This window comes from Marnyiella aurantia, from assembly GCF_014041915.1.
Taxonomy (GTDB): domain Bacteria; phylum Bacteroidota; class Bacteroidia; order Flavobacteriales; family Weeksellaceae; genus Marnyiella; species Marnyiella aurantia.
The window spans coordinates 1497714-1959086 of the sequence record NZ_CP059472.1 but is presented as its reverse complement, the minus strand read 5'-3'; the positions used below and the strand labels follow the sequence as shown (position 1 = coordinate 1959086).

General features: G+C 43.1%; 446 protein-coding genes, 7 tRNA genes and 4 pseudogenes (2 of these 457 running past the window's edge). 214 read left to right on the top strand and 243 right to left on the bottom strand.

What is annotated here, in order from left to right; translation table 11 throughout:
- The 34 genes from rpsD to rpsL form a co-directional block, all read right to left on the bottom strand.
- On the bottom strand, window positions 1–360 hold the 5' portion of the coding sequence (gene rpsD, locus H1R16_RS09110; protein ID WP_181886900.1) for a 30S ribosomal protein S4. It extends 249 nt beyond the left edge of the window; 360 of the gene's 609 nt are visible here — the first part of the coding sequence; its start codon is at window positions 358–360; its stop codon lies off the left edge, out of view.
- Window positions 361–449: 89 nt separating this feature from the next.
- A complete protein-coding gene (rpsK, locus tag H1R16_RS09105; protein WP_181886901.1) occupies window positions 450–839 on the bottom strand; it encodes a 30S ribosomal protein S11 in 390 nt (129 codons plus the stop codon).
- 11 nt (window positions 840–850) lie between these two features.
- The gene (rpsM, locus tag H1R16_RS09100) at window positions 851–1228 is read right to left on the bottom strand and encodes a 30S ribosomal protein S13 (protein ID WP_181886902.1); all 378 of its coding nucleotides are present in this window, start codon (window positions 1226–1228) and stop codon (window positions 851–853) included.
- A 9-nt stretch (window positions 1229–1237) separates the two neighbouring features.
- The gene (gene rpmJ, locus H1R16_RS09095) at window positions 1238–1354 is read right to left on the bottom strand and encodes a 50S ribosomal protein L36 (protein WP_007839480.1); all 117 of its coding nucleotides are present in this window, start codon (window positions 1352–1354) and stop codon (window positions 1238–1240) included.
- Between the two features lie 79 nt (window positions 1355–1433).
- On the bottom strand, window positions 1434–1649 hold the full coding sequence (gene infA / locus H1R16_RS09090; protein WP_027381317.1) for a translation initiation factor IF-1: 216 nt from the start codon (window positions 1647–1649) through the stop codon (window positions 1434–1436).
- Between the two features lie 5 nt (window positions 1650–1654).
- Window positions 1655–3037: a preprotein translocase subunit SecY gene (gene secY, locus H1R16_RS09085; RefSeq protein WP_181886903.1), complete on the bottom strand. Its 1383-nt coding sequence runs from the start codon at window positions 3035–3037 to the stop codon at window positions 1655–1657.
- An 8-nt stretch (window positions 3038–3045) separates the two neighbouring features.
- The gene (rplO, locus tag H1R16_RS09080) at window positions 3046–3495 is read right to left on the bottom strand and encodes a 50S ribosomal protein L15 (RefSeq protein WP_181886904.1); all 450 of its coding nucleotides are present in this window, start codon (window positions 3493–3495) and stop codon (window positions 3046–3048) included.
- Between the two features lie 15 nt (window positions 3496–3510).
- Window positions 3511–3693: a 50S ribosomal protein L30 gene (gene rpmD / locus H1R16_RS09075; RefSeq protein ID WP_158063239.1), complete on the bottom strand. Its 183-nt coding sequence runs from the start codon at window positions 3691–3693 to the stop codon at window positions 3511–3513.
- Window positions 3694–3707: 14 nt separating this feature from the next.
- Window positions 3708–4232, bottom strand: a complete 525-nt coding sequence (gene rpsE, locus H1R16_RS09070) for a 30S ribosomal protein S5 (RefSeq protein ID WP_158063238.1) — start codon at window positions 4230–4232, stop codon at window positions 3708–3710.
- 18 nt (window positions 4233–4250) lie between these two features.
- A complete protein-coding gene (rplR, locus tag H1R16_RS09065) occupies window positions 4251–4598 on the bottom strand; it encodes a 50S ribosomal protein L18 (RefSeq protein ID WP_181886905.1) in 348 nt (115 codons plus the stop codon).
- A gap of 14 nt (window positions 4599–4612) precedes the next feature.
- Window positions 4613–5158: a 50S ribosomal protein L6 gene (gene rplF / locus H1R16_RS09060; RefSeq protein ID WP_181886906.1), complete on the bottom strand. Its 546-nt coding sequence runs from the start codon at window positions 5156–5158 to the stop codon at window positions 4613–4615.
- Window positions 5159–5176: 18 nt separating this feature from the next.
- Window positions 5177–5575, bottom strand: a complete 399-nt coding sequence (gene rpsH / locus H1R16_RS09055) for a 30S ribosomal protein S8 (protein ID WP_181886907.1) — start codon at window positions 5573–5575, stop codon at window positions 5177–5179.
- Between the two features lie 157 nt (window positions 5576–5732).
- Window positions 5733–6002, bottom strand: coding sequence for a 30S ribosomal protein S14 (gene rpsN / locus H1R16_RS09050; RefSeq protein WP_181886908.1), 270 nt, complete (start codon window positions 6000–6002; stop codon window positions 5733–5735).
- A 2-nt stretch (window positions 6003–6004) separates the two neighbouring features.
- Complete coding sequence (gene rplE, locus H1R16_RS09045) at window positions 6005–6556, bottom strand: 50S ribosomal protein L5 (RefSeq protein ID WP_181886909.1); 552 nt, start codon at window positions 6554–6556, stop codon at window positions 6005–6007.
- An 11-nt stretch (window positions 6557–6567) separates the two neighbouring features.
- The gene (gene rplX / locus H1R16_RS09040) at window positions 6568–6888 is read right to left on the bottom strand and encodes a 50S ribosomal protein L24 (protein WP_181886910.1); all 321 of its coding nucleotides are present in this window, start codon (window positions 6886–6888) and stop codon (window positions 6568–6570) included.
- 19 nt (window positions 6889–6907) lie between these two features.
- A complete protein-coding gene (gene rplN, locus H1R16_RS09035) occupies window positions 6908–7276 on the bottom strand; it encodes a 50S ribosomal protein L14 (protein WP_181886911.1) in 369 nt (122 codons plus the stop codon).
- Window positions 7276–7530: a 30S ribosomal protein S17 gene (gene rpsQ, locus H1R16_RS09030; RefSeq protein WP_158063230.1), complete on the bottom strand. Its 255-nt coding sequence runs from the start codon at window positions 7528–7530 to the stop codon at window positions 7276–7278. Before rpsQ ends, rplN begins: the two co-directional genes overlap by 1 nt.
- Window positions 7531–7541: 11 nt before the next feature.
- On the bottom strand, window positions 7542–7730 hold the full coding sequence (gene rpmC / locus H1R16_RS09025; protein WP_158063229.1) for a 50S ribosomal protein L29: 189 nt from the start codon (window positions 7728–7730) through the stop codon (window positions 7542–7544).
- An 11-nt stretch (window positions 7731–7741) separates the two neighbouring features.
- Window positions 7742–8167, bottom strand: coding sequence for a 50S ribosomal protein L16 (gene rplP / locus H1R16_RS09020; RefSeq protein WP_158063228.1), 426 nt, complete (start codon window positions 8165–8167; stop codon window positions 7742–7744).
- A 103-nt stretch (window positions 8168–8270) separates the two neighbouring features.
- Window positions 8271–9026 (bottom strand): 30S ribosomal protein S3, encoded by a 756-nt coding sequence (rpsC, locus tag H1R16_RS09015; protein WP_181886912.1) that lies wholly within the window; start codon window positions 9024–9026, stop codon window positions 8271–8273.
- Between the two features lie 8 nt (window positions 9027–9034).
- On the bottom strand, window positions 9035–9436 hold the full coding sequence (gene rplV, locus H1R16_RS09010; protein ID WP_181886913.1) for a 50S ribosomal protein L22: 402 nt from the start codon (window positions 9434–9436) through the stop codon (window positions 9035–9037).
- 2 nt (window positions 9437–9438) lie between these two features.
- Complete coding sequence (gene rpsS / locus H1R16_RS09005; protein ID WP_181886914.1) at window positions 9439–9717, bottom strand: 30S ribosomal protein S19; 279 nt, start codon at window positions 9715–9717, stop codon at window positions 9439–9441.
- Window positions 9718–9719: 2 nt separating this feature from the next.
- Complete coding sequence (rplB, locus tag H1R16_RS09000; RefSeq protein ID WP_181886915.1) at window positions 9720–10541, bottom strand: 50S ribosomal protein L2; 822 nt, start codon at window positions 10539–10541, stop codon at window positions 9720–9722.
- A 31-nt stretch (window positions 10542–10572) separates the two neighbouring features.
- Complete coding sequence (gene rplW, locus H1R16_RS08995; protein ID WP_181886916.1) at window positions 10573–10860, bottom strand: 50S ribosomal protein L23; 288 nt, start codon at window positions 10858–10860, stop codon at window positions 10573–10575.
- 3 nt (window positions 10861–10863) lie between these two features.
- On the bottom strand, window positions 10864–11493 hold the full coding sequence (gene rplD / locus H1R16_RS08990; protein WP_181886917.1) for a 50S ribosomal protein L4: 630 nt from the start codon (window positions 11491–11493) through the stop codon (window positions 10864–10866).
- Window positions 11484–12107 carry a 50S ribosomal protein L3 gene (gene rplC / locus H1R16_RS08985; RefSeq protein WP_181886918.1) on the bottom strand — a complete coding sequence of 208 codons (624 nt, stop codon included), beginning with the start codon at window positions 12105–12107 and terminating at the stop codon, window positions 11484–11486. The genes rplD and rplC overlap by 10 nt, the downstream gene beginning before the upstream one ends.
- Before the next feature lie 365 nt (window positions 12108–12472).
- The gene (locus H1R16_RS08980; protein WP_181886919.1) at window positions 12473–13261 is read right to left on the bottom strand and encodes a GLPGLI family protein; all 789 of its coding nucleotides are present in this window, start codon (window positions 13259–13261) and stop codon (window positions 12473–12475) included.
- Window positions 13262–13341: 80 nt separating this feature from the next.
- Complete coding sequence (locus H1R16_RS08975) at window positions 13342–13530, bottom strand: hypothetical protein (protein WP_181886920.1); 189 nt, start codon at window positions 13528–13530, stop codon at window positions 13342–13344.
- A gap of 364 nt (window positions 13531–13894) precedes the next feature.
- Entirely contained in the window at window positions 13895–14086 is a 192-nt protein-coding gene (locus H1R16_RS08970; protein ID WP_336242878.1) for a 30S ribosomal protein S10, read from the bottom strand.
- A complete protein-coding gene (locus tag H1R16_RS08965) occupies window positions 14080–14877 on the bottom strand; it encodes a GLPGLI family protein (RefSeq protein WP_181886921.1) in 798 nt (265 codons plus the stop codon). The genes H1R16_RS08970 and H1R16_RS08965 overlap by 7 nt, the downstream gene beginning before the upstream one ends.
- A gap of 616 nt (window positions 14878–15493) precedes the next feature.
- The gene (rpsJ, locus tag H1R16_RS08960; RefSeq protein WP_002661363.1) at window positions 15494–15799 is read right to left on the bottom strand and encodes a 30S ribosomal protein S10; all 306 of its coding nucleotides are present in this window, start codon (window positions 15797–15799) and stop codon (window positions 15494–15496) included.
- Between the two features lie 18 nt (window positions 15800–15817).
- Window positions 15818–17935, bottom strand: a complete 2118-nt coding sequence (fusA, locus tag H1R16_RS08955; protein WP_181886922.1) for an elongation factor G — start codon at window positions 17933–17935, stop codon at window positions 15818–15820.
- Between the two features lie 6 nt (window positions 17936–17941).
- The gene (gene rpsG, locus H1R16_RS08950) at window positions 17942–18418 is read right to left on the bottom strand and encodes a 30S ribosomal protein S7 (RefSeq protein ID WP_181886923.1); all 477 of its coding nucleotides are present in this window, start codon (window positions 18416–18418) and stop codon (window positions 17942–17944) included.
- A 25-nt stretch (window positions 18419–18443) separates the two neighbouring features.
- Entirely contained in the window at window positions 18444–18857 is a 414-nt protein-coding gene (gene rpsL, locus H1R16_RS08945) for a 30S ribosomal protein S12 (RefSeq protein WP_158063215.1), read from the bottom strand.
- 244 nt (window positions 18858–19101) lie between these two features.
- Here rpsL and H1R16_RS08940 point away from each other — a divergent pair, with 244 nt between their 5' ends.
- From H1R16_RS08940 to H1R16_RS08915, 6 genes are all read left to right on the top strand, one after another.
- Window positions 19102–19578, top strand: coding sequence for a Dps family protein (locus H1R16_RS08940; RefSeq protein WP_181886924.1), 477 nt, complete (start codon window positions 19102–19104; stop codon window positions 19576–19578).
- Between the two features lie 87 nt (window positions 19579–19665).
- Window positions 19666–20844: a nicotinate phosphoribosyltransferase gene (pncB, locus tag H1R16_RS08935; protein ID WP_181886925.1), complete on the top strand. Its 1179-nt coding sequence runs from the start codon at window positions 19666–19668 to the stop codon at window positions 20842–20844.
- A 19-nt stretch (window positions 20845–20863) separates the two neighbouring features.
- Window positions 20864–21406, top strand: a complete 543-nt coding sequence (locus tag H1R16_RS08930) for a YciI family protein (RefSeq protein WP_181886926.1) — start codon at window positions 20864–20866, stop codon at window positions 21404–21406.
- Between the two features lie 55 nt (window positions 21407–21461).
- Window positions 21462–22223, top strand: a complete 762-nt coding sequence (locus tag H1R16_RS08925) for a DUF5995 family protein (protein ID WP_181886927.1) — start codon at window positions 21462–21464, stop codon at window positions 22221–22223.
- Between the two features lie 53 nt (window positions 22224–22276).
- A complete protein-coding gene (rmuC, locus tag H1R16_RS08920) occupies window positions 22277–23782 on the top strand; it encodes a DNA recombination protein RmuC (RefSeq protein ID WP_181886928.1) in 1506 nt (501 codons plus the stop codon).
- The gene (locus H1R16_RS08915; protein WP_181886929.1) at window positions 23775–24548 is read left to right on the top strand and encodes a TrmH family RNA methyltransferase; all 774 of its coding nucleotides are present in this window, start codon (window positions 23775–23777) and stop codon (window positions 24546–24548) included. The genes rmuC and H1R16_RS08915 overlap by 8 nt, the downstream gene beginning before the upstream one ends.
- A 49-nt stretch (window positions 24549–24597) precedes the next feature.
- Here H1R16_RS08915 and H1R16_RS08910 read toward each other — a convergent pair whose 3' ends face one another.
- Together H1R16_RS08910 and H1R16_RS08905 are read right to left on the bottom strand one after the other, a co-directional pair.
- The gene (locus H1R16_RS08910) at window positions 24598–24810 is read right to left on the bottom strand and encodes a hypothetical protein (RefSeq protein ID WP_181886930.1); all 213 of its coding nucleotides are present in this window, start codon (window positions 24808–24810) and stop codon (window positions 24598–24600) included.
- 111 nt (window positions 24811–24921) lie between these two features.
- A complete protein-coding gene (locus H1R16_RS08905) occupies window positions 24922–25260 on the bottom strand; it encodes a hypothetical protein (protein WP_181886931.1) in 339 nt (112 codons plus the stop codon).
- Between the two features lie 198 nt (window positions 25261–25458).
- Between H1R16_RS08905 and H1R16_RS08900 the strand changes: the two genes are divergently transcribed.
- Complete coding sequence (locus H1R16_RS08900) at window positions 25459–26625, top strand: hypothetical protein (protein ID WP_181886932.1); 1167 nt, start codon at window positions 25459–25461, stop codon at window positions 26623–26625.
- Window positions 26609–27190: a hypothetical protein gene (locus H1R16_RS08895; RefSeq protein WP_187350446.1), complete on the top strand. Its 582-nt coding sequence runs from the start codon at window positions 26609–26611 to the stop codon at window positions 27188–27190. The genes H1R16_RS08900 and H1R16_RS08895 overlap by 17 nt, the downstream gene beginning before the upstream one ends.
- Here H1R16_RS08895 and H1R16_RS08890 read toward each other — a convergent pair.
- The 3 genes from H1R16_RS08890 to H1R16_RS08880 are packed head-to-tail and all read right to left on the bottom strand — an operon-like array spanning window position 27142 to window position 29225.
- Window positions 27142–27714 (bottom strand): 5-formyltetrahydrofolate cyclo-ligase, encoded by a 573-nt coding sequence (locus H1R16_RS08890; RefSeq protein WP_181886933.1) that lies wholly within the window; start codon window positions 27712–27714, stop codon window positions 27142–27144. The genes H1R16_RS08895 and H1R16_RS08890 overlap by 49 nt on opposite strands.
- A gap of 2 nt (window positions 27715–27716) precedes the next feature.
- On the bottom strand, window positions 27717–27947 hold the full coding sequence (locus tag H1R16_RS08885) for a ferredoxin (RefSeq protein ID WP_181886934.1): 231 nt from the start codon (window positions 27945–27947) through the stop codon (window positions 27717–27719).
- A 33-nt stretch (window positions 27948–27980) separates the two neighbouring features.
- On the bottom strand, window positions 27981–29225 hold the full coding sequence (locus tag H1R16_RS08880; RefSeq protein WP_181886935.1) for a peptidase U32 family protein: 1245 nt from the start codon (window positions 29223–29225) through the stop codon (window positions 27981–27983).
- 227 nt (window positions 29226–29452) lie between these two features.
- Here H1R16_RS08880 and H1R16_RS08875 point away from each other — a divergent pair, with 227 nt between their 5' ends.
- A complete protein-coding gene (locus H1R16_RS08875; RefSeq protein WP_181886936.1) occupies window positions 29453–30970 on the top strand; it encodes a trypsin-like peptidase domain-containing protein in 1518 nt (505 codons plus the stop codon).
- A 73-nt stretch (window positions 30971–31043) separates the two neighbouring features.
- Here H1R16_RS08875 and H1R16_RS08870 read toward each other — a convergent pair whose 3' ends face one another.
- The 3 genes from H1R16_RS08870 to H1R16_RS08860 form a co-directional block, all read right to left on the bottom strand.
- Window positions 31044–31490, bottom strand: coding sequence for a hypothetical protein (locus H1R16_RS08870; protein ID WP_181886937.1), 447 nt, complete (start codon window positions 31488–31490; stop codon window positions 31044–31046).
- Window positions 31490–31870 (bottom strand): RidA family protein, encoded by a 381-nt coding sequence (locus H1R16_RS08865; protein ID WP_181886938.1) that lies wholly within the window; start codon window positions 31868–31870, stop codon window positions 31490–31492. Before H1R16_RS08865 ends, H1R16_RS08870 begins: the two co-directional genes overlap by 1 nt.
- 120 nt (window positions 31871–31990) lie before the next feature.
- Window positions 31991–34366 (bottom strand): putative LPS assembly protein LptD, encoded by a 2376-nt coding sequence (locus H1R16_RS08860; protein ID WP_228451086.1) that lies wholly within the window; start codon window positions 34364–34366, stop codon window positions 31991–31993.
- Window positions 34367–34627: 261 nt separating this feature from the next.
- On the opposite strand from H1R16_RS08860, the gene H1R16_RS08855 reads away from it, so the two are divergent.
- From H1R16_RS08855 to H1R16_RS08835, 5 genes are all read left to right on the top strand, one after another.
- Window positions 34628–35911, top strand: coding sequence for an N-acetylmuramoyl-L-alanine amidase family protein (locus H1R16_RS08855; protein WP_181886939.1), 1284 nt, complete (start codon window positions 34628–34630; stop codon window positions 35909–35911).
- A 59-nt stretch (window positions 35912–35970) separates the two neighbouring features.
- A tRNA-Glu gene (locus H1R16_RS08850) sits at window positions 35971–36042 on the top strand.
- Window positions 36043–36131: 89 nt separating this feature from the next.
- Window positions 36132–36386: a 30S ribosomal protein S20 gene (gene rpsT, locus H1R16_RS08845; protein WP_181886940.1), complete on the top strand. Its 255-nt coding sequence runs from the start codon at window positions 36132–36134 to the stop codon at window positions 36384–36386.
- Between the two features lie 13 nt (window positions 36387–36399).
- Window positions 36400–36474: transfer RNA gene (locus tag H1R16_RS08840), tRNA-Glu, on the top strand.
- 66 nt (window positions 36475–36540) lie between these two features.
- Window positions 36541–36951 (top strand): type II 3-dehydroquinate dehydratase, encoded by a 411-nt coding sequence (locus H1R16_RS08835; RefSeq protein WP_181886941.1) that lies wholly within the window; start codon window positions 36541–36543, stop codon window positions 36949–36951.
- A gap of 53 nt (window positions 36952–37004) precedes the next feature.
- Here the strand turns inward: H1R16_RS08835 and pckA are convergent, their stop codons facing one another.
- The 13 genes from pckA to rimP all read right to left on the bottom strand — a co-directional run bounded on the left by pckA (window position 37005) and on the right by rimP (window position 57792).
- Window positions 37005–38609 carry a phosphoenolpyruvate carboxykinase (ATP) gene (gene pckA / locus H1R16_RS08830; protein WP_181886942.1) on the bottom strand — a complete coding sequence of 535 codons (1605 nt, stop codon included), beginning with the start codon at window positions 38607–38609 and terminating at the stop codon, window positions 37005–37007.
- A gap of 112 nt (window positions 38610–38721) precedes the next feature.
- The gene (locus tag H1R16_RS08825) at window positions 38722–39633 is read right to left on the bottom strand and encodes a GYDIA family GHMP kinase (RefSeq protein ID WP_181886943.1); all 912 of its coding nucleotides are present in this window, start codon (window positions 39631–39633) and stop codon (window positions 38722–38724) included.
- 6 nt (window positions 39634–39639) lie between these two features.
- Window positions 39640–40506, bottom strand: a complete 867-nt coding sequence (gene fabD / locus H1R16_RS08820) for an ACP S-malonyltransferase (protein ID WP_181886944.1) — start codon at window positions 40504–40506, stop codon at window positions 39640–39642.
- A 93-nt stretch (window positions 40507–40599) separates the two neighbouring features.
- Window positions 40600–42261, bottom strand: a complete 1662-nt coding sequence (locus H1R16_RS08815; protein ID WP_181887369.1) for a LysM peptidoglycan-binding domain-containing protein — start codon at window positions 42259–42261, stop codon at window positions 40600–40602.
- Window positions 42262–42304: 43 nt separating this feature from the next.
- Window positions 42305–43888, bottom strand: coding sequence for a bacillithiol biosynthesis cysteine-adding enzyme BshC (gene bshC, locus H1R16_RS08810; RefSeq protein WP_181886945.1), 1584 nt, complete (start codon window positions 43886–43888; stop codon window positions 42305–42307).
- Window positions 43889–43897: 9 nt separating this feature from the next.
- Entirely contained in the window at window positions 43898–45829 is a 1932-nt protein-coding gene (locus H1R16_RS08805) for a putative porin (RefSeq protein ID WP_181886946.1), read from the bottom strand.
- A 149-nt stretch (window positions 45830–45978) separates the two neighbouring features.
- Window positions 45979–46779 carry a hypothetical protein gene (locus H1R16_RS08800; RefSeq protein WP_181886947.1) on the bottom strand — a complete coding sequence of 267 codons (801 nt, stop codon included), beginning with the start codon at window positions 46777–46779 and terminating at the stop codon, window positions 45979–45981.
- An 18-nt stretch (window positions 46780–46797) separates the two neighbouring features.
- Window positions 46798–48207, bottom strand: a complete 1410-nt coding sequence (locus H1R16_RS08795; RefSeq protein WP_181886948.1) for a RagB/SusD family nutrient uptake outer membrane protein — start codon at window positions 48205–48207, stop codon at window positions 46798–46800.
- Window positions 48208–48227: 20 nt separating this feature from the next.
- Window positions 48228–50987, bottom strand: coding sequence for a SusC/RagA family TonB-linked outer membrane protein (locus tag H1R16_RS08790; protein WP_181886949.1), 2760 nt, complete (start codon window positions 50985–50987; stop codon window positions 48228–48230).
- A gap of 105 nt (window positions 50988–51092) precedes the next feature.
- On the bottom strand, window positions 51093–53006 hold the full coding sequence (locus H1R16_RS08785) for a S8 family serine peptidase (protein ID WP_181886950.1): 1914 nt from the start codon (window positions 53004–53006) through the stop codon (window positions 51093–51095).
- A gap of 99 nt (window positions 53007–53105) precedes the next feature.
- Complete coding sequence (gene infB / locus H1R16_RS08780) at window positions 53106–55970, bottom strand: translation initiation factor IF-2 (protein WP_181886951.1); 2865 nt, start codon at window positions 55968–55970, stop codon at window positions 53106–53108.
- Window positions 55971–56033: 63 nt separating this feature from the next.
- Complete coding sequence (gene nusA / locus H1R16_RS08775) at window positions 56034–57269, bottom strand: transcription termination factor NusA (RefSeq protein WP_181886952.1); 1236 nt, start codon at window positions 57267–57269, stop codon at window positions 56034–56036.
- Window positions 57270–57324: 55 nt separating this feature from the next.
- Window positions 57325–57792, bottom strand: coding sequence for a ribosome assembly cofactor RimP (gene rimP / locus H1R16_RS08770; protein ID WP_181886953.1), 468 nt, complete (start codon window positions 57790–57792; stop codon window positions 57325–57327).
- 279 nt (window positions 57793–58071) lie between these two features.
- On the opposite strand from rimP, the gene H1R16_RS08765 reads away from it, so the two are divergent.
- The 8 genes from H1R16_RS08765 (at window position 58072) to H1R16_RS08730 (ending at window position 65356) form a co-directional block, all read left to right on the top strand.
- Window positions 58072–59400 carry a UDP-glucose dehydrogenase family protein gene (locus tag H1R16_RS08765; RefSeq protein ID WP_181886954.1) on the top strand — a complete coding sequence of 443 codons (1329 nt, stop codon included), beginning with the start codon at window positions 58072–58074 and terminating at the stop codon, window positions 59398–59400.
- 2 nt (window positions 59401–59402) lie between these two features.
- A complete protein-coding gene (gene rfbB, locus H1R16_RS08760) occupies window positions 59403–60482 on the top strand; it encodes a dTDP-glucose 4,6-dehydratase (protein ID WP_181886955.1) in 1080 nt (359 codons plus the stop codon).
- Window positions 60483–60565: 83 nt separating this feature from the next.
- The gene (locus H1R16_RS08755) at window positions 60566–60919 is read left to right on the top strand and encodes a four helix bundle protein (protein ID WP_181886956.1); all 354 of its coding nucleotides are present in this window, start codon (window positions 60566–60568) and stop codon (window positions 60917–60919) included.
- Window positions 60920–60981: 62 nt separating this feature from the next.
- Window positions 60982–61839 (top strand): glucose-1-phosphate thymidylyltransferase RfbA, encoded by an 858-nt coding sequence (gene rfbA / locus H1R16_RS08750; RefSeq protein WP_181886957.1) that lies wholly within the window; start codon window positions 60982–60984, stop codon window positions 61837–61839.
- A 140-nt stretch (window positions 61840–61979) separates the two neighbouring features.
- Entirely contained in the window at window positions 61980–62663 is a 684-nt protein-coding gene (locus H1R16_RS08745; RefSeq protein ID WP_181886958.1) for a carbonic anhydrase, read from the top strand.
- A gap of 58 nt (window positions 62664–62721) precedes the next feature.
- On the top strand, window positions 62722–62970 hold the full coding sequence (locus H1R16_RS08740; protein ID WP_228451072.1) for a hypothetical protein: 249 nt from the start codon (window positions 62722–62724) through the stop codon (window positions 62968–62970).
- 126 nt (window positions 62971–63096) lie between these two features.
- Complete coding sequence (locus tag H1R16_RS08735; protein ID WP_181886960.1) at window positions 63097–64689, top strand: SulP family inorganic anion transporter; 1593 nt, start codon at window positions 63097–63099, stop codon at window positions 64687–64689.
- Between the two features lie 31 nt (window positions 64690–64720).
- Window positions 64721–65356 carry a carbonic anhydrase gene (locus H1R16_RS08730; protein WP_181886961.1) on the top strand — a complete coding sequence of 212 codons (636 nt, stop codon included), beginning with the start codon at window positions 64721–64723 and terminating at the stop codon, window positions 65354–65356.
- A 4-nt stretch (window positions 65357–65360) separates the two neighbouring features.
- Here H1R16_RS08730 and pth read toward each other — a convergent pair whose 3' ends face one another.
- The 6 genes from pth to mfd form a co-directional block, all read right to left on the bottom strand.
- Window positions 65361–65924 (bottom strand): aminoacyl-tRNA hydrolase, encoded by a 564-nt coding sequence (gene pth / locus H1R16_RS08725; protein ID WP_181886962.1) that lies wholly within the window; start codon window positions 65922–65924, stop codon window positions 65361–65363.
- Window positions 65925–66016: 92 nt separating this feature from the next.
- Entirely contained in the window at window positions 66017–66865 is an 849-nt protein-coding gene (locus H1R16_RS08720) for a hypothetical protein (protein ID WP_181886963.1), read from the bottom strand.
- Window positions 66866–66922: 57 nt separating this feature from the next.
- Window positions 66923–67804: a hypothetical protein gene (locus H1R16_RS08715; protein WP_181886964.1), complete on the bottom strand. Its 882-nt coding sequence runs from the start codon at window positions 67802–67804 to the stop codon at window positions 66923–66925.
- Window positions 67805–67888: 84 nt separating this feature from the next.
- Window positions 67889–68764 (bottom strand): hypothetical protein, encoded by an 876-nt coding sequence (locus H1R16_RS08710; RefSeq protein WP_181886965.1) that lies wholly within the window; start codon window positions 68762–68764, stop codon window positions 67889–67891.
- 133 nt (window positions 68765–68897) lie between these two features.
- The gene (locus H1R16_RS08705; RefSeq protein ID WP_181886966.1) at window positions 68898–69752 is read right to left on the bottom strand and encodes a hypothetical protein; all 855 of its coding nucleotides are present in this window, start codon (window positions 69750–69752) and stop codon (window positions 68898–68900) included.
- A 61-nt stretch (window positions 69753–69813) separates the two neighbouring features.
- Window positions 69814–73167 (bottom strand): transcription-repair coupling factor, encoded by a 3354-nt coding sequence (gene mfd / locus H1R16_RS08700; RefSeq protein WP_181886967.1) that lies wholly within the window; start codon window positions 73165–73167, stop codon window positions 69814–69816.
- Between the two features lie 158 nt (window positions 73168–73325).
- Here mfd and H1R16_RS08695 point away from each other — a divergent pair, with 158 nt between their 5' ends.
- The 6 genes from H1R16_RS08695 (at window position 73326) to H1R16_RS08670 (ending at window position 77540) form a co-directional block, all read left to right on the top strand.
- Window positions 73326–73595: a hypothetical protein gene (locus tag H1R16_RS08695; protein ID WP_181886968.1), complete on the top strand. Its 270-nt coding sequence runs from the start codon at window positions 73326–73328 to the stop codon at window positions 73593–73595.
- Window positions 73596–73629: 34 nt separating this feature from the next.
- Window positions 73630–74013 (top strand): hypothetical protein, encoded by a 384-nt coding sequence (locus H1R16_RS08690; protein WP_181886969.1) that lies wholly within the window; start codon window positions 73630–73632, stop codon window positions 74011–74013.
- A 198-nt stretch (window positions 74014–74211) separates the two neighbouring features.
- Window positions 74212–74805: a papain-like cysteine protease family protein gene (locus H1R16_RS08685; RefSeq protein ID WP_181886970.1), complete on the top strand. Its 594-nt coding sequence runs from the start codon at window positions 74212–74214 to the stop codon at window positions 74803–74805.
- Window positions 74806–74823: 18 nt separating this feature from the next.
- The gene (locus H1R16_RS08680) at window positions 74824–75510 is read left to right on the top strand and encodes a hypothetical protein (RefSeq protein WP_181886971.1); all 687 of its coding nucleotides are present in this window, start codon (window positions 74824–74826) and stop codon (window positions 75508–75510) included.
- A 91-nt stretch (window positions 75511–75601) separates the two neighbouring features.
- Window positions 75602–77101 carry a GH3 auxin-responsive promoter family protein gene (locus tag H1R16_RS08675; RefSeq protein ID WP_181886972.1) on the top strand — a complete coding sequence of 500 codons (1500 nt, stop codon included), beginning with the start codon at window positions 75602–75604 and terminating at the stop codon, window positions 77099–77101.
- Window positions 77102–77168: 67 nt separating this feature from the next.
- Window positions 77169–77540, top strand: coding sequence for a hypothetical protein (locus tag H1R16_RS08670; RefSeq protein WP_181886973.1), 372 nt, complete (start codon window positions 77169–77171; stop codon window positions 77538–77540).
- Window positions 77541–77551: 11 nt separating this feature from the next.
- Here H1R16_RS08670 and H1R16_RS08665 read toward each other — a convergent pair whose 3' ends face one another.
- Window positions 77552–77887: a DMT family transporter gene (locus tag H1R16_RS08665; RefSeq protein ID WP_181886974.1), complete on the bottom strand. Its 336-nt coding sequence runs from the start codon at window positions 77885–77887 to the stop codon at window positions 77552–77554.
- Between the two features lie 88 nt (window positions 77888–77975).
- Between H1R16_RS08665 and H1R16_RS08660 the strand changes: the two genes are divergently transcribed.
- The 5 genes from H1R16_RS08660 to rnhA all read left to right on the top strand — a co-directional run bounded on the left by H1R16_RS08660 (window position 77976) and on the right by rnhA (window position 84284).
- Window positions 77976–79211 (top strand): MFS transporter, encoded by a 1236-nt coding sequence (locus H1R16_RS08660; protein WP_181886975.1) that lies wholly within the window; start codon window positions 77976–77978, stop codon window positions 79209–79211.
- Window positions 79212–79296: 85 nt separating this feature from the next.
- Window positions 79297–79956, top strand: coding sequence for a tetratricopeptide repeat protein (locus tag H1R16_RS08655; protein ID WP_181886976.1), 660 nt, complete (start codon window positions 79297–79299; stop codon window positions 79954–79956).
- Window positions 79957–79967: 11 nt separating this feature from the next.
- Entirely contained in the window at window positions 79968–82037 is a 2070-nt protein-coding gene (locus tag H1R16_RS08650; protein ID WP_181886977.1) for a T9SS type B sorting domain-containing protein, read from the top strand.
- 155 nt (window positions 82038–82192) lie between these two features.
- On the top strand, window positions 82193–83791 hold the full coding sequence (gene dnaB / locus H1R16_RS08645; protein ID WP_181886978.1) for a replicative DNA helicase: 1599 nt from the start codon (window positions 82193–82195) through the stop codon (window positions 83789–83791).
- 16 nt (window positions 83792–83807) lie between these two features.
- Window positions 83808–84284, top strand: coding sequence for a ribonuclease HI (rnhA, locus tag H1R16_RS08640; RefSeq protein ID WP_181887370.1), 477 nt, complete (start codon window positions 83808–83810; stop codon window positions 84282–84284).
- Here the strand turns inward: rnhA and H1R16_RS08635 are convergent, their stop codons facing one another.
- Window positions 84285–85079 carry a GLPGLI family protein gene (locus H1R16_RS08635; protein WP_228451073.1) on the bottom strand — a complete coding sequence of 265 codons (795 nt, stop codon included), beginning with the start codon at window positions 85077–85079 and terminating at the stop codon, window positions 84285–84287.
- A gap of 174 nt (window positions 85080–85253) precedes the next feature.
- Between H1R16_RS08635 and H1R16_RS08630 the strand changes: the two genes are divergently transcribed.
- The 10 genes from H1R16_RS08630 to H1R16_RS08585 all read left to right on the top strand — a co-directional run bounded on the left by H1R16_RS08630 (window position 85254) and on the right by H1R16_RS08585 (window position 98315).
- Entirely contained in the window at window positions 85254–85874 is a 621-nt protein-coding gene (locus tag H1R16_RS08630; RefSeq protein WP_181886980.1) for an NAD(P)H-dependent oxidoreductase, read from the top strand.
- A 6-nt stretch (window positions 85875–85880) separates the two neighbouring features.
- Window positions 85881–87479, top strand: a complete 1599-nt coding sequence (nadB, locus tag H1R16_RS08625; protein ID WP_181886981.1) for an L-aspartate oxidase — start codon at window positions 85881–85883, stop codon at window positions 87477–87479.
- Window positions 87480–87489: 10 nt separating this feature from the next.
- Window positions 87490–88353, top strand: a complete 864-nt coding sequence (gene nadC, locus H1R16_RS08620) for a carboxylating nicotinate-nucleotide diphosphorylase (protein ID WP_181886982.1) — start codon at window positions 87490–87492, stop codon at window positions 88351–88353.
- A gap of 224 nt (window positions 88354–88577) precedes the next feature.
- Window positions 88578–91907 (top strand): TonB-dependent receptor, encoded by a 3330-nt coding sequence (locus H1R16_RS08615; protein ID WP_181886983.1) that lies wholly within the window; start codon window positions 88578–88580, stop codon window positions 91905–91907.
- A gap of 91 nt (window positions 91908–91998) precedes the next feature.
- Entirely contained in the window at window positions 91999–92436 is a 438-nt protein-coding gene (locus H1R16_RS08610) for a hypothetical protein (RefSeq protein ID WP_181886984.1), read from the top strand.
- Window positions 92437–92517: 81 nt separating this feature from the next.
- Window positions 92518–92919: a four helix bundle protein gene (locus H1R16_RS08605; protein WP_181886985.1), complete on the top strand. Its 402-nt coding sequence runs from the start codon at window positions 92518–92520 to the stop codon at window positions 92917–92919.
- 112 nt (window positions 92920–93031) lie between these two features.
- Entirely contained in the window at window positions 93032–94024 is a 993-nt protein-coding gene (locus H1R16_RS08600) for an aspartate-semialdehyde dehydrogenase (RefSeq protein WP_181886986.1), read from the top strand.
- A gap of 73 nt (window positions 94025–94097) precedes the next feature.
- A complete protein-coding gene (locus H1R16_RS08595; RefSeq protein WP_181886987.1) occupies window positions 94098–95099 on the top strand; it encodes a cation diffusion facilitator family transporter in 1002 nt (333 codons plus the stop codon).
- Between the two features lie 146 nt (window positions 95100–95245).
- Window positions 95246–97528: an aconitate hydratase gene (locus H1R16_RS08590; RefSeq protein WP_181886988.1), complete on the top strand. Its 2283-nt coding sequence runs from the start codon at window positions 95246–95248 to the stop codon at window positions 97526–97528.
- 232 nt (window positions 97529–97760) lie between these two features.
- Entirely contained in the window at window positions 97761–98315 is a 555-nt protein-coding gene (locus tag H1R16_RS08585) for a hypothetical protein (protein ID WP_181886989.1), read from the top strand.
- A 176-nt stretch (window positions 98316–98491) separates the two neighbouring features.
- Here H1R16_RS08585 and H1R16_RS08580 read toward each other — a convergent pair whose 3' ends face one another.
- The 5 genes from H1R16_RS08580 to H1R16_RS08560 all read right to left on the bottom strand — a co-directional run bounded on the left by H1R16_RS08580 (window position 98492) and on the right by H1R16_RS08560 (window position 103218).
- Window positions 98492–100318, bottom strand: coding sequence for a T9SS type A sorting domain-containing protein (locus H1R16_RS08580; RefSeq protein ID WP_181886990.1), 1827 nt, complete (start codon window positions 100316–100318; stop codon window positions 98492–98494).
- A 150-nt stretch (window positions 100319–100468) separates the two neighbouring features.
- Complete coding sequence (locus tag H1R16_RS08575; RefSeq protein WP_181886991.1) at window positions 100469–101173, bottom strand: RluA family pseudouridine synthase; 705 nt, start codon at window positions 101171–101173, stop codon at window positions 100469–100471.
- A 119-nt stretch (window positions 101174–101292) separates the two neighbouring features.
- Window positions 101293–101619 carry a hypothetical protein gene (locus H1R16_RS08570; protein ID WP_181886992.1) on the bottom strand — a complete coding sequence of 109 codons (327 nt, stop codon included), beginning with the start codon at window positions 101617–101619 and terminating at the stop codon, window positions 101293–101295.
- Complete coding sequence (panB, locus tag H1R16_RS08565) at window positions 101620–102435, bottom strand: 3-methyl-2-oxobutanoate hydroxymethyltransferase (RefSeq protein ID WP_181886993.1); 816 nt, start codon at window positions 102433–102435, stop codon at window positions 101620–101622.
- 69 nt (window positions 102436–102504) lie between these two features.
- Window positions 102505–103218 carry a Crp/Fnr family transcriptional regulator gene (locus H1R16_RS08560; protein WP_181886994.1) on the bottom strand — a complete coding sequence of 238 codons (714 nt, stop codon included), beginning with the start codon at window positions 103216–103218 and terminating at the stop codon, window positions 102505–102507.
- A gap of 91 nt (window positions 103219–103309) precedes the next feature.
- Here H1R16_RS08560 and H1R16_RS08555 point away from each other — a divergent pair.
- From H1R16_RS08555 to H1R16_RS08515, 9 genes and pseudogenes are all read left to right on the top strand, one after another.
- Window positions 103310–105698 (top strand): annotated as a pseudogene (locus H1R16_RS08555) (heavy metal translocating P-type ATPase).
- A gap of 120 nt (window positions 105699–105818) precedes the next feature.
- Window positions 105819–106022 (top strand): cbb3-type cytochrome oxidase assembly protein CcoS, encoded by a 204-nt coding sequence (gene ccoS, locus H1R16_RS08550; RefSeq protein ID WP_181886996.1) that lies wholly within the window; start codon window positions 105819–105821, stop codon window positions 106020–106022.
- A gap of 5 nt (window positions 106023–106027) precedes the next feature.
- Complete coding sequence (ccoN, locus tag H1R16_RS08545) at window positions 106028–108289, top strand: cytochrome-c oxidase, cbb3-type subunit I (RefSeq protein WP_181886997.1); 2262 nt, start codon at window positions 106028–106030, stop codon at window positions 108287–108289.
- Between the two features lie 23 nt (window positions 108290–108312).
- On the top strand, window positions 108313–108507 hold the full coding sequence (locus H1R16_RS08540; protein WP_181886998.1) for a cbb3-type cytochrome oxidase subunit 3: 195 nt from the start codon (window positions 108313–108315) through the stop codon (window positions 108505–108507).
- A 6-nt stretch (window positions 108508–108513) separates the two neighbouring features.
- The gene (locus H1R16_RS08535; RefSeq protein ID WP_181886999.1) at window positions 108514–109392 is read left to right on the top strand and encodes a cbb3-type cytochrome c oxidase N-terminal domain-containing protein; all 879 of its coding nucleotides are present in this window, start codon (window positions 108514–108516) and stop codon (window positions 109390–109392) included.
- A gap of 91 nt (window positions 109393–109483) precedes the next feature.
- Window positions 109484–110932 (top strand): cytochrome c oxidase accessory protein CcoG, encoded by a 1449-nt coding sequence (ccoG, locus tag H1R16_RS08530; protein WP_181887000.1) that lies wholly within the window; start codon window positions 109484–109486, stop codon window positions 110930–110932.
- A gap of 11 nt (window positions 110933–110943) precedes the next feature.
- On the top strand, window positions 110944–111396 hold the full coding sequence (locus H1R16_RS08525) for a FixH family protein (RefSeq protein ID WP_181887001.1): 453 nt from the start codon (window positions 110944–110946) through the stop codon (window positions 111394–111396).
- Between the two features lies 1 nt (window position 111397).
- Complete coding sequence (locus tag H1R16_RS08520; RefSeq protein WP_181887002.1) at window positions 111398–112141, top strand: sulfite exporter TauE/SafE family protein; 744 nt, start codon at window positions 111398–111400, stop codon at window positions 112139–112141.
- A gap of 98 nt (window positions 112142–112239) precedes the next feature.
- Window positions 112240–113028 (top strand): hypothetical protein, encoded by a 789-nt coding sequence (locus H1R16_RS08515; protein ID WP_181887003.1) that lies wholly within the window; start codon window positions 112240–112242, stop codon window positions 113026–113028.
- 49 nt (window positions 113029–113077) lie between these two features.
- On the opposite strand, the gene serS is transcribed toward H1R16_RS08515, so the two are convergent.
- The 9 genes from serS to H1R16_RS08470 all read right to left on the bottom strand — a co-directional run bounded on the left by serS (window position 113078) and on the right by H1R16_RS08470 (window position 123417).
- A complete protein-coding gene (serS, locus tag H1R16_RS08510) occupies window positions 113078–114346 on the bottom strand; it encodes a serine--tRNA ligase (protein WP_181887004.1) in 1269 nt (422 codons plus the stop codon).
- An 81-nt stretch (window positions 114347–114427) separates the two neighbouring features.
- Window positions 114428–114931: a hypothetical protein gene (locus tag H1R16_RS08505; protein WP_181887005.1), complete on the bottom strand. Its 504-nt coding sequence runs from the start codon at window positions 114929–114931 to the stop codon at window positions 114428–114430.
- A 32-nt stretch (window positions 114932–114963) separates the two neighbouring features.
- A complete protein-coding gene (locus tag H1R16_RS08500) occupies window positions 114964–116220 on the bottom strand; it encodes an MATE family efflux transporter (RefSeq protein WP_181887006.1) in 1257 nt (418 codons plus the stop codon).
- Window positions 116221–116224: 4 nt separating this feature from the next.
- Complete coding sequence (locus tag H1R16_RS08495) at window positions 116225–117355, bottom strand: glycosyltransferase (protein ID WP_181887007.1); 1131 nt, start codon at window positions 117353–117355, stop codon at window positions 116225–116227.
- Between the two features lie 68 nt (window positions 117356–117423).
- Window positions 117424–117915, bottom strand: coding sequence for a hypothetical protein (locus tag H1R16_RS08490; RefSeq protein WP_181887008.1), 492 nt, complete (start codon window positions 117913–117915; stop codon window positions 117424–117426).
- Between the two features lie 80 nt (window positions 117916–117995).
- Window positions 117996–118781: a (Fe-S)-binding protein gene (locus H1R16_RS08485; RefSeq protein WP_181887009.1), complete on the bottom strand. Its 786-nt coding sequence runs from the start codon at window positions 118779–118781 to the stop codon at window positions 117996–117998.
- An 84-nt stretch (window positions 118782–118865) separates the two neighbouring features.
- Window positions 118866–120194, bottom strand: a complete 1329-nt coding sequence (locus tag H1R16_RS08480) for a (Fe-S)-binding protein (RefSeq protein ID WP_181887010.1) — start codon at window positions 120192–120194, stop codon at window positions 118866–118868.
- A gap of 14 nt (window positions 120195–120208) precedes the next feature.
- A complete protein-coding gene (locus H1R16_RS08475; RefSeq protein ID WP_181887011.1) occupies window positions 120209–121159 on the bottom strand; it encodes an MlaD family protein in 951 nt (316 codons plus the stop codon).
- 110 nt (window positions 121160–121269) lie between these two features.
- The gene (locus tag H1R16_RS08470) at window positions 121270–123417 is read right to left on the bottom strand and encodes a SurA N-terminal domain-containing protein (protein ID WP_181887012.1); all 2148 of its coding nucleotides are present in this window, start codon (window positions 123415–123417) and stop codon (window positions 121270–121272) included.
- Window positions 123418–123691: 274 nt separating this feature from the next.
- On the opposite strand from H1R16_RS08470, the gene lon reads away from it, so the two are divergent.
- The 9 genes from lon to H1R16_RS08425 all read left to right on the top strand — a co-directional run bounded on the left by lon (window position 123692) and on the right by H1R16_RS08425 (window position 134371).
- On the top strand, window positions 123692–126079 hold the full coding sequence (gene lon, locus H1R16_RS08465) for an endopeptidase La (protein WP_181887371.1): 2388 nt from the start codon (window positions 123692–123694) through the stop codon (window positions 126077–126079).
- A 429-nt stretch (window positions 126080–126508) separates the two neighbouring features.
- Window positions 126509–127264 (top strand): DUF4349 domain-containing protein, encoded by a 756-nt coding sequence (locus H1R16_RS08460; protein ID WP_181887013.1) that lies wholly within the window; start codon window positions 126509–126511, stop codon window positions 127262–127264.
- Between the two features lie 143 nt (window positions 127265–127407).
- Entirely contained in the window at window positions 127408–129048 is a 1641-nt protein-coding gene (gene pgi / locus H1R16_RS08455) for a glucose-6-phosphate isomerase (RefSeq protein WP_181887014.1), read from the top strand.
- Between the two features lie 175 nt (window positions 129049–129223).
- Window positions 129224–130099: a bifunctional methylenetetrahydrofolate dehydrogenase/methenyltetrahydrofolate cyclohydrolase FolD gene (folD, locus tag H1R16_RS08450; protein WP_181887015.1), complete on the top strand. Its 876-nt coding sequence runs from the start codon at window positions 129224–129226 to the stop codon at window positions 130097–130099.
- 8 nt (window positions 130100–130107) lie between these two features.
- Complete coding sequence (locus H1R16_RS08445) at window positions 130108–130737, top strand: 7-carboxy-7-deazaguanine synthase QueE (protein WP_181887016.1); 630 nt, start codon at window positions 130108–130110, stop codon at window positions 130735–130737.
- A 42-nt stretch (window positions 130738–130779) separates the two neighbouring features.
- The gene (locus H1R16_RS08440; protein WP_181887017.1) at window positions 130780–132156 is read left to right on the top strand and encodes an exopolysaccharide biosynthesis polyprenyl glycosylphosphotransferase; all 1377 of its coding nucleotides are present in this window, start codon (window positions 130780–130782) and stop codon (window positions 132154–132156) included.
- 40 nt (window positions 132157–132196) lie between these two features.
- Window positions 132197–132949 (top strand): MlaE family ABC transporter permease, encoded by a 753-nt coding sequence (locus H1R16_RS08435; RefSeq protein ID WP_181887018.1) that lies wholly within the window; start codon window positions 132197–132199, stop codon window positions 132947–132949.
- Entirely contained in the window at window positions 132949–133761 is an 813-nt protein-coding gene (locus H1R16_RS08430) for an ABC transporter ATP-binding protein (protein ID WP_181887019.1), read from the top strand. Before H1R16_RS08435 ends, H1R16_RS08430 begins: the two co-directional genes overlap by 1 nt.
- Window positions 133751–134371, top strand: a complete 621-nt coding sequence (locus H1R16_RS08425; RefSeq protein WP_181887020.1) for an outer membrane beta-barrel protein — start codon at window positions 133751–133753, stop codon at window positions 134369–134371. The genes H1R16_RS08430 and H1R16_RS08425 overlap by 11 nt, the downstream gene beginning before the upstream one ends.
- Before the next feature lie 18 nt (window positions 134372–134389).
- Here the strand turns inward: H1R16_RS08425 and H1R16_RS08420 are convergent, their stop codons facing one another.
- Window positions 134390–134725: a hypothetical protein gene (locus tag H1R16_RS08420; protein WP_181887021.1), complete on the bottom strand. Its 336-nt coding sequence runs from the start codon at window positions 134723–134725 to the stop codon at window positions 134390–134392.
- A gap of 73 nt (window positions 134726–134798) precedes the next feature.
- Window positions 134799–135605: a M48 family metallopeptidase gene (locus tag H1R16_RS08415; RefSeq protein WP_181887022.1), complete on the bottom strand. Its 807-nt coding sequence runs from the start codon at window positions 135603–135605 to the stop codon at window positions 134799–134801.
- A gap of 107 nt (window positions 135606–135712) precedes the next feature.
- On the opposite strand from H1R16_RS08415, the gene H1R16_RS08410 reads away from it, so the two are divergent.
- A complete protein-coding gene (locus H1R16_RS08410; RefSeq protein WP_181887023.1) occupies window positions 135713–136240 on the top strand; it encodes a DUF4251 domain-containing protein in 528 nt (175 codons plus the stop codon).
- Here the strand turns inward: H1R16_RS08410 and meaB are convergent.
- Complete coding sequence (gene meaB / locus H1R16_RS08405) at window positions 136230–137219, bottom strand: methylmalonyl Co-A mutase-associated GTPase MeaB (RefSeq protein WP_181887024.1); 990 nt, start codon at window positions 137217–137219, stop codon at window positions 136230–136232. The genes H1R16_RS08410 and meaB overlap by 11 nt on opposite strands.
- A 63-nt stretch (window positions 137220–137282) precedes the next feature.
- Window positions 137283–138275 (bottom strand): enolase C-terminal domain-like protein, encoded by a 993-nt coding sequence (locus H1R16_RS08400; RefSeq protein ID WP_181887025.1) that lies wholly within the window; start codon window positions 138273–138275, stop codon window positions 137283–137285.
- Window positions 138276–138350: 75 nt separating this feature from the next.
- On the opposite strand from H1R16_RS08400, the gene H1R16_RS08395 reads away from it, so the two are divergent.
- Window positions 138351–138629, top strand: a complete 279-nt coding sequence (locus H1R16_RS08395) for a c-type cytochrome (protein WP_158063116.1) — start codon at window positions 138351–138353, stop codon at window positions 138627–138629.
- A gap of 42 nt (window positions 138630–138671) precedes the next feature.
- Here H1R16_RS08395 and scpA read toward each other — a convergent pair whose 3' ends face one another.
- The 7 genes from scpA to H1R16_RS08360 all read right to left on the bottom strand — a co-directional run bounded on the left by scpA (window position 138672) and on the right by H1R16_RS08360 (window position 145766).
- A complete protein-coding gene (gene scpA, locus H1R16_RS08390) occupies window positions 138672–140789 on the bottom strand; it encodes a methylmalonyl-CoA mutase (RefSeq protein ID WP_181887026.1) in 2118 nt (705 codons plus the stop codon).
- 101 nt (window positions 140790–140890) lie between these two features.
- Window positions 140891–141532 (bottom strand): thioredoxin family protein, encoded by a 642-nt coding sequence (locus H1R16_RS08385; RefSeq protein ID WP_181887027.1) that lies wholly within the window; start codon window positions 141530–141532, stop codon window positions 140891–140893.
- Window positions 141533–141550: 18 nt separating this feature from the next.
- Window positions 141551–142036, bottom strand: a complete 486-nt coding sequence (locus H1R16_RS08380) for a TlpA family protein disulfide reductase (RefSeq protein WP_181887028.1) — start codon at window positions 142034–142036, stop codon at window positions 141551–141553.
- 123 nt (window positions 142037–142159) lie between these two features.
- Window positions 142160–142426 carry a hypothetical protein gene (locus H1R16_RS08375; RefSeq protein ID WP_181887029.1) on the bottom strand — a complete coding sequence of 89 codons (267 nt, stop codon included), beginning with the start codon at window positions 142424–142426 and terminating at the stop codon, window positions 142160–142162.
- Between the two features lie 48 nt (window positions 142427–142474).
- Complete coding sequence (prfA, locus tag H1R16_RS08370; protein ID WP_181887030.1) at window positions 142475–143560, bottom strand: peptide chain release factor 1; 1086 nt, start codon at window positions 143558–143560, stop codon at window positions 142475–142477.
- A 198-nt stretch (window positions 143561–143758) separates the two neighbouring features.
- Window positions 143759–144046, bottom strand: a complete 288-nt coding sequence (locus H1R16_RS08365; protein ID WP_181887031.1) for a hypothetical protein — start codon at window positions 144044–144046, stop codon at window positions 143759–143761.
- Window positions 144047–144155: 109 nt separating this feature from the next.
- Window positions 144156–145766, bottom strand: coding sequence for a fumarate hydratase (locus tag H1R16_RS08360; RefSeq protein WP_182035755.1), 1611 nt, complete (start codon window positions 145764–145766; stop codon window positions 144156–144158).
- Between the two features lie 160 nt (window positions 145767–145926).
- Between H1R16_RS08360 and fumC the strand changes: the two genes are divergently transcribed.
- Window positions 145927–147309 (top strand): class II fumarate hydratase, encoded by a 1383-nt coding sequence (fumC, locus tag H1R16_RS08355; protein WP_181887033.1) that lies wholly within the window; start codon window positions 145927–145929, stop codon window positions 147307–147309.
- 45 nt (window positions 147310–147354) lie between these two features.
- Here the strand turns inward: fumC and H1R16_RS08350 are convergent, their stop codons facing one another.
- The 8 genes from H1R16_RS08350 to H1R16_RS08315 form a co-directional block, all read right to left on the bottom strand.
- Window positions 147355–147813, bottom strand: a complete 459-nt coding sequence (locus tag H1R16_RS08350) for a heme-binding domain-containing protein (protein ID WP_181887034.1) — start codon at window positions 147811–147813, stop codon at window positions 147355–147357.
- Complete coding sequence (locus tag H1R16_RS08345) at window positions 147813–149561, bottom strand: Ig-like domain-containing domain (protein WP_181887035.1); 1749 nt, start codon at window positions 149559–149561, stop codon at window positions 147813–147815. Before H1R16_RS08345 ends, H1R16_RS08350 begins: the two co-directional genes overlap by 1 nt.
- 27 nt (window positions 149562–149588) lie before the next feature.
- Window positions 149589–150854, bottom strand: a complete 1266-nt coding sequence (locus tag H1R16_RS08340) for a serine hydrolase domain-containing protein (RefSeq protein ID WP_181887036.1) — start codon at window positions 150852–150854, stop codon at window positions 149589–149591.
- Between the two features lie 165 nt (window positions 150855–151019).
- On the bottom strand, window positions 151020–151952 hold the full coding sequence (locus H1R16_RS08335; protein ID WP_181887037.1) for an NAD(P)-dependent oxidoreductase: 933 nt from the start codon (window positions 151950–151952) through the stop codon (window positions 151020–151022).
- A gap of 30 nt (window positions 151953–151982) precedes the next feature.
- Window positions 151983–152501, bottom strand: a complete 519-nt coding sequence (locus tag H1R16_RS08330) for an acyl-CoA thioesterase (protein WP_181887038.1) — start codon at window positions 152499–152501, stop codon at window positions 151983–151985.
- Window positions 152462–153238, bottom strand: coding sequence for a hypothetical protein (locus tag H1R16_RS08325; RefSeq protein ID WP_181887039.1), 777 nt, complete (start codon window positions 153236–153238; stop codon window positions 152462–152464). Before H1R16_RS08325 ends, H1R16_RS08330 begins: the two co-directional genes overlap by 40 nt.
- A gap of 78 nt (window positions 153239–153316) precedes the next feature.
- Window positions 153317–155425, bottom strand: a complete 2109-nt coding sequence (locus H1R16_RS08320) for a TonB-dependent receptor (protein WP_181887040.1) — start codon at window positions 155423–155425, stop codon at window positions 153317–153319.
- A 168-nt stretch (window positions 155426–155593) separates the two neighbouring features.
- Window positions 155594–156325: a WG repeat-containing protein gene (locus H1R16_RS08315; RefSeq protein ID WP_181887041.1), complete on the bottom strand. Its 732-nt coding sequence runs from the start codon at window positions 156323–156325 to the stop codon at window positions 155594–155596.
- A gap of 137 nt (window positions 156326–156462) precedes the next feature.
- On the opposite strand from H1R16_RS08315, the gene H1R16_RS08310 reads away from it, so the two are divergent.
- The 5 genes from H1R16_RS08310 (at window position 156463) to H1R16_RS08290 (ending at window position 159917) form a co-directional block, all read left to right on the top strand.
- Window positions 156463–157473, top strand: coding sequence for an aminoglycoside phosphotransferase family protein (locus H1R16_RS08310; protein ID WP_181887042.1), 1011 nt, complete (start codon window positions 156463–156465; stop codon window positions 157471–157473).
- 3 nt (window positions 157474–157476) lie between these two features.
- Window positions 157477–157896 (top strand): RapZ C-terminal domain-containing protein, encoded by a 420-nt coding sequence (locus H1R16_RS08305; RefSeq protein ID WP_181887043.1) that lies wholly within the window; start codon window positions 157477–157479, stop codon window positions 157894–157896.
- 8 nt (window positions 157897–157904) lie between these two features.
- Window positions 157905–158618: a nucleotidyltransferase family protein gene (locus tag H1R16_RS08300; RefSeq protein WP_181887044.1), complete on the top strand. Its 714-nt coding sequence runs from the start codon at window positions 157905–157907 to the stop codon at window positions 158616–158618.
- A 47-nt stretch (window positions 158619–158665) separates the two neighbouring features.
- Entirely contained in the window at window positions 158666–159385 is a 720-nt protein-coding gene (locus H1R16_RS08295) for an LOG family protein (RefSeq protein ID WP_228451087.1), read from the top strand.
- 61 nt (window positions 159386–159446) lie between these two features.
- Window positions 159447–159917 carry a DUF6702 family protein gene (locus tag H1R16_RS08290; RefSeq protein WP_181887046.1) on the top strand — a complete coding sequence of 157 codons (471 nt, stop codon included), beginning with the start codon at window positions 159447–159449 and terminating at the stop codon, window positions 159915–159917.
- A gap of 75 nt (window positions 159918–159992) precedes the next feature.
- On the opposite strand, the gene H1R16_RS12305 is transcribed toward H1R16_RS08290, so the two are convergent.
- The 4 genes from H1R16_RS12305 to H1R16_RS08280 are packed head-to-tail and all read right to left on the bottom strand — an operon-like array spanning window position 159993 to window position 164885.
- Window positions 159993–161060, bottom strand: a complete 1068-nt coding sequence (locus H1R16_RS12305) for a DUF5689 domain-containing protein (RefSeq protein WP_259373841.1) — start codon at window positions 161058–161060, stop codon at window positions 159993–159995.
- Window positions 161020–161124 (bottom strand): hypothetical protein, encoded by a 105-nt coding sequence (locus H1R16_RS12300; protein ID WP_259373840.1) that lies wholly within the window; start codon window positions 161122–161124, stop codon window positions 161020–161022. Before H1R16_RS12300 ends, H1R16_RS12305 begins: the two co-directional genes overlap by 41 nt.
- The gene (locus H1R16_RS12245; protein WP_228451381.1) at window positions 161096–162052 is read right to left on the bottom strand and encodes a DUF5689 domain-containing protein; all 957 of its coding nucleotides are present in this window, start codon (window positions 162050–162052) and stop codon (window positions 161096–161098) included. Before H1R16_RS12245 ends, H1R16_RS12300 begins: the two co-directional genes overlap by 29 nt.
- 16 nt (window positions 162053–162068) lie before the next feature.
- Window positions 162069–164885 carry a TonB-dependent receptor gene (locus tag H1R16_RS08280; RefSeq protein ID WP_181887048.1) on the bottom strand — a complete coding sequence of 939 codons (2817 nt, stop codon included), beginning with the start codon at window positions 164883–164885 and terminating at the stop codon, window positions 162069–162071.
- Between the two features lie 258 nt (window positions 164886–165143).
- Here H1R16_RS08280 and H1R16_RS08275 point away from each other — a divergent pair, with 258 nt between their 5' ends.
- Both H1R16_RS08275 and H1R16_RS08270 read left to right on the top strand, forming a co-directional pair.
- Window positions 165144–166343, top strand: a complete 1200-nt coding sequence (locus H1R16_RS08275; protein ID WP_181887049.1) for an endonuclease/exonuclease/phosphatase family protein — start codon at window positions 165144–165146, stop codon at window positions 166341–166343.
- Window positions 166344–166431: 88 nt separating this feature from the next.
- The gene (locus H1R16_RS08270) at window positions 166432–166842 is read left to right on the top strand and encodes a DUF6146 family protein (protein WP_181887050.1); all 411 of its coding nucleotides are present in this window, start codon (window positions 166432–166434) and stop codon (window positions 166840–166842) included.
- 48 nt (window positions 166843–166890) lie between these two features.
- Here H1R16_RS08270 and H1R16_RS08265 read toward each other — a convergent pair whose 3' ends face one another.
- The 3 genes from H1R16_RS08265 to rho form a co-directional block, all read right to left on the bottom strand.
- Entirely contained in the window at window positions 166891–167487 is a 597-nt protein-coding gene (locus tag H1R16_RS08265) for a superoxide dismutase (protein WP_187350448.1), read from the bottom strand.
- A gap of 201 nt (window positions 167488–167688) precedes the next feature.
- Window positions 167689–168096 carry a hypothetical protein gene (locus tag H1R16_RS08260; protein WP_181887051.1) on the bottom strand — a complete coding sequence of 136 codons (408 nt, stop codon included), beginning with the start codon at window positions 168094–168096 and terminating at the stop codon, window positions 167689–167691.
- A 343-nt stretch (window positions 168097–168439) separates the two neighbouring features.
- Window positions 168440–170422 (bottom strand): transcription termination factor Rho, encoded by a 1983-nt coding sequence (gene rho, locus H1R16_RS08255; protein WP_181887052.1) that lies wholly within the window; start codon window positions 170420–170422, stop codon window positions 168440–168442.
- Between the two features lie 147 nt (window positions 170423–170569).
- Here rho and H1R16_RS08250 point away from each other — a divergent pair, with 147 nt between their 5' ends.
- Together H1R16_RS08250 and H1R16_RS08245 are read left to right on the top strand one after the other, a co-directional pair.
- On the top strand, window positions 170570–170959 hold the full coding sequence (locus H1R16_RS08250) for a DUF4293 domain-containing protein (RefSeq protein WP_181887053.1): 390 nt from the start codon (window positions 170570–170572) through the stop codon (window positions 170957–170959).
- A gap of 128 nt (window positions 170960–171087) precedes the next feature.
- Window positions 171088–172919: pseudogene (locus tag H1R16_RS08245) on the top strand (ABC transporter ATP-binding protein).
- A 10-nt stretch (window positions 172920–172929) separates the two neighbouring features.
- Here the strand turns inward: H1R16_RS08245 and H1R16_RS08240 are convergent.
- The 7 genes from H1R16_RS08240 to rsfS all read right to left on the bottom strand — a co-directional run bounded on the left by H1R16_RS08240 (window position 172930) and on the right by rsfS (window position 180354).
- Window positions 172930–175068: a cation:proton antiporter gene (locus H1R16_RS08240; protein ID WP_228451074.1), complete on the bottom strand. Its 2139-nt coding sequence runs from the start codon at window positions 175066–175068 to the stop codon at window positions 172930–172932.
- A gap of 2 nt (window positions 175069–175070) precedes the next feature.
- The gene (locus tag H1R16_RS08235; protein ID WP_181887055.1) at window positions 175071–175643 is read right to left on the bottom strand and encodes a hypothetical protein; all 573 of its coding nucleotides are present in this window, start codon (window positions 175641–175643) and stop codon (window positions 175071–175073) included.
- A 73-nt stretch (window positions 175644–175716) separates the two neighbouring features.
- A complete protein-coding gene (locus tag H1R16_RS08230) occupies window positions 175717–176370 on the bottom strand; it encodes a phosphatidylserine decarboxylase family protein (protein ID WP_181887056.1) in 654 nt (217 codons plus the stop codon).
- A 4-nt stretch (window positions 176371–176374) separates the two neighbouring features.
- A complete protein-coding gene (locus H1R16_RS08225; protein ID WP_181887057.1) occupies window positions 176375–177247 on the bottom strand; it encodes a phosphatidate cytidylyltransferase in 873 nt (290 codons plus the stop codon).
- 17 nt (window positions 177248–177264) lie between these two features.
- The gene (locus tag H1R16_RS08220; RefSeq protein WP_181887058.1) at window positions 177265–177846 is read right to left on the bottom strand and encodes an LUD domain-containing protein; all 582 of its coding nucleotides are present in this window, start codon (window positions 177844–177846) and stop codon (window positions 177265–177267) included.
- Between the two features lie 128 nt (window positions 177847–177974).
- Entirely contained in the window at window positions 177975–179975 is a 2001-nt protein-coding gene (ftsH, locus tag H1R16_RS08215) for an ATP-dependent zinc metalloprotease FtsH (RefSeq protein WP_181887059.1), read from the bottom strand.
- A gap of 16 nt (window positions 179976–179991) precedes the next feature.
- The gene (gene rsfS, locus H1R16_RS08210) at window positions 179992–180354 is read right to left on the bottom strand and encodes a ribosome silencing factor (protein WP_181887060.1); all 363 of its coding nucleotides are present in this window, start codon (window positions 180352–180354) and stop codon (window positions 179992–179994) included.
- A 75-nt stretch (window positions 180355–180429) separates the two neighbouring features.
- Between rsfS and H1R16_RS08205 the strand changes: the two genes are divergently transcribed.
- Window positions 180430–181146: a biotin--[acetyl-CoA-carboxylase] ligase gene (locus tag H1R16_RS08205; protein ID WP_181887061.1), complete on the top strand. Its 717-nt coding sequence runs from the start codon at window positions 180430–180432 to the stop codon at window positions 181144–181146.
- Here the strand turns inward: H1R16_RS08205 and H1R16_RS08200 are convergent.
- From H1R16_RS08200 to H1R16_RS08185, 4 genes are read right to left on the bottom strand one after another with little or no spacing between them, the layout of a single operon-like run.
- A complete protein-coding gene (locus H1R16_RS08200; RefSeq protein WP_181887062.1) occupies window positions 181140–182234 on the bottom strand; it encodes an LptF/LptG family permease in 1095 nt (364 codons plus the stop codon). The two genes, H1R16_RS08205 and H1R16_RS08200, sit on opposite strands and share 7 nt — an antisense overlap.
- Before the next feature lie 15 nt (window positions 182235–182249).
- Complete coding sequence (gene tgt / locus H1R16_RS08195; RefSeq protein WP_181887063.1) at window positions 182250–183383, bottom strand: tRNA guanosine(34) transglycosylase Tgt; 1134 nt, start codon at window positions 183381–183383, stop codon at window positions 182250–182252.
- Window position 183384: 1 nt separating this feature from the next.
- Entirely contained in the window at window positions 183385–183753 is a 369-nt protein-coding gene (locus tag H1R16_RS08190; protein ID WP_181887064.1) for a DUF4296 domain-containing protein, read from the bottom strand.
- A 5-nt stretch (window positions 183754–183758) separates the two neighbouring features.
- Complete coding sequence (locus tag H1R16_RS08185) at window positions 183759–184475, bottom strand: polyprenol monophosphomannose synthase (RefSeq protein WP_181887065.1); 717 nt, start codon at window positions 184473–184475, stop codon at window positions 183759–183761.
- A 70-nt stretch (window positions 184476–184545) separates the two neighbouring features.
- On the opposite strand from H1R16_RS08185, the gene H1R16_RS08180 reads away from it, so the two are divergent.
- From H1R16_RS08180 to H1R16_RS08165, 4 genes are all read left to right on the top strand, one after another.
- Window positions 184546–185223, top strand: a complete 678-nt coding sequence (locus H1R16_RS08180; protein ID WP_181887066.1) for a DUF4271 domain-containing protein — start codon at window positions 184546–184548, stop codon at window positions 185221–185223.
- Window positions 185224–185235: 12 nt separating this feature from the next.
- Complete coding sequence (locus H1R16_RS08175; protein WP_181887067.1) at window positions 185236–185976, top strand: uroporphyrinogen-III synthase; 741 nt, start codon at window positions 185236–185238, stop codon at window positions 185974–185976.
- Window positions 185977–186167: 191 nt separating this feature from the next.
- Window positions 186168–188228 (top strand): S9 family peptidase, encoded by a 2061-nt coding sequence (locus tag H1R16_RS08170; protein ID WP_181887068.1) that lies wholly within the window; start codon window positions 186168–186170, stop codon window positions 188226–188228.
- Window positions 188212–188562, top strand: a complete 351-nt coding sequence (locus H1R16_RS08165; RefSeq protein ID WP_181887069.1) for a hypothetical protein — start codon at window positions 188212–188214, stop codon at window positions 188560–188562. Before H1R16_RS08170 ends, H1R16_RS08165 begins: the two co-directional genes overlap by 17 nt.
- Window positions 188563–188576: 14 nt before the next feature.
- Here H1R16_RS08165 and H1R16_RS08160 read toward each other — a convergent pair whose 3' ends face one another.
- On the bottom strand, window positions 188577–189068 hold the full coding sequence (locus tag H1R16_RS08160; RefSeq protein ID WP_181887070.1) for an SRPBCC family protein: 492 nt from the start codon (window positions 189066–189068) through the stop codon (window positions 188577–188579).
- Window positions 189069–189250: 182 nt separating this feature from the next.
- Between H1R16_RS08160 and H1R16_RS08155 the strand changes: the two genes are divergently transcribed.
- Together H1R16_RS08155 and H1R16_RS08150 are read left to right on the top strand one after the other, a co-directional pair.
- Window positions 189251–190801, top strand: coding sequence for a sensor histidine kinase (locus H1R16_RS08155; RefSeq protein WP_181887071.1), 1551 nt, complete (start codon window positions 189251–189253; stop codon window positions 190799–190801).
- Window positions 190802–190826: 25 nt separating this feature from the next.
- On the top strand, window positions 190827–191513 hold the full coding sequence (locus tag H1R16_RS08150) for a response regulator transcription factor (protein ID WP_181887072.1): 687 nt from the start codon (window positions 190827–190829) through the stop codon (window positions 191511–191513).
- A gap of 84 nt (window positions 191514–191597) precedes the next feature.
- On the opposite strand, the gene H1R16_RS08145 is transcribed toward H1R16_RS08150, so the two are convergent.
- Complete coding sequence (locus H1R16_RS08145; RefSeq protein WP_181887073.1) at window positions 191598–191975, bottom strand: DUF3887 domain-containing protein; 378 nt, start codon at window positions 191973–191975, stop codon at window positions 191598–191600.
- A 140-nt stretch (window positions 191976–192115) separates the two neighbouring features.
- On the opposite strand from H1R16_RS08145, the gene H1R16_RS08140 reads away from it, so the two are divergent.
- The 3 genes from H1R16_RS08140 to H1R16_RS08130 all read left to right on the top strand — a co-directional run bounded on the left by H1R16_RS08140 (window position 192116) and on the right by H1R16_RS08130 (window position 195904).
- Complete coding sequence (locus tag H1R16_RS08140) at window positions 192116–192775, top strand: hypothetical protein (RefSeq protein ID WP_181887074.1); 660 nt, start codon at window positions 192116–192118, stop codon at window positions 192773–192775.
- A gap of 22 nt (window positions 192776–192797) precedes the next feature.
- Complete coding sequence (locus H1R16_RS08135) at window positions 192798–193163, top strand: hypothetical protein (RefSeq protein WP_181887075.1); 366 nt, start codon at window positions 192798–192800, stop codon at window positions 193161–193163.
- 68 nt (window positions 193164–193231) lie between these two features.
- Complete coding sequence (locus tag H1R16_RS08130; protein ID WP_181887076.1) at window positions 193232–195904, top strand: TonB-dependent receptor domain-containing protein; 2673 nt, start codon at window positions 193232–193234, stop codon at window positions 195902–195904.
- Between the two features lie 65 nt (window positions 195905–195969).
- Here H1R16_RS08130 and H1R16_RS08125 read toward each other — a convergent pair whose 3' ends face one another.
- Window positions 195970–196719 (bottom strand): murein L,D-transpeptidase catalytic domain family protein, encoded by a 750-nt coding sequence (locus tag H1R16_RS08125; protein WP_181887077.1) that lies wholly within the window; start codon window positions 196717–196719, stop codon window positions 195970–195972.
- A 120-nt stretch (window positions 196720–196839) separates the two neighbouring features.
- Window positions 196840–197319 carry a peptide-methionine (R)-S-oxide reductase MsrB gene (gene msrB / locus H1R16_RS08120; protein WP_228451088.1) on the bottom strand — a complete coding sequence of 160 codons (480 nt, stop codon included), beginning with the start codon at window positions 197317–197319 and terminating at the stop codon, window positions 196840–196842.
- 185 nt (window positions 197320–197504) lie between these two features.
- Here msrB and H1R16_RS08115 point away from each other — a divergent pair, with 185 nt between their 5' ends.
- Together H1R16_RS08115 and H1R16_RS08110 are read left to right on the top strand one after the other, a co-directional pair.
- Window positions 197505–198749, top strand: coding sequence for a DUF445 domain-containing protein (locus H1R16_RS08115; protein WP_181887079.1), 1245 nt, complete (start codon window positions 197505–197507; stop codon window positions 198747–198749).
- An 82-nt stretch (window positions 198750–198831) separates the two neighbouring features.
- On the top strand, window positions 198832–199323 hold the full coding sequence (locus H1R16_RS08110; RefSeq protein ID WP_181887080.1) for a hypothetical protein: 492 nt from the start codon (window positions 198832–198834) through the stop codon (window positions 199321–199323).
- 3 nt (window positions 199324–199326) lie between these two features.
- Here H1R16_RS08110 and H1R16_RS08105 read toward each other — a convergent pair whose 3' ends face one another.
- Window positions 199327–200340: a quinone-dependent dihydroorotate dehydrogenase gene (locus H1R16_RS08105; RefSeq protein ID WP_181887081.1), complete on the bottom strand. Its 1014-nt coding sequence runs from the start codon at window positions 200338–200340 to the stop codon at window positions 199327–199329.
- A 99-nt stretch (window positions 200341–200439) separates the two neighbouring features.
- Here H1R16_RS08105 and H1R16_RS08100 point away from each other — a divergent pair, with 99 nt between their 5' ends.
- The gene (locus H1R16_RS08100; RefSeq protein WP_181887082.1) at window positions 200440–200931 is read left to right on the top strand and encodes a hypothetical protein; all 492 of its coding nucleotides are present in this window, start codon (window positions 200440–200442) and stop codon (window positions 200929–200931) included.
- Between the two features lie 39 nt (window positions 200932–200970).
- On the opposite strand, the pseudogene H1R16_RS12240 reads toward H1R16_RS08100, so the two are convergent.
- Window positions 200971–201093: pseudogene (locus H1R16_RS12240) on the bottom strand (quinone-dependent dihydroorotate dehydrogenase); the annotation flags it as partial.
- A gap of 47 nt (window positions 201094–201140) precedes the next feature.
- On the opposite strand from H1R16_RS12240, the gene H1R16_RS08090 reads away from it, so the two are divergent.
- The 4 genes from H1R16_RS08090 (at window position 201141) to H1R16_RS08075 (ending at window position 205199) form a co-directional block, all read left to right on the top strand.
- Window positions 201141–201620 carry a hypothetical protein gene (locus H1R16_RS08090; RefSeq protein WP_181887083.1) on the top strand — a complete coding sequence of 160 codons (480 nt, stop codon included), beginning with the start codon at window positions 201141–201143 and terminating at the stop codon, window positions 201618–201620.
- 194 nt (window positions 201621–201814) lie between these two features.
- Window positions 201815–203356 (top strand): glycine--tRNA ligase, encoded by a 1542-nt coding sequence (locus tag H1R16_RS08085; RefSeq protein WP_181887084.1) that lies wholly within the window; start codon window positions 201815–201817, stop codon window positions 203354–203356.
- Window positions 203357–203440: 84 nt separating this feature from the next.
- The gene (locus tag H1R16_RS08080) at window positions 203441–204577 is read left to right on the top strand and encodes a serine hydrolase domain-containing protein (RefSeq protein ID WP_228451075.1); all 1137 of its coding nucleotides are present in this window, start codon (window positions 203441–203443) and stop codon (window positions 204575–204577) included.
- 10 nt (window positions 204578–204587) lie between these two features.
- On the top strand, window positions 204588–205199 hold the full coding sequence (locus H1R16_RS08075; protein WP_181887085.1) for a YdeI/OmpD-associated family protein: 612 nt from the start codon (window positions 204588–204590) through the stop codon (window positions 205197–205199).
- 56 nt (window positions 205200–205255) lie between these two features.
- Here H1R16_RS08075 and hemE read toward each other — a convergent pair whose 3' ends face one another.
- The 4 genes from hemE to hemA are packed head-to-tail and all read right to left on the bottom strand — an operon-like array spanning window position 205256 to window position 209139.
- Window positions 205256–206281 (bottom strand): uroporphyrinogen decarboxylase, encoded by a 1026-nt coding sequence (gene hemE / locus H1R16_RS08070; RefSeq protein ID WP_181887086.1) that lies wholly within the window; start codon window positions 206279–206281, stop codon window positions 205256–205258.
- A complete protein-coding gene (locus tag H1R16_RS08065) occupies window positions 206274–206948 on the bottom strand; it encodes a uroporphyrinogen-III synthase (RefSeq protein ID WP_181887087.1) in 675 nt (224 codons plus the stop codon). The genes hemE and H1R16_RS08065 overlap by 8 nt, the downstream gene beginning before the upstream one ends.
- A 15-nt stretch (window positions 206949–206963) precedes the next feature.
- Window positions 206964–207878, bottom strand: a complete 915-nt coding sequence (gene hemC, locus H1R16_RS08060; RefSeq protein ID WP_181887088.1) for a hydroxymethylbilane synthase — start codon at window positions 207876–207878, stop codon at window positions 206964–206966.
- Window positions 207865–209139: a glutamyl-tRNA reductase gene (hemA, locus tag H1R16_RS08055; RefSeq protein ID WP_181887089.1), complete on the bottom strand. Its 1275-nt coding sequence runs from the start codon at window positions 209137–209139 to the stop codon at window positions 207865–207867. The genes hemC and hemA overlap by 14 nt, the downstream gene beginning before the upstream one ends.
- Window positions 209140–209517: 378 nt before the next feature.
- Between hemA and H1R16_RS08050 the strand changes: the two genes are divergently transcribed.
- The 5 genes from H1R16_RS08050 to rodA are packed head-to-tail and all read left to right on the top strand — an operon-like array spanning window position 209518 to window position 215189.
- Window positions 209518–210543, top strand: coding sequence for a rod shape-determining protein (locus H1R16_RS08050; protein ID WP_181887090.1), 1026 nt, complete (start codon window positions 209518–209520; stop codon window positions 210541–210543).
- A 21-nt stretch (window positions 210544–210564) separates the two neighbouring features.
- Window positions 210565–211419: a rod shape-determining protein MreC gene (mreC, locus tag H1R16_RS08045; RefSeq protein WP_181887091.1), complete on the top strand. Its 855-nt coding sequence runs from the start codon at window positions 210565–210567 to the stop codon at window positions 211417–211419.
- A complete protein-coding gene (locus H1R16_RS08040; protein ID WP_181887092.1) occupies window positions 211412–211918 on the top strand; it encodes a rod shape-determining protein MreD in 507 nt (168 codons plus the stop codon). Before mreC ends, H1R16_RS08040 begins: the two co-directional genes overlap by 8 nt.
- Window positions 211915–213963 carry a peptidoglycan D,D-transpeptidase FtsI family protein gene (locus H1R16_RS08035; protein ID WP_181887093.1) on the top strand — a complete coding sequence of 683 codons (2049 nt, stop codon included), beginning with the start codon at window positions 211915–211917 and terminating at the stop codon, window positions 213961–213963. The genes H1R16_RS08040 and H1R16_RS08035 overlap by 4 nt, the downstream gene beginning before the upstream one ends.
- On the top strand, window positions 213960–215189 hold the full coding sequence (gene rodA, locus H1R16_RS08030) for a rod shape-determining protein RodA (protein WP_181887094.1): 1230 nt from the start codon (window positions 213960–213962) through the stop codon (window positions 215187–215189). Before H1R16_RS08035 ends, rodA begins: the two co-directional genes overlap by 4 nt.
- 269 nt (window positions 215190–215458) lie before the next feature.
- Here rodA and H1R16_RS08025 read toward each other — a convergent pair whose 3' ends face one another.
- Window positions 215459–216157: a C40 family peptidase gene (locus H1R16_RS08025; protein WP_182035753.1), complete on the bottom strand. Its 699-nt coding sequence runs from the start codon at window positions 216155–216157 to the stop codon at window positions 215459–215461.
- A gap of 408 nt (window positions 216158–216565) precedes the next feature.
- Complete coding sequence (locus H1R16_RS08020; protein WP_181887096.1) at window positions 216566–218767, bottom strand: glutamine synthetase III family protein; 2202 nt, start codon at window positions 218765–218767, stop codon at window positions 216566–216568.
- A 276-nt stretch (window positions 218768–219043) separates the two neighbouring features.
- Between H1R16_RS08020 and H1R16_RS08015 the strand changes: the two genes are divergently transcribed.
- Window positions 219044–220723, top strand: coding sequence for a DUF6909 family protein (locus tag H1R16_RS08015; protein ID WP_181887097.1), 1680 nt, complete (start codon window positions 219044–219046; stop codon window positions 220721–220723).
- A gap of 30 nt (window positions 220724–220753) precedes the next feature.
- Here H1R16_RS08015 and H1R16_RS08010 read toward each other — a convergent pair whose 3' ends face one another.
- On the bottom strand, window positions 220754–221290 hold the full coding sequence (locus H1R16_RS08010; protein WP_181887098.1) for a 2'-5' RNA ligase family protein: 537 nt from the start codon (window positions 221288–221290) through the stop codon (window positions 220754–220756).
- 52 nt (window positions 221291–221342) lie between these two features.
- A complete protein-coding gene (gene ypfJ, locus H1R16_RS08005) occupies window positions 221343–222194 on the bottom strand; it encodes a KPN_02809 family neutral zinc metallopeptidase (RefSeq protein ID WP_181887099.1) in 852 nt (283 codons plus the stop codon).
- An 89-nt stretch (window positions 222195–222283) separates the two neighbouring features.
- On the opposite strand from ypfJ, the gene H1R16_RS08000 reads away from it, so the two are divergent.
- Genes H1R16_RS08000 through H1R16_RS07990 form a run of 3 tightly spaced genes read left to right on the top strand, consistent with a single transcriptional unit; the run spans window position 222284 to window position 224074 of the window.
- Entirely contained in the window at window positions 222284–222610 is a 327-nt protein-coding gene (locus tag H1R16_RS08000; protein WP_181887100.1) for a hypothetical protein, read from the top strand.
- A gap of 4 nt (window positions 222611–222614) precedes the next feature.
- Window positions 222615–222944 (top strand): hypothetical protein, encoded by a 330-nt coding sequence (locus H1R16_RS07995; protein WP_181887101.1) that lies wholly within the window; start codon window positions 222615–222617, stop codon window positions 222942–222944.
- A gap of 2 nt (window positions 222945–222946) precedes the next feature.
- Window positions 222947–224074 carry a glutathionylspermidine synthase family protein gene (locus tag H1R16_RS07990; protein WP_181887102.1) on the top strand — a complete coding sequence of 376 codons (1128 nt, stop codon included), beginning with the start codon at window positions 222947–222949 and terminating at the stop codon, window positions 224072–224074.
- A 44-nt stretch (window positions 224075–224118) separates the two neighbouring features.
- Here the strand turns inward: H1R16_RS07990 and ribH are convergent, their stop codons facing one another.
- From ribH to H1R16_RS07935, 11 genes are all read right to left on the bottom strand, one after another.
- Window positions 224119–224607, bottom strand: coding sequence for a 6,7-dimethyl-8-ribityllumazine synthase (gene ribH, locus H1R16_RS07985; protein WP_181887103.1), 489 nt, complete (start codon window positions 224605–224607; stop codon window positions 224119–224121).
- Between the two features lie 2 nt (window positions 224608–224609).
- On the bottom strand, window positions 224610–225314 hold the full coding sequence (locus H1R16_RS07980; RefSeq protein WP_181887104.1) for a tetratricopeptide repeat protein: 705 nt from the start codon (window positions 225312–225314) through the stop codon (window positions 224610–224612).
- Window positions 225315–225393: 79 nt separating this feature from the next.
- On the bottom strand, window positions 225394–225927 hold the full coding sequence (locus H1R16_RS07975) for an adenine phosphoribosyltransferase (protein ID WP_181887105.1): 534 nt from the start codon (window positions 225925–225927) through the stop codon (window positions 225394–225396).
- Between the two features lies 1 nt (window position 225928).
- A complete protein-coding gene (locus tag H1R16_RS07970; RefSeq protein WP_181887106.1) occupies window positions 225929–227086 on the bottom strand; it encodes a hypothetical protein in 1158 nt (385 codons plus the stop codon).
- 51 nt (window positions 227087–227137) lie between these two features.
- Window positions 227138–228157, bottom strand: coding sequence for a hypothetical protein (locus tag H1R16_RS07965; protein ID WP_182035751.1), 1020 nt, complete (start codon window positions 228155–228157; stop codon window positions 227138–227140).
- 140 nt (window positions 228158–228297) lie between these two features.
- Entirely contained in the window at window positions 228298–229632 is a 1335-nt protein-coding gene (locus H1R16_RS07960; RefSeq protein ID WP_181887108.1) for a quinol:cytochrome C oxidoreductase, read from the bottom strand.
- Window positions 229633–229646: 14 nt separating this feature from the next.
- Window positions 229647–230345, bottom strand: a complete 699-nt coding sequence (locus tag H1R16_RS07955; protein WP_181887109.1) for a c-type cytochrome — start codon at window positions 230343–230345, stop codon at window positions 229647–229649.
- On the bottom strand, window positions 230338–230859 hold the full coding sequence (locus tag H1R16_RS07950) for a DUF3341 domain-containing protein (RefSeq protein WP_181887110.1): 522 nt from the start codon (window positions 230857–230859) through the stop codon (window positions 230338–230340). Before H1R16_RS07950 ends, H1R16_RS07955 begins: the two co-directional genes overlap by 8 nt.
- Window positions 230846–232240 carry an NrfD/PsrC family molybdoenzyme membrane anchor subunit gene (gene nrfD, locus H1R16_RS07945; RefSeq protein WP_158063029.1) on the bottom strand — a complete coding sequence of 465 codons (1395 nt, stop codon included), beginning with the start codon at window positions 232238–232240 and terminating at the stop codon, window positions 230846–230848. Before nrfD ends, H1R16_RS07950 begins: the two co-directional genes overlap by 14 nt.
- Window positions 232241–232258: 18 nt before the next feature.
- Window positions 232259–235315, bottom strand: a complete 3057-nt coding sequence (locus H1R16_RS07940) for a TAT-variant-translocated molybdopterin oxidoreductase (RefSeq protein WP_181887111.1) — start codon at window positions 235313–235315, stop codon at window positions 232259–232261.
- A 22-nt stretch (window positions 235316–235337) separates the two neighbouring features.
- Complete coding sequence (locus tag H1R16_RS07935; RefSeq protein ID WP_181887112.1) at window positions 235338–236708, bottom strand: c-type cytochrome; 1371 nt, start codon at window positions 236706–236708, stop codon at window positions 235338–235340.
- 195 nt (window positions 236709–236903) lie between these two features.
- On the opposite strand from H1R16_RS07935, the gene H1R16_RS07930 reads away from it, so the two are divergent.
- Window positions 236904–237431: an SPOR domain-containing protein gene (locus H1R16_RS07930; protein WP_181887113.1), complete on the top strand. Its 528-nt coding sequence runs from the start codon at window positions 236904–236906 to the stop codon at window positions 237429–237431.
- 45 nt (window positions 237432–237476) lie between these two features.
- On the opposite strand, the gene H1R16_RS07925 is transcribed toward H1R16_RS07930, so the two are convergent.
- From H1R16_RS07925 to ricT, 5 genes are all read right to left on the bottom strand, one after another.
- Entirely contained in the window at window positions 237477–238751 is a 1275-nt protein-coding gene (locus tag H1R16_RS07925) for a DUF6080 domain-containing protein (RefSeq protein WP_228451380.1), read from the bottom strand.
- Between the two features lie 32 nt (window positions 238752–238783).
- Window positions 238784–240325, bottom strand: coding sequence for a protein adenylyltransferase SelO (locus H1R16_RS07920; protein ID WP_181887114.1), 1542 nt, complete (start codon window positions 240323–240325; stop codon window positions 238784–238786).
- Between the two features lie 79 nt (window positions 240326–240404).
- Window positions 240405–242789, bottom strand: a complete 2385-nt coding sequence (locus H1R16_RS07915; protein WP_181887115.1) for a penicillin-binding protein 1A — start codon at window positions 242787–242789, stop codon at window positions 240405–240407.
- A 9-nt stretch (window positions 242790–242798) separates the two neighbouring features.
- Window positions 242799–243260, bottom strand: a complete 462-nt coding sequence (locus H1R16_RS07910) for a gliding motility lipoprotein GldH (protein ID WP_187350449.1) — start codon at window positions 243258–243260, stop codon at window positions 242799–242801.
- Window positions 243253–244578, bottom strand: a complete 1326-nt coding sequence (gene ricT, locus H1R16_RS07905; protein ID WP_181887117.1) for a PSP1 domain-containing protein — start codon at window positions 244576–244578, stop codon at window positions 243253–243255. Before ricT ends, H1R16_RS07910 begins: the two co-directional genes overlap by 8 nt.
- A 232-nt stretch (window positions 244579–244810) precedes the next feature.
- Between ricT and H1R16_RS07900 the strand changes: the two genes are divergently transcribed.
- The 7 genes from H1R16_RS07900 to H1R16_RS07870 all read left to right on the top strand — a co-directional run bounded on the left by H1R16_RS07900 (window position 244811) and on the right by H1R16_RS07870 (window position 251774).
- Window positions 244811–246043, top strand: coding sequence for an OmpP1/FadL family transporter (locus H1R16_RS07900; protein WP_181887118.1), 1233 nt, complete (start codon window positions 244811–244813; stop codon window positions 246041–246043).
- Window positions 246044–246052: 9 nt separating this feature from the next.
- Window positions 246053–247525, top strand: coding sequence for an SGNH/GDSL hydrolase family protein (locus H1R16_RS07895; RefSeq protein ID WP_181887119.1), 1473 nt, complete (start codon window positions 246053–246055; stop codon window positions 247523–247525).
- A gap of 84 nt (window positions 247526–247609) precedes the next feature.
- A complete protein-coding gene (locus H1R16_RS07890) occupies window positions 247610–248548 on the top strand; it encodes a ribose-phosphate pyrophosphokinase (protein WP_181887120.1) in 939 nt (312 codons plus the stop codon).
- Window positions 248549–248641: 93 nt separating this feature from the next.
- Window positions 248642–249277: a 50S ribosomal protein L25/general stress protein Ctc gene (locus H1R16_RS07885; RefSeq protein ID WP_181887121.1), complete on the top strand. Its 636-nt coding sequence runs from the start codon at window positions 248642–248644 to the stop codon at window positions 249275–249277.
- 164 nt (window positions 249278–249441) lie between these two features.
- Complete coding sequence (locus H1R16_RS07880; protein WP_187350450.1) at window positions 249442–250668, top strand: aminotransferase class V-fold PLP-dependent enzyme; 1227 nt, start codon at window positions 249442–249444, stop codon at window positions 250666–250668.
- A gap of 74 nt (window positions 250669–250742) precedes the next feature.
- The gene (locus H1R16_RS07875; protein ID WP_181887122.1) at window positions 250743–251291 is read left to right on the top strand and encodes a DUF3575 domain-containing protein; all 549 of its coding nucleotides are present in this window, start codon (window positions 250743–250745) and stop codon (window positions 251289–251291) included.
- 51 nt (window positions 251292–251342) lie between these two features.
- Window positions 251343–251774, top strand: a complete 432-nt coding sequence (locus tag H1R16_RS07870; RefSeq protein ID WP_181887123.1) for a nucleoside deaminase — start codon at window positions 251343–251345, stop codon at window positions 251772–251774.
- A gap of 8 nt (window positions 251775–251782) precedes the next feature.
- On the opposite strand, the gene H1R16_RS07865 is transcribed toward H1R16_RS07870, so the two are convergent.
- The 3 genes from H1R16_RS07865 to H1R16_RS07855 form a co-directional block, all read right to left on the bottom strand.
- Window positions 251783–252541, bottom strand: coding sequence for a type III pantothenate kinase (locus tag H1R16_RS07865; RefSeq protein ID WP_181887124.1), 759 nt, complete (start codon window positions 252539–252541; stop codon window positions 251783–251785).
- Between the two features lie 18 nt (window positions 252542–252559).
- Window positions 252560–254404 (bottom strand): M1 family metallopeptidase, encoded by a 1845-nt coding sequence (locus H1R16_RS07860; RefSeq protein WP_181887125.1) that lies wholly within the window; start codon window positions 254402–254404, stop codon window positions 252560–252562.
- 87 nt (window positions 254405–254491) lie between these two features.
- The gene (locus H1R16_RS07855) at window positions 254492–255301 is read right to left on the bottom strand and encodes a GLPGLI family protein (RefSeq protein ID WP_181887126.1); all 810 of its coding nucleotides are present in this window, start codon (window positions 255299–255301) and stop codon (window positions 254492–254494) included.
- 150 nt (window positions 255302–255451) lie between these two features.
- Here H1R16_RS07855 and H1R16_RS07850 point away from each other — a divergent pair, with 150 nt between their 5' ends.
- The 4 genes from H1R16_RS07850 to sufD all read left to right on the top strand — a co-directional run bounded on the left by H1R16_RS07850 (window position 255452) and on the right by sufD (window position 259410).
- A complete protein-coding gene (locus tag H1R16_RS07850; protein WP_181887127.1) occupies window positions 255452–255781 on the top strand; it encodes a HesB/IscA family protein in 330 nt (109 codons plus the stop codon).
- A gap of 46 nt (window positions 255782–255827) precedes the next feature.
- The gene (gene sufB / locus H1R16_RS07845) at window positions 255828–257276 is read left to right on the top strand and encodes a Fe-S cluster assembly protein SufB (RefSeq protein WP_181887128.1); all 1449 of its coding nucleotides are present in this window, start codon (window positions 255828–255830) and stop codon (window positions 257274–257276) included.
- A 64-nt stretch (window positions 257277–257340) separates the two neighbouring features.
- Complete coding sequence (gene sufC / locus H1R16_RS07840; protein WP_181887129.1) at window positions 257341–258084, top strand: Fe-S cluster assembly ATPase SufC; 744 nt, start codon at window positions 257341–257343, stop codon at window positions 258082–258084.
- Window positions 258085–258102: 18 nt separating this feature from the next.
- Entirely contained in the window at window positions 258103–259410 is a 1308-nt protein-coding gene (gene sufD, locus H1R16_RS07835; protein ID WP_181887130.1) for a Fe-S cluster assembly protein SufD, read from the top strand.
- Window positions 259411–259480: 70 nt separating this feature from the next.
- On the opposite strand, the gene H1R16_RS07830 is transcribed toward sufD, so the two are convergent.
- Complete coding sequence (locus H1R16_RS07830) at window positions 259481–260569, bottom strand: DUF3078 domain-containing protein (RefSeq protein WP_228451379.1); 1089 nt, start codon at window positions 260567–260569, stop codon at window positions 259481–259483.
- 188 nt (window positions 260570–260757) lie between these two features.
- Here H1R16_RS07830 and H1R16_RS07825 point away from each other — a divergent pair, with 188 nt between their 5' ends.
- The 3 genes from H1R16_RS07825 to gdhA all read left to right on the top strand — a co-directional run bounded on the left by H1R16_RS07825 (window position 260758) and on the right by gdhA (window position 264216).
- On the top strand, window positions 260758–261531 hold the full coding sequence (locus H1R16_RS07825; protein WP_181887132.1) for a rhomboid family intramembrane serine protease: 774 nt from the start codon (window positions 260758–260760) through the stop codon (window positions 261529–261531).
- Between the two features lie 30 nt (window positions 261532–261561).
- Window positions 261562–262671, top strand: coding sequence for a DNA-processing protein DprA (gene dprA / locus H1R16_RS07820; RefSeq protein ID WP_181887133.1), 1110 nt, complete (start codon window positions 261562–261564; stop codon window positions 262669–262671).
- A 186-nt stretch (window positions 262672–262857) separates the two neighbouring features.
- Window positions 262858–264216 carry an NADP-specific glutamate dehydrogenase gene (gene gdhA, locus H1R16_RS07815; protein WP_181887134.1) on the top strand — a complete coding sequence of 453 codons (1359 nt, stop codon included), beginning with the start codon at window positions 262858–262860 and terminating at the stop codon, window positions 264214–264216.
- Between the two features lie 148 nt (window positions 264217–264364).
- Here the strand turns inward: gdhA and H1R16_RS07810 are convergent, their stop codons facing one another.
- Together H1R16_RS07810 and H1R16_RS07805 are read right to left on the bottom strand one after the other, a co-directional pair.
- Window positions 264365–264793, bottom strand: a complete 429-nt coding sequence (locus tag H1R16_RS07810; RefSeq protein WP_181887135.1) for a hypothetical protein — start codon at window positions 264791–264793, stop codon at window positions 264365–264367.
- A 290-nt stretch (window positions 264794–265083) separates the two neighbouring features.
- Window positions 265084–265701 (bottom strand): hypothetical protein, encoded by a 618-nt coding sequence (locus tag H1R16_RS07805; protein WP_181887136.1) that lies wholly within the window; start codon window positions 265699–265701, stop codon window positions 265084–265086.
- A 212-nt stretch (window positions 265702–265913) separates the two neighbouring features.
- Here H1R16_RS07805 and H1R16_RS07800 point away from each other — a divergent pair, with 212 nt between their 5' ends.
- Window positions 265914–266264 (top strand): helix-turn-helix transcriptional regulator, encoded by a 351-nt coding sequence (locus H1R16_RS07800; RefSeq protein ID WP_181887137.1) that lies wholly within the window; start codon window positions 265914–265916, stop codon window positions 266262–266264.
- Window positions 266265–266276: 12 nt separating this feature from the next.
- Here the strand turns inward: H1R16_RS07800 and H1R16_RS07795 are convergent, their stop codons facing one another.
- From H1R16_RS07795 to H1R16_RS07785, 3 genes are read right to left on the bottom strand one after another with little or no spacing between them, the layout of a single operon-like run.
- On the bottom strand, window positions 266277–267158 hold the full coding sequence (locus H1R16_RS07795) for a DMT family transporter (RefSeq protein WP_181887138.1): 882 nt from the start codon (window positions 267156–267158) through the stop codon (window positions 266277–266279).
- Entirely contained in the window at window positions 267148–267798 is a 651-nt protein-coding gene (aat, locus tag H1R16_RS07790; RefSeq protein ID WP_181887139.1) for a leucyl/phenylalanyl-tRNA--protein transferase, read from the bottom strand. The genes H1R16_RS07795 and aat overlap by 11 nt, the downstream gene beginning before the upstream one ends.
- Window positions 267799–267853: 55 nt before the next feature.
- Complete coding sequence (locus tag H1R16_RS07785; RefSeq protein WP_181887140.1) at window positions 267854–268231, bottom strand: DUF3127 domain-containing protein; 378 nt, start codon at window positions 268229–268231, stop codon at window positions 267854–267856.
- Window positions 268232–268390: 159 nt separating this feature from the next.
- On the opposite strand from H1R16_RS07785, the gene H1R16_RS07780 reads away from it, so the two are divergent.
- The 8 genes from H1R16_RS07780 (at window position 268391) to H1R16_RS07745 (ending at window position 273141) form a co-directional block, all read left to right on the top strand.
- Window positions 268391–268475: transfer RNA gene (locus H1R16_RS07780), tRNA-Leu, on the top strand.
- A gap of 35 nt (window positions 268476–268510) precedes the next feature.
- Window positions 268511–268583, top strand: a tRNA-Gly gene (locus H1R16_RS07775).
- A gap of 13 nt (window positions 268584–268596) precedes the next feature.
- Window positions 268597–268680: transfer RNA gene (locus H1R16_RS07770), tRNA-Leu, on the top strand.
- Between the two features lie 257 nt (window positions 268681–268937).
- Complete coding sequence (gene mutL / locus H1R16_RS07765; RefSeq protein WP_182035749.1) at window positions 268938–270704, top strand: DNA mismatch repair endonuclease MutL; 1767 nt, start codon at window positions 268938–268940, stop codon at window positions 270702–270704.
- Window positions 270705–270709: 5 nt separating this feature from the next.
- Window positions 270710–271444, top strand: a complete 735-nt coding sequence (locus tag H1R16_RS07760; RefSeq protein ID WP_181887142.1) for a rhomboid family intramembrane serine protease — start codon at window positions 270710–270712, stop codon at window positions 271442–271444.
- Window positions 271445–271486: 42 nt separating this feature from the next.
- Window positions 271487–272419 carry an endonuclease/exonuclease/phosphatase family protein gene (locus H1R16_RS07755; protein WP_228451378.1) on the top strand — a complete coding sequence of 311 codons (933 nt, stop codon included), beginning with the start codon at window positions 271487–271489 and terminating at the stop codon, window positions 272417–272419.
- A gap of 4 nt (window positions 272420–272423) precedes the next feature.
- Window positions 272424–272768 carry a hypothetical protein gene (locus tag H1R16_RS07750; RefSeq protein WP_181887144.1) on the top strand — a complete coding sequence of 115 codons (345 nt, stop codon included), beginning with the start codon at window positions 272424–272426 and terminating at the stop codon, window positions 272766–272768.
- 16 nt (window positions 272769–272784) lie between these two features.
- Window positions 272785–273141 carry a hypothetical protein gene (locus tag H1R16_RS07745; RefSeq protein ID WP_181887145.1) on the top strand — a complete coding sequence of 119 codons (357 nt, stop codon included), beginning with the start codon at window positions 272785–272787 and terminating at the stop codon, window positions 273139–273141.
- Here H1R16_RS07745 and H1R16_RS07740 read toward each other — a convergent pair.
- From H1R16_RS07740 to pepT, 3 genes are all read right to left on the bottom strand, one after another.
- Window positions 273138–274658, bottom strand: coding sequence for a GH3 auxin-responsive promoter family protein (locus H1R16_RS07740; protein ID WP_181887146.1), 1521 nt, complete (start codon window positions 274656–274658; stop codon window positions 273138–273140). The two genes, H1R16_RS07745 and H1R16_RS07740, sit on opposite strands and share 4 nt — an antisense overlap.
- A 128-nt stretch (window positions 274659–274786) precedes the next feature.
- Window positions 274787–275197 carry a BrxA/BrxB family bacilliredoxin gene (locus tag H1R16_RS07735; RefSeq protein ID WP_181887147.1) on the bottom strand — a complete coding sequence of 137 codons (411 nt, stop codon included), beginning with the start codon at window positions 275195–275197 and terminating at the stop codon, window positions 274787–274789.
- An 88-nt stretch (window positions 275198–275285) separates the two neighbouring features.
- Window positions 275286–276548, bottom strand: coding sequence for a peptidase T (gene pepT / locus H1R16_RS07730; RefSeq protein WP_181887148.1), 1263 nt, complete (start codon window positions 276546–276548; stop codon window positions 275286–275288).
- A gap of 491 nt (window positions 276549–277039) precedes the next feature.
- On the opposite strand from pepT, the gene H1R16_RS07725 reads away from it, so the two are divergent.
- Together H1R16_RS07725 and H1R16_RS07720 are read left to right on the top strand one after the other, a co-directional pair.
- Window positions 277040–277888 carry a hydroxymethylglutaryl-CoA lyase gene (locus H1R16_RS07725; RefSeq protein WP_181887149.1) on the top strand — a complete coding sequence of 283 codons (849 nt, stop codon included), beginning with the start codon at window positions 277040–277042 and terminating at the stop codon, window positions 277886–277888.
- A 69-nt stretch (window positions 277889–277957) separates the two neighbouring features.
- Window positions 277958–278359, top strand: a complete 402-nt coding sequence (locus H1R16_RS07720) for an OsmC family protein (protein WP_181887150.1) — start codon at window positions 277958–277960, stop codon at window positions 278357–278359.
- A 5-nt stretch (window positions 278360–278364) separates the two neighbouring features.
- Here the strand turns inward: H1R16_RS07720 and H1R16_RS07715 are convergent, their stop codons facing one another.
- Both H1R16_RS07715 and H1R16_RS07710 read right to left on the bottom strand, forming a co-directional pair.
- Window positions 278365–278691, bottom strand: coding sequence for an SUF system Fe-S cluster assembly protein (locus tag H1R16_RS07715; RefSeq protein WP_181887151.1), 327 nt, complete (start codon window positions 278689–278691; stop codon window positions 278365–278367).
- Between the two features lie 3 nt (window positions 278692–278694).
- On the bottom strand, window positions 278695–279393 hold the full coding sequence (locus H1R16_RS07710) for a 3'-5' exonuclease (protein ID WP_181887152.1): 699 nt from the start codon (window positions 279391–279393) through the stop codon (window positions 278695–278697).
- 162 nt (window positions 279394–279555) lie between these two features.
- On the opposite strand from H1R16_RS07710, the gene H1R16_RS07705 reads away from it, so the two are divergent.
- The 3 genes from H1R16_RS07705 to H1R16_RS07695 all read left to right on the top strand — a co-directional run bounded on the left by H1R16_RS07705 (window position 279556) and on the right by H1R16_RS07695 (window position 281937).
- Window positions 279556–281091, top strand: coding sequence for a YifB family Mg chelatase-like AAA ATPase (locus H1R16_RS07705; protein ID WP_181887153.1), 1536 nt, complete (start codon window positions 279556–279558; stop codon window positions 281089–281091).
- Window positions 281092–281133: 42 nt separating this feature from the next.
- Window positions 281134–281424 (top strand): hypothetical protein, encoded by a 291-nt coding sequence (locus tag H1R16_RS07700; RefSeq protein WP_181887154.1) that lies wholly within the window; start codon window positions 281134–281136, stop codon window positions 281422–281424.
- 66 nt (window positions 281425–281490) lie between these two features.
- On the top strand, window positions 281491–281937 hold the full coding sequence (locus H1R16_RS07695) for a hypothetical protein (protein ID WP_181887155.1): 447 nt from the start codon (window positions 281491–281493) through the stop codon (window positions 281935–281937).
- On the opposite strand, the gene H1R16_RS07690 is transcribed toward H1R16_RS07695, so the two are convergent.
- The 3 genes from H1R16_RS07690 to H1R16_RS07680 all read right to left on the bottom strand — a co-directional run bounded on the left by H1R16_RS07690 (window position 281934) and on the right by H1R16_RS07680 (window position 287058).
- Window positions 281934–282470 (bottom strand): GNAT family N-acetyltransferase, encoded by a 537-nt coding sequence (locus tag H1R16_RS07690; protein ID WP_181887156.1) that lies wholly within the window; start codon window positions 282468–282470, stop codon window positions 281934–281936. The genes H1R16_RS07695 and H1R16_RS07690 overlap by 4 nt on opposite strands.
- 140 nt (window positions 282471–282610) lie before the next feature.
- Window positions 282611–284791 carry a S46 family peptidase gene (locus tag H1R16_RS07685; RefSeq protein WP_181887157.1) on the bottom strand — a complete coding sequence of 727 codons (2181 nt, stop codon included), beginning with the start codon at window positions 284789–284791 and terminating at the stop codon, window positions 282611–282613.
- A gap of 131 nt (window positions 284792–284922) precedes the next feature.
- Entirely contained in the window at window positions 284923–287058 is a 2136-nt protein-coding gene (locus tag H1R16_RS07680) for a S46 family peptidase (RefSeq protein ID WP_181887158.1), read from the bottom strand.
- 113 nt (window positions 287059–287171) lie between these two features.
- On the opposite strand from H1R16_RS07680, the gene H1R16_RS07675 reads away from it, so the two are divergent.
- From H1R16_RS07675 to H1R16_RS07655, 5 genes are all read left to right on the top strand, one after another.
- On the top strand, window positions 287172–287441 hold the full coding sequence (locus tag H1R16_RS07675) for a SemiSWEET family sugar transporter (protein WP_181887159.1): 270 nt from the start codon (window positions 287172–287174) through the stop codon (window positions 287439–287441).
- Between the two features lie 32 nt (window positions 287442–287473).
- Window positions 287474–288691 carry a GTPase HflX gene (gene hflX / locus H1R16_RS07670; RefSeq protein ID WP_181887160.1) on the top strand — a complete coding sequence of 406 codons (1218 nt, stop codon included), beginning with the start codon at window positions 287474–287476 and terminating at the stop codon, window positions 288689–288691.
- Window positions 288692–288711: 20 nt separating this feature from the next.
- Window positions 288712–289422: a DNA alkylation repair protein gene (locus H1R16_RS07665; RefSeq protein ID WP_181887161.1), complete on the top strand. Its 711-nt coding sequence runs from the start codon at window positions 288712–288714 to the stop codon at window positions 289420–289422.
- Window positions 289422–289772: a DUF6122 family protein gene (locus H1R16_RS07660; protein WP_181887162.1), complete on the top strand. Its 351-nt coding sequence runs from the start codon at window positions 289422–289424 to the stop codon at window positions 289770–289772. The genes H1R16_RS07665 and H1R16_RS07660 overlap by 1 nt, the downstream gene beginning before the upstream one ends.
- Window positions 289773–289835: 63 nt before the next feature.
- Complete coding sequence (locus H1R16_RS07655) at window positions 289836–290912, top strand: calcium:proton antiporter (RefSeq protein ID WP_181887163.1); 1077 nt, start codon at window positions 289836–289838, stop codon at window positions 290910–290912.
- A gap of 74 nt (window positions 290913–290986) precedes the next feature.
- Here H1R16_RS07655 and H1R16_RS07650 read toward each other — a convergent pair whose 3' ends face one another.
- Window positions 290987–291367, bottom strand: a complete 381-nt coding sequence (locus H1R16_RS07650) for a group III truncated hemoglobin (RefSeq protein WP_181887164.1) — start codon at window positions 291365–291367, stop codon at window positions 290987–290989.
- 206 nt (window positions 291368–291573) lie between these two features.
- Here H1R16_RS07650 and H1R16_RS07645 point away from each other — a divergent pair, with 206 nt between their 5' ends.
- Complete coding sequence (locus H1R16_RS07645) at window positions 291574–292065, top strand: YkgJ family cysteine cluster protein (RefSeq protein WP_181887378.1); 492 nt, start codon at window positions 291574–291576, stop codon at window positions 292063–292065.
- 86 nt (window positions 292066–292151) lie between these two features.
- Here H1R16_RS07645 and H1R16_RS07640 read toward each other — a convergent pair whose 3' ends face one another.
- From H1R16_RS07640 to H1R16_RS07620, 6 genes are all read right to left on the bottom strand, one after another.
- Window positions 292152–293522 carry a tetratricopeptide repeat protein gene (locus H1R16_RS07640; RefSeq protein ID WP_181887165.1) on the bottom strand — a complete coding sequence of 457 codons (1371 nt, stop codon included), beginning with the start codon at window positions 293520–293522 and terminating at the stop codon, window positions 292152–292154.
- An 83-nt stretch (window positions 293523–293605) separates the two neighbouring features.
- Window positions 293606–294988: a phosphoglucosamine mutase gene (gene glmM, locus H1R16_RS07635; protein WP_181887166.1), complete on the bottom strand. Its 1383-nt coding sequence runs from the start codon at window positions 294986–294988 to the stop codon at window positions 293606–293608.
- 126 nt (window positions 294989–295114) lie between these two features.
- The gene (locus H1R16_RS12410) at window positions 295115–295267 is read right to left on the bottom strand and encodes a FeoB-associated Cys-rich membrane protein (RefSeq protein ID WP_375139298.1); all 153 of its coding nucleotides are present in this window, start codon (window positions 295265–295267) and stop codon (window positions 295115–295117) included.
- Window positions 295268–295271: 4 nt separating this feature from the next.
- Window positions 295272–297308: a ferrous iron transport protein B gene (gene feoB, locus H1R16_RS07630; RefSeq protein ID WP_181887167.1), complete on the bottom strand. Its 2037-nt coding sequence runs from the start codon at window positions 297306–297308 to the stop codon at window positions 295272–295274.
- A 1-nt stretch (window position 297309) separates the two neighbouring features.
- Entirely contained in the window at window positions 297310–297567 is a 258-nt protein-coding gene (locus tag H1R16_RS07625; RefSeq protein ID WP_181887168.1) for a FeoA family protein, read from the bottom strand.
- Between the two features lie 134 nt (window positions 297568–297701).
- Window positions 297702–298586 (bottom strand): GLPGLI family protein, encoded by an 885-nt coding sequence (locus H1R16_RS07620; RefSeq protein ID WP_181887169.1) that lies wholly within the window; start codon window positions 298584–298586, stop codon window positions 297702–297704.
- A 109-nt stretch (window positions 298587–298695) separates the two neighbouring features.
- Here H1R16_RS07620 and H1R16_RS07615 point away from each other — a divergent pair, with 109 nt between their 5' ends.
- Window positions 298696–299193 (top strand): DinB family protein, encoded by a 498-nt coding sequence (locus H1R16_RS07615; protein WP_181887170.1) that lies wholly within the window; start codon window positions 298696–298698, stop codon window positions 299191–299193.
- A gap of 30 nt (window positions 299194–299223) precedes the next feature.
- On the opposite strand, the gene H1R16_RS07610 is transcribed toward H1R16_RS07615, so the two are convergent.
- Window positions 299224–300096, bottom strand: a complete 873-nt coding sequence (locus tag H1R16_RS07610; RefSeq protein WP_181887171.1) for a GLPGLI family protein — start codon at window positions 300094–300096, stop codon at window positions 299224–299226.
- Between the two features lie 8 nt (window positions 300097–300104).
- Entirely contained in the window at window positions 300105–302816 is a 2712-nt protein-coding gene (locus tag H1R16_RS07605) for a carboxypeptidase regulatory-like domain-containing protein (RefSeq protein ID WP_181887172.1), read from the bottom strand.
- Between the two features lie 149 nt (window positions 302817–302965).
- Here H1R16_RS07605 and H1R16_RS07600 point away from each other — a divergent pair, with 149 nt between their 5' ends.
- A complete protein-coding gene (locus H1R16_RS07600; protein WP_181887173.1) occupies window positions 302966–303856 on the top strand; it encodes a cupin-like domain-containing protein in 891 nt (296 codons plus the stop codon).
- Here the strand turns inward: H1R16_RS07600 and H1R16_RS07595 are convergent.
- The 6 genes from H1R16_RS07595 to H1R16_RS07570 all read right to left on the bottom strand — a co-directional run bounded on the left by H1R16_RS07595 (window position 303853) and on the right by H1R16_RS07570 (window position 309798).
- Window positions 303853–304140, bottom strand: coding sequence for a hypothetical protein (locus H1R16_RS07595; RefSeq protein ID WP_181887174.1), 288 nt, complete (start codon window positions 304138–304140; stop codon window positions 303853–303855). The two genes, H1R16_RS07600 and H1R16_RS07595, sit on opposite strands and share 4 nt — an antisense overlap.
- Before the next feature lie 26 nt (window positions 304141–304166).
- On the bottom strand, window positions 304167–305861 hold the full coding sequence (locus H1R16_RS07590) for a M14 family metallopeptidase (protein WP_181887175.1): 1695 nt from the start codon (window positions 305859–305861) through the stop codon (window positions 304167–304169).
- Between the two features lie 170 nt (window positions 305862–306031).
- Window positions 306032–307828 (bottom strand): translation elongation factor 4, encoded by a 1797-nt coding sequence (gene lepA / locus H1R16_RS07585; RefSeq protein WP_181887176.1) that lies wholly within the window; start codon window positions 307826–307828, stop codon window positions 306032–306034.
- Window positions 307829–308048: 220 nt separating this feature from the next.
- On the bottom strand, window positions 308049–308663 hold the full coding sequence (locus H1R16_RS07580) for a hypothetical protein (RefSeq protein WP_181887177.1): 615 nt from the start codon (window positions 308661–308663) through the stop codon (window positions 308049–308051).
- Window positions 308664–308680: 17 nt separating this feature from the next.
- Entirely contained in the window at window positions 308681–309235 is a 555-nt protein-coding gene (locus H1R16_RS07575) for a hypothetical protein (protein WP_181887178.1), read from the bottom strand.
- Window positions 309236–309246: 11 nt separating this feature from the next.
- Complete coding sequence (locus H1R16_RS07570; protein WP_181887179.1) at window positions 309247–309798, bottom strand: RNA polymerase sigma factor; 552 nt, start codon at window positions 309796–309798, stop codon at window positions 309247–309249.
- A 93-nt stretch (window positions 309799–309891) separates the two neighbouring features.
- Here H1R16_RS07570 and H1R16_RS07565 point away from each other — a divergent pair, with 93 nt between their 5' ends.
- The 4 genes from H1R16_RS07565 (at window position 309892) to porW (ending at window position 314281) form a co-directional block, all read left to right on the top strand.
- Window positions 309892–310641 (top strand): Rossmann-like and DUF2520 domain-containing protein, encoded by a 750-nt coding sequence (locus tag H1R16_RS07565; protein WP_181887180.1) that lies wholly within the window; start codon window positions 309892–309894, stop codon window positions 310639–310641.
- A complete protein-coding gene (locus tag H1R16_RS07560) occupies window positions 310631–311149 on the top strand; it encodes a KdsC family phosphatase (RefSeq protein ID WP_181887181.1) in 519 nt (172 codons plus the stop codon). The genes H1R16_RS07565 and H1R16_RS07560 overlap by 11 nt, the downstream gene beginning before the upstream one ends.
- A 3-nt stretch (window positions 311150–311152) precedes the next feature.
- Window positions 311153–311734, top strand: a complete 582-nt coding sequence (locus tag H1R16_RS07555; protein ID WP_181887182.1) for a Maf family protein — start codon at window positions 311153–311155, stop codon at window positions 311732–311734.
- A gap of 75 nt (window positions 311735–311809) precedes the next feature.
- Complete coding sequence (gene porW, locus H1R16_RS07550; RefSeq protein ID WP_181887183.1) at window positions 311810–314281, top strand: type IX secretion system periplasmic lipoprotein PorW/SprE; 2472 nt, start codon at window positions 311810–311812, stop codon at window positions 314279–314281.
- Window positions 314282–314336: 55 nt separating this feature from the next.
- Here porW and tsaB read toward each other — a convergent pair whose 3' ends face one another.
- The 7 genes from tsaB to rpiB are packed head-to-tail and all read right to left on the bottom strand — an operon-like array spanning window position 314337 to window position 320435.
- Entirely contained in the window at window positions 314337–315017 is a 681-nt protein-coding gene (gene tsaB, locus H1R16_RS07545; RefSeq protein WP_181887184.1) for a tRNA (adenosine(37)-N6)-threonylcarbamoyltransferase complex dimerization subunit type 1 TsaB, read from the bottom strand.
- A 23-nt stretch (window positions 315018–315040) separates the two neighbouring features.
- The gene (locus H1R16_RS07540; RefSeq protein ID WP_181887185.1) at window positions 315041–315793 is read right to left on the bottom strand and encodes an SDR family NAD(P)-dependent oxidoreductase; all 753 of its coding nucleotides are present in this window, start codon (window positions 315791–315793) and stop codon (window positions 315041–315043) included.
- An 11-nt stretch (window positions 315794–315804) separates the two neighbouring features.
- Entirely contained in the window at window positions 315805–316176 is a 372-nt protein-coding gene (locus tag H1R16_RS07535) for a YraN family protein (RefSeq protein WP_181887186.1), read from the bottom strand.
- 4 nt (window positions 316177–316180) lie between these two features.
- Window positions 316181–317116 carry a S66 peptidase family protein gene (locus tag H1R16_RS07530; protein ID WP_181887187.1) on the bottom strand — a complete coding sequence of 312 codons (936 nt, stop codon included), beginning with the start codon at window positions 317114–317116 and terminating at the stop codon, window positions 316181–316183.
- Entirely contained in the window at window positions 317109–317795 is a 687-nt protein-coding gene (locus H1R16_RS07525) for a LysE family translocator (protein WP_181887188.1), read from the bottom strand. The genes H1R16_RS07530 and H1R16_RS07525 overlap by 8 nt, the downstream gene beginning before the upstream one ends.
- A 28-nt stretch (window positions 317796–317823) precedes the next feature.
- Complete coding sequence (rnr, locus tag H1R16_RS07520) at window positions 317824–319974, bottom strand: ribonuclease R (protein ID WP_181887189.1); 2151 nt, start codon at window positions 319972–319974, stop codon at window positions 317824–317826.
- Window positions 319975–320003: 29 nt separating this feature from the next.
- Window positions 320004–320435 (bottom strand): ribose 5-phosphate isomerase B, encoded by a 432-nt coding sequence (rpiB, locus tag H1R16_RS07515; RefSeq protein ID WP_181887190.1) that lies wholly within the window; start codon window positions 320433–320435, stop codon window positions 320004–320006.
- 608 nt (window positions 320436–321043) lie between these two features.
- Here rpiB and H1R16_RS07510 point away from each other — a divergent pair.
- The gene (locus tag H1R16_RS07510; protein ID WP_181887191.1) at window positions 321044–322234 is read left to right on the top strand and encodes a phosphoglycerate kinase; all 1191 of its coding nucleotides are present in this window, start codon (window positions 321044–321046) and stop codon (window positions 322232–322234) included.
- A 175-nt stretch (window positions 322235–322409) separates the two neighbouring features.
- Here H1R16_RS07510 and H1R16_RS07505 read toward each other — a convergent pair whose 3' ends face one another.
- The 6 genes from H1R16_RS07505 to H1R16_RS07480 are packed head-to-tail and all read right to left on the bottom strand — an operon-like array spanning window position 322410 to window position 330814.
- Window positions 322410–323243: a class I SAM-dependent methyltransferase gene (locus H1R16_RS07505; RefSeq protein ID WP_181887192.1), complete on the bottom strand. Its 834-nt coding sequence runs from the start codon at window positions 323241–323243 to the stop codon at window positions 322410–322412.
- 35 nt (window positions 323244–323278) lie between these two features.
- The gene (mnmG, locus tag H1R16_RS07500; protein WP_181887193.1) at window positions 323279–325141 is read right to left on the bottom strand and encodes a tRNA uridine-5-carboxymethylaminomethyl(34) synthesis enzyme MnmG; all 1863 of its coding nucleotides are present in this window, start codon (window positions 325139–325141) and stop codon (window positions 323279–323281) included.
- Window positions 325142–325197: 56 nt separating this feature from the next.
- Entirely contained in the window at window positions 325198–325605 is a 408-nt protein-coding gene (gene ybeY / locus H1R16_RS07495; protein ID WP_181887194.1) for an rRNA maturation RNase YbeY, read from the bottom strand.
- Between the two features lie 2 nt (window positions 325606–325607).
- A complete protein-coding gene (locus H1R16_RS07490; protein ID WP_181887195.1) occupies window positions 325608–327773 on the bottom strand; it encodes a patatin-like phospholipase family protein in 2166 nt (721 codons plus the stop codon).
- Window positions 327774–330224, bottom strand: coding sequence for a bifunctional UDP-N-acetylmuramoyl-tripeptide:D-alanyl-D-alanine ligase/alanine racemase (locus tag H1R16_RS07485; protein ID WP_181887196.1), 2451 nt, complete (start codon window positions 330222–330224; stop codon window positions 327774–327776).
- Complete coding sequence (locus tag H1R16_RS07480; protein ID WP_181887197.1) at window positions 330221–330814, bottom strand: thymidine kinase; 594 nt, start codon at window positions 330812–330814, stop codon at window positions 330221–330223. The genes H1R16_RS07485 and H1R16_RS07480 overlap by 4 nt, the downstream gene beginning before the upstream one ends.
- Before the next feature lie 60 nt (window positions 330815–330874).
- Here H1R16_RS07480 and H1R16_RS07475 point away from each other — a divergent pair, with 60 nt between their 5' ends.
- From H1R16_RS07475 to H1R16_RS07455, 5 genes are all read left to right on the top strand, one after another.
- Entirely contained in the window at window positions 330875–332050 is a 1176-nt protein-coding gene (locus H1R16_RS07475; RefSeq protein WP_181887198.1) for a hypothetical protein, read from the top strand.
- Between the two features lie 13 nt (window positions 332051–332063).
- On the top strand, window positions 332064–333440 hold the full coding sequence (locus H1R16_RS07470) for a UDP-N-acetylmuramate--L-alanine ligase (protein WP_181887199.1): 1377 nt from the start codon (window positions 332064–332066) through the stop codon (window positions 333438–333440).
- Complete coding sequence (gene rsmI, locus H1R16_RS07465; RefSeq protein WP_181887200.1) at window positions 333440–334114, top strand: 16S rRNA (cytidine(1402)-2'-O)-methyltransferase; 675 nt, start codon at window positions 333440–333442, stop codon at window positions 334112–334114. The genes H1R16_RS07470 and rsmI overlap by 1 nt, the downstream gene beginning before the upstream one ends.
- A gap of 10 nt (window positions 334115–334124) precedes the next feature.
- A complete protein-coding gene (gene fabG, locus H1R16_RS07460) occupies window positions 334125–334868 on the top strand; it encodes a 3-oxoacyl-[acyl-carrier-protein] reductase (RefSeq protein ID WP_181887201.1) in 744 nt (247 codons plus the stop codon).
- A gap of 147 nt (window positions 334869–335015) precedes the next feature.
- A complete protein-coding gene (locus H1R16_RS07455) occupies window positions 335016–335417 on the top strand; it encodes a hypothetical protein (RefSeq protein ID WP_181887202.1) in 402 nt (133 codons plus the stop codon).
- Between the two features lie 26 nt (window positions 335418–335443).
- On the opposite strand, the gene H1R16_RS07450 is transcribed toward H1R16_RS07455, so the two are convergent.
- The 4 genes from H1R16_RS07450 to H1R16_RS07435 form a co-directional block, all read right to left on the bottom strand.
- A complete protein-coding gene (locus tag H1R16_RS07450) occupies window positions 335444–336316 on the bottom strand; it encodes a ferric siderophore ABC transporter substrate-binding protein (RefSeq protein ID WP_181887203.1) in 873 nt (290 codons plus the stop codon).
- Complete coding sequence (locus H1R16_RS07445; RefSeq protein ID WP_181887204.1) at window positions 336316–336714, bottom strand: ExbD/TolR family protein; 399 nt, start codon at window positions 336712–336714, stop codon at window positions 336316–336318. Before H1R16_RS07445 ends, H1R16_RS07450 begins: the two co-directional genes overlap by 1 nt.
- A 40-nt stretch (window positions 336715–336754) precedes the next feature.
- Complete coding sequence (locus H1R16_RS07440) at window positions 336755–337435, bottom strand: MotA/TolQ/ExbB proton channel family protein (RefSeq protein WP_181887205.1); 681 nt, start codon at window positions 337433–337435, stop codon at window positions 336755–336757.
- A gap of 108 nt (window positions 337436–337543) precedes the next feature.
- Window positions 337544–338005, bottom strand: coding sequence for a hypothetical protein (locus H1R16_RS07435; RefSeq protein ID WP_181887206.1), 462 nt, complete (start codon window positions 338003–338005; stop codon window positions 337544–337546).
- A 143-nt stretch (window positions 338006–338148) separates the two neighbouring features.
- Here H1R16_RS07435 and H1R16_RS07430 point away from each other — a divergent pair, with 143 nt between their 5' ends.
- Entirely contained in the window at window positions 338149–339942 is a 1794-nt protein-coding gene (locus H1R16_RS07430) for a DUF885 domain-containing protein (RefSeq protein WP_181887207.1), read from the top strand.
- Window positions 339943–339949: 7 nt separating this feature from the next.
- Here H1R16_RS07430 and nth read toward each other — a convergent pair whose 3' ends face one another.
- Window positions 339950–340567 (bottom strand): endonuclease III, encoded by a 618-nt coding sequence (nth, locus tag H1R16_RS07425; protein ID WP_181887208.1) that lies wholly within the window; start codon window positions 340565–340567, stop codon window positions 339950–339952.
- Window positions 340568–340599: 32 nt separating this feature from the next.
- Between nth and bcp the strand changes: the two genes are divergently transcribed.
- Window positions 340600–341052, top strand: coding sequence for a thioredoxin-dependent thiol peroxidase (bcp, locus tag H1R16_RS07420; RefSeq protein WP_181887209.1), 453 nt, complete (start codon window positions 340600–340602; stop codon window positions 341050–341052).
- Here bcp and H1R16_RS07415 read toward each other — a convergent pair.
- The 4 genes from H1R16_RS07415 to H1R16_RS07400 form a co-directional block, all read right to left on the bottom strand.
- Entirely contained in the window at window positions 341049–341756 is a 708-nt protein-coding gene (locus H1R16_RS07415) for a hypothetical protein (protein ID WP_181887210.1), read from the bottom strand. The two genes, bcp and H1R16_RS07415, sit on opposite strands and share 4 nt — an antisense overlap.
- A gap of 69 nt (window positions 341757–341825) precedes the next feature.
- The gene (locus H1R16_RS07410; RefSeq protein WP_228451076.1) at window positions 341826–342908 is read right to left on the bottom strand and encodes a mannose-1-phosphate guanylyltransferase; all 1083 of its coding nucleotides are present in this window, start codon (window positions 342906–342908) and stop codon (window positions 341826–341828) included.
- A 2-nt stretch (window positions 342909–342910) separates the two neighbouring features.
- Window positions 342911–343501, bottom strand: coding sequence for a SprT-like domain-containing protein (locus tag H1R16_RS07405; protein ID WP_181887211.1), 591 nt, complete (start codon window positions 343499–343501; stop codon window positions 342911–342913).
- Window positions 343502–343525: 24 nt separating this feature from the next.
- A complete protein-coding gene (locus H1R16_RS07400) occupies window positions 343526–344866 on the bottom strand; it encodes a TolC family protein (RefSeq protein ID WP_181887212.1) in 1341 nt (446 codons plus the stop codon).
- Window positions 344867–344963: 97 nt separating this feature from the next.
- Here H1R16_RS07400 and H1R16_RS07395 point away from each other — a divergent pair, with 97 nt between their 5' ends.
- Both H1R16_RS07395 and H1R16_RS07390 read left to right on the top strand, forming a co-directional pair.
- Complete coding sequence (locus H1R16_RS07395; protein WP_181887380.1) at window positions 344964–346202, top strand: bifunctional folylpolyglutamate synthase/dihydrofolate synthase; 1239 nt, start codon at window positions 344964–344966, stop codon at window positions 346200–346202.
- A 53-nt stretch (window positions 346203–346255) separates the two neighbouring features.
- Window positions 346256–346330, top strand: a tRNA-Val gene (locus H1R16_RS07390).
- Window positions 346331–346447: 117 nt separating this feature from the next.
- Here the strand turns inward: H1R16_RS07390 and H1R16_RS07385 are convergent.
- The 4 genes from H1R16_RS07385 to H1R16_RS07370 are packed head-to-tail and all read right to left on the bottom strand — an operon-like array spanning window position 346448 to window position 349166.
- Complete coding sequence (locus tag H1R16_RS07385; protein ID WP_228451377.1) at window positions 346448–347413, bottom strand: glycosyltransferase family 9 protein; 966 nt, start codon at window positions 347411–347413, stop codon at window positions 346448–346450.
- Window positions 347410–347829, bottom strand: coding sequence for a SufE family protein (locus H1R16_RS07380; protein WP_181887213.1), 420 nt, complete (start codon window positions 347827–347829; stop codon window positions 347410–347412). The genes H1R16_RS07385 and H1R16_RS07380 overlap by 4 nt, the downstream gene beginning before the upstream one ends.
- Before the next feature lie 9 nt (window positions 347830–347838).
- Entirely contained in the window at window positions 347839–348939 is a 1101-nt protein-coding gene (locus H1R16_RS07375) for a glycosyltransferase (protein WP_181887214.1), read from the bottom strand.
- The gene (locus H1R16_RS07370) at window positions 348936–349166 is read right to left on the bottom strand and encodes a uroporphyrinogen decarboxylase (RefSeq protein WP_181887215.1); all 231 of its coding nucleotides are present in this window, start codon (window positions 349164–349166) and stop codon (window positions 348936–348938) included. The genes H1R16_RS07375 and H1R16_RS07370 overlap by 4 nt, the downstream gene beginning before the upstream one ends.
- Window positions 349167–349321: 155 nt before the next feature.
- On the opposite strand from H1R16_RS07370, the gene H1R16_RS07365 reads away from it, so the two are divergent.
- The 3 genes from H1R16_RS07365 to H1R16_RS07355 all read left to right on the top strand — a co-directional run bounded on the left by H1R16_RS07365 (window position 349322) and on the right by H1R16_RS07355 (window position 353817).
- Window positions 349322–351844, top strand: coding sequence for an ATP-dependent Clp protease ATP-binding subunit (locus tag H1R16_RS07365; protein WP_181887216.1), 2523 nt, complete (start codon window positions 349322–349324; stop codon window positions 351842–351844).
- Between the two features lie 171 nt (window positions 351845–352015).
- Window positions 352016–353203, top strand: coding sequence for a tRNA 2-thiouridine(34) synthase MnmA (mnmA, locus tag H1R16_RS07360; protein ID WP_181887217.1), 1188 nt, complete (start codon window positions 352016–352018; stop codon window positions 353201–353203).
- A 107-nt stretch (window positions 353204–353310) separates the two neighbouring features.
- Window positions 353311–353817, top strand: a complete 507-nt coding sequence (locus H1R16_RS07355) for a superoxide dismutase family protein (protein ID WP_181887218.1) — start codon at window positions 353311–353313, stop codon at window positions 353815–353817.
- Window positions 353818–353882: 65 nt separating this feature from the next.
- Here H1R16_RS07355 and H1R16_RS07350 read toward each other — a convergent pair whose 3' ends face one another.
- Window positions 353883–356003 (bottom strand): carboxy terminal-processing peptidase, encoded by a 2121-nt coding sequence (locus H1R16_RS07350; protein WP_181887219.1) that lies wholly within the window; start codon window positions 356001–356003, stop codon window positions 353883–353885.
- A gap of 132 nt (window positions 356004–356135) precedes the next feature.
- Between H1R16_RS07350 and surE the strand changes: the two genes are divergently transcribed.
- Window positions 356136–356918 (top strand): 5'/3'-nucleotidase SurE, encoded by a 783-nt coding sequence (gene surE / locus H1R16_RS07345; protein WP_181887220.1) that lies wholly within the window; start codon window positions 356136–356138, stop codon window positions 356916–356918.
- Here surE and H1R16_RS07340 read toward each other — a convergent pair.
- The gene (locus H1R16_RS07340; RefSeq protein WP_181887221.1) at window positions 356905–357546 is read right to left on the bottom strand and encodes a CPBP family intramembrane glutamic endopeptidase; all 642 of its coding nucleotides are present in this window, start codon (window positions 357544–357546) and stop codon (window positions 356905–356907) included. The two genes, surE and H1R16_RS07340, sit on opposite strands and share 14 nt — an antisense overlap.
- Window positions 357547–357659: 113 nt before the next feature.
- Between H1R16_RS07340 and H1R16_RS07335 the strand changes: the two genes are divergently transcribed.
- From H1R16_RS07335 to H1R16_RS07320, 4 genes are all read left to right on the top strand, one after another.
- The gene (locus tag H1R16_RS07335; protein ID WP_181887222.1) at window positions 357660–359312 is read left to right on the top strand and encodes an NADH-ubiquinone oxidoreductase-F iron-sulfur binding region domain-containing protein; all 1653 of its coding nucleotides are present in this window, start codon (window positions 357660–357662) and stop codon (window positions 359310–359312) included.
- Between the two features lie 10 nt (window positions 359313–359322).
- On the top strand, window positions 359323–362064 hold the full coding sequence (fdhF, locus tag H1R16_RS07330; protein ID WP_181887223.1) for a formate dehydrogenase subunit alpha: 2742 nt from the start codon (window positions 359323–359325) through the stop codon (window positions 362062–362064).
- A 94-nt stretch (window positions 362065–362158) separates the two neighbouring features.
- Entirely contained in the window at window positions 362159–362710 is a 552-nt protein-coding gene (locus H1R16_RS07325; protein WP_181887224.1) for an HD domain-containing protein, read from the top strand.
- Between the two features lie 20 nt (window positions 362711–362730).
- Window positions 362731–363771, top strand: coding sequence for a GMP reductase (locus H1R16_RS07320; RefSeq protein ID WP_181887225.1), 1041 nt, complete (start codon window positions 362731–362733; stop codon window positions 363769–363771).
- Between the two features lie 39 nt (window positions 363772–363810).
- On the opposite strand, the gene H1R16_RS07315 is transcribed toward H1R16_RS07320, so the two are convergent.
- The gene (locus H1R16_RS07315) at window positions 363811–365214 is read right to left on the bottom strand and encodes a nucleoside recognition domain-containing protein (protein WP_181887226.1); all 1404 of its coding nucleotides are present in this window, start codon (window positions 365212–365214) and stop codon (window positions 363811–363813) included.
- Between the two features lie 182 nt (window positions 365215–365396).
- On the opposite strand from H1R16_RS07315, the gene H1R16_RS07310 reads away from it, so the two are divergent.
- A complete protein-coding gene (locus H1R16_RS07310) occupies window positions 365397–367523 on the top strand; it encodes an elongation factor G (RefSeq protein WP_181887227.1) in 2127 nt (708 codons plus the stop codon).
- Between the two features lie 74 nt (window positions 367524–367597).
- Here the strand turns inward: H1R16_RS07310 and H1R16_RS07305 are convergent, their stop codons facing one another.
- The 6 genes from H1R16_RS07305 to H1R16_RS07280 form a co-directional block, all read right to left on the bottom strand.
- The gene (locus H1R16_RS07305) at window positions 367598–368110 is read right to left on the bottom strand and encodes a DUF6973 domain-containing protein (protein ID WP_181887228.1); all 513 of its coding nucleotides are present in this window, start codon (window positions 368108–368110) and stop codon (window positions 367598–367600) included.
- A 49-nt stretch (window positions 368111–368159) separates the two neighbouring features.
- Window positions 368160–369011 (bottom strand): acetyl-CoA carboxylase, carboxyltransferase subunit beta, encoded by an 852-nt coding sequence (accD, locus tag H1R16_RS07300; RefSeq protein WP_181887229.1) that lies wholly within the window; start codon window positions 369009–369011, stop codon window positions 368160–368162.
- Between the two features lie 82 nt (window positions 369012–369093).
- Entirely contained in the window at window positions 369094–370164 is a 1071-nt protein-coding gene (gene fbaA, locus H1R16_RS07295; RefSeq protein ID WP_181887230.1) for a class II fructose-bisphosphate aldolase, read from the bottom strand.
- A 73-nt stretch (window positions 370165–370237) separates the two neighbouring features.
- Window positions 370238–371104 carry an NAD kinase gene (locus tag H1R16_RS07290; RefSeq protein ID WP_181887231.1) on the bottom strand — a complete coding sequence of 289 codons (867 nt, stop codon included), beginning with the start codon at window positions 371102–371104 and terminating at the stop codon, window positions 370238–370240.
- Window positions 371105–371117: 13 nt separating this feature from the next.
- Window positions 371118–371771: a CBS domain-containing protein gene (locus H1R16_RS07285; RefSeq protein ID WP_181887232.1), complete on the bottom strand. Its 654-nt coding sequence runs from the start codon at window positions 371769–371771 to the stop codon at window positions 371118–371120.
- Window positions 371772–371940: 169 nt separating this feature from the next.
- Window positions 371941–372471 (bottom strand): RNA methyltransferase, encoded by a 531-nt coding sequence (locus H1R16_RS07280; RefSeq protein WP_181887233.1) that lies wholly within the window; start codon window positions 372469–372471, stop codon window positions 371941–371943.
- A 140-nt stretch (window positions 372472–372611) separates the two neighbouring features.
- On the opposite strand from H1R16_RS07280, the pseudogene mutS reads away from it, so the two are divergent.
- Together mutS and H1R16_RS07270 are read left to right on the top strand one after the other, a co-directional pair.
- Window positions 372612–375198, top strand: a pseudogene (gene mutS, locus H1R16_RS07275) (DNA mismatch repair protein MutS).
- A 106-nt stretch (window positions 375199–375304) separates the two neighbouring features.
- Complete coding sequence (locus H1R16_RS07270) at window positions 375305–376396, top strand: acyltransferase family protein (protein WP_181887235.1); 1092 nt, start codon at window positions 375305–375307, stop codon at window positions 376394–376396.
- A gap of 36 nt (window positions 376397–376432) precedes the next feature.
- On the opposite strand, the gene H1R16_RS07265 is transcribed toward H1R16_RS07270, so the two are convergent.
- Window positions 376433–376678, bottom strand: coding sequence for a hypothetical protein (locus tag H1R16_RS07265; protein ID WP_181887236.1), 246 nt, complete (start codon window positions 376676–376678; stop codon window positions 376433–376435).
- Window positions 376679–376844: 166 nt separating this feature from the next.
- Here H1R16_RS07265 and miaE point away from each other — a divergent pair, with 166 nt between their 5' ends.
- From miaE to H1R16_RS07250, 3 genes are all read left to right on the top strand, one after another.
- Window positions 376845–377423 carry a tRNA-(ms[2]io[6]A)-hydroxylase gene (gene miaE / locus H1R16_RS07260; RefSeq protein ID WP_181887237.1) on the top strand — a complete coding sequence of 193 codons (579 nt, stop codon included), beginning with the start codon at window positions 376845–376847 and terminating at the stop codon, window positions 377421–377423.
- 16 nt (window positions 377424–377439) lie between these two features.
- Complete coding sequence (locus H1R16_RS07255; protein WP_181887238.1) at window positions 377440–378057, top strand: DUF502 domain-containing protein; 618 nt, start codon at window positions 377440–377442, stop codon at window positions 378055–378057.
- Window positions 378058–378138: 81 nt separating this feature from the next.
- Entirely contained in the window at window positions 378139–379518 is a 1380-nt protein-coding gene (locus H1R16_RS07250) for a tryptophanase (protein ID WP_181887239.1), read from the top strand.
- Window positions 379519–379593: 75 nt separating this feature from the next.
- Here H1R16_RS07250 and H1R16_RS07245 read toward each other — a convergent pair whose 3' ends face one another.
- Window positions 379594–380130 carry a DUF6646 family protein gene (locus tag H1R16_RS07245; protein ID WP_181887240.1) on the bottom strand — a complete coding sequence of 179 codons (537 nt, stop codon included), beginning with the start codon at window positions 380128–380130 and terminating at the stop codon, window positions 379594–379596.
- A 33-nt stretch (window positions 380131–380163) separates the two neighbouring features.
- Entirely contained in the window at window positions 380164–381396 is a 1233-nt protein-coding gene (locus tag H1R16_RS07240; protein ID WP_181887241.1) for a PQQ-dependent sugar dehydrogenase, read from the bottom strand.
- A 116-nt stretch (window positions 381397–381512) separates the two neighbouring features.
- On the opposite strand from H1R16_RS07240, the gene uvrB reads away from it, so the two are divergent.
- A complete protein-coding gene (uvrB, locus tag H1R16_RS07235; RefSeq protein WP_181887242.1) occupies window positions 381513–383510 on the top strand; it encodes an excinuclease ABC subunit UvrB in 1998 nt (665 codons plus the stop codon).
- Between the two features lie 71 nt (window positions 383511–383581).
- Window positions 383582–383944, top strand: coding sequence for a hypothetical protein (locus H1R16_RS07230; RefSeq protein ID WP_181887243.1), 363 nt, complete (start codon window positions 383582–383584; stop codon window positions 383942–383944).
- 2 nt (window positions 383945–383946) lie between these two features.
- On the opposite strand, the gene H1R16_RS07225 is transcribed toward H1R16_RS07230, so the two are convergent.
- Together H1R16_RS07225 and H1R16_RS07220 are read right to left on the bottom strand one after the other, a co-directional pair.
- A complete protein-coding gene (locus tag H1R16_RS07225) occupies window positions 383947–386598 on the bottom strand; it encodes an AsmA family protein (RefSeq protein WP_181887244.1) in 2652 nt (883 codons plus the stop codon).
- Between the two features lie 84 nt (window positions 386599–386682).
- Complete coding sequence (locus H1R16_RS07220) at window positions 386683–387486, bottom strand: DUF2797 domain-containing protein (RefSeq protein WP_181887245.1); 804 nt, start codon at window positions 387484–387486, stop codon at window positions 386683–386685.
- Window positions 387487–387565: 79 nt separating this feature from the next.
- Between H1R16_RS07220 and H1R16_RS07215 the strand changes: the two genes are divergently transcribed.
- From H1R16_RS07215 to msrA, 5 genes are all read left to right on the top strand, one after another.
- Window positions 387566–388588, top strand: a complete 1023-nt coding sequence (locus H1R16_RS07215; RefSeq protein ID WP_181887246.1) for a GDP-mannose 4,6-dehydratase — start codon at window positions 387566–387568, stop codon at window positions 388586–388588.
- 157 nt (window positions 388589–388745) lie between these two features.
- Entirely contained in the window at window positions 388746–388967 is a 222-nt protein-coding gene (locus H1R16_RS07210) for a DUF2795 domain-containing protein (protein ID WP_158065162.1), read from the top strand.
- Between the two features lie 108 nt (window positions 388968–389075).
- Entirely contained in the window at window positions 389076–392147 is a 3072-nt protein-coding gene (gene secA, locus H1R16_RS07205) for a preprotein translocase subunit SecA (RefSeq protein WP_181887247.1), read from the top strand.
- Window positions 392148–392252: 105 nt separating this feature from the next.
- Window positions 392253–393224, top strand: coding sequence for an ROK family protein (locus H1R16_RS07200; protein WP_181887248.1), 972 nt, complete (start codon window positions 392253–392255; stop codon window positions 393222–393224).
- Window positions 393225–393239: 15 nt separating this feature from the next.
- Window positions 393240–393893: a peptide-methionine (S)-S-oxide reductase MsrA gene (msrA, locus tag H1R16_RS07195; protein WP_181887249.1), complete on the top strand. Its 654-nt coding sequence runs from the start codon at window positions 393240–393242 to the stop codon at window positions 393891–393893.
- 51 nt (window positions 393894–393944) lie between these two features.
- Here msrA and H1R16_RS07190 read toward each other — a convergent pair whose 3' ends face one another.
- From H1R16_RS07190 to H1R16_RS07180, 3 genes are read right to left on the bottom strand one after another with little or no spacing between them, the layout of a single operon-like run.
- Entirely contained in the window at window positions 393945–394394 is a 450-nt protein-coding gene (locus tag H1R16_RS07190) for a GNAT family N-acetyltransferase (protein WP_181887250.1), read from the bottom strand.
- Window positions 394387–395010 (bottom strand): ribosome biogenesis GTP-binding protein YihA/YsxC, encoded by a 624-nt coding sequence (yihA, locus tag H1R16_RS07185; RefSeq protein WP_181887251.1) that lies wholly within the window; start codon window positions 395008–395010, stop codon window positions 394387–394389. The genes H1R16_RS07190 and yihA overlap by 8 nt, the downstream gene beginning before the upstream one ends.
- 52 nt (window positions 395011–395062) lie before the next feature.
- Window positions 395063–395824, bottom strand: a complete 762-nt coding sequence (locus H1R16_RS07180) for an alpha/beta fold hydrolase (RefSeq protein WP_181887252.1) — start codon at window positions 395822–395824, stop codon at window positions 395063–395065.
- A 258-nt stretch (window positions 395825–396082) separates the two neighbouring features.
- Here H1R16_RS07180 and mraZ point away from each other — a divergent pair, with 258 nt between their 5' ends.
- The 14 genes from mraZ to H1R16_RS07110 all read left to right on the top strand — a co-directional run bounded on the left by mraZ (window position 396083) and on the right by H1R16_RS07110 (window position 412439).
- Window positions 396083–396550 (top strand): division/cell wall cluster transcriptional repressor MraZ, encoded by a 468-nt coding sequence (mraZ, locus tag H1R16_RS07175; RefSeq protein ID WP_181887253.1) that lies wholly within the window; start codon window positions 396083–396085, stop codon window positions 396548–396550.
- Window positions 396551–396567: 17 nt separating this feature from the next.
- Window positions 396568–397461, top strand: a complete 894-nt coding sequence (gene rsmH, locus H1R16_RS07170) for a 16S rRNA (cytosine(1402)-N(4))-methyltransferase RsmH (protein WP_181887254.1) — start codon at window positions 396568–396570, stop codon at window positions 397459–397461.
- 20 nt (window positions 397462–397481) lie between these two features.
- Window positions 397482–397847 carry an FtsL-like putative cell division protein gene (locus H1R16_RS07165; RefSeq protein ID WP_181887255.1) on the top strand — a complete coding sequence of 122 codons (366 nt, stop codon included), beginning with the start codon at window positions 397482–397484 and terminating at the stop codon, window positions 397845–397847.
- Window positions 397831–399819 carry a penicillin-binding transpeptidase domain-containing protein gene (locus H1R16_RS07160; RefSeq protein ID WP_181887256.1) on the top strand — a complete coding sequence of 663 codons (1989 nt, stop codon included), beginning with the start codon at window positions 397831–397833 and terminating at the stop codon, window positions 399817–399819. The genes H1R16_RS07165 and H1R16_RS07160 overlap by 17 nt, the downstream gene beginning before the upstream one ends.
- 49 nt (window positions 399820–399868) lie before the next feature.
- Window positions 399869–401329: a UDP-N-acetylmuramoyl-L-alanyl-D-glutamate--2,6-diaminopimelate ligase gene (locus tag H1R16_RS07155; protein WP_181887257.1), complete on the top strand. Its 1461-nt coding sequence runs from the start codon at window positions 399869–399871 to the stop codon at window positions 401327–401329.
- A 35-nt stretch (window positions 401330–401364) separates the two neighbouring features.
- Window positions 401365–402606, top strand: a complete 1242-nt coding sequence (gene mraY, locus H1R16_RS07150) for a phospho-N-acetylmuramoyl-pentapeptide-transferase (RefSeq protein WP_181887258.1) — start codon at window positions 401365–401367, stop codon at window positions 402604–402606.
- 48 nt (window positions 402607–402654) lie between these two features.
- Complete coding sequence (gene murD, locus H1R16_RS07145; protein WP_181887259.1) at window positions 402655–403992, top strand: UDP-N-acetylmuramoyl-L-alanine--D-glutamate ligase; 1338 nt, start codon at window positions 402655–402657, stop codon at window positions 403990–403992.
- A 25-nt stretch (window positions 403993–404017) separates the two neighbouring features.
- The gene (locus tag H1R16_RS07140) at window positions 404018–405253 is read left to right on the top strand and encodes an FtsW/RodA/SpoVE family cell cycle protein (RefSeq protein ID WP_181887260.1); all 1236 of its coding nucleotides are present in this window, start codon (window positions 404018–404020) and stop codon (window positions 405251–405253) included.
- Window positions 405254–405259: 6 nt separating this feature from the next.
- Entirely contained in the window at window positions 405260–406369 is a 1110-nt protein-coding gene (murG, locus tag H1R16_RS07135) for an undecaprenyldiphospho-muramoylpentapeptide beta-N-acetylglucosaminyltransferase (protein ID WP_181887261.1), read from the top strand.
- Complete coding sequence (gene murC / locus H1R16_RS07130; protein ID WP_181887262.1) at window positions 406366–407736, top strand: UDP-N-acetylmuramate--L-alanine ligase; 1371 nt, start codon at window positions 406366–406368, stop codon at window positions 407734–407736. Before murG ends, murC begins: the two co-directional genes overlap by 4 nt.
- 48 nt (window positions 407737–407784) lie before the next feature.
- The gene (locus H1R16_RS07125; protein ID WP_228451077.1) at window positions 407785–408612 is read left to right on the top strand and encodes a cell division protein FtsQ/DivIB; all 828 of its coding nucleotides are present in this window, start codon (window positions 407785–407787) and stop codon (window positions 408610–408612) included.
- A gap of 76 nt (window positions 408613–408688) precedes the next feature.
- Window positions 408689–410035, top strand: coding sequence for a cell division protein FtsA (gene ftsA, locus H1R16_RS07120; protein WP_181887263.1), 1347 nt, complete (start codon window positions 408689–408691; stop codon window positions 410033–410035).
- Window positions 410036–410080: 45 nt separating this feature from the next.
- Window positions 410081–411961 carry a cell division protein FtsZ gene (gene ftsZ, locus H1R16_RS07115; protein WP_181887264.1) on the top strand — a complete coding sequence of 627 codons (1881 nt, stop codon included), beginning with the start codon at window positions 410081–410083 and terminating at the stop codon, window positions 411959–411961.
- 31 nt (window positions 411962–411992) lie between these two features.
- Entirely contained in the window at window positions 411993–412439 is a 447-nt protein-coding gene (locus tag H1R16_RS07110; RefSeq protein WP_181887265.1) for a GatB/YqeY domain-containing protein, read from the top strand.
- A gap of 350 nt (window positions 412440–412789) precedes the next feature.
- Here the strand turns inward: H1R16_RS07110 and H1R16_RS07105 are convergent, their stop codons facing one another.
- Entirely contained in the window at window positions 412790–413773 is a 984-nt protein-coding gene (locus H1R16_RS07105) for a CPBP family intramembrane glutamic endopeptidase (protein WP_181887266.1), read from the bottom strand.
- Window positions 413774–414011: 238 nt separating this feature from the next.
- Between H1R16_RS07105 and H1R16_RS07100 the strand changes: the two genes are divergently transcribed.
- On the top strand, window positions 414012–414197 hold the full coding sequence (locus H1R16_RS07100; RefSeq protein WP_181887267.1) for a hypothetical protein: 186 nt from the start codon (window positions 414012–414014) through the stop codon (window positions 414195–414197).
- A 134-nt stretch (window positions 414198–414331) separates the two neighbouring features.
- Here the strand turns inward: H1R16_RS07100 and thiL are convergent, their stop codons facing one another.
- Window positions 414332–415384, bottom strand: coding sequence for a thiamine-phosphate kinase (thiL, locus tag H1R16_RS07095; protein ID WP_181887268.1), 1053 nt, complete (start codon window positions 415382–415384; stop codon window positions 414332–414334).
- A gap of 31 nt (window positions 415385–415415) precedes the next feature.
- The gene (locus H1R16_RS07090) at window positions 415416–415916 is read right to left on the bottom strand and encodes an acyl-CoA thioesterase (protein WP_181887269.1); all 501 of its coding nucleotides are present in this window, start codon (window positions 415914–415916) and stop codon (window positions 415416–415418) included.
- 74 nt (window positions 415917–415990) lie between these two features.
- On the opposite strand from H1R16_RS07090, the gene H1R16_RS07085 reads away from it, so the two are divergent.
- From H1R16_RS07085 to rpmA, 3 genes are all read left to right on the top strand, one after another.
- Window positions 415991–417199, top strand: a complete 1209-nt coding sequence (locus H1R16_RS07085) for a BaiN/RdsA family NAD(P)/FAD-dependent oxidoreductase (protein ID WP_181887270.1) — start codon at window positions 415991–415993, stop codon at window positions 417197–417199.
- A 131-nt stretch (window positions 417200–417330) separates the two neighbouring features.
- Window positions 417331–417741 (top strand): 50S ribosomal protein L21, encoded by a 411-nt coding sequence (rplU, locus tag H1R16_RS07080; protein WP_181887271.1) that lies wholly within the window; start codon window positions 417331–417333, stop codon window positions 417739–417741.
- A gap of 26 nt (window positions 417742–417767) precedes the next feature.
- Entirely contained in the window at window positions 417768–418025 is a 258-nt protein-coding gene (gene rpmA, locus H1R16_RS07075; protein ID WP_181887272.1) for a 50S ribosomal protein L27, read from the top strand.
- Between the two features lie 170 nt (window positions 418026–418195).
- On the opposite strand, the gene H1R16_RS07070 is transcribed toward rpmA, so the two are convergent.
- The 4 genes from H1R16_RS07070 to rseP form a co-directional block, all read right to left on the bottom strand.
- Window positions 418196–418375 carry a hypothetical protein gene (locus H1R16_RS07070; protein WP_181887273.1) on the bottom strand — a complete coding sequence of 60 codons (180 nt, stop codon included), beginning with the start codon at window positions 418373–418375 and terminating at the stop codon, window positions 418196–418198.
- Window positions 418376–418526: 151 nt separating this feature from the next.
- The gene (locus H1R16_RS07065; protein WP_181887274.1) at window positions 418527–420824 is read right to left on the bottom strand and encodes a DUF5686 family protein; all 2298 of its coding nucleotides are present in this window, start codon (window positions 420822–420824) and stop codon (window positions 418527–418529) included.
- A 109-nt stretch (window positions 420825–420933) separates the two neighbouring features.
- Window positions 420934–421007: transfer RNA gene (locus H1R16_RS07060), tRNA-Asn, on the bottom strand.
- A 74-nt stretch (window positions 421008–421081) separates the two neighbouring features.
- Complete coding sequence (gene rseP / locus H1R16_RS07055) at window positions 421082–422581, bottom strand: RIP metalloprotease RseP (RefSeq protein WP_181887275.1); 1500 nt, start codon at window positions 422579–422581, stop codon at window positions 421082–421084.
- Between the two features lie 137 nt (window positions 422582–422718).
- On the opposite strand from rseP, the gene H1R16_RS07050 reads away from it, so the two are divergent.
- Entirely contained in the window at window positions 422719–423471 is a 753-nt protein-coding gene (locus H1R16_RS07050; protein ID WP_181887276.1) for a nitrilase-related carbon-nitrogen hydrolase, read from the top strand.
- Here H1R16_RS07050 and H1R16_RS07045 read toward each other — a convergent pair.
- From H1R16_RS07045 to H1R16_RS07030, 4 genes are all read right to left on the bottom strand, one after another.
- The gene (locus tag H1R16_RS07045; protein WP_181887277.1) at window positions 423468–423776 is read right to left on the bottom strand and encodes a thioredoxin family protein; all 309 of its coding nucleotides are present in this window, start codon (window positions 423774–423776) and stop codon (window positions 423468–423470) included. The two genes, H1R16_RS07050 and H1R16_RS07045, sit on opposite strands and share 4 nt — an antisense overlap.
- Window positions 423777–423786: 10 nt before the next feature.
- Window positions 423787–424872, bottom strand: a complete 1086-nt coding sequence (locus H1R16_RS07040) for an AI-2E family transporter (RefSeq protein WP_181887278.1) — start codon at window positions 424870–424872, stop codon at window positions 423787–423789.
- Window positions 424873–424943: 71 nt separating this feature from the next.
- Window positions 424944–425714 (bottom strand): beta-carotene 15,15'-monooxygenase, encoded by a 771-nt coding sequence (locus H1R16_RS07035; RefSeq protein ID WP_181887279.1) that lies wholly within the window; start codon window positions 425712–425714, stop codon window positions 424944–424946.
- 51 nt (window positions 425715–425765) lie between these two features.
- On the bottom strand, window positions 425766–426488 hold the full coding sequence (locus H1R16_RS07030; protein ID WP_181887280.1) for a hypothetical protein: 723 nt from the start codon (window positions 426486–426488) through the stop codon (window positions 425766–425768).
- Window positions 426489–426540: 52 nt separating this feature from the next.
- Between H1R16_RS07030 and H1R16_RS07025 the strand changes: the two genes are divergently transcribed.
- On the top strand, window positions 426541–427518 hold the full coding sequence (locus H1R16_RS07025) for an aminodeoxychorismate synthase component I (RefSeq protein WP_228451078.1): 978 nt from the start codon (window positions 426541–426543) through the stop codon (window positions 427516–427518).
- A complete protein-coding gene (locus H1R16_RS07020) occupies window positions 427502–428104 on the top strand; it encodes an aminotransferase class IV (RefSeq protein ID WP_181887281.1) in 603 nt (200 codons plus the stop codon). Before H1R16_RS07025 ends, H1R16_RS07020 begins: the two co-directional genes overlap by 17 nt.
- Window positions 428105–428132: 28 nt before the next feature.
- On the opposite strand, the gene menD is transcribed toward H1R16_RS07020, so the two are convergent.
- Window positions 428133–429797 carry a 2-succinyl-5-enolpyruvyl-6-hydroxy-3-cyclohexene-1-carboxylic-acid synthase gene (gene menD / locus H1R16_RS07015; RefSeq protein ID WP_181887282.1) on the bottom strand — a complete coding sequence of 555 codons (1665 nt, stop codon included), beginning with the start codon at window positions 429795–429797 and terminating at the stop codon, window positions 428133–428135.
- 135 nt (window positions 429798–429932) lie between these two features.
- Here menD and H1R16_RS07010 point away from each other — a divergent pair, with 135 nt between their 5' ends.
- Entirely contained in the window at window positions 429933–430883 is a 951-nt protein-coding gene (locus tag H1R16_RS07010; RefSeq protein WP_181887283.1) for an isopenicillin N synthase family dioxygenase, read from the top strand.
- Between the two features lie 32 nt (window positions 430884–430915).
- Here the strand turns inward: H1R16_RS07010 and H1R16_RS07005 are convergent, their stop codons facing one another.
- Window positions 430916–431956, bottom strand: coding sequence for a PA0069 family radical SAM protein (locus H1R16_RS07005; RefSeq protein WP_181887284.1), 1041 nt, complete (start codon window positions 431954–431956; stop codon window positions 430916–430918).
- Window positions 431957–432011: 55 nt separating this feature from the next.
- Window positions 432012–432206, bottom strand: coding sequence for a hypothetical protein (locus H1R16_RS07000; protein WP_181887285.1), 195 nt, complete (start codon window positions 432204–432206; stop codon window positions 432012–432014).
- Between the two features lie 101 nt (window positions 432207–432307).
- Here H1R16_RS07000 and H1R16_RS06995 point away from each other — a divergent pair, with 101 nt between their 5' ends.
- The gene (locus H1R16_RS06995) at window positions 432308–434422 is read left to right on the top strand and encodes a prolyl oligopeptidase family serine peptidase (protein ID WP_181887286.1); all 2115 of its coding nucleotides are present in this window, start codon (window positions 432308–432310) and stop codon (window positions 434420–434422) included.
- A 48-nt stretch (window positions 434423–434470) separates the two neighbouring features.
- Here the strand turns inward: H1R16_RS06995 and H1R16_RS06990 are convergent, their stop codons facing one another.
- From H1R16_RS06990 to H1R16_RS06970, 5 genes are all read right to left on the bottom strand, one after another.
- On the bottom strand, window positions 434471–434692 hold the full coding sequence (locus H1R16_RS06990) for a DUF3820 family protein (RefSeq protein WP_181887383.1): 222 nt from the start codon (window positions 434690–434692) through the stop codon (window positions 434471–434473).
- An 8-nt stretch (window positions 434693–434700) separates the two neighbouring features.
- Window positions 434701–435012, bottom strand: coding sequence for a cupin domain-containing protein (locus H1R16_RS06985; RefSeq protein ID WP_181887287.1), 312 nt, complete (start codon window positions 435010–435012; stop codon window positions 434701–434703).
- 6 nt (window positions 435013–435018) lie between these two features.
- Window positions 435019–436431, bottom strand: coding sequence for an MBL fold metallo-hydrolase (locus H1R16_RS06980; RefSeq protein ID WP_181887288.1), 1413 nt, complete (start codon window positions 436429–436431; stop codon window positions 435019–435021).
- A 103-nt stretch (window positions 436432–436534) separates the two neighbouring features.
- A complete protein-coding gene (locus H1R16_RS06975) occupies window positions 436535–437338 on the bottom strand; it encodes a sulfite exporter TauE/SafE family protein (RefSeq protein ID WP_181887289.1) in 804 nt (267 codons plus the stop codon).
- 51 nt (window positions 437339–437389) lie between these two features.
- Complete coding sequence (locus tag H1R16_RS06970; RefSeq protein ID WP_181887290.1) at window positions 437390–437833, bottom strand: hypothetical protein; 444 nt, start codon at window positions 437831–437833, stop codon at window positions 437390–437392.
- A 271-nt stretch (window positions 437834–438104) separates the two neighbouring features.
- On the opposite strand from H1R16_RS06970, the gene H1R16_RS06965 reads away from it, so the two are divergent.
- The 12 genes from H1R16_RS06965 (at window position 438105) to H1R16_RS06910 (ending at window position 450159) form a co-directional block, all read left to right on the top strand.
- Window positions 438105–439628, top strand: a complete 1524-nt coding sequence (locus tag H1R16_RS06965; protein ID WP_181887291.1) for a helicase HerA-like domain-containing protein — start codon at window positions 438105–438107, stop codon at window positions 439626–439628.
- Between the two features lie 19 nt (window positions 439629–439647).
- Complete coding sequence (locus tag H1R16_RS06960) at window positions 439648–440871, top strand: 3'-5' exonuclease (protein WP_181887292.1); 1224 nt, start codon at window positions 439648–439650, stop codon at window positions 440869–440871.
- A 73-nt stretch (window positions 440872–440944) separates the two neighbouring features.
- Window positions 440945–442144 (top strand): diaminopimelate decarboxylase, encoded by a 1200-nt coding sequence (lysA, locus tag H1R16_RS06955; protein ID WP_181887293.1) that lies wholly within the window; start codon window positions 440945–440947, stop codon window positions 442142–442144.
- The gene (locus H1R16_RS06950) at window positions 442144–442554 is read left to right on the top strand and encodes an energy transducer TonB (protein WP_181887294.1); all 411 of its coding nucleotides are present in this window, start codon (window positions 442144–442146) and stop codon (window positions 442552–442554) included. The genes lysA and H1R16_RS06950 overlap by 1 nt, the downstream gene beginning before the upstream one ends.
- 54 nt (window positions 442555–442608) lie before the next feature.
- Window positions 442609–443091 carry a hypothetical protein gene (locus H1R16_RS06945; RefSeq protein WP_181887295.1) on the top strand — a complete coding sequence of 161 codons (483 nt, stop codon included), beginning with the start codon at window positions 442609–442611 and terminating at the stop codon, window positions 443089–443091.
- A 148-nt stretch (window positions 443092–443239) separates the two neighbouring features.
- Window positions 443240–443926 carry an energy transducer TonB gene (locus tag H1R16_RS06940; protein WP_181887296.1) on the top strand — a complete coding sequence of 229 codons (687 nt, stop codon included), beginning with the start codon at window positions 443240–443242 and terminating at the stop codon, window positions 443924–443926.
- Between the two features lie 129 nt (window positions 443927–444055).
- Window positions 444056–445489: a tRNA (N6-isopentenyl adenosine(37)-C2)-methylthiotransferase MiaB gene (gene miaB, locus H1R16_RS06935; RefSeq protein ID WP_181887297.1), complete on the top strand. Its 1434-nt coding sequence runs from the start codon at window positions 444056–444058 to the stop codon at window positions 445487–445489.
- A gap of 45 nt (window positions 445490–445534) precedes the next feature.
- Complete coding sequence (locus H1R16_RS06930) at window positions 445535–446815, top strand: sigma-54 interaction domain-containing protein (RefSeq protein WP_181887298.1); 1281 nt, start codon at window positions 445535–445537, stop codon at window positions 446813–446815.
- A gap of 1 nt (window position 446816) precedes the next feature.
- Window positions 446817–447350, top strand: coding sequence for an LptE family protein (locus H1R16_RS06925; RefSeq protein ID WP_181887299.1), 534 nt, complete (start codon window positions 446817–446819; stop codon window positions 447348–447350).
- Window position 447351: 1 nt separating this feature from the next.
- A complete protein-coding gene (locus tag H1R16_RS06920) occupies window positions 447352–449133 on the top strand; it encodes a hypothetical protein (protein WP_181887300.1) in 1782 nt (593 codons plus the stop codon).
- A gap of 10 nt (window positions 449134–449143) precedes the next feature.
- Complete coding sequence (locus H1R16_RS06915; RefSeq protein ID WP_158065106.1) at window positions 449144–449521, top strand: sulfite exporter TauE/SafE family protein; 378 nt, start codon at window positions 449144–449146, stop codon at window positions 449519–449521.
- A gap of 29 nt (window positions 449522–449550) precedes the next feature.
- Entirely contained in the window at window positions 449551–450159 is a 609-nt protein-coding gene (locus tag H1R16_RS06910) for a hypothetical protein (RefSeq protein WP_181887301.1), read from the top strand.
- 7 nt (window positions 450160–450166) lie between these two features.
- Here the strand turns inward: H1R16_RS06910 and H1R16_RS06905 are convergent, their stop codons facing one another.
- From H1R16_RS06905 to H1R16_RS06890, 4 genes are all read right to left on the bottom strand, one after another.
- A complete protein-coding gene (locus H1R16_RS06905; protein WP_181887302.1) occupies window positions 450167–450814 on the bottom strand; it encodes a DUF4126 domain-containing protein in 648 nt (215 codons plus the stop codon).
- Window positions 450815–450875: 61 nt separating this feature from the next.
- Window positions 450876–451250, bottom strand: coding sequence for a ribonuclease P protein component (gene rnpA, locus H1R16_RS06900; RefSeq protein ID WP_181887303.1), 375 nt, complete (start codon window positions 451248–451250; stop codon window positions 450876–450878).
- A complete protein-coding gene (locus H1R16_RS06895; RefSeq protein WP_181887304.1) occupies window positions 451243–451968 on the bottom strand; it encodes a tRNA threonylcarbamoyladenosine dehydratase in 726 nt (241 codons plus the stop codon). Before H1R16_RS06895 ends, rnpA begins: the two co-directional genes overlap by 8 nt.
- Window positions 451969–451975: 7 nt before the next feature.
- Window positions 451976–452602 (bottom strand): TatD family hydrolase, encoded by a 627-nt coding sequence (locus H1R16_RS06890; RefSeq protein ID WP_228451080.1) that lies wholly within the window; start codon window positions 452600–452602, stop codon window positions 451976–451978.
- A gap of 73 nt (window positions 452603–452675) precedes the next feature.
- Between H1R16_RS06890 and H1R16_RS06885 the strand changes: the two genes are divergently transcribed.
- The 8 genes from H1R16_RS06885 (at window position 452676) to H1R16_RS06850 (ending at window position 460901) form a co-directional block, all read left to right on the top strand.
- On the top strand, window positions 452676–453305 hold the full coding sequence (locus H1R16_RS06885) for a TetR/AcrR family transcriptional regulator (protein WP_181887305.1): 630 nt from the start codon (window positions 452676–452678) through the stop codon (window positions 453303–453305).
- Window positions 453306–453408: 103 nt separating this feature from the next.
- Window positions 453409–454368 (top strand): outer membrane protein assembly factor BamD, encoded by a 960-nt coding sequence (locus H1R16_RS06880; protein ID WP_181887306.1) that lies wholly within the window; start codon window positions 453409–453411, stop codon window positions 454366–454368.
- Between the two features lie 41 nt (window positions 454369–454409).
- Window positions 454410–454733 carry a DNA-directed RNA polymerase subunit omega gene (locus H1R16_RS06875; RefSeq protein WP_181887307.1) on the top strand — a complete coding sequence of 108 codons (324 nt, stop codon included), beginning with the start codon at window positions 454410–454412 and terminating at the stop codon, window positions 454731–454733.
- 100 nt (window positions 454734–454833) lie between these two features.
- Entirely contained in the window at window positions 454834–456039 is a 1206-nt protein-coding gene (gene coaBC / locus H1R16_RS06870; RefSeq protein WP_181887308.1) for a bifunctional phosphopantothenoylcysteine decarboxylase/phosphopantothenate--cysteine ligase CoaBC, read from the top strand.
- Window positions 456040–456076: 37 nt separating this feature from the next.
- Window positions 456077–456979: a type IX secretion system protein PorD gene (gene porD / locus H1R16_RS06865; RefSeq protein WP_181887309.1), complete on the top strand. Its 903-nt coding sequence runs from the start codon at window positions 456077–456079 to the stop codon at window positions 456977–456979.
- 70 nt (window positions 456980–457049) lie between these two features.
- Window positions 457050–458699 carry a DNA repair protein RecN gene (locus H1R16_RS06860; protein WP_181887310.1) on the top strand — a complete coding sequence of 550 codons (1650 nt, stop codon included), beginning with the start codon at window positions 457050–457052 and terminating at the stop codon, window positions 458697–458699.
- Window positions 458700–458718: 19 nt separating this feature from the next.
- Entirely contained in the window at window positions 458719–460188 is a 1470-nt protein-coding gene (locus tag H1R16_RS06855) for a DUF5687 family protein (protein WP_181887311.1), read from the top strand.
- A gap of 5 nt (window positions 460189–460193) precedes the next feature.
- On the top strand, window positions 460194–460901 hold the full coding sequence (locus H1R16_RS06850) for an ABC transporter ATP-binding protein (RefSeq protein ID WP_181887312.1): 708 nt from the start codon (window positions 460194–460196) through the stop codon (window positions 460899–460901).
- A 28-nt stretch (window positions 460902–460929) separates the two neighbouring features.
- On the opposite strand, the gene H1R16_RS06845 is transcribed toward H1R16_RS06850, so the two are convergent.
- Window positions 460930–461373, bottom strand: the 3' portion of a protein-coding gene (locus H1R16_RS06845; protein ID WP_181887313.1) for an NUDIX hydrolase. Its footprint extends 66 nt past the window's final position; only the last 444 of its 510 coding nucleotides appear in the window; its start codon lies beyond the right edge, outside the window; the stop codon is at window positions 460930–460932.

The window sequence follows — 461373 nt, the reverse complement described above, 5'->3', positions numbered from 1 at the left end:
TCTGTGCGATACCAGCTGTCTTGCGCCGGCTCTGGTTTTAGCGAATCCAATTCTGTAAACTACGTTGTCCAATCTTGATTCGCAAAGCTGTAAAAGGATCTCACCGGTTACACCTTTAGCTCTTGTTGCTCTTTCAAAAAGATTTGCAAACTGTCTTTCCAGGATACCGTAAGTATACTTAGCCTTCTGCTTTTCCATAAGCTGTACTGCATACTCGGATTTCTTAGCATTTCTCCTTCTGTTAGGTCCGTGCTGTCCCGGTGGTTGGTTTTTTCTTCTTTCGAAGCTTTTGTCGTCACCATAGATAGCGGCTCCGAACTTTCTTGCAATCTTGGTTTTTGGTCCAATATATCTTGCCATATTTTTTTTAGATTTTAGATTCTAGATTTTAGATTTTAGATTAAAATGGCTTACCATTGAGATTAAAAACTAAAACTTAAAATAATAGATTATACTCTTCTTCTTTTAGGAGGTCTACACCCGTTATGTGGCATTGGAGTAACATCTACAATCTCACTAACTTCAATTCCGGAATTGTGAATAGTTCTGATAGCAGATTCTCTACCCTGACCAGGACCTTTTACAAACACCTTTACTCTTCTGAGACCCGCTTCGTGGGCCACAGCAGCGCAGTTTTCGGCAGCCATCTGAGCTGCGAACGGAGTATTTTTCTTAGAACCTCTGAAACCCATTTTACCTGCAGAAGCCCAGGAGATAACCTCTCCGCCTTTATTTGTTAAAGAAATAATAATATTATTGAAAGAGGCCTGGATGTGTGCTTCACCAATGGCTTCTACCTTTACTTTTCTTTTCTTAACTACTTTATTTTGTTTTGCCATAATTCTAACGATTATTTAGTTGCTTTTTTCTTGTTAGCAACAGTTTTTCTTCTTCCTTTACGGGTTCTAGAATTGTTTTTCGTTCTTTGGCCTCTTAAAGGTAATCCGAGTCTGTGACGTATTCCTCGTTGGCACCCAATGTCCATCAATCGCTTGATGTTCAGTTGCACTTCAGAACGCAGTTCACCTTCAACCTTGATGTTTTCGGTAATATAGTTTCTGATTGCGGCCAATTCATCGTCATTCCATTCGTTGACTTTTTTGTCTTCGCTGATACCGGCATTCTTAAGGATTTCTGAAGAAGTACTTCTTCCGATCCCATAGATGTAAGTTAAACCGATAACTCCTCTTTTGTTTTTTGGTAAATCAATACCGGAAATTCTCGCCATAATTTAATTTTAGCCTTGTCTTTGTTTAAATTTTGGGTTTTTCTTGTTGATTACAAACAGAACGCCCTTACGACGAACAATCTTGCAATCAGCACTTCTTTTTTTAATAGATGCTCTAACTTTCATTTGATTTTGCTTTATGCTTATGGCAATTGGCTTTAGGCTAATTGCAATTGTTATAAAAAGTTACAAACGCCAGACACAATTAGTATCTGAACGTGATTCTTCCCTTTGATAAATCATAGGGAGACATTTCAAGCTTTACCTTATCACCAGGCAGGAGCTTGATATAATGCATTCTCATTTTACCGGAAATATGGGCAATCAATATATGCCCATTTTCCAATTCTACACGAAACTGCGCATTCGAAAGTGCTTCCGTAATTACGCCGTCCTGTTCAATATGTTTTTGCTTAGCCATTTATTCTACTGGATATTTGATGATCTTGATAATTTAGATTGCATCAAACCGTCATAATGGTGATTCAACAGATACGTATTAATTTGCTGTACCGTATCCAGGATAACACCCACCATAATTAAAAGCGAGGTACCCCCGAAGAAAAGGGCAAAATTCTGTGTCTCAACCAACCATCCAAACACTAGTGCCGGAAGGATTGCAAAAATAGCTAAAAATATTGAACCTGGCAATGTTAATTTTGATAAAATATCATCCAGATAATCAGAGGTTTCCTTACCGGGTCTCACCTTTGGAATAAGACCTCCGTTACGCTTAAGATCGTCTGCCATCTGGTTTACCGGAATTGTGATCGCGGTATAGAAGAAGGTGAAAATGATGATAAGCAATGCAAAGAGGACATTATACTGCCAGCTGAATACGTTTTGAAAACCTGCGAAAAAGGTATTACTGTCATCCAGCTTCACCAAAAGTCCAGGTACAAACATCAGTGCCTGAGCAAAGATGATTGGCATTACACCGGCAGCGTTCACCTTAAGCGGGATCCACTGTCTGGCACCCTGCATCAGGTTCTTGTTTACACCGCCACGCGCCTGGGCACGGCTAACATACTGAATGGGTATCTTACGTACCGCAACAGAAAGAATAATTGCAAGTAATACAACTAACATCCAGAACAGTACTTCCACCAGAATAAGGATGGTTCCTGATCCGCCTTTACCTGTTTGGGTTACATATTCCTGTACGAATGCCTGAGGCAAACCTGCAAGTATACCTACCATAATCAGTATGGAGATACCGTTTCCGATACCTTTGTCCGTAATCTTCTCACCTAACCACATCGCAAATACAGAACCTGCTACAAGTATCACAATACTAGGAAGCCAGAACATCACCGAGTTAGGGTCTATGTAATAAGCCTGTGAGAACTGCGAATACGGTAAAAACATGGTAGTAATCGAGGTAAGGTAAGATGGTGCCTGAACCAGACAGACAGCGATGGTTAACCATCTCGTAATCTGATTTAGCGTATTACGTCCCGATTCCCCGTCCTTCTGAAGTTTCTGAAGGTAAGGAATGGCCATACCCATCAGCTGCACAATAATGGAGGCAGAGATATAAGGCATTATTCCAAGGGCCATAACAGAGGCATTGGCAAATGCACCTCCTGTAAATGACGAAAGCAAACCAAGAAGACCTGCTCCCTGGTTGTTTCCGCCCTGACTTTTGTAATGATCCAATAAGTTCCCGACTTCGGACAGGTTAATGGCCGGCAGGGAAATAAAGGTTGCGAATCTATACACTAGGACCATTCCTAAAGTAAATAAGATTTTATCCCTAAGTTCCTTTAGACTCCAAATGTTTTTAAGTGTTTGTATAAATCCTTTCATTATAATATTTATAGAGTAATTGCTTTACCGCCTGCTTTAGCAATAAGGTCTTCAGCAGATTTTGTGAATTTATCTGCAGAGATTGAAACACCTGATTTCAATTCGCCTCTACCCATAATTTTCACAAGGTCGTTTTTAGATGCCAGACCGTTTTCGATCATAACTTCTCTGGTGATGTCACCTTTGATGTCTTTTGTATCGATCAGGTTCTGGATAGTATCTAAATTGATTCCTCTAAATTCTTTTCTGTTTACGTTGTTGAAACCGAACTTAGGCAATCTTCTCTGGATAGGCATTTGTCCACCTTCGAAACCGATCTTCTGAGAGTATCCGGCTCTGGCTTTCTGACCTTTATGTCCTTTTGTTGAAGTACCGCCTTTTCCTGTTCCCTGACCTCTACCAATTCTCTTGGAATTGAAAGTGGAACCAGAAGCTGGTTTTAAGTTATTTAAATTCATTGTTTTAAAATTTAATTAGTTTTCTTCCTGAACTTCTACTAAGTGTCTAACTGCAGCCACCATTCCAAGAACAGCAGGCGAAGCTTCGTGAGTTACCACCTGGTGCAGTCTTTTCAAACCTAAAGCCTCAAGAGTTCTCTTTTGGGTTTTGGTTCTGTTAATAGCACTCCTTACTTGTTTTACTTTAATTGTTGCCATCTGTCTTAAAACTTTTAGTGTTTAAATACCTTGTCTAGTGATACCCCTCTCATTCTTGCGATTTCTTCAGGAGTTCTGATGTCCAACAATGCTTTGAAGGTTGCCTTCACCACGTTATGTGGGTTGGAAGATCCTTTTGATTTTGTAAGGATATCCTTGATACCTGCAGACTCCAGTACGATACGTACCGTGTTACCTGCAATAACTCCCGTACCGTGTGAAGCTGGCTTCATAAATACGTGACCACCACCAAATCTGGCTGTAGACTCGTGATAAATTGTACCTTCCTTAGTAACAGGAACTTTAACTAAATTTTTCTTAGCATCTTCAACTGCTTTGGAGATTGCTGTTGCAACTTCTTTGGACTTACCCAAACCGTAACCGATAACGCCAGCCTCGTCTCCTACAACCACGATTGCAGAAAAACCGAACGCACGTCCACCTTTGGTTACTTTAGTTACCCTGTTTACAGATACGAGACGATCTTTTAATTCTAATCCTCCCGGTTTTACTTTTTCAATATTATCTAGTCCTAACATTATTTCCGAAATTTGTGATTAGAATTTTAGTCCGCCTTCTCTCGCACCGTCAGCCAGAGCTTTCACTCTACCGTGGTATACGAAACCGTTTCTGTCGAACACTATACTTTCAATTCCTGCAGCTTTGGCTTTCTCAGCGATCGCCTTACCAACTTCTGAGGATATTTCTACTTTATTACCTGTTGCGTTAAGCGCTCTGGAAGAGGCCGAAGCAAGGGTTACACCTGCTTTATCGTCGATTAACTGAGCGTAAATTTCCTTATTACTTTTGTATACAGATAATCTTGGCAGTTCAGCAGAGCCGGAGATCTTGCCTCTTACTCTACTTTTAATCCTGTTTCTTTTTTGTACTTTATTTAGTGCCATTTTCTTAAAATTTATTAAGCAGATTTACCAGCTTTACGTCTCACAATTTCTCCAACAAATCTTACCCCTTTTCCTTTGTAAGGCTCAGGCTTTCTGAATGATCTGATCTTTGCAGCGATCATCCCGATAAGTTGCTTGTCATGAGATGTTAAAGTAATAATAGGGTTTTTACCTTTCTCAGTTAATGTATCTACTTTCACTTCGTTTGGAAGTTCCATTACGATACTGTGAGAGAATCCAAGGGCAAGGTCCAGTTTCTGACCGGAATGTGTTGCTCTGTATCCAACTCCTACAAGTTCCAGTTTCTTAGTCCACCCTTCGGCAGTTCCCTGAACCATGTTATTGATAAGCGCACGGTACAAACCGTGAAGCGCTCTGTGCTGCTTAGATTCAGACGGGCGGTTTACTGTAAGTTCTCCGTCCTTCTGCTCTAAAGTAATTCCTTCTGTAAGGGTTTGCGTAAGCTCACCTTTAGGGCCTTTTACAGTTACCACACCGTTAGATTCGGTTACAGTAACGCCGGCAGGAATGGTTATAATTGATTTACCAATTCTTGACATTTTCCTTCTTTTAAAAAATTAATAAACATAGCAGATTACCTCTCCACCTACTTTTTCCTGTCTGGCCTGCTTACCTGTCATTACCCCTTTAGAGGTAGAAATGATGGCTACACCCAACCCGTTCAGAACTCTTGGAAGTTCTGTAGAACCTGCATAATATCTCAAACCAGGTCTTGATGCTCTCTGGATAGATTTAATTGCCGGTTTGTTGGTTTGCTTGTCATACTTTAAAGCGATTTTGATGTTCCCCTGTACAGCGTTATCTTCAAACTTGTAGTTTGTAATATAACCCTGGTCGAAAAGAATTTTTGTAATCTCCTTCTTGATTTTCGATGCAGGAATGTCCACCACTTTGTGGCCTGCGCTTTGTGCGTTCCTTACTCTGGTCAGGAAATCTGAAATTGGATCTGTTACCATTTTTCTTGTTTGTTGTTATTGGTTTATGACAGTTAGTTTTGAGCGGGACCAGGGACTTTTAGATTTGAGATAAGAGACTTATGAAAAGTCTCCGATCTCTTGTCTTCTGGTCTCGAGCCTAAAGCTCAACTTTACTGCCTCGATTGTTCTAAATGTATTACCAACTAGCTTTTTTAACTCCTGGGATCAGGCCTTTGTTAGCCATCTCGCGGAACATTACTCTCGAAAGTCCGAAAGTTCTCATGTAACCTCTTGGTCTGCCGGTAAGCTTGCATCTGTTGTGAAGTCTAACCGGAGAAGCGTTTTTAGGCAACTTCTGTAATGCGTCGTAATCTCCGGCTTCTTTCAAAGCTTTTCTTTTCTCAGCATATTTTGCTACTGTAGCCTCTCTTTTGCGCTCACGCGCTTTCATTGATTCTTTAGCCATTTTTAGTTCTTTTTAAAAGGCATACCGAAATGCGTTAATAATGCTTTTGCTTCCTTGTCAGTTTTCGCAGTTGTAACGAAAGTGATGTCCATACCCTGTATCTTCTTCACTTTGTCAATTACGATTTCCGGGAAAATGATCTGCTCGGTAATACCAAGGTTGTAATTTCCTCTACCGTCGAAACCGTCAGCTTTGATACCGTTGAAATCTCTGATCCTTGGAAGTGCAGATGCCGTAAGCCTGTCCAGGAATTCGTACATCTTGTTTGCTCTAAGAGTAACTCTTGCACCCACCGGCATTCCTTTTCTAAGTTTGAAGGCAGCCTCATCCTTTTTGGAGATTGTACCTACAGCTTTCTGTCCGGTAATTGCAGTTAATTCCTCGATGGCGTAATCAACAATTTTCTTGTCGGCTGTAGCAGCCCCCAGACCCTGGGAAATTACGATTTTCTGCAATTTAGGTACCTGCATAACAGATTTGTACCCAAATTCTTCCATCATCGCAGGAATAATTTGCTCCTTATATATTTTTTTTGGTCTTGCTATAAATTCCATTGTCTGTGCTGTTATAAAGTTTCACCGGTTGATTTCGCAACTCTTACTTTCTTATCTCCTTCCATTTTGGATCCCAGTTTGGTTGCTTTTCCGTCCTTATCCATTAAAGCAACATTTGAGATATGGATTGAAGCTTCTTTCTCTACAATGTTTCCCTGTGGGTTAGATGCAGACGGCTTAACGTGTTTTTTCACGATGTTGATACCGGCAACAACAACTCTTGGGTCTTTTCCTTCTTTTCTGATAACTTCCAGAACTTCACCTTTACCACCTTTATTCTTTCCGGTAGTTACGATTACGTTATCTCCTCTTTTAATTTTAACTTTTGTCATTTCTGTAAATTTTTAAAAATTAAAGTACTTCGGGAGCCAGGGAAATTACCTTCATGTATTCTTTGTCTCTAAGTTCGCGGGCTACGGGTCCGAAAACACGTGTTCCTCTCATCTCACCTGTTGCATTAAGCAGTACACAGGCATTATCGTCGAACTTGATATATGATCCGTCTTTTCTCCTTACTGCTTTTTTGGTTCTTACCACAACAGCTTTGGATACCTGACCTTTCTTTGCGTTTCCGGATGGTGTAGAATCCTTGATCGTCACTACGATTTTATCACCAACTGAAGCATATCTTCTTCTGGTACCTCCCAGAACTCTGATTACCAAAACTTCTTTTGCTCCGGTATTATCAGCTACTTTTAATCTTGATTCTGTTTGTAACATTACTTAGCTTTTTCAATGATTCTTACTAGTCTCCATCTTTTACTCTTGCTTAAAGGTCTTGTTTCCTGTATAAGTACAGTATCGCCCTCGCTGCATTCGTTATTTTCGTCATGTGCGGTATATTTTTTCGTTTTCAAAACGAACTTACCGTACATTGGGTGCTTCATCCTCATCGTCTCGCTTACAACAATAGTTTTTTCCATTTTGTTGCTGGAAACCACCCCAATTCTTTCTTTTCTTAAATTTCTGTCCATTGTAAAATGAATTATTGTTGTTTAGCGGTTACTTCTGTTTCCAATCTTGCGATTGTCCTTCTCAAATCTCTGATTTGAATTGGGTTTTCTACAGGGCTGATTCTGTGAGCTAATTTTGTTTTTTGGTATTCAGCTTTCAGTTCAGCAAGTTTGTTCTGTAGATCACCTGCGCTTAAATTTCTGATGTCAGCATTTTTCATAATTCAAAGATTTATTCAGGTTTTACAAAATCGTTAGCAACGATAAATTTGGTTACTACTGGTAACTTCTGTGCAGCAAGTCTGAGAGCTTCCTTGGCAACCTCGTAAGGTACACCACCTACTTCAAACATTACTTTACCAGGCTTCACTACGGCTACCCAATATTCCACAGCACCCTTACCTTTACCCATACGTACTTCGGCAGGTTTCTTGGTGATAGGCTTATCCGGGAAAATTTTGATCCATAGCTGTCCTTCTCTTTTCATATATCTCGTAGCGGCAATACGTGCAGCCTCGATCTGTCTGGCAGTGATCCACGCGCCGTCTGTTGCTTTGATGCCGAAAGTTCCATACGCAAGCTGAGCTCCTCTCTGCGCATTTCCTTTCATCTTCATTTTATGAACACGACGGAACTTGGTTCTTCTTGGTTGTAACATAATCTTTTAGATGTTAGATGTTAGATGTTAGATGTTAGATAAATTTTAAATCAGTTCTTGTAACGGAAGTTCTAATTTCTAATTTCTCGTTTCTAACTTCTGATTAATTATTGTTATTGTTTCTTCTTGGTCTTCTGTCGCCGCCACGGTCATTCCTGTCATTTCTGTCATTTCTTTCCCTGCCGCCGGCTGATTTCTTCTGCTGCTGTCCTACAAGTGGAGTAAGGTCTCTTTTACCATAAACTTCACCTTTCATAATCCAGACTTTCACACCAAGTTTACCATATTGTGTAAGGGCTTCGCCTATGTGATAATCGATATCTGCTCTGAAGGTAGACAATGGGATTCTTCCGTCTTTGAAAGATTCGCTTCTTGCCATCTCAGCTCCGTTCAAACGTCCGGAGATCATTACTTTTATACCTTCGGCACCCATTCTCATTGTAGAAGCGATAGCCATTTTCACAGCTCTTCTGTAGGAGATACGGTTCTCGATCTGTTTTGCAATACTGTCTGCAACCAAAACGGCATCAAGCTCAGGTCTTTTGATTTCGAAGATATTGATCTGAACGTCCTTACCTGTAAGTTTTTTCAGTTCTTCCTTCAGTTTATCAACTTCCTGACCGCCTTTGCCGATGATTAAACCCGGTCTGGCAGTAGTGATGGTTACGGTTACTAATTTCAGTGTTCTTTCAATGTAAATTCTTGAAACCCCACCTTTAGATAATCTAGCTTCAAGGTATCTTCTGATCTTGTAGTCTTCAGCGATTCTGTCTCCATAATCTTTACCACCATACCAGTTAGAATCCCATCCTCTGATGATACCTAGTCTGTTACCAATTGGATTTGTCTTCTGTCCCATACCTTGAATTATTTAATGTCTTTTGAATCTAAAATTATTGTCACGTGGTTTGATCTCTTTCTGATTCTGTGACCTCTTCCCTGTGGGGCTGGTCTCAGTCTCTTCAATTGTCTTGCACTGTCAACAAATATTTCTTTTACAACAAGGTTGGCTTCTTCAATATCAGCTCCTTCGTTTTTAGTCTGCCAGTTTGCCATAGCAGAAAGAAGAAGTTTCTCCAATTTATTTGAGGCCTCTTTTTTTGAATATTTTAGAATATACAGGGCTTTATCTACATTTTCTCCTCTAATGATATCAGCAACTAATCTCATTTTTCTAGGAGAAGACGGGCAGTCATTAAGACGTGCGCTTATGACATCTTTGCTGGCCTCTTTTCTGGCGATTGCGCTATTTTGCTTTCTTGATCCCATGATTATCTGCTTCCTTTATTTTTGTTACCACCGTGACCTCTGAAAGATCTAGTCGGAGAAAATTCGCCTAACTTATGACCTACCATGTTTTCTGTAACATATACCGGGATAAAAGATTTCCCGTTGTGTACCGCGATGGTTTGTCCTACGAAGTCTGGAGAGATCATTGATGCTCTCGACCACGTTTTGATTACTGTCTTTTTACCAGACTCTACGTTTGCCTGAACCTTCTTATCTAAAGTATAATGAATAAAAGGTCCTTTCTTAAGTGATCTTGACATAATTATTTTCTTTTAGAGACGATGAATCGGTTAGACGCTTTGTTTTTCTTTCTGGTTTTGTAACCTTTAGCAGGCATACCGTTTCTTGATCTTGGGTGACCTCCGGAAGAACGTCCTTCACCACCACCCATTGGGTGATCCACAGGGTTCATAACCACTGGTCTTGTTCTTGGTCTTCTGCCTAACCATCTGCTTCTACCTGCCTTACCGGAAACGGTAAGTTGGTGGTCAGAGTTGGAAACAGATCCGATCATTGCGAAACATTCAGTAAGGATCATTCTGGATTCACCGGAAGGAAGCTTTACAATCGCATATTTACCATCTCTGGATGTTAACTGTGCAGAAGAACCTGCACTTCTTGCCATTACAGCACCCTGTCCCGGCCTAAGCTCAATACAGGAAATTACAGTACCCAAAGGAATATTCTTCAGTTTCATTGCGTTACCTACATTAGGCTCTGCAGTTTCAGAAGAAATTACTTTCTGGTCTACTTTAATACCGTTAGGAGCGATGATATATCTCTTCTCTCCGTCTGCGTACTCCAATAGAGCGATGAAAGCAGTTCTGTTTGGATCGTACTCTACAGTCTTAACCGTTGCTTCAACATCAAACTTGTTTCTTTTGAAGTCAATGATTCTGTATTTCTTTTTGTGTCCACCTCCGGTGTAACGCATGGTCATTTTACCAGTTTGGTTACGTCCACCTGACTTACTAATACCAACGGTTAGAGACTTCTCTGGTTTGTTGGTAGTAATTTCCTCAAAGTTATTTACAACTCTGAATCTCTGTCCCGGGGTGATAGGTTTTAATTTTCTAACAGACATTACTATTATTTATATTATTATATACTGATTACTATACTGCAAAGACATCCAGTACTTCGCCTTCTGCAAGGGTAATTACTGCTTTTTTCAGTTTGTTGGTCTTACCAATCTGAAGTCCTTTCTTTGTATTCTTACTGGAAACCTTAGGCGCATAAATCATGGTCCTAACGTCGGCCACCTTCACATTATAAGCAGCTTCTACCGCATTTCTGATCTGGATCTTATTCGCTTTCGGGTTTACCAGGAAGGAATAATCACCTCTGAGTTCAGTAAGGTAATTGGCTTTTTCTGAAATTACTGGTTTAATTATAATAGACATGATTTATTTCTTTAGGTTTTCCTGAAATTTTTCTACTGCCCCTTCAAAGAAAATGATCTCACCTGCGTTCATAAGGTCGTAAGAGCTGATTTCGTTGTAGCTCAGTACCTTTGTTTTAGGTAGGTTTCTTGAAGATAAATACACATTGTCATTTGCTTCAGGAAGGATGAACAGAGATTTCTTACCGTTCAGTTCAAAAGCGTTAAGCAGTGTTACAAAGTCTTTAGTTCTAGGCGCATTAAGGCTAAGATCTTCCATTACTTTGATGCTGTTATCTTTCATTTTCTGGGAAAGAACAGATTTCTTGGCAAGTCTCTTAAGTGCTTTGTTCAGTTTGAATCTGTAGTCTCTTGGTTTTGGACCAAAAACTCTACCTCCACCTCTGAAAGTTGGGGATTTAATATCACCATATCTTGCAGAACCGGAACCTTTTTGCTTTTTAAGTTTTCTTGTAGAAGCTGTAATCTCGCTTCTTTCCTTGGACTTATGAGTTCCCTGTCTCTGCGCAGCAAGATATTGCTTCACTTCCAGGTAAACCGCGTGCTTATTAGGCTCAATACCAAATACAGTTTCGTCCAGGGTTATCTTTCTTCCGGTTTCCTTACCGGTGTTGTTTAATACTACTAGTTCCATCTTCTTACAATTACATATGAATTTATAGCTCCCGGAATAGCGCCTTTTACAACTAAAAGGTTTTGCTCTTCATCTACCTTAAGTACCTGAAGATTCTGAACAGTTACCTGCTTACCTCCCATTCTTCCGGCCATTCTCATTCCTTTGAATACTCTGGATGGGTCAGAACCTGCACCAATTGAACCCGGCGCTCTAAGTCTGTTGTGCTGACCGTGTGTAGCCTGCATTACCCCTCCAAAGTTGTGTCTTTTCACAACACCCTGGAATCCTTTACCTTTCGAAGTTCCTGTTACGTCCACATACTCACCTTCTGCGAATATGTTTACATTTACTTCATCTCCTACTTTTAACTCGTCGAATCCGTGGTGGAATTCAACCAATTTAGCTTTAGGAGCAGAACCAGCCTTTTTAAAGTGGCCGGCTAACGCTTTACCAACGTTCTTCTCACTCTTGTCATCGAAACCCAACTGTATGCCTACATAGCCATCAGTTTCTTCGGTTCTGACCTGTAAAACCGAGCATGGACCTGCCTGGATAACGGTGCAGGGGATATTCTTCCCTTCCTCGTTAAACAGGGATGTCATCCCGACTTTTTTTCCAATAATACCTGACATTTATTTAATATATATCTATTATAAAACTCTTTTTCATCTGGTTTCGAAGTGATTTCTATGTTTCAATTAGGCATACTTCTCCCCCAAAATGAGAGTGCAAATTTATGATTATTATTTGAACTGACAAACAGTGATTTAAAAATATTTAAAAGTAAATGCAAAAACTTCGGTCCTGAGCCGAAGTTTTTGTTAAAGATTACTATTTTATGAAAGACTGTTATGAAAAACCGTCAATAAATGAAGTTATTGCTACTCGATGCAGACGCGTATTCCTTTCGATGTCTTTTACAGGTGTATCAAATTTGCCTCAATGATAAACTGCGAAGCCTTCAACCTATTTCTTACTCCCCCTTATGAGTGATTGATCAGGGTTCGCGCTCCAGCGGATTAGCTGATTTCAGCTTCAGTTCACGTGCTGCCTGAAATTTCCTGGTATGTTCCGGTTTAAATTTTATCTTACCTCCCAGGCTGAAATCTGATTCCAAATTGTCCTTCACGAGTAAGTAATCATTTTTACTGAACATCTTCACCTGATTCAAACGGCTTAGCGGAAAGGTTCCTTCAATTTTTTTAATATCTGTCATCCTAAATAGGTAGTGGTTTTCATCATCTTCCACCTCCAAAATCAGTCCCGGAAGACCATTGAATTTATAAGGACCGAACATAAAGGGTGAAACGGCTGAAAAGCATGCTGTCCATTTGCGGCCAAATTTCTCCGTAACCGCTTTTTGGCATTTTAGACCCGCAACTTCACCAAACTTCTGGATAATTTGCCACTTGAAATCATTGCCTTCCCGATAGCCTACTTCTGTATTCATGACTAGATCCGAATAGAAAATTTCCTTAGGATTAATGACAATATTTGCCTGTTCCTCAAGATCAAAATTGGCCATAAGCGTTCTCTGATCACCGTTAATCTGTTTTATGGAATCATACCTGAAGGCACTTTGCGCTTTGAAAACAGCGGTCGTTTCGTTGGCCAATAATACATAATGGGTGACTTCAGGCGCCGCATTTTCCTTCAAACTTTCTACCGAACTCATCTCATAGGTGACCAGTACAGATGGCGAAAACATTTCCTGCGCCCGAAACAGGTTCCCAAACACCGTCAGGAAAAGGGAAAGGGAAAATTTTAGAAATACGGCTTTAATCATATTAAGCAGTTAATTAGGTAATATGCGGATCCAGTTAACTGCAAAGCCGGCATAATCATCTTTTGTTACTTCACTAAATGTTAATTTTCCTGAAGCCGGGTGCCCCTCACTTTAAGACCCAGATATGCTATCGAAAATATCATTCCTATAACCGGCACCAGGAAGGTCAGCAAGGTCAAAGTCACCTTTACAGCATTTTGAATTGCCGAAGAAATAATCTTGTAAACGACAAATACAAATAAAGGAACATACAAGAGTAGTACGGCCATTATAAATATTTCACTGGTTGAGTATTGCATAAACCTGTAGTATATATGTAAATCAAATCTATGTATTATAAGGCAGAACGCCACCTTCTTTTAATAATCTTTTAATAACTTCTCCAGTAAACAGCAAAAAAATCCACTTCCCACGGGAAACGGATTCGTTATTATTTTTCGGCTCTTCGACTTCGATCAGAGACCGAAATCATCACACTTTAATTTCTACGTCAATTCATGGTTGTTTCCAGAATCCTTCAAGGATTTGAAATCCTTGAAGGATGGAATAGGTAAATAAAAAAATCCGCTTCCCACAGGAAACGGATTCGCTATTATTTTTCGGCTCTTCGACTTCGATCAGAGACCGAAATCATCACACTTTAATTTCTACGTCAACTCCTGAAGGAAGCTCTAATTTCATTAGGGCATCTACAGTTTTAGAAGAAGAGGAATAGATATCCATAAGCCTTTTGTGGGCTGAAAGCTGAAACTGCTCTCTTGCTTTATGCTTCCGAGATGTGAGACGCCTTGCGATGCTTGAACTGGCAGCCGTATTGGTTAAAATATAAAGTTATTGTTGCTTTGATGAAGCTTAATAATTCTATCACGGTCTTTAAAAGGGGTTTTAAATTTTGTTTGACTTTCAAAAACTCCGACCGGATCCCCCATGAAATCGGACCTTACTTTTGAAAACTTAGTATGCGTGGTCTCTATTCCTGAGGGTGCAACGATTGGTTTTACCACTTTCTTCAGTCCCGCAAGTTGGAAAGAATACAAATTAGCAGAATCCGACACCTCTAGAACAAGCCCAGGTAAACCTTTAAAAATATATGGACCTTCACTAAAAGGCAGGTCTGCGGTAAACCAAGCTGTATAAGACCGTCTATTAAAGGTTACCTCTGCACGTCGACAAGTATAACCGGAAATAATCTTAGTTTCGTTTAAAATATTCCAATCAAGCTTCGCATCTACAGGATACAGAAATCCGGTTTTCAAGACTTCATCGTAAATATACACACGGTCACTATCCTTATATACTTCTGATATGATTCTGGGACTTGGTACATTTTGCAAATTTAACATTACCGTCCCTCCTCCAGCATTTTTTATGCTTTTATCTACCTCCGCAAGAGTCAAAGAGTCATAAATAACCTTCTGAGTACTTTTAAAAACCGAGGTTTTCTCACCAATGAGCAATGAGGCTACTTCTTGGGATAACGATTGGGTGTTAGCAGTATCTCTCTGAAATTTAACTAGATAATTCACCTCCAAATGTGAAATAGAAGAAGAAGATGTGGAAAACTGCGAGTACATCTTCAGATGGAGTAGTACTGATAAGATAAGACAATATTTCATAAAATATACATAAATTTCAATGTGTTTCTAAAGATTACGGCTGAAATGTGGTTCCGGGGGGCTGCTGACCTGCCCCAGGCCCATTCCCACAGCTATAATAGGTCATTAGTTGCGAGTTTTTAATCATGCACACTCTTGCATCGTGAAATGTTGGCGTACCAGTTCCTGGACCATAACACACGGTATCAGGTACCATTTCATCAGTACACCACACATACATCGAGTACGAGATACACTCTATAGCAGTTGGCGAAGGAGCAGAATTCCCTTTAGACACCTCAGTTGCGGTCATTAAACCCATAGTTCCTAAGGCCACTAAAAATAATAATTTTTTCATAATACATTGTTTTTGTTTGTTAATGTATCACGAAACTAAAACTAAAACTAAAACTAAAACTATGCAAGTATTTTATTAATAAACTCATATTTTTGCCATACTTATACTAATTCTAAATACATTATGCTATAATTATCAATTGTTTTCTTAAAAAAAAATCCGCCTCCCAAAGGAAACGGATTCGTTATTATAGCACTCTTCAACTTAGTTCAGAGTACGGAACTGTAATAGATTTTTGCTGAAGCTTATAGCATAACGCCTAAAGCTTACCGCTATTTATCACACTTTAATTTCTACGTCAACTCCTGAAGGAAGCTCTAATTTCATTAGGGCATCTACAGTTTTAGAAGAAGAGGAGTAGATATCCATAAGCCTTTTGTGGGCTGAAAGCTGGAACTGCTCTCTTGCTTTCTTGTTTACGTGAGGCGAACGGAGAACTGTAAAGATTCTTTTGTTCGTAGGCAATGGGATCGGACCGTTTACTACAGCACCGGTAGCCTTTACCGTTTTTACGATCTTCTCAGCAGATTTATCTACCAAATTGTAATCGTAAGATTTTAATTTTATTCTGATTCTTTGTGACATTTTAATTACAATTTAAGATTAACCTTTCGCTTTGGCAATGATCTCTTCGGCAACGTTGGATGGGGCAGCTTCGTACTTTTCAAACTCCATGGAAGAAGTAGCTCTACCTGAAGAAAGTGTTCTGAGCGTTGTAACATATCCAAACATTTCAGAAAGCGGAACGAATCCTTTGATTACTTTCGCGTTGTTTCTGTCGTCCATACCATTCACGGTACCACGTCTCTTGTTAAGGTCACCTACGATATCTCCCATGTACTCCTCAGGAGTTACCACTTCAATCTTCATAATAGGTTCCATGATAACCGGCTTCGCTTTTTTACCTGCTTCCTTGAAACCAAGCTTACCTGCAAGTTCAAAAGAAAGTTGGTCAGAATCCACCGCGTGGAAGGATCCGTCCTTAAGCGTAACTTTAATACCTTCAACTTCAAATCCAGCCAGAGGACCATTCTTCATGGCTTCTCTGAAACCTTTTTCAACGGATGGAATAAATTCCTTAGGAATGTTACCCCCTTTAATTTCGTTGATGAATTCCAGACCTGGTTTGTTGTCATCAGCCGGAGCCAATTCAAACACGATATCTGCAAATTTACCACGACCACCGGATTGCTTTTTGTAAACCTCTCTGTGGTTTGCGGACATTGTAAGGTTTTCTTTGTACTCCACCTGAGGCTGTCCCTGGTTAACTTCAACCTTGAACTCTCTTCTCATACGGTCCACAATAATATCCAGGTGAAGTTCACCCATACCGGAGATGATAGTCTGTCCTGAAGCTTCGTCAGTTTTAACCTGGAAAGTAGGATCTTCTTCAGCCAGCTTAGCCAAGGCATTACCCATTTTATCCTGGTCAGCTTTTGTCTTAGGCTCCACCGCGATACCAATTACCGGATCCGGGAAAACCATAGATTCAAGAACGATTGGATGCTTCTCATCGCACAGGGTATCTCCTGTTTTGATAGATTTAAAACCTACAGCTGCACCAATGTCTCCAGCTTCAATAAAATCAATCGGCTCCTGCTTGTTAGCATGCATCTGGAAGATACGGGAGATTCTTTCTTTACTGTTGGATCTTGTATTAAGAACATAAGAACCTGCATCCAGTCTACCTGAATAAGCTCTGAAGAATGCCAGTCTTCCTACGAAAGGATCGGTAGCAATCTTAAACGCCAATGCCGCAAAAGGTTCAGTAACTGAAGGCTTTCTTGAAATAGGCTCGTCTGTTCTTGGGTCTGTACCGTCAATTGCTTCCTTATCCATCGGCGAAGGAAGGTAACGGCAAACAGCATCCAGCATGAACTGTACACCTTTATTTTTAAATGAAGAACCGCATGTCATCGGGATAATACTCATATCCAATGTTGCTGCTCTAAGGGCTGTGTGAACTTCTTCTTCAGTAATGGAATTTTCGTCTTCCATAAACTTCTCCAGAAGGTTCTCATCATATGCTGCAATCTCTTCAATAAGCTGAGCTCTGAACTGCTTCACCTCATCAGCCATTTCAGCTGGAATATCAACGATGTCGAAAGTAGAACCGTGGTTATCATCATGCCATACGATAGCACGGTTTTTAACCAAATCTACAACACCTTTAAAATCTGCTTCATCACCGATAGGAAGTACGATAGGAACGGCATTGGAACCAAGCATTTCCTTCACCTGCTTACAAACATTCAGGAAGTCAGCTCCCTGACGGTCCATTTTGTTTACAAAGCCCATACGTGCAACCTTGTAATTATCTGCAAGTCTCCAGTTAGTCTCAGACTGAGGCTCAACACCGTCTACAGCAGAGAAAAGGAACACAAGTCCATCCAGAACACGAAGTGAACGGTTTACCTCAACGGTAAAATCCACGTGTCCGGGGGTATCGATAATATTGAAATGATAATTCTTGGCATCAGGAAGGGGTTTACCCTGCTCAGTTGGGAATTTCCAGTCTACAGTTACTGCTGCAGATGTAATAGTAATCCCTCTTTCAGCTTCCTGCTCCATCCAGTCGGTAGTAGCACCACCTTCGTGAGTTTCCCCAATCTTATGGTTCTTACCGGAATAAAATAAAATCCTTTCTGTAGTGGTGGTTTTCCCTGCATCAATGTGAGCAGCGATACCGATGTTTCTTGTTAGTTTAAGATCTCTTGCCATTTCAGATTAGAATTTAAAGTGTGAAAATGCTTTGTTTGCTTCAGCCATTCTGTGAGTGTCTGTTTTCTTCTTATAAGCAGCACCTTCTTCTCTGGAAGCAGCAATAACTTCAGCCGCAAGCTTTTGAGCCATAGACTTATCATTTCTTGCTTTAGAGTACTTAATTAACCATTTCATTGCCATAGAAATTTTTCTGTCGGCTCTGATTGGCATTGGAATCTGAAAGTTAGCACCACCGATTCTCCTGGAACGAACCTCTACGTGAGGCATAACGTTCGTAAGCGCATCTTTCCAGATTTCAAGGGCAGTCTTTTCAGTTTCTCCTTTTTTTGCTTCTACAAGCTCAAGAGCATCGTAGAAAATTTTGAATGCGATTGACTTCTTACCGTCAAGCATCAGGTTATTTACAAATCTTGTTACCAGTTGATCATTAAATTGTGGATCCGGTAACAACGGTCTTTTTTTTGCTTTCGTTTTTCTCATTGTTCTGTACCTTAAACTTTAATGATTACTTCTTTTTACCTTTTGCTGGTGCAGCAGCTGCCTGACCTGGTTTTGGTCTCTTAGCTCCGTACTTGGATCTTCTCTGAGTTCTTCCACTCACACCTGCAGTGTCTAAAGCACCTCTTACAATGTGATAACGTACTCCCGGTAGGTCTTTCACCCTTCCGCCTCTTACCAATACTATCGAGTGCTCCTGAAGATTATGTCCTTCGCCCGGGATGTAGGCGTTGATCTCCTTCCCGTTGGAAAGTCTTACCCTTGCCACTTTTCTAAGTGCAGAGTTAGGTTTCTTTGGGGTAGTGGTGTATACTCTCGTACAAACACCGCGTCTTTGTGGACAAGAATCAAGGGCAGCCGATTTGCTCTTCTTGGCAAGCGTGGCTCTTCCTTTTCTTACTAATTGTTGAATAGTAGGCATTTAATTGCTTTTTATTTTAGGGTGCAAAAATAGAAATAATTATTCAACCTACAAGCACTGATTTATAATTAATTACATTTTGTAATAGTCCTAATTAACATATACCCTCGCTTATCCCTTTAAGGAAGGCGATAAAGTGTTTAGAACTTCCCGTTTTCTTTTGCGCACGCAAAGGGTCTCAAAATGCAATTAGCATGGAATTTGTATCCACTCTTTACATCAAAAATTTTTAAAAAGACATATTATGGACAATCCTGACATTATCGGGTTGGAAAAAACCGACCTAAATCCTATCGCTGAAAAACTTAATGAACTGTTGGCTAACTATTCCGTTTTTTATCAAAATACCAGAGGTGCACACTGGAATATAAAAGGAGGGGACTTCTTCACTTTACACCCTAAATTTGAAGAACTTTATGACAATTTGGTGCTGAAGATTGATGAAATTGCCGAAAGGATACTTACTCTTGGTGCCACTCCAAACCACAATTACTCAGATTACCTTACAGTCTCAGCTATTAAAGAAAGCAAGGAAGTGTCTGATGGCCGCAGATGCGTGGAAAACATCCTGGCATCTTTCAAAATCCTGATAGATTTGCAACGGGAACTTCTGGATATGACGGACAAAGCAGAAGATGAAGGTACCAATTCGCAGATGAGCGATTATATTACGGAGCAGGAAAAAGAAGTGTGGATGTACAACTCATTCCTCGGAAAATAGTATATAAACCAAACTAAAGATAAAAATCGCCTTCTTACAGGGCGATTTTTCTTTGGAATATCTACATTTGTTTATATATACTGAAAAATGAATTTTGTACGGCTGCGCTCTATTCTTGATAATGACTTTTATAAAATAACTATGCAGAATGCGGTGGTAAAACTTTTTCCAAACGAAAAGGTACGTTACCACTTCATTAACCGTGGCAAACATCACTTCCCTGAAGGTTTTGACTCGGAACTCCGAAAGGCAGTGGATGCCATGGCTGAACTGAAATTAACCAGGGACGAAAAAGAATACTTGCGTATTACCTGTCCTTATCTGGACCTACCCTACCTCGATTTCCTTGGCGGTTACCATTACGATCCTTCTGAGGTGCATATATCACAGCAGGGCAGTGATCTGCATGTTACTGTGGAAGGCGAATGGTACCGGACCATCCTCTGGGAGGTTCCGCTGCTGGCACTTATTTCCGAACTGCACTATGAAATGAATAATTTGCAGCGTGAGGATGATAAAACAGTGCAGCAAAAAGCGCTGCTGAAAGTTGAGGGCCTGGAAGCACTGCAGGTCAGGTATGCCGAATTCGGTACCCGGCGCCGGCATTCGTACAAAGTTCACGATCTGGTGATGGAGGCACTTACGCGTAACAGCAACAGCGGTTTCACCGGGTCATCCAATGTGCATTTCGCAATGAAATATGGCGTTAAGCCTATTGGCACCCACGCCCACGAGTGGTTTATGTTTCATGCTGCCGAGTACGGTTTCAAGATGGCCAACGCCATTTCACTGGAACACTGGGTGGATGTATACCGCGGCGACCTGGGTGTAGCACTCTCAGATACCTATACCACTGAGGTTTTCTTCAATCAGTTCGATAGGAAATTTGCAAAACTTTTTGACGGCGTACGGCATGACAGCGGCGATCCTATTGAATTCGCCGAAAAGACGATAGCACATTATAAGGCACATGGAATAGACCCCCTGTTTAAATATATAATTTTTTCAGATGGGCTTGATCTTGCAAAAGTTGCTCAGATAACCAGTGCATGTAAAGGTAAGATTGGAATCTCGTTTGGTATTGGCACCAACCTGACCAATGATGCCGGTGTGAAACCGATGAACATCGTAATGAAACTCATAGATGTAAAATCCCACAGCGGTGACTGGATCCCGACGGTTAAATTGTCCGATGAACCCGGGAAACATACCGGCGATACGCACATGATTCAGTTGGCAAAGGAATTCCTGGGAGTAAAGCAGTAATCAAAAATTGATAATAATTATGAAAACAACAGTCTTGCTGGCATTCGCTTTAGGAGTTTCACTATCATCCTGCACCGTTTATACAAAAGGTCAGAACGGACAACCCGGCGCACCCGGATCTCCGGGAATCGCTGGTGGCCCACCCCCGGAAATCACTTCTGCCGACACATTTAATCAGAAGCTGGCAGATTCATTGGGTGCTGATGAAAGAGGGATGCGGACGTATATGCTGGTAATCCTGAAAACAGGGTCTCAGGATGCGGTCATTACCGACAAAAAAAAGCGGGAAGAACTGTTTAAAGGTCACTTTTCAAATATGACCGAAATGGAAAAAACAGGTAAATTGAAGATGGCAGGCCCATTTGCAACTAAAAACAGCCTGAACTACAGGGGCATATTTCTACTTGACGTAAAAACTGAAACTGAAGCAATGGAGATTCTGCAAAATGACCCAACCGTTAAGGCTGGTATCTTTAATGTTGAAATCCTGCCCTGGTACGGCTCTGCGGCACTGCCCATGCATTTGAAGTACCATAAGAAGATTTCAAAAGAAAATCCTTAGCCAAAAAAATCTGAGCATAAATAGGACGTTACTTTTCATTATAATACTTAGTGTCATGAGTAATTTCACATCAATAGAGCAGGTAATCCAAAAACTGGATGCAATCATTGCCCGATGCCAAAAGAACAAAAGTCCAAACGGCTATTTTGCCTGCACGTACAGAAGTATGACACTGGCCGTGCTGAAGGGTGTTCAGCAGAATAAATTTGAAAACGGGCACCGTATGGTAAATTTGGATATTGCATTCGCCGGCCGATACTTCGAGGCCCTGGAGCAATACGAAAATGGTCAGAAATGCAGTAATTCGTGGTATGCGGCTTTTGAAGCAGCCAAAAACCCCCGTTTGCTCATCCTGCAGCATATTCTTTTGGGAATCAATGCACACATCAATCTTGATTTAGGTGTTGCCGCAGCCTCAATTATGCCGTACCGAAAAATTAATCCGCTCAAAAATGATTTCGCTATGATCAATGAAATCATTTCAAAAATTAACCAAAAAGTGCAGGAATCAATAAGTGAAATCTGCTATCCTGTTGGTGTAATAGACCAACTCTCCAATGGCAATGACAACTTGTTGTTGGATTTTGCAATATCAAAGGCGCGACAGACTTCCTGGGCCACAGCCTCTGTCCTGTCTCATGCCTCATCGTTTATCCGGCCGCCGCTAATCCGTATGGTGGATAACGCCGCAGCGCAAATTGCAACAAATATTATAGTTTCACCACGAACTCCGAAGCAAATCCTGGCAAAACTGAAAGAATGTGAAAGCAGCGACGTAGCAGGAAACATTGATGTCCTGTCTGCCACAGAAGTCTGAAGAAAGGCTTTAGGACTATGCCAAATACCCATTTTTCTTTATATTTTTGGAAAATGGAAATCATTTCATTAATTGCTGGTCTTATCTTCGGCGCCGCCTCAGGTGCTGCCTTTGTCTATTTCATGTTGAAATCGACGCACGTATCAAGGTTGGCCAACGATGAACTTAACCAGAAATTCATCCGTACTCAAACCGAATTACAGAATTCCGAGCAGAAAATTCATGAAGCAGCCAATGCATTACAGACAGAAAAGCTGTTCAACCAGAAACTTACCGAAGAAAGCTACACTCTTAGGGAAAACTTGGCAACTGTAACAGCGGAACTTACAAGCATCAGTAACCAGTATGTGGAACTGCGGGAAATCCATGTCAAACTCAACCAACAGATTGATCAGCTTTTCCACGAAAAGCAGAAATTATTTGGCAAAAATGCAGAACTGGCGGCAAATAATGACAGCCTTCTGCAATCACTGGCCAATCAGAAAGACGAGATTGAGAAAATCCAGGAAACAGCAAAGAATGAGTTTAAGAATTTGGCCAATGAAATACTTGAAGAGAAATCCAAAAAGTTCACCGATGCTAACAAAGAGAATCTGGACGTATTGCTGAAACCTCTGGGCGAGAATCTCGAAACATTTAAAAAAAGGGTCAATGAAGTATATGAGAATGAGGCCCGCGAAAGGTTTTCACTAAACAGTACCATCAAACTCATGCTGGAGCAAACATCCAAGGTGAGCCAGGAAGCCAACAACCTTGCAGCAGCGCTGAAAGGTCAGACCAAGACCCAGGGCAACTGGGGCGAAATGATTCTGGAGAGGATACTGGAAGATTCGGGCCTTTGCAAAGACAGGGAATATTATTCACAATATCATATAAAAACTGAAACCGGCGAAAGCCAGCGCCCGGATTTTATACTGAAACTTCCCGGAAATCAGATTGTCATCATTGACTCCAAAGTTTCTCTGAATGCCTATGAAAGAATGTGCTCCGCAGAGACCGACGAAAACAGGCAGCTGAATCTGAATCTGCACCTGGCAGCTATTAAAAAGCATGTAGATACCCTAGCAAATAAACGCTATGATAACTTAAAAGAAGCACTGGATTTTACAATAATGTTTATTCCTGTGGAACCGGCATTCCTTACGGCCGTTCAGCATGATCAGCAACTATGGAACTACGCTTACCATAAACATATTATTCTGTTAAGTCCAACCAACCTGATCGCATACCTTAAACTTATATCTGATGTTTGGAAGCGCGCGGACCAGAACAGGAATGCTGAAGAAATCGCACGGCAGGCCGCGGCACTTTACGATAAGTTTGAAGGATTTGTGACCGACCTGCTGAATGTGGGCAAGAAAATAGAAAGTGCGAAAACAGACTATGAAAGTGCTATGAAAAAACTTTCAACCGGGAACGGTAATCTGATCCGTTCTACAGATAAACTTAGACAATTGGGCGCAAAACCCAAGAAAAGCCTGCCTGCGCAACTGCTGGAAGGAGCCACTGTAGAAGGCTCAGACTTGGCATTCACAGAAAACAATAACGAAAATGATTGAGAGCCTTCAGAACGAAAGAATAAAGAGACTTACCCGAATGATAACCGACAACCGGTTCCGTAAAAAATCCGGACTGTTTGTGGTGGAAGGGAAACAGGAAAATGACAGAGCGATGCGGTTCGGTTTTGAACCGGAGGAGTTCTATATCGCCGAAGGTATCTATGAGGATGACCTTCCCACGGGTCAAGTATATCCTGTATCTGCAAAGGTATATGAAAAACTAGCCTACCGAGGTAAGACGGAAGGTATTATTGGCCTTTACAGGGAGCAAGAAAACAGTCTGCAGGCATTTACACCTTCAGCCAACTCTTCAATTATCATCGTGGAGTCCCTGGAAAAACCCGGTAATCTAGGCGCAATATTAAGAAGCTGCGAAGCTTTCGGCATTGATGCACTACTTATTGCGGATCCTAAACTGGATATCTACAATCCTAATGTGATCCGTTCCAGTGTAGGCTGTCTGTTCGGGATGAATGTTTTCCAGACGGACAACGAGGAGATTTACAGATTCCTCATTGAACACAGATACAAGATATACACCACGCTTATGGACGCTACCGCAAAAAACCTGCATACACAGGACCTTAGCGGCCGTGCCGCACTTGCCTTCGGCACTGAGCATTCCGGATTAAGTTCATTTTGGAATGACAAAGGAAAGAACACGCTTATACCGATGTCCGGAAGTATAGATTCACTGAACCTCAGTAATGCGGTTGCAATAACCTGCTATGAAATCCTGAGGCAAAACCTGGAAAAAATGGCATAAAAAAACCGTTCCCCAAAAGGAACGGTTAACTTGTCCGTTGTGTAAACTATTAGTTAGTTACAGCAGCAGAATCAGTTACAGTAGCTTCTGGAGCAACGATAGCTGCAGAATCAGCAACTACTACTGCAGTATCAGTGATGATAGCTGTAGAATCCATTTCAACAACAGTTGAATCAGCACCTGTAGTATCTACAGTTTCAGTTTTCTTACAAGCAACTAGAGCTAAAGTAGCGAATGCAGCTACGAATAATGACTTTTTCATAATGTATATTTAAATTAATTAATTGTTGTTTTTTTAATGCGTGCAAAAGTACACATAATTTTTAAATTTCAAACCTAATTATTTAAGCTTAAAATGTTTTTTTTATTCTGATTACTTAGTTGCTTCCTTAACTGCGTCTTTCGCATCTTTTGCAGCACCAGCAGCAGCATCAGCAGCACCTTTTGCAGCGTCAGCAGCACCAGCAGCAGCATCCTTGGCAACAGCAGCACCTTTGGAAGTGGTAGCAGAAGCAGCATCAGCGGCAGCATCTACAGTAACCGCAGCAGCGGAATCAATTACTTCAACAGCGGAGTCAGCAACCATAGAAGCAGAATCAGTTGCTACTACAGCCATTGAGTCAGCGGAGTTGGTAGTATCTACAGTTTCTTTTTTATCACATGCGATTAAAGCTAAAGCAGCAATACCAGCGATCAGGAATGAATTTTTCATAAGTTTATAATATTAAGTTGATTTGTTGTCTAAATTTACACACCGTCAAAAAGGAAATGAGCCAATCATACATTTTCAACAGTACAAAGGTATATGCAGCGATAAAGTTGTTATAGAAAATTAATTGTATTATCTTTGTAAAAAGGTTTTACAAATTACCAACACTGATTATCAGCCTCTTAACTCAAAATAAAAAGATTGTCAAATTTAGATTTATTGCATTTTGAGCATCTGAAACTTGCTGTGCAAGCTCAGTACCTAAAGAATCACACTCCTTCTCACGAAGATATTTCTAAGTGGAAGGGGATTGATATCATATACTTCCAGGAAGATTTACGGCAAATAGCCAAGGGGAACATCAGCGAAAAGACCTTCTATACCTATTTCAAGAACGTGCCCGCCACCAAACTTCCGCGTATAGATATGCTGAATCTACTGAGTATTTATGCGGGTTTTGTTTCGTGGCATGACTTCAGAAAAAATTCCGGTCTACAGGAAATTTTGTCGGAAGAAACTCTTACACAGGAATTGCAGGAAGATCCAAAAAGCAAATCTGCTGTTAAAACAGGAAATGGAGGAATTGCTCGTACATCCTTCCCTGAAGTAAGCACCGAAATAGAAGAAAAACCTGTTTTACAAAATACAAATACTGAATATCAACCTGTTAACGAAATAAGACCACCGTTTGAGACGTATGATACCGAACAGAAACCGAAAAGGAAATCATTAAAAAGATATCTCTTAGGATTTGCTACACTACTCCTCACTTTACTTGTTGGTTACCTGGGGTTCGGCGATAAACTTTTTGATAAAACTTACAGTTACTGCTTCTCTGATGCCGACAGAAATGCAGTAATACAGAACATGCTGGAGATCAAGGTCATTAAAGAAAATGAATCTCCAATTATGTACAGGATCCAGCCCGGAGAATGTTTTAATTATTCTACGAAAGATAAAGTGCTCCGAATGGAAATAAGTTCTCCGTTTTATGAAAATCTGAATGTGAACAGGAACCTGGAAACCGCGCCGCTGGAAGAAAACATTGAACTCAAACCGGACGATTATAAAATGGCGGTCTATTACTTTTCCAAGAAAGATATTTCAGGCAATCCTGATGAAGCGCTATCGCTTATAAAACAGAAAAGGAACGAACTGGAAAGCCGCATAAGTGACAATGCGGTGATCTACCAGGTGTATGACAGTGATCTGTATGGCATCGAGACGTTAGATAAACAGAAATACATAACCCTTGTAACAACACCTACAACCTCACTGAGGAACCTGTCTGTAATAGAGATGAAAAGGGAAAAGGGAAAAATCGTATCCATCAAATTTAAAATAAATGAAGATGAGGAAAATAACTAGGCTCATATTAATATTCGTACTGCTTTCAGCTGTATTTGCCTGCAAGAAGGAAACGCCCAACCTGTCACTGGAGCAGGTAAAATACAATACCAATAAATCCAGCTATCCATCAACGAAGATGGACAGCGCACAAGCCATAAATAAGATTACGAAACAAAAAGTCCGTGAAGTTCTGGAACTTTCCATCCTGTATAAGGCAGGTAAGCAGGATACAGATATTGATTCGGCGCTGTATAATCAGATCCTGGGCTACTTTTATAAACCCGACTCTCTTACCGTAAGAAATTTGCTCAATGAACTGGACAGTCTTCAGGTTGGAAATGCCAGAATAGGTAGTTTTGAGGTTACTGAGCGCTATTTTAAAAAGGACACATTAAACTTTGCACGCTTTGATGTACAGTATTATGACAGAAATAACCTTCCAGTCGGCACATTTGCGCGGGAAGCTCAATATGTCCTGGTACCTGCTGAAATCAGATTCAAGAAAGAATTTAAGTTTTACTTCCTGAACTTTTATCAGCAGCCAATTTTAAAGGACAGTACTTCATCGGGTGTAACCAGATAGTCCAGCGAAACATCTTCTTCTGTTAAGTCATCAACAAATAGCTCGGGTTTAAAGAACCCCACCCCGACCTTTTTACATTCAGCATTAATTCCGGCAAAAAACCTGTCGTAGAAACCTTTTCCATATCCCACGCGTCCACCAGCAGGATCGCAGTACAACAGAGGTGTAATGATATAATCAAAATCCACAACACCAGAATCTTCATCAGATATCGGTTCCATTATGCCCCAGCTGTTTTTCGCAAGGATGGTATCTTCAAGAATTTCAACAGAAATAATGTCACCCTGCAACATTTTAGGAACGAAGATGCGCACTTCCTTTTCCTGCAAATACTTAATGAACGGCAGCGTGTTGACCTCATTAAATTTCTCGATACTCAGAAATAAATGGATTTTCTGATTCTTCTCCACAAAAAAATTGCTCAGGAACCTCCTAAAAATGCGCTCAGAGGCCGTAATAACTTCTTCTTTCGAAAGTTCTTTGCGTTTCTCCAGATAAAGACTCCGTAGTTCCCTCTTGGTCATCTCTAAGTTATTTTCACAGAAATAATATTCACCGGACATGCACGTGCGGCCTTATCGCAAGGTTCATAAGCTTCCGCAGACGGAGTTTTCAAGGTGAAAAAACCTTTTTTATCGGCCGATTTTAACAAAACTGATTTGCCGTCCTTTCGCGACATCCGGAAAAAATCGGGCGCAAATTCAGCACAGTAGTTACAACCAATACATTTATCGCGCTGCAGCGTTACTATAACCATATATAAATTGTGGATTGGCGTGAAAAGTACTGTTTAGGACTGCACAATTTTATACAGTTTATCACTTGGCCTTACTCTGAAATCTGTTTTAAACGTAATGACATCCGATTTCGTGGCCTTGTTTGCTTCCGGCCTTGCATCTACCTGCATAGCCTCCAGAACCATTTCCTGAGATCCCGTAGTAGGACCCTGGATAAGTACTGTATCGCCTACATTTACGTCATAAGCTTCAATCAGGAATTCAGCAATACTGGACTTTGTATAGAAATGTCTACCCTTTCCAACATACACTTTTTTCTGGGTAGCGCTGGATCCGGAATTCGAAGACCATTCGCCAAGTTCCTGACCCAGGTAATATCCACTCCAGAAGCCACGGTTATAAACGGTCTCAAGTTGCTTCATCCATTCTTCCACTTTTTCCTGAGTAAAAGTACCATCGGCAACAGCATCAATAGCCTCGCGGTAACATTTGGTCACGGTAGCAACATATTCAGGTGCTCTGCCACGGCCTTCTATCTTAAGAACCTGAACACCGGCATCCACAATATCGTTCAGAAATCCAATAGTACACAGGTCCTTTGGCGACATCATATATTCGTTATCCAGTTCAATCTCGAACCCTGTTTCCTGATCTGTCACCGTGTATTTTTTACGGCAGTTCTGCTTGCATGCTCCGCGGTTTGCAGAGGAATTGGCAGAATGGAGACTTAGGTAACATTTACCCGAAACCGCCATACAAAGCGCACCATGGCCAAAGATTTCTACTTCTACTAAATTACCGGAAGGACCTCTTACGTCATCCTTCACTATCTGGTCGCAGATTTTTTTGATTTGTGTAATACTTAACTCACGGCTCATCACCATCGTATCTGCAAACAGCGCATAGAATTTAACTGTTTCAATATTAGTAATATTGATCTGTGTGGAGATATGAACTTCAAATCCGATTTGACGGGCGTAAGAAATTACCGCCTGATCCATTGCGATTACCGCTGTAAGTCCTGCAGACTTTGCGGTATCGAGCAAAGTTTTTATAATTGAAAGGTCGTGGTCGTATATAATCGTATTAAGTGTAAGGTAGCTGCGTACCCCTTTTTCGCCGCATCTCCTAGCTATCTCAGGCAAATCTTCCAAGGTAAAGTTCATGGAAGCCCTGGCCCGCATATTAAGCTGCTCTACTCCAAAGTAAACAGAATCTGCTCCATTGTCGAGAGCCGCCTGCAGGGCAGTGAAATCACCGGCAGGTGACATTAGTTCTATTTTACCGCTTTTTGTCATTTTTTGAATAAATTTTTGCAAAGATAAGTTATTTAAAAATGGGTGTAGATGCCAAAATGACAGAATGTTAGAGTCGGATTCCCGGTCCGTTTACATAACATTCCTTAAAAATCATTAAATTTGACACGGAGTCGTTAATTTTTAGTTAAAGATGAAACAAGTTTAAATATTCGCCTACACATATAGCATCATATTTGTTTAAATGAGAAAGACAATAACAAGATACTATGAAGAATATATTTAAGAAATTATTACCGTATGCCGTAGTAGGTGTAGTTTCCGGCGCTACAACATTCGGAGCAATCAATTATATCAAGAACGACGCAGCAGTAGTTGATACCGGTTATTTCTCTAGCGCAAAATCTGACGTAAGTTTCGCGGGATTTAACCAGGCCGCTTTAGGTGAAGACTTTGTAAAAGCTGCCAAAACGACAGTTCCGGCAGTGGTTACAATTAAGAACTACTCTAACAGATCGGCAGGACGCAGCAGTGAGCAGGACATTTTTGATTACTTTTTTCGCCAGCCTGACAGAAACCCGCGCAGCCAGCAGAAACCAGACAATATTCCATCTGGTATGGGATCAGGGGTAATTATATCACCGGACGGATACATTATCTCCAATAACCACGTAGTAGCGGGTGCAAATAAACTGGAGGTGGTTCTCAGCAACAAGAAAAGTTACATTGCTACCCTGGTAGGTACGGACCCTAACACCGACATTTCATTGCTTAAGGTTGAAGAGAAAGGTCTACCCTATCTAAATTTCGCCAATTCTGATAATGTGGAAGTGGGTCAGTGGGTTTTGGCAGTTGGTAATCCACTTGGACTGAACTCTACTGTGACAGCGGGAATCATTTCAGCGAAAGGACGTGGAATCGGAATTTTGGGAGGTCAGGGCAAAGCAAGCAATCCAATAGAAAGTTTTATACAGACGGATGCGGCTATTAACCCCGGAAACTCAGGTGGAGCTCTTGTAAATCCTAATGGCGATCTTATTGGAATTAACTCCGCTATATCTTCCACAAACGGATACTATCAGGGATACGGTTTTGCAGTACCTTCAAACTTAGCTAGAAAAATTGTTGAAGACATAAAGAAGTATGGCCTGGTGCAGCGCGGTTTTCTTGGTGTAAATTCACTTGATCTATCCAACGACCAGCAGGTGGCGCAATATAACCAGCAATTTAAAACCAATCTTAAGACGGGCAACGGTATTTACGTAACTGAAGTAACGGCGAACAGCGGTGCCGAAGATGCCGGATTACGAAAGGCTGACGTTATTACCAAAGTGGACAATACTGCTATTTCTGATTTTGCTGATCTTACGCTTGCGGTGGGAAGTAAAAGACCCGGAGATGCTGTTAATATTACTTACCAGCGAAATGGACGGGAGATGGTATCTCGTGTCGTACTAAAGGATCAGCGTGGAAATACTTCTGTCAGAACCAGGGCGGACCTGACTGTAAGCGAAAAGATAGGCGCTGATTTCGCCCCGCTAAGTGACAGGTTTAAGACTGATTATGGACTTAACAGCGGTGTAGTAACTAAAAATGTACAGGAAGGCGGCGAAATGGCCAAGATTGGAATTGTAGATAACTATATCGTGATTGAGGTGAACGGTAAACCAGTGAACTCTCAGAAAGATGTTGAAAACCTGCTCAAGAACCACCGTGGCAATGTACAGATCAAATTTGTTGATGAATATGGCCGAATTTACACTAAAGGTTTTGTAATGCCCAATTAAATAAGAAAAAACCAATATCAATAAATGCGCAGCGCCCCGGTTTCACCGGGGCGCTGCGCATTTATTGCTTATATTAACGTTGTGCCGCTTCATTTAACCGCCGTTTTTTTCTTTCGTAAATCACTTCTACAATCTTACCACCGATCCAGGAAAAGGGAAAAAAAGTAAGAAAAATACAGATTTTATAGAAAGTTGGGTGGTAAGGGAAAATAATGATATCCAACATGGCCAGAAAAAGCAAAACAAAGCCAATCAATATCGCGTACGCTACTTTGCCATATTTAACTATAATCGCGGTTGCAACGCCACCAATTACAGAACCTACGCCGGTGAAAAGAAGCAGGAATCCGAAAAAGCGGTTATCATGCTCCACTGATTTCAGGAAGGTTTCCCAATGTTCAAAAGGTGCAAAATCTTCAAAAGTAATCCAGCCCGGGTTCGTTCTGATGCCCAGAGTGATGACTAACAGTGCTACAGTTAGACCGATAAGAACCGCAAAAGTATTTCGCAGAAAATTCATTAATCCTGATGTGCGATCATAGAGATCTCGATGTCTACATTTTTCGGGAGGCAGGATACCTGAACCGTTTCACGCGCCGGATAACTGTCTGCATCCAGATAAGAAGCATAGATTTCGTTCATTACAGCAAAATCATCCATATTCTTTAAAAAGATAGATGCTTTTACCACGTTTGTAAAAGTCATTCCTGCCTCTTCAAGAATGGCTTTCAGATTCTTCATCACCTGATGCGTCTCCTTCTCAATCCCTTCCACCAAATTTCCTGTGCCCGGATCAACCGGAATCTGACCGGAAATATACAGCACGCCACCGGCTAAATTTGCCTGTGCGTAAGGGCCTATTGCTGCTGGAGCATTTGTTGTGGTGATTACTTTTTTCATAGATTTTTGATTTCTGCAAATATAAAATATATATTGGGAACAGTCAACCGAAGCGCGTGGGAATACAGGTGAGATTTGGCAGTCTTAGTCACCTATGGCTGCCATAAGGATAGGTCTAAGTTAGAAAGGCGCATTGGGCTGGGTAAAACTTCTGTCCTTATACTTCAGCGCATCCTGAAGAATATTGGCCTTAATCCCGATAAAGAAATCATACACTTTATACTGCCCGAAAGGCACCCAGTTAAAATTGATGGTGAAACTGCGCTGGTCGCGGGAAAACCCCACTCTTGTATAAGCAAGTTCCTGTGTCATGAAATCGTAGTGCGTACTCCCGTTGATATTCCAGTAAGGTGTAAGCTGTATACTGCCGTCCACGCCCACCGATGCAACTGTGTTTCCAAACAGGCTTCCCCCGCGGTTGTAACCATAATTGGCATTTATATTTAAAGTCCAGGGCTGGTGGAAACGGGCATAATTATCATCATCAAAATAATAGTTTTCATTTCGGATCTCCCCTTTTGTACTGTACTTTTTATCCAATTCTTCCTTTTCACCAAAGATCAGATCACTTAACGGATAAGAAAGTTGCAGGTTGAAACCCTGAATATTGAACCGTCCGAAATTCTCAGTACGAACCACCCGGTTTTCCGCAGGTACAAAAACATTTTCGTAAGGATCGATAACCAAATTACTGTTAAGACTGAGTTTACTGTCGAAAAAAGAAGATTGACCATTCACGGTAAACACTGACCATTTATTGTTTTCTGCTGCCAGGTTATACCCTCCCGCAATATTCAGAGCTTCAAAAATTTTGATCTTTTTTGTTCCTGTTGAATCGTTTTTACTCCGCACCTTCATCTCAATATTATTTCCGATGCTGAAATTGACTGCCCCTTCCATACCACTGGAAGGTGAACCAACTATTCCGCGTTCAAAAATGGAATAGGGAATGTTGGAACCGGCAGCATCGTAATAACTGCTGAAGTATCCAAATCCGGGAGTACCAAAATCGGGACGGTAGCTGAAGCCAATACTTGGCATCACCATATGCCTGATGCCCTGAATGGCAGATCCCGCCTTAAATATTTTGGTACCATAAAGGGTAGTCTGCAAACTGGCATTGGTGCTAAATACGGAGTAACCTCCAATTTTGTTATTAAAGTTATCTTCTACCGTATTGGTAATAGGATTATAGGTTTTTCGCAATGTCTTGGTCGTGAGCGCATTATCTATATTAGCACCCAGCGAAAAGGTGAAATATCTGGCGATATTGGTATTTGTTCCCAGCGTTATATTATTTCTAAGACCAGTTTGCATCTTATCCCACATTGCCTCGGTAAACATTTCACCCTCTCCGGTATTGGCAAAATTGGTAAAATTCAGTCCTGTATTTACCGTGATGTTCTCCAGAAGACCTTCCCTAACACCCGTGCGTGGTTTAAAAAGATAAAACTGATTTACTGCAACATTTATTTGTGGTAAACGCAGATCAGCCAGTCCTGATGAAAAATTCTGAGAATAGGAAGCCGTTCCTGTAATCGTTACAGGTAATGTAAGAAAACGCTTGGTTACACTCACTGTTGAATTCTGTTGAGTGTTCAGTACATTCTGGTTGAAAATATAATTATTGTTAATGGTGTTATTGTAGAACTTTGAACTTACAAGATCTACGGACGCACTGAAATTAAGCAACGGATTTGCTTTGGTATCCTGCGAATGACGCCACGAAATCCTGTAGGTGTTCACTTTGCTGTAGTCGTCCAGACCTTTAATACCGCGGACTGTGGAACCAATGTCGGCTGCAAAGTTTCCGTTGTACCGGTACATCTTTACATAATTAGTTTCGGGTCTGATGTTCCAACTACCTTTAGTGTAAAAGTCTACCATAACTTTCACGTCAAAATGTTCACCAATAGGCTGGTAATAACCGAAACTGTTCAGGAAAAAACCAACATCCTGACGTTCACCAAAACTGGGAATTAGAATACCTGCAGATCTTTTGTCGGAAAACGGAAGAATTGCGAAAGGAAGAATAAGTGGTGTAGGCACTTGCTCAATGTACATCTGTATGGGGCCAGTGACCACCTGCGAATTTTCTTTACCTTTTATCAGTTTAATAGTAGGTGCTAAAAGGTGATAATCGGCTGCGGTATCTTTCTTCTTCAGAAAATATTCATCTGTTGTAAAGAGTCCGCGACGCATAAAAAAGACCGAGTCGTTATACTTCTTTGTTTTTTGTGCTACAATTACACCTTCACTTTCTTCCGTACGCGCATTATAGGCCAGTGCCTGCCGTGTTTTATAATTGTACTGAAAGTCATTGTATTCATATGACTTTCCTGCCTGGGTTGCTATTGCGGGCTTGATGATCCGGCCGGTGCTGTCTACCTCGCCACGTGCGTATATTTCATTTTTGCGCCAATCTATCCGGATATAATCTGCATCGATCTGCATATCCTGATATTTTACCTGAGCATTTTTGTTCAGGTAAGTCATTTTATGCTGGAAATCGTTCCGCTCGCTGTCCGCTTTAGTTTTCACTATATCAGACAGTTGTTCGCTCTGCAGGCGTACGGTATCCGCAGGTGTAACAGAACTAGTAATTACCTTATTTTCAGCAGTATTCTGAGCATTGAGTGGTGCTAAAAAACTGTTAAAAATTAGGATAATTAAAATATGTAATATATTTTTGGAGGCTATTTTGATACCGGTGCTTTTAATATTTGCGAGCAAAATTATAATAAATTTTAAGAATTGATGATGATAACAAACTTTTGTTTTAAAAAATATTTTTTACCTCTTTTCTTACTAATTTTCACCGCAGGTACCGCCCAGAAGAAGTTTACGATTGTTCTGGATGCCGGACACGGTGACCACGATGTGGGAGCTACGCGATCCTACGAATTTGGAACTCCGCGTGAGAAAGACATTACCCTTGGCATCGTACTTAAACTGGGACGGATGCTGGAGGACAATAAAGCTTTCCGTGTAATCTATACACGCAAGACAGATGTGTACCCATCTTTAACCGAGCGTACCAATCTGGCAAACCGCAGCAAGGCAGATCTTTTTGTTTCAGTGCACGTAAATTCATCACCCGCAAAAAGTGCTACTGCCCGGGGAACGGAAACCTTCGTACAGGGGCCAAACCAGAACCGGGAAAATCTGGAAGTTGCAAAAAAAGAAAACGACGTTATCTATCTTGATGCCAAAGACCGCGAAGTTTTTGCAACCTACGACCCTACATCACCGGAATCATTGATCGCACTGAAGATTCAGCAGAGCAAATATCTGGAGCGCAGCCTATTTATTGGCAGTTTTGTAGAAGAAAACTTTGAAAAAGGCGGCCGTTACTCCCGTGGTGTAAAACAGGCTAACCTGCATATCCTCAGGATGAGTGCCATGCCTTCGGTTTTAATAGAGACCGGGTTTGTAAACAATTATGACGACGCTTATTTTCTTTACAGCGAAGAAGGGCAGAAAAAAACCGCAACGCAGATTTACGATGCGATTATACGTTATTCGCGTAAAGTAAACGGACCGGAAGCAGTGCAGGCACCAAAAAAAGAGGAGAAAAAAGAAGTTCCACTTAAAAACGATTTCAGAATCCTCCTTATGAGCAGCCCCATTAAGTACAACTACGGCGATCCTGCTTTTAAAGGTCTTAACTATATACTGGCCCTCAAGGAAAACGGCCTGTACAAATATTACTACAGTGTATCCAATCTTGCCAGTGTGCGGGATGCTAACCTGAAAACGGCGCGAGACGCCGGATTCAGAACGGCTTCGCCTGTGGGCTTTATACCGGGTCAGTCCCTGCGTACAGGTTATTATACTTTGGAAGTATTTGTTGGCAAGGATAAACTTCCGTCGGATTCCTATATTATAAAGAACCTGAAAGATTTGAAGCGCGAAAAGCTAAACGGTATGTTCTACTACACGTACGGTAATGTAAAAACTCTGGAGGAAGCAGTTACACTTCAGAAATCTTTGGAGGACAAAGGAATTAAAAATTCCGTAATCCAAAAAGCAGCAAAATAAACCTGAAAATATTTTTTGAGACCAAAATTAAAGCTTATTTTTGCAGTCCGAAATTCACCGGCCTATTCGTCTAGTGGTTAGGACTCAAGATTTTCATTCTTGCAACAGGGGTTCGATTCCCCTATAGGCTACAAAAGCAATTTTTTTAATTTTTTTTTAAAATAAATTTGCGGGATTAAAATTAAACTATATCTTTGCACCCACAATTGAGAGACAAATAATGGCAAATCATAAATCAGCTTTAAAGAGAATCAGACAGAACGTAGCAAAAAGACTGCGTAACAAGTATTACCACAAAACTGCAAGAACAGCTTTGAAGGCATTGAGAAATGAAGAGGATAAAACTGTAGCGTCTGAACAGCTTCCAAAAGTGATCGCTTTAGTAGATAAATTGGCTAAGAGAAACATTATCCATAAGAATAAAGCCTCTAATCTTAAGAGTAAACTTACAAAACACGTTAACAAGTTAGCGTAATTATAAACAGGCTGGCCCGTTCGTCTATCGGTTAGGACCTCAGATTTTCATTCTGGTAAGAGGGGTTCGATTCCCCTACGGGCTACCAAGTAACTTCCGAAATTTTTTCGGAAGTTTTTTTATGTTTAAATTTGAGCGACTAATCATTTTGAATATGAATATACTGATTGTAAACGGACCCAACCTCAATCTGCTTGGCACCCGCGAACCTGAGATTTATGGTACAGTTACAATGGTGGAAGAGCTTGCGGACCTTTCGGCTGAATTTATCAACAATACTATCCTGTATTACCAATCCAACGCAGAGGGCGATCTAATAGACAGATTACAGGCCTCAGATTATGATGCCCTCGTGATCAATCCGGGCGCTTATACGCACTATTCGTACGCATTGGCAGACTGCCTGAAAAACGTTTCAGTCCCAAAGGTGGAGGTTCACATCTCCAACATCTATAAACGGGAGGAATTCCGCCAGAAATCGGTTACAGCGGCTCATACAGACGGCATTATAAGCGGCTTCGGATTGAACGGATACCGGCTGGCTATCTTAAGCCTGAATCTTTAAGCACAAAAAATCCCCAAATAAATTTGGGGATTTTTCAATTCGATAACTGACGCTTACAGTTGAGGTCCTGAAGGGATTAACTTCCTGGCTTCGTCGGAATCGCAGTACTGTTCAAAATTCTTAATATATCTTGCCGCAAGGTCTCTCGCTTTGGCTTCCCAATCTGAGGCATTTTCATACGTGTCGCGTGGATCCAGGATACCTTCTGATACATTTGGTAATGCAGTCGGGATTTCCAGGTTCATTACCGGGATGGTTGCCTTCTCTGCACGGTCAATAGAGCCGTCAATAATGGCATCAATGATTGCACGGGTATCTTTCAGGGAAATTCTTTTTCCGGTACCGTTCCAACCAGTGTTCACTAAATATGCTTTAGCACCATGCTCCTTCATCTTACCGATAAGTGTTTTGGAGTACATAGTTGGGTGCAGGGTAAGGAATGCCTCACCAAACGCAGGTGAAAAAGATGGTTCCGGTGCGGTAATTCCTCTCTCTGTACCGGCAAGCTTCGATGTGTAGCCGCAAAGGAAGTGATACTGGGCCTGATCTTCTGTTAGGATAGAAACTGGAGGCAATACCCCGAAAGCATCAGCAGAAAGATATACAATCTTACTTGCATGACCTGCCTTGGAAGGAAGTACAATTTTGTTAATATGATAAATAGGGTAAGATACACGAGTGTTCTCGGTTATTGAACCATCTGTATAGTCAATTTTTCCGTTCTCGTCCACTACCACATTCTCCAGCAGTGCATCTCTCTTGATGGCTCTGTAGATGTCCGGTTCTTTCTCTTCGGAAAGGTCTATCACTTTTGCATAACATCCACCTTCAAAGTTGAAGACACCATTGTTATCCCAACCATGCTCATCATCACCGATCAGATAACGTTTCGGATCCGCAGAAAGAGTTGTTTTACCTGTACCTGAAAGACCGAAAAACAGAGCTACATCACCATCTTCGCCTACGTTTGCAGAGCAGTGCATAGATGCCATACCTTTAAGCGGAAGGAAATAGTTCATCATTGCAAACATTCCTTTCTTCATTTCGCCACCGTACCAGGTACCACCAATGATCTGCATTTTTTCTGTAAGGTTGAACATCACGAAGTTTTCGGAGTTCAGCCCCTGTTCCTGCCAGTTTGGATTGGTAGTCTTGGAACCGTTAATCACCATGAAGTCCGGAGTTCCAAAGTTTTCAAGTTCATGATTAGAAGGACGGATGAACATATTGGTCACAAAATGTGCCTGCCATGCCACTTCCATAATGAATCTCACCTTTAGGCGGGTATCGGGGTTTGTGCCACAAAACGCATCAACAACATAAATCTTCTCGGATTTGGACAGCTGATCCATCACTAATGATTTACAGCTTGCAAAAATTTCCGGACTTGTAGGCAGGTTTACTTTGCCGTCCCAATAAATGGTATCACGCGTTTCATCGTCTTCCACGATATAGCGGTCCTTTGGGGAACGACCTGTGAAAATACCGGTCTGTACTGCCATAGCACCGGACTCAGTTAGGGCGCCTTTTTCAAATCCCTCATTCTTTGCTGAATTCTCAGCCTGAAAAAGTTCTTCGTAAGACGGATTGTACACCACTTCCTGATAACCTGTAATTCCCAGATCATCCAGCTGCTGAATAATTTTGATGTGTTTCATGCTAGAAATAGATTTTTTTTCGAATTGAATGGGCCAAATTTAAGCAAATTTACTAAGCTATACATGTTAAAACAAAATGATATTGGTCACCAATGAATTAGATAATGCCAACTTATGGCGACAGTATCAACTGATCCCAGGTAAATACATGCTGATACCCACGCTGAGCAAAATAAGATTTGAAATCGCCATGGCTTGAAGCCAGTACAAAGTCACCGCCCCAGGCACCCAGGCTTTTAACAGTCCCGCCATAATCGGCAAAAAAGCGGTCTTTAATTTTAGGCAAGCCGATGAATTCGGAAACTAAGTTTTCATGCTCTTCCATTAAATGCAGGAACCCAGGAAGGTTGGTACTGTTATAGACTTCTGCGGTGAGCTCGGAAAAACGGTTAATCAGGTCCGCCGACTTCTCCTTACTTCTGTACAACTGGATTCCGGCGCGGCTGTCCTGCTTTCGGTTGATGTGTACAAAGAGCAGATCATCCTTAAACATTGGAGAGTAGTGAACTGGTTTCACATTAAGCTCCGGTGCATTCTGAAAAAGTATCGCCCGCTTCTCCCGTGCAACAGCAATATCATAACCACTGCCGTGCAGCAGGACCGTGTTCAGAAGGTAAGGATCACTATCCGACCACTGGGCGATATTGTTTATTAATGTAGAACTGCTTCCCAAGCCGAAATCAGCCGGAAACTGAAGGTTAGTTTTAAGATGGTACGATGCCGAGCCCTGAAACCTGGTTCCGGAATGCTGCTGAACAGTTTTTAAGAGACGGAGCACAAACTCGGCAGACTGTGGCAAATTCGTATCAAGGATTGTCCATGTTTTATAATTCAGTCTAACACTAAGCCAGGGTTCTCCCTGATGCAGAGCCTCCCAAAATACTGTGGATTGCGCGTCATCCTTCTCCTCAAAAAAAAACTCCTGACCTGGCGTTGTAGGAACAGCCAGAGCAAGAGCTCCGTCCAGGACAAAGTATTCTGATGTCAGCAATAATTTTCCCGGCGAAAATATTCTGCCCGTCATAAGCAGTTATGAAAATACGACTTCGGAGTTTATCTTTTTAATCAGTCCCTGCAGTGTTTTACCGGGACCAACTTCTACAAATTTTGTAGCGCCGTCCTTAATCATATTCTGAACGCTTTGTGTCCATTTCACTGGTCCGGTAAGTTGTGCGATCAGGTTATTTTTTATTTCTTCCGGATCAGAAACAGCCGTGGTAGTTATGTTCTGATATATAGGAATAGTGGAATTACGGAACTTAGTGCTGGAAATAGCTGTTGCCAGACGGTCCTGTGCAGACTGCATCAATGGCGAATGAAAAGCACCGTTTACCGGAAGTATCAGTGCCCGTTTTGCACCTGCTTCTTTCATTTTTTCACATGCTTCTTCCACAGCATCAGTCTCACCCGAAATAACAAGCTGACCGGGACAATTATAATTGGCAGGAACCACAACGCCATTTACTGAAGCGCAGATTTCCTCTACTTTACTGTCGTCCAGGCCTAAGATTGCCGCCATTGAACTTGGATGCGCATCACATGCTTCCTGCATAGCCTTTGCACGTTCATGTACCAGTTTCAAGCCATCCTGAAACGACAGAACACCATTTGCCACCAAAGCGGAAAATTCGCCAAGTGAATGACCAGCCACCATTTCGGTACCGAGAGCATCAGTAGCTTTAAGCGCAGCCAGTGAATGAATAAATATGGCAGGTTGCGTAATTTCAGTTTTTCTAAGATCCTCTTCAGCACCGCTGAACATCAGGGACAATATATCAAATCCAAGGACATCATTGGCAGATTCCATCAGGTCTTTAATGTCTTTCCGGGAATCGTAAAGTTCTTTTCCCATGCCAACAAACTGTGAACCTTGCCCAGGAAATACAAGTGCTTTCATCTAATTTTATTAGTAATTATAACGGCAAATTTACACAAAATAAACGGCATTGAAATTACATTTCAATGCCGCCTTTTTTAATACATATTTAATTTAGGGTACCAGACGGACTACGCGATAGCCAGTATTCACGTACGCTCCGTTTCTCTGAACCCGCTCAAATTCAAACTTTGTTGCCAATTGTATTTGTGTTTTACCCATCTGACTGAAAATTTCGCCACGGCTGTTCTCGCGACTTAACATATCATTCATAACATCGAAACCGATAATTGAGTATTTACCGGGTGTCTTGCAGTATTTCTGGTTAAATTCTGAAAGAATTTCTTTTTCGAAAGCGCCTTCAGTGTTGATTGTCCTGTCCATAATATAGACTAATCCGGCTTGAGTAAGTTCGTCTGCTTTCTTTTCGAAGGTTGGTACGTAATACATAGAAAAAGCTTTTATGCCCTGTACTTCCTTGGACATTGAAATCATCCTTTCTGCAAACGACTCACCGGTGTTATCATTATTGCTGGCCAAAATTGCGATTACGGGTACGCTCTGCCCTGTCATCATATTTGTATCAGCTTTAATTTCTGATGGGGAACTTACAATCTGTATATTAGGGTTTTTCAACGTCTTCATCAGAGCGGAGCGGATATTATTCGCATGTGCCCCGTCAACGTCTGCAACAACAAATATTTTCTGGTCAGAATAAACAGTCTTGACTTCCTGAACAATTCGGTCTGCATAGGTCTGTTCGTTGGTTTCAACAATAATCAGATTACTGAATCCATAAAGATCTTCCGAGTTTGCAAAGGGAGCTACGACAGGAATTTTACTGTCTTTTACGTATTCCAATACTTCCAGAATACTTGATTTGAAAAGTGGTCCCACTATTAAATCAGTATTATCCCGGTTGATCTGTGTAAGCGAGTTCTTGAAAGTAGCCTCACTACCTGCATCCACGACCTTTATATTAAGTTTTTGTCCGCGTCGTGCATTCCTTTCAACAGCGAGTTTTGCTCCGGACAGAAAATCCATGGACATACTTCTGTATTTGCTGTCGCCGGATTCATAACCAAACGGAAGCATGACAACAACATTCAACTCATCGCCGGACTTTTTCACATACGCTTTATCGGCTGGTTTAATCTTAAGCACCATACCTGTTTTTAGACCTTTGGAAAGATCAGCGTTTAAGCGGATGAGATCATCCAGAGTTACAGCAAATTTATTCACAATACCAAAAGTGGTGTCTCCTGACTGAACAGTATAGGTTACAAAATTGTCTGTTGAAATGCCGCTGGAAGTATAGTTGTTTGCGGGAGCATCCTTAATTACAGAACTGTTACGGTTTCCCGCAACACTTACTGCGGCAGAACCAGAGTAGCGCGAAATGCTGGAAGCAGGAAGTGCAAGACGGTCGCCAACTTTAAGGTTAGACTCCAGTCCGGGATTAAGTTTCTTAATTTCTGACTCTGAAACTTTATACTGTTTTAGAATCCCGTACAACGTTTGTCCAGGCTCCACAGTGATGTAGCCTACCGTTGTGGAACTTGGCATCCCAGAACCGGTTTTAACGGTAACAACCTCGCCTATTTTAAGATTGCCACTTTTGGAATCCGGATTTAATCTGAAAAATTCATCCAGCGAAATTCCATATTTCTTTGAAATATTGTAGGCATTGTCACCTTTAGAAACGGTGTGCGTTTTCTTTTGCGCCGATACTCCGCTGAACAACAGTAAAACGGACATTATGAATATTTTCTTCATCATCTTTAGTACAAGTATTCTTTACAAAATTACGGCTTTAGGATTAATCTACCATAACCACCAAACTGGCCTGGGTAACTTCCATTTCCTCTAAACAAGATTTGAGCCAAGCGCTGCCTCCGAAAGAGTAAAACACACTGAAATTATAAACCCGCTCCTGCCATTTATTTCCGGGATGTACTTCTTTATACAGTGCCTGTAACGCCGCAACCCGTTCATACTGTTTCACTTTTTCAGCACGTAAAAGCCTTTTTTGCATTCGCCGGTAGGACTTCAGCTGACGCGTTTCTTCTGCAGCGACAAGGTTACCAAACGTTTTATCGGTCCTTGAAGCCAGGACACGAATAGACTGAAATGCAGCTGCTACCTCCCCCGCTTTATCCTTAAGCAAATTCCGGATTTCATTGTTTTCCAGCAGCTTACTATTGATAACCGAACCATAATCACCAAAGAAGTCGTCAATTTGCAGTTGATTTTTGTCCACTTTCTGAAGTGTCTTATTTGTGATATTCAAAAAAGAGTTCCTCGGGATGAGTACCGGAAAAGGAATATTTCTATCCTTGAAATAATCTGTAAGCTCCAGCCAGTACATGATTTCGGCATTTCCGCCGATATAAGCCACGTTGGGCAGAACAGTTTCCTGGTAGACAGGTCTCATTAGAGCATTAGGACTGAATTTCTCCGGGTGCTCCGTGAGTTCCCTGTGAAGTTCTTGCGACGTGAATGTTCGTTCACTGTCTGCCAAAACATAACTGTCACCCAGCTTGTCAATCCTGTTCCTCGAAGCTGACAGGTAAAAAAGGTTGATTTCGCGCGGGTTAACCTGGACCTTTCCGTAACGTTCGGTTAAGAATTGCACCTGTTTGCTTACACTATGTGAAAGTGCTGAGATATTTAACTCCTCTGAGAAAGCTGGAATCATCAGATTTTTTAACCGCGCATCATCACCATCAAGAATAAGCAGTCCGTATTCCGCAAATATCCGGTCCACTAAAGTCCGTGTTGCGGCAGCTAACGTAGTGCCTGGTTTGTAAGCCTCTTTAAGCATCAGGATTAGTTCGGTACCAAAAACAGAATCCTGAAATTCCTTCTCAAAACGGCTTATGAACGAAACATTATCAAGTATAATACGCCCAACGGCACCACCGGACCCAGACTGTATCTCATATCTATGCTGCTCCGTATTAAAAAAACAGATTTCGTCAAAATCATGATCCTCCGTTGCCATCCAGAAAACGGGAACAAAATTATACTCCGGAAATTCCGAAGTTAGATACTGAGCAGTCTTTATGGTTTGAAGGATTTTATAAATAAAGAAAACGGGTCCCGTAAACAGGTTTAACTGATGCCCTGTAGTAATGGTGAACGTGTTACTTTCGCGTAGCGACTTTAAATTAAATATTTGCTTACTGCTATGTGGTTCGGCCATCTGATCAGAAAGCACCTCACAAAGTATCTCTCGGGTTTCGGTGGAATAATGCCGGCCTCTGGAAGCAATTTTTGTTTTGAAATTCTGCTGAGAGAAAAGGTGCTCTTCTGTACCAGGAAGATCAGATTTCAGAAAATCCGTGATAAGATCCGGAATCCCCTTAAGCTCCACGAAAGGTATTTTCTTATGTAATTTCAAAACAGGTTATTAACTTATTATATACCAAACGATTCCTATATTCAGGCGAAAATCGTAGAATGGATAATGAGGCGCTGTATATACTTTATTATTATCAATCAAAGTATTAAGGTGCTGTCCTTCGATGAAAAAGAACATTCGTTTTACTTTAAGATTAAAGTAAGCATCAACAACCGGGATACCTCCTATATCATACGCTGCTGTGCCGGGCAACACAAACTCATTAAGGATTGGAGAATATTCACGCGAACTGAACTTTGTGAAAAACTGAGCTTTGATTCCCGTCTGGATTTCGGCCGCATTCTTAAAGGCCTTACTTTGGAAATACAGATTTGCACGTCCAATGAAGTTGGGAGCGGGAAACAGATCACCGTTGGATAGGGTATTCTGGAAAAGCAGTCTTGAATTCAGATTAAATTTGCCATAGCGAAAAGTTGCATCGCCGCCGATTTGCGAAATGTTTACCGGGCTATCACTTTGCTGCGGTCTGGTACCATTGAGATAGGTAAAGTTATCAATCCTGAAATAGTTTACAAAAAGCTGAGTATCGAACCACTTCAGGTTCACATTACCTCCGATCTCCAGGATACTCTGGTTTTTAAAATCGTCCTCAAAATAATTATAGGCTCTGTACGGTGAGGTATTAAGATGATAATTAAAACTTGGTGTAGCCGACTGAAAATTCACTTTAGCATTAACAAAATAACCCTGTACCGGCTCCAACCTAAATTGGTTACGTGATTGAATATAACTACCGAATCTTTCACCTCTGGAAAATTCAAGAAATGAATTGAGCCCTATCCTGTCCCATAGCTCAACAGAAAGATTACCTACAGCACCAATCCGGTTTTCCCTGATTTCTGCAGGAACAGTGATATTAGCTATGTTCAGGGATTCTGTAACACCCAGTTGCATCATTTGATGTCTGAGACCCGCGTCCACTTTAAAACTTTCATTATCGAAAACCAAGCTAACGGTATTACTGAAATTTTTTGAGAACTTCCCCGTGGTTAATGGAAAATCAGGAACCAAGCTGGCTGTTGTCTGATAGAAGTATGGTTGCAGAGCTTCCTGTGCAAACCGGTACTTATTTCCCTGGTGAAATAAGGTATGGCGAATCTTAAACGGATACTTTGCCGGGTCAAAAGGTGCAAACTGGTGACTGAAATAATATCTTCTTGCAGAAAACTGAGAGGTTACACCTTCCAGATTGACTTCTACATTAGCACGGTTATCATAAGCATCGTCATCAGCCATGAAAAGTTCATTATTGGCAATACCTCCGTTCTCCTGGTTATTTATATTCTGATGAATAAAATGAGCGAAGGCTTCATATTTAAGATTAGTTGAAATGTAATGACCGGAAAAGAGTGTATTGTTGTTTGCCGCAAGTGAGTTACTATAGAGCCCCTGAGAACGCAATCCCATATACTCCAGCGCGAAGTTGAAGTTCTTGCCAATATTCTGTGTGTAGGTGGAGTTAAGCGCTGCCCCATTCCTGACCGCATTATGGTAAATAAATGTTGTAGTCGGTGTCTTAACATCATAATAACGGATGTCCTTTATACCCAAAAATCCAAACGACTTGTTCTCTGGCAGAAGGGTTAGGTTCTGCTCGGGATTAACTTCGTAGACCAACGGGTTAAAGCCCGAGCCGATATTGGCGAACTGTATCCTGCCGAAATTATCACGGTTATTCCACTGCGTGAAAGCAAATGTTTTCTCATTAGAGAGTACTGTATCTATAACCTTCCGTTCGGAAAACTGGGTAAAGGATATATAATCCTGAATTGTCGGTTTGAAAATTTTGAGAGAATCACGCACACCCGAGTCTATGACAAGGGAGTCCGGCTGTTTCACCATATTGCTGTCGGTCTTGTTCACGATTTGTGAAGCATACAGATTGGAGAACAGTACCGCCAGAAAAAATAAATATCTCATCAATGAAATTGTTGGAACAAAAATAAGAAAATAAAGGAAACAAAAAACTCCGGACAATGTGCGGATAATAATTGCTCAGTTATCTACATACAAAAAAACCACCTCAAAGATTGAGGTGGTTAATTAAAGAATATAACGGGTGATACTTTTTACATCCCTGTAAATAAATCCGTTACGTTACCAAAAGTACCAGCAGTAACGAAATAGTTTGCTCTTAAGGTAAGAATTCTGTTACAAGCATCAAACTTTGATGGAGTTCCATCAGTTGCCATTTTAATAGAGATCATACCGTCGGCACCATTAATGAACCCTGTTTGTTGTGGCTCAAACGTTACGTTACCTGAAGCATCATAAGAAAGAACAATGTCAAAACCGGTCTCAATATAATCCTTAAGGATAAGTGTATTAGGTGTTGGACCTTCAACTATTTCTTGTGGCCATGTTCCTGTAAACAATCCCGGATCAGCAAGGAAGAATCCACCTCCCAGGAACGAATCTACAGTACATTGTAATTTCCAGCTTAGCGTTAAGACTTGATCAAAATCTGCAAACTTCATTGTGGAGGACTGAAGAGTAAAAACGGCAGTTTTATTAACTCCAATAGCAGGTTCCAACAAACGGATACTAAACGTACCCCCAACTTCACCATCAACCAGACCATCAGTTCCTTGCTGGATAATGAAGTCTACACCTTCCACTGCAGTGGATTTAGAAGCGTCAAACACCAAATTCACCGTGTGAGACCCAGTTACAGCTTCAATTGTACCATAGGAAAGTTTGATATCTTTATAATCCGTATCAATCAATACAGACTCGTCAATCAAGGTGCCTTTGTTAAAGTTAAGCATTGCATCACCTTTGTAGTAGAACATATCATCGTCTACTTCCGAGCAGGATGTTATTCCAAATACAAGGAATAAAGAAAAAATAATATATGATAAATTTTTCATTTTAATTTGTTTTACTTATTAATAACCAGGGTTCTGTTGCATATTCGGATTAGCCTGAACTTCAGCAGTTGGAATTGGGTACGTATATCTGTTAATATCAGTCAATGATGGAACTGGATTCAGGATATAAATATCAGCACCAACTCTGGTAATTGTACGACCATTTCTCTTCAGATCAAAAAGTCTTGAACCTTCCCATGCAAATTCTTTCCATCTCTCCTCTAAAATTTTATCAACCGCATCTGTTGCGCTTGTAAATGGAGCCGAAGTTCCTGCATTTCTAGCAACTCTCACTAACTGATAGGAAGCGAAAGAAGCTGCTAAATCTGGTGCCGCTTTCCTGGCGTAGGCCTCTGCTTTTACCAAATGCATATCTGCAACCCTGAACAATTTCACATTGTTTATACCATAGTTACCAGCAGTCCCTGGATACTTATTTACAATGAACGAACCAAGGTTAGCTGGAGTTCCCCCGAAATATCTGGTTCTTCTAAAATCTGCAGGAGCAAATTTACTGTACAATGTAACACTTGGGTGCCAATAAATTAAACCGCCGGAAGCTAGAGCAGTAGTTGTAAACAAGGCACCTGGAGCTGCCGAAGCTGAACCCGGTAAATTTGCCTGATACATATAAAGTTCATCTCTGTTCGCATCAGTCCACATTGCCTGAACAGTCCCTAAAGTACTTGCTAATGCACTGTTAATTGCAAGCGCTTGATTGGCGTAGTTAATCGCAGAATCAAAATCGCCCATTTCAAGAGCTATATAAGCCTGCATTGCTCTTAAGGCACCCTGATTAAATCTAAACTTATTGTCAGCGGTGGTAACGGGAAGCAGAGGATATGCGGCTGCGGCATCATCCATGATCGCTTGATAAGTTTCCTGCATTGTAGGCCTACTAGGCTGCGCGAAAATGTCATCACTTGTTACATAAGGAATTCCTAATGCGCTGGGGCTATATTTTGGAGAATAACTTCTAACCAAAATGAAATGATTAAATGCACGTAATGCTAGAGCTTCACCTCTTAGTTGATTTTTCAAAGCAACCTCTGCTGGAGTTGAAGTAGCGACATTGTCAAAATTTAATAAGAATTTATTTGCATTAGAGATTGATCCATATGCACCATACCATACACCTGAAAATTCAGCCTGACCGGAAGTAAAGGTCCACGAATGAACTTCTTTACCTTGTCCGTTATTCTGAGCGCCAAATTTTAACTCATCAGTTAACAGCGCCTGGGCATAGATATTTGCACTGGTCGGAATTGCGGAATAAGCACCTAATACTACCTTTTCAGCATTCTTTACCGTTTTAAAGACATTCTCTTCAATTACTCCGTCCGGATCAAGATTATCATCCATCAAATTACTGCAATTTGTGAAAAATAATGAAGCGGAACAGAGTACTAATAATTTTATTTTGTTCATCTTTTATTATATTAAATTGTTTAGAAATTTATTTTTGCACCAAATGTGATCGTCCTTGAGAATGGATATTCATACTGTGCAATGTTGTTACTATCATCTGGATCCAGACCTGTCCAGTTAGTCCAGGTATACAGGTTATTACCAATTACAAACAGATCAATACTGTTTATGAAGTCGCCCAGAATATTTCTAGAGATTTTATAGTTGATTCTAGCTTCCTGCAGTCTCAGGAAAGATGCGTCTTCAATATCTTTTGAGCTAAACTGTCTTGGATAAAGGTAGCTTTGTACATCAGTAACCTGTCCTGAGGCCGTCCACATGTCTAACATATTGGTTGACATATTGTACTGCGCAAAGTTAGGATTCTCAAGGAAATATGATTCGTTGTTGAACCTATAGTATTTATCTTTAAATCTAAAGTTTGCACTAACCGTAAGATTTTTATAAGCAATTTCGGTACCAAATCCTCCAACAATCTCTGGCTTAAAGGATCCCCAGTTAGCAGTTGCGTTAGCATCGGAATATACGTTTGTAAGGTTTCCATTCACATCATAATATAATGGCTGACCGTTACTAGCGTCTACACCAGCCCAACCTACCATGTAGTGTGAACCGATTGGAAGACCAACTCTAACAATAGAAGTACCTAGTTCGTATTCATTTACTTCACCAAGAGAAGTAACTTTGTTTTTGTTCTGCGCGAAGTTACCAAACAATGACCATCTGAAATCATCAGTTCTAACTACATCTGCACTCAACTGTACTTCGAAACCTTTGTTTTCCATCTCTCCTGCATTAAAGTTATCAATTGAGGAAAAGCCGGTAGTTCCGGAAAGTGTTTTACTTAGATATAGTTCAGAGGTCTTTCTAGCATAGTAATCGACTGAACCACTGATTCTGTTCTGCAAAAATCCAAAATCTAAACCTACACTTAATTCCTTACCAACTTCCCACTTAAAATTTGGGTTACCAGGATTGTTAGGATTTAATGTGGTAATATTGTTATAGGAACCTGTAAAATAATTTCTTGAAGTTTCATAAGGGCTAGCTGTTTCCGGATCTCTAGGATTACCAACTTCACCATAAGAAACTCTTGGCTTCAGGATATTGATGAATGTAAGCGGCTGCATGAATTCTTCTTTATTCAATTGCCATGCAAAACCAGCTCCCCAGAAGGTACCCCATTTAAAGTTATCACCAAAATCAGAAGCACTTTCTCTACGGATCGATGCATTAAAGCTGTACTTATCGTCAAATGAATAATTCAACAAACCAACATAAGCTAACCTATGATACTTAGTATATCCTCCAGAAAGTGATGGTAGGGTTCCACTGGAAACATTAATACCCGCTGGACTATTGATAAACAGATTATTCAGACCATATCCTGTATATCCAAATGACTTAATGAACTTACCAAAGTACTCATAAAGACCGGTAACAGTTAAGTCATGACGGTCCGCAAATGTATTGTTATAAGTAACCGAAGTATTGCTCAGGATTGAAGATACTTGCGAATTAGATCTGCCTAAAGCACCTGCATTACCTGGTGTAGTAATACCACCAAGGTAGGTATCAGGATTGGTAAATGACTCTGCATTTGTATTTCTGAAGTCTATACCCACAGTTTGCTTTGCGCTCAGGTTGTCTGTGAATCTATATGTTCCATTTAATCCACTTACCAATCTGAACTGATTAGTCTCACTAATTCTAGTATTCAGCGTCTGCAGAAAGTTCCCTCCAAGCAATCCAGCACCAGCATTGTATCCGCCACCTGGTAAAAATGGTAAATCACTTGGTGGAGCCAGATAAGCAACAGCGGCAGGGTTATTCAAGTTAATAGCTCCCTCAGAAGAAATATTATTCCTCATTCCATAGGTGAAACTATTGTTAAAATTCAAATCAAATTTCTCTGAAACCTTAGCACCCAAATTTACAGTTGCAGTGATTCTTTCCTGACCCGACCCGCGGATTGTCCCTTCCTGATTAAAATAGCCTATGTTACTGTAATAGGTAAATGCATCCGATCCACCTGATACTTCAAAATTATGCTGATTAAAAACTCCATCTTGATATACAAGCTTGCCCCAATCAGTATTTCTTCCAGCTAACAATTCAATATCTGCATCTGTGTAAGCAGTACCTGTATATGGATTTCCTAAACCAATAGATCTTCTGAACGTATTCCATTGTCTGGAATTCATGAGGTTAACTTTATCGTTTGCTCTGGTAGAAACACCGGTCTGACCTGTGTAGGTTACCAATGCTCTACTTCTGTTTCTACCTTTTTTAGTAGTGATTAATATTATACCTCCACCGCCTGAAGCTCCATACTGTGCAGCGGTACCATAATCTTTTACAACATCAAGAGACTGGAAACTATTAGGGTCCAATAATTGGAATGCCGATGCTGAAATTGGAATTCCATCAACAATGTACAGTGGAGCAACGGCTCCATTAATCGTTTGCGTTCCTCTGATATCAACCCTTAAACTCGCCGAACCAGGTGCTCCCGAACCAAATGAGATATCCACACCAGATAGTTTTCCAACTAAAGCCTGCTGCACAGTTGCACCAGGTGTGTTTTCAATATCATCAGATTTCACTGAGGTAATAGCTCCGGAAACTCTTTCTTTCTTTACTGTAGAATAACCTGTAGTCACCAAAACGATCTCCTCAATATCAGACACATTAGTTGTATCTACAACTTGTTGTGCTGAAACAGCATGTCCTACAAAAAAGAGAACACCTGCACTTAATACTCGTAACTTTACATTCATATTAACATTTTTAATATTTTACTATTTAATCCGACAAATATGTTAATTTAAATTAACATACACAAATTTAATTTTTAAGAATAAGTTCGCAATAAAAAGCTGTGTTTATGAGCTTTTAACGAAGCGATGTGAGATTTCGCGACCTTTAGTATCAATATAAATTAACATATAATTACCATTAACCAATTCGGAAACAGATATCTTTCCATTTCTTGTCGTCTGTTTGGACACTAACCTTCCTGCCATATCTAAAATAGTTACGGTAGCCTCTACAGAGTTACTATTATTTATATATAAGAAATCTTTTGCGGGATTAGGATAAAAATGAATTTGCTCATTGACATCTTGCATATCGTTCACATTTAATGTAGAAAGATTATTTGAGGAAGCTATGAGGGTGAAATTTTGATTTGCGGACAGAGTGCCTTTGTGCGTAACTGTAATAGTGTAAAGACCTGAAGGATTTTCAATATCGACACGTTCAAAGACATCTGTATCGTTGGTGGAGTTATTAGTTGGTGAATCATAGTAAGCCGCCATTCCCTGCAATTTCCATGGATAATAAACTGTACCCGCTGCATTTGTTACTTTGACATCCAAGTCATTTACCAGATATTTTGTGCTAGGATCAACTACTCCAGTATTATGACCGGAAAACGCAGGATCGGTCCAAGAAATTGACACCTTTAGAGGTTCGCTACCTGTTGCTGTAATAGTTTTTGTGTAAGTAGTCCCATTTCCCAAAGACAATTCTTCTATAACACTTCTGTTCGTAGGCAGATTTTTATCTCTAATTACTTTAGCAGCGCTTTCGGCATTAATAAGACCCCATCCAAATTGATAGTCGGGACCAGTGAAATCTCCAGCTTCATCAGCGGTGTGTAAAATAAGTCCTTTCGTAGTTGCAGATTTCATATACGACGCGTAAAGTTGATTATGATACTGTTGTAAGAGAGTTATTACACCAGTAACGCCAGGGGAAGCCATCGATGTTCCTGACATAAACCCGTAAGCAGTATCGTTGGTATCTAGGGTTGACCTAACATTAACACCTTTCATGGAAATTTCGGGCTTAATTCTTCCATCGTCGGAAGGGCCCCAACTGCTAAAACTGGACATTGGAACACTTGACGCTCCAGTATAATTTAAGACTTGCCCCACAGCCGCGACCGTAAGTGCATTTTTGGCATTCCCATGTCCAAAGATTAAGTCATATCCAGCTTTCGCCGCATTTTGAGTAGAACCTGGAGCAGTTGTTTCTCCGCGATCATTACCTGCAGAAACAACTGGCAAATAGTAGGGGTTATTAAATGTAATATTATCAATCTGTCTAGCGCGCGAATCATATGCTCCGTAAAACCAGATACTACCCAGCGAACCTATTCCATATGAATGGTTAGACATTAGTAAGCCATTTGCAGCTGCGGTAAGCATTTCGGATAAATCAGCAGTCCAATCATAAGAGTTAATCGAAGCGTTAAAAGCAACACCCCGTGCATTAGAAACAATTCCCTGTGCAGCAATTGTCCCTGCGACATGGGTAGCATGGTCGTCCTCAGTTCCACCATCCATTATCGTGACTTTGGAAGCCGAGTTAACCATAAATTCCTGATGAGAATTTCTGGCACTGCCCCCATCCCAGACACCGGCAATCATATTTTGACCCTGAATATTCAATCCTAAATTTCCACCATCATATAAACTGGTAGCTCTTGCAGTAGTTGCAGCTCCTGCATTGTGTGTTTTAGCGTAAATTAATTCGCCGTTTGGAAGGACATCCAGTATTTCAGTTTTATTCATTTTGGCATCTATGAATACTCTTTCAACATTAGGATTATTCTTAAGATAGGCTTCCACTCTGGCTTTTCTCGCAACTTCCTCCTCGTGCAACTGTTTTCCTAATACCGTATTAGCTTCTTTATTAGAGAATGAGGCAATTTTTTCTCTTTCTTCCTTTGTCTGAGAGAAAGAAAATAACGGAACCATTAACAAAAGCGTATATAAAGCTTTATTTTTCATTATTAAATTGTTATTTTATTGTAACTATACTTATACAGGGCGTAAATATACAAAAAAAACTACATCGCTGTAGTTTCTCTTGTTTTGTAATAGTTTAATTTATTTTAGCTTCTTTTTCACGGCAACTTCCTCGTAAACCTCAAGAATATCTCCCACCTCTATATCGTTATAACCTTTTAGATTCAGTCCGCATTCGTAACCTTTGGTTACTTCTTTCACATCATCTTTAAAACGCTTCAAACTTTCAAGCTCGCCGTCGAACTTAACAATTCCGTCGCGCAGTAAGCGTATCTTGGAATTCCTTCCTACTTTACCGCTAAGAACCATACAACCGGCAATGCTGCCAACCTTGGAGATCTTAAATACCTCGCGGATCTCTACATTACCAATGACCTGCTCTTTAATTTCCGGCGAAAGCATACCTTCCATGGCCTCTTTAACTTCTTCGATTGCGGCGTAGATAACAGAGTAAGTACGGATTTCAATTTCCTCCTTATCTGCAAGCTCTTTGGCATTTGCTCCTGCACGAACATTAAATCCTATGATAATCGCATCTGATGCCGTAGCAAGGTTTACATCGGATTCCGTTATAGGTCCAACGCCCTGATGAAGTATATTAATACTGATTTCCTCAGTTGAAAGACGCTGCAGCTGATCTGAAAGCGCTTCCACAGAACCATCCACGTCTCCTTTCAGAATAATATTAAGTTCCTTGAATTCACCCAGAGCAATACGTCTGCCGAGTTCTTCAAGTGTTGTATGCTTTTTGGTACGGATAGAAAGTTCACGCTGAAGCTGCTCACGCTTGGTAGCAATAGTTTTCGCCTCACCTTCATCATCAAATACCCTGAACTTATCTCCGGCTCCAGGTGCTCCGTCAAGACCAAGGATAGTTACAGGCATTGAAGGTCCTGCAGTTTCCATTGGCTTTCCTCTTTCATCAAGCATCGCTTTTACCTTACCGTGGTTTTTACCGGCAAGAACGTAATCTCCCACCTTAAGTGTTCCACTTTGTACAAGAATGGTTGCTACATAACCGCGACCTTTATCCAGGGACGCTTCAATAACAACTCCCTGTGCATTTTTATTAGGATTGGCTTTAAGTTCCAGAATTTCTGCCTGCAGAAGAACTTTCTCCAACAGTGCATCCATGTTATTACCGAATTTAGCAGAAACTTCCTGAGACTGTACATTACCACCCCACTCTTCTACGAGGATATTCATACCGGAAAGTTGCTGGCGAACATTATCCGGATTAGAGCTTGGCTTATCAACCTTGTTCAGGGCGATAATCATAGGTACACCGGCAGCCTGCGAGTGAGAAATTGCTTCTTTCGTCTGTGGCATTACATCATCATCCGCTGCAATCACGATAATTGCAATATCGGTAACCTGTGCTCCTCTGGCTCTCATCGCGGTAAACGCTTCGTGACCAGGAGTATCCAGGAATGTAATTTTCTGTCCGTTTTCGAGTTGAACATTGTAGGCACCGATGTGCTGAGTAATACCACCGGATTCACCAGCGATTACATTGGTTTTTCTTACGTAATCCAGAAGCGATGTCTTACCGTGGTCTACGTGACCCATTACGGTCACAATTGGTGCGCGGGCTACCAGATCCTCTTCAGCATCGATTTCTTCATCTGCAGCAGACTCTTCAATATCTGCGTCGGAAAATTCGATCTTATAACCAAACTCATCTGCTACAAGAAGCAGCGTATCTGCTTCCAGACGCTGGTTCATGGTAACCATAACTCCGAGGGAGAAGCAGGCTGAGATCACTTCAGTAGGACTCACATTCATTAAGCTGGCCAGTTCGCCCACTGTAATAAATTCTGTAACCTTCAAGGTCCGGTCTGCAGCATCGATTTGTTCCTGCAGTTCGTCCTGCTCTCTTCTGTAGGTACGCTTTTCTTTTCTGTATTTTGAACCTTTGGATTTACCCCCTTTGTTGGTCAGTTTCTCCAGAGTCTCTCGTATTTGATTTTTAACCTGCTCATCGGTAAGTTCTACCGGCATCACACGGTCTGCCCCACGTCTGGAACCGCCAGGCTTGTTGCCTCCCTGCTGTGGAGGTCGGTTGCCTGCGGGACGGTTACCCTGACCACCAGGTCTGTTACCCTGACCACCGGAGCCGGCAGTACCGGACTGCGCTGTACCACCAGTTGGATTTGGTTTCTCGATACGTTTCCTCTTCTTTTTCGCAGCGGCGCTGTTCGCTCCCTGAGATTTAGGCTTATTAAACTGGGACAGGTCCACAGTTTGCTTCAATATTTTAGGACCGTCAAGTTTCTGGTATACGGTTTCGATTTTATTATCTCCCAAATTTTCAGATTCCTGAATGGCTGGAATAGCAGGTGTTGCAGTTTCTGCTGGTTTTGGCGTTTGTGCAACGGGAACTTCGGGTGCAGGCGCTTCAGCTGCTTTTGGAGTTTCTTTCACTTCCGCTGCCGACTTGGCAGGTTCAGGTTTTGGCTGCTCCTTTTTGGATGAACGCGGTTTTCCTGTCTCGATTTGAGATAAATCTATTTTATCCAGAATCTTAAATTCCTGCTTTTCCACGACAGACGGAGATTCCACTTTAGGTTCCTCCTTCTGTACCGGTACTTCCGGAACAGGTGCCGGCGTTTCTGCCGGAACTTCTGCTTTTTTAGGATTGAGATCAATCTTTCCTAAAATTCTCGTTTCGGGTCTGACGGCAGCTCTTGCTTTTATCACTTCAGGTGCTTTTTCTTCAATGACCAGCTTCTCTTCAGGAACCTTAGCCATAACTACCTCGTGTGAAGCTTTCCGCTGCTCACTGTCCTTCATGAATTCTGCCTTCAGTGCCCCATATGCCGCTTCATCCAGTTGAGCGTTCGGATTTTCATCTACCGCAAAGCCTTGCCCCTGCAGAAACTCCACAAGTCTCGACATTGAAATATTGAATTCCTTTAACGCTTTATTTAATCTAATTTTTGGCATGCAAATATTTACTATTTTATTTTAATTATCCTGTGTACTTCGTACAGCATTTTACAAGGTCTGTTAAGCTTCAAGCTCCTCCTTCAGCACCTGCTTCACCTCATCGATTTGCTCCTCTTCCAGATCCACAAGGTTCACCAACGCTTCAGTATCCTTATCCAGGACACTTCTGGCTGTATTTAAGCCTACTTTTTTAAACTCCTTGATAATCCATTCGCTGATCTCGTCGCTGAACTCGTCCAGCTCAACATCATCATCATCGCTGGTTTCACGGTATACATCAATTTCAAAACCACTAAGCCAGGATGCAAGTTTTATGTTTTGTCCCTGCTTACCGATAACTTTGGAAATTTCTTCAACGGGAGTGTAAACCATCGCATAGGCTTGCTCGACATTGATGTCAATTTTATTTATCGTAACATTACCCAGCGCTCTTTTCACCATAATCTCAGGATTCTTGGACCACTGTATTACATCGATATTTTCATTTTTCAGTTCGCGCACCACGCCATGGATACGGGACCCCTTTACACCTACGCAGGCACCTACGGGATCAATCCTGTCGTCATAGGCATCTACTGCAATTTTCGCTTTCTCACCAGGAATCCTTACCACTTTCTTAAGCATTATGGTACCGTCTTGAATTTCGGGAATTTCCAGCTCCAAAAGTTTTTCCAGAAACTTCGGTGAGGTCCGGGACACAATGATCTGTGGTTTGGACCCTTTAAAATCAACACTGTCCACAATAGCGCGGATACTTTCGCCTTTCTTGAAAAAGTCTGAAGGAATTTGATTTTCTTTTGGAAGAATGAATTCGTTATCCTCATCGTCCAGCAAAATAGCATGCTGCTTTCTGATATGGTGTACTTCTCCAACAACAATCTCACCAATTCGGTCATGGAATTGCTCATACAGAAGACCATTATTATGCTCCTGTAGTTTTGTAGCCAAAATTTGCTTCAAAGTCAGGATATTCCTGCGGCCTAATTCAGCAATTGGAATTTCTACTGTATAATCCTCGCCTACCTCAAAAGTAGGATCCATCTTCTTTGCTTCCCGCAGTTCAATTTCCAGGTCATCATCTTCGGACATACCGTCCTCCACAATAATTTTATTTAGGAAAATCTGAAAGTCACCTTTATCGGGATTTACAATGACATCAAAATGATCGTCTGAATCAAATCTTTTTCTTAGCAGCGTTTTCAGTGAATCTTCAATAATAGCCATCAAGTCAATCTTACTGATGCTTTTCTCGTCTTTAAAATCGCCAAACGCTTCAATTAACGCTAAACTGTCCATAATCTATATAGTGATAATAATGAGTAGTACGGCCGTACCGTCCGTCATCATATTGTTAAAATTTTACTGTTACCAGCGCTTTTTTTATATCTGTGTATGGAATTTCCTTTTCTTCCACCACATCCACTTTACCTTTGCCAACATCTTTGGGCTTTCTGTACCGCAGCACTAAGGTAATACATTTTTCATCCATCTTAAGAAGTTCACCTTCCACCTTAGTATCATCGGTAAGCAGAATATCCAGTTCTCTTCCAAGATTTTTTCGGAACTGCCTTTCCGATTTTAATGGCTCGCTCAGGCCTGCACTCATCACCTGAAGCGAAAAATCATGCTCCTCGCGATCCATATTAAATTCAATCGCACGGCTGGCATCCAAACAATCCTGTAATGTTACGCCCTGATCGCCATCCAGAATGACCGTTATATCATCTGAAGCTGAAAATCTGAGATCAATAAGAAACAGATCCTCGCGTTCCTGCAGAAATTCACCAATCAGGCTTTCTATCTTTTCTCTAAACTCCATAATTAACTGAACAATTGCTGATACGAAAAAAGGCTCTCTTTCGAAGCCTTTTCATTTTTCCGCAATTCCTGTGCAAATATATGAATAATTTATTAAAATGCAAAAGAGTTGTGATTCTCAGTTTCTTGACTCTCCCGTCCTTCTGTGAACAACTTTAAGTATTTTTCTGTACTATCAATTCAGATACCTCATTTTAAATACTGAAATCAGGTATACATTATTATTTAATTTTAAAAGGCAAATTTTCATTAATTTTGGCGGAATTATAAAGTAGAAATTTTGAACATTACGATTGTAGGGACCGGATATGTAGGCCTGGTTACAGGATCAACACTGGCCGAGCTGGGAAATTCGGTATATTGCGTGGACATAGACGAACAGAAGGTTGAGGCGATGCAGAATGGAAAGATTCCAATCTATGAACCCAATCTGGAGGAAATGTTCGCAAGAAACATACAGGCACAGCGGCTGTTTTTCACCACAGACCTTAAAGAAGCATTAGACAAAAGTGAGGTCATTTACCTGGCCCTGCCCACACCTCCCGGCGAGGACGGCAGTGCAGATCTTTCCTACGTTTTGGGAGTTGCTGAAAAAATCGGCATGCTGATGACCGGATACAAAGTGATCGTGAACAAATCTACCGTACCGGTAGGAACTGCCGAAAATGTAAGGCAGGTGATCGCGTCCAAAACCACCATTCCTTTTGACGTAGTGTCCAATCCCGAATTTTTAAGGGAAGGATTTGCCGTGGAAGATTCCATGAATCCATCCAGGGTTGTGGTAGGTTGCAGTTCAGCCCGTGCACGCGAGATAATGTCGGCCATTTACCAACCTTTCACCAATACCGGTATTCCTATTATATTTATGGATGAGAAATCGTCTGAACTCACCAAATATGCTTCCAACTCATTCCTGGCAGTGAAGATTACGTTCATGAATGAGATTGCCAATTACTGTGAGAAAGTGGGTGCCGATGTAGACAAAGTTCGCCTCGGAATGGGTTCTGACGACAGGATAGGTCACCGTTTTCTCTTTCCGGGCATTGGCTATGGCGGAAGCTGCTTCCCCAAAGATGTAAAAGCCCTCATAAGGTCCGGTAAAGGTGAGAATTTTGATTTTCAGCTGTTACAGGCAACAGAGGTGGTGAACATCAACCAAAAAACAATACTCGTTCCCGAAATTGAAAATTATTTTGGAGGAAACCTACAGGGCCGCAGAATAGCGGTTTGGGGCCTCGCATTCAAAGCCAATACCGATGATATCCGTGAAGCCTCTTCGCTGGACAATATTCGGGCATTGCTTAATAAAGGAGCAGAAATCGTAGCCTATGATGCAATAGCAGAGGATAACGTTCGCAGGCTTTTAGGAGACCAAATTGAGTACGCCGCTGATATGTACTCGGCACTGGATGGCGCGGACTGCCTGCTGATCATAACCGAATGGCCTGAGTTCAAGAATCCTAATTTTAAACTGATGGCCAGCCGCCTTAATAATAAAGCCATTTTCGACGGCAGGAATATGTATGCGGTGGAAACTCTTGAACAGAACGGTTTCTTTTACAAAAGTATTGGGAGGAGAACAGTAGAAAACACAGGAAAAAAAATATAAGCATGAAAAACATCATCATTACTGGCGGCGCCGGGTTCATTGGGTCACATGTAGTTAGGGAATTTGTAAAGAACCACCCCGAATCCACTATAATCAATCTGGATGCCCTGACCTACGCCGGCAATCTTGAAAACCTTAAAGATATTGAGGACGAGCCCAATTATGTGTTCGAAAAGGCCGACATTACCAAAGTAGATGAACTTAGAAGGATTTTTGAAAAATATAATCCGGATGCAGTGATTCATCTGGCGGCCGAAAGCCATGTGGACCGCAGTATAACGGATCCCAATGCCTTTATAAATACCAACGTAAACGGAACCGCCAACCTGCTGAACCTTTGCCGCGAATTCTGGACGCTTAATCCCGATCATACCCACGGCAATTTCCCCGATCAAAGCCGTAGCAACCTTTTCTATCACGTGTCTACGGACGAGGTTTACGGAAGTTTAGGGGAAACCGGGTTTTTCCTGGAAACCACCCCTTATGATCCGCAATCTCCTTACTCAGCAAGCAAAGCAGCTTCGGACCATCTGGTTCGCGCTTACGGAAATACATATGGAATGCCTTTTATTGTATCGAACTGTTCCAATAACTACGGTCCGAACCATTTTCCTGAAAAGCTAATTCCGCTTTGCATATCGAATATCATTAACGAAAAACCATTACCTATTTATGGCGATGGAAAATACACAAGGGACTGGCTATTTGTAATAGACCATGCAAAGGCAATACACCAGATTTTCTTCGAAGCCAGGACCGGCGAGACTTATAATATCGGCGGGTTCAACGAGTGGCAGAACATTGACCTTGTGAAAGAACTCATAAAACAGATGGATGAAAAACTTGGCAACGAGGCTGGTCATTCAGAAAAACTCATCACTTATGTGAAGGACAGACCCGGGCATGACAAGCGTTACGCCATTGACGCCACCAAACTAAGCAGTGACCTGGGCTGGAAACCGTCCGTAACATTTGAGGAAGGTTTAAGCAAGACAATAGACTGGTTCCTGGAAAATCAAGAATGGCTGGAGCATGTTACATCGGGCAGTTATCAGGAGTATTATGATGGACAGTACTCTTAAGGGTTAGGAGGTTAGAAGGTTAGAAGGTTAGGAGGTTAGACGGTTAGACGGTTAGAAAGTTATTATAATTACCTGTAGAAGAGATGGATGTTCGGTCACATAAGGATTTAAAGGTTTGGCAGGAATCCATGGTTCTTGTTGAAGAGATCTATCGTGCTACTGCCGTTTTTCCAAAGGAAGAAATTTATGGGCTAACAAGTCAACTAAAAAGAGCTGCAGTTTCCGTGCCTTCAAATATTGCCGAAGGCTGTGGAAGAAAAGGAAGCGCGGAATTGAAACGTTTTCTTTATATCGCACTGGGTTCTCTTAGCGAACTGGATACTCAGCTGGAAATAGCGGAACGTCTGCATTTAATGGAAAAAAATGAAGAAATTGTAGAAAGAATTTATTTTATAAAAAACATGTTAGCGCGTTTAATAGCAAGCCTGAAGGAATAGCGTTTTCCCATACACCGAAACTTCCTAACCTTCTAACCTTCTAACAAAATAACAACACCAAAATGAAAGGAATCATACTCGCCGGCGGCTCCGGTACCAGACTTTATCCGCTTACGATTGCGGTAAGCAAGCAGCTCATGCCAGTTTATGACAAGCCGATGATCTATTATCCGCTGTCCACACTACTGCTGGCAGGAATTAAGGATATTCTTATTATTACGACGCCACATGACCAGGAAGGTTTCATCAAACTTTTAGGTGATGGCTCCTCCATTGGCTGCAACATACAGTATAAGGTTCAACCGTCACCGGACGGACTGGCGCAGGCCTTTATTTTAGGTGAAGAATTTATCGGCGGCGATTCAGTAGCACTGGTTCTGGGCGACAATATTTTTTACGGTGCCGGTTTGCCCAAACTTCTTGAAAGCAAAACTACTGTAAAAGGCGGCTGCGTATTCGCCTATCAGGTCTCAGATCCGGAGAGATATGGTGTTGTGGAATTTGATGACAAACTGAAAGCCATCTCGATTGAGGAAAAACCCGAACATCCAAAATCCAATTACGCCGTCCCGGGCCTTTATTTTTATGATAATTCTGTTGTTGAAATTGCCAAAAACCTGAAACCTTCCGCACGGGGAGAGCTTGAAATCACGGATGTAAACAGAATTTATCTGGAGCGTGGTGAGCTGGAAGTGGGCGTGATGTCACGCGGCGCCGCATGGCTGGATACCGGCACCTTCGACTCACTGCACGAAGCTTCGGAATTTGTAAAAGTTCTTGAAAAACGACAGGGGTTTAAAATCTCGTGCATTGAGGAAATTGCTTATGCCAAAGGATTCATTAACGAGGAACAACTTCTTGAAGCTGCCGCCAAATATGGTAAAAGTGGCTATGGCGAATATCTAAAAGCCTTACTTTAATCGAATTCTTTACCAGTTAAAGGGTGTTAAAAATTGTGTTTTCTACGTCTGAAACTATATTTTTGCCCTATTATTTATAAAATCTATCGGCTAAGTGCAATTTCCGACGGTAATGAGATAATTTTGCAGTAACAGTTATTATGGGAAAATCCTACGACGTCATCTTTGAAAACAACCGCAAATGGGTGGAAGCCAAGATTACCGAAAATCCGGATTTCTTTAAGATTCTTGCAGAGACCCAAAACCCCGAATATCTGTATATTGGGTGTTCGGACAGCCGCGTGTCAGCAGAAGAGATGATGGGAATGAAGCCAGGCGAGGTTTTCGTAACACGTAATGTGGCCAATTTGGTAAATACGCTGGATATGAATTCCACAGCGGTTATACAGTATGCCGTGGAACACCTTAAGGTTAAGCATATCATTGTTTGCGGTCATTATGGCTGCGGTGGCGTAAAGGCTGCCATGACCTCTGAGGATTTAGGCTTACTGAACCCTTGGCTGCGGAATATACGGGATGTGTACAGACTTCACCAAGCCGAACTGGACCAGATTTCTGACGAGCATGAAAGATATAACCGACTGGTTGAACTTAATGTGCAGGAACAGTGCATTAACGTAATAAAGATGGCCGTCGTGCAGGAACAGTATCTTGTGGATGAGTATCCAATTGTGCATGGATGGGTGTTTGACCTTAAAACAGGCAGGATCATTGACCAGGAAATTGATTTTGAAAGTATTTTGAAAGATATTCAGAAAATATATAACCTCACCAACTCAGACTGGGTGATGAGCCGAAAGAAAAACAAGAACTTCTTTGATTAAAAAGTCTTTACCGATGCGGATCTGGAGTTTAATCACCTTAGCGATTTTTCTCAACTTCATGGCCTTACCCAGTATGGCCGCTACATTGGGATGGGACATTCCCGTGTCCACCGTCATGGTTTCTGAAGAAGAAACACAGCACGGTCCACTTGTGCTGCATGAAAAAACTATTCCCTCAACGTTAAACGTTCACGATTTCCTTAAACTTATTGGCGCAGATTTACTGTCCAGTTCATTTCTGCTGGCAGATGATTCCGTTCATCTGTCCCCATTTCTTTCTATTTTTTCTCCACCTCCGGAATTTTAGTATACCCCCACATGGATGCTGACCAGAATATATTAATATTCGGGACAGGACCACTGTGCAATCTTACTAAATTTTCAATCGGCACTGTTTATTATAATAAGCAGGTGCACAACACTTTACCAATAAATGAAAAAAGCAAAATCATTATATGGAGGGATAAAAGAAAATTTCCCTTCCGGACTCGTTGTCTTCCTCGTAGCACTTCCCTTATGTCTGGGAATTGCACTGGCCTCGGGCGCACCTCCACTCTCCGGGGTTATAGCCGGCATAATTGGCGGTTTGGTCGTAGGATATTTAAGCAATTCAAATATTTCAGTATCGGGACCTGCGGCAGGTCTTACAGCTATAGTTCTTACAGCAATAACCGGTTTGGGCAGCTTTCAAATGTTTCTTTGTGCCGGTTTAATTGCAGGTCTTCTACAGCTGGTACTCGGCTTTGTTAGGGCTGGAAGTATTTCCAACTACTTCCCGACGAATGTGATCGAAGGGATGCTGGCGGGTATTGGCATTATTATCATTATCACCCAAATTCCTAATGCATTTGGTTTTGCCACGGGATTCACAGACAGTGTGATGGCGGTGAATGGCTTCAGTTTGGATACACTGGCCACCATGGCGGCCGGCATCCACCCCGGCGCAGTTATAGTAACCCTAACTTCAGTTGCCATACTTTTGGCATGGGACAAATTTCCGAGGCTTAAAAAAATAAAGATGGTCCCTGGAGCCCTGGTGGCGGTAGCGTCCGGCATAATACTGAATTACCTGTTTACTGTCACTGGTAGTGCACTGGCTATAGGATCGGAACATCTTGTCTCCCTGCCCGTCCCAAAAAGTTTGGACGATTTCCGTGGAATGCTTGTATTTCCGGCATTCAGCGGATTTCTGAATATGCAGGTTTGGGTAGTAGGTGCAACAATTGCCATTGTAGCCTCCATCGAAACGCTGCTCTGCATTGAAGCATCAGACAGACTGGATACGCACCGAAGGATCACTGACACTAACCGTGAACTTAGGGCTCAGGGTATTGGAAACCTGCTTTCGTCATTAATTGGAGGCCTGCCGATGACTTCTGTAGTTGTGCGGAGTTCCGCAAATGCAAATGCGGGTGCAACGAGCAAAGCATCAACGATGATCCATGGTGCATTACTGCTTATCTCCGTTCTTACAATACCGTTCATTCTCAATATGATCCCATTGTCCACGCTGGCCGCAGTACTTATCCTGATTGGATATAAACTGGCCAAACCGGCTACTATCATGCACTTTTGGAAAAAAGGAAAGCATCAGTTTATACCCTTTATTGCAACTATTATTGCGGTAGTTTTCCTGGACTTACTCAAAGGTGTAGGTATAGGATTATTAATCTCCATATTTTATATTCTGCAGGGCAATATGAAACGCGCCTACTATCTGAGCCGCGAACAGCTTGACGATGCCGATGAGATAAACATTAAATTGGCAGAAGAGGTTTCTTTCCTGAACAAAGCGGCTATAAAAAAGACACTGAAAAATGTGAAGCCAAACTCCCGAGTTTGCATAGACGCGAGGTCAACTTCGTATATAGCCACAGACATCCTGGAAATGATTCAGGAGTTTGCCAATATCCGCGCTAAAGAAGAAGATATTGAAGTTACACTAACCGGTTTCAAGACATCCTATCAGGAATATGCAGAAGATCAGGATTCGCATGTCATCATTGCACACCGCAGGGCCATTTAATTAAGTTATTACCCAGAAAAATAAAATAATAATGAAAGCACATACTCTAGAAACACAAACCACAACTACACCTGAAAAAGCATTAATCTTCTTACAGGAGGGGAATCAGCGCTTTGTACAGAACCTTAAAATTAACCGCAATCTGCTGGAGCAGGTAAATGATACCCGCGCCGGGCAATGGCCATTTGCGGCAGTCCTGAGCTGCATAGACAGCCGGACTTCTGCCGAGCTGATCTTTGATCAGGGACTTGGAGATATATTCAGCATAAGAATCGCCGGAAATTTCGTGAACCGTGATATTTTGGGCTCAATGGAATTTGCCTGTAAGGTGGCAGGATCCAAATTGGTAGTCGTGCTTGGACACAGCAAATGCGGCGCTCTGAAGGGTGGACTGGACGCACGTAAAGTGGAAGGTCTTGGAATGGAAAACCTGAATCACCTCATCAGCAATTTTGAAGACTGCATAAATGAGGTCATATATGAGGGGGAAGAAAGGTCCTCGGCTAATGAAGACCTGCTCGAGCGACTGAATGTCTGCAATATACAGCGTACCATTGCACAGATCAGAGCCCAGAGTGAAACGCTGAGAACTATGGAGAAGGAGGGCAGCATTAAAATCATAGGTGCTAATTACTGCGTAGAGAGCGGTGTTGTAACCTGGCTGTAACCGGTTACTTGCCGTTAAAGGCGGTCATTGTATTCTGTATGCCGGCAAATACAAAAGAAAGACAGGCATTTGAAAACTTCCCGATGAGTTCGGGGAGTTTTTCTTTTTCCTGCTCTTCCCATTTACCTAGCACATAATTTACTTGTTTCCCGGCAGAAAATTCAGCAGAAATACCAAATCGCAACCTCGGATAGTTGCTTGTCTGAAGTTTTTCCTGAATACTTTTCAGGCCGTTGTGGCCTGCATCGGAACCCTTCATCTTCATCCTAAGTGTACCGAAGGGAAGCGAAAGGTCGTCCGTTATGATCATAAGATTTTCAACCGGAATATTTTCCTTCTGCAGCCAGTATTTTACGGCATTGCCTGAAAGGTTCATATAGGTGTCAGGCTTTAGAATAAAAACTTTTCTGCCCTTATATTTTCCTTCAGCCATTAAGCCAAAATTCGCAGATTTAAAGGACGCCTCTACTGCTTCAGCAATCTTCTCTGCCACCTTGAAACCGATATTATGGCGCGTTTCGGCATATTCTTCTCCCTTATTTCCAAGGCCTACAATCAGGTACTTCACTATCTTCAGTTTTTATAGTTTGCAAATGTAAATTATATGTACAAAAAATCCCAACTTCACAGAAGTTGAGATTTTAGTAAATACCGGGAAATCTACAGATTCTGATACTCAAAGTTCCAGATAGCCGATGCTGACTGGGTTTTGGTTGGATAACCTGCTGCATCATAGATATGGGTCATGTTTTCAGACTGCGAAGCGCCACCTGTCTGTATAGTAACCGTTTGATAATTATTTGAAGAAAATCCAGTAGGTCCTGCACCGTCAATGTCGAAATTTGCAGTAGCAATAGTATAAGAAAGTGGCAACGTTCGGTAAGGATTCATATTGACGTCGTAATTGCTGAAGTTTGCAGTAAACTGAATCGGGGAAACAATAACAGGTCCCGCGCTCACCTCAGCAGTATAGATCCATTTAGAAAGATTGTTGCCGGTGTATTCCAGATCAGAGGTCAATTTGCCGGCTTCTACTGTGGAGCCCGGCAAATAAATAGTTGTTTTAATCTGGGTTGGCTTTGCACCAATATAGATAAGGTCAGATCTAAAAGTTCCGGAAACAGTACCTGCATCAGTTATTGTTCCTGTAATCTGCGAAAGTACATTTCCACTGTAGCTCAGCACGGATGTAATAATCTGCGGCTGCGCACCCTGCATGTCAGTTTTTACGATCCTGGAAATCTGCGTACCGGTGTACTCCACAGAGTAAGACACAGAGTTATTGCTCGTGCTTACAGAATTAAGTTTTCCGGCATTATACATATAATTAACATCATACGCAGCAGCTCCAACTTCGGCAATATTTACTTTATTAAGAACTTTCACATTCGTATAATCAGGCAGTGCATTCTCCAAACCAATTAAATCGCCGGACGATTCTGCACAGGACGCCACCGCTAAGGCTGCAGTAATTGAAATGCCTGCGAGTTTTAAATTTTTCGTTGTCATAGAAATATAAAATAAAAGGGAAATGCAGTGGCATTTCCCGTAGTTCATGTTGTCTTTTTAGAAAGGCCGGTACTCATAGTTTGATCCCCAGCCGGATATCGCATAACCGATATTATCGTAAGTGTAAAGTGTATTGTAGAGTATAGGCAGTGGAATCGCGTCGCTGGAATACATTATTCTTTTCGGATTATTTGCAGAAAAACGGTAAGAATTAAAGGAATTCTCAAAGGTCTTGTGCAGCAGGTAACCAAAAGGCAGAAGCGAGTAAGGGCTTCTCTTATCATCGAAATTTGAGAAATCGTAGGATTCAGTTAGCAGGGCAGCACCCAGAACGTTTCCAACTACATTACCGTAGCTGTTTGTTACTTTAGTAACGTTCCAAAGCGTATCATACTGATAAGCAGACTTCTGGTAAGAGGTGAAGACAAAATTTTGCGCAGGTATCTCATTACCACTTCGTGTAATTACAGAATCCAGCTTTGAATTTGCGTTGAACTTTATTGAGTACAGCGCTCTGGATTTCTGGAATACAAGAGGTGCAGTTTGCGCAGCGATATTTGGATAAACTGTTCTTGTTTCCGTGATTGTGGAAAGTTTTGTATTGTTGTTCGGATCGTAGTTAAACAGCTGTGCATAAACGATACTGTCTCCAGCTACAACTCCGGTAAAATCAATCTTATTGATTTGATCTCCTGAATAGCTGATATTGGTAACTGTATTGTTCCCTTCTACGCGGACCAATTTTCTGCCGTTGTAATGATATCCTGCAATAGTATCAGCCGAGGTAACCTCCTGATACAGGAAACGGTCCTCACCAATACCTCCCTGGTTATAGTCCATATCATTAAGAAGGTTCCCGTCATCATCGCCAATTCGTTTACACGACTGAACAGAAAGAATTAGAAACATTGATACAAATAGATATAATAAATTTTTCATTTTTATTGATTGTAATTACATAATTTAATATTGTATGCACCTGTGAAACTTCAGTTTAGAAAGATCCTACAAGTTCATTTTCTATCACTGTGGAGCTGGTTGATAGGTATAAGATTTTGTGCCGTTGGATACAGGGTAATTATGCGTATCAAATTTATACGAATAAACAGTTTCCACCATTGGCAAAGATCCCGAAGTGAATTTCATTTTCGCAGGGTTATTGTCCGACATATAAGAATACATATCTGGAAATATACTGGCAATATTGATTATGTAATTATCGGAAATACCCAGATAAGGATTGTTTCTCCAGTCGTAGTTTACATACTCATATGTATTTTTCACAGTGCTTAAGATTACTCCTGAGCTAATATCAAGAACATTTTTGCTGGACTCCACTTTTGCTACGTTTGGTCCGTCGTACGTGATTGCGTCTGTGACCGTATTTGGATAAACATAGATATTAGGCGTCGCAGGATTTACTGCTGCAGTTTTCTTATATGCTTTAGTCACTCTGCCAGCACCGTCATACTCAAAAATACTGATGGAATGATTTGTATGAGTATTTCCAACATAGAAGTCATTCATAAGGCTGACCATTCTACCTGTTGCATTATCATAATTGGGAATCAGGACGTATTTTCCGCCTGTGGTTCCACCGGGAACTGTACCGATCATCTCCATCTTGGAAATTCTGTTTCCTAAATAATATACATATATCGTCTGATTTTCTACTGTTGCGCCTGCCTGTGCTACACGGTCTATTTTGAAAAGTTTTCCATTATTTAATGAATAATCCTCCAACGTACTATTGTCAGCAAATGCTTTCCTCAAAATCCTCGGTCCCGAAATATCATTAGGGTCTTCAAATCCGTATACAGCAGCGGGATCCGACTCCGCACAGGAATTAAATACGGCCAGACCTATTATCAGACTGAAAAATTGTAATAATCTCTTCATATTAAAAATTTATACTTTTATAACATACAAAACTAATTTTTTTTCTGAAGATAAGGCAATAATTTGATGTTAAAGTTTACAACCTCACATTAAAAAGCCCAAAATGGCCGTTTAAATTTACCTGCAACTCAAATTAAAGAATAGGTTTATAGATGATTTTAGCTACACCGGTGGGATCAGATACCGGATAATTATGAGTATCATAAATATAATTTCCATAAGTAATGACAGGCGGAAAATTGAAAAATTCCATCTGCATTTTCAAATTGTTGTTGTAACTATACTGATAGAAGGTAAGCGAGCCTACCATAATGCCCATACCCAGACGGAACTCGTTGGGTAATGTACTGTACGGACTTATTTTGTTGTCGTAATCCTCAAACTTATAAACCGTGTTACCCATTGGGTCCAGGGGCTCCAGACTGCCATCGGGATGAATGATACCCATATGATTCTCTGCAACCTTAACAACATTGTCGCCGGACCATGTCAGGTTTACGACACCGTAATGAGTAAAAGTACCGTTGTAAGGCGCCAATATCGATTTACGGTCCAGTTTTATCAGCTTGCCCGCACTGTTATATGTCAACCAAAAATGGGCTTCTTCCGAAACTATACCCATCACATTCTTTTTTAATATCGCATTGGTAACTTTGCCGGCAGAATTATAAGTATAATTCAAATCCATTGTATGTGTCCCTGAAGTCAATAACATTTTGCTCACGCTGTTATTGAGGTTGTAAGATACAGTGATCTGGTTATTGGTTTTATAGAATTTCACCTGCTCCAGTACTCCGCCCGGAGTCGAAAAATACTCGGTATGCGTAATGTTGGCACTGTCTATCTTATGAAGGATTCGGGGTCCGGTAATCGTGCTCACGGGCGTATTGCTGTTCCAGCCATAAACCATTGCCGGATCCGGCGGTACACAGGAGAGAATTAAAGTAAGCAGTGAGATGCAGCAAAGGCAGTGTAAATATCTTTTCATATTAAATTTGTTTCAAACAAATCTAACTGATTTAAAGATACGGATGTACTTCGTTTAAAATTTAATTTAAAATTCTTTCCAATACCGCTGTTACCTCATCCACATTCTTAACCTTCTCCTTGCGCATCATCAATTGAGTACCGTCGCTGGTGTTTTTTTCCTTTAAAGTAGCCTCTGCAGGATTCTGAGTTAGGTACGTGATGATATGCCGGAATTTATCACTCTGGTAGAATTTATCCTGTGGATTTGCCGGAAAGTAACCCAGGAACACACCGTTCTTCACTATCAGTTTGTCAAAACCGACCTCCGCAGCCAGCCATTTCAACTCAACGGATTTCAGCAGATTGCGCGCTTCCGGAGGCAAGGCTCCGAAACGGTCGGTCAACTCATTCTCAAATACAGCCAGATCTGCGGCAGATTTCACATCTGCCAGTCTCTGATACAGACTGAGCCTTTCTTCGGTGCTCTGTACATAGCTGTCCGGCAGCATCAGTTCCAGGTCAGTGTCTATATTTACTTCTTTGGCAGTACTTATAAGCTTACGGCGGTCCTCTTCATTTTCAAAAAGATCTTCAAATTCTTCATTGTGCTGCAGTTCCTCCAGTGCTTCCTGCATAATCTTCTGATAGGTTTCGAAACCCATCTCATTAATGAATCCACTTTGCTCGGCGCCCAAAAGATCACCTGCGCCCCGGATTTCAAGATCCTTCATGGCAATCTGGAAGCCGCTGCCCAGATCTGAAAACTGCTCAATGGCTTCCAGTCGTTTGCGTGCATCAGAAGTTACCATATCGAAGGGTGGTGTTATAAGATAGCAGAAAGCCTTGCGGTTACTTCGCCCAACACGCCCCCGCATCTGGTGCAGATCTGCCATACCAAACCGCTGCGCATCATTGATGAAAATAGTGTTGGCGTTGGGAACATCTACCCCACTTTCCACAATGGTTGTGGACACCAGCACATCATATTTACCGTTCATAAAATCCAGAACATTTTGCTCTAGCTGTTTGCCTTCCATCTGGCCGTGTCCTGTAATCACCTTTGCATCGGGCACAAGCCTTTGGATGAGTCCGGCAATATCCTTCAAATTCTCAATCCTGTTGTTGATGAAAAACACCTGACCGTCACGCTGAATCTCATAGGATACAGCATCTCGGATGAGTTCTTCATCAAAACCTACAATATGGGTTTCTACCGGCTGGCGGTTAGGCGGCGGAGTCTTGATAACCGACAGGTCCCGCGCGGCCATCAGGGAAAACTGAAGCGTCCGCGGAATTGGAGTTGCGGTTAAAGTCAGTGTATCTACATTGGCCTTCATCGTCTTAAGCTTATCCTTAACCGAAACGCCGAATTTATGCTCCTCATCAATAATGAGCAGTCCCAGGTCTTTAAATTTTACCTTATCCGAAACGAGTTGATGGGTGCCGATAACAATGTCGAGTTTGCCATCCTTCAATCCAGCAAGTGTCTCAGCTTTTTGTTTGGCGGTCCGGAAGCGGTTCATATAGGAAATTTCAACAGGAAAATCCTTCAGCCTTTCCTGGAAACTCCGGAAATGCTGAAATGCCAGAATAGTGGTGGGTACCAGCATTGCCACCTGCTTGCCGTCTGTAGCGGCTTTGAAGGCTGCACGTATGGCTACTTCCGTCTTCCCGAAACCTACATCGCCGCAAACCAGCCTGTCCATAACGGTTTGCGCTTCCATATCTTTCTTTACATCATTGGTGGCCTTCTCCTGATCCGGTGTGTCCTCATAAATAAAGCTCGCTTCCAGTTCATTCTGAAGATAGGAATCCGGTGTGAAACTGAAGCCTTTTGCCGTTTTGCGCTGTGCGTAGAGTTTTATAAGGTCAAAGGCGATCTGCTTTACTTTGGCTTTTGTTTTCTGCTTCAGGGATTTCCAGGCCGGAGAACCCAGTTTCGAAAGCACTATTTCCTTTCCGTCGGGACCGTTGTATTTGGAAATCTTATCCAGGGAATGTATGCTTACATAAAGTAGATCCTGATTCTTGTAAACCAGTTTAAAACATTCCTGAACTTTTCCGTTATTGTTAATCTTCACTAGACCCATAAACTTACCTATGCCGTGATCTATGTGAGCAATATAATCACCTACCTTCAGCGACATCATATCCTTCAGGGTAAGCTGTTCTGATTTAGCGAAATTATTTTTCGCTTTGAAGCGCTGGAACCTGTCGAAAATCTGATGGTCAGTATATACCGAAATCTTTAAGTCAGCATCGACAAAGCCCTCATGCAGTTCACTTTTGAAGGAGCGGAAGGAAACGTCATGATTGAGTTCTTCCAGAATACTTTCCAGCCTGTCCTTCTGCTTTTCCGATGAAAATGAAATCCAGGTTTGATAACCCAGCGCCTTCTTTTCCTTCAGGTCATGAGCCAGCATTTCAAAATTTTTATTAAAAACGGGCTGGGGCTGCTGGTTGATTTGTAACAGGCCGGAGGTGAAAAACTGTTGTTTTGTAAAATCCAACAGTGCAAAAGATGAAATTTTTTCGGTCAGCACAGTTTCAGAAATGAAAAGTTCTGCAGGTGGCTGGTGTTTCAGGGTTGTACTCAGCTCACCAAAATTCTGTTCTGCTTTGGCAAAAAAATCCCTGATTCTCTTGATACCGAGATACGCATCTTTCGAAATCACTATTGAATCGGTTTGCAGCAGGTCGAAAAAGGAAATCTTCGTTCCGGACGCTGTGAAATTCATATTGGATACCAATTGAAATTCAGGGACCGAAGACTTGGAAAGCTGGGTTTCCAGATCAAAAATTTTGATACTCTCCACTTCACTGCCGAAAAACGTGATACGGTAAGGCTGCTCCCCGGAATAGGAAAAGACATCAAGGATCCCGCCCCTGAGTGAAAATTCTCCGGGTTCTGACACGAAATCAGTCTGATGGAAATCGTACTGGGTAAGCAGTTCCAGTAAAAATTCAAAATCCAGAAGATCTCCCACCTTTACAGTATGGGTAATAGCTTTAAAATCATCCTGTTGAAGTACTTTCTCACTCAAAGCAGCAAAAGGTGCTACAATTACACGCGCTTTGGACGCCGAGTTAAGTGCATTCAGAACTTCAGTTCGCAGTACGAGGTTTGCGTTCTGGACTTTCTCCACCTGATAGGGCTCAAGATACGACGGCGGGAAGTAAAGCACATTCTCCTGTCCCACCAGTTCTTCCATCTCGGCGGTGATATATAACCCCTCCTCTTTGTCATTAACAAGGAAAAGAACTGTTTTCTTATGTACGATAAAATATTCGGCAGCCAACACAGAGGGTGCAGAACCGGCATATCCTTTCACAGTTACCGTCCTGTTCTTCTCAAGTTCAGTAAAAAGTGTTTCGCCAAAATTTAACCTGAGGAGTTCAGGCAATAAACCATCACTGATGTTTTTTAATTCCATTCGTAATAAATAGCAAGCAAAAATACGGTTTCAGGATATTCTGAAACCGCTTTTTACACCTTACAAATTTACAAAATTTCGCTGATTGTATTCACAATTTGAATCAGCTTGTGGTCTAGCACCGTTTTTGAATCTGCAATCCTTAAAATATTTGCATCATGAAAAATATTCTGACATCAGTGCTTATTATAATGGGTTTAGGGTATACTTCGGCACAAAGACTTCCGCCTAAACCACCGAAGCCGCCACTACCCAAATTCCTGAAAAATAAAAAGGCGAAGAAGGCAAGACCTGCACCGCCTAAACCGGGTGAAAGACCATATATTATAACTCCGGACGGACAAAAACTTTATCCGGGAGATACACCCCGCCGGCCGGATGCACCACCCCGACCTCCAAGACCGCCGCGCCATCCTTTAGCAAAGTAAATAATTCAACAATATTAACATTAACATTTCTAGTATGAAAAACCTTTTGAAAACACTAAGTATCCTTATGCTATCCTTATTCGTAATCGTGTCCTGCAGCCGTGACGATGATCCTGCAGATAATGATTTCTTTGCCGGAACATACAACGGAAACATCTCTTATCTGGACGGAAGTAATAATATAAACACTGCGGACGGAAAAGTATTTGTTACCAAAATTGCCAGCGGAACCAAGTATAACTTTAAATTCTCAAACGGCATTCCGGATCTTAATGGTATTGAATTCCAGCAAACAGGTGATAACACCTTAGTAAGTGTGGGATCAACAACTACAAGTTACATAACAATTGACAACAACGACCTGGACATTTTTTACACAAAGGACGGTAAGACCTGGACCGCCAACTGTTCCAGATAATACCAGTACAATTAATTCCAAGTAAGCTGCTTCCAACCGGGAGTAGCTTTTTTAATGTACTTACATATATATCATGTGAATATTTTTTACAGAATAAGTGTTTTTCCTGTAAATTATTCATGAGTTCGGTTTAATTTTACTGCAAACAACGGCGGAGTCCGAAAAGCCTATAGAGTAGGAAACAAAAAAATCAATACCATGAAAAATGAATTTAGAAACGTATTAGTGGGATTCGTTTTAGTGCTGCTAACCCTTGGCAGCTGCTGTAAGCCGGAAGTAATCGGTAATGTAGCGAACACCCTGCGGCCGCAGGAGACCAATAACTGGTGTTGGGCGGCCACCACTCAGATGCTGGCACAACATTTCGCCATCAGTGTGACGCAGTGCAGCCTGGCCAATCACCGCTTCAGCATGAACAATTGCTGTACGCCACAGAACCAGGGCAGTAACTGTCCGAAGAACTCCGCCTGTAACAAACCGGGCTGGCTGGAACTGGATTTTGCAGGTTTGAAATTTACCGAAACCAAAACTGCGCTTACCTGGGATGCGCTGAAAAAACAGATTTTCTGTGCTAAAAAACCAATGGGCTACGCTTACGGTACTCCCGGTGTTGTAGGACATGTACTTGTAATCAAAGGATACATCACACTGAACGGGACCCGCTACCTGGCCCTGAACGATCCCTGGGCACCCTGCTCCGGTCAGGAGAGGTTCATCACCTATGAGGAATATGAGAATCCTCCCGGAACATCCACACACTGGTCCACATGGTATGATATAGCTAAGAAATAACCTTAAAAATTACCCGACATGAAAAATACGATATTTATTATATTAGCCGGACTGCTCACCTTTTTCCTGACGTCCTGCAACAAAAATTCCGGTATGAACAATAACGATGGCAACCAGTCTGTAAAGGAAAATCTCTTCAAAACCTCTGAGGAAGCAGTTACCAAGGGAAAAAATGACCTCCTGTCACTTGTTAAGAACAATAAGGAGTTCAACCTGGGTATAGATGCCGGTGCTTTGGAAAGATCAGCTCCCGGCAGAGCTGTTCCGGAAATGACTCTGAATTTCGAAAGACTTATGCAGAACCAGCGTGATTCAATCGCTGGGATGCTGGAAGATTCACGCCGGCTTTCCACCCCACTCATAGCAGACAATACGGTGGTAACGGTGATTGGCACGAGCCAGACAGAAGGCGGCTGGCGTTTGGGCGAGTTGGGCAATAAAGAAGTTGCAAATGACCTCACGGAACTGGGCGGCACTGCGGGCATGAACATGATGCAGGTATCACGCATTGAAGTTCCTAATTTACAGGCCACCATATATGAGGTAAGTACGGCCAACGGCAAGCAATATTTCACCAACTATGGCGGACGATCCCTACGGGAACCCGTAAACCAGTCAGAACTCCTGAAGCAGCTTCAGGCAGATGCCGTCCGGTTCCAGCGGGAATTCGGGGATCAGCTGAAAAAGAACAATCTGGTTAGGTAGAATTCTGCAATAACATCGAAGCATCCGGCGGAATTGCCGGATGCTTTCTGTTGGTAACCTAAGATCAGGATACTTTCTTTACTTTTGCCTTATGCTAAATTTCCTAAAGAAAAAAGCCGCACTTATTTGGGCAGGTAATCATGTAAAGAAAACACAGGATTTTAAACTGAATGCTGAAATAAAGCAGGAAGAACAGTTACTTATGATGGTGCGTACCGCAGAAAAAACCCTTTTCGGTAGACAGCATCATTTTGAAGATATACATTCAATTGAGGATTTTCAGGAAAGAGTTCCGGTTACGGATTACGAAGGATTGCGTGCCTTTATTGAAAAGATGAAGAAAGGACAGCGGAATATCCTTTGGACCGACACTCCCTTATATTTCGCAAAGACATCCGGAACCACATCCGGTTCAAAATACATCCCAATCTCTAAGGAAGGCATGCCCTTCCAGCTGGCAGGTGCGCAGAGTGCACTATTCCACTACATCGCAAAAAAAGGCAATGCCGATTTCGTAAACGGCAAGATGATTTTCCTGCAGGGAAGTCCTGAACTGGAGGAAGTGTACGGAATTAAAACCGGCAGGCTGTCGGGGATTGTGGCACATCATATTCCTTCATACCTGCAGAAAAACCGCTTACCCAGCTGGGAGACCAACATGATTGATGATTGGGAAGCCAAAGTGAACCAAATAGCCGTAGAAACGGAAAAGGAAAACATGACCCTTATTTCCGGGATACCACCCTGGCTGATCATGTATTTTGAAAAGCTCATTGAAAGAAACGGTAAAAAAATCACCCAACTCTTCCCAAACCTGCAACTGATAGTAACCGGTGGCGTAAACTACGAACCCTACCGTGAAAAGATGAATGAACTATTAGGCGGCAAGGTGGACATTATCCAGACCTTCCCCGCCAGTGAAGGATTCTTTGCCTTTCAGGACGATTATCTTCAGGAAGGATTATTGCTGCTCACCAATCACGGTATATTTTACGAGTTCATTCCGCTGGAAGAATATGGGAAACCCAACGCCAGTCGGCTTACGCTTAAAGACGTTGAACTCCACAAAGATTATGCACTTATACTGACTACCAACTCAGGACTTTGGGGATATTCTATTGGAGATGTAGTGCGTTTTATCTCCAAAAATCCGCACCGGATCATGGTATCCGGACGTACTAAACATTATACATCGGCTTTTGGGGAACATGTAATTGCCTTTGAAGTGGAAGAAGCACTTAAATCCACAGTGGCCGAACTTGCTGCGCAAATTACCGAGTTCCATCTGGCTCCGCAGGTGAACCCAACGGAAGGACTTCCTTATCATGAATGGTTTGTCGAATTTGAAAAGGAGCCTGAAGACCTCAATTTATTCAGCTTAAAACTGGATGACGAAATGCGGAAACGTAATACCTACTACGATGATCTTATCACAGGAAATGTGCTCCAGCCACTAAAGATTACCCGTTTATCACGCAATGCTTTCCACGAATATGCGAAAGCGGCAGGAAAGCTGGGCGGCCAAAACAAAATTCCCCGACTGGCGAACGACCGAACGATTGCTGATATTTTAAGTGAATACAAAATTTAGGACCAAATAAGCACAGGTTCCTGCTCTTGTGAAAAAAATTTATAAATTTGAACAAATAAAAAATCCAATGAGACTATCTTTATCCTCTAAATCAATTTTACTTGCCGGTGTTTTTGCCCTTTCGTCCTGCGCGACCACAAAATACTCCGACGATGTAAATCAGAATAACTTCTCCAACCTCAGAGCCGGAAAACCTTACAGTTTCAAACTTAAAAACAGTACCGAAACCAAAAAGATGCTTTTCTCCAACTTAACGGCAGACAGTATCATTGGGTATTCCACGAAAAAAGATTCCACACGTATTTCGCTGGCAAAAAAGAATGTGAGAGAATCAAAAGACCTTAGAAATGCTAAAATCCAGACTGCCGCTTATGTTATCGGAGCCGTGGGTGTGGCTGCAATTGTCATCAGCTCATCCAAGGCGACAAGCAACGAGTAGATTAATTAAATTTAGGAGGAAACTGCTTTCAGTCCTACAACAGAGGCTATAAGTGTAATCACAAAGAAAATCCGCCAGAAGGTGGCCGGCTCGCTGAATATGAATATTCCGGCCAGTACACCGCCTACCGCACCAATTCCCGTCCAAACTGCATAAGCAGTGCCGATGGGAATTGCGTTTTCACCACTTATGGATTTGTACATCAGAAACATGGAAACAAAGAGGCAGCTGCCGAAACCAAACCACCAGTAAAGACTTTCGCGGCCCTCGGTTTCCTGCGCTTTCCCAAGGCAGGTGGCAAAGCCTGTTTCAAAGAGGCCTGCTATGATAAGTATAATCCAGTTCATAGGGCAAAAATAACAAAATAAGAAATGTGCATATGTTAATGCTGCATTTGATAGATTATTTTAACTCCCCCAGTTATATATTTGCCGGATGATTTCTCTAAGACCGGTTCAAACCCTGAAAATTCCGGAATTCAGGAACCTCATGGCCGGCAGATTTTTCCTTGTACTTTCCTTCCGGATGCTGGCCACCCTTTTAGGCTGGTGGGTGTATCAGCTCACCAAAGATCCGTTTGCAATTGGGCTGATCGGGCTTTCCGAAGTTATTCCTGCCGTAAGTTCGGCACTTTATGCCGGTCACGTCATAGACAATACCGAAAAGAAACGGCTTTTGCTCATCTGCAATTATGCCTATGTCATCCTGATCGGTTTCCTGGCGGCACTGGCTTTTTTTGTCGAGGGCACCCACACGCTTACCAACCGGGAAATTACTTATTTCATCTACGGTACTATTTTCTTCACCGGCATCTGCCGCGCATTTATTGGTCCGCTGGTTCCGTCCATGATTCCAAAAGTGGTCGGAATAAAAAAACTGGCGGCGGCAGTAACCCTGAACCAGGCCACTTTCCTAACCGCTTCAGTTTCCGGCCATGCCCTGGGCGGCTTTTTCATTCATTGGTTTGACATTTCCGGAACGCTGTTCATCATTGTAGCGCTTATGTTTCTGGCTTCCCTGTTTTTCTGGTTTATTAACAAACACCACAGTGAAAATCAGGGCGAAAAGATGAAAGTGATGGAAAGCATGAAAGAGGGGCTGCAATACATCTACAAAACAAAAGAGATTCTTGGTGCTTTGCTGTTGGATATGTTTGCGGTACTCTTTGGCGGTGCGGTGGCTATGATTCCGGTGTTTGCCAGTGACATACTGAAAGTAGGTTCCGAAGGTTTCGGTTTACTGAATGCAGCCTCAGATATTGGAGCCATGCTTATTATCGTCACGCTGGCATTTGTGCCGTTACGCAGAACTCAGGGAAAGATCCTGCTTTTTGCCGTAGCAGGATTTGGTCTCTGTATTATCGGTTTCGGGCTTTCCAAACTTTACTGGCTTTCCTTCTTTTTTCTTGTCTTAAGCGGAATCCTGGACGGCATTTCAGTGGTGATCCGCGGAACGATCGTGCAACTGAAAACTCCAGACAAAATTCGCGGACGTGTACTGAGCGTTAATTCGATCTTCATTATGAGCAGCAATGAACTGGGGCAGTTTGAAAGTGGACTTGCAGCCAAAATGCTTGGCGTGGTAAGGTCGGTGGTCTTTGGCGGCACAATGACATTGCTCATTGCCCTGGCAGTAAGCCGAAATAAGAAATTAAGGAAGATGGAGTATTAGCATAAGATATTTTCTAGATAAGACCAAGCGAAAATTTGTTGATTGTGTAATAAATATCTATTTTTGTTGACATTACTTTTTAGACATGAAAAAAATATTACTTACTTTCTATTTAGTTGCTTTCGCCACAATCGTCAGTGCACAAGGCAATTACGAAAAGCAAATGCTTGAAAATATCGGAAAGATGAAGACTGCCACCACCGTGCAGGACTTTACTGATCTCCGATACAACTTTGCCAGCCTGGCTGGCAACGGAAACAGCCATTGGCAACCTTATTATTATACGGCACTTAACTGCCTGAAGGAAAGCCAGGCCTATGTAAAGGAAGGTAAATCTGATGCCGCACTGGATGGTCCTGTAACTGGTCTTAAATATCTTTTACCTGTTACCAAACAGCAATTGAACAATGTGGAGTTTGTGGCGTTGCTTGGAATGCTTCATGCACAAAAAGCTGCTTTGAAAAACTCGGAAAAGGACAGACAAATGGCTGCTGACTACTTGGCAAAGGCCTTAAAACTAGATGCTAACAATCCGCGTGCTGCGCTGCTGAGGGCAGAACTTAAATATCATACATCGGCAGATAAGGGAGGAAGCAAAACTGAAGGTGTGGAACTTTATAAGGAAGCACTTAAGAAGTTCAGGACTTTTAAACCTAAAACTAAAACGGACCCAAACTGGGGAATGGAAATCGCTGAATATTACGCCTCTTTCAGTGAATCCGTTTTAACTTTATTAACTAGATAAACCGGAAGCTCATGAAAAAATATTTACTATCCTTATTAATCATAATATCGGCTTTCAGCTATGGTCAGTCTGACTGTATATCTGCAATCCCGGTATGCGGAAACTCCGGAATTTCTTATACACCTTCCGGCATCGGTCTTATTGATGAAGAACTTGGCGGATGTATGGGAAGTGATGAAAGAATGACCGTTTGGTATCAGTTTACCGCAGGTACAGCAGGAACATTGGCGTTTACGATAGAACCAAATGATTTCACCGATGATTATGATTTTGCCGTATACGGGCCTAATATACCGTGCTCCCAGGTAGGAACTCCTACAGGTCAGCCTATCCGTTGTAACTACTCCGGATTGGATGGACCTACCGGCTTGAGTTTGACTGTTACTCACCCAACTGTTGCACAACAGTGGAGTGGCTACCTTGATGTACTTCCCGGACAGACCTACTATCTTGTTGTAGATAACTTCAGTATGTCCACAAACGGTTTCACCCTGCAGTGGAGCGGTACCGCCGAATTACTTTCACCTTTTGACGATCCTGCCATTCAGCCGTATCCCTTCCTGGAACCGGGACAAAATTTTGACGGAATCGTAAAGCTTTGCGAGTTCCCACAGATGTTTGATTTCTCTACTCTTACGACACAAATCGTAAACGGAAATCCAAACTTTGTGGTTTCTTATCACCTGAATACAAATGACCTGCTTGCCGGAGATAACCCGATTGTCAATCCAATCTCAGTAAATACGACTACGACTTACCATTACGCCATTTCTTATGTGGACCCTAACAACCCGGACAGTCCAATCAGTAAATGTAAAGAATATGGAACAGTTAATTTTGAGAATGTATCATTCGAACTGACACCGGCAACACTTACTGCCTGCAGCAATTACACAAGTGGTGTAGCGCTGTACGACCTTACTACAGCTACGGTTTATAACGGAACTCAGAATATGACCTCCATTCAGTACTTCCCTACTTTATCGGATATGCAGAACGGCACCAATGAGATTTCCAATAACGCGGCGCAGGCCTATATGTCAGCACAGGGAATCATTTACGTGAAATATGTAAATGAATTTGGCTGTGAAGAAACCACTACCATCACCCTGGCCTTCTACCCACCAATTGATGTTATAGAAGCTACTCTTATAGAATGTTTCCTACCTGGAACACCGCTGATGTCTGAGTTTGATCTTACTACTGCAAATATTACGACTACAATTCCAAATACCAAAAAATTCTATCCTTCACTTCAGGATGCGATAAGTGACACTAACAGTATTGCCAACCCGAACGTGTACCTGTCCAGCTCAACAACGGTATACGCCAGAATTATAAGTGTAAACGGCTGCTGGAATATTGCAAAGATCAATCTTGTGGTTACACCGCCTGCATACTCTTCAGTCCTTAAGGATAAGATTATCTGTATTGAAGACAGAACATCCCTTGATGCAGGACCGGGCTTCCAGGCTTACCAATGGAGCACCGGTGCTACTACACAAGTACTGCCTAACGTAACTGTGGGTGAGTATTGGGTAGATCTCACGACAGATGGTTGTGTGACCAGACAAACCGTGAAAGTTTACGCATCTCCAACTCCGGTAATTACTAAGCTTGATATTACAAACAATACCATAACGATTACTGCTACAGGTGGCACGCTTCCTTACCAGTATTCAATTGACGGAATCAACTGGCAGGACTCCAATGTATTCACCAATGTACCCCGTGGTCAGGCCATGATTTACGTTAAAGATGCTTACGACTGCGACCCTGCACTTATTGAGGTAACAGTTCCAAACCTCATCAACGCAATCACACCAAATGATGATGGTGTCAATGATTACCTGGATTACTCAGCGCTCGGTCACAAGAAGAATCTCATCCTAAACGTTTATGACCGTTACGGAACAAAAATCCATGAAGGCAATCAGAAAAACCTATACCAGTGGGATGGCAGAACAGGAAATAAAAAGGTGGAAACCGGAACGTACTGGTACACGATCACCTGGAGCGACCCTGTAACCGATGTTCCTTCGCAGTACTCGGGATGGATCCTGGTAAAAAACAGAGATTAACAAAATTTCAATAAATTCTGAATCACCCCGCAAACCGCGGGGTGATTTTTTTATCAACAAAGGAAAGCATTCATATACAGTCTTTTGACCCTTAATACTCTTCTATGTTAGTTAATCACACATCTTAGACATCGCAAAAAAACTATCTTTGCACCATGGCTCAAAAAGAAACCTTATCCTCTCTTATACACGGTAATTTTGCCCGCGAACTTTCTATTTCCGACGGTAAAATGCCTCCTAATGCCCTGGATTTTGAACGTTTGGTCATTGGCACCTTCCTTATAGACAAGAAAGGTCTGGATTATTCCATAGACCTGCTGCAACCTGATGTCTTTTATGACCCACGGCATCAGACGATTTTTGAAGCGATCCAGAAAATGTATCTGGAAAACCACCCTGTGGATATGGTGACCGTAATCAACGAACTGAAGAAAGCCGAAAAACTGGGACAGGTCGGTGGTGACCATTATATTATCGAACTCACTCTGGGCGTATCTTCAAGTGCGCATATAGAATACCACGTTCGGGTTATTCTGGAGAAATATATCCTGCGAAGCCTCATCAATGTCTCAGCAAACGTAATAGACAGTTCCTACAAGGAAACAACAGATGTATTTGAATTGCTGGACAAAGCCGAACAGAGTTTTTTTGAAATCACCAACGGTACTATCAAGAAAGGTTTCGACACCGCCAACTCACTGGTAAAGCAGGCCATTGAAACCATAAAATCACTGAAGGACAAAGAGGGGATCTCCGGAATTCCCTCCGGCTTCCGCGATATCGATAAAGAAACCGGTGGTTGGCAGAATTCCGACCTTATCATTATTGCCGCGCGTCCGGCGATGGGTAAGACCGCCTTCCTGCTTTCCATGGCCAGAAATATTGCCGTTCAGCATGACATTCCAATGGCGCTCTTCTCCCTGGAGATGGCTTCGGTGCAGCTTATCACACGTATGATTGCCTCGGAAACCGGTATATCTTCCGAAAAACTCCGCAAGGGACAGATGAGTGATGAAGAATGGCAAAGACTGTTCTCCAACGTGTCCGCTCTGGAGAATGCACCGCTTTATATTGATGAAACGCCGTCACTATCGGTGTTCGACTTCCGTGCAAAATGCCGCCGTTTGGTAATGCAGCATGGCGTAAGGATCATCATGGTAGATTACCTTCAGCTGATGACTGCCAACTCCGGAAAAGGTGCCGGAAACAGGGAACAGGAGATTGCGATGATCTCCCGTTCACTGAAAGCCATCGCCAAGGAACTGAACGTGCCTGTGATCGCCCTGTCGCAGTTGTCGCGTAGTGTAGAGACCAGACCCGGAAAAAGACCACAGCTTTCGGATCTCCGTGAATCCGGTGCGATTGAGCAGGATGCGGATATTGTATCCTTTATTTTCCGTCCGGAATATTATAAAATTGCCACCTGGGACAATGATGAAGACGGCGCCGAAACACCCACTGAAAACCAGGCAGAACTCATCATTGCAAAACACAGGAACGGAGCCACAGCGGATGTTAGATTATCCTTCCACAAAAATATCGCAAAGTTTGCCGACCTCGATTTGTTTGGTGGCGGCGGATACGGCTATCAGCCTTCCAGTTTCGGACAGCAGGACGAGCCCAGCGGTTTTGAAAAGATCAAAACAACGATCCAGCCGGGCGCGGCTTTTGACCTGCCGGATAATTCCGGAGTTTCAGGCCTTTCCGGTTCCTCCATGAACGATCTGGACGACGATGACGATTTCGCATTCTAGGAACTGATATTAAATGCTGAGAATTGAAATCTACACAGACGGTGCCTGCAGCGGCAATCCCGGCAGGGGCGGTTACGGTATTGTGATGAAGGTGCCGGAAAAGAACTACGAAAAGCGTTTTTCCAAAGGTTTCCGCCTAACCACCAACAACCGTATGGAACTTATGGCCGTTATTGTAGCGCTGGAAAAACTGAAGTCGCCGGACAATGACATCCACATCTTTACCGACAGTAAATATGTTTCCGATGCCATCAATCAGAAATGGATTTACGGTTGGATAAAGAAAGGATTCAAGAACGTTAAAAACCCTGATCTTTGGCGCCGTTTAGTACCGCTGCTGAAAACACACAAAACCACTTTTCACTGGGTGAAGGGTCATGCCGGACATGTGGAAAACGAAATCTGCGACCAGCTGGCCGTAAAAGCCGCGCAGTCACCCGTACTGGAAGTCGATGCTTATTTTGAAAGCCAGAAAGACGGTGGACTTTTCTGATTAATCGAGAAAGTTATTATCCCGCTGACGGTTACTTCGCGCAAGGTCACGCAGTTCTTTAGTTGGTGCCGGTACCTTTATACCGTTTTGGGATACGTAAGCAGTAGGATCGTCGCGGTACTCCTGACGTTTTTTACTGAATTGTTCGTAGGTCGCTGGTATTACATTACGCAGCGGTGGTGTCATCCGTTTCATCCATTGCCTCACACTGATCAGGCTGAAATGGTAATGTTTTTTAGAGTCATACACTTCAACCACAAGTCCCGGCAACCCTTTGAAGGTATAAGGACCTTCGTCCATTGGTATTTCGTTGGTAAACCAGGCAATAATATCTCTATTGCCGTAACGCGCCACCGCTTTCTGGCAGTTGTAGGTTGCAATCTTTTTTTTCTCTGCCGTGATATTCCATTTCAGCGAATTGGGTGCGTCAAAGGAATACACGTCTAAGCTTAACTGATCATACACAGTGGTCTTCTCTCCGTACCTGTAGACCTCCGGTCTGAAGGCAACCCTTGGTAGATTTCCTGGCATCCGTAAGGTGAACTGACCCATTGCTACCTCCCGTTTAACCTGTGCTTCGTTTTCGTTTAAAAGGGAATCCCGAACCAACTTCATCTCACTTTTAAAGATTGATTTGTTTTCGCCAACCCTCAACACCGTTATTTCCTGCCTCTTACTTGTCACGTCGGCTGTGTCGCGCAGAAATGAGGTCATATACTTCACTTCAATTTTTGAAAATTCACTCATCTGTGCTTTAACAGAAACTGAAACGAACATAATAAAACATAACAGCATAATATTGCGCAAGGTGGCGGTTACGGAATAAAATTTGTGGAAAAAGAAAGTGCTCATAGGAGAAGGTGCCGGTACTTGTTTAATCGGTTGTCTAAGTTAACAAATTCCCGATTCGCACCTGTAAAATATCTGTTTTATAACGGCTCCTTACACCTCAATTCCTATATTTGTTTCATGAACTATATTGAATCTTTGCAAAAGCGCTATTCAGTAAAAAAATTTAATCCTGACAGAAAAGTTGCGGAAGCGACCATAAGGGATATTCTGGAGGCAGGGAAACTCTCGGCTAGTTCGCTGGGCCTGCAGCCATATAAGATTCTGGTGGTGGAAAGTCAGGAGATGTTAAGCAATCTTATTCCTGCATTTCATAATCCTTCGCAAATTTCGACCTGCTCTCACCTTGTAGTTATCATAGCAAAAAAGGTAGTGGACGGACATTATGTAGACGGCTATTTCCGTCATATATCTGAAGTCCGTGAAGTTCCGGTGGAAAGTATGGAAATGTTCCGCCGGGGTATAGAAACTTATACTCAGAATATAGAAGTACAGCAATGGGCCGAGAAACAGGCTTATATTGTCCTGGGAAACCTGATGTTTGCCGCCGCGCTGGAAAATGTGGACACCTGCCCCATGGAGGGTTTCAAAAAAGATATTCTGGAAGAAATATTAAAGCTTGATACCAGCGCTGAAGGAGTAGCAGTGACCTTAGCGCTGGGCTACCGTGCCGAAGATGATGATTTTCAGCGCATGAAAAAAGTACGGAAGCCGGACGATAAACTGTTTAAATTTTTATAGGAAAACATGATCAAAGCAGATGTACTTGTCATTGGCTCCGGAATTTCGGGACTTTCTTACGCCATCAAAATTTCCGAAAGGATGCCTGAGGCCAAAATCATCATCGTTACGAAGGCCGATGAGGACGAAAGCAATACCAAATACGCCCAGGGCGGACTGGCCGTAGTTACCGATTTCGACAAGGATAATTTCCAGAAACATATAGACGATACCATGCGTGCCGGCGACGGTGAGAATAATCTGGAAACTGTGAAGATGGTGATAAGCGAAGGTCCGGAACGTTTTCAGGAACTCGTGGACTGGGGAACCCGCTTCGACATGGAAAAGGGCGGCGATTTCAAATTAGGCCGCGAGGGCGGACATACCGAAAACCGCATTGTACATCATAAAGACATTACCGGTGCCGAAATTGAGCGGGCTTTGCTGGAGAACATTACCAAGTCGGCAAATATTGAAATGCTGCCGCACCATTATGTCATCGACCTGATTACGCAGCACCATGTACCCGGCAAAGAACTTATAGAAGGTGATATTTCCTGCTACGGCGCCTATATTCTGGATGCGAAGCACAAGAAAATAAAGAAAATCACTGCCAAAATCACCCTAGTGGCCACCGGCGGCGCGGGACACGTTTATAAAAACACCACCAATCCGGAAATTGCCACCGGCGACGGGATTGCCTTTGTGCACCGTGCGCGCGGCAAAGTTTCCAATATGCAGTATTACCAGTTCCATCCTACGGCGCTGTACTCCAAACGGGACGGAATGCTTTTCCTTATTTCCGAAGCCCTGCGCGGCGACGGTGCCAAGCTTCGTCTGAAAAACGGCGAAAAATTCATGCATAAATACGACGAACGCGAGGAACTGGCCTCACGTGATATCGTAGCCAGAGCCATCGACAATGAACTTAAGATATCAGGAGATGAATATGTAGGCCTGGACTGCCGCGAAATGGACCGTGAAAAGTTTGTGGAACACTTCCCGAATATTTACCAGAAATGTCTGAGCGAAGGCATTGATCCCTTTAAACAACTTATTCCCGTAGTGCCGGCCTGCCACTATCTGATGGGCGGAATTGAGGTGGACCGGGACGGGCAAAGTTCTATAAAAAATCTATTCGCTGTAGGCGAATGCACCAACTCCGGACTCCATGGCGCCAACCGACTGGCTTCCAATTCGCTGCTGGAAGGTTTGGTATTCGGTCACAAAGCTGCACTGAAGACTGTGGAACTGCTTACCATCAACGATTTTAACTTCGATGACCTTAAAGCGGTACCGGAATGGAATGAAGCCGGCATGAAGATGATGGACGAAATGGTGATCATCACCTACCTGCGCCGCCAGCTTCAGGAGATGATGAGTGACCTGGTAAGCATTGTACGAAGTAATGAGCGACTGCTGCTGGCGCAAAGGAAACAGCAGGAAATCTTTGATGCTGTTACGGAACTGTACAACTACTCCATCCTTTCGCCCCAACTGTCCGAACTCCGAAACCTGGTGAATGTATCCTACCTCATCATCAAACATTCCATTCAGATGAAGGAGAACAAAGGCTCATTCTACAATAAAGATCTGGAAAAGAAACCGCTCACCATTCAGGATTAAAATAATAAACATGAAAAAACCGGCATACGTAACCAAGGAAGCACTTAAGATTTTTATTAAAAACGCCCTGGAAGAAGACATTCAGGATGGCGACCACTCTACGCTTTCTACCATTCCTAAGGATCTTCAGCAAAAAGCAAAACTCCTGGTAAAGGAAGACTGCATTCTGGCAGGAGTGGAACTTGCTAAGATTATCTTTAACCAATTCGACAAAAACCTTAAGGTTGATGTTCTGATTGAGGACGGACAACAGGCAAAGGTGGGTGATATTGCTTTTTATGTCACAGGAAGTGCACGTTCGATACTTTCAACAGAAAGGCTGGTGCTGAACTGCATGCAGCGAATGAGCGGCATTGCTACTATGACCCACGAATGGGATTCCAGGCTGCTGGGTACAAAAACGAAATTACTGGACACCAGGAAGACCACCCCCAATTTCCGCATCTGTGAAAAATGGGCCGTAGCCATCGGGGGTGGTACCAATCACCGGTATGGTCTGTACGATATGATTATGCTGAAAGACAACCACATCGATTATAACGGCAGCATCACCAATGCGGTGAAAATGGCTAAGGATTACGTAAAGAAACTGAAGAAGCCACTTAAAATCGAGGTGGAGACCCGGAATCTGGAGGAAGTGGAAGAAGCACTGAAAGCCGGCGTTCACCGTATTATGCTCGATAATATGGATGTGGAAACAATGGCTAAGGCTGTAGAACTAATTAACGGGAAGTGTGAGAGCGAAGCGTCGGGTGGCATCACAAGAGAAATGCTTCACAAGGTAGCCGCAACTGGTGTAGATTATATTTCTGCCGGAGCTCTGACGCACTCGGCGCACAACATAGACCTCAGCCTGAAAGCTGTTCGGGAGTAAATTATATACAGACGCCCTATATTTTAATTTTTTTGTTAATTACGCAATGCCTTATGGTGCGCATAACATGACTTTAATCAGGTCATAGCTTTCTACCATACTGTACATCATGTACTTGCATCATCGTGCATCTTATTTTTCAATAATTAATTCTTTGTTAATACTTCTTAAATAATTAAAGATTATTTTTGCAGCGCAGAAATAATAATCTCTAATTATTTGATATGAATTTTAATCCTTTGAAGAAAACCGTTCTGATTGCTGCCATAGCATTCGCAGGTTATGGAACTGTACATGCACAGGTTACTACCAGCAGCATGACAGGTATTGTAACGTCACGTGACGGGAAGGAAAGCTCAGGTGCGAAGATTACCGCTACCCACATTCCTTCCGGATCCGTTTACAGCGCAACAGCAAATGCATCCGGTGCGTTCAACCTTTCCAACATGCGTGTTGGGGGTCCGTACCGTGTAGAAATTGTTTCAGGTAGTGATACGCCTATCGTATATGAGGACGTATACCTGGAGCTGGGACAACCTTTTTCCCTGAACCCGGTACTTGGCGAAAAGACTGAGAATATCGCTGAGGTGGTAATCACAGGAGGTCGCCGTGTAAACGTGAATAAAACAGGCGCTGCAACCAATGTAGGACTGAAACAGATTCAGGAATTGCCGCAGGCCAGCCGAAGCATCACTGAATTTACGAGACTTACCCCACAGGCAAACGGAAACTCATTTGCAGGAAGGGATGCAAGGTATAATAACCTTCAGATTGACGGTGCAAACTTCAACAATGGATTTGGATTAAGCGGAAACCTGCTGCCTGGAGGGAGCGCACAGCCTATCTCTTTGGATGCGATTCAGGAGATTTCTGTAAACATCGCACCTTTTGATGTTACCCAGTCAGGTTTTACCGGTGCGGGCATCAATGCGGTTACCAAATCAGGAACCAACAAATTCCACGGGTCCTTATATGGTTATTACAACGGTAAAGAACTGAACGGATGGAAAATCAATGACAATAAGCTTGAGAAAGTATCCGGTGGACAGATGACCAACGGATTCACGATCGGGGGCCCATTGGTTCAGAATAAACTGTTCTTCTTCATAAGTGCTGAAAGGGAAACAATGACCGGTGCAAACGCTTCCGGCGCAAACCTTTGGAAAGCATCGCAGGACGGCGTTTCAGATCCTGAAAACAATATTACCAGAGTAAAGGAGTCCGATCTTATCGCTGTACGTGACCACCTGATTAACCGTTGGGGTTACGATCCGGGAAGATATCAGGGATATGCCAACGAGGCACAGCAGCAGGGAGATAAGTTCCTGGCACGTCTGGACTGGAACATCAGTGACAAGCACAAATTTGCAGTTCGTTATAACGTACTGGACGGAACTTCCATGCAGGTGGCAAACGCTTCTTCCGGTCCATCTCCAAGATCTGCTTGGAGCCGTGTGAGCGACAGAGCAATGACTTTTGAGAACGGTAACTTCAATGTGGAAAACAAAGTCCAGTCCCTTACCGCGGAACTGAACTCTACATTCAACTCAAGCCTGTCAAACAAATTACTTTTCACCTATTCTAAAATCCAGGATCTTAGAACTACCCCTTCGGATACCCTGTTCCCATTTGTTGACATTTGGGATGGATCGCCTACCGGCGGTAACTACATCAGCTTCGGTACAGAGCTTTTCTCTTATCTGAATGATGTAATTAACAACAACTTTTCCATCACCAATAACCTTACCTATAACGTAAACAAGCATACATTTACTGCTGGTGTGGCTTATGAGATGCAAAAGTTCGGTAACTCCTATACACGTATGGGAACCGGGTACTACAGATATGCATCCGTTGCAGACTTCCTTACTACCGGTACGCCTAACGAGGTGGCACCTATTATGTTCGGTATTACTTATCCATATGCAAATCAGGATACCTACTCACGTGTAAACTTCGGTCTGGGCTCTGCTTACTTACAGGACAGGATCGCGCTTACCGACAGATTTAACTTTACACTCGGTTTAAGAGCAGAATTGCCTTTCTACCAAAATGAACTAACCGCTAACCCTGCAATTGATGCACTGGAGCTTTTAGATACCGACGGAAATCCTACCCATTATTCTTCAGGCAGCTGGCCAAAGTCCCGCGTGATGCTTTCTCCGCGTTTAGGATTCAACTATGATACAATGGGTGACCGCACATTAACCCTTCGTGGTGGTACCGGAATTTTCTCCGGACGTGTACCGTTTGTTTGGTTAACCAACATGCCTACTAACGCTGGTGTACTTCAAAACACTGTAGAACCTACATCGTACTCACAGGTTTCAGGATGGATCAATAACGTAACCTTCCAGCCGCAGGATATCTATTACCACCTTAATAATGTTCCTGCAGGTGCCGAAAGTGTATTTATCCAGTCTCCAAAAGATGGAGCGCCAAGTACGTTTGCTCTTGTAGACAGTGACTTCAGAATGCCCAAAGTTTGGAGATCAAGCTTAGGAATTGATTACAGAGTTCCTAACTCCCTTCTTACCATCAGCACAGATCTTCTTTTCACAAGAGATGTGAACGCTGTATTCCAGTTTGGCGCAAACAGAAAACCGTCTACAGAAAGAATGACGTATGCAGACCGGGCCTATTATCCAAACACTGCTTCATATCAGTACAATACAGCAATCGGCGCGAACAACGCAACTATTCTAACCAATACAGAAAGCAAAGGATATGCATTATCTGCAACTATAGGTGCTAACCTCCGTCCATGGAAAGGACTTTCAGGTTCTGCATTCTATACTTATTCCGAAGCTCAGGAGGTAACATCCAACTCCGGATCAAATGCATCTTCGTCATGGTTGGCGTCTCCGGTAGTTGATTCACCAAACCAGGATTTCCTGAGCATCTCCAACTTTGCAGTACCTCACCGTATAGTAGCAAACGTAACTTACGAACTTAAACCAACCGGTACAACAATTGGAGTTTACTATTCCGGTGCAAACCAGGGTAGATATTCTTATTACTACTCCAACGATGTGAACGGTGACGGCCTGGCTAATGACCTGCTTTATATCCCTACCAATACAGCTGATATGAAGTTTGCTGATATTACCACGGGTTCCGGAGCCAATACAAACGTGCTTTTCACAGCTGCACAGCAGAGAGAAGCGTTTGACCAATTCATTACGGACAACGGACTGGAAGAATACCGCGGACAAATCCTGCCAAGGAATGAGTTCCTGCTTCCATGGCTGAACCGTGTAGATGTAAGACTAAGCCAAAACCTGTTTTCCAATATGATTCAGAAAGGGGATAAAGTACAGCTTACGCTGGATGTTATCAACTTCGGAAATATGCTGAACTCTGATTGGGGAATCCAGGATACCAATGTAAGCTCTTACGGTGCTGCAATCCTTGGAAGAACGGGAGCACTTTCTCCTGATCCTACCTTCCAGATGCAGAGAACTGGTAACGAACTGCTATCTTCGTCCACCAGAACTGTAAGCTCCAGATTCACTACCTGGTCTGCGATGTTTGGAATGAAATATTCTTTCTAGAACACTGGCGGTCAAACCCGCAAATAACCTCAAATCCCGGCTTCAGGTCGGGATTTTTTTTATCTTTGTCATTAACTAAAAAAAATAAATTATGGATTTCAACATTATGCTTCAGGCACACCGCGGTTTTGCCTATTTAATCCTATTGCTGTCAGTCGTTTTCCTTTTGGCACTGCTGCTTACCATGTTTGGCTATTCAGGAAAAATTTCAAAACTGTTAAGAAAATCTACGCTGTTTACAATGATTTTCTTCCACCTTCAGGCTCTTGTAGGACTGGTGATGCTTTTCTTCTTTTCACCCGGCTTTAAAGCCGCTACTGAAGCTGGAACGCTTATGAGCGATTCAACCGCCAGAAACACTTATGTAGAACATCCGTTTGCCATGATCGTATCGGCAGTTCTGCTTACAATACTGAACAAGAAATTCAAAACCAACGATACCCTTCGTATGGGCTGGGTAATTATGGGAGTGGTTGCCCTGTTGCTTATGGCCTGGGCATTCCAGTGGCAGAGATTATTTGGAGCTTAATAGAGTTCAAATTGTTCTGATGGTTTAAAATGGTTCAAGTATAAAAAAGTTTGTATACTGCTATAAATTTAAACAGGTGTTATGGCTTCTGTCAAACGTTTTGAAGATTTAGAAATCTGGCAGCTTTCAAGGTTACTGTGCAACGATATTTTTGAGATTATACGAAATACCGGTTTAGACAGGAACTTCAAACTTGCTAATCAAATTGAAGGCTCGTCAGGTTCCGTAATGGATAATATTGCTGAAGGATTTGAACGTAATGGTAATAAGGAATTTATCCAATTCCTGTCCATCGCGAAAGCATCTTGTGGAGAAACCCGATCTCAGCTTTACCGAATCCTGGACCGGAAATTCATCAGTCAGGAAAAATTTGATAAATTAAGGTCTCAAACCGAACAGTTAAGTATAAAAATTAGTAATCTAATGGACTATTTATCCAAAAGCGAAATGAAAGGTTCAAAATACAATAAACCAAAAGACTGACAGGGTATTTTATTAAACGACCAGAAAATCTTAAACTATTTGAACGATTTTGAACGTTTGAACGTTTGAACAATTTGAACAATAATTTAAACAATTTGAACCAGGATAAAGTATGAAAATCGCGGTAGTAGGCGCAACAGGAATGGTGGGACAGGTGATGCTGAAGGTTCTGGAAGAAAGGAACTTTCCCGTTACTGAACTTATACCTGTAGCCTCGGAAAAATCAGTAGGTAAAAGCGTAACCTTCAAAGGAAAGGAGTACACCATCGTTTCCATGGAAGATGCTGTAGCCATGGCGCCTGATATTGCCCTTTTCTCGGCAGGCGGCACAACATCCCGGGAATACGCACCACTTTTTGCGGAAGCCGGCACCACCGTAATTGATAATTCTTCCGTTTGGCGAATGGAAGCGGATAAGAAACTGGTTGTTCCGGAAATCAATGCTTCTTCACTTACAAAAGAGGACCGGATTATTGCCAATCCGAACTGCTCCACCATTCAGCTGGTCATGGTGCTTCATCCGCTCAATCTTAAATATAATTTAAAAAGAGTTGTGGTATCCACTTATCAGTCGGTTACCGGTACCGGTAAAAATGCCGTAGACCAACTGAATGCCGAAATCCACAACAGCGAAAGCGTACCAACCGTGTATCCTTACCGGATATTCCAGAACGCCCTGCCACACTGTGATGTTTTTGCTGATGATGATTACACTAAGGAAGAGATCAAACTGATGACGGAACCTAAAAAGATTATGGGCGACTCCGGTTTCAGCCTTACTGCAACTGCGGTGCGAGTACCCGTGCAGGGCGGACATTCAGAAAGTGTAAACATTGAGTTTGAAAATGAGTTTGATTTGGATGAAGTTAAAAGAATCCTGTCCGAAACTCCTGGTGTTATCCTTTTGGACGATGTAAAAAATAATATTTACCCGATGCCGCTGCTGGCCGAAGGTAAAGATGAGGTATTCGTAGGACGGATACGCCGGGACATCTCACAACCCAATACGCTCAATCTCTGGATCGTGGCAGATAATCTTCGTAAGGGTGCCGCCACCAACGCGGTGCAGATCGCAGAATACCTGGTAGAAAATAAATTAGTTTAAAATGAATGCTCACTCCGGTGAGCATTTTTAATTAGAAGACTGAAACATTCAGCCTTAAAGTAATATAATTAAGATGTCCGAAACCCTGAACTCATCTAAAAGAAACTTCGCATTCCAGCGTAATGTGGCACTTATCGGGATTGCTCTTTTTGTAGCGAAGCTGGTGGCGTGGCACCTCACCAATTCGGACGCGGTATTTTCCGATGCCATGGAAAGCATCGTGAATATCATTGCCGGTTTTATGGGTCTGTATTCCCTTTACCTTGCTGCTAAACCAAAGGATGTGGAGCATCCCTACGGTCACGGTAAGGTTGAATTTGTGACCTCGGGTGTAGAAGGTGCCCTGATTATCTTTGCCGGCATCATAATAATTGTAGAGGCTGCAGATTCACTTCTGCACGGTAATATCCCCAAACAGCTGGACTGGGGAATCCTCATTATCGCTGTCACTGCCGGTATTAACTACCTGATGGGATACATTTCCTACCGAAAAGGCATAAAGGAGAATTCACCTGTGCTTCAGAGTTCGGGTAAACATCTTCAGAGCGACACCATCACCACAATTGGTGTGGTACTGAGTATGGTGCTCGTCTATTTTACCAAAATCTATTGGCTGGATGCGGCTGTAGCACTAATTTTTGGGCTTTACATTATCTTTATCGGCTACAAGATTATCCGCAGGGCACTAAGCGGAATCATGGACGAAGCGGACCTGGGAATGCTGGCAAAACTGGCCAAAGTAATGAATGATAACCGACGTCCGCAGTGGATAGACCTTCATAATACCCGGATACAGCAGCATGGAAGCGGACTTCATATTGATGCGCACCTAACGCTTCCTTGGTACCTGGAATTAAGACAGGCTCACGAGCAGATGGAAGAAGCCATTAAAGTTATTGCTGAAAACTCATCCCGAAAAATTGAGTTCAACTTTCATATGGACGACTGTAAGCCTTTTTCATGTGAAATCTGCGAACTTTGGGAATGTCCGGTACGCCAGAACCCATTCGTTAAAAAGGTTGAATGGAATTCGGATAACATCGCTCAGGCAGACAAGCACACGGCTTCCACTTAGACCTGGACTATTGTCAATTGCGTTGCATAGGCGGGCGCAATAGATTCGCTGCATTCTATTTATATTTATTCTAAATGGGTTTAAACTGTTTTCAACTTAAAATTTCGTAAATTTGGGTTTCAAAATTTCAAATAAAACATACAGATATGACATTCGACCTTGATATGATCAAAAAAGTGTATGAGCGTTATCCTGAGAGAGTTGCAGCAGCAAGAGCAGCCGTAGGTAAGCCACTTACACTTTCTGAAAAAATCCTTTATACTCACCTTTGGGAAGGAAATGCCACGCAGGCTTACGAAAGAGGTAATTCTTATGTAGATTTTGCACCGGACCGTGTGGCCATGCAGGATGCTACGGCACAGATGGCACTTCTTCAGTTCATGCAGGCCGGTAAGTCTAAAGTTGCGGTACCTTCAACAGCTCACGCAGATCACCTGATCCAGGCACGTGTAGGCGCAGAAGCCGATTTGCAGGAAGGCATCAACAAAAACTCTGAAGTATTTAACTTCCTTAGTTCTGTTTGCGACAAATACGGCATCGGATTCTGGAAACCTGGCGCAGGGATCATTCATCAGGTTGTACTGGAAAATTATGCATTCCCCGGAGGAATGATGATTGGTACCGACTCACACACTGTAAACGCAGGTGGTCTGGGTATGGTTGCCATCGGTGTTGGTGGTGCTGATGCAGTAGACGTAATGGCCGGAATGGCCTGGGAACTTAAAATGCCGAAACTTATCGGTGTTAAATTAACCGGAAAACTGAACGGCTGGACCTCCGCAAAAGACGTTATCCTGAAAGTAGCCGGAATCCTTACCGTTAAAGGCGGAACAGGCTGCATCGTTGAATATTTTGGCGAAGGAGCACAAAACCTTTCCGCAACTGGAAAAGGAACAATCTGTAACATGGGTGCGGAAATCGGAGCAACAACTTCTACATTCGGTTACGATGATTCAATGAGAAGATATCTTGCAGCAACCGGCAGACAGGATGTTGTAGATGCTGCAGACCAGATCGCAGAACACCTAACAGGTGATGCTGAAGTATACGCTAACCCGGAAATGTATTTCGACCAGGTAATTGAGATTAATCTTGATGAACTTGCGCCACACCTGAACGGACCGTTTACTCCCGATTTGGCAACTCCTGTTTCAGAATTCAGATCAAAGGCTGAAGCTAACGGCTGGCCGCTGGATGTAGAATGGGCACTGATCGGATCATGTACCAACTCTTCCTACGAAGATTTGTCCAGAGCAGCTTCCATCGTAGAAGATGCTGTAGCGAAAGGAGTGAAGCCAAAAGCGATCTTAGGTATCAACCCCGGTTCCGAGCAGGTAAAATTCACCGCAGAAAGAGACGGCTTCCTGGATTCTTTCAGAAAGTTTGAATCGGCCAGAATCTTTACAAATGCCTGCGGACCATGTATTGGTCAGTGGGATAGAGAAGGAGCTGAAAAAGGTGAGAAAAACTCTATTATCCACTCTTTCAACAGAAACTTTGCGAAGAGGGCTGACGGTAACCCAAACACCCACGCATTTGTAGCATCGCCGGAAATGGTAGCAGCAGTTGCGATTTCAGGAAGATTGGATTTCAACCCTATCACTGATACACTGACTAACCAAAACGGTGAGCAGATTAAACTGAATGAACCAAACGGTTTTGAACTTCCTCCAAGAGGTTTTGCGGTTGATGATAACGGCTACCAGGCTCCGTCTGAGGATGGATCACATGTACAGGTAGCGGTAGACCCGGCTTCGGACAGACTTCAGTTGCTGGAACCGTTCAAGCCTTGGGACGGACAGAATATCACTGGTGCCAAAGTTTTGATCAAAGCCTTCGGAAAATGTACCACAGACCATATTTCTATGGCGGGCCCTTGGTTAAAGTACAGAGGTCACCTGGATAATATTTCAAACAACATGCTTATTGGCGCCATAAACGCTTATAACATGGAAACCAATAAGGTGAAAAACCAGCTTACAGGAGAATATGATGAGGTACCAAATGTAGCGCGAGCTTACAAGGCGGCAGGAATATCTTCAATTGTTGTGGGTGACCAGAACTACGGTGAAGGTTCTTCCAGAGAGCACGCGGCTATGGAGCCAAGACATCTTGGTGTAATGGCAGTACTGGTAAAATCATTTGCAAGGATCCACGAAACAAACCTTAAAAAGCAGGGTATGTTGGGTCTTACCTTCCAGAACGAAGCAGATTACGAGAAGTTTGAAGAAGATGATACCGTAAACTTCCTGGATCTGGATCAGTTTGCACCTGGCAAGCCACTTACTTTGGAAATCGTTCATGCAGACGGCACAAAGGAGACCATCATGGCAAACCATACGTATAACGCACAGCAGATTGAATGGTTTAAAGCAGGATCTGCACTTAACCTTATTGCGGCAGAAGCAGCAAGACAGGCAGCCAAGTAATAACCTACTCGTTATCTATAAAAGAAAAGCCATAGCAGATTTGCTGTGGCTTTCTTCATTTTATTTCACAGAAAATATTAGAGAATCATCTGCTATGAGATTGGCGAAGTATTAACGGTCCACCATAACAAATATCCCTGTCCCGAAAATCAGGTTTCGCTAAACGTACATATGTTACTACTTGTGTATAAACTATAGTTTTTTATACATTTGAGTTACTAATAACCAATCTATGAAAACCATTGTAACCACCTTTTTCATACTGCTTTTCTCATTATTACAGTCTCAGGTAAAAAAAGTTGACATTGTTGACTTTTATAACTGGACTTCCAACAGCGGTATAAAGTACCAATTTATCCTGGTGTCAGAAAATCTATCAAAATTCGACATGCCCATATCTGCAGTGATCCGGGTAAGGTATTCAACCGATGGCAACATTACTTATAAAACAGCCGAATTCGGCGCGAATGTAGTCATGAACCGCGATAGACGGAGTGAAGGAGAGCTGTCTGTTCATATCAACGCTGCTGAAACGGCCAGTATGGTACAGGGTGCCAGCGGATATAGTCCTGATAACTTTATTCTGTACTACGACACAGAGGGAAATTATTTGCGCGGTTATCAGGCAGATTATAACGAACTGGCCAAAAGCGACGTAGGCTACGCTAAAGTTTTCCACATCTCTGCCCCAACCGGAGATCAGATGCGCGGTTTAATCCGCCTTTTTTACAGATCATCGGACCCTCTTTACAGGGATCTGATGACTTTGGCAGCGAGGTATGATTAAGAGGAAGAAAAAGGGTCAGCTGGAATTTGAGTCCGATTACGAAGTATTCTCATTTAGACTCCGACAGCACTTTTTCCCGATAAATTCTCCTACTTACACCGGACTGAAAACGTATTGAAAACAGCAACAGAAAGGCGGCTATTAAAGCCGCCTTCCGTGTTTAGATACTGATTGGTTTATCTTTTTATAACCTTGAAGGTTTGCACGGAACCATCATCCATCATCAAAGAGACAAAATACAATCCCGAAGAGAGATCAGACAGCTGTAGTTGCCTGCTTACCTTGTTAACGGTTTTGATCACGCGTCCCGAAGCATCGGTAACCGTCACTGACTGTACATCGGAGACATCAGAAACAGACAGAACATCTGCGAAGGGGTTCGGATATACCGAAAGCCTTTCCTTCGTGACCTCAACTGTACTTAGCGCCTGTGGTTGGTAAGATAGGTTGTCTATTGACAGGCTGTTCGTTGGTGTACCGGGATTTTTAATAGCAAGTTGGGTTACGCCTGCAGGAAGTGCCGGTAAGTTAAATGAGAAGGGATACAGGGTTCCGGTTGTGGGCACACTGAAGGTGGTCAGTTCCACAAAGTTGTTGGTGGGATCCAGATAGCCGATCTGCAGAATCCCATTCGCGGTAACACTGGCGAAAGCCTCGAATCCTAATTTATAGGTACCTGACTGCAACGTACTCATCGGTGGCAAAGCTGCGTACGCAATCCGCGTACCCGAGGTCCACATATAAAGGGTGTTGGAGCCTGTTGGCGAGGTACTGTTCGCAATATGAGCACCGTTTGTTGTTCCCAGATTGGTCCAGCAATTAGGCAACACTCCCGCGTTTCCGTTTGTTGTACCGGTGTAACCGTTAAAATCCTCAAAATAAGAACCTGTCACGATATCGCACTGGGTAGCAAAGTTCAGCAGGGCCCACGCACTCTGAATACTGCCACAGTTCACGCGTACCCAAACATAATAATTTGAAGCCGGCGAAAGTCCACTGAGCATTGCTGAAGTGCCACTTATGCTTGGTATGGAAGGAGTGGTTGTCGCTGTAGGGGGAGTCCCTGTAGCACTGTAATACAAATCGTAAGTAACCCCTGGCGCAATGGAGGGACTCCATTGTATCTGAGCGCCACTGGGGGTTATAGAACCAGCACTAAGTCCTACCGGAGCAAAACAGGATGGCGGAGTCCAGCTGTATGTTAAACCGGAACAAGGCATCCCCGGTACCGCATTCAGTGAATGAAAGGCCTGGGAACTGGTGTTTGAAGTTCCCGGTGAGGAGTTCACGAATTCCACGGACGTAGGATTAAGGCGGTTGTTAAAATCTGCATTTGAACTACCTCTCAGTCCAATCTGGGCTGTTCCGGATACTGCGGTGCTGCCCACGACATAACCGGCGCTACTATATACCATGTGTATTACATTAGCAGTCTCCACCAAACGGATTTGAAAAGAAATGGTAAAGACATTTGTAGTTGAAGTACTGCTCACGGGCCTGAAATTAGTCCACTGCACCACCATTTCACGGTTGGGAGCAATCCCTACCGTCTCGTAACTGAGGGTAGAACTAATGCCATTTACATCAAAGACCCCACTTAAATCCCTTCCAAAGGCAGAAACTGCCCCCTCATAGGCAACTGTTGCGGAAATAGGAATTGTAGTAGTGGTAACGGGAGGAGTAGCACCAAAGGTGATAAAACCATTGGTGGAAACATTCATACTGCTGTACTGTGCTCCGTTATAATTAAAATTAAACGGGATTGTAACGGGATATACCACACTGTTAAGGTTCAGGGCACTGGTGTTGCCGGTAGCGGTGCCAAGTACGGTGCCGGTTATCGGAGTGTACGTTCCGTTAGATTGCGAAAAACTGTAGGCACTGCTTTGTGCCGCCAAATGGCAGGACATACCGATAAGGATCGCCAGACAGACTACGCCTTTCTTCGCCCTGCCCTTGAGCGTAAAGCGCGAGGCCAGAATCATTTTGTAAAGTTTTTTCATAACGTTCATTTTGTGAATTAGGTATTCAAAATTACTTATTATTTTTAACTAAACAGAGAGAATTGCCTTAAAAAGGATTAAATATGCAATGGAACAGGATAACCGCTATGGATACGAAAAATGAAGAGAAAACCTATAAACTCTCTAAGATTAATTCTCTTCGCACACACGCCAAACCGCATCATTCTGCGGTACCGGCGCAGTCACGCGGATGTTATGGTTTGTAACGGGATGTTTGAATTCTAAATTCCGGGCATGCAGGTAGATGCCACCATCCGGATTGGAGCGGGCGGCACCATATTTTAGATCACCTTTTATCGGAGCGCCTATCTTGGATAACTGCGCCCTAATCTGATGGTGGCGGCCTGTCTCCAGATCGATCTCAAGAAGCTGGAAATTATCAAGGGTCTTTAAGCGCTCGTAATTCAGAATGGATTCCTTGGCATTTTCCGTAGGCTTTATGAAAACAGTTGCCTTATTGGTCTTTTCGTTTTTCTGAAGATAGTGAATCAAGCGTTGCTTTTCCGGTATCTCCACCTTGGGAACCACTGCCCAGTAGGTTTTTTTGATTTCGCGGTTCTTAACCATTTGGGTCAGCCTTGTGAGCGCTTTCGAAGTCTTTGCATAAATTACCAGACCGGAGGTGGGCCTGTCTATACGGTGCACCAGTCCCAGAAAGACATTACCGGGCTTGGAATCTCTTTTTTTGATGAAATCCTTTATAAGGTCCAGCAAAGAAAGGTCACCTGTCTTGTCGCCCTGAACAAGCTGACCGGTTGCTTTATTAACGATAAGAAGGTGATTGTCTTCGAAGACGATTTGTGATGCTTCAAACTGCTGCTTTGCATTTCCCATATTCATTCAAAAAAGCAAAAGTACGGGAATTTGGCGGTTTTCGGATTACGACATAGGACATACTGTTGCTTTTAGCGACAGCAATATCCTAATCTCATTACAAATTGAGCGGGGAAATTTTAGTTACGAACCTGACGCGGCCTGTTGAAGATGGACAGAAGGACTCCACCAAACAAACCTGCAGTCTTCAGGAACTGAAGATTCATACTGTCCGGAAGCAATGCACCAATAATGCAGAATGCTGCAGCCAGATACATGGGGTAGCGCATTTTGGGATTACTGAGGAACGGAGCCTGGAAAAAGAAACTTGCGCCAATTAAGATATAAAAGATTTTTTGGGAAAGAAGCGCGTTGATTTCCGGCGAGAACAGATTGAACCATCCTACAACGAGGCAGAAAATTGCGGCAACAGACAGGATTCCCTGAATCATTTGGGTATTTTTCATTTAATAACTTTCGTTTTGGTTAGGGAAATCGGCGGACTTTACATCCTTTACATATTCTGATACTGCACCGGTGATTTCCGTATAAAGGTCGCGGTAACGTCTTAAAAATTTAGGAGAAAAGCCTTTGTTCATCCCAACCATATCGTGATAAACCAGAACCTGACCGTCACAGTCGGCACCCGCACCGATGCCGATGGTTGGAATGGAAATGCTTTCTGAAACTTTTTTGGCAAGCCCAGCCGGAATTTTCTCCAGCACCAGCGCGAAACAGCCCAGTTCTTCCAGAAGTTTGGCGTCACTTAAGAGTTTTTCAGCTTCAGCATCTTCCTTGGCTCTTACCTTATACGTTCCGAACTGATAGATGGACTGTGGTGTAAGTCCCAGGTGTCCCATTACGGGGATTCCGGCATTTACAATTTTCTTAATTGATTTCTCGATCTCTACCCCGCCCTCAATCTTTACGGCGTGGGCACCGCCTTCCTTCATCATCCGTACTGCAGACTCCAGTGCTTTATCCGAATTACTTTGGTAAGTACCGAAAGGAAGATCAGCCACCACAAGTGCCCTCTCTACTCCGCGGACCACGCATTGTGTATGGTAGATCATCTGGTCCAGGGTGATAGGAAGTGTAGTTTCATAACCCGCCATTACATTCGCTGCGGAATCGCCCACCAGAATGGAGTCTACCCCGCCACTGTCCACCATCTTTGCAGTCGTAAAATCGTATGCGGTGAGCATGGTGATTTTTTCCCCGTCGAACTTCATCTTACGCAAAGTTTCGGTGGTAATTTTCTTGAGTTCTGAATGTACAGACATTGTTATTTTGTTTGGATTAAAGTCCTTATAGGGACGGTCGGTTTTAATTACCGGATATGGAGTTTGGAATTACAGAACGACGTGTCCCAGCTTGATAAGTTTTTCGTGGTTCAGTATCCTGATATTACGGCCTTCGGTTTCAATAAGGCTGTCCTGCTTAAATTCAGAAATCAGGCGGATGGCACTTTCGGTTGCGGTACCGATAAGGTTGGCAATCTCTTCACGTGTAAGTGAGATCTTGATGAAACCTTCGGGATCAGTTCCCAGTTTCTGTTCCAGCAGAAGAAGGATTTCGGCAAGCCGTTCGCGGACAGTTTTCTGTGCCAAAAAGGTAACTGTGTTTGAACTTTCGCCTAATTCAAATGCGATTTTCTGAAGCATCACGAAAGACATTTTGCTGTCGTGCTCGAGGAGGTGCATAAAAAGGTCGGCCGGTATTTTAGTGGCCTCAACATCCGTCATCGCTTCGGCTTTGGCCTGAAAGTTTTCACCACAAAGTAATGAACGGTAGCCAATGATATCGCCATCTTTAATGAATCTCAGGATCTGTTCCTTTCCATAAGCTCCCTGCTTGGAAAGCTTGGCAGTACCCTCGTGAAGGTAGAAAACACTTTTGGGCAGTTCCTGCTCGTCAAAGAGTATTTCTCCCTTATGATAGGTCACAGTTTCAGTTGCCGACCGGTATCTTTCAAAATCCTCTGCAGACAGCCTTTGTTTCAGGCTTTCTTTGCTGAAAATATCCCTAATGCTGGCCTCTAAAATCACCTGTTTTTCCTGCGACATTTTTTATGATATTTATCAGCAAAAGTAGCACTTTTATACCGTAGGGACAACCTTTTTTGGCCTATTTTTGTAGGTCATATATAAAAGTACTGTGTCAGATAATTGTTTTCACTGCGGGCAACCGGCAGAAAAAGAGCGCATAAGCTTCGACAGCAGAATTTTTTGCTGCAACGGCTGTAAATCGGTTTTATGAAATCCTGAACCTGAACAATCTTGGGACATTTTATGAACTGAACCAAAATTCGGGCGTAAGACCGGACGAAAACTCGCTGGAATACGGATACCTGGACACACCTGAAATATTTGACAATGTTACGGATTTTTCTGAAGGCGAAACGACGCTTGTTAGCTTTAAAATTCCTGTAATTCACTGCTCGTCCTGTATCTGGCTGCTGGAAAGCCTGCACACGCTGAAGCCGGAAATCCGGTATTCACAGGTGAATTTTACACGGAAAACGGTGCAGATATCATTCAACCATCATCAGCTGAAACTTAGTGAGCTGGCCACATTCCTGACCAATTTGGGTTACAAACCTGTAATTAACCTGGAAACTGCCGACCGTAAAGAGGACCACTGGGACAAAAGCCTGCTGGTAAAACTGGCTATCGCAGGGTTTGCGTTTGGAAACGGAATGTTTTTCTCCTATCCTGAGTATGCTGGTGAAATCCTGGGATCTTCGGATTTCTGGTTTGACAAGTACAAGCACCTTTTCAGATTCATCCTCTTTCTGCTTTCCACACCAGTAGTGTTCTATTCGGCATCAGATTATTTCAAGTCTGCGGTATTTGGTTTGCGCAATAAAGTCATCAACATAGATGTGCCGATAGTATTGGGAATCCTGGTTTTATACGGCCGCAGCATCTACGAAGTCCTTACAGATTATGGTCCGGGCTATTTCGACACCCTATGTGGATTGCTGTTCTTCATGCTTTTGGGCAAATTCTTCCAGAAAAGAACCTACAGCGCACTTTCTTACGACCGCGATTATAAATCCTTCTATCCTATTGCTGTTACACGCGTAGACTTTAACGGTAAACAGGAAAACATCCTGCTCTCCGAACTGAAGATTGGTGACAGAATAATGGTCAGGAATCAGGAAATAATTCCCGTAGATTCAATACTGATTAGCGGTTCCGGTAACATTGACAACAGTTTCATTACCGGCGAAAGCGCCACTGTGACCAAGCATCCCGGCGACAAGATCTTTGCAGGCGGAAAACAGATTGGCTCTGTCCTGGAAGTGGAGGCCATCAAGAATGTGGACCAGAGTTACCTTACCCAACTCTGGAACAAGGAAGCTTTTAAAAAGCATGAGACCGGACTGGATACACTTACCAACACCATAAGCAAGTACTTCACCATCATAATATTGGGAATCACCCTCCTTGCGGGAATCTACTGGATACGCATTGATGAAGAGAAAATGTGGCAGGTTGTTTCAGCCATACTTATTGTGGCCTGTCCGTGTGCACTGGCACTTTCGGCACCATTCACCTTCGGGCACATTATGAGAATCCTGGGACGAAATAAATTTTACGTAAAGGATACTTTAACAATAGAAAAACTGGCTAAGGTTGGAACGCTGGTTTTTGACAAGACCGGCACTATAACGCAGAGCAAAAAATCCAGCGTAAGTTACACTGGACAGGAAATTCCGGAGGCTGACCTTCTGAACCTGAAATCTTTACTGAAGAACTCAAATCACCCGCTTTCGAAATCACTGTACCAATATCTGGACGTTGAAGATTCCTATTTTGAAACAGAAGGCTTTCAGGACATTCCGTCTAAAGGATACAGCGCAACGGTTCGCGGACAGCAGTACAAAATTGGTTCGGCAAGTTTTAACGGACAACAGTCGCAGGATCTGGAGACCGCGGTTTACATCAGTAAAAATGATGAATATTTGGGAAGATTTATTTTCAAGAATGAATACCGGGCAAATCTGCAGGGGCTTTTCGGCAAGCTGACCAATTACAATATCCACGTGCTTAGCGGCGATAATTCTTCTGAGGAGGCACATCTTCGTACCATTATCCCTACGGCACAGGAAATGAGTTTCAACCAGGATCCTGAAAGTAAACTTAATTTCATACGCGAACTGCAGGATAAAGGTCAGAAAGTCGCCATGCTGGGAGACGGTCTGAATGATGCCGGAGCCCTGAAGCAAAGTAATGTCGGAATAGCTGTGGCAGATGACACCCACTCCTTTACACCTTCGTCCGATGTGATCATGAACGGTGAAAAAGTAGCAGAACTGGATAAATACCTGCTTCTTACCAAAGATGCTGTCACTATTGTGAAATTTACCTTTGCCATAAGCCTTACCTATAATGTAGTGGGCCTTACCATAGCGGTTATGGGTTATATGTCGCCGCTGGTGGCTGCGATCCTGATGCCGATCAGTTCCATCAGCGTGGTAGCTTTTACATCTGCGACCACATGGATACGCAGTATGAAATACTTTGGCAGACCCATTTAGTAACGTTTGCAGAGGCCTTATTTAGACGGCTTTTAAATTAATTCATTTGCTGCCAACGTGATTAATATCATTATTTTTCATTAAATTTGGCCTTTCATTTACCTTAAATTTGCCTCTGAAATGGATATACTCTATTTGATGATCCTTTGCAGTGTCTCGGTGGGGATTGTTTTCCTTATCATTTTCATCTACAACGCCCGCAACGGGCAGTTTGAAGACGACGAGTCGCCGGCAGTCAGAATTCTTCTGGACCGTGACAATCCGGTAGAAAGAGAGGCAGAAACAGAAAATAAAAAAAGTAATACACAAGAAAAAAGTGATTAGTTAATATGGAAACACAAAAGTTTAGTTACGACAATAATATTGTTCGGGCATTTCTATACGCAACCGTCATATTTGGGATCGTAGGGTTTTTATTTGGCCTCACAGCAGCCTTAATGCTGTTTTATCCTGAGCTGCCGGAATTTTTCCTGGGTAGTGATGATGACACCATAAAAAGTCTGGCGGCCGGAAACATCCAGGGCCTTATAGATTCTCAAGGTGCATTTGGATTCGGACGGATCAGGATGCTGCATACCAGTTCAGTAATTTTCGCCTTTGTATGTAATGGCTTCTTTGCCGGAGCTTACTACTCTACGCAGCGACTGCTGAAAACAAGAATGTGGAGCGACACCCTTTCCTGGATCCATTTCTGGGGATGGCAGTTAATGATTGTATCCGTAGTGATCACTTTCTTCATGGGAATTAACACCTCTAAAGAATATGCTGAGCACGAATGGCCAATTGACATTCTTATCACAGTAATTTGGATTATATTCGGTATCAATATGTTCGCCACAATAGCGATCAGACGTGTACGTCACCTTTATGTGGCCATCTGGTTCTATATCGGTACCTGGATTGCAATTGCGATGCTTCATATCTTCAACAACCTTGAAGTACCTGTATCATTTGCAGGATGGAAGTCCTACTCGGCTTACGCCGGTGTGAAAGATGCTCTTGTACAGTGGTGGTACGGTCATAATGCCGTAGCGTTTGTACTTACGACTCCAATTCTGGGTCTTATGTACTATTTCCTGCCAAAAGCTGCAGACAGACCTGTATTTTCATATAAGCTTTCCATTATTCACTTTTGGTCACTGATCTTCGTATATATCTGGGCTGGTCCTCACCACCTTCAGTATACAGCTTTACCGGGATGGGCTCAGGCTCTTGCTACCGGTTTCTCCATCATGCTTATTGCACCGTCCTGGGGAGGTATGCTTAACGGATTACTTACACTTAGAGGTGCCTGGGATAAGGTTAGGGAAAACCCTGTTCTGAAGTTCTTCGTTGTGGCAATTACCTGCTACGGTATGGCAACCTTTGAGGGGCCGTTGTTGGCAACAAAAACATTGAACAAAATCGGTCACTACACTGACTGGGTTATTGGTCACGTTCATATTGGAGCATTAGGCTGGAATGGTTTCATGGCCTTCGGTATGATTTACTACTTACTTCCTATCATGTGGAGAACCAAGTTATGGTCTGTTAAACTTGCCAACTGGCACTTCTGGCTTGGTACATTGGGTATCATCTTCTACGCAGTACCTTTATATATCTCCGGATTTACTCAGGGACTTATGTGGAAGCAGTTCAACCCGGACGGAACCCTCGTTTACAAACAGTGGCTAGACACGGTAACTGCAATTATCCCTTACTATATCATGAGATTTGTAGGTGGAGGACTTTACCTAATCGGTGCACTTCTTATGGCGGTGAACATTGTTAAGACAGTAAGATCCGGATCATTCCAGAAAGAAGTTCCTGCAGAAGCTCCTGCATTGGGTAATATCACGAAAAAGAGAAAAGAAGGCGAAGGTGCACACCTTTGGCTGGAAAGAATGCCTGTTTACCTTTCTATCCTGTCATTCATTGCAGTGGCAATCGGAGGTTCGGTACAGATCATTCCTACACTTACCATTAAGGAAAATGTGCCAACTATCTCGGCGGTTAAGCCCTATTCACCACTTGAACTTGAAGGTCGGGACCTTTATATCCGCGAAGGCTGTAATGCATGTCACTCGCAGATGATCCGTCCTTTCCGTGACGAGGTTGTACGTTTCAACGGTAAGAACGGACAGTATTCCAAGGCTGGAGAATTTGTATATGACCGACCATTCCTTTGGGGATCCAAGAGAACGGGACCGGATTTGCACAGACAGGGTGGCAAGAACCCAAGTTCATGGCACTATAAGCATATGTATAACCCAAGATCTACATCTGCAGGTTCCATTATGCCACGTTACCCATGGCTCATCACAAATGACCTGGACCGTTCCGATATGACGGCGAAACTGAATCTGATGAAAAACGTGTTTGATGTTCCGTACACAAAACCGGAAATAGATTCAGCAGATCAGTGGGCTAATACGCAGGCGTCCATGATTGTTCAGGAAATCTATAACGAAGCTCCTGACCTGAAGGCTGCCTATGCACAAAGACCGGCTGGCGAGCTTGAGAAAAAGGAAATCATCGCACTGATTGCCTACCTGCAGAGGTTGGGTACCGATATCAAGACTACTGAAATCAAAACAGCAAGTAACGATTAACAGGTAACGCTAAATTAAGTATTATGATACCGCAAAGTTTAAAGGATATAATGGCAAATGGCGATGGCGCAACCTGGCTCCAGATCATTTCATTGCTTCTCCTTATGGTATTCTTTCTCGGACTTGTGTTCTATGTGTTCAGCAGGCCTAAGAAACATTACCGTGAAGAGGAAAACGCACCCTTAGACGACGATCAACCTTTTAATACAAAAAACTAAAACATCATGAAACATAGAACGCCGGTTTATATTAACATCCTGATTATACTGAGTATCTTATTCATACTGTACTATATGTTTGTACAGGATACCTCCTTTATTACTTCGCCCTATTTCGTGGGTACGATAGTAATCAGTTCTGTGATGGCTTTCATTCACAGCGCTATTGGAGACCTTATTGAAAATGACCAGTTCAAGAAACTGAGCCCGGACGAGCAAAGAGTATATCTGGAAGGTAAGAACACTCCGTATTTCAAAAGACTGTACGATGCGGCTTTCAAGAAGCAGTCCAATACTGTTGAAAAAGATATCCTGATCGACCATGGTTTTGACGGTATTATGGAGCTGGACAACCAACTGCCAAAATGGTGGCTGGGACTGTTCTACTTTGGAGTAGCTTATTGTATCGTGTATATGACCTCGTATTTCCTTACCGATTTTGCAGATCCATATAAAGAATATGAAGTTGAACACAAGGAACAGATTGCAAGCATCGAAAAATGGATGAAGGAAACTCCACCACCAACGATAGATAACGCTGTTTACTCGGCAGATAATATTGCCGCCGGCGAGGAGGTTTTTAAAACCAACTGTATCTCCTGCCATATGGAAGGTGGAAAAGGAGGAATTGGACCAAACCTTACAGATAACAACTGGATAAACCAACCGGAGAAAACACTTTTTAAAAATGTATTTCATATGGTTGAAAACGGTTCACAGAACAACCCTACCATGCAGGCATTCGGTAAGAATGGTGTACTTAGTGGATTTGATATCCAGAATGTGGCAGCATATGTGTATCACATTAACCAGGAAAAACAACCGGTCACTCCGGCGCAGGGAGGTCAGGCCCCTCAGGGAGATCCTGCCAACTGGGAAGAATAAAAAATAGAACATGAAATAGTATAAGCATAATTCGTTATTGATTCAACATTGAAAAGGTAACGGGTTATGTTTTTTCCGTTAAATATAAATTATGTCAGAAGATACAAAATACAGTGGCGGACAGGGACAGGTGGTCAGCCCCGAAACATTTCGGGATTCTGTAGGCACCATGGATCAGTCCGGCAAAAGAAAATGGGTATACCCCAGAAAACCCAGAGGCCGTTATACCAATTACAGGTATCTGGTCTCAATTATTTTATTAGCCATCTATTTCGGAATTCCTTTTATTGAAATTAACGGAAATCCATTACTGCTAATCAATGTCCTGGACCGGGAATTTTATATAGCCGGTAAACCGTTCTATCCGCAGGACTTCTTTATACTCGCGTTGGGAGCTATTGCTTCCATAGTTTTCATCTTACTCTTTACTGTAGTTTTCGGCAGGATATTCTGCGGGTGGATTTGCCCTCAGACTATTTTCCTGGAAATGATTTTCCGTAAGGTTGAATATGCCATTGAAGGTGACCGTAACAAGCAGATACGCCTGGATAATCAGGCATGGGACAGCGAGAAAATCTGGAAGAGAGGTCTAAAGTGGACTATTTTTGCGCTCATCAGCGTAATCATTACCCACTTTATGTTCATGTACATCGTGGGCTACCGCCGTGTTTTCCAAATCATGCAGGAAGGGCCTTTCGCGAATCCCAGCAATTTCCTAGTGATGATTCTTTTTACCGGCGCATTCTACTTTGTATTTGCATGGTTCCGTGAGCAGGTCTGTACACTTGTATGCCCCTACGGAAGACTTCAGGGAGTATTGATTGACAAACAGACTATAAATGTATTCTACGACTTCAAACGGGGCGAAAACCGTTCAAAATGGCGTAAGGGTGAAGACCGGAAAGCCGCCGGAAAAGGCGACTGCATTGCATGTAACCAATGTGTGGTCGTTTGCCCGACCGGTATCGACATCCGTGACGGACAACAGTTGGAATGTGTAAACTGTACTGCATGTATAGACGCCTGTGACGAGGTGATGGTAAAAGTTGGACTTCCTACAGGACTGATCCGCTATGCTACCGAAGATGAGATTGAGCAGCAGAAGCCATTTGTATTCAGTAACAAGATGAAAGCCTATACACTGGTTCTGGCACTTCTTGTTGGCTTCTTAGGATTTCTTCTTTATAACAGAGGCGAAATGGAAGCAAAATTCATCAAGCCTGTAGGGTCTTCCTTCATCATTCGCGATGGCAGAATATATAATACCTATAACTACACTTTACTAAACAAAACAAACGATAAGAAAGCGGTAACGCTTAAAATTACCAATCCCGACCACGGAATAGTTTCCGCAAACGGTACGCAAACTGTGGTGGTGGATAAAGACAAAATGACCAAAGGATCTGTATCAGTGTCTTTCCCGGAAAATGAGATTACGAGAGCGAAACAGAATATTACTATCGGAATTTACGATCCGGAGGGTAAACTCATAGATGAGTATGATACTTATTTTGAAGGACCTTTTAAATTACAGTTTTAACTATAATCAAAATGCTTAAAAAATTCACTTGGGGCCATGGAGTTGCCCTTGCACTCGGGCTGTTCATCATATTTATCCTTTCCATGATCTTTTATTTTACAAGCACCTGGAAGAATTCTGAACTGATTACTGATGACTATTATGAAGCTGAACTTGCGTATCAGGACGTTATTGATGCAAAGTCCCTTGCCAACGGATTGCCGGAAAAACCTCAATATTCTCAGGATAAAATGGGGATCCGGATTACGTTCCCACAGGAATACAACAATATAAATACCCAGTTCAGCATTGATCTGCACCGTGCGGAAGACCAGAAACTGGACGTTATAAAAGAAATGGAGCTGGATGGCAGAAACAGCCTCTTTATTCCTGCGGCAGTACTAGCCAAAGGCAACTATGTACTTCGTGTACACTGGACAAGAGCAGAGAAGAACTACCAATTGGATTACGATTTAGTATGGTAATATGGAAAATGCACTTCTGTTATCAGCCCTGGTACTGGGCATCGGGTCAGGATTTCACTGCATAGGCATGTGCGGACCCATTGCAATGTCTATGGGACTGACAAGGAAACAGGCGGCCAACTATCACCTGCAAAATATAACCTACAATCTGGGCAGGATTGTAACCTATTCTATACTAGGAGCACTGCTCGGCTTGGTAGGCGAAGGGTTTAATATCGCAGGTCTCCAGCAGTACCTTACAATTGCTGTAGGTATTCTCCTGATTTTTATGGCACTGTTCTCCTTTGGCGGAAAGGATTTCGCCTCGAAAATTCCTTTTTTGTCGGGATTGCTTCTGAAGGTGAAGAAGAAACTTGCTTCCCTCCTGCAAAAAGCCGATTACCGCTCCAGGTTTACCACCGGTATCCTTAACGGTTTCCTGCCCTGCGGAATGGTCTATATGGCGCTTACAGCTTCGCTGGCAGCCGGTGGCATCTGGCAAGGCGCTTTATTTATGGCAATTTTCGGCTTAGGCACATTTCCGTTTATGTTTGCAGTCGTATTACTGGGTAACCTGATGACTAATGCTTTCAGAATTAAAATCCTTAAGGTTATTCCGATAATGATGCTTGTTTTGGGTATGCTCTTCGTAATACGCGGTATGGAGCTGGGAATCCCTTACCTCTCTCCAACGCACGAAGCAATGCAGGTAAACCATAATAACTCAGCAGAACACCACCAGGGAGATCATTCCACTTGTCATTAACCGATTTTTATAAATCATAATTAGAACAAAGGCTGCCTTCGGGTGGCCTTTAACTTTGGTCCCGCTTTTGAATCAAAAAAGTCAAAAACAAAAGGAATATGTTCAAGAAATTAACACTGTGGCTGGCTGCAGGAACGCTCGGTATTTTGCAGTCATGCTCAGTAAATACTGAAACTACCTACTATAAGGATGCTGCAACAAGTATGGAATCCAGTATATTAATGGATCAGAGTACAATGGGGATTCTGAAAATGCTGAATACTTCCGGTAAATCAGAATCACTGCCGGACATTACCAAACTTTCTGCAAACTGGCAGAGTCTGTACGATATGCAGAAGGACGGAAAGGTAGTCCTGAATGAAAAGGAAGTTGGCGCATTAAAGAAAATGTATGTAAAAGTAAACCGCCAGAAGGATGAAATCATGGGACTGTCGCTTAAGTACGATAAGCTGATGCCTGAAGAGGTAGCTAGTCTGTTCGCCAGCAAAAAGGAACTGAAATCCATCCCTCTGCAGGACATCGCCAAATGGGACGGCGAGAAACTGGAAATCAATACCCAGAAGTTCAATATCGCTGAATCGCTCTATGAAATACAGAAAATCAAGACGAATGATAAGGCGGTCCCGCCGCGTACAAAACAGGACTCCATTGAAGCCTACGGCCGACAGATGGCCTCAGGTATCATTGGGATGGCAAAAATGTTTAACGGAAACTTTACCAATACCCTCAAATTCCAAAAACCGATAAAGTCTATTGAAGGCAAGCATGACTTTGTAGAGCAGATAGACAGCAAAACAATCCGTATCAATGTTCGCAGTGCCGACATCTGGGATGACGGTAAGAACCTGAAAAACAAAGACCAAAAGGTCATCATCTACACCAAATAAACGAAACCACCTTCGCAGGTGGTTTCTACAATTATCACAATAAGTTTAGCTATCCAATTATGTCAAAACGCGCATATTCCGCTACTTTGGCAGGAAGTTTAATCCCATCGGCGGTCTGGTTATTTTCCAGCAGCGCGGCCATTATACGCGGCAGCGCCAGAGCTGAACCGTTAAGTGTGTGTACAAGCTGTGTTTTACCCGACCCTTTAAATCTGCATTTCAGACGGTTGGCCTGGAAGGTTTCGAAATTAGATACCGACGAAACTTCAAGCCATTTTTCCTGAGCGGCACTCCACACCTCGAAATCATAAGTCATGGCGGAGGTAAAGCCCATATCGCCGCCACAAAGCCGTAGGATCCGGAAAGGAAGTTCCAGGTCTGTAAGAAGACCTTTTACATGCTCTACCATCTCTTCCAGCGCAGCATATGAGTTTTCCGGCTTTTCCAGACGGACAATCTCTACCTTCTCGAATTGGTGCAACCGGTTCAGTCCGCGAACGTGGGCGCCGTAACTTCCGGCTTCCCTGCGGTAACACTGGGAAAAGGCTGTGTTTTTAACAGGCAGGTCTGCTTCATCAATAATTACATCGCGGTACATATTGGTCACGGGTACTTCGGCGGTGGGGATCAGATACAGGTTATCTTCATTGATGAAATACATCTGTCCCTCCTTGTCCGGAAGCTGACCTGTACCATAACCGGAGGCTTCGTTAACCACGTGTGGCGGATTGACTTCTTCATATCCTGCTTCCACGTTCCTGTCCAGAAAGAACTGAACCAGAGCGCGCTGCAGACGTGCCCCTTTGCCCAGATATACCGGAAAACCTGCACCAGCGATCTTAACTCCGAGTTCAAAATCAATCAGGTTGTATTTCTTTGCAAGCTCCCAGTGAGGTATGGCGCCTTCGCCCAAACCATGAACATCATGGGACTGGAATATGATTTCATTATCGTCCGAAGTAGTACCTGCTTTCACTTTTTCGAAAGGAATATTTGGTATCAGGTAAAGGATCTCCTGAAGTTTGGCTTCGGAATCCTTAAGCTGCTGCTGCAGATTCTGAACGTTTTCCTTGAACTGAGCAGTTTTGGCTTTGGCAGCCTCGGCCTCTTCCTTCCTGCCCTCTTTCATAAACATACCGATTTCCTTGGAAATACGGTTCATTTCGGCAAGATTCTGGTCCAGGTCAAACTGGTATTTCTTTCTGTCGTCGTCATGACGGATGGCATCATCCACCAAAGAAGATTGTTTAAAATTCCTTTTTGCAAGGCCCTGCAGCACAAGGTCTTTATTATCGCGTAAGTAACTGACTTGTAACATTTCTATTATTTGAAGTTGAGAACTGAAGGGTGTATGCTTGAAGTACCGCCGGCAACCCCCTGTACCGTGCGAATTTACGGATTATTTGTTTATTTTGATGACATTGGGTGCGCCCGGTGTTTTGCTGAAAACAGGTATACCATTATAAAATGCCGTAGAAAGTTGAAAAACCTGAGGCGTGAGTGAATAATTTAGCACCAACGTATCATTTGTAACGGCTTGTACGCTGTCGTTAAGCTGTTTTCTCATATTCAGGGCGATCCTGGAGCGGTACAACTGTGAATTATCAGGCATAGTTTCAACAAGAGTCCTTGTCGCGCCGGCGGTATACTTGATAAAAGAGACATTTGCTTCATCTTTCATCAGATTTACCAGTACCGGAGCATTATCGGTAAGGCCGTCCACATCATTCATGCTGACAGTAATATAAGAGCCGGGTATTGTATTGTCCAGCATATCCTGGCCCAGCGAATCGATATAAATATTCAGCACCTGATCAATCCGCTGGATATCATCCGGATTATCGCTGCGGCAGCTAACTGCTGATAAAAGAATTATGGAAAGGAAAAATAATACGTTTTTCATGGTAACAAATATACAGAGTTCCACCGAACCAGTCATTTATTCCCCGTTGAGAAAAATTGCTTTACAAATGTAAGTTCTGCTTTCGTAGGTAGTAAATCTGCAACTTTGAAAGTTGTGCCCTTATAGAACTTCCAGAACAGGATTCCGGAAGACAGGCAATAGGAAATGGTAGTCACCACGCAGGCGCCAATAATGCCCCATCTCGGAATGACGTAGACGGACGAAATAACGGTAAAGGCCAGCCCTACAAATGACTTTATATTCAGTACCTGAAGCCGGTTTACGCCTGCAAAATAGGAACCCACAATATTGCTTACCGCTATGGCAAGAATCCCAGGTGACAGGAGCATAAATATAAGTTTGGTCTGATAAAAAGCCTCGCCAAAAACAATAGTGTAAACTTCTGCCGGTACACAGAGTATAATCAGAACAAAAAATGAAGTCACAAGGAAGCTGAGCTTTATCGCAACCTTGGCGGCATCAACCGACTCCAGTTGGTTACTGCTGTTCACAACTTTAGAATACAGTATCGTGGAAAGACTCCTGCTCACTGCCCAAATACCTTCGGATAGGGCAACACCTATAGAAAATACGCCTACACTGGCAATACCCCGGTATACTTCCAGGAAATAGAACGAAAGTCTGTAATTCATGAACTGCATTAAGGCGCTTAGCTGCGTCTTCCAACCATAACTGAACATGCTCCGGATAACCGCGCCGGAGAATGAAAATTCCGGCAGTTTGGATTCAGTGGAAAGCTGTAGGGTACTTACAAAGAAAAGGACGCCATAACAGGCAATAAGCGTTATAAAATAGGTATTGAGACTGGTAATACCAAAAATATAGAAGGCTGCCAAAATGAATACAAGATGGACACCCTGCTGCAGGATGGTGTACAGATTGAATTTTGCAATATCCTGTTTACCAATGAAATGGTTGATATTAGACGTAAGCAGTGAAAACAGCACAGAAAGGAGCACAAGATATCTTAGATCGTAAACCGGACGTATGGCAAAATGGACAACCAAGGGAATGGAAATGCCCACGACTACTGACCATACATAGGCTATACCCAGGATATCTGCCGTTTTATATCTTGAAGTAAGGTAGGTTATACTGCCCACAAAGATATTGCTGATGAACCCGATAATGGCCAGATCGGCAATAAGCATGGAAATGCTTCCCTTTCCCTGACTGCCCCAGACATTGGTCGCGAAAATGATGATTCCAAAATTAAGAATCAGGATAAGAGCCCGTGAGAGAAAAGTATGGATGAAGGTTTTCTGCATCCACTTAATTTTTACTGTCCACTATAAATTCAGTAAACGATGCTTTAATCTGGTCCCAATTGTATTTAGTCTGAAATGCCGCACGGGCATTCAATGCATGCTTACGGTAAATATTGGGGCTGTCCAGATAGCTTTCAATATGGCTTGCAATTGTTGCGCTGTCTTCGGGGTTTACCAGCCAGCCGAATTTGCCAACATCCACGGCATTGCGCGTTGCTTTCAGATTCGAATAAATTACCGGTTTACCGGCGGCGGCGTAGTAAAAAATCTTTATAGGAAGGCAGTGGTCATTCTCAAATGTTATAGGTCTCAAATCAAAACAGACATCGGCTTCGGTCAGGCTTTCGGTGAAGGACTCAAGACGCACAGGCGGAAGAATCTGAATATTCTCCCAATGGTATTTTTTAAGAATAAAGTCAAAATATGCCTCACCTTCTTTCCCTTTCGCACTTCCGACAAGGAGGATATTTAATTTAAGGCTAGATCTGCGGGTCCGGAGTTCAGAGGCAGCATTAAAAAAATGCTCTATCCCTTTTTCCTTACTGAATGTTCCGGTATAAGCTAAAGTGATGCTGTCCCGGCGCAAAACATTAATCTTTTCTGTAATATACCTTTTCATGGGATAATACGGCAACAGTATTTTTTTTTTGAAGGGAAAAATATAGGATAACGGAAACTTCTTACTTGGCTCGCCAAATATATACCGGTCGCTTACCGCGCCGGCAAAAAGCTGGATCAGAAAAAAACGCAGGGCGTGAAAGGGTTTAAGGAGAGTTGGGTAAGTTGCTACCATCCTTGTGGATGGGTACCATTCAGTAACGTCATAGACGGTAATTGCCTTAGATTTTCGTGTCGCAAGCCAGGCAGCGATAACTGCAAGAGGTTCCGAACAGATAATACGGTCTGGATTGAACCGTGCACAAATCTTCCGCAAATACTCCAGTTTACCAGTGGCACTTTCATTCAGGATTGCCTGTGACTCAATTTCAACACCTTCTATCTCGCCGAGATAGTTGGAGGAAAGGCTGCAAATCTTCACCTTATGCCCCTGTGAAACCAGTTCTTTGGCCTGATGATGTAAAATCCTGTCATCATCATATTGGTGGGCAGTTGTAAGAAATAGGATTTTGAGCATGGGCAATTAACAGATTTGGTTCAGCTGCACAGCAAAAAGATTCCTGCAAATGGTTTCGCCTTCTTTTTCTAGCTGATGTAAGCACCCGCCCAACTTTTGTTCAGTGGCAGCAGGAAATCGCTCAGGAAAGCAATATAGGTGTTCTTTGAGAAGTCAAAAACCTCAATTTGGGTAGAAATGGCACCCTCCTTCAAACCTTTGCGGAAATCCTGCAGTTTCATGGTTTTGATTTCGCCGTTCTCAACAAAACTTGCTTTCATCCGGTCAAAAAGTCCCAGGCTGAATTCCTGATCCAACTCTCTCATTACGCCGCCCAGGGAATCGATTGAGCAGCCGGAAGCAGCTTCCTTTTCCTCATCAACACAAACAACGATAAACTGATTCTTTTCAATCTTAAAAGAGGAAGACAGCGGTTTTCCATGAGCAGCCCAGGTAGCCAGGAAATCATAGAGCTTCTCCGTAATTATTTTACTTTCCTTAGGTGTGAATGGCCGTGACGCTGGATAGATAATTACCCGGTAGTCATTGGTTTCTGTTATATTGGATTCTTCGATTTTCATAGATTTAGATATTAGATGTTAGATTTTAGATTTCAGACATTTCTACATCTGAAATCTAAGGTCTGAAATCTCGTGTCTACCTAGAGATCTTCAGCTTCGGCCAGGAGCTCAACAATGTCCTTAACCTCTACTTCTGTATTTTTGTTGAAGTGCTTAATTCCGTCTGTCATCATGGTGTTGCAGAACGGGCAACCGGTAGCAATAATATTTGGCTTTTCCGACAGAGCTTCTTCAGTCCTCTCTACATTGATGTCCTTATTACCTTTTTCAGGTTCTTTAAACATCTGGGCACCTCCGGCACCACAGCATAATCCGTTAGTCCGGCAGCGCTTCATCTCTACGAGTTCAGCATCCAGCTTCTCCAGGAGCATGCGTGGGGCTTCGTATTCGCCGTTTCCGCGTCCCAAATAACAGGGATCATGAAAGGTAATCTTCTTTCCTTTGAAACTGCCGCCTTCAATTTTTAGCCTTCCCTCTTCCATCAGCTGTTTCAGGAACTGCGTATGGTGAATCACCTCATAGTTTCCGCCCAGGTTAGGGTATTCATTCTTGATGGTATTGAAACAGTGTGGGCAGGCCGTCACGATTTTCTTTACATCGTAGGCATTCAGGATTTCAATGTTGGTGAGTGCCATCATCTGGAAAACGAACTCGTTTCCGGCACGTTTGGCTGGGTCGCCGGTGCAGCTTTCCTCAGGTCCGAGTACGGCAAATTCAACATTAATTTTATTGAGAATTTTGCAGAATGCACGTGTAATCTTCTTCGCACGGTCGTCAAAACTTCCGGCACAGCCTACCCAGAACAGAACTTCCGGAGATTTTCCTTCGGCAGCATAATCTGCCATTGTTTTTATAGTGAAATCCATTGTTTAATTTGCTAATTAGTTGATGTGATGATGTGACGCTTACTGTAAAACAAATTCGCATCATCCTATTTTCAAATCATCACCTTACTCGTTTGCCCAGTTTAACCTGTCGGCCTGATTGTATTGCCACGGTGCGGCATTATTCTCCACGTTCGTCATCATCAGGTTCAGTTCCTGAGGTGCTGCTGACTGTTCCATTACGAGGAAGCGGCGCATCTCCATAATGATGGAGAGCGGGTCTATAAGTACAGGACAGGCCTCTACACAGGCATTACAGGTTGTACATGCCCAGATTTCCTCACGCTGTATATGGTCGTCAAGCAATTTTCTGCCATCGTCCTCAAATTTGCCGTTTTTGTTGATGTTCCAGGCGACCTCTTCAATACGGTCGCGGGTATCCATCATTATTTTACGTGGCGAAAGTTTCTTACCGGTAATATTTGCAGGACAAACGGCGGTACACCTACCGCATTCGGTACAGGAATAAGCGTTGAGCAACTGTACCTGATTAAGGTCGAAGATGTCGTTGGCTCCAAATTTATCCGGCACCGCATTCGGATCTGCATCCGGTTGGGCTGCGTAGGGATCGGCATTAGGATCCATCATCAGCTTGATTTCCGCAGTCACCGATGCCAGGTTATTGAATTTACCCTTTGGCTGCAGATTCGCGTACCAGGTATTCGGGAAAGCCAATATAATATGAAGATGCTTAGAGTAGTAAAGGTAGTTCATGAAGAACAGGATTCCTATGAAGTGAAACCACCAGGCACCACGCTCCAGATAATATAAAGTACCATCGCCCAGGCCGCTGAACAGCGGTGCAAGAATATTTGAGGAAACCGGGAAACTGCCGTGAGTAGCCAGCAAACCCCTCTGCTGCAGTACCCAGTCTGAAGCGTTCATCGTGAAGAAGGCGGTCATCAGGGCAAATTCAATGATAAGAATCCAGTTGGCATCCTGTTTCGGCCAACCGAAGAGTTCTTTCATCGTCAGACGTTTTACTCCATAGAAGTTTCGTCTGATGAAGAAGATTACTACTGCCATAATTACGAGCAGGGCCAGAACCTCAAGTGTAGCTGTAAAGAAACCATACAGAGAATCTCCGATGACGGAAGCCAGAAAGCGGTGGGTTCCGAAAATACCGTCAACCATAATTTCCAGCAGTTCAATGTTGATGATCACAAAACCTACGTAAACAAAAAGGTGAAGGATCGCCGCAATGGGTCGCTTTCCCATCTTGCTCTGCCCCATAGCCACTTTAGCCATGGTTTTCCAGCGGTCACCGGGGCGGTCCGTCCGGTCAATGGCACGGCCCAGTTTAATGTTTCTGTAAATTTCTTTCAGACTTCTGAAAAACAGTCCGAAACCCGCAACCAGGGCAACCAGGAAAATAATATTGTCAATATACTGCATATTGAAAAGGAGTTTTAGTCTTTGGTATTCTTGCCGAATACGGAAAAATTCAGGTATCGCTTCGGGTTTGCTTTCAGGTCTTCAATTAAGGCATTCAGGTTATTTGAAGCGGAGTTCAGATTATTGTACAGCTCCTCGTCCTTCATTACCTTACCTAAGGATCCCTCGCCTCTGTCGATTCCGGAGATTACATTATTCAGTTTGCTTACAGTAGCATCCAGATTAGCAACTGTTGCATTCAGTTTCTGGGTATCGATACTCTCTGCGAGTCTGCCGTATTTGTCCACCGCAGTGTTGGCGGACATCATTGTTACATTGGCATTGTCCAGCACACGCTGAAGTTTCGGGTCGTTATTGGCAACCAGGGAATTTGCCTGACGGCTTGTATTTTCAAATGATGCCACGGTCCGGTTCAGACTGATGAGCAAAGCACGGATTTCCGCACGGTTTCTGTCATCCAACACCTGATTTGCACTGTAGGCCAGTGAATCTACTTTTTTAAGTACACTTTCCAACTGATCTTTTACCGGACCCACCTGCTCGCCAAGATTGTTTATTAAGGACGGCTTATAGTTTCCTACAAGGGTATCTCCGTCCTTAGCCGTTGGGCCTTTGTAGGCAAGGTTAATTCTCATTTCCTTAGCAGACATGATTCCGGGTTCAAAAACCTCGACAACAGACTCCTTTGAAAATTTAAAATCATTGTCCACCGCAAAGGATATTACGAAATACACCCTTCCGTTCTTATCCGTAACCGGTATAATGGTGTTTACCTGCCCCACTTTAAGCCCATTAATGGAAACCTTGCTGGCGGGCTCAATACCTTCCACGTTATTATATTTTGCGTAGAAAATATTATCGGTGGTAAAGAGGCTTTTGCCTTTCATAAACTGAAAAATCAGCACAAAGCCGACAATGGAAAGCACAGCAATAAGCCCTGCTTTTATCTCTTTTGAAAATTTCATCTAAATTGGTATAACTTAAGTCTAGCAAAGATAGGATTTTTTCTCCATCTCTAATTTGAAAATACAAGGCCAAAAAAAGCGGCCATTCCGGCCGCTTCATTACTATTTATTTATTGGGTTACCCCTTTGTCCCACACTTCAATTCTGTAATCCTTGATGTCGGCATTATCCTGCAGACTCTTGATGAATGACTGTCCGAAGAAACTTGCATTCTGCTGAGTCATGGATTCAGTCATCTGCTTGACGTCGCCAGGCTGCTTGTTCAATGTCTCAGACTTTTTAAGTACCACATAAACACCGGTCATACCTTCTACCGGATTGCTTACTTTTCCTTTCGCAACTCCAAAGGCAGCACCCGCCACGCGTGGCTCCATGGAACCTCCAACGGAAGGATTAAGAAGATTAACCTGAGTAGTCTGTTTTGCGGTACCAAACAGTTTGGCAACCTGATCCAGACTTCCTGCTTTGGCAGCATTCATTTTCTCAATGATCTTTTTAGCGGCCAACTGATTTTTTACGATGGGCTCTATCTGTTCCCTTACGGATTCCGGATCTGCAAGACCCTTCTCCTGCTTGCCGTTCAGTATCGCAACTACACGGTCACCTGTACCGTCTACCACAAAGAATTCAGTATCACCTTTCTCTCTTTTTTTATCAAAAGCCCAGGCAATGATTTCTGCATCTTCAGGTGTCCCCAGTCCGGAAATCTGACCTTCAAATCTTTTTACCATTTTAGGGTTACTGAACAGAAAATTACCTTTTTTAGCAATATTTGCAAAATCATTAAATGATTTACCCTGGACCTGCTGAATGAAACGTCTGGCATTTTTATCTACCGTATTTTCTGTTTGCTCAGACGGCGTTACGGCTTTTACAATATTGGCCAGCTTATAGGTCATGGAACCTGATTTCTTGTCTTCAATATTGATGATGTGATATCCGAAACTGGATTCCTGCACCCCTGTAGCCCCTTTTGGATTGCTCATCAGGAAGTTCAGGTATGCCGGATCAAATGGTGAAGCAGGAGTTACCCAACCTACGCTGCCGTTTCTTTCAACAGCTCCCGGCTCGTCAGAGATCTTTAATCCTTCAGCAAATGCTGCAGAGTTTCCTTGGATAACTGCATAAAGACTGTCTGCTGTCTTTTTAGCCTGCTCTTTGGTACGTGTTGCTGTAGATCTTTGTGCGCCCTCATATGCGATCAGGATATGCTTTGAAAGCACTGAGTCAGAAGGCTTGCGGTCTAACATTTTGGACAGTACATATACATTCTGTTCTTTGTAAGGACCTGTAATCTGTCCCGGTGCTGCACCCTTCACCCATTCCCTGATGGATGGCGGCAGTTCGTTTTCACCAAGATATCTGTTATCAAAAGGCATATCCGAGTTCAGCATTACGAACATGGAATCACTTGCAGTATTCTGGAAGTTTTCTACAACGCCTCCGTTTGTATTTCCACCGGTTAGAAGTCCTGTTATTTCCTTCAGTTTGGCAGCATCATCCTGTGCGCTGGCCTGAGCCGGGAAATAAACCACACCAAGATTTACACTGGCATCGGTTTTATAGGTGTTTGGATATTTTTTAATATAAGCAGCAATATCTTCGGTGGTTACTTTTATGGGATTCTTCTGAAGGAAGGACGAATAATCAACTTTAACATAATCAATATCGGCAAGATTGTCGCGTTGTCTCATGATCTCTTCCACCTCTTTCTTACCAATCGTAATACCGGAATTGATATTCGAGAACAGCTCGCGTGCCATCATGCGGTACTCAATGGATTTCCGCATCTTTTTCCACTGGTTCAAAGACTGAACATCTCCACCGCTTTCAAGTGATTCTACCTGCTTCTTTATTTCCTGCAGACGAAAATTTCCCTTTTCATCGAAATTTTGTTGATTTTGAGCAAACATCGGATCGAACTGAAGCTGGCTCCAGAAGTAATCATCGGTCATTTCCAGACCCATTTTCTCAAACTGCTGCTGTACAAGTTTGCTCTGAACCATCATCTGCCAGGCCTGCTCTTCCAGACCGGTAGCTGGCTGACCCTGCTGCTGTGCCTGTTGCTGCAGGACAAAGAGCTGATCAGAATACTCCTCTCTTGTAATTTCATCTCCGTTTACCTTTCCCAAAATGTTTGGATCCTTGCCAAAGAGCTTATCAAACGTATCCGGATTAACCAGAAACGCAAGAAGCGCCAGGGCAATAATCCCCATTAATAAAATCGGTCGTTTTCTAATTTCGCCTAAAATTGCCATTATATTGTAATCTATATTTTATCAGTCAGCGAAAATACACATTTTTAAGAAACAAGAGAAATATAGCATCATTTTTATGGGAGAAGTACAATCCGGCGTGCCTGAAGGAAATTTTGTCCGCATTCTTTTATGAAAATTTCATTGGCACAGGAATTGGGAACCTGCCTGTATAAATTGCCTGCTTATATTTATAGCTCCTGTTGCTATGATTATTCAGAATGGGCTACTAACCGAAATGACAGATTGTCATGGTGTAAAAGAGAGACAACAGAGAATGGATTTTGATGATATTTTAGATGATGGTTTCAGCCTAGTAGCTGAAGAGATAAACCTGAAGGATTTTGAGGAGACGGAAAGCAATACCAGCCAGACGCTTTTCCCTATTTTGCCGGTCCGGAATATGGTAATGTTCCCAAAAGTAATTGTTCCAATTACCGCCGGCCGCAAAAATTCAATAAAACTGCTTGAAGAAGCACAACAAAGTGGTGAGTTCATAGGCATTATAAGCCAGAAAAATGCAACAGTAGATAACCCTGAAGCACATGACCTCTATCAAATAGGTACTTATGCCAAAATTTTAAAGATTATTAAGTTGCCCGAAGGGAATGTTACGGCTATAACAAAAGGATATGGCAGGTTTAAAACAAAACAGTTTGTAGAAAACCAACCGTATTACAAAGCCGAAATTACAAAATTGAAAGACAGTGCGGCCAGAAATAAAGAGGAATTTGAAGCTCTGATTGAAAACATTAAGGATCTTGCGGAAAAAATAATTGCTTTGGACCCCGGCATCCCCAATGCTGCAAACTTCGCCATTAAAAACATTCAGGGTCTGGATGAACTCCTGAATTTCATCTGTGCGAATGCCAATTTCAATGCCAGCAAGAAACAAAGCCTGCTGGAGGAAAAAAACCTGCTGAAGAGGGCTCAGACCTGCTATGAGATGATGCATGACGATTTCAGAATCCTGGAACTTCGTAACCAAATCCATCAGAAAACATCTAAAGACCTGGATAAACAGCAGCGCGACTATTTCCTAAATCAACAGATGAAGACCATTCAGGAAGAGTTAGGCGGAGGGCCCGAATCCGACGTGGAGGAACTTCTGCTCAAGGTCAAGAATGTAAAATGGAGCGAGGACGTCGAGAATCACTTCCAAAAAGAACTGAACAGGCTCCAGCGCCAAAACCCCAGTTCGCCCGACTATAACGTGCAGCGCAACTACCTGGATTTCTTTACAGATCTTCCATGGGACACTTACACTAAGGATGTTTTTGACATCAATAAAGCCGAAAAAATTCTGGACAAAGCCCATTTTGGACTGGACGACATTAAGAAGAGAATCCTGGAGCATATGGCAGTTCTTAAACTGAAGAACAACATGAAATCGCCCATCCTCTGTCTTGTAGGTCCTCCGGGTGTAGGCAAAACATCGCTTGGTAAGTCTGTAGCGGATGCATTGGGCCGGAAATATGTAAGATTATCACTGGGGGGCCTGCACGATGAATCTGAAATCCGCGGACACCGTAAAACCTACATTGGTGCCATGGCAGGTCGTGTACTTCAATCTATAAAGAAATCAGGCACATCCAATCCCGTAATTGTACTGGATGAAATCGATAAAATCGGCCAGGGAATTCACGGTGATCCCAGTTCGGCACTGCTGGAGGTACTGGATCCGGAACAGAACAATTCTTTCTATGATAATTTCCTGGAATTAGGATACGACCTTTCGAGAGTGATGTTCATTGCAACAGCAAATTCACTTTCTACAGTTCAGCGTCCGCTTTTGGACCGTATGGAAATCATTGAGATTGCAGGATATACTCTGGAAGAGAAAGTTGAGATTGCCAAAAGGCATTTAATAAAGAAACAGCAGGAAGAAAACGGACTTACCGCAAAGTCTTTTAAACTGGGTAATGCCGAACTGAAGCATATTATAGATGCTCATACTTCGGAAAGCGGTGTTCGCGGATTGGAAAAACAGATTGCCGCTGTTGCACGCTGGGTTGCACTGCAAACTGCTATGGAAAAAGAGTATGAACCTAAGATATCCATCGCAAAAGTGGATGAAATCCTGGGTGTACCGCGGCCAAAAAGCCTTTCAGAAATTTCAGATGTACCCGGTGTTGTTACTGGTCTGGCGTGGACCCAGGTAGGTGGCGATATTCTCTTCATCGAAAGTATTTTAAGTGAAGGAAAGGGAAACCTTACGATGACCGGAAACCTTGGGAATGTAATGAAGGAATCTGCAACCATTGCCCTGGAATATATTAAAGCGAAGCATGACTACCTGGGTATCTCTTCGGACGATCTGCAGAAAAAAAACATACATGTACACGTTCCGGAAGGTGCTACACCTAAGGACGGACCGTCTGCCGGGATCGCTATGCTCACTTCAATCGTTTCCAGCTTTAAGAACAAAAAGGTAAAACCTCATCTTGCCATGACAGGTGAGATTACCCTCCGCGGCAAGGTGCTGCCTGTGGGCGGAATTAAAGAGAAATTACTGGCCGCAACCCGTGCGGGTATCACCCACATAATTTTGTGCGAGGCCAACAGAAAGGATGTAGAGGAGATCAAGAAAGATTATCTGAGAAATATTACGGTCAGTTACGTAAACCGGATGAGTGAGGTAGTTGAACTTGCCCTGGAAAAGTAACCGAATTTATTTACGTTGAAAAGCTCTTCATAATTGAAGAGTTTTTTTTGTTTAAAACCACAACGGTTTGACTCTCAGTAACCTGTTTTCTGCATTTTCATCATGATTTTTAAATAAGGTTTTGTAGAAACTTCCTGAAACCAATTTTACAAACCCTTGATTTACAACCCTCTGTAAACACACATTGTTTTACGCAAAGTATAAAAGTGTTTTACAAAGATTCATAAGTATTCAAAAGCAATTTTGAATTAACAAATCAACAAAAAGACAGCTTATGAAAACTTTGAAATCAAAAATTGTTTTAGGCAGTATGTTTCTGCTTATGGTAGCCGCATGTAATAGAGTGAATATACCGGCAGTGCCGATGAAGCCCAGGACGGACTGGCCAGTCCCTTCCCGGTAACCGACAGCATCAGCACAGCCGCAACAATGCAGGTAGAAGGAAAAAGATTCATTAAAACCGCGGAAGTGGATATGGAAGTGAAAGATGTTTACGAAGCAACCGTAGCAATTGAAAAGTCCTTGCAGGAAATGGGTGGATTTGTGACCACAAGCCGACTCAATTCCCGTGTCATCTCCGAAGAAACCTTTAACACCAGTGATGAAAATGCGGTAATGCTGCGAAAATTCCAGACTGAAAACAATATGCAGGTTCGGGTCCCTACCGAAAAACTCGGTGTTCTGCTACAGTTCATCAATGACCGCAAAATATTTTTGAACTCCAGGGTCATTCTTGCGGAAGATGTAACTGCTAATATTGAACTGGCAAAGCTGGAGGCAGACAGAATTAAAAGCACTGCCAATAACATCAGCCAAATACAGGCTAACAAAGACAAAGTGAAACTTGGAGACCAGAATATGGCTGAGGGCAACTATCAGAAGGTTTCCAATATGCAGATGAGCGACAGACTTAAATACAGTACAGTAGATATTTTTCTGAAAGAACCCAATGTACGTGTGGCAGAAATCGCGGTTACAAATCTGCGCAATATGGACAATAAGTACAAATCCAATTTCCTGTATGAAAGTACGAATGCCTTTGTTGAAGGCTTTTACCTAACCCAAAAACTGATTGTTGGCTTGGTGACACTTTGGCCATTACTACTGGTGGGTGCTCTGATAATCTATCTCCTGCGGAGGAGGAAAATAAATCTGCACGTGAAACCGCAGCTTTCTGACAAGTAGTTGTACAGTAAGATAAAATGTACAGAGGAATTTATTAACCTTCGGCATGTGTGCCGGAGGTTTTTCTGTGGCTTTTCTCCATCCATACAATTTTCCGTAAATTAGCACTTTAAAACCCGACCGGGTGACCAAAAACCTCACGTATGCTGCCCAAGATTAATCCTACCCAAACCAATGCCTGGACGGCCCTTAGCGAACATTTCGCCAAGAATGATTTTGAGCTGCGGACACTCTTCAATTATAACTCCGAAAGGTTCAGACAATTTTCCGTCCTGAGAGAAAACTATCTCTTTGATTTTTCCAAAAATCTCATAGACGACAGGACTTTTCAACTATTGCAAAATTTAGCCGAAGAATGCGGACTGAAGACCGCTGTTCAGAATATGTTTGCCGGCGATATCATTAACGAAACAGAAGGTCGGGCGGTATTGCATACGGCGCTTAGGGATTTTTCAGAGGAAGAAATCAGGGTAGATGGTGTAAATATAAAACCTGCCATAAAAAAGGTTCTGAACCAGATGAAGTCCTTTTCTGAGGAGGTAATTTCGGGCAGGCATAAAGGATTTTCCGGAAAAGAGATCACCGATGTTGTGAATATAGGGATCGGCGGCTCAGATTTGGGACCCGCAATGGTGTGCAGGGCACTGAAGCACTACCGAACCAAATTAAATGTTCATTTCGTTTCCAATGTAGACGGCAATCATATTGCTGAAACAGTTAAGGAACTGGATCCAGAGACTACCCTTTTCATAATAGCCTCCAAGACTTTTACAACCCAGGAGACCATGACAAATGCAGAATCTGCAAAAACCTGGTTCCTGCGCAAAGGCACTCAAAATGATGTGGCAAAACATTTTGTGGCACTTTCCACAAACACTGAAGCTGTAAAGGAATTCGGCATAGCCGAAGAGAATATATTTAAGTTCTGGGACTGGGTAGGCGGCCGTTATTCCCTGTGGAGCGCTATTGGTCTGAGTATAGTGCTGGCCGTGGGCTATGAAAATTTTGAACTGCTGCTGAAAGGTGCAAATGAGACTGACATTCATTTCCGGACAGCTGAGTTTCAGGAAAACGTACCTGTTATCATGGCACTTTTGGGAATCTGGTACAGAAATTTTCATCACGCTTCAACCTATGCAATACTTCCCTATTCACAGTATCTCGACCGTTTCCCAGCTTATCTTCAGCAGGGTGACATGGAGAGCAACGGTAAATGTACGGACCGCAACGGTCATTTCGTTCAGTATGAAACCGGACCTGTAATTTGGGGCGAGCCAGGCACCAACGGTCAACATGCTTTTTATCAACTCATCCATCAGGGAACTGAGTTTATTCCGGCAGATTTTATCGCGTTTGTGAAGTCCTGCAATGATGTTTCCGATCATCAGGAAAAACTTCTCGCCAATTTCTTTGCCCAAACAGAAGCGCTGGCGTTTGGAAAAACACCCATCGAAGTGCAGGACGAACTAAGGAAGGCAGGCAAGTCCGAAGAAGAAATAAGAAAAATTCAGAATCATAAAGTATTCCACGGCAATACACCAAGCAGCTCTCTTTTATTCAGGGAACTCACGCCATTTTCACTTGGACAGCTCATCGCACTTTATGAGCATAAAATTTTTGTACAGGGCATTATCTGGAATATTTTCAGTTTCGACCAGTTTGGGGTGGAGCTCGGAAAAACCTTAGCGGGAAGGATACTTCCTGAACTTGAGGACAAAGAAGAGGTTAGTTCCCATGACAGTTCAACCAATGGCCTAATTAACTACTATAAAAATCAGAAATAACAGGCCGGACTTACTGTGCAAACACCAAAATATAACTTTAATTTTGCATCAGTATAAAATAGAGGTAATTAAAGCAAGAATTTCAGGGAAAAAAAGGGCTTTGGTATAGTTGTTAAGACTGAGGGGGCCTGGTTATGATTTTGAAGATACATTAAATAATAAAAGTAAAATAAATATGGCGCAGATTCTGGATGGACTTAAGATCTCCAAAGACATTAAACAGGAAATTAAAAGTGAAGTAGACGAGATTGTTTCTTCCGGACAGAGACCTCCACACTTAGCAGCGATACTAGTAGGCGAAAACGGTGCCAGCAAAGCCTATGTAAGCAGCAAGGTGAAGGACTGTAAGGAAGTGGGATTCAAATCCTCACTCCTGAAGTTTAATGACACCATAACTGAAACTGAGTTGCTGAGCGAAATTGAAAAACTGAATGCGGACAGTGATATTGACGGTTTTATAGTCCAACTACCTATTCCAAAGGGAATGGATGAAGAAAAAGTGATTGAGGCGATAAGCCCTGAAAAAGATGTAGACGGTTTTCACCCGGAGAACTTCGGCAGAATGGCTCTTGAAATGGAAGCTTACCTGCCTGCTACACCTTATGGCATCATGACTTTGCTGGAAAGATATAATATTCCCACCCAGGGGAAGCACTGTGTGGTTATAGGACGCAGCCGAATTGTCGGAAGACCGATGAGCATCCTTATGAGTACAAAAGGTAACCCCGGCAATGCTACGGTAACCGTGGTACACAGTCACACTCAGAATATTGAAGAATATACTAAAAGCGCAGATATTGTAATTGTAGCCCTGGGAGCTCCTAAGTACCTGAAAGGCGATATGATTAAAGATGGCGCCGTGATTATTGATGTAGGTATATCCCGTGTTGAAGATGAGGGACCCAAAGGTTACCACCTGGAAGGTGATGTAGACTTTGACAGTTGTGTCGAAAAAGCATCCTGGATCACCCCTGTACCGGGAGGCGTAGGTCCGATGACCCGCGCCATGCTGATGAAAAACACACTGCTGGCCTACAAAAGGAAATTTTAGAAAATTAAATGACGACAGATCAGGAAATAGTATTGAAAGAAGGAAAAATGCTTCCGGTAATGGAACATTTTTACACCATTCAGGGCGAAGGTGCCCACACGGGAACCGCAGCCTATTTTATACGGCTTGGCGGTTGCGATGTGGGCTGCCATTGGTGTGATGTAAAGGAAAGCTGGGACCCCACACTACATCCACTGATGGATGTGAACCAAGTCGCGGAAACGGCAGCGAGCCATTGTAAAACCGTTGTCCTTACCGGAGGCGAACCTCTGATGTGGAATCTGGAACTCCTGACACTCCGTTTAAAGGAGTTGGGTTGTACCATTCATATTGAAACGTCCGGTGCATATTCACGCAGCGGTATCCTGGACTGGATTACCTTGTCACCTAAAAAAACGGGCTTGCCCCAGGCCGAAATTTACGGGATGGCGCACGAACTTAAGGTAATTGTCTTTAACCGCCATGACCTTAAATTTGCAGAAGAACAGGCGGCCAAAGTTGGTCCTAACTGTAAGCTGTATCTGCAGAGCGAATGGAGCAAAAGAGATGAGATTTACCCGCTTATAACAGATTTCATCCTTCAGAATCCACGCTGGCAAGCCTCAGTGCAGACTCATAAATACCTCAACATTCCCTGAGTAACCGTAAATTTACTTACTTTTAGGATCTGATTTGAGTTCATGCAACAACTTCGGTTTTCACGGTATTTTAAAGGATTCATTATTCTGCTCGATATACTGATTATCGCAGCAGTTTTTGTATTTTTCTTTATCCGACGAAATATTGACCTTAAGATAAAGGATATAGACTGGGAGCAGAACTCAATGTCTATCCTGCTGCTTACCCTTTTCTGGATACTGCTGAGTGGGCGAACGCGACTGTATGATATCCCCAGGAACCTTACCTATACGCTGTATCTTGAAAGGATAGTAACACATATTCTTATCTTTCTGTTCGGGATTATCCTGCTTGGAAAAGTGAGCAATAACATTTTTCTGAAAAGCGAACGTTTCGATTTGGCAATCAGCATATTCATCATCTTTTTCCTGCTAAAGTCTGCAATTTTCTTCCTGCTGAAGTCCATACGCAGTATGGGTATTAACATCCGGAATATAATGTTTCTGGGCGCGAAGAGTGATGCACTGCAAATTCTTGAAGAGGTGTTGCGCACCCGTAATGATTATGGTCTAATCATCTATGATTACCCGGATGGACCTGTAAAAACTGAAGAGCTTGTGGAATTCTGGCGTCAGAACGGAATCTACACACTGTATATGCCGGCTGATAATGCAGGTATATCAACCGAAGTACGAAGTGAAATTTTCCGCCAGGCGGAACTCTGCAAGGTTCGCATTGCACTTATTCCGGAAGTTGACCACAGTAATTTCTTCAATTATGAACTAAATTATATAGAAACACAGCCTGTACTTACACAAGCTAAATTCCCGCTGCAATATTTCACCAATTTCTTCCTGAAACGCGTTTGGGATCTTCTGTTTTCACTTATAATCCTTGTCACGGTCTGTTCATGGTTATTTCCTTTTATAGCACTGCTTATTAAGCTGGACAGCAAAGGACCGGTTTTCTTCAGGCAAAAGCGATATGGCCTGCATGACCGGGTTTTTCACTGCATAAAATTCCGCACGATGGTGGTTAATGGGGAATCTACTACCAGAACTACACAGAAGAACGATGACCGGATAACTGCAGTGGGAAAATTCCTCCGGTTTACGAGTATTGATGAAATGCCTCAGTTCATTAATGTCCTTCTGGGACATATGTCCGTCGTGGGGCCGCGGCCCCATATGCTGCTGGTGGATGACTACTATAAAACCCGTATCGGCCGGTACGCCATCCGGAGTATGGTAAAGCCGGGGATTACAGGTCTGGCACAGGTAAACGGGTTGCGGGGCGATTATGGCGATATGAGTATTGAAATGAAAAAACGCATTCTTGCTGACACCTTTTACGTAAAAAACTGGAGCATGGTCCTGGATTTGGTCATCATCTTAAAAACTGTATTTCTGGTGATTGGGGGAGACAAAAAAGCAGGCTGATCCGGCGAAATTTTTATTTTAAAAACATTAATTTAGCAGAATGATTAAAAAGTTCCTAACCGCCTTCGGAGAATATTTTCTGCTGCTTGGAAAAGCCATAAGAACACCACAGAAAATGTCGGTTTTCATTAAACTTTTTTTCAGGGAAATAAATGATCTGGGTGTAAATTCATTTGGATTGGTAGTCTTCACTTCCGTCTTTGTAGGAGCCGTTACCGCCATCCAGATGTTCAATAATTTCAGTTCCTCATCTATACCGATCCCTACACCATTTATTGGATATGCAACTAAAGCGGTTCTCGTACTGGAATTTTCACCCACTATCATCAGCCTCATTCTTGCCGGTAAGGTGGGTTCTTATATCGCTTCCAGTATTGGTACGATGAGGGTTACAGAACAGATAGATGCATTGGATATTATGGGTGTAAACTCACCCAACTTTCTGATTTTGCCAAAGATACTGGCCTGCGTCATCTACAATCCGCTGCTTATAGGCTTAAGTATGGCGGTAGGTATTATGGGAGGGTTCGCAGCTGGCGAACTTACTGGCAACTGGACCATTTCGGATTTTACAACGGGGGTGCAAATGTATATGCCAATGCTGTTTTATTATTACGCATTTATTAAAACGATCGTTTTCGCCTTTATTATTGCCAGTGTTCCCTCTTTTTTTGGATATAACGTAAGCGGTGGCTCGCTGGAAGTAGGACGGTCCAGCACGCAGGCTGTAGTTTGGACCATGGTTTTCATCATTATTTCAGAATTAATATTAACACAGATTATTTTAGGGTAATGATAGAAATTAAAGACCTCCGTAAAAAATTTGACGAAACTGAAGTCCTTAAAGGTATATCCACAACCTTTGAGACCGGCAAGGTAAATCTCATTATCGGGCAAAGTGGCTCCGGCAAGACTGTCTTTCTGAAATCGCTGCTCAATGTTTACGAACCTACGAGTGGTGGGATACTTTTTGACGGTCGCGATATTACACAAATGAAACGTGAGGAAAAGCAGATCCTGCGCGCCGAAATCGGCACTGTATTTCAGGGTAGTGCACTGTTTGACTCCATGACCGTGGAGGAAAACATTATGTTTCCGCTGGATATGTTTACCAACCTGACATTCAGGGAGAAGAAAAGACGGGTTTTTGATGTAATGGGAAGGGTACACCTGGATAAGGCGGGCAGAAAGTTTCCGGCAGAAATATCGGGCGGAATGCAGAAAAGAGTGGCCATTGCACGTGCCATTGTAAACAACCCGAAATACCTTTTCTGTGACGAACCTAATTCCGGTCTGGATCCGTACACTGCGAATGTTATTGATGATCTTTTGGTTGATATTACAAAGGAATACAAAACTACAACGATCATAAATACTCACGATATGAACTCGGTAATGACAATTGGCGAAAAAATTGTTTACCTGCGTCTGGGTATTAAGGAATGGGAAGGCAATAAGGATAATGTAATTACTGCACGCAATAAAAATCTTATTGACTTCGTTTATTCCTCAGAACTGTTTAAAGAACTCCGGGAATATTTCCTGACGAACGACAAAACATCCATTGAAAATATTGTAACTAATCCTAAGACTGATGAAAATTAAACTATTAGCCACTGCGCTCGTCTTCACTTCTGTATGTGCATCCGCTCAGGTGGCGGTTGCTGTTAAAGCTCACGGTCTTTTTCCGGCGGGAAAACCAACCTGGGAAAGTGTAAAGGCAGGTGCCGAGGAGGCTTTTGAAGCTGAAGGTAAAACCAATGTAGGCTTTAACGCAGGTCTTTCCGTGAAGGTTAATCTGGTAAGCGGCCTATTTGTAATGCCTGAACTTTACTACACTACATTTACAAATGAACTTACCGAGCCAATCACTGACTCAAAGATTGAAGCAAAAAGTAACCGTGCAGACCTACCTGTGCTGTTAGGTTATAATGTATGGGGGGAGACAGTAGGGATTTATGCAGGTCCGGTAGCCAGCCACAACCTAAGCTCAGAAAACCAGTACAATGACTTTAAGGAAAACGCTGAAAATAACTTTACAGTAGGGTATCAACTCGGTGCTCAGGTTAAAATAAGGAGTATTATTATTTCCGGAAGATATGAAGGTTCTTTCTCCAAAGACCAGCGGGAGTTCATAAACAATAATACGGATGCTGTAATCCGCTATGATAACCGACCCAGTATGCTGATGGCTGGCTTGGGTTACCAATTCTAAGAAAACAAATACGCAGGACTAATAAAAGTTCTGCGTATTTTCTTTATCGCGGTTTAAAGGTTGGGTGGCTGTGGTATTCTGATTTACAGCATTCGCAGCGGCAATCTTCTCAAGTTCAGCTTTTTCTTTCAGAAGTTGTTTGTACTCACGTCTTTTCTGCTCCTCTTTTAACGCAGAACCTTTGCTTACATAGCCCACAACACCACCTATTATAAGACCAATCCCGATTCCCGCAAGTATGCCCATTAGACTTATTGGTTCAAAGAGTTTAACCATTGAAAATTCCGGTAGCATGTAGTACAGTAAAAAGGCTAAAGCTAGGAGGATAATACCCACCAGGGTTAAATTTTTCATATCGCTATATTTAAAAAACCTTCCCAAATTTATAAAATATTGAGAAGGTCTGTAAGTTACTGTTTGTTATTTATTATTTCCCGCCCGCTGCTCTGTAATAAGTCAGAGCTTTATCCATATACGAATTTAATGCGGCCTGACGGTTTTCCGGCCCCGGGTGAGTGGAAAGGAACTCCGGCGGACGCTGTGCTCCGGTTGAGGCAGATTCCATACGCTGCCAGAATGGTATTGCCTGTCTTGGATCGTATCCTGCCATACCCATAAGGTATAGGCCCATCTGATCTGCTTCCAGTTCCTGTTTACGCCCGTAAGCCATAAGACCTACCTGTGCACCAATTGGATAAACCTGCTCAAAAATAGCACCCCATTGGCCGCCCGATACCTGCGAACCAATAACCGCCCCACCAAGTTGGGCAACCATAGCCTGTGAAATTCTTTCGTTACCGTGTCCGGCTAATGCATGGGAAACTTCATGGCCCATTACAACTGCCAGCCCTGTATCATTTTGTGTAACCGGCATAATACCTGTATATACCGCCACTTTACCACCAGGCATACACCAGGCATTAATCTGCTTGTTGTCAATAAGTTTAAACTCCCACTGATAATTGGTCAGGTCGCCTTCGCGTCCTAAGGTTTTATAATAATTGTAAGCCGCATTCTTTATACGTGTTCCCACATTGGCAACACTTTTTGCCTGTGTGGTGCCGCTGATTATTTTAGACTGGGTTATTGTTTTCTGATACTCCTGGGCAGCCATTGACGCAATTTCTGCATCATTTGCTAACTGAAGAGATCTTCTTCCGGTAATTGGATTAGTTGAACATGCAACTGCCGCGAACATCATGGCGCCTATTCCGATTGTGTTTATAAGTTTCATAGTAAATGATATTTGATTTCTACGGTTTTGCAATTATTATTCCAATAAATTTACGGTCTTAGATTTGCTGAATATAAGCTAACAACTTATAAATAAATTCAAAAAAAATGAAAAATATATTTTTAATGATTGTAGGCCTGGGACTGTTCCTGAACTGTTCTTCGCAAAACTACCTGGAGCCGGCAGCTACACAGCAACTTACAAGCGCCGGTGACTTCACCTTCCATGCACAGAAAGCAAATGCAGTAGGGGCGGATATTAATGCGGTTACCAACGCGATTCCGAATTATACGCCAACCCGATTGACTACTCTGGACAGTGGGTACACACTTGTTATAGAGAAGGAAAAACTGACCTGCACATTACCCTATTTCGGAAGGCTGTACAACAGCAATGGTTACGACACTAATAAACAGAGTTTACGGTTTACGTCTGAGGATTTTACAGTCCAGAAATCAACGTCTAAAAAAGGTAATGCAGTATTCATGATCAGGCCAAATGATGTTTCACATATCAGTATGATCAACATTGAAGTTTATAGCAATGGAAAAGCTTTTGTCTCTGTAGATACAACCGACCGCCAGCCAATATCTTATGACGGGTATATCGCTGCAAACGAAACTGTCAGGAAATAGTCTTTTTCAGTATTTCATTTACAAACTTCTTTGCTTCCGAACTGGGATTGCCTTTCAGTTCGGAGGCATTTTTTTTATGCTGAATAAATAAGTTCTCTGCGGAATTTTCTTTTTGAGTCATTATACGGATATATTCCTGTACCCAGAATTCGAAACGGTGGGCTGCCTGTAACATTCTGACTTCCTGGAAGCGGCCACTCTTACGTTTAAGTTCAATAAAGCGTTCTATATTGCTGTACACGTCCTTAAGGCCTTCATGATTTAATGCTGAGCCCAGCACTACCGGCACTTTCCAGTCCTTTTCCTTAGGATGGAGAAAGTGTAGTGCCCGCATCAGTTCGGTTTTTGTCCTTTTGGCAGCGAGTATGTTTTCCGAATCTACTTTGTTGATGAAGATAAGGTCTACCATCTCCATTATTCCGCGCTTTATGCCCTGAAGCTCATCGCCGCCCCCAATGATTTTCAGGAAAAGGAAAACATCAGTTATTTCGGAAACCAAAACTTCGCTCTGGCCCACCCCTACCGTCTCAATCAGTATGCAGTCATAACCTGCAGCCTCACACAGAAGCATCGTCTCGAAAGTAGTATTGGCAATTCCTCCAAGAAATCCTGAACTGGGTGAAGGCCGGATAAAGGCATTTTCTTCCCGGGCGAGTTCTTCCATGCGGGTTTTATCGCCCAGTATAGAACCTTTATTTAATGAAGAACTGGGATCAATGGCCAGGACAGCAACCTTATGTCCTTTTTCTATAGCCAGTTTTCCAAAGCTTTCAATGAATGTAGATTTACCTGCGCCCGGTACGCCGGTGATACCGATTCTGACGGAGTTTCCTGAAAAAGGCATTATTTCCTGAAGTAAAGCTTCGGCCTGTTCCCGGTGTTCGGGCTTCTTGCTCTCTACAAGCGTAATGGCTTTGGCCAGTAAGCGTTTGTTTCCACTTCGAATTCCCTCAATTAAAACCTCATTTGTTATGTCCATACCGAAATAAAAACCAAATTTAATGTTTACCTGCCAAAGGCTCAAATTTTACCGCCCGCTGAATTAGATCAACCGGATCCCAAGGCCGGGGGCTTCAGACAGAAGCAATTTGCCTTCAACCACCTTGCTGCCTTCAGCAAAATCATTGGAAATCAGATTCGCTCCGTCCAGATCTGCATAATCGCAAAGTCCGGCCAATGCCATACCTGCAGAAATTCCGACGGTCGATTCCGTCATGCAGCCAATCATCACCTTGAAGCCGAAACTGTGCGCTGCCGAGATCATTTCGAGGGCTGGAGTTATCCCACCCAGTTTCATCACCTTGATGTTGACACTTCGGTAATGACTGGACAAAGATTGTAAATCTTCCACGCTTTGGCAGTCTTCATCACACATCCAATGAGCGTTTTTGTTTTTGGTAAGTAGCGAAAATTGGCCTGCCGGCAGAGGCTGTTCCAGATAAGAGAAGCCTTGAGTAAGCGTTTGCGATTCCAGAAAAATGCAGTCTTCTTCAGTAAAGCTGGTGTTAGAATCAAGCGCAACCTCCTTACCACTGTCCAGCAGTTTGAAAACATTACCGCGGTCCAGTCCGTTGCATTTCACCTTGAATCTAGTCCATTTGCTGGCCTTTATCTTTTCGAATTGCTCATCAAAACCAGCGACATTTATAGTGAAGGATGACTCAGGCAAGTTGTCCTGATGCAAATCCACAACTTCAGCGAAAGTTCTGTTTTCCAGCTTACCAAAAAGGTCCCAATAAGCACAATCCAGTGCGGAACGCAGGAAAGGATGAAGTTCAAGAGTTAGCAGAAAAGAGTAAAATTCCAGCGGATGAATAATGGATAGACTGTGAAGCCTGTCTTTTACAGATTCCAGATCAAGTTTGAATTTTTGAAGATCTATATTGTAATAGTTGATGGCTACACATTCGCCAAACCCAGTTTCACCATTTGCAGAAAGTGCCACCGTAAGAGAATCGCGGTAGTCGTAATTACCGTAGGCGATTTTAAAAGTTTCCCGAAGCTGCAGCCTGTAATCATTGTAGGTGAGAGTCATGCATTAAATTTTAGGAATTATATAATTAAAGGTAGTGCTTACCATGTAATTTTGTTTGACCAAATCAAAACTATTATGAAAAAGACAATCCTAACAGCGGCGGCAGTTTCGCTTTTCATGGTCTCGTGCGCAAGAAGTAATGCGGTAACAGGACCTAAGTACACCTCTTCTGAAAAACTTTCTCAGGGAAAAACTGTCTTCGAAAACTCGTGCAATAAATGTCATAATTTACCTGAACCGACTAAACATACCGATGCGGAGTGGATTGAAACACTGAGCAGAATGGCGCCGCGTGCAAAACTTACTCCGGACCAACACCAAATGGTATATGATTATCTGATTTCCCAAAACTGAAAATTCCTCCGAATGTGGAGGAATTTCTGTTTGGGATTTATTCTAGTTAAGATACTTTTCCAGAATCTCACAGGCAGATTTCGGCAGATTGGTGCCAGGACCGAAAATGTGGTCTGCACCATTCTTGTGCAGGAATTCATAATCCTGCTGGGGAATTACGCCACCCACAACAATCCTGATATCGTCAGCACCTAATTTCTTAAGTTCTTCAACCACCTGAGGAACGAGAGTTTTATGTCCTGCGGCAAGAGAAGAAACTCCGAGGATATGGATATCGTTTTCCACAGCCTGCATGGCAACTTCGGCCGGAGTCTGGAAAAGCGGTGCAACATCAACATCAAAACCCATATCGGCAAAGGCAGTCGCTACTACCTTGGCACCCCGGTCATGACCGTCCTGACCCATTTTAACAACCATAATCCGAGGTCTCCGGCCCTGCTGGTCTTCAAACTGCTGGGTCAGAGCCAGGGCTTTTTCAAAATATTCGTTCTTTGAAGCATTCATCGCATAAACTCCCTGTATTGTTCTTATGTTTGCTTTGTAGCGCCCGTAGCTTTTCTCCATAGCATCACTCATTTCACCCAGTGTTACACGGCGGCGGGCTGCTTCGATGCATATCTCCAGAAGGTTTCCGGTTCCGCTTTCCGCTGCATTGCTTAACTTTTCCAGTATCTCATCAACATCTGCTGTGTTGCGGCTGGCTTTAATAGTATCAAGCCTTTCAATCTGTTTTCTTCTAACCTCAGAGTTGTCAATATCCAGGATTTCCAGTTCCATCTGTTTCTGCGAAGATTTAAAGGAATTTACACCTATAATGAACTCTTCACCACTGTCAATCTTTGCCTGCTTCCTGGCGGCCGCTTCCTCAATCCGCATTTTTGGAATTCCGGCTTCGATGGCTTTGGTCATACCTCCTTCTTTCTCCACCTCATCAATATACTTCATAGCTTCATCAATCATCTGCTGAGTAAGAGTCTCAACCAAATGACTGCCGCCCATTGGATCTACAACATCACAGATGCCGGTCTCCTGCTGCAGGATAATTTGAGTGTTACGGGCAATTTTTGCGGAATAGTCGGTGGGTAAAGCAATGGCTTCATCCAGTGCATTGGTATGCAGAGACTGTGTTCCGCCCAAAGCTGCTGATAGTGCCTCAATTGCAGTTCGTGTAATATTATTGAAGGGCTCCTGCTCTGTAAGGCTCCAGCCTGAAGTCTGCGAGTGTGTACGAAGCGCCAGAGATTTTTGATTTTGCGGCGAAAACTGCGTTAAAAGGTCGGCCCAGATGTAACGAGCAGCCCTCATTTTCGCAATTTCCATGAAGTGATTCATCCCAACAGCCCAGAAAAACGAAAGTCTGGGGGCAAAATCATCAACCTTCATTCCGGCCTGAATTCCGGTCCGTACATATTCCAGACCGTCTGCCAGGGTATAGGCCATTTCCAGAACCGGTGTGGCGCCGGCTTCCTGCATGTGATAGCCGGAAATAGAAATTGAGTTGAATTTCGGGATATTCTTAGCAGTATATTCAAATATATCCGCGATGATTTTCATGGAAGGAGTAGGCGGATAGATATAGGTGTTACGGACCATAAACTCCTTCAGGATGTCATTCTGGATGGTTCCTGAAAGAAGATTTTGAGAAACTCCCTGTTCTTCGGCAGCCACAATATAGAACGCAAGAATGGGCAGTACGGCTCCGTTCATTGTCATTGAAACCGAAATCTGATCCAGTGGAATCTGGTCAAAAAGGATCTTCATGTCTTCCACGGAGTCAATGGCTACACCGGCTTTTCCCACATCGCCTACTACACGCGGATGATCTGAATCATACCCACGGTGTGTTGCAAGGTCAAATGCTACAGAAAGTCCTTTCTGTCCAGCCGCAAGATTCCGGCGGTAAAATGCATTGGATTCTTCCGCAGTGGAGAATCCGGCATACTGACGTATGGTCCAGGGTTTCTGTACATACATTGTGGAATAAGGACCACGTAAATATGGAGCAGTTCCGGCCGAATATTGTTTTTCAGTAATTTTTTCTGAGTCCTGAGCAGTGTATGCCGATTTCATTTCGAGTCCGTCCTTTTCAAAAAAATAAGGAAGTTTAACATCAAAATCGGACGAAAAATCGGGGGTTTTGTTCTGAATTTCTTTGCGCATTTTGCTTGCTTTAACAGGCCATAAAGTTACTGATTTTAAAACGTTGATGAAGGAAGCAGCATGAAAAATCTCCTCTTACCCCAATCCGCGGTAAGTATTTTCTATTTTTTCACCTTAATGGTACAGCCTATCGCAACGGTTTTCTCCGTTTTAATTTTCTCCCCTTGCAGCAAACTGTTCACGGCGTCCTGAAGATAGAATTCGGAGACATCTGAGGCATCTTCGTAGTTATTGTCGATAGCACCAATATATTTTACGATGTTACGGCCCTTTTCCTTATTAAGCAAAAATACATGCGGTGTCTTGGTTGCACCGTACTGGGGGTAAATTTTCTGCCCCTCGTCCACAAGGTAAGGGAATGTAAAACCTTTTTCTATGGCGCGCTGTTTCATCTCTTCAAAACCATCTTCCGGCTGAACGGTCGCATCATTTGGATTAATTGCGATTACGGGATAACCTTTGGCTTTATACATTTTGTCCAGTGCCACGATTCGTTCTTCATACTTTTTGGCATAGGGACAGTGATTGCATGTAAATATGATGATAAAACCTTTTGCAGATTTATAATCACTGAGCGATACCATCTTGCCGTCTGTGTTTTTCAGTCTAAAGTCTGTAGCTTCGTCGCCAACTGCATAACCGGTCTTGGAAGATTTTGTAGTAAAACTTACCGCCGACTGCGACTGTGCAAAACCGGCCGCCAAAAGTAAAATACCCAATAAGAAGATTTTTAGAGATTTCATATTACTAATTATTTGCGTTTAATTTAAATGCTTACTGATTATTTCTTCGAGTTCGGGTTTAGACATCTCCCCGTTATGGAAGTGCACTTTAACCCCTTTTCTGTAAAAAATAGTTACCGGTATTTCGCCACCCCATTCGGGATCAAAACGCGGAATCCAGGTGTTCATCCGTTTGTTATCGTCCAGCAATACCACCTTCGCGGCAATATTTTTATCAGTGATAAATTTCTTAACCCTTTCCATGTCCCTGGTTCTGTCCAAGGTGACCAAAAGCATTTTGAATCCTGGATTGGACTCATATTTACGGTTTACTTCCATAAAATCGGGTAACTCTTTCACGCAGGGAGCACAGGTGGTAGCCCAGAAATTAACGACCAGCAAGTCAGCCGGCATTTCCGCAATCCTATTCTCCAGTTCTTCAAATTTAAGCTGAGGTATGATTTCCTGCTGTGCCTGAACTTGTGCCAGGAATATTATATATAGGAATAAAAGGTACTTTTTCATACTCAAAATTAAGGATTAAGTTAAATATATTCCTAATTAGAAATACAGCAGATAGATCTGAATTTTTTGCACAAAAAAAGCCTTCCCGGTTGGGAAGACTTTAATTCATATTGGTAAAAGTGATTATTTAGTTACATCACCATCACCGTCGGTAGCTTCCTGAGCGCCTTCTTTCACGTTCTGAGCACCATCTTCAATAGCATCACCGGTAGCATCTAATGCGCCTCCAACAGCCGTTGAATCAGACATAACCGGCATAGAATCCGCATCTACGATAACTACAGCATCAGTAGAATCTGCGTTCACATCTGTAGCAGTAGTTTCCGTTTTCTTACATGAGATTAGAGTCACTGCGGCAAATGCAGCCGCCATAAAGATTGATTTTTTCATATTTTAAATATTTTAATGTGCGCTAATATAGGACATCTGAATTAAATATTAATAATTTTCCTCCTCACCTTTCATTTTTTCCGCATTTTCGGCCATGATAACTGCATCAATCATCTCCTGAATATCGCCGTTCATATAGGCATCCAGATTATAGATGGATTTGTTGATGCGGTGGTCTGTAACCCTGCCCTGGGAGTAATTATACGTTTTAATTTTCGCCGATCTGTCACCAGTTGATACCATTGTTTTACGCTGCGCAGCAATATCTCCAGTTACCCTCTGCAGTTCAATATCATACAGTTTTGTACGAAGCATTTCCATTGCAAGTTCGCGGTTGGCCAGCTGGGAACGTGCCTGCTGGCACACCACTACCATTCCGCTGGGTTTGTGGGTAAGCTGTACCTTGGTTTCTACCTTGTTTACGTTCTGTCCGCCGGCACCACCTGAACGCGAGGTCTGCATTTCGATATCTGCGGGATTCAGTTCAAAATCCACTTCTTCTGCTTCAGGTAATACGGCTACCGTAATAGCGGAGGTGTGAACCCTTCCCTGAGACTCCGTTTCAGGAACACGCTGTACCCTGTGCACCCCGGATTCAAACTTCATAATACCATATACACCATCGCCTTCTACCTTAAGTATAAGTTCTTTGTATCCTTTGGATGCTTCACTTGCATCTGTAATTTCGTGCTTCCAGCCCTTTGCTTTAAAGAACATGGAATAGGCGCGGTACACATCTTCTACAAAAATCGCGGCTTCATCTCCTCCCGTTCCTGCACGCAGTTCTATGATTACGTTTTTATCATCCGCAGGATCCTTTGGAATAAGAAGTACCTTAAGTTCCTCCTCCAGACCGGGAATCTTCTCAATGGCTTCATTCTTCTCCATCTTGGCCATTTCCACAAACTCCCTGTCTGATCCATCGGCAATGATCTCGTCCGACTCCTCTATAGTTGTGAGCGCCTGCTTATATTTATCGAAAACAGTAACAATCTTACCAAGATCGCTGTATTCTTTGTTTAGGGCGGAATATTTCTTCTGGTCGGAAATTACATCAGGCTGGATAATAAGGTCGGCAACTTCGTTATAGCGCTGCTTAATAGCTTCCAGCTTGGGGATTAGGGATTTGGACATTTCTGAGAATTTGTGAGGGCAAAGATAAGGAAAATGAGAGAAAATGTATTGCGGAGGGAAAGTCAGAGCATGGGCAATTCCGAAGACCACACTTTTCAGCAAAAAAAATCAGTCCCTGCGAACAGAGACTGAACATATATATGATTTTGCTTTGTAACCGCTATTTCCCGGGTTTGTGGGGAAAAGCGATGACATCAACTAGTGATGACCGTGACCGTCGTTGTGGTGAATGAAAGGTCCGTTTCCTTTCGGGTTACTGTAAATAACTTCAGCACCCTGTTCTACTACAGTTTTCCTCCGAACATCTTCCGGATCAAAAGGTGCTGTTTTACCAAAATACTCCTTCAGGCCGGAAGTAAGCCACATCGGGATTACTACACCGAAAAACATGATAATGCACCAGAATCCTACCAGCAACATAAATACAAAAAATACGAACCAAAAGAACTGGTAGCCTGGCCAGAATGAAGATAATAGTAATAACATCGATTTCAGATTTTGAGCAAAATTAAATTAATTTAGTTGATAATAAAAGTTTTCACTGTACTTTTTAGACGCAGACCCTCAATTATAACCTCTGTTTCCCTGGAATTTTTTAGCTGCCTATAGATTCAAAGAAGTCATTCCCTTTGTCATCGGATATAATAAAAGCCGGGAAGTTTTCAATTTCAATCTTACGAACGGCTTCCATTCCTAATTCTTCGAAATCTACAATCTCCACCGATTTAATATTCTCCTTAGCAAGGATTGCGGCGGGACCACCTACAGAACCCAGGTAAAACCCACCATACTTTGCACAGGCGTTGGTCACTTCTTTAGATCTGTTTCCTTTGGCCAGCATTATCATAGAGCCGCCCAAACTCTGGAATTCATCCACATAAACATCCATTCTGCCCGCTGTTGTAGGTCCGAAACTTCCGGAGGCCATTCCGTCCGGGTGCGTTTTAGCAGGTCCGGCGTAGTACACAGGATGATTCTTGAAATATTCAGGCATTGGCTGTCCGCTGTCTATAAGTTCCTTAATCTTTGCATGTGCAATATCACGCGCTACGATCAGTGTTCCATTCAGGCTCAAACGGGTTTTGATGGGATATTGTGAGAGTTCTGCCAGGATTTCCGGCATCGGTCTGTTCAGGTTAATCTGTACGGCAGCCTCCAGGTGAGGTGCGGTTTCCGGCAAAAATCTTTTAGGATCTGTTTCCAGTTGCTCCAGGAAGATGCCCTCGCGGTTGATGAACCCCTTGATGTTACGGTCAGCAGAACAGGAAACACCCATTCCTACCGGGCAGGAAGCAGCATGTCTCGGTAAGCGGATTACGCGAACGTCATGGGTAAGGTACTTACCGCCGAACTGCGCTCCGATGGAGGTTTCCTGACAGATTTCCTGAACGCGGCGCTCCCATTCCAGATCGCGGAAGGCCTGGCCACCCATGTTTCCTTCGGTTGGCAGATGGTCATAATAACCGGCACTGGCTTTTTTCACTGCCGCAAGGTTCGCTTCAGCAGAAGTTCCCCCGATTACCAGCGCCAGGTGATACGGTGGGCAGGCAGCGGTACCAAGATCCATGATGCGCTCACGAACAAAAGCTTCGAGAGCTTTATCATTAAGCAAAGATTTGGTTTTCTGATAAAGGAAAGTCTTGTTTGCAGAACCACCGCCTTTTGCCAAAAATAGAAATTTGTATTCCTCGCCCTTAGTTGCATAGATATCGATTTGGGCCGGAAGATTGGTCCCCGAATTCTTCTCTTCAAACATGGATAAAGGTACGACCTGTGAAAAACGCAGGTTTCTGCTTTGGTAAGTATTGTAAATACCGCGCGAAATCCATTCCGCGTCGTCAGCTCCTGTATAAACATTATCCCCTTTTTTCGCCACACAGATTGCTGTACCTGTATCCTGACATGACGGCAGGGCCCCCTCCACAGCAACAGCAGCGTTCTGCAGCAGGTTATAGGCAACGAAACGGTCGTTATCCGTGGCTTCCGGATCGTCTATAATATTCCGGAGTTTCTGCAGGTGCGAAGACCTAAGCATAAAAGAAACATCAGCCAAGGCATTTTCTGCCAGAAGCTCGAGCGCTTTAGGATCTACCGACAGGATTTCACGTCCGCCCAGGTAATCTATTTTTAAATATTCTGAACTGAGTTTTCTATATTTAGTATCGTCCTTTAGTATAGGATAAGGTTCCTGATATTGAAATTCCATAGCTTAAGTTTGGTGGTGCAAAATTAGTGAAAATTAAGGGGATGAAAAACTGATATTATGCAGGCCTAACGGCAATTACTAACAGCGAAAGTAAAGTTTTAGATGAGAGGATCCGCACTTCAATTATAAAATAGTTAACTTTAATCTCAAAATATCTAAAATGAATTACAGAACCGAAAAAGATACGATGGGTGAGGTTCAGGTGCCGGCAGATAAGTTCTGGGGCGCACAGACCGAACGTTCGAGAAATAACTTTAAAATTGGTCCGGAAGGCTCCATGCCGGCCGAGATTATCGAAGCATTTGCCTATCTTAAGAAGGCGGCAGCTTATGCAAATGCGGATCTGGGTGTACTTTCGGGGGAGAAACGGGATCATATAGCTCAGGCCTGTGATGAGATTCTTGAGGGCAAACTGGACGATCAGTTCCCGCTGGTTATTTGGCAAACAGGTTCCGGCACTCAGAGTAATATGAATATGAACGAAGTGATTTCCAACCGTGCGAATGTAAACAGTGGCGGAAAGCTGGGCGAAAAATCAGTCATTCACCCTAATGATGATGTAAATAAATCACAAAGCTCCAATGACACCTTTCCGACTGCGATGCACATCGCCGCTTACAAAAAAGTGGTAGAACACACCTTGCCGGCAGTTGAAATTCTTCGCGATACGCTGCTCACAAAAAGCAATGAATTCAAAGATATTGTTAAAATAGGCCGTACGCATCTGATGGATGCCACACCTTTAACACTTGGTCAGGAATTCTCCGGTTACGCAGCTCAGTTGGATTATGCGATGAAGTCAATAACACATACGCTGGATCATCTGCAGGAACTGGCGCTGGGCGGAACTGCCGTAGGTACAGGATTAAACACGCCGGAAGGTTATGATGTCCTGGTGGCAAAGTATATTTCGGAATTTACAGGACTGCCTTTTGTTACTGCACCGAACAAATTTGAAGCGCTAGCTGCGCACGACGCGATTGTGGAAAGCCACGGAGCTCTTAAGCAGCTTGCAGTAGCACTCTTTAAGATCGCACAGGATATCCGGATGCTGGCTTCCGGTCCCCGCAGCGGAATTGGCGAACTATTCATCCCGGAAAATGAACCCGGCTCCTCAATTATGCCCGGTAAAGTGAACCCCACGCAGAATGAAGCATTAACAATGGTTTGCGCACAGGTTCTGGGAAACGATACTTCCATTTCGTTTGCCGGCACGCAGGGAAATTATGAGCTGAATGTCTTCAAACCGCTGATGGCCTATAACTTCCTGCAGTCTGCACAGTTGCTGGGAGATGCGTGCATATCCTTTAATGACCACTGTGCGGTTGGAATTGAACCCAACCTGCCACGCATAAAAGAACTGGTGGACAAAAGCTTAATGCTGGTAACGGCCCTCAATACTCATATTGGTTATGAAAATGCGGCAAAAATTGCAAAGACGGCTCATATCAACGGCACAACGCTGAAGGAGGAAGCAGTGAACCTTGGCTTACTGACCGCTGAACAGTTTGACGAATGGGTAAAACCGGAAAATATGATTTAACCGCACGAAATACTAACATATAAACGCTTTCGGAAAAGGGAGCGTTTATTTATTCTGGGCTTCGGACAGCGACTTAAAATAGGCAGCCAACATTTTACGGGCTTCAGGCGTAAGCGCTGCTTCTTCGTGATAAGATACATAAACAGGCAAAGGCATCTTTCGGTCCTCCAGTACGCGAACTGTTTTATCAAGAATCCCCTGCTTCTGCTCCTTATTGTAGCCACCCCATTCTGAAAAATTCAAATGCTTCCTGGCCTTATTTACATGATGCTTTACAGACCATGAGAAAGGCGCGATGTATGAGTACTGCGGATAGCGTGTTTCGTTGGAATGGCAGTCATAACACGATCTTTTCAGAACCGTTTCCACTTCAGAAGGCGTATCCATCACCCTCACAAAATCCAAATTCGGATCTACCGGTATATTGGTCCGGTCAACCGGAATGAACTGTATCAGGACCAACACAGCTACGATATACAGGAAAATTTTAAGAGCCTTCTTCATCAGTTTCTTTCCAGGGTTCTTGCCGGTCTTGTGGAAGGTACATTTCCGCGGATATCCGGAGTGCGGACCGGTTCTTCGGTATTGGCAGGTGTAGCCTGCGGCGTAGTTGATTCCGGTTTTATAGGGTCAAGTTTTCGCGTATCCTTCAGATCCCAGTCTTCCACCAGTTCCCAAAGCGGACGGATATTTACTTTCTTGTAGAAAATATATGCGTCCTCGGCAAACTGCTGATTCAGGAAATCGGCTTCATCCCAATGACCGTTACCATTATTATCTACTAAAATACGTACAAAATATTCGCCAGGCTTCACTATATTAAATTTCACCTCAGCAGCATCTGTAAAAGTGGTGTACTGTACTTTTTCTGATGAGTCCAGCAGCTGAATCCAGTAACGTGAATCAGGTTTATTGGTAAGGCGGGCCGTAAAGCTGCCATAATTCTGAACTTTATCTGCTTCAAAATCGAAACGGTAAGGTTTTGCGGTAGCTTCATAAAAAGAAGAGACCGTTTTGCTTGGGATGGTTAGCTGGTATTTATTGCCCTCCACAAATCCGGCATTAACCAGGATCTGGTAAGGGTTTGTCTCAGAAATTCTGGCAGTAAACGGTACTGCAGTAAGACTGTCTATGGTAAGAGTCCATTTTTCAGGCTGAATTCTGTCCACTATATAGTTACTGGTCACCCTGAAGTCGGTTCGTGGTGGTAACAGCGCTCCCTCGGTATTTGAAATGGTCATTTCATTTGTCGCGTCTCTTTTGTAAAACAACGATACCGTATCCTGTTTACCCTGGGCATCATAGCTTAATCTCAGATTCTCACTTACATCAGTTCCAATATTCTGTCTAACTGCATCAAACCAAATCTTCACACTGTCGGATTTCGGACGGTGAGTTACTCTGAAATCTCTCAGCTTTTCTGAAACCGAACGGACTTCCACGCTCTGTGGATTTCCTTCGAAAAGCATCAGCACACCTCCGGGCATTTCCTTCATTTCCTGATAGCGGAATGATTTCTTCGACGGAAAGAGACTGATAGGCAATCCGGAAACCGAATTCTCAACAACCACAGGCTCTTTAAGGAAGCCCACCTTCTCTTTTCCAGGATCATACACAGAGTTCGAATTCTCATCTTCAAAAGCAAGAATTCGATAGGTACCCGGCGACAGGTAATTAAGTTCATAATAACCGTCCTCATCCACCCTTGTAATATAATAGGGCTTCTGGCGGTAATCCATTGAATCCTTTGCCTGGTACAGACCAACCACCCTGCTTATCTTGGCTGGTGTAGCTTTAATCTGAAGCGCCTCTGTAACTTCACCACTAATATAAAGGTCGTCAATTTTCTCGCCTGTTGAAAATGCATAGTTATAATAAGGGAGCATGTTCCCTTCGTTATGATCCTGAATGGAACTTCCGAAATTAAAACTGTAGGTAGTATTTGCCTGAAGCGTATCTTCCCATTGAATCACTATTTCTTTAGTGGCAAGACTGGAAGGCAGGATCCTTTTAATTTTCTTAAGTGGGGGCGAGATAATGAGGTTCTTGCTTGCATCCTTGAGGGTAATGTACTCGTCAAAAGATATCCGAAGTTCCTTCAGGTCCCTGGGAACATTCACTCTTGGGGTATCTATATTTGAGCCCATGACACGTGGGGCAATGGTGTCCCGCTCTCCTCCTACAGGCGAACCCACTCTGGCGCAGGAAAATAACAGCAAAACTGTCAGTATAAGGAAAAAAGGCTTCAGCATTTATTGATTTTGTGCAAATTTAAAGATTTATCCGCCATTTATACCTGCAGAATCTTCCTCACTTCCGGAAGAAGCTGCGGAACCCTTCTTCAGAGTATTCTTTAAGCGGTCCACTTCAATTGGATACTGGTCGAACAGGGCGGCCAGCGACAGTGCTGTGTAGGGCTGACGGGAAAACTTATTACCAATAGCCACAATAGTCACATTGGAACCCAGCAGATGAGCAAATACCGAATTGGTCCCATGCCACCAACCGGTGTGAAAGGTAAGCTTGTTGCCGTTATCATAAACCTTCATACGGAAACCGATACCGTAATTGTTGATGCCCGCACGCTCGTTACTGTAAGGTTCAAAAACCATATCCTTCAGGTCTTTTCTCAGGAAATTTTCAGCGTACATAGCCCGGGAAAAATTAAGCAGGTCACGTGGTGTGGTATACACATTCTTATCGCCATAAATTAAATCCAGACGGTCATACGGATATACTTTCGGACCTCGGTTATAGAATGATTTGGAAGCGGTAAGGGTATCTTTCTCCTGAAAAATAAATGAATTCTTCATCTTCAGGGGTTTAAAGACCATCTGTTCCATTGCTGCGGGGAACGGGGTAGCAGTAACTTTCTCTACCAGTAAGGCCAGCACGGCAAAGTTAGTATTACAGTACATGAAGCCGGTGTTTGGGCTTCGGGCAGCTTCAGGCTTATGACGGATCATAAGATTCAGGATGTCCTGATTAGTGAGATATTTTTTGCTGAGTTCCGCCGGCTTTGGTTCTATTTTCTCAATAAAATACTCGTATTTTGGTAAGCCGCTACGCTGCGTAAGCAGAGACTGAACAGTAACGCCGGGATAAGGTAAATCTGGAAAGTACTTGGTTATTTCATCGTCCAGCTTTAGTTTTCCGGCCTCCACAAGCTTCATTACTGCCATAGCCGTTATGGTTTTGCTGATGGATGCTACGTGCAAAGGTGTGGATTGGGTAATCGGTTCCTGTTTGTTGTCCTGTGCAAATCCACGGTAACCTTCAAAGAGAATATCGTCGCCTTTGGCTATAAGGAATCCGCCCCAAAGGTCGCCACCTTCCCATACTGTATTATAATAATTCTGAATAACGGCGTCAATAGAATCACCATTTGCCTGCTTGCTGTCCTTACGGCTAAATACTTCATTCAGCTTAACATTTCCGAAATTAGGCAGGTGTGTTTCTGGCTCTTTCTGGAAAATTTCCAGCTCCTTCTTACAGGAGCCCAGCAACATCAGACACATTAAGCCAAGCCAAAATCCTTTTCTCATTATCTTCTTTACAAAATGAGCGGCAATTTAGCAAAAAGCAAAGCCCTGAAGGCGGACCCGAAGGAACATTATGATTACTTTAACAAAAGAACATTACAAAATCGGCAACCTACTGTTATATAATTTTAACAATAAGCGGTGAGTAAGGGCTGAACTATCAGGTACTCAGGATGCAAACTCTGCCACAATCTTGTCTACAATTACCTGAGCGAGTTTTTCCTTACTTTGGTGAGTCCAGCCGGCAATATGGGGAGTAACAATAACCTTTTCGGACTGAAGAAGATATTTAAGGTCATCACTTTCGGAATCCAGTTTTTCAAAAGAAGGTTTTTCAAACTCAAGAACATCCAGTGCGGCACCTATTATCTTACCCGATTTTAAACCACGAACTAAAGCTTTCGTTTTAACATTCTTACCTCTTGATGCATTGATGAGGTAGAAATCCTTAGCCATCCCATTAATGAAAACCTCATCCACAAGGTAATGAGTTTCCTCCGTAAGCGGAATATGGAGGCTGATAATGTCTGCAGTGCCCATTAACTTGTCAAGATTAACCGCAGAAGCGAACGCATCCCCAAGATCAGGTTTTATATCGTAAAATATTGCATTCAGTGAGAAACCGGAAAGTCTTCGGGCGACTGCTTTTCCCATATTTCCGTATCCAATGATACCGAACGTTTTCCCGGTGAGTTCATCGCCCCGGTTTTCCTCCCTTCTCCAAAGTCCCTGCTTCACTTCTTCAGCAGATACAAAGAGACGGTTGGTCAGTACCAGCAGCATCCCTAATACATGTTCGGCCACAGCATCGCGGTTCCCTTCCGGCGAGCTGATGACGGAGACACCAAATTCGGCGGCAGCTTCCAGGTCAATATTTTCCAGTCCGGCACCTACGCGGGCAATAAATTTTAGATTTCCGGCTTTTTGGATGAAGTTCCGGTCCATTGGGACGCGACTGCGGATGATGATCCCTTCATAAGGCTCAATAATATCCAGAAGCTGGGCATAAGTGCTGCTGAAGTCATCATCAATAACAAAACCCTTTTCCGAAAGCTGCTGTTTGATCAGCGGATGATTTTTGTCAAGCTGCAGTATTCTCATTAATCAGCAAATTGGAGAGGAAGACCAGGATTATCCCTGGCCAAACAGTTTTTTAAGCTCTACAGAATCAGCGGGTTTCATACGTCCGGAAAGAATGAGCGAAAGTTCCTTTCTGCGCAGGGCCGCATCGTAACGTGAAATTTCCTGTTCGGTTTCAGGTTCCATATTAGGAATCGGAATCGGACGGTTAAATTCGTCTACAGCCACGAAAGTATAAATGCCTTCGTTCGTATGAATTTTTTTCTGGTTAATGGGATCGTCCAGCCAAACATCAACATAGATCTCCATCGAGGTAGAGAATGCACGTGAAACTTTCGATTCCAAAACTACAATACCGCCCTCCGGAATGGGATGATTAAAAGAAACGTGGTTTACCGATGCGGTAACCACACGTCTTTCGCAATGACGTGCAGCTGAAATGGAGGCACAGCGGTCCATCTTTGCCAGCAGTTCACCTCCAAAAAGGTTGCGTAGCGAATTGGTTTCGTTCGGCAGAACGATATTGGTCATTACCGTGAGTGATTCCCTTGCTTTTTTGGTTTGCGCCATTTTTTTGTAGTGTTTTTCTTTGATTTCCAGGTTTTCGGTGCCACCGGAACCGCTGCTGTTGTATTATTTGAATCGGCTATTGCGGAATCTACTTTCATAGAATTGACCGTATCTTTCCTTGCGGCAACAATTTTTACGGTGTCCTTCATGGTTTCCAACGACGCAGGTGTAAATGACTTTCTGCCAAAAAGCATCTCAGGTTGGGTGACACCAAAATAAGCCAGGGCGCCTATCGGCAGAGCTAACAAAAGGAGCCACACCCAACTTTTCACCAATGAATATTCTTTCCTTTCCGAAGTAGTTACAGACTTGCCCCTACTTTTCCCTAACTCAACAAGATTAATTTCCTCAAGTCCGTAGAAGTCTGAATGATCACCTTCCACTCTGTTTCCCTCGAAGTGAACGGAATCTGCAGAAATTTTGAAAATACCCAATCCTCCAACGGTGAAGTTTTCACCTTCGTTGATCTTGTTTTTCCAGAACGTGATCTGGGATTTAATTTCTTCCGCAGCCTTTGCAGCAGTTAAGCCTTTCTGTTCGGCCACGAAGTATTCGAAATCCGGACCTTGAGCTTCATAATCCGGTTTATAGGTGATCTTTTGCGCAGGTGGCAGCAGCGTTTTATGTTCCGGGTTAAGGACAGCAGCCGCATTTTCCAGCAGGAAGTCACCAAAGCCCGTTAAAGTAGCTTTATGCCTGACCTTCAGATATTCGAGAATAAGTGCAGAAATATTCATGAGTCCGCAAATTTAGGATTTTTTCGGCGAAAAAAATTTCCGCCGAATCAAAATCCACCGATGGTGATCTAAACCTAGTTACTTCTTCAATAATACCGAAATCCCAAACATGAAATTTATACCGGCCTGCGAGAAATAATAAGGTGAAGCGTCATCAACATAACCATTATTCACATATTTACGGTCCAGAATATTATTTACAAGAAGTTTGAAATCCAGATCGGTTTTTTTCAGGTTCAGAATATATCTGGCGTTAAAATCGGTAAGCAGATAATCTTCCAGCTGCAGCTCCGCAGTATTTGTATTGTCCAGAAACTGCCGGCCAACATACTGGTTCTGCAGACCCAAACTGAAGTTTTTGAGAGGAGTATAATTTACCATAAGATTACCAATTAAACCCGGGGAAAATGAGATAGGTGTATCCCCCAGGTCCTGTATTCCGCTGGCATCTTCAATAATAAAGTTGCGGTTGCGGTTTCGGCTTATATTCAGATTACCGGATACGTTCCAGTTTTCGGAGAGTTTTGCCGCGGCTCCCAGTTCAATCCCGGTTCTGTAACTCTCTCCGCTGTTTTCGCGGATAAACTCACCAATATCATTAATTTTACCGTTCAGTACCAGCTGATTGCGGTAGTTCATAAAATACAGATTGGCAGTAAGCATAACATTACCCAGGGTTTTTTCCATTCCTGCCTCAAAATCATGAAGTTTTTCCGGCTGGGTTTCAGTATTGGCAAAAAGGTCATCGCGGTTGGGCTCGCGTTGTGCATGAGCGTAGGATAAGAAGATTTTTCCCGAATCAATGAGGTAATTCAAACCGAATTTAGGATTGAAGAATAGCCACTCCTTACTCAGGTTCATGCCTTCATCATCGCCCTCCATGATTACTGACGTATTGTAGGAAATGTTCCTGAGCTGCAAATCGCCAAAAATTTCAAACTTATTAAGTCGGTAGATGGCTTTTGCAAAACCTGCAAGTTCATCCTTAACCCCATTATTGCGGTAATATTCGTGTGAGGAAATAGCTGGAACATACACATCAGACACCTGACCGAAATGTTTACCAAAATAGTGGTTTGCAACAAGGCCAAAGTTCAGATCCAGATTGTCAAACTTACCGTAAAGCGTACTTACCCCACCATAGAAATCATTGTCCAGCCACTTTTTTCGTATAAAATCCGAATACGCGCCAGCAACTTGGTCAGACAGGTTATATTTTGAATAAGCCGCGCCCTGTTTATAGTTTTCATAGAAGCCTTTACCCTTGGTATAGTGCAGTGTGGTTTCCAGCTTCCACTGAGGACTGATACGCTGATTCCACAACAGCTGATAATGGTTTTGGCGGTAATTATCGGTTTCATTATCATAAAAACCTATTATGTTTTCCCAATCAGAATCATAAATAGCTCCTGAGAAGTTTGAACGGGGCGCCGTCAGCCAGGTTTCGCGGTCAATGCCGTTCCACGCCTGATAGGTTTTTTCCCTGCCGCCAAATGCGAGGAATCTCACAGAGGTATTTCCCTCCTCAAAAAGTGCACTCAGATTATAAGACTGAAGGTCAGCTGAAGCTCTGTCTATATAACCGTCCGAATGTATGCCTGTATACCTACCCATCAAACTCAGGCGGTTGTTCCAGAATTTCCCCGAGCCCACCTCAGCTGAATATTTATAGGTATTGAAGGAACCGTAGGAATTATCTGAACGGACATAAAACTCCTCCGCGGGATCTTTTGAAATTACGTTCACCGTGGCTCCAAATGCCGAGACACCGTTCGATGAGGTTCCCACTCCGCGCTGAATAATGATTTGAGAGGCCGAACTGGTAAGGTCGGGCACATTGACAAAAAAGGTCCCCTGCGATTCCGAATCGTTATACGGCACGCCGTTCATCATTACATTGATGCCGCTTCCGCCCACGCCACGAATCCGGAATCCGGTATAGCCTATGCCATTACCTGCGTCGGAGGTTGCCACCACGGAAGTTTGATTTTTGAGGAGAACCGGAAGGTCCTGACCGAGGTTTTTGTGGTCCAGGTCCTTCGCCACGTTTACAATTTCACGTGCTACAGGCAGACGTTTTGTGAAAGTTACACTTTGAATTTCCTGAATTTTTGCCGTGTCTTTCGGCATAGATTGCGCAAAATAGAGAGGACCTGCACAAAGTCCTAAAATAACAAATCCTTTCATTCTTTTAATTTTTAGATTAATTGAATAAAAGGGGACGTAAAAAATTATACAATAAAAGATCCGAAGATCACTCCCTAAACAGCATTACCTGTTCCAGGTTCATTGGGTATAATCTCAGCTTTTTACAGCACCCCTTAAACTTAATGGCGCGAAAATACAAAAAATTTATCAGTAGCCTTTGTTTTTGGCATCAATAAAAAAATAGTTCACACCATCCTTGCTCACTTCAAAGAGTTTAGCCAGTTTCCAGCTGTAATTACGCTTTATATCAGAATATTCAAAAGGGATTACTACATTGTTATTTATGTCAATAACACCAAAGCGGTCATTTTGGGAAGCGACAATCATTGGGCTGTCCAGGTTGTCACCTTCCAGGATGTGCAGATACTGGTATTGCGGGTAAATCACATAGCTTTGATAATCGTCTTCGTTCCTGAAATGAGGCTGCTCAATGATTCCGTAAAATCCCCTTCGCACATAGGCATGGAAACGTTGCTTCATAAAAACGAAAGGACATTTAGCAAGGTCGGCTTCCTTGTACTGATAAACCCTTTTTCCGCTCATATCAATCCTGAAATCTACTCCCTGACGGCGAACGGAAGCATAGTTACTACTTCCGAACTTTCGGACTTTTGCATTTTCTGAATTTAAAAGATTGCAGTCTTCTGTAAAAAAGCCCACATTACTGTACTCCGGTTTAATAACTATTTTGCCCTGCTGATTTACAAAGCCAAAGAGGCCATTACGTATTTGAGGAATAAGTGCCGGTATTTCATGGTTAATTTTCACCAGCGCCGGTTTAGCAGCAGCTGGCTTTGCAACTTTTGATGTTTTTTTGGACTGCGCAGAGCCAAAAACCACCATCAAAGACAACAATACCGAAAACCATTTTATCATCATATTCCTTTTACATTTTACTTTAGGTAATAAACGGCCAACCGCCATTTCACCATTCCTTTTAAGTTCACGAATTACAAACTGCGGCAAATATAACAAATCACAATCAATGTGTTATATTTGCGGGATAGTCTGATCATTTGGAAAAAGCTCAACAGTTTCTTGAAAATTATACCGGAAGTACATGTTCGGTTTTTTATGCACTCGCCGAAAGCGGATCATCCCGACGCAACTATTTCGCTACCTCAGGTGGCCGGAATTTCATCGTGACCAGCAACAGCAATCTCAGGGAAAATGAATCGTTTTATTATCTGACAGACGTTTTTCAGCAACTGCAGCTCAACACTCCAAAAATTTTCAGTATTTCCGAAGACCGAACCCTGTATGTGCAGGAGTATTTGGGTAAACGTACACTTTCAGAAATAATCAGCCAGGAAGGTGAAAGTGAAAGGGTCAAAATTCTTGTTCGTAAGAGCCTCAACAGCCTGTTTGTCCTTCAGCAAAAATCAGTAAATAAGGTTGATTTCAGCAACGCATTTGAATATGAAGTGTATGACGAACTGCCGATACAGAACGATCTCTTTTATTTTAAAAGCTTCATTGCAGATGTACTGGAGCTTCCTTACCATAAATCCAGCCTGCTGCGGGAATTCCGCGAGCTTACGGAGAAACTTACCGATCTGGGACCACGCTCTGTGATGCTGCGTGATTTTCAGGCACGGAATATTATGGTAAATGATGAAGATGAGGTTTACTTCATAGATTACCAGTCCGCAATGGAAGGACCGGCCATGTATGACGTAATTTCTTTTCTGTTCCAGGCCAAAGCTAACTTTTCGATTAACTTTCGTGCTGAGATGTTAAACTATTACTTTGATATGCATGATGACCCCACGGTTCGCGAACAACTACAGAGTTCACTCGGACCGCTGCAACTTGTCCGTTTTATGCAGGTTTTGGGTGCGTATGGTTTCCGGGGACTCATCCAGAAAAAGGCTCATTTCATATCAAGTCTCAGTGCAGGAACCGATAATTTATACTCATTAAGCGAGAAATGGAAAGACATGCACTTATACCCCGAACTTAAAAAGCTCATAACCTGTCTGAAGTCCGGCGAAACGAATAAAAAAATCAAACAATCACTATTATAATAAATGAGTTTAACAATAGATATACACAGCTTTTCCTATAAAAAAGGGGGAATTCCCAAAGATACTACCGGCAACGGCGGCGGCTTTGCCTTCGACTGCCGCGGTATCCTGAATCCGGGGCGGATAGAGGAGTATAAAGCGCAAACAGGGCGTGATATTTCAGTACAGGAATATCTGGAGGCCAAAACAGAAATGCCAAGATTTCTTCAGCTTGTACATAATATGGTTTCCATCAGCATCGAGAATTACCTGGAAAGAGGGTTTGAACATCTTCAGATCAATTTCGGCTGCACCGGCGGCCAACACCGCTCCGTATACTGTGCTGAAAAGACTGCGCACTTTATCCGCGAAAATTATCCAGAGGCAAACGTAGTGATCCATCATGATGAACAACCGCAACTTAATGCAGAAGTTACAATTTAAGTAAGGGCATGAAAGCACTGATTTTCGCTGCAGGTAAGGGCACCCGCCTGAAACCCTTTACAGACCATCATCCAAAAGCACTGGCGCCGGTGAACGGTGTGCCTTTACTGGAAAGAAATATAAAATACCTACAGTCGTATGGCATCAATGAATTTGTCATCAACATTCACCATTTCGGCGAACAGATTATTCAGTTTCTGAAGGAGAAGGACAATTTTGGCGCGAAGATTGAAATCTCGGATGAGCGTGCCGAGCTGTTGGAAACCGGCGGAGGTTTGCTGTTTGCCAAACATTTCCTTGAATCTGAGGAAGATTTTCTGATTTTGAATGCCGACATTTTAACAGACCTGAATATTACGGATCTGGTAAAATATCATCAGAGTAAAAGGAATTTTGTGACCCTGGCAGTATCTGACAGGAATAGTTCCAGAAAACTTCTTTTCAACAAGGAACAACAATTGCGCGGATGGACAAATCTTGACACTGGTGAAGAGCGGCTGGCAGAGCCAGACACCGGTTTTAAACCACTAGCCTTCAGTGGGATTCACTGCGTAAACAGAGGTGTTTTCAATAAGATGAGCCGCACGGGTAAGTTCTCCATCATGGAAGAATATCTGGACTTAATGTCTATCGGGCAGATCTTCGGCTTTGAGCATTCGGCACATTTGGTTGATGTAGGAAAACCTGAGGCTATTGCATTAGCCGAAAGGTATTTTAAATAAAAGGTTTTATGAGTAAGATAAAAAGAGGAAAAGGCCTGACTAAGATAATGACAGGTCCCAAGGATGAACTGGACCAGCGCGTACAAAGTCACTTTCGGGAGAAAACTTGGGACGAGTCCATTGGTAAGGACAGCTGGATGGTCTTTAAAATAATGGCTGAACTTGTGGACGGTTATGATAAACTGGCCAAAATAGGTCCGTGCGTTTCCATCTTCGGATCGGCGCGGCTGAAAGAAGGAGACAAATATTACGACCTTGCCACTGAAATCGCCGAAAAAATTACCGGTATTGGCTTCGGTATCATCACTGGTGGAGGACCCGGAATTATGGAGGCTGGAAACAAGGGCGCACGACAGGCAGAGGGTAAATCCATCGGGCTCAATATAGATCTTCCTTTTGAACAGCATTTTAATCCCTATATAGACAAAAACTATTCGATCGATTTTAATTACTTTTTTGTACGGAAGGTAATGTTTGTAAAATACTCACAGGGATTTATTGTAATGCCGGGCGGTTTTGGCACTTTAGACGAGCTCTCTGAAGCTCTTACACTAATACAGACGGCGAAGATTGCGCGTTTCCCGGTAATATTGGTAGGCAGTGAGTTTTGGAGCGGACTGCTGGACTGGTTTAAGCAAACGCTGCTGAAGGACGGAATGATTTCAGAGGAGGATCTGAATCTGTACCGGGTGGTTGATACCGCCGATGAGGCAGTGGCTCATATTAAAGCATTCTACGACAAGTACACCATTGGGGTAAACTTCTGATTGGCATATAATTTGTCAACTTTTGGGCAATTGCGATATTGCAGTTAAAACGATAAAAAAGATGAAAAAATATTTACATATAATCTCCATTTTAACAGTTTTTCTGATGATGGGTTTTGCCACGCAGGACTTTTATTCATCAATGACTAAAGTGGATTACGTGGAAGGCAGCAAAACGCTGAAGTTTACCACGAAGCTGAATACCAGCCATATTTCCGATGCCATAAAGATAAATCCAAATACTGCACAGTTTGAGGCTGAAGTGAAAAAGTACGTTAATAACAATATTGATGTGTACATTAACGGGGCAGCTAAAACACTTACTTTCACGGGAAGTCAGGTAAAAGGTGAAACCGTATGGGTTTATTTTGAATCCGGGGGTATAGGAGATGTAAGTACTATAAGGATTAAGAATACTATATTATTGGGAACTTTTCCAAAACAGTTTAATCTGGTAAATATCGCATATAAAGGTAACCAGAAGACGATGAATTTCCAGAGAGGTAAAGAAGTGAACGAAGTTTCATTTTAATCTTTTAAAGGATATAACGTAAAAGAAAAGACTGCGGATTCGCAGTCTTTTCTCAGTATACAGTGTGTGGTTTGGTTATTGTCCCAGAACCTTTACGTTGTCTAGCTCCCATGTTGTGGAAGCAGTTGCTGAACTTGTATATTTGAATGCGATGCGCACATTTTTGTTGGCATATGCATTCAGATTCACAAGACCGGAGTTAATGAATCCCCACGCACCAAGGTTAGTATCGATTGGAGCTGTTAACTGTGTCCAGTTTGTTGTTGTTGGATTGCCGGTATAAGAGTCAGTAATAAATACCTGCAGTGGTAATCCTGCCGCGCCCATTCCGTCTGAATCAAAAGATAAGGAATAGTTTCCGAATCCGGAAAGGGATATTTCACTGGAAACCAACCAATCCTCATTGGCAAAAGCACCGCCGTTCATCACAGCATAGTAGTTGGATCCTGCTCCCTGGTTGGATGTGGTCCATTCCTGTGTGCCAGCTACGCTTACTTTTGTCCAGTTTGCAGTAAGACCATTCTGGAAATCCTCTGCAAAGATTTTAGTGGGCGGAATACTTCCGTCGCATCTTGGATTATCCAGATCAGCATGAATCTGCTTAGGAATCCAAAGTTGGTACGTTCCGTTGAAAACACTTAGAATAGCGTATACATCGCCACGTCCACCATCTATTTCTTCAGAAGCAAAATTTGCAAAATGACTTGTACGCAGAATGATGGTATTTCCATTACAGTCTTTCAGTGTCCTGTTGGTTGGTGATCCTGAGGCATAGTTATTACCCAGATCAGTGTTAATAAATTCCACATCTTTGAGCTTTATCCATCTTCCAACATCGGCCATTGTAAGTTGGCTAATTGTTCTTTCCGTAGGAACGGGTGCGGCCAGTGGCTTCTTACTGTCGAAAAAGAATTTATATACATCCGCTTCAGCGATCTGACCTACATTATTGCCGAACAGCTGACCCAACTGCAGTTCACCATTCACACTACCAATAAGTAAAGTATTCAGTTTGATATAAATTTCTTTACCAACTTTAAATCTCGCATCCTGATAAAGATTAGTCTTATTGATGTTCACGCGGATACCACCTGTAGCATCTTCAATATAGATATAATTTGAAAAGATTACCCGTTTCGTCATTAGCAGTTACCTTTCCTTTCAGCACATACTCACCATTAATAGTAGTTAATGCTCCTGTAAACATTTGCTTCACTTCCTGAACTGTCTTCGGCGAAAGACCCCGTTAGGTCCAGGGTACAAGGATCTGCCGCGATACCGTCCAGCCTTGGGAAGTTGTTCATGTCGAGATCAGAAACCTTATTGATGTACATCTGGTAAGTTGAGTTGAACTTGCTCATGATACCAACGAAGGTTCCGTTTCCGCTTGGCAGGGTTTGGTTGGCAAATGATGCAAAACCACTGTTTCTAACCACCCTTGCAGATGTTGTTGTGCCATCATTGATACGGCGGTCTACACTTGTTCCGTCCGGTGCAAAAACAGAGCAAAGAACTGTACGGTCAAACTCGGCATTATTTACCTGAATAAGGGCTCCCAAAAGATTATCGTTTGCGGCAGACATCTGCGCAAGTGTAAGTATCTTAGGAACGATTTTAGCGCGCTCCGTACATGACCGGAAAATATGGGCAGGAACCGTACTTTCAGGGATCCTGGACACAGCGTCTGCCCCTGAGGCAGCAGCATCCTTCACTCCCAACTGTATTAAACCTCCATAAGTTCCCAGGGCCAGGCCGTTGAGCTTAATATAAATTTTAGAACCCTGTGGAAATTTTGTGTACGTACTAACTGCATCTACACTGATGGTGAAACCATGTGTAGGGTTCTGCGGATTATCCTGGATATAGATTGTCTTGTAGATATTCCCGGTTTCATCTGTAGATGAAACATATCCTTCCATAATCATTTCCGATGCTGAAGCATCAGGAAAGACATAGGCTACGCCAGACTGTTTCAAGGCTTTAACCTGGGCTATAGTCATATTAGCCGTAAGATCTTTACATTCGTAGCCGGCCAGATTAGGATCATCATAAATATCATCATGTACACAACCCGTAATAAGCAAGGCCGCCATCATGAAGTACAGAGATCTTAAAAATGAACTGTATTTTTTCATTGTCGTTTTTTTATTATTAGAATCTTAAGTAAACATTTGCGAAGAAGGTTCTTCCTCTGTCATACCATAATTTAGGACCAAAATAACTGTAGGTCCGGTTGGCGTCAGCAAGTGACTCAGGAAAGTTTACGTTTCTGCCCTGCTCAAAACCTCCGGTTACATAATCGCGGTTGTTCAGGATATTATTTACACTTACACTAACACCCATTCTGTATTTTCCGTATACAAATGTCTTACCTGCATTGGCATTGAGCATGAACTGATCTTCAAATTTCTGCTGTGCCGTAAGTCTCGCAATCTGTTCCGGAGTCACGCCGTTATAATTATCCCCAGTTAAAGGATTTGTGTACAGGGCTGCTGTTTTATTAAGTGCTGAGAAATCCAGGAATTGGTCCTGCAGGTAATTTGCAGATGCTCCTAACCACCAGAATTTTGTAGAATTGTATCTGAGCCCAAAGGAATAAGCCTTCTGTGGAGTTCCGGCAACTTTATAATCTTTAAGTTGAGCTGTTCCCCATTCTCTTACCGGAGATCCTGTACGTTCTACACTGTCATCATCGGTGGTATAAACTGTAGGATTATTGGTTATCCTGTAATCACCATAACTGGCTACCGCATTTGCTGAAAGTGTAGGTGTAATCTTCACTTCCGCACCCAGTTCAAGACCTTTGTAGGTTTTGTTGATGCCGCTTAGAACTTCAGCAACAAGCGCATTTCCCTGATCCGCAGTCTCACTGGAGATATCCACATAATATCTGGAGATTTCCGTGGCGTTGTTCATCGTGGTATGGTATGCGCCTAACCTCAGTTTCAGGATCTGGCCTCTCAAAATATAACTGAGATCGTTTGAGTTGACAATCTGGTTTTCCACACCCGGCGTAATCAGGTTAGTAGCTCTTGGGTTGATGAAAATCTCGTTAAGCGTAGGCGCCAGACTGAAGAGTGCTCCGTTATAGACAATGAAGTTACGTCCGTCAATCTTATAAGTCACTCTACCTTTTATCCCGGCATCAAATGCGTCGTAAATATCACTTTTTCCTTTACTGTCGGCATAAAGTGGATTTCTGAATTTACCTTCGCGCTGCGATTCAGAATAGGAAGAGAATACGGACGCCATTACATTCCATTTTGGGAAATCCACTTCCGTAGAAGCATTCAGTGCATAAGTATTACGAAGAAGGTCGTAAGAATACTGAGTTCTGTCTCCTTCCATAATCCTGCGGCCAGGGTTATCTGCATCATTCGGTGCATCGTTGTTGAAGGCGTTCAGGTCATTTGCGTAAAGAGCGCCCAAAAGGTCTTTCATTTCCCGGAAATTATCAGACTTAAGGTTCTGATAATTAAAGTTCAGGTTAAGTTTCCAGTTAGAGGCAAGTTTCGTATCGAAATGAGAGGCGAAGTTCAAAGTTTTATCTTTGTTTACATCTTCTACTATCGTATAAACCGCACCCTGCTCGTTTCCGTTCATATCATACCGGTTCAGTATATTTGCGGAATACAGTGAGTTCCAGTCTATCTGGCTTACATTTGGGTTTGTTTGCCACTGATTTACATAAGCATTAAACTGAGCCTGTTCTGCATCTGTGATATCTGTTGAACCGTCGGAGTCAGCATCCATGAAACCGCTGTACATATAACCAGGTAATTTTCTGTAGTATGTCGGGTTAGGATCAGCTGCGTGGAACCAATCCAGTCTGCTGCGGCCGTCACGACCAAACTGATAGGAAATGGTATTGTTCCAGTTGCTGTTTTCACCAATTTTAAGGTAGTCAGTAAGCATGAAAACAGGTTCAAAAACACGTCGGATACGTGAGTTTCGTTTCTCACCATCCTGCCATCCCCAGTAAGCATTATAATTCTTACCCATCAGGTCATACGTTTCCTGAGTGTTAGGAGAATTGGAAGCCCGGTAAGTCGGTGCCCCAAAAGCGGTAAAATTAATGGCATGCCTGGAGCTGAACTGCTTCTCAATAGCGGCAAAATAGGCGTATGAATCCTGGTAAGTACCGTCTATCACACCATCATCTGCCCATCTGCGGCTTCCTGAAAATGTAAATGCCCAGCCATTCTTGGTAAGACCACTGCTGTAGGTAGCCATCGCTCTGTGAAAATAACTTCTGTTGGTAAATGAGTAGGCCAGCGAAGTTTGTTTACGGTAGCTGGAAGCACGGGTATTATAATAAACCACGCCACCAAGATTACCGAATGTGTACTCAGAGGGGGTAATATTGTCCACATTTTCAAATGGATAACGTGTAACATCGTTCAATCCGCCCCAGTTACTGAAATCAACCCTGCCGTCATCATTCTTGGACATAGACACACCGTTGAAAAGAATATCTTCATAGCGGTTCTCGATACCTCTCGGACGGAACCAGTAGGCGCCAAGCTCAAAAGCTGTAACACTTTGGAATACATCCCGGCCGGAACTTAACAGTCCAATGGTAGGTTGCATGGACGAACCGCCTTCGTCATTGTCGCCGGCAGAATCATCAATAACCAAAACTCCTGCATCGGTTGGTGAAGGGTTCAGGCTGATAACACCCAGATCCTTTCTTTTTTCGTCTGCCGTAACGTCGAACTCCACAATTTTAGGTTCAAAAGTCGGCTTAAAAATGGTGATCAGATAGCGGCCTGGCTGCATATCTACAAACTGGAAATATCCAATCTTGTCTGCGGTAACATCGTTGCCGGACTGCGCCAAATCAATTTCAGCGTTTTCAATCGGTTTCCCTGCGGCATCCTTTACATAGGCATACACAGTAGTCTGCGCGAAATAGAAAGACGCAGGCAGCAGTGTAAACAATGAGATTAAGGACAGTTTTTTAATCATAACAAATTATTTAAAATTCACTTTTAATATTGATTCAATAAAGGGCTACAAAATTAAACTTAATTTTTGTTAAGTTAAACATATTTAACATTTTATTGAATCATATATAACAGCAGCATTATGAACCTTATAAAGACATTTCCAGCAGTTTAAATTGCTCTCGACTGCATAATACCGCATATTGATTTTTAACTATTTTGCAGATTTAGTGTCAAATAATTATTAATTTTACACACTAAAATAACTGTAAATATTGTAATGAAAAAATATCTGATTATTACCGCCACACTGTGCTTCGGAATGGTCTTTTCGCAGAAACAGGTGCAACGCGCCACTGTCGCATTCATGAATGTGGAGAACCTTTGGGACACTGTACCTTCCTTCGATTATATAGACGGAACCAAAGATGTGAACAACCCTGCTTTCCACCGTAGTGTGCCTCTGGACTCCATAGACCTTATGGATACTACCGAAGACTACAGAGGTCCCTGGAGTAACGAACTCGTGAAGGATAAAAAGGTAATCAGAAGGCAGATTCTGGCTGACGATTTTACCGCGAACAGTGCCAAGAACTGGGACACGCAGAAATATAATGACAAGATGGGGAAACTGGCAAAAGTCATTTCTGAACTGGGCCGCACATACACAAATGACAATCCCGCAATAATGGGCCTTTTGGAAATAGAGAACCGCCAGGTCGTTCAGGATCTCATCAGCCAACCGTTACTGGCCAAAAGCGATTATGGAATTGTACACTACAATTCGTACGACGCACGTGGTGTAGACAATGCCATTATCTATCAGAAAAAAAGATTCCGCCCGACTGAAACCTATAAAAAGGAAATCAAGATTTTTGATGATGAAGGTAAAAGGGTTTATACACGTGACATCATTGTGATGAAAGGCTTGCTTGATGGCGAAAGAATCGCAGTTTTCATGAATCACTGGCCTTCCCGAAGCGGCGGAGAAGCCCGCTCCCTGCCAAGACGTATCGCTGCTGCAGCAGCATTGAAAGCAGAAATGGACAAGGCAAGTGCCGAAAGTCCGGGCATTAAGCTTATCGCCATGGGCGATTTTAACGACGACCCTGTGAGCCCAAGCCTCAGGAAACATTTAGGTGCCGTGGGCGATCCTTCTGAACTTTCAGACAAATCACCGTACTATAACCTGATGACCAAACTGTATAAAGCAGGTGTTGCCTCACTGGCCTACCGTGATGCACCCAACCTGTTCGACCAGATCATTGTGTCAAAAAACCTGTATTCGCCGGAGAAAATGACAAATAGTTATTCTGTTTACAAAGCAGAGATTTTCGCTCCGTCCTACCTTGTGAACTCACAGGGACAGTGGAAAGGGTATCCATTCCGCTCCTGGGACGGCGACCGTTACACCGGAGGGTACAGTGACCACTTCCCTGCCGTATCGGTACTTCAGAAAGAACATACACCAGCCAGATAACTGTCTGTACTTAAATATAAACCGGGACTGTTGTTCCGGTTTTTTTATGGTCGGTAATTTGTAGCTTTACCTATATATCTGATTCAACATGAAAAAGCTGATCTTTTTACTCGCGCTCTATTTTGGAGGCATGAGTTGCACTTCCCAACAGACCAAAGGTAACGACACTACCATTAAGCAAGATAAAGAAGATGATGGTGAATGGGACCTGACGGTAATTGACTCACAGTTTGATTACTTTATGAATGCTATTGCCAAGCCTAAAAGCATGTATTCCCTGGAGACCCTTCGAAACCGGAACAGAAGCCTGGTAAACGAGTGGAATTCCTATTACATGTCCGGACGATACAGAAACATCATTGAATCTTCAATAGACTACGATCCCAATGAAAACTATGGTCTGGATTTTGAGTATAAACTCTACCAGGTCTTCGCCTTTGTAAACTGGAAATACAAACTCAGGTTCACCGGCCTCAGTGCCATGGACTATTCAAGATAGCAAAAAGGTCCGGCAATTTGCCGGACCCATCTTTTTATTCAGATAAGCTTATTTATTGAAAAGCTCCTCCACTTTATCCCAGTTAATAATGCTGAAGAATGCTGCAACGTAATCAGGTCTTTTGTTTTGGTAGTTCAGGTAATACGCGTGCTCCCAAACATCAAGTCCCAAAACAGGCGTTCCCTGGCAATCTGCAACAGGCATCAGAGGGTTGTCCTGGTTGGGTGTAGAACAAACAGTTACAGAGCCATCATCTTTTTTGCAAAGCCATGCCCATCCGGAACCGAATCTTGTCTTGGCAGCTTCGGCAAAATCAGTTTTGAATTTCTCCATACCGCCGTAAGTTTCAATAGCCGCTTTCACGTTTCCTACAGGCTCTTTACTTCCGCCCGGAGTCATGATTTCCCAGAAAAGAGTGTGGTTAAAGTGCCCGCCACCGTTATTCCTAACCGCTGCTTTATCGGTACCTGTCTTGCAGATTTCCTCAATGGTTTTACCCTCAAGGTCGGTACCTTCAATAGCCTTGTTCAGGTTATCGATGTACGCCTGGTGGTGTTTCGTGTGGTGGATTTCCATTGTTCTGGCATCAATGGTAGGTTCTAACGCGTCGTAAGCATATCCTAACTGTGGTAATTCGAATGACATAATGCTGTTATTTTTAAAGTTAATTCTCAAAGATAAGGATTCGGAAAAATCTTTGCCTTATAAAGTTTCTTAAAAAAGTATAAAAAGGATAGACAGAAGCGAAAACGTCGCAGGTTTATTCACCAACAACGGTACCTCGGAGACGGATCTTGGTTCTAAAGACATACGGCATAAGAAAACCACCGGTGGCGGTTTGGAATATTATTTGGTGAAGATCAGGTTATCAGTCTCGGGAAGGTAAATATTCAAATCTGCATTAGGCGGGCATTCTTCGGTTACCGAAGTATTATATGGGGTAAAAGTCCAGTTAAACTGACTATTAGAAATTTTTGCAAAATCAACTGTACCAGCTCCGACCCCACAATTAGCGCCATTGAAACGAAAATTTAATGTATTACCTTCTGTACACATGCTTACGATTGCAAACAAATCATAATAAGTCGAAATGGTATTTTGCAACGTCCTTTGTTGGATAAGTATATCATCTACAACAATTGCATATTTAACTACTAGATCCTTATATAGAGTTTGGTTTTGAAAAATAAACGGAAAATTAAGGTGTTTGTTACTACTAATTTGATGGTTTTGTCCTGCAAATTTGCTGTCCATGTGCCTACAAAATAATCAAGATCGTTATTAAGTATCCTTCAAATATGAATTGTTTGAAATGTTCAGTATATTCAGATTTAAGGGATACTGCTGAGCCTTACATGAAATAAAAAAAATAAGGCTACACGCGATTGGAAAGGATTTGTATGATCTGACCATTATTTATAAAGATAACAATTTCCGACCTACAAAATAAATGAACATGATTAGACATCAGGCGCTGCAAGCAATTGTAAAGGATTTATATGTTCTTACCATTAAATATAAAGGTAGTAATTCTCACCATAAAACAAAACTGCCCCGAATTTCTTCAGGGCAGTTATATTTTGAATAAGAGGAGCTCTTATTTGTTCATGCTCATCAGGAACTCTTCATTGCTTTGGGTTCCTTTTATGCTGCGGTTTACAAATTCCATAGCCTCCATCGGGTTCATATCCGATAAGTATTTCCTAAGAATCCACATACGCTGCATGGTCTTTTCGTCCAGAAGCAGGTCGTCTCTACGCGTGCTGGAGGATACAAGATCAATAGCGGGATAGATCCTTTTGTTGGCAATCTTCCTGTCCAGCTGAAGCTCCATGTTACCGGTACCTTTAAACTCTTCAAAAATTACCTCGTCCATTTTGGAACCGGTATCAATTAAGGCGGTAGCGATAATGGTCAGGGAACCGCCGCCTTCAATATTACGCGCCGCTCCGAAGAAACGTTTCGGCTTGTGCAGGGCGTTGGCATCTACACCACCGGAAAGGATTTTACCTGAGGCCGGGGTAACGGTGTTATAGGCTCTGGCAAGTCTGGTAATGGAGTCGAGCAGGATCACCACATCATGACCGCACTCCACCATACGCTGTGCTTTGGCAAGGACCAGGTTGGCTACTTTTACATGTTTTTCCGCAGCTTCGTCAAATGTAGAGGCAATAACCTCCGCATTTACGCTTCTTTCCATATCGGTAACTTCTTCCGGTCTTTCATCAATAAGAAGGACCATCATATAAGCTTCCGGGTGATTGGCAGAAATTGCATTGGCAATATCCTTAAGTAACATGGTCTTACCTGTTTTAGGCTGCGCCACAATCATAGCACGCTGACCTTTACCTATCGGTGAGAATAAATCGACGATTCGGGTGGAATGGGTAGAACCTTTGCCTGCAAGATTAAATTTCTCTTCCGGGAAAAGCGGAGTAAGGTATTCAAACGAAACACGGTCTTTTATAAAAGCCAAATCGCGGCCGTTTACTTCTACGGGCTTCATCAGGGAGAAATATTTCTCTCCTTCTTTCGGAAGTCTGACAATCCCTTTTACGGCATCACCGGTCTTCAGTCCGTAATTGCGGATCTGAGCGGTAGATACGTAAACATCGTCGGGAGAGGAGATATAGGAGAAATCCGGTGAACGGAGGAATCCGTAATTATCCGGAAGGATTTCCAGCACACCTTCTATGGTCACCATTCCGTCAAAACTGTATTCCTTTTTAGTTTCAGTTTCTTCATGGTTATCCTGGTTGCGCTGATGTTTTTGATTTTTATGCTGATTTCCGTTCTGCGGACGGTTCTCGTTTTGGTTACCGCCGTTCTGGGACTGATTACGGTTCTGTTGTGGATTCTGACCCTGACTTTGCTGCTGATTCTGACCCTGACCTTGCTGCTGAGGTTGTTGTTGTTGTTGTTGTTGTTGTTGTTGTTGCTGAGCCGGAGCCTGGGGCTGAGTCTGCGTCTGCGTCTGCTGAGATTGGTTTTGAACCGGTGTCTGCTGTTGCTGCGCAGGCCTGTTTTGAGGCTGTTGTTTTTGTGCCTGTTTCTGAGGCTTGTTCTGATCCCTTCTCTGAGGTTTTTGTTCTGATGCTTCCTGCGGTGTTTCCTCTGTAACAGCTGTTTGCTCTTCTTCAGCTACCGCTTCCGGATCTGTAACAACAGGTTCTTTTTTCTTTCTGGGCTGTCTCGCCGGTTTCTCTTTTGGAGCTTCTTCAGCGGCAGGTGTTTGCTCTGCTGCGGTTTCTTCAGCCGGTGTCTCGGTGATTTCTATCATCGCAGGCATTGGTGCGGCTTCTGACTTGGCAGTGGCAGGTTTCTTTTTGACAGCAGGCTTTTTGGGTGTTTTAGGTGCAGCCTTCGGAGCGGGAGCACTTTCTTCGCCGGCGGGAGCAGCAGCTTTTTCGGTGCTGTTATAATACTCCTTTGCAGTTTTGGAATTAGAAGCCTGAAAGTCCAGTATTGCGAAGATTATGGTGTTTTCATCGCTGTTTCTGGCCAGCTTCACCTCCAAATCCTTAGCAATTTTGGTCAGTTCCGCAATGGATTTAGACCTTAGTGTTTCTAAGTTAAACATATATAAGGGTGTGTTACGTAAAAAATGATGTAAGTAGAGTTTGTAAAAGTTCAGCCGGGCGGCTATTCTTTAGAATTCGTAATGCAAATCTACACTTATTTTTGAAATATGCAAAATTTGTACTATTTTTGGCGCTTACGAACTGAAATGTTACAGAGAATACAAACCATCTTCATGTTTCTGGCCGTCCTTTCGGCTGCTGCCCTTCATTTTACGGCTATGGATGTGGAACTTTTTGGAAGCACCTATATCATCGCCGCACTTTCGCTGCTTTGTGTTGTATTGGGAGTAATCTCTATTTTCAGTTATAAGAACAGACCCCGACAAATCCTGCTGAACAATATCAGTATGTTGATAAACGCTTTGTTGACGGGTTTACTGTTATACTGGTTGCTAACGTTATCTGGAGGAATGTCATTTCCTGAGAAAGGTATTGAGCTGGTTTTTCCTCTGGTGGCGCTGTTATGTCTGTTTTTAGCAAACAGCTACATCCGCAGGGACACAAGGCTCGTAAAATCTGCGGACCGTATCCGGTAACCTTACAGCGATTTTTTTGAGTGTAGGAACAGCTTCCCTTTGGGAGCTGTTTTTTTGATGCCAGTGGTCCCGTGCGGCAGATGGCTTATTAGCAGGATTTGTGTAATTTTGCCGTTCAAACAGCTTTAATGAACTACTACAAACGGGCAATAGAATACATCTTACCATACAAAGGCAGCATTGCACTCGGTATTTTCTTCAACATACTATACGCGGTTTTCAATATTTTTGCCATGCTGGGTTTCATCCCGGTCCTTAATATCCTTTTTGACAAAAAAACAGACGTAATTTATGCAGAGCCGATATATAGCGGAGATGTAACTACCCTGGCCACCTATGGGAAGGACAGCTTCAATTATTTTATACAGCAGCTGGAGGCCGACCGCGGACCTGAGTATGTTTTGCTCTTAACATGTATTATGTTCATAAGCATGTTTCTGTTCCGTAATGTATTCAGTTATTTTTCTGAATTTTACCTTACCTATTCCCGCACCGGTGTTTCCCGCGACTTCAGGAGTCAGCTGCACAGCAAAATTCTGGAACTGCCCGTAGCCTTTTTCTCGGATACCCGTAAAGGGGATGTTTTGCCCGAATCACTTCTGATGTAGGCGAAATTGAAGGCAATATCCTGAACAGTTTGATTGATATCATACGTTCCCCTATTGTAATTATCCTCACCATGGGATACTTACTCTATTCCAATTTTGAGCTTACCGTATTCACCCTGATCGTATTCCCGGTGATGGGCACCCTGATTTCAATTATTGGTAAAAGTCTGAAAAAAGATACCGGTGAGGCGCAGAACGAGTTAGGTAAACTTTATTCTTATGTAGATGAAACCCTGGTAGGCCTGAAGGTGATCAAAATCTTTAATGCCTCGGACCAGATCCGTAACCGTTTTGACAATACGCTGAACACCATCCGTCATCTTTCGCTCAGATTATTTAAAAAGAAAGCGCTGGCCTCACCTGTCAGTGAACTTTTAGGAGCCACCACCATTGGTATGATTGTTTATTTCGGCGGAAAACTGGCCCTTCAGGGCAACGGCCTTTCGGGTGCTGAGTTCATTGTCTACATTTCCCTATTCTACACTATTTTGGACCCACTGAAAAGGCTTTCCAACTCCATTTCCAATTTCCAGAAGGGTGAAGTTTCGGCTAAAAGGGTTTTTGAAATCCTGGATGCGGACTACCAGCTGAAGGAAATTTCAAACGCAGTGGAAATCAATGAGTTTAAAGATAAAATTGAGTTCAGAAACATCAGTTTTGGCTATGAAGACCGTAAAATCCTGGAGAATTTCTCACTCGTGATCCCTAAAGGACAAAGCGTCGCCCTAGTAGGTCAGAGTGGAAGCGGCAAAAGTACCATTGCCAACCTTATTACCCGTTTTTACGATGTACAGTCCGGTGAAATACTTATAGACGGCATCAACATTAAGAATCTGAAACTTTCCAGCTACCGCCAGCTATTTGGTTTGGTGACCCAGGACAATATTCTTTTTAATGACAGCATTGCCAACAATATCGCTTTAGGTAATCTGTCTGCAGGAAAAGAGCGTGTTGAAAGTGCCGCACGAATTGCCAATGCACACGATTTCATTGCCGAACTGCCAATGGGTTACGAAACAGGAATCGGTGAAGCCGGCGGTAAGCTTTCGGGCGGCCAAAAACAAAGGCTTTCCATTGCACGTGCAGTCCTGAAAAACCCACCTGTGATGATCCTGGACGAAGCTACTTCTGCACTCGATACTGAATCCGAAAGATTTGTGCAGGATGCGCTGGAGAAAATGATGCAGAACCGGACTTCACTGGTTATCGCCCACCGTCTTTCAACCATACAGAAAGCAGATACCATTGTAGTTATGGAACGCGGTAAGATTGTGGAACAGGGCACCCACACTGACCTTTACGAAAACGATGGTGTATACCGCAAACTGGTAGACCTGCAAAACTTCGAATAAGTCTGAAATTCTATTTAAACAGATTTCCCAGTAAATTGCCTATTTCAGCAAAATCATCAGGATTGTTTACACTCCGGGAGTATAATCCGGTTCCTTCTTCGCTGTTCCGGTTGGCGTAAGGGTAAATTAGAATGTAATTTCGGTCTCGGAAATCGCTGTTTAGATGATGAGATACCGACTGCATGGCAGGATGAAATGATTCCATACCCCGCTTGGCCAACATCAGGATAAGAGCTTCGTCATTTTTCATCTTGCCTGCAATTTTTGGAAGATCCTTCCAGTTATTGAAGATGAGGAATTCCGCATCTATTGTTGCTTTTTTCTGGATGGTTTCCAGCATCTGTGTCATATTGTCATCAGCATAAAATATAAGTCTTGTTGATGAATGGCGGGAGATATTCCACACCTTCTGCAGACATTTGAAAAATCCTGCCTCCCTGTGCGCATTCCTGGGGATCAGGACATGATAGGCCTGGATGGTGGCTACCGGCTGCACGGAATGATAGACGAGCAGATTAGTATTTTCGTTGGTTAAGTATCCGTTATAGAGGTTATAAATGAAAGATGAAGAGAAACCCCTTTCGCAGTCCACAGCAATAATAAGATCAGTAATTCTGTGTTCCCGGATTTCATTGTTGATGCCATTTACAACATCGGAGTCATGCCTCTTCAGCATATTCAGTTTAAGGTCTGCAGCTGCAGCTGTTTCTGCGGCAGTAGCCAGCAGTTTTTCAGCAATTTTATCAGAAGATTCATTCTCCTTTTCATTGATGATGTTAAGGGCAAACACATTCTCAGTATTCTTCCTGGACTTCAGAAGCAGTGCCAAATTGGTCATAGGTGCCACAGTAGCTTGATAGCTCAGCGCCAGCAGGATTTTTTCCTCATCCTCTGCTTCGTCACTCATACTGTTCTCACTTTCTGCATCAGCAATGTTTTTACCACTTTTTTGTGATACAAAAGAGGACACCGTACATGAAACAAGTATCAGGAGGATACTTCCGTTCAGTACACTTTCATTTAGAAGTCTGATGGGCTCCCCGCTTTCAGTTTCGCCGATAATAATATTGTATCCAACCATTACCGTGGCCAGTGTTGCGGCTGCCGAAGCCGAGGACAGTCCGAAAACCAACTTACCTTCATCATCCGTAAACCTAAATGTTTTTTGCGTAGCCAATGCTGCCAGATACTTTCCTCCCAGTGAAATGACGGTCATAATAAGCGCTACTTTTATTGTTTCGAAATCCTTGAAAAAAGCCTTAAAGTCTATAAGCATGCCCACACTGATCAGAAAAAAGGGAATAAAGATGGCATTTCCCACAAAATCAATCCGGTTCATGAGTGCCGAAGTATGAGGGATAAGTCTGTTAAGCGCCAATCCAGCCAAAAAGGCACCAATAATTGCCTCTACCCCCGCCAGCTCCGCAAAGAGTGAGGCCAGGTAGATCATCACCATCACGAAAATGAAATGGGAAACTTTATCGTGGACTTTTTTAAAAAACCAGCGAGCGATTACCGGAAAGCCAAACAGCACTACACCGGCAAAAACAAGCACAGAAAGCGTTAACCTGATCCAGAATGCGGGCGTAACTGTACCCTGCGCCATACCTACGCATACCGCCAGGACCAATAACGCCAGCACATCGGTTATCATTGTTCCGCCCACAGTTACATTCACTGCGCGGTTTTTTGCTATCCCAAGTTTACTTATTAGCGGATATGATATGAGGGTGTGGGAAGAAAATATACTGGCGAAAAGTACAGCGATAAGCATGGCATACCCCAGGATGTAATATCCTGCAAAAATACCCAGCACAAGAGGTACGGAAAAAGTGTACATTCCGAATGTTAAACTCTTCCATTTGTTTTTCCTGAACTCTGTAAGGTCTATCTCCAGTCCGGCCATAAACATGATGAATAGCAAACCTGTAGTTCCCATAACCACAACACTTGCATCACGTGGCAAAACATTGAAACCATGAGGTCCAATAACTGCACCTGCGATGATGAGGCCTATAAGGTGCGGAACCTTAATCCTGTTCAGTAAGATTGGAGCAGATAGAATAATGATGAGGATAACCAGAAACTTAAGAATAGGATCCTCCAGCGGTAACACAAAATGGCCCGCAATACTTATCATACTGTTCATAATTATTTTCTTACAAGTTCGATGGAGAATTGCGAGGTACAGGATTGGTCTACCTGTATTTCCCGGGTCCCTGCCAGCCGCTCCGCAGAAACTGTACCGAACTCAATTTTAAAGGACCGGTTTACAGGGGCGTCAGGCGTATTTTGTGATGCAAGCAGGATTCGTGTACCATCATACTCGCCGGTGTACATTCGTATAACACCGGTCTTGTTAATATTTTTTGCTGCAATTTTACCATCATCCACAGAAAGGTTCCATTCGTCTGTACGTACGTCTCCTACTACATAATCCGTACAGTTGGAGTGAGTGCAAACGATCTTTCCGGTCCAGTTGCCTGTGATATCTACCGGCAAGGGATTTACAGCAACACTGTCCTTCATCGCAGTAAGACTGTCCCGGAGTTCCAGTAAGGACTTATAGTCTGCAGCTTTCAGTGCGAACTCCTTTTCCTTAACCGTAAGTAAGGAATCACGTTTTTGCAGCTCCAAATGTTTTAGGTCTGATTCTTCTTTGCACCCCAGCAGCATTATAATAAACAGAGAAATCAGTAAATTATAGGTAAGTATTTTTAACATTCTTATTTTGTTTGTCAAAATATACAAAAAAAATCCGGCAATGCCGGACTCTCTAATAAGTTTAGGGTGCTGGTTAAGTTTTCATTCTTGCAATAATATCAACTCCTCCTTTGGTTTTATCACCAATTTTGCAGATGATTTCGGTGTCCAGGGGCAGAAATACATCCATTCTCGAACCAAATTTTATGAAACCAAATTCGTGACCGGCCTTTGCACTGTCACCTTCATTACAACTGAAGACAATTCTGCGTGCTACATATCCGGCAATCTGTCTGAAGACTACCTGATGGTTCGTTAGACTTTCCACCGCCACCGTAGTTCTTTCATTTTCTGTGGAGGATTTTTCATGCCAGGCAACCAGATATTTCCCGGGATGATATTTTTTGTAAACCACTTTACCGGACACGGGATAGCGGCAAATATGCACATTAAGAGGCGACATAAAAATGGAAACCTGAATAGCTTTTCCTTTAATAAATTCGTCCTCATCCACTTCTTTAATCATAACAACCTTGCCATCTACTGGCGCAATCACATTTTCTGTATGATCTTCAATATCGCGGTTCGGTACACGGAAAAACCAAAAGACAAGTGCGTAGATTATAAGGAGCGGAATAATCACGACCAGGGCCCAGAGCTCCAGAAAATATACAGCTAAAAAGCTCAGTACTGCAAAAATAAGGGTAGCAACAACAATGGTCCCTTTGGATTCCCGGTGAAGTTTCATGATATTAAATAAGTTTTTCTAATATAAAATACAAATATACTACAGGCGCACAGATAATAAAGCTATCCAACCGGTCTAAAATACCACCGTGTCCCGGAATCAGATTGCCGGAATCCTTTACAGCGAAACTGCGCTTCAACTGGCTCTCTACCAAATCGCCAAGTGGCGCAAAGATGGCAATCAATGCACCAACGATCATCCAGTTACCGCGAAGCTCCGGAAAATATTTATCTACAAAAAATGCCAGTATAACTGTAAGCACCACGCCACCGGCAAAACCTTCCCAGGTTTTCTTGGGTGATATCTTAGGCGCCATCTTATGTTTTCCGAAAAACTTTCCTGTAAGATAGGCAAAAGTATCACTGCTCCAGATCAGGATAAACAGGAAAAACACCTCCAGACTGAAGGTATTCTGATACGCGGAATATTTTGGCAGACCAAGTGCGAAACCCAACGGCAGGGCTGTGTATATTACCGTAAATATGAGTTTGCCACTGTCGTAGTAAAGTTCTGAACTGTATTTAAACAATGTGACTACTGCAATCAGGATCAGCGACAGCGCAAGTATTTCAGACAGCCTGAAATCGTAGTAGAATCCAAAATTGAAATATCTTTTACTGAAAAGGTAGAAAACAAAAAAAGCAAGCGGCAGTACAATCCAGCGCTCGTATCCGGTGCCAAATTTCATGATCTTCATACATTCCCACACCGAACCTAAGAACAACAAGGCTATAAGACCGTAATAGAGGTAGTGCTGTTTAGCCGCGTCCGGGAAGATTCTGTTAACAGTTTCTGCACCTGCCGGGTGCACACAGGCCATAATGATCAGGATATATACCAAACCAGAGATGGTACGCTGAATTAAATTTTTGTCCAAGGCAATACTGTTAGTTACTAGTCTTCAATAAGAAGAAGGAAAAGTTTCGTGCTGTTACGTGTAGGGGCGTCCAGTTTGTTTTGGTTTCCACTGATTGAAGTGAGGTTCTTCACGTTACCATTGCGCTTGATCTTGCTCATAGCTTCGTTAAGGTTGGATACAATCTGGGAAACATTTGCCATCACAATTATCTTCTCAGGTAAACGTGATGAGTGGAAGTGCTTAATATTATTGTGCGAAAGCATTATCCTGCCATCATAAGCAATCAGATATTCGCATGTGATAAAGGCTGCGTCATTTGCAAGTTCAAGATTATCGGTGAACGGAACTTTTATAACGTCAAGAAAATTCTTTAGGTCCCGGTCACAGCAGAAAACTGATTTAAGCTGTTCAATTTTTACAATCTGATTCAGGATTTGAAGTGCTTCAGCTTCATCTGCACAGTAATTAAAAAATCCACCGGAATGGGTAAAAAGCTGCGCAAACTTGTAGTCGAGGTCCGCATTTTTAAGCGAATCTCCAAGTTTTTCCAGGCTCTGATTTTCCGTTTCCTCAGACTGGTTCATTATCTTGCCGACAAATTTTTTAAATAAGCTCAACTTCGTTCAATTAGTATATCAATACAAAAGTATAAAATATTTCAGTTAATCACCGGAAACCCTGATATAATGACAAAAAATACCCGGAATTGATCTGCTTGAACATCAATGCCGGGAAATTTTACTCTTTACAGTTGCGTCGGGCTTTCCGGCGCCGCAGTATTCTCGTCTGGAACTGCTGTGGGGGCTGTCTCAGCTGCGGATCCTGCAACTGTACTTACAGGATGTTCTGTAAGCTCCGGATCCCATGCTCTCTTCCCGAAGATTTCTTCCAGGTCCTCGCGGAAAATAACTTCCTTCTCCAGAAGTTTTTTAGCAAGGCTATCCAGTTTATCACGGTTTTCCGACAGAATATCCAATGCACGTGTGTACTGATTTTCGATAATTTTTGAGATCTCCTGGTCTATCATTTTTGCGGTTTCCTCAGAATAAGGTTTTCCGAAACTGTACTCGCTCTGTCCTGAACTGTCGTAATAAGAGATGTTACCTACTTTATCATTAAGGCCGTATATGGTTACCATAGCTTGAGCCTGCTTGGTTACGCGTTCAAGATCCGAAAGTGCACCTGTAGAAATATTACCGAATACTGTTTGCTCAGCAGCCCGGCCACCCAGTGTTGCACATAGTTCATCATACATCTGCTCGGTGGTTGTAAGTGATCTCTCTTCCGGCAGATACCACGCAGCTCCCAGGGAACGTCCACGGGGAACGATGGTCACCTTTAGCAAAGGTGCGGCATGTTCCACCAGCCAGGATATGGCAGCATGACCAGCCTCATGGTAGGCAACACGGCGCTTTTCGGATGGTTTAATGGCTTTATTCTTCTTCTCCAGTCCACCAATGATACGATCTACCGCATCCAGGAAATCCTGCTTCGTTACTGATTCATGGTTGTTCCGTGCAGCAATAAGTGCGGCTTCATTACAAACATTAGCAATATCAGCACCGCTGAAACCAGGGGTCTGCTTAGCCAGAAACTCCCTGTCAATGTTATCATCCAGCTTAATTTTGGAAAGATGTACATCAAAAATTGAGCGTCGCTCATGTAATTCAGGTAAATCCACGTAGATGGAGCGGTCGAAACGTCCGGCTCTCATGAGCGCTTTATCCAGGATATCCGCTCTGTTGGTCGCGGCCATTACAATTACGTTAGTATCTGTACCGAAACCATCCATCTCCGTAAGGAGTTGGTTCAGCGTGTTCTCACGTTCATCATTCCCGCCTGTGAAATTACCCTTACCTCTTGCGCGGCCAATGGCATCAATCTCATCAATAAATATAATGGCGGGCGATTTTGCTTTTGCCTGTGCAAACAAATCCCTGACGCGGGAAGCACCCACACCTACAAACATTTCCACAAAATCGGAACCTGACAGGGAAAAAAACGGCACTTTAGCTTCACCAGCTACGGCTTTTGCCAAAAGGGTTTTACCCGTTCCGGGAGGACCTACAAGCAGTACGCCTTTCGGGATCTTACCACCAAGTTTCGTGTATTTTTCGGAGTTTTTAAGAAAGTCTACTACTTCCTGCACTTCCTCTTTGGCACCTTCCAGTCCTGCTACATCCTTAAATGTGGTCTGAACTTTGTCTTTTTCGTCAAAAAGTTTCGCACGTGATTTTCCTATTGAGAAAATCTGGCCGCCAGGACCGCCGCCACCAGCCATTTTCCTGAAGAAAATGAAGTAGATGATTGACAGAATAATCAGACCCACTGCGATCTGTATAAGAAAACTTTCCATTAAACTGCCGGCAGTATCCACATTAATAGTGGTCTTAAGTTGCGGATTCTCGGCTTTTACTTTATCAAACTTCTCCATGAGAAGTCTAAGTTCACCGAACTTCAGATTATAATCTGCACCCGGAGTTGTTTCCAGCGCTGCAAAGGGACTCTTACTTCCTTCCGCATTTTTAGCCAGAGCGGTACGGGCCTCAGGCGTCAGGAATACATCTGCCGTGAAATTGTCTCTGTATGCTTTGATATTCTGGACTTTCCCCTCCTTCATCATATCAAAAAACTGCTCTTCCGTAATCTCGGAACTGGAAGAAGGCATAAAAAGCCCCCGACCAAAGAACAGAAGGAATGCCAAAATGGCTATGGGAAAAAACCAGTTAAATCCTTTATTATTCATTCAAATTTTTTTTAAATTAAGCTTCTATCCTGGTTATCTGTGCATCGCCCCACAACTCCTCTATATCATAATATTCCCGTATATGTTTCTGGAATATGTGAACGACTACGGAAACGTAGTCTACAAGAACCCACATAGCATTCTCGGAACCTTCCACATGCCATGGACGTTCCTGAAGATCATTACGGACTTTCTTTTCGATATTACCGGCAATTGCCGAAACCTGAGTATTTGAGTTTGCGCTACAGATGATGAATGTTTCCGCTACGGAATTCTCTATCTTTGAAAGGTCGAAAATCATTATATCTTCACCCTTTGTATCCTGTACTGCATCAACGATTTTATCTATTAGTGCTTGCTTAGCTGTATTGTTATTCATTAAAATTGGTATAATCTGCAAATTTATTCTTTTTTCTTTACTTTAACATTCTCAACAGTCTTAAAACTTTCATAAATGACCACCCTGATATACCTGAAGGAATGCGGCTCCACTAATGATGAGATTCTGAAATACATCCATGCCGGCAGCAATCATTTTTCAGGTGTTTACACTTTCAATCAGACCAATGGTCGCGGACAGTATGGTAACGGGTGGAAAACCTCTGAATGTAAAAACATCGCGCTTACCGTGGCAATTCCTGAAAACTATGTTAAGACTTCCGATTCTTTATTCAACTTTTATACCGCGCTGGCGGTTCGCGAATTTGCAGCCAATCTGACAAAGCATGAAGTAAGAATTAAGTGGCCCAATGACCTCATCATCGGAAATAAAAAAGTATGTGGAATGCTGATTGAGAAAAAGAAGGTGCTGCACCACCAGTACTATATTGTGGGAATAGGCATCAATGTACAGCAGGAAAATTTTGAAGACCTGCCCAGGGCCGGGTCACTGCTCACACAGACCGGAATCCCATTTCCTCTTACCGAAACCGCTGAAGCCCTTTATAATTTTCTGATATGTAAAGCTAAAGATAATCCCACAGGACAGGATGTACTGCAATGTTACAATACTTTCCTCTACCGAAAAAAGGAGGTTGCAGTTTTCAAAAAAAATAATAGTAGTCAAAATGGCATGATTTCTCACGCAGATGAATTAGGGAACATATGGATTGAGCTTGAGCACGACGGTCTGCAGAAGTTCTACCACAAGGAAATAGAAATGCTTTACTGATTCGCTCTTCGAAAGTAAAGTATCGCAGCAAGCGGAGCAAAGACCATATTCGGCAGCCACATGGCTACCACCGGTGGCAGGGTCTTATTCTCGGATACTACTTTGAGCGCTTCAAATGAAAAAACAAAAATAAAGGCCAATGCAATCCCTATGGCCAGGTTTACTCCCAAACCACCGCGCTTTTTCTCAGAAGCAAGTGCAAGCGCCAGAAAAGTGAGAACTATTACGGAAACAGGCATTGCAGTACGTTGGTATAGTTCGTTCAGGTAGGTATTCAGATTGCTGTTGCCCTTCTCCCGTTCACGGTCAATAAATCTTAACAGCTCAGGTGTGGTCTTGGTCTGACCCAAGAGCTGGTCCGGAAACAGCTCTTCAGGCGGAAACCCAAACTTCCTGAATATCTCTGCACCACTTGTCAATTTTTCAGAATCGTCCTTATTGACCGTTTTTTCGTGGAAACTGCTTAACACGAAATGTTGTTTTGCATCATCCCAATACATCTCTGCAGCTAAAAGTTGGTAGACCAACCTCTTGTCTTTATCATACTTCCTGTAGGCAAATCCGGATCCCCTCTTTTCTTTTTTGTTATAACTGTGGATGAAGATATATTCGTTCACATTTATCTGTGCCGATACGGGTGCACTTCCGATGATTTGCTCCCGCTTTCGCGCATTCATGGTGTAGGCCTCCAGTTCATTTTTCTGGATGTTGGCCCACGGCAGAACATAGTGATTAATAACGAGCGAAAAGAGCCCTATAAAAAGGGACGTTATAAAATAAGGCCTTGCAAAACGGTGGAAACTGGCACCACTGCTGATTATAGCAACAATCTCAGTATTATTGGCCATACGTGATGTAAAGAAAATCACTGCAATAAATACGAGAATAGACATGAATGTCATAACCAGGTAAATGATCCAAAACGGGTAATACTGCGTCAGGAATTCCGAAAGCTGAAAACCGTTTTCTTCAATACGCGGCTTTTTGGCCTGCACATCAATTACCAATACCACTGTAGAGAGCAGCAGCAAAATGAAACCGAAGGTTCCCAGGTATTTTTTGATGATATAACGGTCTACAATCCCCATGAAACTGCTGAATAATTACAAACGCTGGCGCAAAGCCGGCATCACTGAGTCCTTCCACTGGTAAAAATCTCCGGCCAGTATATGCTCACGGGCTACTCTTACAAGATCCAGGTAAAATGCCAGGTTATGGATGGAGGCAATCTGTTTTGCCAGATACTCTTTGGATACGAAAAGATGCCTCACATAGGCTTTACTGTACTCTCGGTCTACGTAACTGGTTCCAAACTCGTCCAAAGGTGAAAAATCGTCTTTCCATTTCTGGTTTTTCATATTCATCACACCATTCCAGGTGAATAGCATAGCATTCCGCGCATTTCGGGTAGGCATTACACAATCCATCATATCGATACCGAGGCCAATGGATTCCAGAATATTCCATGGAGTACCCACACCCATCAGATATCTGGGTTTCTCCTTGGGAAGAACATCCGTTACGATATCGGTAATACGGTACATTTCGTCTTCAGGCTCACCAACGGAAAGCCCACCGATGGCGTTTCCCACAGCATTGCTTTCGGAAATTACCTCAGCCGAAATTTTACGCAGATCCGCATACGTAGACCCCTGCACAATAGGAAAAAGATGTTGTTGGTGTCCGTACATCTCAGGATTCTCCGCGCACCAGTCTATACATCTTTTAAGCCAGCGATGGGTCAGTTCCATTGATGTTTTGGCCTGATTGTATTCGCACGGATATGGAGTACATTCATCAAAAGCCATGAAAATATCGGCACCGATCTGCCTTTGAATCTCCATTGATTTCTCCGGAGAGATAAACTGAACGCTCCCGTCTATATGCGATTTAAACTTTACACCTTCCTCCGTCATTTTACGCGATGCTGCCAATGAGAATACCTGATAGCCGCCTGAATCTGTAAGGATAGGCAACTCCCAGTTCATAAATTTGTGCAGACCGCCGGCCCGTGTCATGATGTCCATTCCCGGACGAAGCAGTAGGTGATAGGTATTTCCTAAAATAATCTGTGCTTTTATATCGTCCTTCAGTTCACGCTGGTGTACTGTTTTTACCGAAGCTACCGTACCCACTGGCATGAACATTGGCGTTTGTATCTGCCCGTGATCTGTTGTGAGGATACCTGCGCGTGCTTTACCTTCTGAAATTTTATTTATTTGAAAAAATGGCTGCATATTAATTACTGGGAAGTTCCTGCTTTTTTATTTTCTTAAGTTCGTTTTCAATGTATGTGTCCGCCTTCGGATGACTGTTTTTGATGATGTTCTGAGCTTCCGTCAGTATCCCCTGCAACTTGCGGCTTGTAGCATAATATTTATAGCTGGCTGTAAAATCGGCCGCACTAATTTCATGTTTTTTAAGCACAAATCTGGTTGCATTTTCCATATTACTTTTTGGATTCAGCCTGAGCAACTCTTCCTGAACAGTCATTTCAGCTATGATTTCGGACATCGTATCCTCATCAAGAAGTTTACCCGGCCGCTCCACATAATCTGAGCAGGCCAGAAAAAAGGTAAACGTACAAAAAAACAGAAACTGTTTCATTCCCTTTATAATTTTCCAATTAATGACTGCCACTTCAGGTGAAGGACACCAAAAACTGCTTCACCAATGATACCGCCGTTCATCTTGCTCTCTCCCCTAACCCTGTTCGTAAATATAATAGGCACCTCTACAATCCTGAACCCTTTTTTAAAAGCACGGAATTTCATTTCTACCTGAAAACCATAGCCTTTAAGGTTCACATTATCCAGTCCGATTTCTTCCAGAACTTTTCGTGAAAAGCAGGCAAATCCTGCAGTGGTATCATGCACCGGAATACCCAAAACAAAACGTACGTATTTTGACGCACAATAAGAAAGCAAAACCCGTCCCATAGGCCAGTTAACCACATTTACACCGTTGGAATAGCGGGAACCCACGCTCATGTCGGCAGTAAGACATGCCTCGAACATCCGCGGCAGATCAGCAGGATTGTGCGAAAAATCGGCGTCCATCTCAAAAATATAGTCATAACCGTTCTGCAGTGCCCATCGGAATCCGTGAATATAGGCCTTGCCTAATCCGTCCTTTACTTTACGGACACTTAAATGCAGATGGTGGGGGTATTTTTCCTGTAGCTTCTTTACAAGATCAGCAGTCCCGTCCGGTGAGGAATCATCCACCACGAGTACGTGAAAATCCTGTTCCAGAGCAAACACCTCGGCTATAATGCCCTGAATGTTTTCACGCTCATTATAAGTGGGTATGATAACGAGTTTCTTCATTTACGGGTGCAAAGATAGTGTAATTTCAAGACTGCTTTTTGGTTTTTAAAATAATCCTATTTTTGCACAAATGTTACAAATAATTGCAGAAACACCCTTCGCCAACCAACTTCGTCTTACCGAGAGCTATGACTGGGTGATTGCCATTCTGCTGCTTTCCTGCTTTCTGTACGTGTTCATGCTGTCTTCGCTGCATCGGGGTATAAATATAAAACGTTTCCTGATGCAGGATATTACTGACGCGAGTAATGTTGTTATCACGTGGGTCATTGTCTCCTTCGCGTACTGCCTGAGCGTGGCTGCTCTTATTTCACAATATGTGCCCACAGTCCCGAGATTTCTTTCGCTGCCTGAAGTTCTTGGCCTGCAGTTCAACAAGTTTGGATTCACATTTCTGTGCCTTATCCTGTTTTATATGGGTAAAGCTGCCCTAAGCTATCTTTTTTACCAGAGCGTAGGCTTTTCCAGACGCTGGAACTCCTTCTGCTTCACGGCTACAAGGTTCTATTTTGTACTTTCGCTAATTATTATGGGCCTGTGCATTGGCCATTATTATTTTCCCATAGATAAGAGTGAAGCGTTAGTATATTACATTTTGTTCTTTGGAATCGTTTTCATATTCAAAGTGTTATTTTACATCTTTCACAAAAACCACATTCTGCCTAATGAGTGGTATTATAAATTTTTGTATATTTGCACGCTCCAATTTATACCTATAATGGCGCTTTGGAAAATGTTATTTTTTTAAACACAAATTAATATGAAAATTAAATCTATTCTTGTTTCTCAGCCGCCACCAAGTGAATCTTCACCGTATCTGGAGATGGCGAAAAAGGAAAAAATCAAAATAGATTTCCGTCCGTTCATCCATGTGGAAGGTCTGGACAACAAGGAACTCAGAACACAAAAGATTGACCTTTCGCAGTTTACAGGTATTATTTTCACAAGCAAAAATGCAATTGACCATTATTTCCGCCTGGCGGAGGAGATGCGTTTCAGCGTACCGGACTCCATGCGGTACATTTGCCAGAGTGAGGCCATTGCCAACTATCTTCAGAAACATATAGTATACAGGAAAAGAAAGATCAGCTTTGGTGAAAAAACCTTTGCAGACCTGGCACCACTTTTTAAGAAGTTCCCTTCGGAAAAATATCTTCTCCCATCTTCAGATGTGTTGAGTCCTGATATCCCTGTTATTCTGGACAAAGCAAATGTCGAATGGACCCGTGCAATTATGTACAGAACCGTTTGTTCTGACCTAACGGATATAACGATACAGGATTACGATATGCTGGTGTTTTTCAGTCCGCAGGGAATCAAGTCGCTTCATCAGAATTTTAAAGACTTTAAGCAGGGCGATACCAAAATTGCTGTATTTGGCCCTACAACACAAAGTGCTGCAGAAGAAACCGGACTTATGGTGAATGTTATGGCGCCTACGAAGGAAACCCCTTCTATGACTATGGCTATCGAAAAGTACATTAGAAATATGAATAAGTGATACCCTTGGTATCCTGGCTATACAATCCGTTCCTGGCTGGGACGGATTTTTTGTTTAAAATGCAGCTCAGTTTGCCCCAGGTCACGAAACCGCATTAAGGAAGACCTATCCCCGGTTTAAAAGTAACCGATAAGTGCGATAGCGAACTCCACTGCTCTAAATTAATTATCTTTGACATCTTTTATAAGAAAATGAACATTCCCCAAGCCAAGAAAATAGAAAAGATCCTGGAAAAACACGGCGACCGCCGAAGCGACCCTTATTTCTGGATGAACGAAAGAGAGAATCCTGAAGTAACTGCATATCTGGAGTCAGAAAACGAATATGCCGATTTTGTGATGAAAGACACTGAGCAGCTGCAGGAGGAACTGTTCCGGGAAATGAAGGCACGCTACAAAAAAGATGACGAATCTATTCCGTATTTTTTTAATGGCTACTGGTATATAGTTAGGTATGAGAAGGGAAAGGAGTATCCCATTTTCTGCAGGAAGCACCTTACTCTGGAAAGCCCAGAGGAAGTGATGCTCGATGCCAATGAACTTGCCCAAGGTTACGAATATTTCGATCTTGGCAGTGCTGCAGCAAGTCCTGACAACCGTTTGGGCGCTTACTCCACCGATACTGTCGGAAGAAGGATTTACACCATTCAAATTAAAAACCTAAACACAGGCGAAGTACTGGCTGACATCATTGAAAACTGTACCGGTAAAGCCGTGTGGTCTGCAGATAACCAGTATATTTTCTACATACGTAAGGATGAAAACCTGCGTGCCTATAAAGTATTCAGACACAAAATCGGGACAACTTCTCAGGAAGATGCTGAGGTATATCATGAGAAAGACGAAGCGTTTGACGTACATGTGTACAAAACAAAGTCACTTGAATATATATTTATTGGCAGTTCCAGCACCCTATCAGACGAACACCGCTTTATTTCCGCCAATAATCCCCTGGGTGAATGGAAAATCCTGCAGCCCAGGGCTGATGAGCTGGAATATTCTGTAGAACATTTCGCTGATGATTTCTATATTATTACAAATGCCGATGACGCCTTTAACTTTAAACTTGTAAAAACTCCGGTCAGCACTCCGGGAATTGAAAACTGGACAGATATTGTGCCTCACCGCGAGGATGTTTTACTTGAAGGTTTTGAAATATTCAGGAACTTTTTAGTTGTTGAAGAACGTAAGGAAGGACTTTTACAGTTAAAAGTTACCGACACCAGAAATGCTGAAAGTCACTATCTGCCTTTTTCGGATCCTACTTATACAGCATTTATCAGCCTTAATCTGGAATTTGACACTGATAAACTCCGTTACGGTTATACCTCACTCACCCAGCCCACCACCGCGTACGAGTATGACATGGGCGCGCGCACCACTACCTTGCTGAAGCAACAGGAAGTTTTGGGCGGCAATTTCAGCCCCGAAAATTACATTTCTGAACGCCTGTGGGCAAAATCGCGTGATGGAGAAACGATGATTCCGGTCTCGTTGGTCTATCATAAAAACACACCAAAAAGCCCGGAAACCCCTCTTCTTATGTACGGTTACGGAAGTTACGGACATACCGTAGATGCCGGATTCTCCAATGTGCGCCTTTCACTGCTGGACCGCGGCTTCATATATGCCATTGCTCATATCCGTGGTGGCGAATATCTGGGCCGCGAATGGTACGAAGAAGGCCGTATGCTGGAGAAGAAGAATACCTTCTACGACTTTATTGATGTTGCCAAATATCTCATTTCCTCCAAATACACCTCACCAGCTCACCTGTATGGAATGGGTGGTTCTGCGGGAGGCCTGCTGGTGGGTGCTGTAATAAATTTTGAACCCCAACTGTTTAACGGAGTTATCGCTCAGGTACCGTTTGTGGACGTGGTAACCACAATGCTGGACGAAACCATTCCGCTGACTGCCGGGGAATATGACGAGTGGGGAAACCCAAATGACAGTGAGTATTATCATTATATGAAATCCTATTCGCCGTATGACAACGTGGAAGCAAAGGCCTATCCCAATATGCTGATTACGACCGGACTGCACGATTCACAGGTTCAGTATTGGGAACCGGCCAAGTGGACAGCAAAATTGCGGGAATTGAAAACAGACAACAATATACTGATCTTTAAAACGGACATGAGCTCTGGACACGGCGGCGCCAGCGGAAGGTTTGAAAGCCTGAAAGAGGATGCACTGGAGTTTGCATTTTTATTAAAACTTGAAAAAAAGAATAATGAACAATTTAACTGAAGGAGAATTGTGGGCAAATGTTGAAAATTTCTTTGTGGAAAATTTCGACACCGAAAAACATCCCTCACTGGACACCATACTTTTTCTGATCGGTGTACAGGAACTTGGCAGCGGCCAGCAGAAATACACAAAAGATGACAAACTGAATATCCTTCATATTGCAGTATGCCGGCTGCTTGAACCTTTTGGATACTACAAATTTTCACATTACGACAAGGACGGCTTTCCACATTTCAGCGAAGTGGAGCAACTTCCTGAACTGAAACCGAATGAGCAGCAACTGCTGATGAAAAAAGCAATCATCCAGTATTTTATGGATGAAGAGCTTTTTTAAACCTTTTAATAGTACTATCTGGAATTCAGAGCCTGTTCCAAATTGTCAAGACCTGCACTAAAACCCTCTGCAAAACCAAAGTTGAGGATCTTTTCCAATTCCGCTGTTGATTTAAAATGAAGGTTCACTGTTAGTTTAGTCCCTTCCTGAACACCGGTAAAACCAATAAGCCAGTCGACGACTTGTTTATCCGTATCAATATTGCCAGCCGAATCTGAAAAATAATCAGACCAGGCGATACTGCGGTGGAACATAATTTCACTGTACCGCACTCCAGCGTGATGGCGTTCGCCCTCCGGTCCAGCCATCGCATACTGCCAGACTCCGCCTTCCGAAAAGTCCAGACTTTTGGTTTCGCATTTCCACGGCTTCGGCGCCCACCAGCTGTCCAATAATTCCTTTTCGGAAAAGTGTTTCCAAACCGCAGATACTTCAGCAGCAAAAACTCTCATTATAAACATTGTGGCCGCTTCCCGGTCAATCTGAACTATAGTTTTGTCCTTCATCTCTAGGTATTATATTTCAAAATTAAAAAAATAGAAATTAACCGCGTTACAAAACAGTCATTCAATTTATAATAAACCGTTAAAAGAATCGTTTTTAAGAAAATTTTAATATTATATCAGTTGAATTATTAAATTTACATTCTTAAAATCAGTAATTTTAACACCTGAAATCTAAAAGGTTCATGAATAACAAATTTATCCCAATTATATCAGTATTTATGACGATATCCCTTGTGGTCTTCGTTGCGCTCCAGTTTTACTGGCTGAAGAGCTATTATGAAGCCCTGGAGCAGGATTTCTCCAATAAGGTGCATGCGGCTTTGGAGTCATCAGCAAAAAAAATGACTGATATTGAGGTGGAAAAATATTACGCTCAGTACAAAAATCTGAATAAGGATGTAATGGGGAGCACGCAGCCTTCAGTGACTGCCATACAGCAGGTGGAAGACTCTGCCAGCCGCCGGACCATTACGTATTCCAAAAACATCATAGAAAATAAGGATATTCCTATTTCGCAGCGCGGCGACAGCCTGAAGGTAACCACTATGTATACAGACGAAGCCTTGATTCGTCTGCGCAGGGATTCATCAGCACCCGAACTTCTTACAGAAGACCTGAACCGGTCTATCCAAAGTGGCGAATTTACTTTGCGGGAATTTGCAAAACTAAGTGGGAGTAATCTGCCGGTGGAAAAGCGCGTGGTTCCGGCGATCCTGGACTCTGTGGTCTCCCGTGAACTCCGACTTAAGGGCATAGATACCAAGTTTGGTTATGGAATTATGGACAGTAAGAATAATCTGACTTCGGTAGCCAACGAAATTTATAAGGTTGAAAAAAATGCGGACAGCTATACCTATCCTCTTTTTGCAGACAGCAGAGACAGAACTTTGTACAGTCTCTCTTTAGTTTTCCCCAGAAAGGGATATTCTCTGGCAAAAAACAACCTTCCCATGCTGTTGGGTACCTTCATGTCTTTACTAACCATTTTGGGAATCTACATCATCTCCATTAACTACATGATGAGGCAGAAGAAAATTGCTGAGGTTAAAACAGATTTCATCAATAATATGTCGCATGAGTTCAAAACACCGCTGGCCACTATTTCGGTAGCTACTGATTCACTTGCTAATGATAAGATTGCCACCAATCCGGAAAAGGTGAAATACTATTCACAGCTTATAAAACAGGAAAATCTGCGCATGAAAAAGCAGGTGGAAAACGTACTGAACATGAGCAAGCTGGAAAGAAATGAAGTGCAGCTTTTCCTGAAGGAAACCAACCTCCGCAATCTTATTAAGGAGATTACTGAAAGTTTCGGACTCATCATCGCACAGCGTAACGGCACACTGGAACAGGAATTCACGGCAGACCGTTACATTGTAAAAGTGGATGAATTTCATATCTCAAACGCGCTGATCAATCTGTTGGATAATGCGAATAAATATTCACCCGAAACACCTGAAATATTTGTAAAAACCCAAAATGAAGGCAATTGGTATGTCATTGAAATCTCAGACAGGGGAATTGGTCTGGACATAGACAACAATAAAAGGATTTTCGACAAATTCTTCCGCGAGGAAACAGGTAACATTCACAATGTGAAAGGCCAGGGACTTGGCTTGTCTTACGTGAAGAAAATAATTGAACTCCACAAAGGACAGGTATTGGTGGAGTCGCGCAAAGGCAAAGGAAGCACCTTTACCATAAAACTGCCTATGAATCAGGTATTATAATGCAAACAAACTAAAAAATAACATAATGAATAACAGGATCCTACTGGTAGAAGATGACCAAAGTTTTGGTGCAGTTCTGAAGGACTACTTAACCATCAATAATTTTGAGGTAACACTCGCTGTTGATGGGGAGCAGGGCTTAAAGGAATTTACAGAGAATGAATTCGACATCTGCATCTTTGATGTGATGATGCCGAAAAAAGACGGCTTCTCATTAGCTGAGGATGTAAAGAAAATTGATAAGAACACCCCAATAATCTTTCTTACCGCCAAAAATTTAAGGGAAGACATCCTGAAGGGTTACCAGTTAGGTGCCGACGATTATATAACAAAACCATTCGACACGGAACTGCTGCTTTATAAAATTAAAGCCATCCTGCAGCGCAGTGCCGCTGTGGAGAATGACGAGCAGGAACAGTTCAAGATCAGTAATATCTTTTTTGATTCCATGCTGCGCCAACTCCGGGTAGGAGATAACGAGTATAAGCTTTCTCCTAAGGAAAATGAACTTCTGAAACTCCTATGCCAGCACAGGAACGATTTCATGCCCCGCGATCTGGCACTAAGGAAAATCTGGAAAAAGGAAAACTACTTTACAGCGAGAAGTATGGATGTATACATTGCTAAACTCCGCAAACTCCTTCGTGACGATGAAGGCCTGGAAATCATAAACGTACACGGTGAAGGTTTCCGCCTGCTGGTGAAAAACTAAACAACACCGGATCGGTATTAAAGAAAAACACCTCATGCATTAAGCCGCGAGGTGTTTTTTTAGCTGATGATCTGAGCTTTGGACTTACTTCTTAGGCTCAGCTGCAAATTCTTTATGAGGAACAAAATAAAAACCAACAATTTTGTTCTCCCCGTTAAAAGTAATCTGGACATCCAGGCTGCTTTTCTCAAATTCAGAGTAGAAATAGTAAGTATCCTCTTCACTGTTAACTTCTAAAATCTTTTTGAAAGGCCCAACCTGACCCATGATTTCGCTGCCAACAGTCTTAAAGTCCGTCAGTGGCAGCTGATCTTTAATTGTTCCGTTAAACATTGTATAGGCCTTTTCAGCCTCCTTCTCAGAAAACATAGCCTTCACGAAATTCTGACCCATTCCTTTCCTGTCCTGCGAAAACCCCAGTACGGAAATAAACACAAAACATAATACAAATACATTTTTCATAAGCTGTTCAGTTTTATTACAACTGCAAATGTAATTTTTTCAGCCTGTTTTCCTGCGTAAATTGTAAAATTCAACAAAAAACAAACGGATAATGCAATGTCGCAGGAATTTCCTACTTTTGCTGAATTAGAGATAACGATATGAAAATTAGCACACTATTTATACTTGGTGCCGTTTTGGCACTTAGCTCATGCGAAAAAAACCAGAAGCCGACCTATCTGAAAGATTCAGCCACTACGACTTCTGCAAATACCAATTCCGATGCGGCTAAAACGCAGGCATCAAATATGCTGTTGCCGGCTGGCGTTACTTCCTCAGTTCCAGGAGCGTCTCAGCCAACAGCTGGTGTACAGCAGACAGCGCCCGGCACTAACCCTCCACACGGACAGCCTGGACATAAGTGCGAAATTCCGGTAGGTGCGCCCTTAAATTCAGCAGCGAAAACTCCTGCAGCAGCTCCACAGAGTATAACTCCGAACTCCGCTCAGAAAGATCCGGCTGCTTATAATGTAACACCTGCTCCCGCTCCGTCCACTGCTCCGGGTATGAACCCGCCACACGGACAGCCAGGACACCGTTGCGATATTTCAGTAGGAGCCCCGCTTAACAGCCCTGCGAAGAGCACAACCAGCACTGCAGCACCTGCGGGTATAGTACCAGCCAAGTCTACTCCAGACCCCATGGCTTATAACGTTGCAAGTAAACCTGCAGCCGCAGCCAGCGGTAAGGCGGGACTTAATCCTGCACACGGTGAGCCCGGGCACAGATGCGACATAGCTGTTGGTGCACCGTTAAAATAAAATTCGTAATTTTGCGCCATAAATGGCAAGGAAACTTCACATATTGGTGATTATTTTTTGTTTGGGTGTTTTTATTATACCCAAACAGAACGTCTTTGCCCAAATTAAGCCACAATCCTGCTGCACAACAACCGGATTGGGCGACTGCTGTCCTTCTGAACAGAAAGATCCGAAGCCCTGCCATGGTGAAGATAAGAAATCCTGTGGTAGCGATTGTAGCAGCTGCCGTACCTGTACATCAACATCAGTATTCTCATCCGTTACACCGGAACTTCTCACTGTAACCAGGCTTTTGGTTGCAGGCCGTTCCGATATGGATTTTTGCTACTTAAGTCCGGACTTTTCCGATCCGACTGCCAGAATCTGGCAACCTCCCAAAATAGGTTAATTTCCTGAGTCTATGCCTAAGGTCCGTCCTTAGAGCAAATTTTCTTTTAATTAATCTAAATTTTAACGATGAAAACTTTATTAAGAAGTATTCTTATTATCACCCTATTCCTTACCCAAACTATAGCTGCCCAAACCATTACCGAATCAACCTTTAAAGTGAAAGGCGAATGCGGTATGTGTAAAGACAGAATTGAAACTACCGCGAAAAATGCGGGCGCCACCTCCGCTAACTGGAATGCCGCCACACAAACTCTAAGTGTGAAATATGACCCCTCCACAGTTACAGGAGACACCCTATTAAAAAAAATTGCAGATGTGGGTCATGACAATGAGAAGTATTCTGCGCCAGACACAGTATACAAAAACCTTCCGGGCTGCTGCCTGTATGAAAGAACACCGTCACTCATAAAGAGTCCGGAACAACCCGTAAACAATCTAACAGCTTTGCCGACGAACACTTTTTTTGTAAAAGGAAACTGTGGTTCCTGCAAAGCCAGGATTGAAAAAGCGGCAAAAGAAGCCGGCGCGTCCGGCGCAAACTGGAACTCTGAAACTCAGACTGTAGTTCTGGAATTCGACCCTGCTAAAACCTCATCAGACATAATTTTGCAGAAAATTGCAGAAGCAGGTCACGACAATGAAAAATTTCTGGCCAAAGATGCTGTCTATAATGCTTTACCTGGCTGCTGCCTTTACGACCGTGAACTTGCTTTCGGAGTAAAGAGTGATTTAGTGCATGACGATGAACAGCAACCTCAAAAGGATTTTACACAGCATAAGGATCATATTGACCATAATATAGATGGAGTTCTTATCACAAAACGTGAAGAAGCGACATCATTAAGCCGGAAATCGGCCGGACTAACCTTCAATATCGGTCAGAAGGAATTGCTGAAGGCGGCCTGCTGTAACCTTTCGGAAAGTTTCGAAACCAATGCGACCGTAGATGTTTCTTTCAGCAATGCTGTTACAGGCACCAAACAGCTGAAAATGCTGGGTCTGGACCAGAAATACACCTCACTTACAAGAGAACTTCTTCCCTCCATTCGGGGACTGGCTTCACCTTATGGCTTGAACCTGATTCCCGGCCGCTGGATTGGTGGCATCCAATTGACTAAAGGTGGCAGTACGGTGACCAATGGATACGAAAGTATCACCGGACAAATAAATACGGAATTTCTGAAATTTCAGGGTACGCCCGAAACAGCAATTAATTTCTTTGCCGATGCCAACGGAAGATTTGAAACAAATATAACCTCTACCAACGCACTGACTGAACATTGGTCTCAGACGGTACTTTTGCACGGAAACGCGACCGTGGCGAAGATGGATACCAATGACGACGGCTTTTTGGACCAACCTACAGGAAACCAGATCAACGCCGCTTATTTGCTTAATTATAATGATCTGGAACATACAGGCCTGGGAACTCATTTCGGGATCAGCTTTGTTAAAGACGAACGTAACGGCGGACAGAAAGACTTTGACAGACATACCGATCAGTCACAACAGACTCTTTACGGAATCGGCATCGACCTCGAAAAGTTTGATATCTGGAACAAAACAGGATACGTTTTTAAAGGAAAACCTTACCAAAGCATTGGCTGGATGAACCAATACAGCCATCATGAGCAGGACAGTTTCTTCGGAAACAGGAATTATCTGGGCAAGCAAAGCACCTTTTATTCAAATCTGATTTTTGAGAGCATTTTGGGGAACACCAACCATAAGTACAAAACAGGCGCAAGTTTCCTGTTCGACAGATTTGACGAGGTTTACCTTCAGGATAATTATAACCGCACGGAAACTGTTCCCGGGCTGTTTCTGGAATACACCCTTACAGGTGAAAACTATACACTGGTAGCAGGTGCCAGAGCCGATTTTCACAATCTGGCTGGTACCCAGTTCACGCCGCGCGTTAATTTTAAATATGACTTTACTCCAAGGACCATTCTGAGACTTTCCGCCGGGCGGGGATTCCGTACCGCCAATGTTTTTGCTGAAAACCAACAGTATTTTGCATCAAACAGGCAAATCGAAATCCTGGGTAGCAGCGGTGAAATTTATGACCTGAAGCCTGAGACCGCTTGGAATTACGGTGCCAGCCTTCAGCAGGAATTTAACCTTTTCAACAGAAAAGCAACGCTGGTAGCCGATTTCTTCCGGACGGACTTCCAAAATCAGGTGCTGACAGACCTGGATGTTTCGCCACAGAAAATTGTATTCTATAACCTGAACGGTAAATCCTTTGCGAACAGTTTCCAGACTCAGCTTGACTTTTCACCGGCAAAAAATCTGGATCTTCGCGTGGCCTACAAATTTTACGATGTTCAGGCAGATTATATGGATGGCAGAAGAAACATCCCGTTTATGGCTAAGAACAGAGGCTTCTTCAATGCTTCCTACAGCACACAACCTACCGAGGGAAAAGCTTTCTGGTCTTTCGACACTACACTTCAATATGTTGGAAAGCAGGACCTCCCAAATTTATCCACTAATCCTTCAGAATTCCAGCTGGCGCGGTCTTCAGATTCCTTTGTAACACTGAACGCACAGATTTCGCGGGACTTTTCTAAAAACATAAGAATTTATGTGGGTGGTGAAAACCTGACGTCCTTCACCCAGGACAATCCTATCATAGATGCAGCCAATCCTTTCGGAAATTATTTTGATGGTGGAATGGTTTACGCACCTATAATGCCGGCCAATTTTTATTTAGGCATGGACTTTAAGTTCTGATAATGTAAATCACAAAAAAAAGGGAAGTCGGCTGGACTTCCCTTTTTTATTTAAGGCATATATAATTACGCTTTAAGCCACTCGGATGATTCCATATAGGTCTGGTCCGGATAATAGATAAAAAGCACATTTTGCCCTTTAATAGTGTTGATGATTGGCTCAGCCAGCTCACGTGCTACCGCCGGGCAACCCCAACTGCGCCCAATTCTGTTCTGAGCCTTAATAAAGTTCTCACTTATATAATCTGCACCGTGCATTACGATAGCGCGTTTGTACGCGTTATCATTGTAACCTTTATCCATTCCGATAAGCTTCAGCGAGTAACCGTTGGACCCGTTATAAGTAGATTCTGTAATATAGAAACCCATGCTGCTCTGCAGTGAACTTTCGGTATTGGAGAAATTTGTAGCGAACTCCTCTCCTGTGTTCTTTCCGTGCGCTACGAGCTCATTAAACAGAACTTTTTTAGAATTCATATCAATAACCCACAATCTTTTCTTTGTTGATGAAAGCGAAAAGTCGCAAACCGTCAATATGCCTGCACTGTGCTCCAGTTTTCCTGCATTTTTTAAATTTGAATAACCCAAAAAAGCCTTCAGGAAAACTTCTTCATTCATCTTGCTACCCATTCCGAAGTCTATGGTTTTGTACAGTTCAGCGGCAGCATGATCAGCAGAAACTTCTTCTTCTCCAGGCACAGCAGCAACTGGCACGGAATTTTCAATGCTGGTTTCAACAATATCATTACGGGTATCACGGTAAAAAGAGGTAGTCAGTATAAAGGTAGCTGATACAGCCAAAATTAATTTGCGCATATTATTATGTTAAATTGATTGGTGTGGCAAAATTACATAACAATATCTCTCAGGGAGTTAGATCCCAAAAGTTTAACTCTAATTAAGAGTATTTAACATTTTTTTCGCTACTATTTGTTATTATTTTTGGGAGTCACCCACGAATTCCAGGCTCACTGAGTTCATACAATAGCGCATTCCGGTTGGTGGCGGACCGTCATTAAAAACATGTCCAAGATGTGAATCGCAACGCTTACAAACCACTTCAATCCTTTCCATTCCATGAGTAGAGTCGCGGTTGTAAGCTACACCTTCTTTATCAGCTTCGAAAAAACTTGGCCAGCCACAGGTGGATGAAAATTTTGAATCGGAGCGGAACAGATGATTGCCGCAAACAGCACAGTAATAATCCCCAAGTTCGTCAAATTCATTATACTTTCCGGTAAATGGTCTTTCAGTATCGGCCTCGCGGGCAATGGCATAGAGATCCGGTGAGAGTATATTTTTCCATTCAGCATTGCTTATGGTAAGTTTAGTACGGTCTGTCCTGGAGTAATAAGGATTTTCGGTTGTATTTTGCATAACTTTAGTATTTTCGGGTTGGTTTATCTGTGTACACATCTGCAGGGCAAACAGCGCAAGCAGGAAAAGCAAAGCTTTCATAATATATAAATTAATTCAAAATTAGTCATTAATATTAAGACATAGTTTACAAACCTAAACCTGCCAAAATCTACGTCCAACTATAGGCATCGGCATACAAATAGCAGCACTGCGTTAAGTTTGATTTTATTTAAATTTGAAATATGGACGACGTTCAAAAAAGAAAGCAACTCCGCAAATACAAAATGATTGCCACAGGACTTTTTGTGGTGATGGCCGTGGTATTTGTTTTAATGACAGTACTGGAAAAACGGAACCCCGCGCACTGGGTGGGCTACATCCGTGCATTCTCTGAAGCGGCTATGGTGGGAGCGCTTGCCGACTGGTTTGCTGTAACGGCCCTGTTCCATCATCCTCTCGGACTTAAAATTCCGCATACGAACCTCATCCAGAACAGCAAAGAGCGCATTGGTGATAATCTGGGAAATTTTGTGGTCTCCAACTTCCTGTCTCCTCAAAACATCAGACCTTATATTCAAAAAATCAGGATTTCAAATATGGCCGGTGAATGGTTGGCTAAAGAAAAAAACCAGCAAAACCTGGTGAGTGAACTTTCAAAAATAATCCTGAATATCTTATACAAACTTGATGATGATTCGGTGACCGGATTTATTACTAAGAAGGCACGTGAAATGACCGATGATTTGAAAATAAACCACATTGTAGGCAACGGTATTCAATATTTAGTGGAAAAACAGGACCATCAAAAACTGATCACGGGTCTCGCCAAACAGATCAAAGAATATGTGCTGAATAATCAGGACATAGTAAAACAAAGAGTTCAGAAAGAAAGCTATTTCCTTATTCCCAAATTTGTGGACGATACGATTGCTGAAAAAATTACGGGTGGGCTTTCTAAATTCTTTGAAGAAGTTGAAAATGATCCTTCACACCCTTTACGTTCGGAAATTACGTCTAAGCTTTACGCATTTTCCTCGGAGCTTCAAACTGAGAAGAAATGGAAAGATGAATTTAAAAACATAAAGAATGATTTTCTTACCGAAGATAAACTACATCAGTATTCAGTTGATATCTGGAGATCTATAAAAAAATCACTTGCCAGGGAACTGGAGGAAGAAGAATCAGCTTTGAAAGCCTATTTAAACAAAAATCTTACAGAACTGTCACTGAACCTTCAGACTGATGAAAAACTCCAGTACAAAATCGATCACTGGGTACGTGTTACTGCTTATAAATATATCCTGAAGAACACCCATCAGGCATCCAGCCTCATCAGTTCCACAGTAGGTAACTGGGAAGGTAAGGAACTTAGTGAAAAGCTTGAACTCGAAGTGGGGAAAGACCTTCAGTTTATCCGCGTAAACGGAACGCTGGTGGGCGGATTGGTAGGTCTTATCATCTACACCGTCAGTAATTTTTTTATCTGATGAACTTAAGGTAAACTTTATACAATTTGCCTAAAAGCATTTAGTTTATTGCAGGATAATTAAATATCTTCGCGCAAAAACAATGCTAAAATTGTACACACTGGCTATGGTAATTGCAATAAATATGTTGCAGGCTCAGGAAATTACATTAAGCAAGAATGAAAAGAAATTCCAGAAGGATGGTACAGAGTACAAACTGTCTGCCTACAAAACAGAATTTGCAAACCCTATTGCCAAAAACTATATCCGCGAAGGCAGATCCCACAAGTCCATATCTACTGTATTGGGCTTTTTTGGTGGACTGATGATTGGAGCCGGCTTACCCAACGCTTTATCCAAACAGCAATACACTTATAATTATAATAATTATCAGCGCACCAAAGTCTCTAAGCCCGGCTGGGCAATGGTTGCAGGCGGGGGCGTCCTTGTTGCGACAGCAATTCCACTTGCCTATTTAGGCAAAAAGAAAATCAGGAAAGGTGTAGAAACCGAGAATAAGTTCGGAACGAAATCACAAACTTATTACCAGTTTCAGACGGATGGAAACACGCTGGGTGTGACAGTAAATTTCTAAGACTTACGCCCTTTCTTTTTCCAGAAGTTTGGCGTTTATCTCATGGATCAGTTCAGGTCCCTCATATATAAAGCCGGTGTAAAGCTGAACCAGACTTGCGCCGGCTTCCAGTTTTTCCAGGGCATCTTCAGCAGAGTGAATTCCGCCAACTCCAATTATCGGAAATGCTTTATTGCTTCTTTCTGAAAGAAACCGGATAACTTCTGTAGACCGTTTGGTAAGTGGTTTGCCCGAAAGACCTCCACTTTCATCTTTATTTTCAGAACTTAAGCCTTCACGTGAAAGAGTGGTGTTAGTTGCAATAACTCCTGCAATCTGCGTAACTTTTACGATATCAATGATATCCAGTAGCTGCTCGTCAGTAAGATCAGGTGCTATTTTCAACAAGATAGGTTTCGGACTTTTCTTAGCTTCATTCAATGCCTGAAGTTCACTTAAAAGTTTAGTTAAAGGCTCCTTATCCTGCAGAGCACGTAAATTCGGTGTGTTTGGAGAGCTTACGTTTACAACAAAATAATCAACATACGGGAAAAGTTTTTCGAAACAGATAATGTAGTCATTAACGGCATCTTCGTTCGGCGTCACTTTATTCTTGCCAATGTTTCCGCCAATCAGGACATTTTTGTTCTTCTTAAGACGTTCTACCGCTGCATCTACGCCACCGTTATTAAAACCCATGCGGTTTATTATGGCTGAATCTTCCTTCAGCCTGAATAACCGTTTCTTAGGATTGCCATCCTGCGGCTTGGGAGTTAAAGTACCTATCTCCACAAAGCCGAAACCAAGATCGGACAGTTCTGAGAACATTTTAGCATCCTTGTCGAAACCTGCTGCCAGACCTACCGGGTTCTTAAACTTTAACCCAAAAACTTCCCTCTCCAGGCGTTTGTCTTCCAGTGGTTTAGGGAAAAACATGGAGGTGAGGCTTTTGAAATTCTTTAAAAGAGTGAAGGTAAAATAATGTACTTCTTCAGGATCAAATTTGAATAGAATAGGGCGGATAAAGCTTTTATACATGCGGAATTTTGAGTGGTAAATTTAATGATTTTTTCATCATTTTATGAAGAGAAACCATTCGGGAATTAGGGCTTTTCAGTATATTGGCAAAAAAAAACCATGAGAAAAATTTTATTGTTTACCGTATTGTGTTTATTTCAAATATCCTTTTCTCAGGTAAGTCTGGACAAAAACAAACTGGTGAAAGAGGGCGTGAAATATAAGTTTTCACAATATGAAGAGGTATTACACAATATTGAAGCACGTGATTACTTTAAAAAAGCAAGAGCAAACAAAAAGGTTGGCGAAGCTTTCACTTATTTGGGAGGATTCGGTCTAGGATTCGGATTAGCTCAGGCACTGCAGAGTGAGGACAAAAAAATAAATGTTAATGGCACTACGCAAACCGTAAAAGTAGAAAAAGCAAAAGGAGCTTGGACAATTGTGGGTATTGGTGCAGGACTTGTGGGCATTGGCATTCCGTTCGCGCTGGCTGCCAACAAAAATGCAAAAAGAGCGATGGCGATTGAAAATGGACAGCCTGTTGCGTTCCAGCCTTATTTTAAACTGGAAAGTGCCGGAAACGGATTGGCATTGAGCTATAATTTCTAAAAAATATTGTCAATAATGGGAGGCTGAATTCAATTCCGTTTTTTTTCTTTTCAACCGTTCCACAGCTGCATTCACTCCACCGTTTTTATAACCCATGCGGTTAATGATAGCTGAATCTTCCTTCAACTGGAAAAGTCTTTTCTTTTTGGATTTCCCATCCTGTGCTTTGCTTTTAACCACTAATTTTTTTTTATATTTGTTAAAAAACCATGAAAAAAGTAATTTTATTCAGCCTCATGGCAACTTTCCAGCTTGCCATTGCTCAAGTATCAATGGAAGGCAACAAGCTTGTAAAAGAGGGACAAACCTTTAAACTCCGCGACTACCGCCAGGCCTTCAAAAATGAGGAAGCCTCAAAAACCTTTGGAAAAGCCCGAACTAATGCCACTGTGGGACAGGTTTTCGCCTATGCCGGTGGTTTTGCCATCGGATTTGGAATTATTCCCGCACTTAGCGGCAAGAAACAGGAAGTGAGAAATGGAATAGTTTATGAGAATCAGCCTTCTAAAGGCTGGACGGTTGTCGGGATTGGAGCCGGATTGGTAGGGATCGGAATTCCTTTTGCCATTGCCGCCAATAAAAATGCGAAAAGAGCTATGGCATTGGAGAACGGTGAACCTACTGCATTTCAGCCACACTTTAAACTGGAGTCCGCGGGAACCAATCTCGCATTGAGCTATAATTTCTGATAACAGGGGCTTAAGGTTCAGGACAGGTTTTTACCTGTCTTTTTTTTGTAATCCAGCCACCAGGCACGGGTGCTTTGTTTAAACGCACATCCTTGTGCGGGTGGCGCAGTATCCGCACGACGGCTCAAAGCAGGCTGCCAGCTTGGCAAAAAACAGAATTAATTCCCTATTTTTGCCACAAATAATTAATAATCATGGCCAAACAGGAAGATGTTTTTAAGAAACTGATCTCACATGCGAAAGAATATGGTTTTATATTCCCTTCCAGTGAAATATACGACGGACTTTCAGCGATTTACGATTACGGACAGAACGGTGCAGAACTAAAAAACAACATCAAGCAGTACTGGTGGAAAGCCATGGTTCAGATGAATGAAAATATCGTGGGTATCGACTCCGCGATATTCATGCATCCTACGATCTGGAAAGCTTCCGGCCACGTAGATGCTTTCAATGATCCCTTAATTGATAATAAAGACTCAAAGAAGCGTTTTAGAGCTGATGTTTTGCTGGAAGATTACTGCGCAAAACTGGAAGAAAAAGCACAGAAAGAAATTGACAAAGCGGCAAAGAGATTCGGCGAGGCATTCAACAAGAATGAATTTGAAACCACGAACGGCCGCGTTCTGGAATACCGCGAAAAGCAGAAATCCATTCTTTCCCGAATGGCGAAATCTCTGGAAGCAGAAGATTTGGCGGATGTGAAAGCGCTGATTGAAGAGCTTGAGATCGCTGACCCGGATACAGGTTCGAAAAACTGGACAGAGGTACGCCAGTTCAACCTAATGTTCGGCACCAAACTGGGCGCCTCCGCCGATTCTGCCACAGATCTTTATCTGAGACCTGAAACAGCGCAGGGTATTTTTGTAAACTTCCTCAATGTTCAGAAAACCTCCCGTCATAAACTGCCGTTCGGTATCGCACAGATTGGTAAAGCCTTCCGTAACGAAATTGTTGCGCGACAGTTTATTTTCAGAATGCGCGAATTCGAACAGATGGAAATGCAGTTCTTCGTGCCACCGGGAACTGAGCTCGGCTTCTACGAAGAATGGAAGCAAAAACGTTTTAACTGGCACCTGGCCTTAGGTTTGGGCGAGGAGAATTACAAATTCCACGACCACGAGAAATTGGCTCACTATGCCAATGCTGCGGCAGATATTGAATTCAAATTCCCATTCGGCTTCAAGGAGCTGGAAGGCATTCACTCCAGAACAGATTTTGACCTCAAAGCGCATGAACACCATTCCGGCAGAAAACTTCAGTATTTTGATGCCGAAAGAAACGAGAACTATGTTCCTTACGTGGTGGAAACTTCGGTTGGTCTGGACCGTCTGTTCCTGGCTATTTTCTCCAATGCTTTGAAAGATGAAGTTCTGGAAGACGGTTCCGAAAGAACAGTACTGTCACTTCCGCCAGCTTTGGCACCGGTAAAAGCAGCAATTTTACCTTTGATGAAGAAAGACGGCCTTGGCGAATACGGTGAGAAGATCTTCAACGACCTGAAGTTCGATTTCAACATGATATACGAGGATAAAGACAGCATTGGAAAAAGATACAGACGTCAGGATGCCATAGGTACGCCGTTCTGCATCACGATTGATCATGATACACTCACTGATCATACAGTAACATTGAGGGACCGCGACACGATGCAGCAGGAAAGAGTTGCGGTAGCTGATTTGCGCAGAATTATCGATGAAAAGACCAACTTCAGAAACCTGCTTAGCAAGATATAAGTGACTGTTTACGAACAAAAAACAATGAGGGTTCCGCAAATTGCGGAACTTTTTTTATTTAAATTTGTCTGAAACAACCTCATCTTGAAAAAAATCCTGACTGGCGCCGCTGCCGTGGCCGCCGGAACCATAGCCGCCGTTTACCTATTTGATTACGGTTATCTTTTTAAGGGAATCGCTAAAACCTATTTCCGCGGCGAAAAAAGTGCGACCATAGACGACCTCAAACTTTTTCCAAGCAATACAGTTGCAACGGGCACACCGGTTGAATGGATTAAGGATGAAGAATACAACAAAAAGTCGCTCCCAGACGCCGTGCTGAAAAGTCTTGAAGAATCTAAGACGGTATCATTTCTGGTGGTGAAGGACGGCAAACTCCTGCATGAGCAGTACTGGAAGGGGTACGACGAAAATACCCGTTCTAATTCATTCTCTATGGCCAAGACCGTTGCTGTAATGCTTACAGGAAAGGCTTTGGAAGAAGGCAAGATTGAAAGCCTGGACAGCAAGTTCACTGAGTTCTATGATAATTATACAGATACTGAATTCGGCAGAGATCTTACCCTAAGGCATCTGGCCGCTATGGAGTCCGGACTGAACTGGAATGAAGATTACAAAAATCCACTGGCGCCAAATGCCAGAGCCTACTATGGCAACAGTCTGGAGCAGGCCATACATGCTCAGGGATTCAAGGAGGCACCCGGACAACGGTTCGAGTACCAGAGTGGTTCCACTCAGTTATTGGGATTTGCGCTGCGAAAATCGGTGAATACCTCAGTTGCAGATTATCTTTCGGAAAAAATCTGGAAGCCATTGGGTATGGAACAGCCTGCGGAATGGACTACAGACAACAGCGGCATGGAAAAAACCTTTTGCTGCATTCACGCCGTGCCGCGCGATTTCGCGAAACTCGGTCTTATGATGCTGAACAAAGGCAAAGCGAATGGTCTACAGATACTGAACGAGGATTTTGTTGAAGAAATGATTACCCCGACACCGGCTTCTGCAGGGATTTATGGATTGGGCGTCTGGATTAACAATGACAATCCGGTTAAGCATTATTTCCTGCTGGGTTTACAGGGGCAGTACGTAATCGTGGTGCCGGAGCATAATATGGTGATCGTGAGGACGGGCAGTTATAAAGACCAACCCAAGAATGACCGGGGCCGGCCCGACCAAGTGCGGTTTATTGTGAATGAAATCGTAAAGCTCTACTCATAAAATTAAAGACATGTCTGAATCCGATTCAAAAGTTGATGCTTACATTCAAAATGCGCAACCCTTCGCGCAGCCTGTTTTGGAATACATCCGGAAAACGGTACACGAGTTTTGCCCGGAGGCAGGCGAAGCTATGAAATGGAGCTTTCCACACTTTATTTACAAGGGAAAGAATTTATGTTCGATGGCTTCCTTCAAGCAGCATTGTGCTTTTGGCTTCTGGTTGGAGAGCGAGATGAAAACGATGAAGGAACTTACCAAAGACCGGGAAAAAACCTCCATGTTCACCTTAGGTAAGATCACTACAATTGAAGATTTACCTAGCAAGTCACAACTGAAAAACTGTATTCTGGAAGCAATGGAACTTACAGATATGGGCGTCACCATTAAGAAGGCGAGTCCAAATTCAACGGAAATTGAAGTTCCGGATTATTTTATAGAGGCACTGGAAACTACCCCTAAGGCAAAGGATATTTTTGAAAAAGCTTCACCTTCCTTCCGGAAAGAATATGTGATGTGGATTACTGAGGCCAAAACGGAAGCCACCCGTAATAAAAGAATGGCAGAAGCAGTAGAGTGGATTTCTGAAGGTAAGGGACGACACTGGAAATACGCAAAGAAATAGTTACAAAAAAACGCAGAATGAATTTCTGCGTTTTCTATTATCTATCGGAACTTAAATTATCCTTTCCACTCAACTACTGCCTTAATAAAGGCTTCAGCGTTTTCCACCGGGATATTGGGTAGGATTCCGTGGCCAAGGTTTACAATGTATTTGTCTTTATCGAAACGGTCAATCATTTCGTGAACCATCCGTCTGATGGTTTCCGGTGACGAATGAAGTCTGGCAGGATCAAAATTACCCTGCAGTGTGATTGAATTATTGGTCAGTTTTCTCGCAATTTCCGGTGTTATGGTCCAGTCTACGCCTAATGCTGAAACCTTTGACTTCATCATGTCCTCCAATGCAAACCAGCAGCCTTTACCAAAAACAACAACATGTGTCAGAGGACTCAAAGCTTCAACAATCTGGTCAATATACTGCCAGGAAAACTCTTTATAATCTGTTGGCGAAAGCATACCTCCCCAACTGTCGAATACCTGAACTGCAGAAACTCCTTTCTCTACTTTTCTCTTCAGATAAGCGATTGTAGTATCTGTTATTTTCTGAAGCAGAAGATGTGCAGCTTCGGGATTGGTGAAACAGAACGCTTTGGCAATATCAAATGCTTTGCTGCCTTTACCTTCCACACAGTAGCATAGGATGGTCCAGGGCGAACCTGCAAATCCGATCAGTGGGATCTCATTATCAAGCTTTTCCAGTGTCATTTCTATGGCATCGAAAACGTAACCTAAAGTATCATTGACATCCGGAACCACTACATTATTTACCTGCTCAGTGGTGCGTATCGGATCATCCAGCCAGGGGCCTACATTCTCCTTCATCTTGAAATCAATTCCCATGGCCTGAGGAACCACCAAAATGTCGGAAAAAAGGATGGCAGCATCCAGCGGAAATCTGCGGATGGGCTGCACGGTAATTTCAGAGGCAAGCTCCGGTGTCTGGCAACGGGTGAAGAAGTCGTATTTATTGCGCAGTTCAATAAATTCGGGCAGATATCTGCCTGCCTGCCTCATCATCCATACAGGTGGGCGCTCCACGGTTTCGCCCCTAAGGGCCTTCAGGTATAAATCGTTCTTAATCATATTTTAATATTAAATCCAGCATATCTTCGAAACTGCTTTCTCTGCTGGTATAAATTCTGTTTTCAGTATAATTTTTAACTTCCTGAGAAGTGGTATTTCCCAGGGAGAATATTTTCCTGCCGTCCAGGGAATTGTATTTGGCAAAGCTGCGTACGCCACTGGGGCTGAAAAACGCAATGGCATCATAATCGCCGTGAACCTGCGGATACAGCAGCTCAGTTTCGTAGATAACCACCTTTCTGTAAGAAATATTCTGAAGCGGAAGCGCATTGTTTAATACATCAAGCGCCAGATTACCGCAGAAATGTATGAATTTTTCCCGGGCGGAATTTTCAATAATGAACTCGGCCAAATCTTTAGCATGCTTTTTCACCTTAAATGTACCGAATCCTTTTTCGCGGAGCTTTTTCTTGGTCTTCTGACCTACACAGTAAATCTTGTTATAGTTTCGGTCTGTAAAATCTTCGTTAGGCTTAAAACCGTTTTCAAAGAAAGCCTCCACAGCATTGACGCTTGTGAAGATCAGGGAATGATTTTTCAGGTCGAAAGGTTCCATCTGTAAAGACTTCACTTTAATTACATCCACTACATCATAAGAAAAACGACTCCCAAATTTCTCGGAAATCATTTTCTTATCAATCTTTTTCTTTGTGAATAAAACCTTCATATACTCCGTTGCAGGTTAAATTTTAAGCGTTGCTTTAATCACGGACATCAGCTCACGGCCGCCATTATTAAGTATTTCTTCCGCCAACTCCTTACCATAGTTGCGGTTTTCTTCGAAAGTAAAAATCTTATCGGTCTCAATGCAGTCTTTTCCGTCCAGTGAGCAAAGGCGTCCTGTAAAACGCACCTGTCCGTCCTGCATTTCTGCAAAAGCTCCAATGGGTGCGGTACAGCCTCCTTCCAGGGTGCTCAGAAAATTCCTTTCCATCTGTACACATATCTGTGTTTCCGGATGGGTAATTTGGCTGAGTACCTCATTAATTTCTTTGTTTGAACTTAACCCTGCCACAGCCACAACTCCCTGCGAAGGTGCTGAAATCATCATGGGAAGCTCTTCATATTCTACAGCCAGATCCATACGCTTGATTCCGGCCAGGGAGAAAATAGTGGCGTCGAAATCCAGGTCTTCAAGTTTCTGCAGCCTCGTCTGCACATTCCCGCGGATGTCTGAAAATTCAGCATGGGCGAATTCGCGGAGCCAGAATGCTCTTCTTCTCAGGCTGCTTGTAGCCACCTTAAGTTCATGAAGCGGTTTTTGCAGCGAAGAGGCTTTCCTTACCAATACATCCTGATGAAAATCCCGCTGCAGATAGGCGATGAGCTCAATATTTTCCGGCAGTGCGGTGGGAACATCCTTTAGTGAATGAACAGCAATATCAACTTCACTGTTCAGCAGCGCGGTATCCAGGTCCCGCGTAAAGATGCCTGTAATACCCAGTGCGTATAGAGGCTGCGTAAGGTTTTTGTCGCCGGAAGACAGTATGGGCGTAATTTCAGTCTTATAATTATTGTTCTGAAGATGACGCGCAACTTCCCGCGCCTGCCACAATGCCAGCGGCGAATTCCGGGTTCCGATTCTAATGCTTTTCATTAAATTCATTATTTGGTTGTTCCACTAAAATCTCGTGCATCAGCTTGCTTACTTCCTCCGCCTTCCAGGGATGGTCGATGATGTATTTTGCAAAGCGGTTGGTTATCTTCTGGATCATACGGTCAGACAGTTCCATATCTTCCACACCTACATATCTGTGCTTGCGGTGAAAATGATGCATCTCATTACGCTCCATATTCTTCAGCACGGCTTTGAAATGATGAATTTTGGGTACCATCTTCCTTTTCTTTTCCCATTCAGCAAAATCCTTACTCATTTCCTTTATGATCTCCTCTGCCTTTGGAATTTCTTTTTTCCGCTGCGACATTGTTTCGCGGATGTGTGCTGAAAGCTGGTCTACATCCACAAGCTGCACATTTGGGTTTTCCGTAACGTTTTTGTCTACATTATGCGGAATAGAAAGATCTATAACCAGAGTTTCCCTGCCATTTGGGAAATGGTTTTTGTTGATGATGGGATGCGCCGCACCTGTAGCTACAATAAGGATATCCGTCATTTTAAGTTCCGCATCCAGATCTTCAATAGCAATATGAGGAATTTTGTATTTTTCGGCAATTTTTTCGGCTTTATCCAAAGACCGGTTCATCACCTTAATATTAGGTTCGAAAATATGTTTTACCAAATTCTCTACGGTATTCTGTCCTATCTCACCAGTACCCAGCAACAGGATGTTCTTATCAGCGAGCTGTTTCTGATGATTTAAAATATAATGAACTGCCGCATAGGATACAGATGCAGCACCGTTTGAAATTCCAGTCTCGTTCTTGATTTTTCTGGAAATCTGAATGGCTGAGTTGATAGCGCGCTCCAGATAGGGATTGCTGTTCTGCTTTTCTTTTTTGAAACGGTTATAGGCATTTTTAATCTGCCCGATAATCTCAAAATCACCAATGATCTGACTTTCCAGGCCTCCGGCCACACGGAAAAGATGATTGAGAGCCTCTTCGCGGGTATAAATATTGGCAAACTGCAGAAAATCCGTAAGGCTTACACCTGTAGTTTTACAGAACTCCTCGGCAACCATCAGATAGTTGGCAGAGGTTGTGTAAATTTCAGTCCGGTTACAGGTAGACACTACAAAAGCATCCCCTATACTTTCCTGATGCAGTGAGTTTACAAAATCCTTAATGTGTTCTTCAAAAAAAGCGAATTTGCCCCTCGTTTCAGCATCGGCTTTCTCGTAACTTACGCTTAGTACGGCAAAATTGGCAGTTTTATTTATTTCAGGAAGGTTATTCATAACGCAACTGCAAAAATACTGAAATTTTAATTAACCCTCACCCTCCAGGTCGGTGATCATTATCAGCATTATGTATTTAAAAATCAGAAGGTACACTCCGCCTCACTTACATTTCCGCAATGTTTATGCGCTTTATGAGTCTGTGTAAAAATCTTTAATTATATCAGACCTCTCCCAGCGGGTTTCTAATATCATCATAAATTAATAGCGCAGATATCAATTATTAGGAATAATGTTGATATGAGCCAAATTTTAACAGGAAGAGCGAGGTACTTTTAATAAAACTTTAACCAAATATTGGCGAGTCCGACTCCTGAAATGGTTCTAAATTCATATCTTTGTGCCCTTGATTTGTCTAAAAGAAATCGGAAGAATATTATGGGTTTATTTGATATGTTCACGCAGGAGATTGCGATTGACTTAGGAACAGCTAACACACTGATTATACATAACAACAAGATTGTGATAGACCAGCCTTCCATTGTTGCTATTGAACGCTCCACAGGTAAACCGATTGCTGTAGGTGAACAGGCAAAACACATGCAGGGAAAAACCCACGAAGACATCAAGACCATCCGTCCGTTAAAAGACGGAGTAATTGCCGATTTCCACGCGTCCGAACACATGATCAAGGAATTCATCAAAAAAATTCCGGGAATTAAAGGAAAGCTCATCCAGCCTGCCCTCCGTATCGTAATCTGTATTCCATCCGGCATCACTGAAGTGGAAAAACGTGCTGTACGCGACTCAGCTCAGAAAGTGAATGCTAAGGAAGTACGTTTGATTTATGAGCCGATGGCTGCTGCAATAGGTGTTGGCATTGATGTACAGAAACCGGAAGGCAATATGATCATCGACATAGGTGGTGGTACAACTGAAATCGCTGTCGTAGCACTGGGAGGTATCGTTTGTGACAAATCTGTGAAAATTGCCGGTGATGTATTTACAAATGATATTGCCTATTACCTGAGAACACACCACAACCTTTACATCGGGGAAAGAACTGCTGAGAGAATAAAGATTGAAGCAGGTTCTGCTTTGGAAGATCTGGATGTGGATGTGGAAGACATCCCGGTACAGGGTAGAGACCTTATCACAGGAAAACCAAAGGAAATCATGGTTGGCTACAAGGAAATTGCACGTGCTCTGGATAAATCGATTATCCGCATAGAGGATGCCGTAATGGAAACCCTTTCCCTTACTCCACCGGAGCTTGCCGCAGATATCTACAAAACAGGAATCTACCTTGCGGGCGGCGGGGCATTGTTACGCGGACTTGCGGACAGGCTGCACAAGAAAACGGGTCTGCCTGTTTTCGTGGCTGAAGATCCCCTGCGTGCCGTAGTGCGTGGTACCGGAATTGCACTTAAAAATATGGATAAGTTCAACTTCCTTATAAAGTAATAATTCGCTTACATATTCGGGATGGGATTTTTGATGAGATTATTTTCAAAGAACAGTCTTTTCATGTTCTTTTTACTGCTGCAAATTATTGCAGTAGTTCTCATTTTCACCCGAAATGCCATGCAGCAGTCCTGGCTGGCCGCGCAAACAGCTGCCTTCAATTCACGGGCTTCCGGTTATATTGATAAAGGCACCTCTTACCTTAAGCTCAAGCAGATTAACGACCAACTGGTACTTCAGAACAAAATGCTTATGGAGCAGGTTTATGGTAAAGGCGGATTTACCCGACCTACGTTCCGCAGAGTCCATGATACACTTGGCGGTGGCCAGATATATACTTTTGTTGATGGCGAGATAGTATATAACTCCATAAACAGGAAAAACAATTATTTTACGATTAACCGCGGCCGCAGGGACGGTGTGTTTCCCAAGATGGGAGTTATTGCGCCGCAAGGCATCGCGGGCATTGTAATTAATACAACCAACAGCTATTCGCTGGTTCAGTCTGTCTTAAGCGTTAACAAGATCCGGCTTAATGCGGCACTTAAGAATTCAGGATATTTTGGTACACTTACATGGCATGGAGAAAATTCGCGCCTGATGCATCTTTCTGATATTCCTAAATATGTACCTGTTAAAATTGGGGACACTGTGGAAACGGACGGCAAATCGTCCATCTTTCCCAAAGGGGTAATGATCGGTACCATTGCAGGTTATGAAGTAGATAGGAAGACGGGTTTTTGGGATATCTCTGTTGAGCTGAGCGAGAAGATGGGTACTCTGAGCAAAATTTATGTAGTAAAAAATCTAAAGAAGGCAGAGGTGCAGAAAATAGAGGATTCAATGCAGGTAACTATAGAACGGGAAAATGATTAGCAGAACCTTATTTACAGATATTCTTCTCATTGCTTTCTTAACTGCATTGCAGATTTTCATTTTGAACAGGATTACACTTTTCGGCGAATATACACCGGTGCTTTATCCGGTTTTCGTGATGTTCTACCCATTTTTCCGAAACAGATATCATTTCCTTGCACTCAGTTTTATCCTGGGACTTAGTATTGATGCCTTTTTAGGAACCTGGGGGATCAATGCATTTGCCACTACTGCAGTTGCTTACTACCGTACGCTCATTTTCCGTACCTCTACAGATACCACTACAGACTTCTTTACCTTCTCCACACTCCAGTGGCCGCAGTTTCTGCTATTTATAATTTCGGCGATATTCTTTCACCAGTTCCTGGTACAGTATATCGAATTTTTCAAACTGAGCAGATTTTTTGAAATTCTGCTGAATATACTTTTGTCTACCGTATTTTCGTTTCTATTTATATTGCTTTATGCACTTATCTTTAAAATAAAACAGCGCATTTGAAGCCTCAGTTTCTTAAAATACTGTCGGTTCTTATACTTATCGCAGCAATATTTGTAGCGAGGCTTTCGTATTTGCAGCTGTTTACAGACCGGTATGCGCTGAATGCGGCGAACACATCCATTAAAATTGAATATATTATTCCCCAGCGGGGAGTAGTATTCGACAGGAACGGGAAAATTCTTGTTGGCAACCAACCGGCGTATGAAATTTCGTATACGCAGGCACTAATGCGGCCGGACTTTGATACGATCAGTTTCTGCGCATTGCTCGGGATCAGTAAACACGAGTTCGAAAAGAAAATAGAGACTCTTAAAAAAGAAAAATATTACAGTAAGCTGGTTCCCATGACCTTTATGAAGAACCTGAGCCGTGAAGAGGTGGCCAGGATTCAGGAAATAATATTTAAATATCCCGCATTCAGTATCGTGAGTAGACCACAACGCCAATACGAAGTATCCACTTCCGGAAATCTGCTTGGTTATACCAACGAGGTAGGCGAACGTGATCTTAAGAAAGATTCTCTGTATTACCGTCCCGGTGATTTCATAGGTAAATCCGGAGTAGAGAAAGCTTATGAAGTGCAACTTCGCGGCGAAAAAGGGATGCGCTATATCCAGAAAGACATTAAACTTCGGGACATAGGCTCATACAGAGATGGCGAATTGGATAAGGAAGAGGTTACAGGAAAGGACATCACACTCACTATAGACTATGACCTGCAGCGTATGGCTGAGGAGATGCTCGTGGACAAGCACGGTGCCATTGTAGCTCTGGATCCCAGCAACGGCGAAATTCTGGTTATGGCTACCGGACCGGATATTGATCCTAACCTCTTCACGGGTCCCCAGAAATCAAGAAATCTATACCGTATGCAGATGGATACGGTGTACAACAACCGTCCTACCTTCGATCGGTCCATTCAGGCGGCATATCCTCCGGGATCAACCTTTAAGTTACTTACTGCAGCGGCAGCCATGCAAATGGGAGTAATGGACGAAAATACGATTTTCCCCTGTGGTGGCGGTTTTAATTACAAGGGCCTCAGGATCAAAGGACACGGCGGCGCTGACCCTTTAATTCCAGCTATACAGGTTTCCAGCAACTGCCATTTTTCATATGCCTATCTGGCGATCATCAACAAATATCCCGGCGATCCAAGCCGTGGTGTAGATGAATGGAAGAAGATTATGAGCAGTTTTGGGCTGGGTGAATTCCTGAATAATGACCTTGCGGTTGGATCTAAAGGCCGGATTCCCAGCGGCGAGTTTTATGAAAACAGGATGGAAGCAATAAATAAAGCGATTGGCCGCGGAAGAGTAAAGAACTGGGATCCCCTGGCAACAGGTGCAGTCTTCAATGGTATGGGGCAGGGTGATGTATTGCTTACTCCCCTCCAAATGGCCAATTCTGTAGTTGCAATTGTAAACCGGGGGTGGTATTATACACCACATATCGTAAAATCGATCGACGGCAAACCTAATCCCGATCCAAGATTTCGGAAAAAACATCAGACCCTGGTGAATCCAAAGCACTTTGACCCAATCATAAAAGGTATGGAAGCAGTGGTCCTGAACGGGACAGCACGTGGCTTAAAGTCCACAGATTTTACGCAGTTAGCTAAAACAGGAACAGCGCAGGTCCCACAGGGAAAAGACAACTCAATCTATGTGATGGCCGCACCGGCAGACAAACCGCGTATCGTAGTGGTTGCCGTAATGGAGCACGCTGGATTCGGATCTACATGGGCCGGCCCGGCATCTACCGTTATTGCAGAAAAATATCTGACGGGTGATTTGAAGCGTGAGCATCTTTACAAAAAAATGGTTAATGCGAGTTTTATGCCTGAATACCGCAGACAGTGGATTTCCGACCTTAAGCGTAAAGGGCTTTACAGGGAATCGGACAAAGATTCAATATTCATGCACCAGCTGGAGGACAGCATAAAGACAGTGAAAGACAGCAACCGCCGCGCGGAACTTATTTATAAGAGAGATTCCATAAAGGCGAGAATGAACATTGCAAAACCTAAAAACCGGACGAAATGAAGTGGGCAGAAGGTATAGACAAGTTCGGTTTGGGGCTGTATTTTTTAATTTGCCTCTTTGCTATTGCAAATATTTACAGTGTAGATGAGGCATTGGGCAACAAACAGCTTATATTTTTCGGAATATCCTGTGGTGCAGGCCTGTTTATATTTGTAGCAAGGACGAAACTGTTCGAAAACCTTTCCGGTGTACTCTACATTTGCGGAATATTACTCCTGGTAGGCCTTTTTCCATTTGGAACAGAAATCCTGGGTCAAAAAAACTGGTACCGCTTTGGGGGTTTCACCATGCAACCGGTCGAGTTCGCAAAGATTGGCACAGCTCTTATGCTGGCTAACTACGTAGCCGGACCGGACTTCAACCTGAATAACCGGAAATCACTTTATACAACTATTGCTATTATAGCCGTGCCGGCTGTTGTGGTGCTTGCTATACCGGATGTAGGTTCGGTACTGGTTTTTACAGCCTTCTTTATCGCTCTTTACCGTGAAGGCTTCAATGGTTGGTTCTTTGGTGTTGGACTTATTCTGGCCGCCGTGTTTCTGATTTCCATAGCAGTGGATCCGCTGTACGTTTTTGCAGGTATAATTGTTCTGGCAGGACTTTACCTCCTGATGAATTTCCGGAAGATTTCGTGGAATATTATCAGCATCACCACATTTACGGTTATTGTTGCGGTGCTTAGCGGGATCGCATTTGCCACACCCCATGTCCTGGAAAAACTACCGAAACACCAGCGTGAACGGATTGAAGTATTATACAAGGGTGAGAAAGCATTTAGAGACACCTCCGGTTATAATCTGTTATATTCCAAAACTGCTATTGGTTCGGGCGGACTGACCGGCAAAGGATACCGCCAGGGATCGGTTACGCAGGGTAAATTTGTACCTGAACAGGAAACAGATTATATTTTCTGTACGGTGGGCGAAGAATGGGGCTTTCTGGGCAGCTCACTTCTTGTACTGGCATACGCACTTTACATAGGACGCATATATTACCTGGCAGAAAATCAAAAGACTGCCTTTAACCGAATATTCGGCTATTGCCTGGCTTCTATCCTGCTTATGCACTTCAGCATCAATATAGGCATGGTTATGGGGCTTTTCCCTACTGTGGGTATTCCCCTACCTTATTTCAGCTACGGCGGAAGTTCTTTGCTCGCTTTTTCGGTGATGACCTTCATCTTCTTCAAGCTTAACTACATGGATAAGAATTCACTGGTATAGGATGGCCAAACCAGCAGTACACCACTTTTTTTTCTGAATAATCCTGTGCTCAGGCTCGGCCCGCACTCCTTTTTGAATTGTTAATGCCGCTGTGCTACCAATGATCTTCGTTCTGCTGACACCAGTATTGTGACTGAAAATCAGGGGACAACCATTCAGTCTGCAGGATATATTGCTGATGCAGTAAGTTTAAGCTAGATCTTTATTGCACAAAAAATCCGCCGGACCAAAAGGTCAGGCGGATTATACTGTATTGTAATCTTCGTGGATTAATTCAACGTCCCGGCAAGATTTTCCTGAGCTGACACCAGATCCGGATTGATAACCCTTTTAGCGAATCTGTATCTTGGGCCCCAATACTTATCATTCAGTGAGGAAACCATTACACCTCTGGAAGTAGCTGCGTGGATAAATTTCATATCACCTTCTTCTGTTACATTCTCTACAATACCTACATGAGAAATCCGTCCCCGACCCTGTGAGAAGAACACTAAGTCACCACGCTGCAGTTCAGTTTTTTCAACTTTCTCGCCCTCCTGTGCCTGCGATGCGGCTACCCTCGGTAAGTTAACACCTGCTGCGGATCCAAAAACTGAAAGTACAAAAGCGGAGCAGTCAATACCGCTTCTGGTCATTCCACCGTATCTGTAAGGTGTTCCCAAGTATGTGGTCGCTTCCTCTATAATTCCGTCAATTGTTTTTGCAAATTTAATAGCCTTTACCATTTCTGCCTTTTTCTCCAGGCTGTTCAGAATTGCCATCTTGGTAGACTTTTCTGAGGCAAAACTGTTAATAAGGGTTTGCTTGTTTTCCTGCATACGCTTTACATCGGCAGTGGAAACTTTGGCATCTGATTTGTATTCTTTCGTATATAAAGCCGGTTCGGCTACTTGATAATTAGTTACGCAGGATTGTAAGGTGAAAATTGAAGTAAGTACAGTAATGTATAATAAAACGCTTTTCTTCATATCTTTTTATTTTTTATTTGAAGCATCTGAAAACATATCGTTGAATTCAAATGCAGGGCAAAATTATAGAAATGTGCCCTAAGAGCTACTTTTTGCCTATTTACTATAACTTAGTTTAACAGTTTTTAACACTATAAAGAGGTGTGTTAAATAAAAATACGCCGTAAAGCCCTAAAACAAGGATATACGGCGTTAATTTTATTAAGATACCTTAACATTTAATCATCAAAATCTATTAATTATATAATGTTCATCTATAATTAAATAAATTCAAAATGTACTATCTGCCTCAAAATTAAGAAATTGCATAATAATTGATTAGGCGGTCAACTCTAAACAGACAGGGAACTTCATATAAAAAAAATCTCACCGCAAGGATGAGATTTTTGTTAAAACTGTTGAACTGATTTATCTTGTAAACAGCAGCTCTCTGTATTTGGTCATGGGCCAAAGTTCATCATCCACCATCATCTCAAGTTCATCACTGGCAGTACGGATTTTTTCAAAACGCGGAACCACATCATTACAGAACATTTCTGCCTGCTGCTGACTTCCCATGGTTGCACGCGCCGCTTCTTTTGCACTAAGCAGTTCATCTACACCGGTTTTAATATCTGATACATTAGCGGAAATGGAGCGAATCAATTCCATCTGCTCCTTGGCCAATGGTTTGAATTCCTCATCACCAAAAATTTCCTTCAGCCCCTTTACATTCTCAATAAGCCTGTTTTGGTAGTTAAGAGCCGCAGGAATAATGTGGTTTCTGGCAATATCTGAAAGTACCTTTGCTTCAATATCTATAACCGCAGAATATTTCTCAAGCTTGATCTCATTACGTGCTTCAAACTCCCGGTGGTTAAAGATGCCAAGACCTTCATAAAGGTCAATAAATTTCTGGTTTAGTTCTTCTTTTAGAGCTTCGGGAGTTGTTTTCAGGTTACTCATACCCCTTTTTTCAGCTTCCTGCGCCCAGTCGTCCGAATAACCGTCCCCTTCGAACATAATGTTCTTGCAGTCCTTAATATATTCACGCAGGGTATTAAATATCGCTTCGTCCTTCTTCAGGTTCTTTTTTTCAATATTATACTCAACCTTTTTCTTGAACTCCTGAAGCTGTCTGGCTACTATGGCATTAAGTGCAGTCATGGGTTCCGCACAGTTAGCAGATGATCCCACGGCACGGAACTCAAATTTGTTACCCGTGAAGGCAAAGGGTGAAGTCCTGTTCCGGTCTGTGTTATCCAGAAGGATTTCCGGAATCTTACCTACCACATTAAGTTTAAGGTCCGTTTTTTCTTCAGGGCTTAGTTTACCGTCGGTTACTTTTTCCAGCTCCTCCAATACAGAATAAAGCTGTGAGCCTATAAAGGCAGAGATAATTGCAGGTGGAGCCTCATTGGCGCCCAGACGGTGGTCATTACTTGCAGACGCGATACTTGCTCTAAGCAAATCCGCATAATCATGGACAGCTTTCAGGGTATTAACAAAAAAGGTAAGAAACTGAAGGTTCTTCTTTGGATTTTTGCCCGGACTCAGCAGGTTTTCGCCAGTGTCAGTAGCCAGTGACCAATTGTTATGTTTGCCACTTCCGTTTACGCCGGCAAACGGTTTTTCGTGGAAAAGGATATGAAAGTGGTGTTTATGCGCCACCCTGGCCATAATATCCATCAGCAGTGAGTTATGGTCCACAGCCACATTGGTTTCCTCGAACATCGGCGCCAGCTCAAACTGATTGGGCGCTACTTCGTTATGACGTGTAGTAACCGGAATACCAAGCTTCATACACTCAATTTCCAGCTCCTTCATAAAATTCATCACCCGGGTCGGGATAGAACCGAAGTAGTGATCGTCCAGCTGCTGACCTTTTGCAGGCGAATGTCCCAGCATTGTCTTACCTGTAAGTACAAGATCTGGTCTGGACTGATACAAAGCGCTGTCTACCAGGAAATACTCCTGCTCCCAACCCAAAGTTGGTATTACCTTAGTTACATTCTTATCAAAGTAGGATCTGCAGATATCGGTAGCAGCAACATCAACCGCATGCATAGCACGCAATAGGGGCGTTTTATAATCAAGTGTTTCGCCTGTATAGGAGATGAAGATAGACGGGATACAAAGTGTAGTACCTATAATGAAAGCCGGAGAAGTTGGATCCCAGGCAGTATAACCACGAGCTTCAAAAGTATTACGGATTCCGCCGTTAGGGAAGGAAGAGGCGTCCGGCTCCTGCTGGATCAGCATGCTACCGTTAAACCTTTCAATGGCGCGGTCACTTTCAAAAGGTGTGAAAAAACTGTCATGCTTCTCGGCTGTTGAACCTGTAAGCGGCTGAAACCAGTGCGTATAATGGGTGGCACCCTTGGAAAGAGCCCAATCCTTCATTGCAACTGCAATCTGATCTGCAATATTACGTGGTGTTTTGGCGCCGCGCTTAATTGCGTCCTGTATAGAGGTAAAAGCTTCCTTGGTAAGGTAAGCACGCATTGTTTCTTCTGAGAAAACATTCTCACAGAAGAGTTCGGACAGCTTTTTAGGAACCTCAATTGAGTTATCCTTTCTGTAATTGCGGAACGGAAGTTCTTTAAGGGCGTTAAATCTAAGCGTGGACATATAATAGTGTTTTTTGTACTGCAAATTTAGCTTATTTTTACATACGCATATAAATATTTATCTTTTTTCAGGGGGTATGCATTAAATAATTTGATTTTTTAAGAAAATATATGAACATTTATGGGGGTTGAATAGAAAACCATACGGTTTTAATTGTCTGCAAATCGAAACTGCTTAACCATATGTAGGTATTGGTTCCGCAAATAGTTAACTATAATTTATTAACTTTGTTCGTCATTAATTATAACTTTAACAAATATATTCCCAATATAATTTATGGCAACAAACCTACGTGCACGCGAAACCACAGAAGCAATCGAAAGGCTTTACGTAACCATGCGTCACCTCTTTTACAGAGGTTTTTTCAAACCTGGCGGCGTATCCGGGGAATCCATCCGAAATCTTCTTATGGTCATCTCGCCTGAAATTTACGGTTCTATGGCCGTATCCAACAAGGTGGAACTAGATGGGTTACTTTATGTGCTGGACCGGTTGCCGGCTGGGATTGAAGAAACTGCGTTTGTTCACCTTACTTCGGACGAGGGCTTTGAAAAAGGCAGTTTTGAGATTATTGTACCGAAGAAGCGCCGCCGTAACTGCTACCGTATTGACGAACAGCAGATGAATATTGAGGTCCTTCTGGGCCGTTCCGAAATCTATGATATCCTTACACATCTTACCTTTCTTTATATAGAAGCCGATAAAATCCGCGAACTGGGTTACCGTAAGGATGAGGATTACAAACCCACCAGAACCTGGAGGATTATAGAAGAAGTTGCGAAAGGTCAGAATAAACTAAGCCGCAAAGAAAAGGAAATTGCTCTTATACACCTTTCATCGCTGTTGGGAAGGACTTTTGACGAAGTTCTCCATGCCTACAACAGTTTTGGAGATGATACTAATCCGGACCGCCTGTTTAAGATCATCTATTATCTGGGCAAGACCAGCCTGGACGATATGAAAGGGGTTCGCGAACGCGAAATCTACTTCAGTGCTATCCTTAGGGAACGTGTGGGTCATCACCTTTTTGGTGAGAAATGGGCCAACCGGGTTAAGGAAGTTTTGGCTACCAACGACCTTCACATGCGGCCGCTGCATATTATCTCGGCTAATATGCATTCGGTAAAAAATATGCTTTACGGAAATGATGCGGTGGGCCGCAAATCCAGCAAAGAAGTGGACTATTCTTTTTATCAGGAAATCAGCAATCAGAGGCCACTGCAGGAAAAAGTCCTGGATTATTCCGAAAGTCAGGGTCTTATCTATATTGATGACAACAGCGGGAGTAATATTGACGTCCAGATTATTGATTTAAGCAAGGTAGATCTTACAAACTCCCCATTCCAGAACATTAAATATGATGGTGAGGATGTAATTCTTGTTTTTGACTATGCTTTCGGTGAGCAGGCTTACGAGATTATGGACGAATTGCTGAGACCCTATGAACATAATCAGGAAGTTTACACAATGAAGGTGAAATCCATATCGATTATGGGTAAAGCCGGAATTTTAACAGGAGCCAAAGGTGACATTATGATTCCCACCTCTCATATCTTTGAGGGCACGGCAGATAATTATGTTTTCGAAAACGCCCTTAAACTTGAGGATTTTGAAGATGATGAGATAAAAGCTTACGAAGGTTCAATGATCACAGTTTTGGGTACTTCCCTACAGAACAAAGACATTTTAACCTATTTTATGAATACGACCTGGAACGCGGTGGGTCTGGAAATGGAAGGCGCGCATTATCATAAAGCAATTCAGGTTGCCTCCAAGATCAGGCATCATATTTCACCCGACCTTTTTGTATGTTACGCCTATTATGCATCTGATAATCCACTTGAAACAGGTTCAACCTTATCCTCTGGAGGACTCGGTCTGACAGGTGTAAAGCCAACGTACCTGATAACAATGAAGATTCTGGAGAAAATATTGAATTCATCGGACAGTATCTGACAAATTAAGCCACCGGATCCGGTGGCTTAATTATTTTGCTGAAGGAAGGTCCCGGTAAGCAATGGGATGCCACTTCCCGTGCAGGTGCTTATAAAGGCTGATTTTTTCTACAGGAAAATTAAAGTCAACTTTCTTACTGCAATATTGCTCCCATGCCTTTAAAAATGCTTCGGGACTTAGGTCACGGAACGCCACGGTAAGGTGAGGATGAAAATGGCCGGCATAATTAAACGCAGACATCGCAGAATTGGTTTCGGAATAAATTTTCTGAAGTTCTTTGTTAGATTCCGGCTCAAGATATATAACAGGATTCTGGGGTTTGTTGAAGCAGTTATAGCCTGTTAAACGCATCCAAAAAGGATTTACCGTCAGGATCATTTTCATAAACTTACCTACAACTTCACTTTCATTTTGCTCATCAAAACTGAAAGGCGGGATCAAAGTAATATGCGGGAAGCTGTTGTACGCCCGTTCGGCGCCAAATCGTACAGCGAAGTCCTTCGCGATTAGCCTGATCTCATCTGAGACTTCCGGCGGTGGTTCGAATGCAATGAAGTAGAGGCTCATAAACAAAAATTCCTGCCTAAATATAAGCAGGAATTTCCAAAACTGTTAAATCTTATTTAAGTAATGCATTGAAGGTGTCACCCTGCCTGATATCGCCGGTGTTGTAACCTTTCATAAACCACTCTTTTCGCTGTGCTGAGCTACCGTGAGTGAAACTTTCCTGATTTACATAACCCTGAGACCGCTTCTGTATATTATCATCACCCACAGCTTCAGCCGCACTCATCGCAGCTTCCAGGTCACCCGGTTCCAGAAATTTCTCACGGTTTTCGGTATAACGTGCCCATAATCCAGCGTAAAAGTCCGCCTGTAATTCCGTAGCGACTGAAACCTGGTTCATATCCGTTTCAGAATAGTTACCGCTTCGTCTAAGCTGTTCTGTTTTCTGCAGAGTTCCCAATAAATTCTGAACATGATGTCCCATTTCATGAGCCATCACGTACGCTACAGAAAACTCAGTGACTTCTGCACCAAACCGGCTCTGCAATTCGGAAAAGAAACTCATATCCATATAAATGGACTGATCCGAGGGACAGTAAAAAGGTCCCATAGCATCCTGTGCGGTTCCGCAGCCGGATTGTGTCATCCCTTCAAACATCACCACTTTTGCAGGGCTGTACTGCATACCGTTCTCCGAAAATATTTTATCCCAGGTCTGTTCATTCTCTGCAGTGATCATCTGAACAAACTCCCGCACCTGCAGTTCCTCCTGTGTTAGGTCACGCTGCTCAGTTTGTGCAGTGGATGATCCTCCGGTACTGAGGATAGCTGAAGGGTCTCCACCCAGGAAAAATACGATGGCGGCAATAATAAGCGAGCCCAATCCGCCGCCTACCAGCATTCCACCACTGCCGGCACCTCTTCTGTCGTCCACATTACCGCTACGGTCCCCAGTCCATTTCATAGTTTATTTAATTAAGTTTGATGTTCAAATTTATATATTCTGACAAAATAAATAAGTATTTACTACTTTTGATTTTTATAACAGAAACGATGCATCAAAAAATACGCCGACTCAGTTCTGCACTTCCCCTTTTACTGGTGATCTCCTGCAGCAGCGGGCAGCCTACGGACGAAACAGTTCAGTCCGTTCCTAAAAAATCTTCGATCGAAACAGAGGTTTCCGTTCAACACCTGGACTCGGCAGATGTACTTGTTACACGCCATAAAGTGTGGGTAAACAACAGTCTGGCCAGGGAAATCATTAATATGGACACCATTCCTGCATTAGGGGACACTCTGGTGACTGTAGAGCAGAATGGAGGCACTGTGGAGCAGACAGCTAAGAAAGACTACGAATTCTATATCACCGTTCAATAAGATCATGAAAAAAAGCAAGCAAATCACCCTAGTTTTCGTAAGCGGAATTTTAGCCAGCTGCTCTCCCACTCCTGAAGAGAAGTCCTGGGACGGTGAGAAAAAAGTATATATGCGTTCGGATTCTACGGCAGGCTACAGTCCGGCACATGGTTTTATGACGGGGCTGCTGCTGTATCATGTTTTCAGACCTTACGGCTTTTCCGGAGCAAACGGTTTCCAGCGGGGGTACTATAATGGCGCGCTTTCACCTAGTTCCAATGTTGGACGAAACGCCTATAAAGGGAATGTGGTAAGAGGTGGAATGGGCAAATCGGGCTTCAGTGCCTCATCCTGATTATGAACAGGATCCCTACTATCCCACGTCAAAACTGGCAGCAGAAACTGGAAGATCTCGGATTTGGTTTCCATTCGCTGGACGATGCCTATTGGGATGAAAGCGCATACTATGAATTTGACCGCAACGAAGTAGACCAACTCGAAAAGGCTACACAGGAATTATGGGATATGTACCTGGAAGCCGTGGAACATGTAATTTCTAAAAACCTCTTCTTTAAATTCCAGATCCCCGAATGGTTCCGAAAACCCATCACCGACAGCTGGGAAAACGATGCACCATCCATATACGGCAGGTTTGATCTGGGGTACGACGGTCATCAAATCAAACTTCTGGAGTTTAATGCCGATACGCCAACCTCACTATTTGAAGGATCTGTAATACAATGGTATTGGCTGAAGGATAAATTCCCAAATAATGACCAGTTTAATTCCATCCACGAAAAACTGATTGAGTACTGGAAGCACCTGAAACCTTACCTTAGCTGCGATTTCGTACACTTTGCTTCCCTGACCAATATTGAAGATGTAACCACGGTAGAATATATGCGCGACTGCGCCTCGCAGGCTGGTCTGGAAACGCAATACATAGCAGTTCAGGATATAGGCTGGGCTGAAGAAATTAAGGAATTTATTGACGAAAACCGAGAGGTGATGCAGGTGATCTTCAAACTCTATCCCTATGAGTGGATTCTGGCAGAAGATTTTGGGAAAAACCTGGCAGGCAATCTGCACAAAACACAGTGGATTGAGCCGGCGTGGAAAATGCTGGCTTCGTCAAAAGCTATGCTTCCCGTACTTTGGGAACTGTATCCCAACCATCCTTATCTTCTGGAGAGTTATTTTGAGCCGCGTCATCTCGTGAGCTATGCCAAAAAGCCACTCTATTCGCGTGAGGGAGCAAATATATCGCTCTTCAAAAATTACCGTCCTATTGAAGAAAACAGCGGAACTTACGGAAAGGAAGGATATATCTATCAGCAGTTATTTGACCTTCCTGATTTCAGCGGGAATTTTCCCGTGATTGGGAGTTGGATCGTCGGTCAGGAAGCGGCGGGAATTGGTGTGCGTGAAAGTGTAAACCTGATTACCAACAACCAAAGCCGGTTTGTGCCTCACCTGATCACATAACGACGGTGAGGTAACCTTTCGGCTTCAGGAATTAGCTCTGAAGGTTATTTTCCGTATTTATTTCGGAAACCAATCATCTGCAGTGCCGTAACGGCAGCCTCCACCCCTTTATTTCCTAAAGTACCGCCACTCCTGGCAATGGACTGCTCTTTGGTATCGTCTGTTAAAACGCAGAAAATGGTGGGTGTATCTGTAAGGATATTACAGTCTTTAATGCCGTGCGTCACAGCCTGGCATACATAGTCGAAATGCGAAGTTTCTCCGCGTATCACACAGCCAACTGCAATTACAGCATCAAACTGTTTCTCTTTACAAAGCTGCATGGAGGCATAGCTTAGTTCAAATGCACCGGGAACGCTGAAAACCAAAATATTTTCGCGCTTCACGCCTTCTGTGGTAAGTACTTCTACTGCACCGTCGCGAAGGTTGTGGGTTACAAAATCATTCCACTCTGAAACAACAATGCCAATTCGGAAAGAATCAGCATTTTGTATATGTAATGGTTTGTAATCTGAAAGATTAACTGTTGCCATATTTAGAAGTATTTTACCATTTCAATATAAGCGTCGGACATTCCGTTGTCGTAATCCTTGAACTTCTCATCTACGGAAGTGAAATACTTCTTCGCCAGATCCTTTTTATTAAGCGCGAGCGCTACTGTACCGGCTTTTCGGGTAAAGTAATATTTGGTATAAGGATCGTCTGAAGCATTCATTGCTTTTTCAAGCAGCGAAAGTGCCTCGTCATTTCTGTTCAGATTAGACTGAGCATCGGCCATAGCGCCATATTTAAGAGCCATCAGGACTTCATTATCTGATGAGAACTGATCCAGCAAATCATAGGCTTCCTGGTATTTGCCTTCTTTAAATTTAAGAAGACCTGCATTATAAGCAGAAAGTTTCCCTACAGATGTATTGGTGTATTCCTTTGCAGTACCCAGGAACCCTGGATTAGCCGCAGATTTCCCACCCAATGCTTCAGCGTTATTACCTTCGGCCAAATTTTTCTGTGCAGCCAGATAGCTTTTGGTAGCTTCCAGATTTTTAGGAGCCACAACAAATTGCTGGTACGCAAAGTACACCAGCACGGCAGCCACCATTGAAACAAACAAAATAACCAGAATTTTGGAGTTCTTCTCCAGAAAACGCTCAGTCTGCAAAGCTTCCTTATCCAGATCCTTGAAGAATTCAACTGTTTCCTTACCTTCCGGAGTTTTTTCGTTTTGTTTATGTTTTGCCATAATTTATGTAAAATTGAAGTGCAAATTTAGTGGTTTCAGAATGATTAACAAAATTTTTGTTACAATGCTCCAGAAACTTTTAATACTCAAGAATTTTGTGAATTTCCGCATCAAACTGCGCCAGTTTCTGCTCGCCCTGCAAACCTCTTAAACCAATCAGGAAACTAAATTGCGAAACAGTGGCGCCCTGCTTCTGTACCAGACGTGCTGCAGCTTCGGTAGTGCCTCCTGTAGCAAGCAAATCGTCATGAATCAATACACGCTGACCGGGCTTTAACTGGCCTTCACGCATCTCAATCTCCGCAGACCCATATTCAAGATCATATTTCTCTGCAACGAACGGTGGCGGAAGTTTGCCCTTCTTACGTATAAGGATGAATGGCACCCCAATGGCCACTGCAACAGCAATCCCAAAAAGATAGCCCCGACTTTCAATACCACATACCGCATCAACCTTCCCTCTGCTGAATTCGGCTAAATTCAAAATCACATCAGCATAAAGCAGGTGATCCAAAAAAATGGGCGTGATGTCGCGAAACATAATACCATCATGAGGAAAATTGGGCACGGTTTCAATTGCATTTTCAAGCCTTTGTACTAAGTCTGCTGACATTCTATTTTATATTATAACTGGATATTTTCCACTCTCCATTTACATTCTTCAGACCGAAAGTAACATTAAGTGCCGAAGTGTTGCCGTTCTTATCTGTCACATCATACGCAGCAGATACGGAAGCGGAATTTGGATTTGAAGCGGAAGTTGAAATATTCTTCACATTTACACTTTTCACGCTGCCGAAACCAGAGTTAGGATTAGAAAATTTATCATAGGTTCCCCATGCAGGATTACTGGACACCTCGTAGGCAGAACGCAAATTCTGGGTACTGATGCCGTTCAGAAAGCGCTGCACTGTGGTCTTGGGGTCGCCAGCCGGAGCAGGTGAGCTTCCCGGAGCAGGATCTGCGAGCGGATCTGCAAGCGAAGGATCCTGGACTTCTGTTTCCAGCGGTTCAGCCGGAGGTGCAATCTGCGGTTGCATTAAAGCATTCGGATTGACTTTTACACCTACATTGGTCATCTTAAGTGTCTTCGCCGTTGTCTTAACAGAGACAGTGATGTCAACCGTATTATTCTGCAGCTTTTCGGCAGGAAGTTTATCATAACGCAGCGTAAAGCCGTAAAATTTATTGTCCTGCATTAAATTTTTGGAAGTAAAGACCTTGTTGCCTCCACTGTATACTTCCATTATGGTTTCTAAAGCAGCACCACTGAATTCAATTGGTTTCCCGTTGCCATCTACCAGACGCGGCACTACAAGAAGGGCTTTGGGACCCAACACACTGTCTGCCTGCGCCGGCCTTGTAGTTATGCGGAGTGCGTTTGCGGAAATATCATTCGGATCCGATTCTTTGGCCGCTACATCTTCAAAAATATTCATCTCACCCAATGAAGGCGGACCGGTACTGGTCCAGGCAATCCCATTTTCCCTGGCAACCTCGTCGGCCATACGGAAGATGTCGGGAACCTTCTTACCTTCCAGGAGTTTGGACAGTTGTACAAGTTCGTGCGTTTCGCCTTCCGCGTCCACAGCGAATGTCTTCAGCATGTACAGCGCCTCATTAAATTTGTACTGCTGAAGCGTATTGAGGCTGGAAGCCATATCGTTGATGCTGGACTGGAAGGTCTTAAGATTAGTGGCATCCACTGAATCCTTCTTGCAGCTGATTAATAAAAGGAAAACCGCACATAGCAGCAGGGTTAATTTTCTCATAGAAAAGGTGATTTCATACAAATTTAACTTATTTTGACGATACTCAACTTCTTAATTATGCTGCCCACCGTTCGGACCCTCGTGAAGTCCCTCGCCGCTGAAGCTGCTAAAGACAGGCTGCATGTTCGGGAAACCCACTTCCTCCCAATAGCGTTCACTGTAGGAGCTTTTGGCGGGATCTAATTTTACCTTATTGGATTCCGGTTTATCCGTAAATCCAATTTCCTGTGGGATGAAAGTTGCATATTTGATCATTTGGTGAAAATCGGGTTCAGATTTGTGCTTCAACTTAAAAGCCAACTGCTCGTTGTAGCCCGTAAAGTCGCGTAGATTAACGGAGCCTTTGGTGAAGTTGACTGTGCTTTTGTATACAAAATCATAAAAGCTGTATCCAAATATGCTGAATGGCTTTTCCTGAAGCGCTGCGGAGTTAAGCTGCATCATTGTAATATCATCATTGCTCACCTCTTTATACTTATTTTTGGGATTGGTCTTCGGTTCCTGCATTTTACCGATTCGTTCCAGTTCAGGAAGTTTCAAAAAACCTGTATACACCATAGACGCTATCTTCTTTCGGTCTTCGTTTTCATTTTTCCGCGTAAATGACCTATACTGCTCTATGTACAGATCCTTAACCTTCTTTGTATTGCTATCGTATACATAGGTAGCAATTCCATCTGCATAAACATTAAACTCTTTGTTAACAGTGAGGTATACATTAAAGGGTCCCCGCACGGTCATGAACCTGGCTTTTTTGCTGCTTACAACAACAGGAGCGATCTCCGTTACACGGTCATTCAACTTAAGCGTGGATACTTGCAGATCTTTTGCAGAAACGGTAGCCAGAGTATAGGAATCATGCACCAGAATATAAGATTCCTGCACAGGCAAAAGAGCGTCCCGCTGAACCAGTCCTTCCACATCGGAAGTCGTATAGAGTTCTCCTTTAGCAGAAAAGAAACTAACATTAGATAGCGGTTCTCCGGTGTTGGCCGAGACCAGTTTCAGTGTTTGCGCAGAAACTAAAAAGAAGGCGGCGAACACCAGCAGAAATAAAAGCTTTGTTTTCATAGTTGTTATAGTGGTTTATCAGGTTAAACTGTATCGCAAGCATGAAATCAGAAATGGTGGACTCACAAATACAGAGGTAAAAGATAATAAAAATCCCCGAAAACGTAAGTTAACGGGGATTTAGAGTTATTGCATTCCTTTTAGAAAGGATATTCGTAAATCTTGGATTCATGAAGGTAAGGGTTACCTTCCGGAATAAGTTTGAGTTTTGAAAGGGTGTGCAGAACAACCAGCATAAACAGTCCAACAACAAACAGTACTGCGCCAATGGTCAGAATCCAAAGTTCAGGAGTTCTCCAGTATGGACCAATTGTACCGGGCATTACCATATTAAAGTAATCCCATGCATGACCAAACAGGACAATAAATGCCATTGTGGTAACCACCTTATAATTTCTCTTGATGCTGGAACTTACCATTACCAACAATGGAATAAGGAAGTTCGGGATAAGCATTGGGAGGAAGATTTCTTTATAGTGCTCAAACCTTCCAAAGAAGTAGTTAACCTCTTCCGGTACGTTGGCATACCAGTAAAGCATGAACTGAGCAAACCATGTATATGTCCAGAGCATACTTGAAGCGAACAGGAATACGCCAAGGTCATGAAGGTGGTTATCATTAAACTGCGGCAGGAAACCATTCTTCTTAAGATAAACACTCAGTATGATGATCACAGCAATACCACTGGAAAGGCAGCTAACCATTGAGTACCAAATATACATTGTGGAGTACCAGTGAGGGTCAATAGACATTAACCAGTCCCACGCCCAGGCTGCTGATGCGAAACCGAAAAAAGCGATATAACCAACAGCCCATCTGTACAGGTACTGGTAATCTCTAAGAGACTTGGTTTCATCAACCTTTCTGGACATCTGTCTTAACTTCCAGGCGAGGAAGGAAGCACCTACTACATATAATACCGTACGGAATGCATACCATGGAATATTAAGGAACTTTTTCTTTTCAAAAAGGATTACGTCAAACTGATCTGAGTTTGGATCTGTTAATTCAGGATCCATCCAGTGAAACAGATGCCCGTAATGTGTAATGTTAAGCAGCATAATGATGATCAGAATGGCACCTCCATAAGGAATATAGCCTCCGATCGCTTCCATGACCCTTGTTATAATGATAGGCCATCCTGCATGTGCAACATGCTGAATACAGTAGAAGAACATTACCGCACAGCTAACTCCAAAAAAGAATACAGCAATAAAGTGTATAGAAGCTAACGGTTGGTTATGGATCTGATGTTTAGCATGGGCCAGGTGACCGTCATGATCCTTTGCAGGAGTCATCACTTCGCTGGAATGCGTAGGAGCTTTTTCTCCGGAGCTCATAGCAGCCTCCATCATATGTTCTATTCTGGTGTCATCTATGCCATGATTCATAAAATATCCTGCGGTAAAAAGAACCAATCCGGCAACGAGGAGTATAATAGAAACTAATTTTAATTTAGGCGAAAAACTATACATTTTAATTCTTTTTATTATTGAGTTGCGGTAGAATCTGTTGAAGCTGCTGTTCCTGCTGCAGCACCTGAAGAAGCCGGAGTCATTCCGCCTTTAAAGGCATTCATAACATACATGGCCACTCTCCATCTGTCACCAGCATTAAGCTGGCCTGCGTATGAACCCATTGCGTTTCTTCCGTGCATAATTACGTAATGTACAGAACCTACAGAAATATCACGGTCTGCATATTTTGGCACACCACTGTAAGCGCCGCTCTGAACAATTGGCCCCTGGCCGTCACCTGAAGTGCCATGACATGCTGCACATGTGCGGTCATACAAAATTTTTCCTCTCTCAAGATTCTTCTTCTGTCCGGCAGCATTCAGTGGCGAGGCAGTAAGACCTTTTGACTCGGCATATCCGGCATTATACTGATCGGGAGTCATAGCAGAAGCTGAGTTTGCTTCAGCTACACCGTCTTTATTCTGCATTACAGTACCGTCCACAGGAATCATACCTGTGGCTCCGCCGTTCTTTACAAACGCGGGAATTTCATTTTCATGGTCAGAATAAGCATCTTCCGCTTTCATGAGAGGGTCGTACGCTACCGGGAAATACATATCCGGAAAGTAAACCAATGGTGGATTATCCTTGGGCCCACAGGAATTAAGCATCACAGTAGTTATTGCTAAAGCTGCAGTTATTTTGAATATCTTCTGTTTCATGTTACGCATCTTTTACAGTTATTTCCTCAACTCCTGTATCAATCAGGATTTGCTTTACAGTATCTACATCATCTGTAAGAAACTCCATCATAAACTTATCGTCCGTCGTACGTGGATCAGGATTCTGTGGCGGTGCCAGAGGATACATCTTATTTCTTATAAGGAAAGTAAGCGACATCATGTGAGCTGCACAGAAAACTGTAAGTTCAAACATTGGCACTACAAAGGCAGGCATGTTTTCCCACCATGTGAACGATGGCTTACCACCGATGTTCATGGGCCAGTCATGATTCATGGCGTACCAGGAAATAAGTATAGCCACGGTAACACCGTAAACAGCATACATAAATGCAGCATCAGAAATACGGGTTTTCTTTAAGCCAAGTGCTTTATCCAGCCCGTGTACCGGAAATGGAGTATACACCTCATTAATGGCAATTCCTTTGTCTCTAAAAGCCCTTACGCCATCCATCAGGTCATCATCGTCGGCGTACAGTCCGTAAATTATTTTAGTGGTGCTCATCTCCTTCTTTTGCTTTATAGGTTTCACCTGAAATTTTCAAGATAGATTTCAATTCCGCCTGTGCGATTACAGGGAATGTACGTGCATACAGCAGGAAGAGTACGGAGAAGAATCCGATCGTTCCCAAGAATACACCAACGTCTATAATGGACGGCTTAAACATTGTCCAGCTGCTTGGCAGATAGTCGCGTGACAGGTTGATTACGATAATGTCAAAACGCTCAAACCACATCCCGATGTTAATGATCAGGGCAATGATGAATGTAGCGATGATGTTCGTTCTTACTTTTTTGAACCAGAATAATGCCGGCACAACAAGGTTACAGATAATCAGTGACCAGAATGCCCACCAGTATGGACCGGTTGCTGCACCCGGTGTAAGGTATGCGAAGTCTTCATAACGGCTTCCGGAATACCATGCGATGAAATACTCACAGGCATAAGCTACGGTTACCATACCACCCGTTACGATGATAACTATATTCATGATCTCAATGTGGTACATTGTGATATAATCTTCAAGGTCGCACACTTTCCTGGCAACAAGAAGAAGTGTCTGTACCATTGCAAATCCAGAGAAGATCGCACCGGCAACGAAGTATGGCGGATAAATTGTAGAGTGCCATCCTTTAATTACCGACGTAGCAAAGTCAAAGGATACCGTGGTGTGTACCGAGAATACAAGTGGAGTCGCAAGACCCGCAAGTACCAGTGAAAGCTCTTCAAATCTCTGCCAGTGTTTGGCTTTACCACCCCAACCAAAGGCAAGGAAAGTATAGATCTTTTTAGTCCACGGAGTTTTCGCACGGTCTCTGATCATGGCAAAATCCGGAATAAGACCCATGAACCAGAATACCGTGGACACAGAGAAATAAGTGGAGATTGCAAATACGTCCCAGAAAAGAGGTGAGTTAAAGTTGGTCCAAAGAGATCCGTACTGGTTAGGAATCGGGAATACCCAGTAGCCTACCCATACTCTACCCATGTGGATTACAGGGAAGATGGCCGCCTGTACAACCGCGAAGATAGTCATCGCCTCTGCCGAACGGTTAACGGACATTCTCCATCTCTGTCTGAACAGTAACAGTACTGCGGAGATAAGAGTTCCTGCGTGACCAATACCTACCCACCATACGAAGTTGGTAATATCCCAACCCCAGTTTATGGTTCTGTTAAGGCCCCACGCACCGATACCGGTTCCTATGGTATAGGCAATACAGCCGAAGCCGTAAATGAAAAGGGCAAGTGCTGCGTAGAAAGAAATCCACCACAGTTTCCCGGCTCTTTCCTCGATGGGTCTGGCGATATCTTCTGTGATATCGTGATAGGTTTTGTGACCAATAATTAAAGGTTCCCGGATCGGGGCTTCGTAATGTGACATTTGTTACCTTATTATTATTTATACTTTATTATCTTCTCTTCTGTTTCTTACCTTGGTATGATAGAATACGTTTGGCTTGGTACCGATTTCCTCCAGCAATGTATATCTTCTGTTGCTGTTGTAGAGTTTCCGTACCTCAGAATTCTTGTCATTCATGTCACCAAACTTCAGGGCGCCGGTTCCACAAGCCTGTGAGCACGCTGTCTGGAATTCTCCGTCTGCCACTCTTCTGCCTTCTTTCTTAGCTTCCAGAATGGTATTCTGCGTCATCTGGATACAAAGTGAACATTTCTCCATAACCCCTCTGGTTCTTACTACCACATCCGGGTTAAGTACCATTCTTCCCAAATCATTGTTTTGGTTAAAGTCGAATTTATCATTCAGGTTATAAGTAAACCAGTTGAATCTTCTTACTTTATACGGACAGTTGTTCGCACAATATCTTGTACCGATACATCTGTTGTATGCCATCTGGTTCTGACCCTGCTTACCGTGAGAAGTTGCCGCTACCGGACATACAGTTTCACATGGAGCGTGGTTACAGTGCTGGCACATCACCGGCTGGAAGATAACATCCGGGTTTTTAGCCGGCTCAATCAGGATATCATACAGTTCAGGAACATTAAGGCCTCTTTCAACCTGCTCCTTAGTATGGATTTTTTCTTTTGCTGAATAATAACGGTCAATTCTTAACCAATACATATCACGCGACATTCTGATCTCCTCCTTACCAACAACAGGTACGTTGTTCTCTGCCTGACAAGCGATGATACATGCTCCACAGCCGGTACATGCGTTCAGGTCTACAGAAAGGTTAAAGTGAGGACCGTCTGTATCATCATGTTCATCCCATAAAGAGATCTTCCCTGCCGGAGTGGATTCAGTAAGAGTATGGTACTCCAAAGGCTTGTTCCAACCGTTGATTTTGTCATCAAAAGGTACGTTGATGAAATCATCCAGAGGAACTTCTCTTGCGATCTCGTAACGTCCCATCAGGGTATTATGAAGCTGCATACCTGCAAATTCGTGCATTCCGCTAACTGTCTCAATCTTAACGTTTGAAAGAGCAAGGTTGGAACCGTCGAACAGAGGGTAAGCATTAACACCCGTTTCTGCGATCTTACCTGAATCAGTTTTACCGTATCCAAGCGCAAGTCCGAAAGAACCGTCGGCCTGTCCGGGCTGTACGAATACTGGAACATCCTTGATTGTAACACCGTTTACAGTAAGGTTCACTCTGGAACCGTCAAGCTGCATTCTGGCATTAAGGTCATTTTCCAGACCAAGTTTCTTGGCATCGTCCGGAGAAACGGTAAGGTAGTTGTCCCAAGCAAGTCTCGTTACAGGATCCGGAAGTTCCTGCAGCCAAGGATTGTTGGCCTGGGTTCCGTCTCCAATTGAAGTCTTGGTATAAAGGACAAGTTCGTATTCCGAAGGTTTCATATTGGCAATCTCTGCAGCAGCCTGAGCTGCATTTCCACCGCCGTAAGAAAGGGTACCACCTGCATTAGGTGCAGCATTGAAGCCGTTATAAAGAACTTTGTTGAAGCTTGTTCCACCAATCATTGTAGTGGCATTCGCTTTCAGATATTCGTAATAGTTATTGTTGGTATTGTTTTTACCATTAATCCAAACAAGAAGAGACTCTTCAATCTGTCTGGATTTGTAGATTTTTTGGATGGTAGGCTGCATCAGGGCATAAACTCCCGACTGCGGAGTAAGATCTCCCCAGCTTTCCAGCCAGTTAGCTACCGGAATAACTGCGTGAGCAGCTTTATACATCTCATTCTTCTTATCAGCAACTGCGATTACGGCATTTACCTTACCAAGAGCAGCTTTGAAAGCCTGTCCTTTGTTTGAAGAATATATTGGGTTTACATTGTTTGTAATAAGAACTCCTACCTGACCGGCATTCATCCAGCTCAGGAACTCCTGATATCTCGCACCGTCGAATTCCTTCATCAGGTTCGCTCTTCCTGTGAAAGCAGTAGAACCAAGCTTTTGGTTAATAAGGTGCGCCAGTACCTGGGCTGCTTTGGAACCGTCGGCAAAAACAACAGCGTTGCTTCCTTTAGCCTGTAGTTCCTTAACAATCTTGGCTGCAGCAGGGTTATTAACTCCGCCACCGTTCAGACCGTTGTAAACTGCCAGTAAAGTCTGGTTTACATCGCTTGGCTTCATTGGCATCCTTTCATCCGCATTTGCACCCGTAAGTGACATATTGGATTCTATCTGAATATGCTTCAGCATATTTGCGCCCGGTTTCCTGGCTGCGGCGTAAGTAGTTTCAAGACCACCGCCGTTGTAATCTCCAAGGAAATCTGCCTGGAAAGACACTACCAGCTGAGTGGCAGTAAGGTCATACACAGGAAGGGCTCTCTGTCCGAATACCTCCTGAGCAGCATCAAGGGAGGCCGCATAAGGATAAGCATCATAAGTTACGAGCTCCGCCGTTGGATATTTAGCTTTGAATTCTGAGAAAAGTTTCTTGAAAGTTGGGGAAGGGAAAGAATGTGATAAAACAACAATTCTTTTTCCTGCACCCTGAGCCTGAGTAAGAGCGTTCAGAACATAATCGTCCACTTTATCAAAAGTCTCGTCCTTACCATTCAGTTTAGGCTGCTTTACTTTATCATTATCATAAAGCGAAAGGATACTGGCCTGGGTCCTGGCACTTGTAGTACCCATTGCACCTGCTGCCGGATTCGGCTCAATTTTTATCGGACGGCCTTCTCTTGTCTTTACGAGAACACTCGCAAAATCAAACCCGTCAAAATAAGTGGACGCATAGTAGTTAGGTACACCAGGGATAATACTGTGGGGTTTTACTACGTACGGTATAGACTTGACAACAGGTGCCTCACATGCCGCCAGTGTTACAGCTGCGGTAGAAAATCCTAAAAGCTTCAGGAAATCCCTTCTGGATGTACCGCTGTCACTGTTAAGCAACTGATCATCACCAAGAATCTCATCAACAGGAATTTCATTCTGAAACTCTTTCTGAGCCAGCTTACCGTTTAAAGCCGGATCTTTAAGTTCGTGAATACTTCTGAATTGTATTTTATTTGAAGCCATTGATACTTCTAATTTTTAGTTATTAATAATGACATTTACCGCACTCAAGACCCCCGATTGCATCTACAGTAATTTTTCCTTCTTTCTTTGGATACTGCTTCTTAAGCTTATCATGCAGACTTTGGAAGTACTCTTTATTATAAGAGTTATTCATATCCACTTCAGTAGTTCTGTGACAGTCTATACACCAACCCATCGTAAAGTCATTGGCCATCTGTACTACGTTCATGGTATCCACCGCGCCGTGACATGCTTTACAAACTACATCAATCTTATTATCCGGGTTTTTCTTATTGTGCGAACTTATAATTGCCTGTTCACCGGCTACAACGTGCTGCGCGTGGTTAAAGTACACGAAATCCGGCATATTATGAATTCGTACCCACTCTACAGGTTGTGTTTTTCCTGTATACTGCTGCGTAGCAGGATCCCAGCCGGTAGCTGCATAAATCTTCTGGATTTCAGCATCATAGAATGCTTTATCTTTACCTGGCTCCATGTAAGATCCGTTGTATTCGGAGATATTACGGTGACAGTTCATACAAACGTTCATTGAAGGAATTTCCGAAACCTTACCGTATTTTGCAGATGAGTGACAAAGCTGACAGTCAATCTTATTTTCACCAGCGTGAATTTTGTGAGAGAAGTAGATAGGCTGCTCGGGCTTATAACCTTTGTAAACACCAATCCACATCAGCCAGTTCCAGATTCCATAGAAGGCGAACAATGCAAGCAGACCCAGAAGGGCTTTACCTACGTAGCTGTATTTCTCATAAAGCGCACCGAAAGAAACACTTCTTGATGTATTGAGACCGGCAAGTTCCTCCGTTTGCTGCAGCTTTACCAACTGTCTGAGTTTCAGCAGAAGCCAAACAAGCAAACCACAGATGGCTATCAGTGAAACCAGTATAATTGTTGAATTCGTTTTCTGTGCCTGAGCAGCTTCCAGCATCGCGGCTGAATTCTGATCGGAAGCCCCGGCACCATCAGCAGTTGCTGCAGGAGCAGGTGCGGGTGGGTTTGTGGTATACTCTAAAATATCGTCTATATCCTGATCTGTAAGATTAGGGAAAGGCAACATTTCTGTTTTGTTGAACTTTTCGTAGACCTCATTTGCATATTTGTCTCCGGATGCACGCAGTGAAGCATTATCCTTAATCCATTTATGCAGCCAGTCCGTGTCCAGATTCTGTTCTGTCTTTAACCTGTCCACTACTCCGCCCAGTGCAGGGCCCACCATTTGCTTATCCAAGGCGTGACAGGCGGTACAATTTGCATTGAAGAGCTCTTCACCCTTTTTGGCATCGCCCTGTGCATAAACAGAAGCACCGGTTGAAAGCAACAGCATTATTGCTACCAACCCTTTTTTGTAATGCTTTTTCCAACTAATCATTGATAATAAACTTGTGTTAGTACTAATTTCTAGATTTCAGAGAACATAATCAGTGGCGCAAAAATAAGACAATTAACAGGAATTTAACAGGTGAACGCCGGGCCTATTTTGGTTTTGAACTAATTTGTAACTGTTCTAAATAACAAAGTTTGGAATAATTTTTATTTGTTATAAATTTGCTTAAAATAATACTGAATGAAGAACCTACTCAAGATATGCTGCCTTTTAATGTGTATAGCAGTATATAATGCTGATGCGCAACAGGTTGTAAAGGTGGATACAATAAATGGTACACGGTTACAGATTTCTATGGACTCCAAAGTACAGAATGCGTTGGAAGATATGGAGGACAACTGCTCCAGAAATACCAGAAATTCCGGGACAGCATCTACAGGCACAACAAAACCTGCCAGGGTTCTAGTACCCAGCCGTGAACTAACAAATGCAGAGATTTGCCGTAAAAACCCAAGAATACTGGGTTACAAGATCCAGATTGCAGTGGTAAAAAGCAATACTGAAGCGAATGAAGTGAAATCGGCATTCCGCAGAAGGTTTCCGAATATGAAGGTGGAAACAGATGCTTCACTAAGGCCTAACTATAAAATCCTGGCTGGAAGCTATTTCACCAAACAAAGTGCCTCCGGAGATTTGGCAAGGATTCGGCAGTCTTTCAATACCGCAGTTGCTGTACAGTACAGAGTTTTCTGTGTTGAAGCTAAGTAGGATTATAAAAATACCAGAAATCAGGCCGGTCATTACCGGCTTTTCTTATATGTAGAAAGCATTGAGGAAGCTAAAGAACTCCTGCATTCTAAAGACATTGTTGACACACAGATACGCAAACAAAAGCAGCATAAGTGCAAACACACCGGTAAATACGCGCCGCCAATGCCTTAAACTGCAGAGAAGCCACCCCAACATTATAGGTACTGCGAAAATAAAATGGCCACCGTAAATATAAGAAGTATGGAGGCCAAACTTCAGTACTACATGTATCATGATATCCAGCGCAAAGCCCAACATCACGGTCTGCACAAGTCGGTTACGGAAGTTGCGTACGTAGCCCATTACGAAAAGTAAAAACATAAGCCCGGTAAAGATATACGGAAGCGGACTGTTATATACCTCCATAAAAAGCGCTTTATACTCAAATCCTTTTGCATTGTGGTAGTCACGTATGACGAAACCGGGAAAAAGCATATTACCACCCCAAAACCAGGAAACCACCATATCCCATAAGGGAGTAACCTTTGGATCAGAAAATTTATCGTATTGCGCTGCCGTTTTTGTAAAGATCCGTTCAATATCGAAATTGAGACGGTTCAAATACAGAAGCACAAATACGCCTACAGCTGTCAGGCTTCTAAAAAACGCATTGCCCAGCTTGCGCCAGTTTCGGAAAAGGTCTTTTTCAAAGAGAACGGGTACAAAAACTTTGGCCGCATTGGTAATGGTGAGTCCACCTACAGAAACAGTAGCCAAAGCTAACGCTGCTGCAGAAATTTTTTCCTGATTCCGAATCTTCAATGCCGCATAATAGTTGAACAGCACCAGAAGAAATAAAGTGTAAGTATAGGTTTCCGGCGTGAAGGACAATAGAATGCTGGTGCTGAAAAAAGAAAAGAAGACCACTAAAAATACGCAGATGTGAACCGGCAGTCTGATGATATTTTTTAAATATTTGTAAATCTGCACTAAACTTAAACTTAGTGTAACCGTACTGCACCAAGCCAGAAAAAGCCGGAAATCCGAATTGTACTTTCCGCCAGATATCTGCATGCCGGCATTGCGAAGCAGATTGAAGAAATAATTGGCCAGCGGATGCCTTTCAAAACCCCCGCCGGTCATTACTATAGCTCGGTTGTCAAAGCTGAAGTACGCGTCCCACGGAATTCTGTTATCAAAGATAATCCGGTAATTAATTGCTATCACCGATGCTAAAGTACCATAAGCAGCAAGGAATACCATAAACAAAAGCACTTCCGGAGTAGTGCTTGGGAAAACAAGTTTAAGAAAAGCTACAAACTTACTTTTGAATTTCACTTTTGCTGAATTTCTGCGAAAATACATTAAAATCATGAGCTGCAGGACAGCATGGAGCACCCCGAAACATCATCATAACCCAAAGGCCGCTTTACCGAAAATTCAGGGTAAATTTCCTGATAGGGATTCTGAAGCGCATGGAGCAGTTTGTTAAGCATATTTTTTTCACCCCTTTTCACTTCCTCTATACATTCAAACAGTAGATAATTTCTGAGAATGAATCTGGGATTACTTTTTGCCATCAGCATTCTGGACTCGGCAATGGTAATGTTGTTCAGGTTACGCCGCTCAATGTAAGAAATCAGGAAGTCATTCAGTTTAGACAAGGATTCATCTGTAGTAACTGAATACGAGACCTTTTCAAAAAAATCTTGAAGACCAGCTGACTCATCCCACTTTTCAAGTTCAGTAAAAAACAAAGTATAGTCCAGCTGCAGGTCCGTCATCAGTTTTTGCCATTCTGTAAAGAATTCATCATCCTTTTCAGTAAGATTTTCAAAGCCAAATTTAGATGCCATCATACAGTCATGTTGCTGCCAGAAATGATCACTGTATTCATTCAGCGTTTTCTCTAAAAAATCAGCATTTTCAATAAGTGGGAACAGGGCATTTGCCAGTTGCCAGAGATTCCATTGTGAAATTTGTGCCTGTTTTCCGAAGGCGTACCTGCGTCCGGGTAAATCAGTGGTATTAGGTGTGAAATTAAGATCATAACTGTCCAGCATGGAGAACGGTCCGTAATCGATGGTCAGTCCCACCAGGGACATATTATCGGTATTCATAACACCGTGCACAAAACCAACGCGGAACCATTCCGACATCAGTGCAGCCGTCTTCCTGCAAACGGACGCGAAGAAATCGCGGTACTTGAGGCTTCCCTCAGTACGAATCTCCGGAAAGTAATTTGCAATGGCAAAATCCGTAAGTTCTGTAAGTAAAGCGATGTCTTTCTGTGCTGAAAGCAGCTCAAAATGACCAAAACGAAGGAAACTTTCGGCTGTCCGGATCACCACTGCACCAGGTTCCGGTTGCGGGTTGCCGTCATACATCATATCACGGATTACCTGTTCGCCGGTTAGCACAATACTCAATGATCTGGTGGTAGGCACCCCCAGATACCACATGGCTTCACTCATTAGATATTCACGCAGGGAAGAGCGAAGGACTGCGCGTCCATCTGCCGATCTGGAATAAGGGGTGGCACCAGCACCCTTCCACTGTAATTCTGTAGTCCTGCCATTTTCATCTTTTATTTCGCCGGCATAGATTGCCCTGCCATCGCCCAGCTGCCCGGCCCAGTTGCCAAACTGATGGCCTGCATATGCAGTAGCATACGTTCGTACATTGGCAGGTAAATCAGTTGCTGCCAAAAAGGGCAGGTCCTCATCATCAAACTTACCTAGGCCTGTGTGCTGTGAAAGTTCTTCATTAAAAAGAATCAGCTTTGGACGCGCAAAACCGACCGGCTTCACGGTGGAGTAAAGTACATTAGGTGTCTGTCTTTGCTGAAGGCTTCCGGAAAGATCACCTGGAAAAATATCTAAATATTGTTGAGTAATATTTTGCAGATTCATGAGGTAAAGTTAAGAAAAGCATAGGGAGAACGGCACAAAAAAGCTCCCCCTTTTCACAAAGGGGGAGCTAAGAATGTGTTTATTTATTAAAATCTATCTCATCGCCGGAGTTCAGCGTTTCATTTACATTATCCTCCTTGCGTCCCGGAGACCGGGTATTGTTTTTTACCGGTTCCTCGATTGTTGGATTCTTCAGGTCCTCCAGTGTAGGTAAAGGTCCTTCATCACCATAACCACCGCCAAGTCCCTGCAGGTTCTGACAACCATCTGTCCAGTCTGAAGGCTTAACAAATTTATCCTCGGGTGTTACACCTAAAGTTTTGTCGGCCCACACCTTCTTCATAAAGATGGCCCAGATTGGGAGTGCCATCTTGGCACCCTGCCCTTCACCGGTACTCCGGAAATGAGTGGCGCGGTCTTCCCATCCTACCCAAACACCGGTGGCCAGGTTTGGAGTTATTCCCATAAACCAACCGTCGGAGTTATTATTTGTAGTTCCTGTTTTACCGGCAATTTCAACAGCTTTGCTGATGCCTCTTCTGCCGAGTTCTCCGGAAGCGGTACCAAACTGTGCCACGCCTTTCATAAGCTCAATCATGGTATAGGCGTATTTTTCATTCATCACCTCACGCACCACGGGTTCCACTTCTTTGATTACCCGGCCATTAGCATCTTCAATACGCCAGATCATCTCAGGCTTCATATAATTTCCGTAATTGGCAAATGTACTGTACGCACCAAGCATCTCGTAAATCGTAATATCCGATGATCCAAGGGCAATGGCGTATTCATTAGGGATATCTTCAGTAACCCCAAGGTCCCTGGCAGTCTGAATAACCTTCTTGGGACTGGTCATTTCAATAAGCCTTACCGCCACGGGGTTTTTAGAGTGTGCCAGGGCGTCCTTCAATGCGAGAGACCCGCCGGAACCTTCCACAGTCCATGTTCCTTTCCGGTAAGTGGCGTTAGAAACCTGCGAGCAGGGTGTCATGCCCAGGTTCATGATTGCTGTGGCATATACAAACGGTTTAAAGGTAGATCCCACCTGTCTTTTTCCCTGCTTAATGTGGTCATACTGGAAATGCTGCCAGTTAATGCCACCTACCCAGGCCTTAATCTCGCCTGTACCGGGTACCATAGACATCAGACCCGCCTGAGCAATTTGCTTGTGATATCTGATAGAATCCCATGGAGACATTTCCACTTCCTCTTCGCCCTTCCAGGTAAACCTGGACATACGGGTTGGAGTATTAAAATCAATAAGAATCGAGTCTTCAGAAACGTTTGCTGCTTTAAGCTGTTTATACCGTCCTGTTCTCTTTACTGCAGACATCATGATGTCGTTCATCTGTTTTTTATCAATAAAGTAGAAAGGTGCATCCTTACGCCCACGCTGCTCCCTGTCAAAACTTGCCTGAAGTTCTGTCATATGCTCTTTTATCGCGTCTTCTGCATACCTCTGCATTTTGGAATCCAGCGTAATATAGATTTTAAGTCCGTCCTTGAAAAGGTTTAGGGTCTTTCCGGTTTTCTTTTCGTAATCCGTAAGGTAGGTTTCAATTTCCTTTCTGAGATGAGACTTGTAGTAAGCAGAATATCCCTCATCTATTGATTTAACGGGCTGATAATCCAGCACCACAGGCTGGTTTACTGCTTTGTCATAGGTCTCCTGATCCAGATAACCGGTTTTAAGCATTTGGCTCAGCACAACATCCCGACGCTGCTTGGCACGTTCAGGATTTCTCTTGGGATTATTCTTTACGGGATTTTCCAGCATAGCTACAAACATAGCGGCTTCCGGTAAGGTGAGTTGCTTGGTAGTTTTGTTAAAGTAAATCCGCGATGCCATCTCAATCCCGTTTGCATTATACAGGAAATCGAATTTGTTAAGGTACAACTGGATAATTTCTTCCTTGGTATATCTCTTTTCAAGACTTACCGCAACAACCCATTCTTTAAGTTTCTGGAAACCTCTTTTAATTTTGTTCGATGCGGGATCCGGAGTAAAAAGGAGCTTTGCAAGCTGCTGCGTAATTGTAGAACCGCCGCCCCGGTCACCACCGTAAACTACCGCACGTGCTACAGCCTGAAGGTCAATGCCCGAATGTTCCTTGAAACGTTCATCCTCCTTGGCCTGTAAAGCATACACAAGGAATGGCGGCAAGTCCGAGAATGTAACAGGCTGGGTTTTTTCCTTTTCAAATTTGCCCAGTAGGACATCGTCTGCCGAATAGATTTCGGAAGCAACATAAATATCCGGATTATCAAGTTCCTGCACTTCGGGCATTTCGCCCAGAAATCCCTGCGAAACCGCAAAAAAGAGGGCTGCAATACCTAAAACCACTGCTACCAGTCCCGTCCAGATAAACTTAACCCACTTTTTCCATCCTCTGTTCCTGCCTTTCTTCGGAGGTAGAGGGAAAGATTTGCGGGAAGTGCCTTCCGTATTTTTTTTAACGTCCATAGGAAATAATTATGGTTTTGTGTTATCTATCATTACGCCTATATCCTCAATACCTTTCAGGGTATCATTCCTCATAGCCTGAGTGATTCCTATTCTGTAGGTACCCTCATTTGGGAAGCGGTAGTTGGTGCGGTAGGGAAAGTGGATTTCCTTAGTCTCGCCATAACCTTTTCCCAGCCATTCTCCGTCCGGTTTTGCCATTGTATAGTCCACCGTGTCAGTTTCTGCCTTTTTGGTTTTAAGATTGGAAACTTTTACGATAAAACGGATATTACTGTAAGGGTAACTGTTGTTATTCCTTACAACAAAGGTAATATTTTTGGGATTCTGAGCCTGTGCAATGTTGAAGTCAAATTGCTGTTCAGCATTCTTATGCCAACTGCTGTTCAGGCTGTTAGTCTTGATATCTGAACCTTCAGAACCGCAGCTCCAAAGTGCGAAAGAGGCAAGGAGCATTACTGCTTTAGGCATTTGTATCACGTTTGGGTGGTCCTTTTTTATGAAACTTCTTTTTATTTGGATTTGGTGTACCCGGTTCACGGTCAGGCTTCCCTTCCGGACGGGCATTCTGTGGTTTCGGCTTCTGCTCTCCTTTTGGTTTGCGTGGCTTGTTTTCCGCAGCTGTGCGGTTATCGGCAGCCGCGCGGTTGTCCGGTTTTCTGTTATCAGGTTTCCGGCCGCGGTTCTTATTACGGTTTTTACCCTCGAAACGATCTACACTGTTTTCCTGAATAAGGTCGGTATTTTTTGCAAATACCTCCGGTGCTACAGCTTTCATATCCTCAAGAGGTTTGGCTTTTTCACCTTTCTTATTCTGAGCGATCATGGTCTTTACGTCCGCAATCTCCAGGTCGTACCAAGCAGCCGAGTGATCCATATAGGCAAACCACATTTTCTTTTTGAAGACATCTATTTTAATACAAAAAGCCCTTCCTTTCTCTGTATCTAAAGTAGTGGAAGTTGAAGGAAAATGATGAAGAGCGTCCAGATAACTGTCCAGTTCATAATTGAGGCAGCATTTAAGCTTACCACACTGACCTGCCAGTTTTTGCGGATTTATACTGAGCTGTTGATATCTTGCCGCGTTGGTATTTACCGAACGGAAATCGGTAAGCCACGTGGAGCAGCAAAGTTCACGTCCACAGGATCCTATCCCTCCTATTTTCGCAGCTTCCTGGCGGAAACCGATCTGCTTCATATCAATCTTGGTGCGGAAAGTACCTGCAAACTCCTTGATCAGCTGTCTGAAGTCAACACGGTTTTCAGCCGTATAATAAAAAGTTACCTTGCCGTTATCCCCCTGGAATTCAACATCGGTAATTTTCATATCCAAACGCAGATGCTGGGCGATCTTACGCGCCTGCACTTTAGTCTGTTCCTCTCGGGCTCTGGCGTCCTGCCAGGTTTCCACGTCTTTCTGATTGGCGAGACGGTAAATTTTCAGGGCACCTTCTTCAGAAAAATTTTTCTTCTTCATCTGCACCTTAACCAGCTCTCCGGTAAGGCTTACAACCCCTACATCATGTCCGGGACTCGATTCTACTGTAACGATGCTTCCAATGTGAAGCGGCAAACTGTTTATGTTCTTATAAAAACATTTTCTGTCATTTTTAAATCTGACCTCAACCATATCACACTTACCGGAAGTGGGATTATTGACGTTCGAAAGCCAGTCAAAAACACTTAATTTATAGCTATTACCACAGGTATCAACACTTTCACAGCCGTTCGCGGATTTTGTTCCGCAGTTATGAGCAGAATCTCCGGATGTTTTACATCCACAACTCATATTTATCTGTTTTAAAATTTGTTCAATCTGCAAATTTAGAATAATTTTTAGATCACGTCTTATATGCCGCGTTTATTTTGACAGGCATCCCGCAATTTCGCTTTATTAACTACTTCTCAACCGTTGCGCTACACATAGCAAAAGTTTTAGTAAGTCCTCATAAATATTAAGAAATATTAACATATAAATAAAATAAATTATATATTTGACCAACATATACGAATCATTGATTATGAAAAAAGTTTTAATCTCTACAGCTTTACTGGCAGGAGTTTTAACGCAGGCCGGAGCTTTCAGGGTTTCACTGCAGGGCGTTAAGCAGTTGGCAATGGCGCACACCAGCGCCCACGCAGGAGATGCAAGTGTTGCATTCTTCAATCCCGCAGGTATGTCGTTTATTCCGGCCAAACTAAGCGTGGCAGCAGGTGGTTTTGGGGCGATAACAAACGTGACTTATCAGAATCCGACTACAATGCAGTCCTTCGATACAGACAATCCGATTGGGACACCGTTCTATGCCGCAGTAGCCTATAAGGTTATGGACAATGTTTCTGTTGGTTTCAGTTTTACTACTCCATACGGCAGCACGATCCAATGGCCAGAAGACTGGGAAGGACGTGAAATTGTGCAGAAGCTTGCTCTGAAGGCGATGTATTTTCAACCAATGGTTTCAGTAAAACTGGCTCCCTGGGCATCTGTGGGCGCAAGTTATATTTATGCGACAGGTTCTGTGGACTGGGACAAAGGACTGACTCTTTACAATGGGACGCTTAATATTAAGGATGAAAAAGCCAAGGGTCACGGTTTTGGACTGGGCTTCTATTTTCAGCCGGATGACAAGTGGGATGTTTCCATTGCCTACCGTTCCCCGGTTAATATGAAGGCCGAAAATGGGGTGGCCAGCTTCAACGTTACTCCAGCTCTCTATCCGCTGATCGGAATTGATGCGGCGGGTCAGGATAACTTCAAAGCAACTTTACCTCTTGTAGAAGAATATACAATTGGTGCAACGTTTAAAGTGACTCCGAAATGGAAACTTTCTGCTGATATGAACTATGTAGGATGGGAAAAATATGACAGGCTTACGCTTGATTTTGAAAACGCACCAATCGGCAATCAGGCAGATCCTACTGTACTTACCAACATCAAGGATTTCCATAATACAAGAAACTTCCGTGTAGGTACCGAATACATGTTTACGACTAAAATTGCCGGACGACTGGGCTGGTACTATGACGAATCGCCTTATGAAGACGGCAATTTCATTCCCGAAACCCCATCTTTTGATGCACATGCTATCACTGGAGGTATTGGATTGAAGTTTGGCAGTCTGGGAGTAGATCTGGCAGCAGCCAAGACTTTTCCAAAAAGCAGAGTCTTTAATAATCAGAATATAAACTTTGCAGGCCAGGCCAAAGCAAACTCCTTCTACTTTGGTTTAGGAGTAAACTATAACATTAATTAAGAACAGGTTATGAAAAAAATAATTATATCATCTTTGGCGGCTTCCCTGCTGTTGTTTTCATACAGTTGCGATACTGATTTTGAAAATGATGTAAATGACGTTGCAGTAACCAGCGGAAGTGCAGATTTCAGCAAGTACGTGGCACTCGGTAACTCGCTAACATCAGGTTACAGAGACAATGCCTTATATATAGACGGACAGAACGAATCCTATCCCGCTATAATTGCAGCCCAAATGAAAATTGCCGGCGGTGGTGAGTTTAAACAGCCGCTTATGGCGAACAATATCGGCGGATTCACCAATCTCTTTAATCCTGCTACGGGAGCTTTTGCCGGAAAATATGTGCTTTCTGTTGTAAATGGATCACTTTCTCCAGCACCTACTGCACCTGGTGGTGCTTTGGATATCATCACGGCTGGAGGACCATACCAGAATATGGGAATTCCAGGGGCTAAATCCTTTCATCTTGGAGCTGCAGGCTATGGCAATGCAGCAGGACTGAGTGCCGGGCTGTCCAATCCGTACTTTGTAAGATTTGCCTCTTCAGGGACCACTTCTGTAATTCAGGATGCGGCTGCGCAGGCTCCCACTTTCTTCTCTTTATGGATAGGAAATAATGACGTCTTATCCTACGCAACCAGTGGCGGTATGGGAACAGACCAAACAGGGAACATGAACCCTGCAACTTATGGGTCCAATGACATCACTGATCCGGGTGTTTTTGCTTCTGTAATCAATTCCTATGTGACAGCCCTCACTGCTAACGGTGCAAAAGGTGTGATCGCAAATATCCCGAATGTTACCACCATTCCTTACTTCACAAGAGTTCCGGCCAAACCTCTTGCCGGTCTTAGCGCTACGCAGATAGCACAACTCAATGGGGGATATGCACAGTATAATGCAGGGCTTTTGCAGGCAAAAAACCTGGGAGCTATTAACGATGCAGAATATCAGAGCAGATTGATAAGCTTTACCACAACCGGATCAAATGGAGCAATAATCGTGGATAAAGACCTTACCAACCTGACTGGATTTGGAATTCCGTCTTACAGACAAACTACCTCAGAGGATCTGATTTTACTTACAGCTTCTGCTGTACTGAATCCTACCGTTGGAGGTGGAACGTCTGTCCCACTGGAAGACCGATTCGTGCTTACCAAAAAAGAAACTGCCAAGGCAATAGCAGCTACCACAGCCTATAATGCAGCGCTGAAAAGTATTGCAGACTCTAAAGGATTGGCGTTCGTGGATGCAAATGCGAAAATGGCGCAACTTGCTCAGCAGTCAGGAATCAGCTTCAACGGTGTGAAATACACGGCCACGTTTGTCACAGGCGGAACCTTCTCGCTGGACGGGGTTCACCTTACAGGCAGAGGCGCGGCACTTATTGGTAATGAGTTCATTAAGGCTATAAACAACAAATTCGGCTCTAACCTTCCTATGGCAAACGTAAATTCCTATTCCGGAGTTACCTTCCCATAAAAGAACTGGAAATAAATTAATAAACCACCCGACCGAATCGGGTGGTTTATTTTTTTTAAATTTGTACCCTAAAAAAAAGTAAAAATGGCTCAACAATTAAGCTATCTGTTTTCTACCAGAACCAGCAAAGAATTAGCGGCAAACATCGCCAAACATTATGGACAGGAAATGGGTAAGATCAATTTTCAGGATTTTAGTGACGGCGAATTTGAACCGGTTCTGGATCAGTCCGTACGTGGTGGCAGGGTTTTCCTGATTGGCTCCACCTTTCCTCCGGCCGATAATTTACTGGAGCTGCTCCTAATGATTGATGCTGCGAAAAGAGCTTCTGCTAAGAATATTACAGTGGTTATTCCTTATTACGGACTGGCCAGACAGGACCGTAAAGACAAACCCAGAGCTCCAATCGGTGCCAAGCTTGTTGCCAATCTTCTTACCGCTGCGGGTGCAACACGAATTATGACAATGGATCTGCATGCAGACCAAATCCAGGGCTTTTTCGAAATCCCGGTAGACCACCTTTACGCTTCCACAATCTTCATTGACTATATACAGTCACTTAATCTCGATAATCTTACCATCGCTTCTCCGGACATGGGTGGTGCAAAAAGAGCTAAGAATTACGCAGGTCACCTAGGTGCCGAGGTCGTAATCGCTTATAAGGAAAGAAAAAAAGCAAACGTTATAGAAGAGATGTTCCTGATCGGTGATGTGCGTGACCGTAACGTGATACTTATTGATGATATGATCGATACTGCAGGAACGCTGTGCAAGGCCGCCGATATATTAATTGCAAACGGTGCAAAATCTGTACGTGCCATGGCTACTCACGCAGTACTTTCCGGAAAAGCGTACGAAAACATTGAAAACAGCCAGATGTCCGAGGTGATCGTAACAGATTCCATTCCTATCAAGACACATCTTTCATCCAAAATAAAGGTATTATCATGTGCATCTCTGTTTGCAGATGTAATGAAGATGGTACACGAACACAAATCCATCAGTGACAAGTTTATTATCTAAATTTACACACTACATAAATCAATTGAATCCTCCAGGTTGGGGGATTTTTTTTGTAGAATAAAATTTCTATCTTTGCACCCTAAAATTTTTACAATGAAATCAATTACAATTCAAGGCGCAAAAAGAGAAAGCGTGGGCAAGAAGTCTACAAAAGCTTTACGTGATGCTGAATTAGTTCCTTGTGTTGTTTATGGAGGTGGTGAGCCATTGAACTTCTCAACAGAAGAGAAGTCTTTCAAAGGTTTGGTTTACACTCCGGAAGCACACACGGTAGAACTGGTTATTGACGGAGAAACAATCCCCGCAGTACTTCAGGACATTCAGTTTCACCCAATTTCCGACAAAATCCTACACGTGGATTTCTATCAGCTGTCTGATGACAAACCAGTAGTTATGGAAGTTCCTGTAAAAATCACAGGTCGTTCCAAGGGTGTTATGGCAGGTGGTGTGCTTCGTCAGTCTTTCAGAAAACTGAGAGTAAAAGCATTGCCGGCTAATCTTCCGGACGAGGTTGAAGTAGATATTACGCCATTGAAAATCGGTGGTAAAGTATATGTAGGAGATATCAAATCTGAATCATTCACCTTTATGCACCCGGATAACGCGGTTGTAGCTGCTGTGAAGATGTCCAGAACTGCTATGAAGGGCGGTGCTGTTGCAGATGATGATGATGAAGAAGAAACTGCAGAAGGTGACGTACCTGCTACAGAACAGGAAAACGCTGAATAAGCAGATTCCCTCTATAAATTGTAAACCTGTCATTTCTGGCAGGTTTTTTTGTATGAAATGGTCAATATAGAATACGTATCTACCCGACCCGTTCACTACAGCCTGACTTCAAGCAAATCCTTTTTTATATTTTAAGTAAATTTGAACTTCTTAATTTCAGATAAATGATTGACCTACAAAATATACGCTCTCAATTTCCAATTTTACAGCGGGAGATCAACGGTAAACCGCTGGTTTATCTTGACAATGCTGCAACTTCACAAAAACCGCTGTCGGTAATAGAGGTGGAAAGTAATTATTATAAAGAACTGAATGCCAATGTACACCGTGGTATACACACTCTGAGCCAACTGGCCACAGAAGAGATGGAGAATGCCAGAAGAAAACTTCAGAAATTCATTAACGCGGCACATGATTATGAAGTTATTTTTACAAAAGGAACAACTGAAAGCATTAACCTGATTACCTACGCCCTGTCCAATTCCGGCACAGTGTCCGAGGGAGACGAAATCATTATCACTCATCTGGAGCACCACTCCAATATAGTACCCTGGCAAATGCTGTGCAAACGGACCGGCGCTAAGTTGAAAGTGATTCCAATTGATGAAGAAGGCGTATTAAACCTGGATTTTTTAAGGGAGAACCTCAGCGACAGGACTAAAATAGTGTCATTTAATTACGTTTCCAATGCGCTGGGTATTGTAAATCCTGTGCAGGAAATGATTTCAATTATACGTCAGAATTCTGAAGCCTGGATCGTGGTAGACGGTGCGCAGGCAGTGCCGCACTTTAAGGTAGATGTTCAGGCCCTGGACTGTGATTTTTTCGCCTTTTCCGGTCATAAGATGTATGCGCCTACCGGAACCGGCGTACTTTACGGTAAAGAGAAAATCCTGGAAAGCCTGGAACCCTTTCACGGTGGCGGGGAGATGATTGCCACCTGTTCATTCGAGAAAACGACTTATGCAGCACTACCATTTAAGTTTGAGGCGGGAACGCCCAATATAGCCGGCAACATTGCACTGGGAGCAGCTGTAGATTTTATTGAAGGCATAGGTCATGAAATCCTGCAACAACATGAAAACAAATTGCTGAGCTACGCACAGGAAAAATTGCTGGCAATTGATAACCTTAGAATTTATGGTGAAAATGCGCACCGCACCGGTGTTGTTTCATTTAACCTTCAGAATGTGGGTATCAGCTCCGATGTGGGAATGATTCTGGATAAACTTGGAATAGCTGTCAGGACCGGACACCACTGTACCCAGCCGATTATGGAATATTTTAATATAGCAGGCACCGTACGCGCGAGTTTCGCTGTGTACAATACGCTGGAAGAAGTTGATATTTTAGCAGAAGGTATTAAGAAAGCACAACGAATGCTTTCGTGATGCACCGCGTCTGATATCAGTATTAAAAAAGGTTGCCCACTTTATAAATTAGTATATTTTTGTAAAAAACATTTATGAACAAAATTATTCTGGCAATCGTTTTTTGCCTGTCCTTCATTAACATCGGTGCTCAGGAAATTGAAGCTCAGAAAAGGAATGACATCGTTGCAGACCCTTTTCTATTGATAGCGGTTCCTCTGGTAAATGTATCCTTTGAAAGACTGCTTAGTGAGAACTCCGGTCTGGGCGTGAACGCAATGATATCTTTGCAGAATGACGCCGACAATTTCACTCAGATTTCACCTTATTACCGAATGTATTTCGGACGTAAATTTGCCCAGGGCTTCTTTCTTGAAGGTTTTGTGCCGGTGACAATGACCAAGGAATACGATATGGTTTACTTCATGGACGATTTTGGAGGCTATTTCACTGAAGGTAATGAAAGAACAGTAACTACAGTCGGAGTGGGATTTGGCGTAGGCGGAAAGTGGGTTATCCGGAACGGGCTCGTTATAGAAGCCAGTGGAGGTATAGGTCGCAGACTGGGAGGCAATCTGGATGATAATTGGGATGGAGAAGGAGTAACAGGCAAGATTATGGGTGGTATTGGTTACCGTTTTTAAAAGAAATATTTATTTAATTGAAAGCTTTAGTTTTGCACTGAAGCTTTTTTTATGTTTACAGACGAATATTTTATGAGAGTCGCGCTTCAGGAAGCTGAGGCTGCGATTGAAAAGGAAGAGGTGCCGGTTGGCTGCATTATAGTAGCTAATGGCAGGATAATAGCCCGGGCACATAATCTAACGGAAACGCTGAATGATGTAACAGCTCACGCCGAAATGCAGGCCATAACCTCCGCGGCAAATTATCTTGGTGGAAAATATCTCCTGAACTGCACGCTCTATGTTACGCTGGAGCCCTGCGTAATGTGCAGTGGCGCCCTGAGCTGGTCGCAGGTTTCCAAAGTTGTAATAGGTGCGCGCGATCCGCAGCGCGGATTCATCAACAAAAACCTAAGTCTCCACCCCAAAACAGAGGTCGTGACTGGAGTGCTGGAACAGGAATGCTCCACAATCGTAAAGGATTTCTTCAAAAGAAGAAGATAATCCTGAGGCTACAGGTCTTTACCCAGATAATAAAGGCCTTTCAATGTATGCAGGCGGTCCGCTACATGAATCTTTTCCGTTAAGGGTTTATAAACATGGGAAACGCCGCCCGTAGCAATTACGAAGCACTGATCCTGCACCTCATCGTTGATGCGGTCTATAAAACCTTCAACCATGCCTAAATAGCCGTACACCATACCGCTTTGCATGCAGCTCACGGTATCCAGCCCCAAAACGCTTTTAGGTTTTATAAGTTCAATTTCCGGCAACTGTGCAGTATCATGAATAAGCGAGTTCAGGGAGGTAATGATGCCTGGCGCAATGATCACCCCTATAGTTTCACCGTGTTCGTCCAGACAGCTGGCTGTTAATGCCGTACCGAAATCAAATATAATTTTCTTTCTTTCGGGATACATATAATGGGCTGCCACAAGATTGGCATAGATGTCTGTTCCCATCTGCTCAGATTTGGGCTGTACAGGCGACGGCGTTTTACGGTCTACCAAAACGGGCCGCCGGTTATGCATTTTCTGGATAGCTCTGGTTATGTCGTAGGTGAGTTGGGGTACCACGGAACCGATGATAATTCTGTCCACCTCGGAAGCGTCTATTTTATGCGCATGGTACATCATCATGAACTGCATCTGCAGCTCATCACTTGTCCGGTAAGGCTTCGTATTAATAATCCAGGAAATATCACAGTTGTCGTCATCAAACAGTCCGAAACGGATATTGGTATTGCCGATGTTTATTACAATAGATCTCAAGTGAAGATTGGCTAGCTGTTACTTTATTTCGATAAAATTATCTGCAGGATTTACATCGGCCAGACGCTGTGAAAAGTCAATTCCAAGCGCTGATATCTGAGCTTTGGAGTACGGTATCGTAAACGTATATTCTTTTTGTGTCCATGGCCAGTAATTAAGGGTGGTAAAGCTGCCGTAAATATCCTTTGATTTCCACGTGTGGGTCATATTAAGCGGTATCTGATAGTTCACCACCTTGTTATCTTTGGTCAATACTGAGAAATCTACCGGCATGGGAATGCCACCTTTATTCTCCAGTGTAACAGTAGTGGTATTGCCGTCATGTTTCACCTCTTTTACAGCATAATCGATGGTCTTGGTGGTGTTTATCCAGTAATGCTGGAACCATTTCAGATCCATGCCCGAAACTTTCTGCGCCACATGCATAAAATCGCGGTCGGTAGGATGTTTCAGTTTCCACTGGTTGTAGAATTCTTTCATTACTGAATTCAGGGTGTCCTCGCCCATAATATAACCAAGCTGAACCAGGAAAAGTTCACCTTTAACATAAGTCGCAAAGGAATAGGCAGTACCGTTCTCATGATGGTCGCCCAGCCACACTGCGGGTTCCTCAATACCTCTTTTAACAAAATTACGGTAGTTATTCAGGCTTCCCAGGAAGGGGTTAGGCTCCGGTTTTTCCGGTGGAAAAAGCTGGTGCATAATCCTACTGTCATAATAGCTGGTAAAGCCTTCATCCATCCATGGTCTTACGCTTTCATTATAGGCCATTATCTGTTGGTTCCAGGAATGGCCGCCTTCATGCACCATCAGTCCAACCAGATCTTCCAGCGTCCTGGCTTCGCCTAACATCATCGTTACCATGCCATATTCCATACCGCCGTCTCCACCCTGAACAAATGAATAGCTGGGGTAGGTATAGCGTCCCAGCGAGCTGTTCATCAACTGAAAGAACTTCTCAACATATGGTTTGGACTCTTCCCAGAATTTAGTTTTGTCCGACTTCTGATAAACATAAAATATTTTCGGTCCGTCCAGAACAGTAAAGGTTTCCACAGTATAATCCCTGTCAGCTGCCCAGGCAAAATCAAGCATATTTTTGGCATTCCAGCGCCATGTTACTTTATTATCAGGGCCCGCTTTCACAGAAGCGTTTGGCGAATAACCTTTCACTTCGTTTGGATTCAGGAGCGTTCCTCCTGCTCCGATCACATAATCGCGGTCGATTTTTATGTTAATGTCAAAATCAGCAAAAGGTGCATGGAACTCTCTACCGATATAATCAAAAGTCGCCCAACCGTCGTAATCATATTCGGCTAGTTTGGGGTACCACTGGGTCATCGTCATATCAATTCCTTCGCGGTTATTACGTCCGGCGCGGCGAATCTGCATAGGAATCACGGCGTCCCACTCCATCGTGAATGTGCTCGTGGAATTAGGTTTTACAGGTGTATCCAGAGTAACCTTCATTATCGTTTCCTGAATTTCGAACTTCAGATTCTTACCGTTCTGGCGGATCCAGTGTATGTTTTGTGCACCTTCTTCACTTTTAGGAATGGAAGCCAGTGTTGAAACACCTCCTTTCTGCAAACGTGAATCACCGTTCTTGCCCAAATTTTGGGTACGCTGATCCATCATGGAGCCGGGCTTAAAGGCATTCCAGTAAAGATGAAAGTACACCACTTTCAGTTCGTCCGGCGAATTATTGGTGTAAGTGATGGTCTGCTTTCCGTTGTAGGTGAAATTGGCTGCATCAACATCAATATCCATTGCATACTTTGCAAACTGCTGATAGTAGGGACCCTGCTGACCTGAAACAAGTGCACCAAAGAAAAGAATAACGATTATTAAACGTTTGCTCATGAATTTCTTAATTTAAAAACGGGAAGATAAGAATTTTTATTTTTTGGAACGAATTGAAGCGGTTGAAGACCTCCTGGTCCAGGGCAACTACCTTTCTATTGGATTGCTTGTCCTGTCCATTGTTTCTTTTACACGAATTTCCATTTCTCTCCTGCGGTTGGGATCAGCCTGCGAAGCACCGCGGTTTCCGCCTCTTCCTGAACCAGCACGGTTCATAGCCGCGGACGGATCTGCCCTGAACTTTTGGTTTTGCTTTTCGAAGTCAACCCGTTTTAACTGTATAATATTCCCCCGCGTTACAAACTGAGCGGGTTCCGCAATTTTCTTCACTTCCTTTAGGTTAAATTCGTAATCCCCGTCTGCATCCTCCACCTTTACAATCAGTCCCGGAAGACCTGAAAACTTATATGGACCTTCCTGCAACGGGATGTCCTGCGTAAACCAGGCATTCCATTTACGGCCTGCAAAGTCGGTTTCAGCTTTCTGTGTTTTATACGTTCCAATAACCGCTGTTTCGGGCAGAATCTTCCAGTCCAAGGTTCTGTCTTCCTGATATTGGTACTGATCGCGGCCAATTCTTCCTACAAAAGATATTTTTTGCTCGTTAAGATTTTTCTCGATCCTGTAGTCAATATTGGTGCGCAGTTCAGCAGCCTGGGCAGGATTGAAATTCCGGGTATCTCTCATGCGTTGCATTATAGAATCCCGCTTTAAGCTGTTTTCACCGTAAAAAATGGATTTGCTGCCTGCCACGTCCAGGTAGGCCAGTTCTTTCTGAATAAAAGTGCGGTCGGACACGCTGGGCTTCATTATTACTTCGTATACAAAACGGGTGTTCTGCGCGTTGAAAAATCCGGAAAATAGTGTACAGAAAAAAAGGAATGTTAATTTATTCATAACTCTGATTATAGAACTTAGATGAATGCATAGCACGATTGTTAAGGCACCGTGCATCTATTTCGGTAATAGACAAATATACCGTCACGAATTTGATTTTCGTTATATTATTAGTAATTTTGCAATCTAAAATCAGTCTAAATAAAAACAATGATAAAAGTTAGCGATTACGCAAAAGATAAGGCTGTTCAACTCATGACAGAGGAGGGCTTTAAGCCTTTCGAAGACTTTATCCGGGTTGGTGTAAAAAGTGGAGGCTGCTCCGGTCTGGAATACGTCTTAAAGTTCGACAGCGAAAAAACCGAAGCCGATCAGGTTTTTGAAGATAATGGGATAAAAATCATTATAGATAAAAAATCCATCCTTTACCTTGCAGGTACCACTCTGGAATATTCCGGCGGGCTTAACGGAAAGGGATTTGTGTTTAATAACCCCAATGCAAACCGCACCTGCGGCTGCGGGGAATCTTTCAGTTTATAAATTTCACCCGGCGCAGTGATCTGCGCAGTGTGGGAATAAAGAAATAATGGCAAAATATACAGAAGACGATCTAAGAGAAGACCTGAAAACCAAGGAGTACGAAGCTGGTTTTTATACGGATATTGAGTATGAGTATTTCCCTACCGGATTAAGTGAGGAAATCGTACGGATGATCTCGGCCAAGAAGAATGAGCCTGAATGGATGACCGAATGGCGTCTTGAGTCATTCCGGATTTGGCAAAAAATGACAGAGCCCACCTGGGCCAATATAAAATACGAGCAGCCGGATTTCCAGGCGATCAAATACTACGCAGCTCCAAAAGTTAAACCCGAACTGGCCAGCCTTGATGAGGTAGATCCGGAACTGCTGAAGACCTTTGCGAAACTGGGCATTAACATTGAAGAGCAAAAAAGGCTCTCCGGTGTTGCTGTGGACATTGTGATGGACTCAGTTTCAGTAAAGACTACATTTCAGGAGACGCTGAAGGAAAAGGGAATTATTTTCTGCTCCATTTCAGAAGCTATTCAAAACCACGGTGACCTGGTAAAAAAATACCTTGGTAAAGTGGTTCCAAGAGGTGACAATTTTTATGCAGCGCTTAATTCCGCGGTTTTCTCGGACGGAAGTTTCTGCTATATTCCAAAGGGAGTAAAATGTCCTATGGAACTTTCCACTTACTTCCGTATCAACCAGGCCGGTACCGGACAGTTTGAAAGAACTCTGGTTATTGCTGATGAGGGCAGCTACGTAAGTTACCTGGAGGGATGTACAGCTCCCGCGCGCGACGAAAACCAACTTCACGCTGCCGTTGTAGAACTTCTTGCGCTGGACGGTGCAGAAATAAAATATTCCACTGTACAGAATTGGTTCCCCGGTGACGAAAGTGGTAAAGGTGGAGTATATAACTTCGTAACCAAACGCGGAATCTGCGAGCGGAATGCCAAAATATCCTGGACTCAGGTAGAAACAGGATCTGCAGTAACCTGGAAGTATCCGAGCTGTATCCTGAAAGGGGACAATTCCGTTGGTGAGTTCTATTCAATTGCCGTTACTAATAACCATCAGTATGCGGATACGGGTACCAAAATGATTCACATAGGCAAGAACTCGCGGTCCACGATTATCTCTAAGGGAATTTCGGCGGGTAAGTCGAACAACTCCTACCGTGGTTTAGTGAAGGTAATGCCGTCTGCCAAAGGGGCAAGGAACTTTTCGCAGTGCGACTCCCTGCTTATGGGTAATGAGTGCGGCGCTCATACTTTCCCCTATATTGAGATCAAGGACCCCACTGCACAACTGGAGCACGAGGCTACGACTTCAAAAATTGGTGAGGACCAGATATTTTACTGTAACCAGCGAGGCATTGATACCGAGCGCGCGATTGCACTTATCGTAAACGGTTTCAGTAAAGAAGTTCTGAATAAACTTCCAATGGAATTTGCCATTGAAGCCCAGAAACTTCTCGAAATATCACTGGAAGGATCCGTAGGATAATAAATCATTTTAACAAACTGCAAACAGGACCTCAAAAGGCAACCTGTCAATCAATATAACTAATATGCTAAGAATTAATAATTTACAAGCCCAGATAGAAGACGGAACTCAAATACTGAAGGGCGTAAATCTGCAGATCAATCCGGGAGAGGTTCATGTGATTATGGGACCCAACGGTGCCGGAAAATCTACCCTGTCTTCAGTTATTGCCGGCAAGGAAGACTATGAAGTTACCGCTGGCGAAATCATCTTTGAAGGTCAGGATATTGTAGAGGATGCTCCCGAAGACAGAGCACATAAAGGTATTTTTCTTTCTTTTCAGTATCCGGTAGAAATTCCGGGGGTTACGGTAACCAACTTCATGAAGGCAGCTCTTAACGAAACACGGAAAGCGAACGGACTTGCAGATATGCCTGCTAAGGAAATGCTGGCGCTGATCCGCGAAAAATCTGAGCAGTTGGGCATTAAGAAGGATTTCCTGTCCCGTTCCCTGAACGAAGGATTCTCCGGTGGGGAAAAGAAACGTAACGAGATCTTCCAGATGATGATGCTGAATCCTAAGTTGGCCATTCTGGATGAAACCGATTCCGGACTTGATATTGATGCCCTGCGCGTAGTTGCAGACGGCGTGAACGCCTTCCGCAATTCTGGAAATGCGGTGCTTATAATTACCCATTATCAAAGACTTCTTAACTATATTGAACCCGATTTCGTTCATGTACTTGCCAACGGGCAGATTATTAAGACTGGCGATAAAAATTTGGCGCTGGAGCTGGAAGCTAAGGGATACGACTGGCTTTTGAACTAATTTGAAATAAAAATTATAATGGCTTTATACGAGCAAATCATAAATACACATTCCCAATTCCTGCAAAGCCTGCAGCATTCGTTTTTGGACGACAGCAGAAGCGCTGCACTGGCACGCTTTGCCATGCAGGGATTTCCAACAAAAAAGGATGAGGAATATAAATACACCAACCTGAAGGAAATTACAGAGAAGGAATACAATTTCTTTCCAAGACCGGAGCATACCATCAGCCGCGAGCAGATAGACGAGCTGCACCTGGGTGAAGAGAATTTTGACTGGATTGTGTTCATCAACGGGAAACTTCACAAAGAGTATTCGAAGATCTCTATTGAAAACGCCGAGTTCCTTTCCTTCAACTATGCACTTAACGATCCTGAATACCGCGAGGTTTTCGATAAGTATTTCAATACGGTAGCTTCTCAGGACCTGGCTCTTACCAATCTAAACCAGGCGTACTGCAAACACGGATTCTTTTTGAAAGTTCCAAAAAACGCGGTTATAGAAAAGCCTATTCATGTATTCTATATTTCGCAAAATCAGGATACACATACCTTCTACAATACCCGAAATCTGCTGATTGCGGAGGAAGGTTCAAAAGTTGAAGTGATCGAGAGCCATCACAATTTTGATGATACATTTGTATTCACCAATACCGTAACCGAAATCTTTACCTATCAGAATGCAAAGGCGGACTGGCACAAGGTTCAGAACGACAGTCCTAACACTTATTTGATAGACCACACATTTGCTAAACAGGAACGTGACAGCCTTACTACGGTAAATACATTTTCCTTTGGGGGTAAACTGGTTCGTAACAACTTGGATTTCATTCACAACGGCGAGAATATTAACTCTTTTATGAACGGCATCACCATCATCGGCGATGAGCAGGTTGTGGATCATCATACTGCTGTACACCACAGGACACCTAACTGCGAGAGTTATCAGAATTATAAGGGGATTTTTGGCGATAAGTCGCATGGTGTCTTTAACGGAAAGATTTTTGTTGATAAAATAGCTCAGAAAACCAATGCTTATCAGCAAAATAACAACGTGCTTTTGGGCGAAGGTGCCTCAATTGACACTAAACCTCAGCTGGAAATCTTTGCAGACGATGTAAAATGTTCTCACGGCTGTACAGTAGGTCAGTTGAACAACGATGCCATGTTCTATCTCAGAGCGCGCGGAATTTCCGAAAGCAAGGCACGGGCACTTCTGCTCTATGCCTTTGCCAATGATGCCATGCAGAATATTGACATTGAACCTCTTAAAATAAAAATTTCCAAACTGCTGGCTGAGAAGCTTGAAGTCGAAATGGAGTTTTGATAAATAAATCAGAAAACGAAAAAACCGCCAGCTTTTAAAGTGGCGGTTTTTTCGTGGCATGCTGTCAGATTTACTTAGCGATAAATGGCTTAATTGCCTTCTTGGCCCTCAGCTTATCTGTTGACTGCTCGCCTATATTGTACGAAAAGCCTATCCCGAGTGTCTGCTTACGCTGAAGCTTCTGTATCTGATCGTGATCGTAGGCCAACTCCAGACTTAATAAAGTAGAAATAAAGCGGTTCAGTTTGATATTCAAAACACCGTTGTAGGCAATATCTACCCTTTCCGGGTGGCTCACATAATTGCTGAAAAAATTAAGTTGGTTATCCAGGTTCATATCCTTATATATCTTAAGTCTGTACAGGATGTTCATCATGGCACCTATCTCACTCCTTACGCTTTGTCCGTCCCTTTCCAAACCGTAACGGCCGGCTCTTTGAAGAAGCGGGTCCGTCACAAAAGTGAATTTTCCGTTCGCAGGTCTAAGGATTATCTGAAAATTCTCAGTAGGATTATAAGAGAAACCAATACCGGCATTAACATATCCCGGCGCCATGAACCTGGAGATCCTGTCCTGGTAAGAGGGATCCGGAGTTTCACTATAATTAAAACCCGGAGCAAACTGTGTTACAAGCTGAAAACCGGTGGACAGGTAGTAATGTTTTCCCAGATCATAGCCGTAATTGCTCATAAAGTTAATGAAATCTTCTGTTTTCCGGCTGGTCTGACCTTCCGCTGCATTCCAGCCGAAGCCTAGCTGCATTATGTTTTCCAGATAATGCTTCTTGTTTTTGTAACTGAGGTTATAATTCATTTTTCCGATAGCACCGATGCTGTTATTACCGCCGGAGTTCCAGTTGGAAAATGAGGCTTGATTAAAGACGAGATTGTTTTGACCGAAGAAGTACCACTTTTTCTCAGCCGAAAGGTTATTTAGAGCAAATGGGGTAATGGGCACTTCTTCCAGAATCTGGGGAATGATGACCTCGTCACGGATCACTATCGTATCCCTGAACTTGGGTTCGAGTTCCACCATAATGGGATTGGCCAGACTGTCCAAATTAAGATACCTGGCTTTCCAGTGCTCATACTGTATAGAATCAACAATACTTCTGGACCCTGACTCCGTTTGGGCCAAAACCGATGCCGAAAGGAGCATCAAAAAAAATAATATAGACCTTTTCATAATTCGCTTCGTAATATCGGGGCAAAAATAAGCCTTATGTACGATATGAATCCATTATAATAATTATACGTACATTTTGGCCTGCAAATGAGCGCTTGGGTCAACTTAACAGCCAAATTTGCCACCATTCGGTTTTGGCTTTTGTTTTGAAAACTTCCTGTATGATCAAAAACCATATTTCTGCTGGCACAATACTCTATCCCACCGGCATGCTGCTGCTCATGTGGCTCGGATATCTGCTACAGAATCTGGGGTTTTTTCAGGACTGTTGGGGAGCCATCATCCCACTGGTGCCTTCCGGCCTTAAAGGAGTTTTCCTTTCTCCGTTGCTGCACGGCAGCATGGACCACCTGCTCAGCAATTCTATTCCCATCTTCATTCTCTTAGGGCTTCTGTTTCATTTTTATCCCACCGTTGGCAGGAAGATCCTGTTAGGTGGTTGGCTTTTCACAGGCTTGCTGGTATGGCTGCTGCCACCCATCGATATTTTCACTGGTAAATATATGTACACCTGCACCATTGGCGCCAGCGGCGTGGTGTACGTACTGGCCTTTTTCCTGTTCTTTAGCGGCGTGTTCCGCTGGAATATGAAGCTGCTTACTGTATCTATGGTAGTCGCCCTTTATTACGGCGGTCTGGTTTGGGGTGTGCTTCCTGAAGAACTGTTTTCCGGTAGTGATAAGCCCAGCAATGTTTCGTGGCAATCCCACCTGGCCGGAGCCACGGTTGGAACCATAATGGCTTTTGCATTTAAGAATGCTGGCGAGAAGAAGAAGAAATACATCTGGGAATTTCCTAACTTTTACAGCGAGGCTGATGATAAGCTGTGGCAGGAATACCGCGAAAGGCATCCTGATGATTTTGCAGACATGCCTCAGAAAAAACGGGATGAAGTATGGGAACGCCTGGACGAGCTGCGGGACAGCAGAAAATAATTCTCTACCTTTGGTTAAATAACGTCTATTATGTTTACGGACGAACACCTGTATTCCATCGCTTTACGCAAATGCAGTAATGTAGGAGACATCAATTTCTACAAACTTGTCAGTGCAGTTGGTTCTGCGAAGGAAGTTTGGAGTTTTCCCAAGCGGGAACTTTCCAAAATCCTTGGCATTGGCAATAAAACGCTTCATGAAATAGGTTCAGCGGAAGTGCTGTGTTCTGCTGAAGAAGAGATTAAATTCTGTGAACGAAAGCAGCTTCAGATACGGCTCAGGCACCTGGGACAGTTACCACCACTTCTTAACGAATGCGAAGATGCGCCAGCTGTTCTGTATCAGAAAGGCGATTTCAAAACGGACCAGCAGGCTTTTTCTATGGTGGGAACCAGGAATATTACAGCCTACGGCAAAGGCTTCGTTCAGGAATTCTTTCAGGAAATCCGGAAAACAGGGATCATCTCAGTAAGCGGACTTGCCCTTGGGGTAGATACCGAAGTTCATGAGCAATCAATCAAACAGGAAATTCCGACTGTAGCTGTTTTGGCGCATGGATTCCACACCATGTATCCTGCAAAAAACCGAAAACTTGCCGGCCGGATACTTGAGCAGGGCGGAGTACTACTGTCGGAATTTAACAGTTCACAGAAGCCGGACAGGGAAAATTTCATTCAGAGAAACAGAATTGTCGCAGGTTTATCTGAGGCTACAATTGTGGTAGAGACCGCGTTCGGCGGTGGCTCTGTAAGCACCGTGGGTTTTGCAAACACCTATAACCGGGAGGTCTATGCTTTACCCGGAAAGATTACGGACAAATACAGTCAGGGCTGCAATATGGTCATTGCTCAGAATAAGGCCAGAATCATCAGCACAGTAACCGATTTAGTGGATGAATTAGGTCTGGACAGCAAAAAGAGTTTCATGGAACCACTGTTTCCCAAATCTGAACTTCGGCGCCAATTGTCTGAAGATCAAAAACTCATCTACCAGATCATTATGGACAATCCCTACATTTCTCTTGACGAAATTGCAGTTAAAACCTCCTCGGCATCACATAAGATTCTCAGTCATCTTCTTGAACTGGAACTTAATGGGTTAGTTAAGGCGCTATCCGGGAGGCAGTATACCGCAAATTAGCAATATTCTGTTTCCCAATATTACATCATATTTGCCAGTAGCTTAGCTATTAATCAGAAAAGCGCAGTTAATTATGAATTTAATAAAATATCATCAGTTTAAAGTTCAATTTTTATCAATACCTAAATTAATAACCGAAAGTTTTGGAAAAAAAATTAAATTTGTTGAAATCATCAAGCCTCATTTATGGAACACTATAATGTAGATCAGAAAATTCAGGAATTTATTGCCAAAATTGAGGCAAAAAATCCTAACGAGCCCGAGTTTCTTCAGGCTGTAAAAGAAGTCGCGGTAACGGTAATTCCCTTTATTGCAAGCAGACCTCAGTATAACGGCATGAAGCTTTTGGAAAGAATGTCCGAGCCGGAACGCACCATAATTTTCCGGGTTCCATGGGTTGATGATCAGGGTGAAATCCATGTAAACCGTGGCTTCAGGATTCAGATGAACTCCGCCATTGGGCCGTACAAGGGAGGTATCAGATTCCATCCTACTGTAAACCTTTCTGTACTTAAGTTCCTGGCTTTCGAACAGACATTCAAAAACTCCCTGACTACTTTGCCAATGGGCGGTGGAAAAGGAGGTTCAGATTTTGACCCACAGGGTAAATCGGATATGGAAGTAATGCGTTTCTGCCAGGCCTTCATGACGGAAATGTGCAAGCATATCGGTCCGGAAACCGACGTTCCTGCGGGAGATATCGGCGTAGGTGCAAGAGAAATCGGTTACCTTTTCGGTCAGTACAAGAAAGTTAGAAACGAGTTCACCGGTGTTCTTACGGGCAAAGGTCTTGCGTACGGAGGCTCTCTTATCCGTCCGGAAGCAACCGGTTACGGTGTCGTTTACTTCGCCGAGCAGATGCTTAAGACAATCAATCAGGATTTCAAAGGGAAAACTGTTACCGTTTCCGGATTTGGTAATGTAGCCTGGGGTGTTATCAAGAAAGTGGAAGAACTGGGTGGAACCTGCGTTACTATTTCAGGTCCGGACGGTTATATATATGATAAGGACGGAATTACAGGTGATAAAATTGATTATCTGCTGGAACTTCGAGCATCCGGTAATAACCGCGCTGAAGATTACGCCAAAAAGTTCCCCGGTGCAGAGTTCCATGCTGGAAAACGTCCGTGGGAAGTAAAGTGTGATGTAGCCATTCCAGCTGCCACACAAAATGAACTGGATCTGGAGGATGCAAAAATATTAGTTGATAACGGTGTGATATGCGTAACTGAAGCTGCCAATATGCCAAGCACACTGGAAGCTATTAACCACTTCCTGGAGCATAAGGTTCTGTTTTCACCGGGCAAGGCTTCCAACGCAGGAGGTGTAGCTACTTCGGGACTGGAAATGACGCAAAACTCTATCCGTCTGAACTGGAGTTCTGAAGAGGTGGACAGCCGTCTTAAGGAAATTATGATCGGAATCCACAAAGCCTGCAGAGATTACGGTAAGGAAGAAGACGGATATGTGAACTATGTAAAGGGAGCAAATATCGCCGGATTCGTGAAAGTTGCAGAAGCCATGCTTGCGCAAGGTGTTGTGTAAGCCTTCGATATAAAAAACCTGTCCCGGGTTAATGGGTAAAAGTAAAATGAAAGGATAAAGAGCACTGGTTTTCAGTGCTCTTTGTTTTTGAAGTATTAATTGTGCAAAATTATTAAAGCCCAAACTTCAGAGGTCCTGGCCTGACGTCCTACTTTTTATTTACGGTCATCAGGGTTTCCTCCGTTACTTTATACTCCCCTTTCTGGTAGGTATCTTTGCTTGAGAGGAGCACCTCGTAAGTATAAATACCTTTCGGTAAATTGTACGTACACTCTTTCTCGTCCTTTTGAATGACGAGTTCTTTTTTTATTTCCTCTTCCTCTATTGTTCCCAACATTCTCACCGTAATCTTCTCATCCATTTTATTTTTAAAGCAAAAGCTTTCTACGGTTTTAGCATTAGGATCGGGCATCTGCTTAGTACTCGTTAGGGAATTACCCCTTATGGCTTTATAGCCTTCAAAAAGCAGGTTGCCGACAAGTATACCGCGGTCGAGATTGGTAATAGTGGATTGGGCAGCAAATATTAGTGGAAATAACAGTAAAGTAATTGTTTTAATTCGTTTTAATCTTACCATTTTTCTTGAATGATATAATAGAAATCACCATGAGAATACCAAGATTAAATAAAAGATACTTTTTAGAAAATTGATTATAACTTTCGTTTCCGTTGATAAAAAACCTAAAGTTTCTGTATTCAAAGGAGTTTATTGTATCACCATTAATGATTATTTTAAAATATTCAATTAGAACTCCTAATACATTAATTACGAATATAACCAAACAGGTCAAGCAAATAATTTTAAGAAGCTTAATCAAAACAATCTTGGTTTCCATAGTACAATGATTATTAAATCTTAAATATAAATTAGTGCGTGATAACTAATTGTAAATTTTCTGGATTTACAGGTTTGTTTGTGGTAGATATCGTAAAACTTGTAAATGCTAACTCGCGATCTCTAATATTAATTTTAGGCATAGAATTTTTTAGACTTATCGTTAGGCAATCACAGTCAAAAGACACTTCCCAAGTAGTTGTTGAACTACCATCAGAATTTTTAATAGTCTTCTTATACTTAACCTTAACACAACATGCGACAACAAGAACAGCAATGATAACTGCTGCTGCTGGTCCTCCATTCACTTCTGCAGGCGGAAAATCAGTTGCCGGGAAGGATCCCACCAGATCTCCCCCATTGTAGAAATCCACAACAGCATTTTGATCTATACCAGAAAAAGCTAAATCGCGCTCACTCTTTAACATGTTGAATTTCAAAACATCGTTTCCATCTGAACGATAAGAAAAATTATAAGGTTCATTTAAGTCAATGTTTTCGAGATTAAAACTACTAGGTATCGCGCGCGCTTCGCCAACCATTTCAATTTCTTGGCCATTAATTGGCAACGTAACTAAATCCTGAGCTTTTAAATTGCCTGCAAAAACATAAAGGCACAGCATGAGTACTAATTTAAATAAATTTTTCATAATGGATAATTTTTTAATGTTTAAATAATTTTTTGTTACAAGGGTAAGTTTTTCGCGATAACTTATTACAAATCTATAATTGTTTTTTCGCATTGAAATGATAAGAAATTAATAAAAAATTGTCATTTGTATGTGATTTATTGTCATAAAAGAAAAACATTATCAAGTATGAGAAAATAATATTATTTATATCTTCGCTAAAATAATGATTTATGATAGGAAATAAGTTACGAGGGTTAAGGCATGAGCGCGGCATAAGCACACTAGATATTGCAGACAGGTTAAATCTTTCGGAAAGTACCTACCGAAGATTTGAGGCTGATAAGAGTTTTCCGGATATTTTCACTCTGGACAAAATCGCGAAGATTTACAACAAAAGATTCACGGACATCCTTCCGGAAGAGTTTAATCTGTCTCAAAACACGCAGGAATTCGCACATCTTAAGAATTTTGCAACAATCACTCTTTCGGAAAAATTGATAGAGCAGTATAAGGCCAGGATCCGTAATTTGGAGGAGCAACTGTCTTACTGGAAAAAGCTGGCGATGGGAGAAAGCGACTGAAGATTGGATACTTTAAACTTTTATATTCTTTGCCCTCAGAAACAGCAGCCCTCCTATTATAATAAATCCACCTGCAAACTGTAGTCCTGTAAGGCTTTCACCATCCAATACACCCCAGATTACAGCCACAATAGGCATTAGCAGGGTTACGGTAGATGCAAACAGTGGTGTAGAGATACTGAGTAACCGGTAATTCAGCATCATCGCCAGTCCGGTACCGAAAATTGAAAGAAGGCTTACATAGCCAAGACCTATAAACTCCCCTTTTGTTCCTTCGAAATTCTGGAAGAAGCCCGTAAATGCCAGTGTAATAAGTGAAGGCAAAAACAGGATAAAGAAAAACACAAATGCCGACAGGATCTTTGCGGGTACATCAGCTAACTTCGATTTCACAGTAGTTATGCTTACAGCATACAGCAGCGTGGCCAGCAGAAGCCAAAGAATCGGCACAATTTTCAGACTGTCGCCTTCAGCGCCACTCAACATCAGCAGGCATGCTCCCGAGAAACTGATCGCCACACCAATCATCTGCCTGCCCGTAGTCTTGAATTTCCAAAACAGTGCACCAATCAGGATCACGAAAATGGGCATCATTGAATTTACAATTCCGGCAATACTGCTGCTAACCTCTGTTTCGGCCAGCGGAAAAAGAAACATAGGTACGAAATTCCCGGCAACTGCTGCCACAATAAGCCATTTCAGCCTTTTTCTGGGAAACTTACTTATGTTGATAATGGCTACCGGTGCCAGCAGGATTCCCGCAATAAGCACACGAAGTGCACCCACCTGGAAAGGTCCATAATGCTCAAGCGATTTTTTAATCAGGATGAAGGACGAGCCCCAGATAATGGTAAGGAGGACCAGAAGGACCCATTTTTCTTTTTCAGAATTCATTGTTTCTTTTCAGGATGTTCAGGTAATCGGATTTAGGGATCATTCGGGCTCCCAGGCTTTCCAGATGTTCAGAGTGAATTTGGCAGTCTATAAGTTCTAAAGTGTCGCGGTATTTATTAACAAAATGGATAAATCCTGCCTTTGAAGCATTGCTGACGTGGGAGAACATACTTTCACCGCAGAAAACATTTCCTACCTGTATACCGTATAGTCCACCCACCAAATTACCATACTGCCACACTTCTATGCTATTGGCCATGCCTTCGCGGTGCAGCTGCGTGAAAGTCTCAATTAGGTCTTCGTTTAGCCAGGTGCCGTCCTGCCCGGGACGTTCGATCTGCATACAGTTTTCCAGAACTTTACGGAAGCAATGGTTTTCGGTAAAGCTAAAGACCTCATCCCGCAGTATCTTCCTCATGGACTTGGAAATTCTCAGTTCTTCAGGATACAGCACAAAACGGGGGTCCGGACACCACCACAGAATTTCTTCGCCCGGATTGTACCAGGGAAATATGCCGTTTTCATAAGCCAGCTTAATCCTTTCCGCAGACAGGTCTCCGCCATAGGCCAGCAAACCCTCCCGCGGATGATAATGCGCAGGATCTGGAAAAACGATTTGATGTTTATCAAGTTTATACATGCAGAAAAATAAATCCCACTTCAAAAAGCAGGATTTAAATAATTTCTAGTGGAGATTAGAATGGCAAATCGTCATCCTCTTCTTCAAACACATTCTTGGAAGACTGTGGAGCTGCCTGAGTTCCCGGTGAGGCCTGTGTAGGCTCAAAAGAATCGCTGCCGGCAACTTTTTCAAGTCTCCAACCCACGATAGAATTGAAATATTTTACTTCATTTTGAGGAGAAGTCCACTCGCGGCCGCGGATATTAATGCTTACTTTCACTTTTTCACCTTCAGTACAACTGTTCAGAAGGTCTACTTTATCCTGTACGAATTCAATATTAATAGGCTGTGGATACTGCTCTTCTGTAAGAAGCACCATTTCTCTTTTCTGAAAACCGCTCGCAAAGGTCTGAACGTCAGTTATCTTTTTTATTGTTCCCTGTAATTCCATATCGTAAATATTAATGCTGTAAAAATAGGGATTACAAAGTAATAAAGAAGGGATCTGCCCGAAATTTGGGCAAAAATATTTTTCAAAAATAAATTTGCATGATAATAGAAAACCTTCTATATTTGCACTCACAAAAAGAAAAGAAGATCTTTTTAACCAGCGGATGTGGTGTAATTGGTAGCCACGCCAGACTTAGGATCTGGTGCCGTGAGGCGTGGGGGTTCGAGTCCCTTCATCCGCACCAAAAATTTCTAGGAGTAATTTTAGAAATTTTTTTATGCGAAAATAGCTCAGCTGGTAGAGCACGACCTTGCCAAGGTCGGGGTCGCGGGTTCGAATCCCGTTTTTCGCTCATCATCTACCAGGCCCTGGTGGTGGAATTGGTAGACACGCAGGACTTAAAATCCTGTGTCCGCAAGGACGTACGGGTTCAAGTCCCGTCCGGGGTACTTAAAAATTGCTGTTAATCTTTGATTAGCAGCTTTTTTTATTTAGGAACTTCCCGTCATTTGGTCCGTGATTTTGCATTTTGAGGTATATTTAGAACTGCCTTGCATCCTTAATCTTTACTGAATCTTCCTGGATACCGGGTAATTTGCTCATGATGGTTTTACACTCACCCGTTTTCCCATGAGGATAAGTCTGAAGGTCATTTCATCATCTATCCCGATACAATTGATTATTTTTGCCAATTAAGCACTTAAAAATGTCAGATATCATACAGCTTTTACCGGATCACGTGGCCAACCAGATTGCGGCAGGCGAAGTGGTACAGAGACCGGCCTCCATTGTAAAGGAGCTGCGGGAAAATGCCATTGATGCCGGTGCTTCCAAAATTGAGCTTATCGTCCGGGAGGCTGGCCGAAACCTCATTCAGGTGGTTGATGACGGCGCAGGCATGTCTGAAACCGACGCACGAATGGCCTTCGAAAGACATGCTACCTCCAAGATCCGGACAACCGAAGATATATTTAAGATTTCTACCAAGGGCTTCCGGGGTGAGGCTTTAGCTTCAATAGCGGCCGTAGCACAGGTTGAACTCAAAACAAAAAAAGAAGGTGCCGCCGTAGGTACCAATATCTATATTGAAGGTGGCGGACTGCAGTTTCAGGAACCCGTGCAAACAGTGGCCGGCTCTAACTTCTGCGTGAAAAACCTTTTCTACAACGTTCCGGCACGCCGCAAGTTCCTGAAGAACAATAATGTGGAGTTCCGCCATATTATGGACGAGTTTCACCGTGTAGCATTGGCGCATGAGCATATAGAATTTTCGCTGTTTCATGACGATGATCCTGTATTCCGGCTTCGGAAGGGTTCGCAGATGCAGCGCATTGTGGAAATTTTCGGGAGGAAGCTCCACCCTATGCTGATTCCGGTTAAGGAAGACCTGGGTTGGGTGAAACTTGATGGTTTTGTGGCCAAGCCCGAAGGTGCTAAGAAAGTGCGCGGTGAACAGTTTTTCTTTGTAAACGGGAGGTTTTTCCGAAGTCCCTACTTAAACAAAGCCGTGCAGGAAGCTTTTGAAGGTCTCTTACTACCCGGGCTGATTCCGACATTTTTCCTTTATCTGGAGTTGGATCCGGAGAAAATAGACGTTAATATTCATCCACAAAAAACAGAAGTAAAATTTGAGGATGAACATGTGATTTTTGCACTCGTACGTTCCACCGTAAAAAAAGCGCTTGGGATTTACAATATTGCGCCGAGTCTGGATTTTGACCGCGACCCTCAAATGGACTTTTTCAGTACTCCGAAAACAGGCAGCGAAAGCAATTTCCGGATGCCGGAGATTCAGGTGGACCGAAACTACAATCCTTTCCGCGAGGAAACTCAGGTGAAAAGCGAAGAAATACAGAACCTGGCGCAGATGTATCATCATACCATTGAAGCTGCACCGTCCAAAATCAATCTTTTTGAAGATGAAGATTTTGATGAGGACCTGATGCGACTTCCCAATGGTTACTGGCTGCTGAACAAAGGCGAAAAGACATTGATGCTGGATTTGGGCAGGATGCACCGTCTGGTGGTTAGTGAGAAAAACAGGGACAGAAAAAAAGAACAGGTTTCGCATGCATTACTCTTCTCCCTGGAGTACCACATGAATGAAATAGAGAAGAATAAGTATAAATCAATAAAGAAATTCCTGCCTGAACTTGGATTTGACATTAAAGTAGCACACGAAAACGTACTCCGTGTAGACGCTGTACCTACGGGGCTTAAGGAAACTCAGGTTGTAAAATTTATTGAGGAACTTTTCGAAATCATGGAATACAGGACCGAAGATCAGTTCATGGAGTTTTATAACGGCAAATGGAGTAAAATGCAGAGTAAGTCCCGTTTCGACTTCATCTATAAAAATGATGCGGAACAGGTAATCCGCGATTTTTCGCAGCTTGGCTTCCCGGCGTACCTTCCAGACGGAAAATGCTGTTATGTTGAACTCCCGCTGGAGGATTTGAAAAATAAATTTTAGAAATTATGTTCAGAGAGATTACCCCGCTGGTTAAAGCCATCATAGTTATAAACGTTATTCTGTTTATCCTTACCAACTATATTTACCCTAATCTGCTTTATTACCTGGCAGCATATTACCCAATGTCCGAAAGCTTTAAAAGCTGGCAAATTATAACACACATGTTTGCGCACGGTGGCTGGATGCACCTGCTTTTCAATATGTTTACACTTTTCAGCTTTGGTCCGGTACTGGAGAAGATTTTAGGTCAGCGTAAATTCATCATCTTCTATCTTGTTTGCGGTTTGGGTTCCTTTGTGATCTATAATTTATGGAACTATTTTCATATACTTCAGCTTTCGCAGAAACTCATTGCACTGAATGTTAATCCCGCGGCAGTGTTTGCGAATGCTGATATATTCAACATTAATAATTCATATTACAACTCGCTGAATCCGGGTGGAAAAGAGCTTTTCCAACTTCTGGTAACACCTATGGTAGGAGCTTCCGGAGCCATCTTTGGAGTAATTACGGCATTTGCCATCCTATTCCCCAACGCCGAACTGATGATGATGTTCATTCCGGTGCCGATAAAGGCCAAAGTTCTGCTGCCCATTGTAATTGCCGGTTCTCTGTTTTTAGGTTTCAGCCAGTTCGAAGGTGATAATATAGCGCACTTTGCCCACCTGGGCGGTGCTCTGATCGGATTTCTCTGGATACGGAACTGGAAAAATAATCAAAACCGCTTCGACAGGTTCTAGCTGATGTTTTTAAGAAGAATATTTTTACTTATTCACGTGGGGGTGGTCCTTTTACTCCTGGCCACCTTACTGAATGCTTATGTGCCACCGTCCGTATTTCCCGGATTAAATCTGCTTTCACTACTGTTCCCGGCATTAATGGGCCTACACATCGTGTTTTGCCTGATGTGGATCCTTCTTTGGAAGAAGCAGGCACTTTTTTTTCTGGCAGTATCAATATTATTACTTAACCCCGCCCGCAGATGGCTCAACTACAACCCGTCAAACACAGATGGTCCTACACTGAAGGTCGTTTCAGCCAATCTAAAAACAGGAAAACTGGGTGAAAAAGCAGCCGCTGATTATCTGAACAGTACGGGGGCTGATCTGATGATTCTTCAGGATCCGGGCGAAGTACAGAATATGCTGGATCTTCCACACAAATCGAAGGATTACTGGGTTGTTTCGGTTTCCTCAGCTACAGAAATCATTGAACAGGGACCACTGTTCAAGGACGACGGCTATTCTTTCTACGCTGACATCAAACATCAGGGAAAAATGATCCGTGTAATCAATGTCTATCTTACACCCTTCTTTTTCGACAAAAATAAAGTGCGGCCGGCAGAGGATCTTGAGAAAAATAAAAGCAAGGCAAAGTATATTCTTAAGCGACTTATTCCTACCTTTAAAATTCATGAAGAGGAGGTGGATACGATTGCGCATGCCGTTAAAAATTCACCTTATCCGGTTATTTTGGCAGGAGATTTTAATGCTGTACCTAATTCCTATGAGTATTATACGCTTCTGGGAGACTTAAAAGATGTTTTTGTTGAAGTTGGCCGGGGTTCTCCTACCAGTTTCCATGATTATAAAGTACCGATAAGGATCGATTACATTTTTGCCTCAGAGAACATACAGCCGGTTGGCTACCGTGTGGACAGGAATGTGACGATTTCTGATCATTATCCGGTCATCGCAGAATTTAAAATTGATTAAGAATATGAAATCGGTAATTTTTATTTTGATGATATTAACAGTGAACGGCTGTTCAGATAAAAAATCTGTGAAGGCCGCACCAGCGGTCCGGGAGGAAGTTCCTGCCGACTACGATACGATTGCCATCGATTCTTTTTCAGCGGGTGCCGTTTCGGCCGCGGTGGAAGCAAAAATCAGGCAGAGAGCTGTACGATATAACGATTCACTGGCTAGGTTGCAAAAAAAGGAGGAAAACCCGAAGAATAATGATTCTGAAGATGTGTCGGACGAAAGTTTACAAAACAAGACCGCATCTGAAAAAAAGAAAACCATCAGTAAAGCTCCACATACTTCTCAACAAAATCCTTAACTAAATTTGTTACAAAATGAAAAATACAATTCAAAAAAATGTGATTCTTACGGGAATCCTTTCTCTAATAGTTACCGCCTGCACGAAAACCGAAACCAAAATTGAAACCTTTGAAAACCCGGATGGAAGTGTAACTACAACAGTCGTTGAGAATGAAGAGACTACAGGTCTGGATACAGTCACCATCACCAATACGGTACAAAAAGCAAAGGAAAATATCAATGAGGCAGGCGAAAAAATAGAGGAGGTTGCCGATAAAGCCGGTACCGAATTGAAAAAAGCCGGTGAGGATCTAAAAGTGGCAACCAAGAAAGGCGCTGAAAAGGTTGAACGGACCGCTGACAAAGCGGAAGCAGACATGAAAAAAGATTAGTCCGCAAGGTTCAGCTTCAGCAAAGGTTCAATATATTCACGGTCATTGCTTAACCTGGGAACTTTATTCTGTCCGCCAAGTTTTCCTCTTTCAGACATCCACGTGTAAAAAAGTCTGGGCTTGGCTGCGTGGATAATTGGCCTGTTCAGCGTCATATTATTGTAGCGTTTGGCTTCGTAATCGGAATTAATGGATTTCAGATGGTTATCAAAAACATCAGTGAAAAGATCCATATCACTCGGGGCGTGGCAGAATTCAAAGATCCACTCATGTGCGCCTCCTTTTCCGTCCTTCATGAAAACCGGTGCTCCGGTATAGTCTGAAACCGCTGCCTGTGTGGCTTCACAGGCCTTTTCCAGTGCGGCCTCCACATTATCAATCATCAGTTCCTCACCAAAAGCATTAATGTAATGCTTGGTCCGACCGGAAATCTTTATTCTGAACGGATTGAGAGAGGTAAACTTCACTGTATCGCCAATCAGATAACGCCACAGACCTCCATTTGTGGTGATTACGATTGCGTAGTTTTTACCGATCTCAACTTCTTCCAGCGGGATTGCCTGCAGGTTATTGGGATCAAATCTATCCATTGGTATGAATTCGTAGAAAATTCCGTAATCAAGCATCAGCAGCATTTCATCGCTGCCGGACTGGTCCTGAATCCCAAAAAAACCTTCGGAAGCATTATAAATTTCATAGTAATTGATGTCTTTCCCAATGATATTGCGGTACTGCTCACGGTAGGGTTTAAAGCTGATACCGCCATGAAAAAACACCTCCAGATTAGGCCACAGTTCACTTATACTGCCCTGTCCTGTATCTGCAAGAATCCGCTGGAGCAATACCAGCATCCAGCTGGGCACGCCGGTCAGACTTCCTACATCTTCATTTCTCACTTCGGACACAATAGCCTTCAGCTTACTTTCCCACTCGGACATGAGTGAGGTCTTTTTGCTGGGTGTGGTGGTTATTTCAACCCAAAACGGCAGATTCTCAATCATAATCGCCGACAAATCACCAAACTTTGTATTAAAATCCTGGTAAAGTTCGGCACTGCCGCCCAATCTCAGGTTTTTGTTGAGGAAAAGTGTGTTATCCGGATGATTGTTTGCATAGATGGACAGCAAGTCTTTGCCGGCCTTGAAATGGCATTCAGCCAGGCTTTCATCTGAAATGGGTATGAATTTGCTTTTTGCATTGGTGGTACCGGAGGATTTGGCAAACTGTTTAATCTGTCCCGGCCAAAATACATCTTTCTCACCTTTTCTTGCACGTTCAATAAACGGTTCAAAATCCTCGTATGCGACTACCGGAACGCGTTCCTTAAAATCGTTGTAGGAACTGATGGAACTGAAACCGTGGATCTTGCCATAGTCCGTGTTTTCACCATGAAAAAGTTGCGAAAAAAGGACACCATTCTGTGTTTCAATGGGGTTTTTAATGAAGTTCTCAATCTGATCTATCCTTTGTTTGATAAACCAGTTTACGACAGAATTGAACAGTGCTTTGGTTGCCATGTCCAAATATAAATGATTTCCGGAAAACGCAGGTAATAAAATAGCCGCAAAAGTATATCCCCCGAAAGCATCGGCACAAAAAAACCGCTGCTGAAATTCAGTAGCGGCTATTCTATAAACTTTTTCGGTTAGCAGTATTCGTCGTAGGCAGACTGAAGGTTTGCTGCAATAGCTCCTGCAGGATTGCCTTCAATGTGATGACGCTCCAGCATGTGAACCAATTCACCGTCCTTGAAAAGTGCGATACATGGTGAACTTGGAGGGAAAGGAGCCAAGTGTTTTCTGGCCTCAGCTACCGCTTCGCCATCAAATCCCGCGAAAACAGTTACCAAATTGTCAGGTTTTTTGTCGCCGGTTAATGAGAAAACAGCGCCCGGTCTTGCGGCACCGGCCGCACATCCGCACACGGAGTTAATCATTAATAAAGTGGTTCCCGGTTTCGCCAAAGCTTCATTTACAGCTTCAACAGAAGTCACGTCCTGGAAACCTTTATCAGTAAGTTCTGCCTTCATTGGCATCACTAATTCTTCTGGATACATATATATTATTTTAGATTGTTAATAATGAGTTAGGTATCAAAACCATTCCAAAGGGCGAGTCTGGACATTTTGACAATAAGTATATCTTCTAATTTGTCTTTTTAACGGCCTTAGCTATATTGACAATTACTTTCACCGCTTTCTCCATTGTTTCAACAGCTACGTATTCGTACGGTCCGTGGAAATTCATACCGCCGGCAAAGATGTTCGGGCAGGGCAGTCCCATATATGAAAGTTGCGCACCATCGGTTCCGCCGCGAATCGCTTTGATTTTAGGCTCTACATTGGCATCCTTCATGGCCTGCGCTGCAATATCGATAATGTGCATCTTACCTTCAAACTGCTGCTTCATGTTGCGGTACTGCTCCTTAATCTCCACTTCTGCGGTTCCTTCTCCATATTTGGCATTGAATTCAGCCACTTTATCTGTCATCAGTTTTTTTCTGGCTTCAAACTTCGCCTCGTCATGATCGCGGATGATATATTGGATTTTCGCTTCAGAAACATCAGATTTCAGGTCTGTGAGGTGATAAAAACCGTCGAAACCCTTTGTTGTAGACGGAGTTTCATCAGCAGGAAGCATTTGAATGAACTCTGCGGCGAGCAGCGAGGCATTTACCATTTTCCCGAAAGCATAGCCAGGGTGCACACTCAATCCGTGAATTTTCACTACAGCTCCCGCAGCGTTAAAGTTCTCATACTCCAGCTCTCCGGCTTCGCTACCGTCCATTGTATAAGCCCATTCGGCACCAAACTTCTTAACATCAAATTTATGTGCACCACGCCCAATTTCCTCATCGGGTGTAAATCCAATTGCTATTCTACCGTGTTTGATTTCCGGATGTGCCAGCAGATACTCTGCCGCGGTCACAATTTCGGCAACTCCGGCCTTATCATCTGCTCCCAGCAGGGTGGTTCCGTCGGTAGTAATCAGTGTTTTGCCGACATACTGCTTCAGGTTTTCGAATTTTGTAGAAGAAAGTGTAAATCCAGTCTCTTTATTCAGAAGAAGATCACCACCGTCATAATCATCCCAAATCTGCGGCTTCACGCCTTCACCGTTAAAATCCGGCGAGGTGTCGTAATGGGCAATGAATCCAACTACCGGCTCCTCATCATTTTCAATATTGGACGGGATGTAGGCGTAGATATAACCGTTTTCATCCAGTTCTACATTTTCCAGTCCCAGACCCTGTAGTTCTTCAAAAATATACTTTGCGATATTCCACTGCTGCGGTGTGGATGGTGTGGAATCACTCTCCGGATCGCTTGTGGAATATATTTTTACGTAATTGATGAAACGGTTCTGGAGTTTCAGTTTCCACTCCAGGTTGAATTCGATGGTCTGCATGTCTCTCTTGGTTTTATGTATAGCAAAGTTAAGAAATTATGTTTTACGGGACTGCAGCCATGCCCGCACCGGAATGAACTGATTACCGGCCGCATAATGATTTTTATGTGCCATCCAGCTCACTGGCGGATGAACAAGATTGTTATCTTTGTAAGATATGAAACCAGTTTTTGATAAATCCCGGGTTATGAGGTTGCTAATAATAATCTTGGCGGGAATGGCAATGTTTGTTGACAACTTATATTTTAAATCAGCATTAATTTTAGCAGCATTAATCCTGTTCTTAGTTAAAAATTACAGAAATAAAACGGCTCTAACTTATTTCGTATTTGTAATTGGATTGGGCGTAATCGGAGCCCTGGTGATTCCGAATATAGTAATGATTCAATAATTTCGCGCGCACATTCTAATTACGGTCATGTCTGGTATCTTTTGCGGGATTTTCCATTCCCTGTAAATTGGTTATCTTTGAAATCACCTAAACTTTATCAATGTTTCTCACCGAATGTCCACGTGATGCAATGCAGGGTTGGAAGGATTTTATTCCGACCGCTCAAAAAATCGACTATATAAATGCGCTGATGTCCGTAGGATTTGATGTGCTGGATTGCGGCAGTTTTGTTTCGCCTAAATCCATACCTCAGATGGCAGATACCAGTGATGTTTTGGCGAATATTGACAAAAGTAACTCCAATACTAAACTCTCGGTGATCGTGGCCAATGTGCGCGGGGCAGAAAAGGCACTTACACATACAAATGTAGATATCCTGGGTTTTCCGTTTTCCATTTCTGAAACATTCCAGCAGCGCAACACGAACAAGGACAGAGAGGAGGCTTTCCTACAGATTACAGAAATCCTGAATCTTGCCAAAAATGAAAAAAAGGAACTGAATGTCTATTTCTCAATGGCTTTCGGAAATCCTTACGGTGACCAGTGGAGCTGGGAAGAAGTAGATCACTGGGCGAGCCGTTTCGCGGAGATGGGTGTCCGGAACATCCTTTTATCCGATACAACAGGAACAGGATCACTTGAGGACATCGAACTTCTGTTCAGCAAAATTCCGTCAGGGTATGCTGATGTTGATTTTGGCGCTCACTTTCATAACAGATATGAAGATTCCTATAAAAAACTGAAGGCTGCCTATGATAACGGTTGTCGCCGTTTCGACTCAGCGATTAAAGGTATTGGGGGATGTCCGATGGCAAACGACGATCTTGTGGGAAATATGCCCACCGAGCAGATTATTAACTTCATGGCGGTGGAAAAATTAAGTCATTCACTTAATCTGCTTCACTTCGAAAGCGCATACAATAAAGCGAAGGATGTATTTCAGTTCTAATGAAATTCAGACCACCATTTAAATCTCTGCAGTTTTTCTCTAATGCAAACCTTTATATATTCCGAATAAATGACATCAAAAATAAAATACATCGGCGAATTCCGCTGCGAATCTGAACATTTACAGTCGGGCTCCGTAATTGTGACCGATGCTCCAACAGATAATCAGGGCAAGGGTGAAGCATTTTCACCCACAGATCTTTGTGCAGCTTCTCTGGCGCAGTGCATGCTGACCACGGTTGCTATACTCGGGAAAAACAAAGGGATTAATATGGAGGATGCCTATGCGGAAGTCCATAAAGTTATGACCGCAGCGCCACGTAAAATTGGCGAGATCGTATGTGACCTCTATTTTGCCACCGGACATACCGATGAGCAGAAGCAGTTTATTGAAAAAACGGCAATGACCTGTCCGGTAGCACTTTCGCTGCACCCGGAATTAAAGAAGACAGTTCGCTTTCACTTCGGGTAGTTTTTCTAAAACATACCCAGTTCGAACCGGGCTTCCTCGCTCATCATGTCCTTGTTCCAGGACGGTTCAAAGGTAAGTTCCAGATCCACACTTTTCACTCCTTCCACCTCTGAAACTTTTTCGCGTACTTCGGCCGGAAGGCTTTCGGCTACCGGACAATTGGGAGTCGTAAGGGTCATAATGACCTTTACATCTGCCTCTTCTGAAATCTGAACATCGTAAATAAGGCCGAGTTCATATATGTCTACCGGGATTTCAGGATCGTATACGGTCTTGAGGTTTTTTATGATATTCTCGCCAATATCGGCAATCTGATCGTCTGTTAAATTCATTTTTTAAGTCTCACTTCTGATTAGCAAATCTTCCTGACGCATGCGACGGAAAACATTTGCCAAAGTTAACACATCTTTCTCACAATATTGAACTATTCTAAATAAGTCTTTTTCGATATGATAAATTGACGAAACCATTGAGCCGTCTATATCATCTTTAGGAGTAGGGATTCCGAATACGTTTGCCAGCAGTTCCAGAGAAACGTAGGATTTATAATCGCCGAATTTCCAAAGCTCCATAGTGTCCAGGTGCGGAATTTCCCAGGGTTTTTTGCCAAACATCTGAAAAGGTTTCGGTGGTTCCATACCATTGATAAGGAAGCGCCGGGCGATCCACGGAAAGTCGAATTCCTTACCGTTGTGTGCACAGAGGATTACATCGCGCAGTTTGGGCCTGTTAAATATCTCACCGAATTCTTCCAGTATATTTTTCTCCACATCACTTGCAAAACTTCTAATCAAAAGCTTTCCGTTCTTTTCAACCATCCCGACCGAGATGCAGATAATCTTTCCGAATTCAGCCATTACGCCGGCTCTTTCCATGTAGAAATCCTCAGCTGTGATTTCATTCTTACGCTGATGGAACGTTTTTTTGTCCCAAAGTTTCTTTTCACTTTCCGGCAAATCGTCCCAGGCTGAAGCATTCGGCACGGTTTCAATGTCCAGGAAGAGGATTTTTTCAATCGGTATGTGCTGTATCATTTATAAAAAATTTTCGTCATTTCCTGAATTTAAGGAATGCCACAATTGTTTGGTCAACTTTTCCTGTTCGGAAATTTGTCATTAAAGTAAAGAAAAAAAGGGTGAAAACACTTAATTATCAATAAGCAATTATGATTAAATTTACTTATAAAATGCGTAAGTATGCTTGTAAAAATCTATGGAAGTGCCATTTACGGAGTAACTGCACAGACGATTACAATAGAGGTGAGCGTGGATACGCCTGGTGTAGGCTATCACTTGGTGGGCCTTCCCGACAACGCAATTAAGGAGAGCAGCTACAGGATTTCGGCCGCCCTGAAAAATGTGGGATACAAAGTTCCGGGGAAGAAAATCACTATTAATATGGCTCCCGCCGATCTTAGAAAGGAGGGATCTGCCTATGACCTGAGCATCGCCATTGGGATTCTGGCTTCATCGGACCAAATAGTTTCTGACAACATCGCCGACTATATCATAATGGGCGAACTGTCACTGGATGGTGGTCTGCAGCCTATAAAAGGAGTACTTCCTATCGCGATTAAGGCACGCGAAGAAGGATTTAAAGGTTTTATTTTGCCTAAACAAAATACACGTGAAGCTGCCATCGTGAGTAATCTTGAAGTTTACGGTGTAGAGAACATCAGCGAGGTCATTAACTTCTTCAACAAAGGTCTCCCTTTGGAAAGGACCGTGATTGATACAAGAAAAGAGTTTCAGGACAAAATCAATTATTTCCCATTTGATTTTTCTGAGGTAAAAGGTCAGGAAACCGCCAAAAGGGCCATGGAAGTGGCAGCGGCGGGAGGTCACAACATTATCCTCATCGGGCCACCCGGCAGCGGGAAAACCATGCTGGCGAAACGTGTTCCCAGTATCCTGCCGCCATTTACCTTAAAAGAAGCCCTGGAAACGACTAAAATTCATTCGGTTGCCGGAAAGATTGGTTCTGAAACTTCTCTTATGACCGTCAGGCCCTTCCGCAGTCCGCATCATACGATATCAGATGTTGCACTCGTGGGTGGTGGCAGTTACCCACAACCCGGCGAAATTTCCCTGGCTCATAACGGGGTCCTGTTCCTGGATGAGATGCCGGAATTCAAACGAACGGTATTGGAGGTCATGCGCCAGCCGCTGGAAGACCGGGTGGTAACGATTTCGCGCGCAAAGTTTACGGTAAACTATCCGGCCAGTTTTATGCTTGTTGCAAGTATGAACCCAAGTCCCAGCGGCTATTTCCCGGATGACCCCAACAATACATCAACCTCATTTGAAATGCAGCGTTATATGAACCGACTTTCGGGCCCATTACTGGACAGGATTGATATCCATGTGGAGGTACAGAAAGTGGAATTTGAGCAGTTAGCCGACCGCCGCAAGGGTGAAGACAGCCTCGCAATCAGGGAACGGGTTATGAAAGCACGTGAGGCGCAGAACGAACGTTATCAGGATTTGGAAATAAGTTATAATGCACAGATGGGCCCGAAAGAAATTGAGCGGTTCTGTGAACTGGACGAGGTTTCCAGAAACCTAATTAAAACCGCGATGGACAAACTGAGCCTTTCAGCACGTGCGTATGACCGCATCCTAAAGGTAGCCAGGACCATTGCTGATTTGGAAGGGACATCCGAAATACGAAGCGACCATATAGCAGAAGCAATACAGTACCGAAGTCTGGACCGTGAGTTCTGGAACATATAATCCTTCAAAAAAACACATTTTCAAACTTTAAATACACATAAAATGGAAGTGAAACAGATTATTGAAGTCATTGTAAAGTCTTTCCTTTACACTCTTCTCATCCTTTTTGTCATAAATCTTGGCGTATTTATGTTTCGGCTTGGGGACATACTAAATTCCGGAGTAAAAATTATTTCGGTTGAATTCAGCAACTTTCAGTTTATGCTGAATGAACGACCTGGTCATAATCAGTTCTCAAATGATCATCTGCTCACCAACATTATTGTTTTTCTTACTGTGGCAACTTTTGTATCCAGAAATGAATATTTCCTAAACAGACAGGCATTAAAATAAGAACATAACATGTATCTTAATCTCTTGATATCGCTAAAAGCAACCTATATTAGCAAAAAACAAACTATGGAACTAAAATCGGCATTTGACCATCCGGGCGAACTAAGAGTAAGCGGCCAGGCGAAGCGGTTTTTGAGTGAGGCTGCCGGCTGGGCCCGATTTCTCTCGGTACTGGGACTGGTCCTTGTAGCCCTGCAGGCTTTGGTTGTACTTTCAGCACTTCTGTTCGGTGCCATTTCGGGGTTATCGATGGGCCCGTTCGAAGGTACGGTAATTATGCTTATATACGGATTGCTGGCCTTATTCTACTTTTTTCCGCTTTACTACCTCTTTCTCTTTTCAGGGCGGGCCAAACGAGCAATTGCCACAGATGATACTATTGCACTGGAAGACTGTTTTGGCTACCTAAGGTCGCATTACAGATTTGTGGGAATTATCATTATTATAATGCTTGCCGTCTATATCCTTGCAATGGCCGCTGTTGCAGTGGGAAGTTTTGCCAGTATATTTTAAGTACTGCTCAGCCATTCCTTCTTTGTAATCAGGTAGAAAAGCAATTCTTCTGGATCATTGGGGATAAACACTTTCTTTCGAAAGCTGAGTCCCAGTTTTTCAATCAGTTTTCTGGATGAAATATTTTCCTGAACTGTAAGTGCTGAAATTTCCTCCAGCCCAAAATCTATAAAGCCGGCATCCAATATCGCCTTAGCCGCCTCGTATCCATAACCCCGTCCATAAAATTCTGGCAGATAAGCGAAGCCAATATCAACTCCAGTTACTCCTTCCCTGTGATATAGGCCGCAGCTGCCTACCTTCTCCCCGCCATCCTTCAGAATAACGGTATAATTACCATATCCACGCTGTTCAATCTGAGGGAATGCTCTGTTTCTCAGATATTCCAGCGCATCTTCTTCAGTGTGCAGGTTCCTGTCTCCCACAAACTGAAGAAACTCCTGTGTATTATACAACCGGTGTGTTAATGCAGCATCTTCTTCATTTGTTGGACGAAGAAATAACCGTTCTGTTTCAAAAGTTTGATATTTCATTGCTTTTTTGGGTTTAAGGAGACTGCATTCAGATGACTGTATTTCTACAATATAAAGGTAATTAAATGCGTACAAAAAAGGCCTCCCGAGTTCGGGAAGCCTTGTAAATAATTCAGTTAACCTTAATTCGATAAGGTTCCTTATTTTTTCTTTGTCTTAAGCTCGCTGCCTTTTACCGGCTTTGGATGGTCGTTGGTAACAAAAGTCATTTCATCCACCAGCCTTTTGGACCCGGCATATTTGTCTATAATCCACATTACGAAACGGATGTCTACGTTGATTGTTTTTTGAGAATCCTTTTCAAAAACAATATCTCCGGATAAAGCTTCAGAATTACCGTCAAAAGCGATCCCGATAAGGTTTCCTTCGGCATCAATCACCGGTGAACCTGAGTTTCCGCCTGTAATATCGTGGTCTGTAAGAAAGTTTACAGGTAGGTAGCCGGCAGCATCAGCATAAATGCCATAATCGCGGACTGCGTGCATATCCATTACTTTCTTCGGCAGGTCAAATTCCTCATCACCTTCTTTATACTTGTTTACAAGACCCTGCATATCGGTGTAGAAATTGTCGGTAATCCCATCATAGTTTCTGTCCGGTCTCTGTGGCAGGCGGTCTACTTTTCCGTAAGTTAGTCTCATCGTACCGTTCGCATCCGGATAGAATACTTTTGATGGAAAAGCCTTTCGGTATCCGTCCAGAAGTAATCTGTTATTCTTTGCAAAGTTGGCTTCCACCTTGGCGAAACGTGTACCTAGCGCTCTAACATCATTAATATACGCGTTGGAAAGTTTGTAAAGCGGATCTGCATCCAGTTTAAGAGCATCCGGATTCAGCATAAAGTTAACCGCGGATGCCTTATTGGCAAAAACCGAAGAATGTGCCTGAAGTGAAAGCGATTCAGAAGCCTGAGCCATCAAAGTACGGGAAGCAACATCACGGTTTACTTTAGTCTGATAAAGGTTTACAAGTGAGTTAAGCATTTCACCTTCCAGCTCGGCATCAAAATCTGCATAGAGTTCGTTGATCGCTTCTTCCAACTGAGGTTTCATGGCAATCCTGTTATTGATATCCTGAGCGGCGTAAACTTTAAACAGTGAACCCAGCTGGAAAGGAATCGTAATGTATTTCGTATTCATCTGAAGTATACCACTGTACATACGTTCCACATTTCTGTTGGCTATCTGGTCATAATACACCTGAATATTTGGGAGAAGCCCGCTGTACAAGCTGTTGCCCGGCATGGAAGCCCAGTCCTGAAACCTGCGTTCCTCATTTTGTTTTTCGGCAATCGTAGAGTTCTTGATTACTGCGTCGATAGTTCCCTGTCTGTTTTTCCAGTAATTGGCAACATTGGCATACTGAGATGCATAATCCAGCTGAGTCGCCTTATTGCCGTCCATATACTTCTTCATCACCTTCATGGCAAGATTTGAAGCTTCAACCCATGCCGGGTAGTCGTTTCTGATCATTTTTTCAATACCGAAAGAAGTCATATAGCGGTTGGTTCTGCCGGGATATCCCACAATCATTGAAAAATCACCTGGCTGAACGCCTTTAAGTGAAACAGGAAGATGGTGTTTAGGCTTCAGGGGTACGTTCTTAGGATTGTACTCGGCAGGCGCGCCTTTAGCATCCGCATACACTCTGAATACGGCGAAATCTGCTGTATGTCTTGGCCACTCCCAGTTATCGGTATCACCACCAAATTTTCCAAGTGCGGAAGGAGGTGCGCCAACTAAACGAACATCTTTATAATCCTGGTATACGAAATAGTAAAATTCATTTCCGTTAAAGAAATCCTTTACTACCACGGTATACTTACCGTTCTCAGAATTTTCCTGCTGTATAGCTTTGTATTCAGCATCAATAACTGCTTTGCGCTGCTCGGCAGTCATACCGTTGTTCAGTTTGGAATTAATACGCTGTGTGGCATCGTCCATACGAACCAGGAACCTTACGTATAAGTCCTTGGCGTTGAATTCGTCGTTTTGTCTTGCAGCCCAGAATCCATTCTTCAGGAAATCCTTTTCAGGAGTTGAAGCCGCTGCAATGGCATCGTAACCGCAGTGATGGTTGGTAAAGATAAGACCCTGATCCGAAACGATCTCGCCGGTACAGAAGCCTCCAAAACTTACGATGGCATCTTTTAAAGATGAATTGTTAACGGAGTAGATTTCTTCCGGAGTCAGTTTTAAACCCTGTCTCTGCATGTCTACACCATTGAGTCTTTTAATAAGCATCATCAGCCACATTCCCTCATCCGCCTTCATTTGGACAAAACTCAGAAGAAATGTAAACAGTAAAAATATTCTTTTCATTTGTTAGATTTATTTAGCGTCGCTAAAGTAGTAAAATTTTGAAAAATTTAAGGTTTAGATTGGAATTAAAGCAGTTATAAATAAAAAAAACCACTGAAATAGTCAGTGGTTTTAAGTTTTATCAGTATATATTACTTTACAATTGTCATTTCGTCCAGAAGGTGACCAGCTCCATAAAGCTTGTCAATAACCCAAAGTACAAAACGTGAATCTACGTTGATTGTTTTCTGCCAGTCTTCCTCGAACACGATGTCTCCGGAAAGAGCTTCAGAGTTACCGTCGAAGGCAAGACCGATCAGCTCGCCGTTGCCATTCATAATGGGAGAACCCGAGTTTCCACCCGTAATGTCATTATCAGAAAGGAAGTTAACCGGAAGGTATCCTGCTGCATCAGCATACTGACCATAATCTCTTTTGGCAGCCATATCCAGCAGACGCTGTGGAAGATCAAATTCTTCATCACCTTTCTTATACTTCTTCACCATACCGTCCAGGTCTGTATAGAAGTTATTGGTTACTCCGTTGTAATCTCTGTCATCACGTACCGGCAGTGTAGCTACCTTTCCGAAAGTTATTCTCATTGTAGAGTTAGCATCCGGGTAGAACTCCTGCTTAGGATGTGACTTACGAAGACCGTCAAAGAAAAGACGGTTGCTGTCGCTGAATTTATCGTCATATGCTGTATAGCGCTCTGCAGTCGCTCTGGAATCGGCTGTATAACCGTTTGCAATTTTCAGCAGGGCATCGTTATTCAGTTTCTGAGCATCAGGGTTGTTCAGGAATGCGATTGCTGACGCTTTAGTCGCAAAGATTGAGTTCTTTGCTACCTCATCAAGCAATTCAGGATTAATGGTTTGAAGTGACGGTGCACCAGCTTCGTTTCTAACCTTAGTACGGTAAAGAGAAACCATAGCCTTAAGCATTTCCTGCTCCAGCGCGGGGTTGAACTTCTCATAGTTAGCATTGATGCGCTCGGCTATTGTCTTTTTCAGTTCAGCCTTCTTGGCCGCATCAGTTTCTGCAATATAATTTTTAAACATTGAGCCAAAACCGGTTGCGAAAGAAAGATACTTTGAATTCCTGGTCATTTGTGCCGCATAGTTACGCTCAATTCCTCTGGCTGAGGTCTTTCTGTAATAATCCTGCATATCTGCAAGTACATTTCCGTAAAGATCTTTGTTCTCAGATTTGTCAGCCCAAGTCTGGTAAACCTCCTCTACCTTACGTTTGTCTTCAATGGTACCGTTTTTCTTGATAGATTCAATTGTACCGCCTCTGTTTTTCCAGTAATTGGCCACAGATGCGTACTGTGAAGCATAGTTAAGTTTTGTAGCCTGGTCGCGGTCCATATACTTCTTCATCACATCCATTGCAACTTTGGAAGCATCAACCCAACCTGGATAATCCTTGTTGATCAGTTGGTCTATTCCGTATGAAGTCATGAAACGGTTGGTACGTCCCGGGTAACCTACGATCATTGCCATATCGCCTGGTTTAATCGGCTTGATGGAAACCGGCAGGTGGTGCTTAGGCTTGAAGGGTATGTTGTTTGGAGAATATTCCGCAGGATTTCCGTTAGCATCAGTATAAACTCTGAATACTGAAAAGTCACCTGTATGTCTTGGCCACTCCCAGTTATCAGTATCGCCACCGAATTTTCCGATAGAATTAGGAGGAGTTCCTACCAAACGAACATCCTTAAAATCCTGATAAACGAAATAGTAGAATTCGTTACCGTTATAGAAATCTCTTACAGTCACGACATATTTGCCGTTCTCAGAATTTTCAGCCTGTATTTTTTTGTATTCTGCATCAATGATGTCTCTTCTGTCTTTTGCAGACATTTGATTGTTCAGAAGTGAATTGATTCTTGTGGTTACATCGTCCATACGAACCAGAAAACGAACTGAAAGTCCTTTTGCAGGAAGTTCTTCACTTTTCTTCATCGCCCAGAAGCCATTGGTAAGGTGATCTTTTTCCGGAGTGGAAAGTGCCGCAATCTGTCCGTACCCACAGTGGTGATTTGTAAAAACCAAACCTTCCCTGGATACGATTTCAGCTGTACAGCCGCCACCGAACTGCACGATAGCATCCTTAAGACTTGCCTGGTTTACGGAATAGATCTCTTCTGCAGTAAGTTTCAAACCTTTTTTCTGCAAATCCTGTCCGTTCAGCCTTTTTATCAGCATCATCAACCACATTCCTTCATCTGCACGCATCTGTACGAAGCTGAGCATGAAGGTCAACAATAAAAATATTCTTTTCATTTTTAAAAATTATTTTAAGCCTGCTAATTTACTGCTTTTATTGTAAACGCCTGCCCAATGGTATGAAAATGGCACGTTTTGACTGAATAATCAGCACCATTTCAACAAAAATTATGGAAATCAATCCTGAAATCATCGGCTTTATAGCAGGAGGGCTTTCTTCTGCTCTCTTCATACCACAAATCATTAAGATCCTGAAAGAGAAATCGGCCGAGGAAATTTCATTACTAACCTGCATTATTGGTATTGTAAGCTCTGCGCTCTGGCTGTGGTACGGAATCCTGCAGGAACACATTTCCATGATGGTGACCAACAGTATTGCAGTGGCTGCTACAGCGGTATTGGTGGTCCTGAGACTGATTTATAACGGAGAAAAAAACTAAATTTGTAACACTACATTAATAAACTAAACTATATGCTGGATAATAAAGAACATTTATATGAAAACGCTGTGCTGGTGGGTGTGATAACTCAACAGCAGGAAGAGGACAAACTTATTGAATATATGGATGAGCTTGAATTTCTGGCTCATACTGCAGGAGCCACCGTTGTGAAACGTTTTACTCAAAAACTTACCCAGCCCGACTCCAAAACTTTCATCGGAAGCGGTAAGGCTCAGGAAGTAAGAGAATATGTGAAGGAAAACGGAATCGGAACCGTAATTTTTGATGACGAACTTTCACCTTCGCAACTCAAGAATCTTGAAAGGGAAATTGAAGTAAAGATTTTAGACCGCACCAACCTGATTCTGGACATTTTTGCGCAGCGCGCTCAAACTTCGTATGCAAGAACTCAGGTTGAACTGGCGCAATATCAATATCTTCTTCCGAGACTGACCCGGATGTGGACTCACCTGGAAAGACAGAAAGGGGGAATTGGGATGCGCGGGCCCGGTGAAACGGAAATCGAGACCGACCGACGAATCATCAGAGACCGCATCTCGCTTCTGAAGGAAAAACTGAAGACCATAGACAGACAGATGTCTACACAGCGTAACAACCGTGGAAAGGTAGTGCGTACAGCACTTGTGGGATACACCAATGTAGGAAAATCTACCCTGATGAACGCCCTGTCCAAATCTGATGTCTTTGCAGAAAATAAACTCTTCGCTACCTTAGACACCACGGTACGTAAAGTGGTCATTGGAAATTTACCTTTCCTCCTTACGGACACGGTGGGTTTTATCCGTAAATTGCCCACTCAGCTTGTAGAGAGTTTCAAATCTACCCTGGATGAGGTTAGGGAAGCAGATTTACTTATACATGTGGTTGATATTTCTCACGAAAGTTTTGAGGACCACATAGCATCAGTTAATCAGATTCTAATGGAGATAAACGCCCATCAAAAGCCAATGATCATGGTTTTCAACAAGATTGATGATTTCAGCTACGAACAAAAACACGAGGACGACCTGACTCCCGAATCACGAAAAAACATCTCACTTGGGGAATGGGAAAAAACATGGATGTCCAAGTCCAAATATCCAACCGTATTTATCTCGGCACTTACGAAAGAAAATTTTGAGGAGATGAAGAAGATGATTTATGATGAAGTGCTGAAGATCCATATCTCACGTTTCCCTTACAATGATTTTCTTTTTGAATATTTTGAGGACGAAGAAGAATCTAAATAATTTACCATACAGTTTATCGCGTGAATGTTGCAGATGAAATAAAACTTGCATTGGCAGATCTGGCCATTCCTGAGAAAGCGGCGTTTTTTCCGCGGTTCTTTAAATCAGGAAAAGGAGAGTATGCAGAAGGAGATCAGTTCATAGGCGTAACCGTGCCGGACCAGCGAAAGATCGTGAAAGAATACTGGAAGAAGATACCCCTGGAAGAGCTGTCGGAACTTTTAAGATCGGAAATCCATGAGCACCGGCATTCGGCTTTGCTTATACTCATGACTAAATTTGAAAAGGCGTCAGAGAGTAAAGAGGAAATTATAAAATTCTATCTGGCGCATAAAGCATACATCAACAACTGGGATCTGGTAGATAATTCGTGCTATAAAATTTTAGGACGGCACTGTTTCGATGCTAACGACAACAATGTACTGGAAACTCTTTCAAACGAGGAAAATCTGTGGAGCAAGCGAATGGCAATAGTTTCCACAATGTATCATGTTAAGCGTGGGGAATTTGAGGTTATGAAGAAGCTGGTGCTGAAAAACCTGAATCATCCGCATGATTTAATGCATAAGGCTAACGGCTGGCTGCTGCGGGAAATGGGAAACATCAGCGAAGAGGAGCTTCAGCAGTTCCTGAAAGCACACTACAGGGATATGCCGCGAACCACCTTACGCTATGCCATCGAAAAACTGGATGAGGATACGAGGCAGGACTTTCTAAAAGGAAAAATATAATGGAAGATCTATATTGGCTTCGCAGTTCTGTCCACTACCTGCTTCATTTTGTTTTCCCATTTTTTCTGGCCATCGCTTTTTTTAGGTCTTTCTGGCGGAAGGCCTATTTAATTATGATTGTCACCATGCTGGTAGATCTGGATCACCTCCTGGCAAATCCAGTATTTGATCCGGACCGCAGCAGCGTCGGTTTCCACTTGCTTCACGCTTATCCTATGGTCGCAATTTATTTTTTAGGCGTAATTTTTCTTAGAAACAGCTACCGGGCAGTTGCTGTCGGTCTATTGTTTCATATGTTCACGGATTTCCAGGATTATCATTTTTGGAAATTACTCCCCGGTTTTGATTAGTTTTATCTAAAACATTTTGATATAAAATAGATTTTTTGTATAATTGTGAAAATACCTATTTTTATGAAATTTAGAAATTTACTTCACTGGACAGTCATTTTTCCAATTGTTTCATCATTATTCTACCTCTTAGGCTTTCTTAACGATACCATTTTTGCGAATATCATGGGAGGCATACTTCTTTTCGGAACCGTAATGGCTGCTGTACATCATGCCGAGGTAGTAGCCCACCGTGTTGGCGAACCATACGGTACCATCATCCTGGCAATATGTATAACCATACTAGAAGTAGGACTTATTGTTTCATTTATGCTTTCCGGAAGCGAAGGTGCTATGACTTATGCCAGAGATACGGTGTTTGCGGCTGTCATGCTTATCCTCAACGGTATTTTAGGAATCTGTATAGTAGCCGGTAGTATGAAATATAAAGAGCAGTTCTTTATGCGGAGTTCTGCAACCACCTATCTGGTCAGCCTCGTGGCAATACTTGTACTTACGCTGATCCTGCCCAACTACACTTCAAGTGTCCGCGGGCCATTCTATACAGAAACACAACTTGTATTCATCTCATTGGCGTGCTTAGTAATTTACGGCTCCTTCCTGATGTTCCAAACCGTACGTCACCGTAACTATTTTATCGTAGCGGAGGCCGACAAGACCGTACATGAGGCAGATCCCCCATCTAACCTGAAAACGGTTGCAAGTCTTGTACTTCTGGTCATTTGTCTTGCAGTCGTGATATTCATGGCCAAAGGTCTTTCGCCGGTCATTGAGCATTTTGTAGAAACGATGGGTGCACCAAGAGCGCTGGTAGGGGTAATTATCGCATCAGTGGTATTGCTCCCGGAAGGACTGGCAGCCATCCGTGCGGCCCGGAACAACCAGATCCAGACTTCTATCAACTTAGGCTTAGGTTCCGCACTTGCCAGTGTTGGACTAACGATCCCCGCGATATCGGTAGTCTGTATCATATATGACATTCCATTCGTGCTCGGACTGGACATGAAATCCATCATCATGCTGGCGCTTTCGGTATTCACCGTAATGCTGTCGCTAAGCCGCGGTAAAACCAATCACCTTTATGGCGCAGTACTGTTGGTGAATCTGGCCGCGTACATCTTCTATGTGATAGTACCTTAATACACCTAATTAATAAACAGGAAGAGGCGGATCAGTGACCCGCCTCTTTTTTTATACCCAAGAATTTAACAGCATTACAGTTTCCTGGCCATCTCCATTTTATGCGCCATCAGGTTAGCTATATTGCTGGCTTTGTAAATGGCAAGATCAGCCATTTCACCGCTGAAGTTCTCCTCCACAGTTTCAGTCCATAATTTTATCCAGTGGGCAAAGTGTTCCTTTTCCATGGCCACTTTTTCATTTATTGGAAAATGCATGGCCATTGGGTTTCCTTTATAGGAAATCTGCCCGAAGAGGAGGGTTTCCCAGAATGCATACATCTTGGGCAAATGGTGATCCCAGTCTACTCTGGCGACATCACTGAAAAAGAATCCTATTGTTTCGTCACGGCTCACTTTATCGTAAAACTTATTGACAAGCAATTCAATATCTTCCCGGCTTTCTAACTTTTTCATACTGCAAAATTAAGGCTTTTATAACAGTTAAGGTATGACTGTAATCAGTACTGTATTTTGGGCGGACAATTCGCGCTATCCGCTATTACTCCTCGGTCGGCGGCTCCGCTTCGCTACGCCGCCTCCCTGTGGGGTAGCCGCTGCTATCGCGGCCGCGGTTTCCCCACGAATCAGGTTCTGTAAAATATATGGCGTATTTTTGCCCAATGGATCTTGAATTCTATAAAAATCAGGCTACTTTAAAACAAAAGGAACACCGGAAAACACTGGAGGCACTGAAAAAGAAGCCGCCCAAAAACCTCGACTATCTGGCGCAGGAAGTCCATGATGAAGTTTTTAGGAAGGTGGACTGTCTTCAGTGCGCCAACTGCTGCAAAACTACCGGCCCTCTCTTCACCGATAAGGATACCGACCGTATCGCAAAGCATCTGCGCATGAAAACCGCAGATTTTGAATCACGGTATCTGCGAACGGACGAAGACGGCGACAAAGTCCTGCAAAACCTTCCCTGCTGGTTTTTAAATGACGACAATACCTGCTCGATTTATGAAGTGCGGCCTAAAGCCTGCCGCGAGTTCCCCCACACGGACCGGAAAAAAATCTACCAGATCAATCACCTCACTATTCAGAACACCCTCATCTGCCCCGCCGCTTATGAATTTGTGGAAAAAATCCGCCTGCGGACCGGAGTAAAGTAAGTCAGTTACAGGACTCTGATCACCCGATTAAACAATATATAAATGAAGAGAGCAGATAAAATCTGCCCTCTTCAATATTGAAGTTCTTATTTCTTTCGAGCTTTCACCTTCTTTACCTCCTCTTCCATAAAAGGATATTTCTGCAGCATATCCTCGGCGATGGACTCATCAAGTTCAAGTGCCTTCTCCAGATCTTCTCTACCCCCCTGTTCGTTCTTCAGATGGAACCAGCAGTTGCTCCGTTGGTAATACAGCTCGGCTCTCTGGTGTTTTTGCACCGCTCTGTCAAGCAGTGAAATGGCTTCTTCATAATCGCCCAACAGCATCAGCACTTCAGAATACGCATACCAGTTATAAAAACGTCCCGGTTCCTGGGTCACCAGCTTCTTTAGGCAATCCAGGCTCTCTTCAAACCTTCCCGATTCAATATAAAGGAAAGCCATCCGTTTCTGATAGTCCAGATTATCCTCGTTCAGAGCCGTAGCTTCCTTGGCAAAGTGCAAAGCTTCTTTCATACCGCCCATCTCCTCATAAATATAGCTTTGCTCCATCATGGACTGGTAGAACTGAGGATCTTCTACCATCGATCTCTGGAAGGCAGCAAGTGCCTGCACCGGCTGTTTAAGTTCTCGGTAACACAGACCGATTTTGTAGTAAGTAAAAGCTTTCGTAAATTCAACCTCAAGCATCTCCTGGTACACCTTAATGGCCTCATCATATTTACCCAAAGCTTCCAGACAGGCGGCTTTATTTCCGTAAACATTTACTGAGCCGGAATTGATGGCAAGCAGATAGTCAAAAGCTTTAATAGCCTCCTCATAATTCTTCCGGTTAAAGAAAAACTGGCCATATTCATACCAGGCGATCTCCGAGAAAGGGAAACGGTCCAGGTACGAATTCATAAACTCTACAGCTTCATCATACTTTTTAAGCTCGTTCAGGCAAACCAGACAGTTTTCAAATGAATATTCGTCATTCGGATCAAAGGTAAGTGCGAGTTTATAATGCTTCAGTGCGCTGAAGGGATCCTGCAGGTTAATATGCTCGTCCGCTATAAAATTGTGAAGGAAGTTCTGTTCCTCCTCCAGTTTCAGCGCTTTTTCACAAAACTCAATGGCTCTTCTGGGGTTTCCCAGGTTAGAGTAATATTTTGCACAGCAAACCAGGAAATCAGTGCTTTCCATACAGGATTCGGTAAGCTCTGCAATGAGTTTACGCGCAGTACTGTAATCCTCCAGTTCCAGCAGGACTTCCAGTTGTTTTGTTTTAATTTCAATGGAATTGGGGTGCAGTTTCAGGCCAAAGTTTACAGCCTGTTCTGCATAGGAAATGTCTCCCAGTTCCAGATAGTAAATAATGATGTCTTCCAACTCTTCGGTATCGAAGTAGTATTCATCATTGTTCTCTATCATATCTTCGAACTTTCTTGCAAGTTCGTTTTCAAAAAATTCTTCCACTTATCTGTTTGTAGTCCAAACAATGTATGAAACCAGGTTCCAAACTTTGATTAAACATCTAATTAAACTTAACTCTGCTGACCTTAGATCAGCGTTTTAATCTTTACTATTATCTCATCGCCCAAACGGTCGGCTTCCTCCTGGGATTTTGCCTCCGTATAAATGCGGATAATAGGTTCTGTATTGGATTTTCTGAGGTGTACCCAATTTTCTTTGAAATCAATTTTAACACCATCTACTACGGAAACCTCTTCATTTTGATACTCTTTCTCCATTTTTGTTAAAAGTGCATCTACATCAATGTCCGGCGTGAGTTCAATTTTCTTCTTGCCCATAAAGTACGCAGGATAACCGTCACGCAGTTCAGAAACTGTTTTACCTTCTTTCGCAAGATGTGTAAGGAACAGTGCAGCTCCTACCAACGAATCTCTTCCAAAGTGCAGGTCGGGATAGATAATTCCACCATTTCCTTCACCACCGATAACCGCGTTTTTTTCCTTCATCAGGTTCACCACATTCACCTCGCCCACTGCACTTGCAAAATACTGAGAGTTGTGCGTATGTGCCACATCCCTTAATGCGCGGCTGGAGGAAAGATTGGATACCGCTACTCCATTGGTATGCTTCAGCAGATAATCTGCAACAGCCACCAGCGTATATTCTTCGCCGAACATCTCGCCTTTTTCATCGATAAGCGCCAAACGGTCTACATCAGGATCCACTACAATTCCCAAATCTGCTTTCTCCTTTATAACCAGCTCACATATGTCTGTAAGATGCTCTTTCAAAGGTTCAGGATTGTGGGGGAACTGCCCGTTCGGTTCACAGTAAAGTTTCACGACCTCACAGCCCAGTTTCTCCAACAGTGGCGGAAGTGAAATACCACCTGTAGAATTCACGGCATCCAGCACGACTTTGTACTTTTTTGCCTTAACGGCCGCCGCATCTACCATTGGTAAATCCAGAATCTTCTGAATATGGATATCAAAAGCGTCTTCGCGGGTCTCATATTTCCCCAGATCATCTACCTCAGCAAATTCAAAATCCTCTTTCTCCGCAATATTCAGTACTTCGGCACCTTCGTCCGCATTTATAAATTCGCCTTTGGCATTAAGCAACTTCAGTGCGTTCCACTGTTTTGGGTTATGCGATGCTGTAAGGATAATTCCGCCATGTGCCTGCAGTTCAGGTACCATAACCTCTACAGTAGGTGTGGTGGAAAGTCCGAGGTCCACTACATGTATACCAAGTCCCTGAAGCGTGGCTGTAACCACCGAATTAACCATGGCGCCGGAGATGCGTGCATCGCGGCCAATAATAAGAGTAAGATCTTTCCTGTTGTGGGTACGCTGTAACAGTGTTCCGAACGCAGCTGTGAATTTTACAACATCAACCGGCGTAAGATTGTCATTTACTTTCCCTCCAATGGTACCGCGGATACCTGAAATGCTTTTAATTAAGGACATTATCTGTGTTTTTATTTTCTTTGCAAAAGTATGAATTCCAACATGAATAAGATATTACAGTTATCCACATCATAAATTCACAGTGAGTTATTTATTAGGTTAAACAGCAGTTAAGATACTGATCATTTAACTGCAACCACAATCTGAATCACAGTTGTTACTTTCACTACCCTTCCGCCGCAGACTGAACTTTTTTCTGAATATCTTAAAGATATAATAAAAGGCAGCAATCAAAAGAACTGCGATAATCACGTACTGAATAAGCAATGAGGTCTCCATACTGTTATTTTAAGAGTTGATAGGCAATAAACGCTGCAATATATGCCAGTCCCGTCATGGCAACGGTCTGGATAAGCGTCCACCGCCAGCTTTTTGTTTCCCGGTACACCACAGCGATTGTGGAAATACACTGCATGGCAAAGGCATAATAAATAAGAATTGAAATTCCGGTGGCCAGGGTAAAAACAGGTTCGCCGTTAGGCCGTACGTCATTCCTCATCTTATCTATAATTTTCGTTTCTTCGGTATCATCATCCATGCTGTAAAGCATACTCATTGTCCCCACAAATACTTCACGGGCTGCAAAACTTGTAATGATGGATACGCCCATTTTCCAGTCGTAACCCAAAGGCTCGAACACAGGTTCAATGGTCTGACCAATTTTCGCAAGGTAGGAATGGTCCAGGTGAACATCAGTGGCCACCATTTCGTTTTCATTTTGTGCCGGTCCCGCGTAACTGAATACCCATAAGATCATACTGACTGCAAGTATTATTTTGCCGGCACCCGTTATAAAATCCCAGACTTTGCCAAGCATGAGCTTGAAATCATAGCCAAATAAAGGCACTTTATAAAGTGGTAAATCCATCACCAGAAAAGTTTTACTCTTTTGCTTTATCACTTTTTTAAGCACAATTGCAGACAACAGGGCAGCTACAAAGCCTAAGAGATACATAGCCAGTAAAGCAATAGCCCTGTAGTCAATACCCAGGAAGTTTCCTTCCGGGATTACGAGTGCAATAATGATACTGTATACAGGGAGCCTGGCAGCGCACGTCATAAAGGGAGTAACCAATATGGTAATAAGTCGTTCCTTTACATTTTCAATATTTCTGGTACTCATGATAGCGGGAATGGCACAGGCCACACCTGAAACCAGGGGAACAATGCTTTTACCGTTTAAGCCGAAAGGTTTCAGGAAGCGGTCCATCAGAAAAACAACCCTTGCCATATATCCTGAATCCTCCAGTAAATAAAGAAAATACAGTAGGATGCCAATCTGAGGAGCAAATATTACGATACCGCCCAAACCGGGGATGATCCCTTCTGAAAGAAGGCTGTTCAGTGGTCCTTCGGGAAGCATGGCAGCTACCGATTCGGAAAGCCAGGCAAAACCACCATCTATCCAGTTCATCGGATATTCGGCCATAAAGAATACCATCTGAAAGATAAGCAGGAGGATAGCAGTGAAAAATACGTAACCCCAAAACCTGTGTACAAGTACTGCATCCAGTTTTTCGGTCAGAAATTCCTTTAGCTGGGGTTTTTCTGCTAAAACTTTGGCTACAATCTTATCTATACTCTGATAGCGTCTTATGGTTTCCTGGGTTTGCAAACGTTTTGGAACAATGCATTTGTCATCATTCAGATTCAGTTGCTCGTGTACGGTATCCAGTTTACCCATATAGGTTCCCGAAGAAAGAAGAGTCCACACTTTATACTCATTCTTTTCGGTGGTCTGAGCGGCAATTCTCTGAACGGCTTCCCGCTGTTCCAAAGGGATCTCAAAAGAGGAAGAGGCAGCAACCGTAAAGTGATCTGCATGGATTGACTCTCTTATTACGTCAATACCCACCTGTTTCTTTGCATTGGTTTGCAAGACCTTTACTTCCAGTTCCTGAGCAAGAACATTAAAATTAATGGTAATTCCACGCCTTTCCGCTTCATCCAGCTGGTTAGCAACCATAATCAGCGGTACTCCCAAATCCTGGATCTGCCGGAAAAGAAGAAGGCCGCGTTTCACGTTCATGGCATCCAGAATATATATGACACCGGAATAATTGTGAATTTCGTCTACAAGGAATTTAGCGAAGATAGCCTCATCCTCAGAACTGGGATAAATGCTGTACGATCCTGGAAGATCAATCACTTCAATCTCTTCCTCTTTATAAATATAGTTTCCGGAATGGCTGGCTACGGTTACACCCGCGTAATTACCTGTTTTTTGCTGGCGGTTACAAAGGGCGTTAAATATTGTTGATTTTCCTACGTTGGGGTTTCCCACAAGCAGGATCTGTTTTTTCTTTCGTGCAGTATGCATCTCAGTCTTTAAGGGTTTCCACAATGATGAAGCGTGCCTCTTCCTGACGAAGGGCTATCCGGCTTTTCTCCTCTCCAAATTCAACGTAAAGCGGCCCGCTGAACGGAGCCTGATAGAGTACACGGAAAACAGTTCCGGGCAGAAGTCCCATTTCAATGATTTTTCCCGGCATCTCCAGATGTTCATTTTCGTAATCCAAAACCTTCCCAGAAATGTTTCGCGGGAAGCAGCAAAGTTTGTTGGAAAGATCGTTTTTCAAGCCTGTAAATTTAGGTGCAAATATACGTTATTTAAATTTAATCTAAATAAGGATTTGGTGTACAGCGGGGTGATTCCATTAAAAAAGCCCGGATATGAGTGCACCGGGCTTTTGGGTTAAATATTGCTACTATTTTATTTCTTCTTGCCGCCTGATGTTGGGATTTCAATTGGATTGTTGTTTGAGCCATAAAAATCCTTGGCAAACTTTTCCTGGTCTTTAACAAATTCTCCAATAGTTTTATCGGAGCCAGGCATCTTACGGCCCATCATTTCCGGAGTCATGTATGGACGCATCTCTGCCATTGGATCTGCCTTGAAGTTCTCCAGCGATTTTTCAAATTTATCCCGGGCTACAATCACTACATTCTGACTCAAGCCGTACTTGGAGTTGAGTTTTTCAGCATAGGAAAGTTCTTCCCAGTTCTGGACTTTCTTATTGCCTTTTATTGTCCAGCTGTAATCCTTGTTTGTATCCTCAACTTTTACGATTAAGCCGGGTAGACCTGCAAATTTATACGGTCCGTCCGGAAAAGGAAGTTCTGTTGTAAACCATGCAGTCCATTTCCTTCCGCCCAGTTCTGTAGTGGCCTTCTGGGTATTATACTCTCCTATTTTTTCTTTTTCAGAAAGTATAGTCCATGTTGGTTTTGCTGTTTCTTCATATCCGAATCTCTTCATACTGATCTGGTCGGAATAGGTAACCTTCATATCAGGATAAGATTTCTGGATCTTATGGGTAAATTTCGGCATGCGGATCGATTTCGTGATATCCTTCCACGCACCGCTTTTCTCCATAGTTTCTACTTCCAGTTTTATAAGTGAATCCTGCGCAGGCACCGTAAAATCCTGGTAAATGGATTTATCTGCCACAATATCAAGAGTGGTCATTACCTTTTCCGTACGTGTGGAGTCCTTTTTAGGTTTAAAAGTAAGTTCATAAAAAAACCGGTTTGCAGTCTGTTGGGCGTTTAAGGCAAAAAACGCAGTTACCAACACTAATGTGAAAATTCTCTTCATATCTCAATATTTCTTTATTAGTGTAACCCTATAACAAAAATGTTACAAGGAACATTCAGAATAACTGTGAATCATTTCTGATATATGATTAACTTTAAACAAAAAATCCATGGACACCTTACCCAACCTAAGAACAGAACTGCAGCAGGAGTACGAGACCACCAGAAAATTTCTTGAGCTGTATCCCGAAGGGAAAAACGATTATGCTCCGCATGAAAAAAGCATGAAGATGATGCCGCTGGCTACCCATCTTGCTGAAATCTTCGGCTGGCCACATTTTATGATGACTACGGAGAATCTGGACTTTGCTTCAGGAGAGTACGAGCCAACAATACTTACAGACAGAGACGGATTGCTGCAAATGTTTGAAGATGGCTACGCTAAGAGCATCGAAAAACTGAGTAATATGGACGAAAAAGATCTGAACGGCAGATGGAGCATGAGTATGGGAGAACAAATTCTTGCCAGGTTCAGTAAGTACGAAGCTATACGCCATGCCCTAAACCAAATCACCCACCACCGCGCCCAGCTTGGTGTATATTACCGCCTGCTGGAAATTCCGCTTCCTGGCAGTTACGGCCCCAGCGCTGATAATGAAAACTTTTAACATTGAAAAAAGCCCTCATCAGGGCTTTTTCTATGGTTGAAGTTCAATTCTGTTATTATTGGCCGCCAGATTATCGCGTGCGGTTTTCTCCATCAACTTAAGGATATCCTTAGAGTCCGAATATTCCGTACCGTTTACATTAATCTTCACCGTAGAATTGGGGCGGTTAAGGAGTTCCCGCATTCCCTGCACCGGATCATTTTCGTATTGCTTAAGAAGTTTAACATATTGAGCACGCGTTACATCAATAGGTTTCCTTCCAATGAGCGGAATATCCTTTCCTTTGGTATCCAGCGTTTCCTGATTCACTGCAGCCATCTTCTTCACTCCCTTCAGTTCCATTCGGTGGCTGCCGGTACCGTCGTGAACGGCTACAATAAGTCCCGGCAAACCGTGGAATTTATAGGGTCCTTCCTGAATTGGAATGTCCGTTGTAAACCAGGCAGTCCAGCTCCGGCCGGCAAACTGACCTGTTGCTTTCTGAGCATTAAACTCACCCACCTGTTTTTTTTCGGAACTGATTTTCCAGTTTATAGTGCGGTCCTCAGTTACTTTATACCGTTCATTTCCGATCTCAGTAATCAGCAGGGATTGGTAGGAAGGATAACTTTTTTCCACTTTATACGTAATTGAACTTGCGTAGTTCTGCCGTGACATGGATATATTCCTCGTTCCTGAAGCCAACTGTTTCTTCAGGCTTTCGTTTATGATGGAATCCGCTTCAAATGCAGTCTTACTGTAGTACACCGAACCCTTATCAGCTACGTCCAGATACATCCATTCTGTTTTCAGGCTGTCTGTCTTTGTAGAGTCTGCGCGGAAAGAGTATTCGTAGATAAACCGGTTGACCTGAGCGAAGGTCATTACCGATGCAAAAACCAGAATAAGGGCTAATTTTCTCATTATTTTTATTACTTGAAATTAAACTTCACAGCAACCATAAACTGACTGGGACGAATTCTGATGCGTTCGAATGAATACGTAAAGGCATCATCAAACACACGTTCAAAAACTTTCTTATTTGCGATATTGAGCCATTTCAATTCGAAATCCACCTTTTTTGCCGCCCATGCATACTGATAGGTCAGGTCATAGAATCCATTTTTGAAATTTTGGTCGCCACTGGAGTAATTGAGCTGGTCCCAGTTCAGGGTTACCGAATGGTTTTCCACCGGATATACAGTAAGCCCCAGGTTATGGTTGAAGCTGCCTGTCTCTGAATCTCCAAATGTACTGCTGTTTTTACCCCATCCTGTTGTGAAATTATAATCCAGCGTCATCCACGAAAAATAAGCATTATTAAGCTTAAAGGTAAGGTTCTGAGTGGAATTCTTATTCTCAAAGATCTCGCCTCCACGGGCATTGTCTGAGGTGGTAGTTGAGTTGCGGAATGAAAGGGACAGGTTTGATTTAAACTTTGGAAAGTATTTCCCTATCTCGGCACTTTGGGAGTTGCTTACAATTTGGTTATCCTGCTCTATATAACTTATGATTCCGAAACCAATTCCCCGGTCAATATCAGCAATAAGATTACGGTCAGTTTGTGAAAGACTGTAATTTACGTTGAAGAAAAGATTATTCAGCGGATTTCGGTACTCAATACGCGAACCAGCACGCTTGGATTCAGTTTCGGACAAAGGGTTATCCGGATTCATTGCTGAAAAGGAAGTTGGACGCGACATTAAAATTCCACCATACAGATCGTTGATTGTAGCAAAATTATAATTCCAGTTACCGCTTAAAGCAGCTTTCCAGAAAGACGCAAAAGAGTACTGCACAAATCCGGAAGGTTCAAATGTAATCTTGTCAAAGTCTTTATTAACGGAACGTCCAGCATCCTCAGCCGTGATCATATTATAGTTAACAGGCAATTGGATTCCAACGGTCCAGGCCTCCGACTTATAATTTACTCCAAGTCCCACGTAAGGCACAGCCTCCCTAAAACGGAGATCATTGGAGAAATCCTCCCGGCGCTGATTATAAGGTGCATTGGCAAATTCAAGAATTTCCGAATTGAGACTGTTGCCTGTATAATTAAATCCAATTTCCGGTGTGAAAGTCCAGAACTTTTTAGTGAAACCCATCGTCGCTGAATGATTGGCTTCAAAAGTTTTCATTCCGAAATCCTGGCTTACCTCAGGCAAATCAGCGAAGATATTGTTGAACACCGGCACGCTCCCGGGGCCCGTAACTAACTCAGGATAAAATACATAGTTGCCCGGTGTTACGCGCAGTAGCTGGTTGTCATCCTGATAGCTGATGTAGGACATCACATTCAGCATTTTTGATTTCAGAGGTATAATAGTACTGAGTGAATTCTGAAAAGAGCCTGTAGGTGAACTTAATGTCTGACGTGAGTTTTTATTAAGCAGATCGTCCTCCGAGTTTTTCAGGTTAATGGATGCTCTGTCTTCATTCCAGAACTGGTTAAAACTGGTTACATTCTTAAAGAAGCCTTCCTTTGCGTTTTTTGTAAAAATAATTTCTCCTTTAGCTTTGTTGGTATACAGATTATTGTCCCTTATGTTAAATTCGGTGAAATTTTCCTTTTTGAAAAAGGTTTCCTCGTAGGACTCCCTTTCCACTGCATTGTTTACATAACTGGCGTTAGCTTTGAGCTCCCATTCCTTGTTCTTGAAAGGAGAAGTCAGCAGATTGGCACTAAGGAAATGGATATTATTCATCAAATATCTCTTCTCCGGTAAGTTAGGAACAGCGGCACGTTCCACGCTCAGCCAGCTGTTCTGCGAGGCATTACTGCGCCGGCCTTCCCAACGGTTACCCATGGCGAACATATTTCCTTCATTTTCTACAGTTTCACCTGTATTATTTGTCTTGTAATTTACCACCCACTGGTTTTTCTGGCCAAAGAACATGGGCGTAAGTTTCACATTCCAGATTGCGGGGTCAGAGATTCCTACGCCCACTTCACCACGGCCGGTCATCGTAACCTGCTTTTTAAGTTTGATATTAATAGCTGCCTGATCAGAAGGAACCTTGTCCTGCAGGATCTTTACGGGTTGGTGGTTTTCCAGTACTTCAACTTTCTGTACTGCATCCTTTGGCAGCGCATTATTCACAACGCCGTAACCACCCTCCATCAGGTCTTTACCGTTCACATAAAACTTGGACAGCGGCTGGCCCTGATAAAGGATTGAGCCGTCTTTATTCACTTCTATACCCGGCATCCTTTTCAGAACATCGGCCAGGGTCCGGTCATTTTTACTGTCAAAAGACTGGATGTCATAGGAAATTGTATCACCCCGTTTGGTAATCAACCGCGTTTTCAGCTGAATCTCCTTTATTTCTGTGGCCTCAGTATCGAGCGTAAAATCCAGATTTTGGCTGGTATTCTGTACACTTCGGGTAACAGGCTTATGATTAAAAGCCTTAATCTTCAGGTCTACATCCGACTCTGCTGAAGTAAATGTTACTTTATATTCACCTTTACTGTTGGTAATGGCATATGCGATAATGGCATCTTTTCCTTTTTCCTCCACCGTTACGCTGGCACTTGGCACGAACTCACCGTCCGAGTTCTTAATTTTGCCGGAAATGGTTTTCTGTGCAAAAGTGATTACGGAACAGCAAAATAGCAGGAAAATGAGGAATTTTGTTTTCATAAATTAGCTTTGAAATATTAGTAAACCATTTTGCTGAGTTGTTACACAGTTGCTTCGAGCGTGATGGGAATGTCGCAACGGGCTTAATGCATAAATGTAAATAGTCCGCCAAATTAATTAATAAATTAGCCATCAAATTAAAAAAGAAGATGGGCATTATATACAAGCCGATTGATGTAGTGGAAGACATCAGTAAAGAAGAGTTTTATACAAAGTACCTGAAGCCCAGAAAACCTGTTGTTATCCGAAACATGGCCCGGAACTGGCCGGCTTACCAAAAATGGACTTTTGATTACCTGAAGGATTCCATAGGCGATGTGGAAGTGCCGCTGCATGATTCCTCCAAGGCCGATCCGGCCGCACCGATTAACGCCCACGCTGCAAAAATGAAATTTGGCGATTATCTGGATTTAATAAAAGACACTCCAACAGACCTGCGCATATTCCTTTTCAATCCTATAAAATCATCTCCGAAACTACAGCAGGACTATATACCGCCTAAAGATTTGATGGGAGGTTTCCTGGACAAATACCCCAATATGTTCTTTGGCGGCAAAGGTTCGGTAACCTTTCTTCATTACGATATAGATCTCGCGCACATTTTCCACACGCATTTTAATGGCCGCAAACATATACTTCTCTTTGAGAATAAATGGAAAAGACGGCTTTATAAAATGCCGTTTGCAACCTATGCCATGGAGGATTTTGACATTTCGAACCCTGATTTGGACCAATTTCCTGCGCTTAACGGTATTGAAGGGATAGAATGTTTTCTGGAGCACGGTGACACCCTCTTTATGCCCACTGGCTACTGGCACTGGATGAAGTATCTGGACGGCAGTTTTTCCATCTCACTGCGTGCCTGGGATAAATCTTTGGCAGTGAAAGCCCGTTCAATTCTTAACTTAACGGTTCAGCGGAACTTCGATAATCTGATGAAAAAGCTTTTTCGCCAAAAATATATGGACTGGAAGGAGAAACGCGCCATCAATAATGCAGAATATGCACTGAAAAAAAACCGTCCGAAGAGATCTCTTTAAATTCCGGCGAGTGTGGCCACAATCATGATGATCAGGCTAATGAGATTGATTATCAGGGGAGCTAAAAAACCAGACTTTCCCGAGCTATCCGTCCGGAAATACAGAAATCCGCAGCTGACCACCTGTGCTGGCACAGCCAAAACTACGGGAATGGTCAGAAGTTCTAATATGGCGCGAAGTACTTTACCTGCACTTTCACCGGGTGTGTACAAATCCGCGGACAATAGAATGATTGACGATATATAAAACAAACAGAAAAGACTCAGTACTATTTTCAGTTTCATTAACCTAAAGTTAGCACTTATATTAGTTACGGAAGACGGAAAATTGGATACCGGTTAACCGTATCTTCGTAGTAAGGTGACTTCCTGTAAATCCAGTCAAGCTGCGCCTTCTCATCTTTCCCGAATTTGGGATTGATGACCTTCTCCATTTCAAATGCCGTTTTCAGAACGGTATCAATGTTAAGTAATTCAGCCGCAGTATCTTCGAAAACATAATCAGAAAAATATTCCTTTTGTCCCAATATGGCGTCAAAGAAGTTCCAGTTGAAGAAAGAATCGGCTGCCGACGGTTCCAGTGTCTCCAGAAGATACTTCACTCCTTCCTGCGCACCGGGTACCAGATAATCTCCTTTGCTGAGGCTGATGCTTTTAAACTCGGACTTCGTTTGGGTATCATAATGCAGGTAATGACCTTCATACGGACTTTTGACGGTCTGAAAATCTACAATCGTATACATTTCGACCATTACCGTGGAGTCACGCACTAACTCCCGCATCTCTATCCTGTTTCTTTTAAGATGTTCAATAACTGTTCTTTCCGATTTTGGCACTGCATAATACCGCGGAACGGTTACCTGAAGATCAGATGCATATTCATCAAAAAACTTAATTTTCCTGTTAAAGGGCATGGTTCTGTCGTAATACAGCCGGGGTTTTCCGGAAACTAGACTTGTCTTACGCCGGGCTTCAAAACCTTTGAAATCCAGCAGTTTGTGTTTATTCTCAGTAAGTTTCCAGCGAAGTGTATACTTTTTACCGGGCCGAAGTTCCGCGGCACTTTCCTGTATCTTCTTCTGGATTTCCGAACGGTTTCTGCCCACATATTCCAGCGAACTCAGCATATATTCATAAGTGGCCCTTACGCGGTCGGCATAAGGCTTAAGCATATGCGTTTCCGCTACGGTGCCCATTGTATTGAAAAGTGTGGTATAACCTGTGGCAAATCTCGGCGAATCCATAAATGAGGGAAATCCTTTGTCTGGAGCTTCGCCGTGAATATTGACGTAAGGCGTGGTCAGAATACCTTTTTTTTCAAGTTGCTGCAGGATGGCCGGCTGCATTTTTGTGTGAAGATAAGTTCCCAACGTCTTGCCAAGTCTTTCTTTATTGGTAGATATATAGGTGAAAAGATACTGGTAGTCTGCACCGTTACTTACATGATTGTCGATGAAGTAAATTGGTCTAAAATGATGGAAGATCTGCTGAAAGGCCTTCGCATTTTCACTGTCATTCTTAATGAAATCACGGTTCAGGTCATAATTGCGGGCATTGCCGCGGAAGCCGTACTCCTCCGGACCGTTCTGATTTACACGGCTGAACTTCCCGCGTCTCTGCATACCCGAAATATTATAGCACTGCACCGCCGCGACCTTCAAATTCTTCGAAATGATTTTGCCTGTGGCGAGGTCGCGCATCAACATCATTGTAGCGTCAATACCGTCGGGTTCTCCGGGATGAATACCGTTATTGATGAGAAGTACCGGCAGGTTTTTATTATTTGAAGGAGTAAAAAGCACTACCCGGATGGGTTCGCCATTATCATCCTGTCCGAAATTTTCGACTGAGATGGTCTCAAATGCCCTGTCTAAATCCTCGTAATAGGCCGTCATTTCCCCGTAGGTAGTGGTTTGGTTGCCATTGCCTTGTTCGTAGGGAGTTTGCAGTTGCTGGGCATTCAGAACAGTACAACCCAGAATCAGCAGTATGAAAATATTTTTCATTCAATTATGTTTAAACAAAAATAAAAAATTCCTGAAAGGATCAGGAATTTCGTTTGCTAACACTCCGCTTTTTACGAAGCTGACCCCCGCGCTCCGACTGGAACGGAGCTCTTTTTTCCTGCAAAGGAAAAAAAGCGGGAGTGGAAGGCGGAAAAAGCGCCCAGATAATATTAATCATTCAGCTTCAGTACCGCCATAAATGCGGATTGAGGAACCTCTACCCTACCGATCTGCTTCATCTTTTTCTTACCTTCTTTCTGTTTTTCAAGAAGTTTACGCTTACGGGAGATATCGCCACCATAACATTTCGCGGTAACGTCTTTTCTTAATGCCTTGATCGTTTCCCTGGCAATCACTTTGGCACCCAGCGCAGCCTGTACGGCAATATCAAACTGCTGTCTCGGGATCAGTTCGCGCAGCTTCTCACACATCCTTTTACCGATGTAATAAGCGTTACTGTCGTGAATCAGAGACGAAAGTGCATCTACCATATCACCGTTGATCAGGATATCCATTTTCACCAGCTTGGAGGCACGGAAACCGATGGGGTGATAGTCAAAGGAAGCATATCCTTTTGAAATTGATTTCAGTCTGTCGTAGAAATCGAAAACAACTTCTGCCAGAGGCATATTGAAGATAAGTTCTACACGATCGGCAGTAAGGTAGCTTTGGTTTACGATTTCGCCGCGTTTTTCTATACACAGAGTCATTACCGCACCTACAAAGTCTGACTTTGTAATGATGGAAGCCTTGATGAAGGGCTCCTCTACCCTGTCCATAGTCATTGGGTCCATCATTTCGGACGGGTTATTGATGAGAATCATCTTTTCCGGATCCTTTTTGGTATAGCCGTGGTAAGAAACGTTGGGCACCGTGGTAATAACGTCCATATTGAACTCGCGGTCCAGTCTTTCCTGTACGATTTCCATGTGCAGCATGCCCAGGAATCCGCAACGGAATCCGAAGCCAAGTGCCGCGGAGCTTTCGGGTTCGAAAACCAATGAAGCATCATTAAGTCTTAACTTTTCAAGCGAGAATCTTAGTTCCTCAAAATCCTCGGCTTCAATAGGATAGATTCCGGCAAAAACCATTGGCTTTACTTCTTCAAAACCTTCGATTGCTGCTTCCGCACCATTTTCGAAGGAGGTGATGGTATCACCAACTTTCACTTCGCGGGCATCTTTGATTCCGGAAATAATATAGCCAACGTCACCGGTCTTAATTTCGGTTTTTGGAGCCTGTTTCAGTTTAAGTGTCCCCACCTCGTCAGCCTCGTACATCTTGCCGGTAGCCATAAATTTGATGCGCTGACCTTTTTTGATGCTGCCGTTCACCACTTTAAAATAGGCTTCGATACCACGGAAAGGATTGTATACAGAGTCGAATACAAGTGCCTGAAGCGGTGCGTTCTCGTCGCCTACCGGCGCCGGAACCCTCTTCACAATTTGTTCCAGTAACTCGCGGACACCCTCACCGGTTTTTCCGGATACACGTAAAACATCCTCGTACTCACAACCGATAAGTTCCATAATCTCGTCCGTTACTTCTTCCGGATTAGCGGACGGTAAATCAATTTTATTAAGGATCGGGATAATGGTCAGGTCATTTTCAAGAGCCAGATAAAGATTGCTTATAGTCTGTGCCTGAACACTTTGCGCAGCATCTACGATAAGCAGAGCACCTTCGCAGGCAGCTATGGAGCGGGACACCTCGTATGAAAAGTCTACGTGGCCAGGAGTATCGATGAGATTCAGCACATATTTTTCACCGTTAAGTTCATAATCCATCTGGATTGCGTGGGATTTGATCGTAATTCCCCGCTCCTTTTCCAAGTCCATATCATCCAGAGTTTGGGACTGAAGTTCTCTTTGGGTTACGGTATTGGTATACTCCAGAAGCCTGTCCGCCAAAGTGGATTTACCGTGGTCTATATGGGCAATGATGCAAAAATTGCGTATGTTTTTCATTTAAAATTGTAAGTATTTGCAAAAATAGGGAATTTTGAATGATTTTTTTTCAGAAATATTATTTGTATGTCAATCGATTCCTCTACGCAATAATCATTGCACTTCTATTGTAACTCCCTGATTTTCCAGTGCCTTTTGTTTTTTTATGATATAACTTCAAACAAAACGACCTTCACAAAATACATTGCAAAGGTCGTCCAAACATTAAAAAAATAAACTATTATGGTCGTCTGCTCTGGGTTCTGAACCCGTTATTGTTATTGTTTCTACCTGGTGCACTACCTGGAGTCTGATGCAAAGTACGGCCGCGCTGTTGTGGTCTGGCCGACTCACCCCTTGGTGTCGCCCGGTTTTGGTTATCATTTTTTCTTTCCAGGATCTTTGTGCGCATCATTCCTTCATTCTGGAACATTTCAAGGATTTGTTGCGGCTTCAGGATCTTCTGAAATTTTTCCGAATATTTACGGCGGTTGTTCATCAACTGCTGGCCTAGTTCAAAACTTTTATCCAGTTCCTGCTTAGCATCACGGTCATTCATACCTTCGAAATTCCTGCTGGCTTTAAACCTTTCCTTAATTTGTTTCTGGCTTTCCTGATACTCATTATAAAGTGTACGGAAATCATCTTTCTTATCAGCCGGGACATCCAGTTCCTCCATCATCATGTTTTCTCTGAACTGCTGCAGCAATTCCTGCTTTTCTTCAGGCTTCATTTTACTTATAAGATCTTTCCGCTGCTCGGGCTTCATATTGCGCCAATCCTTTTCTTCCTGCGCATGAAGCGAGTTAAGGAAAAACAAAGCCAGGAAGCTTAAGACTAAATTAATTCTTTTCATTTTTTCCCGGATAGATGTTAGTTATATAAATCGAGATACACATCCTGTTCTGCGTTCATGGATAGTGCCGCAATATCTTCCGCACTGAACTCGTCCAAAATCATATCCATTTTCACGTCTGCTCTCGGCGACGTTGCCATTACCATTTTCCCCGATGGTTTTACAGTGTTCTTTTCGGGTTGTCTTTCTTTTTGATATTCATTTTCTGCCAAGGTTAAATCTTTTGCAAGAACTGCGTAATTTTCTGATGCAGCAGAAGGCTGCGGAACTTCTTCGGAATCTATAGTGGTGCTTGGGGTTATCGCTGCATCCTGAGAAACGGACTTCTGCGCTAAAGTATTTTCAGTACCCGATCCAGCATTATATACAAACGTGCCACCTGCGATTAAAGCCAGGGCTGCTGCGGCAACATACCAGCCCTTACTCCGGGATCTCCCAATAGTTGGTGTGGGAACATTCTCCTTGGATTCCCGTAAAGATTTCAGAACACTATCCTGCACCTCGCTGAAAAAGTCCGGTGGTGCTGTGTAAATATTCTTACGTTCCAGTTTTTCTATATCTAAATTTTTCATCTGTGGTTAAATTACGATTCGTAATTTGCTTTTATATATTCTTCAATCTTTTGTTTGGCATAATGATAATTGGTCTTTAATGTTCCTACAGACATATCTACAATCTGTGAGATCTCTTCGTAGGGCAAATCATCATAATACCTCATCATAAATACCAGTTTCTGCTTTTCCGGCAACGTATGTATCGCTTTTTGAAGCAGCAACTGTATCTCGTCTCCACCAGCGCCTGCGTTATCGGCTACAAGGTTCATCAGATGATAATCCGGGTCCTCGTCGGACTTCTGCATCTTCTTCATCCTGTTCAGCTGCTGCAGCGCCTCATTGGTTGCTATCCGGTACAGCCATGTGTACAATTGGCTGTCCTGCTTAAACTGATGGAAGTTCTGATAGACCTTTATGAATGTATCCTGAAGCACATCCTGAGCCAAATCATGGTCTACAATCATTCGCCGTATATGCCAATACAGCCTGCTCTGATAAGTATCCATCAATTTACGAAGACCTTTTTCCTGGCTTCGTTCCTCCTTCATCATCGCAATTATTTCTGCGTCTATAGGCTTCATTGGGTGCTTCGTGGTTTGGATGGTAAATATAATTAAAAGTTAAATTAATGTGTCAATTTTTAGTCCAAACGCCTAAAGGCTTATATTTGTTAAATGAACATTGTAATCATAGGTTCGGGCAATGTAGCGTATCATCTGGCAGGTATGTTTGCAGACAGCCGGATTCCGGTACATCAGGTATTCGGAAGAAATGAAGGCGCACTGACAGAGATAAACAGTAAATTTAAAATACCCGTCTCCACCACTGAACTGTCTGATGCTGATTTATATCTGATCGCAGTAAGTGATCATGCAGTAGCAGAGGTATCCGGGACTATCCGAAGGCAGGATTGTCTGGTAGCACACACATCGGGCTCACTTCCTGTGGATGTTTTACGCGGCAATTACCGTAAAGCCTGCTTTTATCCTCTCCAGACTTTCAGTAAGGCGAAGCGACCTGACTTTTCTTCAATTCCTTTTTTCATAGAGGCAGATTATCCTGGAGATGCTGATATGCTCATCGAGCTGGCAGGTAAAATCTCAGTAAACGTGATGGAGAGCACTTATGAGAAAAGGAAGTATGTACATCTGACAGCAGTGTTTGCCTGTAATTTCGTGAATCATCTTTTCAGCCGCGCAAAGGAAATTTCAGACAGACAGAATATTCCGTTCCACTATTTCAAGCCTCTGATTGAAGAAACTGTGGAAAAAATATCCTTTATGGAACCAAGGGAAGCACAAACCGGGCCGGCAGTGCGCGATGACCGCCGCATTCTGAAACTGCATGAGGAACTTCTGGATGGCACTACGCTGGAACTGTACAAAATGATGAATCAGTCAATTAAAGAAATGTATGAGTTATAAAGAAAACCTGAAATATATAAAGGCTTTTGTATTTGATGTAGACGGCGTCTTTACCGACGGCGGTGTCTACCTGATGCCCGGAGGCCATATGTGCCGCGTAATGAGTGTGCTGGACGGATATGCTGTGGTAAAAGCCATAAAGGAAGATTACCTCATTGGTGTTATTACGGGAGGGAACGATCCTGATGTAAAGCACCGTATTCATTACCTTGGAATTCAGGATTACTATCCAAAATCGCCTGATAAGTCATTAGATTATGAGCATTTCAAAGCTAAATATGGACTTAGTGATGATGAAATCCTGATGATGGGTGACGATATTCCTGACATCAGGATAATGGAAGTGGCCAAAATTGCAGCCTGTCCTAAAAATGCAGTTCCGGAGGTAAAAGATGTCTCTCATTATATTTCTCCTGTAGAAGGCGGGAAGGGCGCAGTACGCGACGTGATAGAACAGGTGATGAAGGTGCAGGGTAAGTGGACCGAGGATAATACAAAAAGTGTTTGATATATGAAGAAAAAAATACTGCTGGCCTCCGGTTCCGCTCGCAGGAAGGAATTGATGACACACCTAGGCTATGATTTTGAAGTTGTAGTTCCGGACTGTGACGAGTTCTATCCTGATGATTTACCTGCTGATCAGGTCGCGGGTTACCTGTCTGAACTGAAGGCAAACAGCTTCCAAACAATCGGCGAAGATGAGATCCTCATTACTGCCGACACTGTAGTGGTACTGGACGGTCAGGTTCTGGGGAAACCGCAAAAAAGGGAGGAGGGAATTGCAATGCTGAGAAGTCTGTCCGGAAAAATGCATCGGGTATACACAGCTATTACGGTACGCAGCGCAAAGTACACTACCACTGAGGTTGATGTGGCAAATGTATATTTTGACACCATTGAGGGACAAGAAGCTGCAGCATATGTTGACCGCTGCCAGCCCATGGACAAAGCGGGAAGCTATGGCATCCAGGAGTGGTTGGGAATGGCGAAAATAAATAAGATAGAAGGCAGTTTTTATACTATAATGGGGCTTCCTACGCACCTGCTATACAGAATTCTTCAGGAAATCCTGGAGGTGAATCACGGAAAATAAATATTCGCTAATTTTACAGACGTACGGCGTAGACTTCCAACAATAAAAGGCACGTTATCAAGTTATAATACTGCAATGAAAAAAACAATTCTCTATATATTTCTGGCCTCAGTACTTTTGGCCTGTGCTGCAAAGAAACCTGAAAAGCGCTCCCGCTTCCTTATTGGGTTTAAGACAGAATACAATACTCTTTTTAATGCTAAGGATGCATTAGATACAGAATTTACCGGACGCAGCAACGCACATAAAGATAATTTCTACGCACCATATATCAATATTCTGACGTATGAGGAACAACCTGTGGGCAGCGACATCGGGCAATCAACCGCTTTTGCAGAATCCAGCGCCGGGCGTAAACCCGGATCTTCGGCTCCTGCTCAGTCGACAGGTGAAAACAAAGGTGCTTCAATACTGGAAATTGCTGAGGCAAAAGCACTTAAAACAATTGACAAATACTCCGTCATCCGTGACGGGCAGGAGAAAAACGACAAAATCTTTGATGCATATATCACACTTGCTCAGGCACGGATATACATGGGCAAAAATCTCCAGGCACTGGACGCACTCAGCACTCTGATGCTAAAAATGAGAGAGGACAAACGGTTACCATTGGCCAAAATCTACCAGGGAGTTGCGTATGCAAAGATGGATGATCATTTTAAAGCACATGAGATATTTGCCAACCTAAAGAATTCAGATCTTAAAAAAGAATACCGCAAGCTTTTGAGCATTTATTACTCAGAATCTCTTCTGGAAGCAGGCAAAAAAGATGCTGCAATAGCTGAACTTTCCAGCGCGTTTGAAGTGAACAACAACAGAAAATTGAAAAGCAGGATTACCTACCTGCGTGGCCAGGTGTTGGCAGAGCAGGGCAAACCTGCACTGGCACGCGAAAGTTTTGAGTCAGCTTATAAATATGCAAATGATTTTGAATTTGAAGTAAAATCACAGATTGAAATTGCAAAGACCTACAACAGCAAAGATGATTACAGCGGGGCCAGGAAGTATCTGGAAGGAATCAGTAAAAAAGGCACTTATGCTTCCCGAAAAAATGAATTTTATTACGCGCTGGGGTTAATGGCTGCCAACGCCGGCAAGAAGGCTGAGGCTCAGGATTATTTCCGTAAGTCCCTGGCAGAAAAGGTATCCGATCCTCAGATCCGGGGCCTCAGTTACTACGAGATTGGCCGGGGCTATCTTACGGACAATGAATATATTTCGGCCGGTGCCTATTACGACTCTGCAGTCACTACGATGACCTATGAACCAACGAGAGTATTACTTCAGGAGCAGACGAATAATATCAAAAAACTGGCGCGCAACTATTATCTGATAAGGAAAAATGATAGTCTTCTGGCCCTGGCAAAGATGAACGATGCGGATCGTAATGCATATTTCAGCAAGTATATTGAAGATCTGAAGGCCAGGGAAGATGCCATGGAAAGGGAGCGCATACGGGCAGAACGGACCAAAGGATTTGATACGGGCGATTATTCTTCAAACTCGGTTTTTGCTTCCGCAAACGGTTCATTTGAGAATTTTGGGGCGGCCGGAAAAGGCTTTTATTTTGCCAATACAGGTGCTGTATCCAAAGGATCATCTGAGTTCAAGAATGTTTGGGGAAGCCGTAGTCTGGCCGATAACTGGCGCTATTCTGCAAAAATGTCTTCACTGGAGGATGCAAAGAATGAAGCGCTGGGACTTTCGTCAGTAGCAGATCCACGCCGCTTTGAACCTTCGTTTTATATCGAAAAGATCCCAAGAGACCAGGCATCCCTGACCAAGCTGAAATATGCGCGTGACACCGCTTCTTTAGGAATGGGGATTATGTATGATGATTACTTTTCCAATACTCCGTTGGCCACAAAAACCTTATATGATCTTGTTGATAACAAACCTGAGGAAAAAATAATGCTGCAGGCACTGTACGAGATATTCTCCATGAATTATGAGAATACTCCTGCCGCCTCTGAACGTGCAAAGCAAATCCTGCTCACCGATTATCCGTACACTTCCTATGCAGAGTTTGCACGCAACCCACGTAACAGCAACTTCCTGAAATCCAATCCGGATGCCGAGAATGCCTACCAGACATCCTTTGCGCTTTATCAGGGTGAACAGTTTGATGCCAGCCGACAAATGGTAGATGAATCGCTGGCCAGATTTCCAAAAGATGCTCTTGTGCCGAAATTTGCGCTGCTTAATGCCTTTATTGCCGGTAAAACAAGCGGTAAGGAGGTAATGATCCTCCAGCTGGAACAGATAGCCCTTAATTACGAGAATACGCCCGAAGGGCAAAAGGCTAAAGAAATGCTGAACTGGCTAAAAAGCGACCTGAAAGTGCAGATGACAGATGAAAAAGGAAATGTACTCAAAACCGGTAACAGTCCGCAGACGACGCCAAAGGCTGAGGCCGCGGCCCGAGAGGAAGAAAAAAAGAACCGCCTTTTAGAGCAAAGGCAGATGGAACAGGAGATGGGGAATGAAGTAATAATGAGTACTGAAGCTCAGCAGAAAATTCAAACTGCACCGGCCAGGAAGAAATAAGAGAAAGCGAAGTTAAATCTTCGCTTTTTCTGTTTTCAGCAGAGGTTATCCTGAATTATTTTGGGCTCCCTTTCTTCTTCACGCCCTGGAAGTCCTTCAGATAAAAAGGTTCAAAATACGCTACGTCTTCAAACTCAGCTGCGGTATACTTCCGTACAGCTTCGTCCGTTAAATACTGTGCAGAAGGGTAGACGGTATCATTGAAATCAGCATTTGGAAGGTTTAAAATTTCCTGTGCCTTCGTAGCGCCATCGCCTACAATAAGTACTTTTTTATCAGACAGATATTCCAAAGGACTCTCATCCAGAACAAGCGCCTGGGTAGGTTGCTGCAGTTTACCCGTCTGGCCGTCATACAGCGCCGTATAAACCTCCGTACGCCTCGCATCGACCATTGGAACGATCAGATCATAATTCTGTCCTAAAAAGGGCTTAATCATCGTTTCCAAAGAATTGACAGCAATCAGCGGAATTTCCAGACCAAAACAGAACCCTTTTGCGGCAGACGCTCCAATCCTGAGACCGGTATAAGATCCCGGACCCATACCTAACGATATGGCGTCTAAATCCTTCAGCGATAGGTTTGCTCCCTCCAATGCCCACTGCACAAAGGTATGCAGGCTTTCCGACTGTTTATAATTGTCTGAAACTTCTTCGCAAAGACAGAGCAGTTCCAATCCATCCGAAATGGCTACAGAACAGTTTTTGGAGGAGGTTTCGAGGTGCAGTATCTTCATGTGTTTATTGACAGTTATTGATGTTATAAATTCTTATATACCGTTCGCGGCTCACTTTGGGCGCTTGGGTAAACGGTAAGGTCAGATATCGCTACATGTGCGGGAGTACTTATGCAGTACAGGATAGCATCCGCAATATCTACAGGCTCAAGTGCTTTATAACCCTGATACACGGTAGAAGCTCTTTCTGCATCTCCTTTAAAGCGTATTTTGGAGAAATCTGTTTCCACCAGTCCGGGCTGTATGTTGGTGACTTTTATTCCGAATTCAGTAAGTTCCAGACGCATCCCATCGGAAATAACATCCACCGCCTTTTTTGAGGCACAGTAAACAACACCGTTAGTATAAGTTTGCCTGGCAGCTACCGAGGAAATATTCACAATATGTCCGGATTTCTGCTGCTGCATAATCGGCATAATCTGTTTGGAAACATAGAGCAGTCCTTTCACATTTCCGTCCAGCATCGCATCCCAATCATCTACATCTCCGTCGGCAAGAGTATCCAGGCCATGTGCATTACCCGCGTTATTGATGAGTACATCTATGTCCTGCCAGTCCTGGGGAAGGGAGTTAACCGCATTTTCCACATCAGTTCTGTTTCTCTGATCAAAACAAAGTGTATATACTTCCGTCTGTTCAGAAAGTTCAGTTTTTACATCTTCCAAAACATCGGCACGACGGCCGCAGATGATGATCCGGTAATTATTTTTGGCAAGTAGAGTGGCGGTAGCTTTTCCAATTCCGGAAGTTGCGCCGGTAATGAATGCAGTTTTCATTTAATTAAGATTTAGTTGGCGTCCATAGCTTCAAACGCACTTTCAATATGGGTAATTTCCAGTTTGCCCGTTGCATCAGGAAGTACAGATATGATGTCAAAACGAACCTCTTCTTCCAGGTTGTTCTTTTTCATGTACTCATCTGCCGCGGTTACAATAAGGCGGATTTTCTTCCGGTTTACGGCTTCGTGAGGTTCCAAAAATGCATCAGATGCCCTCGCTTTAACCTCTACCATAATTATTTGACTATTAGAGGAAGCAATGATATCAATCTCGGCTTTCTGATAGCGGAAATTGGAATCTTTAATGATATATCCTTTCTCCTGAAGATAACTTTTTGCAAACTCTTCAGCCAGTTTTCCAAAATCATTGTGTTCAGCCATAACGCTATCTGTTTTGGTTTACAATTACGTTATCTCCTACGGCCATACTAACCTGAGCGCCGATAATTAAGGGCCTGTTATCATGAATATGTCCGTTTGGAAATCCAAAGATCGCCGGAAACTTATATTTGGTTATTCTGTTACTGATTAACTGATAGGAAAAATCATCAAAGCTATCTTCATAATTCTGATTTTCGGCTTCTTCCTCCATAAGTGTCATGCCTCCAATAATCAGTCCTTTAATTTTTTTGAAAACGCCTGCCAGTTCCAGTGCCATCAGCATACGGTCCAGCGCGTAATATTTTTCCCCGATTTCCTCAATGAAAAGAATCTTATCAGCAAAATCAAAAGAGTAGGGAGTACCCAAAAGAGCGTAGATAAGCGCCAGGTTTCCCCCAACCAAAATACCGTTGGCTTTACCGCCGTGGTTATACTTAGTGGACTCTATCTCATAGTCCGGAATCTTTCCCTGCAGGATATCAACTGTAAGGGAATAGCCCAGATCTGAAACCCCAAAACCGGAAGTCTTAAGGGTTTGGGCATGAATGGAAGCCACACCTTTCCTGAGCAGATAGCTTTGAATCGCCGTATTATCGGAGTATCCAATATACCATTTTGGTTTTTTCAGGAATTCTGAAATTTCAAGATGCGGCAACAGATGTTGGCAGCCGTATCCGCCGCGAGAAGTCCAGACTGCAGATATATCAGCACTGTTAAGAGCCCAGTTCATATCGGCAGTCCTCTCTTCCTCAGTACCTGCGTACTGATATCCAAATTTATATGAAGTGTAGAGATTACGGCCTAAAACCGCCTCATAACCATTATCTTCAATTATGGAAAGTCCCTTTTCCAGCTGCTCTTTCTGCACCATTCCTGCAGGAGAAATAACGGCAATGCGGTCACCTTTTTTTAAAGAGGGCGGGAATACGATCTTACTCATAGTCTAATAATTTCTGTTCTTTTTTCTCTGCTTCCTCGAGTTTCTTATCAAACTGATTGAACATCTTAAAACTCTGCAGAAAGATGAATATACTGAATCCTATGAGAATAAATCCGACACCACGCCGTATCTGATTAGCCAGGCGCTGGGTAAGTTTATTATGGAACTGCTTGGCCAGAGTAATCTTGAGGAAATCAATCGCCAGATACGTACCAATAACAAGAGCCATATACAACAGAAAATCATTATGGTCCGGATAGGCATTGCGGACAGAAATTACCGTTACCAACCAAAACAGTACAACACCTATATTCAGGATATTGAAAAAGAAACCGTTCAGGAAGGTTTTCAGATAGTTCTGACTGATCATCTTCTCCTCGCCAGCCAAGTGCATTTTGGTCCTGGAAACAATCATATATACCGCATAGATGAGTACAATAAAAGCTGTTATCCGGTAAAATCCCGGATGCTTATCGATGATCTCCACCAGATCCCCACTTGCAAAATAAGCGGCGCCAATACATATTACATCAGCAACAAGCACCCCAAGATCGAGCGCAAGGGCATGCCGCGGACCCCGGGAGAAACTGGTTTCAATAAGCAAGAAAAATATAGGCCCGATAAATACCAGACTCAACATTACTCCAAGACCTACTGCTGACAATATAAGTTCTACCATTCTAATTTTAAGTTTGGTAACAGCAGTTTTAATCTACAATTTTAAAATCAAGCTGTTTTGCTATAAGATTGGCTTTCATCACCTTAATTTTCACTGTATCTCCGAGCTGGAACTGCTTTCCATGACGGGAACCTCTTACGGAATGGGTAGTTAAGTCAAATGAATAGTTATCATCCGTCAGGTCGCGAAGTTTGATGAGGCCTTCGGCACCGTTTTCCGGGATCTGCACCCAGAAGCCGAATTCTGCTACACCGGAAATCACACCTTCGAAAGTTTCGCCAAGGTGCTTTTCCATGAATTTAACCTGCATAAACTTAATACTGTCACGCTCGGCATCTGCTGCAAGACGTTCCATAGCAGAACAGTGTTTTGCTTTTTCTTCAACATCATTTCTGTTCGGCGATTTTCCGCCGTCCAGATAATGCTGCAGCATTCTGTGAGCGATCAGATCGGGATAACGTCGGATTGGCGATGTAAAGTGCGAATAATACTCAAAGCCCAGACCATAGTGACCAATTGGATTTGTAGAATAAACTGCTTTACTCATGGACCTCATAGCCAGTGTTTCAATCATATTCTCCTCTGGTTTGCCTTTCACTTTCTGTAAAAGTGAATTCATACTTTCCGTAACCTTCCTGGTATTTGCCAAATCCATTTTATATCCAAAGGTGGATACAAAATCACGCAGTGCCTCCAGCTTCGTAGGGTTAGGATCGTCGTGTATACGGTAGATGAATGTATTGTTTGTAGGTGTTCCTTTCTTGTTCAGGGATACAAATTCAGAAACTTTTCTGTTGGCCAGCAGCATAAATTCCTCAATCAGATGATTGGAATCCTTGCTTGTCTTAAAGTATACACCAATCGGTTCATTGTTTTCGTCCAGATTGAAGCGGACCTCACTTCTGTCGAATGTTATGGCACCGTCATTTATTCTTTTTTCTCTCAGGATCTTGGCCAGTCTGTTAAAAGTCAGGATCTCTTCTGCAAGATCGCCTTCACCGGTCTCAATGCGCTCCTGTGCCTCCTCATAGGTGAATCTCCTGTCTGAATGTGTTACAGTGCGGCCAAACCATTCCTTTTTAATTTCGGCCTTATCATCCATTTCGAAAACGGCAGAGAAGGTATATTTATCCTCATTCGGTCTCAGGGAGCATACACCGTTACTTAAAACTTCCGGTAACATAGGTACCACACGGTCCACAAGGTAAATTGAAGTTGCTCTGCTGTAAGCTTCATCGTCCAGACGCGTGCCGGGGCGCACATAATGAGAAACATCGGCGATGTGTACGCCTATTTCCCAATTTCCGTTCTCCAGCTGCCTGATAGAAAGTGCATCATCGAAATCCTTGGCATCTTTTGGATCAATGGTGAGGGTTAGGGTTTGCCTCATATCCCAACGTTTCGCTGCTTCCTCATCCCTAACTTCACGGTCTATGGCATCGGCTTCAAGTTCAACTTCTTCCGGAAACTCATAGGGAAGACCATACTCTGCCAGGATAGAATGTATCTCTGTTTCATGTTCACCGGGGGCACCCAGAACCTGCGTGATTTCGCCTTCCGGATTTTTATCTCCGGGACGCCATCCAATCATTTTTACAACCACCTTATCTCCATGGTTGGCACCGTTGAATTTATCCTTCTTCACGAATATATCTGTACTGAAATTCTTTTTGTCAGAAACAACAAAACCAAAGTCCTTGTGTGCAATGTATTCCAAAGTACCTACGAAATCGGTACGCTTTCGCTGGGTCACTTCCACTACGGAACCTTCAATCTTTTTACCTTTATACTGGTACGTTACGATCACCACCGTGTCGCCCTGCATGGCATCCTTTACATTCTTGGAGTGAATGAACACATCATCATCCAGTTCCTCTACCTTTACATAGGCATTGCCGCTTTGGTTAAAATCGATGGTACCTGTAAGTGTACCTTCAATTTTTAGGTTTATGATGTATTTGCCCTTAGAAACTTCCTCAATACGCTGATCAGCCAGAAGTTTATGAAGTGCCTGTACAACCAACTCACGCTGGCGGGGATTCTTAAAATCAATCCCATCTGCAATCTGTTTATAATTATAAATCTTTGTAGACTGCCTGTTCATAAACTGCAGAATGGCCTTGCCGATTTCCTGTAGTTTCTGAGTATTTTTGGAGGATATGTATTTGCCTTTTGCCATATAAATAATGTGATATTGGTTAATTTTTTTTAGCAGGAAGCTATTTTTGCTACTCTGCCTGCATGTCTTCCTCCCTCAAACTCCGTGCTAATAAACTTCTCAATGATTTCAACTGCAAGTTCAAATGCAATAAACCTTGCAGGGATTGCAATCATATTTGCATTATTGTGCTGACGTGAAAGTTCTGCCAATTCAGGCATCCAGCACAGTGCGCAACGGACATCCTTATGTTTATTTGCTGACATCTGGACACCGTTCCCGCTACCGCAAATCAGTATACCCAACTCATTATCACCCGTTTCAACGGAATTGGCTGCAGGATGAACAAAGTCCGGATAGTCCACAGACTCTGCCGAATCAGTACCGAAATCCTGAATCTCAAAACGTCCGCAGAAATGTTCTTTCAGCTTCTCCTTATACTCGTATCCCGCGTGGTCACACGCTATAGCTAATTTTTTCATGTTTACTTTATATAATGCCCAATGCCTACAAATTTAGGATTTATAATATAAATACAGATTCTTGAGGATTATAAATGAGGGTGGAAGATGGTCGATATTCTTTTACGGCTAAATTGTATTGCAGGAAACAGCTTTTTCCACCAGTATCATGTGAGGATAATAGGGAAACACTGTTGGTAAGTCCCGGGAACAAAAGCTTTCGCAGCCCGGATATTTTTATAATGGATTTTCTTTCCGGATAATCAGCAAAAAATTAAAAAGAAGTTCACCTGCCGGCGGTAGCATTTTGCTAATATCAGAACTACTGATAGTGGGGTGGACATGAAAATACTAACAATTGGGGATAACAGGACTAAAGTGCTGTTAACTAACATCATTTTATTGTTACTAAACTGTGATTTCAGGAACGTTTCTGTGTAGTGAAATAATTCAAGGTTATTTCTCCCCAAATCCCCGAACTACAACAACAGTATTCATATTCTTTTTATATAAAAAAATAATAATGTAGATAAGATGAGTCGTTGGGGATTGGGGAATTTTAAATTGTTTTTAATTTTTAATCATCCGAATAAGTGTTAAATTTGTGCAACTAAAAACAGGGTGATTTTATGAAAACAATAAATGATTTTAACTTTAAAGACAAGAAAGCCCTGGTTCGGGTTGATTTCAATGTTCCGCAAAGTGCTGACCTTAAAGTAACAGATAATACCAGAATCCAGGCCGCAAAAGAAACTGTGGAGAAAATCCTGAATGATGGAGGTTCCGTAATTTTAATGACTCATTTGGGACGGCCTAAGGGTAAAGTTTCTGAAGAATTTTCACTGAAGAATATTGTTCCCGAGATCGAAGAAGTTTTTGGCAGGGAAGTTCAGTTCTGTAAGGACTGTCTTGGTAACGAAGCTGTAAAAATGACTGGTGAGTTAAAACCGGGCAGCATTCTATTACTGGAGAATCTTCGTTTTTATAATGAAGAAGAAGCGGGTGATAAAACGTTTGCAGAAAAGCTGGCTAAATATGCTGATGCTTATGTGAATGATGCCTTTGGTACTGCACACCGTGAACATGCTTCCACTGCAGTTATCGCTCAGTATTTTCCATCGACTAAGTTTTTCGGTTTATTAATGGCCAAAGAAATTGAAGCTGTTGAAAAAGTTCTTCAGAAAGGGGAGAAGCCTGTAACTGCAATTATTGGTGGATCCAAGGTTTCGTCTAAGATAACTATTATTGAAAATATGCTTCCGGCTATTGATAATCTTATTATTGGTGGTGGTATGGCATTTACTTTCGTTAAGGCTTTAGGAGGCAGCATTGGCACATCAGTCGTAGAGGAAGATAAAATGGATCTTGCTCTCGATATTCTGAAGCGTGCAGAAGCTGAAAATGTAAAAGTTTATTTGCCGGTTGATGTGATAGGTGCAGATGAATTCAGTAATGAAGCCGATACTAAGGAGATGGATATTTATGAAATACCAGAAGGATGGATGGGTCTGGACGCGGGTCCAAAATCCCGTGTACTGATTCATGACGTAATTTTAAGTTCAAGAACTATTTTATGGAACGGACCGATCGGTGTGTTTGAAATGCCAAGTTTTTCAGCTGGCACAGTTGCTTTGGGCGACAGTATAGCGGAGTCTACCCGCAACGGAGCCTTTTCACTTGTGGGCGGAGGAGACAGTGTAGCCTTTGTAAAGCAGTTTGGTTATGAGGGTAAAGTAAGTTATGTTTCAACCGGCGGTGGAGCAATGCTGGAAAGTTTGGAAGGAAAAGAGCTTCCAGGAATCCGTGCTATTAATAATTAAATTTCTTCCCAGATAAAATTGAAAAGGGCGTTCTCGATTGAGGACGCCTTTTTCTTTTTTAAAAATTGTAATCATACTTATTTTAAAATTTTACAGAGTTTATAAATTTATCAGTGTATCACTTTAATTTTTCCAAAATCATGTTTAATGGCTAAAAATGACCTTCTGTAATGCCTTAAAAATCGATTTTCTCATTTTTTCTAATAATGTATATCAGACTGGAAAATTCGCCGTTTTTTGATGCTTTAAAATTAGAAATTGCCCCGATCACCGCACCTTTAAGCCAGAATAACGATGATTTTTTATATTTTTCGCTAAGCATTGAAATATAGAATGAGTCGAGTAGGAGTGGTTTCACTTTTACAACTTTCCATTTTTCACTCTCCATTAAATTGGTCATTCCAGATCGTGTGAAATGATATAGATGTCTTGGTACATCCCAGGCAGCCCAAAATTCTTTATACTTGTGGGCGTCAAAGGATCCTGGATTTGGAACAGCAACAATTAATACCCCGTCCTGGCGAAGTTTATTCCGGAATAGATGCAGCATCTCTTTTTGGTTTTCTATATGCTCAAATACATGCCACAGAGTAATAGCATTCAGACTTTCGTCCTGTATATCGGACAGATCTGAAATAATTGCTTTCTCACCGGATTTTGTTACTGCTGCATTTCTCGCAGCCTCGTTTGGTTCAAAACCGAATGCTGTAAAATCCTTCTGGACATATTTTATAAACTCGCCGGCACCACATCCATAGTCCAAAATTTTCCCTTTAGCAGGAATTTCAGCGGCTACTATATTTCTTTTATAATTAAGATTTATTTTTTGAAGAATCTTATATACTTTTTCTTTTATGCTTCCTGAATCCTGGTGGTGGGATATGTAATCTTTGCTTTCGTAATAGGGAGCAAGATTGGCCGGCACCGGACTGGTTTTTAAAATACCGTTGATTGCTGTTGACTCTAAATCGAATGATTCGCCAGTTAGGAAATGATCCTTTATTTTCATAAAATATTGTATTGTTTCACGTGAAACATTTTAATTTATCTTCCCAAATATATAAGCAGGACATTAATATCTGCTGGAGAAACACCGCTGATTCTGGATGCCTGGGCTATTGTTTTCGGATTTACTTTAGTCATCTTCTGTTTAGCTTCGGCGGAAAGCGATGTTATAGCCTCATAATTAAAATCTTCAGGAATTTTAATTGTTTCCAACCTGTTCAGTTTAGCCACATTTTCTTTCTCCTTTTCTATGTATCCGCGGTATTTAATATTGATTTCTGCCTGTTCGCGCACCTCCTCAGCGTATGTAGAACTTATTTCCCTGATGCCTTCAATATCTTCAAGCTTTTCAAGACTCATATTTGGTCTTGTCAGTATCTGAGCAGCTCTGTAAGCCTGGTCTACGGGTGATGAATCGATAGTCTGCAACACCGGATTTATGACACCTGGTTTCAGTGAATAATCCTTTAGGAATGCTTCCAATTCGTTACTCTTTGTAATTTTCTCTTCGGCAGTTTTCAAGCGTTCTTCACTTGCCAAGCCAATTTTATAACCTTTTTCTGTTAACCGTACATCTGCATTATCCTGTCTTAGCAGCAGTCTGTATTCGGCCCTGGAGGTAAACATTCTATAGGGTTCTTCTGTCCCTTTTGTTATCAGGTCATCAATCAATACACCAATATACGCCTCATCTCTCTGGAGTATAAAGTCATCTTTGCCATGAACTTTATTGTGTGCATTTATGCCGGCCATAAGGCCTTGTCCTGCGGCTTCCTCATAACCTGTAGTTCCGTTTATCTGTCCGGCGAAATAAAGATTTGCAATGAGCTTTGTTTCCAGGGTATGGTTAAGTTGGGTAGGAGGGAAGTAGTCATATTCTATTGCGTATCCAGGCCGGAAAACCTTTACATTTTCAAATCCCGGTATATGTCGCATGGCTTTGATCTGAATATCTTCAGGTAGCGATGAACTGAAACCGTTAACATAAATTTCGCATGTTCTCCAACCTTCAGGTTCTACAAACAACTGATGTCTGGTACGCTCTGCGAAACGGTTAATTTTATCCTCGATACTTGGACAGTATCTGGGGCCAGTACTCTGAATCGTACCGTTGAACATTGGACTTCTTTCAAAACCTTCACGCAGAATATCATGTACTGTTTCGTTTGTATAAACTATATGGCAGCTCAACTGTCGAGTCAATTTTGGAGTATCTGTGTAGGAGAACTTCTGAGGTTTTTCATCACCTTTCTGTTCCTCCATTACCGAGTAGTTAAGGCTCCGTCCGTCCACCCTCGGTGGAGTACCGGTTTTCATACGACCAGCTTCGAAACCCAGCGAAACAAGCTGTTCAGTTATCCCGAACGCCCGTGGTTCGCCCATCCGACCGCCGCCGAGTTGCTTATCACCTACGTGAATTAATCCATTAAGAAAGGTGCCGTTTGTAAGAATTACAGACTTTGACCTTATTGAAATTCCAAGTGAGGTTACAACGCCTACTGCACGGTTATTCTCTATTATAAGGCTCTTTACCATATCCTGGAAGAAGTCCAAATTCGGTGTGTTTTCAAGTGCTATCCGCCATTCTTCTGCGAACATCATCCTGTCGTTTTGTGTTCTTGGAGACCACATGGCCGGACCCTTGGATAAGTTAAGCATCTTGAACTGCACTGCAGATTTATCGGCAATGATACCGGAATATCCACCCAGGGCATCAATTTCGCGAACGATCTGTCCTTTTGCAATACCACCCATAGCTGGGTTACAGGACATCTGTCCGATAGTCTGCATATTCATTGTTACAAGAAGTGTGCTGGACCCGAGATTTGCGGCTGCCGCGGCTGCTTCGCAACCGGCATGTCCACCGCCTACGACAATTACGTCATATGTATCTGTAATCATATTAAATTTTGTAGTTAATGTTTCACGTGAAACATACAGGAAAAATAAATCAGCATTTATATTAACGCAAGATAAAATTCTTCCTTATTACGCATTTCCGCCGCCTCTTCGGTAGTTTTGTCTTTATATCCGCAAAGGTGGAGTATACCGTGCGCCAAAACTCTTTTTAGCTCCGTCACAAAGCTGGAACCTAATTGTTCAGCATTCTCGGAAATGCGCGGCAAAGATACGAAAATATCACCCGAGACTGTTTTACCCTTCACGTAATCAAAGGTGATCACGTCTGTATAATAGTCGTGATTTAGAAAGTCACGGTTTACCTTAAGTAAATATTCATCGTTGCAAAAAATATAGTTGACTTGTCCGACCTTGAAACCTTCTGATTTTATAAGCTGAATCAACCATTCCTTAATGGTCGGTTCAATTTGAATCTGGTCGATATCCTCGAAAAAATATTCTATCATCGTTAAAAATAATGTCCTAATATTACACTGAAAACACCTGTCTGCCGCTCAAAAGAGTGGCTGTAATTTACTTTTATCTGTCCGACCGGAGATTTATATCCCGCGGTTAAACCAGCCGACGATTCTGAAAGGAAAAAAATATCATCAACCTCAATATCATTGAAAAGATTGGCTGCGCTAACAGTCAAGTCGGCAAAGAAATTTTTGTAGACATTTACCTGCAGTGTATTTGCTGCCATCAGTATATTCCTGGTGCTGTGCTCGCCAAACTGATAGCCCTGTAAAGCAAAGAAATTGCCCAAATTCTGCTCGAAAATCCCTCCTGTACGGTACAGTTTATAACTTGAAATATCTTCACCTAGGGTTAAGCCTCCAGCCAACAGGAGCCTGTAAGTAAACAGTCTGGAAAGCGGAAAATTTAGCTGTGCAAATAATCGTGTCTGAAAGGTTCGGCCTTCCTGATCTTCGTTCAACAAATCCAATAATTTCCCTTCAGCACTCAACAGTATTCCTTTGGTAGGGAAGCTCCGGTCGTCCTGTGTATCAGATTTAATGAACAGGTATGGATTTACCATACTTTCTACATCTGTATAGTCCGACTGGCCAATTCCTTTTGATTCATAATAATCATGACTTATTCCACCCCCAACTGCGTATTTATCCTTCCAGATGGACTGTATAAAGGCTTCGGTACGCAGCCAGTTCCAGCTTTCCACTCTGTTTACATTACTGTCCCTCAGGTCCAGTGACATGCCGGAGGCATATAATCCGAATCCGGGTATATATCCGTTGTCAATGAAATAATTGAAATAGTACCGTGGCTTATCTCCTACTACCAAATCCAGGGAAACAATAGAATTCCTGAACAGGAGCCGTTTGGCAGTAGCGTTGATTAGCAATCCTGTTTTAAAAACCTCGTCATAATGAAGTCCGAATTTTAAGAAAAAACGAGTCTCATCTTCTGTAACATTTAGTTTCAGAACATTGCTTTCTTCACCCTGAATGATATCATAGTTAATAAGCTTATAATTGTTTGTGGCGTACAGTTTATCCACCATTTTGTTAATAGTGCCATAAGTAAGGAGAGCGGGCAGGCGAAGGTTCATTTTACCTTCAATATAGTTTTTCCGAAATATGCGGTTGTTCTCCACCACCAGACTGTCGATCTTGTAAAGATTACTGTATAAGAGGTTCATTGGAGTACGTAACAGAGTCTGCTCACGCCTGGGAAGTTGGGATAAGACAGGAACATATTTTTGTGCCTCAACATAGCCGGAATCCAGTATGGCAGCCTTCGCGTCGTAACTGGTAGAGTTCATACCGGTAAGGTCTGGACGTATATTGATATCCGTATATTTATACTGCGCACGGGTTTCCTCTTGAATTCCGTAATCAATTACCTGATTTAAAATATCCAGCGCACTGCGCATATTTTCCCTGCTGGCTAATCCCTGGCTGAGATCTACTCCTATCACAACGTCAATTCCCTTATCTTTAAGTGGCTTAGAAGGATAATTAATGGTCATTGCCCCATCAATATAAAGTGAATCACCAATCTGAACGGGATCCATAAGTGAAGGGAAGGCAGAACTCGCCATAATCGCGCTTACCAGATCTCCTTTTTCAAAGATTTCCATCTTACCGCTTTCCAGGTTTGTGCCTATGCACAGAAACGGGATTGGTAACTGGGAAAAATCTGTTGTAGTGGATACGTTTTTAAAGAGCTCGCGTAACAGATAGATATTTTTCTGACCCGTAGATATCGCTTTCGGCAGTATATTTATCTTACCGTCTTTTATTGGAACTGTAAGGATATATTTATCTACAGATTTATTGAAAAATGTTGTTTCCTGCCTCGTTTTCTCATTGGCAATTATATTGTAGAAGTCCGTATCCAGAACTATCTTTTCAATGTCCTTTCCTGTATAGCCGGAGGCATAAAGCCCGCCTACGATCGCACCCATACTGGTGCCTGAGATGTAGTCCACTTTAACACCCAGAGAATCGAGCACTTTAAGAACTCCTATATGAGCAAAGCCTTTGGCGCCGCCACCTGAGAGTGAAAGTCCAATGCGGGGATTTGGGGGTAGTTTAAAACCTTCCTTTACCTGAGCCTCAAAATAAAGCACAGCCAAACACAATAGAAACAGACAAAACGTTTTTCTCATTCAATTTTTTATATAGATTCGTTTAACACGTCTTGATATGGAAGTCAAAACCTCGTAGGGTATGGTCTGGCAATATTCAGCAAACTGTTCCAGAGTGGGTTTGGAATTAAAGATGACAACCTCAGAGCCTTCCTGAACTTGCAGAGTCCCAATATCCACCATGAGCATGTCCATGCATATATTTCCCACTATGGGGCAAAGCTTTCCATTAATCGAGACGAAGCCTTTCCCGTTGCCTATCATCCTGGGGATACCGTCGGCATATCCAACGGGAATGGTGGCGATCCTGGTGTCTGTACCAGCGATATGGCGCCGGCTGTAACCAATGGAATCACCTGCCTTAACATGGGAAATCTGCGAGATTACTGTTTTGAAAACTACTGCATTTTGAAGCTGTTTTTTAACAGCAGGATCATTAGATATACCCACCATTCCGATTCCTATCCTCACCATATCAAACTGATATTCTGTGAATGATGTGATCCCTGCCGAATTCAGGATATGGAGAACGGGCCGGTAGCCCAGCGCATTAATCAATACATCAGTGTTACATGAGAATACTTCAATCTGGCTCAATGCATAATCACGCTCGTCAGACATATCTGAGGTGGACAGATGACTGAATATACTGGCCACTTTCAGATTCATTGTATTCAGCTTCTCAGCAAGCAGCATAAGTTCTTCACTCTTGAAGCCGAGACGGTGCATGCCGGTTTCCAGCTTGATGTGGATGGGATACTGTTTATCTACCCCAAGTTCATTCAGCGCGTTCCAGAAGAGTTCAAGAACCCGGAAACTGTATATTTCAGGCTCCAGATTATATTCTATAATGGCATTATAACTGTGTTGCTCGGGGTTCATCACGATGATTGGTGTAGTAATGCCATTCTTTCGCAGGTCCATACCCTCATCGGCATATGCGACTCCAAGATAATCTATATGATGATGCTGAAGAAATTCAGCTATTTCATAGCCGCCAAGGCCGTACGAGTAGGCTTTCACCATCGCCATCATTCTGGTTTTCGGTTTCAGCAGTGCTTTGTGAATGTTTATGTTGTGGAGTAGTGCATTCAGATTAACCTCCAGAACGGTGTCATGTTTCTGGAGTTCCAGCAGATTTTTAATTTTTTCGATGGCAAACTTTCTTGCTCCTTTCAGCAGGATAAGAGAATCTTCAATATGATTAAGCGTTTGACTTTCGATCAAGTCGGCGGAATCTTTATAGATATAAGATTTTGCCTGAAAAAGAGCATGATACTGGGTGATAACTGATCCGACAAGATAAACACGGTCAAAATCCTGTTCATTAACCAACTGTGCGACTTCCTTATAGAGCTGATCCGGTGGTTCCTTTACATCGATGATATCTGTAAGGATAAGGACTTTTTTAACCTTCTTATATTCCTTTATAAACTGGAAGGCAATTTTTAATGAATCCACGTCCAGGTTAAAAGAATCATTCACTACCAGATTACCCCGTACACCGTGCACCGATTCCAGGCGCATTTCAATGGCTTTCAACCCGACCAACTTCTGAACAATTTCTTCATTACTTACCTGCAGTTCCTTCAGTACTGCAATAAGTGCAAGAACATTTTGAAGTGTGGCTTCATCTTTTTGGGAAAGGTTGAATTTAAAAACATTATCAAAATAGGAAACTGTTATTTCATTGGAGAAGTTGTCCCAACCTGACTGGACAAATAGTTTATTATGGGGCCCCAATCCGTAAGACACCAATTTTCTGTCAGGATATCGTAAGGATACCGCATCATAAATTCCGGGATGGTCGCCATTAAAGATAATGACTGAAGAATCTTTGAAAAATTTAAGTTTTTCATCAATTAACTCACTTTCCGTAGAAAAATTTGCCGAGTGCGCCGTGCCAATATGGGTCAGAACACCTATCTCGGGCGAAAAGATAGCAGCTAATACTGCCATCTCGCCAGGCCTGGAAATTCCGGCTTCAAATATTCCAACTTCATGTTTTTTGCCGGTCTGAAGTATAGACAGTGGAAGACCTGTTTGAGAATTGAAGCTTTTTGGACTTTTTACTGTATCAAAAATATTATAAATACACTGATAAAGCCACTCCTTGACTATCGTTTTACCATTGCTGCCCGTAATTCCTACAGTTTTTAAATCAGGGAAGGATTTCAGGTGGTATTTAGCCAGTTTCTGAAGAAACAGCACAGAATTTTCAACCAGGATCCAGGTGATTCCCTCCTTGTCACAGGCTTTGTGCTCGGCAATAATAATCCTTATACCTCTTTCCAGAACATCGGAAATATATTTTTCGCCACTGTTCTGACTCGTATTAATGGCAATGAAGGCACGGTCCTGAACAGCAAAGAGGTTTCTGCTGTCAAATGAAATATTTTTCACGGTTACGGATGCGTCACCGATAACCTTACTGCCGGTGATTTCGGCTATCTGGGCTGCTCTATAGTTCATTCCGGCAAAGTTTTATTAAGTACGTGATCAGCAAAAACACGTCGGCTCACAGCTTCATAGTTCTCAGTTTCGCCCAGTTCTACCAGATTAACACTTTCTGAGGTTCTCATGGAATAATTGGCCAGGTTGCCCGTCCTCCTGCAGATGGCGTGCACTTTCGTAACATATTCGGCAGTAGCCATGAGATAGGGCATGGAGCCGAACGGCCGTCCCATAAAATCCATGTCCAGACCTGCTATTACTACTCGTACACCGTTGTTTGCCAGATTATTGGCTACTTCCACAATACCACTGTCAAAAAACTGAGCTTCATCAATCCCAACCACATCGCACGTTGAGCCCAGAAGAAGAATTTCGTTGGAACTTTCAACGGGTGTGCTGCGAATCTTATTCAGGTTGTGGGACACCACTTCTTCCAGCCCATAACGGGTATCTATCTGCGGTTTAAAAATCTCTACTGTCTGACCGGCCATTTCGGCACGTCTGAGACGGCGGATCAGTTCTTCCGTTTTACCCGAAAACATTGACCCACAGATTACTTCCATCCAGCCGCTTTGTTTGGAATGATTTATTGTATTTTCTAAAAACATTTGTTATTTTAGCCGTATAAACAAGTTCAAAATTACGCAAAATTTAGCAAGATATTTACCATGCATAAATTTCAGGAAATTCAGGATCAGGCCTTCCAGGATGCCACTTCCATCATAACCAGACTGGGCAATGTTTCGAGCGCCGAAGAACTGGTAAACGCCGCGGGCGATCTTGCGGAACTTCGGGAACTTGTGACATTTCTGCAGCGCTTTAATACGTACTCGCTTCGACTTACAGAATCGGTTTCGGAAGCACCTGTAAGTCAGGCACTAAGCACAGATTTTTTTAATGAGAATCCTGAGTTTGAAAGCAATACTTATATCGCTGAAGAGGAGGTTATCTTCAACAATAATTTTAACCAGATTGAAGATTCCGAAATAGATCATCCGGAAATGGGTGTTGATGTTTTGGAGGAAGAGGCTGCCTTTAACAATGAACTTAACGAAATTGACCGGATTACGCATATAGAGCTTGATTTGGATGAAGATGAAACAAAGTCCCATGATTCCGAATCAGAGACCGAACCTGTTTCAAATACTGAAGAATCTGCTGAAGAGGTGCCGGTAGAGATCGATGAAGACTCTACTGCTGAAGTTTCGGTTCAGGATGAACATCAGCAGATTAATACAGATACTTTAACCGTTGATGAAGATTCTGCTGAAGAACCTGAATCCAGTGCATCAGATATGCCGCTGAAAAATGTTTCAGAATTGCAGACCGCAGAAAATAATGAAGAAAAATCCAAAACATCGGAGTCACGCCGACAGATTGTGGATTTTGAGCATGAACAGAAAATGCAGGAACTGAACGACGCTGCTGAAAAGCTGCAGGAACAGCATGAAGAGAAAAAATTTAAACTCTCCAGCATAAAAGGTCTGAAAAGAATACAGTCACTGTTTGATGACGACCCACTTGAAGATGTAATCCGAGAAGAACATTCTCCGGCTGCACCGGCAGACAGTCTGCGTAAATCCAATATTCCTACCGATTTCATGGAAGCGGCTAAGCCTAAGCCCGAATTCAGACTGGATCTGAACGATAAAATAGCGTTTTCCAAAATGCTGTTTGGTGGCAGCCAGTCCAAACTTAATGAAACAATCAGGGATCTTAACAGTTTTGCTACTTTGGAGGAAGCACGTGAATATCTTAGTGACGCCTATTATGAGAACAACTGGGAAAAGTCGGACGAATACGCACAAAGGCTCTGGAATTTGGTAGAGAGTAAGTTTCTTTAGATAAAAATCAAACATGACCAACGGAATTTCTGGTTTCCAGAATGTCTTTTTTATAGGAGTAGCAGGCGTAGGGATGAGCGCTGTGGCGCAGTACCTTCGCGGTATCGGAATCCGCGTCTCCGGCAGCGACCGCTACTTTAAAAACGATGAATACAATAAAACCAGAGAGCAGCTGGAACAGGAAGGCATCAGGTGTTTCGAGCAGGATGGTTCAGGAATTACGGATTCAACAGATTTGGTTGTAGTTTCTACCGCTATTGAAGATACGGTACCTGAAGTAAGGAAAGCACGCGAACTTGGTGTAAAAATTATTAAGCGGAGTGAACTTCTGGCACTGATTGCCAAAAGTAAAAAAACTATAGCTGTTGCCGGAACCTCCGGCAAATCGACTACCGCCGCTATGATTTATCAGATATTCACTGATGCTGGTCTTTCTCCGGGCATTATTTCCGGTGCAGGTTTAACGGGTATTATCAAGCAAGGTAAAATAGGAAATGCCGCAGTTGGAACCGGCGAATGGCTAATAATTGAAGCTGATGAGAGTGATGGTTCGGTTGTTCTGTATGAACCTGAAATTGGTCTTTTGCTTAATGTAGACCGCGATCATCAGGAAACGGATGAGCTGATGGAACTCTTTTCTGTTTTCAAAAGTAATTCTATGAGCTTGTTTATTGTAAATCAATCTAATACACTGGCCAAAAAACTGTCTGCAAATGTGGATGTTGATTTTGGATTTGAAAACGAAGCAGCGGGCTGCAATGCCAAAGACTTCCGGCAGGACGGCTTGAAGTTATCTTTTACGATAGAAGAGCAGAGGTTTGAAATGAATTCTCTTGGTCGGCACTCGGTAGAGAATGCCGCAGCTGCAGTCGCAGTGTCCAGACAGGCAGGAATTTCGCTGGCTCAATGTGCGGAAAGTTTGGCTGGATATGAAGGAATTTACCGCCGGCATCAGATTCTTGGGGAGAAGAACGGTATATGGGTCATTGACGATTATGCCCATAACCCCGCAAAATGCGCTGCTTCTATCCGTGCCTGTCAGCCCCTGGCAGATAAGGTAATTGCATGGTTCCAGCCACACGGTTACGGCCCTACAAAGTTTCTGAGAAACGATTTTGTGGAAGAAATTTCCAGCGCACTCAGATCTCAGGATGAAATCTGGATGAGTGAGATATTTTATGCCGGCGGTACTGCTGTAAAGGATATCTCAGCTAATGATTTAATTGAAGACCTTAAAGCGAAAGGGAAGAACGCGCATTTTATCGAAAACAGGAATGATTTACTCGAAGCATTGCGACCGGAACTTAAAGCAGGTGCCGTATTGCTGCTGATGGGAGCGCGGGATCCGGGGCTCGAAGATTTCACACGTAAACTTTTTAATGACCTGTAATGGCCGGAATTCTTTATTTTGTACCTACGCCCATCGGAAATCTGGAAGATATGACTTTCCGGGCCGTGCGGATCCTGAAGGAAGTGGATTATATACTTTGTGAAGACACCCGGACATCGGGGATTCTTTTAAAGCATTATGAGATTTCCAAACCGTTGAAATCTTATCATCTTCATAATGAACATTACACCACCCAGAAGGTGATTGATGACCTGCAGAACGGTATGAATATCGCAATCATTACAGATGCCGGTACACCGGGCATTTCGGATCCGGGATATCTCCTGGCTCGTGCCGCTGCGGAAGCGGATCTGGAAATGCAGTGCCTGCCCGGTGCTACAGCCTTTGTACCTGCACTGGTTGTTTCGGGACTGCCCAACAATGAATTCCTGTTCGCAGGTTTTCTGCCACAAAAGAAAGGCAGGCAAACGAAGTTGAAACAACTGGCAGAAGAGAAAAAAACCATAATTTTGTACGAAAGTCCGCATAAGATCAATACCACACTGGAGCAGGTTCGGGAGTTCTTCGGCGAAGGAACTAAAGCGAGCTTGAGCCGCGAAATATCCAAGAAATTTGAAGAAACCAAGCGCGGTACTATAGAGGAACTCATTGAGTTTTCGAAAACAAAAACATTGAAAGGGGAGATTGTCCTCATCATCAACAACGTGATTTAATAAATAGAATATGGGATTATTAGAAGGAAAAGTGGCATTGATTACCGGCGGTTCCCGTGGGATTGGCAGAGGAATCGTAGAGAGTTTTGCAAAACAGGGTGCACAGGTAGCATTTACCTTTGCAGGTTCGGTAGAGAAAGCAGCAGAGCTTGAAAAGTCCCTTAGTTCCACTACAAAAATAAAAGGTTTCCAGAGTGACGCATCCGATTTCGATGCTGCACAAAAACTTGTAGATGATGTAATTGCTGAATTCGGCAAGGTGGATATCCTCATCAACAATGCGGGAATTACAAAAGACGGTTTGTTACTCCGGATGAGTAAAGATGACTGGGATATCATTATGAAAACCAATCTGGACTCAGTTTTTAACCTTACAAAAGCAGTGATAAAGCCTATGATGAAGGCCAAAAACGGATCCATCATCAATATGTCTTCTGTAGTTGGGATTCAGGGGAATGCAGGACAGGCAAATTATGCCGCTTCTAAAGCGGGTGTAATAGGCTTCACAAAGTCTGTAGCACTGGAACTTGGCTCGCGTAATATCCGATGTAACGCTATTGCACCGGGATTTATTGAAACTGAAATGACAGCAGCGCTGGACCAGAAGGTAATTGAAGAGTGGAGAAATGATGTACCGCTGAAACGTGGCGGAAAGCCGGAAGATGTGGCCAATGCCTGCGTTTTCCTGGGAAGTGATATGTCTGCATACGTAACGGGCCAGGTACTTAATGTATGCGGTGGACTGCTTACATAGGCACAGAAGCGATATAAAATACAAATAAGCCCTTTTATCAATGATAGAAGGGTTTGTTATTATAAAGTTTAATTTCGTTGAAAAATAAGCTCATCTGTGAGGCTGATTCGGTAAGCAGATGGTAGCTCACTTTAAACAGAAAATAATATGATACACGACAAGGATTACATCATGCGCATCGTAAAGCAGTTCTCAGAGCTTCTGGCCACTATGATGCTAGGAAAGAATGAGGGCGAACTGAAAGATGAACAAACCCTGTTTGAGACCCAGATGCGGGACGTCTTTAAAATGGATTTTGACGAACTTTCTGCTAAAAGTGTAGAGGAGATTACTGAATGGGTTGAAGCAAAAGATGACACACATCAAATTGCCTACTACGAACTGCTGGGAAATCTGTTTTATTATAAATTTCACGGTGTGCCAGACAGAAATTTCGCCATGCGCGCCAAGCTATTTTATGAGACCTGGCTTCAGAAAAGTAAGATTTTCTCCTTGCCGGTAATGTCAAAATTAACAGAACTCAATAACTATCTTAACGAAGCTACTTAATAACCGGACTAAGTTTTAACCCGAATCTAGAAGGAAATGGAATAGGTTCCGGTAGAGGAAGTGTTGGCTCGTTCCGCCTTTACATATCTTTTCACCCATGAAATGGAGGTAGATACTGCACACGCGTCGGAAATGCCTCCGGAACGTCTGGCAAGTGTCACATTTCCTGCTTTATCTACCGTATAGGCTATGTTGATCGTTCCGCTGGCAGTACAGTTGTGGGCAGGCTGTGCACCACCACGACCCATAGTTCCAGGGATGAAACCAACCAGATTACGGTCTATTCCGATTTTGCTGTCGCCATCACTGTCGCCACCCAAAGGATTGCCAGCATTCCCGGTGGTACCTGCAGTTCCCTGTGTACCGGTGCTGGATTTCCTTCCGCCAATTAAATTGCCGATAGCCGCAGTTCCTTTACCGTCGCCTGATCCAGTTTTGGAATTGGCAACTGTTGCTTTTGAAGAAGCGGTTTTGGAGTTTGAAGGTTTGGCAACAGCCTTTGAATTGCTTTTTGAGACCGGCTTTGTCACCGTTTTATCTTGAGCAACACTTACTTTAGTGTTCGTCCCTGTTATTATTCTCTCAGATTTTACAGGTTGAGCACTAGCTTGAGCACTAGGCTGCGGTTCTGTACTGCTCTGCTCAACAGGCTGAGTTTCCAGCGCTTTTTCTGCAGCAAGGCTTCCCCGCTGAAATGCAGGATCCTGCTGGTCCCGTCCATTGCGGTTATCACCGAAGTTCAGCAGCATCGTAGTTACTTCCTCCGGTTTCTCAGTGACTTTGGTAAACTGGTAGTAGTAGATCAGCAGAAAGCCCAATACAGCTACCAATAAGGTAACCGCTGCACTTTTTTGGCGGTTTCTCTGGTCATAATCAATATGTTTGGCTGCAAAACTCATTACTCTTCCTGGGTGGTTGCGATTGCTAGATTGTACTTATGTGTTTCGGCTATAGACATTACAAAAACGACGTCCCTGTGCCGGCTGTTCTCATCTGCGCGGATGGTAAAAGCTGGGTTACTTTCTTCCTTCAGTGCATCTACAAGATATTTTTCCAGCTCATCTCTGGGTATCTCCGTGTCGTTTACAAAATATTTGCCGTCGGCCTTTATTGTTACCGTTGTAGCCTCCTGAACTGAAGGATTTGCAGAATTGGCTGTGGGAAGTTTTACATCAATGGCACTTTGGCTGATGGCAGAACTCGTGATCATGAAAAATATCAGCAACAGAAAAATAATATCTGTCATCGATGCCATGCTGAATTCTGCATTTACTCTGTTCTTCCTCTTTAATTCCATCAATAATTGGGTTTGATGTTACAGTTATGTTGCTTTTCGGCTACAATGGTTTATTCAGTGCATCCAGGAATTCGTTTACGTGGGTCTGGATCTTCAGAACAAGCCGGTCTACATTCGTAACAAGTATATTGTAAAAAAAGTAGGCTGGAATACCTACGAACAGACCTACTGCGGTAGTTGCCATGGCTGTATAAATTCCCGAAGCAAGAAGTTTTGGACTCACCGCACCGGTAACATTAGAAATTTCGAAAAACGCCATAATCATACCCACCACCGTGCCCAGGAAGCCAAGCATAGGTGCGGCTCCGGAGGCAGATGCAAGAATATTCAGGTTTTTCTCCAGTCTTGACACTTCCAGCTGACCCTGATTTTGCATAGCATTGGAGATATCTGAAATCGGTCTGCCTATCCGTGCAAGGCCTTTCTCAATCATGCGGGCTTCCGGCGAGTCTATTGTTCTGCAGTAATCCATTGCGGTCTGTATTTTCCCATCCTGCACAAAATCCTTGATGTTTTCCAGGAAGTTAGGAGTTTGTCTGGAAGCACGTTTTATAAAAAAATACCTTTCCAGGAAAATATACAGGGCGAGAAGTCCAAGCAGGAAGATAGCTACCATAATGGAATTTCCTAAAATTCCGCCACTAAACAGAACATTCCAAAGGGAAAAAACGTGCGTTTCTGTGGTTGTGTTTACAATTTGTGTAGAGGTCTGCAAAAACATCTTATATTTTTTGATTATTGATTGAACGGCAAAACTAGGCTAATATTGTTGAAAAGCCCATCTTTAAAAGGCTTATTTGATGTGGAAGGCAACATAAGGCCAACTATCTTACTCATCTTCCACCACAATTTCATCCTCCTTAAAATGGCATTTTAGCTTGAACGGGATGGGTTCGTCTGAACCTGTATAGAAGTCCGTAAGTTCGCCCTGCCAGCATAGTTGCATTATACCTTCACTATTTTTCTCAAATGAAAGTTTGTTTTCCAGCAAATAGGCTTCCTCATCATCAAACAGATTAATCTCAGTGTAGGAAGCTTCATCTGTATCATTGACGTCGAAAGTTTGTCCCTCAATCTCACCATTTTCCACCGGAAAATCAATGACCTGCAGGGAAAGTTGGGGAAAATTATACTGCAGGGAATCATCATCAACGTGATCCAGGGATTCATCGGTAATTACCTCCACTTCCAGCAAATGTTCACTGTTACTGTATACGGCCTTGCAGTACGTGTTCTTTATATGATACTTAAGCGTTTCCTCAGGATGGTAAATTTTTAATATCCCTTTCATTTGATGGTGAAGTAATTAATGTGTTAATAATACTGTCTGACAAAGATAAAAAATTGCCCGAACCGCAGATTTTTTTTTCAAAATATTTTAGGTAGCGTATTTGCTAAAAATATAATTACATTTAGCATGTTAAATTATCTGTGATGAACCATATATCAGTGAAGTATCTGTTAATTTTAGGTTTGCTGTTTGCAGCAGTTTCCTGTAAAAAAACCGATTCTCCGTTAACCCGCGTAACTCCAATGGAAATTGATTCCATAGCCGCCAATTATTATGAACAGTATTTGAAACTGTATCCCCTGGAAGCTACTGCACAGGGGGACTACCGCTACAACGATCAGTTGGCCATCGATATTGATAAGGATTATATTGCCGGCGAGATTGCCTTTTACAATTCCGTACAGAAGCAGATGGAGAAGCTGAATTACAGAAATCTCTCTGACGAAGATAAGACCGTGTATGATGTTTTGGATTTTATCCTGAAAGGCAAGATCGAACGCTATGCCTATAAACCCGAATATATTCCGTTCACACAGTTTAGCGGATTACCGCTTGATTTCCCATTGCTGGGTTCGGGCGAGGGCACACAGCCCTTCAAAACTGAAAAAGATTACGAAGACTGGCTAAAGCGTGCTGCTAAATTTCCGCTTTGGATGACGGCAGCTACCGAAAACTTCCGCGCGGGCGTCGCTGCGGGCCATGTACTTCCCAAAAAGCTGGTCGTGAAGATGATCGCTCAGATGCGTGCTGAAGAGATTATAACAACGGATTGGGAGAAAAATATTTTTTACGGTCCCGTGCATAAGTTTCCGGAAAGTTTTACAGACAAACAAAAAGAGAAATTTACCGCTGCATATAAAGATATGATTGGGAAGAAGATCGTTCCGGCCTACACTGCTATGGGAGATTTTCTGCAAAAAGAATATCTGCCAAAAGCCCGCGATACGGACGGGATAAATGCGCTGCCCAAAGGGAAGGATATTTATGCCTTTAATGCACGTAACTGGACTACAACAAGTAAAACCCCGGATGATATCTATAAAACCGGTCTCGCAGAAGTAGCGATGCTGCGTGCGGAAATGGAAAAAGTAAAGCAGCAGGTAGGATTTACGGGAAACCTGGATCAGTTTATTACGCATGTTAAGGAAGATCCGGCGGCCATGCCGTATAAAACCGAGAAAGAAGTGATTAATGCATTTAATGATATCCTGAAGAAAATTTCGCCCAAACTCAAGTCAATGTTCAGTAACAGCCCGAAAACACCTTTTGAGATCCGGCAGACTGAAAAGTTCCGCGAGGCAACAGCCAGTGCCGAGTATGTGCCCGGAACCCCAGACGGAAAACGCTCCGGTATCTTTTATATGCCGATTCCGGATGCAACCAGATTCAACGTTACGTCCGGAATGGAATCTCTGTTTCTACATGAAGCGATCCCGGGACATCATTATCAAATTTCACTGCAGCAGGAAAATACTGAACTCCCGAAATTCATGCGCTTTGGTTGGCTTGGAGCTTATGGTGAAGGTTGGGCGCATTATTGTGAAACCCTGGGACCGGAGTTAGGGCTGTATACAGACCCTTATCAGAAAATGGGTTACCTGAGTGATCAGATGCTTCGTGCTGTGAGACTTGTGGTAGACACCGGCCTACATACAGGCCGGATGAACAGGGAAGAGGCAATCCGCTATTTCCTGAGCAATATTTCCTATGATGAAGCTGCGGCAACAGCGGAAATTGAAAGATATATGGCTTTGCCGGGACAGGCACTCAGTTATAAAATTGGCAGCCTTAAAATACGTGAACTGAGAACGAAATATGAGAAGGAGTTGGGCAAGAAATTCAGTTTACCGAAATTTCATGATGAGATACTTAACCAGGGATCGTTGCCACTTGATGTTCTGGACAGGAAAATGAAGATTTGGGCTTCTAAGCAATAAACAATTACTACAGATTTAACATTTTGGTAATGAAATCTCCTTCGCGTTTTCCGCGTGCGGGAGAATATTCGCGGCCGTAGAAGATAATCTGAAGATGCAGTTTATTCCATAATTCCCTCGGGAATATTTTTTTTGCATCACGCTCCGTTTCCTGTACATTTTTGCCGCTGGTAAGTTTCCAGAGTGTCATCAGCCGGTGAATATGCGTGTCTACAGGAAAAGCAGGCACGCCAAAAGCCTGGCTCATTACCACACTTGCTGTTTTGTGTCCCACGCCTGGCAGTGCCTCCAGCTCTTCAAAAGTCTGCGGCACTTCACCATCATGCCTTTCTACCAGAAGTTCGGCCATCCTCTTCAGATTTTTTGCTTTCTGATTCGCAAGACCGATTTCTTTAATAAGATCTTTAATTTCAGAAATTTCAAGATTCTGCATTTTGAAAGGTGTTTCCGCCACGGCAAAAAGTGCGGGCGTAATCTGGTTCACTTTCCGGTCTGTCGTTTGTGCAGACAGCGCTACTGCCACCAGTAAAGTGAAAGGATCGGTATGGTCCAGCGGAATGGGTACGGTAGGATACAGTTTCTCCAGTTCGTTTATTACAATGGCAGCCCTTTGCTTTTTTGTCATTTTAAATTTAAATTTGAACAAAATTAACCTTTATGTTGAATGCAGGAGATCAGTTACCGGAGTTTACCGCGCTTAACCAGGAAGGCCGAACGGTCCAGAGTTCAGACTTCCTCGGTCATAAAACAGTTGTGTTTTTCTATCCTCAGGCCAATACTCCCACCTGCACCGCTGAAGCCTGCAATTTAAACGACCATCTCGCTGAGCTGCAAAAAGCCGGGTACAGTATGCTGGGTATTTCAGCAGATTCGGTAAAGAAGCAGAAGAACTTCCACACGAAATTTAATTTAGGTTATGACCTTATAGCCGATGAGCAAAGGGAAATAGTGGAAAAATTTGGAGTCTGGCAGGAAAAGAAAACCTTCGGAAAAACTTATTATGGTATCGTACGCACCACTTTTATTTTTGACGAAAAAGGAATCTGCGTTCGCAGGATAGACAAAGTGAAGTCCAAAGCGGCCGCGCAGCAAATCTTAAGCGCGGATTAATTCCTGCGCTGCTGTTTACGCACTTTTTTTTCCATCTTCTTAGTCAGTTCCTTCTGTATCCTTTTCTGCTCCTCAGCACGAAGCTTTGCCTCTTCTATCTGCCTGTCCAGAGCACTGTAATGGGGATTGTTCTTGCATTCCTTACCATAAAGTTCAAAATAGGGTCCTAAATCTTTTTCTTCAGAAACTGCGCCCGTGGCTTTGTCAACACGCATGGTATAATGAACCCTGGACAATGGGCATTCCAGTGAGGTGACCTTTCCTGCATCTACGATATAGTAACTGCCGTGATCCACATAGTTGGCCGCGTAATCTTTAAATTCAAAATCAATCTGATAACCATGTGCAAGTGCAGCCAACGCAGCTTCCTCGCCGTTATCAATCCGACCTATAAACGATTTTAAAGAATTGGGATCTGTAATGTATTGTGTACTTCCGGCCTGTGTAAATGCAATATAGTAATAACCACGCTCTTGAGGGTTAAGTTTAAAACCCTTGCCCTGACTCTCAAACGGAGATTTCCGTTCGGTGGTAAGGACGCGGTCTTTCCCTTCAAGATGATGAATTACTGTCCACGAAATGATATTCCGGTCCGGGCTGATGTCCCGAAGCAGGTTTTCCGCATTTGTGAAGTGGACTTTCTTCTCCTGAGACTGGAAAGACAGTGCCGCGAAAAGCGATGTAAGGACGAAGATTTTTTTCATAAACCAAAATATGCACCTATGTGCCGACTATAAAAAACGGACAATACTCAATCTTATTGCCTACGCTTCTTATATAAATTTGTTGCCATTCTTCAGGTTCTTTATATCCTGAACATACTGCTTTATCAACTGGTCATTTGCACGCGGACAAATGAGCAATGCTTTGTCTGTATCAACAATTATATAGTCCTTTAGTCCGTCTAAAACCACAGCTTTGCTGCTGTTCTTCAGTCGCACTACATTGCCTTTTGAATTGTAGGTCATTACATATTTTGAGTTCACCGCATTCTTCTGGCTGTCCTTTTCGGCGTTTTCATATACAGAGGTCCAGGTTCCCAGATCGCTCCATCCCAAATCTGCCGGGATAACATATACGTTATTTGCGCGTTCCAGTATACCGTTGTCTATTGAAATTTTGGTCACCTTTGGGTAAATCAGTTCCACGCACTGGCTTTCACGGTCCGAATTGTATTCACAGGAACTGAACTGTTCGCACATTTCCGGCAGGTAATTTTCGAAAGCACTGTATATGCTTTTAACATTCCAGACAAAAATTCCGGAGTTCCACAGAAAGTCGCCGCTTTCCAGAAAGGTTTTTGCTATTTCCAGACTGGGTTTTTCTGTAAAAGTCTTCACTTTTGATATTTCTTTGCCGGGAGTATCAATGAACTGAATATAGCCGTATCCTGTATCCGGACGAGTGGGAGTAATTCCAAGTGTAATGAGATAATCATGCTGCGACGCCAGTCCGAATGCATAACTCACCTTCTCCAGAAAGGTTTTTTCTTTAACAATCAGGTGGTCCGCGGGCAGGACGATAATATTAGCATCAGGTGATTTTGCAGCAATTTTGCTGGCCATGTAAATGTTGCAGGCGGCGGTGTTCTTCATCATTGGCTCGCCCACAATGTTTTCAGCCGGTACTTCAGGAAGCTGGGACTGCGAAAGTTCCACGTATTCCTTATTGGTAATTACATAAATGTTTTCGGCGGGCAGCAGTTGGCTTATCCTGTCATAGGTTTGCTGGATCATTGTCCTGCCTGTACCCAGAATATCCTGAAACTGCTTGGGAAACTTTTGCGTGCTCATGGGCCAGAACCGGCTTCCAATACCACCAGCCATTATGACGCAGTAATTATCTGATTTTAACATGTTTAGCTTATTTTTTGGACTCTGGCCAGGGGTTTGAAAATGTATTTTTTCCCGGTTTCCAGTTCAACACAAATATAGTTTTTTTTAAGTTTCTGCTCTATGATATATGTCTTCTTTCGGTAAATGAAACGGTCCTGTAAACCCAGATCATCAACATAACTGCTTTCATCCTCATAATCTTCAATATGGAAATATCTTACCAGTTCCGGGCTTGCCATAAAACTTGCCTTAGGCGACTGTGAGAAGCGAAAAATGATGGGTTGAAGGTCCTCTGCATATACACTAATACTGTCCTGCAGCATTTCACCGAAAATTTTCTTCCATTCGGTGCCGTGTGCTGTTATTCTTCCCGCGAAGCGGTCAAATGCGATTAGATGTGCAAGTTCATGGCTAAGCACGAAAAAAAACAAATGGGGCTGCAGCGTGGAGTTTAGGGTTATCTGATGACTCCCATCCTGCATTTTACGGTAATCCCCTAATTTTGTAGACCTTCCGCGTGTAATCTTGATGTGGATCCTGTGACTGCCAAACCAGTCCTTCAGATATGGCAAGGATTGGGGGGGAAGATATTTTTCTAAAAGAGTAACTGACATTAAAGTGCTTCAGGCTACTAATTTTTACAATGTAATCGGGATACCTGCATAGAAGTTAAGCAATTTCAGGCTGAAAATATAATTGTACTTAGCCTGGGCTACAGAACCCTGTGCATTAGCATAATTGTTTCTGGCCACATTCACATCATAGATCGTAGCACGGCCCGCAGCATAACTTTTTTCGGTAAAGTCCAGTGCCAGGGCGGTGCTTTTCTCAGTTTCCAGGGCTGCCAGATAGGATTCATAACTCGATTCGGCATCAAACTGAGACCTCTGCACATTCTGGAGTACTTCCTGACGCTGAATTTCAAGTGCGTTTTGGGCAACTTCCTCATTGATACGGCTCTGTTCCACCTGTAATCTCGTAATACCTTTGTTGAAGATGGGAATATTGGCCGACAGTCCTACCTGCTGTCCAAAAGTATCCTGATACTGCTCGAAAAAAGTTCGGTCTTTAACAAGGTTCCCCAACTGATCATATCTTTTTACCAATGAATTAAAATAAGAAGATCCAATGCCTGCGCTGGCTGATATTGTGGGCCAGAAAGCTGTTTCTGTAATTTCGGTTTGTGCCTGGGCGGCTTTAATCCGGCTTTCAGCAGCTTTTATCTGCGGCTGATTGCCGAATGCGGTCTCAATGATATCGGAGGCTGAATGAAGTGGTGCCTGTGGCTGCTGTTCTACATCTACCTCAGCAACATCAAAATTTTTATAATCAGTTAACCGGAGCAACTGGGCCAGCGCAAACAGACTTCTGTCAGTATTGATTTCGGCATTCTTTAAGTTTTGGTTTTCCCGGGATACCGCGGCCTCGGCTTCTGCCAATATAGTTCTGGCTGTTGTGCCTACCTCAGTGGTAATTTTGGCACGGTCCAGAAGTTTTGTGGCATTTTGCAGAGAACTTAACGCAATCTTTTCAACTTCCTTATTCAGCATGATCTGTAGATACTGCTGCGCCACCTGCAGTGAAATATCATTTTTCACGCGTTCCACATCATAACCTGCTGCTTCCAGTTCATACTGTGTCCGCCGAATATTCTTTTCAATACGTCCGTGGTTGAAAAGCAGTATATCTGCTCCAACATTAACACTGTTCGTAAAATTATCATTCCGCTGGGTGGCTCCGAAAAAATCCCTGCCCTGCCCGAATGAAAAATTATTATTTACGTTACCTGCCACGGATGGTAAATACTCCCGCTTTGCTATACTGAGAGAGTTCTGCTGTATCCTCTGATTGTTTTGCGAACTGATGACCTGCAGGTTATTTTGAACGGCATATTCCACAGCTTCCTGCAATGTCCACTTTTTTTGGGCATTTGTTCCGATGAAAACACAGCCTAAAGCCAAAAACAGAAGTTTTTTCATTCGCTATTTTAGGTGATTAGACGATGTAGCTTTGGAAATGTTACAATTTTCAGAAGATCATGCGCCTGCAATTGAAATCTTTTTTGAAATTTGCGAAATGACAAATGAGGAGTATCAGCAAGCGATCGAATGGCTTTTCGTGCAGGCACCAAATTATCAGCTCGAAGGTAAGAAGGCCTATAAACCGGGTCTGGATAATATAGTTAAGCTGTGTGAGTTCTTCGGAAATCCACAGGATAAGATAAAAACAGTACATATTGGAGGTACCAATGGTAAAGGTTCTACAAGTAACCTGCTGGCATCGGTAATGCAGGAAGCCGGATACAGAACAGGACTTTATAACTCGCCGCATCTGATTGATTTTACGGAGAGGATAAAGATTAACGGTGAGAACTGTTCAAAGGAATTTGTCTGCGGATTCATACAGAAACTTAAAACTTTGCCCACAGACATCCGTCCTTCATTTTTTGAATTCACCACGGTAATGGCATTCGAATATTTTCATCACAACAATGTAGATCTGGCAATTATAGAAGTTGGCCTGGGTGGCAGGCTGGACTCTACGAATATAATTCAGCCCTTAGTAAGTGCCGTTACGAATGTGGCACTGGACCACCAGAACATCCTGGGTGATACTCTGGAAGAAATTGCTGCCGAAAAAGCTGGTATCATAAAAAGTAAGACACCCATTATTTGCGGAGATGACGACCTCACGGTACATAGCATTATGCGGGCGAGAGCTTTGGAAAAGAACGCTCCATTTATTGATGCCACAGCCATTGAAACCACCTTAACCTCGGACCTTACAGGAAACTATCAAAAAAAGAATATTAAGGTTGCAGTTGCTCTTGTTGAAGAACTCCGGAAGGTTGGATACAGCATTGCCCCTCAACATATAGCTTCAGGGATGCTGAATGTATACAGAAACACGGGCTTCATCGGACGGTGGTTCAAGTTTTCAGAAGATCCGCTTACGATTTGCGATACCGCCCATAACCAGGCTGGGCTAACTGAAGTTTTTGAGCAGTTAAACAGCATGGACTGCCGTAAACATATTGTGTTAGGCTTTGTTAATGACAAAAAAATTGATGAGGTTTTAAAGATTTTACCGCCTAACTCATCGTACTATTTTGTAAAGCCGAACATTGAACGCGGCAGAAATCCGGCCGAGTACCGGAATTTACTGGAAAACGCTAAAATAAATTATAAAATTTATCAAAATTTACAGGATGGATATGTTGCTGCTTTACAAAATGTTAGCGACGGAGAAATGATTTTTATTGGTGGAAGCAACTTTATTGTTGGAGAATTTTTAGAAAAAAATTTGGAGAAATAAAAAAAGCTTGTATATTTGCAACACCAAAATTTGAGACATCAAATAACGGTTTAGGGCTCTTAGCTCAGTTGGTTCAGAGCATCTGGTTTACACCCAGAGGGTCGGGGGTTCGAATCCCTCAGGGCCCACAAAATCTCAGAGAAATCTGAGATTTTTTTTTGCTAAAGTCTGGTGGTTTTATACTGTCCTTTGAAACAGCAAACACATTCAAATAAAAAACCTCAGAGCTTTCTGAGGTTTTATGTTTAGAGTTTTTCAAGTATCTGCTGAATGTGGATTTCCTCCAGGCACGCATAATCTCCGCGAAAGCATTCGCGGTCCCCGAATACCGAGCAGGGCCTGCAGGTCAGGTCTTTTACCTGCACGATGTCATCTTCGCTCTGTCCATATCCCAGAAAGCCGGCAAAATGGTGTGTAGAGCCCCAAACGGATATGCAGCGTGTGCCTGCCAGGCTGGCAAGGTGCATATTTGCCGAATCCATTGAGATCATCACCTCCAGACTTGAGATCTTTTCCAGTTCCTGACTCAGCGAAAGGGTACCGGCCAGACTTTTTGTATTTGGTATCTGCTTTTCCCACTGAGCCAATGTATCTATCTCTTCCTTACCTCCGCCGAAAAAATAGATGTCCTTTTTTTGCGAAAGAAGCCTGGCGAGTTCAAATGATTTATCCAATGGAAGCATCTTGCCTTTATGCTGGGCAAAAGGCGCAAATCCGATTCCTGACCTGGGGGCACTGTCGGGTCTGAGAGTATGCGAAAGTGTCAGTCCGAAACCCAGGGCTCTAAAAACATCCGCATAACGTTCCACTGTAGTGCGGAGCGGTTGCTTCCCTAGGTTCCAAATGTCGGTAAGCACTTCTTTTTCTTCTTTGCCCTTATCTATCACTGCAACATTAAAGCCCTTCCTGGCGAACTTCCTGTTAAGGATTTTAGTGCGGATCACATCATGTAGATCTGCTATATGAGTAGGATTAAATTCACCGATTAACTGGGTGGCAAGTCTCTGCATCCCAAAGAAACCTTTATAATCGTCCAAATTAATTCCTTTGAAAACGAGATTTGGTATGCTGCTAAAAAGCGGTTTGAAATGCTCCCGGGAAACCATGACCATCCCGGTGTCCGGATTTTGTTCCAGAAATTCACGTATGACTACTGCCGTCATGGCTACATCGCCAAACGCTGAAAACCGGTATGCAAGGACGGTACTCACGATTTCAGTTGATATGCTACGGCGTAAAATTTAATTTGCTTAGTCATGGCCATCAGTCCGTTGGCCCGTGAGGGAGAGAGAAATTCCTGCAGGCCAATACGGGAGATAAACTCGAAATCTGAACCTAATATTTCCTCAGTGGTATGGCCACTATAAATGGAAGTAAGCAACGCAACTATGCCCTTGGGCAGAATACCGTCGGAATCTGCATTGAAAAACAGCTTTCCGTCCCGGAAACTGGCGTCTATCCACACTTTGGACTGGCAGCCTTTAATGAGATTGTCATCGGTCTTTTTGTCTTCCGGGAAGTTGTTTAACTGCTTACCCAGATCTATCAGATATTCGTATTTCTGTTCCCAATCTTCCAGAAATTCAAACTCATCAACTAATTCCTGCTGTTTCTCTTTAATCGTCATGCTGCAAAATTAGCGAAAGTTTTCCTTTTGAACTTTTTCGAAGAGACCTATGATCTTATCCTCCTCATTCTCCCAGTTCAGAGCCTCGGCGGCCTTATGAAGTTCAGACTGATAATATAATCTGCCTTTATCCAGAACGGTTTTTATTTTGGCAGCCAGATTTTCAGGATTATGATTATCTACCATTTCTCCAACTTTAAACTGACTGTATACCTTTCTCATTTCAGGAAAGTTAATCATGACTAAAGGTACCCGTGACTGTATATAATCGGCAACTTTGTTTGGGAGTGAATAAAGGTAGCTTACGCCGCCGTTTTCCTCTACACTCACTCCAACATCTGCTGTGCGCGTAACTTTTCGTAGTTCGTCGGGATGCAGTCTTCCGGTAAAATGGACCTTGCTCTCCAGGCCTTCATCGGCAGAAAGTTTCTCATACTCAGTACGCATTGGCCCGTCGCCGGCAATAATCAGCTTCGCACCGCTAATATGATGCATTGCAAGTATAATGCTCGGTATGCCTCGTGACTTGTTTATTGCACCCTGATAGAGAATAATCTTAGTGTCGTTTTCAGTAAGCGTTATTGGTTCTTTAATGACGCGTGGTATGTTGCGGACCACCACAGGATTTACCCCGTATGTGTTCGTAAACCATTCTGCATAACTCTCACTTTCGGTCATCATGTATTTCATGCCAGGCACGAGTTTTTTTTCAAGGAACTTCCATACTTTCTGCGTCCAGCGACCTTGGATGGCAGGCATTTCAGTAAAAATCTCATGACTGTCAAAAACCACTGGTATCTTATACTTTCTGGCAATAAGCATATTGGGTAACAGTGCATCCAGATCATTTGCCAACAGGACTGTTTCCTTATCAACTCTCCGGTCCAATTCCCTGTAAAGTTTCCACTGGAATTCGGGATAGGCATAGCGCAGAACAGTGGAAGTCATTGAAATCCTGAAAAAGGGATAGGGCCTTTCCATTTTTCCGGCGCCATCCCAGTTGTTGCCGATCAAACTGATGCTGTAGCCATTATTGTGAAGAGTCCGGCAAACCTTTTCAATGCGTTGATCTGTATAAAGACTGCTGAACGCAGAAACTAAAACTTTCATGAGGAAACCTTTTCTTTCTTGATGAGATGATAAATCTGGACAAAGCAAAGGATCGCATTAGGTATAATTATTGGCCAAAGCATTCCGCTGTATATTCCGTAAAGCACAAAAAGGATGCATCCGATCATATTAACAAACCGGATCTTTTTTATGTCTTTCAGCACGAAACTTAAAACGATAAATACTGAGGCTGTATATCCGCAGTAACTTGCAATTTCTGGGCTCATAGAAGTGGATTAGGTACGCAAATCTAATCAATTCCAGTAAGATGATAAAAACCTGCCTGCCAGAAAGTCATTATTTGGTTTTTGGTAAAGTATTTGTAACTTAGAATGTAATTAAGGCTGGAATTCGCCGCCTTATTATTAATGAGAACCTAATTATGGATTATAAATTTTCAGATGGTTTGGACAAAGTTTTCAAACACAGCAAAAGCGAAGCACGACGGCTGAAAAGTGAATTCCTGAATACCGAGCATCTGCTTTTGGGAATCATAAAAACCGATAATTCAGCGCGTGAAATTCTGCAGAATCTTAATGCAGATCTTACCCAGATCCGCAGGAAGATTGAAACCATGACTGTTTCGGGAGTCAATTTACTCAGTGATGAAATACCAAACATATCGTTTACCAAACTGGCCGATCAGGCCGTGAAGCGGTCCGAATTGGAATGCCGCCAGTATAAAAGCGCGGAGATTAATACCGTGCATCTGCTCTTGGGTATTCTTTATAAGTTTGAGGATCCAACTTCAAGCATTTTGAGCGCTTATGATGTAGACTATGAAGGCGTGTCACGTGAATATCAGCTTATGCTTAAGAACTCCGGTGAAACCCCAAAGATGAGCGCTTATGATGATGATGATGAGAGGGAAGAATACGGCCAGATGCGTAAGCCGGGCGCAAGTTTAGGCTCGGGTAAAAGTAAAACTCCTACTTTGGATAATTTTGGCAGAGACCTTACAACCCTTGCAAAGGACGGTAAGCTGGACCCTGTAATCGGACGTGAAAAAGAGATTGAACGGGTTTCACAAATATTGTCGCGCCGCAAAAAGAATAATCCGCTGCTTATTGGTGAGCCTGGTGTGGGTAAATCGGCAATTGCCGAAGGTCTTGCTCTTCGTATTCACCAGAAAAAAGTTTCGCGGGTATTATATGGCAAACGTGTGATTACACTGGATTTGGCCAGTTTGGTGGCTGGAACCAAATATCGTGGTCAGTTCGAAGAACGGATGAAAGCCATCATGACCGAGCTGGAAAAGAACCGCGACGTAATTCTGTTCATTGATGAGCTTCATACCATTGTAGGTGCGGGTAGCTCCACAGGCAGCCTGGATGCTTCCAATATGTTTAAACCGGCGTTGGCACGGGGCGAAATTCAATGCATTGGAGCCACTACTCTGGATGAGTACCGCCAGTATATTGAAAAAGACGGTGCCCTCGAAAGAAGGTTCCAGAAAGTGATGGTTGAACCAACTTCAATTGATGAGACCATCCTTATCCTGAATCAGATTAAAGATAAATATGAAGATCATCACAATGTAACTTATACAGACGAGGCCATAAATGCCTGTGTAAACCTGACTTCAAGATATATTACGGACCGTTTTCTGCCCGATAAAGCCATTGACGCCATGGATGAAGCAGGCTCGCGGGTGTACATCAAGAATATGAAGGTGCCTACTGAAATAATTGTAAATGAGAAGAAAATTGAAGAAATCAAAACTCAGAAGCAACAGGCAGTAAAGGCACAGGATTACCTGGAAGCCCGTAAACTTAAAGATGAGGAGGAAAGACTTACCCGTGAACTGGCTTCAGCCCAGGAACAGTGGGATAAGGATGTGAAGGAAAAGAAGGAAGTTGTTAGCGAGGAAAGTGTAGCCGAGGTAGTGTCCATGATGAGTGGAATACCTGTGACCAAAGTAGGTAAAAACGAACTTGACAAGCTCGCGCAGATGGATGATAAACTGAACGGCAAGGTCATCGGACAGGAGGTAGCGGTGAAAAAAGTAGTAAAGGCCATACAGAGAAACCGCGCCGGACTGAAAGATCCTAACCGACCTATCGGTACATTTATCTTCCTGGGTACCACAGGTGTTGGTAAGACTGAGCTTGCAAAAGTAATGGCCCGCGAACTGTTTGACAGTGACGATGCACTTATCCGTATTGACATGAGTGAATATATGGAGAAATTCGCTGTTTCCAGACTGGTAGGTGCGCCTCCGGGATACGTGGGATATGAAGAAGGCGGACAACTTACTGAAGCCGTAAGAAGAAAACCTTACGCAGTACTGCTTCTTGATGAAATTGAAAAAGCGCATCCGGATGTATTCAACATATTGCTGCAGATTCTGGACGAAGGCCATATAACCGACAGTTTGGGACGTAAGATCGATTTCAGGAATACCATTATAATCCTTACATCCAACATCGGAACCAGAGATCTTAAAGATTTTGGCGACGGTGTTGGTTTCGGCACTACTGCTAAGAAATCGTCTTCCGACGCAAGAGCCAGAGCTACAATTGAGAATGCGCTTAAGAAAGCATTCGCGCCGGAATTCCTGAACAGAATTGATGATATCATTATCTTTAATTCACTGTCTAAAGAAGATATTAAGCAAATTATTAATCTGGAACTTTCTAAACTTTATGCAAGACTAGAAAAACTGGGTTATACTGTTGAGCTTACAGAAGAAGCACAGGATTTCATTGCAGAAAAAGGGTGGGACAGAGACTTTGGTGCAAGACCGCTGAAGAGAGCTATTCAGAAGTATATTGAAGACCTTATTGCCGAAATGCTTGTAAATAAGCAGATTTCCGAAGGTCAGACCCTTGTCCTTAAATTGAATGAGGAGAAAGATGCTTTGGAAAAAGAGGAAGCGCCAAAAGCAAAGAAGGAGAAAGTGTAATATTTAAATTATGATTTCGTGAGGCCGCAGAAATGCGGCCTTTTTTGTGTATATAGCATTATTATTTTGTTGATATAACCTTATCCGTCAATCGTTACCATCCACAGCATAAATGCCGGTGCACACTTTAATCATTCTTATTTCCGTAATTTTGCATAAATTATTTTTAAGATGAAGATTGTAGTAGGGCTTTCCGGCGGGGTTGATTCTTCTGTTGCTGCTTATCTGCTTCAGCAGCAGGGTCATGAGGTCATCGCCCTCTTTATGCGCAACTGGAATGATGCCTCTGTAACGCTGGAAGACGAATGTCCCTGGGTGGAAGACAGCAATGACGCGCTGATGGTAGCCCAAAAATTAGGAATACCTTTTCAGGTGATTGATATGAGTGATCTGTATAAAGAGCGGATCGTCGATTATATGTTTGCCGAATATCAGAACGGACGTACACCTAATCCCGATATTCTGTGTAACCGTGAGGTTAAGTTTGATGTTTTTCTCCAAACAGCACTTTCCCTGGGTGCCGATAAAGTAGCTACCGGACATTACGCGCGGGTAGATTCATTTGAGAGTGAAAACGGCGGGCAAACATACCGTTTGCTTGCAGGTAAGGACACTAATAAGGACCAGTCATATTTTCTTTGTCAACTCAATCAGGAACAGCTTTCTAAAGCTTTATTTCCGATTGGTGACCTTACAAAACCCGAAGTTCGCGAAATCGCTAAGGAACTTGGTTTGGTTACTGCAGAAAAGAAAGATTCGCAGGGACTTTGTTTTATCGGCAAGGTAAGTTTACCTACTTTCCTGCAGCAGCAACTGGTTCCAAAAACAGGTGAAATTGTTGAGATATTTAATGATTTCCCGGACTTTCACCGCGGGAGTCCTCAATTTGCCTCAAAGCTTGAAGAACTGCAGTATCTTTCTGCTAAAACAAAATATAATAAAGAAGACGGAAAGGTGATTGGTACTCATCAGGGCGCCCAGTTTTTTACAATTGGACAGAGTAAAGGCCTGGGAATCGGTGGTCATAAGGAAAGCTGTTTCATTGTCTCACGGGATATGGAACACAATATCATTTATGTAGGTGAAGGCCGGAATTTCCCCGGGCTTTTCCGTAAAGCGCTAAAAATCCAAAATGATGACGTTCATTGGGTGCGTGAAGATCATCGGCTTAAAAATGGCGAATCTATGCCGGTACAGGCACGAATCCGGTACAGGCAGACGTTGGAAAAAGCGGTGCTTTATCAGTTTGAAGATGGCCTTTATATGGAGTTTGATCAGGCACAGTCGGCGATTGCGGAAGGTCAGTTTGCAGCCTGGTATGCTGGCGATGAACTTCTGGGCAGCGGTGTAATCTCATAGCTCTGGCGAGCTGGCATTATACAATTTAAAGCGAAGCTTTCAATTTCGCCATTTTCAATTGAGTGCGAAGCGAATTAGCCCTAAATTTACAGGTAAAATTTTCCAAAATGAACAAAACAACTTTATCCCTAGCCGGAATTTTGGCTTTATTGCTGACTTCATGTGCAACAACAAAGACCTACACCATCGAATCCAAGAGCAATTCTGAAGTTCAGGGTACTGCCATGTTTACTCAGAAAGGTAACACTGTAGAACTGGATATGAACGTGCTTAAGCTTAATCCTAACGGTGTACATGCAGCACATATCCATGAAAACGGGGACTGCAGTGCTCCAGATGGAAGTTCGGCAGGCGGTCACTGGAATCCGACTTCACACGACCATGGTAAGTGGGGTATGGGTGAGCACCATACCGGCGACTTAGGCAATTTGAAAGCGAACGCTCAGGGAACTTCAAGGCTGGTAATGAAAACCGATAAATGGTGTCTGGGCTGCAGTGACCCATCTAAAAATCTGTATGGTAAGTCAATTATCATCCATGCTCAGGCCGATGATTTCAAAACCCAGCCCACAGGAAATGCGGGTGGCAGAGTAGGTTGTGTGGTTATAAAATAATCCGTTATCAATAACAAAAAAATCGTCATTAAAAAATGACGATTTTTTTTGTTTGGAATAATTAATTATATCATTTCAGAGATTATGTTCACCGCTTCTTCCAGATAAACATCTTTTGACAGCAGTTTTTTCCAGTTTTCGGTCTTCTTTTTAAAGGCCTCATCGGTTTTCTCACGCTGCATCTCCTGCGGGAAAATGGAAAGAACCAGTCCGTTATTAAATTTGTCCAGTTTTTCAAATTTCTTGATTTCTTCCTTACGCTGTTTCATCAATTCAAAGAACTTGGTCTGATTTACGGTTATGCTTTGCTCTTTTCCCATATCTTCTTTCCATTGTGCAGATTCCAGCAGCAACTGATAGTTGGAGTTTACACTCATCCGCTGGGCGCTGTTCTGCTTCATTTTGGGAATATTGATGCCGTTTACTTTATTAAAGGCTACGTTTGGAATTTTGTCCCATGCCAGCGCATAATCATCATAACGTTCACCAATTTCAGAAAAAGTAAAGAAGTCTTTCATTTGAATGTCCGATTCAATGCCTTTTTTCTGGGTGGATTCGCCGGTAATCCTGTAAAATTTCTGTATAGTCAGTTTCAGAGAACCAAAATCGTCGTTCGTATTCAGGAAACGGTTCAGGTCTACAAAAGTCTGCACCGTTCCTTTACCAAAGGACTGTGGCGAGCCAATTACAACCGCTCTGCCATAATCCTGCATGGCACCGGCAAGAATCTCTGAAGCGGACGCGGAAAGTTCGTTCTGCATAATGGCCAGCGGTCCATTCCAAATCGGACTGTTGGTTTTATTCCTGAGCGTCTGTATCTTTCCCTGTCCGTCTTTTACCTGCACATAAGGACCTGCATTCATAAAAAGGCCCATAATGTCGCCAACCTCTGTAAGAGAGCCGCCACCGTTATTTCTGAGGTCCAGAATGATTCCCTGAACGTTCTGTGCCTTCAGCTTAATGATTTCGTTCTTAATATCGTCAGATGCATTTCTGCCGTCTTCTTTATCAAACTCGGCGTTGAATCCGGGAAGATTGATAAAGCCAAACTTTTTCCCGTCTTTTGAGTTAATGATGATACTTCTTGCATAGGTATCTTCCATCGCTACTTCCTCACGGATCATAGTCACTTCCTTGACGGTTTTATCTTTCTTTTCTACAGTTAAAGTTACTGCAGTTCCCTCCTTACCGCGAATAAGCCTTACCGCCTCATCGGACAGCATTCCAACTACATTTACGGCTTCCTTATTTGGCAGTGATTTTACCTTGAGGATTTTGTCGCCTTCCGAAAGTTGTTTGGATTTCCAAGCGGGTGCTCCAACGGTAAGTGCTCCCAAAAACAGGTTTCCTTTTCTCTCCTGAATAATTGCTCCGATGCCTATAACCTTTCCGGTGAAGTTAACATCGAAATCTTCCTTATCTCTTGGCGAAAAATAGTTGGTATGTGGATCGAAAACCTCTGAATAAGCATTCATATAGACCGTAAACCAGTCCATTTTCTTTCTTTTCTTGAATCGGGTAAAAGTTTCGCCCATAAGATCCTTCACCTCACCTGTCGCTTTTGTAAGTTTCTGTTCGGGCGTCAGGATTTCAAGTTTAATTGTATCCTTAAGGCCGAATTTCTGTACGCTGTCTTTTTTCTTACGCTGGGTCTCTTCCCTGCTGTTCAGGGTTTCCATTTCCTGAAGGATATTGTATTTGATGAATTTCTTCCATTCATTGTACTGCTCCTCGCGGTTAGCCGGTGCCTTCTTTATTTTGTGCTCCAGTACAAGCACTTCATCCTCATCAAGATTTATAGGCTTGCTGAAGATTTCCTGACTGATCTTGTCGATTTCATCAACACGCTGATAAAGCCTGTCCACGGTAAGTTTGTAGAAGGTAAGGTCGCCACGGTTCAGATAATCATCAAGTTTTGTACGGTGTTTGCTGAATTCAGCCATATCGGACTGGAGAAAATATCTCTTGCCGAAATCCACCATCTCAAAATACTTATCGTAAACCTCCTGGGAGTACGCATCATTAATGGGTTTCGGGCTGTAATGCAGATAAGAAAGAGTGTTTTTCACACTTACCATAATGGTTTGCATCTTTTCGTCGTCATTCTGGGCTGCATTGAAACAGAACATCAGACTCATTAACGGAACAAATAGAAGTAATTTATTTAGTTTAGATTTTTTAAACATATTGTAAACTTATGCTGTTATTAGTAAATATATAACTGTGGATGTTACACAGCGGATCAGAACTTCAAATTTAATACCTAATTGCAAGATAACAGGGTTTTTTAAGTAATTTTGTTAAAAATAGAAAGGAATATGCAGAGACCTCAGATATTAGTTACCAATGATGATGGCATTACCGCTCCGGGCGTCCGGAACCTGGTTGAATTTATGAACGAGATAGGTGATGTGACTGTTGTTGCGCCCAACTCTCCCCAAAGCGGTAAAGGTCATGCAATCACAATTAACTCCACACTTACTTTCGAGGAAATACAGTTGGACGGACCACAGAAGGATTATTCGCTTAGCGGCACTCCGGTGGACTGCGTAAAATTCGCCTTGGACAAGATACTTACACGCCGTCCGGACATCGTGGTTTCCGGAATTAACCATGGAGCCAATTCGTCAATTAACGTAATCTACTCCGGAACCATGTCTGCAGCGGTTGAGGCCGGTGTGGAAGGTTTGCAGGCCATAGGTTTTTCCCTGCTGGACTTCAGTTGGGATGCCGATTTCAGTCAGGCAAAGGGATTTATTCAGGAAATAGTAAGAAAGACGCTGGAGAACCCAATGCCGAAAGGAGTGGTGCTTAATGTGAATATCCCTAAACTTGAAAAAGACCGGATCAAGGGTATTAAGGTATGCCGTCAGGCAGTAGCCAAGTGGGAGGAAAATTTTGACGAAAGGATTAATCCACACGGTAAGAAATATTACTGGTTAACCGGATATTTCAATAATATGGACTCAGGCGCAGATGCAGATGAGAACGCACTCGCTGATGGATATATTTCTGTTGTTCCGGTGAAGTTTGACCTAACCGCTCATGAGCATATGATAAGTCTCGGACGGATTTTGAATACCGAAGCTAGCGGCTCTTAGACTTAATCCTTACAAACTGAACGTCATACGGCACCGTAAGTGCCAGATGAATCAGTACTGCAGGAAGAGGAGATTCAAACCAGACAGCCACCGCACAAAGCAGTATACCAAAGGGAATGCAGGACAGCATTTCCCTTTTTCCGTTTACAGCATGCAGCAGAACATACAGTGCCACATTTATAGCAACAGCGGTAGCGGTGCCGAAACTTTCGATGCAGAAAAAGAGGAAAAATCCCCTGAACCAGATCTCATAGGTTGCGATAAAGGTGATCCGCACAGTGAAATACAGGCTCAGGAATCCGCTTTTCAATATTGCCGGATTAACGTTCACAACATTTTTCCTTAGGTCCTTATCAGCAATGAAATAAGCGAAACATGAGGTGAGAAGGACCAAGCCGCCAAGCGAAAGCCATTGTAAAGTAGTCAGTTCTGCTGGGAGTATTTCTGGCAGAGGATAATAGAGCAGTGGCAGAAGCCCAAAAACAAGGATACCGGTCACATTCAGCAAAATGAGCAGCAACGGACTTCTTACATCGGAGTCCGCATTCAGAAGCCGCAGAGAATCTCTTCTGTATGCAGTCAGAAGAACAAGAGTGAAAATAACGATGCTGATAATGAAGGGAGCCATAACTGCGAATTTTCGCAAATATAGACGCTTCAGCCCATATCAGCGGGATTTCTGATAAAAGTTGAGTCCGCAGATAAAATTCCTTAACTTCACTCTACAAAAATAAAGCACTCATGTCCAAGAATTTAAGTGCCCTGTCCGGCCGCAAAGGATTGCACAGAAACCTGTTTGAGCAAATGGGAAATGCAGCTGTAAGCGGTAACGGAACACCAACGCCGGAAGCCCTCAGCCAGTTGGCAGACGAATTCCTGATGGGCGAAGCCAATACCTACGGCAGTATTACCGCTTATGATTTTATGAAACCCGAAAACAGGGGTAAGGAAATTTATATCTGCAACGGCTCTGCCTGTTTGTGTGCCGGCACACAGGACAATGTACTGGAAAAAGTGATGCAGCATTTTGATGCAGATTCTGTAGGTCATATGACGTGTTTGGGTCGCTGTCATGAGAATTCATCTTTTCATTTTAACGGAAAGAACTACTCCGGCAGCAGCATCGAAGATCTTGAAAATATAGTGAGCTCCGGAAAGGGTAATCAAAACGGTCATTATTCTGTGACCTCTGCTGTACGGCTGCTCACTGAACCTTTTAACAGCATAAAGGAATTTAAAACATTACTGCAGCATTCTTTACAGCGGCCTTCAGCGGATCTTCTGAATGAAATAAAATTATCACAGATCCGCGGCCGGGGAGGTGCCGGTTTTCCAATGGGAATAAAATGGGAAGGCTGTCGGAATGAAATCTCCGATGATAAATTCATCATTTGTAATGCCGATGAAGGTGACCCGGGAGCTTTTTCAGACCGTTATCTTCTGGAAGAAAGACCTTTGTTGGTGCTTTTCGGTATGCTCGTAGCCGGGATTTGTACCGGAGCTAACTTGGGTGTACTTTTCATCCGGGCGGAGTATCCCGAAGCTGTTCGTGTGGTTGAAGAGAAAATCCGGGAGCTTTATGCAAATAATCTTATTGGCAGCAATATTATAGGCTCAGGCTTTTCATTTAATTTTAAAGTTATAAAAGCTCAGGGCGCTTACATTTGTGGCGAGGAAACCGCACTAATAAACGCCATAGAAGGGCAGCGCCCGGAAGTACGCACGAGACCGCCCTTCCCCACGCAGCAGGGGCTTTTCCTAAAGCCAACGGTGGTGAATAATGTGGAAACATTGGCTGCTGCCGCATGGATTGTGCGCAACGGCGGTGATGCGTACGCTGCTTTGGGAACTGAAAAATCCAGAGGTACGAAACTGGTGTCACTGGACGGTATTTTCAATAAGCCCGGCATTGTTGAAGTTGAAATGGGCACCACAATGGAAAAAGTCATTTATGAATACGGTGGCGGCTTCCGAAAACCGGTAAAAGCCCTTCATATTGGTGGACCGTTAGGCGGAATTGTACCCGTGGAAAAGATTCCGGCGCTCTCAGTTGATTTTGAATCTTTTGCGACAGAAGGTTTTCTGCTGGGGCATGCATCGGTGGTCTGCATACCGTCGGATTTCCCGATGATAAAATATCTGGAGCATCTTTTTGAATTCGCTGCACTTGAAAGCTGCGGAAAGTGTTTCCCCTGTCGTTTGGGAACGAAACGCGCGCACGAAATGCTGCATGAAGCGGCTCATAATATGAAGACTGTGAACAGGGAACTGTTTATGGATCTGCTCAGTACTTTACAGCAGGGCTCACTTTGTGCTCATGGCGGCGGTATCCCCTTGCCGGCCCGAAATGCACTTATGTATTTTGCCGACGAACTGAACCTGCATTTCAATTAATACCCTCAGAATGATGGAAAATATTGCCTACATCAACAACCAGCCTTTTCAATTCTATCCCGGCGAATCCATGCTTTCCTTCATCAGGCGGCATAAAGGCCAGCAATCCATTCCTACACTCTGCGATGCACCTAATTTGGAGCCTTTCGGATCCTGCAGGGTTTGCTGTGTTGATGTGGCACTGGAGCAGGACGGGAAAACTAAGGCAATGGCCTCGTGCCATTCTCCGGTGACCGGAAACCTTTACATCTACCCGGACTCGCCGAATATCATTAACCTTCGGAAAAATATCCTTGAACTGGTGCTTTCTGATCTGCCGGAAGAAAAGAGGTTTGTACCAGCTGAACAACCTTCCGAATTTGACCTGGTGGTTCGCAAAAGTGGCTTACAGGAAGTCAGATATGAAACCTCAGGCAAAAATCATTTTCTTCCGGATACAAGTCATCCGTATATGCGGTCGGACCTCAATATGTGCATCAATTGCTTCCGGTGTATCCGTGCCTGCGATGAGGTACAGGGTCAAATGGTGCTGAATATGGCAGGCAGAGGTTACGATTCGCACATCATTAAAGGAATGGACGTAAGTTTTATGGAATCCGACTGTGTGAGCTGTGGGGCCTGTTCACAAACCTGTCCTACGGATGCAATCACCGATATTTTCCAGATGTCCGAAACGGTACCGGAAAAAGTAACACGAACTGTGTGCACATACTGTGGGGTAGGCTGTAACCTGAATGTAGCCACAAAAGGAGAGGAGATAATTTCAATAACAAGTCCTTATGATGCTGAAGCCAATTTGGGTCATACTTGCCTGAAGGGACGTTACGCATTTAAATTTTACAATCATCCGGACAGGCTTAGAAGTCCTATGATTAAAAGGAACGGCCATTTTGAGGAGGTTAGCTGGGAGGAGGCTTACTCATTTATTGTTGAAAGCTTAAAAAAAATACTGGCCCACGACGGACCGGATGCCATTGCAGGAATATCATCTGCTCGGACTCCTAACGAGGAGAATTATCTGATGCAGAAATTTATGCGCGCCGTGATCGGAACCAATAATATAGACTGTTGTGCCAGAGTCTGTCATTCACCTACTGCATTGGGTATGCAGCGTGCCTTTGGTACCGGAGCGGCCACCAATTCAATTGAAGACCTGGCTTACACGGATTGTATTCTTGTGATTGGAGCCAATCCTACAGTCGCACATCCCGTTACAGGTGCCAGGATTAAGCAGAGAATGATGAAGGGTGTTACTGGTATCGTGATCGATCCGCGGAAAATTGAGCTGGCCAAATTCGCAAAATATCACCTTCAGCTCAGGCCCGGAACAAACGTCGCGCTGCTCAATATGATGCTCTATTATATTATCAGTGAAGAATTGGAAGACCGGGATTTTATAGGAACCAGGACAGAGGGTTATGACGAAATGAAAACCGAAATACTGAAGCTCGACATAGATGAGTTGGAGCGTATCACCGGCGTTGATAAAAATCTGGTTCGCGAAGCCTCAATTGCCTACGCTACGGCCACGGCCGCCATGGAATTTCATGGCTTGGGTGTTACTGAGCAATTGCAGGGCACATTTACAGTGCAGCTTATTGCCGATTTGGCTATGATAACAGGTAATATTGGAAAAAAGGGCTCCGGCGTAAATCCTTTACGGGGCCAGAATAATGTACAGGGAGCTGCAGATATGGGTTGCCAGCCTCATCAGGGCGCAGGCTATCTGGATGTAACCGATCCGGAAATTAACGAAAGCTATAATCTGTTTTACGGGCGTGTAATACCTGCACATATTGGCTATAAAATTCCTGAAATGTTTGATGCTGCGATCAGCGGTAAATTAAAAGCCCTTTGGCTTATCGGCGAAGATGTGGTACAGACCGATCCGAATACCCAAAAAGTGATGAAAGCGCTGGACAGCCTGGACTTGCTCATAGTTCAGGAACTTTTCATGACTGAAACTGCCCGCCATGCTACAGTAATTCTGCCCGGAACCTCATTTCTGGAGAAAGAGGGTACATTTACGAATGGCGAGCGCCGAATCCAGCGGGTCCAAAAGGTAGTGCAGCCATTGGAAGGAACAAAGACCGACGGTCAGATCATTGTAGATATTATGAATCTCATGGGTTATCCTCAGCCAGATTATACCGCTGATGGAATGCTGCAGGAGATCTCGCAAATCGTCCCCTTCTTTGCGGGCGTAAAATGGACCGAACTGGGAAACAGCGGTAAGCAATGGCCTGTTGCGCCGGACGGTACCGACACAAAACTTTTACATACCGAAAAATTTAACCGGGGTCTCGGAAAATTTACCTTCATTGATTTTAAGGAGTCCAATGAGGTTGAAAAGCATGGTAAGGACTATCCCTATATCATCACAACCAATCGCGAACTGGAACATTATAACTGTGGCGCAATGACGAGGCGGACCGGTAATGTGGAAATTCTCACCGAAGATGTTCTGCTCATCAATCCCGATGATGCCGCCCGCGAAAAAATAATGGACGGAGATTTCGTTTGTGTTGAATCTCCGCGCGGAAAAGTAGACATCAAAGCCAGGATCACGGACGAGATGAAACCCGGTATTCTCAGTTCCACATTCCATTTCCCCGAAGTTATGCTTAATATAATCACCTCAGATGAACACTGCTCCGAAGCAATGTGTCCGGAATATAAGGTGGTAAGCTGCCGGATCCGGAAAAGCAAAGGAAAGTTTAAGAAAATGATGAAAGCGCAGGAGAAATACTGATTTTGGTAAGCAACTGTTAGGGAATGAATTTTGCCGTTACTTCTGGAGATTTTGTTGGCCCAGGTAATGTTCTGCCAACATTTAATTCTTGAGCATGGACGATATTCTTAAGCATATTACTGATTTCGGAGATACAGCCCACGGGGAGCAACTTCGGAAATATTCACCGGACCGGTATATGGTACACCCAATCAGGGTTATGGAAACAATGAAATCCCACACCGGTGATATTTGTGTTCTCGCAGCCGCGCTACTGCATGATGTACTGGAAGATACGCCCGTGACGGCAGAAGAAATCCGGAAATTCCTAAATAAATATCTAAATGAAGAGGAGGCAGACCGAACAGTGGATCTCGTGATTGAGCTGACGGATGTTTATGTTAAAAAGAATTATCCCCGTTTGAACCGCCGGACCCGTAAAGAAAAAGAACTCCAGCGGTTAGCCCGGATATCACCTGACGGGCAGACAATAAAGTACGCCGACATAATGGATAATGCACAGGAAATTTCTGAAGAGGATACCGATTTTGCACGTGTTTATCTGCAGGAAGTCCGTAAAATAATTCTGGAACTTAACCGTGGGAATGTCGCTTTAAGGAATGAAGCACTGCGCGTGGTGAATCAGGCTATTGCTGATCAGGATTGATATTGATCAAGTAAAGTAAAATGAGAATTGAAAATGATATAAAACTTGGATTTAAGGATGTGATGATCCGGCCTAAGCGTTCTACACTAAAATCCCGCGCCGAAGTAGATTTATCCCGCAACTTCACCTTCAGGAATTCACAGAAAAACTGGAGTGGAGTACCGGTGATTGCAGCTAATATGGATACGGTTGGTACATTCCAGATGGCCAATGCACTGGCAAAAGAAGGTTTGGTGACTGCCATTCATAAACATTATTCGCTTCAGGAATGGGATCATTTTCTTGGCACGCCCCCAGAGGGAATTTATGAACACATTGCAGTGAGTACAGGCACAGGTAAGGAAGATGAGGAGAAGGTTAAAACCATCTTTCAAAACCATCCGCGACTTGAATTTTTGTGCATTGATGTGGCAAATGGGTATTCAGAATATTTTGTAGAATTTGTTCAGAAAATGAGACATAATTTTCCTGCTAAAACAATTATTGCGGGAAATGTGGTGACCGGTGAAATGGTGGAAGAACTGATACTCGCCGGTGCAGATCTGATTAAAGTTGGCATTGGACCCGGTTCCGTATGCACCACCAGAATAAAGACAGGTGTGGGCTATCCGCAACTTTCTGCCATTATTGAATGTGCCGACGCCGCGCACGGTTTGGGCGGTCATATTATTTCCGATGGTGGCTGCCGTATTCCTGGTGATGTTGCCAAGGCCTTCGGTGGCGGTGCCGATTTCGTGATGCTGGGAGGTATGCTGGCCGGCCATGCAGAAAGCGGGGGTGAGATTGTTGAGGTTGACGGTAGGAAGTTCCGCCAGTTTTATGGTATGAGCTCAAAAACGGCCATGGACAAACATTCCGGAGGTGTAGCCGAATACCGTGCCTCCGAAGGGAAGACAGTACAGGTGCCTTACCGTGGTGCTGTTGCCGATACCGTTAGAGATATTTTAGGCGGAGTGCGTTCTGCTTGCACTTATGTCGGGGCATCCCAGCTTAAGGAACTTTCAAAAAGAACTACTTTTATACGTGTCGCCGAACAGCATAATGAAGTTTTCGGCGACTGAAACAGACATAATGCCCTAAACAAAGGCGGTTTTATTTTCTTAGCCAAAGAACATATAGGCCAGTATAACTGCCGTTATAATACCCACCAGGTCCGCAAGCAGCATGGCTCCCACCGTATACCGTGTGTTCCTGATGTTTACAGCGCCGTAGTATACCGCAATAACATAAAACGTGGTATCGGAGCTTCCCTGAAGGATTCCCGCCAAACGCGATGGGAAGGAGTCGGCGCCGAAGGTAGCCATAGTGTCCACCATCATTCCACGAGCTCCTGATCCGGAAAGGGGTTTGATAAGTGCCGTAGGTAGTCCATCTACAAACCGTGTATCGGTACCTGCAGCGGCAGCAAGCCATTTCATGCCGTCTATGATGACCTCAAACACACCGGACGTCCTCAGCATCGAGATGGCGATGAGCATCCCCACCAGATAAGGAATGATTTTCACACAGGTCCAGAAGCCTTCTTTTGCTCCTTCGATAAAGGCATCAAATACATTGATCTTTTTATAAATTCCGCCCAGGATAATGGCGAAGAATATCAGCAGGATAATCCCGTTGCTCAGCACTTTTGAGAAACCGGCGAGTTCAGACTGGTTAAGTCTGAGCAGAAATACAACCAGCGCAGCAATCACCGCTGAGATTCCACCGATATAGGCAAGGATCACAGGCTGAAACAGATTTATTCTCTGTTTGATGGATACGATTATCATAGCAGCCATCGTAGCAGCAAATGTCGCAATAAGACAGGGCAGGAATATATCGGTTGGGTTCTGCGCGTTCATGGATGCCCGGATCGCAATTATGGAAACCGGAATAAGCGTTAAACCACTTGCGTGAAGACACAGAAACATGATCTGCGCGTTACTGGCACGCTCGGCAGATGGGTTTAAGGTCTGCAGGCTTTCCATAGCTTTCAGTCCAAAAGGAGTGGCCGCATTATCCAGTCCAAGCAGGTTCGCGCTGAAATTCAGCATCATATGACCGAATGAAGGATGGTTCTTAGGAACTTCAGGAAACAGTCTGGAAAAAAACGGCTGGATCATACGCGAAAGCAGGTTAATGCCACCGGCCTTTTCGGCAATACTCATAAAGCCCATAAACAGCGTCATAATCCCAATAAGTCCTAAGCAGATTTTCACCGCCGTTTCGGAAGTCCCGATCACACCGTCTGTGGCCTGCACCCGATAGACCTGAACACTCTGCTTCAGGCTGTCCGTTTTATAGGAAATATGCTGCTCTTCGTAAAGATCGGTCGTTTTCAGTGCTTCCTGAACCGAGGGAGTCATACCCGCAAGCGGTTGCTGCGCAATCTGGACGGTGTCTCCACCCTTACCAACAACCATGTCGTTATAAATATCACCGTACGCCGGAAAAAACAGGTATTTTATGCTCGCTACTACAATGGCTACAATAATGAAGGCCGACCAGATTCTGCTTAAAACCATTCTTATGAAAATTTCGTTAAAAATAGGCCTTTTCGGAAAACAATGTTAAATATCATGGATAAACCATGGAAAGTTTTTTACAACACATTTTAAAGTTTTGTAACTTTAGTTTTCCAATATGCGGATGATGGGTCTTCCCCAATGTGGCTTCCGATTCCAAGAAACTAAAAACCATCAATACTATGAGTGCACAAACAAAAGATTTACGTAATGTGGTGATGCTGGGACATTCCGGTTCGGGCAAAACCACGCTTATAGAGGCAATGTTGTATGAAGGAGGAGCCATAAGGCGCCGTGGTAGTGTAGAAAGTCACAACACTGTGAGTGACAATACAGATTTGGAGCATCAGCGGGAAAACACAATCTTCTCGCACCAGATGTTTGTGAACTGGAAAAACAACAAGATCAATGTGCTGGATACTCCGGGCTTCGATGATTTTGTGGGTGAGGTGATATCTTCCCTGAAGGTTTCGGATACTGCTGTTATTGTACTGAATGCGGCAAGTGGTGTTGAGGTAGGAACCGAACTTGTGTGGGAATATCTCCAGCATTATAAAACCCCCGCTGTTTTTGTAATCAATCAAATGGATCACCCAAAGGCTGATTATGACAGCACTCTGCAGCAGGCTCGTGAAAGATTTGGCTCGCGCGTTGTTCCTGTACAATATCCACTAAGCTCAGGCGGACAGTTTAATCAGATTGTGGACGCATTGAGGATGGTCCTGTATGAATTTCCCGAAAGTGGCGGCAAGCCGGAAAAGAAGCCTATTCCAGAAAGCGAAATGTCCAGGGCAAATGAATTGCATAATGCTTTGGTAGAGATTGCAGCCGAGAATGAAGAAGGTCTGATGGAGAAGTACTTTGAGCAGGGAACTCTTACCGAAGAAGAACTTGCAAAAGGGATAACGATTGCTTTGGCTCATCAGCAGTTTTTCCCCGTGTTCGTGACTTCCGGTCTGAAAGACATGGGCAGCGGCCGAATAATGGGCTTTATAGACGATATTGCACCCTCGCCATTGGACCGGCCAGCAAGGAAGCTGCAGGATGGAAATGATCTGCACTGCGATCCATCGGAAAAGACGACAGTATTTATCTATAAATCAACCTCCGAACCTCAGGTAGGCATGCTTTCCTACTTTAAGGTGATGTCCGGCATTCTGAAACCTGGAGATGAACTGGTAAATGCCGACACAGGAGAAGTGGAACGCATTGCGCAGCTTTTTATATCGGAAGGGAAGGAACGTATTCCTGTAACACAGCTGGAGGCCGGCGACCTGGGAGTTACCGTAAAACTTAAATCTGCGCGTACCAACTGCACTCTTAATGCCCGTGGGATCAGTAGAAGTATCAGACCCATGGAGTTTCCGGAAAGCCGTGTAAGAAAAGCTGTTTGGGCTGAAACTACAGCTGATACAGAAAAGCTGTTTGCAGCTCTGAACAAACTGAAAGAAGAAGATCCAACCCTGAAACTTGATATTGATGCTGACACTCATGAAGCTATCATAGGAGGACAGGGACAGTTGCATCTGGATTTGCTAAAGCACAGACTTGAACGGGATTTTGGTGTAAAAATGCAGATGAAGGATCCGCGAATATCGTACAGGGAAACCATAACGGGACGCGCCGATGCAGATTACCGTCATAAAAAGCAGTCAGGTGGAGCAGGACAGTTTGCGGAAATTCATATGCGTGTTGAAAATTATAACGACGGAATGGAAGAACCTGCAGGCCTGAGCATACGTCAGAAAGATATTGAAGACCTGCCTTGGGGAGGTAAATTGGCTTTCTACTGGTGTATTGTTGGAGGCGCCATTGACAACCGTTACATCGGAGCCATAAAAAAAGGTATTATGCAGCAGATGAAAAACGGGCCTTTAACTGGATCTCCCTGTCAGAACGTCCGCGTGGTGGTATACGACGGAAAGATGCACAGTGTGGACAGTAATGATATATCGTTCCAGTTGGCCGCTTCCGGTGCATTTAAAGACGGTTTCAATAATGCCAGGCCGCAGTTGCTGGAACCAATGTATCATGTGGAAATTCTTTGCCCTGAAGAAACCACCGGTGATGTAATGGGTGACCTGCAAACCCGCCGCGCCATGATAACCGGCATGGACAGTGAAGGTCATTACCAGAAAATTATGGCCGAAGTGCCGCTGGCCGAAATGAATGACTACGGGTCTTCGCTGAGGTCCCTTACGGGTGGTAAAGCGAAATTCAGCATGAAGTTTTCCGATTATCAGTTGGTGCCCACAAATGTGCAGCAGGATTTGGTGCATAATTACCGTGCAGCAACAGTTGAAGTTTAATTTTAGATTAAATATTGACAGGTCGGCCATTTCTTCAGGAAGTGGCTGTCTTGTTAATGAACTCCGGAAACAGTTTACTCCTCTAGATATAGCAGTTCCTCAACAGGTTCCTGGTCAATGTCTGAAAGTACTACTGCAGTTTTAGTTTTAACCATTAATTTTTCTACAAAAAAGGAAGTTTCGAAAAACTGACGGTGGATGCCCTGCAGAAGTTCCATAAAAAGATCCATTCCTACCTGGTTGTTATGAAGGTCCATCTTCTTTTCCAATGGTTGATTCGGAAAGAGCTCCTCATGAAGGTCTGTAATCTTTTTGCAGAAGTTAAGTGCCTTTTGCGGCGATGAAATCTTGCAGCAGTACATCATAATCAGGCAAGTCCATAAGGCGTGTCGGTAGGCATTTCCGATGCCATTCGCCGAGCTGGTTCTGGGGAAATGCTTCTGCGCCAGTGCGAAAGATCTTATGGTTGCATAAAAACTTAAAAGTGTAAATAATGGATGAGGTGCTGTAGCCCTGATCAGCATCAGAATCTTTTTAAAACTTAATGTTGAAATGGTTCGGACAAATATGGTTGGTAACTTCCGCATAAAAAGAAATCTCACCCGATAGGGTGAGATCTATAGAGTATATTTATGATTAAGCCGGGGTTAACAGTTTAACCGTTTTGGAAACTGTTTCCTTGATTTCGGTACGGCGTACGATAAAATCTACGAATCCTTTTTCCTGAATGAATTCCGATGTCTGGAAACCTTCCGGTAGATCACGGCCAATGGTTTCTTTAATTACGCGCGGCCCTGCAAATCCGATCAGAGCTCCCGGTTCTGCCATAATGATATCCGCTGTCATCGCAAAAGAGGCTGTGATACCGCCAAAAGTCGGGTCGCACAGATAAGCAATGTACGGCAGTCCGGCTTCGGACAACTGTGCAAGTTTACTCTGTACTTTAGCCAGCTGCATCAGCGAGTAGGTCGCTTCCTGCATCCTGGCGCCACCGGATTGACAGATGATCATGTAGGGAAGCTTATTGGCCATACAGTAATCTACCGCACGGCGGATTTTTTCACCCATTACAGAACCCAGAGATCCTCCTATGAAAGAAAAGTCCATACAGGAAATCACCATGGGTGCTCCATTAACGGTACCGGTAGCATTCCGGATAGAATCAGTAAGTTTGGTTTTGGCTTTCACCTCCTTCAAACGGTCCGAATAGGATTTAGTATCCTTAAAATTAAGGATATCCACACTTTCCACATCTTTATCCAGTTCAGTATACTGGTTTCCGTCAAAAAGCATCTCAAAGAATTCTGTACTGCCTATACGTACGTGAAAGCCGTCCTCTGGAGAAACATAGTTGTTCTTCCTCAGTTCTTCATGTTCTACCACCTTTCCCGAAGGAGTCTGGTGCCACAATCCTTTTGGAACATCCTTTTTGTCTTCCGTGGAAGTGGTTATATTCTGCGCCTTTCTTTTAAACCAGTCAAATGCCATTATCAAATATTTATTAAAATAGAATACCGCAAAAACGCTGTAAATTAATGATATAAAGAGTTTCTGCGGGATTCAAAAAATGTTATTTCAAGGTGTTTACGTTGTTCAGGTCTTCAAACGCCTGAACCAGTCTTGTTCCGAAAGTTTCTTCACCTTTTCTGATCCATACTCTTGGATCGTAGAATTTCTTGTTTGGTTTGTCGTCACCGTCCGGGTTTCCGATCTGTGCTTTCAGATATTCCATCTTTTCAGCTACATAATCGCGTACACCTTCGGTATAGGCAAACTGAAGATCGGTATCAATATTCATTTTAATCACTCCGTAATCAATCGCTTCTCTAATTTCCTCCAGTGTAGATCCTGATCCACCGTGGAAAACGAAATTAATCGGCTTTTCGGCGGTACCAAATTTTTCCTGAACGAATTTCTGTGAGTTGTCCAGAATCTTCGGTGTAAGTTTTACGTTACCCGGCTTGTATACACCGTGCACGTTTCCAAAAGCTGCTGCAATGGTAAAGTTATCAGAGATGGCCTTCAGTTTTTCGTAAGCATATGCTACTTCCTCAGGCTGAGTGTAAAGTTTTGAAGAATCTACGCCTGTGTTATCCACACCATCTTCTTCACCACCTGTAACTCCAAGCTCAATTTCGAGGGTCATGCCCATCTTTGCCATTCTTTCAAAATATCTGCAGGAAATTTCCATATTCTCCTCCAGAGATTCTTCAGAAAGATCCAGCATGTGAGAGCTGTACAGTGATTTTCCTGTTCTCTTGTAAAAATCCTCACTTGCATCCATAAGACCGTCAATCCAGGGAAGCAGTTTTTTCGCGCAGTGGTCTGTATGTAAAATTACAGTCGCACCATACGCCTCTGCCAATGTATGGATGTGCTGAGCACCGGCAATTCCGCCCAGAATGGCAGATTTTTGCGCATCGGCGCTTAGACCTTTACCACCGTTGAAAGCAGCACCACCGTTAGAAAACTGAATAATTACCGGCGAGTTAAGTTTTGCAGCGGTTTCCATGGTAGCATTTACATTGCTGGACCCAATAACATTTACAGCGGGAAGCGCAAATTTATTTTCTTTAGCGTACTGAAAAAGGTCTGTTACCATTTCACCTGTGGCAACTCCTGCCGGAAACATTCTACTCATAATTTTTACTTTTTAAGGATTGAATTTGCGTTTTGAAATATCTTGTAAAGTTAAGGTTTTTTTGCGAATGACCTCAGTTGCGTCTGTCTTTTCCCCAAAGTAGCCTTTCCCTTAGCTTGTCGAAGAAATTAATGTCTCTGGGCAAGAGCAGGTTCAGTTCAAATGGCGCTTTTTTCAGACGTACCTCTTCCTCGATATCCAGCTCGTACAGGCGCGAATCCAGTGAAAGAGAATATTGAGGCACCCGGCTGGTTACCTTCAGATGGATTTCCACATCATCCTGCACCACGATTGGGCGAACATTGAGATTATGTGGCGCAATGGGAGTAAGTACAAAATTATCATTGGTAGGCGAAATGATAGGACCGCCGCAACTTAGTGAATACGCTGTAGATCCGGTAGGTGTGGAAACGATGAGGCCGTCTGCCCAGAAAACCGTCAGGAAATCATCGTTTATATAGGTGTCTACCGTTATCATGGCGGTGGTCTGTTTACGGCTGATAGATACATCGTTAAGCGCGTATGGGAAGGCGATGCTGTTCTTTTCGGTAAAGACCTCAATGACCGACCGTTTGCTCAGCACCAGGTCGCCCTTTACTATACTGTCTATATTATTGAAGATGTCTTCTTTGCTGAAGCTTGCCAGAAAACCCAGTCTGCCGGTATTGACACCGATGACCGGAATTTCGAGGTCCTGAATGTAGATAAGTGCATTCAGAATAGTTCCGTCTCCGCCAAAACTGAAAAAGAAGTCTACGCCGTAAGTCTGGAGCTCCTCCCGTGAACTGAATGTGTCAAAATCGCGGGAAAACTGTAGGTCCCGCGCGGTGTCCCTGTGAAGTACGGATTCGATGCCCCGGCCTGCAAGTTCAGAAATGAACTTACTTAGGTATAAAAAAGTGTCCAGGTCTTTTTTCTGGGAATATATGGCAGCTTTCATTAATCTCAGTTTATTAAAATTCCAGGAACTTTTGAAAAAAACCAAAACGGTCCTTCAGCAGATCCTCTTTCTCATCGTTATAATGCTTATGAACTACATTGTAGCCATATCTTTCAAAGGTCTCATCAATTGACGTCAGGTTTTCACTGCTGATCTTTAGTGTAAGCCAAAAATTATCTTCGTTGATGGCGCTTACATAGCAACCGTAAATCTTGGCATTATTGGTTTCCACAATCTGCGAAATCTCCGTGAAGGAATAATGTTTTGAGTTGGTTTGAATGGTAAGGATGGCGCCGGGTTCGGAGAAAAGCGGATATTTTGAGAACTCACTGAAAATATCGTCACAGGAAATGTATCCCAAATATTTTTCGTTGGTTCCAATCACAGGTACCACGTTGGAGTTGAATGTGTGAAAAAGCTTAACCGTGTCCAGGATACTTCCGTCTGCCTTAATTGCAAATTTTTCGAAGTGAAGTTCCAGGCTTTCTAATGGTCCTTCCGGACTTTCCTCCAGAAAATTCTGGCTTAGGGCACCTGCATACGCACCTTTCTTTTTTATGAAGACATGTGAATATCCAAACTCTTTGGCAAATTCCGATGCCGCTTCTACGGAATCGGTCACGTTAAAAGCCGGATAATCCTTGGAAATATAATCTTTAATAAACATATGCTAAAATAATAAAATTTGAAGACTAGCAGGATTTTTGTGAAAGTTTGATTTATCCGGACAAAAAGTTTGGAAGATATTATGCGGATGTGATATCTTTGTCGCCTTTCATTTTTACTTTTTATTAGATTTATTTCAAACTGCACTGCCTTTCAGGGCTTTGCAGTTTTTATTTTAAGTCTTTAAAGAAATGCCAGATGGCAATCCCGGCACATACAGACACATTCAGCGAATGTTTTGTTCCCAACTGAGGAATCTCCAGAAAACAGTCGTAAAAAGGGAGTGCCTCTTCACTAAGACCGTCTACTTCATTCCCGAATACCAGGGAATATTTCCTGTCGTGCTGTACTTCAAACTCTTCAATGTTTACACTGGCTGTGGTCTGTTCCAGTCCAACTATTGTAGAGCCCTCATTTTTCAGGTTTTGCAGTGCTTCTGAAATATCTTTAACGAAAATCCAGTCCACGGTTTCGGTCGCGCCCAGAGCTGCTTTGTGAATTTCGCGGTGAGGCGGTACCGGAGTAATGCCACAAAGAATAATCCTGTCTACAATAAAAGCGTCTGAAGTACGGAAAACTGCACCTACGTTGTGCATGCTACGTACATTATCCAACACCACTGTAACCGGAATTTTTGTAATCTGCTTAAAGGTTTCCCTGTCTACACGGCCTAAATCTTCAAGTTTTAATTTCTTTGCCATAATTTTTCTGTACCGCAAAGATACTTTATCGCTGGGGATGGAGCGGACATTATGCCCTGTTTTAACGGTCATATATCCGTCACCTGCTGAAATGCTTCCTGAGAATATTTGTATTTTTACCCTCAATTTTAACTATTACAATGGCCAAAGCGAAGAAAGAGACCCCTTTAATGTTGCAGTACAATACCATTAAGGCAAAATATCCGGATGCGTTGCTGCTTTTCAGGGTAGGGGACTTCTATGAAACGTTTGGCCAGGATGCTGTTCGCGCTTCCCAAATCCTGGGTATCGTACTTACGAAACGGGCCAATGGAGAAGGTCATATTGAACTTGCAGGATTTCCGCATCATTCTGTAGATTCCTACCTGCCGAAACTGGTTCGTGCAGGACTCCGCGTAGCCATTTGTGACCAATTGGAGGATCCTAAATCGGTTAAGGGAATTGTAAAGCGCGGTGTTACAGAGCTGGTTACCCCCGGCGTTACTTTCAATGATCAGGTGCTGAATTCAAAAAAGAACAATTTCCTGCTCGCGGTTCACAGAGAAAAGGAAATGTACGGACTGGCACTTGTTGATGTCTCTACAGGTGAGTTTCTTGTCTCCGAGGGAAATCTGGAGAAGCTTCTGCACATTGTTAACACTTTTGATCCCAGCGAAATCCTTTTTCAGCGTACAAAAGAAATCCCATCCCAACTGAATCACCGTAGTTTTTTCCGGCTGGAGGACTGGGCGTTCCAGTATAACTACGCAGTCGACAAACTCACAGCTCATTTTAAAACTTCCTCTCTGCGGGGTTTTGGGGTGGACGAACTGCAGTTGGCAATAACTGCCGCAGGTGCCATATTTGCTTATCTGGTAGAGGATACGCACCACGATCTGCTGACTCACATTACCCGAATTCAGAAGATCCCGCAGGAGGATTATCTGATGATGGACCCGTTCACCCTACGAAACCTGGAAGTAGTTTCGCCCGCTCACCGAGAAGGCCGGAGTTTGCTGGATATCATTGACAAAACATCCACGCCTATGGGAGGACGCTTGCTGAGACGGAGAATCATCCTTCCACTGAAAAATATAGGTGAGATCCAGTCCAGGCTTTCGCTGATAGAATTTTTTAACGATCAGGATATCCTCAAATATGATATTCAGGTCCTGCTGAAATCGATTTCTGACCTGGAACGGCTTATGGGTAAACTTGCCGCCGAGAAGATTTCGCCAAAGGAGCTGGGTTCGTTGCGCCACAGTTTGCAAAGCATAGCTGAAAATCAGCGGGAAACTTTCCGCATATAAGGAAATTGCAGCTTGGCTGGAGCCGGTCACAGATCTTACTGAACTTATAAAATATCTGGAGTCGCATCTGAACGCCGAACTTCCCGTGATGCTTTCCAAAGGAAATGTAATCAAAGGTGGCGTATCGGAAGAACTGGATTATCTGCGCGGACTGCAGCAAAAAGGGAAGTCCTTTCTGGATGACATGTGTAACCGTGAAGTGGAAAGAACGGGTATTTCTTCACTGAAGATAGATTTTAACAACGTATTCGGCTACTATATAGAAGTCCGGAACACGCATAAAGATAAGGTACCTGCCGAGTGGATCCGTAAGCAAACGCTTGTAAACGCCGAACGGTATATCACCGAGGAACTGAAGGAATACGAAACCCAGATCCTGGGCGCTGAAGAGAAAATATCTGTAATGGAATACAGGCTTTACCGCGAAATCTGTGCTTATGTGATGTCGTTTATGGCAGATATACAGCGCAACTCCGGACTTGTAGCCCAACTGGACGTTGCTGTAGGGTTTTCTGAACTTGCGGTTTCCGAAAGTTATACCCGACCTGTTCTAAATGAAGGATTTGCGATCGATATCCGCGAAGCCAGGCACCCCATCATCGAAAGTGCATTGCCACTGGGTGAAAAATACATTCCAAATGATGTATTTCTGGACCGCGAAACGCAGCAGATCATAATGGTTACCGGTCCTAACATGGCCGGTAAATCAGCGATACTGCGGCAGACTGCCTTGATTTGCCTGCTGGCTCAAATTGGCAGTTTTGTGCCTGCAAAATATGCGGAGATAGGTTTGCTGGACCGGATATTTACCCGGGTAGGAGCAACTGATAATATTTCAGCCGGCGAATCTACTTTCATGGTGGAGATGAATGAAGCTGCCAGCATCCTTAACAATATAACCGACCGCAGTTTGATCCTTTTGGATGAACTTGGCAGGGGAACTTCCACGTACGACGGTGTTTCAATTGCGTGGGCTATTGCGGAATATCTTCATCAGCATCCCACTCAGGCCAAGACACTTTTCGCCACTCATTACCATGAACTTAACGAGATGACCCTGAATTTTCCAAGGATCAGGAATTTTCACGTATCCATTCAGGAAAATAAGGGGTCGATTATCTTTTTGCGCAAACTGCTGCCGGGCGGCAGCGAACACAGTTTCGGTATCCACGTAGCTAAGTTGGCAGGGATGCCGGCAAAGGTTGTGCACCGTGCCAGCGAAATCCTGAAGACCCTGGAGCAAAGCCGAAATACCGGCGACGGGCGCGAATCTGTTAAAAAACTAACCGAGGAAAATCTGCAGCTGTCTTTCTTTCAGCTGGACGATCCTGTGTTGGAGAACATCCGTGAAGAACTGCATAAAATCGACATTAATACGCTAACGCCTATTGAGGCTTTAATGAAGTTGAATTCCATAAAGAAAATGATCGGGAAGTAATCCTTCGCCAAAAAAGACAGAAGTGGTCATTCGCACCTTTTATTTCTGCAAAAAGTATATTTTTCTGTGAGCTGAAAAAGAATAACTTTGACGCATAACAGAAACTATGAAAAGAGACCTCTACATTGACTTTGCGAAGGGTTTTGCAACGCTTTCCATTATTTTTATTCACACTGTTTTCTGGTCCGGGCAGTTTTATATTCCCACTGAAATTCGGGTGCTTTCACTGCTTATTGATGTGCCGCTTTTTTATGCATTATCGGGGCTAACATCCGGCGGTAATGTGGAAAAGACATTATACAGGCTGCTGAAACTTCAGATTACATTTATGATTTTTGTGACCTTTCTCTTTTTTCTAGATTACCTGTTTAAGGTTTTCGGGCTTACCCTATTTGGTCTTGCCTGGATGCAGGAATTCTATTCAACCTTCGGTGCCAAGTACGTTCCGCAGAATATATCCACTATGCCGCAGTGGCAAAACCTGGGTAACTGGTACCTGCATCAGTACACCAATGCCGACACTTTCCCGGTTGTGATGGGCAGTTTCTGGTATCTGAAGGTGTATTTTATACTCACGGTCCTGGGCGTGCTGATTATCCGCTTCTTTCCCAAACACCTAAACTGGTTTATTGCCTTATGCTTTGGTCTGACAGTAGTTTTTAATCTTCTTCCGCATTATTATCCCAGCGGGCAGGTAGGCTACGTTACTTTATACCTGGGTATATTCCTGATTGCCAACCGCCTGAAAGGTGAAAAGATTGCTTTGCCGTGGGTACTTTCTCTTCTTGGCCTGATGTTTATAATTCTGGCTGTACTTTACTGGAACGAAGGCAAAGAGTATATCCTGAAAATGAATAAAGCCAAATTTCCTCCCAAGGCTCTATATATTCTTTGGTCCTCCTTTTCACTTATCACTCTCTTTGCACTTTACAACCGTTTGAAAATCAGTAAGGAAAGTTTTATTACCTACATTGGCCGCAATGCCATCTTTTTCTATTTCGCTCAGGGCATAAGTTCGTCGCTGGTTTATTTTGCAGTAGTTCCACTGAAGGAGCAGATGCCGTGGTGGGTGCTGATGGTTCTGATTTATCTTTTCAATATTGTGCTGGCCATACTAATAGCAGAAGGATTGAAAAAGATAGATGCATTTGGCTGGAAAACGCTTGAGTTTCTTCGCAAAAAAACCGCCTCAGAATAGTCTGAGACGGTTTCGTGACAATATATATGAAGTGATTTAGTCGTTTGTTCTGTTGCCTCGGGCTACAAGAGCAATGATAACAATCAGTACCAGCGCTCCCACTACCCAGTACAGCGGATTTGTAAACCACTCTTCGGTGGTTGTAGTTGTTGTGGTTTCAGATGTTGTAATATCTACATCTGTTGCATCCTGTGCAAATGCGATGATGCTGGAGAAAAACATAACAGTAAGGAGGAATAGTTTCTCAGATCTTCTTTTGATAAGGCTTGTAGTCGTTTTCATAATTTATTTTTTTAATGTTGAGTTGATATTTCCAATTTGAATGCCACACAGACGTGCTCACCTGCCTAAAATACTAATGATGTAAGGAATCACTGAAATTCTGAAAGAAGCAATTGCCCCTCAGATATTCAGAATAATAGTAACTTTACAAAAAATTATCAAGTTCATGTTTAAGCTGAAACTCCCTACCGATCCGCGTTGGGCTAATATTGCAGAGGGAAATCTTAGTGAGATACTTACCGATCACGCCTGGTGCGAGCAGAAAGCCGCGACCAATTCCATAACCCTGATTACTTTACTTCCCGAATATCCTGAAATTGTTACCGAGCTACTGAAGATCGCTCAGGAAGAACTGGATCACTTCGGTCAGGTGCATGAAATCATTAAAGCTCGTGGTTATGAACTGGGCCGCCCGCGTAAGGACGATTATGTAAATGATCTTGCCAAATTTATGATTCAGGGAAGCCGCGAGGACCTGATTATTGACAAAATGCTTTTTGCAGCAATGATTGAAGCCAGAAGCTGTGAACGTTTTAAAGTATTAACAGAAAATATCAAGGACGAAGAGTTGAAGATATTTTACCGTGAACTGATGATTTCTGAAGCGGGGCACTATACTACCTTCATTGGATTCGCCAGACAGCTGGGAAACGAAGAAAAAGTAAATAAGCGTTGGGAAGAGTGGCTGGAGTATGAAGCAAAGGTGATCCAGGGATACGGAAAGAAAGAAACCATTCACGGTTAACCTTACAGTTTTCAGCATGACAAAAGAGCAGGTCCAACAGGTATTTAATATGCTCCTGAAATCCTTTTTTCAGGGTCTTATGATAGTGGGGCCATTTGGACTTACGGTCTTCTTTATCTGGTATATAGTTTCCAGTGTAGACAACCTTTATCCGGCAATTTCCGAGAAATGGCCGGGAGTAGTTTTCCTTTCAATCATCGGCACAGTTACGCTTTTAGGCTTTCTGGGAAATAAATTTCTGCTGGGACGCCTGTTGCTGGACCGTATGGACTTACTTCTGGAAAATACGCCCGGCATAAAACATATTTATACCCCCACCAAGGATGTAATGTCTTCGTTCGTAGGCGACAAAAAGAAATTTACGCGCCCCGTGTGGGTCAGGACATCTGAGAACCCAGTTGTTTGGCGTATTGGCTTCCTGACTCAGGAAGATATGACTGCCGTGGATAAGGAAAATTACGTAGCGGTTTATTTGCCGCACTCTTACGCCATTTCCGGCTGGGTGATCATCACCGAAGAAAAAAACGTGAAGGAAGTTACAGGCATGAGTGCCGCCGCAGCCATGAAATTTGCCGTGAGCGGAGGTGTAGCCGGTTTTCACAGTGATAAGGCCGTTTTCAAAGCTCCTGAGTAACTCTTCCGCCAAAGATTCTACTTATGATGCACATTCAGCATCTTCATTTCCTTTTAATAATAACTCAACTTAAATATCATAATGAAATTACCTTACGCAGAACCGTACAGAATAAAAATGATTGAAGAAATCCGCCAGTCTAGCCGTGAAGAAAGGGTAGCATGGTTGAAGGATGCAGATTATAACCTTTTTAACCTGAAATCTTCACAGGTATACATCGACCTGCTTACCGATTCGGGTACCGGTGCCATGAGTGACTCCCAGTGGGGCGCGATGATGACGGGTGACGAAAGTTATGCGGGATCCCGTTCCTTTCAGGCACTTTATGATACCGTGAATAAAATCACAGGCTTCCCCTATCTGTTACCAACTCACCAGGGACGAGCAGCGGAGAATGTACTTTTCTCAGTTCTTGTAAAGGATGGCGATGTTATTCCCGGTAACTCACACTTCGACACTACCAAAGGACATATCGAATTCCGTAAAGCACATGCGGTAGACTGTACCATTGACGAGGCTTTCGACATTGAAAATGATCATCCCTTTAAGGGGAATATCGATCTTGAAAAACTGGAAGCTATATATAAAGAGTACCCAAAGGAGCAGATTCCTTTCTGTCTGATCACAATTACCTGTAATACTTCAGGCGGCCAGCCGGTATCCCTGGAGAATATTAAAGCGGTAAAATCACTTTCCGACCATTACGGTATTCCTATTTATTTTGACAGTGCCCGTTATGCTGAAAACGCGTATTTCATTAAAACCCGTGAAGCTGGACAGGCCGACAGGACCATTAAGGAAATCTGTAAGGAAATCTTTTCTTATGGCGAAGGAATGACAATGAGTTCCAAAAAAGACGGTTTGGTGAACATCGGTGGTTTCATTGCGCTCCGTAACGAGGAAGTTTTTCAGAAAGCCTCAAACTTTACAATTATCTATGAAGGCTTCATTACCTATGGCGGGCTTGCGGGACGCGATATGAACGCTCTGGCAGTGGGTCTGGATGAAGCTACGGAATTTGACTATCTGCACAGCCGCATTTCACAGGTGGAATATCTTGGAAACAAGCTGATTGAATACGGCATACCGGTTCAGAAACCCATTGGCGGACATGCAGTTTTTGTAGATGCACTTAAGTTCTTGCCTAATGTGCCACGGGCTGAATACCCGGCCCAGACTCTTGGCCTGGAACTTTATAAGGAAGCCGGAATACGCGGTGTAGAGATTGGAACGCTTCTGGCCGACCGGGATCCTGAAACAAGGGAAAACAGGTACCCGAAACTTGAACTTCTGCGTTTGGCAATTCCGCGCAGAACCTACACCAACAATCACATGGATTATATTGCTGCTGGGTTAAAGAACGTTTTTGACCGACGGGAAGACATCAAAAAAGGATATAATATTACCTGGGAACCTGCTATCCTGAGACACTTTACAGTGAAGCTGGAAGAAGCAAAATAAAGTTTCTGTATCAGGACTTGACATAAAAAAACCGGAAAATTTAATTTTCCGGTTTTGTCTTTTTAAATGATTCAATTACTCAGCAACTGATCCACCTCTTCTCCCAAGATCGAAAGAAGCTCCTATCAGGAATGCAAACTGGTTGTTCAGCCTTCTGTAACCTGTACCTTCAGTGTTGTATTTGGCAATTGGAAACTGCGTTTCAGCAAATACGCCAAATCCTTTATCGAAGAAATATCTTACACCTGCATGTCCACCGAAATTTTTCAGCCCTAAATTAAGACCTGGATAAATATCGAAATTTTGCGGCAGGCCGATCACGTCTCCAAGGTGCGCACTTACTCTGGCTTTAGCATCAAATCGGTGCTCCGCTTTTACATCTCCGTCCAGCAGATTTTCTTCTACGCCCAACAGATATCCCGCCTGTGCACCAACCGAGAAACTTTCGCCTAAACCGTAGTCAAGCATCGCTGCGATACCAGTACCACCGGCCTGGAAATTAGCTCCCACATTCACACGAAGGTCACCGGGACCGCGGAATGCATCATTATCACTTTGTGCACCTGCAAACCCGAAAGCTGCTACTGCCACTGTTAATATTAACTTTTTCATAATTTATTTTTCTACGGCAAAGATACCTTTTTATTATTTTTTGGCCACTTTATAGAGTTTTCCACTATCGGTTACAGCGTACAGATTGCCGTCAGCGCCGTTCAGTACATCCCGGAAACGCTCATTCTGGTCTCCAAGCAACCATTCCTCGCCGGTCACTTTATTATTTTCTATCACAAGACGGATGATTTTCTTGCCGCTAAGGCAGCCCACCATCATATTGTTTTTCCATTCCGGAATAGTACCTGTATAAAAGTCGATACCACTTGGTGAAACTGAAGGATCCCAGAAATAAACCGGCTGCTCCAGACCTTCTTTCTGACCAATTCCGGCACCGATGGTCATGCCGCTGTATTCTTCGCCATAGGTGATGGTGGGCCAGCCGTAATTTTTTCCCGCTGTAATTCTGTTCACCTCATCACCACCTTTAGGACCCATCTCAGCTACCCAGAGCTCTCCTGTTTGTGGATGAAGTGCAATACCTTGCGGATTTCTGTGGCCGGTGGTATATATTTCAGGTTTCCATCCATTGATTTTAGGGTTGGCTGCATCTGCTTTGCCGTCTTTGTTAATTTTTATGATTTTGCCGTAATAGCTCTGCTGGTCCTGTGCCAGCGGCCTTGTTTCCATATCGGAACGCTCACCTGTACTGATGAAGAGGCTGCCGTCTTTTGCGAAAACCAGGCGGCTTCCGAAGTGCTTGTCGCCATCATAAGTGGGTGTAGCGCGGAAAATTACCGATACATTTTCAATTGTTTTTTCATCAGCGGAAAGTTTTCCTTTTGCAACAGCAGTATGATTACCACCACTTACCGGTTCCGAGTAAGTCCAGTACATCATTCTGTTGCTGCTGAATTCTGGGTCAAGGACCACATCCAGCAGGCCGCCCTGTCCATCGCTGTCTACTTTAGGGAAACCTGAAACTTTGGTGACATTTTTACCGTCAGCCGAAACGATGCTCATAAATCCGGATTTATCTGTTACAAGAAATCTTCCGCCTGGAAAATTAATGATACCCCATGGTTTACCCAGCTTTTCGGTAATTACATTTACACTGTACGGTGAGTCCGTACTAACGCCGCCGATTCTGGTTTGACCGCTGAAGGCGGGTGCAATGTCCGTATTACGTGAACCGCGTTCCGGATTTTTACTGTTCTGTGCTAACGTAGTTTCGCCTCCCGTAGTGGACTGGCTTTTGGTACCGTTTTGGCAGGAAAATGCTAAGCAGGAAACTGCTATAGTAAGTTGTATAAATGGTGTCCGCATAATGATGTTTTTACAAAAGTACACTTACTGCCCATTTTTTGTTTATATGATTTGAGGATGATGTATCAAAATCTATTCTGTCAATGATTAGCCTCATGATTTTGTACCTTTGAACTATGAAATTTAAACTTCACTCCGACTTTCAACCCTCTGGGGATCAGCCTACTGCTATCGCACAGCTGACACAGGGGGTTATTGCCGGCGAAAAATATCAGACTTTACTCGGGGTCACCGGCTCCGGTAAGACGTTTACAGTGGCAAACCTGGTGAATAACGTGCAGCGCCCTACCATCGTCCTGGCGCATAATAAGACTTTAGCAGCACAGCTGTTCATGGAGTTCAAGGAGTTTTTCCCCGATAATGCGGTGGAATATTTTGTTTCCTATTATGACTATTATCAACCTGAAGCATTCATTGCTTCATCTAATACATATATTGAAAAAGACCTTTCCATCAATGAAGAAGTGGAGAAACTCCGGCTGTCTGCAACAGCCAGTTTGCTGTCGGGCAGAAGGGACGTACTGATTGTGGCATCGGTTTCCTGCATTTATGGTATCGGGAATCCGTCGGAATTCCACAAGTCTCTGGTGTCTCTTAAAATGGGCGAAAAAATGACCCGGACCGGACTTTTGCACTCGCTGGTTAGTGCACTGTATTCGCGTACACTAAATGAGTTTCAGCGCGGGACTTTCCGCGTAAAAGGTGATGTTGTGGATGTGTATCCCGCCTATGCCGACAACGCAGTAAGAATAGAGTTTTTTGGTGATCAGATAGAGAAAATTGTATCCTTCGACCCTGTATCCGGAAATACAATTTCGGTTTTTGAGGAAATTAATATCTACCCTGCCAATATGTTTGTAACCAGTAAGGAAACAATGGTAGGCGCTGTACGAGCCATACAGGACGACCTTGTAAAACAGGTGGATTTTTTCGAAAGTATTGAAAAGCCTTTGGAAGCAAAACGATTGCAGGAAAGGACTGAACTGGACCTGGAGATGATAAAGGAATTGGGCTACTGCTCCGGAATAGAGAATTATTCAAGATATCTGGACGGACGTCTGCCCGGTTCACGACCTTTCTGTTTGCTGGACTATTTTCCTAAAGATTTCCTCATGGTTATTGACGAAAGTCACGTTACAATTCCTCAGGTGCATGCGATGTATGGCGGCGACAGAAGCCGGAAGGAGGCCCTTGTAGATTATGGATTCCGTTTGCCGGCGGCCATGGATAACCGTCCGCTGAAGTTTGAAGAATTTGAGGGCATGCAGAACCAGGTTATTTATGTTTCTGCCACTCCTGCAGACTATGAACTTGAGAAAACCGGTGGGCAGTATATAGAACAGATCATACGGCCAACCGGCCTTTTAGATCCTGTAATTGACATCAGGCCTACAATGAATCAGATTGATGATTTGATTGAAGAAATCCAGATGCGGGCAGAGATTGATGAACGTGTTTTGGTTACTACATTAACCAAGAAAATGGCCGAGGAACTTACACGCTATTTTACAAAGTTCGGCATACGTTGCCGCTATATTCATTCCGATGTCGAAACGCTGGAGCGTATACAGATTATGCAGGATTTGCGTACAGGTCTTTTTGATGTTCTGATAGGAGTAAACCTTCTTCGTGAGGGGCTCGATTTGCCGGAAGTTTCCCTGGTGACCATTCTGGACGCAGATAAGGAAGGAATGCTGCGGTCGCGGAGGTCCATGATCCAGACAATTGGACGGGCAGCCCGTAATATTAACGGTAAGGCAATCATGTATGCGGACAAGATTACTAAAAGTATGCAGGCAGCGATCGACGAGACAAATTACCGCCGTGAAAAGCAGATGTCGTATAATATCGCGAACAACATTACTCCGGTTCAGATCAACAAGAAGATATCGGAAGCGCTGGTAGGACGTGCCAAGGATTTCCCGGATGAAAAGTATACACAGAAAACGATAATGAAGCAGGTTGCAGAAGAGCGCCTGGCGTACGGTTCTGATTATATTGAAAAACTCATCGGAGACAAGCAGAAAGCTATGGAAGCTGCTGCACGAAATCTGGACTTCATAAAGGCAGCTAAACTGCGCGATGAGATAGCTACACTGAAGGCCGGAGTTTAAAATATCAGTTAAATTCTATAACATATCGCTGCGGCAGTTTCGTATTTTTGAATATCAAATACAAAATAATTATGGAAACCCCAAGACCTATGCTCACAATGAGCCAAGTGATGCACAAACTGATGCACAAAGGAGTAACGCAGGAATTCAGAATGAATGAATCCGGTGAAATGAAGTTAAGCAGTTCAGAGAAAGTTTATCAGCCTAATGAACTTAAAATTCTTAAAACTTACCGTTTTGAAGGTTTCAGTAACCCGGACGATAATGAAGTTCTTTATGTAGCCCAGGATCTGGATGGTAACCGTGGAATGCTCATTGATTCTTACGGTGCCGACAGTAATTATCCGGGGGACACATTCGACAGTTTTATCCGTGATATTCCTATTGAAGAGCAGGATGAATATGACTTCGAAGCAGACAGCGGTGATGCTTAGATTTACTTCGGCTCCTCTTTCTTTTTAAAAATCCGGTTCAGAAGCCCTTCCTTTTTAGCTGGCGCTTCCTCATCTTTTTTAATTTTCTCCTTTACATTCTCAACCTTGGTTTTTACCGAGGTTTTTGTTTCTTCCACTGTCGCTTTGGTGTCCTTTACCGTATTTCGAAGGGTTTTTTCAGTATTTTCTACATTCGCACCTATAAGGGTTTTCTTGAGTCCTTCCTGAATACCCTGCCAAAAAAGGTTGAAAAAGGATTTGGTTGGGTTCCGCTTTACATCATCTACCACCACGGAGGCAGGAAACACACCGGAGTTGGACTTTACAAAGACATTCACTACTGCAGAAAGCAGTTTTTTCTTTTCGCCGGTCTCTTTCAGTAGCGAAACCTGCAAATCCTGATGTTTCATATTTAAGGTGCCGTTAAGTCCGGAAGCATTTCCCTGAAAATTGAAAACAAGATCCTGAATGGTTCCGGTTGCCCTCGCTTTCAGGTAGGGTTCAATAAAAGCATTAATTCTGGCGGCCGGCAGATCTGATATGTTTCCGGCGATGCTGAATTCATCATTTTGAGAGGCAGTATCCATAGTCCAGCGCACATTCATGGGCGACGCGTTCATAAAACTACATCTTACGGTAATCGGGATTTTTGTGCTTTTTCCTTTGGGCTTAGCTGAATTCAGGTTTCGGGCATTCAGATTGAAATTGCCAAAAGTCAGTTTGCCGGGTCCCTCGCTCTGTTTGGTATCTTCTTCATAGACCAGTACCGAGTTTTTTACATCGAGTGTCTTTATCTCCAGAGGAAATTTTATTTTGCGCAGGAGTTCCGTGTACATCGGTTTTCTGGTAAGATCATCCTTAGGAACTTTGCTCCGGAAGATATTCGCATTCATCCCTGTTAGAGTTACCGCATCTGCATATAGATGTTTGTCTGCTGAAATTAAATCCCAGTCTCCGGAAGCAGTCATCTGTTGGACTTTAATATCGTAAAGATCCTTTTCAGCCGGAATCATCCTGATAAACTGGGAGCGCGACACAGTAGGATTAATAACTAAATTATTTATGACCATATTTTTTGGCTGAAGTTTCATCAGGCCGGTGCTTAGGCTATAGAATTCATTGAGTCTTCGTGAAAAACTGCTCACAGTTAAGCTGTAGTTTCGCGCCTTAAAGGGGACGGGTGCTTTTGCGGTTTCTGCATCCATTACGATATTCTGAGCCTTCAGGTTCAGATTGGTGTATGCAGTAGTTCTCCCCTGTGACGTTAGTGTAAAGTGGGGGCTGATAACCTGCATTTTCTTTAGAGTAAGCGGGAAAGAAATCCAGTCATAAGCAGCTTTCTTTACGTCTTTGGAAGGCGTGGTATTCAGTGTGCCGCGTAAATTATTAATTAATACACTTTGTGCGTTCAGTTTCAGTTTGCTGTCTTTATATTCCCAGTAATCCAGTGCCACTGCCACATGACTGATGCTGAGGTTTGCCTGCGTACTTCCGCTGCCTGAAGACTTTACCGAAAAATTTCTTATATCGGCCTTTTCTGGACGAATGGAAACATCTGCTGCTGCTATCATATGCGAACCGGTGGCGTAATTAACATCTTTTCCGGCCAGTGCAAGTTTCTCATAGGAGAACGGGATGTTTCCCTGGGATGTCTCTTCGTCCATCAGAAATTTATGAATGTTGATGTTCATGTTCCTGGCGTTAAATATCCTGCTGCCGTTTGACTTAAGGATTTCGACATGCGCATTATCCAGAACAATATCTTCCAGGTTTACCTCATAGTTAAATTTTTTTTTGTTTTTCCTGGCAGTGGGGGACGTATAAACCTTAAGGTCGGGGTTTGAAACTGAAAAATTAGAGAGAGAAATCCTGTTTTTAACCAAAAGCACATCTTTAAAGTCCATTTCTCTGGCTTTGAAATCGTAGAGTGCGTTTCTTGCGGGGTTGGAACGGAATGCCTGCGCAGGACTTAAGAGGAGCGTTACCTTAAAATTCTTAATGTTCATCAGGCCGTTTTCCGTTGTGATTATGTCGGCGGTCAGTCCATAAATATCATCCGGCCGAAAGTAGAAATTCTTACCGCTGATGTCATATTTATCGAATACGACCGGCAGGCGCGACTCTACAGACTCCTCGGTCATCTGCAGATTCTCTACCTTCAGTTTAAGATCCTGCACTTCTATAAACTTCTGTTTTGTATGCCTGAAAATTCTGATATTACCGTTTTCGATCTCTATATTGCTGAATACGAAAGGGCTGCGCTTCCTTCCGGTACGGTCATCAATAGGTTTTGCCAGCACAACATTCAGGTCTGGGTTAATCATCTGCAAATCCGACGTATTGATTCTTTTGTTAAAGAGAGCATCATAAATACCCAGTCTGCTTACTTCCAGTCTTGCCAATGTGCCCGTTAAACCGATCACATTCTGGTTTTGGGGATTCTTACTGTTTACAGATATTTCAGTGGCAGATATATTTCCGGTCAGTACAGATACGTTCAGTGATTTGTAAGCAATTTTGTAATCCGAATTGTTTTTCACATAGTCCGGAAGTTTATATTTTAACCACAGGTTAATGCCAATATTTGCCAGCAGGAATATTACTGTCAGTATTCCGATTACTATAAGGGTTTTGCGTATCTTATTGTTTTTCAAAGTGATTGATGGTTTGTGACAAAATTAACCCACGTAATTCGCCGCCTTTTATACGATGCAAAATTATTCTTACAATATTACGTCCTACTCTGTAGTGTCAGCCTCCAGTTCAATCACATAACCTTCGTGCGCACGCACGTTCAGGAAGCGGCCACCGTCAAAACAAAGATATTGACCTTTTATACCGGTCAGAGTGCCGGAAATTTCCGGATTTTTCTCCAGTGTGAATGACACAATTTTCTCAGGAGCCTCATAAGGATAATCCAGCCTTTCCATTTCGTGCTCCATTGAATAGAAATTCTGGAAATCTTCAGGAAAATACTCGCGGATCTTATCCCGGAAATCTTTGAGGTCCAGATCATCTTCAAAATCATCTTCAAGCATTTTCCGCCAATTGGTTTTATCGGCCAGATGCTCCTTCAGTGCTACTTCTATCATTCCGGCCTCGTACCGGTTATCGGTTCTGGCAATTGGAAGGGCAAAGGTGGCTCCCTGATCAATCCAGCGTGTCGGAATTTGACTTTCACGCGTTACACCCACCTTTACATCGCCTGTATAAGCAAGATATACTATATGAGGGTGAAGCTGTATAGACTTTTCAACCTCAAGGTCTCTTTCGCCAATTCCGAGATGAGCGGTGGAAAGTTCCGGACGGATAATAGTGTCACTGGCATATGGACTTTCGAAGAAACATTTTTTGCAGAAACCCATGCGGTATATTTTTTCATCACTGTCACAGCATAGACACTGGTATCCTATATGTTGGATAGTTAATGTTTTGCCGATGAGTTGATTCATCATAATAAGGTCATTGCCTAAATTAAGGTAATACTGAATTGGTTTACCGTTTTGGGTACACATCTTCAGGATCTGTCCGGAGAACTGCATTTTTTATATTTTGAGTAAAAATACGGAATAAAGATTTCACGCTCTAAATTTAATAGCTTTGTACAAGTAAACAAATCAGATGATATATCTTGTTACCGGCGGAAGTGGTTTTATTGGATCACACCTTGTGGAGCGGCTTTTAAGTGTTGGACATTCTGTCATAAACATTGACAATTTTGATAATTTTTATGATTACAGAATTAAAATCAATAATACTCTTACGAGCGCAGGCATTGATTTGCCATTTTCGTTTGAAGATAAGCAAAAGGATATTCTTAAAACGGTTAAAGCTACGTATTCAGATGTCTACCGACTTTATTACCAGGATATTAGGGATAAAGATGGCTTGGCAGAAATCTTTCGCGCGCACCGTCCGGATTTCGTAATCCACCTTGCAGCCCTGGCAGGAGTTAGGCCGTCCATTGAGCGTCCGCTTGATTATGAGGACGTGAATATCAGGGGAACTATGAACATTTGGGAACTTTGCCGCGAATTTGGGGTGAGTAAATTTATCTGCGCCTCCTCTTCCAGTGTTTACGGTAATAATGAAAAGGTTCCTTTTTCAGAAGAAGACCCCGTGGACAGGCCTGTTTCACCATATGCAGCCACCAAAAGATGTGGTGAAATTATCGGTCATGTGTATCATCACCTGTATCAGATCGATATGATCCAACTCCGCTTCTTTACAGTATATGGGCCGCGCCAGCGGCCGGATCTTGCCATCCATAAATTTACAGGCCTTATATCAGATGATCAGGAAGTGCCTTTTTATGGAGACGGCACCACTGCACGCGACTACACTTATATAGACGACATTGTGTCAGGAATTTTAAAAACTGCAGATTATCTGGAGTTGAATACCGGTGTATACGAAATTGTTAATTTAGGTGAAAATGAGGTGATTACCCTAAATGAAATGTTGAAAACTATTGAGGACACTTTACAGAAGAAATCCCGTAAAATAGAGCTGCCGCACCAACCTGGAGATGTTACGCAAACGCACGCAGATATTAGCAAGGCAAGTGGCATGCTGGGGTATAAGCCTGCCACAAAATTCCGCGATGGCATAAAAAAGTTTGTGGAATGGTTTTTGAGAAAATGAGTGCGGCTGTGTGTTGAAGTCTTCTTTGACGGTTCCCGCAAAATTATTCATAGCAGCCATTAAAGAAAAATCAAATTAATTGGAAATCAGATAGGAAAAGATTATTTTTCACATCTATTTTTTTACTTTTGCAAAAATTTAAAATACATTTAAGGATATGTACTGGACACTAGAATTAGCTTCTTTTTTGAGCGATGCCCCCTGGCCAATGACAAAGGCAGAATTAATTGATTATGCCATCCGGACCGGCGCGCCAATGGAAGTGGTGGAAAATCTTCAGGCCATTGAAGACGAAGGTGAAATTTATGAATCCATAGAAGAAGTCTGGAGCGATTATCCTACAGATGACGACTTCCTGTGGAACGAAGACGAATACTAAATCCGTTAATCGGATGCATTTCGGTGCATCCGTTTTATTTTTAGATTTGCGTAATGTTAATTTATTATTAGTGGCCTGATCCGGTGGTGAAGGCAGAAATCAATCAATATGAGTTTTTTAAACAAAGTTCTTAAAGGCTTTCTGGGAGACAAGAATGTTTCCGATCTCAAGGAAGTAAAAAAAGTAGTAGGAAAAATAAAAGCAGCGGAAGGTGATATTCAGCAGCTCAGCGACGATGGCTTGCGTAGTAAGACCGCGGAGTTCAGAGAAAAGATTAAGGCTGCTGCCGCTAACATCACCTCTCAGATAGAAACCACCCGGGAACAGATAAAAAACAGTTCTAATATTGATGAAAAAGAAGCCCTTTTTACTAAAGTAGATACGCTGAATAAAGAAGCCTATGCTGCCGAAGAAAAGGTGCTTGAAGAAATACTTCCGGAAGCTTTCGCTTTGATTAAAGAGACTGCGCGCAGGTGGGCACAGAACGGTGAAATACGTGTAACAGCTACGGATTGGGACAGACAGCTTGCAGCAACAAGGGATTTTGTTGAAATCCAGGGCGAAGAGGCTGTTTGGAAAAAAAGCTGGAATGCCCATGGTACCGAGGTCGTTTGGGATATGGTTCATTATGACACTCAGTTTATCGGCGGTGTGGTGCTGCACAGCGGAAAGATTGCCGAAATGGCTACAGGTGAAGGTAAGACCCTCGTGGGTACCCTTCCGATCTATCTGAATGCACTTCCGGGTCGTGGGGTACACGTAGTTACAGTAAATGACTATTTGGCTAAGCGTGACTCCGCGTGGATGGGCCCATTGTATCAGTTCCACCAACTTTCCATTGACTGTATAGACAATCATCAGCCTAACTCCGAAGGACGGAAGAAAGCCTATAACTCTAATATTACTTATGGAACAAACAATGAGTTTGGCTTTGACTACCTTAGAGATAATATGGTAACGTCACCAGACGAACTTGTTCAGGGTGAACTTAACTTTGCGATTGTGGATGAGGTGGATTCTGTTCTTGTTGATGATGCCAGAACTCCTCTTATCATTTCGGGACCGGTTCCTCAGGGCGACCGTCAGGAATTTGACGTGCTGAAACCTTCGGTAGACAGAATCGTAGCCGTACAGAAACAAACTGTTTCGCAAATCTTTAATGAAGCCAAGAAACTGATCGCGGCCGGAAATACAAAAGAAGGTGGATTTAAGCTTTTGCAGGCGTACCGTGGACTTCCAAAGAACCGTCAGCTGATTAAGTTCCTTTCCGAAAGTGGAAACAGAGCTCTTCTGCAAAAAGTGGAAGGACAGTATATGCAGGATAACAACCGCGATATGCCAATCGTGGATAAGGACCTGTACTTCGTTATTGACGAAAAGAATAACCAGATAGACCTTACCGACAAAGGTGTGGAATACATGTCCCAGGGTAACGACGATAAAGATTTCTTCGTACTTCAGGACATCGCCACAGAAATTGCTGAACTTGAAGCGAAAAATCTTTCTAAAGATGATGAGTTTGCAGCAAGAGAGGATCTCTTCCGCGACTTTGCCGTAAAATCTGAGCGGGTTCACACAATGAATCAGCTGCTTAAGGCTTACACTCTTTTTGAAAAAGACGATGAATATGTAGTTATTGACGGTGAAGTTAAGATTGTTGACGAGCAGACTGGCCGTATCATGGATGGCCGGAGGTACTCCGATGGTCTTCACCAGGCAATCGAAGCTAAGGAGAATGTAAAGATTGAAGCGGCCACGCAAACCTTTGCGACAATTACGCTTCAGAACTACTTCCGTATGTATAACAAGCTTGCGGGTATGACCGGTACAGCGGAGACGGAAGCAGGTGAACTTTGGCAGATTTATAAACTGGACGTAGTGGTAATTCCTACCAACAGGCCAATTATCAGAGATGACAGACAGGATTTGGTTTTCAAGACCAACCGCGAAAAATACAATGCTGTAATTGAGGAGATTGAAAGGCTGACTGCCGCCGGACGTCCGGTGCTTGTTGGTACAACTTCAGTTGAGATTTCTCAGTTGCTTTCAAAAGCACTTCAGCTTAGAAAAATACAGCACCAGGTACTTAATGCCAAACTTCACAAGAAAGAAGCCGAGATTGTTTCGGAGGCAGGCCGCCCCGGGCAGGTTACCATTGCAACTAACATGGCAGGTAGGGGTACTGATATTAAGCTTCGCGAAGGAGTGAAGGAAGCAGGTGGTTTGGCGATTATTGGTACAGAGAGACACGATTCCAGAAGGGTAGACAGACAGTTGCGCGGTCGTGCGGGCCGTCAGGGAGATCCGGGAAGTTCGCAGTTCTACGTATCACTGGAGGATAACCTGATGCGTCTTTTCGGTTCTGAAAGGATTGCCAAGATGATGGACAGAATGGGTCATAAAGACGGTGAAGTAATTCAGCACTCTATGATTTCCAAATCTATCGAAAGAGCTCAGAAAAAAGTAGAGGAGAACAACTTCGGTATCCGTAAAAGACTTCTGGAATATGACGACGTAATGAACAAGCAGCGTGATGTCATTTACAAAAGAAGAAAGAATGCACTGTTCGGAGATCACCTGAAGTATGATATCTCCAACATGATTTATGATGTGTCGCATTCTATAGTTTCCAAAACCAAGGCTGACGGCGATTATAAGATCTTTGAGTTCGAGATGATCAAGAACTTTACAATGGAGTCTCCTGTTACTGAAAGCGATTTCAAAAACAAATCCGTTGCCGACCTTACAGAAGCCGTATACCGTGCTGCGCAGGAAGATTATACCAAGAGGCTTGAACTGATGAAGGAAAAATCGTTCCCGATCATTGAGAATGTTTTCGTTAACCAGGGCAGTATGTTCAAGATGATCCAGGTGCCGTTCTCAGACGGGATTAAAACGATGACTATCGTAACAGATCTTCAGAAGGCTTATGATACCAAGTGCCAGAGTTTGGTTGATGATTTTGAGAAAAATATCACCCTTTCTCTTATAGATGAGAACTGGAAACTGCATCTTCGTGAAATGGACGATTTACGCCGCTCCTCACAGGGCGCGGTGTATGAGCAGAAAGATCCGCTTGTAATTTACAAGCAGGAATCCTTTTACCTCTTCAGCGAAATGGTGGACAGGGTGAATAAGGAAACAATTTCTTTCCTTTATAAAGGTGAAATTCCTCAGTAAGATTACAGATTTGCAATAAGTTGCGGCGGAAATTTTTCCGCCGCTTTTTATTTTGCCCGATGTTTGCTTTAATTTTTACTAATTTTAGAATCCAATTTATACCGTATGGCATTAACAGACTTGTCCGGGCGTATTGCCATAGGAGTGGATATCGGAGGAACCAATACAAAATTCGGACTGGTAAACCACCGCGGAGAGATTTTGGCAAAGGGAACCATGAAAACTGATGTCCATGAGGATGTGGAGGGTTTTATTGAGGAAATTTACAAACACCTGGAGCCGTTAATAATACAGAATGGCGGAATGACAATGGTAGAAGGTGTCGGGGTAGGCGCACCTAATGCTAATTACTACAAAGGGACAATAGAGCAGGCACCAAACCTGAACTGGAAAGGTATTGTTCCTTTTGCTGACCTTATGAGCCATAAATTCGGAAAAGCCTGCACAATGACAAACGATGCCAATGCTGCTGCCCTTGGCGAAATGATGTACGGAGCCGCCCGCGGAATGCGGGACTTTGTAATGATAACGCTGGGAACAGGCGTAGGTGGTGGTGTAATCTGTGGCGGTAAACTTGTGTATGGTCACGATGGATTTGCCGGTGAGTTGGGACACACCATCGTGAAGCCCGGGGGTCGCCGTCACTGGAGTACCGGTTCTGAAGGCAGTCTGGAAGCTTATGCTTCCGCTACCGGAATTGCAATAACTGCCAAAAAGATGCGTGCGGAATACCCGGCATCTATGCTTAATGAATATTCAGAAGATGATATTAACGCCAAAACAGTTTACGAGTGCGCTTTGCAGGGCGACGCGACAGCGATAGAAGTATTTCGCTACACAGGGCAGAAACTGGGCGAAGCACTTGCAAATTTTGTCATGTTTTCATCACCCGAGGCTATTCTGTTGTTTGGCGGTGTCATTAAGGCCGGTGATTTTATCCTAAAGCCAGCAAAACTTCATATGGAGCAGAATCTGCTGCCTGTTTTCCGGAATAAGGTAAAGTTGGTTCTCAGTGAACTTAGCGAAGCTGACGCGGCCATATTGGGCGCCAGTGCATTGGTTTGGGCCAACAAATAATGCTTATTAAAAATCATGAAAAAAATACTGTTTTTTGTAATCAGTTTAATAATAATTTCCTGCAACGGGCAGGAAGGAAAAACCGTTAATAATAAAACCAAGAAAATGAATAGTAATAAAAAAATGGAACAACTTGTATTTGGTGGCGGATGTTTTTGGTGTGTCGAAAGCTGTTTCAATATGCTGAATGGTGTAGAATCTGCAATCTCCGGTTTCGCAGGCGGGCATAAGGATAATCCTACTTACGAAGAAGTTTCTACAGGAGAGACGGGACATGCCGAAGTCGTACAGATCACTTATGATCCTCTGGTAATTTCGTACGAACAGCTTATGGAAGTATTTTTCTTCCTTCACGACCCTACAACGCTAAACCGTCAGGGTAATGATGTCGGGACACAGTACCGGTCTGTAATTTTCTATAAAGATGAAGCCGAGAAGGCAAAAGCCCAGGCAGCCATCAAACTTTCTGAAAGCTCAGGAAAGTGGAGCGGGACTTATGTTACGGAACTGGCTCCTTTGGAGAAATTTTGGACTGCAGAAAGCTACCATCAGGGATATTACAATCAGAATCCGAATCAGCCTTACTGCTCAGCAGTGGTCGGTCCTAAGATACAGAAGTTTAAAAAATATTTTGGTGAAAAAGGTTGGCTGGAAGCCGATGCACAATAAAGATAATGGCGAAGATCAAACTTCGCCATTTTTTTGTTTTAACCCGTTAGTCTAATTCCTTACCATTTCCGTGTGCGGAATATTATCTTCCAGGTATTTCCTGCCGGTGTCTTCAAACCCCACTTCACCATAAAACCGAAGCAGGTAGTCCTGTGCTGAAATCCTTATCGCGGAAGTACGGAAACGTGCTTCAATAATGTTAATGGCAAATTTCATCAGGACTTTTCCGAACTTCATTTGCCGGTAGTTTTGGTTGGTAAGAACCCTGCCGATGGAAGCTTCAGAGTATTTTATCCCCGGTGCAAATATCCGGCAGTAAGCTGCAACATCACCATTCTTGATTGCCCAAAGATGCAGTGCCTGCTGGTCGTAACTGTCCAGGTCGGGGTAGGGGCACTGCTGTTCTACTACAAATACGTCTACCCGTGCTTTTATAACAGAATAGAGTTCTGATGCGGTAAGTTCGCCAAAGCTTTTTACAGTCCAGACAACATCATCCATCAAACCTGATTTTGTTTTTTTTAAGAAGATCGTTGGTCTTGGAAATGTTTTTCAGGATTTCGGCACAGCCTTCCTTCTTCTCTGCCGAAGTAATATAAACAGGTGGTAGTTCTTCCCAGGTTTCAAGCAGTTTGGTCTTATAATCCTCAACGTTTTTCAGTGCGGCATTAGGTCTCAGCTTGTCGGCTTTTGTAAATACAATTGAAAACGGAACGCCGCTTTCCCCACACCACTCCATAAATTCCAGGTCTATTTGCTGTGGAGTATGGCGCACATCTACCAGCACATACAGATTAACAAGGTTTTTCCGGTTCAGGATATAGTTGGTGTTCAGTTTCTCGAAATCCTTACGCATTACTTTAGAAACACGTGCGTATCCGTAGCCGGGTAAATCAGTGAGATACCATTCTTCATTTACAATAAAATGGTTAATGAGCTGGGTCTTGCCGGGAGTCTGTGAGGTCTTTGCCAGGTCCTTATGGTTCATCAGTGCATTAATAAGCGAAGATTTCCCCACATTGGAGCGGCCAATAAAGGCGTACTCAGGTAGGTTGGGCTCGGGGCAGTCCTGCCATCTTTGTGAGCTTTTAAGGAACTCAACCGTTTTGATAATCATATATTGAATTTAAAAAAAAATGGAAGTTAATCACTTCCACCTATATTATTCCTTATTCGCGGCTTTTCAGCCAGTCATAAAGGATTTCATTGAAGGTCTCGGGTTTCTCCATCATGGCAGCATGTCCACATTTATCAATCCAGAACAAATCGGAATCAGGGATCAGTCTGTCCATTTCAATGGCAACCTCCGGGGGCGTTACATTATCCTGCTTACCCCATATAATGCAGGTAGGCGTCGTAATTCTGTGAAGTTCCGGTTCCATATTGTGTTTTATGGCACTTCGGGCAAGCATCACCGTCTTGATGCCCTTGCTGCGGTCATTGACCACAGAAAAAACTTCATCAACAAGTGATTCAGTGGCTACAGAGGGGTCGTAAAAAACTTCTTCGGCCTTTTTCCGGATGTAATCCCGGTCATTTTTCCGCGGAAAGCTGTCGCCAAAGGAGCGCTCATACAAACCTGAGCTCCCGGTCAGCACTAAATATCGCACAAGATCTGGGCGGGACAGTGTGAGAATAAGACCCACATGTCCGCCCATCGAATTTCCCACCACGATGGCTGGTTCTCCTACCTCCTCCTCTATGAATTTAGCTACAAATTTTGCCAGACTTGATAAGTTGGTATTGAGAATAGGCAGATCATATATAGGAAGGTCCGGGAAGTACACCTTATAACCTCTTTTCGAGAAAAAATCAATAAGCAGTGTAAAATTGCTCAAGCCACCCATCAACCCCTGAAGGAGTACAATCGGTTTGCCTTCGCCCTCCTGTATGAAGGTAAATTTTTTCTTCTTTTTCGTTTTAAAAATCATAGATTTTGTTCAGTAACTGCAAAATTACGAATTACAGCCATGGTGCAGAATAATTCGTAACATTTTATAAAAATAATCTTTTATTCTGAAATCGCCTATTCCGGCGGTTCTTTTTTGCTCAGTTACAAGCCTTTTTACAACTGCTTTTATTCCAGCGACTTCCGTTCCGTAACTTATCATTCCAAAAGTTATAAACAATAAGGCAAAAAGTGGTAGAAAGTGGGAGGTTTTGGAAATAAATATATAAATTTGTCCCAAATGAATAATTTCATAGGCACATACGAATGCAAAATAGACGACAAAGGGCGCCTGAAGCTGCCTTCATCGCTGGCTAAGCAGATGGAGAACTTTGGTGGTGATGCCTTTGTAGTAAAGCGTTCCGTATTCCAGCCGTGTCTTGAAGTATATCCAATGGACGCCTGGGAAAAGCTTATGATGAAGATTAACCGCCTGAACCGGTTTCAGAAAAAAAATGCTGATTTCATCCGGAGCTTTACTGCGGGACTAAAAACGGTGGAGCCTGATACAGTCGGAAGGCTGCAGATTTCCAAAGATCTTACGCTTTATGCCGGACTTAGCAAGGAAGTGGTAATTACAAGCGCCGGCGAACTGTTCGAAATATGGGACAAGGCTGCCTATGAGAAAGTGATCATGACCACCGAAGCCGATTTTGCAAACCTTGCGGAAGAAGTAATGGGCGACATCAGTTTCGACGAAGAAATTTAACACCAGAATTTATATCAATGTATCATAATCCCGTCCTTCTTAAGCAGAGCGTAGATGATTTGGTCACCCGTCCGGACGGTATTTATGTGGACTGCACTTTCGGCGGCGGCGGGCATTCCAGCGAAATACTGCAGCGTCTTTCGCCTCAGGGAAGACTCTTTGGATTTGATCAGGATCTCGATGCATTAAAGAATAATATTGAAGACGAGCGGTTCACGCTGGTCAATCAGAATTTCCGCTTTCTGGAAAACTCGCTGCTCCTTTACGGTATTTCCCAGGTAGATGGTGTGCTGGCGGATCTGGGAGTTTCGTCCCATCAGTTTGATGCTGCTGAAAGAGGCTTCTCCACCCGAAGCGACGCGCCGCTGGATATGCGGATGAATGTCCTGCAGCAACTGGATGCCAAAGCGGTCATCAATGATTATGAAGAAGAGCATCTTGCTGATATTTTCTATCATTATGGTGAGCTTCGTGAAGCACGCAGGTTAGCCCGGGAGATTGTTCATCACCGTAAAATAAAAAGAATTGAGACCACGGAAGACCTGAAAAAAATCTTCAGTTATATACCGCAGTTTAAGCAGAATAAATTTTATGCGCAGTTATTTCAGGCGGTGCGTATTGAGGTAAACCAGGAACTGGAAGTTTTGAAGGATATGCTTCAGCAGGCTTACTCGGTTCTTAAACCGGGTGGACGTTTGGTGGTTATTTCCTACCATTCCCTGGAAGACAGGCTGGTGAAAAGATTTCTGAAGAACGGAATGTTTGAAGGTGAGCCAGCAAGAGACATCTACGGAAATTATAATAAAACTTTCGAACTGCTGAAAAGCAAAGCAACTGTGCCCGACGGGGCTGAAATAGAGACCAACTCGCGTGCGAGAAGTGCAAAAATGAGAACAGGAATTAAACTCTGAGGCAGCTCAGGTATTGACAATTGGCAAAAAAAACAACATACAAACCTCAGAAAAAATTAACCTTTATAGATATCATAAAGGGGAATTTCCTGAACCGGGATGAGATCAAAACGCATTACCGCTATTTCCTGCTGCTCTTTGTGCTGATGATGGTGATGATCTACAGTAATCACAAGGTAAACCAGAAGATTGAGGTTGTTAATGAATTGAAAGAACAGACAGAAGAATTTAAATCGAGGAATGCTTATGCTCAGAGCCGACTTATTAAGGTGAAGATGGAATCCCAATTGGGAAAGGAAATGATCCAGGATTCACTTCTACCGTTGGAGAGTCATCCTCATAAATTATTGATTAAACTGGACAGCAGCTATGCAAAAGCAGAGTGATTTCGACAGAAAAAGACGTAAAACGTTAAGATGGGGCTACCTTTTTGCATTGGTAGCATTTCTTGTGTTTGTGCTTTTCCTTGTACGGATAGTCATTTTGCAGAATACTAATGTAGAGGCCATTAAAGAGGATTATATCAGTAAAAACTATCGGGAAGCCAAATTGAAAGCGGCACGTGGAAATCTCTACGCCGCAGACGGGTCCATACTGGCGACCACGGTAATGCGCTATGATATTTATATTGACTTCAAGGTTATTCGCGACAGTGTATACAGCAATAATATAGGCGCTCTTACAGACTCCCTGAACGTTATGTTCGGTAAGCCGAGAAATATTTACCGTCAGCGCTTTGATGAGCAGCGCAAAAAGAAAAACCAGTATTATGCACTGGTGAAGGGTCTGGATTTCGATGAGTACGACCGTATACGTAAGTTTCCGATCTTCAGCCGGGGCAAAAACCGGGGTGGATTCATTGTAGACCGTAAATTTAAACGGGAACTGGCAACTACGGAAATTGGGGCCGGAACAATTGGAATGGATAACGGTCAGTACAAGTCCGGTCTGGAAGCTGCATTTTCCAAATACCTGTCCGGTACCGACGGCACACGGCTGGAACAGCGCGTAAACTCCAGTCAGTGGAAACCTATCGATTTTTGGAAAGCCATCGAACCTGTAGACGGTCATGATGTGTTTACAACCCTGGACCTCCGTATCCAGGATATAGCACACTCTGCACTGGAGAAGCAACTTGTCAAGTTTGATGCCCATCATGGCAGCGTTTTGGTCATGGAAGTCGCTACAGGAAAAGTTCGCGCTATGGTAAACCTTACCCGTACAGAACCGGGTATGTACGTGGATTCCTATAATTATATCCTGAAAGATGGGATTGAGCCGGGCTCTACCTTCAAGACTGTTTCACTGCTTGCAGCAATGGACGATGGATTCATCACCGAAAAATCAACTGTAAATGTGGGCAATGGGGTGTGGACTTACGCCGGACAGCGTATTTCCGACGGTCATGGTGGTGGTACCTATGAAATAAGTGATGTACTGGCCAAATCCAGCAATGTAGGAACAGCAAAACTGATCACACAGCATTACGCAGCTAATCCTCAGATCTTCCTTAACCATCTGAAACGATGGAAGATGTTTGACAAGATGGATATTGAGTTACCAGGGGTTACGAAGCCGTTTATATACACTCCGGAACACAAACGCTGGAATGCAGCCACGCTTGCTTCCATTTCCTACGGATATTCAACCAATTTTAATCTTCTGCAGCTTTCTACATTTTATAACGGAGTGGCCAATAAGGGAACAATGCTGAAGCCACTGTTTATAGACCGAATAATGAAAGACGGTAAAACGGTATACGAAGCGAAACCGGAAGTAATGGTGAAGAAAATGGCATCGCAGGAAGCAATATCCATGATGACCAGCGCACTTACCAAAGCTGTTGAGAAGGGAACCGCCAGAAGCATCTTTACACCCAATTTAAAAATGGCCGGTAAGACCGGAACGGCCAGATTCGAATATTGGTTGCCGGGACCAATGAAGTACCGCGCATCATTTGCTGGCTTTTATCCTGCAGATAATCCAAAGTATACCTGTTACGTAATGGTAGATCAACCGGATAATTCCAAGGGTTTCTATGGCGGGGTGGTTTCTGCGCCTGTATTTAAAGAGATTGCCGGAAAAACTTTCCTGAAGACGCCTCAGAATATTGAACAGTCTATGCTGGTTGACCGAAAGGTCGACTTGTCTAAAATGACAGCCCGAAATATAAAACTGAACATCACCGACGGACGTATGCCGGCTCTCGTGGGTTTAATCGGAAAAAATGTTATTCCACAACTGGAGAATGCCGGTTATAGAGTGGATTATAAGGGTGTAGGAAAGATCCGTGAGCAGTTTCCCGAAGTTGGATCCGTTATCGGGAAAAATCAGAAGGTATATCTTACGCTTCAATAACTGGAAATAGTAATAAACATAAAGCCGCGGATAGCGGCAAAACCGATTCATGAATTTACAGTCATTACTAAGCAGAATCCCTACGCTGGAAATTAACGGTGAACTGAACCGTGAAGTTTCTTCAGTAGTATCCGACAGCCGTCTGGCTGTGGAGGGATCACTCTATGTCGCGCTGAAAGGTGTGACAGCAGAGGGTCATCTGTTTATTAATCCTTCAATACGCAATGGTGCAGCAGTAATTGTTTGCCAGGAATTTCCTGCGGAACTGGATGCGCAGGTAACATACGTCCGCGTAAAGGATACCGCTACGGCTTTGGGTGCACTTGCTTCCAATTGGTATGGAAATCCTTCTCAAAAGCTCAAGCTTACAGGAGTCACCGGAACAAACGGTAAAACGTCAGTTTGTACCCTTTTGTTTGATATCTTCACTAAACTGGGCCACCAGTGTGTCCTGATTTCTACTGTAGATTACAGGATAGGCGACAAGGTGATGCCTTCAACACATACGACACCGGATGCTCTGACCATCAACAGAATTATGGCAGAAGCTGTGGAGCAAGGCTGCGACTATGCATTTATGGAAGTGAGTTCGCATGGAATTCATCAGCACAGAACTGAAGGACTTACCTTTAGTGTTGCGGGCTTTACCAATATTACGCATGATCATCTGGACTATCATAAAACTTTTGATGGATACCTGCGCACTAAAAAAAGTTTCTTCGACGGATTAAGTTCCGATGCTGTAGCAATTACGAATCTGGACGATAAAAACGGACGTGTCATGATGCAGAATACGGCCGCTCAGACGAAAACCTATGCGCTAAAGACCATGGCCGACTATCATGGCAGGATGCTGGAAGCAGATTTTAACGGTATGATGCTCCATTTTAACGGCAAAGAATTCTGGACCACCCTTACCGGACGGTTTAATGTATATAATCTGTTACTGGCCTTTGCTGTCGCAGTGGAGTTGGGAAGGACCGAGGAAGAGGTACTGACAGCAATGTCTGAGCTTAAACGGGTAAACGGCCGGTTTGAAATCATAAAGTCTGACGGCGGAATCTTCTTCGTTGTGGATTACGCTCATACACCTGATGCTTTGGAAAATCTGTTGGACAGCATCAACGAAATCCGGACAAAAAATGAAAGGCTGATCACCGTTTTTGGCTGCGGCGGCGACCGCGACCGGGAAAAAAGACCTTTGATGGGCAAGATTGCGGCCCGTAAGTCCACTTTGGCCATTCTTACATCCGACAATCCACGTACTGAAAGCCCGGAATTAATTATCAAGGAAATTGAAGCCGGTATTGAGCCACAGTATTTTAGTAAATATACAGTAATCGCCGACAGAAAGGAGGCGATCAAAATGGCTATTAAGTTTGCCGAGCCGAAGGACATTGTTCTGGTTGCCGGAAAAGGCCACGAAACCTACCAGGAAATCAATGGAGTAAGACACCATTTTGACGACCGTGAGGTCATTGGCCATCTTTGGAAACAGATGTCCAAGTAAGAATATTAACAGATCCCTTAATTTAACCAGATATAATGCTATACTACCTGTACGAATATTTTACTGCAAACGGAATTCATATTCCGGGTCTTAATCTGTTGCGTTACATTTCTTTCAGAGCAGCGTTGGCGGTTCTGTTCTCTTTGGTAATCGCATTGGTATACGGTAAAAGGATTATCAATTATCTACGAAACCGTCAGATGGGCGAACTGGTACGTGATCTTGGCCTTGAAGGTCAGAAGCAGAAAGAAGGTACACCTACAATGGGCGGCCTGATTATTATTATTGCTACGCTGATTCCTGTCCTCCTGTTTACCAAAATATTAAATGTGTATATCGCATTACTGATTGTCTCCGTGGTTTGGATGGGTGCCATAGGTTTCATAGATGATTATCTGAAGAAAATCAAGAAAAATAAAGATGGACTTTCGGGTAAATTCAAGGTGATCGGTCAGGTAGGTTTAGGTCTCATTGTAGGAGTTACCATGTATTTTCATTCGGACATCACTGTGAAAAGAAAATATGCAGATGCACCTGTGGTGAACCGTAATAATGTGGAAAGAAACTTTATGCCTACGGAAAAGTCAACGGTTTCTACGGTGCCTTTCTTCAAGAATAATGAATTTGATTACAGCAAAATCCTTTTCTGGATGGATGAGGAAGGTCAGCAGGAATGGGCCTGGGCGATTTTTATCCCACTTGTAATCTTTATAGTAACAGCTGTGTCCAATGGCGCTAATATCACGGACGGTATAGACGGTCTGGCCGCGGGTACAAGTGTCGTCATACTCCTGACACTTGCATTTCTGGCCTATGTGTCGGGGAATATAATTTTTGCGGACTACCTTAACATAATGTTCCTCCCAAATATGGGTGAGACTACCATATTTACGGTAGCACTGGTAGGTGCTGTCATCGGTTTCTTCTGGTATAATACCTACCCGGCACAGGTATTTATGGGAGATACCGGCAGTTTAATGCTGGGAGGTGTAATTGCCGTACTTGCAATCATACTGAGGAAGGAACTACTGATTCCGGTACTGTGCGGAATATTCCTGGTCGAGAATATATCAGTTATGCTGCAGGTTGCAGTATTTAAATACAGGAAAAGGAAATTTGGGCTGGAGTACGCACAGAACAACCGCTTCTTCAAGATGTCACCGCTTCACCATCATTATCAGAAGAGCGGGTATCATGAAAGTAAGATTGTAAACCGAATGATCATTATTGGAGTGATGATGGCAATTATATGCCTGATTACACTGAAAGTAAGGTAATTACACCTGAAATAGCTGGTGAAATTTAACAGGATTAAAGAAAGAGAGATGAAAATAGTTGTTTTAGGAGGTGGCGAAAGCGGCGTGGGAGCAGCGTATCTGGCGATGAAAAAAGGGCTGGACGTATTCCTGTCGGATAAAGGCATCATCAAGGACGAGTATAAAGCAATCCTTACAGAAAACAATATTGAATTTGAAGAAGGGAACCATGATGAAGAACGCATTCTGCAGGCAGACTGGATTATAAAATCTCCCGGAATACCTAAGAAAGCCGATCTGATTGTCAGGATTAACGAAAAAGGCATCAGGCTTTCATCCGAAATAGAATTTGCTTCAGAATTTACAAGTGCAAAGATCATCGCGGTTACCGGTAGTAATGGAAAGACTACAACTACCTCTCTGATCTACCATATTCTGAAGAATGACAATATGAATGTCGGTTTGGGCGGTAATATCGGAAAAAGCTTCGCAAAACAGGTGGCAGATGAAAACCATGAATACTATGTTCTAGAGGTTAGCTCTTTCCAGCTGGACGACATCCAGAACTTCAGACCTTATATCTCCCTGCTGCTGAATTTGAGTCAGGACCACCTGGACCAGTATAACTATAATTACGAAGAATATGCGCTTGCGAAGTTCCGTATCGCCGAAAATCAGGAGAATGATAATTTCTTCATCTACAACCGTGATGATGAAATGAGCCTGAACCTGCTGGAAAGACTTGAGATTAAAGCCAAAAAGCTGCCTTTCTCCCTGAAAGAGAAGGTAAAACCGGGGGCGTATGCCGATGAGGATAAGATTTATGTGAAAATGCAGGATCACTTCTCAATGAAGATTGACGAACTGTCCCTGATCGGCAAGCATAATATAGCTAACAGTCTTGCAGCCTCACTCGCCGGTAAGATATTAAATATTACCAGTGAAAGTATAAGAAACTCACTGATGACTTTTCAGGCTGTAGAGCACAGGCTGGAACTAGTAACCGAAGTTGATGGTGTTAAATATATAAATGACAGCAAAGCAACAAACGTAAATGCGGCATATTACGCGCTGGAGAGCATGAAGGGGCCTACCGTCTGGATCGTAGGTGGCGTAGATAAAGGAAATGACTATACCGAAATTGAAGATTTGGTAAAAAGAAAGGTATCGGCTATTATTTGCTTGGGTCTGGATAATGAGAAAATCATCAATTTTTTCCAGGGCAAGAAAGATCACATTTACGATACTTCGAGCATGGAGGAAGCAATCAAAATCAGCAGATCGGTTGCACAAAAAGGAGATACAGTCCTTCTGTCACCGTGCTGTGCAAGTTTCGACCTCTTCAATAGCTATGAAGACAGGGGTGATCAGTTCAAAAAAGAAGTATTGCAAAAAGTGACTATTTGATCAGCATTAAACAAAAGTATAAGTCATGAACGAATTAAAAGCAGAAAGCAGGAAGGAGTTTCTTAAGGGCGATAAAGTCCTTTGGATGGCTATTATTGTGATTTCTGTCTTTTCCATATTCCCGGTATATTCAGCCAGTTCTAATCTGGAGTATATCGTAAACAACGGGACTACTACCAGTCACGTGATCAAGCATATGTTCTTTGTGATTATAGGCCTTGTAATCATGCGCATGGTGGGCATGATAAAGTATGAAGTCATAGGCAAGCTGAGCAGTGGACTTCTGGTAGTAACCATCGGCCTGCTGGGAATCACCATGTTTACCGGCCAGACTATAGACGGTGCCAGTGCCTCCCGCTGGCTTAAGATTCCAGGAACGCCGGTTTCCTTCCAGCCTTCTTCATTCGCTTATCTGATGCTTATTATCTATCTGTGCCGGTATCTAACGAAAAAGATAAAGCGGGACCGGCTGCCCATAGAGAACATATTTTACATTTTTGGCTCCATACTTCTGGTACTGCTTCTGGTAGGCAAGGACAACGGGTCTACAGCACTTATGATACTTATCGTGTCTGTAGCGGTTCTTATCGTCGGGCAGCTGAACTGGAAGTATATCGCTGGATTCATTGGTACCTCAATAGTTGCAATTACCCTCTTCATCATGGTGGCTTTGAATACCAACCTCATTGGCGGCAACAGGGTACATACCTGGATGAGCCGTGTAGAGGTTTTCATGAACTCTAAACAGGGTGCCCAGATTGAAGACGAAAGTGATAAAGCCAAGAACTACCAGGTGATGCAGGCCAAAGCAGCAATTGTCCATGGCGGAATTACAGGAATGGGGCCGGGCAAAAGTGCACTTAAGCAAATGCTGCCTCAGTCTGCTTCGGATTTCATCTTTGCCATCATTGTAGAAGAATACGGATTTTTTGGGGCTGCATTTCTCATCGCACTCTATCTGATCATTATAATACGGATCGTAATGATCGCCAGTAAAATGCCGGCATTCTTCGGCTCGCTGCTCGTACTCGCAATGGGAATAATGATTTTTGTGCAGTTGGCAGTAAACATAGCCGTGGCCGTAAATATTATTCCGGTTACCGGACAGCCTTTGCCACTTATCAGTTATGGTGGTACCTCCATGCTGGTAACCTATATACAGCTGGGGCTGGTACTTAACGTGAGCTCAAGAATCCAGGTTTTTGATGAAGAAGGGATGGGCAAGAAACAGAGCATTGAAGAAATTAATGATATTGCATAAGCGTATATGACCAGACAACTGAAAATAGTATTAAGCGGCGGCGGAACAGGTGGACACATCTTTCCGGCCATTGCTGTTGCCGATGAGATCCGCAAGCGGTTTCCGGATGCTGATTTTCTGTTTATTGGTGCGAACGGTAAGATGGAGATGGAGAAAATTCCGCAGGCAGGCTATGCTATACAGGGAATCGATATTTCCGGTATAGACCGTGGGAACTTACTTTCCAATTTTGGCTTACCTTTTAAAGTTTTGAAAAGTTTACGCAGAACCCGTAAGATCCTGAAGGATTTCAAACCGGATTTCGCGGTAGGAACGGGAGGATTTGCCAGTGGTCCGGCTTTGTTCTCGGCTTCACGCCTGGGAGTACCGGTTTTTATACAGGAGCAGAATTCCCACGCAGGGATTACGAATAAGATCCTTAGTGGAAAAGCAAAAAAAGTTTTCACAGCTTACCCGAACGTAAACGGTTTCCCGCAGGATAGGACAGTCTTCACCGGTAATCCGGTACGTCAGACCATTGTAGATGGTCTTCTGGAGACAAAGAGTGCAAAGGAAAAAATGGGCCTCGACCCTAATAAACTTACAATTCTGTCTGTGGGCGGCTCACTGGGCTCTGCCACACTGAATATGGCCTGGAAAAAGAATATTGATAAACTTCTAAAGAAAGATTTCCAGTTAATCTGGCAAACCGGTAAATCGGGCTACAGCGATCTGATGAAAGATGCGCAGCTGAATAACCTCACGGGTTCTCAGATACAGCTTCATGAGTTTATTGCCGAAATGGCCCTGGCTTATTCAGCGGCCGATGTAATTGTTTCACGTGCCGGAGCTATTGCGATTTCGGAACTTGCCATTGCAGGAAAACCCGTTCTTTTAGTGCCCTTTCCCTTTGCGGCAGAAGATCATCAGACAAAAAATGCTGAGAGTTTGGTCGCTGTGAAGGCCGCCAAAATGGTAAAGGATAACGAAATGAACCAACTTTTTTGGACTACGCTTCTCGAAATGTGCGAAAATCCAGAACTGCGCACTGAGATGAGTAAGAATATGAACGCTTTCAGAAAACCTGAAGCGACAGTACAGATAGTAGATGAAATATTTAAAACCCTGAAAATATGAATGTAGATCAGTATCAAAACTTCTACTTCGTAGGAATTGGCGGCATTGGGATGAGTGCCCTGGCCCGTTATTTCCAGGCTTCGGGCAAAACCGTCCTGGGTTATGACAGGACGCCCACCAAATTAACAACAGCTTTGCTTTTGGAAGGCGTTGAGATTTCATTTGAAGACATCGTTGACGCCGGTTTTGAGACGATCCACAAAGCGTCTACTTTGGTTATTTATACTCCAGCCATCAAACAGCTTGGGATTCTGAATTATTTTCAGGAAAATGGTTTCACTATACTTAAACGGGCTGAGGTACTCGGTTTAATTACCCGCGAGACTAATTGTCTGGCAGTTGCAGGAACCCATGGTAAAACTACAACCTCCTCGCTGATTGCACATCTGTGTAAAGAGGCCGGTTTGCCGTTCTCCTGTTTCCTGGGCGGTATTGCAGAGAACTTTAAATCCAATTTCCTCTTTAACGGAAACGAATATTCTGTTGTAGAGGCAGACGAGTACGACCGCAGTTTCCTGAAACTGTCACCCGACTGGGCTGTGATCACATCTACGGATGCGGATCACCTTGATATTTATGGCGACAGAGAGACGATTGAAGAAGGATTCCGGCAGTTTGGAGCCCTTGTTCCGGATAATGATCACCTGTTTGTGCGTAAAGGAATAGATATTGGAAGGACTGGTAAGTCCTATGCAGTTAATGAGCCTGCAGATTATTATTCAGATAACCTCAGGATGGACCGGGACCGGATCTATTTCGATTTCCATACGCCCACAGAAGTGGTTAAGGATTTTGTTTGGGAAATACCAGGGATACATAATGTGGAAAATGCTACAGCTGCAATCGCACTGCTGCACAGTTTAGGAGTCGACTTTAATACCCTGAAATCGGCTATTGCTTCGTTCAAAGGCATTAAAAGACGCTATACCAAGCATTTTTTTGAAAGTGGCAGGATTTACATTGACGATTATGCACACCATCCCACGGAACTGGATGCGGTGATAGGTTCAATCAGGACTTTCTACCCTACAAAGAAGCTGCTGGTAGTTTTCCAGCCGCACCTTTTCAGCCGCACCCGTGATTTTGCTGATGATTTCGCAAGAAGTCTTGAAAATTCAGACGAATTAATGTTGTTGGACATTTATCCGGCACGCGAAATTCAGGAGAATTTTCCGGGTATAACTTCTTATTGGCTGGCTGATAAAGTACAGGCAAAAGCAAAAGAAGTTAGCAGTCTTGAAGCGGCTTTAGAAAAGATAAAAGAAAAAGAATTTGACATCCTGCTTACCGTTGGTGCCGGAAATATAGATACGCTGTATGACCCGATTGTGGCATGGCTGTCTCAAACTGAGGATGTAAATGTCTAAAAAATTGAAAACCTTTTTATAAGGATTGATTCCACTGGGAATAAGCATATGAAAAAAAAATGGAGACTTCTGAAGATTCTGGCAACCGTAATCATTTTCGGCTTGCTGCTCAGCTTTTCCCTGAAGCGCTTCAATAATGCGCCTATGGAAAATGTATCCATTAACATGGTCTATCCAAAAGGCCTGGAGAAGGTATACTTCATCGACGAAAAAAACGTAATGGATTTTATACGGAAGGCAAATCCTTCCCGGAAAATCGGCGATATTGATATTCCTGCACTGGAAAAGGAGATAAATAATTTCCCCTCGGTGGACAGCGCCAATGTTTATCTGAACCTGAACGGCGCTCTGAATGTAGATATCATGCAGCGCGTGCCTGCCTTCAGACTGAACAGGGGTGGCGAAAACTTTTATGTAGACAGAAAAGGGAATGAATTCCCCCTGTCCAAAATATATTCTCATCCCACAATGCTGGTGCAGGGCGATGTGAAACGCAGCGAATATCTGCAGGTAGCAGAGCTGGTGAAGAAAATAGAGAAAGATGATTTCAGCCGGAAATATTTTATAGGCATCGCAAAGGAAGGCGGAGATTACAACCTGCTTACAAGTGATGGTCACTATAGGGTGGAACTTGGTTCATTGGAAAAAATAGAACTTAAAGTTAAAGGCTTCCGGACATTTGTGGAAAAATTCCTGGTGTTCCAGGAACCGGAAAAGTACAGCCGGGTTTCTGTAAAATATGATAACCAGATTGTAACCACCCTGAATCCGGGTTACGGAAAGAATGACAGCATGATTACCGCTTCCAGCAAGGAATTGGTTAAATATGCTGCAGAGCGGGCACAGCGAACCTCCGGCACGGCAACAGTCCGGTAAGTGGTTAAGAAAGTCTGAGTGGAGGGCAAGAGTAAATAGTGAAAGAGAAAAGTAGAAAAAATCAAATCGGCAAATAATGGAAAATCAAGAGTATTCAGTAGGACTCGATATCGGGACAACAAAAATTGTTGCGATCGTAGGCCGACGCAACACTCACGGAAAAATTGAAGTTCTGGGAGTAGGAAAGGCCAAAAGTTTGGGTGTTCATAAGGGAATCGTGAACAATATTTCACAAACCATCAGCTCCATACGCGCAGCGGTGGCAGAAGCCCAGACAAGTTCCGGAGTGGAAATTAAGAAAGTTACCGTAGGTATAGCCGGAAAACATATCCGGTCACTGCAGCATTCCGACTATATAATGAGGGAAAACCCCGATAAATTTATCGGTGAGGACGATATTGACGCACTTAAAGAGCAGGTGAAAAAACTTGTGATGCTTCCGGGTGAAGAGATCATTCACGTTCTTCCGCAGGAATATAAGGTAGACAGCGAAGGCGAGATCCACGAGCCTGTAGGAATGCACGGTAAGCGTCTGGAGGCTAACTTTCATGTTGTTGTTGGCCAGATGGGCAGCATACGCAATATCGCAAGATGTGTGAAAGAAGCCGGACTCGAAATGGAAGCACTTACACTTGAGCCTCTGGCATCATCCGAAGCTGTGCTTACGAAAGAAGAGAAAGAAGCAGGTGTTGCAATTGTAGATATAGGTGGCGGTACAACTGATATTGCTATATTTAAGGACAACATTATCCGTCACACCTGTGTGATTCCATACGGCGGCGGAATAATTACAGACGATATTAAGGAAGGTTGCTCTATCATCGAGAAGCATGCCGAGCAGCTTAAGGTGAAGTTTGGCTCCTCACTTCCCGATATGGAAAAGGAAAGCACCTATGTAACCATTCCCGGACTGCACGGTCGCCCGGATAAGGAAATTTCCCTTCGTACGCTGGCCGAAATCATCGGTGCGCGCGTAGAGGAAATCCTGGAAATGGTGAATATTGAACTGAAGGCTTATGGAGCTTTTGAACAGAAGAAAAAACTTATCGCAGGGATAGTTCTTACCGGAGGTGGTTCCAATCTTAAGAACCTGCGACAGCTTGCTAATTTCATTACCGGTTTCGACAGCCGCATCGGATTTGCCAATGAATATGTTGCCAACGATAAGAATCAGTATCTTAAAGGTCCGGAATATGCAACATCCATCGGTTTGCTTATGGAAAGTCTGAAGATCCGCGATAAAAAGGCGGGTATGCCTGAAGAGGTGATTGAGGAGAAAACCGCAGAACCGGAAACGGATATGATACTGGGAGCGGCACAGGTTGCGGCTGAGGAACAAACTGTGCAGAAAAAGAGGAAAAACCTGACGTTCGGGCAGTCACTAATGGAAAAAGTAAAAAAATTCTTCGAAGAGGTAGAGTAAGCAACTTTTATCTTCGATTAACTTCAATATAAAAAACAAACAGTTATGGAAAATTATAGCACTGAGGGGTTTTCATTTGATTTACCGAAAGGAAATTCCTCCATAATAAAAGTAATCGGCGTTGGTGGCGGTGGTAATAATGCCCTTATGCACATGTACGAGAAGGGGATTCACGGGGTAGACTTCATCATCTGTAATACAGATGCACAGACCCTGGATAACAATCCCGTTTCCAATAAAGTTCAGTTAGGTGTAACAATTACCGAGGGCCTGGGCGCAGGTGCAGATCCCGATGTAGGTGAAAAAGCAGCTATAGAAAGCATTGACGATATTAAAGCGGCTTTGGGACAGAATACCAAAATGGTTTTTATCACTGCCGGTATGGGTGGTGGTACCGGAACCGGTGCGGCTCCTGTAATCGCCAAGATTGCGAAGGAAATGGGCATTCTTACAGTAGGTATCGTTACCGTTCCTTTCAGTTTTGAAGGCCGCCGCCGTCTGGATCAGGCAGATCTTGGTCTGGAAAAACTAAGAAACAATGTAGATTCACTTATTGTAATCAACAATGATAAACTGAGACAGCAGTTCGGTAACCTTGGCTTCAAGCAGGGCTTCTCCAAAGCGGATGAGGTGCTTACCAACGCTGCCAAAGGTATGGCAGAGGTTATTACGGCTCCGTTTACCATTAACATTGACTTCCGTGATGCCAAATCAGTACTGCAGAACTCCGGAACTGCATTGATGTCCACAGGTATCGCTACCGGCGAGAAACGTGCTGATGAAGCTGTACGTAAAGCACTGGACTCCCCACTGCTGAATGATAACAAGATCACCGGTGCGAAAGATGTGCTTCTGCTGATTCAAAGTGGTATGGAAGAGGCCAACGAAGCGACAATGGACGAAATAGGTCTTATTAATGATTATATCCAGAGCGAAGCCGGCAATACCGCCAACATCATTTTTGGTGTAGGAACAGACGAGGAACTGGGCGCAGCCATCAAGGTACTTGTAATCGCGACCGGATTTGCCAATGACAACAAAAAAAATACGGGCCCTGCCGAAAAAATAAGCATCAAGCTTGAAGATGTAAACGAAGTTTCCGTTACAAAGCAGTCGCCCTTCCGTTTGAGAAATGAAAGACAGGACAGCGAGACACCGGCGGCGGTTTCTTCTCAGGGTTTTTTCAGACTGGATCAGGAAGATGAGGACCAAAATTCCGGCATAAATATGCAGGCGGCACCACAGACTCTGGCTACTCCGCGTAACGAATTCAGGATTATCGAGAAGGATGAACTGCCGGCAAATGATTACCGCTCAGATGCTCAGGTAGAGGAAGATTTTGATCTTTTTTCCATTGATGACAATGCTGCCAACCAGGCCGACCTTCAGGCACAGTCTTTCAGGTTTGAAACTGAAGACAGACCGAATCCGGCTCAGTCCGATGCTTCTTACGGAACTCCGGAGATTAAATCCTTCAGTGAGGAAAAGCCAATGGAGTTCAGTTTTTTCGTAAACGAACCGATTAATGAAACCTTAGCAGATTTCAGCACGCCTAAGGAAGAAATTAAGCCGGAACCGGTTCAGCCTAAGGAAGAAATTAAAGCTGAAGAAACAGCGGAAGTTCCATCCGCCAAAGCACCTGAAATCCCCGCGGTTGAGGTGGAAGAAGAGTTTACATTCATAAACAAGACCGTTAATCAGGATAAGGTATTCGAAAGAAGGAATAAACTGAAGGAATTTAATTCCCGTTATCAGGTTTCCGAAAGTGAAAATGATTTCGAAACAGTACCTGCCTTCAAAAGAAAGAATATCTCAATTGAAACTACAGATGCGTCGCAACACAGAATCAATACCTATCTTTCTGAAAACAGCAGCGGGCAGATGCAGGTTCGCGAGAACAGATTCCTGAACAAGGACGTAGATTAAGCCCTTCTGTTTAACTTATATATCAATTAAAATGAGTTTAGAACACAACATTACAGAAGCCATAAAGACCGCAATGCGCGAAAAGGACAAAGTAGCCCTGGACTCCCTGCGCGCCGTAAAAGCGCAGATCTTACTGCTGAAAACCGAGGCAAAAGGTGCTGAGGTTTCAGAAGAGCAGGAAATTGCTATCCTCCAGCGTATGATTAAGCAGCGGAAAGACTCTTTCGAACAGTTCTCAGCGCAGGGCCGTACGGACCTTGCTGACGTTGAAACTGCGCAGATGAAGGTTATTGAACAGTTTCTGCCAAAACAGCTTTCGGCTGAAGAACTGGAGACGGAGATCCGCAGTATCATTGCCGAAACTGGTGCTGAATCCATGAAGGATTTGGGAAAAGTAATGGGAATGGCCTCCAAAAAACTTGCCGGCAAATCTGACGGTAAGAGTATTTCAGAAACGGTGAAGAAGCTGCTTTCCTAACCGCCCTCGGATTTTGTAATCCGCACTATTAAGGATATCCAACCTTTGCATATCGATTTGATTTGAACCCGGAGCATTGCCGCTCCGGGTTTTTTATTAATTTCGACAGATTAATTTTCCTGCGATGGATTTATAGTGCAGATTTGGTAAGTGTTGAACAGGAATAAGTTTTGAAAATATAACAACTATGATGAATGAGCGGCTCAAAGTCAGGAGACTTTGCGCAGCGTTGGGAATTGGGAAACCGATAATTGTATGTTCAATGATAATGGCTCAATAGTCTAGACATTTAGCGCACAGTTGGCAGTCAGCATGCGTAAAAGGAATTTGAAATGGCATTCAAATATTTATCACTCAATTAATTTTGCTTTTCTTAGAATATTCTCTGCTTCTTTACTTTCAATTTTACCTCCTTTCGTATTTTTTATCTTTAAATTATACCTGAAAAACCGCAAACTATCATTAATTGAATAATTATTTTTAGGAACTTTTGCTGTGTTTGCAAACTCTCTTATTGTACTGCCATTTGAAGTAATTTCAGAATTGGTCGTTATGCCATTTTTTGATGAAAAAATGGGTGATTTTTGGAAGGTTAAAACAGTTTCATCGTGTTGTATAACCTCTATATTGGAATCCGGAAACTGTAGAGCTGCAATAAGACTTCCAATAATAAAAAAATTAATACAAAAGTGAAAAAGCATTGATTTATATAGGTTATAGTTAATCGCAATCCAAATCAATATTAATCCTAGGCTGAATTGAAAAAATACTGGCACTATACTGTAAAGGTTTGTAAACTCCGAAATTTTATAATGAACCAATGAAAATAATAAAGCATTTAAAAAAAACATTATTCTAGAATGTTTTTTTATTTTTAAGCCGAATTCTAAGAGGCCTATTATTAAAAGCAAAATCAAACTATAATAAGTTCCTGTCATCCAGATAGATAATGCTACTCCGAGATAAAAGATAAAAATAAAAATTTTATTTTTTAAAAAATATCCTCTGAAAACCAATTCTTCAAATACAGGTGCTATTAATAAGATGAAGAATATTACAGAATAAACAGAGTCTAGGTCACCAATCTTATCTGTACTTTCAAATAATCTTTCATCGTAATAATTAATAAGAGAATATAAAATACTGGTGCAGAAAAAAACTCCTGCACCAATTTTTAGAAGATAATTATTCTTTTTGTTATTAAACATAATTGTGTCTATCTGGGGTAAGTGGTCTATTTTTTTGGCAGTTTGTAAATATAGTTTTTCCATGTGAACTACCGATAGCGCCCCCTCCCCGCTGCGCAAAGTCTCCCGACTTTGAGCAAATTTCATTTCTTAACATTTCATAAATCATTATCTTTGATCAAAGCCGGCTCTTACAAAACCTGTTTGAAATAGTTGGTGGTTCCCTTAAATACAGTACAATTTTTTAATTTTTTACTAAAAGGATTAAATCATTCATGTTCTTTCGAGCAAGAAGATATTTGGAAAGGCTCAAAGTCAGGAGACTTTGCGCAGCGTGGGGACTTTGCGCAGCGGGGATAAATCAATTAGGATCAAAACGAATGATATGGTGGGATTTGTTTTTGGCGCATTTGGCGCATTTATAAGATGGATTTTTATTTATAATCTTAACTCAAAAAAAATGGGAGAAGCCTATAATACTAATCCACAAGTGGAAGATGCCAAGAACAGCTATGCTGGTCTTTTTTTGGTTCCGCTAGGCATTATTGTTGGCATTTTTATTAAATATTAAATTTAGTTAAAGGTATATCAGTTTATACCAAATAATAAGCAACTGCACCTATCCCCGCTGAGAAAACCCTCCTGACTTTCAGCATGTATCAGCGGCAATTTATAATCCATGCTAAGGTCAAAAACCTTAAATAATTATCTGTTCAGAAATGCGTCCCAGCCCTGGGCGTTCAGTGCAATCAGTTCGTTACTTCCCGCCGCAACCAGATAGTTTCCTTCTTCCACCGGAGTTACATGGCCGATAATGGTAAAGTCCGGATGATTCTTAATTTTGTCATAATCAGCCGCCGGAATTGTAAACAGCAACTCAAAATCTTCACCACCGTTCAGTGCGCACATCACCGGATTAAGGTTGAGTTCATCCGCGGTGGTCATTGTTAAAGGATCCATCGGTATTTTGGACTCGTAAAGCCTGAAACCTACCTTGCTTTGGTCAGAAAGATGCAGGATTTCAGATGAAAGTCCGTCTGAGACATCAATCATGGAAGTTGGCTGTACGCCCAATTCCTTTAGGGTATTCTTGATGTCCGTGCGGGCTTCCGGTTTCAGCTGCCTTTGCAGGATATAATCGTAGCCTTCCATCTCGGGCTGCATATTCGGATTGGCCAGATATACGGAATGTTCACGCTCCAGGATCTGTAAACCCATATAGGCACCGCCCAAATCACCGGTTACGACAAGTAAATCGCCCGCTTTGGCACCCGTACGGCCTACCAGATTTTCAGAATGCTCCAGACCAATCGCGGTTATGCTCATCACCAAACCCGACGTGGAACTTGTAGTATCGCCGCCCACCAAATCTACTTTATAGCGTTCGCAGGCCAGCGCGATTCCTTCATAAATTTCTTCCAGTGCTTCCACCGGAAAACGGTTGGATATGGCCAGTGAAACCAGTATCTGTGTAGGCGTGGCATTCATGGCTGCCAGGTCGCTGATGTTTACCGCTACTGCCTTATAGCCCAAATGCTTCAAAGGAACATAACCCAGATTGAAATGTACGCCTTCTGCCAGAACATCGGTTGTAATCACCACTTTCTGACCTTGCGGGTCGATCACTGCAGCATCATCACCAATTGAAATCTCTGTAGATTCATTGCGGAAACTAAAGTTTTCGGTCAGATGTTTAATCAGTCCGAATTCACCGTACTGTGAAATGGGCGTTAACTGTGGATTTTTATCTTCTAGCATAATGTCTGGGTTTGATGATCCGGTTTCCGGATTAGATGGAACTTAAGAGAGCAGGATCAATGTTTTCGGCACGGAAAGGTAGTGCCTTGATGTCTTCGCGCGTGAATATTTTATGATTCTCGGATTTGTACTTCGTCAGCACCTCCAGGATATCATCCGGTGGCGTGGTGGATTTTCTCAGCATCATGTCAATCCAGACACCAAAAGCTTCCGAGGTAGCGCAATGAGTGCCATCCGGCAGATAAAATTTGTGCAGGAACTGGTAAATGGCTCCGTCTTCGGAAAACCCGTCAATCTCCAGACTTACATAAACCTGCTGATCCAACAGGATTTCTTTGAAAAAGGAATATCTTTCATGTAGGATTACGGGACCTATTCCCCACCGGTTCAGCTCCTTCAGGCCCATTCTGTTTTTAGACATAAAGGACATTCTGGTTTGGGCGCAATACTCTACGTAAGACGAATTGGCGAGGTGACGGTTGGCATCAATATCGCTCCAGCGGACTTCAAATTTATGATGATATACGGACATTTTTATCTGTTATTTAGGGCCTCAAATTTACGATTAAAAGGTGGGTTCTAAAAATCGTATTTTTGCCGTGCTATATGGATAAGAAATCAGTCATTATTATTGGAGGCGGTGCAGCCGGTTTTTTTTGTGTGGCTAATCTGGACGAAAGGAAATTTCAGGTTAAGATTCTGGAACAGAATTCAGATGTTTTGCAGAAGGTCAAGATCTCCGGTGGCGGCCGCTGCAATGTGACACATGCCTGCTTCGACCCAAAAGAACTTGTAGGTTATTATCCGCGCGGGAACAAGGAACTCATCAGTGTCTTTCACAAATTTCAGCCGGGCGATACCATGGATTGGTTTGAACAGCGGGGCGTTGCCCTGAAGGTTGAGGCTGATAACCGTATTTTTCCCAAAAGTAATTCTTCGCAGTCAATCATAGATGCACTTCTGCAGACCGTGAATAAAAAAGGTTTTGAGATTCTTACGAAAACCGTTGTGCAGAACATTCAGCAAAATGAGCATGGATATGAAGTATCCACCACCAACGGAAGTTTTTCTGCAGACTATATAATATACGCGCCGGGAAGTGCGCCAAAATCGCTGAAGATGATTCAGCAGTTGGGTCATAAACTGGTGCCGGCTGTTCCTTCGCTTTTTACTTTCAACATAAAAAATGAACTGCTGAAAGATCTCATGGGTACTAGTTTTCCCAATGCCGGAATTGCAATTCCGTCGCTTAAGGCCGATGAATCCGGACCGCTGCTCATTACGCACTGGGGACTTTCCGGACCGGCGGTCCTTAAGATTTCTGCGTGGAAAGCCAGGGAGCTTGCTGACTGCGGCTACAAAACCGAAATCGTGGTTAACTTCCTGGGTATGGACACCGAAGATGCAGCGAATATACTTCAGACTTACCGGAAGGAGAATCCTAAGAAAACAGTTGGTGCTTCAAAAATCTTTGATGTAACCACACGCTTCTGGCACCGTGTCCTATGGCTTTCCAAAGTAGATTTGGATAAGAACATCTCCAACCTTAGCAGTAAAGACATGGAAAGTATAACCGGAAACCTTTGCGCAAACAGGATGCAGGTCACAGGCAAATCTACCTATAAGGACGAGTTTGTAACGGCCGGTGGTGTAGAACTGAAGGAGATTAATTTCAAGAATATGTCCTCACGCATTCTGCCGGACTTTTATCTGGCCGGTGAAGTGCTGAATATTGACGGTGTGACGGGCGGATTTAACTTCCAGGCATGCTGGAGTGAGGCCTGGCTGATTGCTCAGGATCTGAACAGTAAGTAATGATGGAGTAAGAACTTTGCAGTTTATCTTTTTAACTGGCTGAATTTGCAGTGCAAAGTCTTGTTATTCAGAAAATTTTATTACTTTTGCACACTCAAATATATAGTTAACAACCAATAAATTTATAAACAATGTTTGCAATTGTAGAAATAGCAGGGCTTCAATACAAAGTTGAGCAAGACCAGAAGTTGTTTGTAAACCGTTTGAAAGGTGAAAAAGGAGACAAGGTATCTTTTGATAAAGTTCTTCTTACCGTAAACGGTTCAACAACAGTAGGCGCCCCGGCTGTAAGCGGTATCACAGTGGATATCGAAATTTTAGACCACGTTCAGGCGGACAAGGTAATCATCTTCAAGAAGAAAAGAAGAAAAGGTTATGCTAAAAAGAACGGTCACAGACAACAGCTTACTCAAATCATCGTAACCGGTATCACTGGTTTCGAAGGTGAGAAAAAGACGAAGAAAGCTGAGCCTAAAGCAAAAAAAGAAGCTGCAGCAACTGAAGAAGCTAAAGCAACAAACGACAGCGCAACAGCTGAATAATTTAAACCGAAAAACCTTAGAATAAAATGGCACACAAAAAAGGAGTTGGTAGTTCCAAAAACGGTAGAGAATCGCATTCCAAGAGACTGGGTGTAAAGATTTTCGGAGGACAGGCAGCGATTGCCGGAAACATTATTGTAAGACAGAGAGGTACTCAGCACCACCCGGGTGAAAACGTGGGTATGGGTAAGGACCACACTCTTCATGCACTTGTAGACGGAAAGGTTGTCTTCAGAAAGAAGCAAAACAACAGATCATTTGTATCTATTGAGCCTAACGCATAAGTAAAGCGTTCCGGTTTTACCGGCATAAAACATAAATCCCTGATTCTTAATGAGTCGGGGATTTTTTTACATGTTGATATTGATTTCGTTAAATTATCGGGAGGATTAGAAGGCATAAAAAATCCAGCCCATTTATGAGCCGGAAAATATTCTTTTTTAAATATGAAATGCTATGCCTTACGGCGTCTGAAGCCGTAAAGGAGGAAGAAGGCATAGGCCATGATCAGCATTCCCACCGCCATTATTGTATTGTACATAAACCCACTCTCCTCCGTTCCGCGGACCATTATTCCTGCTCCCGTTAGCACTGTTACAGCTCCCAGCAGAATCATCCTTACTATCTGTTTCATATATGTAGTTGCAGTCATTTCTGTGAATAAAGATCTTTTGACCTTCTGAAGCTAAAAGGACTTAAAATCGTGCCAGAATGAGTTTTCTGCAGTTAAATATAAGTAATATAAGTTGTAAGTCGCTGATTTAAAGGAGTTCGGAAATAATAATCTAGTAAAAGAACTGTATTCCGGCTTTGATTCCGAACTTTTCAATGTTAGGATTGTTCAGGTAATTCCCCCGCCAGTTAAAGTCTACACGCAGGAACCTGAGGTTACCCCAGCCTATATTCTCAATGCCGAAGCCGTATTCATAGTAGATATTACGGTCCGGTGCCGAGTATTTATAGCCTTCTACATTAATGTTTTTTGAAGCTTCACTAAGGGTGCCGTATGCGCCGCGGATAAATGCCACTTCCCGCAGTTTAAGTTTTTTAATCAAAGGAATAAATGACAGAATCTTCCCGTTGAAGTGGTGTTCCAGATGTCCTGTAGTATACGTATCAGCTACAAATTCATAGTAATTAAGCTGTGAAAAGGTGTTGGCCACCAAACTGTACGACTGGTTTCCCGGAATTACATTCTGAAGCGCCAGTGGTACCGCATTGAAGTTCTTTCCTGCCTCCAGGCTGATGAAGGACTTTCCCCAGCTTCCGATAAGCATCGGCTTAAAAAACATAAACTGCAGCTTGTTATAGCCGTAGTCAGCATTGAATACGTTTTCCAGCCCGCGGGTATATTTCACCACGATGGTTGGAGCCAGCGTACTGTGCTCGTACCGGTCCACACCGGTTTGCGAGAATTTAGCACCGGGTCTTGCAATCAGGCTGAGGGTAACATGGGAATCATTTACTGTTTTACGCAGCATGCCGTCGTTATCATGATAATACAGGTTGAATCCTTCCTCATTGGCCGATTTTATACTTTGTAGCGTGCCGTCCAGCCTCACTGTGAAATTCTTCAGCGGATCAATAGCGACAAATACATTCGTTTGGTTTACCGAGCTTAAAGAGGCGTTCTCACCCCTTCCGAATACAGAGGACGAGGCAAAGCTGCGGGACATGATTCCGTCGTCCGTAGTAAGCTGTACACCCAGTTGCATGACATCCCTTCTGGTGCCTGCGCCGATGGTAAACCGGTTCACTTTATTGAACATGTATTTGGCCTCTGCACCGTATTTAAACTTACGGTCTTTGAAACCATAAGCGCCATAGCCCTGAATGCGCCAGTCATCGTTCTGAGAAAAATACGTGCGGCCTCCCAGGCGGATACGGTGGCCTTCCACTTCATTATTACCGTAGATGGAGTACAAATCGCCTATATCAACAGCCTTTCCCACATTATAATATCCGGAGGCAAATGTTTCGTAGGTTTTGGTGATCCGGCGGAAGCGGGGAGTCTCTTCCAGTTTTTCCAGCATTTCATAAATTCCTTTTTCCTGTTGGTTTAAGGAGTCGATACGTGCGGCCTCCCAATACTGGTCATCTTTACGGATAAAATCCTCACTCAGTTCGGCTTCTTTTGTTTCAAAGTCGACAGCGGACAGGGCAGGGTTAAACTTATAGTCCGTATAGTCTACACTTCGTGTGGCGGTAAGGCTTTTGGCGTTTTTACTTTTGGAAAAAGCAGAAAGGTCCAGCACCGTGCGGTATTTTTTTGGAAGAAAGGTGCTGTCGTTGGGGTTATCGTATTCCAGTTCGGTAAAGATGCCGTTCACGAAGTTTACACTCATTTTATTTGTAGAACGAAGCGTGGCCTGTGTCACGGCGTAATGATCTGTAGAAATATAGAGTTGCCCTTCAAAGGCCAGCACATCAGACCGGCGTGGTTCATAACGGATGTGATAAACCTCCTGCCCGTTCAGGGTAAGGGTATCCATAAGCTCGTAGTTATAGGTGCTGAACCCGTCGCGTGATACAGGACTTTGGAAACCAATGTCGAAGTAATTGATGGTGTTGTCATAAATGTCGATTTCCTTGTAAAGGTTCTTCGCAGTTAGAGTAACGATCTGGTTGTCCTCGAATCCGGAAGTCTTCTGCGCTACCAGGAGCCGTTTCTTTCTTTTGGAAGGATTATTTTGGCCAATGTTGGTGTAGACAGACTCATTAAGAAAAAGGGGCAGTGCCAGATTACCGTTGGCGGCAGAATCTGCATAATCAAATATAAAATCCAGCTTCTTAAAAACTTTACGGTTCATGAATGCACTGTCGATATTAGCCATATCAAACTGGATTTTTTCATATTCGCGAAAGGAGTAGGTGTCAAATTTATCCAGGCCGTTGTTGCGTTTCCGTTTCCAGACTTCCTGCATAATTGCATAGGCGGGGTTTTCCTTTTTGCTCTTATAAACTTTTTTTCCCTTTGTAAGGACTATTTCCTCCATTTGCCTTTCATCGGTCTGCGCTGCAGGATAAAAAGAAAGGAGAAGCAGTGCAATTGTCAAAAGCCTTGGCCAGTAGGTGTTATTCACTTTAAATTCGGTGTAAAATAATGGTACTCTTTGCAATAACTATGCTAAAGGAAAGGTGTGGGCAGATACTGAAAAACAAAAAAACCATCAGAAATTTCTGATGGTTTTGCTCCTCTTCTTGGGCTCGAACCAAGGACCCTCTGATTAACAGTCAGATGCTCTAACCAACTGAGCTAAAGAGGAGTGTTGCTCTTTGCTGTAAGCGTGTGCAAATATAGTACTATTTTAATTTAGTGCAAATTTTTTCGGCGAAAAAATTAAATTTTACCTGTAAAAATTTTAAAGATATCATTGCCGAAGATCAGCAGCATAAGACCCAAAAGAAAAATCACCCCAATCATCTGCGCATTTTCAAGCACTTTCTGTGGTACTGGCTTCCCGGTGATGATTTCCCAAAGAGTAAACATCACATGTCCGCCATCCAGACCCGGAATTGGGATCAGGTTCAGGAAGGCCAGCCATACTGAGAACATGGCAGTAAAACTCCAGAAGGCAGGCCAGTTAATGCTGAAGCTACCGTCTGCATCTGTTTCTACAGGCATCATTTTTACAATGGCAATCGGTCCGCCAACACTTTTATATCCCTGAATCTTGGAATTAAAGATAATTCTGAACTGTTTTACCTGTGTGGTAAGTGCGTCAATGGTTCTGGTGAATCCGCGCGGAATTGCTTCAAAGAAACTGTATTCCCGGGTTACCTTAACCAGATCGTCGGATTTCTGAAGTTCATTTGCATCAAATGCAAATCCTAACTTCCCGTCTTTTGTTACATTGGCAGTCACTTCCGAAGGAGTGCTGGCTCTTACAATGCCCAGACGAACCGGTTTTCCTTTGTTGTTACCGAGCTCTTCTGAGAGTTCATCAAAGAAAACCGTCTTTTTTCCGTTTACGGATACAATCTCATCACCTTTCTGCAGTCCTGCTTTCATCGCCGCACTGTTTGGAAGCAGCGAATCCACAACAGTTTTAAACCTCGGAGTAAGGTAAAGTTTAGCCTCACGCTGGCGGATTACCTCGGCAATACCGTCTTCATCTACAGCAAAAGTGTGTTCCTTGCCATCTCTTTCTACAGTAACCTCATTGCTGAAAAGGATATTTAATGATGCTGTTTCATATCTGTCCACAGGTTTGCCGTCCACTTTGAGGATCTTATCGCCATTTTTGAATCCCATTTTCTGTCCGGAACCCATAACGCCGATGCCGTTTTCAAATTTATTGAGGTCACGGTAGGTTTCGCCGTTAAAAAAGCTTAGGCATGAATAGATCAACCAGGCAAGAAAGAAATTAACTGTAACACCTCCTAACATAATAATCAGACGCTGCCAGGCCGGTTTGCTGCGGAACTCGTAAGGCTCAGCAGGCTTTTTCAGCTGCTCAGTATCCATACTTTCGTCTACCATCCCGGCAATTTTAACATAACCACCCAGAGGTAACCACCCAATACCGTATTTTGTACTTTCCGGGTGCTTGCGCCAGTCGCTGTCCGGCAGTGCATCGATATTGATTGGAACTTCTTTCCTTTCTCCGTTTATAAGAACGGTTTCTGTGTCAGGAAGGTTTTGGGATATAAATTTGAATTTCCACTGTCCGTTGATTTTCTTCATGGAAAACAGTGAAAAGTAGGGATCAAAAAACAGGAAAAATTTCTCTGCGCGGGTACGGAACCATCTGGCGGGCAGGAAATGCCCAAGTTCGTGAAGGATGACCAGAATGGATATACTGAGGATAAATTGAAAGATCTGAATCGTTAATTCCATTAAAAATTTTTATTAATTTGCGAAGGTACTAATTATCAAAGCCATGCCAAAACGAAACTTTTGATATTGCGTAAAATCTCACTATATTCCAGATCGGGCTTTTAATAGGAAGTCTGCATCAACTTAAATTATATTTTATGAAAATATCAGGTCTGAATCTGGACATCAGCTGGAAAGATAAGAAGGAGAACTTCACAAAGATTGTTGAAGGGTTTAAAGATGTTGCTGCGGACATATACCTCCTGCCGGAAATGTTTGCTACTGGTTTCTGTATGGAACCTGCTGAGATTGCGGACCGCAGCGGTGAGACTTTACGCTGGATGCAGAAATTTGCCCGCGAAAAAAACGCTGCTGTATGCGGAAGTGTCTCGGTAGAAGATGCCGGTAATTACTATAACAGGATGTATTTTGTTAAGCCGGACGGTTCGTGGGAGAAGTACGATAAGCGCCACCTTTTTTCATTCTCCGGTGAGGATAAAGTATACACCGCCGGAAAGGATCGGGTAGTGGTGAACTATAAAGGCTTCCGGATTTTGCTTCAGGTCTGTTACGACCTTAGATTCCCTGTATTTTCACGGAATAATAACGATTATGATCTCGCGTTATATTTAGCCAACTGGCCCGAGAAACGGGTCACGGCGTGGGAACACCTCCTGAAAGCGCGGGCTATTGAAAATTTGTCAGGCGTTTTTGGACTTAACCGAATAGGTACAGATGGTAATGACCTGGTATACACCGAAAGTTCACATGCTTTTTTCGCTGATGGAACTGAGCTCAGTACAAAAGAAGGAAATATTATTTCGGCCGAGTTTGATCTGACTGAGTTGCAGGACTTCCGCAGTCATTTCCGCTTTCTGGACGACCGCGACAGCTTCAGTATTAACAGTTAATTTTCCCCGGCAAATTTTGTCAACAGGTCTGTAAGGGTGTTCACATCATGTACGCCGCTTTCTTTCCATAAAAGCTCACCCTGCTTAAAAACGGCAAGGGTCGGAACTCCGCGAACGCCGTATTGAGCTGCGATGGCTGGGTACTGATCTACATCTATTTTGATGATTCTGGCAGCCTCGCCAATATTATCTTTTACAGTTGTAAGTACCGAAGACTGCACTTTGCACGGACCACACCAGGTGGCAAAGAAGTCTATAAGAACAGGTCTGTCGGACTGGATTAATTCCTGAAATTTTTGTGACATCTTATTACAGTTAAATCGTTAAATCAATTTTTTTCTCAATTTCTTTTGGTTCCGGCAATTCCAGCTCAGGAGTATCATCATCTGAGAACTCATCGCGGTACACCTGTATCAATAATACAGTCATCGAAACTAATATAGGACCGAAGATCAGGCCCATAAAACCAAAAAGATTCATCCCCATAATGATGCCGAAAACCGTATTGAGGGGATGTATATTTTCCAATCTTTTCAAAAGGGTAAAGCGCAGAATATTATCTGTTAATCCTACCACAATCATACAATAGATCAGCAGTCCAACTCCGCCTGTGGTATCGCCTTCTGCAATCATAAAGATGCCTACAGGAACATACACCATAGCACCACCCACAATTGGTATCATAGATGTTACGGCTGTGAGACCAAACAGGAGCATAGGACTGGGGGCTCCGAAGATGTAGTATCCAACCATGGCTACAATGCCTTGCCCCAGCGCTACAACAGGGATGCCTACCGCATTTGCAATAACCAGTTTCCGGAATTTCTCAGCAATAAGATTGATGTTTGCTTTTTTCAGCGGTGTTGCCGAACCAATGAGCCTTTCAAACAGTCTTGGCTTCTCGAGCATAAAATAAAGCATGAAAAACATTGACAGAACAATTGACAGTGTATTAAAGGTGCTGCTTACTGCGGACGTCGAAATTCTACCAACATAATCCTTGACCTTTGTCAGGTTCTCTTTACTCAGGATATCGAATTTGGTGCGGGAATAAATAAAATCATGGATTTTATCCAGAAAGACATTAAACTTCTGCATATATTCCTTGGAGTCGCCCATTTTTGCGATGATCATGTCGCCAATCAGGTATACGGGAATTACAAGAACTACCACGCATACCAGGATGATGAGTAAAGAAGACCAGACCGGTTTCCACTCGCGGTCCTCCTGAAGATAGAAGTTGAACCGCCTGCACACGATATACAGGGTTACGGCACCCAGCAGGGAAGGTATAAATAAGCTTAAATTACTTACAATGAGTGCAAGCAAAGCGGTAATAATAAGTATCAGGAAAACCTGCTTTATCTTCACGCCACTAATCTGATGCTTTCTGTTAGGCATTTCGGTAGGGTATTAATAAGCGGCAGTGATTCACTGCCGCCTGTTTGTTAATTATAAAGGAGTTACCGGTACTACCTGGCTACGGTTTGCGTTTCGCGCGGAACCCCAAAGTAAGCGCAGTACACGGAATACATTGCTGCATAGAAAAATGGTGCCGTAAGTAATATACCAATCCCGCACAGAATTATCCCGGCCACCGTGATGATAAGGGATACAAAACTAACCGCGAGAATTGTTCCGTAATTGGAACCTGCCGTGCTGAAACTTTTCTTCAGTGCATCTATTGCGCCGGCATTTTCAAAAAGGATGAACGGAATTCCCAGAAAGAAGAAGGGAATGATAAAAAATACAGGAATAACACACAGCATCAAACCTATAACCATTGCAATGGCCATTATTAAACCGAAAATGATAAACTGCAAGGTGTTCTGACGGAACCCTATAAAAAAGTCTCCCAGAGAAACGTTCTGGCCTGTATTTGCCCGGTGCATGGCATTTACATAACCTGCATACACGGGATACATCAGAAGGCTAAGTACTGTAGACAGAAGAATGCTCTCCATATAACCGGGTATTCCCATCATAGCCGAAACGAAATTGCCGGAAGCAAAAGATCCGTCTCTCATAAGTTCTTCCATCTCCGCCTGTGACTCCAGTGCGTTATAACCCACCAGGGGTCCGGATATGGCTGAAAATATAATGCTTACCACCACAGTAAGAAGAGTTACAAGGATGCTCCATCCTATAATCTTTACATAAGTGTTGAAAGCATGACCGATAATGTCGCTGAAATTGCGCTGTGGGGCAGTTCCCTGCAATTCAAATTCACTGAAATTCTCCATAGTTTATTTTTAAGTATCTAAAAATATCATTTTTTTTTGTAAAATCAATACTTAAATTTCCGTGTGCTCTTTGAACAGTGAAGTGTAAAGCGCATAGATCATTGCTGTCGGAAATGCCATTGTGAAAGGCAGGCCAATAATGGTGAGCATTCCCACATATTTAAAGACAGCCGCCAATGCCAGCCCTACCAACATTGCAGGGAAGAAGTTACGCCACACACGTATGTTATAGCGGAAGGTTTCAAAAATTTTCTTGTTCATAAAGAACATCAGCGGAGCGGTAAAAATGGTAAGTGCGATCCAGACCCCTGCCAGGATAACTGTGGGTGCCATGTACAGGAAAATCATAAACCAAAAAACATAATAACTGATGTAAATAAAGAAATTAACGCCCAGATAGCCGGCAAAAAGATCGTGCACGGTGAGCTTTTCGCCCAGATCCAGCTTTCTGTACATCTTCAGCAAGCCCAGATTCAGTGGGTAAAGAAAGATGAAGGTACCAATGATAATCCACGAAAAGGTAATATAGTTAGGATTGGCCATAAGCACTTTTTGGGCGTCGGCATAAGTGGCGCCTGTATTTACCATCTCCACAGTTCTCATGTAATCATTCAGGATTCCGTAATGTTCAGCAAAAAGAAACCATACGGTGATGAGCACGGACAGATAGATCAGACTGAACATAAGCTGATATACCAGTGTCTTGCTCCAGTAGTGAAATGCCTGTTTTAAGATATAGGAAAGATCATTTTTCTGCGGGTAATTCTGACTCATGAAGTTTTTCAATTTTGTGCAAAGTAAGGGTAAAAAAAATTACTTTTGCCTCATGAAACCTCCTTTTCATCCTAATTTCGACAGAATGGATGCGCTTTCGCAAGAGCGGATGCCATTTTTTTTTATTGCCGATTTTTTGATGCACAGGGTGGAGGTTTACACCATTGCTGAACTGTGCAGTAATGAGATCAGAATCAGTTTTCCGAAGTTCAGTCATTATTGCTCTGTAGAACCAGTGGATTCTTCTTTAAATATGCAGGCTTTTCCTGAAACCATTGACGACTATAAGAAAGGTTTCAGAACAGTTCAGGACAATCTGAAGTTTGGTAATTCGTACCTGATGAATTACACCCGGAAGACGGAAATTACGGTGGACCGTACCTTAGACGAAATTTTCCATCTGGTGGAGGCAAAATATAAGGTTTTGTACAGGGATATGTTCGTCTTTTTTTCACCTGAAACCTTTATCGAGATCGCGGGCGACAGAATTTTCACCCATCCTATGAAAGGCACCATCGATGCATCACTTCCCAATGCTGCCGAAGCACTCAAGAACGATAAAAAGGAAAAAGCGGAACATTATACCGTTGTAGATCTGCTGCGCAATGACCTGAGCATGGTGGCAGATGATGTGCAACTGGATGCGTTTCAGCGTATTGATTTTATCAAAACCAGACAGAAAGACCTTTTCGCCATGAGTTCTGAGATTTCCGGTAAGTTGAAACCGGAATTTAATGGTAAAGTAGGAAGTATCCTCAAAACTCTTTTGCCGGCGGGATCGATATTGGGTGCGCCGAAGAAGAAGACTCTCGAAATTTTGCTCGAGGCGGAAAAATACGACCGCGGCTTCTATACCGGTGTTTGTGGCTGGTTCGACGGTGCCAACCTGGATTCGTGCGTGATGATCAGGTTTATGGAAAAGGAGGGAGATAAACTGTACTTTAAAAGCGGCGGCGGAATCACCCACTTAAGCAGGCTGGAAGACGAATATGAGGAAATGAAAAATAAGATTTATGTCCCTGTTCCTTGAAAGTATAAAAATCCTGAACGGCGAAATAGTTCTGCCTGAGCTGCATCAGAAAAGGGTCAACAGTACATTTTCTCATTTTGGGATAAGTGATAATGTAAATCTGGAAGAGATTAGTGACGGAATACGCTTGCCAGGTGAAGGTCTTTTTAAACTTCGAATTATTTACGGTCTGGACCAGTCTTATAATTTCGAGATCATTCCCTACACCAGCCCTAAAATCAGTGATTTTTTACTTGTAGAGAATGATGAAATAGATTACACTTTTAAGTCCGCTGACCGAAAGGAGCTTGAAGTAATGAAAAGTAAGGCGAACGGTGCGGAAATTATCATCGTAAAGAATAGCCGCCTTACTGACACTTCCTATTCCAACTTGCTTTTTTTGAAAGATAACGTGTGGTTTACACCGGAATCATTCCTGCTGAACGGCGTACAGCGGCAGCATCTGCTTCATTCAGGAAAGATCAGGGAAACTGACATCACAATGGATACCCTCAAATATTTTTCACATTTCAAGCTCATTAACTCAATGAATGATTTTGATGACGCTTTGGTCTACCCGCTTTCGCGCATCCGGAATCTTTCCTGATATTAACCTTTTCGCTTCCTCTGCCTGGTTAAGCAAGAAATTCAAAATAGCTTTTCAGGATCTCCGCGTTTCCAATCTGCGATGTGTCCACCTCCAGGATTTTCGGTTTGGTGTCTGGGTTAAAAAAGTTATCCAGCACACGCAAAAGCGTATCTTCCTCATCCACTCTGGTGTAAGCAAATCCAAAGTTTTTGGCTAAAAGTTCTGCGTTTCTTTGGTGTTTGGTCAGGATAAATTCGTCCAGAGCATTTGTGGAGCTGGGTCCGGGAATGATTCTGAAAATATCGCCGCCACCGTTATTGAATACGATTATCCTCGTGTAGGGTGGGATGTACTGGTTCCACAAACCATTTATATCATACAGGAAGCTCACCTCACCCGTTACCAGTAATGTCGGGCTTTCATTGCGCATCGCGTAGCCCATAGCGGTGGACGTACTGCCGTCTATGCCGCTGGTCCCGCGGTTGCAGTGGATGCGGAACTGCTGGAAGTTAAACAGCTGTGCATACCTGATGGCAGAACTGTTACTGATGTGTATATGATAGTTTTGCGGGATTTTAAGTGAAAGAATTTCAAAAAGTTTGAAATCCGAAAAGGGAGCGTCCGCGCAATATTGTTGATGCTTCGCATCGCGCTTATCTCTTAGGACATCCCAGAGATTATAGTAAGGTTGAGGTTCCAGTTTTACATGGTTCAGCAGTTTGCCAAAAAACACCTCAGCCTTTGTCTCCATCTTTTGGGTTAAGGTAAAATAGGTGTCAGGCTGCCATACCTCATCAATATGCCAGTGACTTTTTGTTTTAGCCTTTCTCAGGAACTGCTTCACCTTTTTGGAAACTACGTTCTGACCTACAGTGATCAGGAGATCAGGGGCATATAGCTTGAAGTCTTCTTCTTCAAATTTAAATACGTAACGGTCTATATGACTGAAAAACTTGTCATTGTTAAGATTGGAATTAGCTTCTGTAAGCACCACGGCGCTGTGGTTCTTCACCAGTTGGCTCAGCTGCATCTGTAATTCATCACTATAATCACGTGTTCCCACAAGGATCAGCACTCTGCGCGCGAGGTTCCATTCTGCCACTAAAGCGGGCGAGAGGTCGTAGCCTTTACGATGTACAGTTTTCTCCACAGAGGGATAAACAGGGAATTCCGCTACCAGTTCATATAAAGGCTCGGCCAACGGTATGTTAATGTGCACCGGGCCTTGTTTTTCAATACAGATTTCAATTGCCTTCTTTATTAGACCATAATTTTCATCATCAGCATTCTCCCGGTCATCCTCCAGAAGTTGGAAATCACCATAGGAATGCTGCTGGAAAATGTCTTTTTGGCGGATAGTCTGCCCGTCAAAAATATCTACATAATCCGAAGGCCGGTCTGCAGTGAGAACCAACAGAGGAATGTTCTGATAAAATGCTTCCGTAACCGCGGGGTAATAATTGGCTGCCGCAGATCCACTTGTACAGGTCACGGCCACAGGCATTTTTTCGCTCTTGGCCATACCCAACCCTACGAATCCTGCACTCCTTTCATCTGTGATGCTGTAACAGTTGAAGCCGTCTGTTTCCGAAAAATGGATAGCCAGCGGTGCATTGCGGGAACCTGGTGAAATCACGATATTATGAATTCCGTATTCTTTCAGTAGGTGGGCTAAAATCTGTATGCTGTGTTTGGAGGAGTATTGTTTCATTTAAAGAGGGTTCAATTATTCAGCTTTCTGGGCCGGAAAGGCAGTAAATTTGGTGCCGCGCAAATTTACTGATAATTAAATTTCAATAATTTAAAATCTTCTAAATTTGCATTTCAATCCTTATTACTAAAAACTATGAAACAGATTCCAAGTGTGGATTTGCGTGATTTCCTTTCGGGTGACCCGGAACGCAAGCAGAAATTTGTAAATGAAATCGGAAAAGCATATGAAGAAATCGGTTTTGTAGCTCTGAAGGGCCATTTCCTTGATGACAAACTTGTTAAAGATTTGTACAGTGAGGTTAAGAATTTCTTTGAAATGCCTGTAGAAAAAAAACAGAAATACGAAATCCCAGGCATTGGCGGGCAGCGCGGTTATGTGGGTTTCGGAAAAGAAACGGCAAAAGGTTTCAAGAAGGGCGACCTGAAAGAATTCTGGCATTTCGGTCAATACCTTGAAGACGGATCCAAATATTCTTCTGTTTATCCGGATAATGTACAGGTTACGGAAGTCCCAGAATTTAATGAAGTTGGCAAGCAGGCTTATAAGATGCTGGAGAAAACGGGGATTTATGTTTTGAGAGCTCTTGCTTTACATCTTGGTTTGGATGAGTTTTATTTTGACAAATTTGTTAAAGAAGGAAACTCAATATTGAGACCTATTCATTATCCCCCGATTACTGAAGAACCTGATAATGCGGTTCGTGCCGCTGCTCATGGTGATATTAACCTGATTACACTGCTTATGGGAGCTCAGGGCAAAGGCCTTCAGGTTATGAATCATGACGGCGAATGGGTAGATGCCATTGCCGAACCGGACGAACTTATGATCAATGTGGGCGATATGCTGTCCAGGCATACCAATAACAAACTCAAATCTACAATCCATCAGGTGGTAAATCCACCGCGTGAACTTTGGGGAACTTCACGTTACTCTATTCCCTTCTTTATGCATCCCGTAAGCGAAATGCCACTAAACGCGCTGGAAAACACCGTAGATGAGAATCACCCCAAGTTATACGAAGATACTACGGCAGGCGAATTTCTGCATGAAAGACTTGTGGAACTTGGACTTATTAAAATATAATATAGCGGCGGACGAAAGTTCGCCTTATTTTTTTAGAATAAACGCAGCTGCTGATCGCGCGAGCCGGTAAAGTGCTCTGTAGAAAGTTGCCGGTGCTCCTGATTGGGAAAAAATTTCCTTTTGCCCAATGCGAAGGTGTCGTGAATCATGCCTGCAATATTGCCTTCGCCTTTATAGCGTTCATGAAATCTTTTCTCGCCGAGGTTGCCGCCACGCATAGACCGTATCTGATTAAGTACTTTTTGAGCCCGGTCCGGGAAACTTGCATTAATCCAGTTTATGAATACCGGCTTTACAGTGTCATTCAACCGAACAATGATATACCCGAAACTTCGGGCTCCCGCTTCAGAAATGGTTTTCAGAATAGTGAGACTTTCATCGCTTGTTAAACCCGGAATTACCGGCGCTACCATTACACCAGTTGGGATGTTGTTTTCAGAAAGAATCTGGATGGCTTTCAGCTTATTAGCGACTGAAGAAGTCCGCGGTTCCATTTTACGCCTGATTTCTTCATTAACAGTCGGAATGCTGAAGGACACGGACACCAGATTTTTTTCAGCAAGTTGACTGAGGATGTCAAGGTCACGCAGCACCAGCGCATTTTTTGTCAGTATACTTACCGGATGTCTGTAATCCAGACATAGCTGGAGAATTTTTCTTGTAATTTCAAATTTACGTTCAGCGGGTTGGTAGCAGTCTGTGTTGCCGGATAGAGAGAGAGTTTTGGGAATGTAATTTTTCTTTCTGAAGAATTTCTCCAGCAGTTCAGGTGCGTTTTTCTTCACCATTATCTTTCTCTCGAAATCAGTTCCGGCCGAGTAGCCCCAGAATTCATGAGTTGGCCGGGCAAAACAATAGGAGCAGCCGTGCTCGCATCCCTGATATGGATTTAGGGAGTATTCCATAAAAAGGTCCGGACTGGTGATTTTATTAACGACAGTTTTCGGGAAGACTTCTGTAAACGAAACTTTCACATTTTCTACATCCTCATCTTCCGGTTCAAAGGTATATTTGTCAAACCGGTTCAACTCGTTGCGCTGTGCTCCCTGTCCTTTTCTAAAATTACTTTCCATTTGCGCCAATACAAAAATCCTGCAGAAACAGGATTTGTAAATATATGTAGAGTTATTAGAGTGCGGAAAGATATTCTACACCGTGATGTGCTTCGTCGCGGTACCTTTTGTCAAAATGCCTGTGAAAATCTGAATAATAATCGTCATACTCCTTTCCTTTCTTAAGCATAATTCGCCTGAAGCCGTAGAGTCCTAACCCTATTAAAATTCCGACGGTTCCGGCCAAGATTATCCCAGTTCCTGTTTTCATACTGATTTTTTATTAATCTGGAGGAGCAAATCCTGTACCTTTTCAACTGCATTTACATTAACAACCAGTTAAATTTTGCTAAATTTGAAAAAAGTAAACGTATGAAATTTAGAACCATTATGCAGTCTGCCGCCGTGGTATTCCTTGCCTCGTGCGCCAATCAGAAAATGAACTCTTCCCATAAATATCCTGAAACAAAGAAAGTTTCCCATACTGATACCTACTTCGGTGCCCAGGTTGCCGATCCGTACCGCTGGCTGGAGGACGACCGGGCTGAAGATACCAACGATTGGGTACAGCGCGAATTTAAGTTCACCCAGGACTACCTTTCAAAAATCGGCTTTCGCGAGCAAATCCGGACGCAGCTGAAGGATCTTTGGAACTACGAAAAAATAAGCGCACCTTTTAAGGAAGGTGATTTTACATATTTCTATAAAAACGACGGCTTGCAGGCGCAGTCGGTACTGTACCGTACAGACCGCAGTGGTAAAACTGAAGTTTTTCTGGACCCAAATAAGTTCTCAGAAAAGGGAACAACTTCTCTCGCAGGTGTTTCCTTTAATAAAAAAGGCAATTTAGTGGCCTATTCCATTTCGGAAGGCGGCAGTGACTGGAATAAGATCATCATCATGAATGCTCTTACCAAAGAAATCATTGATGAAACTATCGTTGATGTTAAATTTTCCGGCGCCAGCTGGTTGGGCGACGAAGGTTTTTTCTACTCAAGTTATGACAAGCCCAAAGGCAGTGAGCTTTCTGCACAAACCGACACGCACAAGGTATATTTCCATAAACTTGGAACAAAGCAGAGTGCGGATAAGATGATTATTGGCGGTGAATCTTTCAAGAGAAGGTACATGGGTGTTGGCGTATCCGACGACGGTCGGTTCCAGATCCTGAGTGCTTCTGAAGCCACCAACGGAAATGAACTTTACATTAAAGATCCGAAAAAACATAAGGATTTTGTAGCTGTACAAAAAGGTTACGACTACAATACGGACTTTATTGATTCGAAAGGGGACTGGATTTATGCACTCACCGACAGGAACGCGCCGAACATGCGTCTTGTGAAGTTTCACATTGACAGACCGGATGTATGGACAGACGTTATCCCCGAAACCGAGAACGTTCTGAGCGTATCAACCGGTGCGGGTTATATTTTTGCACGCTATATGAAAGACGCTGTGACTTCCGTTCAGCAACTGGATTACGACGGAAAACTGATCCGCACTGTTGAATTGCCTGGAATTGGTACTGCTGCAGGCTTTGGGGGAAAGGATGATGCTGCAGAAGTTTATTACTCCTTCACCAACTATATTACACCGGGAACGATTTATAAATTTAATCCCAAAACAGGAGTATCTGAAGTCTACCAAAAGCCTAAAGTGAAGTTCGATCCGGCCAATTACGTTTCGGAGCAGGTATTTTATACATCCAAAGACGGTACTAAGATTCCGATGATGATCAATTACCGCAAGGGAACTAAGTTAGACGGTAAAAATCCAACAATCTTATATTCATACGGAGGTTTCAACATCAGCCTTCAGCCCGCTTTCTCAGTCGTTAATGCGGTTTGGATGGATAATGGCGGGATTTACGCCGTTCCAAATATCCGTGGTGGTGGCGAATACGGTAAAAAATGGCATGACGCCGGTACCAAATTTCAGAAAAAGAATGTTTTTGATGACTTTATAGCCGCAGGAGAATATCTTCAGCAAAAAGGCTACACCTCACCGGAATATATGGCGCTGTCCGGAAGGTCAAATGGCGGGCTTTTAGTGGGAGCGGTAATGACCATGCGTCCGGATCTGGCTAAAGTGACCTTTCCGGGTGTTGGAGTGCTTGATATGCTCAGATACAATAAGTTTACGGCCGGTGCAGGCTGGAGCTATGATTACGGAACTGCCGAAGATTCCAAAGAGATGTTTGAATATCTGAAATCCTACTCACCTGTTCATAATGTAAGGAAAGGTGTTTGCTATCCTTCCACAATGATTATTACAAGTGATCATGATGACCGGGTAGTGCCTGCACACTCCTTCAAGTTTGGAGCCGAGCTTCAGGAAAAACAGTCATGCAGCAATCCGGTTCTTGTTCGTATTGAGGTGAATGCCGGGCATGGGGCAGGCCGCAGTACAGATCAGGTCATTGCCGAAAATACCGATCTGCTGAGTTTCGCGCTCTATGAAATGGGAATCAGAAATATTAAAAAGTAAAAGTAAATGGCTTCCGGAAAAGGAAGCCATTTTTTAATTAGCAATCAGTTAACCTCTCACCCGTTTTTTAATTGGAATAAGAAGTTCCGTCAGTCCGTTCAGTTTTATCTCATAAATCGTAGAAAGCTGCATTCCCAGCTTTCCGGCGGGCATTCCTTTGCTATTAAACCATTCCAGATAAGAAACTGGCAGATCCGCTATAGTTACCCCTTTATATTTGCCAAAGGGCATTTTTTCAGTACAGATCTCAACAAGAATCTGTGGATTCAGTCCGGCTGTCATTCGCTGTCGGGGTTAAGTTCTTTGGTGATCAGAAACAGATTCTTCTCCATCATCCCCTGAACACTGTGCTCCACATCGACCGGTATTTCATAAACGTCCTGTTCCTGGAGCTCCAGCTGAAGGTCCGGCAGGTTAAATTTTAAGGCACCTTTCAATACAATCAGTGTGGCCGGGACCGGGGTGCTGTGTTTTTCCAGCACTGTTCCGCAGCCCAGGGCTACTGCAAACTGCTGAATATGATCTGTTTTCTTGATTTGAAAAACGGACGGTTTATGAAGCAGAAAATCGGTATATTTTAAGATATTCATCACGTATTATTTTAAATTTTTGCTTTGGCAAACAAAATCAGACGTCGGGACAGCGGTTTTCTTTATGCCGTTGAAACCCGCTTCAACTTCGGTAAAATTCCGGATACCCCGTGCATTCAGAATACTGGCCGCAATCATGCTGCGGTATCCACCTGCGCAGTGCAGGAAGAAATGCTGGTCATCGCTGGCAAGGTTTCCTGCCCATTCTGAAATGCTGTCCAGTGGCGCGTGAAAAGCATCTTCCACATGTTCAGCAGCATATTCGGTTTCTTTCCGAATGTCGATTACTTTAGTTTCTTTGGTAAATCCCGCGGCAAATTCGTCCGGTGAAATACGTTTCACCGTATCAGTTTCCATCCCATTTGCTTTCCAACTCCCGAAACCGCCTTCCAGATATCCGATAACATTATCGAAACCCACCCGGGAAAGCCTGGTGATGGCCTCTTCTTCAGTTCCGGCATCTGCCACCAGCGCGATGGGCTGTTTTACATCTACAATCATCGCACCTACCCAAGGGGCAAAATCGCCCTTCAGACCTATATTGACAGAATTCGGGACAAATCCCAAGTGGAAATCGGCAGCACTTCTCGTGTCCAGAATAAGGGCACCCGTCTGTTCCACAACGGATTCAAAATCCTGCGGCGCGATCGGATTCATTCCTTTGTTCATTACATTTTCAAAACTTTCGTAGCCCCCTTTATTCATGGCCACATTCATCCCGAAGTATTTAGGCGGTGCCGTAAGTCCATCCAGAACAGCTTCCACAAAAGAGTCCCTGTCAGGCTGGAGCAATGCATAATTGGTTTTTTTCTGATTTCCGAGCGTATCTACCGTTTCTTTCTGCATGTTTTTTCCGCAGGCAGAACCGGCACCATGGGCAGGATATACTGTAACCTCATCCGGCAGCGGAAGTATTTTGCTCTGAAGACTGTCGTACAGCATTCCGGCCAGTTCTTCCTGGGTCATGTTTGCTGATTTCTGCGCCAGGTCGGGACGTCCTACATCACCCAGAAACAGGGTGTCACCTGAAAAGATGGCGTGTTCCTTTCCTCTTTCGTCAATAAGCAGATAAGTAGTACTCTCCAGTGTGTGCCCGGGTGTGTGCAGCGCCTTGATTTTTACGTTCCCAATTTCAAATATCTCCCCATCTTTCGCAATAATGGTTTCAAAGTCGGCCTCGGCATTTGGGCCAAAGACGATTGGAGCTCCTGTCTTTTTGCTCAGGTCCAGGTGTCCGGATACAAAGTCCGCATGGAAGTGAGTCTCAAAAATGTATTTCAGGGTAACTCCGTCTTTTTCCAAACGGTCCAGGTAAGGCTGTACCTCACGCAGGGGATCTATTATTGCGGCCTCCTGTCCGGAAACAATGTAATAAGCTCCCTGAGCCAGGCATCCTGTATATATTTGTTCTATTTTCATTTTTAGCTAAATTAAGTGTTGTCAAATTTCGCGTTTTTAGTTCTAACAGTTTCTATACGGTTCTGCGCTTTTATTACGTTCTGAATTTGATATGTTCTCTGCTTTATGAGGTAATCTGTTTGATGAAAAGTTCGTTTACTATGATAAATACCGCCATAGCTAACACAAACCAGCCGAAAAGGGGTCTGAGTTTGCGTCCTTCTATTCTTTTTGCTAACTGTACACCTATTAAAATACCGACTACTGAAAGTGCGCTGAAAGAAAGCAGGAAGTGCCAGTCAATCACTACCTTATCCAGCGACGATATAAAACCGATCATTGAATTTATTGAGATAATGAACAGTGAAGTAGCAACAGCCTGTTTCATAGATACCCCCAGCAGCATTACCAATGCAGGTACAATCAGGAAGCCGCCACCTGCCCCTATAAAACCCGTAATAATCCCTACCAACAGTCCCTGGGATATGAGCAGAGTATAATTTACATCTTCTGATTTTCTAATACGCTGCCGGTCTGTTTTCTTAATCATTTTGAAAGCAGAAATGAGCATCAGCAACGCAAAAAGCACCAAAATAAACATCTCCTTAGTAATACTGATGCCCCATCTGTTTATAATGAAGGGTGGCAGATGCGGTAATACCACTCGCCGTGAGAACAATATACCCAGGACAGACGGTAAACCGAAGAGGAGGGCAGTTTTAAAGTTGATGCTGCCCTGTCTTAGGAATCCAACTGAACCTGCCGAACTGGTAACCCCCACCACGAAAAGGGACAGTGTGGTTGCTGTGATGGCATCAATATTAAAAATGTACGCAAAAACAGGTACACTAAGTATGCTTCCGCCGCCGCCAATCAGCCCCATAACCAGTCCGATTACGACTGCAAAGAAATAGCCCAGTACGTGCATGGCTGTAATTGATTAGTTAGTGATGATGTAAGACCTTTTTCTGACATTGGCTTATGAAATACCGACTATTTCCAGGGTGCGGTCGCCCATCTGCAGACTGTCCCCCTCTTTTTTGCCTCTTATCTTTGCGTAAATAGGAGCCTCCGGCGAAATGCAGTAAACATCTTTGCCATTATACTTAAAAGCCGGTAAGGCCACGCCCAGGAAAAAGTAATTTTTATCGCTTTCCACTAATGCTCCATGTTCCGCAACAGTATAACTTTTATCTTTTTCGCCAAGGACAAAGTTCAGGTCAGTTTTTTCTTTACTCAGCATTTTTTCAAATCTCAGCTGCATGTCCTTTGCCTCGGTCTGGCGGGCATAGTCGTCTGGGTCCGAGGTATCATCTTCGTCTTTATCAGATTCTTTTTTATATAGATTTACTGAGTTTTGCAGGTTGGCAATCACTTTATTTTGCTCCTCCAGAATTCTGGAGAGTATTTCTTTTCGTTTCATTGTTCTTGGTTTATAAACGAACCAAATATAGGTAAATAAAAGAAGTTCCGGAAGCAAAAAAGACACTTAAAGCGGCGTCAAAGAGCCACTGGATACTAACATATGTTCGTCGTTTAAAGTGGTGTTTGCAATTGGTTGGTTGCAGTTTTTCGCACATACAGGAAAATGTCGGAGTTTTGGTGTGGAACAAAAATCTGAATGCCTGCTGGACGAGCCGTTATTTTAATTTTACCTCAAAAAAAATTACCTTTAACAATTCAATTCACTGACTATGGGAAACAGGCCAAAATTTATAAAAGATCTTAACGCGCGCTATGTGCCCAAAGGTGAGCATATTATTCTGGGCAAAGGAATATTGGATGGTGAAGTGGTAAAAGAGGTAAATGTACTTCTGCCCCTGAAAACCATCAACAGGCACGGACTTATTGCGGGCGCCACGGGTACAGGTAAAACAAAAACTGTACAGGTCTTTGCAGAACAGCTTTCCCATGCCGGCGTGCCCTCTCTGGTGCTGGATATAAAAGGGGATTTTTCCGGAATCTCAGCTGCAGGAGTCAGAAATTCCATTATTGATGACCGTTATGCTAAGACAGGTTTGCCCTGGACTGCGCAAAACTTTCCGGTGGAACTGATGACCATTTCCGGCGAACGCGGCGTAAAACTTCGGGCTACAGTTACTGAGTTCGGGCCTCTTCTGCTTTCAAAAATTTTGGATCTGAATGATACGCAAACAGGGATTATGTCCATCGTGTTTAAATACTGCGACGATAAAGGCCTGCCTTTAATTGATCTTGAAGACCTTAAGAAAGTACTCAAATACGTCACCGATACTCCACAGGGCAAAGCAGATATTTCCGCTAACTATGGTTCTATATCACCGGCATCACTGGGTGCAATCCTACGGTCAATTGTCGCTATGGAACAGCAGGGTGCTGCGGAGTTTTTTGGTGAACCCAGCTTTGACGTAGCGGATCTTTTGCATAAGCAGGACGGTAAAGGGGTGGTAAATATTCTGCGTGTCGCCAACATCCAAAGCCAGCCTCAGCTTTTTTCTACCTTTATGCTGTCGCTTTTTGCCGAGATTTATTTAACTTTTCCTGAAGAAGGGGATAGCGGCAAACCCAAACTGGTTCTGTTTATAGACGAGGCACATTTAATTTTTAAAGAGGCTTCCAAAACCCTGCTGAACCAGATTGAAACCATGGTGAAACTGATTCGTTCAAAAGGAGTAGGAATATACTTTATAACCCAGATTCCTGGCGATGTGCCGGAAAACGTCCTTAGCCAGCTTGGTCTTAAAATCCAGCATGCCCTGCGCGGTTTCACGGCCAAGGACCGAAAGGAAATAAATAGGGCGGTGGAAAACTATCCCATTACCGAATTTTATGATGCCGGACAGCTGATCCAGAATCTCGGTATTGGTGAGGCTTTTGTTACCGCACTGGACGAAAAAGGAATACCTACTCCTTTGGTTCATACGTATCTGATTTCTCCGGAAAGCCGGATGGATGTACTTACCGATGGTGAGGTGGCCGAACTTACATCACGTTCTAAGTTGGTGGCAAAATATGAAAAGTCTGTAAATAAGGATTCGGCATACGAGATGCTGACTAACCGCATGGAGCAGACTATTGCGGAAGCCGGAGCTGAGCGGAAGGCAAAACCGGTAAAGGAACAGCCCGGAATGTTTGAGACCGTACTGAAATCCAGTGCCGGCCGGACTTTTACCAATACCCTCATGCGCGAAGGCGCCAGGGCCATTCTGGGTATGTTCGGCCTGAAGCGCAGACGATAAAAACAGGGAAAATTTAAAAATGTATTCAGTAATAGACATTGAAAGTAACGGCGCCGGATTCCGGAACGAAAGCATTATAGAGATTGCGGTCTACAAGTATGACGGGCACGAAATCGTGGATCAGTTTATGTCGCTTGTAAATCCCGACAGCGACATAACTCCTTTTGTACAGAAACTTACCGGAATTACACCGAAAATGGTACGGACAGCTCCCCGATTTCATGAAATTGCCAAAAGGGTGGTGGAGATGACCGACGGTACAACGCTTGTGGGACATAATATCGACTTTGACTACCGTATGCTGAGACAGGAGTTTAAACGCCTGGGTTATGAGTATCGTATTAGCACCTTGGACACCATACCTTTAGCTAAAAAATTAATTCCTGAAGCAGAAAGCTATTCCCTGGGAAAACTGGTGAAATCACTTGGTATTCCGTTGGTGGATCATCACCGCGCCGCCGGCGATGCCAGAGCTACCTTAGACCTTTTTAAACTCTTGATTATTAAGGATAAAGATTCCGAAATAATTCAGCAGCAGCATGACCAGCTTAATGCGGATACCTACCTCAACAAAATCCGTGACCTTACGCAGGACCTCCCTGCCGAAAGTGGAATTATTTATTTCCAGAACGAAGACGGAAAGATTATTTATTCTGATTTTTCTGATGATCTGCGAAAGTTTGCTAAAAGTGTTTTTACATCCAAACTGAAAAAGTGGAAACAGCTTCAGGACGATGTTAAGCAAATTCATTATGAACTTACAGGCAATGATGTGCTGGCGAAACTTATGATGCGCACCAAAGGGCTTTATAAAAAAGAAAATTTGCCATTCGGACTTTTCTTCAGGAAAGGAAAGTATTTTGTGGAGAAGATTACTGCGCGGGAACAAAGTCTGCCCATTTTAAGGTTTAAATCTTTTACTCAGGGTCTGAAAGCGGCAAGTTTTATTAAATCCCGCGAGGAATTTCAGGATGCTGAAGAGCTAACAAAAATTTTATCTCTTCAAAACCGTAGCGAAATGTGGATTTCTGATGGCAGAACCCGGGGCGAAAAAGCATTTATGATTCTGAAGGAAGGAAAATTGGTTTCATACGGCTTTTACGAACTGCACACCCAGATTCAGACCTGGGATAAGGTCTCCAGAATAAAAATTGACCTCCCCAAACCCACGTCGGAACTTCAGAATGACCTGCAGCTGCTTTTGCTGAAAGGTGACTGCGAGGTGCACTCACTGCCCGAATGATGCCTAGGTAGCGGTATGATGATTGTTGTTGCCGACGATAATAAATAACAGTAATAATTACGATTTTATACAAATGACCAATAAAGACTTGCTGAAAATTGCACACCAACACGGAACACCGGTGTATGTATATGATGCAGAAAGTATCAGACTGCAATATGAGAAACTGACTTCTTCATTTCACAGCCACACCCGGTTTTTTTATGCTGCCAAAGCACTGACCAACATCAATATCCTGAAATATATTGAGAGTTTGGGGGCGGGTTTGGACTGCGTTTCCATAAATGAAGTAAGACTTGGCTTGCGGGCCGGCTTCACCAATGACCGGATTCTTTTCACACCCAACTGTGTAGATCTGAAAGAGATAGAAGATGCGATGGAACTGAAGGTGCACATCAATATTGATAATATCTCAATCCTGGAGCAGTTTGGGAACAGATATGGATCTTCATATCCCATATTTATAAGGATAAACCCACACATATACGCAGGCGGAAACCATAAGATCTCAACCGGACATATTGATTCCAAGTTTGGTATTTCCATCCATCAGCTCAGGCATATTGAGCGGGTAATGAAATCCACGAATCTTTTGGTTGAGGGGCTTCACATGCATACCGGAAGTGAGATCAAGGACCCGGATGTATTCCTGCAGGGACTGGAAATCATGTTTGAACTTGCAGAGCATTTCCCGGACCTTAAATATCTGGATATGGGCAGCGGTTTCAAAATCCCTTATCAGGAAGGTGATCTGGAAACAGATGTGAAGACTTTAGGGAAAAAGGTGGAGAAAGCGCTCTCTGCGTATCAGAAAGAGACGGGTAAGAAATTCCAGCTTTGGTTTGAACCCGGGAAATTCCTGGTGGGTAACAGCGGACATTTTCTGGTGAAGGCCAATGTGATTAAACAGACCACGGCTACTGTATTTTGCGGCATCAATTCAGGTTTTAATCATCTTATCAGGCCTATGTTTTACGATTCTTACCATTTGATTGAAAACCTTTCAAATCCCCGAGGTGCCCAGCGCATTTATACTGTAGTCGGCAATATCTGTGAAACGGATACCTTCGCCTGGGATCGCAAGCTTAACGAAGTGAGGGAGAGTGATGTGCTTGTGTTCAGAAATGCCGGAGCTTACGGTTTTGAGATGAGTTCAAACTTTAATTCGCGGCTTAAACCTGCCGAAGTCCTCTTCCTGGACGGCAAAGCGCACCTGATCCGAAAGCGCGATGAATTTGAAGATTTGCTAAGGAACCAAATTGAAATATTGTAATGAAAAAGATTCTGTTCTTACTTGTCATCTGTTTCGGCTGGGCTTCCGGCCAAAGTACAGAGCAACAGGTACATCAAAAGATTATTTATACCGAGCCGGCACATTTTCCGGGAGGTGATGAAGCATTTCTTGCAGAATTTCATAAAATGGTCAGGGGATACATTGATATGAAACAGTATGCAGCAAATGGCATCTTCAATTTTATGTTTGATATTGATGTAAACGGTAAAATTAGTAACGTGCAGATTTTCCCTCAAGTAAAGAACAGCGGGATGTTTATTGATGATATGACCTTCGCAGTAAAACGCATTAAGCCAAAATGGACTCCGGCGATGCATGACGGGAAACCTGTGAAGTCCAAACGGCTTTTGAAAGTTAATTTTACATCGGATCATTTCGATCATGACTAATCCTATTATTTTCTATAACCTGAGTAGATCTTAACTTTACTAAAATTCAACATCATGAAAAAACTGATATTTATTCTAATGTTTGCGTTTGGTCTTGTGCCTGCGCAAACCCTGATTGAGGATAGTGAGATCTCGGAAAATTCCGAGGAGTTTGTACGTGTTGCCATTTCGTATGATATTAATAATCCTACGGAGTTTTACCGCCTGAAATGCGGTTCGCCGGTCTATGCACGCTTTACCGGTGGTGAAGGTGCTTTCAAGGAGAACATCAGCAAGCAGATGAAAGGTTTTCTGGATACAGGTCTTTATACTGTAAACGGCACCTTTGAGCTAATTCTTTACATTGGAAAAAATGGTTCGCTGCAGCGTTTTCAGTTGAAGCCTGAAGTTCAGAACGGTCACCTCCTGCTGCGCGATCTGGAACTGGCCCTGAGAAATATGAATCCAACCTGGACTCCGGCTACCTGCAACGGTGTGCCTGTTGATTCCAGGATACGGCAAAAAGTTAATTTCAGGACAGACAGTTTTGATCTTTAGGTTTACAGTTTATAGTGACAGATTTAAACGTGCGGGCGGGCATACTTTGTTTTCTACCTTAAATTTTATCTTTGGCAAGTAAATCAGAATTATTCCATGTTTTTACAAGAACTATTATGAATAAATTTTTCCTTCTTTTATTATTTTTATGTTCTATAGTGCTGCAGCTCAGGAACAGCCGTTTATCCATCCCCAGTATCCTGCCGGACAGGATTTTTATGAAGGTGGAAGTAAACTGTTATATAAGGAAATTCACAATACACTAAGGAAGTTGGCAATTGAACCATGTTTAAATGAGGAAGTACGCTATACGGGCTCAGTTTTAGTACGGGAAAACTCCAAAATTAGTTTTGTAAAAGATTTCGATTCGGTCAACATCACCGCAAACAAATGCGCTTACGACATATTTCGTAAAGTTTTGCCCCACCTTAAAAAGTGGAAGCCTGCTTTTATTGATGGTAAGACGGTTAACGCGGTTTCTCAGTTTACCTTGGTACCTAATCATCTGTTTAACTATTATCAGGAAGGATATTTTTATACCGAGGAGGTAAAGAATGCAGAGTTTCCGGGCGGGCTAACTGCCTTTCGACAGGAAATTCTTAAAAATTTCCGTGCTGATGTGGTTCCGACGGGAATGATTAAGAGAGTTGTTGTACATTTTGTTGTTGGTAGAGACGGAAGGATTGAAGATGTTACGGCCGAAGGAGATAGTCCACATGTTAACGCAGAAGCATTACGCACCGTATACCGAATTAAAACCCTATGGAAGCCCGCTACGAAATATGGCGTGCAGGTAAGGGCACGGTATAAACTACCGTTGGCTTTTGGTTCGTAACGTGCTGATTTAATCCACCAACAAAGCGAAGTGTTACCTGCCATTCTGTCACAATAATTCTTATCTTTGCACTTTAATTTAAGTTGAATTCAGTGTGTTTTTCTGGATTCTCCCATAATAACGAGTACCGTGCAGGATAAATATATAGACGAAACAAAGCAGGGCGAAGCCTTTGCTATAGCCGAAAAACCTACCAATTCCAAGAAACTTTTTTTGGAAAGTTATGGTTGCCAGATGAATTTCTCAGATTCAGAAATTGTGGCTTCCATACTCAATGAGCAGGGATATAATACAACCCTCAATCAGGATGAGGCAGATCTTATTCTGCTGAATACCTGTTCCATACGCGAGAAAGCAGAGCAAACCGTACGGATGCGCCTCTCGCAGTTCAAAAACCTTAAAAAAGCCAAACCTAATCTAACTGTTGGTGTTTTGGGCTGCATGGCAGAACGTCTGAAGACCAAATTTCTGGAAGAGGAACAGCTTGTAGATCTTGTGGTGGGTCCGGATGCTTACCGTGATCTTCCTAATTTACTGAAGGAAACCGACGGCGGCCGCGATGCCATCAACGTAATTCTTTCCAAAGAGGAAACCTATGCAGATATAAACCCCGTCCGTTTAGGTGGAAACGGTGTCACAGCATTTGTAACCATTACGCGTGGCTGCGACAATATGTGTACTTTCTGCGTTGTTCCTTTTACCCGTGGCCGCGAGCGCAGCCGGGACCCGCATTCCATTATTTCGGAATGTCAGGATCTGTGGAACAGCGGCTACAAGGAAATTACACTTCTGGGTCAGAATGTAGATTCGTACCTGTGGTATGGTGGCGGACCTAAGAAGGATTTCAAGAACGCGACAGAGATGCAGAAGCTTACAGCAGTTAACTTTGCACAGTTGCTGGATATGGTGGCTGTCGCGGTGCCGGAAATGCGTATACGTTTTTCTACTTCCAATCCGCATGACATGACAATGGATGTTTTCACGGTTATGGCGAAGCATAAAAATATCTGTAAATATGTGCACTTACCGGTGCAGAGTGGCAGCAACAGAATTCTGGAGCGCATGAACCGCCAGCATACCCGCGAGGAATATCTTGATTTGATAAGAAAGGCCAGAGAGATTGTTCCGGAAATTTCTTTCTCACAGGATATGATCATCGGATTCTGCGGCGAAACGGAAGCCGATCATGAGAAGACACTCTCCCTGATGAAGGAAGTGGAGTATGATTACGGATATATGTTTGCCTATTCGGAAAGGCCGGGAACTCCGGCACATAAAAAGATGGAGGATGATGTTCCTGCTGAAGTGAAACAGCGGAGACTTTCAGAAGTCATCGCACTGCAGGGAGCTCTTTCGCGGAAACGGATGGAATCATACGTTGGCCGTGAGCATGAAGTCCTTATTGAAGGAACTTCCAGAAAGAATGAGAATCAGTGGAAAGGGCGAAACTCTCAGAATGCCGTTTGTGTGTTTGACAAGAAACCGGGACAGAAGCTTGGAGACATTGTGACCGTATTGGTTTACGGAAATACTCAGGGTACGCTTTTAGCGGCGTCGGAATAATATTTATTCCCGCCGGGAGCTCTATAATCATAATTTGATTTTAAAATGACAGACCTACAATCCATAAAAACCCGTTTTGGGATCATTGGCAGTTTTCCTGCACTGCACCGTGCACTGGAAAAGGCAATACAGGTAGCACCCACCGATATTTCCGTTCTGGTAATGGGCGAATCCGGTGTGGGCAAGGAGTTTATACCAAAGATTATCCACGGAGAGTCGAGGCGTAAGCATCAGCCCTATATCGTTGTAAACTGTGGCGCCATACCTGAAGGTACAATTGATTCTGAGCTTTTCGGGCACGAAAAAGGTGCCTTTACGGGGGCAACAGCCACACGGAAAGGCTATTTTGAGGTCGCTGACGGCGGAACCATTTTCCTTGATGAGGTAGGCGAACTGCCGCTGCAAACCCAGGTACGCCTGCTTCGTGTACTTGAGAGCGGTGAATTTATGAAAGTGGGTTCATCCCAAATTCAGAAAACCAATGTCAGAATTGTAGCAGCTACCAATGTGAATATGCTGAAGGCTATTGAAGACGGCCGTTTCCGCGAGGATCTCTATTACCGTCTCAATACCGTTCAGATAGATATGCCGCCTCTGCGCGAAAGAAAAGGTGATGTACATTTGCTTTTCAGAAAATTTGCTATTGATTTTGCCGAAAAATACAGAATGCCGGAACTCGTACTGACCGACGATGCGGTGAACTACCTGGAAAACTATGCTTTTCCCGGAAATGTACGTCAGCTCCGTAATCTGGTAGAACAAATGACTGTGGTGGAACATAACAGAACCGTTAACTCCACAAAACTGGCCGAGTATATCCCGATGAATGCAAACCTGCCGGCTGTAGTTCAAAAGATGGGCCCAGGTCATGTGTCCAGTTCAGAGTTTCATTCTGAAAGGGAAATTATGTATAAGATTCTATTCGATATGCGTAATGACCTGAACGATTTGAAGTCACTGACATCAGAACTGATCAAGAACCGTGGCAGTGAGGATCTTAGTAATCAGGAGAAAAATTTGATTAACAGGGTGTTTACATCTGACAGCAATACGCAGAATCAGAATTCACTGCTCTATTTTGAAAATGGAAATCAGAACCCGCCCGGCCGTGCACCCATTTACACTGAGCCTAATGAAGAATATGATGATGTGGAAGATATAGAGATTGAAGAAAGTCACTCACTTTCTCTTCAGAATAATGAACGGGAGCTTATAGTAAAGGCTTTGGAAAAACATAAAGGGCGCAGGAACAAAGCGGCGGACGAACTGGGGATTTCCCAGCGTACACTTTACCGAAAAATTAAACAGTACAACCTGGAGGATTAATATGAAAATGAACCGACTTTTAAACCCTTTCTTGGGATTAGTGTTGCTTTGCACGGCCATGCTGCAGTCCTGTTATACATTTACAGGCTCATCGCTGAGTCCGGAAACCAAAACAGTGCAGATCAATGAATTCATTAATAATGCCCCGCTGGTAAACCCTACTTTGGCTCAGCAGTTCTCAACCGATATCCAAAACCGTTTTCTTCAGCGTACCACTCTCAAGGGAACAAAGGAGAATCCTGATTTGCTTATCGAGGGCGAAATTACCGACTACAGCATTTCACCTACAACTATTTCATCTAATGTGGATGCAGTAGGTGGAAATATCCAGGCAGCCCAAAACAAACTTACAATATCAGTTCGGGTGCATTACGAGAATAAAATTGAACCGGACAAAAGTTTTGATCGCACTTTCACTGATGAAGCCGTTTTCAGCAGTGATTTGGATATTAATGCCATTGAAGCCTCACAGGTTAAACTGGTTAATGAACGAATAATCAATAGGATTTTTAACGATATTGTAGCTAACTGGTAATATGAATACGCGTATACTGGAACTTATTGAAAATCCGGACTTGTTACAGTCTGCAGATCTGAAACTTCTGAATGACCAGATCAGGACTACACCTTATGTGCAGAGTTTACGTGCACTGGCACTACTGGCTACCTCCCGGTACGATCCGGAAAATTACCAGCAGGAACTTTCAACGACAGCGGCCTATACAACAGATAAAAAAATTCTTTATCAGCTGGTGAACGGCGTATCTAAACCTTCCGCTGAAGTAAATGAACCTGTACTTTCGCAGGAAATTGATAATCAGGATGGTACCGGTAGTGAAAATGAGGTGCAGGAGCATCTCCAGGTACAGAAAAATATCAATATTCCTGAATCTGGAGCAGATGAATCAGGACCTGAGACCACTGTTGATTTGGAAAAGGCTGCTCTTTCACCCGTATTGGAATCCAAAAAGGAAACTTTTACAAAAATAGCACCTTCGGAGACTGAAGGTGCAAAGCCCGTTTATGTAAACGGTGAACTGAACAGGATTCTGTTTGAGGGAGAAGAGGATTTCCTTGAAAAGGAAGCGCCTGTAATCGATAAGGAGGCTTCAGCTGAAAGCGGCCAGTTGGTTATTGCAGATCCAAATATCTCCCCACCAAAGGTTTTTAGCGAAGAGTCCGCGCCCGTAAACGAACTTGCCGCTAAGGAGGAAGAAATTACCGGACCTGAAACTAAGGAAGAAGAATCGGAGGAAGTTGAGATTAAAAGTGCTGAAGAACCCATCGCAGTAGCGGTGGCTGGTCAGGAGGAACCTCCAACCGCAGATGTAAGTTTTCATGGCATAGCTCCATTCCTGCCCGGGGTGAAGATAACAGCTGCTCCAAAAAAAGAGGAAACTGTTATAATACCGGCGCCTGTATCCAATAAACATGAAGAGGAGATGCAGCGTCTGATTGCGGAGGTGGAAAAGAAGATTAAGGAGAAAAAAGCCTCGCAAATCGAAAACGAACCGGTAGAAGAGCAAACTGAAAGTACAGAAATAAGTTTCAGTGATACTCAGGATTTTGTTGTTAAGGCGGAAACTCCCGCGAATGAATCAACAGAAGCTGTACAAGAAGAAATTACAGCTTCAGAAGCTGAGGCAGAGGCATCTGCAACAGTTAACTTACCTGGGACCGATGCTGTCGGATCCAATCCGGTTTCAGAACCGAACGCCGAAATGCCGGTGCGTTCAGGCTGGAAACCCATGAGTGTGCCTTTGCAGATACCCGATGCTTTACTTAAAACTGAACGTAAATCACTTAATGTGAAGCCCGAGGTATCTCCTATAAAGACTGAACAGGAGGTTGAAACTGCACAGGAGGAGACGGTTTCTATAGTACCGCCGACAGAAGTGACAAAAGTGTCAGCGGATGAAGAAGCAGAAACAGCCCAAGTCATGGCTGACGACGACAGCAATTTGCCTCAGTTTATAAACACCTGGCAAAACTGGCTGAAAATTGACAGGAAAGAAACAACTCCTGAAATCCAACCCGAACCCGAAGAAGACAGGAAAACGGTTATCATTGAAAAATTCATTGAAACTGCGCCGCGTATTTCGCAGCTGCGTGAGGAAGGAAGCTTCGTCATCAAAGAAAAGAAAAGTGATATCTCACACCTGATGACGGAAACTCTGGCCAATATTTACGTTGAACAGAAACTGTATGCCAGAGCCATTCATGCATTCCATATTCTGGCCGAAAAGCATCCGCAAAAAGCCGAATATTTCCGCGCGAAGGTAAAGGAGGTACGCGACCTGCGAAATAATTTCCAGTAACTCAACCTAGATGAAAATGGACAACACAACATTAGTGATCGGACTTATACTGTTAGGTCTCCTTGCAGGTTATCTAAGTGGACTTGTAGGAATTGGCGGTGGTATCGTAATGGTACCTGTGCTCGTGCTTCTTTTTGGTTTTACGCAACATAAAGCTCAGGGAACGACTCTCGCATTGCTTATGGTTCCTGTAGGCTTTTTTGGTGTGATGAACTACTACAAAACCGGTAATGTTGATATTAAAACTGCGCTGTTGCTTTGCTGCGGATTTGTACTCGGTAGTTATTTGGGTAGTAAAACAGCCATTTCACTTTCGCAGGATATGATCAGAAAGGTTTTTGCGGTGCTGATGTTTGTGGTGGCCGTAAAAATGTTCTTTCAGAAATAATGGTGCAGAAATGGCTGGTTCTGTGCTCAATGCTATGGTCAATCCCGGCTTTTGCATGTAAATGTAATCATCAGGATATTGAAAGTTCATTTAAAAGCGCTGACTTCGTATTTGTTGCCAATATTTACAGTACAGTTAACGAATTTCCCGGGCTTCAGCAAAACAATCCGATTCTCCTAAGTAGAGCCAAGATTGTAAAGAGTTATAAATCACCTTCAGAATTTTCTTTTTATCAAACTAAGGAGGTGACTTTACTTTCTTCCTCTTTAGATACTTGTGATTACCCCTTCGTTGCGCACGGAAAATACCTGATTTTCGGATTCCTCGATTCAGACAGTGAGTTTGTATACTCAAGCCATTGCCTGTCTACAAAAGCTCTCTCTGAAGTTTCCAGGACCGAACTGGTGACTCTAAGCAGACTTGCGGATGAATACGAAATTGAAAATCAGACTATTCGCGAGACGGATGATAGCCTGATCGAAATTGTGGAATTCAACTCCAACCGCAAAATGAATTCCTTACTGTTGGAAAATTCAGCACTTACAGTGGAGAATAACTACCTTAAATACAGCCTTATACTATTGACAGTGCTGGCAATTATAATAATGATCTATAAAGTGAATAAAAAAGGCAAATAGATATCCGCTATTCCAGGTTTTTACGCTCTACAGCTTCTACATCAATTATTTTTGAATTTCGGTCGGCTTTGAAATTTCTGAATTTATTCCACAACTTTTTGCCTAAAATAAGGACAGTGATTACCAAAGCTATGGCAATGATGGCGGCAAAAATTGGTGCTGCAAGTGCCAGTATGGACATGATTCCAGCGCCCGCAGTTTCGGTTGTGGCTACTACCGAATTACCCAGTCCGCCTGTGGTTGCCGTTGAAGCTGCCCGCGTTCCCGCAAATCCCGAACTTATGGCCGCCGCAGTTCCTCCGCCGGCAATAAGTGCAAGTGCCCATTGAGGAAAAGTCCCCAAATCAGCAAACTGACTTGCAAAAAGTACGGAGCCTGCCAGAGTGGCCAGCGGAACAGACAGTGTATCCAGTAAATGATCTACAATAGGAATATAATAGGCCAGGATCTCAAAAATCATTGCAAAACCTGTCGCGATTAATGTGGGAAGGCCCGCCAGCCATTCAAAAGACTCATTCATCGGGATCCATCCCATATACGAAGCCATACTCACCGTAAACATGGGCAGGAAAACCCTGAAGCCGGAAGCTGCGGCAAGGCCTATACCGATAAAGGCACTAAGAAAGTAAGGTAGGTAAGGTATATTATCCAGCATTTCGCGATTTGTTTATAGTTAGGAAATCAAATTTACGAAAAGGAAATTCACGCCAGTATAATTATTTTTTAGTTTGGCAAAGCTTCAGGAATGCCTCTTTCACTTCATCATAATTTTTTGGCATTGTGGATGAAACCCAGAATATCATGGAGATGCCTGACGTGCCGAACGCTTCTGTGAAACTGCTCTTATTCAGCCTGTAGGCTTCGCGCAGTAGTCTTTTAATCCGGTTGCGGTGCACAGCTTTCTTAAAATTCCTTTTCGATACCGACACACCGATTTTTGCCTGAGGTAGCTCAGCGGTAGAGTAGGTAACAATCCGCATGTTGCCCACAGTCTTCCACTTACCTTTGTCAAAAAGCACGTCCAGTTCCCGCTTCGACTTAAGTTTTTCGGCTCGTGGGTAGCACGTGTCTCCGGTTCCTGAATCATTCATTTTTTAAAAGATGGTTTATCACTTCCGCCGCGGCATAAAGTCCGAACATTGCGGGAATATAGCTTATTGTTCCGTAAAAGGATTTTTTATAGTTGGTCCCATCGGTCAGCTTCAGGCTGTTTTCCTGCTGAATTTCATTGGAGAAAACACAGCGGATCCCTTTGTTGATACTTTCCTTCTTCAGGCGTTTGCGTACCTGTTTGGCCAGATAGCAGTTATAAGTCTTGCTGATGTCGCGTACCATTACCTTACTTGGATCTGTTTTTCCACCGGCGCCCATACAGCTAACTACTTTAATCTTTTTTCTTTTGGCCGCCTTAATAAGTGTGATCTTAGGCGTTACGCTGTCTATACAGTCCAGAACATAATCGAACTTATCAGCGTCCAGAATCTCCACCATATCTTCAGGTTCAAGAAACCGGCTGATTTGAGTTAACTTAAGATTTGGGTTGATGTCCATGAGGCGCGCCTGCATCAGGTCTGCTTTGGAAAGACCTATTGTACTGTGCAGAGCGGGCAGCTGGCGGTTTATATTGGTAATGTCCACCGTGTCGCCGTCTACAATGGTCATTGTTCCGATTCCGGCCCGCGCCAGGAATTCAGCGGCAAAAGAACCTACACCTCCCAGTCCAATGACGAGTACATTGGATTTCAGAAGTTTCCTGGCTCCCTTTTCCTTTATCAGCAGTTCTGTGCGTTCCAGCCAGTTTTTTTCCATAAAATTTCTATCGCGGCATAATTGCCTGCAGGTTTTTTTCGATTTGATGTATAAGTGCTTCTTCAGAAATGCCTTTCACCGAGCTGACTAACCGGTAAAGTTCCTCAATACCGCCTTCATCCGCATCTGTCTCAAGAAACATCTTCTCAGTTGGGAAATCCTTCACCAGCCGCTGCAAATTTACATTTTGTAAAACTGACTTACCAAAACTCAGGTAGAAATCATGTTTTCTGAGCTCCTCTGCCACCGATTGCTTTTTGCTGAATCCGTGGACAACCATGGGCACACGAACTTTTTTTCTGAAAGGAATCAGATGGGAAAACCGGCGTACACAATGGATAATCATTGGTTTACAGAGGTCATTGGCCAGTTCAGTCTGCCTGGAAAAAGCTTCACTCTGCACTTTTTCGTCCGGAACCCGGCCATCCAAACCACATTCGCCGATGGCTACACAATTGGGATGCTGACTCACTTCATGCAGCCACTTCCATCTGCTTTCATTACCCGATGATATTTCCTGCGGGTGAATTCCTGCGGAAAACAGCCCCTCTCTTGGTAACTCCGGAAAAGACAGATTATAGATGCCTTTTTCCGTCGCGCGGTTATGATGATGAAAGTCGAAATATTCCATCATCAAAAATAGCATAGTTTGATTAAACACTTGTTTATTTGTTAATGTTATGTTAACTTTACTAAAAATCACATGAATGGGAAAGAAGTTTACGGAGAAGCAGATACACATCCTGAATATTGCGGAAGAACTGATTGCGGAAAAAGGGTTTGAAGGGACTTCCGTTCGTGATATTTCGGCAAAAGCAAATATTAATGTGGCCATGATTTCCTACTATTTTGGTTCCAAGGAGAAAATGATGTATCATCTTTACCATTATAGAGTTCAGCGTACACGTGAGCATTTTGCTGAATTTTCAGAGATCATCAAAGATGGAAAGCCCGAAATGCAGATGCGGGAAATCATTAAATATATTGTGGGCCAGCTCTTTAAATATGGTCAGTTTCACGGGTTTGTGTCGCAGGAACTTCGACGGAACGAAAACTTAAAGCAGGAGTTACTTGTCTTCTATCAGTTTTGTGTAAAGAAAATTGATGAGGTTCTAAAAAAAGGGATTGCATCAGGAGTTTTTACATTCGCTCCAAAGCCGGAGGATATCCTTTCCATTATTCTCGGTACCACCCTGTTTTCTATCAGGAATAAGAACTTTATGGAGAATTATGTTCGGCACAGCGATGATCAAAGCTACATTAAGGAAGCGGAAAAAAAGGTGAAAGCCAATATGATGCTCACTGTCTTTGCACTTTTAGGGTTTGTGCAGGATTAATTAGCGTTAAATAATCATAAAACCAAAACTATTGGTAAAAATATTATATTTTTGCAGGCTGACAGGCTTACAGTCTAATATGTAGGCCGCACGACAAGATTCTATGAAAAAAATTGTTTTAATCCTTCTTACGGCAATATTGGTTACAGCCTGTAATACAGTTCATGACCAGGCACTTAAAAGTGCCGATAAGGATTTCATCCTTAAGGTAGCAAATGAACATTTTGCCAATAAAAAATGGGCCAAATCATTGGCTTTATATGAAAGGCTTTCCAATCTGGTTGCGGGAACAGACGATGCGCCCAACGTGGTGTTCAATTCCGCTTATGCCAATTACTACGATAAGAATTATAAACTTGCAGGTCACCAGTTTAAAAACTTCGCTGTAACTTTCCCACAGGATCCAAGAAAGGAAGAGGCTGCCTATATGTCGGCACTTTGTTATTATGAGGGCTCAATGGACTATAACCTGGATCAAACCAGTACCGAACTGGCAATTAACGAGTTGCAGAACTTCCTGAACGAATATCCAACCTCAGAAAGGTCACGTAACATCAGCCAGCTTACGGATGAGTTAAGCTACAAACTGGAATATAAAGCCTACGAGAATGCCCGTCAGTATTACAAAATGGGTGAGTATAAAGCAGCTGATGTTGCATTTGAAAATGTTTTGGGCGATTTTCCCTCTACAAAACTAAGACCTTCCATTTACGATTATATCCTTAAATCCAGATATGAACTTGCGGTAAACTCTGTATTCAGCCTGAAACAGGAGCGTATTGAAAGCGCCCTGTCTTTTGCAAGACTCGTAGAAAAGGAAATGCCGGGAACCGAATATTCAAAAACCGCTGAATCTATCCGTGCCCGTCTCGTAAAAGAGCAGGAAAGCTTCAACCGTCAACAGAAGGAAATTGAAGCACAGAAAGCTACTTTGCTTGCCAGGCAGCAGCGCGAAACTGAACGTTCCGCCTCAGATGCCGAAAAGCAGACCAAACAGGCCTTAAGAGACAGTGCTATACTGAACACGCCTCCTCCGGCGGTCACTTTACCACTTGAAAAATAATCACTATATTTGCATCCTAAATTATAAATAACTCTCTCAAAATGAGCGCAAAAGATACAAGAGCAGAACTGAACACCATTACGTACGACAGGGACAAGATTGAACAGAATGTAGGTTCCATCTACGAAGCCATCGTAATCATGGGAAAACGCGCGGAGCAGATCAATGCCGAGATCCGTACCGAACTTCACGGAAAACTGGATGAGTTTGCGGTGCACAATGCAACTCTTGAAGAGGTTTTTGAAAACAGAGAGCAAATTGAGATCTCCAAGCACTATGAAAAACTGCCGAAACCAACTTCTATTGCTATAAAAGAGTGGTTGGACGAAGAAATCTACTACAGAAAAACTGAAGACAGAGCATAGGCTCTTTTTTCCTTATAACTCATTGTCACAGCGGTTTTCCGCTGTGATTTTTTTATGCACTTTGGCAAAAAAGGGGTAAATTAGTGCTCAAAGATTTTCGATGATTCTGCAGGATAAAAAAATACTCATTGCGATAACCGGTGGTATCGCAGCCTATAAAATAAATCTGTTGGTGCGCAGCTTCATAAAAGAAGGTGCGGAAGTTCAGGTGATTATGACGCCGGCTGCATCCAATTTTGTATCGCCGCTTACGCTTTCCACGCTTTCCAAAAAGCCCGTCTATTCTGACTTCTATTCTGAAAACGGAACCTGGAACAGCCATGTGGACCTTGCGCTCTGGGCAGATCTGATGATTATCGCTCCCTGTACCGCTAATACCCTGGCCAAGATGATGCATGGGCAATGCGACAATCTTGTTATTGCGACTTACCTTTCAGCAAAATGTCCTGTCTTCATTGCTCCGGCCATGGATCTGGACATGTATGCCCATCCTTCTACACGACAGAACCTTGAGATAGCGGAAGATTTTGGACATTTCATTATTCCTGCTGAAGATGGAGAACTGGCAAGCGGTCTCATAGGCGAAGGCAGGATGGCCGAACCGGAAACCATCATCCAATCCATTACGGATTATCTTAATATATACAGTGATTCACAGTCATTTGCAGGCAAAACCGTGCTGATAACTGCCGGGCCAACTTATGAAGCCATAGATCCGGTACGTTTCATCGGTAATCACTCATCGGGCAAGATGGGATTTGCTATTGCGGAGGCTGCCGCTGCGCGGGGTGCTCAGGTGATACTTATTTCCGGTCCAACATCACTCCAGACGGGTCATGAACGGATTCAGCTCATCAGAATTACTTCAGCACAGGAAATGTATGATCAGGTGTTCAGGTTTTATGATACTGTAGATGTAGCCATTGCCAGCGCAGCCGTAGCAGATTATGCGCCGGCAAACGTTGCCGCCCAGAAAATTAAAAAGTCAGATTCCCATCTCACCATTGAACTCATAAAGAATCCTGATATCCTGGCGGAAATGGGGCTGCGGAAAAACAATCAGTTCCTCGTCGGTTTTGCACTGGAAACTGAGAACGAAGAGGAGAATGCCCGGGGTAAGCTTGAACGCAAGAATCTGGATATGATCGTTCTGAATTCATTAAGCGATGCGGGAGCAGGCTTCGGTAAGGATACCAATCTGGTTAAATTCATTACGTCTGACGGAATTACGGAGTTTGGGCTGAAATCCAAGCAGGCTGTTGCTGCAGACATTCTGGAATTCGTACAGCAGGGAACATTAAAATAAATTGAGTATTTTTCCGTTCTCAAACTCAATACTTACAATGAAAAATTTCCTTTCCATATTCATCATCCTTTTCTTTGCCGGTTCCGCTTTCTCACAGGAGATCATGGCCAATGTGACAGTGAATGCGCAGCAGCTTTCCGGAAGTAACCAGCAGGTTTATAAGACGCTGGAGAAGAACGTGCGCGACTTCATCAACAAAACCAGCTGGACGGGGAAAAGACTGCAAAACTTTGAAAAGGTAAAAGCCAATTTCGCTTTCGTGATCACAGGTCGTGAGGGAAACCGTTTCAACGGTACCATGGTGGTGCAGGCGGTAAGGCCGGTGTTTAACTCGACTTATGAGTCCCCGCTCATGAATGTTAATGACACTAAGATCGACTTTGAATATGTTGAAAATGAAAACCTGGTCTTCAACGAACGCCAGTTTTCGGGCAAGAATCTTACGGACATCATCAGCTTCTATGTTTATATGATCCTGGGCTATGATGCAGACAGTTTTCAGTCCATGGGAGGACAGCAGCACTTTACAAAAGCTCAGCAGATTTCGCGTAACGCGATGAACAAAGGCTACGAAGGATGGTCTGTTGTAGAAGGGCCGCGTACCAGAGGTGCTTTGATTGACGGGATCATAGCCCCTTCCTACAATCCGGTGCGGACCGTTTTTTACAACTATCACCGCTCCGGCCTGGACAATATGTACAACCAGGATCAGTCCAGCCCAAAGAAAGTGATCGCGGATGCGCTGATGGCGCTGAAGCAGTTTGAAAATTCATTCCAGCAGAACTACGCCATCAATTTGTTTCTGGATACAAAAGCAGCTGAGATTTATAATATTTTTGATTCCAGGAACAACGGGGCTGTTAACATGAACGAGCTGAAACAGCTTATGATAACACTTTCGCCCAAGAATACAGAAGCACGGTGGAATAACTGGAAATAACTTGCGGCATCAACTATTAACCAATATTTTTGTAGGGCTTTAGGTATTCTTAAAGCTCATTTTTTTTATTATGCTGAACCGAATTTTTATAAAGAATTTTGCGCTTATTGATTCACTGGAACTTCAGATAAATAAAGGTCTGCAGGTTATTACAGGTGAAACGGGAGCCGGAAAATCCATTATCCTGGGTGCGCTGCGTCTTATTATGGGCGAACGGGCCGACGTGAAAGCGATGCAGGATTCAGCCACTAAAAGTGTTGTGGAAGCCGAGTTTCTTCTTGATGAATCATATACACAGTTCTTTCTTGATAATGACCTTGATTTTGAAACTCATACCCTTGTACGCCGGGAATTGTTGCCCACTGGTAAGTCGCGTGCTTTCATCAATGATGTGCCGGTAACGCTGGAGGTTCTGAAATCACTTTCAGGAAAACTCATTGACATACATTCGCAGTTCGAAACCTCAAATCTCTTTGACGAAGATTACCAGTTCAGCATTGTGGACGGTCTTTCTGAGAATAAATCATTGATTGTTGATTATAAAGCCGCATTTGAGGCTTTTAATCATCTCAAGTCCAAACTCCATGGATATAAGCTCCAGCTGAGTGAAGGAAATAAAGAAGCGGATTATAAGCAGTTTTTGCTTACTGAACTCAGCGAAGCCAGTCTGGACGAGGTAGATTGGGAAGATTTGCTGAACCAGCTGAAAAAGCAGGAAAACGCAGATGCAATTACAGAAAACCTGAAGGATATTTTCGTTAAACTTGATGCTGAACAGATCGGTCTTCTGGACACGATAAATGATGTAAAGTCTAAACTGAACAGGATCGCGGATCTGTCACATGAATTTACGTTGCTGAATACCCGTTTGGCAGAAAACATCGTGGAATTCAAGGACATCGTATTCGACCTTCAGAATGAAGCTGAGAAGATTGAGACTGATCCCGAAGTGCTGGAAAGACTTAATGAAAAAGTAAACCGCATCAATTCACTGTTCCTGAAACATCAGGTTGCCACAGTCGCTGAACTGATAGAGGTGCGCGATGCACTTGCCGGCGAGCAGTCCGGAATGGACGAACTTCAGCAGCTGATTCAGGATACTGAAGCCGAAATTTCTGAACAGGAGAAAAATCTGACGCGTCTTGCCAAGTTACTTGCTTCTAACCGCAAGAAAGCGGTGCCCGTCTTCAAAAATAAGATAGAAACCTTACTTAAGCAGCTGGGTCTGGAGAAGGCAAAGATTGAGGTGGAACTTACCGCTAGACCAGACTTCAGCCGATTTGGCAAGGAGAATATAAGTTTACTGTTCCAGGCGAACACCGGATTTCCGCTTAAACCAATTGAAACCGCAATCTCTGGTGGTGAACGGTCACGCGTCATGCTTTCCGTAAAGAAACTGATGGCCGAGAATGCCGAGCTCCCCACACTTATTCTGGATGAGCTGGACACTGGAGTTTCCGGTAAGATTGCTGAGGAAATGGGCAATGTGATGCGCGAAATGTCCCGGAATATGCAGCTTATCGTTATTACCCACCTGGCGCAGGTGGCGGCTAAAGGTGATGATCATTTTAAAGTTCAGAAGGAAGAAGTTTCCGGCCGTACACAAAGTACGATCCGCCCGCTGGATGCGGATGAAAAACTGCAGGAAATCGCTCAGCTTCTTTCCGGTGCCAAAGTAACACAGGCTGCCATAGAGCAGGCCAGGCTTCTTATGAATTAATTCAAAAAAAATAAAGGATATGTATTTTAGACTACTCTCCCTGGAATTAAAGCATTTCCTCCGCAATCCACAGTTTGGCGTAAACCTGATCATGAAATTGCTCGTGGCCTTTTCTTATTTCTGGATGGCTGCCGCATTTATAGGAGCGGCGTTCGGTGTGTATTTTTTTGTTAAGGAAGAACTGCAGCAGGATCCGATCCGGATTTTCAGCAGATATTTTCTCTATTACGCTGTTGTCGACTTACTTATCCGCTACTTTATGCAGCAGATGCCTACCCAGAATATCAAGCCTTTCCTGGGTCAGAATATCAAAAAAAAGCAATTGGTTAATTATACCATTCTCCGGATATTCCTACATTTCTTCAACTGGGGGTACCTGCTTTTTATGATTCCTTTCTGTGCACTCCTTATATTCCACGGTGGTTATTCGGTTACAGGAGTGCTGATGTTCCTTTTTGGGATAATGTTCGTCTTCTACTTCAATAACTTCCTGAATATCCTGCTGAATAAGAAGAACACCGTCTTGTTTTCGGTAGCTGCCGTTATAATAGGTTTGGGTGCACTCGATTACTATGGGTACATACCTTTTCTGTCCTATTCTGAATCGTTTTTTTATTCTTTTTACAATATTCCGGGTGCCTTCCTGATTTCAGGAGTTCTTGCTGCAACCGTTGCCTACCTGTGCTACCAAAGTATCCTTGGCAATTTCTATCTGGATAAAGGTCTTGAACTTGAAAAGGCAGAGGGTAAAACCGAGAATATCGAATTCCTGCAGCGTTTTGGGACCATGGGCACTTTCATCAACAATGATATCCGCCTGCTGAGGCGCAGTAAGGCTGCAAAGGTTACGCTTTATATGAGCATTGCCTTTCTTTTTTACGGTCTGTTATTTTTTAACGGCGCCTACCAAACGGATTTCATGAAACTTTTTGCGGCCATCTTCGTAACCGGTGGCTTTATGATGATGTTCGGACAGCGGGTTCCGGCCTGGGATTCTTCTTATTACCCGCTAATGATGACCCAGCAGGTTCCTTATAAAAAGTTTCTGATGGCCAAATGGTCGCTTATTATCCTGAGTATTTTAATAGGCATGATATTGTCCACAGCCTACCTGTATTTCGGATGGGAAATCTATCTTACTGTGCTGGGGGCCGGGCTTTATAATCTGGGAGTAAATTCCTACCTTACCTTGCTTGCAGGTGCCTACAACAAGCAAGCGATTGACCTGAACTCTACAGCAAAAAGTTTTGGTGGCGGTAAGAATAGTTTCAACATGAAAGTACTTCTGATTGCGATACCCCAAATGGTCCTGCCAATGGCAGTCTTTGCTATAGTAAAATACCTTTTCGGAATGTACGCGGCAGTTGCGGCCCTGGGTCTGCTGGGCGCAGTTGGTTTCATGCTCCGAAACTACATATTTGATCTAATTGTGAAGGTGTACAAAACACAGAAATATTCCACCCTTCAGGCATTTAAAAAAGAAAACTAAATACGATGATTACAGTTCAAAATATTTCTAAGGTATACGGTACGACTGAAGTTTTAAACATTCCTTTTCTGGAGATTCCTAAGGGGGAAAGTTTCGGATTGGTTGGTAACAACGGTGCAGGCAAAACAACGCTGTTTTCGCTGCTGCTAGATCTTATAGAAGCCAGTACAGGCCAGATACAGATCGCTGGCGAGAATGTAGCTGAAAGTGAGAACTGGAAGGGCCTTACATCTGCCTTTATAGATGAATCTTTTCTGATTGGTTACCTTACACCTGAGGAATACTTTTATTTTCTGGGCGAGCTTCGCGGACAGAACAGGGCCTCTGTTGATGTGTTTCTGCAGCAGTTCACCGACTTCTTCAATGGGGAGATACTGAACGGGAAGAAATATGTGCGGGATCTGTCCAAGGGAAACCAAAAGAAGGTGGGAATAGTAGGGGCACTCATCGGAACTCCTGATATCATAATTCTGGATGAACCTTTTGCCAACCTGGATCCGAGTACCCAGTTCAAACTTAAAAAACTTATCCGCGACTGGTCCCAAAATCATCAGGTAACCTTTCTGATCTCAAGCCATGACCTGGCGCATACTACGGAGGTAAGTAACAGGATTGTGGTCCTCAATCGGGGAAAAATAGTTCGTGATATTGCAACCAGTCCGGAAACACTTCGTGAGCTGGAAGCCTTTTTTGCCGGGGATGCGGGGGAATAGCAACGGTCGCAGATGCTAGAGTTCTGAATCAGCGTAAATAGTTCCAGAGGAATTTTCTCTGGGATTCAAACGCGAGTTCCTCCAGATCAATCTTGGTACGGTCTATCCAGAAGGTTTCTGAAATTTCTGAGAGTTCAAGCTCAACATCAAATTTCTCATCAACCTCATATTCATAAAAGAGGTCCAGTGTATTATAGGAGATCTCTTTGTATTTATAGATGTTTGGCAGTGAGGAAAGGTACTTCAGTCTGCCCACATCAATCAGAAGACCCAATTCTTCATAGAGTTCGCGGCAGCAGGTGTCCTCTGCCGATTCGTGGGGATCTACAAATCCACCGGGCAAATCCAGTTTACCCACCTGTGGCTCCCGGTTTCTGCGGGTGAAGAAAAGTTCATTTCCATGACGTATTACTACTGCTATTGCCGAGGCAACATTGTGGTAGAGGACAAATCCACAGCCACAGGACCACTT

Coding starts and splice junctions, on each gene's coding strand:
- rpsK (WP_181886901.1), bottom strand. CDS start 839: ATGGCAAAACAAAATAAAGTAGTTAAGAAAAGAAAAGTAAAGGTAGAA.
- rpsM (WP_181886902.1), bottom strand. CDS start 1,228: ATGGCGAGAATTTCCGGTATTGATTTACCAAAAAACAAAAGAGGAGTT.
- rpmJ (WP_007839480.1), bottom strand. CDS start 1,354: ATGAAAGTTAGAGCATCTATTAAAAAAAGAAGTGCTGATTGCAAGATT.
- infA (WP_027381317.1), bottom strand. CDS start 1,649: ATGGCTAAGCAAAAACATATTGAACAGGACGGCGTAATTACGGAAGCA.
- secY (WP_181886903.1), bottom strand. CDS start 3,037: ATGAAAGGATTTATACAAACACTTAAAAACATTTGGAGTCTAAAGGAA.
- rplO (WP_181886904.1), bottom strand. CDS start 3,495: ATGAATTTAAATAACTTAAAACCAGCTTCTGGTTCCACTTTCAATTCC.
- rpmD (WP_158063239.1), bottom strand. CDS start 3,693: ATGGCAACAATTAAAGTAAAACAAGTAAGGAGTGCTATTAACAGAACC.
- rpsE (WP_158063238.1), bottom strand. CDS start 4,232: ATGTTAGGACTAGATAATATTGAAAAAGTAAAACCGGGAGGATTAGAA.
- rplR (WP_181886905.1), bottom strand. CDS start 4,598: ATGGCACTAAATAAAGTACAAAAAAGAAACAGGATTAAAAGTAGAGTA.
- rplF (WP_181886906.1), bottom strand. CDS start 5,158: ATGTCAAGAATTGGTAAATCAATTATAACCATTCCTGCCGGCGTTACT.
- rpsH (WP_181886907.1), bottom strand. CDS start 5,575: ATGGTAACAGATCCAATTTCAGATTTCCTGACCAGAGTAAGGAACGCA.
- rpsN (WP_181886908.1), bottom strand. CDS start 6,002: ATGGCTAAAGAATCAATGAAAGCGCGTGAGCGCAAAAGAGAGGCTACA.
- rplE (WP_181886909.1), bottom strand. CDS start 6,556: ATGGAATTTATAGCAAGACCAAAAAAAATATATAAGGAGCAAATTATT.
- rplX (WP_181886910.1), bottom strand. CDS start 6,888: ATGACAAAAGTTAAAATTAAAAGAGGAGATAACGTAATCGTAACTACC.
- rplN (WP_181886911.1), bottom strand. CDS start 7,276: ATGTTACAAACAGAATCAAGATTAAAAGTAGCTGATAATACCGGAGCA.
- rpsQ (WP_158063230.1), bottom strand. CDS start 7,530: ATGGACAGAAATTTAAGAAAAGAAAGAATTGGGGTGGTTTCCAGCAAC.
- rpmC (WP_158063229.1), bottom strand. CDS start 7,730: ATGAAAAATGCTGACATCAGAAATTTAAGCGCAGGTGATCTACAGAAC.
- rplP (WP_158063228.1), bottom strand. CDS start 8,167: ATGTTACAACCAAGAAGAACCAAGTTCCGTCGTGTTCATAAAATGAAG.
- rpsC (WP_181886912.1), bottom strand. CDS start 9,026: ATGGGACAGAAGACAAATCCAATTGGTAACAGACTAGGTATCATCAGA.
- rplV (WP_181886913.1), bottom strand. CDS start 9,436: ATGGGATCAAGAAAGCAAAATAGCGCAATCGCCAGAAAAGAGGCCAGC.
- rpsS (WP_181886914.1), bottom strand. CDS start 9,717: ATGTCAAGATCACTTAAGAAAGGACCTTTTATTCATTATACTTTAGAT.
- rplB (WP_181886915.1), bottom strand. CDS start 10,541: ATGTCTGTTAGAAAATTAAAACCTATCACCCCGGGACAGAGATTCAGA.
- rplW (WP_181886916.1), bottom strand. CDS start 10,860: ATGTCTATTATAATTAAACCAGTAATTTCAGAAAAAGCCAATTACCTT.
- rplD (WP_181886917.1), bottom strand. CDS start 11,493: ATGGAACTAGTAGTATTAAACAACACCGGTAAGGAAACCGGAAGAAAG.
- rplC (WP_181886918.1), bottom strand. CDS start 12,107: ATGTCAGGTATTATTGGAAAAAAAGTCGGGATGACATCCCTGTTTAAC.
- H1R16_RS08980 (WP_181886919.1), bottom strand. CDS start 13,261: ATGATTAAAGCCGTATTTCTAAAATTTTCCCTTTCCCTTTTCCTGACG.
- H1R16_RS08975 (WP_181886920.1), bottom strand. CDS start 13,530: ATGGCCGTACTACTCTTGTATGTTCCTTTATTTGTATTTGTCGTTTAC.
- H1R16_RS08965 (WP_181886921.1), bottom strand. CDS start 14,877: ATGAAATATTGTCTTATCTTATCAGTACTACTCCATCTGAAGATGTAC.
- rpsJ (WP_002661363.1), bottom strand. CDS start 15,799: ATGTCACAAAGAATCAGAATAAAATTAAAATCTTACGATTACAATTTG.
- fusA (WP_181886922.1), bottom strand. CDS start 17,935: ATGGCAAGAGATCTTAAACTAACAAGAAACATCGGTATCGCTGCTCAC.
- rpsG (WP_181886923.1), bottom strand. CDS start 18,418: ATGAGAAAAACGAAAGCAAAAAAAAGACCGTTGTTACCGGATCCACAA.
- rpsL (WP_158063215.1), bottom strand. CDS start 18,857: ATGCCTACTATTCAACAATTAGTAAGAAAAGGAAGAGCCACGCTTGCC.
- H1R16_RS08940 (WP_181886924.1), top strand. CDS start 19,102: ATGGACAATCCTGACATTATCGGGTTGGAAAAAACCGACCTAAATCCT.
- pncB (WP_181886925.1), top strand. CDS start 19,666: ATGAATTTTGTACGGCTGCGCTCTATTCTTGATAATGACTTTTATAAA.
- H1R16_RS08930 (WP_181886926.1), top strand. CDS start 20,864: ATGAAAACAACAGTCTTGCTGGCATTCGCTTTAGGAGTTTCACTATCA.
- H1R16_RS08925 (WP_181886927.1), top strand. CDS start 21,462: ATGAGTAATTTCACATCAATAGAGCAGGTAATCCAAAAACTGGATGCA.
- rmuC (WP_181886928.1), top strand. CDS start 22,277: ATGGAAATCATTTCATTAATTGCTGGTCTTATCTTCGGCGCCGCCTCA.
- H1R16_RS08915 (WP_181886929.1), top strand. CDS start 23,775: ATGATTGAGAGCCTTCAGAACGAAAGAATAAAGAGACTTACCCGAATG.
- H1R16_RS08910 (WP_181886930.1), bottom strand. CDS start 24,810: ATGAAAAAGTCATTATTCGTAGCTGCATTCGCTACTTTAGCTCTAGTT.
- H1R16_RS08905 (WP_181886931.1), bottom strand. CDS start 25,260: ATGAAAAATTCATTCCTGATCGCTGGTATTGCTGCTTTAGCTTTAATC.
- H1R16_RS08895 (WP_187350446.1), top strand. CDS start 26,609: ATGAGGAAAATAACTAGGCTCATATTAATATTCGTACTGCTTTCAGCT.
- H1R16_RS08890 (WP_181886933.1), bottom strand. CDS start 27,714: ATGACCAAGAGGGAACTACGGAGTCTTTATCTGGAGAAACGCAAAGAA.
- H1R16_RS08885 (WP_181886934.1), bottom strand. CDS start 27,947: ATGGTTATAGTAACGCTGCAGCGCGATAAATGTATTGGTTGTAACTAC.
- H1R16_RS08880 (WP_181886935.1), bottom strand. CDS start 29,225: ATGACAAAAAGCGGTAAAATAGAACTAATGTCACCTGCCGGTGATTTC.
- H1R16_RS08875 (WP_181886936.1), top strand. CDS start 29,453: ATGAAGAATATATTTAAGAAATTATTACCGTATGCCGTAGTAGGTGTA.
- H1R16_RS08870 (WP_181886937.1), bottom strand. CDS start 31,490: ATGAATTTTCTGCGAAATACTTTTGCGGTTCTTATCGGTCTAACTGTA.
- H1R16_RS08865 (WP_181886938.1), bottom strand. CDS start 31,870: ATGAAAAAAGTAATCACCACAACAAATGCTCCAGCAGCAATAGGCCCT.
- H1R16_RS08860 (WP_228451086.1), bottom strand. CDS start 34,366: ATGACTTACCTGAACAAAAATGCTCAGGTAAAATATCAGGATATGCAG.
- H1R16_RS08855 (WP_181886939.1), top strand. CDS start 34,628: ATGATGATAACAAACTTTTGTTTTAAAAAATATTTTTTACCTCTTTTC.
- rpsT (WP_181886940.1), top strand. CDS start 36,132: ATGGCAAATCATAAATCAGCTTTAAAGAGAATCAGACAGAACGTAGCA.
- H1R16_RS08835 (WP_181886941.1), top strand. CDS start 36,541: ATGAATATACTGATTGTAAACGGACCCAACCTCAATCTGCTTGGCACC.
- pckA (WP_181886942.1), bottom strand. CDS start 38,609: ATGAAACACATCAAAATTATTCAGCAGCTGGATGATCTGGGAATTACA.
- H1R16_RS08825 (WP_181886943.1), bottom strand. CDS start 39,633: ATGACGGGCAGAATATTTTCGCCGGGAAAATTATTGCTGACATCAGAA.
- fabD (WP_181886944.1), bottom strand. CDS start 40,506: ATGAAAGCACTTGTATTTCCTGGGCAAGGTTCACAGTTTGTTGGCATG.
- H1R16_RS08815 (WP_181887369.1), bottom strand. CDS start 42,261: ATGAAGAAAATATTCATAATGTCCGTTTTACTGTTGTTCAGCGGAGTA.
- H1R16_RS08805 (WP_181886946.1), bottom strand. CDS start 45,829: ATGAGATATTTATTTTTTCTGGCGGTACTGTTCTCCAATCTGTATGCT.
- H1R16_RS08800 (WP_181886947.1), bottom strand. CDS start 46,779: ATGAAAAATTTATCATATATTATTTTTTCTTTATTCCTTGTATTTGGA.
- H1R16_RS08795 (WP_181886948.1), bottom strand. CDS start 48,207: ATGAACAAAATAAAATTATTAGTACTCTGTTCCGCTTCATTATTTTTC.
- H1R16_RS08790 (WP_181886949.1), bottom strand. CDS start 50,987: ATGAATGTAAAGTTACGAGTATTAAGTGCAGGTGTTCTCTTTTTTGTA.
- H1R16_RS08785 (WP_181886950.1), bottom strand. CDS start 53,006: ATGAAAAATAAAGCTTTATATACGCTTTTGTTAATGGTTCCGTTATTT.
- infB (WP_181886951.1), bottom strand. CDS start 55,970: ATGCCAAAAATTAGATTAAATAAAGCGTTAAAGGAATTCAATATTTCA.
- nusA (WP_181886952.1), bottom strand. CDS start 57,269: ATGGACAGTTTAGCGTTAATTGAAGCGTTTGGCGATTTTAAAGACGAG.
- rimP (WP_181886953.1), bottom strand. CDS start 57,792: ATGGAGTTTAGAGAAAAGATAGAAAGCCTGATTGGTGAATTTCTGCAG.
- rfbB (WP_181886955.1), top strand. CDS start 59,403: ATGAAAAACATCATCATTACTGGCGGCGCCGGGTTCATTGGGTCACAT.
- H1R16_RS08755 (WP_181886956.1), top strand. CDS start 60,566: ATGGATGTTCGGTCACATAAGGATTTAAAGGTTTGGCAGGAATCCATG.
- rfbA (WP_181886957.1), top strand. CDS start 60,982: ATGAAAGGAATCATACTCGCCGGCGGCTCCGGTACCAGACTTTATCCG.
- H1R16_RS08745 (WP_181886958.1), top strand. CDS start 61,980: ATGGGAAAATCCTACGACGTCATCTTTGAAAACAACCGCAAATGGGTG.
- H1R16_RS08740 (WP_228451072.1), top strand. CDS start 62,722: ATGGCCTTACCCAGTATGGCCGCTACATTGGGATGGGACATTCCCGTG.
- H1R16_RS08735 (WP_181886960.1), top strand. CDS start 63,097: ATGAAAAAAGCAAAATCATTATATGGAGGGATAAAAGAAAATTTCCCT.
- H1R16_RS08730 (WP_181886961.1), top strand. CDS start 64,721: ATGAAAGCACATACTCTAGAAACACAAACCACAACTACACCTGAAAAA.
- H1R16_RS08720 (WP_181886963.1), bottom strand. CDS start 66,865: ATGACAACGAAAAATTTAAAACTCGCAGGCATTTCAATTACTGCAGCC.
- H1R16_RS08715 (WP_181886964.1), bottom strand. CDS start 67,804: ATGAAAAATTTATTATATCTATTTGTATCAATGTTTCTAATTCTTTCT.
- H1R16_RS08710 (WP_181886965.1), bottom strand. CDS start 68,764: ATGAAGAGATTATTACAATTTTTCAGTCTGATAATAGGTCTGGCCGTA.
- H1R16_RS08705 (WP_181886966.1), bottom strand. CDS start 69,752: ATGAAAAGATATTTACACTGCCTTTGCTGCATCTCACTGCTTACTTTA.
- mfd (WP_181886967.1), bottom strand. CDS start 73,167: ATGGAATTAAAAAACATCAGTGATGGTTTATTGCCTGAACTCCTCAGG.
- H1R16_RS08695 (WP_181886968.1), top strand. CDS start 73,326: ATGAAAAATATTCTGACATCAGTGCTTATTATAATGGGTTTAGGGTAT.
- H1R16_RS08690 (WP_181886969.1), top strand. CDS start 73,630: ATGAAAAACCTTTTGAAAACACTAAGTATCCTTATGCTATCCTTATTC.
- H1R16_RS08685 (WP_181886970.1), top strand. CDS start 74,212: ATGAAAAATGAATTTAGAAACGTATTAGTGGGATTCGTTTTAGTGCTG.
- H1R16_RS08680 (WP_181886971.1), top strand. CDS start 74,824: ATGAAAAATACGATATTTATTATATTAGCCGGACTGCTCACCTTTTTC.
- H1R16_RS08675 (WP_181886972.1), top strand. CDS start 75,602: ATGCTAAATTTCCTAAAGAAAAAAGCCGCACTTATTTGGGCAGGTAAT.
- H1R16_RS08670 (WP_181886973.1), top strand. CDS start 77,169: ATGAGACTATCTTTATCCTCTAAATCAATTTTACTTGCCGGTGTTTTT.
- H1R16_RS08665 (WP_181886974.1), bottom strand. CDS start 77,887: ATGAACTGGATTATACTTATCATAGCAGGCCTCTTTGAAACAGGCTTT.
- H1R16_RS08660 (WP_181886975.1), top strand. CDS start 77,976: ATGATTTCTCTAAGACCGGTTCAAACCCTGAAAATTCCGGAATTCAGG.
- H1R16_RS08655 (WP_181886976.1), top strand. CDS start 79,297: ATGAAAAAAATATTACTTACTTTCTATTTAGTTGCTTTCGCCACAATC.
- H1R16_RS08650 (WP_181886977.1), top strand. CDS start 79,968: ATGAAAAAATATTTACTATCCTTATTAATCATAATATCGGCTTTCAGC.
- dnaB (WP_181886978.1), top strand. CDS start 82,193: ATGGCTCAAAAAGAAACCTTATCCTCTCTTATACACGGTAATTTTGCC.
- H1R16_RS08635 (WP_228451073.1), bottom strand. CDS start 85,079: ATGCTGTTATGTTTTATTATGTTCGTTTCAGTTTCTGTTAAAGCACAG.
- H1R16_RS08630 (WP_181886980.1), top strand. CDS start 85,254: ATGAACTATATTGAATCTTTGCAAAAGCGCTATTCAGTAAAAAAATTT.
- nadB (WP_181886981.1), top strand. CDS start 85,881: ATGATCAAAGCAGATGTACTTGTCATTGGCTCCGGAATTTCGGGACTT.
- nadC (WP_181886982.1), top strand. CDS start 87,490: ATGAAAAAACCGGCATACGTAACCAAGGAAGCACTTAAGATTTTTATT.
- H1R16_RS08615 (WP_181886983.1), top strand. CDS start 88,578: ATGAATTTTAATCCTTTGAAGAAAACCGTTCTGATTGCTGCCATAGCA.
- H1R16_RS08610 (WP_181886984.1), top strand. CDS start 91,999: ATGGATTTCAACATTATGCTTCAGGCACACCGCGGTTTTGCCTATTTA.
- H1R16_RS08605 (WP_181886985.1), top strand. CDS start 92,518: ATGGCTTCTGTCAAACGTTTTGAAGATTTAGAAATCTGGCAGCTTTCA.
- H1R16_RS08600 (WP_181886986.1), top strand. CDS start 93,032: ATGAAAATCGCGGTAGTAGGCGCAACAGGAATGGTGGGACAGGTGATG.
- H1R16_RS08595 (WP_181886987.1), top strand. CDS start 94,098: ATGTCCGAAACCCTGAACTCATCTAAAAGAAACTTCGCATTCCAGCGT.
- H1R16_RS08590 (WP_181886988.1), top strand. CDS start 95,246: ATGACATTCGACCTTGATATGATCAAAAAAGTGTATGAGCGTTATCCT.
- H1R16_RS08585 (WP_181886989.1), top strand. CDS start 97,761: ATGAAAACCATTGTAACCACCTTTTTCATACTGCTTTTCTCATTATTA.
- H1R16_RS08580 (WP_181886990.1), bottom strand. CDS start 100,318: ATGAAAAAACTTTACAAAATGATTCTGGCCTCGCGCTTTACGCTCAAG.
- H1R16_RS08575 (WP_181886991.1), bottom strand. CDS start 101,173: ATGGGAAATGCAAAGCAGCAGTTTGAAGCATCACAAATCGTCTTCGAA.
- H1R16_RS08570 (WP_181886992.1), bottom strand. CDS start 101,619: ATGAAAAATACCCAAATGATTCAGGGAATCCTGTCTGTTGCCGCAATT.
- panB (WP_181886993.1), bottom strand. CDS start 102,435: ATGTCTGTACATTCAGAACTCAAGAAAATTACCACCGAAACTTTGCGT.
- H1R16_RS08560 (WP_181886994.1), bottom strand. CDS start 103,218: ATGTCGCAGGAAAAACAGGTGATTTTAGAGGCCAGCATTAGGGATATT.
- ccoS (WP_181886996.1), top strand. CDS start 105,819: ATGGATATACTCTATTTGATGATCCTTTGCAGTGTCTCGGTGGGGATT.
- ccoN (WP_181886997.1), top strand. CDS start 106,028: ATGGAAACACAAAAGTTTAGTTACGACAATAATATTGTTCGGGCATTT.
- H1R16_RS08540 (WP_181886998.1), top strand. CDS start 108,313: ATGATACCGCAAAGTTTAAAGGATATAATGGCAAATGGCGATGGCGCA.
- H1R16_RS08535 (WP_181886999.1), top strand. CDS start 108,514: ATGAAACATAGAACGCCGGTTTATATTAACATCCTGATTATACTGAGT.
- ccoG (WP_181887000.1), top strand. CDS start 109,484: ATGTCAGAAGATACAAAATACAGTGGCGGACAGGGACAGGTGGTCAGC.
- H1R16_RS08525 (WP_181887001.1), top strand. CDS start 110,944: ATGCTTAAAAAATTCACTTGGGGCCATGGAGTTGCCCTTGCACTCGGG.
- H1R16_RS08520 (WP_181887002.1), top strand. CDS start 111,398: ATGGAAAATGCACTTCTGTTATCAGCCCTGGTACTGGGCATCGGGTCA.
- H1R16_RS08515 (WP_181887003.1), top strand. CDS start 112,240: ATGTTCAAGAAATTAACACTGTGGCTGGCTGCAGGAACGCTCGGTATT.
- serS (WP_181887004.1), bottom strand. CDS start 114,346: ATGTTACAAGTCAGTTACTTACGCGATAATAAAGACCTTGTGCTGCAG.
- H1R16_RS08505 (WP_181887005.1), bottom strand. CDS start 114,931: ATGAAAAACGTATTATTTTTCCTTTCCATAATTCTTTTATCAGCAGTT.
- H1R16_RS08500 (WP_181887006.1), bottom strand. CDS start 116,220: ATGCAGAAAACCTTCATCCATACTTTTCTCTCACGGGCTCTTATCCTG.
- H1R16_RS08495 (WP_181887007.1), bottom strand. CDS start 117,355: ATGCTCAAAATCCTATTTCTTACAACTGCCCACCAATATGATGATGAC.
- H1R16_RS08490 (WP_181887008.1), bottom strand. CDS start 117,915: ATGAAAATCGAAGAATCCAATATAACAGAAACCAATGACTACCGGGTA.
- H1R16_RS08485 (WP_181887009.1), bottom strand. CDS start 118,781: ATGGATTTCACTATAAAAACAATGGCAGATTATGCTGCCGAAGGAAAA.
- H1R16_RS08480 (WP_181887010.1), bottom strand. CDS start 120,194: ATGCAGTATATTGACAATATTATTTTCCTGGTTGCCCTGGTTGCGGGT.
- H1R16_RS08475 (WP_181887011.1), bottom strand. CDS start 121,159: ATGAAATTTTCAAAAGAGATAAAAGCAGGGCTTATTGCTGTGCTTTCC.
- H1R16_RS08470 (WP_181887012.1), bottom strand. CDS start 123,417: ATGGCAATTTTAGGCGAAATTAGAAAACGACCGATTTTATTAATGGGG.
- lon (WP_181887371.1), top strand. CDS start 123,692: ATGGATTTTGATGATATTTTAGATGATGGTTTCAGCCTAGTAGCTGAA.
- H1R16_RS08460 (WP_181887013.1), top strand. CDS start 126,509: ATGCAGGTAGAAGGAAAAAGATTCATTAAAACCGCGGAAGTGGATATG.
- pgi (WP_181887014.1), top strand. CDS start 127,408: ATGCTGCCCAAGATTAATCCTACCCAAACCAATGCCTGGACGGCCCTT.
- folD (WP_181887015.1), top strand. CDS start 129,224: ATGGCGCAGATTCTGGATGGACTTAAGATCTCCAAAGACATTAAACAG.
- H1R16_RS08445 (WP_181887016.1), top strand. CDS start 130,108: ATGACGACAGATCAGGAAATAGTATTGAAAGAAGGAAAAATGCTTCCG.
- H1R16_RS08440 (WP_181887017.1), top strand. CDS start 130,780: ATGCAACAACTTCGGTTTTCACGGTATTTTAAAGGATTCATTATTCTG.
- H1R16_RS08435 (WP_181887018.1), top strand. CDS start 132,197: ATGATTAAAAAGTTCCTAACCGCCTTCGGAGAATATTTTCTGCTGCTT.
- H1R16_RS08430 (WP_181887019.1), top strand. CDS start 132,949: ATGATAGAAATTAAAGACCTCCGTAAAAAATTTGACGAAACTGAAGTC.
- H1R16_RS08425 (WP_181887020.1), top strand. CDS start 133,751: ATGAAAATTAAACTATTAGCCACTGCGCTCGTCTTCACTTCTGTATGT.
- H1R16_RS08420 (WP_181887021.1), bottom strand. CDS start 134,725: ATGAAAAATTTAACCCTGGTGGGTATTATCCTCCTAGCTTTAGCCTTT.
- H1R16_RS08415 (WP_181887022.1), bottom strand. CDS start 135,605: ATGAAACTTATAAACACAATCGGAATAGGCGCCATGATGTTCGCGGCA.
- H1R16_RS08410 (WP_181887023.1), top strand. CDS start 135,713: ATGAAAAATATATTTTTAATGATTGTAGGCCTGGGACTGTTCCTGAAC.
- meaB (WP_181887024.1), bottom strand. CDS start 137,219: ATGGACATAACAAATGAGGTTTTAATTGAGGGAATTCGAAGTGGAAAC.
- H1R16_RS08400 (WP_181887025.1), bottom strand. CDS start 138,275: ATGACTCTCACCTACAATGATTACAGGCTGCAGCTTCGGGAAACTTTT.
- H1R16_RS08395 (WP_158063116.1), top strand. CDS start 138,351: ATGAAAAAGACAATCCTAACAGCGGCGGCAGTTTCGCTTTTCATGGTC.
- scpA (WP_181887026.1), bottom strand. CDS start 140,789: ATGCGCAAAGAAATTCAGAACAAAACCCCCGATTTTTCGTCCGATTTT.
- H1R16_RS08385 (WP_181887027.1), bottom strand. CDS start 141,532: ATGAAATCTCTAAAAATCTTCTTATTGGGTATTTTACTTTTGGCGGCC.
- H1R16_RS08380 (WP_181887028.1), bottom strand. CDS start 142,036: ATGAAAAAGTACCTTTTATTCCTATATATAATATTCCTGGCACAAGTT.
- H1R16_RS08375 (WP_181887029.1), bottom strand. CDS start 142,426: ATGAAAAAATCAATCTTTATGGCGGCTGCATTTGCCGCAGTGACTCTA.
- prfA (WP_181887030.1), bottom strand. CDS start 143,560: ATGTCCAAATCCCTAATCCCCAAGCTGGAAGCTATTAAGCAGCGCTAT.
- H1R16_RS08365 (WP_181887031.1), bottom strand. CDS start 144,046: ATGTTATTACTATTATCTTCATTCTGGCCAGGCTACCAGTTCTTTTGG.
- H1R16_RS08360 (WP_182035755.1), bottom strand. CDS start 145,766: ATGGAATTTCAATATCAGGAACCTTATCCTATACTAAAGGACGATACT.
- fumC (WP_181887033.1), top strand. CDS start 145,927: ATGAATTACAGAACCGAAAAAGATACGATGGGTGAGGTTCAGGTGCCG.
- H1R16_RS08350 (WP_181887034.1), bottom strand. CDS start 147,813: ATGAAGAAGGCTCTTAAAATTTTCCTGTATATCGTAGCTGTGTTGGTC.
- H1R16_RS08345 (WP_181887035.1), bottom strand. CDS start 149,561: ATGCTGAAGCCTTTTTTCCTTATACTGACAGTTTTGCTGTTATTTTCC.
- H1R16_RS08340 (WP_181887036.1), bottom strand. CDS start 150,854: ATGAGAAAAGGATTTTGGCTTGGCTTAATGTGTCTGATGTTGCTGGGC.
- H1R16_RS08335 (WP_181887037.1), bottom strand. CDS start 151,952: ATGAGAATACTGCAGCTTGACAAAAATCATCCGCTGATCAAACAGCAG.
- H1R16_RS08330 (WP_181887038.1), bottom strand. CDS start 152,501: ATGGCGCAAACCAAAAAAGCAAGGGAATCACTCACGGTAATGACCAAT.
- H1R16_RS08325 (WP_181887039.1), bottom strand. CDS start 153,238: ATGAATATTTCTGCACTTATTCTCGAATATCTGAAGGTCAGGCATAAA.
- H1R16_RS08320 (WP_181887040.1), bottom strand. CDS start 155,425: ATGAAAGGATTTGTTATTTTAGGACTTTGTGCAGGTCCTCTCTATTTT.
- H1R16_RS08315 (WP_181887041.1), bottom strand. CDS start 156,325: ATGATGATAAAATGGTTTTCGGTATTGTTGTCTTTGATGGTGGTTTTT.
- H1R16_RS08305 (WP_181887043.1), top strand. CDS start 157,477: ATGAGTTTAACAATAGATATACACAGCTTTTCCTATAAAAAAGGGGGA.
- H1R16_RS08300 (WP_181887044.1), top strand. CDS start 157,905: ATGAAAGCACTGATTTTCGCTGCAGGTAAGGGCACCCGCCTGAAACCC.
- H1R16_RS08295 (WP_228451087.1), top strand. CDS start 158,666: ATGACAGGTCCCAAGGATGAACTGGACCAGCGCGTACAAAGTCACTTT.
- H1R16_RS08290 (WP_181887046.1), top strand. CDS start 159,447: ATGAAAAAATATTTACATATAATCTCCATTTTAACAGTTTTTCTGATG.
- H1R16_RS12305 (WP_259373841.1), bottom strand. CDS start 161,060: ATGACGAAACGGGTAATCTTTTCAAATTATATCTATATTGAAGATGCT.
- H1R16_RS12300 (WP_259373840.1), bottom strand. CDS start 161,124: ATGTTTACAGGAGCATTAACTACTATTAATGGTGAGTATGTGCTGAAA.
- H1R16_RS12245 (WP_228451381.1), bottom strand. CDS start 162,052: ATGAAAAAATACAGTTCATTTTTAAGATCTCTGTACTTCATGATGGCG.
- H1R16_RS08280 (WP_181887048.1), bottom strand. CDS start 164,885: ATGATTAAAAAACTGTCCTTAATCTCATTGTTTACACTGCTGCCTGCG.
- H1R16_RS08275 (WP_181887049.1), top strand. CDS start 165,144: ATGAAAAAATATCTGATTATTACCGCCACACTGTGCTTCGGAATGGTC.
- H1R16_RS08270 (WP_181887050.1), top strand. CDS start 166,432: ATGAAAAAGCTGATCTTTTTACTCGCGCTCTATTTTGGAGGCATGAGT.
- H1R16_RS08265 (WP_187350448.1), bottom strand. CDS start 167,487: ATGTCATTCGAATTACCACAGTTAGGATATGCTTACGACGCGTTAGAA.
- H1R16_RS08260 (WP_181887051.1), bottom strand. CDS start 168,096: ATGGACAGCAAATTTGCAGGACAAAACCATCAAATTAGTAGTAACAAA.
- rho (WP_181887052.1), bottom strand. CDS start 170,422: ATGTTTAACTTAGAAACACTAAGGTCTAAATCCATTGCGGAACTGACC.
- H1R16_RS08250 (WP_181887053.1), top strand. CDS start 170,570: ATGTTACAGAGAATACAAACCATCTTCATGTTTCTGGCCGTCCTTTCG.
- H1R16_RS08240 (WP_228451074.1), bottom strand. CDS start 175,068: ATGAACAGTATGATAAGTATTGCGGGCCATTTTGTGTTACCGCTGGAG.
- H1R16_RS08235 (WP_181887055.1), bottom strand. CDS start 175,643: ATGTTAAAAATACTTACCTATAATTTACTGATTTCTCTGTTTATTATA.
- H1R16_RS08230 (WP_181887056.1), bottom strand. CDS start 176,370: ATGAAACTTCACCGGGAATCCAAAGGGACCATTGTTGTTGCTACCCTT.
- ftsH (WP_181887059.1), bottom strand. CDS start 179,975: ATGAATAATAAAGGATTTAACTGGTTTTTTCCCATAGCCATTTTGGCA.
- rsfS (WP_181887060.1), bottom strand. CDS start 180,354: ATGAATAACAATACAGCTAAGCAAGCACTAATAGATAAAATCGTTGAT.
- H1R16_RS08205 (WP_181887061.1), top strand. CDS start 180,430: ATGACCACCCTGATATACCTGAAGGAATGCGGCTCCACTAATGATGAG.
- H1R16_RS08200 (WP_181887062.1), bottom strand. CDS start 182,234: ATGGGGATTGTAGACCGTTATATCATCAAAAAATACCTGGGAACCTTC.
- tgt (WP_181887063.1), bottom strand. CDS start 183,383: ATGCAGCCATTTTTTCAAATAAATAAAATTTCAGAAGGTAAAGCACGC.
- H1R16_RS08190 (WP_181887064.1), bottom strand. CDS start 183,753: ATGAAACAGTTTCTGTTTTTTTGTACGTTTACCTTTTTTCTGGCCTGC.
- H1R16_RS08185 (WP_181887065.1), bottom strand. CDS start 184,475: ATGAAGAAACTCGTTATCATACCCACTTATAATGAGCGTGAAAACATT.
- H1R16_RS08180 (WP_181887066.1), top strand. CDS start 184,546: ATGTTACAAATAATTGCAGAAACACCCTTCGCCAACCAACTTCGTCTT.
- H1R16_RS08175 (WP_181887067.1), top strand. CDS start 185,236: ATGAAAATTAAATCTATTCTTGTTTCTCAGCCGCCACCAAGTGAATCT.
- H1R16_RS08170 (WP_181887068.1), top strand. CDS start 186,168: ATGAACATTCCCCAAGCCAAGAAAATAGAAAAGATCCTGGAAAAACAC.
- H1R16_RS08165 (WP_181887069.1), top strand. CDS start 188,212: ATGAACAATTTAACTGAAGGAGAATTGTGGGCAAATGTTGAAAATTTC.
- H1R16_RS08160 (WP_181887070.1), bottom strand. CDS start 189,068: ATGAAGGACAAAACTATAGTTCAGATTGACCGGGAAGCGGCCACAATG.
- H1R16_RS08155 (WP_181887071.1), top strand. CDS start 189,251: ATGAATAACAAATTTATCCCAATTATATCAGTATTTATGACGATATCC.
- H1R16_RS08150 (WP_181887072.1), top strand. CDS start 190,827: ATGAATAACAGGATCCTACTGGTAGAAGATGACCAAAGTTTTGGTGCA.
- H1R16_RS08145 (WP_181887073.1), bottom strand. CDS start 191,975: ATGAAAAATGTATTTGTATTATGTTTTGTGTTTATTTCCGTACTGGGG.
- H1R16_RS08140 (WP_181887074.1), top strand. CDS start 192,116: ATGAAAATTAGCACACTATTTATACTTGGTGCCGTTTTGGCACTTAGC.
- H1R16_RS08135 (WP_181887075.1), top strand. CDS start 192,798: ATGGCAAGGAAACTTCACATATTGGTGATTATTTTTTGTTTGGGTGTT.
- H1R16_RS08130 (WP_181887076.1), top strand. CDS start 193,232: ATGAAAACTTTATTAAGAAGTATTCTTATTATCACCCTATTCCTTACC.
- H1R16_RS08125 (WP_181887077.1), bottom strand. CDS start 196,719: ATGCGCAAATTAATTTTGGCTGTATCAGCTACCTTTATACTGACTACC.
- msrB (WP_228451088.1), bottom strand. CDS start 197,319: ATGTGTACACAGATAAACCAACCCGAAAATACTAAAGTTATGCAAAAT.
- H1R16_RS08115 (WP_181887079.1), top strand. CDS start 197,505: ATGGACGACGTTCAAAAAAGAAAGCAACTCCGCAAATACAAAATGATT.
- H1R16_RS08110 (WP_181887080.1), top strand. CDS start 198,832: ATGCTAAAATTGTACACACTGGCTATGGTAATTGCAATAAATATGTTG.
- H1R16_RS08105 (WP_181887081.1), bottom strand. CDS start 200,340: ATGTATAAAAGCTTTATCCGCCCTATTCTATTCAAATTTGATCCTGAA.
- H1R16_RS08100 (WP_181887082.1), top strand. CDS start 200,440: ATGAGAAAAATTTTATTGTTTACCGTATTGTGTTTATTTCAAATATCC.
- H1R16_RS08090 (WP_181887083.1), top strand. CDS start 201,141: ATGAAAAAAGTAATTTTATTCAGCCTCATGGCAACTTTCCAGCTTGCC.
- H1R16_RS08085 (WP_181887084.1), top strand. CDS start 201,815: ATGGCCAAACAGGAAGATGTTTTTAAGAAACTGATCTCACATGCGAAA.
- H1R16_RS08075 (WP_181887085.1), top strand. CDS start 204,588: ATGTCTGAATCCGATTCAAAAGTTGATGCTTACATTCAAAATGCGCAA.
- hemE (WP_181887086.1), bottom strand. CDS start 206,281: ATGATTAAGAACGATTTATACCTGAAGGCCCTTAGGGGCGAAACCGTG.
- H1R16_RS08065 (WP_181887087.1), bottom strand. CDS start 206,948: ATGAAGGTTTTATTCACAAAGAAAAAGATTGATAAGAAAATGATTTCC.
- hemC (WP_181887088.1), bottom strand. CDS start 207,878: ATGAAAAGCATTAGAATCGGAACCCGGAATTCGCCGCTGGCATTGTGG.
- hemA (WP_181887089.1), bottom strand. CDS start 209,139: ATGAATAACCTTCCTGAAATAAATAAAACTGCCAATTTTGCCGTACTA.
- H1R16_RS08050 (WP_181887090.1), top strand. CDS start 209,518: ATGGGTTTATTTGATATGTTCACGCAGGAGATTGCGATTGACTTAGGA.
- mreC (WP_181887091.1), top strand. CDS start 210,565: ATGGGATTTTTGATGAGATTATTTTCAAAGAACAGTCTTTTCATGTTC.
- H1R16_RS08040 (WP_181887092.1), top strand. CDS start 211,412: ATGATTAGCAGAACCTTATTTACAGATATTCTTCTCATTGCTTTCTTA.
- rodA (WP_181887094.1), top strand. CDS start 213,960: ATGAAGTGGGCAGAAGGTATAGACAAGTTCGGTTTGGGGCTGTATTTT.
- H1R16_RS08025 (WP_182035753.1), bottom strand. CDS start 216,157: ATGAAGAAAAGCGTTTTATTATACATTACTGTACTTACTTCAATTTTC.
- H1R16_RS08020 (WP_181887096.1), bottom strand. CDS start 218,767: ATGTCCACGCTTAGATTTAACGCCCTTAAAGAACTTCCGTTCCGCAAT.
- H1R16_RS08015 (WP_181887097.1), top strand. CDS start 219,044: ATGGCAACAAACCTACGTGCACGCGAAACCACAGAAGCAATCGAAAGG.
- H1R16_RS08010 (WP_181887098.1), bottom strand. CDS start 221,290: ATGAGCCTCTACTTCATTGCATTCGAACCACCGCCGGAAGTCTCAGAT.
- ypfJ (WP_181887099.1), bottom strand. CDS start 222,194: ATGAAATGGACTGGGGACCGTAGCGGTAATGTGGACGACAGAAGAGGT.
- H1R16_RS08000 (WP_181887100.1), top strand. CDS start 222,284: ATGCATCAAAAAATACGCCGACTCAGTTCTGCACTTCCCCTTTTACTG.
- H1R16_RS07995 (WP_181887101.1), top strand. CDS start 222,615: ATGAAAAAAAGCAAGCAAATCACCCTAGTTTTCGTAAGCGGAATTTTA.
- H1R16_RS07990 (WP_181887102.1), top strand. CDS start 222,947: ATGAACAGGATCCCTACTATCCCACGTCAAAACTGGCAGCAGAAACTG.
- ribH (WP_181887103.1), bottom strand. CDS start 224,607: ATGGCAACAGTTAATCTTTCAGATTACAAACCATTACATATACAAAAT.
- H1R16_RS07980 (WP_181887104.1), bottom strand. CDS start 225,314: ATGGCAAAACATAAACAAAACGAAAAAACTCCGGAAGGTAAGGAAACA.
- H1R16_RS07975 (WP_181887105.1), bottom strand. CDS start 225,927: ATGTCAGCAGACTTAGTACAAAGGCTTGAAAATGCAATTGAAACCGTG.
- H1R16_RS07970 (WP_181887106.1), bottom strand. CDS start 227,086: ATGAGAAAATTAACCCTGCTGCTATGTGCGGTTTTCCTTTTATTAATC.
- H1R16_RS07965 (WP_182035751.1), bottom strand. CDS start 228,157: ATGAAAACAAAGCTTTTATTTCTGCTGGTGTTCGCCGCCTTCTTTTTA.
- H1R16_RS07960 (WP_181887108.1), bottom strand. CDS start 229,632: ATGTATAGTTTTTCGCCTAAATTAAAATTAGTTTCTATTATACTCCTC.
- H1R16_RS07955 (WP_181887109.1), bottom strand. CDS start 230,345: ATGCGTAACATGAAACAGAAGATATTCAAAATAACTGCAGCTTTAGCA.
- H1R16_RS07950 (WP_181887110.1), bottom strand. CDS start 230,859: ATGAGCACCACTAAAATAATTTACGGACTGTACGCCGACGATGATGAC.
- nrfD (WP_158063029.1), bottom strand. CDS start 232,240: ATGTCACATTACGAAGCCCCGATCCGGGAACCTTTAATTATTGGTCAC.
- H1R16_RS07940 (WP_181887111.1), bottom strand. CDS start 235,315: ATGGCTTCAAATAAAATACAATTCAGAAGTATTCACGAACTTAAAGAT.
- H1R16_RS07935 (WP_181887112.1), bottom strand. CDS start 236,708: ATGATTAGTTGGAAAAAGCATTACAAAAAAGGGTTGGTAGCAATAATG.
- H1R16_RS07930 (WP_181887113.1), top strand. CDS start 236,904: ATGAAGAACCTACTCAAGATATGCTGCCTTTTAATGTGTATAGCAGTA.
- H1R16_RS07920 (WP_181887114.1), bottom strand. CDS start 240,325: ATGAATCTGCAAAATATTACTCAACAATATTTAGATATTTTTCCAGGT.
- H1R16_RS07915 (WP_181887115.1), bottom strand. CDS start 242,789: ATGGACGTTAAAAAAAATACGGAAGGCACTTCCCGCAAATCTTTCCCT.
- H1R16_RS07910 (WP_187350449.1), bottom strand. CDS start 243,260: ATGCCTAAAGCAGTAATGCTCCTTGCCTCTTTCGCACTTTGGAGCTGC.
- ricT (WP_181887117.1), bottom strand. CDS start 244,578: ATGAGTTGTGGATGTAAAACATCCGGAGATTCTGCTCATAACTGCGGA.
- H1R16_RS07900 (WP_181887118.1), top strand. CDS start 244,811: ATGAAAAAAGTTTTAATCTCTACAGCTTTACTGGCAGGAGTTTTAACG.
- H1R16_RS07895 (WP_181887119.1), top strand. CDS start 246,053: ATGAAAAAAATAATTATATCATCTTTGGCGGCTTCCCTGCTGTTGTTT.
- H1R16_RS07890 (WP_181887120.1), top strand. CDS start 247,610: ATGGCTCAACAATTAAGCTATCTGTTTTCTACCAGAACCAGCAAAGAA.
- H1R16_RS07885 (WP_181887121.1), top strand. CDS start 248,642: ATGAAATCAATTACAATTCAAGGCGCAAAAAGAGAAAGCGTGGGCAAG.
- H1R16_RS07880 (WP_187350450.1), top strand. CDS start 249,442: ATGATTGACCTACAAAATATACGCTCTCAATTTCCAATTTTACAGCGG.
- H1R16_RS07875 (WP_181887122.1), top strand. CDS start 250,743: ATGAACAAAATTATTCTGGCAATCGTTTTTTGCCTGTCCTTCATTAAC.
- H1R16_RS07870 (WP_181887123.1), top strand. CDS start 251,343: ATGTTTACAGACGAATATTTTATGAGAGTCGCGCTTCAGGAAGCTGAG.
- H1R16_RS07860 (WP_181887125.1), bottom strand. CDS start 254,404: ATGAGCAAACGTTTAATAATCGTTATTCTTTTCTTTGGTGCACTTGTT.
- H1R16_RS07855 (WP_181887126.1), bottom strand. CDS start 255,301: ATGAATAAATTAACATTCCTTTTTTTCTGTACACTATTTTCCGGATTT.
- H1R16_RS07850 (WP_181887127.1), top strand. CDS start 255,452: ATGATAAAAGTTAGCGATTACGCAAAAGATAAGGCTGTTCAACTCATG.
- sufB (WP_181887128.1), top strand. CDS start 255,828: ATGGCAAAATATACAGAAGACGATCTAAGAGAAGACCTGAAAACCAAG.
- sufC (WP_181887129.1), top strand. CDS start 257,341: ATGCTAAGAATTAATAATTTACAAGCCCAGATAGAAGACGGAACTCAA.
- sufD (WP_181887130.1), top strand. CDS start 258,103: ATGGCTTTATACGAGCAAATCATAAATACACATTCCCAATTCCTGCAA.
- H1R16_RS07830 (WP_228451379.1), bottom strand. CDS start 260,569: ATGCTCCTTTCGGCATCGGTTTTGGCCCAAACGGAGTCAGGGTCCAGA.
- H1R16_RS07825 (WP_181887132.1), top strand. CDS start 260,758: ATGATCAAAAACCATATTTCTGCTGGCACAATACTCTATCCCACCGGC.
- dprA (WP_181887133.1), top strand. CDS start 261,562: ATGTTTACGGACGAACACCTGTATTCCATCGCTTTACGCAAATGCAGT.
- gdhA (WP_181887134.1), top strand. CDS start 262,858: ATGGAACACTATAATGTAGATCAGAAAATTCAGGAATTTATTGCCAAA.
- H1R16_RS07810 (WP_181887135.1), bottom strand. CDS start 264,793: ATGGTAAGATTAAAACGAATTAAAACAATTACTTTACTGTTATTTCCA.
- H1R16_RS07805 (WP_181887136.1), bottom strand. CDS start 265,701: ATGAAAAATTTATTTAAATTAGTACTCATGCTGTGCCTTTATGTTTTT.
- H1R16_RS07800 (WP_181887137.1), top strand. CDS start 265,914: ATGATAGGAAATAAGTTACGAGGGTTAAGGCATGAGCGCGGCATAAGC.
- H1R16_RS07795 (WP_181887138.1), bottom strand. CDS start 267,158: ATGAATTCTGAAAAAGAAAAATGGGTCCTTCTGGTCCTCCTTACCATT.
- aat (WP_181887139.1), bottom strand. CDS start 267,798: ATGTATAAACTTGATAAACATCAAATCGTTTTTCCAGATCCTGCGCAT.
- H1R16_RS07785 (WP_181887140.1), bottom strand. CDS start 268,231: ATGGAATTACAGGGAACAATAAAAAAGATAACTGACGTTCAGACCTTT.
- mutL (WP_182035749.1), top strand. CDS start 268,938: ATGTCAGATATCATACAGCTTTTACCGGATCACGTGGCCAACCAGATT.
- H1R16_RS07760 (WP_181887142.1), top strand. CDS start 270,710: ATGTTCAGAGAGATTACCCCGCTGGTTAAAGCCATCATAGTTATAAAC.
- H1R16_RS07750 (WP_181887144.1), top strand. CDS start 272,424: ATGAAATCGGTAATTTTTATTTTGATGATATTAACAGTGAACGGCTGT.
- H1R16_RS07745 (WP_181887145.1), top strand. CDS start 272,785: ATGAAAAATACAATTCAAAAAAATGTGATTCTTACGGGAATCCTTTCT.
- H1R16_RS07740 (WP_181887146.1), bottom strand. CDS start 274,658: ATGGCAACCAAAGCACTGTTCAATTCTGTCGTAAACTGGTTTATCAAA.
- H1R16_RS07735 (WP_181887147.1), bottom strand. CDS start 275,197: ATGTATCCAGAAGAATTAGTGATGCCAATGAAGGCAGAACTTACTGAT.
- pepT (WP_181887148.1), bottom strand. CDS start 276,548: ATGCAGACCATCGAATTCAACCTGGAGTGGAAACTGAAACTCCAGAAC.
- H1R16_RS07725 (WP_181887149.1), top strand. CDS start 277,040: ATGTTTCTCACCGAATGTCCACGTGATGCAATGCAGGGTTGGAAGGAT.
- H1R16_RS07720 (WP_181887150.1), top strand. CDS start 277,958: ATGACATCAAAAATAAAATACATCGGCGAATTCCGCTGCGAATCTGAA.
- H1R16_RS07715 (WP_181887151.1), bottom strand. CDS start 278,691: ATGAATTTAACAGACGATCAGATTGCCGATATTGGCGAGAATATCATA.
- H1R16_RS07710 (WP_181887152.1), bottom strand. CDS start 279,393: ATGATACAGCACATACCGATTGAAAAAATCCTCTTCCTGGACATTGAA.
- H1R16_RS07705 (WP_181887153.1), top strand. CDS start 279,556: ATGCTTGTAAAAATCTATGGAAGTGCCATTTACGGAGTAACTGCACAG.
- H1R16_RS07700 (WP_181887154.1), top strand. CDS start 281,134: ATGGAAGTGAAACAGATTATTGAAGTCATTGTAAAGTCTTTCCTTTAC.
- H1R16_RS07695 (WP_181887155.1), top strand. CDS start 281,491: ATGGAACTAAAATCGGCATTTGACCATCCGGGCGAACTAAGAGTAAGC.
- H1R16_RS07690 (WP_181887156.1), bottom strand. CDS start 282,470: ATGAAATATCAAACTTTTGAAACAGAACGGTTATTTCTTCGTCCAACA.
- H1R16_RS07685 (WP_181887157.1), bottom strand. CDS start 284,791: ATGAAAAGAATATTTTTACTGTTTACATTTCTTCTGAGTTTTGTCCAA.
- H1R16_RS07680 (WP_181887158.1), bottom strand. CDS start 287,058: ATGAAAAGAATATTTTTATTGTTGACCTTCATGCTCAGCTTCGTACAG.
- H1R16_RS07675 (WP_181887159.1), top strand. CDS start 287,172: ATGGAAATCAATCCTGAAATCATCGGCTTTATAGCAGGAGGGCTTTCT.
- hflX (WP_181887160.1), top strand. CDS start 287,474: ATGCTGGATAATAAAGAACATTTATATGAAAACGCTGTGCTGGTGGGT.
- H1R16_RS07660 (WP_181887162.1), top strand. CDS start 289,422: ATGGAAGATCTATATTGGCTTCGCAGTTCTGTCCACTACCTGCTTCAT.
- H1R16_RS07655 (WP_181887163.1), top strand. CDS start 289,836: ATGAAATTTAGAAATTTACTTCACTGGACAGTCATTTTTCCAATTGTT.
- H1R16_RS07650 (WP_181887164.1), bottom strand. CDS start 291,367: ATGAAAAAGTTAGAAAGCCGGGAAGATATTGAATTGCTTGTCAATAAG.
- H1R16_RS07645 (WP_181887378.1), top strand. CDS start 291,574: ATGGATCTTGAATTCTATAAAAATCAGGCTACTTTAAAACAAAAGGAA.
- glmM (WP_181887166.1), bottom strand. CDS start 294,988: ATGTCCTTAATTAAAAGCATTTCAGGTATCCGCGGTACCATTGGAGGG.
- H1R16_RS12410 (WP_375139298.1), bottom strand. CDS start 295,267: ATGGAGACCTCATTGCTTATTCAGTACGTGATTATCGCAGTTCTTTTG.
- feoB (WP_181887167.1), bottom strand. CDS start 297,308: ATGCATACTGCACGAAAGAAAAAACAGATCCTGCTTGTGGGAAACCCC.
- H1R16_RS07620 (WP_181887169.1), bottom strand. CDS start 298,586: ATGAAGAGAATTTTCACATTAGTGTTGGTAACTGCGTTTTTTGCCTTA.
- H1R16_RS07615 (WP_181887170.1), top strand. CDS start 298,696: ATGGACACCTTACCCAACCTAAGAACAGAACTGCAGCAGGAGTACGAG.
- H1R16_RS07610 (WP_181887171.1), bottom strand. CDS start 300,096: ATGAGAAAATTAGCCCTTATTCTGGTTTTTGCATCGGTAATGACCTTC.
- H1R16_RS07605 (WP_181887172.1), bottom strand. CDS start 302,816: ATGAAAACAAAATTCCTCATTTTCCTGCTATTTTGCTGTTCCGTAATC.
- H1R16_RS07600 (WP_181887173.1), top strand. CDS start 302,966: ATGGGCATTATATACAAGCCGATTGATGTAGTGGAAGACATCAGTAAA.
- H1R16_RS07595 (WP_181887174.1), bottom strand. CDS start 304,140: ATGAAACTGAAAATAGTACTGAGTCTTTTCTGTTTGTTTTATATATCG.
- H1R16_RS07590 (WP_181887175.1), bottom strand. CDS start 305,861: ATGAAAAATATTTTCATACTGCTGATTCTGGGTTGTACTGTTCTGAAT.
- lepA (WP_181887176.1), bottom strand. CDS start 307,828: ATGAAAAACATACGCAATTTTTGCATCATTGCCCATATAGACCACGGT.
- H1R16_RS07580 (WP_181887177.1), bottom strand. CDS start 308,663: ATGAAAAGAATTAATTTAGTCTTAAGCTTCCTGGCTTTGTTTTTCCTT.
- H1R16_RS07575 (WP_181887178.1), bottom strand. CDS start 309,235: ATGAAAAATTTAGATATAGAAAAACTGGAACGTAAGAATATTTACACA.
- H1R16_RS07570 (WP_181887179.1), bottom strand. CDS start 309,798: ATGAAGCCTATAGACGCAGAAATAATTGCGATGATGAAGGAGGAACGA.
- H1R16_RS07565 (WP_181887180.1), top strand. CDS start 309,892: ATGAACATTGTAATCATAGGTTCGGGCAATGTAGCGTATCATCTGGCA.
- H1R16_RS07560 (WP_181887181.1), top strand. CDS start 310,631: ATGAGTTATAAAGAAAACCTGAAATATATAAAGGCTTTTGTATTTGAT.
- H1R16_RS07555 (WP_181887182.1), top strand. CDS start 311,153: ATGAAGAAAAAAATACTGCTGGCCTCCGGTTCCGCTCGCAGGAAGGAA.
- porW (WP_181887183.1), top strand. CDS start 311,810: ATGAAAAAAACAATTCTCTATATATTTCTGGCCTCAGTACTTTTGGCC.
- tsaB (WP_181887184.1), bottom strand. CDS start 315,017: ATGAAGATACTGCACCTCGAAACCTCCTCCAAAAACTGTTCTGTAGCC.
- H1R16_RS07540 (WP_181887185.1), bottom strand. CDS start 315,793: ATGAAAACTGCATTCATTACCGGCGCAACTTCCGGAATTGGAAAAGCT.
- H1R16_RS07535 (WP_181887186.1), bottom strand. CDS start 316,176: ATGGCTGAACACAATGATTTTGGAAAACTGGCTGAAGAGTTTGCAAAA.
- H1R16_RS07530 (WP_181887187.1), bottom strand. CDS start 317,116: ATGAGTAAGATCGTATTCCCGCCCTCTTTAAAAAAAGGTGACCGCATT.
- H1R16_RS07525 (WP_181887188.1), bottom strand. CDS start 317,795: ATGGTAGAACTTATATTGTCAGCAGTAGGTCTTGGAGTAATGTTGAGT.
- rnr (WP_181887189.1), bottom strand. CDS start 319,974: ATGGCAAAAGGCAAATACATATCCTCCAAAAATACTCAGAAACTACAG.
- rpiB (WP_181887190.1), bottom strand. CDS start 320,435: ATGAAAAAATTAGCTATAGCGTGTGACCACGCGGGATACGAGTATAAG.
- H1R16_RS07510 (WP_181887191.1), top strand. CDS start 321,044: ATGAAAACAATAAATGATTTTAACTTTAAAGACAAGAAAGCCCTGGTT.
- H1R16_RS07505 (WP_181887192.1), bottom strand. CDS start 323,243: ATGAAAATAAAGGATCATTTCCTAACTGGCGAATCATTCGATTTAGAG.
- mnmG (WP_181887193.1), bottom strand. CDS start 325,141: ATGATTACAGATACATATGACGTAATTGTCGTAGGCGGTGGACATGCC.
- ybeY (WP_181887194.1), bottom strand. CDS start 325,605: ATGATAGAATATTTTTTCGAGGATATCGACCAGATTCAAATTGAACCG.
- H1R16_RS07490 (WP_181887195.1), bottom strand. CDS start 327,773: ATGAGAAAAACGTTTTGTCTGTTTCTATTGTGTTTGGCTGTGCTTTAT.
- H1R16_RS07485 (WP_181887196.1), bottom strand. CDS start 330,224: ATGAACTATAGAGCAGCCCAGATAGCCGAAATCACCGGCAGTAAGGTT.
- H1R16_RS07480 (WP_181887197.1), bottom strand. CDS start 330,814: ATGTTTTTAGAAAATACAATAAATCATTCCAAACAAAGCGGCTGGATG.
- H1R16_RS07475 (WP_181887198.1), top strand. CDS start 330,875: ATGCATAAATTTCAGGAAATTCAGGATCAGGCCTTCCAGGATGCCACT.
- H1R16_RS07470 (WP_181887199.1), top strand. CDS start 332,064: ATGACCAACGGAATTTCTGGTTTCCAGAATGTCTTTTTTATAGGAGTA.
- rsmI (WP_181887200.1), top strand. CDS start 333,440: ATGGCCGGAATTCTTTATTTTGTACCTACGCCCATCGGAAATCTGGAA.
- fabG (WP_181887201.1), top strand. CDS start 334,125: ATGGGATTATTAGAAGGAAAAGTGGCATTGATTACCGGCGGTTCCCGT.
- H1R16_RS07455 (WP_181887202.1), top strand. CDS start 335,016: ATGATACACGACAAGGATTACATCATGCGCATCGTAAAGCAGTTCTCA.
- H1R16_RS07450 (WP_181887203.1), bottom strand. CDS start 336,316: ATGAGTTTTGCAGCCAAACATATTGATTATGACCAGAGAAACCGCCAA.
- H1R16_RS07445 (WP_181887204.1), bottom strand. CDS start 336,714: ATGGAATTAAAGAGGAAGAACAGAGTAAATGCAGAATTCAGCATGGCA.
- H1R16_RS07440 (WP_181887205.1), bottom strand. CDS start 337,435: ATGTTTTTGCAGACCTCTACACAAATTGTAAACACAACCACAGAAACG.
- H1R16_RS07435 (WP_181887206.1), bottom strand. CDS start 338,005: ATGAAAGGGATATTAAAAATTTACCATCCTGAGGAAACGCTTAAGTAT.
- H1R16_RS07430 (WP_181887207.1), top strand. CDS start 338,149: ATGAACCATATATCAGTGAAGTATCTGTTAATTTTAGGTTTGCTGTTT.
- nth (WP_181887208.1), bottom strand. CDS start 340,567: ATGACAAAAAAGCAAAGGGCTGCCATTGTAATAAACGAACTGGAGAAA.
- bcp (WP_181887209.1), top strand. CDS start 340,600: ATGTTGAATGCAGGAGATCAGTTACCGGAGTTTACCGCGCTTAACCAG.
- H1R16_RS07415 (WP_181887210.1), bottom strand. CDS start 341,756: ATGAAAAAAATCTTCGTCCTTACATCGCTTTTCGCGGCACTGTCTTTC.
- H1R16_RS07410 (WP_228451076.1), bottom strand. CDS start 342,908: ATGTTAAAATCAGATAATTACTGCGTCATAATGGCTGGTGGTATTGGA.
- H1R16_RS07405 (WP_181887211.1), bottom strand. CDS start 343,501: ATGTCAGTTACTCTTTTAGAAAAATATCTTCCCCCCCAATCCTTGCCA.
- H1R16_RS07400 (WP_181887212.1), bottom strand. CDS start 344,866: ATGAAAAAACTTCTGTTTTTGGCTTTAGGCTGTGTTTTCATCGGAACA.
- H1R16_RS07395 (WP_181887380.1), top strand. CDS start 344,964: ATGACAAATGAGGAGTATCAGCAAGCGATCGAATGGCTTTTCGTGCAG.
- H1R16_RS07380 (WP_181887213.1), bottom strand. CDS start 347,829: ATGACGATTAAAGAGAAACAGCAGGAATTAGTTGATGAGTTTGAATTT.
- H1R16_RS07375 (WP_181887214.1), bottom strand. CDS start 348,939: ATGAAAGTTTTAGTTTCTGCGTTCAGCAGTCTTTATACAGATCAACGC.
- H1R16_RS07370 (WP_181887215.1), bottom strand. CDS start 349,166: ATGAGCCCAGAAATTGCAAGTTACTGCGGATATACAGCCTCAGTATTT.
- H1R16_RS07365 (WP_181887216.1), top strand. CDS start 349,322: ATGGATTATAAATTTTCAGATGGTTTGGACAAAGTTTTCAAACACAGC.
- mnmA (WP_181887217.1), top strand. CDS start 352,016: ATGAAGATTGTAGTAGGGCTTTCCGGCGGGGTTGATTCTTCTGTTGCT.
- H1R16_RS07355 (WP_181887218.1), top strand. CDS start 353,311: ATGAACAAAACAACTTTATCCCTAGCCGGAATTTTGGCTTTATTGCTG.
- H1R16_RS07350 (WP_181887219.1), bottom strand. CDS start 356,003: ATGTTTAAAAAATCTAAACTAAATAAATTACTTCTATTTGTTCCGTTA.
- surE (WP_181887220.1), top strand. CDS start 356,136: ATGCAGAGACCTCAGATATTAGTTACCAATGATGATGGCATTACCGCT.
- H1R16_RS07340 (WP_181887221.1), bottom strand. CDS start 357,546: ATGGCTCCCTTCATTATCAGCATCGTTATTTTCACTCTTGTTCTTCTG.
- H1R16_RS07335 (WP_181887222.1), top strand. CDS start 357,660: ATGTCCAAGAATTTAAGTGCCCTGTCCGGCCGCAAAGGATTGCACAGA.
- fdhF (WP_181887223.1), top strand. CDS start 359,323: ATGATGGAAAATATTGCCTACATCAACAACCAGCCTTTTCAATTCTAT.
- H1R16_RS07325 (WP_181887224.1), top strand. CDS start 362,159: ATGGACGATATTCTTAAGCATATTACTGATTTCGGAGATACAGCCCAC.
- H1R16_RS07320 (WP_181887225.1), top strand. CDS start 362,731: ATGAGAATTGAAAATGATATAAAACTTGGATTTAAGGATGTGATGATC.
- H1R16_RS07315 (WP_181887226.1), bottom strand. CDS start 365,214: ATGGTTTTAAGCAGAATCTGGTCGGCCTTCATTATTGTAGCCATTGTA.
- H1R16_RS07310 (WP_181887227.1), top strand. CDS start 365,397: ATGAGTGCACAAACAAAAGATTTACGTAATGTGGTGATGCTGGGACAT.
- H1R16_RS07305 (WP_181887228.1), bottom strand. CDS start 368,110: ATGCGGAAGTTACCAACCATATTTGTCCGAACCATTTCAACATTAAGT.
- accD (WP_181887229.1), bottom strand. CDS start 369,011: ATGGCATTTGACTGGTTTAAAAGAAAGGCGCAGAATATAACCACTTCC.
- fbaA (WP_181887230.1), bottom strand. CDS start 370,164: ATGAGTAGAATGTTTCCGGCAGGAGTTGCCACAGGTGAAATGGTAACA.
- H1R16_RS07290 (WP_181887231.1), bottom strand. CDS start 371,104: ATGAAAGCTGCCATATATTCCCAGAAAAAAGACCTGGACACTTTTTTA.
- H1R16_RS07285 (WP_181887232.1), bottom strand. CDS start 371,771: ATGTTTATTAAAGATTATATTTCCAAGGATTATCCGGCTTTTAACGTG.
- H1R16_RS07280 (WP_181887233.1), bottom strand. CDS start 372,471: ATGGCAAAGAAATTAAAACTTGAAGATTTAGGCCGTGTAGACAGGGAA.
- H1R16_RS07270 (WP_181887235.1), top strand. CDS start 375,305: ATGAAAAGAGACCTCTACATTGACTTTGCGAAGGGTTTTGCAACGCTT.
- H1R16_RS07265 (WP_181887236.1), bottom strand. CDS start 376,678: ATGAAAACGACTACAAGCCTTATCAAAAGAAGATCTGAGAAACTATTC.
- miaE (WP_181887237.1), top strand. CDS start 376,845: ATGTTTAAGCTGAAACTCCCTACCGATCCGCGTTGGGCTAATATTGCA.
- H1R16_RS07255 (WP_181887238.1), top strand. CDS start 377,440: ATGACAAAAGAGCAGGTCCAACAGGTATTTAATATGCTCCTGAAATCC.
- H1R16_RS07250 (WP_181887239.1), top strand. CDS start 378,139: ATGAAATTACCTTACGCAGAACCGTACAGAATAAAAATGATTGAAGAA.
- H1R16_RS07245 (WP_181887240.1), bottom strand. CDS start 380,130: ATGAAAAAGTTAATATTAACAGTGGCAGTAGCAGCTTTCGGGTTTGCA.
- H1R16_RS07240 (WP_181887241.1), bottom strand. CDS start 381,396: ATGCGGACACCATTTATACAACTTACTATAGCAGTTTCCTGCTTAGCA.
- uvrB (WP_181887242.1), top strand. CDS start 381,513: ATGAAATTTAAACTTCACTCCGACTTTCAACCCTCTGGGGATCAGCCT.
- H1R16_RS07230 (WP_181887243.1), top strand. CDS start 383,582: ATGGAAACCCCAAGACCTATGCTCACAATGAGCCAAGTGATGCACAAA.
- H1R16_RS07220 (WP_181887245.1), bottom strand. CDS start 387,486: ATGCAGTTCTCCGGACAGATCCTGAAGATGTGTACCCAAAACGGTAAA.
- H1R16_RS07215 (WP_181887246.1), top strand. CDS start 387,566: ATGATATATCTTGTTACCGGCGGAAGTGGTTTTATTGGATCACACCTT.
- H1R16_RS07210 (WP_158065162.1), top strand. CDS start 388,746: ATGTACTGGACACTAGAATTAGCTTCTTTTTTGAGCGATGCCCCCTGG.
- secA (WP_181887247.1), top strand. CDS start 389,076: ATGAGTTTTTTAAACAAAGTTCTTAAAGGCTTTCTGGGAGACAAGAAT.
- H1R16_RS07200 (WP_181887248.1), top strand. CDS start 392,253: ATGGCATTAACAGACTTGTCCGGGCGTATTGCCATAGGAGTGGATATC.
- msrA (WP_181887249.1), top strand. CDS start 393,240: ATGAAAAAAATACTGTTTTTTGTAATCAGTTTAATAATAATTTCCTGC.
- H1R16_RS07190 (WP_181887250.1), bottom strand. CDS start 394,394: ATGGATGATGTTGTCTGGACTGTAAAAAGCTTTGGCGAACTTACCGCA.
- yihA (WP_181887251.1), bottom strand. CDS start 395,010: ATGATTATCAAAACGGTTGAGTTCCTTAAAAGCTCACAAAGATGGCAG.
- H1R16_RS07180 (WP_181887252.1), bottom strand. CDS start 395,824: ATGATTTTTAAAACGAAAAAGAAGAAAAAATTTACCTTCATACAGGAG.
- mraZ (WP_181887253.1), top strand. CDS start 396,083: ATGAATAATTTCATAGGCACATACGAATGCAAAATAGACGACAAAGGG.
- rsmH (WP_181887254.1), top strand. CDS start 396,568: ATGTATCATAATCCCGTCCTTCTTAAGCAGAGCGTAGATGATTTGGTC.
- H1R16_RS07160 (WP_181887256.1), top strand. CDS start 397,831: ATGCAAAAGCAGAGTGATTTCGACAGAAAAAGACGTAAAACGTTAAGA.
- H1R16_RS07155 (WP_181887257.1), top strand. CDS start 399,869: ATGAATTTACAGTCATTACTAAGCAGAATCCCTACGCTGGAAATTAAC.
- mraY (WP_181887258.1), top strand. CDS start 401,365: ATGCTATACTACCTGTACGAATATTTTACTGCAAACGGAATTCATATT.
- murD (WP_181887259.1), top strand. CDS start 402,655: ATGAAAATAGTTGTTTTAGGAGGTGGCGAAAGCGGCGTGGGAGCAGCG.
- H1R16_RS07140 (WP_181887260.1), top strand. CDS start 404,018: ATGAACGAATTAAAAGCAGAAAGCAGGAAGGAGTTTCTTAAGGGCGAT.
- murG (WP_181887261.1), top strand. CDS start 405,260: ATGACCAGACAACTGAAAATAGTATTAAGCGGCGGCGGAACAGGTGGA.
- murC (WP_181887262.1), top strand. CDS start 406,366: ATGAATGTAGATCAGTATCAAAACTTCTACTTCGTAGGAATTGGCGGC.
- H1R16_RS07125 (WP_228451077.1), top strand. CDS start 407,785: ATGAAAAAAAAATGGAGACTTCTGAAGATTCTGGCAACCGTAATCATT.
- ftsA (WP_181887263.1), top strand. CDS start 408,689: ATGGAAAATCAAGAGTATTCAGTAGGACTCGATATCGGGACAACAAAA.
- ftsZ (WP_181887264.1), top strand. CDS start 410,081: ATGGAAAATTATAGCACTGAGGGGTTTTCATTTGATTTACCGAAAGGA.
- H1R16_RS07110 (WP_181887265.1), top strand. CDS start 411,993: ATGAGTTTAGAACACAACATTACAGAAGCCATAAAGACCGCAATGCGC.
- H1R16_RS07105 (WP_181887266.1), bottom strand. CDS start 413,773: ATGAAATTTGCTCAAAGTCGGGAGACTTTGCGCAGCGGGGAGGGGGCG.
- H1R16_RS07100 (WP_181887267.1), top strand. CDS start 414,012: ATGGTGGGATTTGTTTTTGGCGCATTTGGCGCATTTATAAGATGGATT.
- thiL (WP_181887268.1), bottom strand. CDS start 415,384: ATGCTAGAAGATAAAAATCCACAGTTAACGCCCATTTCACAGTACGGT.
- H1R16_RS07090 (WP_181887269.1), bottom strand. CDS start 415,916: ATGTCCGTATATCATCATAAATTTGAAGTCCGCTGGAGCGATATTGAT.
- H1R16_RS07085 (WP_181887270.1), top strand. CDS start 415,991: ATGGATAAGAAATCAGTCATTATTATTGGAGGCGGTGCAGCCGGTTTT.
- rplU (WP_181887271.1), top strand. CDS start 417,331: ATGTTTGCAATTGTAGAAATAGCAGGGCTTCAATACAAAGTTGAGCAA.
- rpmA (WP_181887272.1), top strand. CDS start 417,768: ATGGCACACAAAAAAGGAGTTGGTAGTTCCAAAAACGGTAGAGAATCG.
- H1R16_RS07070 (WP_181887273.1), bottom strand. CDS start 418,375: ATGAAACAGATAGTAAGGATGATTCTGCTGGGAGCTGTAACAGTGCTA.
- rseP (WP_181887275.1), bottom strand. CDS start 422,581: ATGGAATTAACGATTCAGATCTTTCAATTTATCCTCAGTATATCCATT.
- H1R16_RS07050 (WP_181887276.1), top strand. CDS start 422,719: ATGAAAATATCAGGTCTGAATCTGGACATCAGCTGGAAAGATAAGAAG.
- H1R16_RS07045 (WP_181887277.1), bottom strand. CDS start 423,776: ATGTCACAAAAATTTCAGGAATTAATCCAGTCCGACAGACCTGTTCTT.
- H1R16_RS07040 (WP_181887278.1), bottom strand. CDS start 424,872: ATGCCTAACAGAAAGCATCAGATTAGTGGCGTGAAGATAAAGCAGGTT.
- H1R16_RS07035 (WP_181887279.1), bottom strand. CDS start 425,714: ATGGAGAATTTCAGTGAATTTGAATTGCAGGGAACTGCCCCACAGCGC.
- H1R16_RS07030 (WP_181887280.1), bottom strand. CDS start 426,488: ATGAGTCAGAATTACCCGCAGAAAAATGATCTTTCCTATATCTTAAAA.
- H1R16_RS07025 (WP_228451078.1), top strand. CDS start 426,541: ATGAAACCTCCTTTTCATCCTAATTTCGACAGAATGGATGCGCTTTCG.
- H1R16_RS07020 (WP_181887281.1), top strand. CDS start 427,502: ATGTCCCTGTTCCTTGAAAGTATAAAAATCCTGAACGGCGAAATAGTT.
- menD (WP_181887282.1), bottom strand. CDS start 429,797: ATGAAACAATACTCCTCCAAACACAGCATACAGATTTTAGCCCACCTA.
- H1R16_RS07010 (WP_181887283.1), top strand. CDS start 429,933: ATGAAACAGATTCCAAGTGTGGATTTGCGTGATTTCCTTTCGGGTGAC.
- H1R16_RS07005 (WP_181887284.1), bottom strand. CDS start 431,956: ATGGAAAGTAATTTTAGAAAAGGACAGGGAGCACAGCGCAACGAGTTG.
- H1R16_RS07000 (WP_181887285.1), bottom strand. CDS start 432,206: ATGAAAACAGGAACTGGGATAATCTTGGCCGGAACCGTCGGAATTTTA.
- H1R16_RS06995 (WP_181887286.1), top strand. CDS start 432,308: ATGAAATTTAGAACCATTATGCAGTCTGCCGCCGTGGTATTCCTTGCC.
- H1R16_RS06985 (WP_181887287.1), bottom strand. CDS start 435,012: ATGAATATCTTAAAATATACCGATTTTCTGCTTCATAAACCGTCCGTT.
- H1R16_RS06980 (WP_181887288.1), bottom strand. CDS start 436,431: ATGAAAATAGAACAAATATATACAGGATGCCTGGCTCAGGGAGCTTAT.
- H1R16_RS06975 (WP_181887289.1), bottom strand. CDS start 437,338: ATGCACGTACTGGGCTATTTCTTTGCAGTCGTAATCGGACTGGTTATG.
- H1R16_RS06970 (WP_181887290.1), bottom strand. CDS start 437,833: ATGAAACGAAAAGAAATACTCTCCAGAATTCTGGAGGAGCAAAATAAA.
- H1R16_RS06965 (WP_181887291.1), top strand. CDS start 438,105: ATGGGAAACAGGCCAAAATTTATAAAAGATCTTAACGCGCGCTATGTG.
- H1R16_RS06960 (WP_181887292.1), top strand. CDS start 439,648: ATGTATTCAGTAATAGACATTGAAAGTAACGGCGCCGGATTCCGGAAC.
- lysA (WP_181887293.1), top strand. CDS start 440,945: ATGACCAATAAAGACTTGCTGAAAATTGCACACCAACACGGAACACCG.
- H1R16_RS06950 (WP_181887294.1), top strand. CDS start 442,144: ATGAAAAAGATTCTGTTCTTACTTGTCATCTGTTTCGGCTGGGCTTCC.
- H1R16_RS06945 (WP_181887295.1), top strand. CDS start 442,609: ATGAAAAAACTGATATTTATTCTAATGTTTGCGTTTGGTCTTGTGCCT.
- H1R16_RS06940 (WP_181887296.1), top strand. CDS start 443,240: ATGTTCTATAGTGCTGCAGCTCAGGAACAGCCGTTTATCCATCCCCAG.
- H1R16_RS06930 (WP_181887298.1), top strand. CDS start 445,535: ATGACAGACCTACAATCCATAAAAACCCGTTTTGGGATCATTGGCAGT.
- H1R16_RS06925 (WP_181887299.1), top strand. CDS start 446,817: ATGAAAATGAACCGACTTTTAAACCCTTTCTTGGGATTAGTGTTGCTT.
- H1R16_RS06920 (WP_181887300.1), top strand. CDS start 447,352: ATGAATACGCGTATACTGGAACTTATTGAAAATCCGGACTTGTTACAG.
- H1R16_RS06915 (WP_158065106.1), top strand. CDS start 449,144: ATGAAAATGGACAACACAACATTAGTGATCGGACTTATACTGTTAGGT.
- H1R16_RS06910 (WP_181887301.1), top strand. CDS start 449,551: ATGCTATGGTCAATCCCGGCTTTTGCATGTAAATGTAATCATCAGGAT.
- H1R16_RS06905 (WP_181887302.1), bottom strand. CDS start 450,814: ATGCTGGATAATATACCTTACCTACCTTACTTTCTTAGTGCCTTTATC.
- rnpA (WP_181887303.1), bottom strand. CDS start 451,250: ATGAATGATTCAGGAACCGGAGACACGTGCTACCCACGAGCCGAAAAA.
- H1R16_RS06895 (WP_181887304.1), bottom strand. CDS start 451,968: ATGGAAAAAAACTGGCTGGAACGCACAGAACTGCTGATAAAGGAAAAG.
- H1R16_RS06890 (WP_228451080.1), bottom strand. CDS start 452,602: ATGATGGAATATTTCGACTTTCATCATCATAACCGCGCGACGGAAAAA.
- H1R16_RS06885 (WP_181887305.1), top strand. CDS start 452,676: ATGGGAAAGAAGTTTACGGAGAAGCAGATACACATCCTGAATATTGCG.
- H1R16_RS06880 (WP_181887306.1), top strand. CDS start 453,409: ATGAAAAAAATTGTTTTAATCCTTCTTACGGCAATATTGGTTACAGCC.
- H1R16_RS06875 (WP_181887307.1), top strand. CDS start 454,410: ATGAGCGCAAAAGATACAAGAGCAGAACTGAACACCATTACGTACGAC.
- coaBC (WP_181887308.1), top strand. CDS start 454,834: ATGATTCTGCAGGATAAAAAAATACTCATTGCGATAACCGGTGGTATC.
- porD (WP_181887309.1), top strand. CDS start 456,077: ATGAAAAATTTCCTTTCCATATTCATCATCCTTTTCTTTGCCGGTTCC.
- H1R16_RS06860 (WP_181887310.1), top strand. CDS start 457,050: ATGCTGAACCGAATTTTTATAAAGAATTTTGCGCTTATTGATTCACTG.
- H1R16_RS06855 (WP_181887311.1), top strand. CDS start 458,719: ATGTATTTTAGACTACTCTCCCTGGAATTAAAGCATTTCCTCCGCAAT.
- H1R16_RS06850 (WP_181887312.1), top strand. CDS start 460,194: ATGATTACAGTTCAAAATATTTCTAAGGTATACGGTACGACTGAAGTT.